General features: G+C 47.1%; 323 protein-coding genes, 10 tRNA genes, 1 rRNA gene, 1 other RNA gene, 1 pseudogene and 5 riboswitches. Of the genes and pseudogenes, 96 read left to right on the top strand and 240 right to left on the bottom strand.

Annotation, left to right across the window (positions count from 1 at the left end):
- Positions 1-531: 531 nt before the first annotated feature.
- From murB to BP95_RS0125985, 6 genes are all read right to left on the bottom strand, one after another.
- On the bottom strand, positions 532-1,449 hold the full coding sequence (gene murB, locus BP95_RS0126010; protein ID WP_021256157.1) for a UDP-N-acetylmuramate dehydrogenase: 918 nt from the start codon (positions 1,447-1,449) through the stop codon (positions 532-534).
- Between the two features lie 874 nt (positions 1,450-2,323).
- A complete protein-coding gene (locus tag BP95_RS0126005; protein WP_028533596.1) occupies positions 2,324-3,280 on the bottom strand; it encodes an ABC transporter permease in 957 nt (318 codons plus the stop codon).
- Positions 3,273-4,199, bottom strand: a complete 927-nt coding sequence (locus BP95_RS0126000) for an ABC transporter ATP-binding protein (RefSeq protein WP_028533595.1) — start codon at positions 4,197-4,199, stop codon at positions 3,273-3,275. The genes BP95_RS0126005 and BP95_RS0126000 overlap by 8 nt, the downstream gene beginning before the upstream one ends.
- Before the next feature lie 98 nt (positions 4,200-4,297).
- Positions 4,298-5,314 (bottom strand): acetoin ABC transporter permease, encoded by a 1,017-nt coding sequence (locus tag BP95_RS0125995; RefSeq protein ID WP_231515201.1) that lies wholly within the window; start codon positions 5,312-5,314, stop codon positions 4,298-4,300.
- Positions 5,301-6,182, bottom strand: coding sequence for an ABC transporter ATP-binding protein (locus BP95_RS0125990; protein ID WP_028533593.1), 882 nt, complete (start codon positions 6,180-6,182; stop codon positions 5,301-5,303). Before BP95_RS0125990 ends, BP95_RS0125995 begins: the two co-directional genes overlap by 14 nt.
- Complete coding sequence (locus tag BP95_RS0125985) at positions 6,179-6,565, bottom strand: GntR family transcriptional regulator (protein WP_028533592.1); 387 nt, start codon at positions 6,563-6,565, stop codon at positions 6,179-6,181. Before BP95_RS0125985 ends, BP95_RS0125990 begins: the two co-directional genes overlap by 4 nt.
- A gap of 195 nt (positions 6,566-6,760) precedes the next feature.
- On the opposite strand from BP95_RS0125985, the gene BP95_RS0125980 reads away from it, so the two are divergent.
- Positions 6,761-7,645 (top strand): alpha/beta hydrolase family protein, encoded by an 885-nt coding sequence (locus BP95_RS0125980; RefSeq protein WP_021256163.1) that lies wholly within the window; start codon positions 6,761-6,763, stop codon positions 7,643-7,645.
- A gap of 117 nt (positions 7,646-7,762) precedes the next feature.
- Positions 7,763-9,130 (top strand): Na+/H+ antiporter NhaC family protein, encoded by a 1,368-nt coding sequence (locus tag BP95_RS0125975; protein ID WP_021256164.1) that lies wholly within the window; start codon positions 7,763-7,765, stop codon positions 9,128-9,130.
- Between the two features lie 226 nt (positions 9,131-9,356).
- On the opposite strand, the gene BP95_RS0125970 is transcribed toward BP95_RS0125975, so the two are convergent.
- Complete coding sequence (locus tag BP95_RS0125970) at positions 9,357-11,627, bottom strand: fibronectin type III domain-containing protein (RefSeq protein ID WP_021256165.1); 2,271 nt, start codon at positions 11,625-11,627, stop codon at positions 9,357-9,359.
- 263 nt (positions 11,628-11,890) lie between these two features.
- Here BP95_RS0125970 and BP95_RS0125965 point away from each other — a divergent pair, with 263 nt between their 5' ends.
- A complete protein-coding gene (locus BP95_RS0125965; protein ID WP_021256166.1) occupies positions 11,891-12,313 on the top strand; it encodes a hypothetical protein in 423 nt (140 codons plus the stop codon).
- 150 nt (positions 12,314-12,463) lie between these two features.
- Here the strand turns inward: BP95_RS0125965 and nadE are convergent, their stop codons facing one another.
- From nadE to BP95_RS0125940, 5 genes are all read right to left on the bottom strand, one after another.
- On the bottom strand, positions 12,464-13,273 hold the full coding sequence (gene nadE / locus BP95_RS0125960) for an ammonia-dependent NAD(+) synthetase (RefSeq protein WP_021256167.1): 810 nt from the start codon (positions 13,271-13,273) through the stop codon (positions 12,464-12,466).
- 87 nt (positions 13,274-13,360) lie between these two features.
- Positions 13,361-13,795, bottom strand: coding sequence for a BrxA/BrxB family bacilliredoxin (locus tag BP95_RS0125955; RefSeq protein WP_021256168.1), 435 nt, complete (start codon positions 13,793-13,795; stop codon positions 13,361-13,363).
- Between the two features lie 199 nt (positions 13,796-13,994).
- Positions 13,995-14,105, bottom strand: coding sequence for a hypothetical protein (locus BP95_RS33640; protein WP_005543361.1), 111 nt, complete (start codon positions 14,103-14,105; stop codon positions 13,995-13,997).
- 55 nt (positions 14,106-14,160) lie between these two features.
- Positions 14,161-14,922 carry a hypothetical protein gene (locus BP95_RS0125945; RefSeq protein ID WP_231515212.1) on the bottom strand — a complete coding sequence of 254 codons (762 nt, stop codon included), beginning with the start codon at positions 14,920-14,922 and terminating at the stop codon, positions 14,161-14,163.
- Between the two features lie 43 nt (positions 14,923-14,965).
- Positions 14,966-16,756: a two-component system sensor histidine kinase NtrB gene (locus tag BP95_RS0125940; protein WP_028533590.1), complete on the bottom strand. Its 1,791-nt coding sequence runs from the start codon at positions 16,754-16,756 to the stop codon at positions 14,966-14,968.
- 186 nt (positions 16,757-16,942) lie between these two features.
- Between BP95_RS0125940 and BP95_RS0125935 the strand changes: the two genes are divergently transcribed.
- On the top strand, positions 16,943-18,217 hold the full coding sequence (locus tag BP95_RS0125935; protein WP_021256171.1) for a BaiN/RdsA family NAD(P)/FAD-dependent oxidoreductase: 1,275 nt from the start codon (positions 16,943-16,945) through the stop codon (positions 18,215-18,217).
- Positions 18,218-18,262: 45 nt separating this feature from the next.
- Here the strand turns inward: BP95_RS0125935 and BP95_RS0125930 are convergent, their stop codons facing one another.
- From BP95_RS0125930 to BP95_RS0125920, 3 genes are all read right to left on the bottom strand, one after another.
- Positions 18,263-18,682 (bottom strand): hypothetical protein, encoded by a 420-nt coding sequence (locus BP95_RS0125930; RefSeq protein WP_021256172.1) that lies wholly within the window; start codon positions 18,680-18,682, stop codon positions 18,263-18,265.
- Between the two features lie 107 nt (positions 18,683-18,789).
- Positions 18,790-20,118, bottom strand: a complete 1,329-nt coding sequence (locus BP95_RS0125925; RefSeq protein ID WP_036667614.1) for an ABC transporter permease — start codon at positions 20,116-20,118, stop codon at positions 18,790-18,792.
- On the bottom strand, positions 20,118-20,816 hold the full coding sequence (locus tag BP95_RS0125920; RefSeq protein ID WP_028533588.1) for an ABC transporter ATP-binding protein: 699 nt from the start codon (positions 20,814-20,816) through the stop codon (positions 20,118-20,120). Before BP95_RS0125920 ends, BP95_RS0125925 begins: the two co-directional genes overlap by 1 nt.
- Before the next feature lie 278 nt (positions 20,817-21,094).
- Between BP95_RS0125920 and BP95_RS0125915 the strand changes: the two genes are divergently transcribed.
- Positions 21,095-21,568, top strand: a complete 474-nt coding sequence (locus tag BP95_RS0125915) for a MarR family winged helix-turn-helix transcriptional regulator (protein ID WP_021256175.1) — start codon at positions 21,095-21,097, stop codon at positions 21,566-21,568.
- A gap of 92 nt (positions 21,569-21,660) precedes the next feature.
- Here the strand turns inward: BP95_RS0125915 and BP95_RS32155 are convergent, their stop codons facing one another.
- The 7 genes from BP95_RS32155 to BP95_RS0125880 all read right to left on the bottom strand — a co-directional run bounded on the left by BP95_RS32155 (position 21,661) and on the right by BP95_RS0125880 (position 31,703).
- A complete protein-coding gene (locus tag BP95_RS32155; protein WP_021256176.1) occupies positions 21,661-23,004 on the bottom strand; it encodes an ABC transporter substrate-binding protein in 1,344 nt (447 codons plus the stop codon).
- Between the two features lie 3 nt (positions 23,005-23,007).
- Positions 23,008-25,749, bottom strand: coding sequence for a putative bifunctional diguanylate cyclase/phosphodiesterase (locus BP95_RS0125905; protein WP_028533587.1), 2,742 nt, complete (start codon positions 25,747-25,749; stop codon positions 23,008-23,010).
- Positions 25,750-25,987: 238 nt separating this feature from the next.
- On the bottom strand, positions 25,988-27,523 hold the full coding sequence (locus BP95_RS31410) for an MDR family MFS transporter (RefSeq protein ID WP_051614192.1): 1,536 nt from the start codon (positions 27,521-27,523) through the stop codon (positions 25,988-25,990).
- 54 nt (positions 27,524-27,577) lie between these two features.
- Positions 27,578-29,269, bottom strand: a complete 1,692-nt coding sequence (locus BP95_RS0125895) for an ATP-binding cassette domain-containing protein (protein WP_028533586.1) — start codon at positions 29,267-29,269, stop codon at positions 27,578-27,580.
- A gap of 22 nt (positions 29,270-29,291) precedes the next feature.
- Positions 29,292-29,912 carry an ECF transporter S component gene (locus BP95_RS0125890; RefSeq protein ID WP_021256180.1) on the bottom strand — a complete coding sequence of 207 codons (621 nt, stop codon included), beginning with the start codon at positions 29,910-29,912 and terminating at the stop codon, positions 29,292-29,294.
- 142 nt (positions 29,913-30,054) lie between these two features.
- Positions 30,055-30,792: an energy-coupling factor transporter transmembrane component T family protein gene (locus tag BP95_RS0125885; RefSeq protein ID WP_028533584.1), complete on the bottom strand. Its 738-nt coding sequence runs from the start codon at positions 30,790-30,792 to the stop codon at positions 30,055-30,057.
- On the bottom strand, positions 30,777-31,703 hold the full coding sequence (locus BP95_RS0125880; protein ID WP_028533583.1) for a TetR/AcrR family transcriptional regulator: 927 nt from the start codon (positions 31,701-31,703) through the stop codon (positions 30,777-30,779). Before BP95_RS0125880 ends, BP95_RS0125885 begins: the two co-directional genes overlap by 16 nt.
- Positions 31,704-31,939: 236 nt before the next feature.
- On the opposite strand from BP95_RS0125880, the gene BP95_RS0125875 reads away from it, so the two are divergent.
- Positions 31,940-33,559: an MDR family MFS transporter gene (locus BP95_RS0125875; protein WP_028533582.1), complete on the top strand. Its 1,620-nt coding sequence runs from the start codon at positions 31,940-31,942 to the stop codon at positions 33,557-33,559.
- A 222-nt stretch (positions 33,560-33,781) separates the two neighbouring features.
- On the opposite strand, the gene asnB is transcribed toward BP95_RS0125875, so the two are convergent.
- A complete protein-coding gene (gene asnB / locus BP95_RS0125870; RefSeq protein ID WP_021256184.1) occupies positions 33,782-35,632 on the bottom strand; it encodes an asparagine synthase (glutamine-hydrolyzing) in 1,851 nt (616 codons plus the stop codon).
- A gap of 586 nt (positions 35,633-36,218) precedes the next feature.
- Here asnB and BP95_RS0125865 point away from each other — a divergent pair.
- On the top strand, positions 36,219-37,286 hold the full coding sequence (locus BP95_RS0125865) for an alpha/beta hydrolase (RefSeq protein ID WP_021256186.1): 1,068 nt from the start codon (positions 36,219-36,221) through the stop codon (positions 37,284-37,286).
- 172 nt (positions 37,287-37,458) lie between these two features.
- On the opposite strand, the gene BP95_RS0125860 is transcribed toward BP95_RS0125865, so the two are convergent.
- The 4 genes from BP95_RS0125860 to BP95_RS0125845 all read right to left on the bottom strand — a co-directional run bounded on the left by BP95_RS0125860 (position 37,459) and on the right by BP95_RS0125845 (position 41,994).
- Positions 37,459-39,201 carry a glycoside hydrolase family 35 protein gene (locus tag BP95_RS0125860; protein ID WP_028533581.1) on the bottom strand — a complete coding sequence of 581 codons (1,743 nt, stop codon included), beginning with the start codon at positions 39,199-39,201 and terminating at the stop codon, positions 37,459-37,461.
- A gap of 187 nt (positions 39,202-39,388) precedes the next feature.
- Positions 39,389-40,663 carry a methyl-accepting chemotaxis protein gene (locus tag BP95_RS0125855; RefSeq protein WP_021256188.1) on the bottom strand — a complete coding sequence of 425 codons (1,275 nt, stop codon included), beginning with the start codon at positions 40,661-40,663 and terminating at the stop codon, positions 39,389-39,391.
- Positions 40,664-40,698: 35 nt separating this feature from the next.
- Entirely contained in the window at positions 40,699-41,115 is a 417-nt protein-coding gene (locus BP95_RS0125850; protein WP_021256189.1) for a disulfide oxidoreductase, read from the bottom strand.
- A 78-nt stretch (positions 41,116-41,193) separates the two neighbouring features.
- A complete protein-coding gene (locus BP95_RS0125845; protein WP_231515200.1) occupies positions 41,194-41,994 on the bottom strand; it encodes a DsbA family protein in 801 nt (266 codons plus the stop codon).
- Positions 41,995-42,239: 245 nt separating this feature from the next.
- Here BP95_RS0125845 and BP95_RS0125840 point away from each other — a divergent pair, with 245 nt between their 5' ends.
- Entirely contained in the window at positions 42,240-43,028 is a 789-nt protein-coding gene (locus BP95_RS0125840; RefSeq protein ID WP_028533579.1) for a class I SAM-dependent methyltransferase, read from the top strand.
- A 166-nt stretch (positions 43,029-43,194) separates the two neighbouring features.
- On the opposite strand, the gene BP95_RS0125835 is transcribed toward BP95_RS0125840, so the two are convergent.
- Positions 43,195-44,517, bottom strand: a complete 1,323-nt coding sequence (locus tag BP95_RS0125835; protein WP_028533578.1) for a cell wall-binding repeat-containing protein — start codon at positions 44,515-44,517, stop codon at positions 43,195-43,197.
- Between the two features lie 205 nt (positions 44,518-44,722).
- On the opposite strand from BP95_RS0125835, the gene BP95_RS0125830 reads away from it, so the two are divergent.
- A complete protein-coding gene (locus BP95_RS0125830; RefSeq protein WP_021256193.1) occupies positions 44,723-45,280 on the top strand; it encodes a GNAT family N-acetyltransferase in 558 nt (185 codons plus the stop codon).
- Between the two features lie 108 nt (positions 45,281-45,388).
- Here the strand turns inward: BP95_RS0125830 and BP95_RS0125825 are convergent, their stop codons facing one another.
- From BP95_RS0125825 to BP95_RS0125780, 10 genes are all read right to left on the bottom strand, one after another.
- Positions 45,389-47,704 (bottom strand): heavy metal translocating P-type ATPase, encoded by a 2,316-nt coding sequence (locus tag BP95_RS0125825; protein ID WP_028533577.1) that lies wholly within the window; start codon positions 47,702-47,704, stop codon positions 45,389-45,391.
- On the bottom strand, positions 47,676-48,116 hold the full coding sequence (locus BP95_RS0125820) for an ArsR/SmtB family transcription factor (protein WP_036592279.1): 441 nt from the start codon (positions 48,114-48,116) through the stop codon (positions 47,676-47,678). The genes BP95_RS0125825 and BP95_RS0125820 overlap by 29 nt, the downstream gene beginning before the upstream one ends.
- 438 nt (positions 48,117-48,554) lie before the next feature.
- A complete protein-coding gene (locus BP95_RS0125815; protein ID WP_021256196.1) occupies positions 48,555-49,493 on the bottom strand; it encodes a PD-(D/E)XK nuclease family protein in 939 nt (312 codons plus the stop codon).
- Between the two features lie 273 nt (positions 49,494-49,766).
- Positions 49,767-50,441, bottom strand: coding sequence for an SOS response-associated peptidase (locus BP95_RS0125810; RefSeq protein ID WP_028533575.1), 675 nt, complete (start codon positions 50,439-50,441; stop codon positions 49,767-49,769).
- Between the two features lie 88 nt (positions 50,442-50,529).
- On the bottom strand, positions 50,530-53,556 hold the full coding sequence (locus BP95_RS0125805; RefSeq protein ID WP_028533574.1) for a DEAD/DEAH box helicase: 3,027 nt from the start codon (positions 53,554-53,556) through the stop codon (positions 50,530-50,532).
- Positions 53,553-55,181 (bottom strand): SWIM zinc finger family protein, encoded by a 1,629-nt coding sequence (locus BP95_RS0125800; RefSeq protein WP_028533573.1) that lies wholly within the window; start codon positions 55,179-55,181, stop codon positions 53,553-53,555. Before BP95_RS0125800 ends, BP95_RS0125805 begins: the two co-directional genes overlap by 4 nt.
- Positions 55,182-55,424: 243 nt before the next feature.
- The gene (locus BP95_RS0125795) at positions 55,425-56,480 is read right to left on the bottom strand and encodes a PTS sugar transporter subunit IIC (RefSeq protein WP_021256200.1); all 1,056 of its coding nucleotides are present in this window, start codon (positions 56,478-56,480) and stop codon (positions 55,425-55,427) included.
- A gap of 149 nt (positions 56,481-56,629) precedes the next feature.
- Entirely contained in the window at positions 56,630-57,949 is a 1,320-nt protein-coding gene (locus BP95_RS0125790; protein ID WP_021256201.1) for a Ger(x)C family spore germination protein, read from the bottom strand.
- Entirely contained in the window at positions 57,933-59,048 is a 1,116-nt protein-coding gene (locus tag BP95_RS0125785) for a GerAB/ArcD/ProY family transporter (protein ID WP_021256202.1), read from the bottom strand. Before BP95_RS0125785 ends, BP95_RS0125790 begins: the two co-directional genes overlap by 17 nt.
- Before the next feature lie 26 nt (positions 59,049-59,074).
- Positions 59,075-60,712: a spore germination protein gene (locus tag BP95_RS0125780; RefSeq protein ID WP_021256203.1), complete on the bottom strand. Its 1,638-nt coding sequence runs from the start codon at positions 60,710-60,712 to the stop codon at positions 59,075-59,077.
- A gap of 221 nt (positions 60,713-60,933) precedes the next feature.
- Here BP95_RS0125780 and BP95_RS0125775 point away from each other — a divergent pair, with 221 nt between their 5' ends.
- The gene (locus BP95_RS0125775) at positions 60,934-61,809 is read left to right on the top strand and encodes an AraC family transcriptional regulator (protein ID WP_028533571.1); all 876 of its coding nucleotides are present in this window, start codon (positions 60,934-60,936) and stop codon (positions 61,807-61,809) included.
- A 395-nt stretch (positions 61,810-62,204) separates the two neighbouring features.
- On the opposite strand, the gene BP95_RS0125765 is transcribed toward BP95_RS0125775, so the two are convergent.
- A complete protein-coding gene (locus BP95_RS0125765; RefSeq protein WP_021256205.1) occupies positions 62,205-63,008 on the bottom strand; it encodes a DUF2935 domain-containing protein in 804 nt (267 codons plus the stop codon).
- A 292-nt stretch (positions 63,009-63,300) separates the two neighbouring features.
- On the opposite strand from BP95_RS0125765, the gene BP95_RS32150 reads away from it, so the two are divergent.
- Entirely contained in the window at positions 63,301-63,660 is a 360-nt protein-coding gene (locus tag BP95_RS32150; protein ID WP_021256206.1) for a hypothetical protein, read from the top strand.
- A gap of 176 nt (positions 63,661-63,836) precedes the next feature.
- Here BP95_RS32150 and treC read toward each other — a convergent pair whose 3' ends face one another.
- The 14 genes from treC to coxB form a co-directional block, all read right to left on the bottom strand.
- Positions 63,837-65,537, bottom strand: coding sequence for an alpha,alpha-phosphotrehalase (treC, locus tag BP95_RS0125755; RefSeq protein ID WP_269321461.1), 1,701 nt, complete (start codon positions 65,535-65,537; stop codon positions 63,837-63,839).
- 76 nt (positions 65,538-65,613) lie between these two features.
- Positions 65,614-67,026, bottom strand: a complete 1,413-nt coding sequence (gene treP, locus BP95_RS0125750) for a PTS system trehalose-specific EIIBC component (RefSeq protein ID WP_021256208.1) — start codon at positions 67,024-67,026, stop codon at positions 65,614-65,616.
- 244 nt (positions 67,027-67,270) lie between these two features.
- Positions 67,271-67,987 carry a trehalose operon repressor gene (gene treR / locus BP95_RS0125745; RefSeq protein ID WP_021256209.1) on the bottom strand — a complete coding sequence of 239 codons (717 nt, stop codon included), beginning with the start codon at positions 67,985-67,987 and terminating at the stop codon, positions 67,271-67,273.
- 403 nt (positions 67,988-68,390) lie between these two features.
- The gene (locus BP95_RS0125740; RefSeq protein ID WP_021256210.1) at positions 68,391-69,677 is read right to left on the bottom strand and encodes an ABC transporter permease; all 1,287 of its coding nucleotides are present in this window, start codon (positions 69,675-69,677) and stop codon (positions 68,391-68,393) included.
- Positions 69,670-70,575: an ABC transporter ATP-binding protein gene (locus BP95_RS0125735; protein ID WP_021256211.1), complete on the bottom strand. Its 906-nt coding sequence runs from the start codon at positions 70,573-70,575 to the stop codon at positions 69,670-69,672. The genes BP95_RS0125740 and BP95_RS0125735 overlap by 8 nt, the downstream gene beginning before the upstream one ends.
- Complete coding sequence (locus tag BP95_RS0125730) at positions 70,572-71,477, bottom strand: ABC transporter ATP-binding protein (protein WP_028533569.1); 906 nt, start codon at positions 71,475-71,477, stop codon at positions 70,572-70,574. The genes BP95_RS0125735 and BP95_RS0125730 overlap by 4 nt, the downstream gene beginning before the upstream one ends.
- Before the next feature lie 29 nt (positions 71,478-71,506).
- The gene (locus tag BP95_RS0125725; RefSeq protein WP_021256213.1) at positions 71,507-71,899 is read right to left on the bottom strand and encodes a GntR family transcriptional regulator; all 393 of its coding nucleotides are present in this window, start codon (positions 71,897-71,899) and stop codon (positions 71,507-71,509) included.
- Positions 71,900-71,935: 36 nt separating this feature from the next.
- The gene (locus BP95_RS31400; protein WP_051614191.1) at positions 71,936-72,661 is read right to left on the bottom strand and encodes a hypothetical protein; all 726 of its coding nucleotides are present in this window, start codon (positions 72,659-72,661) and stop codon (positions 71,936-71,938) included.
- Positions 72,662-73,007: 346 nt separating this feature from the next.
- Entirely contained in the window at positions 73,008-73,472 is a 465-nt protein-coding gene (locus BP95_RS0125715; RefSeq protein WP_021256215.1) for a DUF420 domain-containing protein, read from the bottom strand.
- 87 nt (positions 73,473-73,559) lie between these two features.
- Entirely contained in the window at positions 73,560-74,468 is a 909-nt protein-coding gene (ctaG, locus tag BP95_RS0125710; protein ID WP_028533568.1) for a cytochrome c oxidase assembly factor CtaG, read from the bottom strand.
- A gap of 117 nt (positions 74,469-74,585) precedes the next feature.
- On the bottom strand, positions 74,586-74,906 hold the full coding sequence (locus BP95_RS0125705; protein WP_021256217.1) for a cytochrome C oxidase subunit IV family protein: 321 nt from the start codon (positions 74,904-74,906) through the stop codon (positions 74,586-74,588).
- Positions 74,907-74,910: 4 nt separating this feature from the next.
- Positions 74,911-75,531, bottom strand: coding sequence for a cytochrome (ubi)quinol oxidase subunit III (locus BP95_RS0125700; RefSeq protein ID WP_021256218.1), 621 nt, complete (start codon positions 75,529-75,531; stop codon positions 74,911-74,913).
- Entirely contained in the window at positions 75,528-77,378 is a 1,851-nt protein-coding gene (gene ctaD, locus BP95_RS0125695) for a cytochrome c oxidase subunit I (protein WP_051250016.1), read from the bottom strand. Before ctaD ends, BP95_RS0125700 begins: the two co-directional genes overlap by 4 nt.
- A 64-nt stretch (positions 77,379-77,442) precedes the next feature.
- The gene (gene coxB / locus BP95_RS0125690) at positions 77,443-78,516 is read right to left on the bottom strand and encodes a cytochrome c oxidase subunit II (RefSeq protein WP_021256220.1); all 1,074 of its coding nucleotides are present in this window, start codon (positions 78,514-78,516) and stop codon (positions 77,443-77,445) included.
- A gap of 546 nt (positions 78,517-79,062) precedes the next feature.
- On the opposite strand from coxB, the gene BP95_RS0125685 reads away from it, so the two are divergent.
- Positions 79,063-79,821, top strand: coding sequence for a hypothetical protein (locus tag BP95_RS0125685; protein ID WP_021256221.1), 759 nt, complete (start codon positions 79,063-79,065; stop codon positions 79,819-79,821).
- A gap of 144 nt (positions 79,822-79,965) precedes the next feature.
- On the opposite strand, the gene map is transcribed toward BP95_RS0125685, so the two are convergent.
- On the bottom strand, positions 79,966-80,754 hold the full coding sequence (gene map / locus BP95_RS0125680) for a type I methionyl aminopeptidase (RefSeq protein ID WP_021256222.1): 789 nt from the start codon (positions 80,752-80,754) through the stop codon (positions 79,966-79,968).
- Positions 80,755-80,974: 220 nt separating this feature from the next.
- A complete protein-coding gene (locus tag BP95_RS0125675; protein ID WP_021256223.1) occupies positions 80,975-81,163 on the bottom strand; it encodes a hypothetical protein in 189 nt (62 codons plus the stop codon).
- A 258-nt stretch (positions 81,164-81,421) separates the two neighbouring features.
- On the opposite strand from BP95_RS0125675, the gene BP95_RS0125670 reads away from it, so the two are divergent.
- The 4 genes from BP95_RS0125670 (at position 81,422) to BP95_RS0125655 (ending at position 84,959) form a co-directional block, all read left to right on the top strand.
- Positions 81,422-82,450: a serine hydrolase domain-containing protein gene (locus tag BP95_RS0125670; RefSeq protein ID WP_028533567.1), complete on the top strand. Its 1,029-nt coding sequence runs from the start codon at positions 81,422-81,424 to the stop codon at positions 82,448-82,450.
- A gap of 78 nt (positions 82,451-82,528) precedes the next feature.
- Positions 82,529-83,704: an MFS transporter gene (locus BP95_RS0125665; RefSeq protein WP_028533566.1), complete on the top strand. Its 1,176-nt coding sequence runs from the start codon at positions 82,529-82,531 to the stop codon at positions 83,702-83,704.
- Between the two features lie 182 nt (positions 83,705-83,886).
- Positions 83,887-84,492 carry a TVP38/TMEM64 family protein gene (locus BP95_RS0125660; RefSeq protein WP_021256226.1) on the top strand — a complete coding sequence of 202 codons (606 nt, stop codon included), beginning with the start codon at positions 83,887-83,889 and terminating at the stop codon, positions 84,490-84,492.
- 182 nt (positions 84,493-84,674) lie between these two features.
- Entirely contained in the window at positions 84,675-84,959 is a 285-nt protein-coding gene (locus BP95_RS0125655; RefSeq protein ID WP_021256227.1) for a hypothetical protein, read from the top strand.
- A gap of 147 nt (positions 84,960-85,106) precedes the next feature.
- On the opposite strand, the gene BP95_RS0125650 is transcribed toward BP95_RS0125655, so the two are convergent.
- The gene (locus BP95_RS0125650) at positions 85,107-85,889 is read right to left on the bottom strand and encodes a sporulation protein (RefSeq protein WP_028533565.1); all 783 of its coding nucleotides are present in this window, start codon (positions 85,887-85,889) and stop codon (positions 85,107-85,109) included.
- Positions 85,890-86,195: 306 nt separating this feature from the next.
- Between BP95_RS0125650 and BP95_RS0125645 the strand changes: the two genes are divergently transcribed.
- Together BP95_RS0125645 and mscL are read left to right on the top strand one after the other, a co-directional pair.
- Complete coding sequence (locus BP95_RS0125645; protein ID WP_051614201.1) at positions 86,196-87,119, top strand: diacylglycerol/lipid kinase family protein; 924 nt, start codon at positions 86,196-86,198, stop codon at positions 87,117-87,119.
- 71 nt (positions 87,120-87,190) lie between these two features.
- The gene (mscL, locus tag BP95_RS0125640; RefSeq protein WP_021256230.1) at positions 87,191-87,670 is read left to right on the top strand and encodes a large conductance mechanosensitive channel protein MscL; all 480 of its coding nucleotides are present in this window, start codon (positions 87,191-87,193) and stop codon (positions 87,668-87,670) included.
- Positions 87,671-87,803: 133 nt separating this feature from the next.
- Here mscL and BP95_RS0125635 read toward each other — a convergent pair whose 3' ends face one another.
- The 3 genes from BP95_RS0125635 to BP95_RS0125625 all read right to left on the bottom strand — a co-directional run bounded on the left by BP95_RS0125635 (position 87,804) and on the right by BP95_RS0125625 (position 90,117).
- A complete protein-coding gene (locus BP95_RS0125635; RefSeq protein WP_028533563.1) occupies positions 87,804-88,115 on the bottom strand; it encodes a hypothetical protein in 312 nt (103 codons plus the stop codon).
- A 238-nt stretch (positions 88,116-88,353) separates the two neighbouring features.
- Complete coding sequence (locus tag BP95_RS0125630; RefSeq protein WP_028533562.1) at positions 88,354-89,136, bottom strand: TrmB family transcriptional regulator; 783 nt, start codon at positions 89,134-89,136, stop codon at positions 88,354-88,356.
- A 222-nt stretch (positions 89,137-89,358) separates the two neighbouring features.
- Positions 89,359-90,117, bottom strand: a complete 759-nt coding sequence (locus BP95_RS0125625; RefSeq protein WP_028533561.1) for a hypothetical protein — start codon at positions 90,115-90,117, stop codon at positions 89,359-89,361.
- 323 nt (positions 90,118-90,440) lie between these two features.
- On the opposite strand from BP95_RS0125625, the gene BP95_RS0125620 reads away from it, so the two are divergent.
- The 3 genes from BP95_RS0125620 to tlp all read left to right on the top strand — a co-directional run bounded on the left by BP95_RS0125620 (position 90,441) and on the right by tlp (position 93,864).
- A complete protein-coding gene (locus tag BP95_RS0125620; protein ID WP_231515199.1) occupies positions 90,441-92,651 on the top strand; it encodes an ATP-dependent helicase in 2,211 nt (736 codons plus the stop codon).
- Between the two features lie 140 nt (positions 92,652-92,791).
- Positions 92,792-93,475 carry a GTP pyrophosphokinase gene (locus tag BP95_RS0125615; RefSeq protein ID WP_028533559.1) on the top strand — a complete coding sequence of 228 codons (684 nt, stop codon included), beginning with the start codon at positions 92,792-92,794 and terminating at the stop codon, positions 93,473-93,475.
- A 164-nt stretch (positions 93,476-93,639) separates the two neighbouring features.
- Entirely contained in the window at positions 93,640-93,864 is a 225-nt protein-coding gene (tlp, locus tag BP95_RS0125610) for a small acid-soluble spore protein Tlp (protein ID WP_021256236.1), read from the top strand.
- 90 nt (positions 93,865-93,954) lie between these two features.
- Here tlp and BP95_RS0125605 read toward each other — a convergent pair whose 3' ends face one another.
- From BP95_RS0125605 to BP95_RS0125570, 7 genes are all read right to left on the bottom strand, one after another.
- Positions 93,955-94,812, bottom strand: a complete 858-nt coding sequence (locus tag BP95_RS0125605) for a M15 family metallopeptidase (RefSeq protein ID WP_028533558.1) — start codon at positions 94,810-94,812, stop codon at positions 93,955-93,957.
- 356 nt (positions 94,813-95,168) lie between these two features.
- On the bottom strand, positions 95,169-96,557 hold the full coding sequence (locus tag BP95_RS0125600) for a dicarboxylate/amino acid:cation symporter (protein ID WP_036667613.1): 1,389 nt from the start codon (positions 96,555-96,557) through the stop codon (positions 95,169-95,171).
- 211 nt (positions 96,558-96,768) lie between these two features.
- Complete coding sequence (locus tag BP95_RS0125595) at positions 96,769-97,569, bottom strand: DNA alkylation repair protein (RefSeq protein WP_081819976.1); 801 nt, start codon at positions 97,567-97,569, stop codon at positions 96,769-96,771.
- Positions 97,570-97,706: 137 nt separating this feature from the next.
- Positions 97,707-100,049, bottom strand: coding sequence for a glycoside hydrolase (locus BP95_RS0125590; protein ID WP_028533555.1), 2,343 nt, complete (start codon positions 100,047-100,049; stop codon positions 97,707-97,709).
- 264 nt (positions 100,050-100,313) lie between these two features.
- Complete coding sequence (locus BP95_RS0125585; protein WP_028533554.1) at positions 100,314-101,612, bottom strand: ABC transporter substrate-binding protein; 1,299 nt, start codon at positions 101,610-101,612, stop codon at positions 100,314-100,316.
- A gap of 254 nt (positions 101,613-101,866) precedes the next feature.
- Positions 101,867-102,703 carry a carbohydrate ABC transporter permease gene (locus tag BP95_RS0125575; protein WP_028533553.1) on the bottom strand — a complete coding sequence of 279 codons (837 nt, stop codon included), beginning with the start codon at positions 102,701-102,703 and terminating at the stop codon, positions 101,867-101,869.
- Complete coding sequence (locus tag BP95_RS0125570) at positions 102,703-103,584, bottom strand: carbohydrate ABC transporter permease (RefSeq protein WP_021256243.1); 882 nt, start codon at positions 103,582-103,584, stop codon at positions 102,703-102,705. Before BP95_RS0125570 ends, BP95_RS0125575 begins: the two co-directional genes overlap by 1 nt.
- 167 nt (positions 103,585-103,751) lie before the next feature.
- On the opposite strand from BP95_RS0125570, the gene BP95_RS0125565 reads away from it, so the two are divergent.
- Positions 103,752-105,611, top strand: coding sequence for a cache domain-containing sensor histidine kinase (locus tag BP95_RS0125565; RefSeq protein ID WP_028533552.1), 1,860 nt, complete (start codon positions 103,752-103,754; stop codon positions 105,609-105,611).
- 1 nt (position 105,612) lies between these two features.
- On the top strand, positions 105,613-107,331 hold the full coding sequence (locus BP95_RS0125560; RefSeq protein ID WP_231515198.1) for a response regulator: 1,719 nt from the start codon (positions 105,613-105,615) through the stop codon (positions 107,329-107,331).
- A gap of 125 nt (positions 107,332-107,456) precedes the next feature.
- Here BP95_RS0125560 and BP95_RS34350 read toward each other — a convergent pair whose 3' ends face one another.
- From BP95_RS34350 to BP95_RS31395, 5 genes are all read right to left on the bottom strand, one after another.
- Positions 107,457-107,588 (bottom strand): hypothetical protein, encoded by a 132-nt coding sequence (locus tag BP95_RS34350; RefSeq protein ID WP_265332130.1) that lies wholly within the window; start codon positions 107,586-107,588, stop codon positions 107,457-107,459.
- 185 nt (positions 107,589-107,773) lie between these two features.
- Positions 107,774-108,877: a GerAB/ArcD/ProY family transporter gene (locus BP95_RS0125555; protein ID WP_028533550.1), complete on the bottom strand. Its 1,104-nt coding sequence runs from the start codon at positions 108,875-108,877 to the stop codon at positions 107,774-107,776.
- Positions 108,878-108,906: 29 nt separating this feature from the next.
- A complete protein-coding gene (locus BP95_RS0125550) occupies positions 108,907-109,146 on the bottom strand; it encodes a hypothetical protein (protein ID WP_021256247.1) in 240 nt (79 codons plus the stop codon).
- Positions 109,146-110,336 (bottom strand): Ger(x)C family spore germination protein, encoded by a 1,191-nt coding sequence (locus tag BP95_RS0125545; protein WP_028533549.1) that lies wholly within the window; start codon positions 110,334-110,336, stop codon positions 109,146-109,148. The genes BP95_RS0125550 and BP95_RS0125545 overlap by 1 nt, the downstream gene beginning before the upstream one ends.
- A gap of 94 nt (positions 110,337-110,430) precedes the next feature.
- The gene (locus BP95_RS31395) at positions 110,431-111,966 is read right to left on the bottom strand and encodes a spore germination protein (protein WP_036667612.1); all 1,536 of its coding nucleotides are present in this window, start codon (positions 111,964-111,966) and stop codon (positions 110,431-110,433) included.
- A 200-nt stretch (positions 111,967-112,166) separates the two neighbouring features.
- On the opposite strand from BP95_RS31395, the gene BP95_RS0125535 reads away from it, so the two are divergent.
- From BP95_RS0125535 to BP95_RS0125525, 3 genes are all read left to right on the top strand, one after another.
- Entirely contained in the window at positions 112,167-112,631 is a 465-nt protein-coding gene (locus BP95_RS0125535; RefSeq protein WP_021256250.1) for a MarR family winged helix-turn-helix transcriptional regulator, read from the top strand.
- Between the two features lie 127 nt (positions 112,632-112,758).
- Entirely contained in the window at positions 112,759-113,157 is a 399-nt protein-coding gene (locus BP95_RS0125530; protein WP_090511878.1) for a DoxX family protein, read from the top strand.
- Between the two features lie 124 nt (positions 113,158-113,281).
- Positions 113,282-114,001: a pirin family protein gene (locus tag BP95_RS0125525; RefSeq protein ID WP_090511873.1), complete on the top strand. Its 720-nt coding sequence runs from the start codon at positions 113,282-113,284 to the stop codon at positions 113,999-114,001.
- Positions 114,002-114,129: 128 nt separating this feature from the next.
- On the opposite strand, the gene BP95_RS0125520 is transcribed toward BP95_RS0125525, so the two are convergent.
- Complete coding sequence (locus BP95_RS0125520) at positions 114,130-114,801, bottom strand: N-acetylmuramoyl-L-alanine amidase family protein (protein ID WP_028533547.1); 672 nt, start codon at positions 114,799-114,801, stop codon at positions 114,130-114,132.
- A 464-nt stretch (positions 114,802-115,265) separates the two neighbouring features.
- On the opposite strand from BP95_RS0125520, the gene BP95_RS0125515 reads away from it, so the two are divergent.
- A complete protein-coding gene (locus BP95_RS0125515) occupies positions 115,266-116,984 on the top strand; it encodes a phospho-sugar mutase (RefSeq protein WP_028533546.1) in 1,719 nt (572 codons plus the stop codon).
- Between the two features lie 380 nt (positions 116,985-117,364).
- Here BP95_RS0125515 and BP95_RS33360 read toward each other — a convergent pair.
- Positions 117,365-117,466 (bottom strand): annotated as a pseudogene (locus tag BP95_RS33360) (cation:proton antiporter); the annotation flags it as partial.
- 198 nt (positions 117,467-117,664) lie between these two features.
- On the opposite strand from BP95_RS33360, the gene BP95_RS0125505 reads away from it, so the two are divergent.
- Positions 117,665-118,744, top strand: coding sequence for a M42 family metallopeptidase (locus tag BP95_RS0125505; RefSeq protein WP_028533545.1), 1,080 nt, complete (start codon positions 117,665-117,667; stop codon positions 118,742-118,744).
- Between the two features lie 146 nt (positions 118,745-118,890).
- On the opposite strand, the gene BP95_RS0125500 is transcribed toward BP95_RS0125505, so the two are convergent.
- Both BP95_RS0125500 and BP95_RS0125495 read right to left on the bottom strand, forming a co-directional pair.
- The gene (locus BP95_RS0125500) at positions 118,891-119,403 is read right to left on the bottom strand and encodes a dihydrofolate reductase family protein (RefSeq protein WP_028533544.1); all 513 of its coding nucleotides are present in this window, start codon (positions 119,401-119,403) and stop codon (positions 118,891-118,893) included.
- 161 nt (positions 119,404-119,564) lie between these two features.
- Positions 119,565-120,338, bottom strand: a complete 774-nt coding sequence (locus BP95_RS0125495) for an AAA family ATPase (protein WP_028533543.1) — start codon at positions 120,336-120,338, stop codon at positions 119,565-119,567.
- A 105-nt stretch (positions 120,339-120,443) separates the two neighbouring features.
- Here BP95_RS0125495 and msrA point away from each other — a divergent pair, with 105 nt between their 5' ends.
- Together msrA and BP95_RS0125485 are read left to right on the top strand one after the other, a co-directional pair.
- Positions 120,444-121,031 (top strand): peptide-methionine (S)-S-oxide reductase MsrA, encoded by a 588-nt coding sequence (msrA, locus tag BP95_RS0125490; protein WP_081819975.1) that lies wholly within the window; start codon positions 120,444-120,446, stop codon positions 121,029-121,031.
- Between the two features lie 126 nt (positions 121,032-121,157).
- On the top strand, positions 121,158-122,453 hold the full coding sequence (locus BP95_RS0125485; RefSeq protein WP_028533541.1) for an SMI1/KNR4 family protein: 1,296 nt from the start codon (positions 121,158-121,160) through the stop codon (positions 122,451-122,453).
- A gap of 97 nt (positions 122,454-122,550) precedes the next feature.
- Here BP95_RS0125485 and BP95_RS0125480 read toward each other — a convergent pair whose 3' ends face one another.
- The 3 genes from BP95_RS0125480 to BP95_RS0125470 form a co-directional block, all read right to left on the bottom strand.
- Positions 122,551-123,525 (bottom strand): diaminopimelate dehydrogenase, encoded by a 975-nt coding sequence (locus BP95_RS0125480; protein WP_028533540.1) that lies wholly within the window; start codon positions 123,523-123,525, stop codon positions 122,551-122,553.
- 133 nt (positions 123,526-123,658) lie between these two features.
- Positions 123,659-125,134 (bottom strand): sensor histidine kinase, encoded by a 1,476-nt coding sequence (locus BP95_RS0125475; RefSeq protein ID WP_231515197.1) that lies wholly within the window; start codon positions 125,132-125,134, stop codon positions 123,659-123,661.
- Positions 125,098-125,799, bottom strand: coding sequence for a response regulator transcription factor (locus tag BP95_RS0125470; RefSeq protein WP_028533538.1), 702 nt, complete (start codon positions 125,797-125,799; stop codon positions 125,098-125,100). The genes BP95_RS0125475 and BP95_RS0125470 overlap by 37 nt, the downstream gene beginning before the upstream one ends.
- Before the next feature lie 527 nt (positions 125,800-126,326).
- On the opposite strand from BP95_RS0125470, the gene BP95_RS0125465 reads away from it, so the two are divergent.
- Positions 126,327-126,665, top strand: a complete 339-nt coding sequence (locus BP95_RS0125465) for a L,D-transpeptidase (RefSeq protein ID WP_021256264.1) — start codon at positions 126,327-126,329, stop codon at positions 126,663-126,665.
- Positions 126,666-126,827: 162 nt separating this feature from the next.
- Here the strand turns inward: BP95_RS0125465 and BP95_RS0125460 are convergent, their stop codons facing one another.
- The 6 genes from BP95_RS0125460 to BP95_RS0125435 all read right to left on the bottom strand — a co-directional run bounded on the left by BP95_RS0125460 (position 126,828) and on the right by BP95_RS0125435 (position 133,620).
- Complete coding sequence (locus tag BP95_RS0125460) at positions 126,828-127,826, bottom strand: ABC transporter ATP-binding protein (RefSeq protein ID WP_028533537.1); 999 nt, start codon at positions 127,824-127,826, stop codon at positions 126,828-126,830.
- A complete protein-coding gene (locus BP95_RS0125455) occupies positions 127,823-128,830 on the bottom strand; it encodes an ABC transporter ATP-binding protein (protein WP_028533536.1) in 1,008 nt (335 codons plus the stop codon). The genes BP95_RS0125460 and BP95_RS0125455 overlap by 4 nt, the downstream gene beginning before the upstream one ends.
- A complete protein-coding gene (locus tag BP95_RS0125450) occupies positions 128,797-129,777 on the bottom strand; it encodes an ABC transporter permease (RefSeq protein ID WP_021256267.1) in 981 nt (326 codons plus the stop codon). The genes BP95_RS0125455 and BP95_RS0125450 overlap by 34 nt, the downstream gene beginning before the upstream one ends.
- Entirely contained in the window at positions 129,774-130,742 is a 969-nt protein-coding gene (locus BP95_RS0125445) for an ABC transporter permease (protein WP_028533535.1), read from the bottom strand. Before BP95_RS0125445 ends, BP95_RS0125450 begins: the two co-directional genes overlap by 4 nt.
- A gap of 116 nt (positions 130,743-130,858) precedes the next feature.
- Entirely contained in the window at positions 130,859-132,562 is a 1,704-nt protein-coding gene (locus BP95_RS0125440) for a peptide-binding protein (protein WP_175460771.1), read from the bottom strand.
- Between the two features lie 296 nt (positions 132,563-132,858).
- A complete protein-coding gene (locus tag BP95_RS0125435; RefSeq protein WP_021256270.1) occupies positions 132,859-133,620 on the bottom strand; it encodes an N-acetylmuramoyl-L-alanine amidase in 762 nt (253 codons plus the stop codon).
- A 652-nt stretch (positions 133,621-134,272) separates the two neighbouring features.
- On the opposite strand from BP95_RS0125435, the gene BP95_RS0125425 reads away from it, so the two are divergent.
- Positions 134,273-134,926, top strand: a complete 654-nt coding sequence (locus BP95_RS0125425) for a hypothetical protein (RefSeq protein WP_028533534.1) — start codon at positions 134,273-134,275, stop codon at positions 134,924-134,926.
- 109 nt (positions 134,927-135,035) lie between these two features.
- Positions 135,036-135,665, top strand: a complete 630-nt coding sequence (locus tag BP95_RS0125420; protein WP_028533533.1) for a hypothetical protein — start codon at positions 135,036-135,038, stop codon at positions 135,663-135,665.
- Between the two features lie 155 nt (positions 135,666-135,820).
- On the opposite strand, the gene BP95_RS0125415 is transcribed toward BP95_RS0125420, so the two are convergent.
- The 3 genes from BP95_RS0125415 to BP95_RS0125405 form a co-directional block, all read right to left on the bottom strand.
- The gene (locus BP95_RS0125415) at positions 135,821-136,534 is read right to left on the bottom strand and encodes an NPCBM/NEW2 domain-containing protein (RefSeq protein WP_028533532.1); all 714 of its coding nucleotides are present in this window, start codon (positions 136,532-136,534) and stop codon (positions 135,821-135,823) included.
- Positions 136,535-137,110: 576 nt separating this feature from the next.
- A complete protein-coding gene (locus BP95_RS34130; protein ID WP_021256274.1) occupies positions 137,111-137,404 on the bottom strand; it encodes a hypothetical protein in 294 nt (97 codons plus the stop codon).
- Positions 137,395-137,610, bottom strand: coding sequence for a helix-turn-helix transcriptional regulator (locus BP95_RS0125405; protein WP_021256275.1), 216 nt, complete (start codon positions 137,608-137,610; stop codon positions 137,395-137,397). The genes BP95_RS34130 and BP95_RS0125405 overlap by 10 nt, the downstream gene beginning before the upstream one ends.
- 511 nt (positions 137,611-138,121) lie before the next feature.
- Here BP95_RS0125405 and BP95_RS0125400 point away from each other — a divergent pair.
- Entirely contained in the window at positions 138,122-139,012 is an 891-nt protein-coding gene (locus BP95_RS0125400) for a hypothetical protein (RefSeq protein WP_021256276.1), read from the top strand.
- A 475-nt stretch (positions 139,013-139,487) separates the two neighbouring features.
- Here the strand turns inward: BP95_RS0125400 and BP95_RS33355 are convergent, their stop codons facing one another.
- The 5 genes from BP95_RS33355 to BP95_RS31385 form a co-directional block, all read right to left on the bottom strand.
- Complete coding sequence (locus tag BP95_RS33355) at positions 139,488-139,646, bottom strand: hypothetical protein (RefSeq protein ID WP_155987355.1); 159 nt, start codon at positions 139,644-139,646, stop codon at positions 139,488-139,490.
- A gap of 168 nt (positions 139,647-139,814) precedes the next feature.
- Positions 139,815-140,102, bottom strand: coding sequence for a hypothetical protein (locus tag BP95_RS0125385; protein WP_231515196.1), 288 nt, complete (start codon positions 140,100-140,102; stop codon positions 139,815-139,817).
- A gap of 34 nt (positions 140,103-140,136) precedes the next feature.
- Positions 140,137-140,265, bottom strand: coding sequence for a hypothetical protein (locus BP95_RS34345; RefSeq protein ID WP_268632694.1), 129 nt, complete (start codon positions 140,263-140,265; stop codon positions 140,137-140,139).
- 257 nt (positions 140,266-140,522) lie between these two features.
- Complete coding sequence (locus tag BP95_RS0125375) at positions 140,523-140,840, bottom strand: hypothetical protein (protein WP_021256278.1); 318 nt, start codon at positions 140,838-140,840, stop codon at positions 140,523-140,525.
- 71 nt (positions 140,841-140,911) lie between these two features.
- Positions 140,912-141,235 carry a copper amine oxidase N-terminal domain-containing protein gene (locus tag BP95_RS31385; protein WP_021256279.1) on the bottom strand — a complete coding sequence of 108 codons (324 nt, stop codon included), beginning with the start codon at positions 141,233-141,235 and terminating at the stop codon, positions 140,912-140,914.
- Positions 141,236-141,420: 185 nt separating this feature from the next.
- Between BP95_RS31385 and BP95_RS32785 the strand changes: the two genes are divergently transcribed.
- Positions 141,421-141,705, top strand: a complete 285-nt coding sequence (locus tag BP95_RS32785) for a tyrosine-type recombinase/integrase (RefSeq protein ID WP_081677066.1) — start codon at positions 141,421-141,423, stop codon at positions 141,703-141,705.
- 81 nt (positions 141,706-141,786) lie between these two features.
- Here BP95_RS32785 and BP95_RS0125360 read toward each other — a convergent pair.
- A tRNA-Thr gene (locus BP95_RS0125360) sits at positions 141,787-141,861 on the bottom strand.
- Between the two features lie 162 nt (positions 141,862-142,023).
- Entirely contained in the window at positions 142,024-142,515 is a 492-nt protein-coding gene (locus BP95_RS0125355; RefSeq protein WP_021256282.1) for a GAF domain-containing protein, read from the bottom strand.
- A gap of 158 nt (positions 142,516-142,673) precedes the next feature.
- Here BP95_RS0125355 and BP95_RS0125350 point away from each other — a divergent pair, with 158 nt between their 5' ends.
- The 4 genes from BP95_RS0125350 to BP95_RS0125335 all read left to right on the top strand — a co-directional run bounded on the left by BP95_RS0125350 (position 142,674) and on the right by BP95_RS0125335 (position 148,948).
- Entirely contained in the window at positions 142,674-143,627 is a 954-nt protein-coding gene (locus tag BP95_RS0125350; protein WP_021256283.1) for an alpha/beta hydrolase, read from the top strand.
- Positions 143,628-143,733: 106 nt separating this feature from the next.
- Entirely contained in the window at positions 143,734-144,744 is a 1,011-nt protein-coding gene (namA, locus tag BP95_RS0125345) for an NADPH dehydrogenase NamA (protein ID WP_021256284.1), read from the top strand.
- 365 nt (positions 144,745-145,109) lie between these two features.
- A complete protein-coding gene (locus BP95_RS0125340) occupies positions 145,110-146,135 on the top strand; it encodes a carbohydrate-binding family 9-like protein (RefSeq protein ID WP_028533530.1) in 1,026 nt (341 codons plus the stop codon).
- A 233-nt stretch (positions 146,136-146,368) separates the two neighbouring features.
- Complete coding sequence (locus tag BP95_RS0125335; RefSeq protein ID WP_036667611.1) at positions 146,369-148,948, top strand: transglutaminase-like domain-containing protein; 2,580 nt, start codon at positions 146,369-146,371, stop codon at positions 148,946-148,948.
- 243 nt (positions 148,949-149,191) lie between these two features.
- On the opposite strand, the gene mgtA is transcribed toward BP95_RS0125335, so the two are convergent.
- Positions 149,192-151,873: a magnesium-translocating P-type ATPase gene (mgtA, locus tag BP95_RS0125330; RefSeq protein WP_081819973.1), complete on the bottom strand. Its 2,682-nt coding sequence runs from the start codon at positions 151,871-151,873 to the stop codon at positions 149,192-149,194.
- A 68-nt stretch (positions 151,874-151,941) separates the two neighbouring features.
- Here mgtA and BP95_RS0125325 point away from each other — a divergent pair, with 68 nt between their 5' ends.
- From BP95_RS0125325 to BP95_RS0125285, 9 genes are all read left to right on the top strand, one after another.
- Positions 151,942-152,133, top strand: a complete 192-nt coding sequence (locus BP95_RS0125325) for a hypothetical protein (protein WP_028533527.1) — start codon at positions 151,942-151,944, stop codon at positions 152,131-152,133.
- A gap of 373 nt (positions 152,134-152,506) precedes the next feature.
- Positions 152,507-152,678: riboswitch (M-box (ykoK) riboswitch) on the bottom strand.
- Positions 152,679-152,845: 167 nt separating this feature from the next.
- Positions 152,846-153,574 (top strand): amino acid ABC transporter ATP-binding protein, encoded by a 729-nt coding sequence (locus BP95_RS0125320; protein ID WP_021256288.1) that lies wholly within the window; start codon positions 152,846-152,848, stop codon positions 153,572-153,574.
- 31 nt (positions 153,575-153,605) lie between these two features.
- Positions 153,606-154,412 carry a transporter substrate-binding domain-containing protein gene (locus BP95_RS0125315; protein ID WP_021256289.1) on the top strand — a complete coding sequence of 269 codons (807 nt, stop codon included), beginning with the start codon at positions 153,606-153,608 and terminating at the stop codon, positions 154,410-154,412.
- Between the two features lie 100 nt (positions 154,413-154,512).
- Positions 154,513-155,184, top strand: coding sequence for an amino acid ABC transporter permease (locus BP95_RS0125310; protein WP_028533526.1), 672 nt, complete (start codon positions 154,513-154,515; stop codon positions 155,182-155,184).
- Positions 155,184-155,834 carry an amino acid ABC transporter permease gene (locus BP95_RS0125305; RefSeq protein WP_021256292.1) on the top strand — a complete coding sequence of 217 codons (651 nt, stop codon included), beginning with the start codon at positions 155,184-155,186 and terminating at the stop codon, positions 155,832-155,834. The genes BP95_RS0125310 and BP95_RS0125305 overlap by 1 nt, the downstream gene beginning before the upstream one ends.
- Before the next feature lie 109 nt (positions 155,835-155,943).
- Complete coding sequence (locus tag BP95_RS0125300; protein ID WP_021256293.1) at positions 155,944-157,197, top strand: sensor histidine kinase; 1,254 nt, start codon at positions 155,944-155,946, stop codon at positions 157,195-157,197.
- Between the two features lie 15 nt (positions 157,198-157,212).
- Positions 157,213-158,133 (top strand): response regulator, encoded by a 921-nt coding sequence (locus tag BP95_RS0125295; RefSeq protein WP_021256294.1) that lies wholly within the window; start codon positions 157,213-157,215, stop codon positions 158,131-158,133.
- Between the two features lie 762 nt (positions 158,134-158,895).
- Positions 158,896-161,247, top strand: coding sequence for a ribonucleoside-diphosphate reductase subunit alpha (locus tag BP95_RS0125290; RefSeq protein ID WP_021256295.1), 2,352 nt, complete (start codon positions 158,896-158,898; stop codon positions 161,245-161,247).
- A gap of 273 nt (positions 161,248-161,520) precedes the next feature.
- Positions 161,521-162,552, top strand: coding sequence for a ribonucleotide-diphosphate reductase subunit beta (locus BP95_RS0125285; RefSeq protein WP_175460769.1), 1,032 nt, complete (start codon positions 161,521-161,523; stop codon positions 162,550-162,552).
- Between the two features lie 35 nt (positions 162,553-162,587).
- On the opposite strand, the gene BP95_RS31380 is transcribed toward BP95_RS0125285, so the two are convergent.
- On the bottom strand, positions 162,588-163,625 hold the full coding sequence (locus BP95_RS31380; protein ID WP_021256297.1) for a VOC family protein: 1,038 nt from the start codon (positions 163,623-163,625) through the stop codon (positions 162,588-162,590).
- Positions 163,626-163,888: 263 nt separating this feature from the next.
- Between BP95_RS31380 and BP95_RS0125275 the strand changes: the two genes are divergently transcribed.
- A complete protein-coding gene (locus tag BP95_RS0125275) occupies positions 163,889-165,757 on the top strand; it encodes a bifunctional metallophosphatase/5'-nucleotidase (RefSeq protein ID WP_028533525.1) in 1,869 nt (622 codons plus the stop codon).
- Between the two features lie 291 nt (positions 165,758-166,048).
- Positions 166,049-167,620 carry an FAD-dependent oxidoreductase gene (locus BP95_RS0125270; RefSeq protein ID WP_036667609.1) on the top strand — a complete coding sequence of 524 codons (1,572 nt, stop codon included), beginning with the start codon at positions 166,049-166,051 and terminating at the stop codon, positions 167,618-167,620.
- Positions 167,621-167,732: 112 nt separating this feature from the next.
- On the opposite strand, the gene BP95_RS34340 is transcribed toward BP95_RS0125270, so the two are convergent.
- The 10 genes from BP95_RS34340 to BP95_RS0125210 all read right to left on the bottom strand — a co-directional run bounded on the left by BP95_RS34340 (position 167,733) and on the right by BP95_RS0125210 (position 179,827).
- Positions 167,733-167,855: a hypothetical protein gene (locus BP95_RS34340; protein WP_265332113.1), complete on the bottom strand. Its 123-nt coding sequence runs from the start codon at positions 167,853-167,855 to the stop codon at positions 167,733-167,735.
- Positions 167,856-167,867: 12 nt separating this feature from the next.
- On the bottom strand, positions 167,868-168,089 hold the full coding sequence (locus BP95_RS0125260; RefSeq protein ID WP_028533523.1) for a hypothetical protein: 222 nt from the start codon (positions 168,087-168,089) through the stop codon (positions 167,868-167,870).
- Positions 168,090-168,555: 466 nt separating this feature from the next.
- On the bottom strand, positions 168,556-170,025 hold the full coding sequence (locus tag BP95_RS0125250; protein ID WP_028533522.1) for an extracellular solute-binding protein: 1,470 nt from the start codon (positions 170,023-170,025) through the stop codon (positions 168,556-168,558).
- A 48-nt stretch (positions 170,026-170,073) separates the two neighbouring features.
- Positions 170,074-170,997 (bottom strand): carbohydrate ABC transporter permease, encoded by a 924-nt coding sequence (locus BP95_RS0125245; protein WP_021256303.1) that lies wholly within the window; start codon positions 170,995-170,997, stop codon positions 170,074-170,076.
- Positions 170,998-171,087: 90 nt separating this feature from the next.
- Positions 171,088-172,044 carry an ABC transporter permease gene (locus BP95_RS0125235; protein WP_021256304.1) on the bottom strand — a complete coding sequence of 319 codons (957 nt, stop codon included), beginning with the start codon at positions 172,042-172,044 and terminating at the stop codon, positions 171,088-171,090.
- Positions 172,045-172,207: 163 nt separating this feature from the next.
- Positions 172,208-173,902: a response regulator transcription factor gene (locus tag BP95_RS0125230; RefSeq protein WP_021256305.1), complete on the bottom strand. Its 1,695-nt coding sequence runs from the start codon at positions 173,900-173,902 to the stop codon at positions 172,208-172,210.
- A 124-nt stretch (positions 173,903-174,026) separates the two neighbouring features.
- Complete coding sequence (locus BP95_RS31375) at positions 174,027-175,868, bottom strand: cache domain-containing sensor histidine kinase (RefSeq protein WP_051614190.1); 1,842 nt, start codon at positions 175,866-175,868, stop codon at positions 174,027-174,029.
- 1 nt (position 175,869) lies between these two features.
- Positions 175,870-177,531, bottom strand: a complete 1,662-nt coding sequence (locus BP95_RS0125220; protein ID WP_028533521.1) for an extracellular solute-binding protein — start codon at positions 177,529-177,531, stop codon at positions 175,870-175,872.
- A gap of 129 nt (positions 177,532-177,660) precedes the next feature.
- Complete coding sequence (locus BP95_RS0125215; RefSeq protein WP_231515195.1) at positions 177,661-179,208, bottom strand: methyl-accepting chemotaxis protein; 1,548 nt, start codon at positions 179,206-179,208, stop codon at positions 177,661-177,663.
- A gap of 49 nt (positions 179,209-179,257) precedes the next feature.
- Positions 179,258-179,827, bottom strand: a complete 570-nt coding sequence (locus tag BP95_RS0125210) for a hypothetical protein (RefSeq protein WP_028533519.1) — start codon at positions 179,825-179,827, stop codon at positions 179,258-179,260.
- Positions 179,828-180,190: 363 nt separating this feature from the next.
- Here BP95_RS0125210 and BP95_RS0125205 point away from each other — a divergent pair, with 363 nt between their 5' ends.
- Positions 180,191-181,231: a LacI family DNA-binding transcriptional regulator gene (locus BP95_RS0125205; protein ID WP_028533518.1), complete on the top strand. Its 1,041-nt coding sequence runs from the start codon at positions 180,191-180,193 to the stop codon at positions 181,229-181,231.
- A gap of 296 nt (positions 181,232-181,527) precedes the next feature.
- Positions 181,528-182,517, top strand: a complete 990-nt coding sequence (locus tag BP95_RS0125200) for a glycoside hydrolase family 130 protein (RefSeq protein WP_021256311.1) — start codon at positions 181,528-181,530, stop codon at positions 182,515-182,517.
- Between the two features lie 184 nt (positions 182,518-182,701).
- Here the strand turns inward: BP95_RS0125200 and BP95_RS0125195 are convergent, their stop codons facing one another.
- Genes BP95_RS0125195 through BP95_RS0125185 form a run of 3 tightly spaced genes read right to left on the bottom strand, consistent with a single transcriptional unit; the run spans position 182,702 to position 186,389 of the window.
- Entirely contained in the window at positions 182,702-184,648 is a 1,947-nt protein-coding gene (locus tag BP95_RS0125195) for an ABC transporter permease (RefSeq protein ID WP_028533517.1), read from the bottom strand.
- Positions 184,620-185,393: an ABC transporter ATP-binding protein gene (locus tag BP95_RS0125190; RefSeq protein ID WP_021262626.1), complete on the bottom strand. Its 774-nt coding sequence runs from the start codon at positions 185,391-185,393 to the stop codon at positions 184,620-184,622. Before BP95_RS0125190 ends, BP95_RS0125195 begins: the two co-directional genes overlap by 29 nt.
- 33 nt (positions 185,394-185,426) lie before the next feature.
- Positions 185,427-186,389 (bottom strand): D-alanyl-D-alanine carboxypeptidase family protein, encoded by a 963-nt coding sequence (locus BP95_RS0125185; protein WP_028533516.1) that lies wholly within the window; start codon positions 186,387-186,389, stop codon positions 185,427-185,429.
- 277 nt (positions 186,390-186,666) lie between these two features.
- Here BP95_RS0125185 and BP95_RS0125180 point away from each other — a divergent pair, with 277 nt between their 5' ends.
- The 4 genes from BP95_RS0125180 (at position 186,667) to BP95_RS0125160 (ending at position 188,661) form a co-directional block, all read left to right on the top strand.
- Positions 186,667-186,912: a hypothetical protein gene (locus tag BP95_RS0125180; RefSeq protein WP_028533515.1), complete on the top strand. Its 246-nt coding sequence runs from the start codon at positions 186,667-186,669 to the stop codon at positions 186,910-186,912.
- A 524-nt stretch (positions 186,913-187,436) separates the two neighbouring features.
- A complete protein-coding gene (locus BP95_RS33635; protein WP_028533514.1) occupies positions 187,437-187,619 on the top strand; it encodes a hypothetical protein in 183 nt (60 codons plus the stop codon).
- On the top strand, positions 187,573-187,881 hold the full coding sequence (locus BP95_RS0125165; RefSeq protein ID WP_197035316.1) for a hypothetical protein: 309 nt from the start codon (positions 187,573-187,575) through the stop codon (positions 187,879-187,881). Before BP95_RS33635 ends, BP95_RS0125165 begins: the two co-directional genes overlap by 47 nt.
- A 72-nt stretch (positions 187,882-187,953) precedes the next feature.
- Positions 187,954-188,661 (top strand): hypothetical protein, encoded by a 708-nt coding sequence (locus BP95_RS0125160; protein WP_155987353.1) that lies wholly within the window; start codon positions 187,954-187,956, stop codon positions 188,659-188,661.
- 861 nt (positions 188,662-189,522) lie between these two features.
- Here the strand turns inward: BP95_RS0125160 and BP95_RS0125150 are convergent.
- From BP95_RS0125150 to BP95_RS0125140, 3 genes are all read right to left on the bottom strand, one after another.
- Entirely contained in the window at positions 189,523-190,650 is a 1,128-nt protein-coding gene (locus BP95_RS0125150; RefSeq protein ID WP_028533511.1) for a sensor histidine kinase, read from the bottom strand.
- On the bottom strand, positions 190,631-191,338 hold the full coding sequence (locus BP95_RS0125145) for a response regulator transcription factor (RefSeq protein ID WP_036667607.1): 708 nt from the start codon (positions 191,336-191,338) through the stop codon (positions 190,631-190,633). Before BP95_RS0125145 ends, BP95_RS0125150 begins: the two co-directional genes overlap by 20 nt.
- A 95-nt stretch (positions 191,339-191,433) precedes the next feature.
- Positions 191,434-192,309: a LysR family transcriptional regulator gene (locus BP95_RS0125140; protein WP_021255734.1), complete on the bottom strand. Its 876-nt coding sequence runs from the start codon at positions 192,307-192,309 to the stop codon at positions 191,434-191,436.
- Positions 192,310-192,421: 112 nt separating this feature from the next.
- Between BP95_RS0125140 and BP95_RS0125135 the strand changes: the two genes are divergently transcribed.
- From BP95_RS0125135 to BP95_RS0125120, 3 genes are all read left to right on the top strand, one after another.
- The gene (locus tag BP95_RS0125135; RefSeq protein WP_021255733.1) at positions 192,422-193,534 is read left to right on the top strand and encodes a citrate synthase/methylcitrate synthase; all 1,113 of its coding nucleotides are present in this window, start codon (positions 192,422-192,424) and stop codon (positions 193,532-193,534) included.
- Between the two features lie 565 nt (positions 193,535-194,099).
- Positions 194,100-195,365 (top strand): Glu/Leu/Phe/Val family dehydrogenase, encoded by a 1,266-nt coding sequence (locus BP95_RS0125130; protein ID WP_021255732.1) that lies wholly within the window; start codon positions 194,100-194,102, stop codon positions 195,363-195,365.
- Positions 195,366-195,640: 275 nt separating this feature from the next.
- Positions 195,641-197,458: a glycerophosphodiester phosphodiesterase gene (locus BP95_RS0125120; protein ID WP_021255731.1), complete on the top strand. Its 1,818-nt coding sequence runs from the start codon at positions 195,641-195,643 to the stop codon at positions 197,456-197,458.
- 108 nt (positions 197,459-197,566) lie between these two features.
- Here the strand turns inward: BP95_RS0125120 and BP95_RS0125115 are convergent, their stop codons facing one another.
- The 8 genes from BP95_RS0125115 to mug all read right to left on the bottom strand — a co-directional run bounded on the left by BP95_RS0125115 (position 197,567) and on the right by mug (position 206,756).
- The gene (locus BP95_RS0125115; protein WP_021255730.1) at positions 197,567-197,872 is read right to left on the bottom strand and encodes an MTH1187 family thiamine-binding protein; all 306 of its coding nucleotides are present in this window, start codon (positions 197,870-197,872) and stop codon (positions 197,567-197,569) included.
- A 140-nt stretch (positions 197,873-198,012) separates the two neighbouring features.
- The gene (locus BP95_RS0125110) at positions 198,013-199,650 is read right to left on the bottom strand and encodes a formate--tetrahydrofolate ligase (RefSeq protein ID WP_028533509.1); all 1,638 of its coding nucleotides are present in this window, start codon (positions 199,648-199,650) and stop codon (positions 198,013-198,015) included.
- A 258-nt stretch (positions 199,651-199,908) separates the two neighbouring features.
- Positions 199,909-201,108 (bottom strand): iron-containing alcohol dehydrogenase, encoded by a 1,200-nt coding sequence (locus tag BP95_RS0125105; RefSeq protein ID WP_028533508.1) that lies wholly within the window; start codon positions 201,106-201,108, stop codon positions 199,909-199,911.
- Between the two features lie 283 nt (positions 201,109-201,391).
- Positions 201,392-203,203, bottom strand: coding sequence for an ABC transporter ATP-binding protein (locus BP95_RS0125100; RefSeq protein ID WP_414813112.1), 1,812 nt, complete (start codon positions 203,201-203,203; stop codon positions 201,392-201,394).
- Positions 203,204-203,270: 67 nt separating this feature from the next.
- Entirely contained in the window at positions 203,271-205,097 is a 1,827-nt protein-coding gene (locus BP95_RS0125095; RefSeq protein ID WP_021255726.1) for an ABC transporter ATP-binding protein, read from the bottom strand.
- A 112-nt stretch (positions 205,098-205,209) separates the two neighbouring features.
- The gene (locus tag BP95_RS0125090) at positions 205,210-205,662 is read right to left on the bottom strand and encodes a MarR family winged helix-turn-helix transcriptional regulator (RefSeq protein WP_021255725.1); all 453 of its coding nucleotides are present in this window, start codon (positions 205,660-205,662) and stop codon (positions 205,210-205,212) included.
- A 193-nt stretch (positions 205,663-205,855) separates the two neighbouring features.
- On the bottom strand, positions 205,856-206,029 hold the full coding sequence (locus BP95_RS33350) for a hypothetical protein (protein WP_005543625.1): 174 nt from the start codon (positions 206,027-206,029) through the stop codon (positions 205,856-205,858).
- 211 nt (positions 206,030-206,240) lie between these two features.
- The gene (gene mug, locus BP95_RS0125080; protein ID WP_021255724.1) at positions 206,241-206,756 is read right to left on the bottom strand and encodes a G/U mismatch-specific DNA glycosylase; all 516 of its coding nucleotides are present in this window, start codon (positions 206,754-206,756) and stop codon (positions 206,241-206,243) included.
- A 283-nt stretch (positions 206,757-207,039) separates the two neighbouring features.
- Here mug and BP95_RS0125075 point away from each other — a divergent pair, with 283 nt between their 5' ends.
- A complete protein-coding gene (locus BP95_RS0125075; RefSeq protein WP_021255723.1) occupies positions 207,040-207,249 on the top strand; it encodes a cold-shock protein in 210 nt (69 codons plus the stop codon).
- Between the two features lie 142 nt (positions 207,250-207,391).
- Here the strand turns inward: BP95_RS0125075 and BP95_RS0125070 are convergent, their stop codons facing one another.
- Positions 207,392-207,706 carry a YbjQ family protein gene (locus BP95_RS0125070; RefSeq protein ID WP_021255722.1) on the bottom strand — a complete coding sequence of 105 codons (315 nt, stop codon included), beginning with the start codon at positions 207,704-207,706 and terminating at the stop codon, positions 207,392-207,394.
- Positions 207,707-208,049: 343 nt separating this feature from the next.
- Between BP95_RS0125070 and BP95_RS0125065 the strand changes: the two genes are divergently transcribed.
- Positions 208,050-208,868, top strand: a complete 819-nt coding sequence (locus BP95_RS0125065) for a hypothetical protein (RefSeq protein ID WP_028533507.1) — start codon at positions 208,050-208,052, stop codon at positions 208,866-208,868.
- Positions 208,869-209,022: 154 nt separating this feature from the next.
- On the opposite strand, the gene BP95_RS0125060 is transcribed toward BP95_RS0125065, so the two are convergent.
- The 4 genes from BP95_RS0125060 to BP95_RS0125045 all read right to left on the bottom strand — a co-directional run bounded on the left by BP95_RS0125060 (position 209,023) and on the right by BP95_RS0125045 (position 212,034).
- Positions 209,023-209,673: a TVP38/TMEM64 family protein gene (locus BP95_RS0125060; RefSeq protein ID WP_021255720.1), complete on the bottom strand. Its 651-nt coding sequence runs from the start codon at positions 209,671-209,673 to the stop codon at positions 209,023-209,025.
- Between the two features lie 312 nt (positions 209,674-209,985).
- On the bottom strand, positions 209,986-210,186 hold the full coding sequence (locus BP95_RS0125055) for a cold-shock protein (RefSeq protein WP_005543633.1): 201 nt from the start codon (positions 210,184-210,186) through the stop codon (positions 209,986-209,988).
- Positions 210,187-210,422: 236 nt separating this feature from the next.
- The gene (locus BP95_RS0125050; RefSeq protein ID WP_021255719.1) at positions 210,423-211,121 is read right to left on the bottom strand and encodes an ABC transporter permease; all 699 of its coding nucleotides are present in this window, start codon (positions 211,119-211,121) and stop codon (positions 210,423-210,425) included.
- A complete protein-coding gene (locus BP95_RS0125045) occupies positions 211,111-212,034 on the bottom strand; it encodes an ABC transporter ATP-binding protein (protein ID WP_021255718.1) in 924 nt (307 codons plus the stop codon). The genes BP95_RS0125050 and BP95_RS0125045 overlap by 11 nt, the downstream gene beginning before the upstream one ends.
- A 432-nt stretch (positions 212,035-212,466) precedes the next feature.
- Positions 212,467-212,554: riboswitch (cyclic di-GMP riboswitch) on the top strand.
- 151 nt (positions 212,555-212,705) lie between these two features.
- On the opposite strand from BP95_RS0125045, the gene BP95_RS32145 reads away from it, so the two are divergent.
- Positions 212,706-217,283: a MucBP domain-containing protein gene (locus BP95_RS32145; RefSeq protein ID WP_028533505.1), complete on the top strand. Its 4,578-nt coding sequence runs from the start codon at positions 212,706-212,708 to the stop codon at positions 217,281-217,283.
- A 76-nt stretch (positions 217,284-217,359) separates the two neighbouring features.
- On the opposite strand, the gene BP95_RS0125035 is transcribed toward BP95_RS32145, so the two are convergent.
- Both BP95_RS0125035 and BP95_RS31360 read right to left on the bottom strand, forming a co-directional pair.
- Positions 217,360-218,013 (bottom strand): anthrax toxin lethal factor-related metalloendopeptidase, encoded by a 654-nt coding sequence (locus BP95_RS0125035; RefSeq protein WP_028533504.1) that lies wholly within the window; start codon positions 218,011-218,013, stop codon positions 217,360-217,362.
- A 61-nt stretch (positions 218,014-218,074) separates the two neighbouring features.
- A riboswitch (cyclic di-GMP riboswitch) is annotated at positions 218,075-218,160 on the bottom strand.
- Between the two features lie 106 nt (positions 218,161-218,266).
- Positions 218,267-218,352, bottom strand: a riboswitch (cyclic di-GMP riboswitch).
- A 235-nt stretch (positions 218,353-218,587) separates the two neighbouring features.
- Positions 218,588-221,650 (bottom strand): copper amine oxidase N-terminal domain-containing protein, encoded by a 3,063-nt coding sequence (locus BP95_RS31360; RefSeq protein ID WP_036667606.1) that lies wholly within the window; start codon positions 221,648-221,650, stop codon positions 218,588-218,590.
- Between the two features lie 290 nt (positions 221,651-221,940).
- Between BP95_RS31360 and BP95_RS0125025 the strand changes: the two genes are divergently transcribed.
- A complete protein-coding gene (locus BP95_RS0125025; protein WP_028533503.1) occupies positions 221,941-222,900 on the top strand; it encodes an NAD-dependent epimerase/dehydratase family protein in 960 nt (319 codons plus the stop codon).
- A 93-nt stretch (positions 222,901-222,993) separates the two neighbouring features.
- Here the strand turns inward: BP95_RS0125025 and BP95_RS0125020 are convergent, their stop codons facing one another.
- From BP95_RS0125020 to BP95_RS0124985, 8 genes are all read right to left on the bottom strand, one after another.
- Positions 222,994-223,206 carry a cold-shock protein gene (locus BP95_RS0125020; RefSeq protein ID WP_021252735.1) on the bottom strand — a complete coding sequence of 71 codons (213 nt, stop codon included), beginning with the start codon at positions 223,204-223,206 and terminating at the stop codon, positions 222,994-222,996.
- 201 nt (positions 223,207-223,407) lie between these two features.
- Entirely contained in the window at positions 223,408-224,055 is a 648-nt protein-coding gene (gene rnhA, locus BP95_RS0125015) for a ribonuclease H (RefSeq protein WP_028533502.1), read from the bottom strand.
- A 127-nt stretch (positions 224,056-224,182) separates the two neighbouring features.
- Entirely contained in the window at positions 224,183-224,419 is a 237-nt protein-coding gene (locus BP95_RS0125010) for a DUF6953 family protein (RefSeq protein WP_021252737.1), read from the bottom strand.
- A gap of 151 nt (positions 224,420-224,570) precedes the next feature.
- Positions 224,571-226,094, bottom strand: coding sequence for a serine hydrolase domain-containing protein (locus BP95_RS31355; RefSeq protein ID WP_021252738.1), 1,524 nt, complete (start codon positions 226,092-226,094; stop codon positions 224,571-224,573).
- Complete coding sequence (locus BP95_RS0125000; RefSeq protein ID WP_021252739.1) at positions 226,091-227,461, bottom strand: FtsX-like permease family protein; 1,371 nt, start codon at positions 227,459-227,461, stop codon at positions 226,091-226,093. The genes BP95_RS31355 and BP95_RS0125000 overlap by 4 nt, the downstream gene beginning before the upstream one ends.
- 209 nt (positions 227,462-227,670) lie before the next feature.
- Positions 227,671-228,747: a sensor histidine kinase gene (locus tag BP95_RS0124995; protein WP_028533501.1), complete on the bottom strand. Its 1,077-nt coding sequence runs from the start codon at positions 228,745-228,747 to the stop codon at positions 227,671-227,673.
- Entirely contained in the window at positions 228,740-229,480 is a 741-nt protein-coding gene (locus BP95_RS0124990; protein ID WP_028533500.1) for a response regulator transcription factor, read from the bottom strand. The genes BP95_RS0124995 and BP95_RS0124990 overlap by 8 nt, the downstream gene beginning before the upstream one ends.
- Before the next feature lie 183 nt (positions 229,481-229,663).
- Positions 229,664-230,422 (bottom strand): MBL fold metallo-hydrolase, encoded by a 759-nt coding sequence (locus BP95_RS0124985; RefSeq protein WP_021252742.1) that lies wholly within the window; start codon positions 230,420-230,422, stop codon positions 229,664-229,666.
- A gap of 130 nt (positions 230,423-230,552) precedes the next feature.
- On the opposite strand from BP95_RS0124985, the gene BP95_RS0124980 reads away from it, so the two are divergent.
- The gene (locus BP95_RS0124980) at positions 230,553-230,969 is read left to right on the top strand and encodes an Lrp/AsnC family transcriptional regulator (protein ID WP_021252743.1); all 417 of its coding nucleotides are present in this window, start codon (positions 230,553-230,555) and stop codon (positions 230,967-230,969) included.
- Between the two features lie 154 nt (positions 230,970-231,123).
- On the opposite strand, the gene BP95_RS0124975 is transcribed toward BP95_RS0124980, so the two are convergent.
- Entirely contained in the window at positions 231,124-232,311 is a 1,188-nt protein-coding gene (locus BP95_RS0124975; protein ID WP_021252744.1) for a serine hydrolase domain-containing protein, read from the bottom strand.
- 331 nt (positions 232,312-232,642) lie between these two features.
- Here BP95_RS0124975 and BP95_RS0124970 point away from each other — a divergent pair, with 331 nt between their 5' ends.
- A complete protein-coding gene (locus BP95_RS0124970; RefSeq protein ID WP_021252745.1) occupies positions 232,643-234,457 on the top strand; it encodes a helix-turn-helix transcriptional regulator in 1,815 nt (604 codons plus the stop codon).
- Positions 234,458-234,547: 90 nt separating this feature from the next.
- Here the strand turns inward: BP95_RS0124970 and BP95_RS31350 are convergent, their stop codons facing one another.
- The gene (locus BP95_RS31350; RefSeq protein ID WP_021252746.1) at positions 234,548-235,522 is read right to left on the bottom strand and encodes a CapA family protein; all 975 of its coding nucleotides are present in this window, start codon (positions 235,520-235,522) and stop codon (positions 234,548-234,550) included.
- 134 nt (positions 235,523-235,656) lie between these two features.
- Between BP95_RS31350 and BP95_RS0124960 the strand changes: the two genes are divergently transcribed.
- Positions 235,657-236,427, top strand: a complete 771-nt coding sequence (locus BP95_RS0124960) for a YheC/YheD family protein (RefSeq protein WP_028533499.1) — start codon at positions 235,657-235,659, stop codon at positions 236,425-236,427.
- A gap of 50 nt (positions 236,428-236,477) precedes the next feature.
- On the opposite strand, the gene BP95_RS0124955 is transcribed toward BP95_RS0124960, so the two are convergent.
- Entirely contained in the window at positions 236,478-236,930 is a 453-nt protein-coding gene (locus BP95_RS0124955) for an SRPBCC family protein (protein ID WP_028533498.1), read from the bottom strand.
- Positions 236,931-237,209: 279 nt separating this feature from the next.
- Here BP95_RS0124955 and BP95_RS0124950 point away from each other — a divergent pair, with 279 nt between their 5' ends.
- Positions 237,210-237,980, top strand: coding sequence for an AraC family transcriptional regulator (locus BP95_RS0124950; RefSeq protein WP_231515194.1), 771 nt, complete (start codon positions 237,210-237,212; stop codon positions 237,978-237,980).
- A 99-nt stretch (positions 237,981-238,079) separates the two neighbouring features.
- Here BP95_RS0124950 and BP95_RS0124945 read toward each other — a convergent pair whose 3' ends face one another.
- Positions 238,080-238,838 (bottom strand): exodeoxyribonuclease III, encoded by a 759-nt coding sequence (locus BP95_RS0124945; protein ID WP_028533496.1) that lies wholly within the window; start codon positions 238,836-238,838, stop codon positions 238,080-238,082.
- Between the two features lie 348 nt (positions 238,839-239,186).
- Between BP95_RS0124945 and BP95_RS34335 the strand changes: the two genes are divergently transcribed.
- Complete coding sequence (locus tag BP95_RS34335; RefSeq protein WP_028533495.1) at positions 239,187-243,749, top strand: S8 family serine peptidase; 4,563 nt, start codon at positions 239,187-239,189, stop codon at positions 243,747-243,749.
- Positions 243,750-243,910: 161 nt separating this feature from the next.
- On the opposite strand, the gene BP95_RS0124935 is transcribed toward BP95_RS34335, so the two are convergent.
- The 8 genes from BP95_RS0124935 to BP95_RS0124895 all read right to left on the bottom strand — a co-directional run bounded on the left by BP95_RS0124935 (position 243,911) and on the right by BP95_RS0124895 (position 252,317).
- Positions 243,911-245,398, bottom strand: coding sequence for a sensor histidine kinase (locus BP95_RS0124935; protein ID WP_028533494.1), 1,488 nt, complete (start codon positions 245,396-245,398; stop codon positions 243,911-243,913).
- Positions 245,395-246,078 carry a response regulator transcription factor gene (locus tag BP95_RS0124930; RefSeq protein ID WP_021252753.1) on the bottom strand — a complete coding sequence of 228 codons (684 nt, stop codon included), beginning with the start codon at positions 246,076-246,078 and terminating at the stop codon, positions 245,395-245,397. Before BP95_RS0124930 ends, BP95_RS0124935 begins: the two co-directional genes overlap by 4 nt.
- A gap of 152 nt (positions 246,079-246,230) precedes the next feature.
- On the bottom strand, positions 246,231-247,142 hold the full coding sequence (locus BP95_RS0124925; protein ID WP_028533493.1) for an NAD-dependent epimerase/dehydratase family protein: 912 nt from the start codon (positions 247,140-247,142) through the stop codon (positions 246,231-246,233).
- A gap of 3 nt (positions 247,143-247,145) precedes the next feature.
- Complete coding sequence (locus BP95_RS0124920) at positions 247,146-248,375, bottom strand: class I SAM-dependent methyltransferase (protein WP_028533492.1); 1,230 nt, start codon at positions 248,373-248,375, stop codon at positions 247,146-247,148.
- Positions 248,372-249,460 (bottom strand): CDP-glucose 4,6-dehydratase, encoded by a 1,089-nt coding sequence (rfbG, locus tag BP95_RS31345; protein WP_036667605.1) that lies wholly within the window; start codon positions 249,458-249,460, stop codon positions 248,372-248,374. The genes BP95_RS0124920 and rfbG overlap by 4 nt, the downstream gene beginning before the upstream one ends.
- Complete coding sequence (gene rfbF, locus BP95_RS0124910; protein WP_021252757.1) at positions 249,457-250,230, bottom strand: glucose-1-phosphate cytidylyltransferase; 774 nt, start codon at positions 250,228-250,230, stop codon at positions 249,457-249,459. Before rfbF ends, rfbG begins: the two co-directional genes overlap by 4 nt.
- A gap of 5 nt (positions 250,231-250,235) precedes the next feature.
- A complete protein-coding gene (locus tag BP95_RS0124905; RefSeq protein WP_021252758.1) occupies positions 250,236-250,994 on the bottom strand; it encodes a glycosyltransferase family 2 protein in 759 nt (252 codons plus the stop codon).
- Positions 250,995-251,204: 210 nt separating this feature from the next.
- Positions 251,205-252,317, bottom strand: coding sequence for an SGNH/GDSL hydrolase family protein (locus BP95_RS0124895; protein ID WP_051614189.1), 1,113 nt, complete (start codon positions 252,315-252,317; stop codon positions 251,205-251,207).
- Positions 252,318-252,480: 163 nt separating this feature from the next.
- Here BP95_RS0124895 and BP95_RS0124890 point away from each other — a divergent pair, with 163 nt between their 5' ends.
- The 3 genes from BP95_RS0124890 (at position 252,481) to BP95_RS0124880 (ending at position 254,579) form a co-directional block, all read left to right on the top strand.
- Entirely contained in the window at positions 252,481-252,768 is a 288-nt protein-coding gene (locus BP95_RS0124890) for an alpha/beta-type small acid-soluble spore protein (protein ID WP_028533490.1), read from the top strand.
- A 75-nt stretch (positions 252,769-252,843) separates the two neighbouring features.
- On the top strand, positions 252,844-253,776 hold the full coding sequence (locus tag BP95_RS0124885) for an NAD(P)/FAD-dependent oxidoreductase (RefSeq protein WP_021252761.1): 933 nt from the start codon (positions 252,844-252,846) through the stop codon (positions 253,774-253,776).
- A 185-nt stretch (positions 253,777-253,961) separates the two neighbouring features.
- Positions 253,962-254,579 carry a class D sortase gene (locus BP95_RS0124880; RefSeq protein WP_231515193.1) on the top strand — a complete coding sequence of 206 codons (618 nt, stop codon included), beginning with the start codon at positions 253,962-253,964 and terminating at the stop codon, positions 254,577-254,579.
- Between the two features lie 73 nt (positions 254,580-254,652).
- On the opposite strand, the gene BP95_RS0124875 is transcribed toward BP95_RS0124880, so the two are convergent.
- The 3 genes from BP95_RS0124875 to BP95_RS33345 form a co-directional block, all read right to left on the bottom strand.
- Positions 254,653-255,714, bottom strand: a complete 1,062-nt coding sequence (locus tag BP95_RS0124875) for a CAP domain-containing protein (protein WP_021252763.1) — start codon at positions 255,712-255,714, stop codon at positions 254,653-254,655.
- Positions 255,715-255,842: 128 nt separating this feature from the next.
- A riboswitch (cyclic di-GMP riboswitch) is annotated at positions 255,843-255,933 on the bottom strand.
- A 128-nt stretch (positions 255,934-256,061) separates the two neighbouring features.
- On the bottom strand, positions 256,062-256,136 hold the full coding sequence (locus BP95_RS34665; protein WP_368087123.1) for a hypothetical protein: 75 nt from the start codon (positions 256,134-256,136) through the stop codon (positions 256,062-256,064).
- Entirely contained in the window at positions 256,124-256,276 is a 153-nt protein-coding gene (locus BP95_RS33345) for a hypothetical protein (protein WP_155987352.1), read from the bottom strand. Before BP95_RS33345 ends, BP95_RS34665 begins: the two co-directional genes overlap by 13 nt.
- A 263-nt stretch (positions 256,277-256,539) precedes the next feature.
- On the opposite strand from BP95_RS33345, the gene BP95_RS0124865 reads away from it, so the two are divergent.
- Positions 256,540-257,988 carry an alpha/beta hydrolase family protein gene (locus BP95_RS0124865; protein ID WP_028533488.1) on the top strand — a complete coding sequence of 483 codons (1,449 nt, stop codon included), beginning with the start codon at positions 256,540-256,542 and terminating at the stop codon, positions 257,986-257,988.
- Positions 257,989-258,146: 158 nt separating this feature from the next.
- Here the strand turns inward: BP95_RS0124865 and BP95_RS0124860 are convergent, their stop codons facing one another.
- The 4 genes from BP95_RS0124860 to BP95_RS0124845 all read right to left on the bottom strand — a co-directional run bounded on the left by BP95_RS0124860 (position 258,147) and on the right by BP95_RS0124845 (position 260,879).
- Positions 258,147-258,428: a hypothetical protein gene (locus BP95_RS0124860; protein ID WP_139170660.1), complete on the bottom strand. Its 282-nt coding sequence runs from the start codon at positions 258,426-258,428 to the stop codon at positions 258,147-258,149.
- A 53-nt stretch (positions 258,429-258,481) separates the two neighbouring features.
- Positions 258,482-258,664, bottom strand: coding sequence for a hypothetical protein (locus tag BP95_RS31340; RefSeq protein WP_021252766.1), 183 nt, complete (start codon positions 258,662-258,664; stop codon positions 258,482-258,484).
- A 14-nt stretch (positions 258,665-258,678) separates the two neighbouring features.
- A complete protein-coding gene (locus BP95_RS0124850; RefSeq protein ID WP_021252767.1) occupies positions 258,679-259,338 on the bottom strand; it encodes a TetR/AcrR family transcriptional regulator in 660 nt (219 codons plus the stop codon).
- A 305-nt stretch (positions 259,339-259,643) separates the two neighbouring features.
- On the bottom strand, positions 259,644-260,879 hold the full coding sequence (locus BP95_RS0124845) for a stalk domain-containing protein (RefSeq protein ID WP_036590462.1): 1,236 nt from the start codon (positions 260,877-260,879) through the stop codon (positions 259,644-259,646).
- Positions 260,880-261,184: 305 nt separating this feature from the next.
- Here BP95_RS0124845 and BP95_RS0124840 point away from each other — a divergent pair, with 305 nt between their 5' ends.
- From BP95_RS0124840 to BP95_RS0124810, 7 genes are all read left to right on the top strand, one after another.
- Entirely contained in the window at positions 261,185-262,663 is a 1,479-nt protein-coding gene (locus tag BP95_RS0124840) for an aldehyde dehydrogenase family protein (RefSeq protein ID WP_028533486.1), read from the top strand.
- 218 nt (positions 262,664-262,881) lie between these two features.
- Positions 262,882-263,178 carry a hypothetical protein gene (locus BP95_RS0124835; RefSeq protein ID WP_021252770.1) on the top strand — a complete coding sequence of 99 codons (297 nt, stop codon included), beginning with the start codon at positions 262,882-262,884 and terminating at the stop codon, positions 263,176-263,178.
- Between the two features lie 76 nt (positions 263,179-263,254).
- Positions 263,255-264,448 (top strand): response regulator, encoded by a 1,194-nt coding sequence (locus BP95_RS0124830; RefSeq protein WP_231515192.1) that lies wholly within the window; start codon positions 263,255-263,257, stop codon positions 264,446-264,448.
- 301 nt (positions 264,449-264,749) lie between these two features.
- Positions 264,750-269,915 carry a SpaA isopeptide-forming pilin-related protein gene (locus BP95_RS31335; protein ID WP_036667603.1) on the top strand — a complete coding sequence of 1,722 codons (5,166 nt, stop codon included), beginning with the start codon at positions 264,750-264,752 and terminating at the stop codon, positions 269,913-269,915.
- A 166-nt stretch (positions 269,916-270,081) separates the two neighbouring features.
- The gene (locus BP95_RS0124820; protein WP_021252774.1) at positions 270,082-270,465 is read left to right on the top strand and encodes a GntR family transcriptional regulator; all 384 of its coding nucleotides are present in this window, start codon (positions 270,082-270,084) and stop codon (positions 270,463-270,465) included.
- Positions 270,462-271,328: an ABC transporter ATP-binding protein gene (locus BP95_RS0124815; protein WP_028533484.1), complete on the top strand. Its 867-nt coding sequence runs from the start codon at positions 270,462-270,464 to the stop codon at positions 271,326-271,328. The genes BP95_RS0124820 and BP95_RS0124815 overlap by 4 nt, the downstream gene beginning before the upstream one ends.
- Complete coding sequence (locus tag BP95_RS0124810) at positions 271,318-271,965, top strand: ABC-2 transporter permease (RefSeq protein ID WP_021252776.1); 648 nt, start codon at positions 271,318-271,320, stop codon at positions 271,963-271,965. Before BP95_RS0124815 ends, BP95_RS0124810 begins: the two co-directional genes overlap by 11 nt.
- 284 nt (positions 271,966-272,249) lie before the next feature.
- Here BP95_RS0124810 and BP95_RS0124805 read toward each other — a convergent pair whose 3' ends face one another.
- The 4 genes from BP95_RS0124805 to BP95_RS34660 form a co-directional block, all read right to left on the bottom strand.
- The gene (locus BP95_RS0124805) at positions 272,250-275,345 is read right to left on the bottom strand and encodes a hybrid sensor histidine kinase/response regulator (protein ID WP_028533483.1); all 3,096 of its coding nucleotides are present in this window, start codon (positions 275,343-275,345) and stop codon (positions 272,250-272,252) included.
- 213 nt (positions 275,346-275,558) lie between these two features.
- Positions 275,559-277,274: a hypothetical protein gene (locus BP95_RS33630; protein ID WP_021252778.1), complete on the bottom strand. Its 1,716-nt coding sequence runs from the start codon at positions 277,272-277,274 to the stop codon at positions 275,559-275,561.
- A 212-nt stretch (positions 277,275-277,486) separates the two neighbouring features.
- Positions 277,487-278,323 (bottom strand): protein-glutamine gamma-glutamyltransferase, encoded by an 837-nt coding sequence (locus tag BP95_RS0124795; RefSeq protein WP_028533482.1) that lies wholly within the window; start codon positions 278,321-278,323, stop codon positions 277,487-277,489.
- Positions 278,324-278,350: 27 nt separating this feature from the next.
- Entirely contained in the window at positions 278,351-278,455 is a 105-nt protein-coding gene (locus BP95_RS34660) for a BBE domain-containing protein (RefSeq protein ID WP_081676786.1), read from the bottom strand.
- Between the two features lie 390 nt (positions 278,456-278,845).
- On the opposite strand from BP95_RS34660, the gene BP95_RS0124790 reads away from it, so the two are divergent.
- Complete coding sequence (locus tag BP95_RS0124790; RefSeq protein WP_021252780.1) at positions 278,846-279,895, top strand: hypothetical protein; 1,050 nt, start codon at positions 278,846-278,848, stop codon at positions 279,893-279,895.
- A 177-nt stretch (positions 279,896-280,072) separates the two neighbouring features.
- Here BP95_RS0124790 and BP95_RS0124785 read toward each other — a convergent pair whose 3' ends face one another.
- Entirely contained in the window at positions 280,073-280,792 is a 720-nt protein-coding gene (locus BP95_RS0124785; RefSeq protein WP_021252781.1) for a YebC/PmpR family DNA-binding transcriptional regulator, read from the bottom strand.
- Between the two features lie 265 nt (positions 280,793-281,057).
- Between BP95_RS0124785 and udk the strand changes: the two genes are divergently transcribed.
- Positions 281,058-281,681, top strand: a complete 624-nt coding sequence (gene udk / locus BP95_RS0124780; RefSeq protein WP_021252782.1) for a uridine kinase — start codon at positions 281,058-281,060, stop codon at positions 281,679-281,681.
- A 132-nt stretch (positions 281,682-281,813) separates the two neighbouring features.
- On the opposite strand, the gene BP95_RS32770 is transcribed toward udk, so the two are convergent.
- The 15 genes from BP95_RS32770 to BP95_RS0124700 form a co-directional block, all read right to left on the bottom strand.
- Positions 281,814-284,486, bottom strand: a complete 2,673-nt coding sequence (locus BP95_RS32770) for a DUF4855 domain-containing protein (RefSeq protein ID WP_139170659.1) — start codon at positions 284,484-284,486, stop codon at positions 281,814-281,816.
- A 789-nt stretch (positions 284,487-285,275) separates the two neighbouring features.
- Complete coding sequence (locus BP95_RS0124765; RefSeq protein WP_028533481.1) at positions 285,276-285,803, bottom strand: GNAT family N-acetyltransferase; 528 nt, start codon at positions 285,801-285,803, stop codon at positions 285,276-285,278.
- A 558-nt stretch (positions 285,804-286,361) separates the two neighbouring features.
- Positions 286,362-287,003, bottom strand: a complete 642-nt coding sequence (locus BP95_RS31320; RefSeq protein WP_051614186.1) for a class I SAM-dependent methyltransferase — start codon at positions 287,001-287,003, stop codon at positions 286,362-286,364.
- Positions 287,004-287,085: 82 nt separating this feature from the next.
- On the bottom strand, positions 287,086-287,751 hold the full coding sequence (locus tag BP95_RS0124755; protein WP_028533480.1) for an NTP transferase domain-containing protein: 666 nt from the start codon (positions 287,749-287,751) through the stop codon (positions 287,086-287,088).
- Positions 287,724-288,323: an HAD-IB family phosphatase gene (locus tag BP95_RS0124750; RefSeq protein WP_028533479.1), complete on the bottom strand. Its 600-nt coding sequence runs from the start codon at positions 288,321-288,323 to the stop codon at positions 287,724-287,726. Before BP95_RS0124750 ends, BP95_RS0124755 begins: the two co-directional genes overlap by 28 nt.
- Before the next feature lie 26 nt (positions 288,324-288,349).
- Positions 288,350-289,114 (bottom strand): class I SAM-dependent methyltransferase, encoded by a 765-nt coding sequence (locus tag BP95_RS0124745; protein WP_028533478.1) that lies wholly within the window; start codon positions 289,112-289,114, stop codon positions 288,350-288,352.
- 30 nt (positions 289,115-289,144) lie between these two features.
- The gene (locus tag BP95_RS0124740; protein ID WP_028533477.1) at positions 289,145-289,984 is read right to left on the bottom strand and encodes a LicD family protein; all 840 of its coding nucleotides are present in this window, start codon (positions 289,982-289,984) and stop codon (positions 289,145-289,147) included.
- The gene (locus BP95_RS0124735; RefSeq protein WP_028533476.1) at positions 289,981-290,712 is read right to left on the bottom strand and encodes a phosphocholine cytidylyltransferase family protein; all 732 of its coding nucleotides are present in this window, start codon (positions 290,710-290,712) and stop codon (positions 289,981-289,983) included. Before BP95_RS0124735 ends, BP95_RS0124740 begins: the two co-directional genes overlap by 4 nt.
- A gap of 18 nt (positions 290,713-290,730) precedes the next feature.
- Positions 290,731-291,786 (bottom strand): pyridoxal phosphate-dependent aminotransferase, encoded by a 1,056-nt coding sequence (locus BP95_RS0124730; RefSeq protein ID WP_028533475.1) that lies wholly within the window; start codon positions 291,784-291,786, stop codon positions 290,731-290,733.
- A gap of 19 nt (positions 291,787-291,805) precedes the next feature.
- A complete protein-coding gene (locus tag BP95_RS0124725) occupies positions 291,806-293,284 on the bottom strand; it encodes a CDP-glycerol glycerophosphotransferase family protein (RefSeq protein ID WP_028533474.1) in 1,479 nt (492 codons plus the stop codon).
- Positions 293,285-293,647: 363 nt separating this feature from the next.
- Positions 293,648-294,406: an ABC transporter ATP-binding protein gene (locus BP95_RS0124720; protein WP_021252791.1), complete on the bottom strand. Its 759-nt coding sequence runs from the start codon at positions 294,404-294,406 to the stop codon at positions 293,648-293,650.
- A gap of 4 nt (positions 294,407-294,410) precedes the next feature.
- A complete protein-coding gene (locus BP95_RS0124715) occupies positions 294,411-296,729 on the bottom strand; it encodes an ABC transporter permease (RefSeq protein WP_028533473.1) in 2,319 nt (772 codons plus the stop codon).
- Positions 296,730-297,012: 283 nt separating this feature from the next.
- Positions 297,013-297,660, bottom strand: a complete 648-nt coding sequence (locus BP95_RS0124710; protein ID WP_028533472.1) for a TetR/AcrR family transcriptional regulator — start codon at positions 297,658-297,660, stop codon at positions 297,013-297,015.
- A gap of 208 nt (positions 297,661-297,868) precedes the next feature.
- Positions 297,869-298,156 (bottom strand): hypothetical protein, encoded by a 288-nt coding sequence (locus tag BP95_RS32130; protein WP_051614185.1) that lies wholly within the window; start codon positions 298,154-298,156, stop codon positions 297,869-297,871.
- A gap of 78 nt (positions 298,157-298,234) precedes the next feature.
- Complete coding sequence (locus BP95_RS0124700; protein ID WP_028533471.1) at positions 298,235-298,882, bottom strand: 2OG-Fe(II) oxygenase; 648 nt, start codon at positions 298,880-298,882, stop codon at positions 298,235-298,237.
- A 288-nt stretch (positions 298,883-299,170) separates the two neighbouring features.
- Here BP95_RS0124700 and BP95_RS0124695 point away from each other — a divergent pair, with 288 nt between their 5' ends.
- The 4 genes from BP95_RS0124695 to BP95_RS0124680 all read left to right on the top strand — a co-directional run bounded on the left by BP95_RS0124695 (position 299,171) and on the right by BP95_RS0124680 (position 301,637).
- Positions 299,171-299,830: an SGNH/GDSL hydrolase family protein gene (locus BP95_RS0124695; protein ID WP_028533470.1), complete on the top strand. Its 660-nt coding sequence runs from the start codon at positions 299,171-299,173 to the stop codon at positions 299,828-299,830.
- 63 nt (positions 299,831-299,893) lie between these two features.
- Positions 299,894-300,112 carry a hypothetical protein gene (locus BP95_RS0124690; RefSeq protein ID WP_028533469.1) on the top strand — a complete coding sequence of 73 codons (219 nt, stop codon included), beginning with the start codon at positions 299,894-299,896 and terminating at the stop codon, positions 300,110-300,112.
- Positions 300,113-300,299: 187 nt separating this feature from the next.
- Positions 300,300-301,088 carry a GNAT family N-acetyltransferase gene (locus tag BP95_RS0124685; RefSeq protein WP_028533468.1) on the top strand — a complete coding sequence of 263 codons (789 nt, stop codon included), beginning with the start codon at positions 300,300-300,302 and terminating at the stop codon, positions 301,086-301,088.
- Positions 301,089-301,241: 153 nt separating this feature from the next.
- Positions 301,242-301,637, top strand: a complete 396-nt coding sequence (locus BP95_RS0124680) for a VOC family protein (protein WP_021252798.1) — start codon at positions 301,242-301,244, stop codon at positions 301,635-301,637.
- Between the two features lie 61 nt (positions 301,638-301,698).
- On the opposite strand, the gene BP95_RS0124675 is transcribed toward BP95_RS0124680, so the two are convergent.
- On the bottom strand, positions 301,699-303,795 hold the full coding sequence (locus BP95_RS0124675; protein ID WP_028533467.1) for a stalk domain-containing protein: 2,097 nt from the start codon (positions 303,793-303,795) through the stop codon (positions 301,699-301,701).
- A 359-nt stretch (positions 303,796-304,154) separates the two neighbouring features.
- On the opposite strand from BP95_RS0124675, the gene BP95_RS0124670 reads away from it, so the two are divergent.
- Entirely contained in the window at positions 304,155-304,460 is a 306-nt protein-coding gene (locus BP95_RS0124670; RefSeq protein WP_028533466.1) for a hypothetical protein, read from the top strand.
- 349 nt (positions 304,461-304,809) lie between these two features.
- Here BP95_RS0124670 and ribD read toward each other — a convergent pair whose 3' ends face one another.
- Genes ribD through BP95_RS0124650 form a run of 4 tightly spaced genes read right to left on the bottom strand, consistent with a single transcriptional unit; the run spans position 304,810 to position 307,774 of the window.
- A complete protein-coding gene (gene ribD, locus BP95_RS0124665) occupies positions 304,810-305,913 on the bottom strand; it encodes a bifunctional diaminohydroxyphosphoribosylaminopyrimidine deaminase/5-amino-6-(5-phosphoribosylamino)uracil reductase RibD (protein ID WP_028533465.1) in 1,104 nt (367 codons plus the stop codon).
- Positions 305,906-306,670, bottom strand: coding sequence for a GTP cyclohydrolase II (locus BP95_RS0124660; RefSeq protein WP_021262129.1), 765 nt, complete (start codon positions 306,668-306,670; stop codon positions 305,906-305,908). Before BP95_RS0124660 ends, ribD begins: the two co-directional genes overlap by 8 nt.
- Before the next feature lie 55 nt (positions 306,671-306,725).
- On the bottom strand, positions 306,726-307,385 hold the full coding sequence (locus tag BP95_RS0124655; RefSeq protein WP_028533464.1) for an alpha/beta hydrolase: 660 nt from the start codon (positions 307,383-307,385) through the stop codon (positions 306,726-306,728).
- Positions 307,382-307,774 carry a DoxX family protein gene (locus BP95_RS0124650; RefSeq protein ID WP_036621283.1) on the bottom strand — a complete coding sequence of 131 codons (393 nt, stop codon included), beginning with the start codon at positions 307,772-307,774 and terminating at the stop codon, positions 307,382-307,384. Before BP95_RS0124650 ends, BP95_RS0124655 begins: the two co-directional genes overlap by 4 nt.
- 174 nt (positions 307,775-307,948) lie before the next feature.
- Here BP95_RS0124650 and BP95_RS0124645 point away from each other — a divergent pair, with 174 nt between their 5' ends.
- Positions 307,949-308,500, top strand: a complete 552-nt coding sequence (locus tag BP95_RS0124645) for a helix-turn-helix domain-containing protein (RefSeq protein WP_021252805.1) — start codon at positions 307,949-307,951, stop codon at positions 308,498-308,500.
- A gap of 73 nt (positions 308,501-308,573) precedes the next feature.
- Here the strand turns inward: BP95_RS0124645 and BP95_RS0124640 are convergent, their stop codons facing one another.
- On the bottom strand, positions 308,574-310,343 hold the full coding sequence (locus BP95_RS0124640; protein WP_021252806.1) for an oleate hydratase: 1,770 nt from the start codon (positions 310,341-310,343) through the stop codon (positions 308,574-308,576).
- Between the two features lie 152 nt (positions 310,344-310,495).
- Here BP95_RS0124640 and BP95_RS0124635 point away from each other — a divergent pair, with 152 nt between their 5' ends.
- From BP95_RS0124635 to BP95_RS31310, 3 genes are all read left to right on the top strand, one after another.
- Entirely contained in the window at positions 310,496-311,071 is a 576-nt protein-coding gene (locus tag BP95_RS0124635) for a TetR/AcrR family transcriptional regulator (RefSeq protein ID WP_021252807.1), read from the top strand.
- A gap of 123 nt (positions 311,072-311,194) precedes the next feature.
- Positions 311,195-311,650 (top strand): hypothetical protein, encoded by a 456-nt coding sequence (locus BP95_RS0124630; RefSeq protein WP_021252808.1) that lies wholly within the window; start codon positions 311,195-311,197, stop codon positions 311,648-311,650.
- A 322-nt stretch (positions 311,651-311,972) separates the two neighbouring features.
- Positions 311,973-312,587, top strand: a complete 615-nt coding sequence (locus BP95_RS31310; RefSeq protein WP_021252809.1) for a DUF1796 family putative cysteine peptidase — start codon at positions 311,973-311,975, stop codon at positions 312,585-312,587.
- A gap of 528 nt (positions 312,588-313,115) precedes the next feature.
- Here BP95_RS31310 and BP95_RS0124620 read toward each other — a convergent pair.
- From BP95_RS0124620 to BP95_RS0124545, 16 genes are all read right to left on the bottom strand, one after another.
- Positions 313,116-313,478, bottom strand: coding sequence for a hypothetical protein (locus BP95_RS0124620; protein WP_028533462.1), 363 nt, complete (start codon positions 313,476-313,478; stop codon positions 313,116-313,118).
- A 506-nt stretch (positions 313,479-313,984) separates the two neighbouring features.
- Positions 313,985-314,349, bottom strand: a transfer-messenger RNA (tmRNA) gene (gene ssrA / locus BP95_RS32760).
- A gap of 303 nt (positions 314,350-314,652) precedes the next feature.
- Positions 314,653-315,126, bottom strand: coding sequence for an SsrA-binding protein SmpB (gene smpB / locus BP95_RS0124615; protein ID WP_021252812.1), 474 nt, complete (start codon positions 315,124-315,126; stop codon positions 314,653-314,655).
- A gap of 233 nt (positions 315,127-315,359) precedes the next feature.
- Positions 315,360-316,199 carry an MgtC/SapB family protein gene (locus BP95_RS0124610; RefSeq protein ID WP_028533461.1) on the bottom strand — a complete coding sequence of 280 codons (840 nt, stop codon included), beginning with the start codon at positions 316,197-316,199 and terminating at the stop codon, positions 315,360-315,362.
- Positions 316,200-316,406: 207 nt separating this feature from the next.
- Positions 316,407-319,616, bottom strand: a complete 3,210-nt coding sequence (gene rnr / locus BP95_RS0124605) for a ribonuclease R (RefSeq protein WP_028533460.1) — start codon at positions 319,614-319,616, stop codon at positions 316,407-316,409.
- Positions 319,617-319,819: 203 nt separating this feature from the next.
- The gene (gene secG / locus BP95_RS0124600; RefSeq protein ID WP_021252815.1) at positions 319,820-320,056 is read right to left on the bottom strand and encodes a preprotein translocase subunit SecG; all 237 of its coding nucleotides are present in this window, start codon (positions 320,054-320,056) and stop codon (positions 319,820-319,822) included.
- Positions 320,057-320,220: 164 nt separating this feature from the next.
- Positions 320,221-321,042 (bottom strand): pyridoxine/pyridoxal/pyridoxamine kinase, encoded by an 822-nt coding sequence (gene pdxK, locus BP95_RS0124595; RefSeq protein ID WP_028533459.1) that lies wholly within the window; start codon positions 321,040-321,042, stop codon positions 320,221-320,223.
- A gap of 90 nt (positions 321,043-321,132) precedes the next feature.
- Positions 321,133-322,068: a DUF4097 family beta strand repeat-containing protein gene (locus BP95_RS0124590; protein ID WP_028533458.1), complete on the bottom strand. Its 936-nt coding sequence runs from the start codon at positions 322,066-322,068 to the stop codon at positions 321,133-321,135.
- Positions 322,065-322,808, bottom strand: a complete 744-nt coding sequence (locus BP95_RS31305) for a DUF1700 domain-containing protein (protein WP_036590482.1) — start codon at positions 322,806-322,808, stop codon at positions 322,065-322,067. The genes BP95_RS0124590 and BP95_RS31305 overlap by 4 nt, the downstream gene beginning before the upstream one ends.
- Positions 322,809-322,820: 12 nt before the next feature.
- Entirely contained in the window at positions 322,821-323,162 is a 342-nt protein-coding gene (locus tag BP95_RS0124580; RefSeq protein WP_021252819.1) for a PadR family transcriptional regulator, read from the bottom strand.
- Positions 323,163-323,551: 389 nt separating this feature from the next.
- Entirely contained in the window at positions 323,552-324,838 is a 1,287-nt protein-coding gene (gene eno / locus BP95_RS0124570) for a phosphopyruvate hydratase (protein ID WP_021252820.1), read from the bottom strand.
- 67 nt (positions 324,839-324,905) lie between these two features.
- Entirely contained in the window at positions 324,906-326,444 is a 1,539-nt protein-coding gene (gpmI, locus tag BP95_RS0124565) for a 2,3-bisphosphoglycerate-independent phosphoglycerate mutase (RefSeq protein WP_021252821.1), read from the bottom strand.
- 1 nt (position 326,445) lies between these two features.
- A complete protein-coding gene (gene tpiA / locus BP95_RS0124560; protein ID WP_021252822.1) occupies positions 326,446-327,198 on the bottom strand; it encodes a triose-phosphate isomerase in 753 nt (250 codons plus the stop codon).
- A 60-nt stretch (positions 327,199-327,258) separates the two neighbouring features.
- Positions 327,259-328,440, bottom strand: coding sequence for a phosphoglycerate kinase (locus BP95_RS0124555; protein ID WP_021252823.1), 1,182 nt, complete (start codon positions 328,438-328,440; stop codon positions 327,259-327,261).
- A gap of 279 nt (positions 328,441-328,719) precedes the next feature.
- Positions 328,720-329,724, bottom strand: a complete 1,005-nt coding sequence (gene gap / locus BP95_RS0124550) for a type I glyceraldehyde-3-phosphate dehydrogenase (RefSeq protein ID WP_021252824.1) — start codon at positions 329,722-329,724, stop codon at positions 328,720-328,722.
- A gap of 41 nt (positions 329,725-329,765) precedes the next feature.
- Complete coding sequence (locus BP95_RS0124545; RefSeq protein ID WP_021252825.1) at positions 329,766-330,815, bottom strand: sugar-binding transcriptional regulator; 1,050 nt, start codon at positions 330,813-330,815, stop codon at positions 329,766-329,768.
- Between the two features lie 672 nt (positions 330,816-331,487).
- On the opposite strand from BP95_RS0124545, the gene BP95_RS0124540 reads away from it, so the two are divergent.
- Positions 331,488-331,562, top strand: a tRNA-Arg gene (locus BP95_RS0124540).
- Between the two features lie 203 nt (positions 331,563-331,765).
- Positions 331,766-332,347, top strand: a complete 582-nt coding sequence (gene clpP / locus BP95_RS0124535) for an ATP-dependent Clp endopeptidase proteolytic subunit ClpP (RefSeq protein WP_021252826.1) — start codon at positions 331,766-331,768, stop codon at positions 332,345-332,347.
- 106 nt (positions 332,348-332,453) lie between these two features.
- On the opposite strand, the gene BP95_RS0124530 is transcribed toward clpP, so the two are convergent.
- On the bottom strand, positions 332,454-333,620 hold the full coding sequence (locus tag BP95_RS0124530) for a cytochrome P450 (protein ID WP_021252827.1): 1,167 nt from the start codon (positions 333,618-333,620) through the stop codon (positions 332,454-332,456).
- Positions 333,621-334,316: 696 nt separating this feature from the next.
- On the opposite strand from BP95_RS0124530, the gene BP95_RS0124525 reads away from it, so the two are divergent.
- The gene (locus BP95_RS0124525; RefSeq protein WP_021252828.1) at positions 334,317-336,626 is read left to right on the top strand and encodes a helix-turn-helix domain-containing protein; all 2,310 of its coding nucleotides are present in this window, start codon (positions 334,317-334,319) and stop codon (positions 336,624-336,626) included.
- A gap of 107 nt (positions 336,627-336,733) precedes the next feature.
- On the opposite strand, the gene BP95_RS0124520 is transcribed toward BP95_RS0124525, so the two are convergent.
- The 3 genes from BP95_RS0124520 to BP95_RS0124510 form a co-directional block, all read right to left on the bottom strand.
- Entirely contained in the window at positions 336,734-338,341 is a 1,608-nt protein-coding gene (locus tag BP95_RS0124520; protein ID WP_021252829.1) for an extracellular solute-binding protein, read from the bottom strand.
- Positions 338,342-338,557: 216 nt separating this feature from the next.
- Positions 338,558-339,469 (bottom strand): carbohydrate ABC transporter permease, encoded by a 912-nt coding sequence (locus BP95_RS0124515; protein WP_021252830.1) that lies wholly within the window; start codon positions 339,467-339,469, stop codon positions 338,558-338,560.
- A gap of 18 nt (positions 339,470-339,487) precedes the next feature.
- On the bottom strand, positions 339,488-340,444 hold the full coding sequence (locus BP95_RS0124510) for an ABC transporter permease (RefSeq protein ID WP_021252831.1): 957 nt from the start codon (positions 340,442-340,444) through the stop codon (positions 339,488-339,490).
- 457 nt (positions 340,445-340,901) lie between these two features.
- On the opposite strand from BP95_RS0124510, the gene BP95_RS0124505 reads away from it, so the two are divergent.
- The gene (locus tag BP95_RS0124505; protein WP_021252832.1) at positions 340,902-341,582 is read left to right on the top strand and encodes an alpha/beta fold hydrolase; all 681 of its coding nucleotides are present in this window, start codon (positions 340,902-340,904) and stop codon (positions 341,580-341,582) included.
- A 75-nt stretch (positions 341,583-341,657) separates the two neighbouring features.
- Here the strand turns inward: BP95_RS0124505 and BP95_RS0124500 are convergent, their stop codons facing one another.
- The 6 genes from BP95_RS0124500 to BP95_RS0124475 all read right to left on the bottom strand — a co-directional run bounded on the left by BP95_RS0124500 (position 341,658) and on the right by BP95_RS0124475 (position 346,806).
- Positions 341,658-342,704, bottom strand: a complete 1,047-nt coding sequence (locus tag BP95_RS0124500) for an ABC transporter substrate-binding protein (RefSeq protein ID WP_021252833.1) — start codon at positions 342,702-342,704, stop codon at positions 341,658-341,660.
- Between the two features lie 94 nt (positions 342,705-342,798).
- Positions 342,799-343,617 carry an ABC transporter permease gene (locus BP95_RS0124495; protein ID WP_021252834.1) on the bottom strand — a complete coding sequence of 273 codons (819 nt, stop codon included), beginning with the start codon at positions 343,615-343,617 and terminating at the stop codon, positions 342,799-342,801.
- Positions 343,614-344,465, bottom strand: coding sequence for an ABC transporter permease (locus BP95_RS0124490; RefSeq protein WP_021252835.1), 852 nt, complete (start codon positions 344,463-344,465; stop codon positions 343,614-343,616). Before BP95_RS0124490 ends, BP95_RS0124495 begins: the two co-directional genes overlap by 4 nt.
- Positions 344,462-345,433, bottom strand: a complete 972-nt coding sequence (locus BP95_RS0124485; protein WP_028533457.1) for an ABC transporter ATP-binding protein — start codon at positions 345,431-345,433, stop codon at positions 344,462-344,464. Before BP95_RS0124485 ends, BP95_RS0124490 begins: the two co-directional genes overlap by 4 nt.
- A 7-nt stretch (positions 345,434-345,440) precedes the next feature.
- Positions 345,441-345,581 carry a hypothetical protein gene (locus BP95_RS33330; protein ID WP_155987351.1) on the bottom strand — a complete coding sequence of 47 codons (141 nt, stop codon included), beginning with the start codon at positions 345,579-345,581 and terminating at the stop codon, positions 345,441-345,443.
- Between the two features lie 454 nt (positions 345,582-346,035).
- Positions 346,036-346,806: an SIMPL domain-containing protein gene (locus BP95_RS0124475; protein ID WP_021252837.1), complete on the bottom strand. Its 771-nt coding sequence runs from the start codon at positions 346,804-346,806 to the stop codon at positions 346,036-346,038.
- A gap of 286 nt (positions 346,807-347,092) precedes the next feature.
- Here BP95_RS0124475 and BP95_RS0124470 point away from each other — a divergent pair, with 286 nt between their 5' ends.
- Positions 347,093-347,587, top strand: coding sequence for a hypothetical protein (locus BP95_RS0124470; RefSeq protein ID WP_021252838.1), 495 nt, complete (start codon positions 347,093-347,095; stop codon positions 347,585-347,587).
- Positions 347,588-347,794: 207 nt separating this feature from the next.
- Here the strand turns inward: BP95_RS0124470 and BP95_RS0124465 are convergent, their stop codons facing one another.
- From BP95_RS0124465 to hprK, 22 genes are all read right to left on the bottom strand, one after another.
- The gene (locus BP95_RS0124465) at positions 347,795-348,061 is read right to left on the bottom strand and encodes an HPr family phosphocarrier protein (protein ID WP_005545782.1); all 267 of its coding nucleotides are present in this window, start codon (positions 348,059-348,061) and stop codon (positions 347,795-347,797) included.
- Positions 348,062-348,180: 119 nt separating this feature from the next.
- Entirely contained in the window at positions 348,181-349,113 is a 933-nt protein-coding gene (gene whiA / locus BP95_RS0124460; protein ID WP_021252839.1) for a DNA-binding protein WhiA, read from the bottom strand.
- Between the two features lie 6 nt (positions 349,114-349,119).
- Entirely contained in the window at positions 349,120-350,106 is a 987-nt protein-coding gene (locus tag BP95_RS0124455; protein WP_021252840.1) for a gluconeogenesis factor YvcK family protein, read from the bottom strand.
- A gap of 12 nt (positions 350,107-350,118) precedes the next feature.
- The gene (gene rapZ, locus BP95_RS0124450; RefSeq protein WP_021252841.1) at positions 350,119-351,015 is read right to left on the bottom strand and encodes an RNase adapter RapZ; all 897 of its coding nucleotides are present in this window, start codon (positions 351,013-351,015) and stop codon (positions 350,119-350,121) included.
- Between the two features lie 30 nt (positions 351,016-351,045).
- Positions 351,046-351,996: an ROK family glucokinase gene (locus BP95_RS0124445; RefSeq protein ID WP_021252842.1), complete on the bottom strand. Its 951-nt coding sequence runs from the start codon at positions 351,994-351,996 to the stop codon at positions 351,046-351,048.
- Positions 351,997-352,284: 288 nt separating this feature from the next.
- Positions 352,285-353,250 (bottom strand): thioredoxin-disulfide reductase, encoded by a 966-nt coding sequence (gene trxB, locus BP95_RS0124440; RefSeq protein ID WP_021252843.1) that lies wholly within the window; start codon positions 353,248-353,250, stop codon positions 352,285-352,287.
- 39 nt (positions 353,251-353,289) lie between these two features.
- Complete coding sequence (locus BP95_RS0124435; protein WP_021252844.1) at positions 353,290-355,101, bottom strand: tetratricopeptide repeat protein; 1,812 nt, start codon at positions 355,099-355,101, stop codon at positions 353,290-353,292.
- A 417-nt stretch (positions 355,102-355,518) separates the two neighbouring features.
- Positions 355,519-356,223 (bottom strand): bifunctional phosphoribosyl-AMP cyclohydrolase/phosphoribosyl-ATP diphosphatase HisIE, encoded by a 705-nt coding sequence (gene hisIE, locus BP95_RS0124430; RefSeq protein ID WP_021252845.1) that lies wholly within the window; start codon positions 356,221-356,223, stop codon positions 355,519-355,521.
- Complete coding sequence (gene hisF, locus BP95_RS0124425; protein ID WP_021252846.1) at positions 356,220-356,978, bottom strand: imidazole glycerol phosphate synthase subunit HisF; 759 nt, start codon at positions 356,976-356,978, stop codon at positions 356,220-356,222. The genes hisIE and hisF overlap by 4 nt, the downstream gene beginning before the upstream one ends.
- A 24-nt stretch (positions 356,979-357,002) precedes the next feature.
- Entirely contained in the window at positions 357,003-357,746 is a 744-nt protein-coding gene (gene hisA / locus BP95_RS0124420; RefSeq protein WP_021252847.1) for a 1-(5-phosphoribosyl)-5-[(5-phosphoribosylamino)methylideneamino]imidazole-4-carboxamide isomerase, read from the bottom strand.
- 33 nt (positions 357,747-357,779) lie between these two features.
- Positions 357,780-358,424 carry an imidazole glycerol phosphate synthase subunit HisH gene (gene hisH, locus BP95_RS0124415; RefSeq protein WP_021252848.1) on the bottom strand — a complete coding sequence of 215 codons (645 nt, stop codon included), beginning with the start codon at positions 358,422-358,424 and terminating at the stop codon, positions 357,780-357,782.
- Positions 358,425-358,427: 3 nt separating this feature from the next.
- The gene (hisB, locus tag BP95_RS0124410) at positions 358,428-359,036 is read right to left on the bottom strand and encodes an imidazoleglycerol-phosphate dehydratase HisB (RefSeq protein WP_021252849.1); all 609 of its coding nucleotides are present in this window, start codon (positions 359,034-359,036) and stop codon (positions 358,428-358,430) included.
- Between the two features lie 440 nt (positions 359,037-359,476).
- A complete protein-coding gene (gene hisD, locus BP95_RS0124405) occupies positions 359,477-360,805 on the bottom strand; it encodes a histidinol dehydrogenase (RefSeq protein ID WP_021252850.1) in 1,329 nt (442 codons plus the stop codon).
- A gap of 72 nt (positions 360,806-360,877) precedes the next feature.
- Positions 360,878-361,531 carry an ATP phosphoribosyltransferase gene (gene hisG / locus BP95_RS0124400; RefSeq protein ID WP_021252851.1) on the bottom strand — a complete coding sequence of 218 codons (654 nt, stop codon included), beginning with the start codon at positions 361,529-361,531 and terminating at the stop codon, positions 360,878-360,880.
- A 20-nt stretch (positions 361,532-361,551) separates the two neighbouring features.
- Positions 361,552-362,769, bottom strand: coding sequence for an ATP phosphoribosyltransferase regulatory subunit (locus BP95_RS31300; RefSeq protein ID WP_036667602.1), 1,218 nt, complete (start codon positions 362,767-362,769; stop codon positions 361,552-361,554).
- Positions 362,770-363,045: 276 nt separating this feature from the next.
- Positions 363,046-364,215 carry an acyltransferase gene (locus BP95_RS31295; protein WP_231515191.1) on the bottom strand — a complete coding sequence of 390 codons (1,170 nt, stop codon included), beginning with the start codon at positions 364,213-364,215 and terminating at the stop codon, positions 363,046-363,048.
- 89 nt (positions 364,216-364,304) lie between these two features.
- The gene (locus BP95_RS31290; protein ID WP_021252855.1) at positions 364,305-365,483 is read right to left on the bottom strand and encodes an acyltransferase; all 1,179 of its coding nucleotides are present in this window, start codon (positions 365,481-365,483) and stop codon (positions 364,305-364,307) included.
- A gap of 94 nt (positions 365,484-365,577) precedes the next feature.
- Complete coding sequence (locus BP95_RS0124375; protein ID WP_028533455.1) at positions 365,578-366,807, bottom strand: polysaccharide deacetylase family protein; 1,230 nt, start codon at positions 366,805-366,807, stop codon at positions 365,578-365,580.
- A 157-nt stretch (positions 366,808-366,964) separates the two neighbouring features.
- Positions 366,965-367,474, bottom strand: coding sequence for an acyltransferase (locus BP95_RS0124370; RefSeq protein ID WP_021252857.1), 510 nt, complete (start codon positions 367,472-367,474; stop codon positions 366,965-366,967).
- 2 nt (positions 367,475-367,476) lie between these two features.
- Positions 367,477-368,124, bottom strand: coding sequence for a pyrophosphatase PpaX (gene ppaX / locus BP95_RS0124365; RefSeq protein ID WP_028533453.1), 648 nt, complete (start codon positions 368,122-368,124; stop codon positions 367,477-367,479).
- Positions 368,125-368,133: 9 nt separating this feature from the next.
- The gene (gene lgt / locus BP95_RS31285) at positions 368,134-369,300 is read right to left on the bottom strand and encodes a prolipoprotein diacylglyceryl transferase (protein ID WP_036667600.1); all 1,167 of its coding nucleotides are present in this window, start codon (positions 369,298-369,300) and stop codon (positions 368,134-368,136) included.
- 38 nt (positions 369,301-369,338) lie between these two features.
- A complete protein-coding gene (gene hprK / locus BP95_RS0124355; RefSeq protein ID WP_021252860.1) occupies positions 369,339-370,277 on the bottom strand; it encodes an HPr(Ser) kinase/phosphatase in 939 nt (312 codons plus the stop codon).
- A gap of 379 nt (positions 370,278-370,656) precedes the next feature.
- Here hprK and BP95_RS0124345 point away from each other — a divergent pair, with 379 nt between their 5' ends.
- The gene (locus BP95_RS0124345; RefSeq protein WP_081819971.1) at positions 370,657-372,477 is read left to right on the top strand and encodes a fibronectin type III domain-containing protein; all 1,821 of its coding nucleotides are present in this window, start codon (positions 370,657-370,659) and stop codon (positions 372,475-372,477) included.
- Positions 372,478-372,653: 176 nt separating this feature from the next.
- Here BP95_RS0124345 and BP95_RS0124340 read toward each other — a convergent pair whose 3' ends face one another.
- From BP95_RS0124340 to BP95_RS0124285, 12 genes are all read right to left on the bottom strand, one after another.
- A complete protein-coding gene (locus BP95_RS0124340) occupies positions 372,654-373,775 on the bottom strand; it encodes an ABC transporter ATP-binding protein (RefSeq protein ID WP_021252862.1) in 1,122 nt (373 codons plus the stop codon).
- Positions 373,776-373,887: 112 nt separating this feature from the next.
- Positions 373,888-375,006, bottom strand: a complete 1,119-nt coding sequence (locus BP95_RS0124335; RefSeq protein WP_231515208.1) for a PucR family transcriptional regulator — start codon at positions 375,004-375,006, stop codon at positions 373,888-373,890.
- A gap of 107 nt (positions 375,007-375,113) precedes the next feature.
- Positions 375,114-375,311 carry a hypothetical protein gene (locus BP95_RS0124330; RefSeq protein WP_139170656.1) on the bottom strand — a complete coding sequence of 66 codons (198 nt, stop codon included), beginning with the start codon at positions 375,309-375,311 and terminating at the stop codon, positions 375,114-375,116.
- 77 nt (positions 375,312-375,388) lie between these two features.
- Positions 375,389-375,464, bottom strand: a tRNA-Lys gene (locus BP95_RS0124325).
- 5 nt (positions 375,465-375,469) lie between these two features.
- Positions 375,470-375,555 (bottom strand) — tRNA-Tyr (locus BP95_RS0124320).
- A gap of 9 nt (positions 375,556-375,564) precedes the next feature.
- A tRNA-Phe gene (locus BP95_RS0124315) sits at positions 375,565-375,640 on the bottom strand.
- 52 nt (positions 375,641-375,692) lie between these two features.
- Positions 375,693-375,769 (bottom strand) — tRNA-Asp (locus tag BP95_RS0124310).
- A 13-nt stretch (positions 375,770-375,782) separates the two neighbouring features.
- Positions 375,783-375,858: transfer RNA gene (locus BP95_RS0124305), tRNA-Thr, on the bottom strand.
- A 6-nt stretch (positions 375,859-375,864) separates the two neighbouring features.
- Positions 375,865-375,940, bottom strand: a tRNA-Val gene (locus BP95_RS0124300).
- Positions 375,941-375,963: 23 nt separating this feature from the next.
- Positions 375,964-376,040: transfer RNA gene (locus BP95_RS0124295), tRNA-Met, on the bottom strand.
- 33 nt (positions 376,041-376,073) lie between these two features.
- A tRNA-Ser gene (locus tag BP95_RS0124290) sits at positions 376,074-376,162 on the bottom strand.
- Between the two features lie 113 nt (positions 376,163-376,275).
- Positions 376,276-376,599, bottom strand: a 23S ribosomal RNA gene (locus BP95_RS0124285); the annotation flags it as partial.

The raw sequence follows: 376,599 nt of genomic DNA, 5'->3' as shown, positions 1-376,599 counted from the left end.
TCTTGGTCTTGGTTTTTGCTTCGGCATTTGGCATTTGGCATTTGGCTTCGACCGACAGCATTTTACGACGTTGGTGAGATCAATGCAACTAATTGAACACACTTATCTGCGCGTACTACTATTTTGTACACTGGGAATAGACAAACAAGAGAAATGTCTATACAAAGGTGGACAAAGACGATAGTATATCCTCCACACCTGAATTTCTATATATAGAAACAAATACGGACATATATCACCACATATAGATAAAAAGGACTTCTGGGAATATACCTTCCCTCCGAAAATGTGTCCACTATTTGAAAGACATTTTAGTGTTTTTTCCTCCGCAAGAGGACAAATCACACACCCAAATGCCATCACTAGACAAACAATACAAACAACAAGAGCCCTGTGGATACACCAGAGGAATTCCATCAATGTTGGAATTAGGTTCTGGCCTCCATAGGGCTCTACAACATTTGCAACGGATCTGAACTGTGTGTTCCGATCCGTTTATCTCAAACCGTTTACAAGATCAGGGGGTTGTGATTATTCGTCTTCGCCGATGATGCGAACTTCAGTTTCGAGCTCGACGCCGAATCGTTCGTTAACTGTCTTTTGTACGTGGCGAATAAGAGAGATATATTCGCCTGCAGTCGCATTGTCCACGTTAACGATGAATCCTGCATGCTTCGTGGATACTTCAGCACCACCCAAACGCGTTCCCTGCAGACCGGATTCTTGAATGAGCTGTCCCGCGTAATGCCCCGGAGGACGTTTAAAGACACTGCCGCAAGATGGATATTCAAGCGGCTGCTTCGATTCACGCAAAAATGTTAGTTCATCCATCTTCGCCTTAATTGCATCATATTCTCCCGGCACAAGTGAGAACGTTGCTTCTAGCACCATATATCCTTTCGGACCGATGTTGCTGCGGCGATATCCTAATTCAAGCTGCTCCTTGGTAAGCCGAACTAGCTCCCCTTCCGGCGTAAGCACCAGCGTACTCTCTAATACATCCGCAATCTCTCCGCCGTATGCACCAGCATTCATGTACAATGCTCCACCTACAGAACCCGGTATGCCGCAAGCGAATTCAAGTCCCGACAAATGATGCTCCCGCGCGGCACGCGATACGTCGATAATTGCCGCACCGCTCTGCGCGATGATCTGATCTCCGTGGCGTTCGATTTTGTTCAACTTGTTCAAATTGACAACAATTCCTCGAATTCCGCCATCCTTCACGATTAGATTGGAGCCGAATCCAAGGATCGTTAGCGGCAGTTCATGCTGACGTGCGAAATCAATGACAACTTGCAGCCCTTCGTAATTATCGGGCGTGACATACAAATCGGCCTTGCCACCCATTCGGGTATAGGTATGTTCTTTGAGCCATTCACCTTGTTTTATCGAATCTTCCGCAATCCGTTTACATAATTCATGATACCGTTCTGAGAGGTTATGCATGCTATTCCATCCTTACTTATCTTATTCATTCAACCTTACCATTACATTCATTTCACATTAACATCCATTATAGCCATACCAATACGAGAGTGTTCGCCTATGTGAAGCTCTCTATCGTTGTATGGACGTTCCTTTACATACATTCCAGTATATCAAATTTTCTCAGACAATTAAGATGGCAAAAGTCACCCCTTGTCCAAGCCCGCATGCATGCCCCTAGTCTCATGAAAGATAATCAGTACGCGGGGCCACTACTCCAACATATGCACGAACATGGGCGAATGGCAACAATAGTGAGGGCGGCGCATTGATAGTGAAGCTGCAAATGATGCAAAATCCTGTTGCATGCAAATAAGAACAAGTTCTGATGATACGCAATCAAGATGCAACTGATTCGAAACGGCGTTAATGCTCTGCTGATGCCGCTCAATCAAAGATAGAGATGATTCGCAAATGTGTTACACGCAAACATAAATAGAGACACTGAACCAAAAGGGGAGATGATTCTTCGTTGTGTTGCATGCAAGCATAAATTGATAACACCAATTCTAAGAGGTAGATGATTCTTCGCTGTGTTACATGTAAACATAAATTAATAACATTGAATCAAAGGGGTAGATGATTCATCAATACGTAACATGCAAGCATAAATAAGATTTGAGACCTTATCATCGAAGTTGTCTTGGTGATTGAAATACGCTCGTTCCATACTACAGTGGCATAGTACGGTTACAAGTATGCCTTCAACGAATGTCCATTTCTTCATTCATGGTCCAAGGTCATTACTGGGAAATAGGAAGTCGGAAGGTGCAGAAGGTGTGAATGTACTCAGAAGCAACAAAAGCCGCCTATCCAAGTAGGCGGCCCAGCTCTATTATCCTGCTACATCTCTCTTTGTAAAGGTAAGCCAAGAAACAACGTGAAATGCAAGGAAGTAAACAATCAGCACGGCAATCGAGAAGCCGAGCGTCATATCCGGGCGGAGTGGTGTTCCCTCGAAATACGGACGGAGGTCGATATTGGCGAACAGTATATATTTCCCCCAGCTATAATGCGCGAAGAGCGCTGCCATATTTCCGCCAATGAGCAAAAAGCACAGGGAAAATGCGATAGCCATAGACGAGCTGCGGAATGCCGCCGATATCATAAAGGCCAATGTCACAAACATAACTAGCTCAATGATACTGAACCCATAATCCTTCAGCAGCGCAAGCAGCCTCGAACTTTCTACAATTGCACCGTCTTCTCCGATACCTATGAGTGACTGTGAGAAACCTCCAAAACCCTCAACAACCCCTCCTACCAAAAAGGAGAATAGAATATTGATTGCAGTAAGAACAAATGCAAATTGGAGGGTAGCCGCATACTTGCTCAGTAATATGCGGGTGCGTGAGGCTGGCCCAACGAGCAATAACTTGATCGTCCCCCACGAATGTTCGGCAGCGAACATATCCGCTGCAATAACAACAGTAAATAGAATAACAACCAGCATCAGCTTCGAAGAAAGATTCACGATGCTCCATATGTTCAAGGCATGCGGATTACGATTATGCTCCAGGTAGTATTCATTGAGATGGATCCGGTTCGTTAGCTCCTGCTTCGCGTCCGGCCCAATATTTCCACTGGTGTCTGCAAGCTGCTGCTTCAAATGTTCATTGGATTGGACAAGATATTGCTGCCATCCCTCACCCTTGCGAGGATCTTTGTCAATTTCCATAATACTGGTTAGCAGCACAATAACAGCCATAAGTATTCCGATCATAATCCATGTACGAGGGCGCCGATATATCTTCATATTCTCGTTCTGAATGAGATTGTAGTAACTAGACAATACGCTCCCCTCCTGTCAGCTCCAAAAATTGATCTTCCAATGACAGATTCGCCGCTTGAATGCCGTACACATCGATGTCTGCATGCACGAGCGCCCTTGTCAGATCAGGCACCCGCTTGCGCCCTGCCGAAATATGAAGCTGGCCTTCATCAACATGCATATCAAGATCGGGCATCATTGCAGATAGCATCTCCCAAGCTGCCCTCGGGTTGTCGACATCAATCACGATATGCTGCGTATCCGCTTTCTCCTTCAAATGCCTCATCGAGCGAACATCGATCAGCTTGCCAGTCTGGATGATCGCAACTCGATCACACATCAGCTCCATCTCGGACAATAAATGAGAGGATACGACGACACTGATGCCTTCTTGATGCGCCAAGTTGCGCAAATAATCTCGCAGCTCACGGATACCAGCTGGATCCAGCCCATTCGTTGGCTCATCGAGAATTAATACGGAAGGCTTGTGCAACAGCGCTTGAGCGACACCAAGTCGCTGCCGCATACCCAGTGAATAGCGCTTTACTTTCTCATGAATGCGATTTTCCAACCCAACGAGCTTCACGACCTCGTCAATCCGCTCTTTCGTTATGCCCGAATGTCTTCGTCCGTAATATACGAGATTTTGATACCCTGTCAAAAACTTATACATCTCTGGATTTTCCACTATCGCTCCAATATGGGTCATTGCCTGCTCGAACTCCTTGTGCACAGGAATTCCTTTCACGTAGATTTCACCAGATGTCATCGAAATTAAACCCACAATCATCCGAATCGTTGTCGTCTTGCCCGCCCCATTGGGACCCAGAAATCCAAATACTTCTCCCGCCGGAACATCAAATGACATCTGATCCACAATCGTGCGCTTGCCAATTTGTTTGGTTACATTGCGAAGCTGAAGAACTGCTTCTGAACTCATAAAATCCGAACCTCCCAACAGAAAATAACCCTCTGAACCTACATCCCCTGAACATTAAATATAGACGACTCTCTCAACCAGCAGCAAAATCTATATTTCTATCGACGCGGGCGCATATGTGTCAAGGTTCGAATAATCAGATAGCAAAGAACAGCTCCAACCCCTGCTCCGCACACATATGCAATCCTTCCCGGAGAAAAAAAGTCATAACCCACAGTTCCCCCGTACAGCGCTGCAAATATGACACCTAACACAATATAAGCCTTTTCTATAGCAGGGAATACAAACTGTTTGCCGTTATTCTCCGTACGATTGCGGGAGTACAGCCACATGCCAGCGAGTAATAACAATATCGAAACGATACTTATAAACCCATACGAATATCCAGGCCCTTCATGCGTGACCCAATTCCCTACATTAAATCTGTCCCATACGCCAATATCAATTACAGATTGAGCGGATTCTGACACAGGGATCATGAATATATGAATGAATTTTCCTATTACAAACCGCAGAAAATCAAATAGAGTCATGCAAAGCAGAAACAACAACGCCTGCATTGACCATGTTCCTGTAAAGGATCCTAGGAACAAGGTAAGCGTGTATATGGATACTGCTACAAAAATCATATGGAGTCCTCGTACAACTATCTCCCCTATAGAGACATATTCACTTACATGCGAGGATGCGAGCACCACGAAATCTAATCCCAGTGTAATAACAATTGTGCTCACAATGTACACAATACCTACCATCCATTTGGTCAAATACAATATCCATCTTGGATAAGGCAGGGCAAACATATGCTCATTCACCTGATTTCGCCGTTCCTGACCTAATAGCCATATGGACAATACAAAGCTACCAAGGATGATAAAAATCAAACCACCGCCATAATCGTTATACAGATTATCGCCTGCACGGCCATCTTGATATACATAGGTAACATTCTTAACAAATGTATCCCTCATCGACTTAGAAGCCCACCACAACTTCCACATATGCGTATAAACGATAGGAAAAAAACTCGCCAGCAGCATGAGCCACAGCAGTACGCGTGTCTGACGATACTCCTTCCACCAGAGCGCCTTTACGAACAGCTTATGCTTCATCATCGTTACCTCCCGCCTTCCCGATAAACCAATCCTCTAGCGTCAATGGGAGCTCATCGACGAGCAGCGGCTTCATCTCTTGCAATTCTGTCATTGCTTCATTCGACTCTAGGATAACCGTATATACACGGCCGACCTGTTGTAGAACGAACACATCTTCCCGATGCAGCCACATCGGAGATTTATCCCCGTTAAATACAACCTGCAGCTTCTTCATCTGCTCGCGCAAAAGCTCCAGTTCCCATATATCATCCGTTCTCCCATCTCGCAGCAGAACCACAGAATCGGCAATCCGATCAAGCTCACTGAGCATATGTGACGAGATGACAATGGAATTGTTCTCATGGAGCGAGTCGACAATTAAGCTGAGGAGCTGTTTCTTAGCAACGGCATCGACGCCATTCGTCGGTTCGTCGAATAGGATCAACCCAGCCTTCGTTGCAAGACCAAGCGCCGTACTGAACAGCATCTTCATCCCTTTGGACAAGGTGCGAACTCGCTTGTGCATCGGCAGCTTGAACCGCTCCATCGCCGACGTAAAGAAGAACAAATCGAATTTGGGATAGATCATTCCGTACCACGCAGCACATTCCCGAATCGTGTACATTTCTAGCGCAGTTGGAGCATCGGGTACGAATACAACATCCTGCTTGCATGCCACATGTGTGTGCGTGTGAATATCCTTGCCGTCATACGATACACTGCCCTGATCAGGGTCGTATACCCCAACCAACGTCCGCAGTAAGGTGGTCTTACCCTCTCCATTCCGTCCTACGAGTCCAATGATTTTCCCTGGTTCAATCGTAAAGCTTACTCCGCGAAGTATCGGTTTCCCATCTATTGCTTTATGGATATCCGTCACTCGCATCATGATTCATCCCTCCACCATTCCTCCGAAGCTTGCTCCACCATCTCTATAAATTCCTTCCGTTCCAGCCCCAAATGTTTCGCTTCAACGGCGATGCGGTTCAATTCATCCTTCAGCTTCGTCATTCGTTCATTCGCCATGCGAGGGACAGGTGTATCCGCAATGAATGTTCCTTTGCCTCGAACCGTCACAATAACTCCTTGGCGTTCTAATTCCTGATAAGACTTGCTCACTGTATTTGGATTTATTAACAGCATTGTCGACAACTCCCTCACGGACGGCACCTTGTCTCCGCTTTGCAGCGCTCCCTGCGCAACTAGAGCCTTCATCTGTTCGACGATTTGCTCATAAATTGGCATAGCGCTCTGTTCATGTAATCGAAACATGGCAGCCTCCTTTCACATTTGCAATTACGTAGCAGCTTCAAATAGATTCGTTCACAAGTGTACTACTTCAACTAGTACACATAGTACACCTGTAAACCTAAATATGTCAATACATTTAGTGGAATACCATGCACCATTTTTCTTATTCTGTGTTACAATATGGCTGGATATTATCAGACCAAGGGGGTCGGATTAATGAGACATTCATTTACGCTCACATGGGAAGGGCAAGAACGCATTTTGCGAGGCGATGCCTTCACCCCTGGCAGCACCTTCAATTCAAAGGAAAAGCCAAAGAAAGGTGTGCTTCTTGTAGCCCACGGCTACAAGGGATTCAAGGATTGGGGCATGTTCCCTTATGTCGGTGAACAGCTAGCTGAACGCAGCGGACTCCTGACCCTAACCTTCAACTTTACATACAATGGTGTCGGTCCTTCGCTCGATCGCTTCGATGAACCTGAGCGATTTGCCGTTAACACCTATCAGCGAGAGCAGGAAGATATAGATCGTCTCTTCCACTGGATACGTTCGGATAAATTTGGCCAGTGGATAATTTCTGAAGGAATCGAATATGATGTAATGCCGGAGACACCCATTTACTTGCTCGGACATAGCCGTGGAGGCGCAAGCAGTCTGCTCTATGCACTCGACCACCCAGATGCGGTAAGTGGCGTAATTTCGTGGAATGGTGTAACGAATATGGATTTGTTCACGGGACAACAGAAGGAGGAGATGAGGCAATCCGGGCGTTCTGCCGTTATTAATGCCCGCACCAAAGAGGCATTGCCATTAGATCTGGTTATGCTGGAGGATTTGGAGGCCAATGCAGAGAGATATGCATTGATTGAACGTATGAAGAAGGCTCATTTCCCCCTGCTTCTCGTTCAAGGCTCCGATGATTTGCCTGGATTCCGCGAGGGATCGGCACAGCTAATTGATAACTATCCTGCAGCGAAATGGATAACCATTGATAATGCCGGACACACCTTTAATACGGTTCATCCCTTCCAAGGCACGACCCCAGCACTTGAAGCTGCAATCGAGGCAACCTCGGACTGGCTTCATCACCACCCACATTGAACTGCCAGCGAAGAACGACAGTACAACCTGAACGTAATCTGCTTGAACCATCGTGATAATTATTGCTTGCATGATAGATGCAGCATTAGAGTATAAGACAGGAGTTGCCTAATTGCCATGTTATCGAAACAACAGCTGATTACGGTCATTATGACTACCATTGCAGGACTAACTGCAGCTTATTTGCTTCATATCCCACTCCTTATTGGATTTGCACTCGGCTTCATCGTTCTCACCATCTTATCTAACCGCCAAGGCAATGCATGGACATCTCTGCTTCGTTATATGAGGGATGGCGCCAAGCATACACTTGGGGTAGCCTGGATACTTATTATGGTCGGACTTATGATTCCCGCATGGACCATAAGCGGAACGATCCCTTATCTTATCGAACAGGGGTTGTCTTGGATCGATCCTGCTTATATGACAACACTCACGTTCTGGTTCTCCACGATCTTCTCCATGCTGCTCGGGACTTCAACCGGAACACTTAGTGCTGTAGGTATCCCTATGATGGGGGTAGCTGCGATTGCAGGCGTTCCTTTGCCGCTTATGGCAGGGGCACTTGTCTCCGGTGCCTTTGTCGGAGACCGGACATCGCCATTCTCCAGCACGCATCGTCTTGTCGCGGATTCTACAGGGACGAGTGTCGGTCGGCAATACCCAGCTCTCATGCCTACCACACTGCTCGCACTGGCTTCAGCGACTGCATTCTTCATGTGGTTCGATACACAGGGGAGGTGGACTGTACCGGAACAAGCACTGCGCATGGAATCATTCGATAGCCACTTCACCTTCAGTCCTTGGCTGTTCGCTCCTGCTGCTGTCTTGATTATCGCAATCTTATTCCGACTACAGGCTCGCATCGCCTTTACCATGTCCATTATTGTTGCGCTCGTGATCGGTACATGGCTGCAAGGAGCGACGCCAGTCGAATGGGTGAATGGTTTCTTGTTCGGATATGAAAATGCCGAGCTCCCTTCCCTTCATACGAAGGGAGTGCTGCATATGATTGAGCTTGTCCTATTTATTATGATCGCGGGTGCTTTTAATGGCATATTGGAGGCTACTCGTTCGCTGGAGCCGTATATCGCTGCCTTTATTGGACGCAACAGCGCTCTGCCAGGAGCAACCGTCCGTGTCGGTTTATTCGGATTATCATTAACCCTTGTATCCTGTACGCAGACACTGCCAATTATGATGGCAGGCCGGAGCGTGATGCCGCTGTGGTCGGAGCGTTTCCCGAAGGAACAACTCGCAAGGGTGATCGCGGACAGCGCGCTCGTCTTTGCCGCTATTATCCCTTGGAACCTGCTTGCGGTACTGTGCGGCACAATATTGGGTATTCCCGTTCATCAATATGCACCATTCGCAGTCTTCCTCTGGGTTATTCCAATCTGGACACTGCTCGTATCATGGGTAATTGGCCACAGACGAACTCGCAAGCTGAAACCGGCACCTGCTCCAACGGTGCAAGGATTATAACCGAGACTCCAATTTAAGATCATGGCGAAGTGAATCATCTAAAAGCGATAACAATATAAATAAACCGGTTCTACTATGCAGTAGGAACCGGTTTATTTATTTCTGCTTTTGGTTCTATACAGTATTATATCGAATATGTGACGTAGCCAGACTACTGCTGATGCGCACTCTTCTTGTTTTTCAAACCGTAATTCCGAAGCTTCCCGATGTCGCCAATTCGCCAAGCTTACTGCTTGCCATGAGTAACCTGAATGGGATCCGAATTATTCCTTGCTCCTACCGCCTTAATTACGAAGCGATAGCTCTGCTTAGAATCTATGTTCTTAAGCACATAACTATATTCGGATTGACTTGGAAGGGCTGGGATATACAGACTCCAATTTTTCCCCACCTTATCATCCTGCTCATATATTCGGAAACCTCTAACAGGCTCCGATCCAACGGCAGGACGGCTCCACGACAGAATCGCATCTCTGCTCTCGAACTTCAGGTTGGCTTGCTCCACCTTGCCAGGCTTGCCGTCCGTTCTTTTAATGCTGTACTCGTCGTATTTCTTAACCTCTTCGTTCTTTGCCGCCGTATAGGACGTGAATTTCAAAACATCGTTCGATATCGAAACATCAGTGAACATCTTTTTGAACGGCTGTGCGTCAATGACTGCAAAATAATCGTCATACCCCGGATGTTTTTCGTAAAATTTCCCGCCTACTGAATTTGTCATGAGGTACACGGAGCCTTTCGGATCGACTACATTTCCCTCTTTATCCTTCACCACGTTTTTGATTGGCTTATCATTGAGCATTTGGTAGGATCTCATATACATATGGTCGTGGGCCTCGAACACAATATCAATTCCCAGCTCATCGAATACGGGTACCAAGTATTTTTTGTAGAACTGGATACGGCCATCTTCCCACTGTCCCGCATTGTCTCCTGCCGAGTAAGGGCCTTTGTGGAGCGACACGAACTTCCATTTCTTATCAGTCTTTGCAACCTGATTTCGCATCCAGTCCAATTGAGCGTTGAATTCGGGATCTACCCACTCTAGTTCTCCTTTTTTATTCAATCCGCCCTCAAACTGGGAATTGAATTGCATGAAGAGCGCGTCCCCATATTCGAACGCATATACGGAACCGTCGTGAGTACCTTTCACTACATCCTTCGGCAAGTTAAAATGGTTGTAGAAATTATTGTTGTCCGTAGTTTCGTCCCCATCGTAATCTTTCACCTCATGGCCGCCAAGCACGGGCACGAGCGGCACTCGGGCAAGTTCCTGCTGAGGGAGGCCCAGAAACCACTGCCACTGTGATTCCAAATCACCATTGTCGACCAAATCCCCGGTTAATATAAAGAACTTCGGATCCCCGATATGTTCGATCGCTCTGCGGAACGTATCCTGCCAGAGTTCGAATGTGGATTTGCTAGAGGCTTGCGAATCCGATCCTACGATAAAATGAAAATCTCGATTGTCTGCGTGATCCGTAGTAAATGAGCCGATAGCTCCCCATCCATCCGCATCCCCATTTCCTGCCCGATAACGATATGACGTCCCCGGCTTCAGATTATCAGCCGTGACCTTATGGCTTGCGAATTTCGTTTTTTTCTTGGAGGATCGATCACCTTTTACCATGAACGTCTCGATAATGTCGGAACTTCCCGTATAAGTAGTCGCCTTAGCTTCCGGAAATGTGCCGTTCTCCATTTCGGAGGCTTCCACCACCTGCAGCTTCGTGCCAGATACCTCCTTCGGCGTATACCAAGCAAACGCCAGGCTTGTCTTGGTACCTCCATTGAAGGTCATGTTTAATAACTGCGGCGCCTTGAGTGAGCTGTTCGTTTTGGGTACGCCATGAACAACGATATCCTTGATTCGACTTGAGCCCGTATCGCTTATCGAGCCGCTGCCTGACACTTTTGAATCAGAGTTTACGACCCAACGAATATATAATCGCTCCCGATCGGCTGCACCGCTTGGCAGCGCAATACCGTTTAACGAGCTGGCAGAACTGTATTCCGTGCCTAGCACAAGTGTGCCTTTTTCAACGTCCGTCCACTTGGCCAGATCCGTGCTAATTTGGAGCTTGAAGTCTCTAGGCCCAGTACTGGAGGACTTCTGCTGCGAAGATACTGTAATTTGCTCCAGTCCCTTCGTCGACAAGGCGGCTAGCCAAGCCTTCTTGCCTTTGCCCTTGTCCCATCCTTGATAACGGATGCTCTTTTCGTTCTCATCGAATGTAAATCCTGTTCTGGAACTCCCACCGACCTCCTGGATAAGCGTAGCGGAATCTTTGGATAAACCGGATGCAGCATAGAAGATGCCTGGATCGTTCTTTAAGTTTGCAAATTCCCATTTAGCTACAATCTCTGCACTGGCGGACACGTTCAGTTCTTCCTCCGCGCGAGCAGAGCCCATGCTGGAGACTGCCAGCATAATAACCGCTAGCCATACTGACAACACGCGATAACCATTCGCCAATTTAAAACGCTGCTTTGCCATTCCATCGCCTCTTCCCATTCAATGAATTGAGTTCCTAGATATTGAATAGATAACAGAAAAATACAAAACTAGCTACTTACATTATACATATTATGGAATAAATGAGCTACTGAATTATTCACCGGATTGCATAAGCCGTCACAATCCGTTCACTTGTTTTTTCGGTTCAATCTGATAGAATACGAGTAATTCTCGGAATAACATTCTTCAGCACAGCAGCGCACTCATGCTGTACGCAGACACAGTCAGCAAGGAGGATACCTATGACGACTCTATATTCGGACTTACGCACGAATGCCAATGTCAAACATTCTATTTCTACACTCCAGCATCTCCTAGCGTCACTTACTCAGCAAGAAGTCATCACATGTCATCTCCCATTCATCGAGCATACGCTTTATCCTGAACATTCGATTTTCATATATACAGAACAGCAGCTTAATCATCCAGAATCCCCATTCCGTTTGAAACGAAAGCTTCAGGAAGATGAAGTTGTCATCGCCTATTTAGAATCCCGTGGATTGCTCGTTGCCGCTGGCTCTGAATCTGCATTGTCTACAGCTTGCCTGAAACTAGGCAGCCTGTTTGAGGAACAGTGCGCAGTACAGCCGCAGGCCGCACGCCCTCGATTAAAAGAAATATTCTGGCAGGGCGTATCCCATGATGCATATCCTCGCGCGATATAACCGAAAGTGAAGGCGCAATAAAGCTGGCATGCATGATACCGAATAGTTTGGAAAACGCCCAATGTATACAAAAAGGCAAGCATCCAGTGCGATGCTTGCCTTCTGTCATAGGTAACTGCTTTTCAGCGGCGTACCTGTTATATCGTTCCTTTAAATGCCGGGAATCGGGGAACGCTTATGTTCCGTCTTCTGATATTGGCGCTCGATCTTCTCGCGCACGTCATCCGGTATGTTCTTACCTTCGAGATAGTCGCTATTATGCTCGTACGTAATGCCAAGCTCCTTCTCATCGGTTTGGCCTTCCCACAGGCCTGCCGTTGGTGCCTTATCAATGACGCTAGCAGGGACACCAATATGCTTCGCGAGTTGGCGCACTTGACGCTTATTCAGAGAAGACAATGGCGTAATGTCCACTGCTCCGTCTCCCCACTTCGTATAGAAGCCAGTCAACGCCTCAGAAGCGTGATCAGTACCTACAACTAGCAAATTCAGATCAAAGGCAAGCGCGTATTGCACAACCATCCGTGTACGAGCCTTCATGTTTCCCTTATTTGGAACACTCAAGGAACGTGCTTCCGGCAGCTGCTTAAGCGCTGCTTCTACCTCTTGGGCGGCTTCATCAACCGCTTGGGCAATATTCGTTTCTACCGTATGTTTCAGATTGAATGCTTGCGCGGTTGCATAGCTGTCAGAAATATCTGCCTGAGTACCATAAGGCTGGAACACGCCAAGCGTCATATACTCCTTGCCTGTCTCCGCAGTCAATTCATCCGTCGCCTGCTTGCATAATCCCGTCGCAACCGCACTGTCAATCCCGCCGCTAATCGCGATCAGAAGCCCCTTCGTTCCTGTATTCAACACATATTGCTTCAAGAAGTCGACCCGCTTGCGCACCTCAGCATCTGGATCGATCTGTGTCTGCACGTTGAAGCGCTTGATAATCTCTTGCTGTAAACTCATTATTTCGTCCCCTTCCTACAAGCATCCGTGCTTGGCCTACAATTCTATAGAAAATCCCCGCATCACAAGATGCGGGGCATAGTTAACTTAGCGGCAGAACTTATCGTATGCAGCCGTCAGATCAGCAGCAATCTCCTCTGCTGAACGGTTCTCTACTTGATGACGCTCGATGAAATGCACCAGCTCGCCATCCTTCATCAAAGCGATCGATGGAGAAGAAGGCGGATATGGCGCGAAGTATTCGCGAGCCTTCGCCGTTGCTTCCTTATCTTGCCCAGCAAATACGGTGAACAAGTGGTCAGGTGTAGCATCATTCTCTAATGACTTGCGTACGCCTGGACGGCACAGTCCAGCGGCACAACCGCATACTGAATTGACAACAACAAGTGCTGTTCCCTTCGCTGTAGCCAGCTTCTCTTCCACTTCCTCTGGTGTTCGCAATTCAACGCAGCCGATGGAAGTTAACTCGTCACGCATAGGTTGAACCATATCACGCATATATTGCTCAAAAGACATGGACATCCGTACTTCACTCCTACTCTATAAATAATTCCGTTGTCAGTGATGGATGAGTACCATCGGACACTGTCGCTACTATTGTAACCATTTGTAGTGAAGTAAAGCAAGGGAAAGCCGAAACCGATAACGGTTCCGGCTCACTGACTTCTACCAGTTAGGCCCTCATTACTGAGGAAGCTCCATGACCGAAGATCGCATCCTTCTACGTAGAAGGGCGATTCGGACCATTCAACTTCTTATCGACTCCGCAGGTATCATTCGCAGCGCTGTTTTGCTTGTCTTGCTTGCGCTGTTCCTTTGAATCTTGGCTCATCGCATAGGCCTCCTTTTCACAAAGTCGGTTCTATTATGCTCAGGCAGCAACTGACCTATCCTTGTGATGCAGGAGGCTCTACAGGCATTGCAGCCTCGGCCTGCGTATTCTTATGCCCCACTCCCCGCTCTCTACTGCGGGTTACCATATAACCTACCGCTAGCATTACACTGTAGATCCACTGATCCACTGTTAAGTACATCCATGTAGATCCACTGCCATATGCATAACTTCCAAGCATGCCGACCACACCGCATACAACAAAGGCGATCTGTGCGTCAATAAGCGATCCGAGCCTTCTCTGACGAGACCAGAGCAAGGCCAGGAGAACGATACAACCGAGCGTCTCAGCCGGCGGTATCCCCTCCACCTGGAATCCACTAAGCTGAAGCAGCGGTGTAAATCCCGGGGCCTGTCCACCATTAAGCGTATAGAGCCATCCATATGCCGTTACGAAAGTCAACATACTATGCGACAATAGATCAATGAGCACGGGATAAGACAATTGATGCTTGCGTATGTATAAGGTCGTCCATACAATAATGCCAAGCACAAGCAGGATGTTGCCCTCTGTGGAAGTGCCTGTCATGTACAGCAGCGAACGCGGCTGCCGCCACAGAATTGAGGGCGTGTCCCATAGAAATCCGAACTTCTCATTGAGTATGACGACTAGAATAACCGTCATTGCCCAATCTCCATAACGGCGCGAGATTCCACTTTCCGCGCGTGCCCGGAGCGCCACCGCCCCAGCTGCTAGAAGCAAGGAGAGCAGGCTAACGAGCAGGCCCCAATGAATTGTAAAATTGCCAAGCTGCATGACGCTCACCCTATTCACCTCCAAGCTTCATATTAGCGAAAGACTAGACTTGGTTCAATGCTTCCTCCTTATCCGGCTGCATATTCCCTAGTTGTACTGGATGCTGTGCAAGTGAAGAGTCCCATGCAGCTGTCGGGACATGAACCGGAGATTGGCTCGTCTGTTCTAGGCGAAAGGCTGCCTCAAACACCGTTCCATCTTCCCCCGTATGCACCTCTATCGTTCCATCATGCTGTTCGACAATACTCAAGCACAATGGCAAGCCAAGGCCCGTCCCCTTTGATTTCGTTGTGTAAAATGGCTCAAATAGCCGCTCCACAATGTCGGCGGGAATACCAGACCCTGTATCTTGAATACGCAGCTGCACTTGCCCTCCAACAAATCTTGTTTCGAGCGTAAGCACGGCCTCTGTGTCCATCGCTTCCATCGCCTCCATGGCGTTGCGCGACAGATTCAGAATAAGCTGCTTCATCTCCTTCACATTGACAGGGAAAACCGGCACATTTTCCGCAAGCTTCAACGCAATCTCTTGACCTCTCATATTTGCATCAGCCCAAAGCAACGGTGATAACTGATGAATAATGTCATGAAGGTGAACCTGTTCTTTCTCAATAATACGATTTTGCGCTAAAGCAAGAAAGTCGTTAATGATGCTGTTTGCTCTATCGATCTCTTCCATTACGATTCGATAGTATTCCTTCAAATGCGCGGGACTCTTTTCTTGGAGCAGCTGTATGAACCCACGAATAACCGCCATTGGATTACGAATTTCGTGCGTGATGCTTGCCGCCATCTGCCCGACTAAGCTTAAGCGATCCATCTTGCCCAGCTCTGCACGCAGCTTCGACAGCTCCGTAATATCATGCAGCATGCCGACAGCCCCTGTTATCGCTCCAGTAGTCTCGCTTCGAATCGCACTTGTACTAACGACGTACTCTCGTTCGTCCAATTTCACTACTACGCCTTCCATCTTCTCTCCCGCGAGTGCACGATACATGCCGTCGTACAAAGTTGGAATATCCCCCACCTGTGTCAACAGGCAGCGAAAAGGGCGGCCGAGAATGTCTCCCTTTGTCACATGAGGTGCTGCATTCTGCATACTGCGCAGCATCATATCATTTAAAGCGGTTATATTGGTCTGTGCATCGACCGCGATGACACCGAGCGGTGTCGTGTCTATTAATAGATTCAGCTTCTCTGCTTCTTCACGATATTTGGTAGAGACGATTTCATATCCTTGTACAAGGAATAGCTTCTCCCTCGTCTCCTCCATATAGTACACAGCTAAGTAAGCGGTTAAGAAAAAGGCTGCTCCTAGCATGAGCATCGATAGAAGCATACTGCCATCAATAACTCGTTCATGCCTCCACAGCAGCACTCCATAAACCAAGGAATAGAGAACAATACCCGCGAAGGAGAAGGACAAAATAATAGTGACACGTTGGCGGAATCCGGATTGACGGAAAGAATTAATAAAAGCAAACAATAGCGGGATCATATAAAGGAGTGCATCACTCCACAGCTTCTGGGGATGCCCATCGTGATAGAAAAAACCAAGCATACCTATATATAATCCAATCATGAGGAACCCAACCCGATATCCACCATACATTACTCCTATCATAAATGGCAAAAATCGAAAATCAAAAGGCTGGGGCATTTCTGTATAGAAGGTAAATACGATGCATAACAGCATAGAAAAAGCAGAAGACAATCCTATGACGAGAGGGGCGCGGGACACCCGCTCTGGCTTCAAGGAGCAGACTTGATAGGCAATCGCTGGTATGCAGGCAATAAGGCTTTGCAGTAAGACTTCCTTAAGTGCTACGTACATACGGTTCTCCTCTTGTCAGGATAGAAAATGGTAAGATTGGCTTGATTAAAGCATAAAAATGAGGGCTTTTCAATGGAACAGCCGAACGTTTTAGCGAAGTTTTAGTTTTTACGATACAATAGGCATCAGTAACGGATGCGCAGTGCGTATCCTAACCCTGTCAAAGACCTGTCAAAGGAGTACAAAATGGAACGAACCGATGTTATCGTCGTAGGTGGCGGCCCCTCTGGACTTATGGCATCCATCTCTGCTGCACGCAACGGAGCCAAGGTAATTCTCGTGGATAAGGGAGACCGACTTGGCCGCAAGCTTGCTATATCTGGCGGAGGACGCTGCAATGTAACGAACAATAAACCACTGGACGAGCTGATTCAGCATATCCCTGGCAATGGGAGATTTCTGCACAGCGCGTTCAATCATTTTAACAATCAGGATATAATCGAGTTCTTCGAGAATCTCGGTATTGCATTGAAGGAAGAGGACAATGGCCGTATGTTCCCCGTATCAGACAAGGCGAAGACGGTCGTTGAGTCACTTCTAGGAGAAGTACGCCGATTAGGAGTAGCGATTCGTGTCAATCAGCCTGTCGCACATCTGCTGTACGAGGATGGTTCCGTCCAAGGTGTGCGCTTCAAAGATGGATCCGCATTGTATGCCCCAGCGGTCATACTGGCTACCGGCGGGAAGTCTGTTCCTCATACGGGCTCAACAGGAGACGGCTATGCTTGGGCAGAGGCTGCCGGACATTCCATTACGGATCTGTATCCGACGGAAGTGCCTCTAACCTCGAATACGTACTTTATTCGTGAGAAGCTGCTTCAAGGATTGTCCTTGCGCGATATTCGGATCGTGGTATGGAACAGCAAGGGGAAGAAGATCATTGAGCATCAAGGCGACCTGCTCTTTACCCACTTTGGCCTGTCCGGCCCTGCTGCACTTCGCTGCAGCCAATTCGTCGTGAAGGAATTGAAGCGTTCCAGCCTTCAGACCGTACAGGTCACCATCGATATGAAGCCTGATCTGTCACTGGATGAGCTTGTTCGAGATTCGCTTCGCATTTGTGCCCAAGAACCGAAGAAAGCTATTAAAAATGTACTGAAGCATCTGCTGCCTGAACGAGTAATCCCGCTTCTGCTTGAACAGTCTGGCATCGATGAAGGTACCACATACGACCATATTCCGAAGCAGCCATGGCAGGAGATGTGCCAATTAATTAAGGCATTTCCTGTGAAGGTCAACGGCACGTTATCGCTTGAGGAAGCCTTTGTTACAGGCGGCGGTGTAAATCTTAAGGAAATCGATCCGAAGACGATGCATTCCAAAAAGGCGCATGGACTCTACTTCTGCGGAGAAATATTGGATGTTCATGGCTATACGGGCGGCTATAACATTACAGCTGCCTTCGCAACTGGCTATACGGCAGGGATGCATGCTGCTCAGCAGACCCTACATCAAGCATAACAAGCAAACAGCCTGCTCACAGAGCAGGCTGTTTGTCTTCTATCATTAGATATGGATGCCGCCAGGGAAGTGATTCGTCGTCTCATCATCAAACATCCCGTATGCTTCTTCATCACGATGCGACAAGTCATCATGACTCGGATTGTGCCTAGCAGACGCATAGCGGTCATCATCTGCCCAATCCTCATTGACCATATGGGCCGGGATAGGGATATAATTCATTCCATAAGCTTGATCCATAACGGACATCTCCGTCATACTCGCTTCTTCTAGAAGCTGGCCGCCGTGCGCCTCTGCGATCTCAAGCGCAGAGGTCAAATCTCGCTTGTCTACATGGATATGCAGTTCTGTCTCACTAGCGCTGTCGTAAGCAGGCGTATATCCTAGCTCCTCCAATGTATCGAACGCCAGTCTTGCACCTGCAGGATCCGAGAATCGGAACCGAATCGCAGTCGTATCTTGCATCCTCGTTCCTCCTATTCGAATAAGCTTACGTTAATATACCCGCCAGACAGGAGGAACATACACACAATCTGTCCTGCAATTGGTTGTACGAGCAGTTGCCGAATACTTTATTCAGTAGAGGACAAACGTGACTGTTCTTGTCTCTCCTCCATTTGCTTCTTCTGCTTCCACCCACGCAGCGTAACGATTGTATTGCCGATGAAGGCAGCCATCAGACCACCTCCCGCTACATATAGCGGAATCATAATAGGTGTTGCAGCAATACCTGCAGACAACCCCCACAGCACGCCTGGCCCTGCACATAAGACACGCGCCATATGCGCCGAGGCCTGCTGCAAACTCTCTGAGCGGAAGCTGAACATAGACGCCACATCACCATCGATGAATTCCTTCCAATACGTGCTCAGCCAGTATCCGAGAATACCGCTTAGCACCGGCCCTATAAGAATGAACAGACCATGCAGTGAAGTGATATAAGAAGCACTCATTCCAATAAAGAGGAGCTGCAAATAAAACTTGCGATGCGTGCTGCTTCGAAGCAATGACTTGACCGCGATAGCTCCAATAAGGCGGCCTGACTCATTCGTCTTCATGAAGTAGCCCGACTTCGGGAACAACATTGGGCGTGTCCGTTTGCGCCGTTGTGCTCTATCCACGCTCTGCGACAGCAGCATCGCCGTTAATTGCATCTTGAGCTCGCCCTCCCGTTCAACATCATGCTCAAATGTATGCTGAACATGGTCTCGCCAGCGAATAAGGGGGAAGCAGCTGACCAATATAATCGAGCCATAGACGAGCACCCAACTCACATGAATACCGAGCAAGTAAAGAATAACTCCATACAAGCCAAGAGCTGCCACCCCTGTGACAAAGCGGATCATCCAACGTGCCCAACCTGAGAAATTAGCCAAATTATAGTTCCGTACTAATCCTGCTAAGTAGGATAAGGAGCTAACGGCAAATCCGATCGCGAGTAAATCCGTACTATGCAATGAATACCCGCGTATGAGCCATGGAGCAAGCAGTAACAGTATGACGGCCGTTATGATCGTTCCTCGCAGTGCATATTGAATTAACCCGAATCGAACAAGCGGCTTCCACCAATGCGGCTGCTGACGAAGGAAGAGAATATCCCCGCCTTCCACCCAAGTGCGAAGTGATCCACTTATGATAGGCAGCAGCAAGGGAAGCAGCCAGACCGCTATAGGCAGCTTCAACCATGCAGCATCCAAGGGTTCTACCCACCATCCCCAATAGAACTTAACTCCTAGGAGCAATAGCGGTACGACAATATACAACCATACCGTCCAATCCAATGCGATACGAAGTGCCCGCCATTGATACACCATATTCGTCTGGAAGCGGCGGAAGGCAAGTGTTTGCGGGGATGTTACCTTCATCGTCGACAATGGACGAACCTGTCCCTCGCTCCCCATTAGGTCAACACCTCGAAACAATCGAATAGGGTTCCATCCGGCAACCCGCTTATTTGCCGCACTTCATCAAACGTCCCTCTTGCAACCACGCTTCCCTGATGAAGCAGGATGAAGCTGTCGCAGACGCGCTCAGCCGTGTCGAGTACATGCGTACTCATGAGGACGCCCGCTCCCCGCTTGCGTTCCTCCTCAAGCATACGGAGGAACTTCCGCGTTGCTCGTGGATCCAAGCCAATGAAGGGCTCATCCACGATGTATAATGACGGCTTGAGCATGAAGGCAATGATAAGCATCAGCTTCTGCTGCATCCCCTTCGAGAAGCTCGTTGGGAAATGGTGCTTCACCTCTGTCATTTGAAATTCGGTGAGCAGATAATTCGCCTGCTCGACAAACTGTTCCTGCGGCAGATCATATGCAGATGCAGCGAGTTCTAAATGCTCCCATGATGTCATGGAGTCATAGAGGACAGGCTGTTCAGGCACGTATGCATAAGTTCCATTTCCATCCCCAATCCGAACGCTGCCAGCTACATCTCGCATAATGCCCAGCACGGACTTGATTGTCGTGCTCTTCCCAGCACCGTTCGGACCGATTAGCCCTACCAATTGACCCGCTTCTACTTGAAACTCGATATTATGTATTTTAGACTCGCCTTTCTCATATCCTGCAGATTGTATCCTTGCATCAAGAACAACCATGCGGATCTCCCCCTTTATCTTAGGCATAGCCAAGCTGCTGTGCCTAACCGTTCTTCTAACTTTTAGTTTACTCTATCGTATCGATTCTTGCACAGAGCTGGGCAGTTTCAATGTACTGAATGCCAGGTTCAGCCAAATGTTACCGAATTGCCCTTTCTAAATTTGAATAATTCAAAATTTTTTTGTTCATTGTTTCACAAGTGTGACAAAAGACATTTAATCTCCTATCTCCTTCGATATACGATAAAAGAGTAAATCAAGAAATGAGGGGGATTCGTATGTCTGAACGAATCGATCATGAGACCGAAGCTGCCTTGCATTTATTCCGTGTCTTCTCTAAGGCATTCAAGAGCGTAACGGATCACTCAGCTGCTGGATGCAAAATAGAAGGATATAACCCGACTGACTTCTCCGTACTCGAAATGCTTTATCATAAAGGGCCTCAACCCATTCAACAAATCGGTTCCAAGCTCCTTCTACAGAGCGGAAACGTAACCTATGTCATTGATAAGCTCGAACGTAACGGCATGCTGCGCCGCCACCCTTGCGCGACGGATCGTCGCGTGATCTTCGCTGAATTGACTGATAAAGGACGTGAAGAAATGCAGGGACTGTTCCCCAAGCATTCTCTACTCCTTAAGCGTGCCATGAGCGGACTGACACTCGAGGAGAAAAAAGAGGCTATTCAATTGCTCAAGAAGCTCGGGATCCAAGCAGAGAAGTTAAGCCTTGTCACGAAAAAGGGCTCCTAGCAAATCCATTAGTTAATACGCTTAAATTTCCAATAGGGCTGGATCAACGCACAGAGCGGAAGAACATGTTCTTCCGCTCTTGTTATTTCTCTTCATGACATCAAGTCCAACGTTCTGAATGTCGCACGCGAATATCGCAATAACACGCGCCTCTCCTGCTGCAATTGCTGCTCAATGAGCTTCTCAATCTGATTGAGTATTACACCAGGCGGAGAGTTATTCTCGATCCCCTTCAGCCTCGTACTGCGATACCATTCGACAGCCAGCTTATCAAGCGGGGTTGGACGGAACTCCTTCATCTTCGAAGCCAGCTCCATATATAATCGATCTGACTGCTGTCCCCCAAGAAACTCGCTTCTGCGCGCTTTATCCAGTAATGCTTTGCGAGAAGGCATATACGCCGCAACCGTTGCATCATCGGTCACCCCAAAGAACACGCTCTTCATGAACGACCATGCCAGTTCCTTGTTCTGGGCCTGTTCAGACATAATAAGCGATGCGCCTGTCGAGTAGCCGTACAACTTCATTGGCAATCGAGTAGCTCTCCACAATCCCTTCATATGCGGCACCCACTCCTCCAATTGCAGCTCTCCCCAGGAACCAAGATACACCATTGCCAGCTTCCCACTCCGCAGCGCTTCATTCCCCGCATCCGTCCACAATCCGACATTTGCATCCAGCCCCTGCACATTAACACGCTGAGACAACAACATGCCTTGCGCGATCATGGCATTATTCCGGTTGAATTGCAGCTTGCTGTTAAGTAGCGGGAACATGGACTCAAACCACTGCATGGGTTCCCGATCCCACTGAATTAAATAAATACCATGCTCCTTCAGCTTCTCCGCCATTGCCAGCCAGCGGTTCGGATCCTCCATGTAGACAGCCAATTCTTCTGGGTCTGACGGAAATCCGTATCGCTCCATAATGTCCTTGCGATAGAAGGTGACAAGCGGCGAAGTTGTAATTGGGAGAGCGATAAGACGCTTATTGTCAAAGGATAGTCCAGTATCCCATAAGTCAGGAGAAATATCTGGCTTCAGCGTGCTCGCGAGAAAAGGCGCGGCATTTAAGTCCATCAACCCTTGTATCCCCGTAAATTCCCCTAGAAATTCATGGCCTACCTCCATAACATCCGGAGCATCCCCCTGCTCCAAGGCATCCAAATAAGCATCAACATGGTCTTCATAAGAGAAACGCTTTACATTTACCTTCACGCCTGGATGCTCGATTTCGAATTTCTTGGCATAGTCTACATACTGTTGTTCGAAGCACCACACGGTTATGGCGGAAGGCGGCTTAGACTCTACGACTCGCTCATCGTCCTGCAATTGCGGTGGGATCGTGGTCTCATCACATCCGGTTGAAGAAAATATCATGATGATCATCATTGCGAATACAATTAATCTTCGAAATGGCAAGCCCTTCCCTTTCACAAATTAACCTCCATATGCTGCAATTGAATTGCTTCTTAGCTTGCTTGAAAAGTCAGGGAACCTAGCAGCGAATTCATCGGCTGCCAGCGGTGGACTAATATAATAGCCTTGGAACTGCCTACAACCAAGTGTGAGCAACTGTTGAAGCTCCTGAGGTGTTTCAACCCCTTCAGCTGTCACTTTAAGATTCATGCTGTCTCCCATTTGGATCACCGCTTGAACAATCGCAGTGTTCACTTTATCCGCGAACAAATGCCGCACAAAAGAACGGTCAATTTTAAGCACATGAGCAGGCAAAGTCTTTAGGCGGTGCAGCGAGGAATAGCCCGTTCCAAAATCATCGATCGCTACTTGAACTCCTCGTTTCTTAAGATTGTGCAATACCTCGTTGACCTGCTCGGTGGATTTGTTAACGTATCCTTCCGTTATCTCCAAAATCAAATCACTCGGATTAAACTCACACTCGCGAATAATTCGATCAATTGTCGCGACGAAGTCATTCGTAAGCAATTGCCTTAACGAGACATTCACAGACAGCTGGAAGGCAGGCATCCCTGCATCAGCCCACATCCGGTATTGCATGCATGCAGATCGAAGTACCCATTCCCCAATAGGAACGATTAGTCCAGTCTCTTCCGCGACCGGAATGAACTGTGTCGGCGATATAAACCCTTCATCACCAGAAAGCCAGCGAAGCAGCACCTCTGCGGCTGTGACTTTCCCTGATGCATCTACGATCGGTTGATAGTGAAGCAGCAGCTCTCTACGTTCTAACGCTTTGTACAAACGTGTCTCCATAAACATGCGCTCAGGCTGCAAAGTCGGCTGTAGTTCATCGTAGAAGACCACTGAATGGCCACCTCTGTCCTTGGCAGTGTACATAGCTGTATCTGCTTGCTTGAGCAGATCCGTATATACATATCCGTTATCCGGATATAAGGATACGCCGATGCTGGCGGAGACAAATAGTTCATGAGCCTGTACAAGGAAGCTCTCTCTCAGCCGCTGCAAAATCCGCTTAGCAACCGCGCTCACTTCCTCCCTGGAGCTGTCTTCGAGCATAATGATGAACTCATCCCCGCCATATCGAGAGCTCAAATGCCGACCGGACAGTTTTGATAGACAATCCGACAAGCGCTGCGCAACTTGTACAAGGAGCATATCTCCTACATTGTGGCCGAGTGAATCATTGATATGCTTGAACCGATCTATATCTATGAACAGTAACGCCAATGAACTAACCTTGTTATCCGCGTCTTCCAGCGCCCGCTCTACATTCATCGTAAAGTAATGCCGATTGGGAAGCTGGGTCAGCGTATCATAATAAGCAATATGCTGGAGCTTCTCTTCCGACAGCTCTAGCATTTTCGTCTGGTCAAGCAGCTTCTCATTCATGCGCAGCATTTCCTTGAATACTTCCGTTAACCGATCACTCATTGCCCGGAAATTGATTGCAAGTAAACGAATCTCTCCGATTCGAATGCAAGGCCATTTGACAGTCTTGTCCTTCAACAATTTATGGTGCATTCCCGCGGTCGCCTCCTCCAAATCACGAAGAGAGCGAACAATGAAGCGGCTTACCGCAAGTGATACCCCGGTAGCCAACAAGCAGACCATGAACAACATCAGGAACTTGCGCAAATAGACGTCAATCGTCGTTTGTAGAAAATAGGAAATTGGAATAAAGCCAACAACCTTAGCGATCGGATGATCGGTCAGCTTGTCCTCCAAAACATAATAACCGTCATTCCACCTTCTTGTTCCATAATCATAATTTCTGTCAGGGGGCAGAATACGGGAAAAAGAGGACTTTACCCCGTAAGCATCCTTCCGAATTTGTGAATGATGAGCGGCCATGCGAACAGGTGATTTATTAGGTACAGTATCTTCCATGTACACTGCATTGCTTTCGAACCACACCTCATCACTCGATGCGACCAATTGGCCCTTATGATTGAATGCAGCCAACTTCAATAAGCCATTCTGGGAATGGAGCTTTAAATTATCGTGAAGCTTCCCTGTCTCCATAATCGATCCGAGATTGAGCCCTTGGCGCTGTTTTCTGTCCATCTCCAGAAGTGCGTCTGTAATTTGAGCGGTTTGCAATTCAATTCTGGCTAAAGAATCCCGCTCGATGTCCTGCTGCATATCGCGACTATCAATCAGCATATTCAGCAGAAACGGAATGAACACGATTGCGACGGAGAGATGCATCAGAAGCTGATTGAGATATACGGACTTCGTTCGCAGATCAGGCAGCAGCCGTTTCCATGGCATATAGGTAACGACCACATCAGCAATCAGAGCATTCAATAGTCCGCTCATTGCGAACATAAAATATTGAAGTAGTGCTTCTGCATTGTACTCGTTGGTCTGCAGACAAAATAAAACCGCTGCAAGAGGGGCTCCGATTCCGAACCAGAACAGACTGTCCCAGAGAAGCAGGAACCCCCTTTTCCGTTCATACATATATCCAACCAATATCATTTCCAATCCAATAAGCAGCAATATAAACGAACCGTAGCCTGAAAAATAATATCCCAGTCCAATTATTAGCGCCATAATTGCCGCCCAGTGCGAACCATACAGAACAAGCATAATGAGCAGAGTGGCCCCGCACAGCATGAACTCTGCACCGTATGAAAATTCGAGTCCAATTACAGAGAACACTGCAGTGAGAACGGTCAGTATCACGAACAGCATACTTGTACGCAGCGAAGCCAATGGGTGTAACGTACGTGACATGGCAGAGTGACTCCTTTACAGATGGAAGCAGTACATTTCTCTTATTTCGAAATACTTCGACACAAATCCAAAATTTCCTACTTTTGTGCAGGATAATGTAGAGTGATTTATTTGCAAGAGAAACAATTCCCCATAAGAAAAAGGCCGCCCTTCCAAGCAGTTTCTACTGCTGGAAAAACGACCTGATTATTTAGTGTTTTAGGTTAAGTTACGTAAAGAAGTATCATTGCATTTGTCCTTAATGAGATGGAGATGCTTCATCCTGACTGGATGATTTCCCGGAATTTGTCGACTTAGGCATGAACAACATACTTACTAAGCATGCGACCGCGATAATAGCCATTATCAGGAAGACCTGCCCTAGCCCTGACTCCAGGAAAGAGCGCAGTGTACCCATTAAATCAGGCGACAGCGAGCTTGCACTTTCTGGATTCAACAGCTTGCTCAGATCCTCATTCGAGACACGCGAGGATACGTCAGGCCCCGCATCCGATACCATCGATGCAATGCTCGCATTTAAGAATGTCCCGAACGCGGCAATGCCAAGCATCTGCCCCAACGACCGTACGAACGTGTTCAATGCTGTTGAAGCGCCTCTCATGCTCCAATCGACAGAAGACTGGACAATGACGGTAAATACCGTGAACGACAGGCCGAAGCCTAGGCCTGACAATGACATAATGATTACGATCAAAATAAGCGGGGTTGTATCCGAAATCGTCGACAGCCATATGGAAGCGATCACGATCAATATCATCCCTAGCGTCGATGTCACGCGTGCCCCTATCTTAATCAGCATACGGCCGCCTACAATTGATCCAATCAGCCAGCCAATTGACATTGGGGTCAGTGACAGGCCTGAACTGGAGGCATTTTGCCCTAGCACACCTTGTGTCCAGAGCGGCATATAGGAGCTGATCCCCATCACGATCGCACTTGCGAGGAAGCTGACAAGGTTTGACACCCCGATGTCGCGAATCCGGAACAACTTGAGCGGCACCATCGGTTCCTTTGCCTTCACTTCGATCCGGAAGAAGAGAACAAGGAACACAGCCGCAGTCCCAAACAGTGCGAACATCCATGGAGAATTCCACGCGATCCCCTGTCCGCCTGTAATAATCGCAAACAAGAATGCGGTCATCCCGATGGAGAATGTCGCTGCCCCCGCATAGTCGACAGGCTTGTCCTTGCGCTCCACCTTCTCATGGAAGCACACTATGATCATCCATACCGACACGATGCCGAACGGCACATTGAAGTAGAATATCCAGTGCCATGATAATGAATCGACGAAGAACCCGCCGACTAACGGCCCGACCAACCCAGCAATTCCCCAAATGGAGCTGAATAAGCCTTGAATCTTGGCCCGTTCCTCGTATGTGTAAATATCCGCTACCATCGTGAAGGTAACAGGCATTACAGCGCCTGCTCCGATTCCTTGAAGAGCACGGAATATAATCATCTGCGTCATGGTACCCGATAGACCGCACAACATCGATCCTCCTACAAACAGAGCGGAGCCGATAATAAATATGTTCTTACGGCCATATAAATCAGCCATCTTCCCAAACAATGGCGTTGAGATTGCCGTAGTAAGCAAATAAGCAGCATATACCCAGCTAATCAAGGATAATCCGCCTAAATCCGCAACAATCTTCGGCATTGCTGTACTTACTACTGTTACTTCGATTGCCGCCAGAAAGGTCGACAATAGTAGTGCAAGTGTGACAAGCTTGCGGCTTCGTCCAGCTTGCATAGAAGCCTCGTTCCCCATAAATACCCTTCCTTCGTTCCTCAATCTCGTACAGCTTCCGCAGCTCATGATTCACTATAGATTGATGTGCAGTGAGCCCCGATCCATATTAGCATGCATCAATCGCGGGTGCTCTACCTCTTCCCACATGCGATCATGTGTGGCAACAATCAACGCGCGACCCTGTCCCGCTTGGCGCAGACACCAGTCGCGAACGAAGGCTGCATGTACCGCATCCAAGGAGGCTGTCGGCTCGTCAAGCAGAATGACTTCAGGTTCGTGCGCCGAAGCAATTGCTAGACTGAGCAGCCGCTTCAATCCAGTTGGCATATCATGCGGATGCAGATGCTTCACTTCCCATAGACAATATTGCTGCAAGCGAGACTCCACTTCCCGTTCCACCTGTTCATGCGTGTAGACAGCGTGGCCTTCCCAAGACTGTCCTTCTATGCGCAATCGCCCGCATTGATTCGCTGCATGGAGAGCATCTCGCAGTTCCTCTTGCACGGACGCTGCAAAGAAGCCCGATTCGGGCTGCTGTGCTGTGAATCCAATAAGTCTTGCCACTTCACAGGATCGCAGCTTCTGCCCCAATTGGCCTGCAATCCACCATTCACCTTCCATGCTGCCGGAGCGCTTCGACAAGCCGCCGGTTATAAGGCGGAACAAGGTTGACTTCCCCGACCCGTTCTTGCCCGTCAGCAGCATACATCGCCCTGCCTTAAGCTGGAAGGTAACATTATGAAGCGCGTCCTCTGTCTGCCGACGCTTCTGATCACGATGAGCAATAGGATGATACCGATAGCTTACCTTCGATAAGTGCAGAAGGACTTCTTCTTCGAGTATTCTACTACACTCGCCCCCAGCACACTCTGCTCGTACAGCAGCATCGTCTCCAGCACTTCCTTGTTTTACAGTGGCTGGCACCTGCATGGACATAATAGTTGTCTCAGCCTTCCCTTCCCACTTCGGAGGTATAATGCCTGCCTCATAACAGAGCTCCAAGCAGCGAAGCTCGTCCTTCGGATGGGATAGACCGTTCAAACCACCCCTTTCGGGATATACAGGCATCTTTCCATCATACACCATTCTCCCATTATGCAACAGAAGAAGCTGTGCATCTTGTATCCAGCCATGCTGCCACTCGTCTGACAGCTCGTCTAGGCGCGATGCGGCTAATACTATCGTCCTACCCAGACTATGCCAAGCTTGAAGCTGCTCTAACAGACGGCGTCGAGATTCCTTATCCATCTGACTCCACGCGTCATCAATAAGCAGCACATCCGGCTCCATCGTCAATACAGAAGCAACAGCTGTACGTTGCTGTTCGCCTCCTGACAACTGCTGAACCTGACGCAAGCGCAGTTGACGCAAATCAGCCTTATCAAGCTGCTCTTCTACTCTATTATGGATGACCTCTCGCGGCAGGCCAAGATTCTCGGGTGCGAAGGCTAACTCATCCTCAACCGTACCAATCACAAACTGCTCCTTGGCCTCCTGCAGGATGAAGCCCCTGATTGGCGCCTGTCCATCCTTCACCATGCCGCAGCTCAATTCACCTTGCTGCTGGCCTTCATGCGACTGCATTGCACCGGCCATCAGCTTGAGGAGCGTTGTCTTGCCGCTCCCATTTCCCCCTGCCAGCAGCACAACAGATCCAGACTTGATACAGAAGCTGCATGGCTGCAATACTGGTTCAGACTCGCCAAAATAAGTAAAGGCCACACGCTCAGCGCGCATGACCTCCTTAGATTGTAGGATTCTCATATTAAACTGGCCCCCTACCATACTACTGCCCGCGTGACTCTCTTCCTAGTGCGAATGGGCGCATTGCTCTTGTAGAAGCAATCCGATCCCCAATCATCTTGGTTAGAGCACCGCACAGCAGCATCCCGCTTATACAGCGGATAATTAAGGTTGCAATAAGTACCCACATCTCATAGTGGATATAACCGAACATAAAGGCCGAAACCACAAACCACAGCGGTACTGCTGCTGTACCTACGAACAGCATGATGAACCAATTGTATTGACGGTAACGGAATACATAAAACAACGGTTCAATCACAACCGCATAGCATAATGCCGCAGCAATACAAGACCAAGCCCCATATGCGCTTCCCATTAAGATTTGTACACAAGCGCCAAGCGAATATGTTACCAACGCTGCCCCTGGCTTACGGATAACATATATCGCAAGCAGACCATATATCATGTACAAGCCGACGATCGTTGATGTTAGCATTGGTCCACCAACAGAGTGCAGCAGCTTATTTACCCAAGATAACCCGGTCGTCATTACACCATTTGCAGCTGCAAGCAGTGCCATCAGCACCCAGTCCGCTAGTGTAAGGGAACGGAGCGAGAAACGAGATTCGTTCATTGTAGTTGTTCCATTTCCCATTCTCATAGATGACTCATCCCCAATTCTTCTACTTATGTAACGTTGTGATACCGGCATATGTTAACCCACAACAGATAAACTACCATTAACGTTACAAGGGATGGCATGGAAATGCAAGTCAAATCTATCAATATTGTGTACGTTTTTATTAACCCAAAAGAATTGTCGCAATCATAGCTCCTACAGTCGCAGTCGCAAAGCTGATCCCAAGCGCAGTAAAACGCAAAGTTCTCCATGACGTTCGAGCAAGGCTTGCCCCGAATTGTTTTACTTCCATTGCTGTCGCTACATTTTGAACGCGGCGCATCGCACTGGACGTAACCGCAGCGACGTATTGCCCCGCTAGACGCATTCGCTCACCAATCCCCTGCGGCGCGGTAAGCTGACGCATCCGCTGTGCCTCACGAATATTGCGTGCTTCTTCAGCGAGAAGAGGGACGAATCGCAGCGCGATGGCAACGGCGAACGCGAAGCGATTCGGCAGCCTTAGATGATGGGACAACGCCGTGACAACATCTCGCGGCTCTGTAGTCGTAGCGTATAGCAATGACGACAGGAACAGCGTCAATGCACGCAGCGTCAGCGTGAGTGAAGTATGGCACGCTTCCTCGGTCAGATTCAATCCGAGAACCGTAAGCCGAATCTTGGTACCCGGCAGGACTAGGCACTGGAATAGAAAGAGCGGCAGAGCGAAGCCAAGCAGCAGAATGAGCACCGTTCTCCATCGCGCACCTGACCACCCCGCGCCTGTCACTCCGATGATAAGCAGGGATAAGAACCAGCCAAGCTGCCAATTCAGCTTCATGCTAATCATAACGGCAAGACCGGTGCCTAACAGCCATATCCCCTTCGTGATCGGATCAATTCTGTTCAGCCACGCTTGCATGTTCGTTCATCCCCTTCTGACTCGCAAGTGTGCTCCAGCAAGGTTAGAATACGCTTGGCCGCCTGTTCAATTGGATCGTCCGGCATCGAGCAGAGGAACAATGCCATTGCTCTCGCATTTACCGTTTTTCCGCTTCCCCTTAATATCTCTGACTCTAGAGCTGTGTACGCTTGCTCCGCTTCCTCACGCTGCTTCAAGCTGAACGGCGCACTCATCACTGCATCCTTCAGCAGCCACACTTGATCCAGCAATTGCTGCTGCGAGTTGGACATGCTTACGTGTCCGGAACGCATAAAATCATTCATAAGCGCCATGGTAAGTACAGGCTCGGCATGCTTGCGAACAAGTGACTCCGCAGTCGCATCCAGAACATTTACAATAAAGATGCACACCTGATCAAAGTCCACATTTTTCCGGTCAAATGTCGCATAACTCATGAACTCAATGGTCATACCACTAATAATTGTCGCTAAGTCCATCCAATAAGGCTCCGCTTCCTGACCGTAAACTTCAGCAACTACTTGGCGGAAGGTAAAGAAGCGCTTTGCACGGAAATCGAAAACCATATCCCGAATTTCCCGCTTCTTATATAGGTGTGCTTCCTTGCGCTGCAGAGTAAGGAACAACTTGAATCTGCCGAACTGCTCCAGAGAAATGTGAATGAGCTTGTTCAGCTTCTGGCGAGCTGGCAAATTGTCAGCGAGTGTATCCCGCGCTAATTCATACATCATCTGGTGATAATGGTCGAATATTGTGAACAATATTTCTTCCTTCGAACGAAAGAAGGAATAGACTGAGCCCTTGGCAATTCCGATACGTTCTGCAATTTCTTGAATCGAGGTTTCATGATAACCCTTTTCAGCGAACAGCGAGAGCGCTGTTTCCATGATGAGACGTTTTTTCTCTTCCATGTTCCGTCCTCCGTATGTCATGACTTTCGGTTCAGCCCTTTTTGACCGCCTAGTCAGCATCGTTTGTTACGTTATTCCTACCATACCACAAACATAATATTATGAAAAATATTTTAGTTCCAAAACAATTGACTTCGCGGTCAATCGGGATTATAGTATCAACATGCTATTTTTTGACCCGAAGGTCAGTCGTTCACACAACATATAAACGAGCATGAAAGAAAGGTGATTAATAAATGGCCACAGTGAAAGACCATACGGCATCTCGCCGCAATATGGTACTATTCGGTCTGATTATGGGGATGTTCTTCAGTTCCCTGGAACAGACGATCGTCGGCACGGCCATGCCAACGATAATTAAGGATCTCAATGGGTTCGCCATCTTCGCTTGGGTAACAACCGCTTATATGATCTGCTCTACAGCAGTCATCCCGCTTGCCGGGAAATTAGCGGATTTGTTCGGAAGCCGATTCATCTACCTGACTGGTTGGCTTATCTTCGTTGTTGGTTCAGGCTTATGCGCAACGGCAGTGAATATGGAGCAGTTAATTATTTATCGGGCGATCCAAGGTATCGGCGGCGGTATGCTGATGCCGATGTCCCAGACGATTATTGGTATGATGTTCAGTCCGCAGGAACGCGCCAAGTGGCAAGGGGTATTCGGGGCCATCTTCGGTCTTAGTTCCGTCATCGGTCCGTTCTTTGGCGGATTTATTGTTGATAATATCAGCTGGCACTGGATTTTCCTTATTAATGTTCCGTTCGGTTTATTGTCAACGATCTTAATCTTTATTGGCATGAAATCAATTGATGAGCCTCGAGACAAGAGCAAAAAAATCTCGATCGACTGGCTCGGAATTTTCACTCTTATCCCGGGTATCGTCTTATTGCTGCTTGGGCTGTCACTTGACCATAACAAGTATGCATGGGATTCTTCAACAAGCATTCTCGTGTTTGCTGGTGCATTGGTGCTCTTCGTTCTGTTTGTCTTCGTTGAGCGCAGAGCAGCAGAACCAATTATTGATATGTCACTCTTCAAAAGCCGTATCTTCAACGTATCTGTAGCACTCGGCTTCCTCGTTGGTCTTGGCATGTTCGGTGCCATTATGTTCGTGCCGATGTTCATGCAAGGGGTGCTTGGCGTAACACCGACACAAGCAGGCTCTACGATGACACCAATGATGATTGCCTTGATTATTGCAAGCATCTTGGCTGGACAGCTGGTTCTGCGCATGCGTTATCGTGCGGTTATGACAATGGGCATGATCATTACGTCCATCGGTTTCTGGCTCATGAGTACAATGGGTGTCAGCACTTCAACTTGGATAGCTTATTCGTTCATGGTTGTACTTGGCTTTGGTATCGGTATGGTTATGCCAATTATTACGCTGGTTGTACAGAATGCATTTCCACGCGAAAAGCTGGGTACAGTCACTTCCGCTACGACGTTCTTCCGTTCTATCGGATCGACGATCGGGGCAACCTTGTTCAACGTTATTATGAACAGCGTCATTGCAACAAATATTGCAAATGCAGCTGCTAGTGCTGATCCAGGAACGCAAGCCGTTCTGAGCAAGACTGGTACAGATTCCAATACGCTGTATCAGTTGCTGATTAACAGCGATTTGCTGAAACAGCTTCCTGAGGACTTGAAAGTGAACGTGTTGAATACGATCAAGGATGCTTGGTCTGCTTCCTTCTCCACTGTCTTCTTGACAGGTCTCGGCTTCATCGTGGTCGGTATCTTCGTTGCATTGCTGATCGGCAACGGACGTATTTCCCGTGAGGCGATGCAGAAGCGCAAGCCAGGCGAGGGTTCTGACGATAAAGTGCAACCGCAAGCTTCTTCGAATTAATTCTCGCCAACATGCGAAATAGATGAAAAGATGAAAAGCAGCAAGCCTTTCCCATCACGGGAATCAGCTTGCTGCTTTTTTAGCATTTTGATACAACGTTTGTTGCCATATGCAGATTAGTTATACATAGGGTTCGCAAGTATAATGCCCTTCCCATTTAACTTGAACGCAAAAAAAGCAGCCCCTGCTTATAACAGGAGCTGCTTATCTAAATCCACTATTTTATTGCTGTTTCATGTATGTGCGGTGCCAGAGGGCGAACACATGCAATGTCCAAATCTTGCGGGAGTAGTCTCCTTGTCCATTCTTGTGACGGCGGAACATATCTTCAACAGCCGTCAAATTGACGAGGTGGTCAATACCGCTTGCGGACAACTCTTCCCACATGATGTTTGCACGTTCCGTGCGCAGCCAGTCGCGCATTGGTACCGGGAAGCCAAGCTTCGGACGGTTCAATACCGAATCTGGGATAATGCCCTGCATCGCTTTGCGAAGCGCATATTTCGTCGTACCGTCTGCAATGCGGTAATGGGCTGGGATGCTGCGGGCCACGTCGAATACTTTGCGATCCAAGAACGGAACGCGCAGTTCAAGCGAATGCGCCATCGTCAGCTTATCCGCCTTCATCAGGATGTCGCCAGGCATCCACAGATTCATATCGATATACTGCATCCGCGATACAGGATCCAGGTGGCGTGTACGGTCATAATAGGTGCGTGCGATATCAAACGGCTTCGTGAAGTCAGCAATCTCGGACTGTGTCGCACGCAGCAGTTCTACCTTCGCATCATCTGTCATAATGTTCGCGTTGCCGAGGAATCGTTCTTCAAGCGGCGTCGTTCCACGAAGCAAGTAGTTCTTGCCATAGAAGTTGAACGGAACGGACTGCACCATCTTATGCATCGCACGCTGCATGCCTTCAGGCATCCATGACAGATAACGAAGGGAATGCGGTTCGCGATATATGCGGTATCCACCGAACAATTCATCCGCGCCCTCACCTGACAATACGACTGTGACATGCTCTTTCGCTAAGCGAGCAACCTCATACAAAGCAATCGCGGATGGATCCGCTACTGGCTCGTCCAAGTGCCAGATCGCCCGCGGTACTGCGTCGAAGTACATCTCCTGTGTAATCATGCGATCATAATGCTCCGTATCCAGCTGTCTAGCCGTATCCCGAGCAATAATCGTCTCATTGTTCGCGCCTTCGAAGCCGACACTAAATGTCTTGATCGGTTCCATCGAACGCATCAAAGTAGATGTAATCGTCGAGTCAATCCCACTGGAGAGGAAACAGCCGCGTTCCACTTCACTATGAAGATGGTGCTCTACGGAGTCGCGCATGACGTCGCGAATTTCCTCGATAATTTGTGTCAATGGACGATCCACAGGCTCGAACATTGGATCCCAATACTTCTCAATGATCGGCTTTCCACCGAACGGGATTGTGATAGAGTGCGCAGGTGGCAGCTTATGAATCCCTTGATACATCGTGTTCGGATCAGGTACGTATTGGAATGTTAAATAATTATAGAAGCTGTTCATGTTCACTTGGCGTTGAACACCAGGAACCGCCAGCAAGCTTTTAATTTCCGAACCAAAGACGAACATCTCGTCATTTTGATAATAATATACAGGCTTAATCCCGAAATGGTCACGCGCAATAAACAGCTCCTGCTTGTTGCGATCCCAGATAGCGAAGCCAAACATACCGCGAAGATGATGTACACACTTCGAACCATGCTCTTCGTACAGATGAATAATTACCTCTGTATCCGTATGTGTCTTGAATTGGTGCCCGCGATGGATCAAATCTTCACGCAGCTCTTGATAATTGTATATCTCCCCGTTGAAAATAATCCAAATTGAATCATCCTCGTTGCTGAGCGGCTGCGCTCCAACTGCGACGTCGATAATGGACAGACGGCGGAAGCCTAGTCCAACACGATCGCCAATCCACAGCTTCGCGTCATTCGGTCCGCGATGGTGGATCAAGTCCATCATCGAGCGTACTACTTGTTCAGAAGGTTGTTGATCATGAAAATGATATATACCAGCAATGCCACACATAATTGTTCCAAATCCTTTCGCTCGTTGCATATGGCGTAGAACGTACTCAGTTCCCGCTCAGAACAAGGCAACACCCCGCAGAGGCGGGGCTTGTCTATGCAATCATTATAAACGTTTTTGACGAAATGTGACACAGGCTTGCAGCTAAATCAGCGGCATTTCTGTGTGTAATGTTCATGAAAGTACGAATAATCAGCCTGCAGCCATTTGTTTTGCCGCATTGTTCAAGCTTTCTTATGTATATAATTCCGCTTCGGAATGTTATTCGACCCTCGAGTTCGTTCTTTCTCTTACCCCGTTCCATTGTAACGGACAATGGCTCCGAAATCCAATCCATCCTGCTCCTGCAATTCATACCACTTCACATACAGGTATATATGGTCATAGTCTATATTGATAAGCCCATTACCCGTTCAGGCATGACACGAATCTTTCCTTAGCTATTAGGTCGATGCTTCAGTACTGGAAGCATTACTTGCAACGGTTGCTTGGAGTCCGGTTAAATCGACATCAATCTGCACATCCTAATCCGTATCCGCGGACAACATGCTTGACTAATGTATACGTGATTGGAGGTCTGACAGCAATGCTGACACCGATTGCATTTGGCATTATTATCTTTTTGTTACTGTCTGCTTGGCTCATTCCCCATTATGCTGTTCACTATATGACGCGCTCCAAATGTTCCACCTACGAGCGTTGTCTGGAGATGCTTGAACAGCAAGGGGTCTTTACTCGTGAACAATTTGAAGCTTGCCGCAAAGAAGAAGTCACTATCCGAAGCCATGATGGCATTAAGCTGCATGGCTATTATATGGAGAAATTTCCGAATTCACGCCGGATTGCGCTAATTGTTCACGGCTATACAGGAGCTCTTCCTTGGTCAGCTCAATTTATGGATATGTTCACCGAGCAAGGCTTTAATGTACTACTTATTGATCAGCGCAGGCATGGTCAGAGTGAAGGCAAGTACACAACCTTTGGCTACAAAGAAAAATACGATGTGCAAATGTGGGTGGACTGGATTGTTGAACGGAAGGGGAAGGATTGCATCATTGGATTGCATGGTCAATCACTTGGTGGGGGAACCGTGCTCGAATACGCAGCAATCCGCAGGCCACAGGTTCAATTCATTGTGGCTGACTGCCCTTACTCAGATTTGACACAGCTCATTCATTATCAAGTAACGAAGCTGAATCAAATGCCTGCATGGCCTACTATGGCACTCATTAATCGATTGCTTCTGAGCAAGGCAGGATTCCGCATGGAGCAAGTAAGTCCATTACGAATTATGAAGACGTGCCCCCTTCCCGTCTTATTCATTCATGGCAAGGAGGATCGTTTCGTGCCGACATGGATGAGTGAGCAACTGCATGAAGCGAAGCATGATACATCTTCCTTGATCCTCATTGAGGGAGCCGGCCATGGTACCGCTTATTCCGTCGATCAAGAACGCTACCGGCAAGGAGTAACAACGTTCATACAGACAACTGTTGGATCTCCAAATCATGAAGAAGTGGCAGAACCATTGTCCGATGCCGTTCAAGATACAGTCGAAGTGGTAGAAGAACCTAGTTCCGTACTGGAACCCGGAATCGATCTCATTCCTGATCTCGTTCCTGCTGAAGCTGACAACATGCTTCCGGTCATTTGATTAACTTTGATCGACTTAGGCCGTAATTAACCTTATTCACACACTGCACAACATGTTGTGCTGTTCGAATGGCAATTATTTTTTATCAACCTTGTTGTGAAGCAAAATAAGTGAGCAGCCCTTCTCGGAAGAAGAAAGGCTGCTCTGTATTTCCGACAATCTACATATGGCATTATAAGGACGGAACCGCTTCAAAAATAAGCTTGTCCCCCGGTGTGTGCAGCTCAAATACGACAATTTGGTTTTCTCCTTGGCGGAGTATTGGTGCTGGAACATAGAGTGTCTGCTGCGGACCAACTTCCCAGTAACGTCCAAGATTGAAGCCATTTACGAACACTACACCCTTCTTCCATCCATCCAAGCGAAGAAATGTATCCTGCGGCTGCTCTTGAATTGATAGCGTAGCCTCGTAGAATGCCGGCTGCTCTCCCTCCAGCCCAGAATCAGCTGTTTTGAATTGCAAGCCATTCAGATTCTCCAGCTCCAAACTGCGCACTTCCCAATGGAACAGAAATTGCCCATTCAATCGAACGCCATGCGTAATCCCTTTGCGATCATACAGCTCTGATCCATAGTTGACACGCCCCATATTTTCTACAAAAATATCAAGCCGCGCTCCACCCTCTGGAATCGTCACCGCCAGCTTCTGGGGATCCCAGCGCTCCACTATGCCGATTAGCTTCTGATCCAAGAATACATGAGCACGATCGTGAACATCCTGAATCGTAAGCGTGCATTCTGTACGTGGACCAGACACTTGAGTGGAGTACAAGATAAAGCCATTATTCTGATCATACATTTCCATTGGCTCCGGGCATATACTCATCTTCACATCCGTCATAGACGCAAGCGTATCGAACAGCTTCACAGCTCGGTTCACTGTGATTTCACCGTACGCTGTCTTAGGCATATTCTCAGGCAGGTCACCTTCAGGCAGCGATACATACTTACCGATTACCTCTCGGAATAACCGATACTTCGGTGTAATATCTCCTGCTTCACTAATCGCACTATCATAGTCATAGCTGGTTACCGTTGGCTCGAAGCGTCCCCCGTGATTAGCTCCACTGCCAAATCCGAAGTTCGTACCCCCATGCAGCATATAGAAGTTCACCGATGCGCCCATTCCCAGCATCTCATCCAGCACCTGCGCTGCATCTTCTGCGCTGCGCGTATGATGCTCTTCGAACCAGTGATCGAACCAACCGTTCCAATACTCCATACACATAAGCGGCGCATCTGACTGATACTGTTTCAGCTTGTCAAACGCTTCCTTCGGTCTCGAACCAAAGTTGACGGTCGCGAGCACGCCATCGGCCATCCCACCCTGCAGCATATCATCACCAGGACCATCTGAAGTGAATAATAGGACATCGATTCCACGTTCTACCAACATGCCGCGCAAAGCTTGCAAGTAAGCCTGATCATTGCCATAGCTGCCATACTCGTTTTCAATTTGCACGGCAATAATTGGCCCCCCTGCTGTCGCAAGCAACGGCTTCAATTGCGGGAGAAGGGCATCATAGTATGCGGATACCTTCTCTAGGAATCTAGGATCACTGCAGCGCAGCCGCATATCTTCCTTCAGCAGCCAAGCCGGCAGCCCCCCGAACTCCCATTCCGCACATATGTAAGGGCTTGGGCGCACAATAACGTACAGACCTTCGCGCTCTGCAATGCGGACAAACTCCGCAATGTCAGCCATTCCTTTGAAGTTGAACTGACCTTCTCGCGGCTCATGCACGTTCCAAGCAATATATGTCTCTACGCAGTTGCAGCCCATCGCTTTCACCTTGCGAAGCCGATCTGTCCAGTATTCAGGCACAATGCGGAAATAATGAACAGCACCAGAAATAAGCAGTGTAGGCTTGCCTTGAAGCATAAATTGCTGACCTTCATATGAAAGCGTTGTCAAGATTTGTTCTCCTCCTGCCTTATACCGTTTATTGTGAAGCACTTATATCTCCATCATATCAATTTCGCCGCAAATGAACATGTATTTTACATACCAGTTTATGAACAAATGTCACAAGAAAAGACTTGCATCCATTTGGCTGATGCAAGTCTACGTTCAATTGCCATTAATTAGATTATTTCCTATTTTAATTCTTAAATGCCGATGTCTGCGCCTGCAAACGAGTCGCTTGATCTCGTAGCACATCAGAGGAGGCAGCCATTTCTTCCATGACAGCTGTCTGTTCTTGTGTCGCACTCGCTACCTGACGAGTGCCTTCCGCCATCTCATTGACAATGGAAGCCATCCTCCGTGTCTGCTCCAGCGTAGTTGCGAAGCGCTCTGTCTGCTGCTCTACTTCACTTGCAATATCATGAACGGCCTTCGAAGCCTGCTTCGTTACATGTGCGATAGCACTCAGGGCATTTGCAGCTTCATCCTTCTTCGCCGCTTCAACACTTACGATGTCGACTTGCTTCGTAATCAAGCGAACAGCCTGCTCCACCTGAGACTGCATCAGAACGATGCGGTCATTAATATTATTCACCGCAGAAGCACTCTGCTCCGCCAGCTTCCGAACTTGGGATGCGATGACGGCAAATCCAGCACCATGCTCTCCTGCTCTAGCCGCTTCAATCGAAGCATTCAGGGCAAGCAAATGCGTCTGATCAGCAATTTCTCGCACCGTAGTCGAAATATCTCCAATCTGTTCCGCCTGCTCGCTGAGCCGCTGTACCGTGTCTATCGAGGCCTGTCCAGATTCAGCCGCCATCAGCATGCCATCAATGATCGACTTCAACATCTCCTCACTGTCTGCAAGCGTTCCGAGCATATCTTGAGTCATACGCTCCGTCTCTTCCGCTCTTGCCTGAACGGCAGCAGCTGAGGCGTGAATCTGTTCCACCGATTCAGCTGCTGAGGCAGTCCACATCGCCTGCTGCTCCGCTCCGCGATTCATCTCGTCAGCCGCGCAGGAGATTTGTTCGATCTGGTGAGCAGCTTGAGTCATGGCACCGCTTAATGTTGAAGTATTTTGCGTCGTAATATCAACACTGCTTTTAATTTCCGTAATCATATGCTGCAAATTGCGTACCATTTGGCCAAAAGAAGCAATCAGAACATTGACCTCATCATGGAAATGGTACGACGGTAGGCTCACATTCAACTTTCCCTGCGCCGCCTCGTCTGCCGCCTTCGTCAATTGAATAATCGGCTTCACAATGAGACGTGCTGCAAGCCAACCTAGCAAGCAGGTCCAGAATATGCCGAGCATGAAGATGATGCCGTCATACAACAGTTCATTCATTCCCGGTGCTAAGTACGGCTTCAGCACGAAGATGAAAAATCCGCTTGTCGCATAGGTAACGCCCGACACCACCAGCATGCCAACTACCATTTTCATTTGCAATCCGAATTTCATCATTTCCTTCTCCCCCACCTCGTCGACAACCCTACGCCTTATTCCTCTGGCTCGTTTTTGCGTGCGATGATCAGCAGAATCGTGATGAGTAGAAATGCAATAAACGCCAACAACGGAATTGTAATCCAGCCTTCCATATAATCGTAATTACACGGAACCCCAGAGCGGCAAGGAGTTAAGCTTGCCATCCCCGGTACCTTCTGCAGCAAATAATGATAGGTTGATACTGACCCGCCGATAATCGATAGCGGGAGTGTATACCGAACGATACTGCGGTCATTGCGGTATGCGGCAATCCCCAGCACAAGGACGAGCGGATACATGAATATCCGCTGAACCCAACACAATTTGCACGGTTCCCACAACAATAGTTCACTCATATACAAGCTTCCACAAGTTGCAATCAGGGAGATGATCCAAGCAACATATAATGCATAACGCCGGATTACAGACATATATCATTACCTCCTGATTTAAAAGAATAACACTATTAACGAACGAATCACTTACCGCTTGTATACTCGTTGTAGATGCTATTTCGCTTCATTTAATACGTTCTCGATGAACGCTTTCAATTCACTGTAGCTGTCCCATTGACCTGTAAACTCTTTGCCATTCACATACACAGATGGCGTACCTGATACCTTCGCAAGATCCTTTAACTTCAAATCCTGCGCGATAGCGTCTTTGTGCGCCTGCTTCTCAATTGCATCTTCCAACTTCGCTACATCGATGTCTGGCGACACCTGCTTGGCTAAGTCTACGAGCAATGGGGTTGTCACCCAATTGTCTTGCTCTTTGCCCTGCGCATGATAAATTGCCTCATGATAAGGCCAGAATGCTTCCGGCTTCTGACGGAACACTTCCTCTGCTGCATTCGCCGCTAAATAGGAGTTGTCAATGAACGGGTAATTAATGAAGGTGAACTTCACTTTTCCCGTATCGATAAAGTCCTTCTTCAACTGCGGGAACACCGTTTCTTCCCAGTCCTTACATGCAGGGCATTTGTAATCACCGAATTCGACAATTGACACCTTCGCCTCTGTAGAACCAAGTGTCGGCTGTCCAGTCAGATCGAACTGAACGGCAGGTCTGTTCAAGACCTCATCCTGCTTGATCTGCTCCCCTTGCTTGTTCAATACAAATATAAGTCCGAGCAGAACCACAATGGCTACAGGAATCATGAACATGAAGATGCGGTCATTACGCTTTTTATTGCTGCGTGAAGCTGACGTTGGCCGGGATTGTCCAGCAGTGGATGCTGAAGTTGAAGGTCTAGTCTGACCAGGCTGCTTCGCACGTTTGGATTTTGAAGATTTACCCAATCTATTCACCTCTTCTAACTTTTTTTCACCTTCCTTAAATGTAATGGAAAGCCGTCCATTTTTCCATTTCTTTTGTGCAAAATGAAAGATTATTTATCAAAGATTGCCATCACTTAGCAACAACCTGGTCTTTTAATAATTAAAAACTATAAAGTATATAGATATTATATATTTCACCTATATACATCCCATCTGTCATACTAATTGAAGTGGATCAATCCTATCGAAAGTAACAAAAGAGGAGGCGTTGCCTAATGTCAACCGATCATCATTGGAATCCTGTACTGTATGACAGCAAGCTTCAATTCGTATCGCAGTATGGCACAGATGTAGTAGGATGGCTCTCGCCACAGCCAGGAGAGAGAATTCTTGATGTGGGATGCGGGACGGGCGATTTGGCAGCTAACATGGCAGAGGCAGGGGCCAGAGTAGTCGGAATCGACCAATCCGTCAACATGATTGAGCAGGCACGTAACAAATATCCCTCCCTCACCTTCATCCCCATGGATATCACCGCCGAATGCCCCGGACATTACGCAGGATCATTTGATGCCGCATTATCGAACGCCGCCCTCCACTGGGTAAAGAAGCCTGAAGCAGCCGCACGCCATATCTACACCGCTCTCCGTCCTGGCGGGCGCTTCGTCGCAGAGCTTGGAGGCAAAGGGAATGTCGAAGTCATTGTCCGAGCCATCGAGGAGGTTCTAGAGCAATACTTCGGTATCGATCCGAAGCCGCTTCATCCCTGGTATTATCCGACTATTGGCGAATACAGTACTGTTCTTGAGCAGGCCGGATTTCAAGTCACCTCTGCGATTCACTTCGAACGCCCCACGTTATTAACTGACGGCGAGAGCGGTCTGCTTCATTGGCTCCATGCCTTCACACATGATTTTACTTCATCCTTATCATCGGCGGATATTCCAGACTTTATGGAATTGGTTCAAGCAAAATGCCGACCTGCTCTGTATCATAACGGTGAGTGGACTGGCGATTATAAGCGGCTCCGAATTGTAGCTAGTAAGCCGTCTCAACCAACTTGAAATCACCCAGCATGTTACAACAACTGAGGGCAAGATAACAACCTCCTTGAATAGCTTGTCAACGTGTACCTGCACATTATCCCGCTAACGTTCCGTATATAACAAGCTTCCTTCCGAAACACAATCAGCGTCGGGAAAGGAAGCTTGCATGCTGCGTTATTCTGAATCACGCACTGTGATGATGCGTAGATCCGTGTCCTGCCCCGCTCCTCGCTTGAATTTCAAGCAAAGCATCCAGCTCACTTTGAATTCGTGGGACAACGGACATTTCCGCTCCTGTTAACCAGGCTGCATTATATGGCCCTTCTACTGGACTATGCTCGTAATAGGGTCTGATCGACTGCACATAGTCATACACCGCCATTGGCACCTGATCCCCCTGTACCCAGAGCAGCGGGGCATGTTTGCCCAGATGCGCAAAAGGGGCTTGTGCGATCGCCAGCCACTCATTTCCTTCCTTCACGAAGGAGAAATTGTGGCCTGGCGTGGTTATTCCCCACCCGAACCCCGTTTTCTTGTCCTTATACTGCGCAAAGGCAATTGCCTGCTCGACTGGCGTCGCAGCAGCAATCCGCTCTACCCTTCCGAACACTGCAAGTTCATCGGTCACTTCCCGTGGAATAATGTTCTCCGAGCCAAGAATATACATAACCGCCTTCTTGCGGCGCTTGGCAAGCGCATCAGCCGTAGCCTGTGGAATTCCCTGCTTATTCACATACAAGACAGGCTCCTGCATATGTGCAATCCAATTGACCGCAGGCAGTGCATAAGCTGGTTCATCTGAGGAGACGATTATTACCGACATCGGCCGCTCCTTGCTCACTCTAGCATAATAATCATCAATCGCTGCCGCCACTTCTGCCGGCTTACCCCCAGCAATAACGTCCATCTTGAATCCGAGCTTCTTGACTTCATTTATAACTGCCCCATCTACCTTGCCTACAACGATAACTTGAACCCCTTTATTATCAGGAGCTCCCTTAGGCTTCAAGCGCTGCAATTCTGCTCGTGTCTCCTCTGGCAATCGATCTGTCTTGATATAGAGAAGAGGGCCATTGTTAGGGAAATGAATCAAATCAGCCGCAGCCATCGCAGTCGCCCACTGCTCATCAGGCACAAGCACGACGCCATTCGGTCGCTGCTCATCGATGTGCCCAGGCCATACTGTGCGAGATATGGTGACAGCTGCCTTCACATGATCATCTGTATTGATTCGGGTCATATTTTTCGTTGCGATCCAAGGGGAATGCACTGCCTGTTCACTAACCAATGGCTCTCCAGCATAAAACGCTGCTTCCCCCGAGGAGACGGTCATCGTAGATCCACATCCTGCTAGCAGCAAGCATGAGAATAGTACTCCCCAGCATATCGCTCGCATGACATATTTTCGATTTCCCATGCTCCCATTCTGCGCAGCCATCGCAGCATCCCTATTCTGTCTTGTATCCCTGTTATTCATCTGCCGTGCTGGCATCCATGCCTCATTCATGAACATATACCTCCAGTTGCTCCATCCATATCTTGTAAGGATGCCCGACTGATCCCATTCTTACTCTAGAAATGCTTCTGCTTCCGTGTTCCGTATCAGCAGTGCAAAAATCGAGGTTGATGCGATACAATAGCTTCAATATAATTACCGCCTTAGCACGAATAACTATTATGGACATAGGGCGTAAAAATGGAGGGGTATTGTTGTGAATAAAGGGTTGATTCGAAATCAGTCATTGCCTAACGGGCTCCGCGTCGTTCGCGCACTTCCATCTGACACGGAAGCCGTGATGGCGTTGCTGCATAATACTGCACGATGGCTTCACGAACAAGGCTCTACGCAATGGAATCCATTGCTTGAGGGACAAGACTCTCACCAGACTGCAAACGCAATTTTGAACGGCGATGTCTTCCTGTTCAAACAGGAAGAGCAGCTTGCTGGTATGGTGATGCTGTTAACAACGCCAAGTCCTTGGGATCGTACGCTGTGGGGGGATGATTCATTGGAGGATGCTGTATATGTGCACCGACTGGCTGTGAACCGCCATTATGCGGGTCAAGGGATCGGACGTGACATATTGGCCTGGGTCGAGAGCGGTATTGATTTCCCAGACAAGTACAACATCCGGCTCGACTGCCTTGCTGGTGTTGCCGCACTGGAATCATTCTATCGAGGGGCAGGCTTTGTGTACCAAGGAAGAACCGACAACAACTATCTTCTATTTGAGAAAAATTTCGCCTCACGCGCATCCAGAAGCTTGTAAGAGAGACCCTCAATTACAAAAAACCGCCTGCCCCTCCGAAAATGGAGAAGACAGGCGGTATATACGGTTTCTGGTGTTTACTTTTTTCAATAAAAGCAATCTCTCACGTTATTCCTCACGATCCCGTCCAAGGAGTACCGTCATACCGAGCAAGGTAACTACAATGGTTGCTCCCATATCGGATAGGATGGCAATCCAGAGTGTCAGCCAACCTGGAATCGTAAGCAGCAGAGCAATGATCTTCAGTCCCAGCGCAAGTCCGATGTTCCAGCGTACGATACGGTTGACCTTATGCGAGATTCGAATGGCGCTTGGCAGCTTGCCAAGATGATCTTGCATCAGGACGATATCTGCCGTCTCAACGGCACTGTCCGTTCCTTTGCCCATCGCAATACCTAGACTAGCTGAAGCAAGTGCAGGTGCATCGTTAATGCCGTCACCCACCATGGCGACCGGATACTTTTTGCCAAGCTCCTTAATCTTGTCGACCTTCTGTTGTGGCAACAATTGCGCATACCAGTCTGTCACGCCTACGCTCTTCGCTACTTGCTCCGCAGATTGAGCGTGGTCGCCAGTCAGCATGACCGTATGCTTCACCCCAGCGGCGTGCAGTGCTGCTATCGTCCGTTTACTCTCTTCACGAATCTCATCTGCCAATCCGAACACACCCAGCGGCTCACCATCTTGTTCAGACACAACCACTACCAAGGTTAATCCACGTGATTTCATCTGCTCTGCAGCCTCTCGCGCCTGCTGTACGCGATCAGCAGAACCGCCTTGCAGCTTATCAATGACGCGTTCGCTGCCTACCCAGTATACAGCACCGTTGATTTCAGCCCGTATGCCTTCTCCCGGTATGGTCTCACTATGCGTAGGTTCTTCGAAGGAAGTGCGTCCCTTGGCCTCCAAATGACGCATAACAGCTTTCGCAAGTGGATGAAGAGAAGCCTGTTCAATAGAACCAGCTACGCGGTAGAAGCGTTCTTCATCATAAATTGCCTCATCTTGTACAGCAGGTTCTCCCTTCGTCAACGTACCCGTCTTGTCAAAAGCCAGTGCTTCAATCTTGCCAAGCTGCTCCAAATGGACGCCGCCCTTGATCAGAATTCCGTTGCGAGCGTTGCGTGTAATTCCGCTGACGATTGCAATTGGCGATGAAAGAATAAGTGCACATGGACATCCGACGATAAGAACAGCAAGCCCTTGATAGAACCATTTATACCACTCTCCACCCATAAGAAGAGGAGGCACAAGCATTACTAGTGCTGCAATAATCATGATAATTGGCGTATAGATACGAGCGAATCGATCGATGAACAACTCTGTTGGCGTCTTCGTATCCTGAGCTTCCTGCACAAGATGCAAAATCTTTGCCAATGAGGAATCTTCATAGGCTTTATCAATACGAACCTTCAAAATGCCGTCCGTGTTCACACTGCCCCCGAACACAACATCGTTAGCCGCTTTGGCTACCGGCAGCGATTCACCAGTGATGGCTGCTTCGTTTACAGCACTGTTCCCCTCAACGACCGTACCGTCTGAAGGAATTTTCTCACCCGGCCGAACGAGTACAATGTCTCCTGCAACGAGCTGTTCAATCGGAATGGTTATACTTTGCCCATCGCGGAGTACAGTTGCCTGCTTCGGAGCTACCGCCAGCAGAGCTTCCATTGACTGGCGAGCACGCTCCATGCCGTAGCCTTCCAGCATCTCATTCAATCCGAACAAGATGGCAACGAGTGTTGCTTCCTTCCATTCTCCGATAACAACTGCCCCGGTAAGCGCCACGGTCATTAAAGTGTCCATATTGAAGCGCAGCCGCAGCAGATTGCGAAGTCCCTTCATGAAGGTGCCATATCCACTAAGCAGCATCGCGAGCAGATACATGCCTATCAGAACGCCGTTCGGCAGCGAGCTATCTAAAATAAATGTTGCAACATAGAGCAAGCCTGAGATGCCCAGCAGCCACTTCATTCGATTCATATCCCCATGACTGTGATCGTGTCCATGGCCCTCGGCTCCGTGGCCATGGTCATGTTGATGCGCCTTGCCACCTGAGTGGCTATGGGAATGACTGTGCGAATGTCCTGCATGGCTATGCCCCTCGTGGGAATGCTCATGGTCATGACCGTCACAAGCGCATTGTATGTGACCTTGGACTGGAGCACTTGCAGCACTTGCAGCAGCTCCTCCGCCTGATTCGACCAGCTTGGCGCCATCTGTACGCAATATCCGTTTTACGGCAGCCACATCAATGTCCTTGCTCATCTTGAGTGTACCGCTGTTATAGCTTAATGTGGCATCCTCGCCATGCTTCAACCGGCGAATCTCGCCTTCCATTTCCCTAGCGCAGTTGCCGCACGACAATCCATGCACCCGATATGCAATTCGTTCATCAGCCTTTTCTGTGCTCCGCGTCGTCATGACAATGCTCCTCTCTCAAGTGTTCTAGTGTCATTCGAACGAGCAACCGAATATGATGGTCACTCAAGGTGTAAAACACATTTTTACCATCCTTGCGTGATTTCGCGATGCCTAGATTCTTCATCACTCGCAAGTGATGTGAAGTTGTCGCAATCGATTGGCCTGTCAATATCGCCATGTCGCATACGCACAACTCTTCCCCTTCATCCAGCAAGCATGCCATTTTCATCCGTGTCGGATCAGATAACGCCTTGAACATTTGAGCCATGCCCTGTACCTCGTTGTCTTCAACCCGACCCTTTAAAGCATTAATTTTAACAGCGTCATAACATACAATTTCACATACATCTTCTTTATCGAGCGTATGCGATTGAATGTTCTCCAGATCTTCCGTTGAACGTTGTGCAACCATTGCATTCACCTCATTACCTATATTGTTGTTAATTTCCTTGAAGATTAAGCACGTTAATTCCGAATGATTGCATTGAAGGTGCTTTATCTGCTTAATCGTAATCATTACAATAATCAAACGAATGTTTGAATGTTTCTGTAGTTGTAGTATACACGGTTCCATTCATAAATTCAAACGATTATTTTAATGTTCTGCCAAAATACGCTCCTACCTAGCCTCAACCCTCTCACATGCTGCTTCTATTTCAAGAATAACTGCCTCTTTTCGTCAATAATAAACAGAACATTCTAGACCAATTTACACCTTAAAATCACTCATCTCACAGACTGCCCCAATTCGTATTCGTCAGTAGCAAACAGGTACGTCTTCCACAAAAAATGCAAAGACGCTTCCAAAACCACTATACTGGTGGAGATGGAAGCGTCTATATTCATATGGCTACGATACGGCCTCATTACGGTTCCCGTATTCGCATATCTCCAAAAAAGGGCAACGACGACAACGTCTAGTCTCTTCGGTCGGCTCGAATGCTTCAATCGAGAGCGGCTGATTGCGGAGCGGCTCCTCCAAGTAGTCACGCATGAGCAGCATGCTATCTATGACGTGGCGCTCTAACTCTTCCATCTCTTCTTCATGTACATGATCTTCTACACAGCTGCCGCTGAGTAGATACTCTGTACGAATATCAAGCTTCTCATAGGGAACCCCGTACACCCGGTGCACATATAATCCATACAGGCGCAGCTGCGTCTTATTGCGCTCATCCTCCTGCCCCGTCTTCCAATCTACAATAATGTACTGATCATCCTGACGGAACATGACATCCAGCTTCACATATACTTTCGTATCTGCTAACAATATTGTATTTAAGCGTTCCAGTTCCATAAGCCGGACACCCGAATCTTGTCTAAAATGCTGCACACTGAGACTGTTCAGAAAACGGTCGGCCAGTATCGGGATCCGAGCCTTAATCGTTTCAATGGTACGGGCTGGCAGTTGTTTGCCATAGTACATTTCATGCAGCATTGTGCGCTGCTTCGGAAGTTCTCTCCATGCCTCCACGTCAAGCGAGTCCGTATACGCCTGATTCAACAAGTTTCGTACTCGCCGAACGATGTCCTCAGCGTCCATCACCCGACTGGATTGGTTCATCTGCATCAATACAGCCTCTGCCATCTTATGCATCGCTTCTCCGAATACAAGATGCAGGTTGGTCATTTGCTTCAGCTGATAGGCCTGCCTTGCCAATGGCTGCGCATCTCGAAACCATCCATTGTGCGAGGCATAATAATGATAGAAATACTTGCGTCTGCACTCTTCGAACAGCACATGACGCGACGGCGACCATGACCATTCCGGGTAAGGCTTACGCTGCATGGAAATCTCCCCTCTCCCCAATTCACTCACCGAACTTCAGTTGTAAAAGCTATTATAGCATGCTCACCATACATAAAAGGGAGAAGTTATCCTATACCAGCTGTATCTCTATGTCAAGCTGCAACCACTTGACCATAAGTGCAGTACAGCAAAACAGCCTCGACCCGATTGTTCGAGTCAAGGCTGAACAAAGAGCATTGTTCCTTGTTGTTTCTTGCGATATTGTTCATCTGCATCCTGAACCGTCAGCAGACACCCTATTTCCCCCTGCTGTCAGGCCTTAACTCGACCAAGCCTTACATCCAATTCCTGAATGCAGTCCGAATGATCATAATGCTCATTCTCAATCAGCGAAGTAACCGGGTACAGTCTCATCCGTTCCGAAGCATAGGGCCTCAGTTGTCTGGCAAGCGCCTCAATCTCAGTCGAGACTGGGCGAAGCCACGCATCGGCCTCCTCTGGATCCAATATAGCTGGCATACGTGTCTCGAATTCCGCAATTAGCTCATTGGAACGCGCCATTAGCAGCGTACAAGTCTGCTGCACTCTCCCTTGTGCGTCGCGCCATACTTCGTACAATCCCGCTACGCCGAAGATCCCTTGCTTGCGAAGCACCACATGAACGGGGTAACTCTTTTTGCCTTCCTGCCGCCAATAATAGAGCCCGCTGCACGGAATGATGCACCGCTGTCGCTCTGTCAGCTTCCAGTATGCTGAATTCGTATGAATGGAATAAATATCAGCATTCAGTGAATCCTTGCCCCAGAAGGGTACCATCCCCCACCGGTATTCATCCAACACACGTCTACCCTCAAGCTCCCTAATAGCCGGCACCGTCTGCGTCGGACTAATGTTGAAGCGCCGTTGATAGGGGTAGAGCACCTGCTCAATTCCAAATGCCCATTCAATCTCTGATAGATTAGCGGAAATCGAGAGTCTCCTGCACATGTCCATCATCCTCCTCATGGACATTATTGTCTGTATAATTAGAAAAATTATGCAGACCATTCCACGCAGAAGAATGAGGACAAATCCCTTACTCCATGACATGCCGCCTTAAGGCGAACAACTCTCTCAGTTCGGTTGGGGACAGCTCTGTAATCCACTTCTCTCCACCGCCAATTACCTGCTCATTCAAAGTTTGCTTCTGCTCAATCATATCGTCAATTCGCTCTTCCAACGTGCCGAGTGCAATCAACTTATACACCTGCACATTCCGCGTCTGCCCAATACGGTATGCCCGGTCGGAAGCCTGATTCTCCACCGCTGGGTTCCACCAGCGGTCGTAATGGAACACATGATTGGCAGCTGTCAAATTCAGTCCCGTTCCACCAGCCTTTAGCGACAGAATGAAGATGCGCGGACGTTCTTCTGCTGGAAGTGACTCGTCCTGAAAGCGCTGAACCATGCGATCCCGTTCTGCCTTCGGTACACTGCCATGCAGAAACGGAACGGTCTCCTTCATGTTTCGCTCCAGCACCTCTTGCAACAGCTTGCCCGTCTCAGCATACTGTGTGAAGATGAGACTCCGCTCTCCCGTCGACTGCAGCTCATCCAGCATCTCTAGCAGGCGTGTCAGTTTGCCTGAACGAGCGGAATCCCGTCCAGATACTCGGTCTCGCAGCACAAGTGATGGATGATTGCATACCTGCTTCAGCTTCGTCAACGCAGTGAGTACTCTGCCCCTTCGTTCCATTGGATCGAGTCGATCCAGATCATCGAACAGTGTCTGCAGCGTCTGCTCATACACCGAAGCTTGCTCCGCGGTCAGAGGAACGTAGACCTTCGATTCATTCTTATCCGGCAAGTCAAGCTGAATCTCAGGATCCCGCTTCAGCCTGCGCAGCAGAAATGGCTGCACTAGTCGCTGCACAAGCTTCGTCCACTCTGCATCTCGACTGCGTTCGATCGGATTCACGTACGTTCTTCGGAATTGTGCCAACGTACCCAAATATCCTGGATTTACGAAATCAAAGATCGACCACAGCTCCGTCAAATGATTCTCCATTGGCGTACCGGTCAAGGCAATCCGGTGCTTCGCGCGCAGCTTCCGAATGGCCGCAGACTGCTTCGCATAAGGGTTCTTAATGTTTTGCGCCTCATCCAAGCATAGCGAGTTCCACATGATTGGCCATAATAACTCACGATCCATCAAGGCCAACGTGTATGTTGTGATGACCACATCAGCCATGCGAATCTCCTCTGCAAATCGCTCATCCCGAATTCGGTCAGCACCATAATGCAAATACACTCGAACATCCGGCGCAAATCGTTCCAACTCTCTCTGCCAGTTCCCAATGAGCGAGGTTGGACATATCAATAGAGAAGCTCCCGACGCTGGTTCTATTTCCTTTACTCTCAGAACATAGGCTATCCATTGTATCGTCTTGCCAAGCCCCATATCATCCGCAAGACAGGCGCCAAGGCCGAATTGACGAAGGAACATTAGCCAAGAGTATCCATCAGCCTGATACTTCCGCAGTGTTCCCTGCAATCCTACCGGCAACTCACTAGGCGGGATCGATTCATGATGCTGAAGCATGCCTAGCCAATGCTGCAACTGCTCATTCAGTTCCAGTTCAAGCTGTAGGCTATTGTCACGCTCAATATCTTCATCCAGCAGCCCTTCCTCCAGACGCTTCCGTTCCATGGCCATATGATGCTCAAGCACCTCGCCGAATGTCATCCCACCGCCATCGACTTGCTTCATCAAGCGGCGAATTTCCTTCACGTCATCCGGATTCAATTGAATCCATTGGCCATGGAGTTGAACCAGCCTGCGATCTTGTTCGATGAGCTGACGGAATTCCGCTTCACTTAAGTTCACGTCACCTACCGCGAGTCTCCAATCGAACTGAATCATCTGATTCAATCCCATCGCAGAAGCGGAGAAGGAACCTGCGGAAGAAGGAACCCTCGCTTTTAGCCGAGTTCTCATCTGCCGCACACGCTGCCACCAAGCAGGCACAATGACCCGGAACCCAGCCTCTGCTAGCTGAAGGCTTCCCTCAGCTAAGAAGCGCCAAGCATCCTCTTCGCCAAGCTTCGGCTTCAATCGGAGAGAACAGCTCTCTGTGTCCTCTTGATCTTCTTGCTTCGTTTCCAAACCTGCTTCTGTCTCATGCATACTGGTGTGTTCCGGCTGCTCCAATAGAAGCTTCCGGCTAACCCCGGAATCCTCAAGCCAAGGGGCGATTTGCAGCACCTTTCCGATATCTCGAATCAGCCTTTCTTGGAGGAATGGCTTCCATTCTTCCGGGAAATCTCCAGCAGCTGCCTTCACTTGGCTCCTGATCGCGCCATCAATCCTATACTCGCTCAATACGCATCCAATTAGAGCATTCGGATCCATCTTGTCCTGCAGCAAGATGCGAAGCGCCCAAGGCATCCGGTCCTGTTCCGGCTCATCAATACGAAGCACAACACGGAAGGGTGTCTCATCTCGGGTCCAGCCTATCATTTCGAGCCAATCTTGCTCCCCCGTCCACTGCGATGATTGCAGGGGAATGCGCAGCTCCTCCAGTTCCGGGCGTGCACGCAGAGCGGCAGCGCGCAATGAGTCTCGCTCCTGATTATCCGTTAGCAGTTCTGTCATCAACACATCGAACCAATGGACAAGCTCGGGATGCTCGATCTGTTGCGCTTGGTGAAGCAATTCGCGCTGCTGCTTCTGCTCGGATTCGCTTAGCAGCAGTTCCCAGCCGAATGCACCCGCTTTCCATTTGTCGTAAGACGGCTCATATCGCCCCTCTTGCAGCAGAGCCATATACAGCTTAGCCGTCTCACTTAGAATGCGGAAGCTGTCTCCTGATTTCAACTCTGTCCAACCTACGTGCGGCGTCATCGCTATCACCTCCAGCATTTCAGCCGCGGTAACAACAATCCCTTCAATACGCCCCTCTCCCTCTACAGGGAGCATCGTGCCGTAGAAGGAAGGAGCATGCCAACCGAACAACAGATGCTTCAGTGTTCGCACGTCCCGCCTCATTCCACTATGAAATACCAGGAATGTACCGTCGCTTCGTCTCAAGCATTCCACGTTCCAAGGCGATTGTTCGATCATGTAAGCAGTGCCCCTCCTCTCAACTCTTCTTGAAATGCTCTTAACCGAGAATACCGTTCCAGCAAGTTATCCATGTACCTCTCCCACGTCGAAAGAGAGCCCTTGCGTTCATACATCGAACGCAGCTCATGCAGCAAGGTAACCGCTATCCTGTATTGATCGCGATTGCGTTCCTCAATATGCCGTTCAATGGCCTGATGATATAACGGCAGCAGCATGTCTGGCGCCGCGGCAGCGACTTGCCTCCATTCAGTCGTATCTGCCTCCCCCGGCGATATGCGGCGTGCGATCTGAATATCAGCCCAATCACGATATCTTCCCTGCTCTAGGAGGAAAGAAGACAGATACGGGTATATACCAGGCAGCAGTGCCAGCAACAGCGAATCAAGTTCTTGATGCATACCTACGTGTGCATCATAAGCCTGTTTCCACAACATCCAATACCGTTCCAAATGCTCTCGTTGGCGGGATTGGCTGACCATCGGAGCCAGCGCCTTCAACCACATCAGCAGCTTCTCGTGATCTCCACTGTGCATCCGAGCGTTAGCATACTGTACAAAGCGCTCAGGTTCATTATAGAAAGTAAGCGAATGCACATGAGCGATTGCATCCTCGTCACAGCCAAGCAACGATTCAATATGGATAAGCGCGACCCGAATTGAATCACGCAGGCGGGGACGAAGCTCGGATAACGGCTTCAACCTCTCCTTAAGCCGTGTACGCTCAAGCTGCAGCTCTTCGGGATCGTTCAATACCCCCGACCACACGAGTGCAAAGGCAGCTAGTCTATCTACAGGGGACTCCTCTTCAGATAGCGCCACCTGCTCTGCCACGACACCTAAGTGACGAAGATGCTCCTTAAAGGCCTTTGGTAGCTTTGAGCCTGCGAAGCGGCGGCTTAATTCTGTAAGCTCCTCCATACAAGGACGAACAGCATCATCCGCGGATATATCGCGAGAATGGTAGCCTCGTGCAGCTTGCGTATAGCGCTCAGCCAATTGCTGAATCAAGAACAACTGCACATGCATGCGCAGCAGCGTCCGCACCGGCTCAGCCATCGCTTCGCTGTCACGATACAGCTGCTCCTTAACCCACTTGGTAATATCCACGACAGAGGATTGGAAGTCTGTAAACGGCCGTGCGTATTTTCTATGAAATAAGAGATGCCAGTCCTTGGCGGAAGCATCTGCTGATAAGGTCATCTGACTCGCTCTAACGCGGCGTTCCCGTTCGGCCTTCTGTTTTTCACGCTTGCGAGCAGCCGTACGTTGTCTCTCAAGCTCAATGAAGGCTTGACGGAAATCAGACAGGTACAGTTCAGGCTTCTTCCCTGCTGCCTCGCATAATTGAAAGAACAGCGCCGCCCTATGCTTGCACTCATTCCCAGTTCGGCAAGTGCAAGTACTCGCCTCGACACGTTTCATATGGAGGCTCACATGATAGCGTTCCGTCTCATGCACTTCAGCCCTGATTACCCGAGCTTTTCCCGCGTCCTCATGAACATGGGATACTGCATTCTTGCGGTAATAGCGCCATCCCTGCTCCAGCGTCGCGTACGAATAGTGCTCCTTCATTTGACCGGCTAAGCGGTTGATGTCGTCCACAGATACGTCCGGTTGCTGCAACGTCAATACCCTCCATTACTGCGGCAATGCTCTTCCAAGACCTGTCCGATCGCAAGCATCCGCGAAATTCTGTATCCTTTCAGTTTACACAAAAAAACGGGAATATAGAAGAAAAAGAGCGTCTCCCATGTGGAAACACTCTCAATCGATCAGATCCGCAAGTTCCTCCCTCGCCTGATTAACGTATATCATGCCTTGTAGATTGGGGGTGTTCAAGTCATCATGATCCTGCTTCTCCCCGATTTATATTGCTGATTCACTGGTTGAATCAACCTGAATAGGATGTGTGCCCCGAACCTCAGCCACCGTACGAATCGGATACTGACGGAACAGAATCGAGCCAAGAAATCCTGCTCCAGCTCCGGCTAATGCACATAACACGGCTGTAATCGTAACCCTAACAGGATCATTGAAACCGTACATCACCATAAGCCCCGCAATCGGTGTTGCAGTCCCTGTCGCATCATTGACCAGCCCGAAGAGCGCCACGACCACCCCAGCGGCTGCACCCCCGATGAAGTTCGTGACATACACCGGGATTGGGTTGGCTGAGATCAGATCCGCTTGTGTCAGTGGTTCAATAGCGACTGCAAGTGTTGTACGACGGTCACCGAACTTCATGCGATGGAAGAACACGAAGTTCATAAATGATGACCCCATTACGGACAAGGCTCCGATTGCCATCGGCAATCCTGTTAAGCCGAGCATAGCCGTTAAGGCCATGGAGCTAAGTGGTGCAGTCGCAACGACTGTAATCACACCACCCAAAATAATGCCCATAATAATCGGATTATTGGTAGCCGTAGCCGAAATAATGCTGCCAATGTTGAGCAGCGTCGCATCTACGATAGGACTTATGAACTTCGCCAAATAACGCACCAGTGGCGCAGCGACCACAATACAGGCGATAAGATCAAGTCCCGCCGGCACCTTCCGCTCGAATACTTTAACCAGGAACGAGACGACGTATCCCGCGATAAAGCCAGGAAGCAGCCCCTGTCCGCCACATGCAACACCCAGCATAAGCGCATACACAGGCGACACTCCCATTGCCAGAGAAACCAGTGCAGCGGCAGCCACGCCTCCCATGCCGCCGGCTGTCACCCCTACCTCTCTTAAAAATTCCAGCTGCAGCATATCGCCGCCAACATAGCGCTGGAATGCTTCAACCAAGAAGCTGGCAACTGCAGCATTCGCCAAGGCTCCCATCGCCTTCATTCCGTTAGGTGCTTTGAAGCTGAACAAACTAAATAAAGAAAGGACAAGTAACAGCAAGGCTGTCCCTTGAATGATTTGCATCTTCTCTCCCCCAATGCACGTGCTGCGGCAAATCATGTGTGTAAACATGTATTTTGAATCCGAAAGACTATATGTGCATTCATTGTAACAATTGGAGAGCAGGATTTTCACTGTATATAATACCCAACCTACGAATTGATAGAACCCGACTAACCCTCCTGCCCTTCTACTTGCCGCGCTCTCATATTCGTCGTTCCAAATTCTCTAATTGTTACTTGGACATCATAACGTATCGGTGTCGTCGCGAACGTTTCATCCCATGTCTTCTTCTCTTTCTCCCACAGGCGAGGATATGCGATGCGCAGCTTATCGCTAAACCCTAGCACGTCTGCGTGGTATTTCTTTTGCAGCTTATCCAGCAATTTGGTCACCAGTTCTTTAATCTGCTTCTCAGCATCATCTTCTAAGCGACGAATAAACTTATTGTCAAAGTCATTGCCATCGCTAATCATCTGCTCGCCTAACCGACCGTCCGACTTTACTTTTACATCGAAAGAAATGCGGCCATTTTCAACATGCGGTGTAATTTGACTTTTCACGTTGGTAATTTCATATACAGTTACTTGGTTGGTGATGATGTCCTTACTTTTTACTACACCGCCCTTGCTACCGCCCAGAACCCAGTTCACCGCTTCCATATCCTCTTCGTCAAGATAGCCAAGCTGCTTGCCTGTACTGCCTGATATAATGGAAGCTCCCGACAGCTTCAGCTCCCCTTTGGCCGTGACGACATTCTGTATCATGAAACTGGTCATCAAATTCAACTTCTCCAGCAAGTTGGTGAGAGACAAGGGCTTCAATAAACGATTCGTTCGATAGTGATTATCAGATATCCCTAACAAGCGAAAGGCTGGAACGTCTCCCGGGAGATTTACATCTAATACCTCTTTCCCTGTTCCCCGGCTAATATAAACCAAGCAGCTAGGACGAAATTCCTGCTCCCTCATAAAGAAGTCAAGTACATCTCGCAAATTCAGTTGCTGCGCCAAGCCAGAACCGATGACCAGCGCTTTGTAGTGCTGTCCGAATATTGGATTCGTTTCCTTCAAGGAAGTCTCTCTCGAAATCTGATATAAAGAATCCCCAGACAGGGACACATTTCGATATTTTCTCTTGCTTCCTGATGCATCTTGCCCTGAAGACTGCTCTGGCTTCGCCATTTGATACGTTAATGTAATCCTCTGATTACGCGGATAATCTGCACCCTTTTTCTCAAATTCTTGCTCCTCTGACGAGATGTGGCCAATGTCCAACGCTGCAGCTACTGTAATGTTCAAATCTTCTATTTCTCTTCGGCTCCAGCACCCACTGAGCAGCAGGATGCTAAGTGAGATGATCGCAATGCGCATAGCTGTCAGCTTGCATCTCCTTGGCTTATCCTCCCGCAAATGCCCACCTGATTGTGCAGCATCTAAGACAACATTGCAGCAACGATTGGATACGTTCTGACACTTATTGTTCCTGCTCATCGCTTGCCATTCTCCTTCTCAACTTCACAATCATTAACAAAATAATAGGTAATATCCCGAACATCACCATGGCTGCGTCACCTATACGATCTCCCATAGAGAAGAGATCATTAATATTTCTTGGAGACATAGAGGTAATATAGATAACCGGAATAAGCAAGTACAGCATCGGACGAATATTCTTATTTGTCATTCGTGCCATGCCAAGCGCAGCCGCATAATGTGTAATCGCATATGTAGTAAAGATCTGAATAACCCAAATGACCAGCAGCAACGATTCATATCGTTCAAATAAGATCCCCGGATATTCGAAGCTGCGGAACAGCGTGATCGTAGGCCAGGTACGGCTGATAACACCAGCAATGGATAAAGATCCAACTGTCATCACTACAGTAACCACGTAAAAAAGCATCGGAATGAGAATGCCAATTACAACTGCACGAACAGCCTTCTTCGGAGTTGACATATATGCCTGCAGTACGAGCAATATTTCAAAGCCGGAGAAAGAAAGTCCTGTCGTCTTCACACCATTCAATACAGGGCCTATCCCTTGCCCTAGCACTGGCCTTAAATTATTCACGTCAAATATTTTAAAGCTTAGCAGAGCCAAGCCCGTAATAATCAGAATCGTCAGCGGAAATACGATTTCGAAGAAGCGAGCAATTGCGGCTACCCCACCGACCATGATATATATGCCCACCCACAGGAAGGAGATAATCACCACCCAGCGTGGAGTACCTTCAAGCAAATACAAGTTCATTACTTCCGACATGGCTCGCACCATATTACCGGATGTCGCGATGAAATAAATAATGATCGACACATTCAGCACGATCCCTAGCCATTTCCCTACAATCAGCTGACTGTATTCATAAATGGTCTTACCTGGGAATTGCTGACTGAGCTTCGCTACAATAATGCCTGCTATCATAGCAACAAGGCCGCCGAGAATGACGGTCAGCCATATATCCGGTGTCTTCACCTTCTCCGCTGCTGCTCGGGGGAGCGTTAGAATCCCCACTCCCAGTATATAATTGGCTACAAATACAGCCGCCTGCTGTGTCGTAATTTTCTCACTCGATCCAATTGATTGACTCATGGTTCTCTACAGCTCCTCCTATTTGCTTACTCCTCACGGGTCGGATTACGTGTGTCCAGCATCTTGGGACGCTTCTTCATCAGCCTTAGCGGGGCACGCAAAATGAAGTCTTTCCAATCTGACAAACGGTAAGGCACAGCAGGGCTCATATATGGCACACCGAAGCTCTTCAGCTTAACGAGATGACTGCATAGCACTAAGAAGAACAGAACAACTCCATACAAGCCAAGGATCGATGCAAAAAATATCGCGATGAACCGCAAAATGCGCAAAGAAATACCTGCACTGTATTGCGGAATAGCGAATGAGGTTATCGCCGTTACTGCAACAACGATAACCGTGAACGGACTGACGATACCCGCTCTAACCGCGGCATCTCCGATAACGAGACCGCCCACAATACCGACCGTCTGCCCAATCGGCTTCGGCAGGCGAAGACCCGCTTCACGCAAGATCTCCAGCGCCACCTCCATAATGAGCACCTCGATGATTGAAGGGAACGGAACGCCAACACGGGTGCCTGCAATGGACAATGCCAGCTTCGTTGGGATCAGACCTTGATGGAACGAGATCAAGGAAATATACAAGGAAGGGCCAAAAGTTGATACAAATGCCGCAAAATACCGCAGACAACGAACTAGCGTCCCCGCCATCCATCGTTCATAATAATCCTCCGGCGATTGAAGCAGCATGGTGAACGTCGCCGGTGCAAGCACAGCATACGGGCTTCCCTCAAGAAAAATCGCCACCCGTCCTTCCATCAAGGCACAAAAGGTTCGATCCAACCGTTCCGTACTCTGCAGCTGCGGAAAAGGAGATAAGTAATTATCCTCAATCAGCTGTTCGATATAGCTTGAATCCGGAACATCATCGATATCGATCTTGCTAATGCGATCCAGCACATCGGTAACGAGCTGCTTATCAGCTATATCCTCGATGTATGCGAGAACCATCTCACGTTGTACCCGGGTTCCGACACGGCGATGAATGAAAGTGAGCTTCTTGTTCTCACCTTGCTGCCTGAGCAGCGTCATATTGTCAACGAGGCATTCATTGAAGGCAAGCCTTGGTCCGCGTACGAGCACCTCAGATGGCGGCTCGTCCACGCCGCGCACCTTCACCTTCCTCGTATTGAACATAATGGCTCCGATATGCCCTTCAATGAACAAAGCCGTATCGCCCTTCAACACATCGTACGTACAGTCATTAACAATTCGATTCTCCTTCATCGATCCGACAGGGAGGATATGCTCGATCAAATATTCCTTCGTATACATATAATCAGGAGATGCAATTGCTCCCCCCTCAGATGGCGGCTGTAAATCGCCCATCAAGCATTCTAAGAGGTGCTTATCGATGAAGTCCCGATCCGATATCCCTCCAACGAACACCAGCGCTGCACGCTGTGTCGTATAGCCGAGACGGAACAAACGTATGTTCACATCCTCCATCTGGCCGATTTCTTCCTTGACCTTATTGAGATCCTCCTCAAAATGGCCTACAAACCCCTCGTAAGCCGTCTCGGCTTTCCGATTCCCCTGATCATTTTCATCCTTCATCGTGATAGACATAATCTTCGATAATACAAAAGGAACAATGCCTGCAATCGCCCCTTGCACGAACGCTTGCCAGCTTGGTATATAAGGCGCAATCGCCTGCCACATTTTTCATCACCTTCCCGTAATATGCCCCGCTCTTTCCTGAGTATGCATTTCGTGGAAGATGATGAGGACTACCATGGTAAACCAGGTATTTTGACATCCAAGCTTTCATGATTCGATAATTGAGGATATCCTAAATCATACGTAACGACCATTTCCATATGCGAAATGTCGGATGTCGATTATTCAACCTCGATACAATGAAGAGGAGAGGAGGGCATGACATGGATATGCTGAAGGATATGAATCTTGCTTTAGCCTATATCGAAGACAATTTGGATCAGGACATCGATTACGCCCAGGTGGCTCGGCTTGCAGGAACTTCGGAGTATCATTTTCGAAGACTCTTTTCCTATTTGGCCGGTATGTCTCTGAACACGTATGTTCGCAACCGCAGGCTGTCTCAAGCCGGTCAGGAATTACACAAGAGTAACGTTAAAGTAATTGATATCGCGATCAAGTATGGCTACCATTCGGTGGACGGATTCACGAGAGCATTCAAGGATTGGCTTGGGGTTGCTCCTTCGGAAGTGAGAGGTCTGAAGCATCTGAAGGTATTCCCGCGCATGACCTTCCAGCTCACTATTCGAGGAGGAATCGACATGAATTATCGGATCGAACGGAAAGACGCCTTCAAGCTTGTGGGTGTGAAGCGCCGCGTGCCCATCGTATTTGAGGGCGAGAATGCTGACATTCTGAAGCTAGCTCAATCGATTACCGTAGAACAGCGAACAAAACTCCAAAGCTATCGAAATACTGACGTCACCACTGTGGTTAATGCGTCCTACCATTTCGGCGAAGAACGTCATGAAGAAAAAGGCGAGTTAGATCATCTCATCGGATCGATTACGACGCTTGATGCTGATTTTGACGGCTTTGAAGTAGTTGAAGTGCCAGCCTGTACATGGGCCATATTCAGCTCAGTTGGTTCCTACCCTCATACCCTACAGCAGACATGGGCAAAAATCGCCTCCGAGTGGCTGCCTTCATCTTCCTATGAGTTAATCGATGTGCCTGAAATTTGCTTTACCGGAGATATGTCCGATCCTCATCAGGTATACAGCGAAATATGGATCGGAGTAAAAGAAAAAGCAGAATAAGCAGAAAACCCTTGATTCGGTAGTATAACCGAATCAAGGGTTTTTTCAATTATCATCAATACACTTCAACAACGATTTCTGCCCAAGCTCCGCGGTCAAATGCTGGAACATTGTCGGCGCTAAACAGTGTAATCAGATAGTAGCCTTTGTGCTGAAGCTTCACCGATCCTTTAAAGGCTTGTTCTTGGATAGGCAGCTTTCCTTCCTTGATGTCCTTATAAGGATTCGTTTTTACAGCCTGTAACAGACATAAGTAAAGCTATACATTTTTTCATGTAATCGCCTCCTACATTATCTAGTTACTTGGTTAGACGAATCAGTAGCCGAAAGAGTTGCGCATAGCTTAATCGTAATGAAGTTCGAGAAACGTAAAAAAACCGCTTTGCAGCGGCGTATTACACCTTCTCATCTATCCTCGGATGATCTGGATTGCATTCCGGATCGGGTACTAAGCCTAATTGTGCTAGCTTCATTAAATAATAGCACTCTTCCCTCATCATATGATCTGGTATGAGCGGGGAAATGCGACTAAGCACTTCGGCTGACAATTCTAGATCCTCCAGTTCCTTCAAAAATGCTCTGAACAAATTCATCTCCATATCGACGTCAGTATGAAATCTGCGGAACGCTGGAAAATCCCGAAGCTGTGTCCGCATGTACCCTGCCATTTCGATACTCTTTAAATAGAACTGTTGAAAATGCTCTTCAAAATCCTTACTTTTCTGAATCAATCGCTTTTCTACAAAATCCAAATCGCTGGAAATAGATGCAGCATGACCCGCTGCGTCAGGCAACCAAAGGAAATCGTGGTGCAGTGCATCAAATTGGGGAACCGGCTTTCCTTCCAATAGGTTGGTTAAAATACGTAAGTATTCCTCAAGTTCATTCACCATGTGATTGATAAAGGTTGGAGTGAACGCAATTGTAACACGCCCAAGCAACAGACGCTCAAGAATGCTTAGCTTAAATTGCCGCAGGTTGATGGTTAGCGTGTAGGCTTGCTGATTCAGTGCTCCGATCTCTGTATCCGATTGCAGCTCTCGTGCTTGATGCAGAAGCTGATCGAACGCTTGAATAAATTGTTGTGCAGTCTGTATATCTGACGTTTCTTTCGGGGAGAGCGCATTAAAGATGAATCTTGCATGATCGCCTAAAATTTGCAGCCAGAAGCGATGCTCAAACAACGCTGGTTGATTCAACGGGATGACCTCCTTTATCGTTCTAACAAAGGTTTATGAAGGAGGCTTAAAATTAATAACTTAGATCTCCGCATCTGCTATATCTGATATCTTTAAGACTGGTACTGTAGTTCACCAAACCGCCTATTACCTCATTTATGGAACAAAACGCTTAGTCGCTCACGAATCCCGAATAACTTACTTTACATGTAACGATTTATGGTCAGCGCCGCGATGCATAAATAACAATTAAGTTAGACAATATAAGGAAGATGAAACCATACGAAACTATGGATAAAAAGGAGTCTGCCCAATGACACATACGAATACCGTGCAAATCGAACAACTAGCGCAACAATTGATTCAACAAACCAATGCAGCAACGCAAAAATACCAGCAGCTATTGCATCAAGAGCAGCAAAATGCTGCACGATTACAGGAGCTTGCTAAAATCGAACAGCATGCGGCCCATGTGATTCAGACTGCGCTTCAAGGTCATCAAACAGCTGTACAACAATTGCAGCAAATTATCAGCCTCGCCCATCAATCACATACTGCACCAACCAGTTATGCAGCGGGGTATGTGGCTCATACGTATCCACAGGTGAGCGATACGCAACATTACGTTTCACAAGTAAACACTACTCCCCAAACAGGATATAGAGGATATTAAAAATAGGCCGTTACCAACCTAATTTTCAAGCCAGCAAGCAGACAGCCGACTGACAAGATTCTGTCTTCATTAGAAGATGTCAGAAGAAGCTGTCTGCTTTCTTTTCCCCCTCTGTCTCTCCCATTAAAAAAAAGCAATGCCCGGCAGGATTCTGCCAAGCATTGCTTCTATTTTCTCTAGTCATGATTCCCGATAAGAAAGGCCACAGACTCATAAGGTCGGAGTGTAAGCTGTTGGATCGTACTCGGTGTATCCTTATAATTGCTGATAAGGATATGCGCTTCACCGTGTAGTGATACTTCCACTGGAAGCGTGAACTCCGCCTCTTCGCCATAGAAGTTGCTGATGACGAGCAATCGTTCTGATCCGTGTGTGCGCATGTAAGCAAATATGCGCGGATCGTCCTTCAGCAGCAGGCGGTAGTCGCCATGCACGATAATGTCATACTGCTTGCGCAGTGCAATCAATTGGCGATAATGGTGGAAGACCGAATCCGGATCGCGCAGTGCCGCCTCGGCATTGATGTCTTGATAATTCGGAGCCGAGCCGATCCAAGGGATACCCGTCGTGAATCCTCCGTGATGCGAAGCATCCCACTGCATTGGCGTGCGCGAATTGTCGCGCGACTTCTGCTGCAGTGCAGCCATAATATCCGCTTCAGGAACGCCCTGCTTCTCCAGCAGGCGATGCGCATTGATCGATTCGATGTCCCGATACTCGCTAATATGCGAGAAATGCGGATTCGTCATGCCGAGCTCTTCCCCTTGATACACGTACGGTGTGCCCTGCATCAAGTGCAGCGTCGTAGCGAGCATTTTCGCCGATTGCACACGATAGGCGCCGTCATTGCCGAAGCGAGATACTACCCGCGGCTGATCGTGGTTGCACCAGAACAAGGCGTTCCAGCCCCCGCCTGTATTCATGCCAACCTGCCACTCGCTTATGATCTGCTTAAGCTGAAGGAAGTCGAAGTCGGCTTTAACCCATTTCTCCCCATTCGGATAATCGACCTTCAGATGGTGGAAGTTGAACACCATGCTCAGCTCGCACTCATCCGGGTGCGTATACTTGATGCAGTTCTCCATCGTCGTCGACGACATTTCGCCAACCGTCAACATGTGCGGATACTGCGAGAATACACGAGCATTCATCTCCTTCAGAAACTCATGAATGCGCGGCCCGTCTGTGTAATATTTGCGCCCATCAGCCGTAGCTGTTGCCAGCGTATCGTTCGGATAGTCCTGATCCTTGGAAATCACATTGATAACGTCCAGCCGGAATCCATCAACGCCCTTATTCAGCCAATAGTGCATCATGTCGTACACTTTATCCCGCAGCACTGGATTCTCCCAGTTCAAATCAGCCTGGGTAACGTCATATAAGTGCAAATAATATTGCCCCGTTTTCTCGTCATACGCCCAGGCGCTTCCGCCAAATTTAGACTGCCAATTGTTCGGCTCCCCTCCGTTCACGCCATCCTTCCAAATATAGTAGTTGCGAATCGGATTGTCCGTACTGCTTGCAGCCTCCTTGAACCAGACGTGCTCCGTCGAGGTGTGGTTAACGACGATGTCCATAATGATGCGGATATCTTTGTCGTGCGCTTTCTGTAACAATTTCTCGAATGTATCCATTGTGCCGTATTCCGGCTGAATACGGTAATAATCACTAATATCATAGCCGTTGTCTTTCTGTGGGGATTCGTAAATCGGCGTCAACCAAATGACATCGATTCCGAGCTCCTTCAAGTAGTCCAGCTTGTCGATAATCCCTTGCAAATCCCCAATTCCGTCACCGTTTGTGTCGTTGAAGCTCTTCGGATAAATCTGATAGATGACAGATTTCTTCCACCACTCCTGCTCCAATTGTTGTGTCATTGTCTTGCACCACCATGTAGTTCTTATTTTTAGTACGATATAGGAATCGCTCTGTGTATCGTTATGAATGCCCTAATTATGCCTGACGCTTCGTCTTCCCGATAATAAGCGTAATGACGAACGGTACAATCAACGCCACCGCCATGCCGAGGAAGAATGGAACCCACTGCTGCGGGAAGATAGATAGGAAGCCTGGCAATCCGCCAACGCCGATAGACACGGCCTTTACCTGAAATGCTGAGATAACGACTGCGCCCAATGCAGAGCCGATCATCGCTGAGATGAACGGGTACCGCAGCCGCAGATTCACACCGAACATCGCAGGCTCAGTAATGCCCAAGTAAGCAGATATCGCCGAGGTCACGGACATCCCTTTCAGCTTCTCGTCTTTAGTAACGAACACCATCGCAAGCGCCGCCGAGCCCTGCGCAATGTTGGACAAGGCGAGAATCGGCCATAGGAACGTGCTGCCCGTGCTTGCAATGAGCTGCAGGTCGACTGCCAGGAATGTATGATGCATACCTGTTACGACAAGCAGCGCATACAAGCCGCCGTAAATAAGTCCACCCAGTACAGCCGCATGCTCGAAAATTCCAACGAAAGCCGATGTGATGGCGTTGCCGATTGTGAAGGTCAACGGTCCAATCACGATAAAGGACAAAAACCCGGTAAGAAGCAGCGTAGTCGGAGCGACCAACAGCAGCTTGAAGCCGTCCGGCACACGCTTGTTCAGAAAGCCCTCGATCTTCGCCAAGCAGAAAGCAGATACAAGTACAGGAAGCACTTGCCCTTGATAGCCAATCTTCTCAAATTCAAAACCAAACAAGTTCCAGTGCGGTACCGTACCATTCGCAACTGCATCCCCATATGCCCAAGCATTCAGCAAATCCGGATGGATAAGCATTAAGCCAAGTACAATCCCGAGCAGTTCACTGCCGCCGAACTTTTTAACCGCTGACCAGCCGATCAGCCCCGGCAGGAAGACGAAGGCGGTATTGGCGATCAGATTGATCATCTCCGCGAAACCCTTCCACTGAGCATATACATCAATGAAGGCTTGATCCGCAAAGAAGATGCCCTTGCCAGTCAATATATTGTTGATCCCCATCAATAGACCTGCCGTAATAATAGCAGGCAAAATTGGAATGAAGATATCTGCAAGCGCCTTCACTGCACGCTGCAATGGGTTTAGTTTCTTGGATGCCACATTCTTGATGTCCTGCGTAGACGCCCGTTCCCCACCGCTAATCTCAAGCAGCTTCTCGTACACCTTCTGTACAAGTCCTGGACCGATTATGACTTGGAACTGCCCGTTCGTCGCAAATGATCCTTTGACAAGTTCATTCTTCTCCAAAGCTTGCTGATCAACAATGCTTTCGTCGTTCAATGCAAAGCGAAGTCGCGTCACACAATGCGTAACCGCAGAAATATTTTCTTTTCCACCAATGGCTTCTAAAATCTGCTCAACCGAACGTTGATCAACTGCCATATCGATGTACCTCCCCAATGGAATCGCTTCCACGTTTGTTGAGACCATTATAACTTGTATAGACAGGTTTGTAAACACTTGTATAGACAAGTTGCTTTGGAGATCGTGAAAAAACAGCGGTCAGTCTAGGATTTCTTTCTCTCATCCAAGACTGCCGCTGTTTCATTTCGTTAAGTTACGTCAACTATAAAATTCGCAACATCGGTTGGTTTTATCAATTGAATACGAGATGCTTAGTACCTCGTCATCGTCTCCGTGCAAAGTCAGTAAACACAAATCGTTCAGGATGATGGCGCGATTCCGTGTACTCGAACAACTCACCATCATGCATATATACATAGTTCTTCACAACGACGACGAAGCCGTACGATTTCATGATCAAGTGTTCCCGATCCTTGGCCGTCGCAGGCTCCACCTGGATCACGCGCTGGGCAAAGCCTATTTTGTGCCCTAACTGCTGTTCGATATAGTCGTATATCGAGCGCTCAGCAATTTCCTTCGTTAGGCCCTCCACCTTCTCCTTTAAAAAATAATTGATATCTAAAATAATGCGCTCTCCGTCAAGCTCGCGCACCCGATGCAAACAATATGCTGTTGCGCCCAATGGCAGCTTAGTCCGCTCATGCAGCTTGTCCGTAATCGTTATTTCCTCAAAATACGGTACGGTCGTCTCGAACTTCTGCCCGCTGTTCTCGCTTGCTTCCTTGAAGCTGACCAATCCGCCGAACGAGAATGCGATGGCATTATTGTCTAGCACATATACGCCCTTGCCAGGATGGCGATTGACAAGCCCTTCTTCGACAAGCAGATCGAGCGCGTTACGAATCGTTCCCCGGCTCGTGTCATAGATAACGCAAAATTCATGCTCCGAAGGAAGCTTTGTTCCCGGTGCGTATTCACCTGAAGCAATCTTCCCCCTAATATCTTCATAAATGGCCATATACAGCTTATTTGTAGTCATCTTTATAACTAACCCCCAATAATGCTTCCGTCCTAACCTTCCTTGCTTGCCTCTATCATATCACGATTGCTGCAGCAGTTAAAAAGAAGGGCACCACACTACACGGTAACCGCTAGCCCAAGAAAAAGACGCTGTCCGCGCAGCGCCTTTCATGTTTTCACCTCAATCAGAGAATGTCATGGATAGAACGACAAATACGCTCAATTTTCATACTACCCACGTGGTAATGAATTGAATGAAACACACTCAAAGAAAGCTGGTTGAATAGAAAAAAACCTGATAAACCAAGGTATGGCTTATCAGGCAATATACATCATTTTAAATCTATGCCTTCATTTGTCTCAAATATTGTGGTATCCGTCTCAATTATAACTGTTACTCACAAGGTGATTTGAAGCTCGGACTAGATTTTGTACGCCTTCATCGCCTTGCGAAGTTCCTTCCACGATGGGCGCTTGCCGTACATAAGCACGCCTGTGCGGTAAATCTTCGCAGCGAGCCAGCCGAAGAACAGGATGGATACGATCAAGATCGCAATGCTCACCCAGAATTCCCACCATGCTGCATTTCCCGTACCAATCCGCAGCAGCATCGAGGTCGGTGTGAAGAATGGAACAAAGGATGTCGCTTTTACCAGCAAGGTGTTCGGTGACGACACGCTAAACATTACAATGTAGAATGCCGCCAACGATAGCATCGTAATCGGCATAATCGCTTGTGCCAAGTCTTCAGTCCGGCTAACGAGCGAGCCTACTGCTGCGAACAGCGTTGCATATAGGAAGTAGCCAAGCACATAGAGCAGCAATCCACCACCAACCACTGTCCAATCAATCATCGAGATATCGAAGTTGAGTGCCTTCAGCGGGGCTGAATTGTGCGGCAGCAGCAGATTAATCACAACCACAGCGAAGAACACAATAATTTGTATCAGCCCAAGTATGAACATGCCGATAATTTTCCCGAACATTTGCGCGAGCGGCGATACGCTCGTAATGAGAATTTCCATAATACGCGAGCTCTTCTCTTGCGTAACCTCGGATGCAATCATGTTACCTGTCATCGTATTCGTCATGAAGAACAGAATGATCAATACCATAACGACGATAATCGAAATCGTTTTTTGTATCGGATTTTCTTCCTTCGCTTTCTCGCCTTCCTTCACGATCTTCTGTGTATCAATCGTAACCGGCTTGCTCAGCTCTGCCTTCTGCTGTTCGGTAAGTGAATCCTTCACGAGCCACTCAGTCTTCACTGCACTTAATGCACCTGTAACCGTCGCCTCATCGCCATGTCCAAGCTCATCCTTGCCATGGAACACAACCTGCGGGAACGATTGCTTCTCCACATTGCCCGCTTCGTCCTTCTTTGGCTCGAACTTCAAGTATCCTTCCAGATCGCCGGACTCCGCTTTCTTGCGGAGATCCTCTTCTGAAGCAGACGGAACAAGTTTCAAGTCGCTCCCGCCATGCTTCGCCAATTGATCTTCAAATGATTTCACAATGTCCGCGTACTCTCCACCCTGTACCAGACCGATTGATGTAGGTTCATCGCTCGAAAATTGCGAGATCAGATACGGAATATTAACCCCAACTGACATAATGAGTGCTAAAATAATCGTCGTAATGATGAACGACTTCGTCATCATCTTCGTCTTCAATGTGAATCGAATGACCGTCCCCAGGTTATGCATTAGATTCGCCTCCAACTGCTTTAATGAAGATCTCGTTCAATGTCGGCTCCTTCAGCTCGAACTGCTGAACTGTCGATTGTGCCATCGCCAGCTGCAGGATATCCTGTGCGGCCACTTCATTCGTAATGTGCAGTTTATAACCGTCTCCTGTTCGGGAAACGGATTGGACGCCTGCGATGCGATCCAAACCATCCACATCTCCACTCGTGCGCAGGATGACATGCTCTCGTGGATATTGAGATTTCAATTCACGCAGCGACCCTTGCAGCACCGCATTACCCTTTTGCAAAATCGTCAGGTTCTGGCACAGTTCTTCTACATGCTCCATCCGGTGCGTAGAGAACAGAATGCTCGTGCCTTGATCGCGCAGCTCCTTAACCGTCTCCTTCAACAATTCGACGTTAACGGGATCCAAGCCGCTGAACGCTTCGTCCAAGATGAGCAGCTTCGGCTTGTGAACAATAGCTGCAATGAAGCCGATTTTCTGCTGATTCCCCTTAGACAGCTCCTCAATTTTCTTGTTGTAGTTTTCCGGTACATTGAACCGTTCCAGCCAATACTTTAGGTTCTTGTCTGCTTCCGCACGCTTCATCCCGCGCAGCTGCGCCAAGTACGTTACCTGCTCGCTAATCTTCACCTTCGGGTACATTCCCCGTTCCTCCGGCAAATACCCGAGGATGCGAGTCAGCCCTTCATGATACGGCTTCCCATGATACGTAATAGATCCGCCATCTGGATAAATAAGACCAAGAACCATCCGCATTGTCGTCGTCTTGCCCGCACCATTCGCACCAAGCAATCCGTAGATTTCCCCTTCTTCTACCTTAAAGCTAAGACCATTCACGGCTGTCTTGTCACCGTACTGCTTCACGACTTGCTGCAACTGTAATGGATTCATTGCGCGTATACGCTCCCCTCAATATGCATCTCAATCATATAAGCTAATATGTCATCCAGCTCCAATGCGTGAGTCTGAACAACCTCAATCCCTTCTTCGTGCAAAAAACGCTCCAAACCGGTAGCATTATGCGCAATAAGTCTTACCCCGAAGCGCTCCTGCATAGCCTTCATCAGACCTGGTGCACCTTCGTAATCCGCTGCCTCGCCATCCACGACGAACACCTTCCACGCATCGAACAGGGCGTCCTTTTCCGTAAAATGAAGCACCTTGCCCTTATGCATGACCAGAATATAATCAGCCAACCGCTTTACCTCATCCACGATATGTGTCGCGATTAAGACGGTCCGCTTCCCATCCTTTAAATACGCATGCAAATCCTTGATCATCATGCGCCAAGATAGTGGATCGAACCCGGAGGACGGTTCATCAAGCACTAGCAGCTCTGGCTTCGGACATATCGCAACGATCAAATCCAGCTTACGGCGCATTCCCTTCGACAGCTTGCTCAGCTTCTGCTTCGGCGGCAGCTCATACTTCGCCATAAGCTGATGGTAGAGCTGCCAATCCCATGATGGATACCACTGTGATACAAAGGATACAAGCTGTTCCGCTGTCATATCGTCCATCTCCGAATCGGAGTTCTCCGCTACGTAGCCAATACGCGCCTTCACAAGTGTACTTAGCTCTGGCTCTGGCTTCTCCTGCAGCACGATTATCGTCCCTTCATCAGGATGAACAAGCCCCAGGCTCATTCCGAGCATCGTCGTCTTGCCTGACCCATTTGTACCTATGATCGCGGTGACACAGCCTTGTGGTATGCATAGATTTAACGGGCCAATGCGGAAGTTGTCACGCTGCTTCACTACCTGTTTCATCTCAATTATATGTTGATTGTCCAATGCTTCTCCCCCCTTGTACGCACCAAATGCTAGCTCCCGCTGTGCTTGCGCTGGATGACTTCCTGAAGCATCTGCATGAGTTCATCAGTGGATACATCCACATGCATTGCAGCTTCAACGGCTTGCTCAAGTGCCTGCTCGATTGCTTCCTTCCGATACCTGTCGCGTTCTGCCGCTTGAACCGGTGTCACAAACGTCCCCGTGCCCTGCTTCGTCCGCAGCAGCCCTTCGTTCTCCAAGTCTTGATACACCCTTCTTACCGTGATGACGCTGCATTGGAGCTGATTCGCGAATTCGCGTATAGACGGGAGCAGCATCCCCTCTTCGACCTGTCCGCTCAGGATAAGTGCGCGAAGCTGATGTTTAATCTGGGCGTACAACGGTTCAGAACTGTTCGTATTAATTTGAATCGGTATAAACACCGCTCCTCATCACCTCCTGACTCATTCTGTTCTTCTTCACATCCAATCTCGCTTCAGAACGATCTTATGCAAACGATTCATTCCGATCACTATCGAATTGACGATGATAACGATGGACAACACGATACCCATCCAAGGGTACGATCGCGCTACGTCTACCACAGTCTGTAAAATACTTCCGTCCGCTACCGCTATCAGGACGGACACCATGGTTATAACGCCTAGTAGAATAAATGTATACCTCATATATAGTCGCCCGCTCATGCTCAGCTCACACGAGATATACAACCAATTAACAGCAACAGCGTACGCTACCAGCATGAATACATAGGATAAGATGCTGATCCAGCCAAGACTTCTCAATGTCTCACTGAGTAAGTAGTGCCCCACGATAACAATGCTCATATTAATCAGCAGAGCCACACACATCTGCATCGTACGTGAATACACTATGGTTCTCGCATCGATTGGGAGTATGCGCAGCTTCCTCATCCATTTCGTATACGAGTCATCCTTCATATATCGCATCGATCTTCGAGAGATAAAGAAGCCAAGATTCGGGATCGTAAAAAGAAACACAAAATCCGCAACCCCCTTGAAAGCTCTCGTCAAGACCTCGTCGCCACGAAATAACTCTCGCAACACCAGACCGCTAATCGTGGCCATATAAACACTGAACGCTACCGTCATCAACAAGCCCCACTTGAATCGAACAAGATCGCTCTTTACAAGCATCCATGCTTCTCTATATGGTCTGCGCACTGTAAGACCCCCTTTATATCAAACTGATTCACACTATAGATCGGTAAATCAAGTGTGCTTGCTCGCTCATCACTGTGCTTACTGTATATATCTTTATACACAGTATAATGAGTGACTACTTCCCTGTCAATTCATCATTAGGAAAAATAAACATTACCCTATCCAGACTCATCTTTATTTGCACCGTTAAAAGCCTACTATGCTGAAGAATCTAAGCATGCAAAAAAAGCTCGCCTTTCGCACTTAAAGTGCAGAAAGAACGAGCTTCTTCTAAACTAACCATCGCACTCAGAACAAACCAGCGATTCGTGGAAATCCTCTTCACAGATCGCCGTCTACTAGTTGATTACAGACCAAATATAGCATCTATTACTGGCTTTGTATGACCACCTGGATACAAGATATACAGCAAAAGATATACGGTTGCCCCTGTTATTGCAGTAATGAACCAGATGACAGAGGTGAACTTACCCAGCTTGCGGTGCTTCGCATAACTCCCTTTATACCCTGTATACAGTGTCGTCAAGCCGAACACAGCTGCTACAGCTGCAAGGACAATATGGAACAACAGGAAGACCAGATAATATACTTTAAGGTCATCCGGGCCGCCCCATGCGGTATTGCCAACGAAAACCGTGCGAGACGCATAAATAATGAAGAAGATTGTCGCAGCTACGGCCGCTGCCAGCATCGTCTTCTTATGCTGTTCCCGCTTGCCCTTAATAATTTGAGCCCAACCGATAGCCACCAATATGGCGCTGACGACGATGAACGTCGTGCTGATAGTTGGCATAATAAAGTACAGATCCACGAATGAAACGCCCTCCTCATATACATCGGCAACGAAGCAGCCAATAACTCTCCTGCTTCTGCTTACGCTACCCATTATAGAGCATTTTTACGAATTCAACTGCCCTTCTGCTGTGGTGTCCACAAAATCGTCATCATCTTTACTTTCACGTCTGAACCAGTGGACGAATACGTAGAAGAGAATACAGCCATACATCGTTTCTTGAATCAGCTTCATTAGAATGCCTCCGAGCTGTTGATCTTCAATCGGAGTGAACCAATTAAAGAAGCTAGGCCCATCAAATGCGGCGAGCATCTTTACAGGATCCCCGGATATGCAATAGCCCATTGCCTGCACCCAGGCTTCCTTGTCCACATACGTAGCATAGAGAGGTTCGCTTGCAAAGATGATTAATGCACAGGCAGGAGTAATTAGAACGCCATTCAAAAAAACATAGCCCATCTTCTTCACATCTGTCAGCGAGTTCCACTCTGGTACCGGAACGACGATTGGCCACCACATCAGCATAGCAGCAATGAACAATACAATGTAGTAAATAATATGTTCCGTATAATGAGTCATGACGTAATCATGCACTGCCGGCACATGATAGAAAGAGAACAAGGTATTGAATAGAACAGCGCTAAGAATCGGATTCGTTAACAGCTTCAATCGCTTCAGCGGCTTGCGATCCAATAGATATCGCCATAACCAGGACGGAATAGCTAATAATAGAAGCGGCGGTACAATGATGTATGATAATGCCATCATCGCCATATGGAAGGTGAACATCATATGACTCATCATATTAATAGGTCCGCCTTGAGCTAGGTAGAGCAAGCCTGTCCCAATTACGAACATTAGCTTCTTCGACGCTGGCACTGGCTCAGAAGATGAGAATCGATTGCGAAAAGGCCCTGTCAGCCCGAAATATAACACATTAATAAGCACCGTTGCTGTAAGAAACAACGGACTCCACACATCATAGAAACTAAAGTACTCTGTCAATCCGAACATAAATGTTCAGCCCTCCTCATCCTGCAACACCCGAGGCGCCACCATTTCGCCACATTTAGCCCTATTACGGAAAAAGAGGCGACGCTCTTCGCGTCCCCTCTTCTCACTTATCCGACTTTACCACCATACCCAATACACAGCCATTATAATGGCCGTGAAAGCAATGACGGCTCCACCTATCATGAACAGTATCGGAATCATATGTCCTTTATCTTTCATATGCATCCAATACCCCATCTGAATGACAACTTGCAAGACAGCCATGACGAGAAGGATGATAACCGTGAACGTTGGGTTTACTTCACCCGCTGAACCTACCGTAGCAAATGCGATCAACGTAAGCACAATAGAGAAGATGAATGCAATAATATGCTTCTGCTTGCCCTCATGCTTATGTCGACGCTTCGAGTTGTCTGATGTTACTTGGTGTGTTGTCACTTGGTTAACCCACCTTTCCCATGAGGTATACAACTGTGAAGATGAATACCCACACAACGTCGATAAAGTGCCAGTACAGTGCGGAGACGTAAATCTTCGGTGCTGTAACCAAATTCAAGCCCTTCTTCATTGTTTGCAAAATAACAAGTGTGATCCATACGACACCAAAGGCAACGTGCGCGCCATGGAAGCCGACCAGGGTGTAGAAGGATGAACTGAACGCACTCGTCGTAAACGTGTGACCTTCATGCACATATTCTACGAACTCGTATATTTCAAGACATAAGAATCCTAGTCCCAATGCAACCGTTACTGCGAGCCAGCTGAGCATGGCTTTGACTTCTTTGCGATGCATCGCTTGAATAGCGAACACGCTCGTCAAGGAGCTGGTCAGCAAGATCATTGTTGCAGCCGCAATCATTGGAAGCTTGAACAGCTCGGAAGCGGCAGGACCATCACCGATTTGGTTGCGTAGCGCAAGGAATGTTGCGAACAGCGTACCGAACAATACTGCCTCTCCGCCAAGGAACAACCAGAAGCCGACGACCTTATTGCGGCCTTCTAGGGTTGCTTTTTCCGGCTCATGTGGCCATTCGCCTTCTGCGTGATGTGCATGTGCACTCATGCTTTAACCCCCTTCTGCTCCAACTCTTCCGGTTCGATATGATATCCATGGTCGTCCTTAATCGAACGCAGGAACATACAGCCGAATGTAATCAGCAGGCCGAAACCTGCAACGATATGATTGTTGAACAAACCGTTCAGCAGTGCATTATTGAAATCATCCTTCGCGAACATAAAGCCGAAACCTGCCACGAACAAGCCAACAGACATCATGAACGGGAGAATAGATGGCGATGGCATATGAATGGAACCAATCGGCTCTGCAGCCGGCATTTCCGTGTTGCCCTCCATCTTTTCTTTCCACCAAGCATCATAGCCGCGCACAAGCGGAGTTTGCTTGAAGTTGTACTCTGGCGGTGGAGATGGAATTGTCCATTCCAGCGTACGTCCATCTTCCCAAGGATCGTTGCCCAGGTTCTTCGGATCTCTTGATGTAATTACAATGTTGTACAAGAACATAAGAACCCCGATACCCATCATGATTGCCCCGATCGTACTTACCAAGTTCATGAGGTCGAAGCCTTGATTCGGCAAGTACGTAAAGACCCGACGCTGCATTCCAATCAAACCAAGGAAATGCTGAACGAAGAATGTCAATTGGAATCCAATCCAGAACATCCAGAAGGTAGCTTTGCCTAGTCCTTCACGAAGCATGCGTCCGAACATCTTCGGCCACCAGAAATGGAGCCCTGCGAACAAGCCAAGCACCAAACCACCAACAATAACGTAGTGGAAGTGCGCTACGACGAAGTACGTATCATGGAACTGGAAGTCAGCAGGCGCAGATGCCAGCATGACGCCTGTAACCCCACCCATAACGAATGTTGGAATGAAACCTACTGCGTACAGATTGGCCGCGGTGAACTTAATCGAACCGCCCCACATCGTGAATAGCCAGTTAAATATCTTAATACCGGTTGGTACTGCGATAAGCATCGTTGCAATCGAGAACAGCGCATTCGCTACTGGCCCAAGACCAACTGCAAACATATGGTGAGCCCATACCATGAAGCCTAAGAAACCGATCAGGATCGTTGCGAATACCATGGAGCTGTACCCGAATAGGCGCTTGCGAGAGAACGTACTGATGACGTCGGAGATAATCCCGAACGCCGGCAAAATCAGAATGTATACTTCCGGGTGACCGAAGATCCAGAAGATGTGCTGCCAGAGCACTACACTTCCTCCATTCGGTACATAGAAGAAGTTCCCGCCAAACAAGCGGTCGAACATGAGCAGGATCAATCCTACCGTTACAGCAGGGAAAGCGAACAGAATTAATGCAGACGTAATAAAGGACGCCCATGTAAACATCGGCATGCGCATGAAGGACATTCCCGGCGCGCGCATGTTAATAATCGTTGCCAAGAAGTTAATGCCCCCGATGAGTGTACCCAAACCAGAAATCTGCAAGCCGATGGTGTAGAAATCCACACCGTGCGTTGGGCTATAATCCGTATTTGATAACGGTACGTAAGATGTCCAGCCTGCATCAGGCACACCGCCCATCAGCCAGCTCAAGTTCAGCAGCAAGCCGCCGAAGAAGAATGTCCAGAAGCCGAGTGCGTTCAAGAACGGGAACGCAACGTCACGAGCCCCTATCTGCAGCGGAATAATGGCATTCATTAGTGCAAAGATAATCGGCATTACACCGAGGAAAATCATCGTGGTGCCGTGCATGGTAATCAATTCATTAAAAGTTTTTGCGTCTACGAAATCATTCATAGGCTGAATTAATTGTATCCGGATCAAGATGGCTTCAATACCGCCAATACCGAAGAATAAAGCCCCGGCGATAAGGTACAGAATGCCGATCTTCTTATGGTCGACCGTCGTCAGCCAATCCATCAAGCCGCGATGTCGCTTCACCGTGTGAGCCAAGGTCGTTACCTCCCCTAGAAGATGCTGAAATCTACTGCTTATTGATTGCTTTCAAGGAATCAAGCTTGTAATCTGCCAAGTATTTCACGATGCCATCGAGTTCTTGCTCGGACAACTTATCTTTGAATGCTGGCATCTTATTGCCAGGCTTCACCTTCTCCGGATCCTGAATCCATTGACGGAGATGATCCTCGATCTTCTTCTGATCCAGCACCTCATCAGCGGTTTCACGGTTCAGCATGATGCCGGCTATAGCCTCACGACTACCCATCCCTTTCAGGTTAGGTCCCATGGACGGCTTATTATCGATAGCGTGGCAAGACAAGCAGTTCTGCTTGAAGCTCTCAGCAACTTGTGTGTCACCTACGAACGGTTTTGGTTCGGCCTTCATCTCATTCACCCAAGCCGTGAATGTAGCTTCACTGACTGCCTTCACCTTAAATTCCATAAATGCGTGGGAGTATCCGCATAGCTCAGCGCACTTTCCTCGATACACGCCTTCCACATACGTCTCAATGTACATCTTGTTGACGTTGCCGGATGGGTTCGTATCCATCTTGCCTGCAATGGATGGAAGCCAGAAAGAGTGAAGGACATCAGCTGTCTTCAACTCAAGCGCAATCTTCTTCCCGTTCGGAACAATCATGTCTTGTGCTGTTGTAATCCCGTACTCAGGATATTCGAATTCCCACCAATATTGATGACCTGTTACCTTAACCTTAATTGCATCTTTGTCTTGGCTATAGTCCTCAGCGAAGGCAAATACATACTTCACCGTTGGAACTGCCAAAATAATGAGGAGGATGATCGGAATGACCGTCCAAATCACTTCAAGCTTGTGGTTCCCTTCGACTTGCTTCGGAATCTCGTTCTGTCCCGGTCGTCTGCGATAGCGAAGGACGACATAAATGGAAATACCGAATACAACAATAACGACTAGCGTCATAATCGTAATCGCCAACTGCATTAATCCGAACTGCTTGTCTGCAATGGGCCCCTGCGGATTGAGAGCCGATATATCAGCACGACCGCAAGCACTTAGGAGCAGGACGAGTCCGGCGAACAGTGGAAGTAGTCGCTTCACTGCGTGCCACCGATTCATCATTGATCAACCCCACTTTGTACGTTTTCGCTGATTACCCCATCGCATGCTGTGTCGAAATCTCAATGCAAGTGCCCCTATGGCTTAGAAGTGAGTACAAGCTGCCGTCCATCCAGATAAGCCAATATTAACCAATCATTCATCGCGCAGAGAATCCATTGCGCAATGAAGGCGCATGCATATTCGAATTCAGACCGGTAAGAATCCTTCTTCGGAAGTCATTCTCATGCTCGAATGCCTTCAGGCAGGCCCCGGTTTAAACACGGATGTCGTAATCCTGTCAATTACTACAATCACTTACCTAAATATAATTTCCATATATTTATTTGTCAATGTTTCCCGGTCAGTTCACAAAGTGTTCAAATACTCTGAAAAACGGCTTTATATCAGTATTTGTAAACGGTTACAAAATACAAAATGAGACTGCTCTCCTTTGTCGAAACCACTCAATTTCTGGCAGTTTCCTGCCTGTTTTGATCACAAAAATCTATATTCCGCATACTCACATGTTGATTTTTGAACACTAATGGAAGTAAATAAGGAGGTTGAATGGAGTTGTCAAATGATGTTCACAACAACGCAAATCACGTTCACTGGATTGTCACATTTATAATCGCCGCTGTCATGCTGGTCTCTTCCGGCTGTGCTGGGATGGAGGCTGAGAAGTCAAGGTCGCCGGGAGGCAACACGAAGGCGAACTATGCAGATCGGAAGGTCAAGGAGCAATCAGCACCTTCTGGAACCCCGTTGCCCCAAATGGGCACCGAAAGCAACCATCGTACGAAACAGAACACAATGCAGTCCCATTCCACATCTCAGCCGCAGGCATTGTCTAATCCGCGTCCCCTGTTCATCAATCAATCTGTCAGCGATGCTGTCGGACACCTGGATGGAGTCAGTGTAGCCTATGTCTTGCAGCATAAGGATACCGCTTATGTCGCGCTCACGCTTGATGGCACAGGCCTAGGTACAATCGGCAGCGGAGGCAAGCATGAGCAATCCCGAATCGGCGCCCCAAATACAGCTGGACATATGGAACGCGAGGCGAATCGCTGGCCCCCGCGCTTCATTACATCGGATAGTCCGGTACGTACAGTGAAGCAGAGCGACAAATTATCAGATGAGCTCCTTCACACCATCGACAAGACGGTTCGGAGTCAGACCTCTGGGGTGAAACATGTTCGAATTAGCGCCAATATGGACTTATTCAACGGATTAACTCCTTATGTCATGCACGCTTATCCTGGAGATTCTCTGCAATTCGCAGAGGCGGATATTATGAAGCTTATACACCGCACAATGCACTAACAACTCATGAGACGTCGAACAACTCTAACTGACGTTGAGAATGATGAGTGTTACTTGCACTAGTTTTAGGGAGGGGTGCAGGCCGCATCGCTCCCTCATATTTCTACCTATATAATTATGGGTATATAGTTGATCTGCCCTATCCTAAGTCCATGACGAATTATTCTTTCCCCCTGGTGTAAATGGAAGACAAGTCAAAATACGCGGTCCATCTGCAGTCACCGCTACGGTATGCTCGAAGTGCGCTCCCCAGGAACCGTCACATGTAGCAACAGACCATCCATCTGCACCCAGAATCACATCACCAGATGTACCTAGCGTAAATATCGGTTCAAGCGTTATGACCATCCCTTCTTCCAAATTAGGCCCACGTCCAGGCCATCCATCATTCGGAATTTCAGGAGGTTCATGAATAGACTGCCCGATACCATGCCCCACAAGCGCAGTAACGACTCCATAGCCCGCATCACGCCCCATTCGTCCGATCGCAGCCGCTATATCCCCAACCGCCCTTCCAGGGGTCGCCAGCTTCGCTGCGTATCGTAATGCATGAAGTGTCTGTTGCATAAGACGCTTGGCCTCAGGTTGTATGTGGCCAATTCCATAGGTCCATGCCATATCTGCGAGCCATCCTTTGTAATTCACCACAAAATCTATCGTAACGAGGTCACCTGATTTAAGAGGTTTTGCAGACGGGAATCCATGGCATACAACCTGATTCACTGATGCGCATGTTGCATACGGATAACCATAATACCCTTTCTGCTCAGCAGTTGCTCCCTGCTGCAATAACCAGCTCTCTACGAACTGGTCAATTTCCACCGTTGTAACGCCAGGTGCGAGCCTTGACGCCACTTCACGATGGCAGCGGGCTGCCAAGTATCCTGCCTTCTGCATCAGCTCTAGCTGCGCAGCAGTCTTCGTATTCTCCATCGCTTACTCCCCCAACGTTACATGTCCCAATGATAAGTATATGCACGGGATCATCTGTTATAGAAGCACTATTGGAACCCCTTCATTTAACCCATACATACGCAAACAAGGCGCCCCGATTTACCGGCGCGCCTACTCTGTACGTATTCTCAGTTATTCCTTACATTCGCAGGTTAGCACTTCAGTTCCTCGTAATGTCTGATCAGAGACGGTTATGACGTTACGACACACTGGAATCCATTTTGCACATTTCCAACTCTACAAGCTGAGTTAATTCATCTTCATAGCCACCCATAATCCGGTACTTCCGGATGTACTCCTTCACGAATTTCCGAGGATTCTTCGGACGGAAAATACGTGTCATCTCCAACAAGCTTTCTTTCACTTCGTTGTGACCTTTTGTTGCCATGAAAATTCCCTCCCAAAGCGTTGTAGATCATGCCCCGCAACGGAGAACCAATTGGACTATCGCTTCACTTACTGGAATTTGCAACCTTTTAGTTCTAGTATATCATATTCAGCCGAGCTGCAAAATCACACCAACATATCTTAATCATTTCTCCATTGGGTATGCTAGTAACAACATTAGAGTTAACATACAACGCGTAATCATGCTGTCGTAAGGCTTAAATTCCATTACTACTACAATAAACAGGAGCAATCTCAAATGAATCAGCATCCCTCAAGTCCAATTCAAGCTTACGCAGCGGAACAGGCTGGATTTGACCATGGTAAATTGCAGCAGGCATTGGGTACGCTGCCTAAATTGTTCCCCCGTATGTATTACTTCGCGTGTGCGCGTCATGGACAAGTAATCGCAGAGGTGTATGCCGAAGGGGTAAGACCTGGGCAATTCTATGATCTGCGTTCCGCTACCAAAAGCTTTATCTCAACACTCGTGGGCATTGCCGTTCATCGTGGGGACATGCCTTCGCTGCATGAACCAATTGCTGACTATTTGCCGCAAGACATCGTGGGCAAACGCCAGAAAGATACTTGGTGGCACCGCATTACCTTCAAGCATTTGCTTACAATGACATCAGGCTTGCTATGGGAGACAGGCAATCGACTCGGAGAGCGCTGGATACGCAGCTTCCATAACAGCAGCAGCTGGGTAAAGTATGCGCTGCGACTGCCCGTCCATCCCGAACGGTTCGGACAATTTCAATATCGGAGCATTGATTCCCATCTGTTATCGGTTCTGCTCACCTCTTGCACTGGGATACGTGCAGATGAATATGCAAGAGCGCATCTCCTATCTCCAATAGGCATCGATCATTACCGCTGGGACTTATCTCCTGACGGGCATGCAGCAGGCCATGTTGGACTCTGGCTGACTGGACCAGATATGCTTCGATTCGGCCAGCTCATACTAGACGGTGGTTCCATCCAACCTGCTGGTAATGAAGGATCAGACGAGCGCTTTCACGTCATACCCTCTACATGGATTACGGAATCGCATCGCCCCTATTCACCTGGCATGCCTGCTTTTGGCGCCTACGGCTACCAATGGTGGCTCCACCAATTAGGCAGCGAGGAGGCAGCTTGTGCAGTTGGTCATGGCGGACAAGTTATATATGTAGTGCCGTCGCGCTCCCTTACTGCCGTGTTCGCTGGCAATCCTTATGTATGCCGGTGGAGACATCCGAAGCGTTGGATGGAAGAGCAGCTGTTGTCTGCTGCTACATTTTCTTAATATTCAATCCGACTATCGCTGCTGGCGAGGGCTTGTGCCGCACGATATAATGGTACAATCAGGAAAGGGGCGTTGTATGTGAAAAAAATTCGTGCATTAGGCATGGGAAGGGACATCGTGCTGCTAGCCGTCATCTTATTCTTCGTTGAATTTGTGCGAGGAGCAGCGCTCGTTTCATTCATCCCTATCTATGGCCAGAACATACTGTACATTAGCCTTGCCATTATCGGGGCCGCGACTACCGCACATTACTTGACGGATACGCTGCTTAAGACAGCTATCGGATATTTGCTGGATCGTTTCCCCGCCAGATTGATTATTAATATAGGATTGCTTATTTCACTGACAGGGATTGCTCTGTTCCATTACGGAAATATTCCATGGGTGTTCATCTTGGCATGCGCCTTATATGGCGTTGGAATATCTCCCGTATGGATTGTCTGCTTAACGAAGGTAAAAGAAGATCAACGAGCTGCCCAAATGGGCTTCCTCTATATGATATGGCTGGTTGGGATGGGCGCCGGCCCTGTCGTGTTGAACCTTATCCTAGACTATAAGCCTGCAATCTCTTATTGGCTGCTTGTTGCCTTGTCCACTGTCGCTTGGCTGCTCAGCTTTTTCGTCGCAGGCGGCAAGCAATCCGAACGTATTTCCGTTCCATTTCGTGAGCAGTGGGAAGCACTGCGCGAAAAGCTGAAGGCGATCAAGCCGCTGCTGCCCGGCATGATTCTGCAAACACTCGGAGCAAGCATGCTTGTGCCGATTCTGCCCACATTTGTTGCAGAGTCTTTATCATTCACCGAGCACAGAGAATACTCACTTCTTCTGCTCCTCGGCGGCGGCTGTACAGTACTTGGGCTAGTCCCGATGGGCAAATGGTCAGATAAGAGCAGCCGCAAGCCATTCCTTGTGATTGGATTCGGCATATTCGCCTTGACGCTTGCCTCATTGTCACTGCACCCGTCGAAATTGATGGCCTACGGACTGGCCGTGGTTCTTGGCCTGTCATATTCAGCAGTGCTTCCCGCGTGGAATGCACTGCTCGCCCTCTATGTCCCACCTGGTCAGAAGGGACTGGGATGGAGTCTGTTATCCACTGTGGAGGGCATTGGCGTCCTCATTGGCCCCGTTCTCGGGGGCTTTATTGCGAGCGCTACGTCTGCCAGCATGGTCGTATGGATTAGCGCAGCATTGTTCGGCATCGTCTCCATCGTGTATTTGCTGTTTCCATCACGCTGGTTTGCAGAGCAATAGCTTCAACGGACCATTATGCAGCGAGTTCCGGTGAGTTCCGGATATTGTAATGAGGTTTCTATTTTATCTAATTCATGAAACGCAGTAGATTCAAGACAATGAAACTATTAGAACGCTCATACGTTACATGTACTAAGCAACAGCGTAAGGAACTGTAGTTTCAACATCGGGGGGAACTTGTTTTGTGGGAGTGGATACATAACACAATCAGTTGGCTTAAACATTTGGATATCAATCAAGTCGAGCATTGGATGCAGCAATATTCGAACTTGGGGCCGTTACCTGGCATATTGCTCCCGCTCGTGGAGGCCATCCTGCCTTTCTTGCCGCTTATCGTATTTGTTATGGCAAATGCAGCAGCTTACGGCTTAGGGCTTGGCTTCCTCTATTCCTGGATTGGCGCAAGCCTCGGGGCCTGCCTTGTATTCTGGCTGGCTCGTAAGTTCGGCGGCCGGTTCAGCGCTTACCTGCAGAAGAACATGCCTTCATCGCAGCGATTCTTCTCATGGCTGGAGACCAAAGGATTCACACCATTGTTCATCTTATATTGTTTCCCATTCACACCATCAGCGCTAATCAATATCGCCGCTGGAATTAGCACGATCCCGTTTCGCACATTCATTTGTGCCGTATTTGCCGGGAAGTCGGTCGTCATATTCATCATGGCCTTCATCGGCCATGACTGGCAGGGATTTATCCATCAGCCATGGCGCATTCTAGTCGCGGTTGCTGTTCTGTTCCTGCTCTGGCTCGGCGGGAAGAAGCTCGAAGCTCATTATCAACTCTAGAAGCTGTAGACATCATTTACTAAGGAATCGAATCGCTCATTCTTTGAAATGTTTCCTTTGTATTCATCACAGGATATTTTCAAGTAGGCAGGGCACCTTAATAAGAGCATTCAATGAGGTGATGATCCATCACCTGAAGCTTGACGCTTGCACGCAGCAAACGAAAGGAGCTCATGACCTGCATGACTGAAAATGACCATAAGATGAATCCGATATCGAGGGAGCATGTTGAAGTGGACGGCATCTATGCCAATGAATGGGGACGCGAGGAAGTATTGCACCGCGGTCAGACCTTCCCATCTGATCCTCAGCTTGGTGCTTCGGAGTGGGAGCTCCAGCAATATTTGTTCGACAATCACCACACAGGTGAGACGGATCAGCGGCTTATTGCCAAATCAGATGAGACAAGGCAGAAGCAGTCCAAGCAAACCAGTCCGCGCAAGCATACCGACCGTGGCGATAAATAAGCCGCATATGTTCATACTTCCTTAAAATGATAGGGAGAAATTCCAAGCTGTCTACAGCTCCGAATCTCTCCCTTCGTTATGTATATTCGATTCATATAGCCAATCGGTTGAAGCGTGAGGCAATCTTACCTTGCACATCTGGAACAATTACAAGTGCTGTCGGATCATTTCTGCCAGTTCACCCGCGAAGCCTTCAGCCCCCATGCTGCGCCATTCGAGGTTCGTAAGCGGAAAGCGAAGGAAATGATCAACTGTCGTATCCGTATCTACAAGTATCCCCCGCACATTACGCGCACGTCCATTGAGATAAACGAGCAGTTCTGTCTGGTGTTCTGCCGCCAAAAAGATGAGCTCCATCTCTTCAACTTCTCCGCGAAAATAAGAGGTAGGAATGAATTCGAATTGCTGTACAAATGGGAATTTACCGCCGATTCGTGGGGCATGAATACAGTCCGCAGTCCGCAGTCGGAAGCCAAGTCGGTTCACACCGTCAATTACAATGCTCTGCTCGACCGTAGGGATAATTTCGATTCGATCGTGGTCATTTGGCTCGATGTCGCTAGTACGGTCTATGCCTAGCTCTATCATCAGCCATACAGGGGTGTTATCAATCGTAAGTGGAACCCGATTCGGCAATACAATGGAGAATGACTCATCCTTCGTCTCACTCGTACTTAGCGTGAAGGATTCACAGATTGTATAGCGCTCAAGCTCACAATAACTGCGCTCACTTCGACCATCCAATTGGCGCGCATACTCCGTCATTAATACAAGCTCAAGGCGCTCGACATACTGTGGGATATGGCCTCCCCGCAGCTTCACAATTCCACGCAATTCCTCGCCCGGTGCATATCTTCCACGTTCCAGAAGCGTATCGATCTGGGCCGTGCCAAGACCAATGCTCCCTAGGAAACGGTTGAACATGGACATTACCTTGTCCCTCCCCTGAACTATTCACATGAGCAAATATGGAAAATGTTTCTTATATCCATTCGACGGCTTCCCCATTTTCCCTTTTCGACACGAGCAAGAAATACTCAATTTTGAACGATGTTCATGAATCTCTCTCACAAACATTTACATTTGATATAAACTTCCTGCCCGAAAATCACCCCAAACAGAGAACGTTCTGCTATTATGGAATAGCAGTAAACAGAATAATAGTCAGTGCAATCTTAATATAGTGCCCGTATGAAACGTCTTGGATTCGGCAAACATGGGAGAGATGGAATCTTGATGCTCTTTGTAATCAATCAACATGCAGGCAATGGAAAAGGGCTGCGCACATGGCAATTGATAGAGTCGCGTATGCAGCAGCTAGAGATCGAATATACCTCCTGCGTGACAGCAACACCCGAAGAAGCAGAGATGCACGTAAGTGCTCATCTTACGAAATACCCTCGTTCTACGATTGTGGTACTCGGCGGAGATGGAACGATTCATCGACTACTGCCAATTCTAGCAGGTACCCAAGCTGCATTAGGAGTTATTCCTGCTGGCTCAGGCAATGATACCGCTCGAGGATTTCATATACCTACTGAACCATTGCAAGCATTGCATACCATTCTTCACGGGCAGCGAAATGCTGTCGATCTGATCGAGATCAACGACAAGTGGACATTGACCGCTTTGGCGACAGGATTTGATGCGGAAGTAGCAGAAGCCGTCAACCAGAGCCGTTATAAGCGTTGGTGCAACCAACTTCGAATAGGCTCCGCTGCCTATTTGATCGGCGCGGTCATCGCGATGTTCACGTTCAAGCCCGCAAGAGCCTCCATTACAATCAACGGTACCATACATCATTTTGACAATGTGTGGCTAACGGCTATCGCCAACTCCTCTTCCTACGGGGGAGGAATCCGTATCAGTCCACAAGCTGACCCACGTGACGGAGAGCTGGATATATGCATTGTACACAGCTGCACCCGTTGGACCTTAATGAAGCTATTCCCGACCGTATTTTCCGGCAAGCATGTGAATCTGCCTTATGTCTCGATGCTGCGCGGACATGATGTTCATATCACTTCATCGAACGATCGCGTTGCTTATGGTGATGGGGAACGGATTGGCACTACTCCGCTCCAAGCTGCAATTGGTAGACACAAGCTGCTCATGCTTCAGCCTTCATCAAGTCATCATTACGAATCGAAGATTGTCTAAAAACTGTTTCTGTATCGCGATTAAGGGTAAGTATTACATGGTAATGCCTACATGAGAAAGGGGAACCATTCGTGGGAGAATCAAAAGTCAAATCATTTTTCGGAGAATTTAAGCAATTTGCAATGCGAGGCAACGTTATCGATCTAGCAGTCGGTGTTATTCTCGGTGGCGCCTTCAACAAAATCGTGACTTCGGTTGTCAACGATCTCATTATGCCTCCACTCGGTCTGTTGATGGGCGGAGTCAACTTTAAGGATTTGTTCCTTAACTTGAGCGATCAAGACGTATCGTCATTGGCGCAAGCACAAGCAGCGGGAATTCCCGTTATCGCATACGGCCAATTTATTAGTATTATTATCGACTTCATCCTTGTGGCCTTCTCTGTGTTCCTGCTTATTAAAGGGATCAATGCGCTTCATCGCAAGAAGCCCGAAGCACCAGCAGAAGAGACAACAAAGTCTTGCCCGTACTGCCTGTCGGAAATTCCGAAGGAAGCTACTCGCTGCGGACACTGTACTTCTATCCTGAACGAGTCCGAAGCCAAAGCGTAACGAGCACGTACGGCAAGTTCTCCATTTAAGATCATTCAACAAAAGACCTTCTTGCTGCACCACACCATCCTCGTGATGATGTCTGTCGGAAGAAGGCCTTTTTTGTCCAATCGGATATAGCGAGACTACATGGCTATATGGAACGGTTCGGCTTGCTCATAAGCTGCTCCGCAATCGCGCGAAGCTGCATATCTGGCGTATATACTTCCTCGCCCATATCCACTTTTTTAATCCGAATTTCTTCTACATCTGTACCCGCGCGATCTGGCTCGAAGCGAAGCGCTGCTTCATCCGTACAATGAACTTCATACCCCATCATGCGCAGCATTTCCTGCATATCATCCACAGTTGGCTTCTCTTTATCCGGTGTCATAACTAGGCCGCGAAGCTTCGCGATATCGTCAGTTCCGTGATGAACAACTTCAAAATGTACAATGCACTCCATACGATGCCCTCCTCTTGCTGTCTCTTAGCGAAGCTGTCCTTCCTCGTATCTTCTCCGAAAGAAGATCGGCACATACTTTACATGCATATGAAGTCTTTCAACATCCATTACATGTATCTATGTCAAACACCGATTTGGCTTGCTGGTATACTAGTCGTTCCGATATGTTTCTATACGTAAAGATACTTTGACCGGTTTCGGATTTTGGTCATTTTTCACTTATCTGTCACGATTGATGTTAATCAAAATACGATGAGATGACCGTTTGAATCCGCTTGTTAAATGCCTCTGCATCTTCAGCTCCCATCTCGCTTTGCCATTCGTACAATACGAGATCCTGTACGAACTTCCCTAAGACAAGCCGGGTGATCGCTGCATGCTCTGTAAGCAACGCCTTCGTTGCCACACCTTCCCCCATTGACCCAACCAATGCTTCCTTACGATCAATAATAAATGCAAAAGGACGCGTGTGACGCATACCATCTGCATCGAACAAGGAAGGCACCCGCATACTTGCATTGTCCTCCGAACCCGCGATGGACCACAGCACCTTCACTCCCCGCGCCTCAGCAAGTGCCAAGTGCTCCCGAATTAAGGTCGCATCCTCTGGCCACACATCTGCGATAATTTCCAGCTTAGCCTCCTGCAGTACGCGTTTCACGGTCTCGATAACCGCCCGCTCACCTTCGATACTGTAGAACGAAGTCTCATCCGCCTCTGTCACGGGCATGTGCTCCCGAATATAGTGAAGCGATGAATCTAATCGAGAGGCTAATATGCGCGTCAATTCCTCCGGCTGCAATGCCGCATAGTGAGAGGGTTCTCCATCCCGATGCAGAATGACTCCATGATCAACGAGCCGCTGTAATGCTGCATATACATTGGAGCGCGACACGCCTAGTTTCTTAGCAACCTCATACCCCGTCATCGCACCTTGTTCGGATAGACTGACAATAATTTTAGCTTCCATCTCGGTAAATCCCAATGAACGTAAATGTGTAATTAGACCTTGACCTTCCATCGTACTCCTCCTGCTCTAGGTGTCTCCTTACTCGTATTGCTCGTACAATGAAAAAGAGGCCGCCGTATTTCCATAGATGGCAGGCCCCTATTGTCATTCCATGCATATAAGCTGACTGATACACATTTCCCCATTCCCAGTTTAGACTTCTTGCAGCTGGGTTGTTGTCAGTCTGTACTGCCTCAACTTACGCGAAGTGAATGGTGCAACGGAACCAGATGCTTATACGAATGGCGTCCCGCACCGTTCACACCATTTGGCTTCCTCGTCTGCCGTGCTGTTGCAGTTCGAACAGCGTCGACCCGCTATTTCTTCTTCTTTCATAATGGTAATTCGGCGCCCGCCGACCGTTACGTTCAAGTCATCATGATCTCGATCGGCCGCTCCACCTTGTTTAAGCCGGCCTTGATCGGAAGATGCACTGTTCTGGGAGTCTTCCGCATGCGGCTCCAATACATGCTCATCTTCTTCCTCTTCCTCGTACGTATAGTCATGCTCCTTATAATCGGTATGTTCCGGATAGCGCACAGCCTCTTGAGCAGCAGCCGCCTCCTCTTGTTCTTCCCGCTTGGCCTTCAGGAAGGCCATGCCGAGCTCATCAATCTCTTCTTCCTCCACTTGTGGCGGCTCTGGCAGCTTGCGTCCGCATACCGAACAATAATTAGCCGAAAATGGGGCAATTTCGCCGCATTCGCAGCGCTTCTGCTTACGCAGCTCGCTTACCTTCCAATCCAGAAGCTTCATCTCTTCTTCAACGAGCAGATTCAGCTTAGCAATTTCCTTCAAACCTTCCTCTGCAAGTGTTAAGTCATTCTTTTTATAGGCATCATATACGAGTTCGCCGATATCATAGACATTCTGCTTCCATTCTTTGCGCTTAGCTACAATTTGGGCTTGAACCCGGTTCATTTCCATCATGTTATGCGCTTTTTCCGATGCTTTGGAAGCACCATCTTTAATTACTTGTATAAAGCGGTTCATCCCAATATCTCCTTTCAACTGCCATTACGGCAGAATTCCTCTGTTAAACTAATAAACGCAGTATTAGCGATGTGAAACCCATCGCCACAACCATGCGCTATTCTCTGCCTTGAACTTGTCATTACACGTCTTCAACAACAACGTATGCATGACTCAGGCAAAACATGTATCCCTGTCCGCTGCCTTGCTAGAACATGTATAATATCATGTAACGCTTATTTCTATCATAAAGGAGATACACCATCATGACCACTCCTTCTTCATCAGAAACGGTCAGGGCCCAGTGGCGTTCTCATCCATTTGGTATAAAGAGGGAACAACCCGTGCCTACAGCGCGATCGGCAGACCCATACACAGCTTCTCGCCATGATCGCGCTCAACCGAGCAATGAAGGCAACGGTGCCCTTCCTGCATCTGCAGACTTCTTCGCTGCGTTAGAGCGACAAGGGATACGTCTGCATGACGCACAGCGGGATGCAGTACGCCATATAGACGGGCCCTTGCTCTGCTTGGCAGGAGCTGGATCTGGCAAGACATCCGTGCTGACCGCACGCGCTGCCTATTTGATGACCGTCGGTGGAGTATCACCTGAGTCGCTATGGCTGGTCACTTTCACCAATAAAGCTGCGCAAGAGATGCGAGTGCGCCTTGCCAAGCTGCCCGGCGTTACACGCGATATGGCTCGCAGGGTTCAGGCACGCACCTTTCATTCTTTCGCTCTCAAGCTGCTGCAGGCTTATGCGCCTCCCTTCCAACTGATGGCAGAGGAACGCAGACGGCATGGCTTGATGAAGCGTATACTACGAGAGCTCGGGCTGCATGATACCCTGCAAGCCGAGACGGCGCTCGCTGCGCTCTCCTCGCTCAAATCACGCCGCCTGATGCCTACTGATTGGAAAACAACAAATGCAAGTGAACTCGATATGCGGCGTGCGCTTATTCGCTTCGAAGAACAGAAAGCGCAGCAAGGGTGCAAAGACTTCGATGACCTGCTGATCGATCTTCTACGGCTGCTGGAGGGAGACGCTAACTTGCTTGAGCGTCTCCGCCACCGTTTCCAATATGTGCTTGTAGATGAATTTCAAGATACGACGCCTGTGCAGTATGAACTACTTCAACGAATTACCGGCGGGCACCAAAACTTAGCCGTATTCGGTGATGATGATCAGACGATATTCACTTTTAATGGAGCAAGCCATCGTTATATCACGGAATTTAAAAATCAATACCCTGCAGCGAAGCAGGTTACGCTCGACTTTAACTTCCGATCTACACCAGCCATTGTTGGCCTAGGCAATGCGGTCATTGCCCATAATGAAGAGCGGCTGCCGAAGCAGATGAGAACTCCAACTGGCGTTCATGTCGTGACAGATAAGGAGCATGCACCAAGTGCGCCGCGCTATCTTCGCCCCCGCGATGCGGAGGAAGAGGCACAGATTATCACCGATCATATTCAAGCAGCTGTTAGTGCCGGTACGCATACGTGGCGAGACTTTGCTATCCTGTACCGAACAGCGAACACCAGCCGCGCACTCATTGAATGCTTGACGATACAGGGCATTCCATTTCGCCAGTTCGGAGCCGAGCCGTTTTTCTATGACCATAACCTTGTTCGCCCGCTTATCGACCATCTTCGGCTGTCGCTTGCCCCGCGTGAGTTCAGCGCACTGGACAGCGCTGTTGCCGCACTATATATCCCGCGGGAGACAGGCATGCAATATCTGATGGGAGCAGAGCGGAGCAAGGCCAAGAAATATCCGCTTATCCATCTGCAGAGCTGGGACAAGCTGCCCTCCTTCCAGCGCGAGGCCGTCAAGCCACGCATTAAGCTTATTAAGAAGCTGGCTGCGATGAAGCCATATATCGCGCTACGAGAGATGCGACGCGAATTCTATGACAAGTTCACGGCTGCATCTTCTGGAGAACGATCAACCGCTCATCAAGAAGGGGCAGCGGATACGCTTGAGGAATTGGAGTCCTCAGCCAAGCGCTTCGATACTGTCGAGGCCTTCCTGAAGCATATTGACGAGTTGAAGGAGAAGTATGTTGCGATGAACCCCGAGTATGGAGCACAGCATCGAACAAACAGCTCTCTGTCTTCTGGACGAGCACCAATGCAGGCAGGGACAAGAGCTCCTTCCGCGATGCAACGTGCAGAGGATGGGGATCTGGAGGATGCCGTCACCTGCATGACCATTCATCGCGCCAAGGGCCTGGAGTTCCCTGAAGTATTCCTAATCGGTGCGGCCGATGGAATTCTCCCTCACCGCACAGCGCTTCGCAAGGGAGCCCCGCCAGACCGCTCGGCGGCACTGCGAACAGGACCACGAGCAGAACAGATGCATGACATCTCCCGTCCTGAGGCGGAGAACGCAAGCACGAATGATACGCTCCTTGAAGAGGAACGCAGGCTTGCTTATGTGGCCGTAACGAGGGCACGCGAGCAGTTGTACATCAGTTCCCCAGCAATCGTGCATGGACAGAAGGCTGAAATAAGCCAACTGCTCCTGGATGCTTGGAACATCGTCATATAGGGTTGCGCCCGAAAGTTGAGTTTTGAAATACACACCCTTTATCCAGTACAATAGGATCAGATGCTATGTTGTTATTTAGGAAAAGAAGAAAAACGACGAATAACCGATTACTATACCGTGCTAAATTGAGGGGATATTTCATGTCCAAAACCGATATGATTATGAAGCAATACGAACAGGTAAAGCAGTTGCCTACCTTGTATCAGCTTGCATTGGAAGAACTGGAGACTAAGATCAAGGTCATTCAAGCGGAATGGAAAATACGCAATGGTTATCCGCCCATCGAACATATTAAGACGCGTCTGAAGGAGCCTAACAGCATTTTCAGCAAGCTGCAGCGCAAGGGCTTCCCATTGACGCTCGATTCCATCGTTGACAAAATATATGACGTAGCAGGCATGCGTATCGTCTGCGCCTTCGTTAAGGATATTTATCTCATACTCGAACATTTAAAGACTCGTGAAGATATTCGTATCGTGGAAATCAAGGATTATATTAAAAATCCGAAGAGCAATGGGTACCAGAGTCTCCATGTCATCGTTCAAGTGCCGCTCGTATTATTCGAGGATACACGCTGGATTTATGTAGAAATTCAGCTTCGTACGCTTGCCATGGACTTCTGGGCAAGTCTGGAGCACATTATTTACTACAAGTTCGAACAGCACGTTCCGGCTCATGTAACAGAAGAGTTAACCGAGGCCGCAAGAGCAGTCGATCAGTTGGATCGGAAGATGCTGGAGCTGCGCAAAGAAATATTATCGTACAATCACGAGGATTGGGCGAACACGATTCAGAAGGGCTTGCCTTGGGAGAATGCTCAATAGTGCTAATGCTCCCCATGGGCAGTGATGATGTTCATCTCTGGGATGAGAAATGGTTGGATAAAACACGCACCATTTGCACATCGTAACGATGACGCCGGAGGACTTGATCTGTCATGTTCACCGGCGTCAACCGATAACTGTCATCACGAAGGAGGACCACGAACATGGCCAAACCCGATGATCGCTCTAACAACGCAGCTCGTCTGCAGAATGCAATTGATAACACATCGAGCAAACTGCATGAAACTGAGCAGTATTTAACTGAGCATGCTGAAGAGATTAGCGCGACAGAGCGTCATAACTTGCAAGCCAAGAATGAGCGCCGCCGCCACAGCATCGAAGGGTTTGCGGCTGAGAAGCGTGACGAGCAATCGAACGCTTCCTCGTAGTGCACCCAATCGTTGACAGATGAATCGAATGAAGAGAGGCTGAGCTTGAAATCCAAGCTCAGCCTCTCGTATTAAGTAATATAATTTGTATTATTGCAGTAACTGTTCTAACGTCAATTTTTCGTCATAAGCTGCCTTCGCTGCTTCCTTGCCAACATAGCGGACATGCCATGGCTCGTACACATAACCGGTAATGCTCTCCCCGTCCTTCGGATAGCGAATCATGAATCCGAATTCGTGAGCGTGTTCAGCCACCCACTTTCCTTCATTCGAATCACCGAATACCTCTTCCAGTACATCGCCTACACTTGGACTCGATAAATCCATCGTGAGGCCCGTCTGATGCTCGCTCGTTCCAGGAACTGCGCTAACGCGGGCCGCATATTCCTTCCCTTGCGTATTCACGTAATGATTGAATAGGGATTCCTGACGCTTGAAGGAACGGTAACCTGATACGGCATGCAGCGTCACGCCCTCTTCCTTCGCCTGCTTGAACATCTCCTCAAGCGCCTCTGCCGCTTCCTTGCGCATATGACGCTTCTCATGTGCCTCTTCGAAGGAGAACTTCACATTCGGCTCCACAAGATCCGGCGGCTCATAACCATCTGGCAAGTAACGCTCCTTATTGACCACAACGAGGATGGACTCCGGATTCGTAACAACCGCCTTATCGCCTTGCTGTTCAATCGTGGAGCTGAGTCCGTATTCCGATTTCAGCTTGGCTGTAACCGATGATGCGTCATCGGTATTGGCGGAGCCATTCTCTCCTTGACCCTCTCCGCTTCCTTCTCCCTGCTTATTATTATCCGGCGCTGGTGTCAATGCCGGGTCAACTTGTTCTTGTCCAGATGTTACTGCTGCCTTGTCCGTGCTTTGGCAGCCGCTGAGCAGAATTGCTGTTCCCAGAGCAAATACAAGACACTTCGCAGTCATACTATGCTGACTCATTGGTATTTCCCCTCTCCCAATCTATCAATTGCAGATTGAGAGTCTATTATATCGCAATAGAATTGGTATTGCGAATAGTACAGATGTGATACAGATGCTCTTTATAAAGTCATCTGCGAGGGTTATAAAGCTTCTCCTTTGGGGTGACATACAGGTATAACTTAGGAATGGAATTACGCAAGCATCTAGTGGCACTCCTATGACAGGCGGCACATCTTCCAATAAGCCAATTAGTGGGATGACTGGCGATGTGAAGGAACGACTACGACCGACCGCAACCCAACCTTCCTAAGGCTCTCATTAAAAAAAAGAGTGCCTTCTAGCTGCAGACTAGAAGGCACTCCTCTTCCTTGATGCTATACGTTTACAGTGTTATGACTGTTCTTCGCTTCTCGTCCAACTTCAATATCATCATCCTCATCACGATTGAAGGCCTCTCGATCGAACTCGCCTTCACTTTTGCCAACCAGCAAGGACGCAACCGTTGTGCCTGTCGCATTAACTGCCGTACGCGCCATATCTACGATTGCATCTACACCAAGAACAAGTGCAAATCCTTCAATCGGCAGGCCTGCCTGAACGAGCACGACAGTCGTCGAGATGGACGCTGGACCCGGAACACCCGCTACGCCAACAGAAGCTAACGTTGCTGCACCAATGATGAGCAAGTAATCGGCAATATTCAAATCAATGCCGTATACGCGTGCAATGAACACGGCAACAATGGCCGGGTAAATCCCGCCGCAACCATTCATATTAATTGTAGCACCAAGCGGAGCCACAAAGCTGGCGATTCGATCCGAAACCTTCATTCGCTTCGTAATCACTTCCAGATTCACAGGCAGAGTTGCGTAGCTGCTGCGTGTTGTAAAGGCGACTGCAATGGTCGGATACGCCTTCTTGAAGAAGCGGATTGGATTCACACGCGCACCGAAGGTGACAAGCGATCCGAAAGTCACAATCATATGGATCAAGCACGCTACATAGACCGCAATAATGAACCAAGCAAGCTCCTTCAAAGTCGATAATCCATACTTGGCAGCCATCGAGGTCATAAGCCCGAATACACCGTACGGAGTAAGCTTAATAACCAGTTTCGTCACACGAAACATAATATGGGAGAAGGATTGGAAGAAGGCACGAATCGGCTGTACTCGTTCGGGATTGCGCAGCCCCTCTAGTGTAATCGCCACTGCAATGAAGGCCGCAAATATAATGACCGGTACGACCTTGCCCTGTGCCATCTCATTGATCGGGTTGGAAGGTACGAGATCAAGCAGCACCTGCTTGAAAGTTGGGATCTCACGTTGTTCGAACCCCTGCGCCGCTTCTGAGCTCTGAGCAATACCAGAACCAGGATCAATAACGAGAGCTGTTCCGAGACCGATAACAGCCGCGACAGCAGTCGTAATCAGGAACAACGCGATGGTCTTCGTTCCAAGCTTCTTCAATACATTCGGATCCTTCACTGAGGTAATACTCGAAATAATAGCAGCAAATACGAGCGGCATGACAACCATTTTAATTAAGCTGACATAGATAGAGCCTAGAATACTGACATCTGCCGCAGACTTTCCGAATACCGCGCCGAGAGTCAAGCCAAGCGCCATGGCCAGCAGTACGCGAAGGCCGAACCCAACTTTCTTCTTCGCAAGCCACCACAGCAAGATAACGAGCAGCAATGCAGCCCCCCAGCTCGCATAGACATTCCAGTCTTGCAGGGTGATCCAGTTCTGTTCCTTCATCATCATAACCCCTTCATCTATTTATTATAACAATTCCAAGTTGTTTAATTGGTATTATAAAAATAGGGACGGAACTCGTCAATACTTTTTATATGAATGGATGTACTGGATATGAATGTATTTGCTGGATAGATATGAACTAGCTTGCCTCCAATACGGATCTGTACAACTAGACCAAGCTGCTTGCCACACTGCCGCACTTACTGCTGTATTACCTGCTCTCCAATCTCTTCAATGCCTCACGCCGGCTTAGCGGCATCAGCGCATGCAGCTCTACATAATCCCTTACCCATTCTGGATTTGTCTTCGCATACTCACGCAATGCCCAGCCAATGGCCTTCTGCAAGAAAAATTCCTTCGATGCAATATGCGTATGAATCGCAAGATGCAGCAAGTCCGTATTCGTCTGAGCTTTGTATTTCAACTGAAACAGTATCCCTGTGCGGTTCAGCCACATCTGATCCGAATGAATCCAGCGATCAGCATATTCCGCCCAAGCCTCAGGGTATCGCTTCATCACCCCTCCCACTGTGCAGGTTGCCAGTCCATCAACCGTATCCCACCAAGATCGGGTTACAATGAATTGCTCGATTCTATGTATATGTGCTAAATTGAAAAACTTCACTCCACCTTCTAATAGTCCCATTGCAACATAAGCAAATTCCCGCTCCTCCAGATTCCACAAATGCTGAGCTGCATGCAATATCTCTTCTGCAGACTTCGGCTTACCGTACAACTGCGAATGCTCTTTAATCAACATCTTACGTACAGGCTGAGGGACACCAAGAAACGGGAACTGATCGCGCATATAAGCGGACATCGCTGCCGCTCTGTCTGGATTGGCACTTGCGCGCAAGGCTTCAATAAGTGGTTCGATTGGATACACGCTCATGAATATCTCTCCCTTATATCGACGAGTTGCAATCGTTTGAAAGTCGGTAGCTGCCGCCCAAGTCTTATGCCAACCATACTCCCAACGAATTAATAGACCATATAGATATTCTCCCCGCATCCCCCATCAACCTTCCAAACTCACCTGCACCTATAGCACAGGAGCAGTAGCATGAGCATGGCAGTTGGCATACAACTTACGCATGGCAGCAAGCATACTACTCCTGTGCTACGTTTCTTCGTTACTTTGCTAATAGATTATTTCGCCATAAAAACTGAACCTGCCTCGAAGACAACGCGCTGCTTCCCATCGAGAATAAGCGCTGACATTGCCTTCACTGTATCTGTACCATAGGAAATATCCTTATCGGAGAAGTTAACGACGACTTTCAAATCCTCCCCATACTGAGCCGACTGAACAAGGCGATCCGAAGACAGCACCTCAAATGCGGTCATCTCCCTCTGCACAGCCTTCGCATGGAAAGGTGACCATACCCTCAGATATGATGTGATCGAACCTTTATGATTGTCCCATTCTTGCTTATCAAGATGATACAGCGGCGGAACATTGTACAGCAGCTCGTACAGCATGCGTGCTGTCACCTCATCCTTTATTTTGAGGCTTCCCCATTCCCAGTGATGGGTTGTAATGACCGAATCGTTGTATACCAGCTTGAATAAAGGCAGGGAGTACACCGGATCAATATAAATATGCTGGTACAGTTCCTTAATCGGGATCTGCTTCGCATATTTGCCCGGAATACCGCCGTCCGGCGACCAATAGGCTCCTACATAATAGGGGCTGTTCTTATCTTCGCGCATATCCTTATCGATCCACTTGATAACCGGGGTTTCCAAGCCATGCGCGAAAGCAATCACGCTGCTGGCAAAGTCGTTCCCACCCTCGGAGCCAATGACCATATGCTTCTCCTTCGCAATATAATTCATGCGCTCAAGGCGTGCCTTCCGATCTTGCTCCTGCGTCGTGATATGTCCAGGGGTGTAGTCATCATAAATTTCCCCTGTTGCATCACAATCAATGAACCACGTATTATACAGAATGTGATCCTGCAGAATCAGCTCCATGCGCTGCTTCACACTAGGAAGTGATAAGGTCGGATTCAACTTGCGTCCGCGATTCAGGAATCCCCCGATCTTGACCCCCTTCTTATTGGTAATCGTAGCTTCTTCATACAGCGAGGCATCTGGGAAGTACGCTGTATTCCAGTCCTTGTTCTCTTCCTTCTGGATCGAATGATACGAATCATAAGGCCCTATTAAGTATCCAAACTTCGAAGCATTCTCGACGAAAGTTGGATTCATTAATCCATCTGCCCAGTTCGGCAATCCAATCCACGCCTTAGCAATACCGAACTGCCTCATCTCAGAAATGATCGCACTAGACTTATCCTGTCCCCATGCTGAAGGATCGTCCAGCGATTCTCCGAATGCATGTTTCAATAAGCGCTTGTTCAGTTCATACAGCTTCTGTTCACTTAGCTTGCTAACACCAGCAGAGACAAGCTGCTGTGATTCGGCATCCAGCTTCGGAAATTGATCCGCTTGATACAACTGCTCCAGCTTCATCACCTGGTTCAAGGCTCTGACCATGACCCGCTTCTGGTATGCATACACACCATCCTGCCTGCCTTCTGACAGCGCATTTCGCAGCTCTTGACCACCATCCTCCGTAAATTGATCCGCCAGCTTCGCAATCCATGACCATATCGGTTCATTAAGCTTCTTCTTCATGACAGGCCAATGGATATTCGTCTCATCCAGCGCTTGGCTGTTCCACATATACATATGCGGAGCGCCATATAGCTTCTCAATGTCCGGATTGTCCTTCGCCTTCTCCGCAAGTGTCTTGAAGTCATGCTGCTCCTTCACATATTCCCGGTACAGTTTCGCAACAGCTACCGGATCATTGTCCGTTACATATAAGCGGAATCCATATTCTTTGTTTGGATTAATCGATGGGAACTCATGCGTAAACGCCATCTCAATACTCGGTTCTGTATGGAACGAGACTTCATTGTTAAAGGGATTCTCGACCACATAGAGCAGGCCGAACTTGCTCTTATTGAGCGCCATGAAATTCATCGAGAAGGACTCGCCCCATGTCATCGTCTCTTCGTGAAGGAACTTCTTCCAATTCGGATCTTGGGCAGGGATTCGCTTGCCTTCCCATAGCGGCAGCATGTAGCTGTCTGCTTGTACCGTCGGCCATGCGAATTGCTCCGCTCCGATCGATTGAATGCGAATGTCCAGATACCCCTCCTTCTTCTGTAGAATTACCTTGACCTTATCATCTGGATACGTCCATTCTGTACGGTCAATCATCTGCTTCATATCACGTACATTCCGTGGCTTGATCGGGACAGAAGCGTGTTCCTTAACGCCGCCATGCTCGATCACGATATCAAATGTTGCCGGGTCAACCTGGTACGTGAATTTACGATAAGCAGCCTGTATGGCTTGAACAGGGTTGGATACCGCTACTGCACTATCTTCCACCTTGGCTACCTCTTGTTGACTGCAGCCTGTGAACATGCTTACAGCCATAGCTGCTGCAATCGTTGTTAGTAATCCTCTTCTCATCTGTGTGCATGCCTCCTTCATTACCGCTACTCCCCCATACCATCAATAGAACACAGAAGTATTCCCTCGGGCACGAAGGTAGCGAATTGAATGCATGCCACATCATATCGTCCCTCTGTTACACCAGTGTGACAAACCTCGAAATGCAAGTATTGTGAGATCACCTGCCCCAAATTGACTGCCTTTTAAGTCAAACCTGTGATGAAAACGCTAACCTGTGGCAACAACAAAGCGGCCTCTAGATAGAGGCCGCCGCATTTATTGTTACTTTTTCAGATTATCCCAAGCCTTCTGGAAGTCAGCGAACATTTTGTCCTTATCCGACTTGCCGGCAATATAGGCTTGAATTGCATTGCCGAATTCCTGTGTTGCGCCGTCCGGATACTTGAACCAGTTCCAGCTCAGCACTTTGTTGTCCTGGCTGTACTTCACCACTTCTGCGGCAATGTCGCCAAGGTCATCCGCTGTCGCCTGAATCGTCGACATCGCAGGAATGAACTTGAACTGCTTCGCAATGTATTCCTTGCCGATATCAGAAGATACCATCCAGTTCAAGAATGTCTTCGCCTCTTCTTTCACCTTCGAGTTCTTGTTCACTACCCAGTTGTTCGGTACACCGACGAGGAGCTTATCGTTCTTCGCTGCATCATCATCGATTGGCATTGGGAGTACACCCAAGTTCAATTTTGGATCAATGCTGTCGATTTGAACTTGTGTCCAGTTGCCTTGCTGCATCATCGCCGTCTCACCCTTAGCAAACAGCGTTACTTGTGTATTGTAGTCCGTAGTGAGCGGATTTTTATTTCCGTATTTCACCGTCAGATCGAGCAGCTTCACCCATTTCTCGAATTCCGGGTTGCCTTGGAACTTCGCACTGCCATCACTAAGCGCCTTAATAAATGCATTTGGGTCTGCTTGTTGTGCAAACGGCACGTTCAAGTTGTGAATACCGAGAATCCACCATTCCTGATAACCATTCGAGAAAGGTGTAATGCCCGCTGCCTGAAGCTTCTTCGCTGCGTCTTCAAGCTGAGTCAGCGTCTTCGGCATCTCTGCAATGCCTGCCTTCTGGAATAGATCCTTATTGTAGATGAAGCCGTATCCCTCTAAGTTCATCGGCATGCCGTACAGCTTGCCGTCCTTCGTCATAGGCTCCTTAGCAAGAGGAATGACATCCTTCACCCATGGCTCTGCAGACAAGTCTTCCAGATGATCTGCCCACGTAATCATCTCTTGATAGCCGCCATTGTTGAATATATCAGGAGCATCGTTGCTTGCGAACTTCGCCTTCAATGCTGCGCCGTAATCCGCACCGCCGCCCACTGTCTGAATATCGAGTTTAATATTCGGATGAGTCTTCTCGAACTCGCCCTTTAGGCGGTTGAGTGCCTCAGCAATTTCGACTTTGAACTGAAATATTTTAACTGTCTTTACTTCTTGATTGCCTTTTCCTTGATCGCCGCCAGAGCTCGTTGTTCCTCCATCGCCCTTCGATCCGCAGCCCGCCAGCATGACGGATACCGCCAACATCATTAACAAAGACCATTTCGCAACTCGCTTCATTGCAAGACCTCCCTTTGTCTGCTTCCCTTTTCATTCATTCGGTTGCTATACCAATCTCCTCACTGTACCATTTCCACATGTTCCACAACTCATCCGTCGGAACCATCAACAATCCCAGCAGCATAAGTGGCTAAGGTGAACTGCCAGTGGCTCTTATCGCTTGCTGCATCTTGATTATAGCTCTTGTTTTGCAAACGGTTACAGAGAGAGAATTGACCGATCAGGTGGAATTCATTGATCGATTCGTGTACTAATTACCCTTTGACCGATCCGGCAGTAATCCCTTCGATAATATACTTCTGCATCGCCAAGAAGAAGATTACGATCGGCGTTATACCAAGCACGAGCGCCGGCAGTGCGAGATCCCACTGCTTCGTGAACTGTCCGAAGAATGCATATGTTGCGAGCGGAATCGTCCGCAGGCTGGCACTCTGCAGCATAAGTGAAGGCAGCAAGTAGTCATTCCAGATCCATAAGCTGTTCAGAATCGCAACCGTAACGAACATCGGCTTCAACAGCGGAAATACAACCTTCCAGAATACGCCATAGGGAGAACAACCATCCACCACAGCAGCTTCTTCAATTTCAAGCGGAACGGATTTGATGAAGCCGTGGAACAGGAATACCGACAGCGGCGCGCCAAATCCAAGATAACATACAACCAGCCCTAGCATACTATCGGTCAGCTTCAACGTTCCCGTTACCTTCACGAGGGGAATCATGATCGATTGAAACGGGATGACCATCGCCGCGACGAACAGCATGAATAACGTTCGGTTGAAGCGCGTATTATGGCGTACCATCCGATATGCCGCCATAGCGCTCGTTAAGCCTACAAGCAGAACGCTTACTACCGTAATAAGCAATGAATTGGTGAATGCTTGCGGGAATTTCGTCATTTCCCATGCCTTCTGATAGTTCGCCCATTCGAACGATGCCGGCCAGCTTGCCGCGTTGGACAGCAGATCTCCGAAGGACTTCACCGAGTTCACGAGCAAGAAGTAGAACGGGACAAGGAAGACAAGTCCCACAATAACCATCAGGACTTCTAAAATAAAGGCTCGCATATTGTATGATTTAATGGCTTCCATTACATATCAACCTCCTTGCTCTTCGTGATGCGCACTTGGATGAGCGTAATGGCAGAGACAATCAAGAAGAATACGAGCGCCTTCGCTGTGCCGAGGCCGTACCGATTGTTCTGGAATGCTTCTAAGTAAATGTTAAGCGCAACCGATTCTGTTGATTTGAACGGGCCGCCCTTCGTCAGGGACAAGTTCAGATCGAACATCTTGAACGACCAAGAGATCGCCAAGAACAAGCATACCGTTACAGCCGGCATAATCAGCGGGATGATAATGTTGCGCAGCACCTGTCCCCGGGTTGCCCCGTCAATTTCTGCGGCTTCCAGCACGTCTTTGGGCACATTCATCATTGCTGCAATATAGATAACCATCAAGTAACCGGCAGTCTGCCAGACAAATACGATAATGATTCCCCAGAAGGCCGTTGTCTCGTCACCGAGCCATGGCAGGTTGAAAAATTCAATCCCCGTCATCTCTCCTACCGCTGCAAATCCCTTAATGAAAATGAACTGCCAGATGAAGCCAAGCAGCAGCCCCCCGATGACATTCGGCATAAAAAATACCGTCCGCAGCACGTTGCGCAGCTTCAGTTGTCGGGTCAAAATATAAGCCAGCGCGAAGCCGAATAAGTTCGTTAGTATAATGCCGACGACCGTAAAGCGTGTCGTAAACCAGAAGGCTGGGAAGAAATCCGAGTCCTTCGCAAATATTTGAATGAAATTATCGAGCCCTACCCACTTCACAGTACCCGCGACTCCATTCCAATCGGTGAAGGAATAGTACATGCCGAGCACAAAAGGAATTGCGACGATAAGGGTAAAAAAGAATGCCGCAGGTCCGATGAAAAAGACTTGCTGCAGGGCTTGAGATGATCGTTTACGCGACATCCGACTCTCTCCTTTTCAACAGAAATAATAGAGGTTATTCGTTCTTGTTGCTTTCAGTATGCACGCGAATGTAAACGGTTACCACAGATGGTCTTGAACGAAAAGGTGGAATATATTGACCCCCTCCCAATGTAAGCGTTACACTGTGAATCTGAGGGGGCGAATGTATGCGGTGGAACAGTATCCGTACCAAACTTATTTTATTTATGCTCATTGCCACTATCGTCCCGACTGTAGCGACGATGATCATTTCATACAGCTATACGACGGATTCACTAGAGAAGCGCGCCATTGAGCAAAGCCATCAGCTAATGTTCCAAGGGAAGACGAACTTAGCGAATTTCGTGGACAATTTGAACCGTGCCTCCTTAACGATCTATACCGACTATGAATTTTATCGCCAGCTGGACAGAGGCTATGACGATTACACGTTCGATTCCTATACCTATGTCACGCTGCAAAATATGGCATCGTCTATGAACGGAATATGGCAGGTGTACTTCTATCGCACCGAAACGAAGCGCGCCTCGCTGGTCATTCAGAGCGTGCCTCGGCGCATCTACGATGCGAAGCTCTATGAGGATACAGCCCGCTATGCGAAGAACGGCATTCAGATGCAGCCTACACATTTAAGCCATACGTACGGGTTCTCCTCGTCACCGTTCTACTTCCCGAGTGTACAGGTATTCACCTTGCACCGGCCGATTTACCGCATCCCGGCCAACGATCGCATTGGGATGCTGTCAGTCGATGTGAAGCTTGAATCACTCGCTCAAATTATGGATCAGCTGTACACGCAGGAGCAGGAAAGCATCTATCTGCTAGATGATTCCGGACACGTCTTCTACGCAGATGACCGACAAATCATTGGACAGCAGCTCGAAGCAAGCTGGTACAACCGCGAACAAATCAACAAGAAAGAAAGTGGCCACTACGAGCAGAATGGAGCCATTTTCATTCATGAGCGCGTTGCGACGCCGCTGGCGAATTGGACGCTCGTGAAGAAGATACCGAAATCGTACTTGCTGCAGGAGGCGAATCAGGCCGCAGTCATTAACATGATGCTCATCGCCCTGTCGCTGATTGTCATCATTATTGCTACGATCGTCGTATCGTTCCGCATTACAAAGCCGATACGTCAGCTCGTCCGCTACATCAACCAAGTGCAAACGGGGAACTTGCGCGTAAATATCCAACCTGTCAGCAACGATGAGATCGGCGTCGTCCTGAAGCGATTCCGCAATATGATGGATATGATCAACAACCTTATTTTGCGGGAATATCAGCTTGAGCTTGCGAACAAATCAAACCAGCTCAAAGCGCTGCAGGCCCAAATTAACCCGCATTTCATGAACAATGCGCTGCAATCGATTGGAACACTGGCGCTGCAGCATAATGCGCCGCATATTTATAAGCTTGTCACCGCGCTGGGTAAGATGATGCGCTACAGCATGTATACGGACAAGAGCACAGCAACCGTGCAAGAAGAGCTCGAACATGTGAAGGCCTATTTGCAGCTGCAATTACAGCGATTCGAAGACACTTTCCAAGCCGTATTCGATATTGACGAGCGAACGCTGGACACTCAAGTGCCGAAGATGACGCTGCAGCCTCTCGTCGAGAACTATTTCAAGCACGGAATAGACCGTTCCGTACCGAGTGGGCAGCTTGCCATTCGCACCAGATATATTGAGCGAACAGAACAAGCACAAGGCATAGTTGTCCCCTGTCTGCAGCTAATCGTTGAAGATAACGGTCGAGGCATGACCTTGATGCGTAGAATCGAACTGAACGAGAGGCTGAAGGAGGTACATCCAGAGCTGCTGGGCACACGAACAAGCCATACCTTGTCACGGGACGAATTCGTCTCGGATTCCTCCTCTGGCTCGCCGTCCAGCATTGGACTGGTCAATGTGCTCGCCCGGCTGCAGCTGTTCACCGACGGCAAATCTACGATGAGAGTCGAGGAGCAGGATCCACAAGGCACTCGTATTGTGATAGAGCTGGAATTGGAGCGTGATAACTAACATGATGAAGGCATTAATCGTAGACGATGAGAAGCACGTACGGGATGCAATCCGATTGCTTGTAGAATGGGATACACACGGAATTGATACGATTATGGAGGCTGCGGACGGCGAGCAGGCTGTCGAACTGATTCAACAGCACAAGCCTCAGCTGGTCATGACCGACATGATGATGCCGACCATGAGCGGAACAGCGCTTATGGAGTGGATGAGCCGCCATGCTCCTTCAAGCAAGATCATTGCCATCAGCGGGCATGATGATTTCTCACTCGTTCGCCATGCTATGCAGCATGGTGGCATGGATTATATATTGAAACCAATCGACCCCGATGCAGTTAATAACGCCATCGGCAAGGCGGTCGCCGCGTGGAAGCAAGAGGAGGACGTTCGCCAATCAAGCCAGCAGCAGCGCATGCAAGCCAACGAATTCAAGCCAATGCTGGCTGAGAAGCTGTGGTCTGGTTTATTGGACGATCCTTGTGTCTATGAAGGAAATGTGCGCAGATTGCAGCGCGAGTTCTATCTCCCCGAAGCCATCACGTGCGCTCGGCTTGCTGTAGCTCGAATTCACGCAGGGCACGTCAATTGGCGCGGGAAATTCGGCGAGAATAGACATCTGCTATTCTACTCGCTTGTCAATATTGCCGATGAACTGCTGAACGGCAAGACCTACGCATCGGATGGGCAGCGTAATCACGTATCGACTTGCGGCACCGCTTTCCGCTATGGCGCCCCGGAAGGCGAGCTTATTATCCTCATGTGGGATTCTCCCATGCGGCTGGAGGCTGTGCTGGATCAACTGAATGCCGGGCTGGAACAGACCTTCAAGCACCGACTGCACTTCGGTGTATCGAGTTCATTCTCCCTACCCGCAGGAATCTCCGCCGGATATGCCGAAGCCAAACATGCGTTAATGCACCGCAATTTGCTCAAGCACAGAACGCATATCCATAAGTCTAAGGTTACAACGGAATCATTAGCGGATGAGACCGCGCGAATCGCTTCTCCCCCTCAGCATACGGGAGTCTCCAAGCAGATCCGACTTGCCTCCTTCGAGGAGGAATGGAGACTTGCTCTGTTAAGCGGGCATAAAGAACAGCTCCGTCAGGCCGTGCACGCCTTCATCGAAGCACAGAAGCAGCTGTCGCAGCTAACCCCGGATATGCTTATTGGGTGGATGAAGGAGTGGGAAGCCTTTCGTGTTCGGATGGAGCAAGCTGCCGCTCCAGATGCCGCTTCAGTTGAGGAAATGCACGCTGGTATACCAGATCAGATGTCTATTCACTTCCATTGTCCCGAATGTATGGATGATTTCTCATGGAGCGACTGGGAGCAGGCCTGGCTGTCTTCCCTTACTCAGCTGTCCGGCCTGCTGGTGCAGCAAAAGAAGGAAGAACAGCACATCATTTATGATATCGCCAAGTACGTGGAGCAGCACTATCATGAGGAGGTATCGCTGCAGGATATCGCGCAGCGCTTCTATGTAAGCCGCGAATACATCTCTCGCAAATTCAAGCAGCAGCTCGGCATTAACCTGTCTGACTATATAACGAATATTCGCATGGACAAAGCACTCCGGCTGCTGCTCAACCCCCACCTGCGCATCGCTCAGGTGGCCGAGATGGTTGGGTATCAGGATGAGAAATATTTCAGTAAAGTATTCAAGAAGACACAAGGCATGTCACCAAACACATATCGCAAGCAGCAAATGAATCCGTAACCGTACTATATTGCAGAACAGGGGCGTCCCATGAATAGAAGCGAAAGCTACCCTCATAGAACGCCCCATCTTTTATTATAAAAACAAAGCTATTCTCTAGGGGCATAGCTATGCTATGCATCTAATCAGCGGAAAGGGCCGCCCAGCAAAGTAAGGGTAACGACCGCGTTAGCTCCCTCCAGTGTACCTATCCACAAATACTTCCGACTATCGGAGAATTTGCGCTTATGACGAGACTTGGTAGTAAGAATGATCATGCACACTCCTTATAGGTGTCAGGTACCGCCCGAAAGCGGTTACTTTGCGAAATCACCGTCATTCCACCCTCTGGCACTATCATCGTCAATCAAGACTGCTGCGATGCAGCGCCGAAATTTCAACATAGCAGTGGTACGATCCACCTGAAAGAGTAGCATTCGCTTATTAGATAGAAATTACGGCATTAATCTCGTGTTTCCTTATGTAAGATCCGCCTCTTCTTCCACCACGCAATGATAAGCAGAAGCAGTGGATACACGAGCAGCACAGTTGCAGAAAAAAGAGGCTCCGTTGTCATAAATAAATCCACCATATCCTGCAAATTATCGGAAATCCAGAAACTCATCGCGATGATGAGAACGCCAATCGGAAAAATGATTGGCCGATAATCCTTGAGCTTCAACCACTGCGCGGTTCCAAGCACAAGCACGTAATACCAGGCGGCAATTTGTACGAAGCCCCCCATTACCCATAGAACGACTACCACCGCCTCCACATGTTCAAAGAAACCTGCAAGGCTGATGTAGCGAGACGCCACAAATACAGGGAACGTGAACATGGATGTCAGCGGACCAAATAAAAACAAGCAAACGAAATTCGTGAGCACCATGGTAAGCAGCGTAAGGATTAGCGGTGATAAGCTCCATTTTAGTCGGCTGCGGTTGCCGATTGCATAAGGAAGGAAAAATCCGATCAACAAAAATTCCAAAAACCAAGTTGCGGGTGTAATCGAACCCTTCAATACCGGCCTCCATCCATTGTTCAAAATCGGGAACACCTCTGTTGCACTCAGCTCAGGAAGGAGAAACAAAGGGATGCAGACCAATAAAATCATAAACAAAGGAGCGATGAGCAAGGCAAACTTGCCAATGACTTCAATCCCTCCACGGATAGCTACTGCACTTACGAATATAAGAGCTGTATTGATGACTGTCTCAGGCGTACGAATAAGGAGGGAACCGACGATAAACTCTCCATATTCCCTTACAATGAGCCCTGCTCCATGCAGTAGGAAAAATAGGAGCACTCCGTTCGCCATCATCCCGGCCCAGCGTCCAATGAGTGCGGGTGCATACTCGACCATCGTCATCTCGGGATAGTACCGATTTAGGCGCATGGCAATATATAGTGTGATAAATCCCGCTACCGAGCCAATAATCGATGTCATCCATGCATCTCGGCCCGCGATTTGGGAAGCTACCGTTGGAATCACGAGCACGGCTGTAGCGCACACCATCAAATAGGTCAGCATGCACAGCTGCGGCCAAGTTATTCGCCCTCGTTCCATACCCTTGCCAACTCCCTCTTTTTATTGGATTATGATGGTTGCTTCAACCACAACAACAGCGGCTTATATACGAAATCAATCCATTGTCGGGGCGACGTCCACGGCGGGAACTGGCTTACAGAAACAACAACGACCCAGGCGAGCCCCCACAACACAAAAAACACACGTTTTTCTCTGTCATTCTGCTTGGAAAAAGTACCGATCTTCCATTCCCAGATCAGATTGACAATCAACAGCAGGCTCATTCCCGCTAGAAAATAGTTCCCCATTAATGCACACCCGCCTTCTGCTCAATGGTGCTTGTGATGCTGCCTGGCCTCTCAATCAGGGCATGTACATCAATTTCGGTTTTCATGTTGGCATAAATGCGATCCCAATTTGGCCCGATCTGCTCTTTCCACTGTGAAGGATACTTTCGATGCACACGTGCTGCGAAATCGAACACATCGGCGGTCAGCTTCTGCTGTGAAGTCTTAATAGATTGCTTAATCAGCTGCTCAATGTTCGCTTCTATCCGGGTTTCCGCTTGACGCGCTTGATCAGAATCAGACACGTCCAGCCTCGTGCTATTTTGCGTCATATCCATGAAGGCAACCAGCTTCATATGCATTGTCAGCTGCTTTCCATCCCAATACGGATCGAACGTCAACGTATTGCGGCGAACTCGAAGCGACAAACAGTCCTTTCCATCCCCTTCCTTGCACAAAGAGACCGTTAAACGCTTCTTCTCCCCACGCAGCCACATCACACCAACCACATCTTTACCGCCTATTTCGCCAACATAATGATCCTTTTTGAAGACTGACAGCTTATCTATCGAAGGGACACGGACACCAAGTTCGCTCGTCTTCCATTCCACATACGGTGCAAACCCCATCGATGAATCTCCAGCCATCATCTTCATATAATCAAGCAGCGTAACATCCCATATTGAACGCGACTTGCCAAGATCCTTAAACATCTCTGCAACGTTTTGATGGAGCTGAGGCATCGACTTGAGAAAATCACTTGCTTCCCCATCTGTAATAAATATAAGCGCATGTTCACGCGGATTCTGATATCGCAGGAAGAAGTCGAAATGCTTCAGCAGCCCCTCTTGTGCCAGCTTTTTGCTAATTACGTACACTTCCGTTTGTCCCCAAAATATATATCTCGGCATCTTATTTTGCAGCTCAAATACGGCCTCGCCAAGTGTTTTCCCATTTGCCGAGAATACTGTCGTTGAGCCTCCTCCCCCCTCCTTGCCCCCGCTGGACGTAGCCGAAGCTCCTCCTTCCTTAGGGACATATACCTGCAATGTCGTCTTTATCCCCCCATCCCCGTCCTGATCCAATCCGGCAGCAAGAATAATGGAGAGCTGCTCAATTTCAGTCCGATCCCAGCAGCTTGCAAGCAGGGGTACCAGCAGACAGAGAAGAATTATGCTTGCTAAATATCGAATCACCCGAGTCAAATGCATACTCACCTCTATCCTCCATGAGAATAATCAACCCTAAAGGCTTTCTTGACATGACAGCATCCCGTTTCTTATTCTCTGCCTATCAAGCTGCCTTCTAGGTTCCCCCTCTGCCTCTGCTACCCCCGACTTCCATTCGCGCAGATACATCGCGCTCCATTTGGGTATTCTCCGTCCATACGGGAACACGAAGAAAAATATCTTTGAGCTCTTCTTTGCGCATTGGCGCAATTCCTGACATATAAGGGATACCGAACGATCTCAATGTAAACAGATGTGTCATCAGCAATATGACCCCCATCATTAATCCCAGCATGCCTAGCATGCCCGAGAGGATCATCATAGGAAAGCGCAGCAGCCGCACGGCGATTCCCAAGTTGTAATGCGGCACTAAAAATGAGGATACCCCTGTAATCGCGACAACCATAACCATTGGAGCAGAGACGAGCCCTGCAGTTATTGCGGCTTGACCAATAACGAGAGCACCGACGATGCTGATTGCAGAACCAACCTGCTGTGGCAGCCGCGCGCCCGCTTCACGAAGCGCCTCGAACATAATCTCCATCAAGAACGCCTCTACAAGCGCTGGAAATGGGACTTGGCTGCGGGCTTTAGCCATCGTTAATATGAGAGCAGTTGGAATCATCTCCTGATGGTAGGTGATAATGGCTACATAAAGAGAGGGACCAATTAATGAAATCACGAGGCAAATGTAGCGCAGCCAGCGGATGATGGTGCCGAAGTGGTGGCGCTCATAGTAATCCTCAGGAGATTGCAAGAACGATGCCCACAGTCCTGGCGCAATGAGGGCAACTGGCGACCCATCAACCAATATGACGATACGTCCCTCAAGTAAATGGGAGGAAGCTACATCTGGACGCTCTGTAGTAAGTAACTGGGGAAATGGAGATGCCGGCATATCCTCCAAGCATTCTTCCACATAACCGCTGTCCAGCACACTTTGCAAGGACATGCCTTCCAGACGCTTCCGCACTTCTTCCAGCAATCGGGGGTCCACAATGCCTTCTATATAGACGTACCGGATTTCTGTGAGAGTCAATTCACCACGCTTTAACGACACCATCTTCAACCGTGGTGCTCGAACACGACGACGAAGCAATGCTGCGTTTGTCTGCAGCGTTTCTACGAATCCATCCCTTGGGCCGCGTACCACCGATTCCGCAGACGGCTCTGATACGCCCCGCTGATCGAACTTTATCGCATCAATCGTAAATCCAGCAGATGAACGGTGAGGTATAAGCAAGGTCAAGCCTGCTAATACTGCTTCCATTGCCGCCTCCATTGAATGAGTCGGCGTCACCTTCACAGCCGTAACCGTTCGCAGAATATCCTCTGCCAGTACATTAGCGGAGTCTGGCTTGTCCGGATAACGCTGCTTTAGCGGTTCAATAATATGCTCATCCAGCATCGCCGTATCCGTCAGCCCATCCAGATAACATAAGGTAGCCTTCTTGCCTCCCTGCAACTCGAAGGTGTAAAAAATCATGTCTTCACACTGCCGAAAGCAATCCTTCAAGAAGACAACATTGTTCTCTCCATAGGAGGACCATTCTACATTTTGCGGCATACCTGCTTGTGCAGTTCCGTTATGCTGCTCTTCTGTTGTAGGCATATAACCCCTCCTCCTTCGAAGTTCCCTACACTGAATACTGACTCTGTACCGAGTCTCCGTCTTCTCCCAATATAGGATTACATGTTCAACTGAAAATTATGAGTTGACAAAGAGTTTTGGGCATGATATATTTATCTCGAATTGGAGATATTAATTTTCAAGATATCAAAACTCCTTACCATAAAGGTGGTGAATGACAGATGACCAGACCTCGTACGGATGCATTCGATCCCGAGATTCAACAATCATTGAAGCTGTTCGTTGTCCTATCCCGCGCATCTAGGGCACTAATGGATTACGCCCAGCAGGATATGAAGCATTATGAGCTCAATCCGTCCGAATTTGCGGTCATGGAATTGCTCTATCATAAGGGTTCTACCCCTATCCAGCAGATTGGCGGCAAGATTTTGCTGGCAAGCGGCACAATGACCTATGTGATCGACAAGCTCGTGAAGAAGGGACTGCTGCAGCGAAGACCTTGCGAGAAAGATCGTCGCGTCATATACGCTGAACTGACACCTGAAGGAGAAGCCGTCATTGGCGACATATTCCCAAGGCACGCAGAGGCTCTTCACGAAGCCGTGAATGGAATGTCTTCGGAGGACAAGGAGCAACTCATTAGCTTATTGAAAAAATTGGGGCAGAGCGTCCCTTCACCGAAATAGCCCTTTTCATCAGAGAAGGGTTTCATTTTGAACTAATATCTCGAATTCGAGATTCTCAGTCAAGTACTTTAACAAATAAACAGGTAAGAAGAACGTTCTTACCTTACATTATTAGGAGGAATATTATATGTTGGCAGATTACGGTTTATTGATTATTCGTCTCGTTATTGGATTGACGATGATGGGACACGGAGCACAGAAGCTGTTCGGATGGTTTGGCGGTTACGGAATTAAAGGTACAGGCGGCTGGTTCGAGTCTATCGGAATGCGTCCTGGCCCACTCATGGCGCTGATGGCTGGGTTGACTGAGCTTGCCGGTGGCTTACTGTTCGGGCTCGGCTTCCTCACATGGCTTGGCGCAGCATTTATTGTCGGTACAATGCTTGTTGCGATTGTGAAGGTCCATGGGGCGAACGGCTACTGGGTAACGTCGAACGGGATTGAATACAACGTGATGCTGATTGCAGCTGCCATCGGTGTTGCACTGATTGGCGCAGGCTCCTTGTCTCTGGACGCATTGCTGTAACTTTTCAGCATTATCCAATTATTAATCGTTCACTAACGCAATTAATCAAAGACTCTGTTCATCAAGGCATACAACTGCCGAACCTAATCGTACAGAATATGAACCATAGTGGGAGGACTCTACAATGAACACGACAATGAAACGTTCCATCCAACGGGCTGGAGACCGCTATCATAACAACCATGGTTGGTTGAAGACATACTTCAGCTTCTCCTTCGCTGATTACTATGATCCAGAAAATATGCACTTCAGCGAACTGCGTGTACTAAATGATGACCATATTGCGCCGGGTACTGGTTTCGGTCTACATCCCCATAAAAACATGGAAATCGTAACCGTCGTCTTGAAAGGTGCACTGGAGCATAAGGACAGCACAGGCAACCGCGAAATTATCGTGCCTGGTCAAATTCAACGCATGAGCGCCGGAACAGGGATCTACCATGGTGAAGCGAATGCGTCCAGCTCTGAGCCGCTTGAATTGCTGCAATTATGGTTTATGCCGGAACGACTCGGGATCGACCCATCCTATGAGACGCATACTTACGGCTTGGAATCTATCCAGAACCGCCTGCTTCCGGTCGTATCCAATCACGCAGAAGAGCTTGGAACTGCCCATATTCATCAAGATATGACGATGTATTTGGGCCAATTCCCAGAGGGAGAAGAAGCGACTATCGAACTACGACCGAACCGCTCCCTGTATGTATTCGTGATGGAAGGCGAAGTTGGCTTCGAGGACGGTGAAGTACTACATCGTCGAGATGCAGCTCGTATCAAGAATGCCGATACGATGAAGTTCCACTTCAGACCAGGCACTCATGTGATGGTCATCGATTTGCCTTAATCATTTTTCTCTATTTTGCCCCCTTCCCAATTCATATATAATAAAAGAACAAGGGATGCACTGAAGTGCACCCCTTGTTCTTTTTATATCTACATTTCAATTTGTACCCTGCTCTCTTACATTCCGTATTAACGCAGCACATCTATGATTCCATCAACAATTGTCTTAGCCGCTTGTTCTTGAAAAGCCTGCGACTTCATTCGCTTCTCATCATCATGATTGGAGATGTATCCAAGCTCAAGTAGGATCGACGGTCTTGAATTATCCCGCAGCACCATGTAATCTCCTACATGAACGCCGCGATCTCGCATATTGAAGCTCTGCTTCAGATGCTCATGCATCGTGTTGGCAAGCTGCCAATTGTTATCATCGTAATAGTAGGTCGTCATTCCTTCTGCTTCTCCCGTATCGAAAGCATCATAATGAACGCTCACATAGAGATCTGCTGACTTCTCTTCAGCGACGTCAATTCGCTGCTGCAAAGATACCGTCTCGTCCTGCTCTCTTGTGACCACGACCTGTGCGCCTGTCCGTCGCTGAAGTTCGCGCTTAATCGCCTGAACGGTCTGCAGCGTCACATTCTTCTCCAGTGTGCCCTGCTGGCCAACCGAACCTGAATCCTGTCCCCCATGGCCGGGGTCAAGGACGATCGTCTTCCCTACTAGTTGCTGTCCTCCGCCCTCAGGTGAGTGCAGTAGGACATGTTCCTCCTGTGAACCATGTACATCCTGCATATAAACATAAGTCGAGAGCCCCAAGAATAGGAGCGCCGATAAACATACCATAGTCAATCTTTTCATTCGTAGACTACCTCTTCCCTTCTCTATCAATCTCGTTGATGAAACTAGTTTACTAGCCTCATATCAAGATGAGATAAAGATCGGGTAAAGAAAAAAGCCACTTTCTTGGAGAAAGTGGCTACAGCAGCGCTTTCATTGTTATTGCTGCCTCTTATACTAGTAAAATTGACACAACAATTACCAAGAACGAACTGCATTGAATCTGGTCACAGAAGCGCCTCCTGCAGTCTGTTCACAGATAACGGGATATTCATCTTCGATACACGCTTTCCGACCTCAGACGAGCTGCTTCAAGCATCATTTTGGTTTGTAAATCATATATTTGTTTCATTGTTCAACAGACTCTACATGATTAGGAATAAAAAGGAATCTATGATTTTTACACATGCATGAACCTTCATTATCCAGTACAATAGGGAAAGTAACCGTCAGGTAAATGATTCTTTTGAAGGAGGATTTCACGAATGGACACTGCACTGCATGCACAACAAGCCTACGATGCGTGGCTGAACGATGCACACATTGATGAGGCGACGAAGGCAGAATTGCAGCAGATTGCTGACAACGAACGAGAAATTACAGACCGTTTCTATAAAGACTTGGAATTTGGTACAGGTGGCTTGCGCGGCGTTATTGGCGCGGGCAGCAACCGCATGAATGTATATACAGTAGGCAAAGCCACTCAAGGTCTTGCCCAATACTTGAAGTCAGAAGAAGCCGCTCCTTCCGTCGCGATTGCTTACGACTCTCGCCACTTCTCTCCAGAGTTCGCGCTTGAAGCAGCCTTGGTTCTAGCAGGCAATGGGGTAAAGGCATACGTATTCGAAAGTCTACGCCCTACTCCTGAGCTGTCTTTCTCTGTGCGGAACCTGAAGGCAAGCGCAGGCATCGTGGTAACGGCAAGCCACAACCCGCCAGAGTACAACGGGTACAAAGTATACGGCAACGATGGTGGACAAATTACACCACATACAGCATCGCGGGTCATTGCTGAAATTCGCGGCATCGAATCATTCGCGAGCATTCAGAAGCTAACCCGTGAGGAAGCAGAAGCACAAGGACTCCTCGTGTGGCTTGGACAGGAAATGGATGAAGCATACATAAATGCCGTTGCTTCCGTCAGCCAAAATGAAGATATCATTCGCGCATCCAACGATTCATTCCGTGTACTCTTCACACCGCTTCATGGTACAGGCAACAAGCCTGTACGTGCTGTATTGGATCGCATCGGCTTCCAGCAGGTTCGCGTCGTAGCGGAACAAGAGCTTCCAGACGGCAGCTTCCCTACCGTGAAGTCACCGAATCCAGAAGAGCGTGAGGCATTCAGCATTGCCATTGAGCAGGCTAAATCTTGGGATGCGGACATCATCATGGGTACAGACCCGGATGCAGACCGCATGGGTGCTGTTGTGAAGAATGCGGACGGTGAATATGTCGTACTGACCGGCAATCAGTCCGGAGCGATCATGGTACATTATTTGCTGGACGCGATGAAGACCAAGGGGACATTGCCAGCGAATGGAGCTGTGATCAAAACAATCGTAACGAGTGAGCTCGGTTCAGCAATCGCTCAATCCTTCGGCATGACGGTATTCAACACGCTCACTGGCTTCAAATATATCGGCGAGAAGATGACAGAATTCGATCGCACAGGTGAGCATACCTTCATCTTCGGCTACGAAGAAAGCTATGGCTATTTGGCAGGCAACTATGCACGCGATAAGGACGCTGTTATCGCAGCTATGCTCATCAGTGAAGCTGGAGCTTATTACAAAGCACAAGGCAAGACATTGTACGAAGTGCTGCAAGATTTGTATGCGCAGCACGGTCATTATCTCGAAGGCCTGCAAACACGTACGTTGAAAGGTGTGGAAGGCGTAGCGATCATCCAAGGTATTATGAATAATTGGCGTGAAGATGCTCCTTCTACAGCAGGCGGTGTGGCCATCACCTTGACTGAAGACTTCGCACAAGGCCTATATGATCTGCCGAAGGAAAATGTACTGAAGTTCCACCTCGAAGATGGCAGCTGGTTCTGCCTCCGTCCATCCGGAACCGAACCGAAGATTAAGATGTACTTCGCCGTGAAGGGCTCGACTGGCGAAGATGCTGCAGCACGCTTGCAGCGCGTATCGGAAGACGTAATGTCACGTATTGATGCATTTATTCAAGCGCAATCCTAATATCCATTATTGTGTTATCAAATAGATGTAATTTGCGCCGCCGTCTCGGCTTTCTCTGCGGGATGGCGTTATCATGACGCAGCATCGAACAAAAAAACAGCAGCTCCGGAGCATCAGATGCTCTGGAGCTGCTGTTTTTCTTTATCCGTATGCGTTTCCGATTAAATATTCTTGCAGTGTATTCTAATATACTAATCCGTTGCGCTGCTTCGCCTTGGCGTCCCTTTATTCTTTTCCGTTACGTAACCCCGATTTGGTATGCCTTTATACGTTTCCATTGCACACTCTGACACGATACACCATTATGCTTCCCTTATACGGTAAGCTCAATTTACCTCTTCAGCTCTTCCACGTACTCAACCGAGCCTGTAACAATCAGCGACGACCGGAATAATCGTCAGCCTGAATCGGTGCAGAGCAATTGGCGTCAGGAAGGCAACAATCAGTACGATAACCAGTGATGTTAACGAATGATGATCCAATTCAATTCCTCCTTATCTCTAGCTTCATGCGCTTACTTAGTGTGGCATCATGAAACAGTGTTGAAAATGTTCATCTCTTTCTTTCCATTTCATACCTCAGCAGCAAGACATGTTCCTCGTGATACACGCTTGCATCCTGCATCAAATCGGTTCATACTAAAATGATGAACAGGCTTTAGTGATGAAAGGAGCAATCCCATGCAACAGGAAACGTTAGAATTATTCCGCACGCTGACGGAATTCCCTTCCGCTCCCGGCTTCGAACGGGAACTGCGTGCCTTGGTAAAAACTGAATTATCCAAATATACAGATGAATTCGTGCATGATGCACTCGGCAGTGTCTTCGGCGTTATGCGCGGCGACGAGCAAGGCCCTCGCGTTATGGTAGCCGGCCATCTCGATGAAGTTGGCTTCATGATCACGCAAATTACACCAAACGGGATGTTGAAGTTCCAACCGCTTGGCGGCTGGTGGGGACAAGTTGTACTCGCCCAGCAGGTTGAAGTTATTACGCCAAACGGCCCACTTCCAGGTGTTGTAGGCTCCATTCCGAAGCATCTGCTTGACGAAGCTACAGCGAACAAGCCTGTAGACGTGAAGCATATGTACATCGACATCGGTGCAGACAGCCGTGAAGAGGCTGAACAGGCGGGCGTTCGCCCTGGACAACAAATCGTTCCGGTCTGCAAATTCACTCCATTGCTTAATCCGAAGAAAATTATGGCTAAAGCATGGGACAATCGTTATGGTGTTGGACTTGCCATTGAATTGATGAAGGAACTTCATCGTGAGCAATTCAAGCTTCCAAATACATTATTCTGCGGTGCAACTGTTCAAGAAGAGGTTGGTCTTCGCGGAGCCCGTACATCTGCCAACTTGATTCAGCCCGATATCTTCTATGCACTGGATTGCAGCGCAGCGAATGATATGACGGGTGACGTGAATTCCTTCGGCCATCTCGGCAAAGGTGCATTGCTTCGCATCCTCGATCCTACGATGATTACACATCGCGGTCTCGTGGAGTTCATCCAAGATATTGCGGATACATTTCGCATTCCGTATCAATACTTTGTATCTCCAGGCGGGACAGATGCTGGCCAAGTGCATTTGAGCAACAAGGGTGTTCCTTCGACGGTCATCGGCGTATGCGGCCGCTACATCCATACACCTGCTTCGATCGTTCATACAGACGATATCGACGCAGCCAAAGAACTGCTTGTTCAACTGGTGAAGCATACTGACCGTACAACGTACAACACGATTGTAGAACGTTCGTAACGTTATTTCTTAAACCAAAATCGGCAATATGTAAACGAGATTGTACTTAGATGGATTCAACAAGAGCGCAGAACACTGTTCGTATGAACAGCGTCTGCGCTCTTGTTGTAAGGCTGAATCCCAAGAAATGAAAGATTCATTCCCTGTTATGAACGGGAATAATGCAGCTCTACGAGCCCCGAAGAATAGCTGTGCGTGCCAAGCAGATGATAGGTACGCATCGTATGATGCTGTGGAAATAAAGGGATGCCCCCTCCAAGCAGTATAGGATGGATGAAGAGGCGAAGTTCGTCTACCCATCTTTCCTCCAGCATTCTGCCGATGATCTGCGCACCGCCTACAATCCATACTTGACGCTCCTTATCTCCGAGCTTCGCTGACAAAGAAGCCGTATCGGGAACATATGTCACGTAATCATCGCGACCTTGGCGGCTTGTCGTTAGCACATAGGTCTCCTTGCCTTCATAAGGATAGGCGCCGAAAGTCAACACTTGATCATAGGTGTGTCTGCCCATAATAAGCGTATCGATCGAACGGTAGAAATCCTCGTAACCGTAGTCTTGATCGGTGAACAGCCAATCAACATCACCATTGTCACGTGCCACATAGCCGTCCAGACTTATCGCAATATAGACATGATAACGCGAACTGTGCGCCATTCTTGCATCTCCTTTTCCATACCTATAGCAGGCTTCACTATACATAGCATACGGCAATGGACATTTACTCATTCACGGCTTCAGGAATCGGTTCTTATCCACTCACTTCCCTATATCCCCCCGATGATCCCACACACGACACATGGATGCCTCTCTACAAATCAATCCTCATCCGCTTCGAACAGCGTTCGAATCATAGCCCCCCGATCATTCATGAAGCTCTTCGTAATGATATAATGATCTGTCTCTTCCAGCTCCACCAGATGAACCCCATCTTCATTGAGCTGCCAGATCTCCGCATTCGGATAGGACATCAAGATCGGAGAATGAGTTGCGATAATGAACTGCGACTGCTTGTTCACAAGCTCGTGCATCCGTGCAAGGAGCGTCATCTGGCGGAGCGGCGACAGAGCCGCTTCAGGCTCGTCCATCATATACATTCCGCGCCCGCCGAAGCGGTGCAGGAACGTATTCAGAAATGACTCCCCGTGCGACTGCTCATGGAGTGATTTCCCCCCGAACGATTCCTTAATTTTCGGGCCTGGAGATGCGATTGCATCCAGTTCTTCAATATTTGTCGCCACATTATAATAACTCTCCGCACGCAAGAAGAAACCGTCCCTCGGGCGCTGAACCCCCCGAGACAGCCTCAGATAGCGATATAGTTCAGAGTGTGTTGCAGATGTCGAAAATGAAAAATTCATTGAGCCGCCTTCTGGATTGAAGCCCCAAGCAACAGCAAGCCCCTCCAGCAAGGTAGACTTCCCTGTACCGTTCTCCCCGACAATAAAGGTAACAGGTTTGCGAAATGCAAGCTGGTCGAGAGAACGGATCGCGGTAAGATCAAAGGGATACTGATGGAAGGAAGGTACTTGTTCACGCAATAACGTTATTTGCCGCAAATAGAGTGGCGAAGATTCAAATAGGGAATTCATAGGCTCATTCCTCCTTGGCAGGTGAATCGTCTCGCGGTACACTGTTAGACAAGGCTGCGAGAAGTACAACCACATTATCTATGATTAGGAACAGGGAGGGCAACTATGATGACAACGTCTGCCGATCAATCCACATCCAGCACGTCTGAAGTGCAGAACAATAGAACCGCTACCGCAACATTCGCGGGGGGATGCTTCTGGTGTATGGTGAAGCCATTTGACCAATGGGATGGCGTCTATCGCGTCGTATCTGGCTATACGGGTGGGCATACCCCGAATCCTACATACGAGCAAGTAAAAAAGCAGACGACCGGTCATCTGGAGGCCGTACAAATTACATACAATCCAGACATCATCTCGTATAGCACGATGCTTGAACTGTTCTGGGCGCAAATCGATCCAACCGATGACGGCGGCCAATTCCAAGATCGCGGTGAATCGTATACGGCGGCTATCTTTGTGCACAATGAGGAACAGCGCCAACTAGCTGAGGCATCCAAGCTGGCACTTGCTGAGAGTGAACGCTTCGACAAGCCTATCGTGACGCCAATACGCGATGCTGCCCCCTTCTATCCTGCGGAAGACTATCATCAAGACTACTATCGCAAGGAACCGGAACATTATAAGGAGGATCGCTCCAAGTCAGGGCGCGATGAATTTATCGCTCAGCATTGGAGAACGACAGATATGTAATGTCATGCAGTGGAATCATCCTTCTTATTTTCAATATGATCTGAAACGGAGGGACAGACGATCGAAACGGAACAATTCGTACACGCCTTTACCGAGTGGATACCACATCAAGCCATAGCCACGGGAGTGCAAGCTGATGACTTCAAGCATATTGAAGCACTCACAGGATGCATGCTGCCCGATAATTTCAAGCAATTATATGTCATGCATAATGGAGAACTACCTGGCGAGCATCTATTGATACTAGGGTTCTACTGGTTGAGTCTGCAAAATATTGAATATGAAATCCGCCTTCAACTAGAGATTGCCTCCAACTATGAGTTCGACACGATCTCGTACCAGAAGGACTATATCCAGGAAGTCACTTGGAACCCCGGCTGGATCCCGTTTGCTGCCGATGGTTCAGGCAATTTTATCGCGCTTGATCTTGCACCTGGCCCAAAAGGCACGAAAGGGCAGATCATTAGCTGCGGCCGCGATGAACAAGAAATGGTCGTCATAGCCGATTCACTGGAATCCTTTTATTCCTTTATCCTTGATCAGTTTCAGGCAGGACGCTGCGTATACGATCAGGAGAATCAGTACGTTCTATGGAAAACAGGCCATTTATTCGATGAATTGAAGGAGCTTCTACTTCCCACCGACGGTGCGGATGAAGCAGAATTCACTAACTGGTGGAGTCGCTTGGATGAACGATGGAAACAGGAGCTCATACGTGTCCTTGGCAAAGAACCAAGCTCCTTCACACCAATCGAGGCTGTACGTTTCTTTTTTGTATGCGACGAGGAAATTACTGACCTGTCTCCCCTCTCTACATTCAAGAACGTCAGAGAATTGTGCCTGCTTCGCCAATCGATCCAAGACATCAGTCCCATTTTGACTCTGGTCGATTTGAAAAAGCTCAGTCTGGCGCAAATGCCTACAATTACGGATATCTCGCCGCTGGCAGCACTTCCCGCATTACAGGAGCTCAGCCTGTATAAAGCTGGCGTAACGGATATTCAATCCCTTCCGCAATTCCCGGCTCTTAAGAAGGTAGGGCTGGAAGGCTTGCAGCTGGATTCGCTGGAACCACTCTCCCAGTGCAAAAAATTGCAGGAATTGTCCCTCTCCGATATCCCTGAATCTGCGTATAAAGTGCTCTCTCGCCTCAAAAATATGAAGCAGTTGGAGATAGAGGGAACGGTCAGAAACATTGATTTCTTAGCAAATATGAAGAAGCTCGTGTCGTTGAAATTAGAAAAGGCGGAAGATGGCCGCTATGATATATTGACAACACTGCCGAAATTGAAACATCTCATCTGCAGCTATGAGGTATTTCAAGCTACGCATTCGCGATTTGAGCAGAAAATTCAATACACATTAATGGGCAACACGACTGAGGCTGAAATGGAGACATACCAAGATTACGTCTTGAATTAAGCAGAACGAACGGATTGCATAGTTATGACAGCATACAAAAAACAGCAGCCCGCACATTGAATGCCGAGGCTGCTGTTCGTATATAGACTCCTGTATATTACAGCAATTCCTTGCGGAGCTGCTCCGGAGACTTCGGAGACAACAGGCCATATGGAATATCGAATACTGTGCGCGCACCGGACTCGCCGCGTTGTGCCAGACGATATACAGCACGAGCATAAGCAACGAGAACGCTCGCTGTGAACTCAGGGTTGCTGCCCAAGTTCAGACCGAACTCCATAATTTGCGATGTGCCTTCACCAGTCACGCCGCTGCGGAATACAAGACCGCCGTGAGGCATTGCAGAGTGATTCGTCTTCAGCTCTTCTTCGCTGATGAAGTTCACGATTGTGTCGTAGTCTGCGAAGTAGTTCGGCATGGACTTGATTTCTTGCTCGATGCGAGCCTTGTCTGCCCCTTCTTCTACTACAACGAAGCATTCACGCAAATGCTTCTCGCGAGTGGACAATTCAGGGTTCTCCCCTTGACGTACCTTCGCAACAGCTTCCTCGGAAGGAATTGTGTATTGTACACCGTTCTTAACGCCCTCTACACGGCGAATTGCATCGGAGTGACCTTGGCTCACGCCACGTCCCCAGAATGTGTATTCATTGCCCTCTGGAAGAACAGATTCGAACAACAAGCGGTTCAAGGAGAACAAGCCTGGATCCCAACCTGTCGAGATAACTGCAACATGTCCGTTTCCTTGAGCAGCTTCATCGACAGATGCGAAATATTCAGGTATACGCGCATGTGTATCAAAGCTATCCACCGTGTTGAACATACGTGCAAGCTCAGGACCTTGCTCTGGAAGATCCGTTGCAGAGCCTCCGCACAAAATCATTACATCTACTTTATCTTTGTAAGATTCCGCATCATTGAGTGAAAAGACAGGAACCTCTGCTTGTATGGATTCTGGGCTGCGACGTGTGAAAATGCCAACGAGCTCCATATCTGAATTTTGGCGGATCGATTTCTCTACGCCCTTGCCTAAGTTACCGTAACCTACAATACCTATACGAATAGATGACATGAGGTTGCTCCTCTCTATTTCTAAAATCATGGACTAGTATAATATATAAAGTAGATTTGCACAAAATGACATAGATTATTCGCTATACTTGTTGCATTCTGTTGCTACTGCTCTTCAGCTGTCAACTCTTTTGCTATCTACGTAATGGGAAACTGAGTGTGATACGTGCCCCTCCTTCAGGCGTATTCGCTGCTTGAATGCCTCCCCCATGCTTACGCATAATGAGCTTCGCCATATACAACCCAAGTCCGGCATGCCCTTGATATTGCGAACGTGATGCGTCGCCTTGAACGAACTTATCAAATACGGAATCCAGCATATGTGCTGGGAATCCAGTTCCCGTATCTGTAATCGACATCTCCAGCTCATGCGCTTTCCATTCCGCCTTCCACGTAATTGTGCCGCCCGAAGGTGTGAAGCGTAAGCTATTAGCGAGCAGATTGTCCATAAGCTGTCTCAGACGATCCCCATCGAGAAGCAGCGCTCCCTCTGCTTGTTGATCTGCAGGTGGGATGCAATGGAATTCAATCTGCTGTTCCGCGCACAACTGCTGCATATCCTGTGCGATCTCTTCCATAAATCGATTCATCTCTACTGGCTTTCGGTTCAAACGGAACTGCGGTGACTCCATTTCCGACACCTGATTCATTTCCTGCACGAGCCGAATGGCCCGCTTTGTATTCTTATCAATCGTCGTCAAATATCGCTGCAGACGATCCGGACGATTCATTCCACCATCCAGCAAACCCTCTACATGACCTTGCACGATTGCGAGCGGGGTACGCAGATCATGTGCGAGCGCAGCTACCATCTCGCGCCGCCGCTGCTCCATCTTCCACTCGCGTTGCAGAGACAAATATAGCTCCCGCCTCATCTCGTCGAATGCCTTCATGAGTTGAGCTATTTCTGAAGTACCCTCATAGGAGAAGCTAAAATCCAGATCCCGCTGCTGAACCCGTCTCGTGCCCTCTATTAATTCCTCGATGGGGCGGCTCAGCTTGCGGCCGAACCTTCGACCGAACAGCCATGCAAATAGAATGACAAATAGAAAAGGTGAAAATAAGACCGCGATGACTAATAGTCCGAAGTAAGGGCCTAGCTTCGATCGCACAGTAACGCCAACAGAAAGTGTGTAGTTGATGACTACAGCTCCCTGCAGTTCGCCTGACTGATTGACGATAGGCAATACGTTGCGAGCACGCCCCATTCCCGTCATCCCGCTTGCATTGAGTAGGGAAATCAGTTCGCGCCCACCACGTATGTTCGGATCAGGCAGCGATCCATATCTATATTGACCTGTTCGATCAACAACTGCGTAACGTATCCCCTTCTCATCTACTAATCGTTCGATGAGCGATTGATTTTCCTTATCCAGCAAGCGTTCCCCTTCTGATTCTACTAACTTGCGTATGGGCGGAATCTGCTTCTCATAGTAATTGGCAGGTCTGAGCACGCCGTCGTCATACGATTGCATCCATATGAAGGCTCCCCATACAACAATCGTCAGTGCCAGACTCGTACCGATTACCCATACAAAGTATGTAATAAACTGACGTTTAAAGGAGTGCATGCTCATTCCTGCACCTTCCATTTGTAGCCGATGCCCCATACGGTTTCAATCCAGCGCGATGGCGTGTGAACTGCTGCCATCTTCGCCCGAATATTCTTCACATGCTCCGTAACTGTCGTATCATCTCCAAGGGCGTCCATACCCCATACCTGTTCGTAAATATGCTCGCGTGCAAACACCTGTCCCGGATGGAGAGCAAGCAGTTCTACGATCGCGAACTCCCGGCTTGTTAACGGCAATCGCTTGCCTTCATAACGAAGCTCCATCCCCTTCACATCCACTGTAAATGCTCCAAATATGAGTACTTGCTCATGATTATCCTGCTGCCGCACATAGCGTCGTTCTCTTCGAAGATGCGCTTCAATGCGCGCCTTCAGCTCACGCATGCTAAATGGCTTGCTAATATAATCATCGCCCCCTGCCGCTAGACCGTATATACGATCTGCTTCACTCACCCTCGCACTGACAAATAGAATCGGGCAAGCAACCGCTTCTCGAACCTGCTTACACCATTCCACTCCATCCGTGCCAGGCATCATAACGTCGAGTACAATTAGGTCGGGCGACTGTTCCGTAATAAGCCGCTGCGCCTGATCCGCATTGTGTGCCGTGCGTACCGAATACCCGTCATCCTCCAATGAATCACGTACGAACACCGTCATTTCTTCCTCATCATCGACCAGCAATATGTTAGCCCGTTCCATGCTTTTGTTCCCCTTTGGTGGCAAAATTCCAATCCTGTATGATTTCCTTTTCTTCGACTATGTAAATGAGTGACGATTGCTACATTGCCTTATCACCGCTTTCTATCTCAATTTCCTTCAGTAACTATGATCTCTATTAAATATGAACCCTATAGATTAGGATCTCTATTGATTGTGATCTCTATTGATAATGAACATTGTTAAATATGATTGATATGAAATACGATCCGCATTAATAGTTGCTCTGTTAAACACCGTTGCCCCCGCTTAGTTGCACTTCTACGTCATGATTTTCTTATAGCAGTCATCATATCTAGTCTAATGCAACTCTCTCACACAGGGCAAATAAGCCAGAATCGTTCAATAATGCAATGGATTCAATAGAGCAATGAGTTCGATAGAATAAGACGACATGAATCAGAATAAGCGTACCGTGAACCGCCGACAGGCACTTCCACTGCACGCTTATTCATTCGATGAACCCCCATTCCTGCTATCGCATATGCTGATCAAGAGGAGTTGGGCGTATGCCACAATATCGAATAATTGTCGATCTGTCTGATCGCAGGTTATACCTACTGGACGGAGATGTCGTTGTAAGGGAATATCCTGTGGGCGTCGGCAAGATGTTAACCCAAACCCCTACAGGGGAATATACGATCATTAACAAAGAGCCGAACCCGGGAGGCCCATTTGGCGTCTTCTGGATGGGCTTGTCGAAGCCCCATTACGGCATTCACGGAACGAATGATCCTTCCTCCATTGGGCACTACGTATCTCACGGCTGTATCCGCATGTACAATGAGGATGTTCTCCAATTGGCAGCTCTTGTCCCCATCCATACAAGAGTGACCATACGTCCATAACATTGACAGGATTAAATCGGGCATCGAAAAAAGAATAAAGCCTCTTTCCTGCTGCAGAGAAGCGTGTTCTCATATCGCAGCAAGAAAGAAGCATTATAAAAGTCCCCCACAATGCCGTAATGACACCCGGTACACTGGGCTGGCCTTAATGGGTATATTCTATTATGCCAAGATTGATGCTGGAGCTGCCTCCAATGGGAAGTGGCAAGCCACTTGCCGGTCTGCGCCAACCGTCTCCAGCTCCGGCGCTACGAGCCGGCACTTCTCTTGAGCGAATGCACATCGTGGATGGAACCGGCACCCGGAAGGCGGATTCGCCGGAGATGGCACATCTCCCTGCAGGACAATTCGCTCCTTCTTATAGTGCGGATTCGGTCTAGGAATCGCTGACAACAGTGCCGCGGTATACGGATGCTTAGGATTCGCAAACAAATCTTCTGTGCGAGCCACTTCGACTAACTTGCCAAGGTACATGACCCCGATTCGATCGGAAATATGGCGTACTACATTCAGACCGTGCGCGATAAAGAGGAAGGTCAGTCCCAGTTCCTTCTGCAGCTTCATGAGCAGGTTCAGCACCTGGGATTGAACGGACACATCCAGCGCCGATACGGCTTCATCTGCTACGATAAAGCTCGGATTAAGCGCAATCGACCGAGCTATGCCTATCCGTTGGCGCTGACCACCTGAGAATTCATGCGGATAACGGTTGCGTCGGACTGGATCCAATCCGACCAGTTCCATCAGCTCCACTACACGCTTATCGATTTCACTGGAAGATGCCTTATGGTGCACACGAAGCGGCTCTCCAATAATATCTCGAATGTGTATACGGGGATTCAAGGAACCGAACGGATCTTGGAATATAATCTGCATATCCTGCCGCATCAACCGCAGCTGCTTCGTATTCATCCCTTGTATCTGCTTCCCGTCAAAGAATACAGCACCGCTTGTTGGCTTCTGTAATTGAAGAATAGCTCTACCTAGTGTTGATTTGCCGCAGCCCGATTCACCGACGAGGCCGAACGTTTCCCCTCTAGTAATACTGAAGGTAACATCGTCTACAGCCTTAACATGACCAACCACCCGGTTGAAGAGTCCCGTCTTGATTGGGAAATACTTCTTCAGGTTGCGAACTTCAATCAATGATTGATCCATCATGCGCGCTTCACCTCGGATTGTCCGTCATTATCGCTGTCGTACAGCCAACATGCCACCTGGTGATTACTCCGGATTTCCCCTAGCGTAGGCTCGTGATGCCCACATTTCTCCTCCACCTTCGCACAGCGTGGATTGAAGCGGCAGCCCGAAGGCAGGTTGTTGATACTCGGGATTGTTCCCGGAATCGTGTATAACTCCTCGCCTCTTGCTCCTTCCAAACCCGGAATCGAATTCAAGAGACCTACTGTATATGGATGGGAAGGATGATCAAATATTTCTTCAACGCTGCCTTCCTCCACAATCTTACCGGCATACATAACCGCAATGCGATCAGCCATTTCCGCAGCCACGCCCATATCATGGGTAATCAGCACAATCGCCATGCCAAGTTCTTGCTGAAGACGCTGCAGCAGATCAAGAATTTGCGCCTGAACGGTAACATCCAGCGCAGTGGTCGGCTCATCCGCAATAAGCAGCTCTGGCTTGCACACGAGTGCCATCGCGATAACAACCCGCTGCCGCATACCTCCGGACATCTCGTGCGGGTATTGCTTCGCTCGCATTTCCGGATCCGGAATCCCGACCATGCGCAGCATGTCAATCGCCCGAGCCCAACATTCCTTCTTGCTTAGCTTCTGGTGAAGCTGCAAACTTTCTGCAATTTGATCGCCAATCGTAAATACCGGGTTAAGCGCCGACATCGGATCTTGGAAGATCATCGAAATCTTTTCCCCACGAACGTTGATCATTTCCTTTTGCGATTTGGTTGACAGATCCTCGCCATTAAAACGAATGCTGCCTTCGAAAATAGTTCCTCCTGCATAGTCGATCAATCGCATAATCGAAAGAGAGGCGACACTCTTACCACTGCCGGATTCACCTACAATACAGAGTGTTTTACCCTTCTCCACGCTAAGAGATATCCGATCTGTTGCCTTCGCAATGCCCTGCTCCGTCACAAAGCCTGTGGTCAGATTTTGGACTTCAAGAAGTTTTCCCGCCATTGCTGCACCCTCCTACGTGGAATTTTCTCTTTCTTGCGTGGGTCAAATGCATCACGGATTCCGTCACCAATAAAATTGACCGCCAGTACGACAATAAAAATACATGCTCCTGGATAAAGCGCTTGCGTCGGATCGACAAGCATGAATTGCTGTGCGTTGCTAAGCATCAATCCCCAGCTCGTATCAGGAAGCTGTACCCCTAAACCGAGATAAGATAATCCTGACTCAGCAAGGATTCCCCCGCCTACCATTAAGGTAGCGTTTACGATAATAGGAGCCGTGGCATTGCGAAGCAAATGCCTGCCGATAATCCCCCAACTGGACACACCGATCGCCCTTGCCGCTTCCACATACTGCATCTCCCGCAGTTGCAGGAATGTTCCTCTTACAAGTCTTGCTGAGCCCATCCAGCTTGTAAAGCTCAGAATCAATATCATATAGCTGAACTTCGCGCCGAAGATGGCGAGTACCAAGATGTTCAGGAACAAGGTTGGAGTAGAGTTCATAACGTCAACAAATCTCATGAAAATCGTATCGATCCAGCCGCCGAAATATCCGGAAATCGAGCCGATGATCGTGCCGATGACAACCGAGATAAAGGCAACAGAAAAGCCGACTGATAACGACACTTGACTGCTATAGATAAGACGTGACAAGATGTCCCTTCCCAATTCATCCGTTCCAAGTGGATGACCAGGAGTGCCCGATGGCAAACTTGACTTCAACATATCGATCGCTGCTGGGTCATACGGGGCAATATATTTGGCAAATACAGCAATGGCGACAAAGAACAATAGGACGATGGCTCCAACCACTGCAAATGGATTGCTCAAAAATTTCTTCCATGCCATTAAGGTCATACTTGTCGGCTTCTCCGACTTATGAGGGCCTGTCCCACGGGTCTTATCCGGTTCGAGCTGAGCATCCTGCAAACTCGCTGTACTCATGCCGACATGCCCCCTTTGCCCAATTGAACACGCGGATCAACAATGGCATACAGAATGTCCGCTATCAAGTTGCCAATAACGACGATAACCGCTGTAATAAGAGTAATCGCCATGAGAACGGAATACTCGCGTGACACTGCCATATCGACGAACAGCCGCCCCATTCCCGGCCAGTTAAACACACTCTCCGTAATGGCTGCTCCCGCAATGAGAATTGGCAGATCCAAGCCAAGAATTGTGATGATCGGGATAAGTGCATTCCTCAGAGCATGACGGGCAATGACTCTTCTCTCTTTCATTCCCTTCGCTCTCGCTGTTCGAATGTAGTCCTGTCCTAGCACCTCAAGCATACTGGATCGGGAATATTTCACATAAGAAGCCAAGAAACCTAATGTAAGAACCGTTACAGGCAGAATCAGATGCATGAATAAATCCTGAATATCTCCCTCTTTCCCCATCGAATACATGTCGGATAAGGGAAGCCAGTCCAATTTAATAGAAAAATAACTCTGCAAAAGAATACCGAACCAGAAATGCGGCATTGCAAACCCAACATACGAAATAAATGAAGCTGTCTGATCGGATAACCCATACTCCTTCGTACTATTGTATATCCCCCAGGGGATCGCAATGATTAAGGAGAGCAGCCATGCAACGCTCATCAGAACAACCGTATTCTTCACCGTCGGCCAGAGTATATCACCTACTGGGAGATTATTCTTGAAGGTTTTCCCCAAATCACCCTTCAACAGGTCTCCCACCCAGCGAATATATTGGATATGAATCGGCTTGTCCAAGCCGAGATTTTTCGCTTGTATTTTACCCGCTTCCTGAGACAGTCCCGGCGACAGAAAGATTTGCGTCGGACCTCCTGGTGCTGCATGAATGAGTCCAAAGGTAACGATGGAGATCAAAAACAGCACTAAGAGTGACTGTAGTACACGGCGGATCAGATACTCCGTCATAGGAAATCCTCCTAAATCGTATCGTGTGAATTCATGTATTAGCACATCCATATAAAAGAGGAAGGGGCAAGCAACCCCCTCCCCTCATCATGCATATTCAACCTGTGCTTGGTATTTTATTCTACCCACCAGTTGATCATGCGGAACATGTATCCATATGCGAGTCCTGGTTCAGGTCTGTCTTCTTCCGCATATTTCACACGAGGGTTCAAGCCCTGTGGTGTACCATATTGATACATGAATACATAAGGAAGATCCGTTGTGATTTCTTTACCGATCTCTGCGTACACTTTCTTACGCTCGTTTTGATCAGCGACAGAGTAACCTTTTACCCACAATTGATCGAGTTTTTCGTTTTTATACCAACCCGAATTTTGGTTCGGCGGGAAGAACTTTGAGGAGAGAATGCTTTCTGCGTTCGGATCTGGATCATTTAATGACCATGCCGCCAAGATAGCTTGGAATTTACCCGGTACAATGTTCTGCTCTTGCCAAGCAGCGAAGTCAACGCCTCTCGGCTTCACTTCAATGCCGATATCTTTCAAGTTCTGTTGGATAACAGCAGCAACCTGTTCGCGGCGGCTATTACCTGTATTGTATTGAAGTTCGAAGGAGAACTTCACGCCGTTCTTCTCTAAAATGCCACCTTCAGTGCTAGCCTTCCATCCATCTTCAGCCAGCAGCTTCTTCGCCAATTCCACATCATAGTTATAAACTACTGCAGTTTCGGCTGGATCTGCCCATGAACCTGGCAGGAATGGCGAGTTCATCAACTTACCTGTTCCCTTAAGGATATTGTCGACCATGCCTTGGCGGTTAAGCGCGTGAGCGATCGCTTGTCTTGTCTTCTGTCCAGCAAAGAAGCTTTCTTTATTATCGAAGTTCATTTTGTTAAAGTTGAAGCCCATGTATTCGTAGAGTGGTCCTGGTGCCAAGATGACGTTGAGGTTGTCGCGAGCTTGAACAGCTGCTAGTTGGGTGACTGGAATCGCTGATACAGAGTCGACATCTCCCTTGATGAGAGCTTGCACTTCTGTATTTTGATCTGCGTAGATTTTGTAGATGACTTTCTGGATGTGAGGTTTTTTCGCTCCCCAGTAGTTCGGGTCTGCGTCGAAGCTTAAGTATTGTTTTTGCTTCCATTCAGTCCATTTCCAAGGGCCGTTCGTTACAGTCTGCTCTGGTTTGGAACCGTATGGATGCTTCTTCAATTCTGTAATCGGAACATCCTTCAAGATGTGATATGGCACTGGTTTAAGTCTAAGAGAGTAGAGGAATGGGGCAAATACTTGCTTTAACTTGATCTGAACAGTGTGTCCATCGATCTTCGTTACCGATTCAACATGTTCGAATTGGCTAATACCTGGGGAACCTACTTCTGGGTTGCGTACCGTATTAATGGTAAAGATCAAATCATCCGCTGTTACTGGTTGGCCGTCGCTCCATTTGGCTTCTGGCTTCAATTTGACCGTGTAGGTCTTCAAGTCTTCACTGATTTGAGGAGGCTCAGCCGCGAGAGACCAAGGCTCTACGACTACGTTCGCTTGACGGTCAAGATCGTACAGGCTGGAGAAGATCAAGATTTCAGCATCCCCGGATGAAGTATCACTTACGTACAATGGGTTCACCGAAACGATATCCGAGAAGGTACCTAACGTGATTGTACCTCCATCTTTCGGGGTCTGAGCCGTATTCTCCTTCGCTGGCTCTTCCGTTTTCGCTGGTTCGGTATTTTTGGGCTCATCCTTAGGCGGATTCGTCGTTGTGCTTGAACCACCGCACGCTGATAACAGCGATCCCATTAGTACCAAGAGCAGCATAAATGACATCCATTTCTTTTTTGCCACATAATTCCCCTCTCTCATTTTCGATTTTTTTGTGAAGGATATATTTTCCTAAACATTGTATCATTTGAATCAGCCTACAGGTAGTAAAATGATGGAAAATATTTATAATTCGCAATTATATTTTTCATTTTTCTGATAACTTTTTTTAAGAGACTATATAGAAAGAAAAAAGGGGCGACATCCGCCCCTTTACCACTTTACTCCAATAAATTAACCTATGGTACACGAGATACGAACGCAAATCTTCTACGCTCCCATTCCTTCTTATCCTAGCGCTGGATGCTGACAATTCTCTCTGTTCCATTCCATGTGACGCTGGCCCCTATGGATTCGGCAATTGCTCGAACAGGTACATAGGCACTGCCATTCAGAATGATGCTATTTGGCTGAGAGATATTATTGAGATACGCGACCTTCTTCGTATTGTCCCATCCAACAGAAAGACCCAATGCTGAACCCATATCACGAATCGGACCGTATACGACATTTTCCTTCATTATTCCCTGCGCTGCTTCTTGTCCATTGACTAGAATGCGGATTCCATTCTGAAGTTGCTGTACTTGCCCCTTAATTAAAATAATGAACTGGCTCCAGTACGGGAGAATTTGCGAAGGGCACTGCTTGCCTGACCATTTCTGATGCGGCACAACTTGATCGATCGTTAGTTTATAGCGCAAAATCAGTGTTGCCACGAGCCACGCTGCGTTATTCCAAGCCACATCTTGATTCATGCCCGTATACATGCATACCTCAATAGCAATGCTTGTCGTATTGCCAGGCCCATTGCCATCGCCCGCGTGCCATCCCTGCTCATTATCACGCAGATGCTGATAGATATCTTTGTCATCCACCGTATAGTGCCATGATGCTTGTCTCCCGCCGCTTCCATCTAACAAGTAGCGCGCGTGCGATTCCGCTGTTCCGCTTGTATTGTCCGTGTTGTGGATCGTAATCCACTGTGGTGTCATAGGCTTGCTCGGCTTGTTTGGACTGCCATCTGGAATCAGACGTTGTTGAATGACGATCTTCATGATTCATCATCTCGCTTCTGCATAATGTGTTGCTCCCAGAAGACTTGCCCTGCATGCTGCGAGAGCTGATCTATCACCAAAAAGCGTTCAAAGGAGTTGAACGCCGCTTGGATCATTGCCGCATATGGATTGTATATAGGAGAATCACCCTAAGTTAGAAGTGCCGTCGCAAATCTTCTATAGTAAAACATACGTACTTTCATAGAAGCTTGACTCTGGCAATTGTCCGGCTGATATAGCTTGTTTTCTCTTGTTATGTATTAGGCTAGTTGTTCACGACATTACTATTTCGGTTCACAAATTATAATCAATATAAAATTTTCTGCTGATTCATTCATACATGCGGTTTGTAGCTTGTCCAAGACACATTACAATAAACAGCTTTGAAGTTCTTCTGCTGCTAACGCCGACAAGGCCATTTGTACTAAGGTACACTGCTCACCTATCATCACTCCTTCATAGTAATGTCGAATCAATAGAAAATAGGTTAGAAATTGAATGTATATTCCCAGTTTATAGTGAAATAAACATTAAATAAGTTCGCCCCAGAAATGGAAGATGGTACAATTGACTCATAGAATCGAATAAGTCTAGCGACTTGCTTCGGCGCTACTCTCCCTTTTCAAGGGAATAACGAAAGGAAGATGCACGCTTGAAGAAATTAGCTGTCATTTTACTAATCGCCTCCAGCTTCATGATGCTCACTGCTTGCAGTGGAAAAGACGCAAGTGCTCCGAAAGAATCGGTTGCTGAGCAGCAGAAACTAAAAGAAGAGAATGAAAAATTAAAAGCAGAAGCCGACAAATTAAAAAAAGAAAAGTCCGATAAAGAAGCCGCAGAAAAAAAAGCTGCTGAGGAAGCAGCTCAAGCCGCAGAAACGGAACAATCTGAGGCCAATACAACTTGGAACGTAACCGATGTAGATGCGGAGACAAATGGCAATATAGAGTTTGCAGCGGACTTGCTGCTGACTGGCAAGAAGCTTCCAGCATCCGGGAAAGCTGTACCCGCTAAGGTACATAAGACTCCGTGGGATTATTATGGGAAATTGGTAAAATTCACTGGTGTAGTGAGCTTAGTCACCGATTATCCACCTAGCGACGAAGTTCCTCTTCGTTCGGAGATTATTATTGTCACCGAAGATGAAGTCATTGTTGACTTTTTGAGTCTTGTTCCAAGCGGAGATATCGAAGTTGGCGACGAGGTTACGATTTCTGGGCTAGTAACGGGACGGATGGAAGTTGATAACAAGGTTGGCGGGACGTTCACCCATCTCATAGTAGTCACCAATGAAGTTCCAAATTAATTATAGATCATGATATCGATTTATGCGCCCGTAGCTGTCCTACGGGTTTTTTCCTGTAATCGAAGTCAATCATCTCACAAAGGAAGTTACATGATAGGAGAAAACAGAAATGGATGATAAGTGGATCCTTGAGCAATCGGAGTCTACAGCCAATGGAAGATTCCTTTCTTCCAGCATTGTAGTTATCTCTATACTTGCAACCTGCTGTGCAATCGCCATATCTATCTACGCATGGGTACAGAGCAATAAAGTCAACGAAGCCACAGAGAAGCTGCAGCAATCCTTCTCTAAATTGCAAGCGGACTATGAGGAACTTAAAAGAGACAACAGCAAACAGGGATTTACGATCAATCAACTGCAGAACAATCTCTTGTATGCAAATATTCAACATGACATGGAGGAAAACGTCGTATCCGATCATTTGATATTGGATAAAATCTACTTCGACGATATCGTCTATCGCAAAGGAACGAGCGGCACGACCATAGACGTTCGCACTCAGCCCGAATTTAACACTAAATATGCGGGGTCTGGGAAGTTCACTCTATCTGATAAAGAATTGAACAATGTTGTAACCACGTTCATGCAAGCAGCGCGAGATCAATATGAGTGGTGTCTGGAAATGTACAGCATGGATGCCGTTGCACCAGATTGGAATGAGCTTACGCATACCATTACGATCCACAACTATGATCTTGGAACCTATCATAATGGTGTGTTTACGCCTGTTAAGAAATAGTATCTTTGAGCTTAGGTAAAACACCGCTAGCTTCTGCAATCCGCTGAACTGAGAAACCAGGTCATTCAAAAAAGAGAGAGTCAACGAGAAATGCTATTCGATGACCCTCTCTTTTATTAATTCTGTTAAGATTGATAAAGTATCATTTATGCATGTTACTGAAACAATTTAGGTTCTGCGAGTGCTGCCCACGTAGACTCAAATACATTTCCTGGTTCGGCCACAATTTGAAGCTTAAGTACCCCGCTAACATCAATATTTACAGGTTTAGGGTTATCTCCGCCTGTTACATTTTCAATTGAAGCCAATTCAGTTCCATCGCCAATAAAGCGATAGGTAACCACTCTATTAGAATTTTTCGTTGCATCATCTACACCAATAAAAGTTGATAGCTTTTTATATTTTCCATTTAAGTTATAGTCAATAGAGGTACTTTGGGTGTTCATAAAGCTAAGATTAAAAACAATCCCTTTTTGAAACTTATTTCCTGCAATTTCAATCTTATTGCTGTAGGGGTTTTGATTAAAACTAACGCTTGAACCATTTGGGCCATCAGTTCTTGCATAATTTACATCGGATAAATATTTGAACTCTCCCTCTTTCTTGCCAAACCAAGCTGTTTTACTTTTCCCATCATACGTAAAATCTTTCCCAGAAGCGTTAGCTATGAATTTCACCGGTGCATATAGTTGCCCTTTATAGACAATCGCATTATCTGTGCTAGCTTTCTGAACACCATCAAACATATACTTGATGTTTTCAAACGAAACTTCAATTTTTGCCGTGCTGGCAGCAAATGCCGCTGTACCAGATAGCAGACCTCCGATTACTACTCCCATTAGTAGTCCTTTTAGTTTCTCTTTCATCATTCAGTTCTCCCCTGTTCATGTTTTAGCATAAATTACCTCAACTTTGTTTCGACATATACCACTATATTCCTCCATATTCATCTAAAATACCTATCTACTATAACAAATAGAGTATTACTACATGAACAAATAACTGAATATGGAAAAGGCGTATTGCCACTAATGCGACAAATACACCACTTGTTTAACAGAAATCTTTTATTCAGCATGTGAAGTTCCTATAAAAAGCGTGATCTCCGATTTCTCAGAAACCGCGCCGTTATCGACATTACATGGTGCTGGAGAAGGGAAATGAACCCCCAACCCACGCATTACGAATGCGTTTCCCGATAATCCTTGATGATCTCCGATGGTCTTCTTTGCCTGTAGTAAGCTGATTTCTTAAAAATATGATCTTCTATGGTTCTGGTTGGGTTTCTATATCGGTAGATTGATTGGTAGATGATTGGGTAGATGAAAAAAGGGAGATCCAGAATACTCTGTAAAATGAAAAATGTGCAAAGTCCACTAAAACCAATAAATTAATACGGGCTAACCCAAAGAAAGACCTCAATTAAGAGGTCGATTGCGGTTCATTTAATAATTTTTCTTGTTCTTGTTAATATATAGAAAGGCACTCCCAAAAACGCTCAACGAAAGTGTGAAATATAATAATATATCAGGGAGATATTTCGTTGAAACAAATTCAAGCAAGTGAAGCACAATTAATAAAATGATTCCTAAATATAAAATATTAAATAGCCTATTATTTGTTTTATATATAATTTCCTTGCCTCTTTCATCCTTTGCCTCATCACTTGATTGAAACTTCAATTTATACATCTGACTAAGAATTATCAAAATAAAAAATAGAATCTTTATCAATAACATTCCCACACCTCCTCCTTATAATCAAAAACATCGGTTAATGGCTTCTCAAAGGCATTTGCGATTTTAAATGCAAGAATAAGGGATGGGTTGTATTTGTTTTTTTCAAGAGTCGCAATGGTTTGACGGCTAACGCCAATCCTCTGTGCAAGTTGTTCTTGTGTCCATCCCTTTTCTGCTCGGTAGACTACTAACTTGTTTTGTAACAATAACACCACCTCTTAAAAGAATTGTAATTTATTTCTTACAAATTGTAAAGTATTTCTTACATAGCGATATCTATTCTAAAGCAACTAATAAATCATTACGCTAACGGGGAACTATAGCTCAATCACTAATAACAACTAATACTTTTTACAAACTCATAATGTAATTGTAAATGAAAAAATGGATAGAGATTCAGATATATCTGAAAGCTCTATCCATTCTTAACTAATAAATATCAAACATTATATCTAATCACTTATAATTATTGACCATATTGGACTTCTTGGACTTCTTGGACTTCTTGGACTTCTTGGACTTCTACTATCTTTTGATAAGACATAATCCCTGTCTTCTTTATTGTGGTTTTGCTGTTGCATAAAACAAAAGCCTCGGAAGTAATCCGAGGTTTTCTTATATCTAATGCCTAATCATTATTTTGACAGTAATTTCATAGTTGTGAATTCCTAATAATGGTACACTATCCCCAGACAATCATTAATGGGAGGGGATTTCTTGACTACTAGTAAATCCAAGAAACCAGTATATAAACGTTGGTGGTTTATTTTATTGGTTGTACTTATTATTGTACCTGCAGCAATAGGAGCCGCTTTAGACGACGGTAAGAAAAATGTCGCGTCAGTGTCAACTGTATCCACTAATACATCAAACTCTGTAGATGAAGGCGACAAAAAAGATATGACTAAAGATATTAATGTAGAATTGAGTGTCAAAGAGAATGTAGCTGCTGGAAAAGTATCATTAACCGGAACCACCAATCTACCAGATGGGACAGGTCTTATGATCACAGTATCCAATGAAAATGGATTTCGGGCTCAATCATCTGCCGTTGTCATTAGCAATGAATTTATGACGGAAGAGTTCTCCTACAACGGACAAGCATTGGAATCTGGTGCATACAATGTAGATGTTACAATGCCTATTGCTTCTGTTCAACCTGACGCTGTAAAAAAAATCATCGGAGAGAACTCTGAAAATTTAAAAGGTGATTTAGTAAAAGAAGGCGACTTGGGGAAAACCGTTAATTACTCCAAATCAATTATAGTTGAAGAGGCTTCAAAAGTTGATCACAGTGCAATGATCAAAGAGTACAAAAATAAAATCATTGGATCGTATAAAACAATTAAGGATACATATGGGAGCCATTCAAAATCGTTAGATGCAGTTGAGTGGGCTAAATTTGCTCGTGAGTTTAAAGAGAATGTAAGCAATTTAAGAAATGAGATAGAAGAATCTAAACTCAATCAAAGTGATAAGATCGTATTGAGCCCTGCATGTGCTGACTTAGAAATGTTACTTACTGCATATGCCGCTTCATTACAGGGGCGTGACGATGATACAGAAATTAAAAGGTTAAAGACACAAATTGAAGAAGCAATAAAATAACATTATGAAGCCTCGGACTAATCCGGGGCTTTTCTTTTTCAACTATACACAGGCTTCTTACACCGTGTACACATATATACCCCGTCTATCCAACGGCCACGCATTGCGGCCATACAGTTACAAAGGTATAGCGACTTCCCTTGCTTTATAGGAACCGGTTTACTCTGTAACTCCTATCTCCAGTTCTTCATGCTGTCCTCCCCTTTACAGATCGCCAGGATAAGATACGTTCGATTCTAATCGGCCTCCACGCCTTAGCCTTCATGCAGGTTGCATGCAGCACTCCATCACTATATGGCGCTGTGTAATTTCACCATGCTTATCCTCATAAATGATCTCGATTTCACGACCAATGTAATGTTCCAGATGCATGCTCCTCATCTACACAAGAACATTTGTCCCTACTGTATAAGATCATTTGTTCGGTTTCAAGTTATTAAAAAACAGTCGCTGAACCACTAGCGACTGTAGTTACCTATGCTTCTCGTTCTAATTCATCAAGAGGAATAAACCATGCCTTTTTACCATAATTACGTGCCCACAACACTTGCTGGGTCTTAGGGTGTTTCCTCCATGCCCGGAAAATTCCGTAGCACTGTAATCTTTCATTCCATACTTTTTTACTATTATCCATTTAAAATCAGCTCCCAAAGTGTTTATTTCTTGTCGGGAGTGATCCTGTGTGCTACAATGTATGTACGGTTATTTTTATCATTACACTGTAGTGGTTCTCGCACAAATAGAAACCACTAATTAATTGTGGGCTCCCGACAAGATGGGGAGCATTTTTTTTCGTCCATTTTTAACCCACCCTAACCTTCATGTCATTTTCGACTTTAATTGCAGCATCCCAACTTCTCAATTCTTTGAACACTTCCACTTTCACTTGACCAACTGAAATCACCCAAAGAGCCTTGCCGTTAATAAGTTCCTCAACCATGTCATACTTGTCGGTATAAAGTTTAATACCACCTTCAACACCGAACAAAAGCAACTGATTTTCATTGCCTAGCATTATTGTATTTTCGTTGTATCTCATCCCATTGACTAGCTTAGTTATTGAATCATTGTGTAAACCAGATTTCTTCAAATAGTTTATAACCATCAAAACCAAGACATCGAATTCAGAATATAATCGGCGTGTAGCTCTTCCTTTGGAAGGTGAAGAATCCAGTTCTTCCCCATGAATCAAGTGTCGCGTAGGGAATGCCGATCAATTCTGAAACAAATGGTGAAGAATATCCCCAATTCATCGCAAATTCCCTCCTTGAATATATCAATAAATGAACATTACATAATCTACCCAATTAGATTATAGAACAAATTTTTGTTTTAAGTCAACCTATATATTGATATTTATATCGACTTTAGATATATAAAGATCTATATCTTGTATGTAGGTCGATTTTCAAAATATCAATTTTGTCTTGAACTGTACCTTGAAAAGAACAAAAGTAACCTGCCACTATGACAGGTTACTCTAATCCTCCTCGTTCCAAAATTAATTCCATTATTCAGAAACATCCTGGAATGTTAAACCAGGGAAAACGGTATAATTCTTTAATTGGGTATCACTGATTATGTTTGCATAATCTATTAGGTATCCCTTGCTCATATACGGAGCTACATCAAAGTCCCATTCAGCCACAAATGGTGTGGATAAGTTCATGTAATGAACTACTTTTACACGTACTTTGTATTGGTCTCCGTCGCTCCTACCTTCTCCTTTTCTTTTAGCATCTACAATTTTTTTAGCATCTACTATTTTCAGTTCTAAAATGGAAGGATATACTCCTCCTCCTGGTAGTTCGATTGATCCGTTATCCAAGTAACTGGAGGCTATTGTTTTTTTCCAAGCTTCTTCATCCCTCGAATCATATGAAACGAAATACTTATTAATTAAAGATACGATGTCTGCCCATTGTCCCCAGACAGATTTAATTTTTCATTCCATAGATCAGGAGTAGAAACCGAAGTTCCGTTTTTCTGATTAATAATTACAGTTTGTTTTTTAGAATCCCAAGTCACACCAGCACCTAATGCCTTAGAAATCGTACTAATAGGAACCATGACTCTTCCATCAACATTGCGAGGCGAAACGTCAGTAGGTACTGTTTGACCGTTTACAACAATTGAAATTTTCCCACTAGCAAATGCTCCACCAATTAACAAAGAGGTAAGAGCAAAAACAAGTGATACAAAAATGACCAGCTTTTTCTTCATTGTAAACCTCCTAAAATATACTATTGGACGAAATTCCCAGAATGATGAAATCACACTTATTGATAAATTACATCTTTATCGATCATCGTTTTCAGGGCGTAAACGTCCTCTAATTTAACGTCTATGATTTTGACGACACGAATAGCGACAGTAGCGAACGAGATATCTCTCTGTTCCCTAACACAGTGACATTGTTGGAGAAGCATTTTGAGAAAAAAAATGAACATCCTGATTTCCCTAGGATACGATTTCATGATCTTCGGCATACTCACGCCACACTGCTATTGAAAGCAGGTATACACCCTAAGATCGTTCAAGAACGTCTTGGCCATTCGTCTATCAACGTAACACTTGATACCTACTCACATGTGTTGCCAAACATGCAGGAGGCAGTTCAACGCAATATTGGCGATTCGATTACAGGAACGAAAATAGATACTGAAAATCCACTTTATCTGGATAAAGGTTAGAAGAATGTTAGAAGTCAGCCCTAGAAAAGGGGAAAGCGCGATCTCCGATTGCTCGGAAACCGCGCCGTTATCGACATTACATGGTGCTGGAGAAGGGAATTGAACCCCCGACCCACGCATTACGAATGCGTTGCTCTACCCCTGAGCTACACCAGCAAATTTTGTTGACACCAAATATTATAGAGAAGTCAAATTATTGTTTCAACACTAAAATAAATTTACCTATATTTACTATATAGTGCTGCAGAGGTATTCTAGAACGATGTTCCTTCCCTTCATGCAGCACCATCTTCTATTTTCCGCATCAAATCGAAACGTCTACAATTGGCTCTCAGCTAAAAGCGCACTGACCAGCTTCTCCAACGCTTCTTGATCCTGTTCATTGAAGCGATCTGTAATCGGGCTATCGATATCCAGTACCCCGATAAGCTTGCCTTCCTTTATCAGTGGGACAACAATTTCGGAGCGCGATGCCGCATCACAGGCAATATGTCCGGGAAATGCGTGAACATCCGGCACAATTACTGTACGCTGTTCCTTCGCCGCCGTTCCGCACACGCCGCGGCCAAGCGGAATTCTTACACATGCAGGCAGTCCTTGGAACGGCCCGAGCACAAGTTCCCCTTTCTCCTCATCCATCAAGTAAAATCCAGCCCAGTTAATATCCTTAAGCCCATGCCACAATAGCGCAGCTGCATTAGACATATTCGCAATGAAATTCGGCTCACCTTCGATTAATGCGGCCAGCTGTCCATTGATAATCGGATAATCCTTGGCTCTATCGCCAGTATATAGTGTCGGTGTGAACATCTGTACCGCCTCCCTCAGTCTATTTGTAATGTATCATACCATAGTGGAATGAATTCCGTGTATGATGCAGTTAGAAAATAACGTAGCTTTCGATTCAAAGCTCTCGATATAATGTAAGAAAAGGGTAACGGAACAAATGCCGATGAGGAGGCAATCTGATGAGAACGAACACCTTTCAATTTATAGATGAAGAACAAGTACGGATTCATGTCTACCACTGGATGCCCGAGGACACAGTTGAGGTTCGAGGCGTGGTACAAATCGCTCATGGGATGACCGAAACAGCGATTCGCTATGAGCGCTTTGCCGAAGAGCTTACGGCTGCCGGTTATATCGTATATGCCAATGATCATCGCGGTCATGGCCTTACAGCAGCAACAGAGCAAGACTTGGGCTATGTTGGCGAGGACGGATTCACGTGGATGGTGCGCAATATGGCGCAGCTCACCAAGATGATTCGAGAGCAGAATGGCGATATTCCTCTGTTTCTGTTCGCTCATAGCATGGGCTCTTTCCTCGCTCAGCAATATATAACAGAACATGCGAGCCTGATAGACGGCGTCATCCTATGCGGAAGCAATGGCCCTCGCGGTCCTGAGCTGCTAGCAGGTGTCGGCGTTACGAAGTTGATCGCCTCGGTGAAGGGATCTCGCCATCGCAGTACCTTCATCGATAAGATGGCGTTCGGCAGCTTCAATCGCAAATTCAAGCCAGCGCGCACACAGGTAGACTGGTTAAGCCGCGATCTGGAGGAAGTCGATAAGTATGTTGCAGATCCTTACTGTGGATTTCTAAGCACGGTCGGATTCTATCGCGACTTCTTCAAGCTGCTGCGCAATATCCATCGTCCCGAGGTCATGAACCGCATTCCGAAGCAGCTGCCTATGCTGCTTATTGCAGGAGATGAAGATCCGGTAGGCAACTACGGCAAGGGTGTCCGCAAGCTGGCGGATCTATATGGACAACTTGGTCTGGAACAAGTCGAATGCAAGCTCTATGCGGGTGCGCGCCATGAGCTGCTCAATGAAACGAACCGCGACGAGATCACCGCGGATTGCCTGACATGGCTAACGAAGCAAATAAAGCAAGCCTCTAAGCTTGTCAATAAATAAAGGTTCAACAGTCCGTCATTTGTGCCTGCTGTCTGGACGGGCGTATAATAGTCATGAGTGAATGATCAATGATCTAGTTCCAATGGAGATGGAGGGATACTTACACATGTCTCGCTTGTTTGAACCGATAACGATCGGAGGAGTTACAATCCCGAACCGGATTGCTATGTCTCCGATGTGCATGTATGCATGTGATGATGAAGATGGCAAAGTAACGGAATGGCACTTGGTCCATTATGCCTCTCGTGCAGTTGGGCAAGTCGGGCTTATTATCGTGGAAGCGACTGCCGTCACACCAGAAGGTCGTATCAGTGCTCGTGATTTAGGAATTTGGAGCGACGATCAGATTGCGGGTCTGCGCAAGCTTACTGATCTGGTGCATTCCCATGGCAGCAAGATCGCAATCCAGCTTGCCCATGCAGGCCGCAAGGCTACCGTTCCAGGCGCAATTGCTCCATCGGCAATTGCATTTAGTGAGGATTACGCAGTGCCTGAAGAAATGTCGCAGGAGCAGATTCGCCGGACGGTGAAGGCATTCGCAGAAGCCGCTCGTAGAGCGAAGGAAGCAGGCTTCGATATCGTAGAAATCCATGGTGCTCATGGCTACCTGATCAATGAATTCCTCTCCCCGCTTACGAACCAGCGCATGGACATGTATGGTGGAAGCACAGAAGGAAGATACCGCTTCTTAAGCGATGTAATCGATGCAGTGCGCCTCAATTGGGAAGGCCCCGTGTTCGTGCGTATTTCGGCCAATGAGTATGCAGATGGAGGCAACTCTCTGGAAGCTTATATCGACTATGCACGCCGCATGAAGGATCAAGGCGTCAGCCTCGTTGACTGCAGTTCCGGCGCGGTAGTACCGCATCCAATCGATGTATTCCCCGGCTACCAAGTGCCTTATGCGCATGCCATTCGTCAGTCGGCTGGCATAGCTACGGGAGCAGTCGGCCTTATTACCGAGCCAGCTCTAGCAGAAGAGATCGTCCGTAATGACCGTGCGGATCTCGTCCTTCTCGGACGTGAACTGCTGCGTGACCCATACTGGCCGTTGCGGGCTGCACGAGCACTTCGTGCTGAACTGCCTAAGCCGAAGTCTTACGAACGCGCTTGGTAAACCGCAAGATAACATAGATAGTGCCCCGATATAGAAGAGGTGGCATTTTCTAACTCAGCCTGCTGCCTTCTTCATGAAGCAAGCATAAGCAATCGTTGTTACTATGGATAGAAAATATACTCAGTTACGAAGAGGGCATTCTTCATGGATGCTCTCTTTATTTATCTTCAGATACAACAGCGAAACCGACATGTTCGACATTTTGTGATACCGATAACTTTTTTTCGCCGAAAATCGCGTTTCCCTATTGAATATCCGATTATATCCATCTAGTATAAGGATAAGTTTTATCTTCATTGCCATATTTGCGTATTTGTGTGTTCTCCAACACCTACCACATGCATTCATCTAGAGGAGGATGGAAGATGGATAGAAGCGGCGTTCCTGAACCGAATATCGTATTCGAGCCAAAGCATTACATTTGCCACCGCACAGCAGAACCGTTACAGCTTGATGGACGATTGGATAAGCCTTTTTGGGCGAATGCCCCGTGGACAGACGACTTTGTTGATATTGAGGGAGATTTGAAGCCACGGCCGTTCAAGCGCACACGGGTCAAAATGCTTTGGGATGACGAGTATTTATACTTCGGTGCCGAAATGGAAGAAGATCAGATATGGGCGACATTGACGGAGCGAGATTCCGTCATTTTCTACGATAATGATTTCGAGATTTTCATTGATCCCGACGGCGACACGCATAACTACTATGAGTTCGAAATGAACGCCTTCAACACGATATGGGACTTGCTGCTGCCGAAGCCTTACCGTGATGGCGGTCCACCTATTAATTCCTGGGATATTCGCGGTATTCGAACTGCTGTACATATTGATGGCGAAGTGAATAATCCAAATGCAGACAACAAGGGTTGGAGCATTGAAGTGGCCATGCCTTGGAGCGCGCTGAAGGAATGTGCGCCAGAGGGACGCTTGCCGCGTCATGAGGAGTATTGGCGAATTAACTTCTCCCGTGTCGAGTGGCGTGCTGAAGTGCAGAACGGAAAGTACGTAAAGACAATCAATCCGGATACGAACGCCCCTTATCCAGAGTGTAACTGGGTATGGAGCCCGCAAGGCATTATTAATATGCATTATCCAGAGCTATGGGGCTTCGTCGTCTTCGCCGAGGCGAATCAGCCAGAACCCTCCTTTAAACTTACGCAAGATGAGCTGATTAAGTGGGAACTGCGCAAGCTCTATTACCGGCAGCGCCAGCATTATGCAGCGCATGGACATTATGCACCAACCTTGTCTGCGTTAATGAACGAAGAGGTGTGCAGCATTGAACCTGTCATTGAGACAACAAGCGGAACCTTCCTCATGTCTGCCAAGTCACAGGACGGACTGCAGTGGATTCGCATTCAAGAGGATGGGAAGGTGTGGCGCGAATAGGTTTGCTGCGCAGCATGCATGCTCCAAGCCTTCGGCACATCCGTTCTCTGCATTTCTTGTGGTTATCGATAACATAACCAGTAACCAGTAACCAGTAACCAGTAACCAGTAACCAGTAACCAGTAACCAGTAGCAGTAACCGATGTTCCAATGACCAAGTTCGACCGGACTAACAATCATACATGAACCATCACTGCATCACAGACATTCCACACACGGAGTTGATGAACAAGATGACGAGTACAACTGGCTACGCAGATAGCACATTCCTTCAACAGATCGAAGATAAGTTTCATTATAAACAAGAATTAGCCAAGCACCGTTCAACAGAGCTGTTCGGTGTATTCAGTCAAGAGCTGACCGGGGAAGAACGCTTACTCTTGAAATACTTGTACGCCTACATGCCAATTCACGACTTGGCTGACTATAACGGGGATTTCTTCCTAGCTCATGTGCGCCGCACTCTAGCAACACGTCAGGCGCTTCCTTGGGGAAAAGACATTCCAGATTACATCTTCATGAACTTTGTCCTCCCCTACCGGGTCAACAATGAGAATATCGACGACAATCGCGAAGTGATTTATCACGAGCTCGTTAATCGTGTGAAGGATAAATCCATGATCGATGCGATTTTGGAAACGAACTATTGGTGTCATGAGAAAGCAACCTATGTCGGCACGAATCAGCGTACCGTATCTCCACTGACCCTGATGCGTACGGCTCTAGGCCGCTGCGGGGAACAATCGACACTAGCCGTCGCCGCACTGCGCAGTGTCGGCATTCCGGCGCGCCAATGCTACACGCCGCGCTGGGCGCATTGTGATTCGAACCACGCATGGGTGGAAGCTTGGGCGGATGGCACATGGTACTTCCTCGGTGCATGTGAGCCGGAGGGACGCCTGAACGAAGGCTGGTTCAAGGCTCCTTCACGCCGAGCCATGCTTGTGCATACGCGCGTTCCTGCTGATTATAACGGGCCCGAGGAAACGTGTTCCAGCCACCCTTGGTATACCGAGATCAACCTGCTCGGCAATTATGCGCCGCGCAAGACCATTACAATACAAGTCGTGAATGAGCAAGGAGAAGCAACGCCGGCCGAAGTTCATTTCCAAATGTACAATTTCGCTGAATTCTACTCTGTTACGACATTGCCAACCGACGCGGATGGACAAGTAGCATTCACAACGGGATATGGCGACCTCCTTATCCACGTACGCAACGAGCAAGGCTACGGCTTCCGCGATATTTCGGTCGGAGATGCGGATATTTTCACCGTAACGCTCCAGTCTGAGCCACCGGAGCACGAAGTATTAGAATTCAATATGGTGCCGCCGCCAGAGATTCCAGACAAGAGTGAAGATCGGATGACAGACGAGGAACTTCAGGCGAACGATAACCGTGTCCAGCACGGTACAGCAACACGTGCCGCATACGAAGCTACATTTATGAATGAAGAACAGGCTGGGGAATTGGCGCGCAAGCTCTCCCTGCCTGCAGATCGTGTATGGACGGTACTACGTCATGCACGTGGGAACAGTCATGAAATAGCGTCTTTCCTCGAATCCTGCACACCGGAACATGGCGAATGGCCGCTCCGACTGCTCGAATCGCTGCACGAGAAAGATACACAAGACACGATGATTGAGACACTGCGCGATCATTTGGAGGGTGCCCTTCCCTATCTGCAGCAGGTGAAGGATGAGGAGCTATTCGCAACCTATGTGCTCTGTCCGCGTGCCTATTATGAAATGATCAAGCCTTATCGCGCATTCTTCCAAGCCAATCTAACGGCTGAGGAGAAGGCGGCCTATACAGCCAATCCGCAGCAGCTGGTTGAGCGCTTGGCCAATGACATAACACTTGAAGGCCGTATCGATCGCTACAATGGCATGATTACGCCAGTCGGCGCATTCCAATTGAAGCTGGCTGATCGCGTAAGCCGGGATGTATGCTTCGTGGCAATCGCGCGCAGCATCGGAATCCCAGCGCGACTTGAGCCGCTGAATACACGTCCGCAATTCTGGATGGATGGCGCGTGGCAAGATGCCCTGTTCCATCAGGATGCCGTCGAGGCGCCTGTGGAAGCTGCCGCTACTGGTTCCGTCGTATTTACACGAGGAGAAGGAGATCAAGAAGCTGCCTATTACTTGAATTTCACCATTTCTCGATTCGAGAAGGGTAGTTACCGTACCTTGACCTTCCCATATGGTGAAAAAGATATGTACGACAAGCCTTACGAGGTGCTGAGCGGCGACTATCGAATGACAACGGGAACTCGCCTTAGCGACGGAACGGTGCTAGTTCGCCAAACCTTCTTCTCGGTGCAAGACGGGACAACAACATCGGTGCCTATCGTGTTCCGTAAGGAAGAGATTCATGTTCCGGTACTCGGTACAGTGACGGCCAATCAGTGGGAACTCATGACCGCGCAGGCGGATCTCAATATTCCCGAGCAAGGAATCGTCCTTGCATGGCTCGATCCAGAACGGGAGCCTTCCAAGCACCTCGCGCGAGAATTGCGCGAGCTCAAGGCAGAGCTCGATCAATGGGGAGGCCAGATTGCGCTTATGGTAGAAACGCAGCGCAATCGCGGCGAATTCAAGCTTGAGGGCATGCCGGAGCATACAACATACAGCGTGGATGAAGATGGAGGGGCTCTGCAAGCTCTGCTTCCTTCCTTGCCGGAATGGAACGGGCAAGAATACCCGCTCGTTGTTGTCGTGGATCATCAGCACCGCATCCGTTACCAGCTCCAAGGCTACAAGCTTGGCACGGGATCGGATATCGTGAAGACCGTAAACAATATGCAGTAATGTTACAGCGTTAGACCAAGTGACGGAGGCGCTATCACGTACATGGTTAGCTAGCGTTAGCTCTGTTACTTTGATAGCCTCCCTTGTAGAAATCGTAGATGGTATGATGTCAGATCGAGTTCGAGCAATGAAGCTGCTGAACTCGATCTGTTTGCTTTTATCGAAAAGGATAGCAAGGTTCGAGATTGAATCGATAATTGAATTGCAGCCAGTTCTTACAGTCAATCCTTACATTCTCGATCCTTACAGCCAGTCGTTGAAGCGGCGGATATACCATTTCTTGACGGACTGCGTCAAAATGCAGTAACCGAGCAGAATAGCAGCCAACCAAGGGAAATACGACAATGGTAGCGGCACTAGGCCAATCCCTTCTCCGAATTCGGAGAACGGAATCATAATGCCTGCCAGCATAATGAGCCCCGTCAGCAGCATGACAGGAAGGCTCGCCCGACTCTGGATAAACGGCACCTTCTCCGTACGGATCATATGCACGATCAAGGTCTGCGACAGCAGCCCCTCAATGAACCAACCGGAATGGAATAGGGCTTGATCTGCAGGTGAATTCGCAGCGAAGACGAACATCATCAATCCATAAGTGAGGAAGTCGAAGATTGAACTTGTTGGCCCAATGAACAGCATGAAGCGGCCAATCGACTTCGCGTCCCACGTACGCGGCTTCTTCAAGAACTCTTTATCCATGTTGTCCCACGGAATCGACAGCTGCGACACATCATAGAACAGGTTCTGCACGAGCAGATGCAGCGGCAGCATCGGCAGAAACGGCAGGAACAAGCTCGCGCCGAGTACACTGAACACGTTGCCGAAGTTCGAGCTGGCCGTCATCTTGATGTACTTGATCATGTTGCCGAACGTGCGGCGACCTTCGATGATCCCCTTCTCCAGCACCATAAGAGACTTTTCGAGCAGAATAATATCTGCCGACTCCTTCGCAATATCCACCGCAGTATCAACCGATATGCCAATATCCGCTTCCTTCAAAGAGATTGCATCGTTAATGCCGTCACCCATAAATCCGACCGTATGCCCCTTCGCCTGCAGGGCACGAACGATCCGCGCCTTCTGCATCGGATTCAGCTTCGCGAATACCGTCGTCTTGTCAGCCAGCTCCGCAAGCGCCGTATCGCTCAACTCATCAATTTCCTTGCCTAGCACAATACGACCTGTGTCGATGCCCACATCGCGGCACACCTTGCGCGTCACCACATCGTTATCTCCAGTCAGCACCTTCACAGCTACCCCATGCTCAAGCAGCGCTGCAATTGCAGGGGCCGTACTATCCTTCGGCGGATCCAGGAAGCCGATATAGCCAGCGAATACAAGCCCTTGCTCATCAGCAGCACTGTAGGATTCACGGGAACTTCCATCATGCAGAACTTTCATCGCTACACCAATGACGCGAAGCCCATCTTCGTTCATTTCATTCGCTTTGCGCAGCAACTGCTGCTTCATATCCTGCTCCAAGCCAACGACCTGTTTGCCATCTAGCATGGAATCACTGATTGAGAGCATTTCCTCCATTGCGCCTTTGCAGATCAGAACATGTTCCCCTTGCTTTCTAGACAAGACCACAGACATCCGTCTGCGATTGAAGTCGAATGGAATCTCGTCAACCTTCGTATAATCCAGATCCAGACCTGCAAGGCCTTGCTCTTCTGCCCGCTCTACGACCGCATGGTCGAGCAGATTGCGGAGCCCTGTCTGATATCGGCTGTTCAAGTACGCGTACCGAAGCACTTGTTCACTTTCTTCCCCATGGATGTTCAAATGCTTCTCCAGTATAATTTTGTCCTGCGTCAAGGTTCCTGTCTTATCCGTGCACAGCACATTCATCGCGCCCAAATTCTGAATCGCATTGAGCCGCTTCACGACTACCTTCTGGCGCGACATCGCCATCGCACCCTTCGCCAGATTTGACGTCACAATGACGGGCAGCATTTCCGGCGTTAACCCTACTGCGACTGACAATCCGAAGAACAGCGCATCCCACCAGTCGCCCTTCGAGAATCCGTTGATGAAAAAGATAATCGGCACCATCACCAGCATAAAGCGAATAAGCACGAAGCTGACACTATTGATGCCGCGCTCGAAGCTCGTCATGGGCCGTGCTCCGACCAAGCTATGCGCCATAGCGCCAAAGTACGTTTGCGAGCCTGTCGCAATGACAACTGCTGTCGCGGATCCGCTGACAACCGTCGTCCCCATGTACGCCATATTATCTAGCTCCAACGCCTGCTTAGCTGTCTTAATCGCCTTAATGCGGCGCTGTTCAGGCAGGACCCCAATATCCCGCTTCTCTACCGGCATCGCTTCTCCCGTCAGCGCCGACTCCATAACAAGCAAGTCCTTGGCAGACAGAAGGCGGATATCTGCAGGAATGAGATCGCCTGCCGCGAGCCTTATCATATCCCCAGGAACGAGCTGCTCCATATCAATCTCACGGCTCTGCCCGCCGCGAATAACTGCGGCTGTCGTCTTCACCATCGCCTTCAGCTTCTCCGCTGTGCGCAAAGAGCGGAATTCCTGCGTGAACGTAATGATAATGCTGATCGTGACCATTGTCGAAATAATAATAACGGCCTCTGTATCATCCGTAAGCACCGAGAATACGTCCAGACCGAGCAGAACAAGAATGAATGGATTCTTGAAGCATCGTAGCAGCTGAATGTACCAAGCAGGCGGCTTCTCATACGCAACCTGATTAGGGCCGTACTCCTCCAAGCGGCGCATTGCCTCCATCTCGTCCAAGCCGTACGGCTTCGTCTTCAACTCTTCCAGCACATCATCGACATGAGACTCCGATGCCTCGATGAGACGCTGTTCCAGCCTCGCATTTTCCTTATCTGCATCTCTGCGCGACACATATTTAGGCCATTTACGTTTAGTTTGATTAACCTTCATTTCCATAGTGAATTCCTCCTTCTCATGCACCAAAGTACGCGCAAAAAGACCTCCCTGCCTACAGGGAGGTCTGCATGACCCGAACCTTCATTTCCTTGCTGTCTGCATGCGCATACTTCTTCCGCACAAGAGGGGAAATTCCTCATCTTTTCACGGATGTCACTCGCTTGTGGATATGGTTCATACCAGCAGACCTCGACTATCCAAAGTCTGAATACTCCATGTACAAACGCACATACGAGTACCCTGCTGCCGATATGACATGATCTTCGATCACCAATCAAAGCTGTCATTCTCCACAAGTATATAGCCGGTTACGGTCGGGCTGAACGAATTTCATCGCGGAGCAACGGAAGTGCAGTACTTCTGAACGACACTTCCATTTCCTTACATGACGAAATAAGCCATCCCATGTATCGGTGTCGGCAAGTGAATAACGCATAGGAAAGCAAGGAGAATCAAGGTTCTCCCGTTCCAAGGTTTCACAAAGCTATGCAATTGTGTCTTCGGACTCGGGCTTCCGTCCATGCGTAATCACCGCCTTTTCCTGTCTAATTGATTCATCATACGAAAAAAACCCTTCGGCTCGCCGAAGGGTTACGCATGCGCCAATAAAGAACTGGGATATTGCCTATCCCGTTCCAGCCCTCCTCGTCGAGCTTCAGCACTATACAACGTAAAGGGATTCATTCCCTTAGCCACCTTAAGAAGAGCCTTAATCCGACAATTCCTGTTCTACCCATGGGCATCTCTCGATATTTCTGGGCAGTGGCCTCTGTTCGTATAGGAGCCTCACCTAACAAAGCTTGTTTGTTTTTCCTCATACAATGTATTACGGCACTTCTCGTTTGTCAACCGCATAACTCAAAAAATTTTTTTACACCCAGGCTGTAGGATTCCGTCATTTTCAGTTGTTTTTCCATTACGCTGTGTGCTATACCGCATCCGAATCCATAGATCGGCGAAAGGAGGAGGCCCATGATACATTTCCATCAAATCAATAAGCATTACGGCAGCTTTCATGTGCTTAAGGACATTAATTTATCGATCAAGCAAGGGGAAGTCGTTGTCGTCATCGGCCCAAGCGGTTCGGGGAAAAGCACGATGGTTCGCTGCATTAACCGGCTCGAAACGATTACCGACGGCGAGCTCATTGTCGACGGGATACGCGTAAACGACAAGTCTACTGACATTAATCGACTGCGGCGCAATATCGGCATGGTCTTCCAGCACTTCAACCTGTATCCGCATAAAACGGTGCTGCAAAATATTACACTCGCCCCGATAAAGGTAGCAGGCATGTCTAAGCAAGAAGCAGAGGAAGCAGCAAGACTGTATTTGGACAAAGTTGGCATTGCTGATAAGGCGAACTCCTATCCTTCTCAGCTGTCTGGTGGTCAGCAGCAGCGTGTTGCCATTGCGCGAGGACTCGCGATGAAGCCCAAAATTATGCTGTTCGATGAGCCTACATCGGCACTCGATCCTGAGACTATCGGAGAAGTGCTCGACGTTATGAGGACGCTTGCGAAGGAAGGCATGACGATGGTCGTCGTTACCCATGAGATGGGCTTCGCCAAGGAAGTAGCAGATCGCATCGTGTTCATGGATCAGGGAAGGATTGTCGAAGAAGCAGAGCCTGTTTCCTTTTTTACAAAACCGCGCGAAGAGCGTGCCCAGCTATTCCTTAGCCGGATACTGAATCACTAAATGATAAGCGATGAAAAGGAGTGTATATCCCATGAAACGTTGGATGAAATTGATGAGCATGACAATTGTAGCCGCCTTTATTGTAAGCGCTTTATCCGCTTGCGGAAATCAAGCCTCTGAAGGAGAAAACGCCCTTGCAAAAATCAAAAATCGGGGCAAAATTATTGCCGGCGTGAAGTATGACCTGAACCTATTTGGACTGAAAGACCCTGCCACCGGAAAGGTGCAAGGCTTGGACATTGATATTGCGAAACAAATTGCCAAAAAAGTGCTGGGCAATGAGGATGCGATCGAGTTCATGGAGGTGACATCGAAGACACGGATTCCAATGCTCAAAAATGGCGACATAGACTTCATTATCGCAACCATGACGATAACCGACGAGCGCAAAAAAGAGATTGATTTCTCAGATGTATATTTTACAGCCGGCCAGTCCCTGCTTGTCCCTGCTGACAGCCCTATTAACTCCATTAAGGATTTGACCAATGATTCCAAGGTACTCACAGCCAAAGGCTCTACATCCGCCAAAAACATTCGCGAATCTGCACCTGACGCGCAAATTCTGGAGTTTGAAAATTATGCAGAAGCATTTACAGCCTTGAAGGCTAAGCAGGGCAATGCGTTGACGACTGACAACGCCCTGCTGTATGGAATGGCTCAGCAGGACAACAACTTCCGTGTCTTGGATGAGACATTTACAGAAGAGCCTTATGGCATCGGCATTCGCAAGGGAGAAGCAGAACTAGTTAAAGCCGTGAACGACACCTTGAAAGAGCTGAAGGAGAACGGTGAATACGACAAAATATACGAGAAATGGATCGGCAAAAAGCCAAACTAACAGACCGTCATGTCCGTACGGATTCCGGTGAGGGGATAAGCGCTGGCCGCTCATCCCCTCTTTCGGGTTCATCCAGCCTACCAACGAGGGAGGAACATTGATGTTTATCAACTTTTCGATTCTGAGCGAGCATCTGGATCGCTACTTGATCGGGCTGGGAGGCACGCTGGCTGCCAGCCTGATTTCACTCGTGGCAAGCTTTATTCTAGGTGCAATCATCGCGGTATTTCGCATCACACCCGTCAAGCCGCTTCAATGGCTTGGTACGATCTATGTTGAATTTATTCGCAACATCCCACTGATGCTCATTGCCTTTTTTACGCTGGTCGGGCTTCCGCTCGTAATTGGCACCGTCCTTATCCCATTTGTGGCGGGTCTTACTGCCTTGACCGTATATACTTCTGCTTTCATTGCGGAAGTGATCCGTGCTGGAATTCAGGCGATCCCTAAGGGACAGATGGAGGCTGCTCGCTCTTCCGGACTGACCTATACACAAGCGATGTGGCATATCATCCTGCCACAGGCCGTCAAGTTGGTTATTCCGCCGCTCGGCAACCAATTTTTGAACTTGGTCAAAAACTCATCCATCTTCACTGTTCTGTCCGCTACAGACATCATGTATCAAGCTGACTTAATCAATTCCGATACATTCGACACGTTTAGCACCTATATTTTTGCCGCGATGTTTTATTTGGTGCTGACGATTCCGCTCAGCTTCGGTATTCGTTATTTGGAACATAAATATCAAGGTGTGAAGGGAGTCGAAGCATAATGGATTTCATTGGAGCGTTGTCCCCCGTTAATATGCAGTTTTTGCTACAAGGCGCCCTCATCACCTTACAAGTCGCCATAGTGTCCATCATCATTAGCTTTATCATCAGCGTCATAGTCGGAACCGTTCGGTATGCCCAAGTCCCCATTCTAGGCAAGCTATTTGCCATCGTGGTGGAGATCATTCGTAACCTGCCCCTATTGTTGATCATCTTCTTTACGTATTTCGCCCTGCCGCAGATCGGGATTAAGCTGGATAAATTCACAGCGGCCATAGTCGCACTTGTTATTTTTGAATCGGCCATGATTTCTGAAATCGTACGGGGTGGATTGAACTCAGTTGAAAAAGGACTCCTCGAAGCAGGACGCTCATCCGGGCTAACTATGACTCAGACGCTAAGACATATTGTTCTTCCCATCGCGCTTCGGCGAATGGTTCCGCCCATCGTCAGCCAATTTATCTCGCTATTGAAGGATACCTCACTCGCCGTCGTCATTGCCTTGCCGGAATTGATGAACCATGTGCAGATCATTAATGGGCAAAATATCAATTACGTCATTCCAACATTCTTGTTTGCCGCCCTGCTCTATTGCATAGTCAATTACTTGTTATCCCTCGCCTCACGCAGGCTGGAGCACAAACATTCCTGAATATGGATAATTCTACAAGACAACATACCCTCTTTTCCGGTACGATAAGAAGAGGCATCAGCATACACGTGCAGTATCGGAGCTTGCGGAAAGGAGTGTTCATATTCGATTGCGTGACCAGAGGCTGCTTATTTGGAGCATCATATTATTGTCCACAGGGCTGCTCGGTGAGATGAAAATCACCCCATTCGGCGGTGATTTTCGCTTTTCGCTCGGCATCATGGCCTTCTTTTTCGGGCTGCTGTGGTTCTCGGTTCCTGTGCTTGCCACGGGTATCTCAGTAGGGGCATTCGTTGTCGTATTCCGGATCGCGCTTGGATTGCTGCTCTATGATATCCCCATTCCTCTTGGATTTGCACAGCACATGCCTGTATTTTTTTACTACGTCACCTTCGCCGCCATCATCTCCCTGCTCAAATTGAAAGCGAATGTGGAATATCATGTGAAGGTCGCGATATACGGCGCACTTGCCGATATGGCATCCAATGGTGTGGAGCTGCTCGTTCGCATTGCCTCGGGCACTCCGTCCAACATTAGCTATCAGGAATACCTGCTCATCATTCTCGTTGGCCTGCTGCGCAGCTTCTTCGCCGTAGGTCTGTGCAATATGCTGGCCATTCGACAAGTTCGGGCACAGGCAGAACAGCGTCGTCTGGAATTGGAACGTCTCATGATGATCAATTCCGATCTGTTCGAAGAAGCGTTCTATTTACGCAAGTCCATGTCCCATATTGAAGAAATTACGCGCGAAAGCTATCGGCTGTATCAATCGCTCAAGCAGCGGCTCTATGCAGATGCAGCACAAGCATTGCAGATTGCCAAGCATGTACATGAGCTGAAGAAAGACTCCGAGCGCATTCTATCTGGCCTATTCAAAATCATTCATCAGGAACGCATGCTCTCCAAACGCATTCAGATTGCTGAATTATGCGCCATGGTCGTAAGGGCAAATACCAACTACGGCCTGCTGCTCGGAAAGCAGATCCATTTACATTCCAGCTGCAACATGAATCTCTCTACCACCGAGATCTATCCGCTTCTCTCTGTGTTGAACAACATTGCATCCAATGCTGTTGAAGCGATACCACAGGAAGGTCGAATCGATTTGCAGGTTGATTTGCATGACGGGCTCCTCTTGTTCTCTATCATCGATGACGGGCCTGGCATCTCGGCAGACGATCTTGAACTGATCTTCCATCCCGGATATACAACTAAATTCGATGCTGAGGGTAACTCTTCAACAGGCATTGGCTTATCGCATGCCACTGACATCGTCCAGCTATTCAAGGGCGACATTGACGTAACCAGCACTCCCGGACATACATGTTTTCAAATTCGGATTCCTGTAGAGCATTTAACTTGAGAGGAGGGTGTTCACTTGTTAAAATTCTATCTTGTCGAGGACGACCCTGCTATTCGTAAAATGCTTATGCGGATCGTTAGCGAAAGTGGTCTTGGCGAAGTCGTCGGCGAGGCCGGTGACGGCTCCTATGTATCGGCAGAGGTTGTCAGCCATGCAGACATTGTCATCATTGACTTGCTTATGCCGGGTCGCGATGGAATTGAGACGGTAAAGTCACTGCGCGAACATGATTACAACGGCCGCTTCATCATGATCTCCCAAGTCGAAAACAAAGAAATGATCGGCGAGGCCTACCAACAAGGGGTGGACACATTCATCCAAAAGCCTATCAATCGCTTGGAGGTGTTGTCTGTTCTTCGGCGCGTATCCGACCATTTGCGATTGGAGAAATCCATGCAATCTATCCGAAATTCACTTCGCGTCTTCGAAGTATCTGGAACGGAAGCCCTGCATGCATGGCAGGGGCAAGCACCTGTGCAACAGGAGAAGAATATAGAACAGCAAGCCAGATCACTGCTCCTGCAACTAGGGGTTGTCGGGGAAGCTGGTGCCCCTGATATGATTCGGATTGTAAAATGGCTGAAGGGACAAGAACAGGAACAACGACTGCTTCAAGATTTGCCGCCACTTAAAACGATCTACGAACAAGTAACATCGCACGGTCAAGCTGCAGGAGATCATCTCAAGCGCGATGTGCGTGCAACAGAACAGCGAATTAGACGATTAACTTTGCAAGCGCTTACTAACTTGTCCTCTATCGGATTGAGCGATTACGGCAACCCCACCTTTGAATACTTCGCGGCGCGTTTGTTCGATTTTCAAGAAGTACGCCTGCGAATGCGAGAGCTGGAGGAATCCCGCAAGTCCACTTCCTGCAAACTAAATCTAAGAAAATTTCTATATGTATTTTATATCGAATGTGCCTCTACTCCGTGATCGATTCAGCGGGAAAAAGAGAGTACAGTTCAACCCTCTTCCCATACATACGTGCAGCCAGTACATCGATAATGCATTCAAATGAAATGTCGCACAAACTCTGGCTGCCGTCCTTTTTCCTCTTTATTCGACATCAACTGGAATCTGTTATGTCCACTGTACGTGGACAAACAGGGTTTTCACCATATGCGTTCACAACATCTCCCTCCATCCTTCCCTCAGCAAGGAATCGCAGTAAAAAAATATTTTTTGCCCCCCGCTTACATCCCTCGGACAAGCCTGCTGGCAAGGAATTTTGCCAATGTAACACTCCAAAACCAGTGACATTTATCACCTTGCGCCTATTTACTTACCCTATATGTTGTAGTATATTTACAAAGGAATATCTACATGTTGTGATTGTTAAGGAATTACTACTACCAATACGCATAAAGTGCAAATGGCCTCGAGAACAGCAACAACGGATAACCCTTACGCTGTATTCGAGGTTCGTTTTTGGAGCTTGGTAACAATCGCTAGGTAGATGACAACTTGTATAAGCCATATCGGAATGTCGAGAATGATGAAGGTGTGCGTCCATGCATGGCGCACGCGCTGTTCTTATGCGCTTAGACAGAAGAGTGCTTCATTCAGGCCTATTATCAGCCCTTTATCTTGGATACATAACCAGCACTCAACTTGAAGTTTTATTTCTTCTGAACGACTCCGACATAGATAGCTAAGCTCCATCTCAATTCGATATTCGAGGAGGAATACTCACGAATGCAGACGACTACACCTATCGTCCACACCGTTCACAAACCTAACAATCGCTCCCTTGCGTTCGATGCGGATCGCATTAAGCGCTACGGAGAGCGAATGATGGCTCCCTACCCTCAGCTTGATCGTGAGCGCTGGTACCGCAGTTTGCTGTCGAAGCTGCGCAGCAGCAGCGTACAGGCTGCAGATATTACCCAAGCCAGCATGATGACTGCGTTGGAATTAGTGACGAAGGAAGAACCGGATTGGAAGTTCGTTGCCGCACATTCCTTATTAACGAAGCTATATAAGGAGGCCGCCCTCCATCGCAACTATAAGGCATATCCGGATAAGCCTTACGGAGATTTCTACAAGCTTATCTCTCGTCTATGCGATCTTGGGATTTACCGTCAAGAATTGCTGGAAGCTTACACACCTGAACAAATTCGAGAACTTGGACAATCCATTCAAGCGGAGCACGATCTTATCTTCGACTACATTGGACTTCTGACATTAGCAGAGCGGTATCTCGCCACTGACTTCGAAGGCCGCACGATGGAACTGCCGCAGGAACGTTATATGATCATTGCTATGTACTTGATGCACAAGGAGCCGGCAGAGCGCCGAGTAGAGCTGGCTAAAGAAGCATACTGGGCAATGGCTAATCTATACATGACCGCTGCTACACCGACGATGGCGAATGCAGGCAAGAAGGTGGCCGGACAATTATCCAGCTGCTTCATCGACACAGTAGATGACTCGCTGGAGGGTATCTTCGAGTCCAACACCGATGTAGCCCGCCTCAGCAAGATGGGCGGCGGTATCGGCGTATACCTCGGCAAGATCAGGGCACGCGGCTCCGATATTCGCGGACATAAAAATACAAGCTCAGGTGTTATCCCTTGGATTCGCCAGCTTAACAATACAGCCGTCAGCGTCGACCAATTGGGCACACGCAAAGGCGCGATCGCAGTGTACTTGGACGTGTTCCACAAGGATATTCTGTCCTTCCTCGATTTGAAGCTGAACAACGGGGATGAGCGCATGCGGGCGCATGATATTTTCCACGGGGTGAGCTTGCCGGATCTGTTCATGGAGGCGGTGGAGAACCGGGAGGATTGGCATCTGTTCTGCCCTCACGAAGTGAAGAAGATCATGGGCTGGAAGGATAACCATGGACGCCCACTTGGACTTGAGGATTTCTACGACGAGCAGCGTGGTCAAGGCCAGTTCCGCGATAAATACGCCGAGGCAGTTGCGAATTCAAACCTGCCGCGCATTACACTGCCTGCGATCGACATTATGAAGCGTATCTTGAAGTCGCAGCTAGAGACAGGAACACCGTACATGTTCTATAAGGATGCCGCGAACCGCGCGAATCCGAACAAGGCGCATGGCATGATCTACAGTTCCAACCTGTGTACGGAAATCATGCAGAATATGTCGCCTACCCTCGTTGAGCAAGAGGAGCTGACCACTCAGGATGGACAGTCTCGCATTATTATTAGCAAGATCCCTGGTGATTTTGTCGTATGCAATCTGAACTCAGTCCATCTAGCACGTGCTGTGCGTGCCGATATTCTGGAGCGACTTATTCCAATTCAGGTACGCATGCTCGACAATGTTATCGACATTAATCGCATTGAGGTGCTTCAGGCGCAGCATACGAACCGCCGCTATCGCGCAATTGGACTTGGAACCTTCGGCCTGCACCACCTGCTTGCCCTAGAAGGCATCGCGTGGGAGTCCGAAGAAGCCGTGCAATATAATGACGCGCTCTATGAGAAGATCAACTACCTAGCGATTCAGGCCAGCATGGAGCTTGCTAAGGAAAAAGGAGCATATCCGCTCTTCGCTCAATCGGAATGGGAGAACGGCCGCTATTTCTCCGATCGAGAATATACAACAGGCACCCACCAAGGCAAATTCGTGACGACCGAACAGTGGCAAGAACTTGCGGATAAGGTACAGGCGAACGGCATGCGCAATGCATGGCTGATGGCGGTAGCTCCGAACGGTTCTACTTCCATTATTGCGGGCTCAACGGCAAGCATTGATCCAGTCTATGACCTGCTTAGCTATGAGGAGAAGACGACGTACAAGATTGCCAATCCTGCTCCGGATCTATCGGAGAAGACAATGTGGTATTACAAGACAGCCTTCCGTCTCGACCAGAACTGGTCCATTCGTATGGCAGCGGCACGTCAGCGCCATATCGATCAAGCACAGAGCTTCAACTTATATGTACGTCCGGATATTCGCGCTGTAGACTTTCTTTCTCTCCATCTCCATGCATGGAAGGCTGGGCTGAAGTCAACGTATTACGTGCGCAGTCAAGCATTAACCGTGGAAGAATGCGAAGCGTGCAGCTCGTAACGCACCCATTGTCCAGCGACGGACTCGAATCACTGTTAGAGGTTGTTCAAAAAGTCCGCTTTTGATCACGAAGTAAATCATGAAGTGGCCTTTTTGAACACGCACTGTTACGGAAATCCGTTCATAAGATCGGGAAGGGCTACTGAACGTTACATACAGCAGCACAGCCCTTTCCTACTGGTTGACTTTGACAGCAACCAATTTGTGCATGATTGTGCACGGGGAATAAGGTGTATAGAGAGGAAGAGTTCTATGACATTGTTAGATCGTGAGCTGAATCGGCAGCTCATCTTCAATACAGAAGCACCGAATCAATCGACACGAATTATTCTAGGCGAATGCTCCGGCATATTGAATTGGAACGACATTCGTATGCCGCATATGTATAAATTGTACAAAGTACTCCTTCAAAATCATTGGATTGCGGATGAAATTCCGATGGCGAAGGATGCGCAGCAATTCCCGCTGTTAGACGAAGAAGAGAAGCATGCATTTAAAATCAATATCTCGCTGCTTGCTGTGCTCGATTCCATGCAGACGATGTTTGTCGGTGATGTGAAGAACTACTTCACTGACTCATCGCTAGAAGCCATATCGGCTATCATTGCGCAGCAGGAAGTCGTGCATAACCAATCGTATTCCTATGTACTGTCCTCTCTCGTATCCGAGCAAGAGCAGAAGGATATCTTCGAATATTGGAAACATGATCGTGTGCTGCTTGAACGGAACCGATTCATTGCGGACATTTATCAGACATTCCGCGATAATTCAACACCTCAGACGTTCTTTGAAGCACTCGTAGCGGATCTGATATTGGAAGGGATCTTCTTCTATAGTACGTTCGCTTTCTTCTACAATTTAGCCCGGGATCAGAAGATGATGGCGACGAGCCAAATGATCTCCTACATTCAGCGTGATGAGAACCAGCATTGCTACTTCTTCGGTGAGGTGTTCAAGCAGCTGCTTGTGGACTTCCCAGAGTTGAATACCGAGACTAACCGCCAATTTGTGTACGATACGATTGACCGTGCTGTACAATTGGAAACCAACTGGGCCCATTATACGCTCAAGCAGGTACGCGGCATTGATCTGCATGAATTGTCGGATTACATTAAGCACATTGCCAATCGCCGGTTAAGCCTTATCGGTATGGAGAAGCTGTATGAAGGCGTTGACGTAAACTGCATGCCGTGGATTAAGCCTTTCTCGGACGAAGCCTTGAATGCAACGAAGACCGACTTCTTCGAAGCGAAGTCCCGCACTTACGGCAAGGTCGGCGATGACAACGGCTTCGATGAGCTGTAGGTTTTTGAAGGTTCAATGGCCTATGCCTTTGAGTTCTATGACAAACCACCCCTATCTGTCATGAGATGGGGGCGGTTTTTTCGTGAACGAATATCCTGCTTCCCCTCTGCGGCTACTTTCCTAAACACGATAGCAGTACCAAGTGCCGAAGCAGCTGGTATGAAGAGGTCACCCGAAGCCATCTCGACTACCGGCACACCATTCCTTTCAAGATAGTATCGGGTGTGGGAGATATCACGTACTGCTACTACATACCCGACAAATCCCGGAACTGGGGGTGCCGTCTCTCCCGGCAGAAGCTCTGATAGCCTCGATTCGGGGACAATCGTGATACGAGCCTTTTCCAAATTAAAAAAATGTGCCACTCCATCTGTCTGAGCCTCACATTCCAAGTACCGGCCATATCGCCGAGTTAATTCGTCTAGTTCGGAATCGTCTACGCATAGGATTGATTCGACCAGATCCGTGGCTCCATTCGGATGGCTGGGGTGCACTTGCTTTTCCATGATGGTTGAGGGTGGATTTTCCGCTACGGCCAGACGCCCTTCAAGTACATTGTCCCCGTCGATTTCCAAATAACGAACGGGAACCAATTGAATCACCTCTCCCTTGGATACCTCAAGAGGCCGCTGCACGGTGTTAACGCCGCTATGCCCGATTCCTCTCATTTTGAAACGATGCGCTGTCTTGTCAGCGTCCTCGGTACCGAAACTAAGAATATGCGCTCCTTCATAACGAGACAGACATCTAGAGATGGTATCGACAGTCCGTCTGATTTTCTCGACTATTGCTTGCAGCACGTCCGGCGATGCCTGCAGCGGGATGAGCTGGGCATTGTCAGGAATCCTCGCGCCTTGTTGGGCAACGGTTACGATTTCGATGAAACTGCCTGCAAAATCGGCATGCGCATTAGCCGCTCCGAACGGCTTCGACGGTTCTCCTTCATTTTCGGACATCACCGGATAGGACGGCGGCGAACACACAAATCCCAGTTTTCTGTACAGCTCAAGCGCAGCTTCCATATCGGAGACTACATGGCCGACGTGATGAATGAATTTGATTTCAGCATGCATCTATCTACATCCACTCCTCGAACGAAATGAATTCTATTCAAGCATATCCAATCATTTGTTTTGATTTGGGGGAAATTAAGCCCATCGGGCTGCCCAGCGTGCAACATAACAACGCCAAAGTCCCCCTACATCGACGAAGTTGAAATTTACAATTTCTTAGGTTCTAGTTAACAATCTCCCAACCCCCGTGTCCTACGATACATATATCACTCATATCTATTACATATACATTTCAAATATGAAGCAAGCATGGAGGTCCGTTTATGAATAAGAAAAAGCTAGGTACTGCCGCAGTTCTGACAACATTGATTAGTACTCTATTCGCTGGATCATTATTTGCAGCACCTGTGAACCCAATTAACCACCTGGAATGGATGCAATCGAAAAGCTACATAACCGGATCCAATGATGGCCTGGCGCTTGATCGCCCAGTCACACTTGCTGAAGCAGTGGCGATGATTGCCCGCGTACAAGACAAGGAAAAAGAAGTAAAAGCCATTGATCCATCCATCCAAGGATGGGCAGCCAAAGCGCTCACTTGGGCGAAGCAGAACAACATCGTGGATGCAGCGCAATGGAAGGAACTCCATCGTCCGGTTCCTGCTGCGACACTGCAAGCTGTAGCCAAGAAGGCAGGGCTTGATGTAGCAGTGACAGGAGATACGGTGACACGCGAGCAGTTCTTCACAGCACTCGGCGATGCCATTACGACACATATTACGCTCGGACATACGAACGATACGCATGGACATATGTTAGAAGACGAGAAAGCGAAGGAAATGGGCTACGCTAAGCTCGCTACGTTGATGAAGGAGCTTCGTGCAGAGAACCCGAATTCCATGGTGCTGGATGCAGGCGACATGATTCAAGGTACGATTTATGTGAACCTGTCCAAAGGGGAAACCGCAACAAAGCTGGCTAACGCGCTTGGTTATGACTTCATGGCGTCCGGCAACCATGAGTATGACTTCGGCTACGAGCAGCTTACGAAACTGACGAAGATGTTCAAATTCCCTGTACTCGCTGCGAACGTATTCGATGCACAAGGGAAGAACCTCCTGCAGCCGTACGTCATGAAAGAGGTCGGCGGCAAGAAATTCGCGATTCTTGGATTGGTCACTGCAGATACACCAATCGTTACGCATCCTGACAACGTCAAGGGCTTGACGTTCAAGGATCCGATCGAAGTCGCGAAGGAATGGGTACCGAAGCTGCGCGAGGAAGCTGACCATGTCATCGTCCTCTGCCATACAGGAATATCCTATGACCGTGAAATGGCCAAGCAGGTTCCAGGCATCGACATCATTGTAGGCGGACATACGCATACACCAGTGGATCAGCCTGAACTCGTCAACGGTACTTATATTGTGCAGGACTGGGAATATGCGAAATCGCTTGGCCGTGTTGATCTATACTACCACGGCAAGGATTTGGTTCATTTCTCCGGTGGACTGATCAAGTACGATGAAGCGACGAAGCCAGATCTAGAAGTAGCTGCCATTGTTGAATCTCTGAAGAAAGAAACCGACTCCCTATTGAACGAGAAAATTGCTACTGCAAGCGTAGATCTGGACGGCGATCGTGCCAGAGTGCGGAAGCAGGAGACGATTATGGGCAACTTAGTAGCAGATGCCATGCTGGCGCGCACGCGTACAATGCCTGGATTCGAAGCCGATCTGGCCATAACGAACTCAGGCGGTATTCGCACAACCATCATGAAGGGCGATATTACGAAGCGCAACTTGTATGATGTGCTTCCATTCCCGAATACACTTGCTGTTGTTGAGGCGAAGGGCAGTGATTTGACAGCAGCCTTGGAAAATGGCGTTAGCGAGATCGAAGCTGGTTCCGGCCGCTTCCCTCAAGTTGCTGGTATCACATTCTCCTTCGACATCAAAAAGCCAAAAGGAAGCCGTGTATCGGATGTGAAGGTTGGCGGTAAAGCGGTGGAAGCCGACAAAACGTACCGCGTAGCTGTAAATGACTTCTTAATCGCCGGTGGCGACGGTTATGCCATGTTTAAGGATAAGAAGTCACTTGATACAGGCGTGACCCTCTACGAAGTCGTGGAGCAGTACATGAAAGAGAAGAAAGACATTACAGCGAAGATCGAACAACGTATCAAGCAATAACGAAATTACGGATTTCTTATGGCATGAGGAATCCCCCCTTCTGAACATAGACACGTATTGGCGCATCCCTCTTTCCGCCTCGCGTGTCTACTTTTTTTATGCAACGAACCGGCCTGGAAAATTAGACACCAATCCGCATACTCTCCCTACTTCAGTCAACTAGCATTCAATCTACCAACAATAGCAATCAGATTCTATGGGAAGCAGTATGATTCTTTCCTATACTGATTGGGGTAAGTATTAATTGGAAAATATTGCGAAGGAGCTGATCGAGTGTCACCCTCACCGAATATGGAGAAGAACGCCGAGCTCGTTATTATTGGTGGAAGTGTAGGAGGCTGTGCAGCTGCTCTCTCCGCTTGTCGATTAGGTAAGACAGTGGTACTGACGGAGGAGACCGCCCGTATCGGCGGCCAATTGACAAGCCAACTGGTTCCGCCAGACGAGCATCCGTGGATCGAACAATTCGGCTGCACGCAGACATACAGGCAATTCCGCAATGAAATACGCCGCTACTATCGCGAACATCTCCCATTGGCCATGAATGCTCGCTCGAACCCAGAGCTGAACCCTGGAAGCGGCCTTGTAAGCCGCCTCTGCCATGATCCACGCGTAGCTCTGTCTGTGCTGGAGTCGATGTTATTCCCTTATGTGAACAACGGACAGCTTACCATTCTGACGCAATGCCGCGCTACCAATACCGAGGTTGATGGCGACCGCATCCGTGCGGTGACCGCTCAGGATGCAGCTGGCAACGAATATGTCCTAACTGGGGCGTATTTCCTCGACGCAACCGAATGCGGAGACTTGCTTGCCCTCTCGGGTACAGAGTATGTCACAGGTGCAGAATCGCAGCGTGATACTGGCGAACCGCACGCCGTGCCGGGCGACCCTGAACCGCAGAATATGCAGGGCTTCACTTATTGCTACGCCGTTGATTATGACAAGGAAGGCGATCATACAATTCCGAAGCCTGCACGCTATGACTTCTGGAGCCAATATCAGCCTTCGTTCTGGCCAGATCGCCTGCTAAGCTGGACGGCAGTTAAGCCAACGACGCTGGAGCCCATCACCTACTCCCTCTTCTGGGAGACAGGGAAGTTCCCGCTGTTCCATTATCGGCAAATTACGAACCCTTCTCTGTATGATCAAACGTCTGGAGTACTCCCTACTCCGGTGTCGGTCGTCAATTGGCCGCAGAATGACTACTGGCTTGGTTCGATTATCGATGTAAGCGAAGAGGAGAAGCAGCGGAGCCTATTCGATGCCAAGCAGCTCAGCCTATCGCTTCTGTACTGGCTGCAGACAGAAGCACCGCGTCCCGACGGAGGCGTCGGCTATCCGGGCCTGCGATTGCGGCCGGATGTCGCCGGCACAGCAGACGGATTCGCCATGTATCCTTATGTACGGGAATCAAGACGGATTCAAGCAGAATTCACTGTGCTTGAGCAGCACATAGCCACCGACTGTCGTCCTGGTCAGCCTGCTGAGACATTTGCTGATTCCGTTGGCATCGGATGCTATCGGATTGACCTTCATCCGTCGACCGGAGGCAAAAACTATATCGATATCTCCTCCTTGCCGTTCCAAATTCCGTTAGGGAGCTTGCTTCCGATTCGCATGGACAATCTGATTCCCGCCTGTAAAAATATCGGAACAACGCATATTACCAATGGCTGTTACCGCGTGCATCCAGCAGAATGGAACATTGGCGAATCAGCTGGCGCACTGGCTGCATATGCACTGAATCAAGGTATTGTGCCGCGTGCTGTGCGCAGTGACGAGAAGCATCTTAGCGCCTTTCAGAAGCAGCTGCAGCAGCTCGGCATTGTACTGCAATGGCCTTCTACAAGGCCTGTATAAGCAGCCAAGGAAGCATCGCATCGATTCTTCCCGCAGCATAGGAACCAGGACTTAATCAACCTAATGACATAAATAAAAGAACCCTCCAGAATTCTAGTTTTGGAGGGTTCTTTTATTGGCCGGTTTGCAGGTTTTCATACTTTTCTTTATTAGCATCTACTTTGGCTGGAATTGAAATAGATGTAGAGAGCAGAACTCCTGCAAGAAATGTTTTGAAAATTTTTGATTCTATCATTTTTTCCTCCATTCATTCTTTTTCATTCTTTCTTTTTTTGAAGAAATCGAACAAATCGAACTTGATGACATAATCAAAGAGGAAGGTAATTACAACAGCTCCAAGTGGAATCATTGAGTATACCCATAGCGGATTATTTGGAGCTTCACCAGGGGGTGCATCAGTTAAAATCACAAAAAGGACAATACAATAAATTATGGCCAATACAATACCTGTAACATTTCTATTTTTCATAGCTGTATTTCACCTCGGATTCACTTAAGAAATTCAAAGTATAGTAAATAAAGTGTAACACTGCCCAACAAAAAAATGGAAGAGTTTCTATCTTTTTTAGTGGCGGTATTTGTTCTTATATGTACCAAAGCTAGGATTTTGTTCAACAGTCCAGCCCCTAGGCCGCCATATTCGGCCAAATTCAGCCTTGAGCGGCGATTTCACTTCCGTGGAACATCAAAAAAAACGGGCGAATCGCAACATTTACGATCTCCCGTTTTCTTTGTATTTCTTTGATTCATGTATTAATCCATTTTCCTTCAATGAATGAAATAACTTCTTCGGTCGATGAACTTCCTTCCTCATCGATTTCTCGTTCACATCGTGAGGACGCAGTAATAAGCTTCCCCATCATCCATAAAAGGGGATGGCCCTTGAATCTCGGGCCATCCCCTTTGCTTGTGTACACAGGTCTCAGTTTTCATGCTTAACGCTTCGCATACCAATCATTCGCTGCCTTCACCATATCCGCCCCACCCTGTGCATGCCATTCCGCGAGGAACTGGTCATAATTGTCGAGCGGTTCCGTTCCGCTAATATAGTTAATGAACGTGTCCTCTTGATACTTGTTCAACCGCTGCACGTTCTTCGAGATATCCGGCATTGGAGGCGCTGAACCGAGTGGATCAGCGATTAACAGGCCCTCCGCATTTTTCTGGAATGTGTTGAAGTAGTTTTCAACGATTGGGTTTTTCTTTAATCTCGCCTGCCAGTAGATCGGATAGTTCTTCTCGTCCACACCCGTCAAGAATGAGCTTGCATTTGTACGCTCATCTGCGAACTTCGGCAGAATCGGCGAGTAGGCTCCATTTTCAAACTTGTGATGTACACCTTCTTCACCGATAGCGATCCCCTTGAAAATATCCTTATCGAACTTCATGTCGAGCCACTTCACCGCTTCTTCCTTGTTCTTCGCGAACTTCGGAATTGCAATGTAATAATTAATCGTATTGCCCGGCGTGCCTACACGCGCTTTCCCCGATTTGTCCTTCAATACCGGCACAATCGCAAGCTTCGCATCTGGGAAATTCTTCGCAAGTGCATTTTCCAAGTTCGGAGCAATCCACCACCCTGGACTATACATGGCAGCCTTGCCGCTTGCCATCTTCTCAATCGATTTATCCGCCGTATTAATGCCCCACTCGGAGTCGATTAGTCCCTCTTTGTACAGCGTATTCATGAACTTCAAGTATTCCTTCATCTCTGGAGCTTCAACCGCGTGAATGATCTTTCCGTCCCGCTCCAACCAAGCTGTCGTTAAGCCGAACACACTGGCGATATCCGGATGTACAGGGATCTTGCCTCCCGTCAGCGGAATTACATTCTTCTTCTCCTTGAATGTCTTCAGCACCGTCACCAGCTCATCCAGATTCGTCGGCATCTTCAAGCCCAACTCATCGAGCCAATCTTGGCGGACGACGAGCGCATTCGATGAGGTTCCGCCTCCGCCCGTTTCTGGTATAGCGTAAATTTTGCCGTCATAACGGGCGCCATTCCAAGAATCTGGGCCGATAACCTGTTTCATATTCGTTCCATACTTCTCAATCAGATCATCCAGCGGCTCCAGCGCACCAGACGATACAAGCTGATAGTATTGGGCCGAAGCGAGCTTCATAATATCATAAGACTCCTTGTTCGCCATGAGCAGGTTCAGCTTCTCGTCGGCATTTTCCGCAGGAAGCATCTCATACTTCACGGAATATCCCGTCTTCTCCTTCAAGTACACGGCTACCGGATCGCTATTCGGCTCGAAGCGATCGAACTGCATCAGCTGACGGAGCTGCTTGCCGCCTTCTCCTCCTGACGCACCCTGCCCTGAACCGGCGCTGTTGCAACCGAGAAGTGACAAGACCATCACAATCGAAATCAATGATATCCATACCTGTTTACGTTGCATGAACATACCTCCGCTCTTTTGGATGTCCCCCGAAATATCTTCACCGCATTACCCTTTTACGGAACCAATCAGCACCCCTTTCACGAAGTATTTTTGCAGGAACGGATATACCAGCAATATGGGCAAGGTTGCAACAAGAATCGAAGCGGCCTGTATAGCCTGAGGCGTCGTGTTCATGACCGCATCAATATTCGTTACATGCCCGCCATCCTGATATGTGATATTGGAATGCGCAAGCAGTTCCTTCAAGTACAATTGCAGCGGCTTCAACTCTGCCGTATTGATATAGATCATCGAGGCAAAGTAATCATTCCAGAAGCCTACCGCAAAGAAGAGTGCAATGGTAGCGAACACCGGCAGCGACAATGGAACCGTAATGCGGAACAAGATTGTCAGATTCGATGCTCCGTCCATCTTGGCCGATTCCTCCAGCTCATCGGGCAGAGACTCGAAGTAGTTTTTAATAATCAGCATATTAAACACGCTAACCATGCTCGGCAGAAAGAGCACCCACAGTGTATCGATCAGATTCAATCGGTGCATGAGCAAATACGTAGGAATAAGACCACCGCTGAACAGCATGGTGAACACATACATCAAGATGAATATTTTGCGTCCGCGCAGACGCGGCTTGGATAAGGGATATGCGGCTAATGCGGTCATGAACAGACCGAGAGCCGTTCCCGCCACGGTAATTGTGACCGATACGAGGAAAGCATTCATGAATTGAGAGTCGCGCAGCACATATAAGTACGTTCCGAACTGAATATCAACCGGGAACAAGGACACGCTCCCTGACATAACCGCTTCCTCACTGCTGAGCGACTTCGCAATCAAATTGAGAAATGGGAACAATGTCGTCCACGACACAAGGGCAAAAAACAGATAGTTCAACACATGGAAGATGCGCTCCCCTACCGACATTCGAATGGCCGTTCTTGTTCTCCGCGAAGCAGTCAATTGGTGTCTCATGTTATGCCAGACCTCCTTCCTTCTTACGTTCAGGTTCCAAATAAGCGGCGACTTGCAACATCAAGAGAGCTGTATGCTGAACTTCTCTCATTACCAGATCCCCCGATTCAAATAGCGCCGGCTGAGAGCGTTTCCACCAATAATGAGCACGAAGCCTACGATGGATTCGAACAGCCCCACAGCAGCTGAGAAACTGTAATTCTGCTCGCCTAGACCCGTACGATATACATACGTGCCGATAACATCCGACACATTGTAGACGACGGGATTGTACATGACGAGAATTTGCTCCGTCCCAGCCTCCAGCATATTCCCGAGCCGCAGGATGAACATAAGGAGAATGACGGGAACAAGCCCTGGTAGTGTAATATGCAGAATTTGTCTGAACTTATTTGCCCCATCGATCTTGGCTGCTTCATACAGCTGTGGATCGATAGAGCTTAAGGCGGCCAAGTATACGATGGTTCCCCAGCCTGCTTCCTTCCAGCCCGCCGTGCCGACGAGCAGCCAGCGAAAGACACTGTTGTCGAGGAAGAATTTGATCGGCTCTCCGCCGAACCACTCAATGATTCGATTCACAAGCCCCCCATTGATGGAGAGCAGATCCATAAAGAGTCCGCTAACGATAACCCATGACAGAAAATGAGGCATGTAAATGATCGTTTGTACCGGACGCTTGAACCACATTTTCGTAAGCTCATTCAACAGAATAGCCAGCAGAATTGGCAGTGGGAAGAGAAGTACAATTTTCAGAACCGAAATGATAATCGTATTCCAAAACACTTGAACGAACTTCGGTGATTGAAATAGTCGTTCGAAGTGCGAGAACCCTACCCAAGGACTGTCCTCTATTCCGCTAAAAATGTTGAAATCTTGAAACGCAATTACGACCCCATACATCGGCGTATACTTGAACAGGAGAAGAAAGGCGATCCCTGGCAAAAGTGCAATGTATAAGTCCCAGTCCTTCCGAATGTCGCTCCACAACTTTCGCCCGTATGATCGTGAAGACAAACGTGGAGCATTGTCCAATTCCAGCTTATCCATAGCTCCCATCCTTTCCGTGGCATGAGCACTTGGCATTCATTGTTTGCTGCATCTGCTACTAGCCTACGGCATCTGGCTGCAATCGAACACGGGAGAGCCATGACTTCTTCTGGTAAAATGATTTCCATCGTGAGGTCAGGTTCAACTGAGCCTATGCAGCCCGTTAACCCCGCTTCCAGTCACTCGGCGTAACCCCCCAATATTTGCGGAATACCTTCGTGAAGTAGCTGACATCGCGGAATCCCGCCGCCTGTGCTGCCTCATATACCCGCTCCCCTTGAAAGAGTGCCTCCTTGGCTCGCTCCATGCGGCGCATAAGGAGATAAGACGAGAAGGGCTGATCCATCTCCTGCTTGAACAGCCTGCTCAAGTACGAGGCATTAATAAACAGCCGATCCGCCACCTCCTGCAGGGTTAGCTCTGTATGAAGTTCATTCTCGATTAACTCCTTCACTTCCGATACCAAGCGATTGCCGCCGCGACGACGCACCATGCCTGCTTCCGCGCCAATGCGCCGCATGACACTTCGCATCCACTCACTCCACTCCTGCTTCGTTCGCAGTTCGGCGGTGTGACGGAACCATCTTGCATCCTCTCCCATTACCTCCGCCATCGACCACCCCTGCCTGCGCAGCCACATAATAATCCACGATTGCAGGAACATCATCTGCTCCTTAAATGCCTCTGCCTCTGGAATCGCACATACTGCGCGAATCCAAGCTTCGGCCAGTTCCGCTGCCTGCTGCTCTTCGGCAGTGTTCCAGGCAATGTCCAGTTCCCGTTCCCACTGCTCCGTATGTATCGTTACGGCCGAAGCATCTTCAGCCGCTCTCAGTCCGTGATTGCGGTACGGAATGACAATATCGCCACCGTGAACGAGCCGCTGACGGAGCGCGAAGTCCGCTTCCTTATACAACCGCGGCACGTCAGCCAGCCGCCCGCACGCCGAGCAGATGCCCGCACTCGCCGTAAGCTTCAATGAAGTCTTAATATACTCCAGCATCTTGCCTGCCAGTGCATGAATGCCAATCATCAGTTCTCCATCCGATCTCTCACAATGACTTTCTGCTGCTTGAGATGCCTCTACCCTTCCATTCTCCTCAGCCATGCCCCTAGAGAACGCAGCTGGCGGATAGCGAAATAGGATGGCGAGCGGACCGTCTGCTTCGCGGCATATTAGCATAGAGCCGTATTCCATCCCTGTCATCGTTTCCTCCACGACTTGGCCGACCGCGAAGTGCATTAGACCCTGATCGCCTCCAAATGCCTGCACCCGCTCCTGCGGGTAAGGATCAGGATCGATTACCATCACGGCGTAGCGCTCGTCTTCCTGCAAGTCGATACCGAGTTCTGCCATTCTCCTTAGCAGCGAGACCGTCGACAAGCTGCCATCCAGCCCTTGGCGCAAGATGCGCTGACGCAGTATCGGCAAGTAGTTGTGCCATTGCTGACGCAGCATATCGGCATCATGCCGCCGCTGAATGTCTTGGCGACGCTCCGAGACTGCTGCTGCAACTGCTTGCAGGATGGCATCCTGTCCCGCCGGCTTCAATAGATACTGCTTCACCCCCATGGATAGCGCCTCTTGAGCATAAGGGAAGTGATCATGACCGCTGAGCACCACCACCTTCACCTCAACATTCCACTCCGACGCTTGCCTCACGAGGGATAAGCCATCTCCGTCCGGCAGCTGAATGTCTACAAGCAGAATGTCCGGACGCTTCAACTGCAGCCACCGCTTCCCTTCTTCTAGGGTAGCGGCTGCCGTTACTTCCGTAATCCCTGCCCTCTCCCAAGGCATAAGCTCAGTTAAGCTTTGACGGAGCCGCAGCTCATCCTCCACAATCAATAGGTTCATCTAATCTCCTCCTCGGTGACGATTCGAAATGAAGGCATTCTTTACTTCATCAACTGGCGGGGCAGCTGAAGGCTGCCTAGCATTAAGCATTAAGCATTAATTATTAAGCATTAATTATTAAGCATTAACCTGCTGTCTTCGACCGATCTTCAATTTGTCTCCCCACGTATGGCTCGGACAAGGGAAGCACGAGCGTTACCGTTGTCCCCCCACCCCATACACTATCAATATGAATGTTCGCGTTCTGACCATAATTCAAGCGGATTCGTGCCGCGACATTTCGAAGTCCATAACCAGCACCTGTGTGGCTGCTCGCCACCACACCATGCTCTGTCGGCTGCCGCAATACAGCAGACAATTCAGCTTGCAATTGAGCGCGCATGTCCTCCGTCATACCCGTTCCAGAATCGATAACCCTAATTATAAGTCTTCTCCCTTCTGTGTCCTCCTCTACTCGGACTACAATGCGCAGCAACATCTCTGCTTGCTGGGAGGACTTCTCCAAGCCATGTATGATGGCATTCTCGACAATGGGCTGCACCAGCAGCTTCACGAGCGGAAGTTCCTCTGCGCACGATTCAATATCGTACTCCATATGGAATAGGTCTAAGAACCGGATTTGCTGGATTCGTATGTAAGCGTGCAAATGCTCCAGACAGTCCTTCACGGTAATTACATCCTTGCCCTTACTTAGACTTAGCCTGAAGAATCGGGATAAGTGAAGTACCATCTCGGAAATATCCTCAGCTTCAGCATGCTGTGCCATCCAATAGATCGAATCTAGGGTGTTATATAAGAAATGGGGATGGATCTGGGATTGGAGCAGCTTCAGCTCTGTATTGGCAAGCCGCAAGCTCTGTTCATAGTGATCGTGAATGAGGTGCTGCTGCTGCGATGCCATGTGGTTAAATAGGTGGGTCACGATACCGAATTCGTCCTGCCGCGTCGAAGTCAGCCTCACATCCAAGTTGCCGCTCGTCATCGCCCTCATGCCCCGAGCTAACTTCCGCATAGGAGCAGCAATGCTCGTGTAGATGCTATAAGCCATAACGAGAGCAATGACAATGCTCAGCGCAATCATAAACACCGCGTAATACTCCAGCTGGTAGGACTGGGCGAACAGCTCCCTCTTCGGCTGAGCCAGTGTCAGTGTCCAGCCGTAATAAGGCGAGGCTGCTTGAATTAACACCTGATCATTCGCTTCTGCACGTGTCAAGTAATCCTGATACGATTCAGGCTGCTTAGCCGTGCCTGTGACCCATTTCCCATCTGCCGTATATAGATGCAGCTCTGCCTGTGGCGATGGTGTAACAGAACGGATATATTGCTGCAAGCGCCCCATGTTCAAGCTAATAATAAGCGCATGACGTTCTCGATTCGGGTTGTAAATATCCATTGCTCGAACGACTGCCAGACTATCCGCTCCAAACGCTTGGCCGAACGGCTTCCCCGCCCCTATTCGTTCGTCCGGCTGAATGAATACAATGCCTGTCCCCAGTCCATTAAGCAGCTGTCGAAGCCAAATGCGTTCATCCGCACGATCAACCGGAAGCACGCCATGGAGCGTAGAAATCACGGAGTTGGAATGATCGTGATATACAGCAATTTGCGAGAACATTGGATGAATCGATAGAAAGTTGGCCAGCTTATGCTTCAGATCGGCGAATGCCATGACATTCTTCGGCTCCAGCTTCCGCTTCGCATGTGCAAGCGCATCGTTCATCTCCGTATCGGTTGATAGCACCGCGGACAGCTCTTCCACGTTCTGAAGCACGAGCTCAATATTGTCCATGAGGGCATGCATTGCACTTTCGGTACGAGCGGTCGTCTCTGACAGAAGCAGCTCCTGAGAGCGCTTGTTGGAGAACCAGCTGGTCAATAACAGAGGGATCAGAATAAGTACAAAATAGATGGTTAATCGCCACTGAATCCGTTGGCGAATTTGGTCACGTATCATTTTCAGCATATTAGCACTCATCCTCCGTGCTTCGAACTGCGTTCAGACTGAATAATGGCGGCTCACTTCCAATCTGGTTGCGACTAAAGTGATACCAGTCATTGGCCTCCTTCGTCATATCACGCCCGCCTTCATTCATCCATTCCGACACGTATCTGTCGAAGTCCTCAAGTGGTCGATTGCCAAGAATAATGTCGATGAGCATATCATTCTTCTTCAACAATAACGGTGCATATCTTGTCATCGCTGGTGTCGGCAGAGAACGGAAAGCGCTCGGACGTGCATGCATGGATGTAAATCGAAGATTATCGTACAACTGGTATTGAATTCCTAACGAATCCAGCCGAGATCGAGTGTAATCCTCATCAGGCATATCTGCCAAATTAGCATAAAGTCCGCGATAATGATCCTGATTATGGCGCTCCATATTGGTCACCCTCTTCCCCTCCTTCCAAGCCCACACGTCTCCCTCGAATCCAAGCTTGAGGGTATCCCTCCCCTCCTCGCCGATATAGTTAAGCAGCTTCAGCACCTCCACCGCGTGAGAGCTGGTAGCAGGGATTACTTGATAGCTTCGTACTTGAGGCAGCGCAAAGGTTCCACTTCCTCCAGGCCCCTTCGGGAAAGGTAGGGGGATCCATTCTGCACGCGGATCCCGCGCCTTGCTCCTCTCCAGCACACCACGGGTATCGTACCATGTTCCCGTGAACAGACCCAGCTTCCCATCCACAACCTGCCTCTCCAGTCCACGCTGTGTTTGAATCGGGAACAATGGATCTACGAGCCCCTCCTGAACCATCATGCGCATGAAGGCAAGGGCCTCCTTCATCTCTGGCTGCACATTGGAATATACGAGCTGGCCATCCCGTTCCATCCATTGATTGAGCTGCACACCATATGCACCGAACCACGGCGAGGTGCGGCCCAACTCTTCAATGAAGCTGGTACCATAAATATCGTGCAACCCATTTTCGTCCGAACGGAGCGAAGTAAAGGCACGCATCACATTTACCATCTCCGCAAGAGTAGTTGGTGGTTCAAGTCCGAGCTGTTCCAGCCAATCCTTGCGAATATACATCATCTCCTGCCCCCTTCCCTCATGCAGGCTCGGAATCGCATATATTTGGCCGTTAAAGGACACCTGCTCCCACACTTCAGGAGGAATCCGTTCCTTCAGCTTTGGCGCGTATCGGGCAAGCAAGTGGTCGAGCGGTGTCAGCATCTGCTTCCGTGCGTAGAAGGAGACCCAATTCGCATCCGTAATGCTGATCAGGTCTGGTATATGGTTCGACATCATCATGACACCGACGCGATCCTCATACCGATGTGATGGGGGGATGATCACTTCTACTTGAAGACCCGTCTTCACCTCGATGTCGGTTACATACGGATTGTCATTCTCCGTCAACGGTTCTGGGAACCCTATGCCAAGACTATTCAATACAACCGTAACCTTAGGCAGCAAGGAACGCTGTTCCGCCACCTTCGACTGCCCTACCTGCCCACTGCATCCAATCAGCAGCAATAAGCATACAGCTCCTGCCATCATCCCGCCTTTCTTGTACCCAAGAATCGGTCGCAGCACAACAGCGAACCCACTAGTTGTAAGCGCATACATTTTGAGCAGCATGACTCTAATCCTGCTCGCCTCTCCCCGATGCTTCATCCACATACTTGCATTCCCCTCTCCATACCTGACCTCCATCAATCTGGGCGGAAGATTATACCTACCTGCTTTCCCTTAATCATACAGAAAGGGCCTATCAGATTGTACTCTCTGATAGACCCTTTTTTTATCTATTTATTCTTCTTCGGACAGACGCTTCAAATCACTGACATGCTTGTCTAATCGGCTGTATCCATCAACAAGCACCTGAATATCCATATGCTGCTGCTCCATATTCGCCAATACTTCTTCTACAGAAGCCATATGCTCCTCCGTGCTGTTCGTAATCGTCACAACACCGTGTGCCATATTGGAGTACTGTGTCTGAAGGTCGCGAACGGCTTCATGCATCGCTTCCGACTGACGGTTCACCTGGTCGGTGTTATCTGTAATCGTACGCATAATCCGCTCCACTTGCCCCGTAGCCTCTACACTGGATACGACGGCAGATTGTCCACGCTGTACCTGCTCAGCTGCGGCACTGATCTGAGTTCGTATCGTTTCCAATATAGTTGCAATATCCTCAGTCGCTTTCTTCGCATGGTCAGCCAGCTTGCGAACCTCTCCCGACACCACTGCGAAGCCCTTGCCATGCTCGCCTGCTCGCGCAGCTTCAATCGCCGCATTCAAGGACAGCAAGTTCGTCTGTGCGGAAATATCACTAATGGTACTGACAATATCGCCGACCTGCTCCGTCTGCGCATTCAGTGCGTCCATCACTTGCACAGTCTGTTCCACTGTACGTTTCACACGGTCAATCTCACCGACAAGGGTGTCAATCTGACCACTGCCCTGTTCGGCCAATTGCAGTGTAGTTGATGCAACCTGCTCCAATTGATTCGTCCCGTTCGCAACGTGACTAACGGAGCGCTCCACGGATTCCACAGAGCTTCCGATATGCTGCAGGCTAATCGTCTGCTGTTCGAAGCCTGTAGATATTTGCGCGAATGTCTCTGTAACTTCACGCGAGATCGTTCCTGTCGATTCTGCACGCAGCTTCTGCTCATGACTGAATTCATTAAGCATCGTAACCGAAGATTGAATTTGTCCAAGCAATGCTATCGCCTGCTCCTTCGATTTCAGCGCTTCCGTTCCCCGTTCCGCCACTTGCCGCTGCAAGTTCTGACTGAACACCGCAGAAGCACTAAGTGCAATCGTCACGAAGAGCAGATACATAAGCAAATAGAGGAGCGGCTCTCGCGTGAACAGCTTCTCATTGAGGAATGGATCATAGAATACGTACACCGTCATTATCATACTGACAACGCCGGTAAAGACGATAGGACGATAATTCTGATATAAAGTCATCAAGCTGATTACGACATAGAATAACAAATACGTGCTGAAGATCGGATTCGGATCCGACTTCATCAGCAGCAGGACAAGCGAACACAGAAACACCGGAATTAAGTACATCACATACTTTACGCCAATGCGCTTATAGGTTAAGAACGTTGCTAATCCACAAGCTACCGCGCCAAAACCAATCAGCACATACAGCATGGTCCCGACAATACCTGCAGCCAAATCCCCGATGATTCCAATCGCAAGCATTGTCCATATGATCTTGACAAACAGGCGGTTGCGCCTGTCAAGAATCGTTAGTTCATTCACGTCATCTACCAACTTTCTATGTATCGAGTGATCGTCGTTAACAGCTTGTCTAGTCAGTTCGTTAACCATTCCTTAACATTTCTGCATTTCCGTTAACTTCAACACCTTATTATATCGGCTAACAGGTGATAGGAATTGAGTGAACTTCCACTTGTTCCTGTTCTGGGATTAACCAGTCGAACTTGGCTGGATTCTGCCAGATTGCACCGACATGAATAAGAGTAGGAATGACATCGTCCCCTTTATAGAACATCTTCTTCCCAACCTTGCGCATCGGTACATGGAATGATACGCGCAGCGCACGCGCGAATACCGGTTCCAGCAGACAAGCGCATTGCAAGATCCCATGCTTGCGCGAGTAATGAACGATTGAAGATAGCAGCCGATCGATATTATGACCGCGATGTTCCTTCAGCAAAGCTACCTTGTCCACTTCAGCCACCTGCTCTGGGGCGTGTATCACCTCCGGCTGTTCCGCGAATGGTGCGACCTCGTTCAACATACGCGCACTCTCCCTATACAGCTTCAGTTCGAATGTTCCTACAGCAACCCCTTCCTCGTTAAATACGATGACCTGTTCCAACGGATGTGCAGCGGATTCCAGTTCAAAGCCCATCTCCTTCCAGACGGTTGTCCAAATGGATCGATACAGCTGCACCTGTTGTTCGCTTTTCACCGAAATATGCATTTCCCTGTAACTCCTTTATGTAAATATTTATATAATTTGTTATCGGTCACAGGTAAAGGAATGATTACACAAATCTTTTTTCAAAAAACCTTGAAAACAGAGAGTTATTTTCTGAAATCACACTTCTCTGTCTCATTGTAAAAACGATCGCATGTAATGCCAACTCCCCATTTCAAAATTCGTTCCAACGACCCAATTATATATGAATATATACTCATATTCTGTCGGTTTAGTTGCAGTCTATGCCGCTATCCAACCATCCTCACAGCTGCAACTTTACATTTGTCATAAATGTAAACCTCCTATATACTTGTAACAACGTTAATTTAGACACAATCCATTCGTAATCGGAGCGATTTATAGATGTCACAATCCAAAGTAACTCAACAACATATTGCCGACGCGCTGAACTTGTCCCGCAATACCGTATCGAAGGCGTTGAACAACGATCCTGACATGCGCGATGACACGAAACGCCGCATCATGAAGAAGGCCGTCGAGCTCGGCTATACCAAATTCCATCAACTCGAAGCTGCGGAAGGAATCATCTCGGCCAATCGTATCGTGTCCCTGCTTACTCATTCTGACTATATGGGCAACCATTATTGGTCTAGCTTCATCAAAGGGCTGAATACAACCTTGAAGGAAGCTGGCTACTCCCTGGCGATGACGATTGTTGACATGGAAGAAGAGCGCGAACAGAAGCTGCCTTCTCTATTCGTGCAGCAGCGGCCTGCTGGCGTTATTATGATCGGCCCCTTCTTGAGGGAGTACTATGAGCTAATCGAACGTTCAGGCATTGCCTCAATGTTCATCGATACGTATGCGGACTTCAACTTCGGCATGCTGGGCAGCGATATTATGCTCGTAGACAATGCCCATAGCGTATATGCCCTAACGCAACAACTAATTGCACGTGGACATAAGAAGATCGGCTTTGTAGGCGATATCGGCTCCTGCCTCAGCTACCGCGAACGGTGGGAAGGCTTCAATCGTGCGCTGTCTGAAGCAAGGCTCAGTGTCAATGAATCTTGGTGCATCATCAACTCCATGAAGCGTCATTATTTTAATGAGGAGGAACTGTCTGCAGCCTATTCCCGAATGGAGGATAAGCCAACGGCCTTCGTATGTGTGAATGACAATATTGCTGTCGACTTCATGCAAATTGTGAAGGCAAGCGGCATGCGTGTACCTGAGGATATCTCCATTACCGGATTCGACAACATCGCCGAATCAGTGCTTGTTCATCCCGCCATCACGACCGTGCATGTACCGAAGGAAGAGCTCGGCATGCGCGCCGGAGAACAGATCGTATGGCGTATTGACCACCCGCATCGTCCGAAGGAGCTTATTCGCATCGGCGTGGAGGTAGAATGGCGCGATTCAGTACACAGTCTGATATAGTTTACATTTGCACATCTACATTCAATATGTAACACGTTTTTGCACATTATTTGCACGGTAAATGCACAATATTTACTTGACATTGTAACCTTAGTGTTTTACTCTTTAGTTATTCGGAAACGCTGTCATTGCGTTTCGAGAGACAATTGACACATGCTGTGTTACAAGTTCAGTTGACATTGCACACGACATCAATAAAGAACAAGGCTCTCACCTATTCTTTTGGTCTCAACATCTGTCACCTGCACTTGAACATCACAGGTTTCATACTTACTACGCAAAGCGAGGTTTGCATCATGAGCCAAATTAAGATCATCGGTCCAGATATTCCGAACATGCCTTGGGAAGAACGTCCTGAAGGACATCGCGACGTATTGTGGCGCTACAGCCAGAACCCAGTAATTCCACGCGATTTGCTGCCTAACTCGAACAGTATCTTCAATAGTGCTGTTGTTCCGTTCGAAGGCGGATTCGCTGGCGTATTCCGCTGCGACGATCGCAATCGCTACATGCGCTTGCATGCTGGCTTCAGTAAAGACGGCATTAACTGGGACATCAACCATGAGCCGCTTACATTTGAATGTGACGATCCGGAAATCGGCAATTTCATCGAAGGCTACGACCCACGCGTATGCTGGATCGAAGACCGCTACTATGTAACTTGGTGCAACATCTACCACGGCCCGACAATCGGCGTGGCATACACATATGATTTCAAGACATTCCATCAGCTCGAAAATGCATTCTTGCCTTACAACCGCAACGGAGTTATGTTCCCGCGCAAAATTAACGGCAACTATGCAATGGTGAGCCGTCCGTCCGATACAGGCCATACACCATTCGGCGATATCTTCTACAGTGAGAGCCCTGATATGGAATTCTGGGGTCGTCACCGTCACGTAATGGCTCCAATGGGCGGCTGGCAGAGCAAGAAAGTTGGCGCAGGTCCAATTCCAATCGAAACAAGCGAAGGCTGGCTCATGATCTATCATGGCGTCCTGAACTCCTGTAACGGATTCGTATACGCATTCGGCGCAGCGATCCTCGACCTGGATGAGCCTTGGAAAGTAAAATACCGCAGCGAACCATACTTGCTGCAGCCTTCCACATTGTACGAGTGCGTAGGCGACGTTCCTAACGTAGCATTCCCTTGTGCATCGCTTGTGGACGCAGCAACAGGACGCATCGCGATTTACTATGGCGCAGCTGACACGGTTACTGCTCTTGCATTCGGTTATGTTGATGAGATTATTGAATTCGTGAAGAACAATTCTCGCGTGAAGTAAGATATACTGTAAGCAAAGACTGCTGGGGAGCAGCACCGACTTACAGGGCTCTTCCTTTCTTTGCAACCCCTATACCTATGATCAAAACCCCCTTGCATCTGATCGCAATAAGCGGCCAGCGCGAGGGGGTTTTGTGCAATAAATGTGCAATAAGGAAGTCTACGATTATTTAGAATGTACAGTCTTACACCATCGCACTGCGCAATTGCTTCACGTAGCGCCATCGAATGACGAAGAAGTAAATAATTTGAACTACTGTGAAGCTAACGAGCACTTTAATTGTACTTTCCCCCACAGAGAAGTGAACCAACTGCTGCAGCGCTGCAAATGCAACCCCACTATGCAAAATTGCGATGAGAAGCGGCAAAAAGAACATAACCAGCAGCTGTCGTGTCACGACGCGATTCAGTTCTTTGCGAGTCAACCCCATCTTGGACAGCATCTCGGTCTGCTGCTGATCCCGACTGCGATCCGTATATAATCGGAAGTATAGGAAGCTTGCGGCAAAGGTGAAGAACACCACACCAATGAGTACGCTCACGAGCAGCAGCAATCCATTTGCCTGCTTGGCCGCTACCCACTGTGGGTACAGCGCTCTGAACTGAAACTTCATGGATTCGCTCTGTTCTCCTTCTTGATCTGTGTTCAGTTGCTTCATTAGCTGTTCTGTTGTATCCCCAAGCTTACTCCAATGCTCTACCGCAAATCCATATACCGTATAGGATCCCTGGCCTGACTCATCCCGATCAGGTATCTGCTCATAAGCATCATCCGTTACCACAACAAGCCGAATGATCCCATAATCCTGCGGCAGCACTTGATGGGGTACAGCTTTCATAACTTGAAAGGCAAATCGAGTAGTGTCTTCTATCAGTTGGACAACTTCTTCGAAGCCTTCTTTACTATATACTCGCTCCCCCATGACTGAAGTCGGCACAAGGAATGCTTCATTATCAGCCGTAATCGCTTCTTGCTCATATCCAAGGGCTATCGCCAGCTTGTTATAATCGGACAACTTCATAACCGTGACATCATTACCTGCAAATTTCAAGGTAGCTGCGCCAACTCGATAAGGCAATTGTGATTGTTCCAGTTTTTGTTTAATCAAACTTACATCGGCCTGTTCCTGCTTATTTCCTTGATACGAATAATACGTAAATGCAAAAGGGTTCGTCATCTCCGCTAACCCTTGATTGCCGATTGCCGTACACGTACCAATCGCAGTAAATGCAACCGCCGAGATTACAGCAACGATAAAGAACAAGCGTGAATTATCCTTCAACCGATATCCCAGTTCAGAGAGCGTCAAGAGATTCGTCTTCTTGAAATACAGCCGCTCGCTCCGCTTCAACATTCGCAGTGCAAATACCGCGAATTGCGTGAACAGAAAATACGTCCCGACTACAGTCAGCACCACCCCTGACAGGAGTACAAGGAACGAATACGTGATGCCTGTTGCAAAGGAAAACACCGTCGCATAGCCCGCTCCGACGAGCAAGACGGCTAGCACCGACAGTCCTATCGACGCCTTAGGTTCAGGCTTCGGCTTGTCCGATCCCTTGAGCAGATTAATGAGTTGATGCACCCTTACCATCCGAGTAGTCACGATCGATATCAGCAGGAAGAGGATCAAGAATGCGATAAACGTTGTCCCTATCGCCTTCAATGGTACATAAAACGTTAAGCCTTTATCAATCGCCAGAAGTTCAGATATCCCGGAGAGGATCAATTTCGAGAAAATGACACCCAGCAATACGCCTGCCACAATGGAGGCGCAGCCAATCAGCATATTTTCCATGAACACCAGCTTGCGAAATTGCTTAGGAGACATTCCATGTATGATGAGAATGCCAAATTCCTTGTTCCGTGTCTTAAGAAATGAGCCTACCGAATATAAGATGAAGAAGAAAGAAAACACGATCAGCAGAACCTGCGACACACGCAGTCCCATCATCCCAAGTTCGCTTAGTGTCTCACTGGAAGATCGAATCTTGCCGTTCAAATCGGGATGGAACAAGAGCAAAGAATAGGTGAAGAACATCAGTACCGAGAAGGTACTGCTCCAGAAATGAGCAGCGTACATGCGCTTGTTGCGAGCAATATTATGAATAGCTAGTTGTGAGAACGTCATTCGGATTGCCTCCCATCACGGACAGCACGTCCATTATGCTGCGCATAAACATGGTCTGACTGCCTCTTCGAGTAATTTCATGATGCAGCTGACCATCCTTAATGAAGACAACGCGATCACAATAGCTTGCCGCCATCGCATCATGCGTAACAAGCAGCATCGTCGTCCCCTCCTCCTTGTTCAGCTGATACATCGTATCCATCACAGCTCGTGATGACTTCGAATCCAGGTTTCCAGTCGGCTCATCCGCCAGCAGCAGCTTCGGCTGGTGAATAATGGCGCGTGCAATAGCTGCGCGCTGTGCTTGCCCTCCAGAAATCTCGTAAATTCGCTTGTTCAGCAATGCAGTAATGCCAAGCCTCTCTGCCAACGCATTCGCCTTGCGGTGCAATTTCTCCACTTCTACCCCGTCCAGTGTTAAGGGAAGTACGATATTTTCCTTAACGGTCAGCGTATTTAATAGATTAAAGGATTGGAATACGAATCCGAGCTCGCGCCGGCGGAATAGAGCCAGCTTCTCCTGAGATAATTGGAAGGGATTATTGCCATGAATCAACACTTGGCCAGATGAAGGCGCATCAATGGTTGCAATCATATTCATTAAAGTGGTCTTCCCGCTCCCAGATGGCCCCATGATCCCTACGAATTCCCCCTGCTCAATACCTAGATTTATATTGGACAATGCCTGATAGGCTACCTTTCCTTCATAGGTCTTACTTAAGTTTCTCACTTCTACCATTGTCATTTTCGATTCCACTCCTGTTTTATGAGATTCCATTCATCCTGCATATTGTCCAAAGCCATAATCGAGCAGTTCTCTCGCATCTGTCCAGACGCTATTCGAACCAGAATGCAGAACAACTGTAATCATTCGGTGATCATTGCGCTCGGCAGCAGAGACTAGACAGTATCCGGCTTCATCGGTGAATCCTGTCTTAATGCCTGTCGATCCTTCATAATAATATTCGCTCTCCTGCTGCAGCAGCCGGTTCCGATTCGTATACGACTTCATGATCTTCTCCATATCTGCGGACATGAGCTTCACATCAGCAGTGGTTTGGCCCACAATAGCGCGGAACACTTTGCTCTTCATCGCTTCCTTCGCAATAACAGCCAAGTCATGTGCTGAACTATAATGGTTCGCATCGTGCAATCCATGCGGATTCATAAAGTGCGTGTTGCGAAGGCCGAGCTCCTCTGCCCGATCATTCATGCATTGAACGAACGCGCGGATCGCTTCTTCCGCATCCAAGGATGCATCGGCGCGTACCTGACGTCCCAATTGAACGGCGACCGTTCTCGCCGCATCGTTCCCGGACGGCAGCATCATCGCTTCCAGCAAGTCTTTCCACGACAATTGCTGCCCGAAGCGCAGCCCTGCCGAGCTCTCCCCCGGATTGGCAAGCAGCACCTCCTGCCCTACGGTCACCTGTTCCTTCATGTCTGCCATCTCAATGGCGAGGAGCGCAGTCATCACTTTGGTCGTGCTGGCCGGTGCAAGCCGATCATCAGCATTCATCCCGTATAGAACTTCACCTGAATCTTGATTGATGACGATCGCTGCCTGGGCATCCAGGCTTCCTGAAGCAAATACATTCTGCCCAGTTACAGTGTGCACGCTATTAGACACTACTTTATATATCTTTTGTTTGATTTGTCCTGAGTAAGGCTGCAATATGAACCAAATACCGGCAGCGGCGATGCAGCCTGCGAACAGCCATCTTTTCCTATTCAATCTCACGATTATCCACCCTTATCCTGTTATCATGCATTCGCATGTCTTCCCCTGATAGGTATCAGGATAACCGAATGGACTTAATAATGTGCTAAGCAGAAATGAAGAAAAGTGAATGAAAGATGAAGAAAATATGAAGAAGACGGTATAAAGGTTATGTGGAATTTATACCCTATGTACAAATCTATTAATTCTAGACCTTAGTAGGGGGGATTAATCGGCTCGAACAGGTATAATAGACATATGATTGTGAAATATGTAACATATCGAGGAGGTATACCTTATGAAACGCAACATCTTAGCCGCTGTTCTCATCTTGGGAGGAAGCCTCTTGCTTGGCAATACCGTATACGAGGGACTCGCAGGTGCGGGAGAGACAGAATCCGGTACAGCATCAGCTAATGACATGCACAATTTAAACGATTCCCGCATGCCGCATTCGCATATGCAACGTACACACATGCAGGATTCCATGGATGGTTCGCATATGAATATGCGGGCATTTACAAAATCGGACAATTGCCAGTAATATATGGTCTTTGAAGAAGGGGCTGTCCCATAAGTCATTACACTTATGAGACAGCCCCTTCCTATTCCACCAAACCGATATGTGCTAGGAAAGTGATAGGTCTCGGTTTTCTCCCTTTTGGAGAACCCGATATATTTATTTTTAGGCATGAAATTGTTGCGAAATAAACCAGAAATGGGTCGAATTTACCAACTCCATCTATAATCAAAATTAATATAAAATTTATGGATGAGGTGTGAAATGATTCGAAGGCACTTAGGCACTGCTACTCTTGAGCCTTTTTATTTTGCCTACGAGAAGTCTACCTGTTTAATTGAACAAATTGAGATTACTCGACAGAAAATGATAGAAGCTGCAAATGAAAATGTAGCCTTTTTGCTGTGATATTTTTGTGTTTTATTGGATAATCAACAGGCCTAATTTAGAGAATAAAATTACTAGATTATTAAAAATATGTATTCCATATATATTGGTTAATAATGGTATAATTATAAACGAAATCAATATTTAAGGAGGTAGTCCCAGTGAAGAAAGTATTGTCGTTATTTTTCTCTTTGCTTTTGATGTTTACTGTAGCAATTCCTGTTTCAGCAGAGGCTAATTCATCAGGTTACGAGGAACTGTACATACAAGACTTTCAATTGATGCAGCTTGATGAGAATGGGAATTTCCAAACAAGACGGTGGAGCACAAACGATTTTGTGTAATTGGGACGTAACATTATTAAAAGACTATATACAAGCTGTCTACATTGAATTCGAGATTCATGATGAAGATGATTTACAATGGGGATCAGATCAGTTTTCTAAAAATCCACTTGGCGGAAATCAAAAAACATATAGGGATCAATTCGAACATAAACTCTATAGTTCCGGAAAATTCAAAGTAACCAAATACGGTTCTGTAGCAGGGAGAGAAGCAATATATGCAATTGCACCTGTAATTTCAGCAACAGTTGCTATTAAATAATTCATAAAAAGTATAAAAACAGAAGGAAGAGTGAGCCACTCTTCCTTCTATTTTATGACTGAGGTGAGTGAAGTGGATTGGCTTAAACCAATTGTGAAAGATAATAGTATTAAAGAATTTAGACCTGAAAAAGAAGAAATTTACAGAATCGAAAAAATAGAATGCAATAATAGCACACCTTTTCAATTTGATACTAGTTTACTTAGCCAATGGATAGTGGTTCCATTTGTACTTAATAATTCATCTGAAAGATCATTTGAATTAATAATATCTTCTTCTGAAGATTACAAATACTTCAAACAACATGTCAGCATTCATTTCAACCAGATAACGATCATATACAAAAACAATGTTGTGGATTCCATCCGATACAGTGATATGAAATCAGCATCGATCAAACATTATAATAGATTAATTTTCGAAGAGCAAAAACTACATCCCATGATAAAAGATTTCTACCAAACTAGTCATAAGGTTAAAACAGAAGAACATTTTAAAATGGCTCCATTCAAATTTAATATTAAAATTTTTGAAATTGATCCAACTGTGATAGAACAATATATGTCGAAGATTGAGATTGAGGATCATTCATTGTGGAACTATTTGTATAATAATTATTTGCTTGAAAATGGCGAGATTAATCTGACCCCTATCAACTGGAAACTGGAAACCGGAGTGAAATATTCGGCGACACTACATTACTTTTTAAGATTTTCAAGGAGAATCCACTTATATGTGAACATGGATAATAGCGAAATAAGGGGATTGGTCATTTTGTGAAGTATGTAGTGGATCTTAGCCAATACTTTTGTACAGTGTCAGGTGTCACATCAAATATACACTGTTACGACTTCAGTACTATGAAGTAACAGTCAACCGTAACAAACCGTACTAAAATTATCTATAATTAAGGTAACACTTTTTTAGGAGTGATCCCTTTGTTCAACAACTTGGTTGCCGTTTCTAAGTGTTACTATGCTACTCCTATTTTACGCGCTTATTGCTGTAGGAGTTATTCTACTGATTTTTAAACGCTCAAAAAGACCTAATTTGCTTAGTGCATTATTTATACTTGCATTAGCTGTTGTTTCAATGGGATACTTGATTATTTCAAATAAGAATCGCCCATTTGATATTACAATAATAGGAAATCTTATCTTGATGGATATTATTGCTTTTACTGTTTTTAAGAATAAAAAATAGAATTATTCTACTTTATGGAAATTATCCTGTCGCCACTCACTTCTGTTGACGAAAATGAGTGGCAATTTTCGTATGTCTAGTACATAATGGCGCTGAAATTCGAGTAAGTTAATGTTACACACAACTCGCGCAGCGCTTTAATTGCTCATAATTAATCTTGAAGTTGTTAAGAAAGAAACATCTGTAACAGCAAGAGCAACTAGTAAAGATGTAATTACAAAAATATTGGAACATACTACAAGAAAAAGAAATTAAGAATGGGATTACTATTTTCATTTTTGCAGCAGTCAAATCGAAATTGCATCGTTTAAACTAAGTATGTTATGTAACATACAGAATTTGGGATACATAGGGCGTAATACTGCACATTACCGGTTCGTGCTGCGTAATGTGCAGTATTCGTTCCAGCTAGGCCTATCTCGTCAGCACATATCAATATCAGGTCATCCTATCAGACGGCCCCTCTAGGGGTACCGAACAACTTGGAATCTCAACGACAAAGTAAGTGCCTTCCTGATTGCTTATCGCTTCAATTGTTCCCCCATGCAGCTCTACAATCGTCTTGGATATCGCAAGACCTAGCCCAGAACCACCCGAATGCTCCGATCTTGATTTCTCCACACGGTAAAATCGATCAAAAATATGCGGCAGATCATGAGCCGGTATAGGCTCACCGCTGTTGTGCACAGAGATCATAATTCGAGTCCCCCGCTTGCGGAGGAATATTCCTACTGCAGATCCACGCGGCGCATAGCGCATCGCATTGGTAAGCAGGTTGTCGAATACACGCACCAGCTTATCTGGATCCGCCTCGATCCAGTACTGATCCTCATCGCTGTGCATCGAGATGGTCAGTCCCTCCTGCTCCATCGGATAACGATAGTGTACACACAGCTGACCTGCCATTTCCACAATATTGAGCGGCTTCGTATGCAGCGTCATCCCGCCATTCATGCGGGTATATTCGAACAAATCGTTAATCATGACGTTCAGGCGCTGAGCCTTCTCATAAGCAATATTCGTATAATGCCGCAGCTCTACTTCATCCCTATATCGATCCTGCTCAACCAACCCTAAGTAGCCCATGATGGAGGTAAGCGGTGTGCGAAGATCATGTGATACGCTTGTAACCAGTTCATTTTTGGTACGTTCGGCAAGGCGCTCCTCTTCCAGCGACAGCTTAATTTGTTCGGCCATACGATTAATGTTATCCGCAAGCCTGCCGATTTCATCGTCCGTGGAGACGGTGCAGCGGGCATCCAGATTGCCATCCGCCATACGCTGAACCGTTGCTGTAATTTGCTCCATACTTTTGATTAATTTGCGATTCAGTAAAAAATAGATACCGACGAACAGCGCCAACCCAACGACAATGAGCGGTACAACAACTCCAAACATTCGCTCCAATGCCCGAAACAAGACATTAAGCAGATCAATTTGCAAGTAACTGTACATAAACAGAGCAAGACCGAGCATGAGGTAGGCTGTTATTAATGCCAATATAATGCTCAGCACGAAGGTGAACAGCATCTTCCATCGAAGGCTGCTATACCATGGTGTCTTCAATCTTATACCCTACTCCCCATACGGTCTGAATGAGTTTGCCACCGCTTGATTCCAGCTTGTCCCGCAGCTTGCTGATATGAACCGCCACCGTATTGTGCGATCCATTGAAGTTCTCTTTCCATACTCGTTCGTACAGCTCTTCCGCACTGAATACTCTTCCTGGGTTGCTCGCCATTAAGTAGAGAATATCGAATTCCACACTCGTTAAATGTACTGCTTGTCCATCCACCTTCACCGAATGGGTCGACTTATTAATATCCATCGTTTGAATGCGAATGACATCCACAGGCTGCGCTTGAGACTGAAGCTGCGAGTTCAATAAGTAAGCACGGCGGAGCAGTGATTTCACACGTGCTACCAGCTCCAATGGATTGAACGGCTTCGTCATATAATCATCCGCACCTGTCATAAGGCCCATGATCTTATCCATATCTTCCGACTTTGCGCTCAGCATCATAACTGGCGTCGCTTGGTTCTCCCGAATTTTGCGGCATACCGCAAGCCCATCCAGTCTCGGCATCATCACATCGAGAATGACCAGTTCGATAGGTTCATGCTGAAGGATGTCCAATGCTTCCACACCATCGTATGCCTTATGCGTGCAATATCCTTCATTTTTCAAGTAAATATCGATTAAGCCAGCGATCTCTTTATCATCGTCGACAATTAATATATTTGTCACACCCATTACCCTCCTGCTTCCACTATCAACATTGTTGGCACTAGCATACCGTTAAATACCGTCCCGGTTCAACGGCAATCACTAGCAGCCTGCTCTCCTGTTTACATGAATCCACGGAAAAATTCCAGAAAACGCTGCCCTTCAGTAACATTGTGCTTCATAACCGCATACGTTCTTGCGGTAGGCAGCATCAATTCCGAGCAATCCACCTGAAGCAATCTTCCTTCCGTACGTTCACGGCGAATCGTAATCTCAGGCAAGAACGAAATGCCAAGCCCTTCTTCAATGAACCGCTTCGTTACATGAACTTGGGTAACAAGCATTGTGCGAATGTATCGATACCTCGTCTGCAGCTCCTGCACAAGCGGCTCCCAATATTCAGGATGATTATAAGTGAGCAGCATATGATTCGCCAGCAAATCTCCGAGCTGGAGCGGAGAAGCAGTCTCTGCATCATGCCCATCATGCGGCGCAACAAGCACCACCTCGTCCTCCCCCAATATATCACAGGTGAGCCGCGCATCACTTGCCCACATTCGAGATAACCCTAGATCCACCTGATCCTGCAGCACCGCATCGGCAATTTGCTTCGATTCCAACACCTGAACTTGAACCTCTACATCAGGATTAGCATGCACATAGCGATTCAAGACATGTGGGATGAGATATGCCGCTACAAGCGGCGATACCGCCAGATTCAATCTTCGGGTATAGCCCTGCTTGAAGCGATGCAGCTCCTGCAGGCCTTCCTCGTGGACGGACAACAGATGTTTCGCGTGCGGAAGGAATCGCCGTCCTTCCTCGGTCAATTCTACTCTTCGTCCTACTCGTTTAAATAAAGGCGAGCCCAAGTATTGCTCCAACTGCTTGATCTGGATCGTTACCGTCGGCTGCGAAATGAACAATTCCTCCGAAGTGCGACGGAAATTCTCATGCGCAGCAGCGTGCACAAATGTTTGTATCCATTTCAAATCCATCGTCATCGGCTCCTTATTGATTATGATTCCCTATTAAATCAATAAAAACGTTTCAATATTTTTAATCAAACACCATGTATATAATAATACATATTAAAGGAGGAGGGAAATGATGGTTGACAAGGGGTTAAAAGGTGTTGTTGCAGCAGAAACCGAATTGAGCTTCATTGACGGCAATGCCGGTATATTGCTTTATCGCGGATATGATGCTAAAGAACTTGCCATTCGGCATTCCTTCGAGGAAGTCGCTTACCTACTCTGGTACGGCACGTTGCCGAGCTCAGCAGAATTGCAATCCTTCACAGCGGCCTGGGTGCGCTGCAGACAGCTGCCTGAGCCTGTCATCCATTGCTTGAACCAGCTTCCTTCAGACATGAACTTGATGAGCCAGCTGCGCACCGCAGTCTCTGTACTAGGAACGACTGTATACGAAGGGGCTCCACACATCGAACAAGCGATGGCGTTAACGGCGATGATGCCTGCTATCATCGCGAACTTGTATCGCAAGCAGCAAGGGCTGCCTATATGGGACTCGATACCGAGTAACGAATCTCTAGGCCATGCAGCCCATTATCTATATTTGCTGACAGGTGAGGTTCCGACCGATATCCATGCCAGCGCGTTGGAAACGTACATGATCCTTACCATGGAGCATGGACTGAACGCTTCCACCTTCACCGCTCGCGTTATCACATCCACAGAGTCGGATATGGTTTCCGCTTTGACGGGGGCGCTTGGGGCGATGAAGGGGCAGCTTCATGGCGGTGCTCCTTCAGGTGTAACGGAAATGCTGGAGGCGATCGGTACGGCTGATCGAGCGGAAGACTGGCTGCGTGAACAGTTGGAGAATCGTAGTCTGTTAATGGGCTTCGGACATCGTATATATCGGACACGCGATCCAAGAGCAGAAGCATTGAAAATCCGCATTGCGCAGATGGAGGAAAGTGACCATTGGCTCGATTTGGCTCAGCTCGTCGAGGATACTGCTGTACGACTACTCGCTGAATATAAGCCTGGGCGCAAGCTGTATGCGAACGTCGAATTTTATGCAGCTGCCATTATGCGTGCAATTGGATTGCCTAGTGAGTTGTTCACACCAACCTTCTCGGCAAGCCGTACCGTCGGCTGGACCTCCCATATGATCGAACAGGCAAAAGACAATGTCATCTACCGTCCCGATGCCAAGTACATTGGCTCGTTTCCTACTACTGAACATGTATCGTAATGCGTAAACCTTAGGTCTCTATCCTCTTTTTTTATACATTTATGGGGTGTCTCTTCGTCGGATCGGAAATAATCAGACGAGCAGGCACCTCCTTTTTTATCCGGAACCACGTAATTTATCCAAAAGACGAACAATCACAAATTTGTACCATTTCCATTATCCAATCCCTTTTTGGCAGATCGAACCCATCAGAATATGGTTTAATTAACCAACGTAACTTTTAAGCACCTTATAGCTTGTCCTCTTCATATAGACATTTTCCGATGACACCCCAAGCACAATCCCCTAGTTATTATCATATTTATTTGAAATACGCCCGTATAGAGCGCGAAAAATGTCCTCTCTTGAAATACATACCAGCCACTTCGAATTGTTAAAATTTTTCTATAAAAAGGTTTTATGGCCATAAAAGATTATATTAATGTAATAAAATTTATCACCCTGTGTAAAATCTTCTTTTACGGATGTGGGCGTTTTTGCGACAAATCGTATTTCAAAAAGCGCACATTGTCAGTATAATGTGTGAAAAGTGTTCCTATATTGCAGAGAGGTTAGGTGTAATCCCATGGAAACCATACAACGCGAACAAACAGAAGTACTTAACCCATACGAAATCGTTAAGAAGCAAATTGATGCAGCTGCAGCTAAATTGCAATTGCCCGAGCATGTCACCGAATTACTGAAGAGACCAAAGCGTGTTCTTTCCGTAAACTTCCCAGTTCGAATGGACGACGGCTCTATTCGTATCTTCGAAGGCTATCGCTCGCAGCATAACGATGCAGTAGGACCAACAAAGGGCGGCATTCGCTTCCATCCGGATGTAACACTTGACGAAGTTAAAGCACTCTCCATGTGGATGACATTCAAGTGCGGTGTTGTTGGCTTGCCATACGGCGGCGGCAAGGGCGGCGTTATCGTTGACCCACGCACACTCAGCAAAGGCGAGCTTGAGCGTCTCAGCCGCGCATTCATGGAGGCAATTGCCGACATCGTAGGACCAGAGCGCGATATTCCAGCTCCAGACGTATATACAACACCTCAAATTATGGGTTGGATGATGGACACATACAGCCGCTTGCGTGGACACAACTCGCCAGGCGTTATTACAGGCAAGCCAATCATCATCGGTGGTTCCCTTGGACGGAACGCGGCGACTGCTCAAGGTTGCGTATATGCAATCCAATCTGCATTGGAAGACATTAAACTTCCGATGGAGAACGCAAAGGTAGCCGTTCAAGGCTTCGGTAATGCTGGACGTATTGCAGCTCGCCTGCTCACAGACCTCGGTGCAACAGTAGTGGCAGTCAGCGATTCCCGTGGCGGTATCTATGATGCAAACGGTCTTGATCTGGATCGTGTAGAGCAGTTGAAGGACGAAGCAACGATCCTCGATTACGGCGCAAGCTACCATATCAGTAACGAGCAGCTGCTTGAGCTGGATGTAGATATCTTGATCCCGGCAGCATTGGAAAATGTCATTACACAGGAGAACGCTCCACGCGTTAAAGCACGCATCATTGCGGAAGCAGCAAACGGACCAACAACTCCTGAAGCGGACGCAATCCTGAACAAGAACGGAACGATTGTTATTCCTGACATTTTGGCAAATGCCGGCGGTGTTACCGTATCTTACTTCGAGTGGGTACAAAACCTGATGAACTACTACTGGAGCGAAGAAGAAGTTCTGGAGAAGCTCCAAGTGAACATGGTGAAATCGTATAATGCCGTTCGTGATCTGGCAAAAGAATACGCTACAGATCTTCGTACAGCAGCCTTTATGATTTCACTTCAACGCGTTACTGAAGCTATGCGTGCAAGAGGCTGGGTATAAGCCATTCCAAGCGCTAAAGGTCAAATATATCCTCACCCTTCAACATAAGTTCAGCCCTCTCCACTTCCAGCCGGAAGCACGGGAGGGCTGATTCTGTATATTGGACACATAAAAACTCCATTTTCATGAATTGTGTATATTCATTACACATACACTATCAACTATATTTTCTAACTGTCAGCACTCCCCATCTAGCCGTATTGTTGGTAAGAACGGGATCATGGTCTATAATGTAACGTGTATCACGATACTGACATAAAAGGAAAACATAAATCATGAATGCTAAGCGTACCAATAAGCGCCGTTCTCGATTCATTCCTTTTCGAATGACAAGGGATATTATAGGGGTGTGGAAATATGCTCACCGTCCTTTTCTTCTATTTGAATTGGTTTACAAACTACTGACGATTGGCGTATTCATCCCGCTTCTATCGATACTTTTCAACAAAATACTAGATGTCGGGGGCTTCAATGCGGCCGCGAATCACGATCTGCTCCGCTTCGTGTTCAGCAGATACGGCCTGATCAGCCTGCTGCTCATGGCCCCCATTGCCATGATGCTCATTTACACGGAATTTGCTGCTCTCGTCTATATTGCCTATTACGGTATTCAAAAGAAGCGCGCACGAATTAGGCCTGTGTTGTTCAAAGCCATCTCTCGCTTGCCAGGCTTATGGCGCATCGGGATATTCGGTCTGGCTCTTTATTTGCTGCTGTTGTTCCCACTTCTTGATGCTGGTATTGGAGGATCACTGCTGCCAAGTGTTGCGATACCGAACTTTATTACCGGTGAGTTAATGAAGACAAGTATCGGAACCATCGTCCTAGTCATTGTCGCGCTGGTCGTTCTCATTCTCAATTTGATTTGCATTTATGCCCTGCCGATTATGGTATTGGAAGGCAAGAATCATTTCTGGAATGCTGTCCGCGAGAGCGGCCGATTGTTCTGGCGCAGCAAGTGGTCATTAGTTAGAGCCGTGATTGAATGGGTCATTATCTTCTTACTCCTATTCATTCTCCTGATCTGTATTCTCATCCTAGTGGGGCTTCTGCTTCCTGATGTAGATAGCGAGGGGGCTGCCATAGCTATTACGCTCGGCATCACACTCAGCCTAGGCCTGTATATTGCAACGCTAGTTATGACACCATTGTTCATTACCGTCATTACACTGCTCTATGTGCGTTATCAAGGCCAAGACCAGGTGAACCTGGATACAGACGGAGTCGATGCCACTGTCTGGGAAGGTCGCGATATGCAGCGTTCACTTGTGCGGCGTTACCGCCCTGCACTGGCGACATTCGGACTTCTTATTCTTATCGCCATCGGCTGGGGGGCAACGACCTTATTGACCGATTGGGGAGAGGCTAATGATAAATTCATCATCATGGCTCATCGCGGCGATGTGACTGCCGGTGTGGAAAATACAATGGGCGCTTTCGAAGGCGCCATTCGAACAGGGGCTGACTATATCGAGCTTGACATTCTTCAGACGAAGGATGGCAAGCTGGCAGTTATCCATGATGAGAACTTGAAGCGGTTATCCGGAAAAAATGTGAATGTGTTCGATCTTACACTCGCTCAGTTGCAGCAAATTCCGCTGCGCGCAGGGGAGTTCCGTGACTTCGTGCCTTCCCTCGACGAGGTACTCGAGCGAACGAAAGGGAAAATCAAGCTCAACGTGGAACTCAAGACACATGGTCATGAGACGAACTTGGTCTCTACCTTTGTCAACACGATACGCAAACATAAGGCAGAACAACAAATTATTGTGCAAAGCCTAGATTACGAACTGGTTCAGAAGGTGAAGAAGGCAGCACCGGATCTGACGGTCGGGTATGTCATATTCGCCACCTTTGCTCCGCTTAATCGCTTCGAAGCAGATTTCTTCGTTGTCGAAGAATCATTTGCCCGACCAAGACTCATTCGCTCAGCGAAAATGAGCGGCAAGCCCATTTACGTCTGGACGGTCAATGATACAGAGAGTGTAGAGCGATTCTATACCCTTGGAGCTGACGGTATCATTACAGACATTGCTACTGATGCAAAAGAGACCGTTAATGTACTGCACATGGTAGAGAGCGAGGAGCAATAACAAGAACAAGAAAGCTCCATTCCCATCTACACACAAACACCCGGTATAGAAGCGAAATCCGCTTACCTACCGGGTGTTGTTCTTATCTCTATTTGAACGATTTGCCTATCAGTCCTGCAGCTTCTCTCGTACGGACTGCAGTTTCTGAGCAACCGAGGATGGCTTGTCTCTGCGGTCATCGATTTTTAACACAGTTGACACACGCTGTGCTCCTGCCTCGAATGGACTTTCATGAAGTGCCTGCACCGCTGCGAGCAATCGATCCAATGGCCCCTCAATAATGGTTCCCATCGCAGTTAGCTCATAGGTGATGCCCTCAACACTCTCCAGCGCCTTCTGCATTCCCGCCACGTAACTGCTCAAGCTTGTAGAGCCTGTGCCGACTGGAATTACAGTAATCTCAGCTATCGCCATATACGTTCATCCCTTTCTTGAACCTATCCCCATCATATCCCTTCACGAAAGGGAGCTCAATACGATTCCTACAATAATTATCTCCAACTACCTTCTCCTATGGATAGAGGAGAACATTCGAAGGTTCGTTCCCATCCAACCTAGCTCAATCCCGAAATAGACCCATTTGCGTCCACATGGATGCGCTCAGCAACAGGCCGTGCCGGCATTCCCGGCATCGTAAGCACTTGCCCCGTGTGCACCACGACAAATCCAGCTCCAGCAGATAAGCGAACATCCTTCACTTCAACAGTGAACGCCTCTGGTGCACCAAGCAGGCCTGCTCGATCGGAGAAGGAATAAGGCGTCTTCGCCATGCATACAGGCAGGCGGCTTGCTCCAAGCTGCTCCAGCTTGCGCAGAGCACGCTTCGCCGCAGGCTGATAATACACACCCGCACCGCGATATATACGCGTAACGACGGCTTCTATCTTCTCCTCAATGGTATACTCATCCGGGTACAGCAGCTGGAATTGCGATTCAGCATCAGAGGAATCGGCCAATTCGGCAACATACTGCGCCAATGCGCGGCATCCTTCGCCACCATTCTCCCATGCCTCAGACAGGATCGCGCGCACTCCCGATTGTGTACACAATTCGATAACCGCATCCAGCTCGGCAGGCGAATCTGTCGCAAATCGATTCACAGCGACAACCAGAGGCACGCCGAACTGCTTTATATTTTCAATATGACGCTGTACGTTCACGAAGCCAGCACGAACCGCTTCCACATTTTCAGCGGCCAGCTCCTGCTTGGATACGCCACCGTTATATTTCATTGCCTTCACCGTAACAACAAGCACGGCTGCCGACGGGAACAAGCCTGTCTGGCGGCACTTAATATCCATGAATTTCTCCGCACCAAGATCAGCGCCGAAACCCGCTTCCGTCACTACATAATCCGCTAGCTTCAACGCAAGGCGAGTAGCACGAACACTGCTGCAGCCGTGCGCAATATTCGCAAATGGGCCGCCATGAACCAACACTGGATCCCCTTCGCCTGTCTGCACCAGATTCGGATGAATGGCATCCTTCAGCAATGCACACATCGCTTCAACTGCATTCAAGTCCGCAGCGGTAACTGGCTCATCCTCTTCGTTGAATGCCACTACAATGCGTCCTAGGCGACTGCGAAGATCATCCATATCTTCCGCCAGGCATAGAACCGCCATAACTTCTGAGGCAGTCGTAATCATGAATCCATCCTCACGAACAACTCCATTGCCATCTCCAAGACCAACGACAATACTTCTAAGGGCACGATCATTCATATCGACCGCCCGCTTCCATATGATTCGGGAAGGGTGTATTCGCAGAGCATTCCCTTGATGGATATGGTTGTCTAATAATGCCGCAAGCACACTATGTGCAGATGACACCGCGTGAATGTCACCGGTAAAATGCAAGTTAATATCCTCAGCCGGCACGAGCTGCGCCTTGCCGCTTCCCGTGGCGCCACCCTTCATTCCCATACAAGGGCCAAGTGAAGGCTCCCGCAATGCCGCAACTGCCTTATGTCCAACTCGATTCAGACCTTGGGTCAATCCAATCGTCGTCAATGTCTTCCCTTCACCAGCCGGTGTCGGATTCATTGCTGTTACGAGAATGAGCTTCCCGTTCGGCCGATCGGCTACGCGATTCCATACATCCTGTCCAAGCTTGGCCTTATACTTCCCGTACTGCTCTACATCTTCTTGCGGAATGCCCAATTGCGCTGCAACATCTACGATTCGCTTCATCGTCATGCCCTCTCCCCCTGTATCCGGTCGTGTTCCACCTTGAGAATAGTTAGTGTCCATTCCTGGTAAACATATCATCTTTATTATACACGTCCAGCCTGTTGCGTACATGTACGTTCCTCACAACGGAAATAAAGGCAGCAAAAGTACATGACAAAAGTGCATCGCAAAAGCACATCGCAAAAAGGCCTGCTTGCGCAGCCCCCGCAATATGCGTGAGCTTCACAAGCAGACCCTATAAATTCCAATATGAATTACCTACGAATCATGACTCTGCTGAAGCGGTGCCGCCTCGGCCAGCACACCTTCGAAGGCAGACAGGTACACACGACGAATATCATCTTCTGTTAGCAGCAGCGGACTGCGTGCAAGAAGCCGCCTCTGTTGTATGCCATCCTGCACAAGTGACTCCAGTGCGTCACGAGGAATCTCGAAGGCATCCAACGTCTGCGGGATTCCCGTTTCTTCGATCAACTGCTTCATCCGCTCAATGGCAAGGCAGGACGCCTCTGCATCGGACAATTCACGAACATCCGCGCCCATTGCCTCTGCGATATGGCGAAGCCGCGTCATACAGGCACCACGAATATAATTCATCACATACGGCAGCAGAACTGCATTGGACTCGCCATGCGATAAATGGAATTGTCCGCCGAGCGGATAAGCAAGCGCATGAACACCACCCACGCCCGCGTTGAAGAAGGCGAGGCCAGCCAAATAGCTGCCATAGCTCATTTCAGTCCGTGCTTCCTTGTTCGTTCCATCCTTCACTGCCCGAACGAGCGAACGGCTAATTAAGCGAATTGCATGCAGCGCCACCCCATCCGTTGTCGGACTTGCATGTACAGATACATAAGCCTCTATTGCATGGGTTAATGCATCCATGCCCGACGCTGCAGTGACTCTCGGTGGTACACTCACGGTCAGTTCTGGATCAATAATCGCCGCATCAGCCAGCAAGTAATCATGAGCAACAACGTCCTTGGTTGTCTCCAATGACAGCACGGATATATCCGTTACTTCCGAGCCTGTGCCTGATGTCGTCGGGATTAGAATCTTCGGCAGGCCGCGTACAGATAATGGACGAGTCCCGCTCAAATTCAAGTAATCCGCAACTGCTCCCTCATGCTGCGATAGAACTGCCGCAAGCTTAGCCAAATCCAGCGCACTTCCCCCACCTAAGCCAATGACAAGATCGAACTTGCCTTCACGTGTATAGCGAACGAGTGCCTCTCCTGCCGCAAGCGGCGGCTCCGGCATCGTATCCGTATAGATATCAATATCATAGCTTGCCTCACGAAGCGGCTGAAGTACACGCTCCACCGTACCGTTGCGAAATACCGACTTGCTCGTCACGCACAATATCCGCTTCGGTGCGTGACGCTCCACTTCGGACAGCAGTTGGGCTGCTGATCCCCACCCTGTATATTGATAGGGTGCAAATCTATGTGTAAACATACCTTTCTCACCTCTTCTTTATCTTGAACCTTGCTCATTATGCACACCTCGCATGGATTCGGAAGTATGATCGTATCATCCTTAGAGCCCTCGATCAACCTGCTACCGAAGATAGGCGAATCGATTTTCCATATATATGTACACAAATAAGAGCCTCCTGGATGGATCAGGAAGCCCTCCCAAATGATTAAGCTATCTTGACTATCTGTACTGTATTTACTAAACCTTCTATTATAATTCACTTTAGTTTCCATTTTATGTCACCCATTCGATATTACGGGCATCAGGATACTTCTTGAATAAGGGGGTTCATATACAATCGATAGTAGAACCCTTCCCGCTTCAGCAATTCTGCATGGGTTCCACGCTCAATAATACGACCTTGCTCGATAACGAGAATTTGATCTGCCTCTCGAATCGTGCTTAACCGATGAGCGATAACGAAGCTCGTACGTCCCTTCATCAAGGTCTGAAGCGCCTTCTGAATATGCATCTCTGTTCTCGTATCAATACTGCTCGTCGCTTCATCCAATATGAGAATAGCTGGGTTCGCCAAGATAGCCCGTGCAATCGTCAGCAGCTGACGCTGCCCTTGACTCAGGTTGCTTCCGTCCTCCGTCAGCACAGCGTCATATCCATCAGGTAGGCGCACGATAAATGAATGTGCATTGGCAAGTTTGGCGGCCTGCTCCACCTCTTCATCCGTTGCCTCTAATCTTCCATAACGAATATTGTCCCTAACCGTTCCGGCAAACAAATAGGTATCCTGCAGCACCATGCCAATCGAGGTACGCAGCTCCTCCTTGTCCATGTCTCTAATATCTTGCCCATCAATAAGGATTGAGCCTTGATCAACATCATAGAAGCGCATGAGCAAGTTTACGACCGTTGTCTTCCCAGACCCGGTTGGACCAACAAGTGCAATTGTCTGACCGGGTCGTGCAGTTAGCACAACCTCCTTCAACACCGGCACATCCTGCTTATATCCGAAGGATACATCTTGGAAGACGACTTCCCCCTTCATGCCTTCTAATGGCAATATCGTCTGCTGATCAGCATACTCCGGCTGTTCATCCATGATCTCAAAAATACGCTCTGCGCCAGCAATCGCCGCCTGCAGCATGTTATACTGATTCGCCAATTCGTTAATCGGGCGGGCAAACTGCTTCGAATAATTGAGAAATGCTGTAATAATTCCAATCGTAATGACGCCTTGAACTGCCATATAGCCACCAACCGCCGCAACTAATGCGAAGCTAATATTGTTAATTGCATTCATAAGGGGAGGAACGAAGCCAGAGAAGGCTTGTGCGTGGATACCCACATGTCTCAGCTGAATATTCTTCTTCTCAAACGCTGCAATTGCTTCTTCCTCGCGGCCAAATGCCTTGATGACCCGCTGACCTGAAATCATCTCTTCAATATATCCATTCAATTCTCCCAGTTCACGCTGTTGATCCGTAAAAAATCGACGCGTTCGCTTCGCTATGCTGCGGGTCACAAACAGCCCCAGCGGTACGACAATTAAGCTAATCAATGTCAGTACAGGACTTAGTGCGATCATCATGCCGATAGCACCAGTTACCGTTATGACACTGGTGAAAATCTGAATCGTACTCTGTGACAGAGAGTTGTTGATATTCTCGACATCATTGGTCAGGCGACTCATCACATCTCCGCGCGGCCGCTCATCAAAGAACTTGAGCGGAAGTGTCTGCACCTTGACGAACACATCCTTGCGAATCGCCTGAACGGTTCGCTGCGAGATGCTTGCCATCATATATGTGTGCATCCATGAGGCTAATGCACCTAGGGCATACACAATAAGCAGCCAAGACACAAGTGATCCGAGCAAGGCGAAGTCGGTTGTCCCTAAGTCGATGCCTAGACTGTCAATAGACTTGCCGATCAAATAAGGACCAATCAGTGCACACACGGAGCTGGCGACGACAAGCAGGAAGACTCCCAGCAGCGGTATGCGTTCCGCACGCAAATACTGCCACAGTCGAATGATAGTCGCCTTGGATTGCTTAGCCTTCTTAGGAGGGCCCATAAGGTGCATGCCCCCTGATCCAGGCCCTTTGTGACCCATCATTTTGACAGAATGGTCAGCGGAACTGCGTTCTTGCTCCCGTCCTATACGGGAATTCTGCTCTGACACGCTAGACCGCCTCCTCTCCGACTTGGGAACGATAAATATCCTGATACACTTCACAGCTATCCAGCAGCTCTGCATGGGTACCTATGCCAACCACATATCCATCATCGAGCACCATGATGCGATCCGCGTCCAGCACGGAACTGATTCGCTGGGCTACTATAAGGCAGGTCGTGCCCTCCAACTGCTCTCGAAACGCCTTCTGCATGCGAGCCTCCGTACCTGTATCCACTGCACTTGTACTGTCATCCAGAATAAGTATGGACGGCCGCTTCAACAACGCTCGCGCAATGGACAGGCGTTGCTTTTGCCCACCGGACAGATTGACGCCTCGTTGTCCAATCATCGTGTCGTAACCTTCTGGCAGCTTCTGAATGAACTCAGCCGCTTGTGCAGCTTCAGCAGCTGCCTGCACTTCCTGATCGGAAGCTGCTGCATTCCCCCAGCGAATATTATCCCGAATTGTCCCGGAGAACAGGATCGATTCCTGAAGCACCATACCAACCCGCTGCCGCAGCTTGCGCAGTGGGATATTTCGAATATCTGTCTCACCCAGCAGAATATGCCCTTCTGTTACATCATAAAATCGTGGAATTAAGTTCACCAGTGTTGATTTGCCTGCACCGGTGGAGCCAAGAATCGCAATCCGTTCCCCTGGCATCGCCGTGAAAGAAATCCGCTTCAGGACAGGCTGCCCTCCTCCACCTGTATAGCTGAAAGAAACTTGATCGAAGACAAGCTGACCATGTGCCTTAGGATAAGCTGTGGTGTGCTCCGCTGAATCCGTTGCTAGTTCTGATTCATGTTCTGTTAGATGTTCCATTGCATGCTCTGACCCATGCTCCACTTCCAGTCCAACGTTACGAACAGCAGCGATATCTGAAATATCCGTCTGTGTATTCAGCACTTCAGATATTCTGTCTGCAGACACCTTAGCCCGAGACAGCATCATAAGCATCATCCCCACCATCATAAGCGCGAACAGAATTTGCATCATATAGTTCGTAAAGGCGATGACTTCTCCCACCTGCATACTGCCGCCGTCCACCTTGATTCCACCGAACCATAGAACAGCTACAATACTGAAATTCATAACCAGCATCATAACAGGCATCATAAGCGCCATAATTCGAGTAGCCTTCACCGTTACTTCTGACAAGTCAGCGTTCCTCTTTTCAAATCGTTCCTGCTCATACGAAGAACGAACAAACGCTTTAATAACACGGATGCCTGCTAAATTTTCGCGCACTACACCATTTAATCGATCGAGTTTGGTTTGGACGTTTTTGAATAGAGGAATACCTTTGCGGAAAATAAGAATAAGTGCCCCGAACAACAAAGGAACCGTTACAACGAATATAAGAGCCATCTGCGCGTTCAGCGCGAACGCCATCGCGATCCCACCCATGAACAATAGCGGAAAGCGAGTCATCATGCGCAGCATCATCAGCACGACGTTCTGCACCTGTACGACATCATTCGTTAAGCGCGTAATCAGAGAGGAAGTATGGAATTGATCCAACTTGTCGAAGGAAAAGGTCTGAATGTTCTTGAACATGGCTAAGCGGATATCTGCGCCAACATGCTGTGAAGCAATACTCGCAAAATAAACGCATCCCATTCCACCCGCAATACCGACAAAGGCGATGCCGACCATCATGAGCCCTGTTCTTGCGATATATCCCATATCCCGATTCACTACACCATAATCTACAATATGGGACATTAGCGTCGGCTGCATCAGATCACATATGACCTCAACGAGCATGAGGAGCATCGCGCATAAAGCCGCTTTTCGATAAGGCAAGATATAAGCAAATAACTGTTTCATGAATACAGCGCACCTTTCACGTTAGTTTGGCAACTAATGATACAAACCGCAGGAGGGGACGGCTCGTAGCCTTATTGCAGAAACCCTTTAACAGCAAACAGCGGCTGCTATTCTATTCGCCTACCCTCTCTTCATCATGAGCAGACAGATTGTGATGCATATGCAGCAAGAAACGACGCAGCAGGATTTTCTCCTCCTCGCGGAATCCTTGGAAGCATTGCTGTTCCACTTCCTTCACGGCCTCCTGCACATGCCCTACGGCATCCTTGCCTCTTGGCAGCAAATATACGCGGGAAACCCGCAAGTCCTCCTCATCCGCACGGCGTTCGATGAGCCCCGCTTTCTCCAGACGATTCAGCATCACCGTAACCGTTGCTGGCTTAATCTTCGCCTTCTCCACTAATTCCTTCTGGCTCCGCCCATCTTGATCACTAAGCAGAAACAGCATTGGCAGCTGCCCAGGATGGATGCCCACATCCTGCACCTTCTTCATCATTTCATTGTTGTATGCCCGCACAACCTGTGACAGCAACACCTCTAACGAATCTAAATACGTATCTTCCATTGCTTATAAACTCCCATCCATTTATTTAGCCGACTACTTATTTTGTGACAGTAGTCTACCACAGAGCTGAATCGGATTCAAGCAGCAGACAACCCCCTCAACCGTACGTAACCTGCACAAAAAAAAAAGCATCTGCTCACGCAGACGCTCTCTTCCCGATTCCCGTATATCATCAACAGTCCTACATACTGCCTTATTTATGGCTAGCATGCAGATCATGCATGTTCTGATGAAGCTCCTTAATCATATGATTCATCAAGTATTGCTCTTGTGAATTCAGTCCGTGCTGATTGTCCTGTGCAATGTATTGCTGGATATTCCGCTTTAACAGTTCATTTCGTCTATCTAACATTTGTTCGTAACTCAAACAGAAGTCACTCCTCGCTTGTTGTACGTGCACAATTTAAGCCTATTTAAGTATAAGGAGTAGACTCCTGTTAGAAAAATGTGGTGTTCCCTCTTCCTGCCGCATCTGACCGCAAGAAGCATCATCTTCATGAAACAGAACGGTTCGCTTGTAATAATGCTCGCTTTTACTCCCTGTTAGTCCCCTGCATCAAATATAAGCCCATTCTTCATCATTCGCCGCCGGGATCAAGTGCCTCTGTTATTCTTGCATAGATGCTTACAATCTCGTCCAGCTTCATACGGACAAGTCCACTGGAGGAAGGGGCGACGAACTCATATACGCCCTCTACAACCGGATCTGCCTGTACACCCCAATTGATGCCCGTACGCCCACTGTACTTCTCATACACACCCTTACCGACAAAGCATACAGCCCTCGGCTTATACATCTCAATTTTCTGACGAAGCTGCTGGCGCCCTTCCGCATACTCCTCTGCCGTTATCTCCGCAGCCGCTCGAGTCGGACGGGCAACAATATTCGTAAATCCATAGCCTAATTCAATCAGATCGCCATCTTCCTCTGCCCGGAACAACCTCGGAGTCAGACCTGCTCGATAAATGATCTGCCAGAATCGATTGCGTGGATTCGCATAATGATGCCCGGTTGCCCCTGATCTCAAGCTTGGATTGAAACCAACGAACACAATACGCAGATGCGGGGCAAGATGATCGGGAATGGAATCCATCGACATGACCTCCTTCACTTATTTACAACATCATGAGAAATTAGAAAATTTCGCATATTTTTCTAAGTTGCCTCACATAATAGAAGAGCGGCAACTTGCGAAAACGCTTGTGAGCTGCATAACATTCGTTTTCACTGTACCGACTGCGCTTGCAGACATACTTGGAACTTGCCGAGTCAACCGTGAATAGAAGGGCTGTCCATAGGGGCAGTTCTTTTCATTCAGCCCGCGCTTTTATTTATCCCATCTCATCAGCGCGCACAAATAAAAGGAGGGTTCTACCATGTACTATGCAAAAAAACAACCCGAGCCAGTTCCCGAGGAGCAAACATCCATCTGGCAATGCAGTCAGGACGGCTGCTCCTGTTGGATGCGGGAGAACTTCACATTCGACGACACCCCCATTTGCCCGATCTGCCAGTCTACAATGGTTGAATCGTCGCGTATGCTCCCTACACTAACGAACAACACCAATTATGCCCACACGAAGTAGAATCGCTCAGCTTCGACGTCCGCGGCTGGCTTCATCCGTCTATGGACTGAGGCTGGCCGCATTTTTTTTACAGCGAAAGGTCTGTGCGCTCACAATGAGACACAGACCTCTTATTTATTCTTATTTTGTTCTAGCGCTTGTACTAACGAACAACGACTGCCGTACCGCTTACTGCAACCATCAACATGCCTTCTCGCACCACTTCATAATCCACGTCAATGCCGACAATTGCGTTGGCGCCAAGTCGTCTTGCCGCATCCTTCATTTCTTCCATCGCAATGACACGCGCTTCCTTCAATTTGCTCTCATATGCACCAGAGCGACCGCCTACTACATCACGCACAGAGGCAAGGAAGTCCCGTACGACGTTGGCTCCCATGATTGTCTCTCCCGTTACAATATCTATATATTCTACAATTTCTCTGCCTTGAATCGATGGTGTTGTCGTTACGATCATCATTTCATTCCTCCTAAGGGTAGGGTAACTTGAAGTTCTTCATACATTCACTGTTTTCTATAGTATCCAGTATACAACGAGCCATTCACAGTACCTATTGATTAATATGACAATCCGCCCTTATTTACTTACATTTTTGCAACATGCATCTGTTGATGTCTCTACTCTGTCCAATCAGATATCCAGACTACCTTGACAAGACTCTATTCATTTGGTTATATTTTACATGTGAATAATATATCGTAATTTCTTGCGACGGAAGCACCCGTAGGAATGGGCAATCATGCCCTTCTTGCGGGTTTTTTTGTTGTCCTGAAGTTAACGACCAAGAGGAGGTTTACAAATGAAACAGAGAGGTTGGCAAGTCTCAGCAGTGCTGCTCGCCGTGTTGCTTCTACAGCCATTGCTATCAACTGCAACGCAAGCAGCAAGCAAGGAATTGTCCCCCACAGCGAAGAGTGCATTGACGAAGATGGCTGAATCCGCAGCTTCCACCCAAGCCAGCTCCATAGACTCCATGTACAGCGAGCTCATTTCCTTGCAAAATCAGAGCCTGCAGCGAGACAGCACCCTGAAGCAGATGCAAGCCAAAAATAAAGAAACCCTGACTAATGTACGCAGTAAGCTCCAACACTGGGATACCGACAAGATTAATAAACTAGAAGCCTCTCTGAAGCAAACAAGACAACGCTACGAGCCGCTATTCGCTTCATATCAGCTCCTGAACGATCAGCTATCCCGCATGGGCTCCAAGAAAGACGACAAAAAAGAAATCCTGCGCAAGCAGCGCGATATTGTGAAGGCTGCAGTCCAATTAGCAAGAATGGACATTAAAACAAAGGTAGAAGCAGTAAAGAAGGCACGTGAGAGCAAATCAAAATTCGTAAAACGCGTACGTGATATTCTGGCAGGCATCAATACCGTGAATACCCAAATGAAATCAGAACGAAGCACGGTTAGTGAGTTACAGAAACGCACTACGCCACTATGGTCATTGCTCAATCAAGCAATTAAGAAGGGAGACGCCAAAAATTCACTTCAGTCGCTAACATCACTCGTCTCCCTAATTCGTCAAATCGATCAGTCCAAAAAGAAGCTGGAGCAGCACGAGTCACGTATTACGGAAATTGTAAACAAAGCAAAAGGCACCTTTACTTCATGACATAATACAGGCTCTACGGTTCACGCCAACTGTAGATGGTCGCAAATAAAAATCCCCGGAGTTATCCGGGGATCATCATTCACATGCAGCTGCGACGTTGACTAGACGGAAGGGCGCAATCATTCTACCTCCAGCCGAGACCCTAATCGCCGTTCTACACTGACTGCTTATGCTGTTCTAAGGCAGCGTCTATATGCCCTTCTTCATCAGAAGTATGCCGTGTGAAGCGTGCTTCAATTTTTTTGCTAATCAACAGAGACAGGCCTATAAATAGGACGACAAAAATAAGCTGCAACGGATGATCAATAAATCGTTGTATATCGTGACCAATATAGGATACGGAGAATACCATGAGCGCCTTGCCAAAGAGAATCGCAATGAAGAAGGAGCGGATTCGCATGCGCGCAACAGCCGCGACCATATTAATAAGAACGAAGGGACCTACTGGGAAAATACTAAGCAAGAAGACATAACTGAATGCATTATGACGCACCCACAGCATGCTCTTCTTCACCTTCGGCTTCTCAGCCCAGCGAGCGAGCAACGGGTGGCCTGCTGCCTTGCGCACAATGAGGAACGTCAGCATGCAGCCGCTCACGATTCCAATCCATGAATAGAGAAATCCGAGCCACAACCCATATACTGCAGCATTCACACCTACAATAACGAGGGTAGGCAGCGGCGGGATAAAGGACTTCATGAACGTCAGTAATATGCCCGGCAGCGGCCCGAAGGAACGGAATTGCTCCAACAACGCCTTCAAATGCTCTTCGGTAAAATAAGAAGTTATCTCGGATAGTTCCATGTTGTACGTATCCACCAGCCTCTATATTTATCTGTCCAAAAATGGCTCAATATGATTGCCATTGTCATACGAGATGGAAGCTGCCATAAGCTCGCTTCGAACAATAGCATAACATACATCGTCCCCACTATACTGCCTTCCACAACAAAAAAGATCGACAAATAAATGGCGTGGCTGCGAATATAACAAGAGCGAAGCAGAAACACAAAGAGCCGCCCCTGAGGACGGCTCTTTGCTATTCATACGGCATCCCTGCCGCATAAATTAATAAATGCCCCAAACCTTAGGTCTGGGGCATTGTAATTTCGTGTCTTACAGCTTTACAACGTTCTCAGCTTGTGGTCCACGGTTGCCTTCAACTACGTTGAACTCAACGCGTTGGCCTTCGTCCAACGTTTTGAAGCCGTCGCCAGTGATTGCGGAGAAGTGTACGAATACATCGTTACCGCCTTCAACTTCGATGAAACCGAAACCTTTTTCTGCGTTGAACCATTTAACTGTACCTGTTTGCATGAACAAATACCTCCTAAAATTTACATGACCTCTTATTTACATAAATAAATAAAATTCACATATTGGACAAGGTTATTCTATCTTCAAAATAACCCTCTGCAATATGTGAATCAGGTCAAATTTGAATATAGTCATCTTACCACAAGGTTACCCAAATAGCAATTCCTGTTTTTTAATTTGTTTTAATTTCCCGTTGTCCAAGTCTTCTCAGGCTCAGACAACGTCAGCGTATTCAACTAATTGACCACATCTACGTGCTCAACCTTCTTTATTGTCATGTACATTACGAATGCACCGATCAGTGCCAAGATGATCGGAACGATAATGATTGAATTCAGCGAGACTCCCCCATTATTCGAGCACACGATGGAAACAATGAGCAAGGAAGACATGATCGTCGTCGGTGTCGAATATTTTCTCATGCCGAAATATAGCGGAATGAGGCTCATAATGCTTGCAGCCATTGCATTCATGATCAACTTCAATGCCCCTCCCCCAATTATCGACAAAGTCAGGGGCTCTTGTATAATGGGTACAATTGCATTTGCTGTCAACAAGATCGCGTTGAGCACAATTTCAGACACAATAATATTGCTAAATGTGAAAATGGCGATAATGGCCAACTTGCTGAGGAGGATCTTTTTCCGACTTATTGGATACATAAATAGGATGTTTATTGTCTTTGATTTATATTCATCAATAATGAACCGAGATATCAATACTGCTGCAAAGACGATAAAGATCATTCGTACAAATGAATCCACACCCACAAAAAGGGCAGTGTAATCCGCGAAAACAACTTCTTCCATCATGTTAGGACTGTATAACATTAAGAATAAGATGGCAATCGCGACAATATTTGCAATAATTGCGTTTCGAATATACCCTCCTATGTGATGCTTCCGAAGCTCCAAAGCTATCAAATTACGCAACATGATCGCCTCCATCCAACAAAGATAAGAAGTATTCCTCTAAAGAGCTGTTTTTCTTATGGATCGATTCTATTAAAATATCGTTCACGACCAGTTCCTTCGTCAGCACTCCCTGCTGGATATTCGGATCATATACTCGAATTATGCGCTCATCCATGACTCGTAGATTGTGTATGCCTAGTTTATCTTCGAGCAGGAACGCAGCTCGCGTGCAATCATTCGTCACAATCTCAATATATTCGCTATTTTTCATACGAACCTCATCCATAGACACTTCTGCAATTAATCGACCCTTATTAATGACACCAATCGTATCTGCAACAAGCTCAATTTCACCCAGCAGATGACTTGATATCAATATCGTTGTACCATATTGTCTGCTCAGCATGAGAAGCAAATCGCGTATCTCCTTAATCCCTATCGGATCCAGCCCATTAATAGGTTCATCCAACAGAAGCAGCTCCGGCTTCGTTGCGATCGCTCTGGCGATCCCTAGCCGCTGTTTCATTCCAAGCGAGAAATCTTTAACTGCTTTATCACCCACATGGTTGAGCTTCACCAGCTCCAATGCCTCATCTATGGCCTTCATGTTGTGATATCCCATGTACTCGCAGTGCAGCTCCATATTCTCTCGTGCCGACAGCTTGTCATAAAATACAGGGTATTCGATAATTGTCCCCATCCGAGCCAGCAGATGATACGACTTAGGGGCTAGCGCTTCCCCGAATACTTCAATTTGACCCATTGTAGGCTTAATTAAGTTCGTAATCATTTTCATAATTGTTGTCTTACCGGCCCCATTCGGACCCAAAAATCCATATATCTCTCCTTGACGGATGTTCATATTCACATTCGAGACAACCTCTTTGTCTAGGAACGTCTTTGTCAAATGATGTGTACGTAATAAATACGTCATCCCAGTATCTCCTCCCGCTCAATGCGTGCTTCCCGATGACTTTATTGTATGAGGCATTCCTCTCTAATTCCTTACTCAATCCTTACAAAAATCTTAAGCTCTATTTGCTCTTCATTCAGTCTCACTCGACACACCTTGGTATTCATGAAGCCGATTGCTAGATTATCTGCTCTACTCATTATCGTACGGGCATGGGAGCGTTTCAATCCGTTATTTCCTTCTGATAGCGATGAATAGTTATTAAGTTGGAGGCATATAGATGGATTATCAGGTATGAATCAACTCTAGTAGGTTAATACTTGTAGTATGTATACAAACTAGTATTTTCTTATCATTGACAAATTGTTCCTCGTAACCTATATTGAGCTTGATAGTTCCCTATGCCTATGATTACAGTCATCTTCGCTTGGATAAGAGGTGTTATGATTGATCAATCACATAGGGCACACTAATCGAAAGATTAGGCCGCAAAGCTTCGGAGTCTAACGGTTCTACGACCTATGATAGTCCAGCTGCAACTAACAATTCTGTTACTTGCAGCTGGACTTTTTTTATTTATGTGAAGTTCTGGCGGAATTAACTTTCCGTTGAGCTATATAAATAAGAATGAGGAGGCATGGACTCACTTCGGTAGGGGAGGAATAAAATGAAAAAATGAGGTGGCGAATTGAATGAAACGTAGAGTAAAGTTGGCCGTAACATGGCTGTGCGTATTTGCCGTGTTCTTCGGGTTTATTCCTCACACACTGCAAAGTGCAGATGCAGCCGCACGTGATCCAATTTGGCCAGAGCCAGGTGCTGTGAAATTAAGCAAGACAGCGAAGCCAACCGGGACGCCAGGAGAGTGGCAGATTACTCTGACCGCCGAAGGGAAGAACGTTGAAGCCGGTGACACCGATGTTGTACTTGTCTTAGACAAGTCAGACAGTATGAAAAGCTACAAACGGTTAGACAATGCCAAAAAAGCTGCGGAGAAATTTGCAAATACACTGCTTTTGTCCAACGTCAAAACAAGAATTGCTCTTGTCACGTTTAGCACCAGCGCAGAGGATACATCATCCAGATTCCTTGGCCAGAATGATAAACAGCAGCTCCTGAACAAAATTAAGGGCATCTCGGCTTCCGGAGGGACAAACATACAAGGCGCTCTCAACACAGCACATCAGTTACTAACTACAAAGAGTTCAGCTAAAAATAAATTTATTGTGCTGCTTAGCGACGGTGCGCCAACGTTCAGTTCTCCTGCAAAAAAGGCCGCTCCTTATTCATGGCCCAACAACAAGTATAACTTTGTACTGTCCAACTTTGACTACACCAAGACTATCGGATCCGGCAGCAGCTATGAATTATCCTCTGGCTTGTTTGGGGATCGATACAAAGTAGATAACTATACGGTTAAGGACAATGGAATTCCTACGATATCTCAAGCCAAAGCATCCAAGGATGCAGGAGTCACCATTTATTCGATTGGGCTTGAGGTCGGCAATGATGCTAACGCTGTATATGTATTAAAGAACAGCGCTTCAGCAAACAACTATTACCCATCTGACAGCGCGGAGCTGGAGAAGGTTTTCTCTGAACTGGCAGGGAAAATTTCCTACGCGGCTGAAAATGCTGTAGTCAAGGATCCGATGGGTGAAATGTTTAACCTTAATTTCAAGGGCAATGCACCTGTTGAAAAGCAAGACTATACAGCATCTCAAGGCACGGTGAAATGGGATGCAGCTTCGGAAACGTTTGTATGGGACGTTGGCAACATTGTAGAGGGAAGTCCGGCAACCCTGACATATACCATCAAAATGGACTCTTCTAAAAATCCGAGTGCCGATGTCAATTACCCGACAAACGGACGTACCACCATGGAATACACAGATGTGAATAGACAACGTACAACAAAAGATTTTGAAGTGCCACAAGTCAGCTTCGGCAAAGGCTCCATTCTTGTGAAAGGCTACAAGGTTAATGAACAAGGCGAGCCTATTAACGCAGACGGCAAGGTTGTCGAACGTGTGGATCTTGCAGAGCAGTTGTACAGCGAGTCTTTCACTGTCAATGGGAAGGATGCGCTGGATATAGGGCCGAAGTACAAGGTTCCTGCTCCGAAGCTCGACAACTATGTGTTGAAAAAGGGCACCGACCCTACAGAAGAAACGTTAACACTGCAGGAACCTAACAAAACAGTATGGTTCGGATATATGCTAGCTCCACAAAAGCTAACGATTAAGTATGTAGATAAGGACTCCGGCACATCCATCGCTGACGACGATACTTCGCTCTCCGGCACCGACGGACAGACGATTACGTTGAAGGCACTCGACATCCCGGGATACACGCCTGAGAACGCCGAAGTTCAATACACATTTAAGGCCAAGGACAACGAATATACCTTCTTCTACAAGAAGACAGCACTCCCTATCACGATCAAGTTCATCGATAAGGATACCGGCAAGTCCATCGCTGACGACGACACATCTCATTCAGGTAAAATTGGCGAGGCCGTTACGTTGAAAGCTCTGGACATCCCAGGCTACACGCCTGAGAAGGCGGAGGTAACCTACACTGTAAAAGCTGCGGATAATGTGGTTACCTTCTTCTACAAGAAGACGGATCTCCCTATTACCATCAAGTTCGTCGATAAGGATACCGGCAAGTCCATCGCTGACGACGACACATCTCATTCAGGTAAAATTGGCGAGGCCGTTACGTTGAAAGCTCTGGACATCCCAGGCTACACGCCTGAGAAGGCGGAAGTAACCTACACTGTCAAAGCAGCCGATAACGTAGTTACCTTCTTCTACAAAAAGGCGGATCTCCCTATCACGATCAAGTTCGTCGATAAGGATACCGGCAAGTCCATCGCTAACGATGACACTTCTCATTCAGGTAAGATTGGCGAGTCTGTTACGTTGAAAGCTATCGACATCCCGGGCTACACGCCTGAGAAGACGGAAGTAACCTATACTGTAAAAGCTGCGGATAATGTGGTTACCTTCTTCTACAAAGCGAACGCTCAAAAAGTAATCATCAAACATGTCAGCAGTCTTACAAACAGAGAAATCGCTGCCCCAACATCTGAACAAGGTGTCACTGGCCAGACGATTACGTTGAAGGCTCTAAGCATTCCAGGCTTTACAGCTGACAAGGCTGAAGATAGCTATACGTTCAAGGCCGAGGACAATGTATACACATTCTGGTATACGCCAAGCCAACAGACACTGACAGTGGAGTATTTGAGTAAAGAAACCAAAGAAACACTTGCAGATTCTGAAACTCATAACCGGCCTACCGGCACGAAGCTTGGGTTGGAAGCCAAGAAGATTCCTGGCTATACGCCTGAGGTAGAAAGAGAGCTTTACACATTCACAGATAAAAACGACACGTACAAATTCTTCTACACCGCGAATCCACAAAAAGTAACCATCCACTACATTGACCAAGACACCAAGCTTCCTATCGCAAAAGATTCTTCGAAAGACGGCAAAACTGGAGAATCAATAACACTGACTGCACTAGAAGTCACAGGCTACACTCCAGTCAATCCAGAAGTAAAATACACGTTCACTGCTGAGGCTAACCAAGAGCACACCTTCTTCTACACCAAGAAGGACGTTACTCCTCAAGAACGCACCGTGCACGTCCACTATAAGGATGCAGCTACTGGCACAGTTCTGAAGGAATCCACTTCAACAAGCGGCAAGGTTGGAGCAACCATCACACTGAGAGCAGAAGATATTACAGTTGATGGTGCAATCTACGTGCCAGACTCCTACCAGCATGAATACACAATCACTGAGCAAGCTAAACAATCCTATACGTTCTTCTACAGCAAGAAAGAGCTGCCAACCTATTTCGTGACTGTTCATCACCTTGAAGAAGGCACTGACGCAGTGCTGCATGAGCCTACTACGGTCAGCGGCAAGTCTGGCGAAGTCGTTCATGTAACAGCAGAGCCAATCTCCGTAGCAGACGCTGTCTATCAGCCTTTAAAGTTCAATCATGACATTACGATTGACGGAACTCCAGAACAACAGTACACGATTTACTACAAAAAGGGCGATCCTGTAGAGGCATTGCTGCTGACGGTACTGCATCTGGATAAGGAGACTCTTGCACCGGTAGCAGAACCAACTTCGTTGAAAGGCAAAGCCGGAGAGCACATCACACTGAAGCCAACACCGATCACAGTGACAGACGCTGTATACAATCCAGAGCAGTCTACTTACAACTATGTCTTCACTGCAGATGCTTCACAGACGTTCAGGATCCTCTACATCAAGAATCCAATCAGCAAGCCAGATCAGCAAGTAACGATTAAATATGTGGAACAAGGAACAGGCAAGCAGCTCGTAAATCCAACGATTAAGAGCGGCAAAGCGGGGGAGAAGGTCGAACTTACGGCACTGTCCATATCGGGGTACACACCTGTGAAATCCACTGACACTTACACCTTCACCGATAAGGAAGGGCAAGAGTACATCTTCTATTACACGCAAAGCTCAAGTGGCGGAGGCAGCAGCAGTGGCGGCAGCAGTACCTCCTATTATCCAAGCTCCAAGCCATTGCCACCAGTTCCACCATTGCCACCGGTGCCGAAGTTAGAAACGCAATATCATTACAATTACATCAATGGATATCCGGATGGGGAAATCAAGCCGAAAAAACTGATCAGCCGCGAAGAAGTGGCTGCTATCTTCTACCGCTTAATGGAGAATACCACACGGGCCAACTTCTTGAAGGGCACCAACTCTTACAAGGATGTAGCCGAAAAGCGCTGGTCGAACAGACACATCTCCACGATGGAGAGTGCAGGGATTATCACTGGGTACCCAGATGGCACTTTCCTGCCAGAAAAACCGATTACAAGAGCAGAGTTCGCCGCAATTGCTTCCAGATTCGATAAGCTGAATGAGCAGACGAATACACTGTTCTCCGATATCAGCGGTCATTGGGCAGAGAAATACATCGTATCGGCAGCAAACAAAGGCTGGATTAAGGGTTATCCAGATGGCAAGTTCAAGCCAAATCAGTACATCACTCGTGCCGAAGCAATGGCGTTCATCAACAGCGTACTGAACCGAAAAGTGCACAACGATGATGTCCACAAAGACGCGAAGAAATGGCCGGATATCGCCCCTACGGATTGGTACTATTCCGATGTGATGGAAGCGACGAACTACCATGACTACCACCGCAACAAGGATGAATTCGAATCGTGGGAGAAAGTAAACGCTGATGTCGTGTACCCATAATCGCGACTGAGCACGAATATGCAGCAAAGCGCCTCTTCGACGCATGTCGAGGAGGCGCTTCTTCTATGTAGGGCTCTTAGCTCGCAAATAGCTTAGCCATAAATTCATAAGTTAACGGCATGCTGCTCTTCAAATCGTCCCTTGTCGTATCGCTAAACAAATACAAGCTAGCAGCTTCAGCGAAATACTCCGTTGGATACGTCGAGACATAGCCATCACCTTTATATTTTACACTTGCTTCTTTATTGAAAATGGTATTGAATTCCTCAGTACCACTAATTTCATTGAAAACGAGTCGGTCAACCGCATGCAGTGTCTCGTGAATTTCCAGATTCAACGAATTGTGCCCCTTCCCTTTCTCGCTATACCCGATGCGAACCGCCACAACTCGCTCGCTCACTCCAGGAACATCGTCCCATGTCAATCCAGTGCCTTCCCACCCTCTTGGTACTACTCCCTTCAGGTAAGCAAGTTCTGGCTCGTCCGTAATGGCTCCTTGTGTAAGCTTAATCTTAACTCCTTTACTATATAGAGCATTCAAGACCGATGTCGGAAACTTCTCCAGCCGCTGCTTCATTGCAGCTGCCTCACTTCGATTGTAATCGCCGTTAGGCAATACAACCAGCTTGTCCAGAATAGTCTGCTCCTGCGCTTGAACCGGAACTGCGAATAATGGGCATACGATGATAACAGCAAGAATAAGTGCGACAACACGCTTGTCCCATTTCACGATACATTCTCCTCCCGAAGCGAACAGCTGAATAACCGATTCAACACTGCCCTGCTTCATGATTGGTAACTGGCTGGCTTAGCGAGATTCGCTGTAGCCCCTATAGCTTTGCGTCACCATTTTTCAATGGCTTTGCCCTTGTGCAAATACGGAGTGCATGATATGAAGTTTGCAAGCAATAAAAAAAAGATCCCCACTTACCGAAATAAGAAGGGATCGTAACGTACATGGACGTTGCCGCTATTCCTCTATAATCGGTAACTGGCTGGCTTAGCGAGATTCGCCGTAGCCCCTATAGCTTTGCGTCGCCATCTTTCGATGGTTTTGCCTTTATCAATATAGACTCTATTGAAATGGAAAATAAATCTATTAGTGCTATATCACTAGATTAATGCTGCTAGAATCGAAAGTCAAGCAGGTAACGGCAAAATTTTACAAGAAAATCGAGTCCTTTTTCCTCCCTATGCCTGAACTTGTCGCATTGTCCCATAACAAAGAGCCCCGATACAATCGGAGCCCCTTCCTCTATGAATCTACCTACTACATCACTGCCTATAGATTTACTTCGTATGCTCTAGAAGGCTTCACCAGGAATGATTTCATTAGATGCCTTGGACAAATTATTGGCTGTTGCTTGTCGGCCATCTGCAATCGACAGAATGAATATACGATAGGCAACACCACTTCGGAGTGCGGATCCTGTAATGTCCTTATCTGAAGAAGTAAGCGTCAGGATACCCTCCTCCGATACCTTCACCACACGATATCCTCCGTTGCGTACCCGATTGGCTTCCGTCAATGTAAAGCTATCTGCGTATCCAGAAGGAACTGCCATTATCGCGTAATAGGCGATGCCCTTGCTATCTGCTGCCTTATCGAATGATACTTTGAGGATTGCTCCTTCCCCTTCCAGGACAGCAGTTACATTCGCCGCTGCCGGAACAGCAGGATCAAGCAGCATAAACTCCTCGGAAGGAGCAGAGAGAGCATTGGATGCACCTTTCCCTCCGGATACAGATAAGATAAATACTCGGTATGCCATCCCTTTTGAGAGCTGCTTGCCGTACACATCACGTGCAGCATCAGGCAGCATCTCCTTCACAGCGCCCGCCTGCTTAGATACCTTCTTATAATTGATTGCCGATACGGTATTTGCAGCAGATAGCTTATAGCCATCCGCCTTCTCCGAAGGAACGATTAGAATTCGATACTCGCCAATTGTGGAATCATTAGCAGGTGCCGAGAAGCTCACTTCCACATCCCGACTATTGCCGCTGTTCTTTGTTCCTTTCACAGCAACATTTGTAACTGTGTCTGCCCCTAGGTTATCCTCCAAGACGATATTTGGAGAAGGTGCAGACAATGCATTGGCTCCGCTGTCATTGTCTCCTACTGACAAAATAAAGACTCGATAACTAACGCCATTTTTAATGGACGAACCATCCACATCACGAGCATCCGAGGACAACGTCAAAGTATGATTCGCTCCGTTCGTTTTGACAACTGCGTAATTGGATCGCGATACTTCACTAGCCGCAGAGACGCCGAACTGACTTGCATTCGCTGATTTTACGACCAGCACTCGATATTGTCGTATATTCGACTCATCTACTGCTCGGGTATATGCTACCTGTAGATCTCGGCCATCACGATAATCGCTAACATCCTTAACACCCACATTCGTAGCGGAGTATACCACAGCACGATTCTCCAGTGTAATCGGCCAAGACGGATTGGATAAGGCATTGGAGTAACTGCCCTTCCCAACAGATAAGACAAATACCTGATAACTGACTCCATTTCGAATAGAAGAGCCATCCACATCACGGGCATTGGAAGGCAGCACAATACTTTGATGTCGTCCCGTTGTACTGACAGCGATATAATTTGATCTAGATATTTCATTTGCACCGGACAGTGTAAATCGATTAGCATCTGAGGACTTTACGACCATAATTCGATACTGGCTAATATCCGACTCATCCGATGCCCGCTCGAAGTTAACTCGCAAATCACGGCCATCATTATAATCGCTGACATCACTGACCGTTACATTCTTAGATGCCTGAACATTCCCTTTATTGTTGAGTACGATCGCAGAAGATGCTGCGGAGAGTGCAGAAGCATTGCCATCCTTGGCTACTGCCATTACGAATACGCGGTACGTCTCCCCATTGCCAATATAAGATCCCTGTACATCTCGGGCATTGGACGGCAATGTCGTCGTTATGTTGTATCCATTCCGCGCGACATCATAATATCTGCCGGACGGAACTCGGTTCGCATCGGACAGATCGAAGCTTCCGGCATCTCGGTTTCTGACTACAAAGATCCGGTAATAGCTCACCTTCGATTCATCGCTGGAACGAATAAAGCTGACCTGCAAGTCACGGCCATCCCCGTAATTGCCCACATCATCCACTTTTGTAATGGACGGCGCCGCGATCGGGCGATCCAGCGTAATAGAGGATGAACCTGCAGACAACGCATGCGGAGACACCTTGCTATTGCTGCTTACAGAGAGTACAAATACGGTATATGAAGTATCGCTGCGAATATAATCACCGGATACATCTCTTGAGGAAGAGGAGAGCGTTGTCGCTAACGTAGAATTGGAACCAGATTTGGAGATTGTCGTGTAGAATGAGTTGGGCACAGCATTTGCAGCAGCCGTGTCAAACCGATTGGCATCTCTTGTCTTCACAACGTGGATTTGATAATTCGCGATGTAATCATCATACTGCGGACGTGTAAAGCTGACCTGTAGATCTCGGCCATCTCCGTAGTCGGCCACATCGCGTACTTGCACATTGCTTACAGCGGACACTGTTGTGTTCGTTAATGTTAGGGTTTGGGAAGCTGAAGATAACGCCGACTTGTTCGTGCCTTTGCCTACCGCAAGCACTAACACCGCGTAGGATTGACTCTTCTTCAGAAGGTCTCCATCTACATCGCGAGTGTTGGATGTAAGCGACACTTGTTGTGGCCCGCCAATCGGGAACGCCACGGTATATTGACCTGTAGGAACAGCCAATGCTTGCGACAAGGTGAATCCATAGACATTCGCGGCCTTCACTACAAATACGCGATAGTGATCCACCGCTGATTCCATTGCCGATTTCAAGAAGCTGACCTCCACATCACGGCCATCTCCATACTTGCCAGTCGTTTGCGCGCTGACACTTGTTACTGGGGATACCGTTTTGTTTGCAGGGAGTGTCCGAATATAAACGCTCTGTGATCGCTGATCCCAGCCTACCTCTGCCCCAATTGCCTCACTGACGAAGCGTACAGGCACCATGGTTCTCCCTAGCAATGTCTGCGGCGGTACATCAAGTACAACAGCGGAGCCGTTTATGGTCGCTGCCTTGGAGCCAATCTTCAGCACAATGGTAGTATCGTCCTTAATGGCCGTCACCATTTGCTTTCTCTGATCCCACAACACCTTGGAATCAAGCGCTTCGAATATGGCGCGCATCGGAAGCATCGTTCGACCCTGAAGCGTTGTCGGTGGCTGATCCGTAACCAGCTTCACCCCATCCATGTAAATGCTGATGGATGCAGCTGCTTGCAGCTGTGTAGGAATGACAAGCAGCAGCATGACAACTGCCACAATCCCTGACAGTATCCTTTTCACCCGTTCCTCCTCCTCGTTCACCAAGCATGATAATCCAATATATGTCTTCCTGTTGCCTTCTTAACGTGGCAATCTAGAGAAAGGTTTCGCTCTAAGTTGCAATCATTCAAATTTGGGCTTGTCCTTTTTTTCGCATGGCTTCCATTACTATTCAACAGGATAGTTACTATATAAAATAACCGTACTTTTATTAGAAAAGCAGTTCGATTATGATAACAGCACAGCATGCGCATGTTGAATTCATAATTTCGGAATGTGATGGAGCAAGGCCTAGGAGGAAGGAACACCGTATGAGAGCAATTGTATTCGGAAGCACCGGCTTCATTGGAAGCCATGTCGTGGAGCAACTCCTGCATGCCGGGCATGAGGTTACCGCCGCCGCACGGCATACAAGCAATATCTCATGGCTCAAACTGAGCGGCGCCCAAGTCATCCAACTCCATATGGAGAACCGTGCAGAACTGGCTTCTGTCATCCAAGGACATGATGTGGTCTACAACTGCACAGCAGATGCGAAGCTGAATTCGACGATACGCCCAGACGCACCCGTAGAAATTCAATTGACGAAATGGTTGACAGACACTGCGGCCGCGCAAGGAGTAGCCCGCTTCGTTCAGTTAAGCACCATTGTTGTCTATGATTTCCGCAGCAATGAACCAATTGATGAACGATATAATACTCAACCGATATACCCGATACAGCAGTTAGGACTAGCAAGGGAGAAGATCGTACAAGAAGCTGGCCTCCGTAGCGGAATGAAGACGGTGATATTACGTCCGGCAAGCACGATTGGAGTACGCGATCAATCCTCATTCTTCGCCAGAATGTTCGCGGCACATGCCCGCGATCAGTATCCAATCATCGGAGATGGTTCAACGAAAGTGTCTCTCGTCGATACTCGCGACATCGGCCGTGCGATGGAGTGGCTTGGTACATATGGTGAGGTCGGGCAGGATAATGGGGTTTATGTATTGAAAGGATTCGATACGACTTGGATGCAATTGAAAGAGGCCATCGATGCCGCTACAGGCAAGCGCGCTTCCCTTCTCCATATCCCCGCTGAACTGACTGAGGAACAACGGAAAGCGTATCCTATGTCGCCTTTTGCATGGGACACATTAACGACCAACCGCATTTGGGACGATTCGCAAATTCGCCAGCAAGGATTCCAAACCCTCTATTCCATGGAGGAATCGGTTACGGATGCAGTTCGTAATCTGATGACTCGGCAGCAATATAGGGCTTATTAAGTAATAATCTACTTTTAAAATACAAAAAGGGACACGAAAATTCGTGTCCCTTCATAACGAATAAACTTGATGCACAAGTAACCCCGTCAACCCTTACTTGGAGGATTGAACTGGACTCGTGTTGGCAAGAACGGCTATCTTCTTCTCACCCTTGACCATAGCAGACTTGCATTGCGGGCATGTCGGTTCATTTGAAAAAGTGAAATTATCTCGCATCCATCCATTGCAATCTTCACTCGAACATATCCACACCGATGTTATTTCCATCGGCACATCCTCTTGTGATTTCTTCCGCGAGCTGTACAAACCCCATCTCTCCTCACATGATATGTTGATACGCCGACTGTAAATATAAAAGCCCCAAACGTCACGTTCGGGGCACGATATTGCGACTACAGCCGAATCAGTATGGTTCCATTATACCATACTTCCAGATTAATCTGTGTAAAAAGTGGATCTCCGTTCCAATTCTGAATCAACCTGTACAAAAGCTCTGTTGAGAAGTGGCTATTTCCTCCCGTAATCGGCCTTTATCTCGCCCCAATGCTCGGTTTCCCACTTCAGAATTTTATTGCTGTAGGTATTCGTCTGCAGCCAATGAAGCGCCCGGTCTACTAAATTCCACACTTCCCGCGTCGATTCATTGCGAACAAGCGTTGTCGCCACTTTCTTCTCGCGTACCCACTTCATCGCGGTTCGCGAATCACTGTATATCGTCTTATTGCTGCCTTGCTGCTTGAGATAAGCCAAAGAATGCACGATGGCAAGGAACTCGCCTAGGTTGTTCGTTCCATTGGGAATAGGCCCATTTGCAAAGATCACTTCTCCTGTCTTCGTATCTACTCCCTGATACTCGATCGGCCCTGGATTCCCTCTCGTCCCTACATCTACGGAAATGCTGTTATAGTCAATCTCTGATTTGGATACGGAAGCAGCAGCCCCAGCGGACTTCCCAGAAGCCCCCTTCTTCGCAGCGCCTTGACCCCAATGCTTCTTCCAGCCTTCCCGATAGGCCTTCTCCGCTTCGCTCTGGGAGGTATAGGACTTATACTTCGCGTCCTTGTAATTGCTCACCTGCGCTTGGCATTCCGGCCAGCTCGTATAGACTCCTGGCTTACTTCCTTCCCATACCACATAGTATTTCTGCTGCGCCATAACTCGTACCGCTCCTTCACCTTCTGCTTCTCTATTGACAGCGACAGCTGCCACTCCACCAGAAATACAGAGGAACATGTTGTTCCTCGTTATCCAGCGTTAGTTGCTCCATCTCTTTACTCCAAGCTTACGTCCATCCCCAGCAGAATCCATCTCTGTCCCATGCGACTTTGCCGCGATGCAGCTTACGGAACGCCTTCTTCACTTCCTTGTCGAGCGAAGCATTCCCATTCTCATTCACATATACGAAATGCTCCCCGAAGTGCGCCTTCACATATTCAATGACATCGCTCTGATAAGCGACACCCTTCGTTCTAATTTCATCGATCATCCATTCCGCTACTTGCTGAGCTGTGTATTCCACCAACATTCCACTCCTAATTCGTATCGATACTTGCATGCCTGTTCTCATTATAAATGAGCCCGCATCATATTCCTAATGTGCTCCACAAATTTTCCCTAATAAAAAAGCCGTCGGTATCCGACAGCTTTCCCCACTCTTTATCCGTAATCCGTTATCCAGTTTTCTTCGTAACGATTTTCAAGGCACCGTAGATAAACCATCCTGCAAACATCGCTGCCAAGCAGCATGCAACAAAGACAATTGTCGGCGGAGACCATACGGCGATAAATGACCATGGCATGCCCTCAAGGAATAACTTCGGAAGCGCAAGCACCAGGCAAATCCCGCCTGCACACACAAGCAGCAAGGCTACAAATCCAATTACTCGCATAACACCAAGCGAAACCAAAACACGCTTCCGTCTCGCGATACTCCAGACAAGCCTTCCACCTGCCAGCCATCCCAGTAGGGCAAGTCCTCCTGTAATCCCAGCTGCAATTGTTGCTGCTTGATCCAGGGCCTGCATCCGATCATTCGGCACCGGATTGCTGAGGTTATCTCCCTTCCACAGCGTTAGCACGCTTTGGCCAATAGCAGCCGTAGCATCGCTCATCACATTGGCAATGACAGCAACGCCAAGCTGCCGATCCTGCTGCAAAATGATGTAAGAGGAGAAGGAAGGGTTTGCGCCCGCATGCATAATAAGATTCTGATCCTCCCCGATACTCCATCCGCTTGCATAGTAGGTATCATCGATCGGTGCTACGGATTTGTCGGGCATATGCGATTCTTGCACTAATGCCTTGCTTACCTGCTCATTCAACCCATATCCGAGCTGTGCGTTCATCCATTTCGCAATATCAATACTGTTGCTTACTAGATATCCGGCTGGGTTATTGCCACGATAAATTGGCGGGTGATATTCTCTTGGCTTCAGAAAACCCACTCGATATCCGGTCGCCATCTCGCTAGGCAGAACTGACTGGATGCCGACGAATGAATCTGTCATGCCAAGTGGCTCAAGCACATGCTGCTTTATATACGCTTCATAAGACTGCTTCGTTACCTGCTCGATAACTAGTCCCAGCACATCATAGTTAATCGTCGCATACTCATGTGAGCTGCCCGGCTTACGATCCAATTGTTGTCCCAGCAGCATCCGCACCGTTTTCTCCAATGCACGATCCGTATCGTCTTCGGGGATTAAGGCTATCGTCCGGGCCGATATTCCGCTTGTGTGATACAGCAGCTGACCAATCGTAATCGCGGCCGACTTTCCTTCATTGTTCATGGTGAACCACGGCAGGTATTTTCTTACATCATCCGTCCGGTTAATCAATCCTGCCTTTTCAAGCTGCAAAATGGCTAGTCCCGTAAAAGCCTTAGTCGTAGACCCTAATTCGAACAACGTATGTTCTGTCACAGGCTTCTTTGAATCTAGATCGGCATAGCCAAATCCTTTTTCAAACATTGTCTTTCCCTTTTCAACAATAACAACGGACATACCCGGAATTTGACTGCGCTCTCGTTGTTCTTCAATAAATTGCTCAATCTTTTTGGTGCTAGACGTGTGCTCCACCTTCGCTTGTTCCGCTGCAGCATAAGGCAGTGTACAGGTTGCCATTACAAGTACGACTAACATCACACAACCAACAATGGCAGCCATTTCCCAGAAACCAGTTCGTGCTGTATTCATAAATTTCTCCCCATTCTTTGCCCAAGGGCACCTCGCAGTATGCTATTCATGTAGTCATGGCAGGTGATTAGAAAATAAATCGTATGCATGATCAGGTAAATGCCGATAACGGCAAATGAATAGCTCCAGTTGGATAGCATCAGGAGATTGTCCAATGCCTTCATAGCAATCAGGGCATGAATGGTACCGACGATACAGGGAGCAAAGAAGAGAATACCGATTTGGGCCATAACAATGCCTCGAATTTCACCCTCCGTCAAGCCGATCCGAGACAGTGCCTTGCAATGTGCCTGATCCTCTCGAAGCTCGGTAAAAAGCTTAAAATAAATCACGCTGCCCGCCGCCATAAAAAATAACAAGCTAATGAACAGGCCAATGAACATCGTCAAACCCATCAGACCCTGCGCATTCTCGTACTGCGTCCGATAGCCGTCGAACTGGACGGCCCGCTTCATCATGTAAATTGCACCCGATGCCGTCACCATGACCGCACTCAGCATCGACACGAGAAACAGCATCATTGCATTACTCTTCAGTCTGGAACTCAGCTGACCAACGATAATCATCGTGGTACGATGGTAATAGAATCTTGGACTTCTCTGTACAGAGTGCAGTACTAACAAGCTGAACTGGGTGAAGAACAGGTACGTACCGATCGTTACTGAAATCATAACCGGCATGGCCAACAACGGGAAATTCCTCATATTTATGCTAAGTGCCAATCCATAAGCCGTTCCTAAGCAGATGACTGCCAGAGCTGCGAGTCCATGAGAAAAGTCGGCTTGTTCTGCCGGTTTTCTTGAAGCCTCAAGCATATCAACGATCTCGCCATGGCCTGTCTTGCAGGCAGCCCATACAGATATAATCGCGAACAACAATGCAAAGCAGACAACGGTCAAGCCTAGCGCTTCCATAGGTACGGTAAATATGATCGATACCTCCCGATCTAGCAGCACTTCCAACGTCATGAAGAACAGCTTACTGAATGCGATGCCTGAGCCGATGCCCAGCCCAATGGCCGACACGGCAATGCTTGCATGCTCGTACACGATCAATCTGCACAGCTGCCATCGTGTCATTCCGAATAAAGTAAGCAGGCCGAATTCCTGCCGTCGCGTCCGGATGAATGCCGAACTAGAATACAGCACGAACAGTACCGAGAATATAATGATGATATACTGGCAAAACATCATGCCCTGCCTCACTGAGTCAGCTCCTAGTATACGGCCGTTCATCACATCAGGATGGAATCGAAACGCGGCAAACATGTAAAAAACCATAACGGAAAATGTGCTGCTCAGGAAAAAAGCACAGCATGAGCGCCAATTGCCGCGAATGTTGCGCAAAGCAAGAGCTCGAATCGTCATGACCGCTTCACCCTGAGGGTTTCCTTATTTCCTCGCCGATTGATAGTACTCATCACTCCGGTCCTCCCCTGCACAATCTCTTGATGTATCACAACAACGCAAGTATAGCCCTGCCACCGTACGCATCCCATCGATTTAAGTGACATTGCGGTACTAAGCAACCTTACAAGATTGTCACCTTGCAGAGCTTAGTTGAGCATCAGTCAGCATCAGCGCCGTTCAAGTAAATGGATGCCCCTTGCTTGAAACGTCACCGTCATCGTTGTCCCTGCATGAAGCTCTGAAGACGCCGACAATCCGTGGCCTAACCGGCCGCATACTTCCTTGGCTACATACAGCCCCATTCCCGTCGATTCCCCAAGTGCCCTTCCATTCTCCCCCGTGAAGAATGGATCGAATATGCGAGGCAGATCGTGCGACGGAATTCCGGTTCCCTCATCCGTTATGCTTAAGCGGCACTTGCCGCTATCGTCATTCGTTATGCGGAAGCGAAGCTGCTTCACCCCCGGCTTGCCCTTGCTGTATTTGATTGCATTGCTGACGAATTGATTCAATACAACTCGCATCCATTTTTCATCCGTTTCCACCCAAGCCTCACCCTCGATCAGCGGAAAGGTAGAATGGCGAATGCATAGACGCTTATGTCCGTTCACCACCGAACGAACAAGATCATGCAGAGATATTCTTCGTATATGGAGATCCATTTCGAACTTATCGAGTCGTGCTGTATACAACAGCAGCTCCAAGCTGCGGGACATGCGATCTGTCTCCTCCTGAATGCTGGCAGCGAACTGCTTCTGCTCCCCCGTGGATACCGGAATCTGCTGTATTGCCTCCTGGCACAGCATGTCCGCCGCCGATATCGGAGTTTTCATCTGATGCACCCATTGAAGCACGAAATGATTATGCATCTCCTGCTGGCGGTGGTAGTTTCCAAGCTCATTCAAATAGATACGATATTGGCGCTCCAGCACGTCCGCAACGAGCATCTGCTCCCTTGTGACGGGAGACTGAACGAGCACAGCGACGTTCACGTCTCCGGAATCTGTGCATGCTTGCATCAGTTCCTTGTAATAGTTTTTCTGCCGAAAATAATCTACGACTATCCATAGGATTAGAAATAATAGTGAAAGCACGATGAAATAAACGATTGTGCCGTCATCCATTGCTTCCGGATAACGCGCCTGCTTCAGAAGCATCAGGCTGATCCCAAGCACAATAATTAGGGCGCTCGCAAGCAGATACAGCAGCCGATCCCGAACAAACACTATGGGGGACTTATTCATAAACATGCTCCCCCTTCTGACTCTCGCTTTCCTCGCCGAGCACCAGCTTATATCCTATCCCTCTGACCGTACGAATCGCATCCGGCAAACCGAGTTCTCCCAGCTTATTGCGCAGTCTCTTCACGTTTACCGTCAATGTATTGTCGTCAACAAATTGAGTATCGTCCCACAGCGTTTCCAGCAACTGATCTCGGGTCACGGCAGTACCACAATGTACGAGCAGGCTTTCGGCTAATAGCTGCTCGTTCTTCGTCAGCTCGATTTTCCTCTGCTGCCATATAAGCTCATTGCGACTAAGGCTTAATGTTAATCCTTCCGCGACTATGTCCGGTTCCGGCGGCGGGGGAAGCTCCGATACGGCGGCGTAATCCCCATATACTCTGCGCAGTACGCTGCGCACCTTGGCAACCAGCAAATCGAGCATGATTGGCTTTGTAATATAATCATCACCGCCATTCTCAATGGCCATTACTTGATCCATCTCCCCTTCTCTCGCCGAAATGAACATGATCGGTAGATTGGATCGGGCACGAATCTGCCTGCACCAATAATAGCCGTCAAAATACGGCAAATTAATATCGAGCAGTACCAAATGAGGATCAAAAGCGGTCAGTTCGGACATCAAATCTCGAAAATGTGAAGCGCACAATGCTTCAAAATGATATTTTTCTAAATTCCTTTGTATGACGGAGGCGATCTTCTCATCGTCTTCTACTATTAAGATGCGGTACATTTATGTAATCCCTCCCGTGAGCGGTACAAATCATTACAATTTCCCTTTTTACCTAAATAGACTATAAAAATGATACCACCACCGCCATTTTACGTATAGAAAATCGAAAAAGCTGCCGAACCATTCGGCAGCTTCTGTAGTATTATTATTTCTCAATCTCTCACGATAACATCATCATATACTTCACAACGTTATGACCTGGCCATCTTCCGGAACGAGGATTTGCTCCGCAATCCCTTTCTCTTGAGCATAACTACGCAACTCCTGCCTCGACAGCAAGCAGTGATTCACCGCCTCCATATGCGATGAAATAATGATGGATTCCGGCGATGCCTGATGCGTCCGATAAATATCTTCCTTAGTCATGAGAATCGGGTCACCGATAAGGAATTGAGCTGCACCACCGTTTACTACAATCACTTCAGGCTTGTGCTGTTGAATTGCAGCGTCCACCTCATCGCACCAGATCGTATCTCCCGCGACATACAAGGTCTTCTCTGTCGGATGCGACAAGACGAAGCCGGATACCCTGCCCATCCGCTCTCCAATTTCTCCAGTGCCATGCCGACCAGCTGTGCGCTGCAAACAAACTCCTCCTACGGAGGTATGTTCATTCATCGCCTCGACATGATGGAAGCCCGCATCGCGAATCGATTGAGCATCCTGCTCGTTTTGGGCAATAATGCGAATCTCCTTAGGCAACACCGATTTTGCCGTGTCGTCGAAATGATCAAGATGAAGATGCGTCACAATGACGGCATCCACTTGAATGATCTCATCAATAGGAGTCGGCAGCTCAACAAGCGGATTGCGAAGCTCCGCATGCGGTGTATTTGGGAATGCTGGGTAAGTCCCCTTAGGGGCCAAAAATGGATCAACCAGCAGCCTCTGGCCTCCGTACTCTATAATCATCGTAGCATTGCGAATCTGTGTAATGTTCATCCTGCACTCCTCCTGTGGCAAGCCTCTTTTGCTCTTCCTATGAATAGGATAATATGATTGAAGATAGGAAGACATATATAGAATCAAGTGTTAAACGTTAAATACTTGATTAATGAAAGAGGTTGTTACGATGCTGGATTCTACGGATCAACGCATTATTGAGGAACTGTCCCGCAATGGACGAGTTTCGATGAAGGAACTGGGACAGAAGATTCATATGACAGGTCAAGCAACGGCGAATCGCGTACAGAAGCTGGAAGACGAAGGCGTTATTGAACACTATACGATTCAATTGAATCAAGCTAAGGCTGGGTACCCCGTACAAGCATTTATTCAAATCTATACAAAGCAGCCGGATCATCGCCCATTCTTGTCCTTTGTCGAGACACAGCAGACCTATGTTCTTCATAATTATAAAATTAGCGGCGAATGCTGCTATATGATGGAGTGCCGCTTCTCCTCCAATGAGGAACTGGATGCATTCCTCGTGGAATTGAATCAATATGCGAATTACAGACTGTCGATTGTCATTAAGAAAAACCCTTAAGTAGAATCTCATAAATCTTCAGCCCATCATTTAACGTCTAACATCGTCAAACATTCTAACCTTCTTCCACCAATGCTAATAGTAATATAAAGAATACAGCCGTCTTTAAGACGGCCGTATTCTTTGTCCCTTTGTCGGACAAGGCAATGATTATTTACGGTTTATCAGCACCGTTGAATTCGGCACGAAAGATTTCGTCATGGGGATTAGCCGGGGATCCTGCAAACTGAAGTATATTGACGTTAGCACTCATGACATGTTTGCCGTCAAGCGTCCCCCCGCTTTGCGAACCGAATCCATGAATGCCACCGCTATGGCCCCACACCGACTCTCCGTCCGCGCGCTTCGTTACTTCATAAATACCCAAACCATACCGACCGATAGGGGTTTCCACACCATCCAGCATTTGTGTCATCGATTCTTTTGACAACACCTTTCCGCCTAGCAGTGCACTGAAAAACGCATTCAGATCCTTAGCGGTTGAAATCATGTCGCCCGCTGCGTTCCCCCATGAAGGATTGAGCTCCGTGATGTCGATGTATCCTCTGCCTTCCAATGTGATATATCCCCGTGCATGTGGATCTGGCAAAGAGGACTTCGTGCCAGCAACAGAGGTGTCTTTCAACCCCAATTTTGCAATTATGCGTGCCTCGATATTTTCGCCGTACGTTTTACCCGTAACCTTTTGGATAATAACTCCCGCCAATACATAATTCGTATTGGAGTAGCTCCATCCCTTGCCGGGCTCGAACAGCGGCTTCTGCTCCAAGCCAAGCCGAATCAATTCATCCGCGGAATACGTTTGATAAGGCTTCTCTACTACGATCCGCTTTATGAAGTCTTCTGATGTATAATTGGCAATTCCGCTCGTATGATTCAGCAGCTGCCGAATCGTAATGTTGCTTCCATCATATCCATTCCCTTGAACCACGCCCGGAAGCCACTTTTCCACGGAATCATCCAGACTCAATTTGTTCTCCTCCGCCAATTGAAGCATTACAGTTGCGACGAACGTTTTCGTAATGCTGCCAATACGGTAATGGAATTCCGGATCCATCTTACGATCACTATAAATACTTGCCTGGCCCGCCCCATACGACCACACCTGTCCATCCTTTACAACCTGTGCTAGGATACCGGGAACTTCCTTACGCTTCACAAGGTCATCCATCGTCTGTTGGACAAGTGAATGCTTCTCATTTGGTAGATGGTTTACTTGACTTTCTTGTGTCGAAGCCCAATTGTTCCTCACATCCTGTGCCCGAGCTGCCGAAGTATTCAGCAGCATGGATCCTGCAAGCAGCACAGAAAAACTCGCCAACAAACATTTTTGAAATAACATAGAATCCTCTCCTCTTCTTTTCTTGTAGAATCGCGGCATACATCATGCACTCGGTAGATTCAGAAGCTTAATGCCCGCGAATTAATCTCAAGCTATCTGAAAAATGTCATATTTCGTAGTAACGAAATGTCACTTATGGCAAATTACTAGGCAATATGCTCGCGCAAAGGGGCATGACTTGGGGTTCATATGACAAAATGTCATGATGTGACAAGCGCTGTATCATCCCGTTCTGAGTAACATGGATGACGTAATTGCCTCTTGACTGTCGTCATAGTTATTATCAATACACTACAGAATCTATCGGAACTATTGAAATGAGGTGCTAGCATTGAATATAGCAATACCGTGGACGAAGCAGCGGGCGTGGTACGATTGGGCGATTCTTGTCACTCGAATCTATTGGCTGTTCAGCGCGTCGGTCATCGTACTAGCGTTCCGTGAAGAGTTCCCTCACGCGATGTGGATGCTCTGTACGCTAGCTTTGTTCGTCTATCCTCTTCCATTGCTGCTGCGCTTCGGAAGACAATGGCACATGCTTGTGGAAATCTTGCTTGTCGGCGTTTTCAGTATTTGGATAAGTGCCTACTTGCCTTTAGCTTCTTGGCAATTTCTTATGGCTGCCTTTGTATTCGGCTTCTTAAGCAGCCGCAATTCGCTATGGTGGACCGCTCCCCTGGTTGTGATCTGTATTCCCTTTAGTCTCGGCATAGCCGTTAATTCAGCAATGGATGAGATTTTGCTCCGATACCTGCCGAACAACGGGTTAGCCTACTTTCTAGGCTTTGCTTTTCAATTGCTGGCACTCACTCATAAGCAAAGTCTTATCATTCAGGAGCAAAATCGCGTGCTCGAGCATCATGTAACCCAAGTAGAGCAGCTTACCTTGATCGAGGAGCGGAGCAGGCTGTCCCACGAGCTTCACGATACAATCGGGCACACGTTAACATCCATCATTATGGGATTGGAATCGATGCGTCCCGCCATTCCTAAATCACACGGCGAGCAATATGGAGAAATAATAGTACGGGCTCGCAAAGGGCTCGATGGTATACGTACGCATCTGCATGATCTATCCCCCGATCAGAAGGATGGAACCCTAAGCGAATCGATTGATCAGCTGTCCAACGACTTCTATACATCGACAGGCATCAAGGTAAAACTCCGCGTGTTGGGAACAGAGTGTCCTGTAACGAAGCACGTCAGTCACTGCCTGTACCGATGCTTGCAAGAAGCCCTGACGAATGCTGTACGACACGGACAAGCCACCTCCATAGATATTTCGCTATATTTCGATGAAGAATGGCTCCGTCTGCATATCGAGGACAATGGCCAAGGGATGGAGCAGGTACAATACGGCTATGGACTTTCGGGTATGAAAGATCGCCTGCTCGCATTGGGCGGAAATCTGTCTATTCATTCCGTTCTTAGAGAAGGTACAGTAGTCATATGCAAGGCGCCTCTTATCATGCCAGCACCGAACGCTGCAGTGCGAATTCTTATCGTAGACGATCAGGAATCGATTCTACATAGCTTGCATGTGTTATTGACCAAGCACCCTGAATTCGAAGTAGTCGGGGCGGCCTCCAATGGGCGGGCAGCACTTGAACAGTGCGAGCGTTTCCGTCCAGATCTTGTGCTTATGGATGTAAAAATGCCGAAAATGGACGGGATTACCGCCCTTCAAACGATGAAGCAGCGGTGGCCTGACTTAAAGATTGCATTTCTGACTACTTTTCCAGACGTCGGGCAAGCGATGACGGCCCTTAAGCACGGTGCCAACGGCTATATGCTGAAGTCCGTCCATCCAAAAGAACTGATTGAGGCCATTAAATTGATTAACAATGGCGGGACGTGGATCGCGGAAGGCATTGCGGAGCAAGTATTTGCAGGCATGAAGCAATCAAGGACGAGCAACATAGAAAACAGCGCAAGTCATATTCAGGACAATCCATATAGACTTACACAGCGTGAACACCAAGTATTGCACCATCTATCATTGGGCCTTAGATACAAGTCAATCGCGAAAAAACTCTTCTTAAGCGAAGGCACTGTACGAAACTATTGTTCCATCCTCTATTCCAAGCTGAATGTAGGCAATCGGGAAGAGGCTGTATTAAAAGGAAAACAGGAGAATCTTTGCTAATGACCCCAGTAACACGAATGAAGGAGCAATAATTGCCCCTTCTTATTTTACTGTTCGACCTCAACTGCACACCCTTTAGGGGTCAGTCCATTAATCGGGGATGATCGAGAACACGGTTCGTCCCTGATCTTCTACTCGTTGCACGGTTGTCAGCCTCTGATCGATCTTAGTGATATCCGTAATCCCTTGTTTGTTCTTCTCAATCGTTAACGATAGGATCATCCCTTGCAGCGTCTTCGGGTTCTTCTTCAATCTCGTTGTCAGGAAATTTCCTAGCGAAGAAGCCGCCACCCGGAGCCGAGTGCGACCGTACCTATCCTTCATTTTCTTGGAGATGACGGGATGAAGGACATGTGGGTGAGCACCCAGCACCGCATTTACACCGTGTTGGAACAGCAATTGCATAAGCCTGCGCTGCCTTGCCGTCGGCGTTGTTCGATATTCCTGTCCGAAATGCAAACAGGCAATGACCAGATCTGCCTGCTCTCTCAACGCCTTAACATCAGCAAGCATCCTGCTCGGATTCAGGCGATTGACCTGCCACGCTTTCGAGACAGGGATTGAATTTGTACCCAGCGTATACGCGGCAATGCCTAGCTTGATTCCCTTTACAGGTATGATCATGGATGTGTGCGCATCTCTCCTCGAACGATAGGTACCCGTGTGCTTCAATTCATAACGATCAAGAACATCAAGTGTTCGGACTAACCCCTTCCCGCCCCCATCCATGCAATGATTGTTCGCAGTCGAGAAGAAATCAAATCCTGATCGCTTCAGTGCAGGTGCCAATTCATCTGGACAGCTAAAGATCGGATACCGTGTGACAGGATGCCTTTGCTCCTTCCAACGATTGCTCCCCTTCTGTTTCAAGATGCCGTCATCATGCCAGGTTGCACCCGAGAATGTCGTCTCTAAATTGCCAATCGCAAAATCATGCTCCTGTATATAAGGAGCTACTTGTTCGAAAATCGGTTCAAATCGATAGCCGTCAGACTGCTTCGCTGAGCCAATGATTTCACTCTTCATCAATATATCCCCTACCGCGGCAATCTTGATTACCGTCAAGTCGCTCACCCCTTCCTGCCCATAGTTTATTCAGCTACCCAACAATGTGTAAAAAAACGCGAACAATACGGGCAAGGTCCCAGTCAGACGAATAGGATAGGGTAAACACCTATACAGGAGGAGGATCAGACTCCATGAAGAGAAAGGCGAGAAAGACAGCAGCTAAAACACATTCTCTAGTCGAGCCAAAGGGACCAAAGTGGGAACATCATCTCGCATTGATGAAGGATCATGAGCTGCGCGGGCATTTGCCAGAGACATTGAGGCTGGATAAGGACTCTTTATCATTCATGCTATCGCTGTACCCAACAATCTATGTGAAGCCGAATCAAGGCGCCTTCGGTGAAGGGGTCATGAAGGTAAGCAAATCAATGGATTCCTCTGGATCAGAACAGTTCCATGTCCATCACGGAACGAAGCAGCATACTTTCCATTCGGAAGAACAATTGTATTCCTTCATTCTGGCGAAGAAGACAAGCAAAAAATATATTGTGCAGCAGGGAATTGATTTGATGAAATGGGAAGATCGCCCCTTCGATCTGCGCATTATGGTCAGGAAGCAGGAAGACGATAGTTGGAAGAACGAAGGTATTCTCGGCCGTGTTGCCCATCCTAACAAAATTGTGACAAATATTCGCAGCGGCGGAAGCTCCATGTCGATTGAGAAGTTATTATCCTCGCATACCAATTGGGTCAGTCTGCGCAATGTGAAAGAGCAATTGAATCGGATCAGTGCGCGTACAAGTGAAGTGATTGAGACCAGACATCCCGGAGTGAAGATGCTCGGTATTGATATCGGCATTGATCAACAATTAAAGCCATGGATCATCGAAGTGAATATGAAGCCAGAGAAAATATGCTGGGATTGCATCGAAAAACTCTACCAGGAAAGTGAATCCGTCTAACCTATGGAAAGCAAAAGAGAGCCGACGTAACGTCGACTCTCTTTGCCATTCTACCAGCCAAAATCCAATGTCTTTCCCGTTTCAGCCAATGTCTTAATGTTGCTTAGTATCATCCACCAATGTCCCTTCGTACTCTCATAGGATGGATGTCCTTCCGTCCAGTTGTCATTGACCAATGTTAACCGTGTACAGCCGCCAACCTCGTCAATCGTGAAGGTAATTCGAGTCTCCAGCTCCGCATGATTCTCACGATAAGAGGGCCCCGGATGCTCTGTATAGCTCAACACTTTGTTCGGTTCATAGGCCAAAATGCGTCCATACACATGCACCGTCTCGTCGCCTTCATTGCCTGGACCTACATATTCATAAGGAGCTCCAATTTCGAAGGTCGATTTCAGTACACAACCGAAGAAAATTTTACGCGTTCCTTCTGGAGACGCGATCGAATTCCATACGATCTCAGGCGATGCTCCAATATAAAATTCATACTTTAATGCTTCCATTTGCCTTCACTCCTTCACAAAATGACTGACTGCTCGTTCCCGTACTAAGCAGCATTGCGGTGACTCCCATCTATTGCTACTATGATTATAGATATTGCCCTTAAGCTTGTATTGTAAAAACGCGACAGTCCACTGGAATTAGGCACGTTGTAACGGTTGGCACATAACAGGGACTTGCTCAATCAACAAGTCCATCGTCCTTCAATCTTGATTTCGGGAGTGATTCGCATCGTACTTATGCAACCCACAATCCATAAGCCTAGCATGGGCATTTTGAACATGAAACAAGGCGAACAGAAATTCACGCTTGCGCGCCATGTGCCCTATGACCAATTGCGTGATGTTATTAAGCACTTCTGGATCATTCGCTGGGATCTAACCGATCAGCCTCCATACGAACAAGGGATTGTTCCAAACCCATGCGTTAATATGGTCATTGAGCATGGTCACACGGCTATCTATGGAGTTGCGCAGAACTGCTATTCTCATCGTCTGGAGGGCAAGGGAAAGGTATTAGGCATCAAATTCAGGCCAGGAGGATTTTATCCGTTCGCGGGCCTGCCCATCTCCCAGATTACGGGCCGTTCAATGCGTCTTGAAGATGTGTTCCAAGCTGATCCGCGTCTACTTGAACAGGCTGTCCTATCCGAGGACGAGGATGAACATATGGTCGCGGCAGCAGAAGCCTTCTTCCTAGCGCATCTTCCCGCTAGAGACAACAACGTGGCTTATCTCAATCGCATCATTGACCGTATTCAGGGCGATCGCCATATTACGAAGGTCGATCATGTATGTGAACAATTTGAGGTGAATAAGCGCAAGCTGCAAAGACTGTTCCAGCAATATGTGGGTGTGACGCCTAAATGGGTCATTCGACTGTATCGATTGCACGATGCCGCAGAAACAATCGACTACGGTTCTTATCAAGATTTGACGAGACTATCCATAGATCTTGGCTACTATGATCAATCCCACTTTATCAGGGATTTCAAGGGTATCATCGGCGCTACCCCAGAGGAATATACGAAGCGTGTTCTCCACGCAACATAGGAGAAGGCCGGATTCCCCTCTCTGTATGGGTCTCCGGCCTTCTGTTATTGATTTATGATTCCAATGATTTCATTCCTGCTCCTAGCTTTTGTTATCCAGCTACATATCCTCTACTATCAAATGAACCGGGCAATGATCACTGCCCAAGATATCCGAGTCAATACGAGCATCTACCAAGAAATCGTTCAATCTCGAAGATACGAGGAAGTAATCAATGCGCCACCCGATATTCCGTTCACGCACCTTCGGCATGTACGACCACCAGCTGTACGCGTCCGTCCGATCCGGATAGAAATGCCGGAACGTATCTGTGAAGCCTGCGTTTTGTAAGATGGTCATCTTCTCCCGCTCTTCTGCTGTGAATCCGGAATTGCCCTGGTTTGACTTCGGATTCTTCAAATCGATCTCTTGATGAGCAACGTTCAAGTCGCCACATACGATGACCGGCTTGCACGCATCCAGCTGCTGCAAATAGCCGCGGAATCGCTCTTCCCACTCTAGTCGTTCTTCCAGACGGGAGAGATCACGCTTCGAGTTCGGCGTGTACACATTGACTAAGAAGAAAGATCCGAATTCAAGTGTAATGATGCGGCCTTCCGGCTCCTCATTCTCCTCGATGCCATAGCGAACCGTCAAAGGCTTCTTCTTCGTAAATACAGCTGTGCCGGAATATCCCTTCTTGAGTGCATAATTCCAATACTGCGAATATTCCTCCCCAAGATCAAGCTCAATCTGCCCTTCCTGCAGTTTCGTCTCTTGGACACAGAAAATATCTGCGTCCATCTCTTGAAAGTAGTCCATAAAACCTTTATTCACGCAAGCGCGCAACCCGTTCACGTTCCAGGATATAAGCTTCATCTTCTATATCTCCTTGCTTAGCTATCAATAGTTTAGATGGTACTATACTATGTAGTGTACCATAATCTAGTACGGCCCGTAGACCAATCAAGTAAGAGTATATTGGGATAAATTACCATAATCCTCTGCCCAATAACAAATTCTATAATACTATTTTTCTATATTGAACCTCTTTTAATAGGCCAAAATACCCATTTTTAAACTATGAATCGTGAGGTAAAATAGTCACTAACCTTAGTGGAAACATATGGGTCATATTACTTTTATAAGGGGGTCTGAATTCAGATCGTTTGCATCATTGATAGAGCGCAGGCACAGCACTAACCATTTCAAAAGGGAGGTTGCAGCTTGAAATTACATACGATACGTCGAAAATTAGCGGGAATCCTTAGCATCGCCATGGTAGCCGCCATGCTATTCCCAGCCTCATCACACACTTATGCGCAAGAAATTACTTCGAAAGAACAGGTTACACCAAAGGTCAATTCCAACCTGTCTCCACAGCTCCAACTTCCTGGCCAACCCGAATCACCAACCAAAACAGGCAACAACTTTGTTCCTCAGTCCGACAGCAATAAGCCGATAACCGTCATCGTCGAATTAAACACAGAACCCGTAGCCTTATCCCAAGCGGAGCAAGGGCAAAGCTCTGCTCCTTCTGCTGACGATCAAGAAAAGAAAATTAAACTCGAGCAAAACACCTTTAAATTGCAAGCCCGGATAAACTCGAAAGCGGTAATCCGCCATGAGTATACGGCCGCACTCAATGGATATTCCGTGAGCATTCCAGCTAATGAAGTGGATCGCCTAGCGAAGCTTCCTAACGTGAAAGCCATCTATCCAAACTTGGAATATAATATACCTGTTGACGACGGGGATGTATTCAAGCCACTTATGGATGTAAGCGCTCCCTACATTGGTACGAATGTATTATGGGACATTGGCGTCACGGGTGCTGGCATTAAGGTTGGGGTTATAGACACAGGTGTCGATTATAACCATCCTAGCTTAAAGGATGCCTTTAAGGGTGGTTGGGACTTCGTTGATAACGACAGTGATCCGATGGAAACCCGCCCTGATCTTTCGAAGCTGCCTAGAAACGGAAAACCATACCATACATCACATGGAACTCATGTAGCCGGCACGATTGTGGGCCGTGGCGACCCTAACAATCCGAACGGAAAGACTGGATGGGTCAGAGGCATCGCTCCTGGCGCTGACTTATATGCATACCGGGTACTGGGACCATACGGCAGTGGATATACAGAGAATATTATTGCTGGTATTGATAAAGCAATTAAAGATAAGATGGACGTCATCAACCTGTCGCTAGGCGGAACATTCAACAACGCTTATACGGCTGATTCAGTGGCCGTCAACAATGCAGTACGCGCTGGTGTAACCGTTGTAATGGCAGCAGGCAACGAAGGTCCTAATTCTGGAACGCTTGGCTCGCCTGGCGGAGCTCACCTTCCAATATCCGTAGGAGCTTCTACACCTCCAATGATTACACCTTTCTTCCAGGCTCCAGGCATTCAACAATTGCTGTACGCCAAACTGTCTACGCATGCACCAGAAATCACTAATAAGAACACATCATTCGAGGCGGTATATGCCAACCTCGGCAAGCCTGAGGACTACAAATATATCAAAGCATCCGGCAAGCTTGTGCTCGTCTCGCGCGGCGATATTAGTTTCCGGGACAAAGCAATAAATGCAGCCAAGGCTGGAGCTGCAGCGCTTATCATTTTCAACAACGAACCTGGGGAGCTGGGAGCAACTCTTGAATTACCAGATCAATACGTTCCTACCTACACCCTCTCACAAGCTGCGGGTCAAGCACTAAAGAGAAACATTGATAAAGGGATAGCCACGGTTACCTTTGATACCGTACCAGAGGAGGATCTATTAGCGGACTTCAGCTCCCGCGGGCCTCTTCTTCCGGACTATATGATTAAACCAGACATCACTGCTCCAGGTGTTGCGATACGTTCTTCCGTACCAGCGTGGGATGGAGACTATGCGTCGAAAGGCTACGAAGCTAATAATGGTACAAGTATGGCCGCCCCACACATCGCTGGCGCCGCTGCCCTGCTGCTGGAGAAGTATCATCACAAGATAGAAACAGACGAACTGAAAGCTCTCTTGATGAATAACGCTAAAACCATAGAAGACCGCGATCATAAATTATACTCCGTAACCGAACAGGGCGCTGGACGAGTGGATCTCAATCAAGTTATTCAAGCTACAGCCATTGCTCTCGTTGAAGCAACAACCAATGCAACAAGCGATGGCCAAAGTATCCCGTATGAGACAGGGAGTGTATCTTTTGGATTGGTTCCAGAAGGCACCCACTCCAAAGAAATTGTCGTTAAGGATATTGCAAATACGAATCAAACCTATACAATCAGCAGCTCCTGGAGCGGAACAAGCAAAGGTATCAACCTGCAGTTCACCTCGAATACGGTAACTGTACCTGCAAATGGTTCAGGAAGCCTAGGGGTTAAGGTAACGGTTCCAGAAAATACTACCGGCAGCTATGAAGGCAGCATCATCTTAACTGAGCAAACAACCCATCACCAGCTGCACCTTCCTGTCAGCCTGTTTGTTGGGGATAACTATGGAATTGCACCAATTACAAACCTTACTGCGGATCCTATGTACTTCTCACCAGGCGGCAAATTTTCTCCTGCTCAGACAGCAGATGCTTATTTCGATGTAACAACAGAACTGGCTGATTTCAAGATTTCAGTAACAGACGCGGTATATGGAACATACATGGGCGATTTTTATGACAGCCAAGGCAAACTTCACAAGCCGGGTGTCTATGGATATCGGAATTGGAATGGAACGGTATGGAAAGGCGGGAAAGCTGTCTCCTTGCCGGATGGGCGGTACGAGTTCACTCCATCTATCAACGATAAGAAGCTTGAAGACCAGAAATCATTTTTCGTTATTGATCGCGAAGCACCGGAATTTACTCTGGATGATCCCCCTCTTATCAGGAACCAAGAGAATCCAGGCACGGGATTTATCCGAGGGGAAATTACGAAGGACTTATTCAAAGATTTATTCCCTGACAAGATTAATGAATATATTACCACAGTTGCATTTGATCAATTGGACAAGCAGCATATCGGCAAGATGAACAGTGACGGAACATTTGCAATTGAGGTTCCGTTGAATCCAGGCAGCAATGAATTCATTCTAATGATATATGACGCTGCAAAAAATGGTTTTGGGTATATTGCTGAGCGTATCGTGTTCGACAATAAAGATATCGTCTATGCGGGAAGCAGCAGCTCTAAAGTGCCGACTAGAAATCCATTTGACGTCAAGATCAATTATTCCGTTACAGAAGCTGTATACTCTGCTTCATTCAGTCTTACTTATGACAGCCAGGTAACGTTGTTGGGTGTGGAACCAAGCGTTACGATGGCTACTTATCAAGATAAGCACTATCCAGGTACGCCTCTGATCATTAAAGAGGATAGAGTTGAAGAACCTGGAGGCAAGATCAGATTGAATTACAGCGTCAGCCTAAGTGGGGGGGCGTCTGAGAAAGAGGGCGATATTGCAACGCTCGTCTTCTCTGGCAATCAAGAAGGAACTTATGAGTTTAACCTTGAAAATGTGCAGCTGTATAATGAGAACAACGAATTAATTCCAATAGACAAGGTCTTATCTTCTAAGATAGAAATCGCCAATCCATCCGAGCCGAATCCAGGGCCTGGGCCGGATCCAGGACCAGATCCAAGTCCAGGGCCAGCTCCGACTCCAGGGCCAACGCCGCCAGTTTCATCTTCTTTATCAGGGGGTTCTGCATCTTCAACTGCGCCTGTTCAGGTTCCATCAGGCAAGCAACTGAAGGCGGGATTACTGACGGAGACGAAGAAGGATGGAGTTGCAAACGCGGTGTTCGCGATAAATGCAGATGCCGTGAAAAAGCTGCTGCAGGACAAAGACGCCAAGCAAGTTCGACTCGATATTAGCGATGTTAATATGAAGGGATACGGTGAAGTTGCGTTCACGCTGGACAAGTCGACTGCGAAGCAGCTACAGGAATCAGGCAAGGACTTGCTTCTATCTGGAACAGATTTTGACATTGTCATCCCGAATAAATCGGCAGCTGATCTTATCGGCTCAAACGGACTTGAGCTTGTGCTTTCCCTGTCTGACCACAAGGATAAAGGGTTCGCGAAAGAGCGCGGCGAAGCTACCTACACCTCTCCAAAGCTCACCATCCGCGGCCCTAAAGATGCGAAGAGTGTGACGCTTGGAATTACACTCAAGCTGACAGATGCCGCGAAGGATATTCGCAGGGCAGGTGTCTATGCACTCGCGCAAGATACGGTTAACTCTTGGAAATACACATTGGCAGGAACACAAGCGGCCGACAAAAAATCGGTCACGTTCGAAGCAACTCAATACGGTACCTACACCATCGCAGAGCATGTAAGACCATTTAGCGATATTGCTGCACATTGGGCGAAGGATGAAATCGAAGTAATCGCCGCCCATGATCTGCTGCATGGTAAAGACAGCTTAGACACGTTCAAACCGAACGATGTCATTACTCAGGCTGAATTCGTCTCCTTGCTTGATCGCTTGACGAACAGCGGCAAGACATGGGAGCAGCGAATTGCTGAGCCTGGGGCACGGAATCCAATCACACGCGAGAAGCTGGTCGTCTTGCTAGCGCAAGCACTGCAGGCCGATCTCTCCCAAGCGAATGCATCACTTGGGTTCAAGGATGAGTCTCGTATTTCACAAGATGCGAAGGCTGCCGTTGCATATGCAGTCAGCAAAGGGCTCATCAAAGGTTCTGATGACAATACGTTCAATCCGACTGGAACTTCCACTCGTGCACAAGCAGCTATCATTTTGTATCGTGTACTGAATCAGCAGTAAGCTTAGCGCCCCAAACTCAAGAAGCAGAATTCCTACGCACTTCACGGAGGATTCTGCTTCTTTTTTTCATAGAATTAATCATTATCAGTCCATCCTGCCGCTACTGCTCAATAAGCAGGGCAAGTTAGATAATCAACCAATAAGCCCCGTCCAATATCCATTTACCGAGGCAGCCATATCCGAAATGTACTGCCCTCGCCTATTCGGCTAACAACGTCTATCGTTCCACCATGCGCTTCAACGATCGATCTCGTAATAGCCAGACCTAGTCCGGAACCTCCACTTTTGCGATTCCGCGAAGATTCGCTGCGATAGAATCGATCGAACAGATAAGGAAGATGCTCAGGAGCAATACCCAACCCATTGTCAGAGACGGATAGCTGAACTCCATTCTTATTTTTCATACCCTCGACGTGAATGTGCCCTAGTTCTTCATCCGTATGTTGAACCGCATTATGCACCAGATTGAGCACAACCTGCTTCATCTTATCGGGATCTTGCTTGCATAACAGCTGAGGCTCTAGCGTAATCGTCACCGTTCTCTTTCCTGCCAGCATTACTAGCTGCGGTTCCATGCTACGAATGATTCCATCTAGAGATCCTTCGATCAGTTCAATGGAGGGCGCCCCATCTCGATCCAGCTTCGCCAGCAGAAGCAAATCATGAATCAGCTTACTTAGTCGCTCCGACTCGCTATGCATGCTTGTTAATGCCTTATGCAGCTGTTCGGGATGCTGGGCCGCCCCGCGAAGCAGAACCTCTAGAAATCCATGGATCGAAGTCAACGGTGTACGAAGCTCATGGGATGCATCGGCAACGAAGCGTCGCATCTGCTCCTTCATCTCCCGTTCCGCGTCGAAGGAAGTCTCTAGCCTCTCCAGCATGCTATTGAAAGAATCGGCTAGACGATCCACCTCAGATTGTCCCTGCGCGGTGGAGAAGCGCCTATCCAGATTGCCTGCATCGATTTGTTCAGCTGTACTCACCATTGCAGACAGCGGTCGCAGCGTCCTTCGGATGACTGGAAGCAGCACAATTACCCCTAGTAACATCGCTATAGCAGCTATCATGAGAAAAGTAAGCGTCTGCCCCATGAGCAAGTCGTTAAGCGGAGCCGTTGGCGCACTAATCTGCACCGTCCCTATTTCCCTGCCAGGAGCTGATAAGACGGGATGCAGTACAACCAACTGTTCTTTTCCGTTCGAATCATTTGCAATGTGGTAGGATGGATTGCCCAGAGGAGCCCTTCTTGCCTTCTTATACTCCTCAGCATTCAATTGTACGGTGGCAAGTTCACCTTGCCCATTCGGCAGTGAATGATAGTCCCCTGCTTGATCAATGAAGGCCACATGGGTATCCGGCATAAGCAGCATCGGCATTGAGGGTTCGGGTACACGCTGTCCCGACTGTTCAAGCTGACGATGATACTGTCCCACCCGCTTCCAGACGAATCCAGGAATGCTCATTGCATGACTTTGAAGACTCGCTGCTTTATTCTGATACACAACCTCGCGCATAAATATATACTGCAGCATGCCGACGATCACCAGCAAGATAGCAATGACAAGCAAAGAACGATACAGCAATTGGGTACGTAGTGAATACAAGTTTACGATCCTCTTTAGACCGGAACGCCATCGATTCCTCATGGGATATCTACCCGATAACCAGCTCCACGCAACGTTCTAATTAACTGATGTTCCTTGTCGTTCAACTTTTCCCGCAAAGATCGGATATATACCTCGACAATATTGTCCTCTCCCCCAAAGTCATAACCCCATACCCGATCCAAGATGACAGACTTGCTCAATACCACGCCACGATTCAGCACGAGGAACTTGAGCAGATCATACTCCGTTGGCGAGAGCGCCAGCACACTGCCGCTATACTTCATTTCCTTGCGCTTGTCATCGATCACGAATGGCCCTATCTGCACATCCCCGAACATCGTCGGGAACTGATTGCGAATCCGTGCTTGAATTCGTGCCAATAGCTCAGCGAAGCTGAATGGCTTGACCATGTAATCGTCTGCCCCCAGATTCAACCCCTTCACACGGTCATCCACCTCATCCTTCGCCGTAAGCATAATAACCGCCACATCTTCTGACTTCTTCAGCATACGGCACACTTCATATCCGTCCATCCCCGGCATCATCACATCCAATATAACGACATGAGGCTGGAACTCGGTAAATCGGGCTACGGCAGTTACGCCATCCTGTGCAGCCTGCACATCAAACCCCTCATTTACCAAGCCCAGCTCAAGAAATTGTAAAATATTCGGCTCATCATCTACGATGAGAATTCGAATCCCTCTGCTCCGATACATCCACGCCTCTCCCTCACTGCTGCGATATATTCCCTGTTCCTTCTATTATCCTATTATTAGCTGAAATGCAGCTGAGCGTTCGCTTAAAATTTATTGAGGCTGCGCGAATGCATGGAGTCCATTCACTACTACGATAAATCGATCAAGTGAATTTAGCGAATATCCTTCTGGATATTCCTATACCATTCGATCGTTTCGTCTATTCCTGCCGACAAACTATACTGAGGCTGCCATCGCAATTCCTGCTTCAAGCGCCCAGCATGAGCGCCAACATACAAGGGTTCATCTACGGGATCAGGGAGTGCCCCGAATCGAAGCAAACGTTCATGCCCCAACTTCTTGGCAATCATCAGGGCGATCTGCTTCACCTGAACCGGCTTCCCTGAACCGATATTCAATGCGCCCTCCACCTTGCTGAAGAGAAAAGACACCAGCGCATCCGCCACATCCTTGACATACAGAAAGTCGCGATACTGCTTGCCGTGTGAGCAGGCTGCCTCCCGTTCGGCCAACAGCGAGCGAATAATCGAAGATACGAGACGGTTCCCTTGCTCATAAGGGCCATATAAATGAAAAATACGTGCCCAGCCGCTGCTTATCCCTCGTTGTTCCGTAAAAGACACCAGCCAAGCACGCAGCGAATTTTTGCATACCGCATATAAAGTCTTCTCCGATAATGGAGAATTGACCTCTGACAATAATCCCGGTGTCCATTCATATTCAGCACAAGAGCCAGCAACGATTAATCTTTGTCCTCCACTTTGAATAAAATGATCAATAAGCGTCTTGCTGGATTGCATCCAGTTATAGTTGCTCAGAGAAGTATAGCATTGCGGCGGAATAGCATCCCAGGCAAGGTGAATAAGGTGTGTCGGTCTTACCTGTTCGATAAGGGCCTTCACTTCTTCCTCATCCCACAAATCTATCTGATGCCACGTACAGAAGAGATCCGCTCTATGCGCTCTCCGATATATAGCATGGACGTCGTACCCTTCCTGGAGCAAGATCTGAACGACGAAGCTGCCGATCCACCCACTGCCGCCTGTAACCAGTATTTTATCCATCCTTCACACCACTTCAATCTCTGGAACAAAGATGACAAACTTACCGCCCCATTCTCGGATATAAGCGCACTGCTCCATAATCTCTTCTTTCAAATTCCAAGGCAGTATAAGCACATAATCTGGACGTACTCGCTTCAGCTCCTCAGGACTGCGAATAGGAATTCGCGAACCAGGCAAATACAGCCCCTGCTTATATGGATTCTGATCCACAGTAAATGGAAGCCATGCCGTGTGGAACCCGCAATAATTAAGCAGCGTATTGCCCTTCGCCGGTGCCCCATAACCTGCCACCAGCTTGCCTTGATTGCGAGCTTCCATCATGAATCGGATAATATCCTCCCGCATCTGTTCTACCTGCTGGGCGAACGCGGTGTATGCCCGCCAGTCGTGCAGTCCGTTCTGCCGTTCCTGTTCCAGAACCTTCTGCACAGCTGCTGCAGCCAATCTGTCCTTGTCCTCATGCATGACATACAAGCGCAATGACCCCCCATGTGTAGAAAGTTCTTCTACATCTGTTACTTGGAGTCCGTGCATGGAGAATAGCTGCTGAGCCGAGAACAGGGAGAAGTAAGAAAAGTGCTCATGATAAATCGTATCGAACTGCTTATATCGAATAAGATTGAGTACATGCGGAAATTCAATCGTAATGGTACCTTCCGGATGGAGCAGCCGCTTCAGACCAGCGACAAAATCCTGCACGTCCGGAACGTGAGCCAGCACATTGTTCGCTACGATTAGATTCCCGCTAATCCCCTCGTCCTTAACGAGCTCTTCCGCCAGCCGTTGTCCGAAAAACTCTGCCTTCGTCGGAATTCCCTTATCCCTCGCAAGTTGAGCCACATTGCTTGCTGGTTCTATCCCCAGTGTTCGTATACCCTGCTGATGGAAATACTGCAGTAAATAACCGTCATTGCTCGCAATCTCGATGACCAGTGAATCGCCGTTCAGTCGAAATCTGCGAATCGCCATGTCTGTATATTGTTCTGCATGCTTCAGCCAACTCGTAGAATAGGAGCTTAAATATAAGTAATGCTTGAATATACTAGCCGGGCTCGCGAACTGATCAAGCTGTACGAGACAACAAGTATCACATACATACGAATGGAGCGGATAATAGGGTTCGGCATCTCCCAATTCCTCTGGTGTTTGGAAGGCATTTGCAAGTGGAGATTGTCCTAAATCGACAAAGGTATGCACAAGCTGTGTACCGCATATCCGACAATGTGAGTTCATTTGCCTTCTCTCCCTCCTTCTCTGCGAACATAGTCGACGATCTGCCGCTCTGATAGCACTCTAGCGTTCATTCCTGCACGATACTGCTGATGCCAGGAGATCGTCCATGCTACAGCCTCCTTGATAGACAACTTCGGATGCCAGTTTAATAGCTGTGCAGCCTTGTTGCTATCCAGAGATAGTCTAGGAGCTTCATAGCGAGAGGCTACTTGTTCTAGCACCACTTGTATGTCTACCTGCCAGATCTCTGCTGCCATTTGAATGATATCTTGAACGGTTGTGTCTGGCTGTTCCAGCGGCCCGAAGTTCCATCCATCTGCGTACTGCGGATGATCCCACAGCTTCTCCGCGAGAAGAAGATAACCGTGCACGGGTTCCAACACATGCTGCCACGGTCGTACCGCGTTCGGGTTCCGAACAAGTAGTGGTTCAGAGGCGGAACAAGTTCTTATTACATCCGGCAGAAGACGAGATTCTGTCCAATCCCCGCCGCCAATGACGTTACCTGCCCGAACGGACGCCATTCTAGGCCCTTGACCATCCTCGCTGCGAAAATAGGAATCTCGATAGCTTGCTGCAATGATTTCGGCACAAGCCTTACTAGCACTATAAGGATCATGACCGCCTAGCGGATCTTCTTCGCGAAATGGAAGCACCGATTCCCCTGTATTGCGATAGCACTTGTCGCTCGTTACATTGACTACAGCACGAACGCTAGCTGTATGACGAACCGCCTCCAGCAGATACACCGTTCCCATTGCATTCGTGTGAAAGGTGCTTACCGGATGTTCATAGGACGCTTGTACGAGCGGCTGTGCAGCCAAATGGAACACAATCTCCGGCTCGTGCTCCGACATCACCTTCAGCAGAGCTGAATAATCATTCACATCATCGATAACGGAGTGCACACACACTGCTTGAATATCGGCAGCATCATACAGATTCGGCTTCGTACTCGGTGGTAAGGCGTATCCAACAACCTCCGCACCCATCAAGGACAGCCATATCGTCAACCAGGATCCCTTGAAGCCCGTATGTCCCGTAACAAGAACCTTCTTTCCCTGCCAAAAAGCTTCATTGATCATGCCTGCCACACCTTCCACGGCGCTTGTCCCCGTTCCCACAAGTCCACCAATTTCTTCTTATCCCGCATTGTGTCCATCGGGTGCCAGAAGCCATGATGCTCATAAGCCATAAGCTGCCGCTGGCGTGCTAGTTCGGTTAAGACATCCGTCTCCCATACGGCAGCATCATCTAGAATATATGGGAACACGTCAGGCTCCAATACAAAGAAGCCTCCATTTATCCAGCCGCCATCCCCTGCAGGCTTCTCTGTAAAATCAATGACCTGCTGCTGCGCCAAGGCAAGCGAACCGAATCTCCCTGGAGGTTGAACTGCCGTTACTGTCGCATATTTGCCATGGGATTGATGATACGCAATCAATTCAGCAATATTTACATTACTAACGCCATCTCCATAGGTGAGGCAAAAGGTAGAGTCGCCAACATACGCTTGAACTCGCTTAATCCGTCCTCCCGTTTCTGTCCCCTCACCAGTATCGATTAGTGTAACCTTCCACGGAACAGTATTGTCCCCATGATAGTCAACAGTGTTACTACCCATATCTAACGTGAAATCCGTATGCCGCATATAGTAATGGATGAAATATTCTTTGATGGCGTGCCCCTTGTACCCCAGACAAATGATAAACTCACGAATTCCATAATGGCTGTACAGCTTCATAATGTGCCACAGTATCGGCTGGGGGCCAATCTCGATCATCGGCTTCGGCTTGACCTGCGTCTCCTCACCAATTCTCGTTCCGTATCCGCCTGCAAGTATGACCGCCTTCATACAGCTCACCTCCATAGACGCTGATAAACAGGATGACGACTTAAATCGGTCGCTTGGTTCACATAACTGTTATATCTCCGCTCTAATTCTTCGCGGGTAACGAGATGCTGTAGCCCCATGCTTCGATAAATACTGCCTTCTGAAAGGGTTGGCCCAATCTGTAACTTTCGAAGCCGTGTTTCCTCTGTCCATGGGCTATAGAAAAACTTGATAACAATGGCCGGATACGGATTATCATTGAAGGGGTAATCGATAAACGGATGGGAAGAGAAGTGTCTTCCTGGAGCATAATTACCCCGAGAGTACTTATGAATGAATCGGCCGGTATCAGGCAAAATAAAACCATGGTGGCGCTGCTCTACTAAAGGCTTGGCTGGATCCGGCTCATCATAGCCGTAGTTAGGGTCATCAACTAGCATAATCGTACGAATAGAATACATACTGCTGCCCATCTCATCCAGCGAAGAAAAGAACTTATTCTTATCAGGGAAGCATAAAAATTCCGTTGTATTTAACGCCATTTTCCAGCCCATGCACTCTTCCTCGATTTCCATGACCTCTATATCAACCTGTTCTGCGTCAAATGTAGGGACTTTGGAATCTCGAACCTCCCAATGGGGAACCAATTGTCGGCAAATTTCAACAGAGCGATCCGTCGACCCTCGATTGATGAGAATTCCATGATCAAAAAGTGAAGCATGATGCTTCAACCACCATGGCAGCAAATATTCCTCATTGTAGAAGTGAGAGATTACAGTTCTCATGTTTCCATACCTCCTTTTCCTATTACTATATGAATCTCAAATAATAGAAGCCTCTCATAATCGTTCCTACATACATACCTTTTTTCATCGCCATTGTCCGGTTCTGCTTCTTCCATCAACGCTAATACGATAAAAAAGGCGGCCCTTGGTTGGGCCACCTCTGAATCATTCCGTATGCAACTAGTTCCCTGCTTATTGTGTAAGGCTATATTAAGAATTGCTTTCCAGTATTTCTCGCAGTACTGGCTCCAGTCCATCTGCCATCTGCACAAACCCTAGATCGGTAGGATGAGTGCCGTCCACGAAGCATTCAAGAGCATGCTGTGGAAGAAGCTGTTCACCATCACAGAAGTAGATAAGACGATCCCCTGCTTGCCGCAAGGATTCCACTAACGTCATCTGCATGTGCTTGCGCACTTGATGCAGTCTGGAGTCCTCCTCATCGAAGCGTGTAAAGGAGAATGCAAGTCTCGATAATATAAGAATCGGAACTTCTGGATGCGCTTCACGATAAATCCTTACGAATTGCGGCAGTGTCTCCGCATATCGTTCTGGAGAGACGCTGTTCGCTTCGTAGTCCAGAATAAGACAAGCTGGATCGGATATAGATGCAATAATATGAGCTAGCTCGGCCTCTCCTTTTCCATGGCCAGAGAAGCCTAAGTTAATGAATTCACGATTGATTCTTCGACTAAGAATGTTCGTGTAACACATTCCAGGACGAATGGCGCATGCCCCTTGGGTGATGGAGGTTCCGTAAACAATAACCTTGCCTGGATCCTCATAGGCAGGCGGGGACTCCACGATGGCATCCCTTTTCAACCCGACCATAATCTCCTCTACCCCTTGATACAGCGGGAAGTTCAGAACGACAAGCCTTTTCTGTGCTTCATCTCGGAAAAATAGGACAGACTCATACTCAGAATCTCTAGGATTCCATCCTGCCGTCGTACTTCGGTAGTGGAGATGTCCATCCGCTTCCACATAGCAATCGAAGCCGCACTGCCCCGTCGCCGACATATGATACATGTCGTGTGGGCCAGATAACTTCACCCGCAGAAACAGCTTCGAAGAGTCCGTCACGAAGCGGATCTGACCACCTGCTGTATGATCCGCCAGCCAGTCGACTCCCTCTGGAATTTTGTGTTCTGGCGATACGGGGAGCCGTCGATATTTCCCCTCCGTAGACAGCCAGTGTAATCCAGCAATTGCGAACGGCGCTTCAAGCGGCGAATACCAGATCACATCGGATGTATTCGTCCTCTGCTGCTCCACCGTTAACTCTGCTTCCTTCACTTGTACATCTTGATATTCCGAATCCATTTGCAAGCTCCTCTCGAATGGTGTGCTTACCCAAACAGACACTTACTCACTGGATTAATTCTCCATAGTATATTCCTACTCCTCTTCACTTCTTACATAATTTCGATTGGGAGGGGGAATGTATGAAGAGTATTAATTTTGAAGACACAGGAGGAACAAGGTTATGTCCCGAAGAAGTCGTCGAAAGTTGCTTGTTACAGGTGCCGAGAACAGTGTCAATGCTTTTAAAGCCGAGGTCATGCGCCGCGAAGGATTTGCAGTAGATCCGAACCGGCCGAATGATGTCAAATATGAGGTAGCTAAGGAACTGGGTGTGCCGTTGCAAGAAGGGTACAATGGACAGTTGTCAACGGAAGATGCAGGTCGCGTTGGCGGACGAATCGGCGGCTCGATGGTGCGGGAGATGATTCGCCTTGCTCAGGAGAATTTAACGAAGCAGCAGGGGAAGTAAGATAAGATCTCTTTCTTGGCATGCCAGACATTATTTCATGCAATAATCATTCAGAAACGGTAGGAGTGTCTGCTTATGTGCTATGAGAGCATTATTATTGGTGGCGGCATTGCCGGGCTGCAAGCTGCCATTCAGCTGGGGAGATACCGACACCGCGTGCTGGTGATCGATAGTGGTTATGGCAGATCTACGATATGCCGTTCCTACCATAATGTGCTCGGATGGCCTGAGGGAGTGTCCGGTACTCAGCTTCGTCTTTTGGGTAAACGGCAGGCCACATCGTTAGGCATACATCTGCTTGAAGATACCGTGACGAGTCTCGCACCTAATGGCGAGCATGGCTTCACCGTGACGACAACAGAGAACGGCCTCTTCACAGCAAGTACACTCCTGCTCGCCACTGGAATCATGGATCGGCTTCCATCCTTGCCCAATCTCATGCCCTGCCTAGGCCTTACGGTGTATGTATGCCCTGATTGCGATGGTTATGAAGTGAGCGGTCGGCGAACCATTGTGCTCGGTTCTGGCTCTACCGGAGCTGATATGGCACTAACGCTATTGTATTGGACCCGTGACATCGTCTATGTGAATCACGAGCAGAAGCCCTTGTCTGCTGATCAAATGCAACAATTGGACGCACAGAAAATTGAAGTAATTGATGCACAGATTGAAGAAGTAGTATGTAAGGAAGAAGGTGTCTTCCGTGGCGTGAGACTTTCCGATGGAAGGATCATCGATGGAGAGCGTGGATTTGTTGCCTTCGGAGGCAATGAGGTGAAGTCCTCCCTCGCAGAGCAGATTGGGATAGAGCGGCATGAAAATAAACACATTATGGTGGATCCACGTACGAAAATGACCAATGTCCCGAATGTATGGGCGGCAGGAGATGTATGTGTGCATTCGGAACAGGTTACGATTGCGATGGCGGAAGGTTCACAAGCTGCAATTTGGATGCATAAAGCAATCCTTCAGCAGGCTTCCCCTAAGGAAGGATCCTCATCATCTTAGATTGCTAACGCCTCCTTCCAGCATCCGGTTGCTGCAATTGAGCTTCACTGCTGCTATCCGATCCCCTACGAACTGCACCTACCAGCATGGTGGGTTATGGAAAACATATTGCTACATACGGTACAATAGAGGCACAGACATAGTGCGTTAAGGGGGTGCCTCTTATTACGAAAAAGAATCAAATCATGTCCAGATTGCTTGGTTTCACGGCTCTATTGTTTCTCCTTGCCGGGTTAGCCCTTATCCTATATCCGAAGTGGAATCAATACAACGAACAACAAAGAGAGCTTCGGCTCCTTACGGAGTGGGACAACTTGCCGCAAGACAGCATTCAAGTAACCTCCAAGATACAAACCGATTCAACCACACCAAAAAAACAGGAGCCTAAATCCATTGACGGTCTCCTTGTATATGGGGCAATATCGATCGACAAAATCGATCTGCGGGAACCTATGGTAGAAGAAGCCACACCTGCCTCTCTCAAGGTTGGAAGTGGAATCGTTGTCCCCGGCCGAATGCCGGGCGAGATCGGCAACTTTGTATTGGCGAGCCATCGTAGTCTGACATTCGGCAGACACTTCAATAGACTCAATGAGTTAAAACAAGGCGATAAAGTTCAATTAGAAACGTCGGATCAGACCTACACGTATACCGTGCAATCGAAATCCGTCGTGACCCCAGAAGATCTGTCCGTTCTCGATCAGAATCCAACGGATCGGGAGCTGACACTCATCACCTGTGATCCAATCGACACAGCCACACACCGGCTTATTGTGAAGGCTGTCATGGAGAAGACCCCATAACGCCGCATCAATCAAAGACGCCTCCAACACCACTGTTTCTGTGGGATTGAAGGCGTCTTTTTAACACGGCCTGCTAGCTTCGTGGCGTATAGAAGTTTTCCGTGTAGTAGACTTTCGATTTACCTCCGAAAAATACGCCTACACCCATTCGCGAATAATCTCCTAATATGTTGGCACGATGCCCTTCCGAGTTCATCCAGTTCTCATGAACGAAGATGGCACTCGTCTGGCCAGCGGCAATATTCTCTCCTGCGGACTTATATATGATTCCGTCTGCCTTTATTCGATCGAACGGCGACTTACCATCCGGATTATTATGATCGAAGAAGCTTCTTTCTCCCATATCACCGCTATGCTTGCGTGCTGTTCCTGCGATCTTATCGTTCCATTGCAGCGGCTTCTTGCCATTGCGTACGCGAACTGCGTTCGCTAGATCGAATATTTGCTGCTCGAAGCTTGTCCGCAATTGCTCGCTAGGCGTACCGAAGTAACCCTTGAACGACAACTCCACAGCTTCAGCAATGAATTGGACAGCTGTTACCGTGCCGCGCTGACTCACATCATAGAACACCGTCGCATAAACGTCGCCTACCTTGTGCATACTGTATGTTCCGCCGTTATCCTTGTAGTTATAGATGGTATTGCCTTTCTTAATTCGGCTGATGGAAGACCCGTAGGCTGCTGTAACTTCCTGCTTCGTCGAACCAAATCCAATGCTGCCATAATCAGCCTTAGCATTCGAGTATAGAGCTACAACTTTCTTGTTGAGCACACCGACCTGCACATACTGCTTATAATCCTTGTTATAGATGTACCACTCGAACCCGTACTCGCTTACGTCTTTGCGTGCTGGTTGTCCCAGTCGCTCGAAGAGCTGCTTCTCACTCATACCGAGCGAAATGCCCTGAACCTTGACTCCTGCCGCCTGTGGCACATTCAACAATTCTGATGCAGCAGTCCCGCTTCCGCTAGTTTCATCCGCTGCATAGAGAGTTGGCTGTGGCATGAACATGCCGAACAGCAATGCAGCACTAAGCCCTATTGCAATTCTTCGCTTGCTGCCTACCAATGATTGTTTTTCTTCTACTTGCCAGTTTGCGTTGTTGTCAGTCGTTTCCGTACAACGTGTCCGCATCCTTACCATCTCCCATTCTTTGACGTTATCCGCTCGAATGAGATGAACACCAGGGGCGCTTCTTGTATATACAAAAAAGCGCCACCCTAATGGCGGCGCACTTAAATAGACGCTCGTATTGTCGCAATTAGGGCAACCCGGCTGTCATCGCATTGTGTAAATGCATTAGACCCGTGGCTTTGCGTCCCCTGCTTTCGCGAGGGTTTGCCATTATCCAAATGTAACAGTTATATGTCTATGGTAACATGCAACAGAACTGCTTGTACACTCCTGAACGATTGTAATCTTCTGTATGTGGACAGAATAGTAGGCTAACCGCCAAGGAACTCTCCTTGGCGGTTCATATATCAACGCCTTACAAATAATCGTTTCCGAGCTATCCACATGAGTGCTGCGGCAGTAATGAGAATCATACCGACGATTGGCGATACAGGCGCTTCTTCACCAGTTTGCGGCAGCTTACCCCCCGCTTAGCATTCGGCTTCTTCGAATCCGTCTTGCCTCCTAGATCTGCATCATCAGGATTTCCTTCATCATCCTTGTCACCGTCTGGATTGCCCATGCCATGCTTCCACCCGGTTCCGTCGTATTTCCTGTATCGGGATCTGTCGTCTCACCAGGTACCGTAGGCTGATCAGGGTCAGTCGTCGTTAGGCGAGAGTCTACTTACACAATAATCCATGATTCTGAACAAAAACTGAAACATACGTGGTTCACTCTTTAAACGAATTTTAAACGAACGATCGACCTCTCCTTAATCTTCACCCTTTACGCTCAATAGACAGAGGCAAGTACGCTCTGAAGAACGGGAGGAATAGGAACGTTATGCGGCTCTATGAAATATTGCTAGCTTTCTCTTGCTTTGCATTATTGATAAGTACTCTATTTACACGCAAACTGCCCCGGCTAACCGGCATCGTAGCCAGTACAATCAGCATGTCCATTCTCACGCTGCACTTGTGGCAAGAGGGTTATCGATGGCAGATGTTCGGCGTGTACAGCCTAACTATCGTAGTAACGGGGAGTCTATGTTGGAAAAGTATACGGTCATCTAGCACGTTCAATCTGTGGAAATCTGTGCGCTATACTTTATTTGGCCTATCCTGCGTCGTAATCACATTGAACGTCTTGTTGTCGTCATACTTGCCTGTTTTTCAGCTGCCGAAACTGGAGGGACCCTATCAAGTAGGCACATTTACGATGTCGCTAACGGATGAAGGTCGAGAGGAGATCTATACAGAGAATGGTGGAGATAAACGTAAAATCCTTGTGCAATTCTGGTACCCCGCACAAGTAGATAATGTGCAGAAGACCGTACCTGTCTTTCCTGAGGATCCAAAGATGCTCACTGCCTATAAAAAGGGATTATCATCATTTATCAGGCTCCCTGAACCGATATTCGATTATTGGAAGTACATCCGCAGCAATGCCTATGAAGAAGCAGCAGTACAGCCTACTTCCGTTCCCTATCCATTAATAATCATCAATCATGGAATGGGGACAACCCGACTGCTTCATGTGTCTCAAGCCGAGCAGCTGGCCAGCCACGGTTATATTGTCGCTTCCATCGACCATCCGTACAGCACAGTAGCTACAGCGTTTCCAGATGGCATAAATACAGACTATCGAACTACTTTCAACATGGATAATTTCTATACGGTAGGCAAATCCATCGGAACGGTATGGACGGAAGATGTGAATTTCGTCATTCGCCAGTTGGATGGCTTGAATGCTGGTCACATGCCAAGCCCACTTACGGGCGCCATCGACATGGACAAGATTGGTGTCATGGGCCACTCCTTCGGGGGTGCGACCGCATTTAACGTCTTGAACACGAACCCCCGCGTCAAAGCGGCGGTTAATATGGATGGCTCTCTCTATGAATTAGACATCAATAGACTAGCCGACAAGCCCGCCCTGTTCCTGAAGGCTGATAAGTTCACCGAGATGAAGGAGCAGCAGCGTAAGGGGCTTATTACAGATACGAAGATGAGCAGCATCATTGCACAAGAACTTGCCATAATGGAGAAAGTAAAGCAGCACGGTGGAAGCATCATTCAATTGGAAGGTGCGAAGCATTATAATTTCACCGACCTGCAGCTCTATTCGAATCTCCTGCAATACGCCGGTATTACAGGAACAATCGACGGGTACAGAGGGTCATCTGTCGTCAATCACTATGTTCTGGATTTCTTCAATAAGAACCTGAAGGGTACTGGCGGAGCGCTGATGAACAGCACCAGCAGTGAATATCCCGAAGTTACTTTTCGTTGACACACAATAGTAATGCTACTAGGCCGGGAAAGGCAGTCTTCCTTCCCTTCCCGGCCCCAGTCTAATGAAGATAAAAAATCAATTACAGGGTAAGGAATCGATTTAATCATAAGTAATATACCGACGGTTGGTATCTATTTGTGCAAAAAAAAGTTGTTCTACCCCTTACTTGAAATTCGGCGGACATTCCATCCATTGATACCTGCAACCACAATTCCGGAGCCGAGCAAGCTTAATCCCCATCCTGTCTGACCAAGCCCAAGTAGGACTCCTCCTACAGTCAGCAGCAGCAGTCCGATACCACCACTTATTATAGCACCTCTGTATGCCGCCTTCCGAGATGGATGTGCAGCTTGATAAGCCTGATTCATTGCTCTCTTGTAGGTGCTGTCAGACAGCCTCTTCGTAGATTCAAGCAGCCTCTTATTTCTCATATTCATGCGCTCCCCCTCTCCAAGTTCTTCCTCATCTTCATCACAGGTCCCTCTCATTCTCACTTTGCAATTCCTAAGTTAATGACTGCACTTGCTAAAGCACATACGCCAAACAGAACCGCCCAGCCTGCCCAAGTGCTTGTATCGCCACGCCGCTTGCTCAGCACGAGTCCGATGGTTCCCGCTATTAGAACCACACTCGCGATGACAGATCCAACGATAAATCCTACATGCATTTGCATTGTCATCTCCTCCTTCACTCTACATTCAGGAAAGCCCCCATGTTCTTGTATTGCTCCATCACTTTCTGAATCAAGCTGTCGCTGACAACATCCACGCCTAATTGCTTCATCATTAGCTGCAGAAATCGGAGACGTCGAACGGTTCCCTCGATGTCTCGCATAAACAGTACCGGGTTCATCCATACGTTCAACAGCAGCAAGAACACTTCTGCGCATTCATCGGGATATTCCGTCCTAATCGATCCATCTTCCATCCCTTGCTTCATAATAGAAGCAAGCTGCGTCGCATCCTGCAGAACGCAATCCTTGATCCCATTCACGACAAACTGTGGATTATGGATCTGTGAGCATAGGAGAGCATCAAGAGAGTGCGCATCGTGATCGACTGCAAGAGCTTCCAATAGGGAAATGAGCTTCTCGCGGGCATTCGCTGCTTGAGTACTCTGTATTAAGGTCTGGAACATGTCTGCTGTACGATCTGAGCGCTGGTTCATAACCGCCTCCAAAATCTCTTCCTTGGACATAAAGTGATGATAGATCGCTCCCTTGGACATTCCTACTTCATTAATAATGTCTTGAATACTCGTTTTGTCATAACCCTTTTCCATGAAGAGTTTTGCTGATACCGCCATAATCTGCTCCAGCGTCTGTTCTGGATATTTGTTTCTTGCCATACTGTTTCCTCCTCCATTTTAATACCGACCGTTGGTATCTATAATGATGATGTCACAATCAAACTCTTTCGTCAATAACGTAAGACGCTTCGCTATTCGATTGAACTTTTTTGCCTCCCACATTGGTGTGAACGCACATAAAAAAGGCAGACGCCCCTATTCCCACACAATTCAGTGGTTTTGGAGCGTCTTCGCCCTTCTTAAGGGACTGACTCATATGGTTGCTGCCCTTACAGAGTGGTTACTTATGGAATTGCATACACCGTACACAACTTATTCAATGATATAAAAAAGTGCTGTCCAAGCTACGATTTTAATGGAATCACATTTTTATCGATCTGTGCTTTAGAGGATTCCCCAATGAGTCCTAATCTCCACAATGCTGTCCCTTTCAACTGATGGCGCTTCGCAAGCCCAATTACACTGCTAATCGTCTTCTCGTTCTCGCTCCATGTCGAAATGCCTAATACCAGCTTCTCTTTCGATACTTCCTTCAAAGCAAGCGTAATGGCCTCATTCACTTTGTCCAATGGCTCCGGCACTTTCCCTCTCGTATATTCATACGCCATAATAATGAGATCATCCGCCACTGTTGCCAATGTCTTATAGTCATATCCTTGATAGGCTCCATTCAATGGATGAAGCGCAAGAGAGAGCTTGAGATCAGATGCCTTAGTCTTCTGGGCCAAACGTGTAACGAACTCATTAAAGTCCCGCTTTGCCTTCCCAATATCTCCAGACAAGCCCAACCCTTCAAAATCAAGCACGATGCCGGAGAAATTTTTGTCCGTTGCAAGCTGCACAATATCCGCAATCGCCTTATCGCGAAGCGCCGAATCCTCTAGCATTTTCGTCAGCTCGTTCTTCCGATCTGAAGCAAACACCATGAGATACGGACTAGTTCCTTCCTGCTTTGCCTGATCCACTATCCCCTCAGGTGTTATTTCTCCTGCAGCTTGGGGCCAATAGAAGTCTTTGCCGCTCGTTGTGATCGTTCCATCTTCTTGAAGCCTTGCCCAGCCAAATCCCACAGTATCAAATTGAGGGATATACTGGCGCTCGCCGAAAGCTTTTACCGCATAAAAGGCCATACTGTACATCTTCTTCGGCGGTGACTGCAAGGAGACGACTTTCGTTTTCTGATTCCAGGATACTTGTGCACCGAACTGCTTACTGAAAAAGCTGAGCGGAATATAGGTCGTTCCGGTACGGGCAAACGGCGCTGCACTCAACTGCACGGCCTGTCCATTCACTTTGGCTATCTTCTGGTTCAATTGCAGAACTACTACCTTCTTCCCATCTGCAGCCATTTGATTCGCCGTTACCGTCTTATCTTTCGCATTCCACAGCACTTCGATGCCGAGCGCTTCTGCGATTCCACGGAATGGAACCATCGTATTCCCCTGTACAATAATGGGCTCTGCCTGAAAATCTAGCGGATAGTTATCCAGCATAATCTTCGTCTTCATAGATTGACTGTTCCCAGCCGCCTCTGCGATGCCTGCTTGCTGCGGAAGTAGCAGCGTAGAGGTCAATAGCATAGACAACAGCGAACAGATAAGAAATCGCTTTTTCAAGAAAGCTCCCTCATTTCTTACAAGATTATGAGAGCGATTGCTCTATTATTCTCTCATTCGGATCTATTTTAACTTATTTCTCAATAGAATTCCTGCAATTCCTTAATGTTCCAGTTTATTCACAGGCCTGTCGCACCTCATCTGCAAATCAGTCTCTATTTACATCAAAGATATCTCAATGGGAATGATTCGCTGATCGCAAGAATACATATGAGATGTACAAGTTATTAACCACTGTACCAATTCCAAATAGAAGGAGTGATTGCATCTTGTCACAGATTCAGATCAGTCCTAAGGTAGAAGCATTCTTGCAAGGTACGAAAAAGCTGTTCATCAATGGAGAATGGACAGAATCCGTGAAGAATAACGTATTCTCCTCTATGAATCCCGCAACTGGTGAAGTGCTGGCTGTTGTTGCCGAAGCGCAGGAAGAAGACGTCGACAGAGCCGTACAAGCTGCTCGCGATGCCTTCGATCATGGTGAATGGTCCCGCATGAGCGGGGCTGATCGCAGCCGCCTTATTTACAAGCTGGCAGACTTAATTGAATCGAATAAGCGAGAGCTTGCGGAGCTGGAAACGCTGGACAACGGCAAGCCGCTCCGTGAAACACTTGCTGCCGATCTTCCTCTCACCATCGAGCATTTCCGATACTATGCTGGCTGGGCAACCAAAAATGTTGGACAAACGATCCCGACGGCCGGCAATTTCCTCACCTATACGAGACATGAGCCTGTAGGTGTAGTAGGACAAATCATTCCGTGGAACTTCCCACTGCTGATGGCTGCTTGGAAGCTGGGCGCCGCGCTGGCCACTGGCTGTACGGTTGTCCTGAAGCCAGCTGAGCAGACGCCGCTGTCAGCACTCTATCTCGCACAGCTTATTCAGGAAGCCGGCTTCCCGCCGGGTGTCGTGAACGTCATTCCAGGCTTCGGCGAGACAGCTGGTGCTCCGCTTGTCCAGCATCCACATGTTGATAAGATTGCCTTCACAGGATCAACAGTAGTAGGCAAATCCATCATGCAGGAAGCTGCCCACTCCCTGAAGAAGGTTACCCTTGAACTTGGGGGCAAGTCGCCGAACATTATTCTTCCTGATGCTGATCTGTCCCGCGCAGTCCCTGGAGCGCTCAGCGGCATTACCTTCAACCAAGGGCAAGTGTGCTCAGCAGGCTCACGGCTGTACGTGCAGAAGAAGCTCTATGATAACGTTGTTGCTGACCTCGCTTCCAAGGCGAAGCGCATTCGTGTTGGAGCTGGCTTGGACTTAGACACGGAGATGGGGCCTCTCGTGTCCTCCGAGCAGCATGATGTCGTCCAGCGCTACATCGAAGCAGGCAGAGCAGCTGGCGCTGAATTGGTGACGGGCGGAAGCGTACCCTACAATCAAGGCTACTTCGTCGAGCCAACGGTGTTTGCACAGGTTGATCCGCAGATGACCATTGCTCGCGAAGAGATCTTCGGCCCAGTTATTGCAGCATTGCCGTATGATACGCTGGATGACTTGATTGAACAGGCTAACCAGTCCGACTACGGCCTTGCGTCTGGCGTATGGACACAGGACTTGAAGAGCGCCCACTATCTTGCAAGCAAGCTTAGAGCAGGAACCGTATGGATCAACTGCTACAACGTATTCGACGCAGCCGCTCCATTCGGTGGCTACAAGCAGTCAGGAATCGGACGTGAAATGGGCTCCTATGCGCTAGACAATTACACCGAAGTGAAGACGGTATGGGTGAATCTTGATTAATGCTGCATTTCTAACCCTTGGCATGACATGACAGTTATCCAGCTGCCAGCAGCTAAATAAGAAGGGAAGGCCGGTCTCTAGGAGTCGGTCTTTTTCCTACTGGTCTGACAAGCTGGGACGTCTCATTCTATTTCAGCAGTCGAATTCAGATTTTGTTCAGCCAAATATGATTGAATAGAACTAACGAGTACGACTATGACTGCTGGAGGAATGCGAACATGCTATTATCCATCATTCAACAAGAGGCACTTGAGCAGGCAAGACGACATGGAGGACGGCTCATTCGCTGGAGTGGAGGATGTTGGACATATGAGGGAGCTGCTATTTTAGAAGAAGATGATCATAGCAAAGCATTCCCCGAATGGCATTGCACCACCAATACGATCTTCGCCTTGGTACGGCGCGGTTACCTGTTGATGGAAGACTGGCGGAGCTGTACACTTGTTGAATCACTCCCAAGCTTGAAGTCTATTAATATGCGGGCTATTCTGGAACATAGGCACTTGAAATCGTAACACGGCTATTCACTACTTGTAGAATCAGCTTATATGCAGCATACATTCTCCCTACGTATTCAGGAATAGAAATAGAATGGGGGCTATCTTAACAATGGGACTGCATGCCATAATTGTTGATGATGAGCGACTCGCTCTAAAGAAAATGGAAAAATTGCTGACGGAACAGACCGGAAGAAATAAAATTGAGCGATTATTGGCTTGCTATAATCCCTATGATGCGATTGAAATTGCACAGCGGGAGCAGCTCCACGTAGCATTTCTAGATATTGAAATGCCGGAGATTAATGGATTCGAATTAGCTGAACGCCTGCTGCAAATTCATCCACAGCTACATATTATTTTTGTGACGGCCTATCAAGAATATGCGGTCAAAGCATTCGAGCTGAATGCGCTTGATTACCTACTAAAGCCGGTCCACCACAATCGGCTGGCATTGACCTTGCAGCGGCTTAACCCAACGAATCCGCAGAATGGGGCAGTTCCAGCAATCAGCCATGAGCGTACACCCCAGCTGACATTATGCTGTCTGCAGAGCTTGCACTATATCGATGCGAACGGCACTGCACAACGATTCCCTTGGAAGACGCTGAAAGCTCAAGAGCTATTCGCGTATCTGCTCTATTATCGAGAGAAAACCGTGAATAAGCAGGTACTGATGGATCTGCTGTGGCCGAATTATGATACGGAACGCGCTACGACGCAGCTGCACACGGCCATTTATCAAATTCGAAAAATGATCAAAACCGCAGAACTCGATATTGAAGTCAAATATAAAGATGAAGGGTATCGTCTGGCTTGGGGCGCATTGCGACTTGACGTGGAAGAATGGGAGAACTCTGTTCGCGAAGCTCCCTTACTGCAGACGGATACCTTAGCACAACATCTTGCCATCTTGAATGCATACACGGGAGACTTCCTTGAAGAGCATCGATATGGCTGGGCCGAATACGAATGGGAGCGAATACGAACGGTCTGGTTGAACCATGCCGAAGCGATTGCGCAATTCTACCTTTCGGGTGAAATGTACTCGGAGGCTACTCTGATCTATCGCCAAATTATTGACAAGTTCCCTCATATGGAGCATGGTTACTTCGCGCTAATGAACATTTATGCCTCTCTGAATCACTCAGCCGAAGTACGTAAGCTGTACAATCTTCTGACAAGCAAGCTCGAAGAGGAGTATGATACGACCCCTAGCAAGGAAATTACCGACTGGTACCATCAATGGATGATGGAATCTGCGCAAGCTAATGGATCTGCAATCTAGCAGCTGCTCAGCACATACACCGACATACTCCTTACCCATCCCGATAGTTTATCGGGATTTTTTGTGTAAATTGTGTTTCTTTATTTTAATATAGTCGCCATATAATCCTCGTACGCCCCTCCAACTTTCTCATTTCCGCACAAAAAAATGTCAAGCAAATCTGTTTAACCTACCATTTCGTTGGGTAATTTCACATGTCAGGAAATGTTTTCTGAAACTTTCATTTGGTTTGACAAAACTGAATCCTTTAGTAGACAATGATTCAGTTGCAAAAAAATTTAAAAAATAGGAGATTCTAAGAATGAACAACCTTAGAAAGACATTATACGGTCTCTTAGTAGTCGCTATTATGTTGAATCTTGTTCTGCCTCCCACGCTTGTTCAAGCGTATGATGGGTTGCCGAATGCTTTGTTCAATACCGGAGATCGTAATGCCACAAGCGTTACCGACCTCACCTATGGCAAGGATCCGAACAATGGCCAGGATCCCAGCAGCGTGACGAAGGTTACTTACGGGGCAATTACAGACAATATTCTTACTTCCGTGTCTATAACGGATGCGAAGGGGAATAATATTTCATCTATTCGTCCAAATCTGAATGAATATGTGAATATAGACTATACTTGGAAGCTTCCAGCCGGTCACCATTACGGCGCTGGCTCGACCTTTACATTCCGACTTCCAGACAAGTTCCAGTTATCGGCTCCAATTAAGAATCAACCTTTGAATAAAGGTGGAATCGAATACGGCACCTTTGATATTACGCCGGACGGTCAAGTAACCTTCACGTTCAATGAAGAAATTGAGGATGGTCAAGAGCTGATCGGCGATTTCTTCGTATGGAGATATTTCGACGAGAAAAAGTTTGAAGGTGGAACCCAGCAAGAAATATCTTTTGATATTCAAGGGAACTCCAGCTTCGAAATCCCAATTCATTTCAACAAAAATCCTAACAGCAAAGAGATTACGAAGCGTGGCACGGCCAATCGAACGATCAATCCTACGGAAATCGAATGGGTTGTAGACTTCAATACAAGTGAAGACATTATCAATAACGCTATCTTCACCGACATGCTGCCAGACGGCTTGGAAATCGATATGAGTTCGATTTCAGTACATAAGCTTGACGTTCAATTGAACGGAACGGTTAAAGAAGCTGAGCAAGTAGCTTACCTCCCCGTACGCGAGGCCAATGGCTTCAAAATCGAGCTGGGCAATATTCAAAATGCCTATCGAGTGAAATACAAAACGAAAATTACCAAGACAGAAGACAAACGCTATACCAATGCTGTTCAGGTCACAGGAGATAATCATAACCCTCTAACGATCTCTTCGAGTGTGAATGTACGATTCAGCAAGCCGCTAGAGAAACAATCGACCGGCTACGATCCTTACACGCAAACGATCAATTGGAAGATTGAATACAATTACAACGAGCGTGAAATCGACCAAGCGAAGGCTTGGATTGCGGATGTTTTTGACACGAAGGTTCAGGAACTCAATGTGGATTCATTCGTAGTGAACGAAATGTCTATTGACGATAACGGAAAAGCAACCGTTGTCAGACAACTGGGCAAAGATGAATATACGGTCGTAAAAACAACCGACGGATTTAAGCTGCAATTCAAAAATAAAGTAACGAAAGCTTATTCCATCGAGTATTCGACCAAATCCATTGACCGGGTTTATGAAAATGGAAAAATCAACAATAAAGTCACGATGCATGACAACACCTCTAAAGAGGCATCGAGAGACATTTACCCTGTCATCTTCTTCAAGGGCCATGACGATGTTAACTATGCCAACAAAACGATTGGTTGGTACCTCACCCTGAATCAAGACAACAAGGTGATGGAAAATGTCGTCGTAGAAGATATATTCAAGACGAGAGGTTTGACCATTGATCAGAAAAGCCTTGAGGATAACTTGGCGGCTGCTGGATTTACCAAAGATAAGGATTATACGATCAATTATGTAGTAGATCCTACAAATTCCCGCTATCATAGCGGATTCAAGATTACATTTACAACGAACATTACTTCCAGTCTAGTTATTCGGTATCAGACAAAATTCGATCCAGTTCTAAATAACGCCAGCTACACAAATAGTGCGACTCTGAATTGGGAAGAAAAAGGCGTATCTCAGAAGCCTATCACGAAAGAAGATACCGTTACACCAGATGGCTATACGAAGAACAACGGGAATAAAAGTGGTTCTTACGATGCCCGCACGAAGGAAATTACGTGGACGATCGATATCAACTATAACCTTCACCACATCGATAAAGCCGTACTTCGCGACTTTTATACCGGCGAGCAGACATTCGTTGACGGATCTTTGACAGTACACGAATTGATTTTGTCGGGTGGCGCAAATGGTGTTCAAGAAGGCAGCATTACAAACGATTATACATTCGAAAAGAAAACGGAAAATAATAAATCGGGCTTCGAATTAACGTTCAACAACCCAATTGACAAGGCTTACCGAATTACCTACAAGACAAGCCTTAACAATCAGTCTGTCGTCAAATCCTACAGCAATGGAGCAACATTGGAGGATAAATCGACATCCAACAAAGTATTCGACGGCTCGGCTTCCGTGTCACCGCAATACGGAGATGAGTATGTATCCAAGACAGGTGTCCAAGGTAAAGGGGAACAATCGGACATCGCGTTCTGGACCGTCAACATTAACCGCAGCCAATCGCACATCAAGGCCGGTTCGGTTCTGACAGATACGTTGTCTGCCAGCCAAAAGCTTGTGCCAGAGTCGATTAAGCTGTACGAAACGACCGTGTCACAGAACGGAACCTTGACTAAGGCTTCCACGCCAATGGATTTAGAGCAAGTTGCGGAATTGAAAGTCGATGGAAACAAGCTTACGCTTACCTTTAAGACAGAACTGGATAAAGCTTACGTTTTAGAGTATCAATCCTTTATTGATGCCGATAATGGCGAGAGTTTAAGCAACAAGGTATCTTTTGAAGGTCAGTCCTCCGGAACAGTAAACGGCAATGAATCATCAAGCATCAAAGTTGAATTCGCTGGAGCAGGGGGCGGGGCAAGCACCTCCATCCGAGGAGATTTGAAAATCAAAAAGGTTGATGCTGCTACAGCAGCGCTGCTGGAAGGCGCGAAATTCGGGCTGTACGATAAATCGGGAACGATCCTGCTGCAAGAAGCTGTAACGGATCAAGACGGAATCGCAACCTTTACTGATTTGCGATTTAGACAATACAAAATTAAAGAGCTGGCCCCTCCTCCAGGCTACTTGCTGCCGCAAAAGCCGGAGCAGGTTATCACCCTGAGCAAGGATGGCCAGGTCGTTACCATTAAGAACACCAAAATCGTAAGAGATTTTGAGCTCACGAAAGTTGATGCTGAAAATAGATCTAAGCTTCTTGAAGACGCTGTGTTCAAGCTTCAGCGGTTTGATGGGGTCGGATATGCAGATGTCAATGGATATACGAGCCTTCCTACGAAAAAGAACGGTAAGGTGAAACTGACGGATCTTCCTCCAGGTCAATATAAACTGGTCGAGGTTCAGGCTCCCGCCGGGTATAAGCAGGAAGCTAAAGAAATTCCATTTACAATCGATGAAAATCAAACCGTACAAAAAACAGGTACTGTAACAAATAACCGAATCAAAGGCTCTGTTGAACTGACAAAGGTAGATGACGGCAAGCCTGCTTCACCTCTTGCTGGGGCTGAGTTCGAGATTCAAGATGCTAAGACAGGTAAAGTCGTGCGCAGCAAGCTGATTACCGGAACAGACGGTAAGGTGAGCACGGGCAACTTGGATATCGGAAGCTATCAATTTGTCGAGAAGGCTGCACCTAAGGGGTACAAGCTCATTACGACTCCATTGAAATTTGATATTACAGATGAGAGCAAGATTGAACTTACATTTGTAAATGAAAAGCTTCCGGGCTCCTTGAAGCTCTTGAAGATTGAAACAGGTAAAGCGACCAAAGGGTTGAAAGGTGCGCAGTTCCGTATCCTTGATGAGAACCAACAGCCTCTCCTTAATAAGGACGGCAAGCCATTCCCGATTCAAACAACTGATCAAGATGGTCTCATTATCATTCCTGATCTGAAGCCGGGCACTTACTTTGTTGAAGAGACTAAAGCTCCAAATGGCTATCTCATTGATAAAAAGCTGACCGAGTTCACGATTACGAGTGAGAAAGAAACGCTCGTTACTGTCGAGAATACTCGTGAACCTCTTCCGGGCTCCTTGAAGCTCTTGAAGATTGAAACGGGCAAGAAAGATAAAAGTCTTGAAGGCGCTCAGTTCCGTCTCCTTGACGAGAACCAGCAGCCTCTCTTGGATAAGAACGGTAAGCCGTATCCAATTCAGACTACGGATAAGGATGGACTTATTCTGATTCCGAATCTGAAGGTGGGCACTTACTTTGTCGAAGAGACTAAAGCTCCTGATGGCTATCTCATCGACAACAAGCTAACTGAGTTCACAATTACGAGTGAGAAAGAAACGCTCGTTACTGTCGAGAATACTCTTGAACCTCTTCCGGGATCCTTGAAGCTCTTGAAGATTGGAACGGGCAAGAAAGGTAAAGGGCTTGAAGGCGCTCAGTTCCGTCTCCTTGACGAGAACCAGCAGCCTCTTTTGGATAAGAACGGTAAGCCGTACCCAATTCAGACTACGGATAAGGATGGACTTATTCTGATTCCGAATCTGAAGGCGGGCACTTACTTTGTCGAAGAGACTAAAGCTCCTGATGGCTATCTCATTGATAAAAAGCTGACGATGTTCACGATTACGAATGAGAAAGAAACACTTGTTACTGTCGAGAATACGCTGAAACCAATCGAGCCAATTGCCCCGGTTGATCCAGTTGATCCTATTGATCCTGTTGATCCAGTCGATCCGGTTGACCCAATCAATCCAGTTGATCCGGTTAATCCGGTCGATCCATCACATCCTGGTGACAATTCGAAGGAACCGACCGAAAACGGCAATAAGGAACCGAGCAAACCTATCAATCCGGAAGAACCAAACAAGCCAGAAAAACCTGAAGATGATGGCAGCATTCCTGGCCACATCACAGAAGAAGGATCTAATAAAGAGCCTGAGAAAGAAACGGGCAATGAAACAGGCGACAAGCCAAATAAAGAAACGGATTCAGGCAACGAGACTGGTGACTCTGGTAAAGAGTCCGATAAAACGGATGGCAAAGACTCCGGCGATGGCAAGGATGACACCGCCACTGACAATGGGTCGAACGAGAAGTCCGAAAATAACGGAACATCGGATAAAGTAAAAGATAAGAGCACAAGCGATAACATCACCAACCGTGAACAAAACCGGAAGCAAGATAAATCCGACAAAGTGCTGCCGAAAACAGGCGAAGACAGCCCGCTGCCTATGCAGCTTGCTGGACTGGCACTTGTCATGCTCGGATCCGTATTGTTCGCCATTCGCAAGAGATGGATGAAATCTTAATAGCAGCTATTCCAGACCGACCCCAACTTATGGGGTCGGTTTTTCTATCCCCTTCCACCCAAAAGAGGATTGATATTTCGGGCATGATCGAGTAAAGTAGTAACTGTGCATACTGTGTATCTATCTAATATACAGTATGCACAGTTTCGAACAAAGAGGGTATTTTATGAACATTATTATTAAGAACGTGTCCGACGTTCCCTTATATCGACAGATCAAGGATCAGATCAAGGACGCGATTCTGCGTGGCGATCTGAAGGAAGGCGAACTGCTCCCCTCCATTCGCTCACTTGCGAACGATCTGCATGTCAGCGTACTAACGACCAAGCGCGTATACGCTGAGTTGGAGGAAGAAGGATTTATCATGACGAGGGCTGGGAAGGGCTCGTATGTGGCGCCAGAGAGCCAAGAGCTGCTGGCAGAGTCCAAGCGTCATCTCGTGGAATCGAAGCTCGCGGAGGCATGGCAGCTAGCCCGGACACTAGATATTCCGAAGGAAGAACTACGTGAAATGATGGAACTACTATTTGTAGAGGAGGATGAGCAATGAGCAATCTATTGGAAGTAACGAATGTTAACGTCCAATTTGAACACTTTCGTCTGAACAATATTAGCTTCGCCCTACAAGAAGGCTGTATTACTGGATTTATTGGAACGAACGGTTCAGGGAAGACGACGACCATTAAAGCCATTCTAGGACTCATTCAGAAGAACGCGGGCAGCGTTTCGTTTCTGGGGAAGGAAATGGACAAGCATGAGCGCGATTTGAAAAACCGCATCGGCATCGTATTTGATGAAGGCTATTTCTATGATGATATGACGCTGTCGGAAATGAAGAGCATCATCGCCCCCGCCTATACGAACTGGGATGAAGCCATCTTCCAGCACTATATCCAGCGCTTCAACCTGCAGCTGAATCAGAAGATATCGACCTTATCCAAGGGCATGCGCATGAAATATGCCATTGCACTCGCCATGTCCCATCATGCCGATTTACTCATTATGGATGAGCCCACGAGTGGTCTTGATCCCCTCATCCGGTGTGAACTGATGGAGCTTCTATTGGAGTTCATGAACGAGGAAGGAAAGAGTGTCTTTTTCTCCACACATATTACGTCTGATTTAGAGAAGATCGCAGATACCCTGTTGATGATCGATCATGGGGACATCTTATTTCACGAAGACAAGGATGCATTGCTGGATTCACATGCCCTTGTGAAGGGAGACAAGAAGCTGCTGAATGAGCGCACAGAATCCCTCTTCTTATCTCTACAGGTTACCGCATACGGATTCGAAGGCATTACGCGCAGCATTCCCGAAGTGCGGCAGTTGATGGGCAACGTGCATATGGAGAAGCCGTCCATCGAGTCCATTATGCTGGCTTATATAGGAGGTAATCGACATGCTCATTAATCTGGTCAAAAAAGATCTCATCCTTACGAAAAAGTATTTGCTGGTCATGCTGCTATTCGCCATCGGTGGACCTCTATTTATATCTTATCGGATGCCGCTGAGCGGAAATGGAAACATCAGCTTTCTTATTACCGTACTCTTTATGGAGTTTATTCTATTCAATACCGTGTCTGTGTCGGAGGAAAAGTATAAGGGGGCCTCGCTGCTGTGTGCCACTCCCTATACACGAAATGCGCTAGTCAAGGCTAAGTATCTGCTCGTTCTCACCATCTTTATTGTGAGTCTCGGCCTTTATACAATCACATCCCTTGTCGTTCCACAACTATTAAGCCGCTTGAGTGTCTTGGGCGTAGGGACGGCCTTGCTGCTCGTCAGCCTGTACTTGGGCGTGTTGATTCCGTTGCAGTATAAATATGGTTATGAAAAAACGAAGTTCATATCTATGATGATCATATTCGTGACCCCCTTCATCACTCCAGTGATCATGAAGTGGTACCAGTCTCGGCCTGTTTCCATTTCGATCTCGCTTCCACTTCCACACGAGATTCAGCAGTGGATTCCAGGTATCATTGCGCTTGCCATTGGCATCGTGTCGATGATGATATCGATTCGTATTTATGCAAGCAAGAACTTGTAATTGTCCGTACAAGTCGCAAGCTAAGATAGTAAACAATACATCTTAAGGCGAGGGGTAATCCCCCGCCTTATTTCGTTCATAAGCATGTGAACGTCTACCGCTTTTTATGGAAAAATGGTAATCTACGGACATCTGCCCTTCATCGAGGAGTCACAACAGTTCAATTCCCTTGTTCTTCAATTTCTGCAGCAATCACCTGTATATTCATAAGGGAGGGCTGCCTAAAGGTCAGTAAGGTGACCTAGGGCAACCCTAGAACTCATTTTAGAGTACATCTATCAATATCATAATTTCGTCATAGCAAAGGACACACTCGTCCCCTCATTCACCTTACTGCGAATAACGAGACCCGCTCCATATAGCTGCTTCAATCGTCGGTCTGTATTGAGCAGCCCAATTCCCCGCTTCTCAATCCCATGGAATTCAAGCAGAGTATCAACTCGATGAGCATCCATACCTACACCGTCGTCGCGAATCTCCACATGAACATACCGTTCATCCTGCGTAATCCTGATCCACACTGTTCCCCCACGAGCACGGCTTAGCACCCCGTGCCGAATGGCATTCTCCACAAGCGGCTGGATTGTCAGTGGCGGAATCATCACCCGAATGTGCTGCTCCAGCTCCCAAATGACATTCAGTCTGTCCTCGAAGCGAGCATACTCGATAAATAAGTAGGAACGAACGAGATCAAGCTCATGTTCAATCGGTACCAGCTTCGACGAGTTCAAGAAGTCGAAGCTGATTCTCAAGTAAGAGCTGAATGCCTCAATAAGGTCATTCATCTTGTTCGTGTCGAAATCACTGAGCGCCGTAATTGTGTTCAATGTATTAAATAAGAAGTGAGGCTGAATCTGCGCCTGCAAGTAAGCAGCCTCCATACGCAAGCGTTCATTCACTGCCTGCTTCAACTCCGTCAGCGCCTGTACGCGGGAGCGCAGTTCCATAGCATCAACAGGCTTCGTTACATAATCATTTGCACCCGCCAAAAATCCCGAGTGCACATCCTCCGCGTTGCTTCGCGCAGTTAGGAGCAGAATAGGCAATTCCAGAATCGTAAAGCGTTCGCGAATGAGACGAGTTAACTCGTAACCGGACATATGGGGCATCATGACATCCGTAATGATCAAGTCCCACTTGGCTGTATCCAGCTTGCTTAAGGCCTCTTTGCCGCTCGTTGCTCTCACAACCTCATATCGATCGGTGGACAAGATGTCCCCAAGTATTTTTAAATTCACGCGATCATCATCAACAATCAATATCATTGGCTTATACAGAGCAGAGGCCGTCTGCTGCTGCACCACATGAAGCTCGTCAGAGATCATGCTCACATCTCTTGCAGCCTTAGCAGACACAAGCGCCTCTATCGGGTTCTCCTCCTGCACAAGCAGAATTGTATCCGGTTCGGCCAGGTGCAGGGTGAAGGAAAATACAGATCCCTTTCCAAGTTCCGATTCCACTTCCAGTCTTCCGCCATGCAGCTGCACCATTTGTTCACAAATGCGAAGTCCAAGTCCGATTCCCCCGGCACTTGTATCCGTATCCGCAGTTCCTTGTTCGTAAGCATGGAATGCCCGCTCCTGCAGTTCCTTATTCATGCCAATGCCTGTGTCAGCAACAGAGATACAGGCCCGTCCTTCTCGAACCTCTGCGGAAATCATTATTGAACCCTCATCCGTGAACTTGATTGCATTATGAACAAGATTGGACAAAACTTGAACTAATCGCTTCTCGTCCGCTATAACAGGCGGAAATGTCTCGGGTATCGCCATAACCAGCTGGATTGGCTTGCCCTCCATCATGAAGCGCAGCATGTCCAGCACGCCAGACGCCACCGATTGCACATGAAGCGGAGTGCAATATAAAATGACTTTTCCTTCCCGGAGCTGTGCCAAGTCAAGTAAATCATTAATTGTATGCGACATGCGGCGACTGATCGTAATAAGCAGTTCCATATCTGCCCTGCTCTTCTCATCCATCAGTTCCTTCTCGCGTGTGACAACAGACTGCGCAATATTGATGACACCGTGCAGCGGCGTGCGCAATTCATGCGACGTATTTGCCAAGAATAGATCCTTCTTCTCGTCAGCCTCCCGCAGCTGATCGTTCAATTTTGCATTCTCTTCAGCATTGCGGAAATACATTTTGAACCAATACGCTGAAAATCCGACGATCGAGGCGATGATGTTGATCGGATAGTAAATCATATTTTTCGTTCCGTTATAAATAAAAACACTCCAGGTGATCCCTGACATAACACTGACAGCCGCAAGCAGCAAAATATAGGCTTCCCTACGGTTTTGATAAACCATCTGCATAATCAGGGATGATAACCAAATAATCGGGAAGAGATAGAGCACGCTGAAAATCCTATAGGTCGTCGTGAAGAAAACAAACGGTGCAGGGGCAACAAGTACAAATACTGTAAACAAGACTAAGAAGCCCGTATACCCGTAGAATAGCTTCCCACGCCGTGTAAATCCAGAAAAGTTCCTTCCCATAATCATCATGAAGCAGGCATGCCACAAATAAGCAAGAATCTTGATTCGAAGCGCCCAGGTATAATTGATTGGAAGCCATAACAGCAGGATCGAATCATTGTCTGCTATGACTAATGTGCCTGTCATTGTCATTAATAACCCGAAAATAATAAAAGTCTTCTCTCGCGGATTAAAGCAATACAAAATGACAGCATATAGGCCATGCAGCATCAAAATGATAAAGGTAACTAATTGAAAACCGATGGAATACCAGCGTTGAAATTCAACCGCCGCCTGCGTTCCGAATCTTATAGAGCGAGCGATGCCTCCTTTATAGGGGTTGTCGAAGTTGGAGACTTGTAGCAGAACCTCGATGACGCCTTGATCCTCTGCCTCGACCTCGTAGGAAGTGGTAAAGGATGACTGAACGGGACGATATGACTCCGCATCGGTGGACACTACCCCCGATTTCGCATTGATTTGTCCATTGATTAGAAAGACGTTGGCCGCTTGAATTTCTCTTATCCAAAAATGGTAAGGCTGATTTATCGGCTGATCGACCAATACACGAAGCCGGTACGTCCCATAGCCATATGAATTCCTTTTATGCTGCCGCCAGCCCTCTCTCCAATCTCCAGGAACCTGAACATAGCTGGATTGACCTTGGAACTGACGCAGCTCATCCTCATTCGATATCAATGCATCTGGATAGAACTCCCACTGACCATCCAAATATACGGTATGCTTGTTGTCCAGCTCCATTCCGCGCAGATCAGCAACCCCATTAGCCACCTTCACATGCTGAGATGCCTCCAAGGTCATAAGCCACGTTACGTGGATGCCAGCAAGAAGGAGCACGAACAATAACGTGCTCACAATGATTTTTTTCTTGTTCATCATATTATGAGGTTTTCTACAGCAATCTTCTTTTTCCTGCATTTTGGCATCTTTGCCCATTTTTATATTCACTAAAAAAGGCGAGGAGCTCCTCGCCCCTCGCCTCATACAAGTTAACCTACCTGTCATCGTTCTGCCAGTATCTATTATTCTTCTACCTCATGTTACTCTATCTATTCATTCTCTATCTATACACGATCGCCTATCACTCATCTGCTATTCGACACGCAGCGTATACCATTCGATTGCCGAAGGCTTGCTCGTGATCTGACCCGCCATCGGGTTGGCATAGTACCACGTAATCGACTGATCCTGTACAAGCGGCATCATGTTCCCAGGGGATGGAACGCCTCCGAGATATGTCGGCTGCTTAAGCATCGTTCCCTGGCCATCCACGACCGCATACTTCATTCCTTCCCCGAGTCGGCTCGACTCCGTCCATAACAAGACAAACTTATTATCATTGATCTTGCTAATATATGTATCCCTGATGAACACGCCGTCCTCAGACGTATGCTGTGTCAGCCATATCGGCTTGATGATTGATTGATCTTGCGCATTCTTCGGCACGACACTAAGGAATACATTTTTGCCTTTCCCATCTTGTGAACCGGCGGTACTGTTGGCGCCAATGGCAAGATAGCTGGATGCAGATACTTCTAGTCCGCCCAAGTTGGCGCCTGTGTAATTATCACCGATCTTGCCCGGTATATTAATGAGGTCAATTTTTTTCGTAATCTTACCACCCTGCTCCACCTGCAGTACAATAGAGCGCGGATACGCATCGCCATGGTCAGCGTATACGATTCGATCTCCATCCATGCGAACATATGTGGCAAAGGAATGGCTCACATGGTTAGACGGGAACTGACCACTCTTACTAAGCACCTTCATCGCAGCCATATCAATGGTAAAGGTCATATTCGACTGATGCCGCAAACCATCCTTAGCGGTCTTATAGCGAAGACGAGTCGATTGAACTACGAGTTTGCCATTGGCACTGTCCATCGTAACATTCCCAGATCTGAACGGTTCTGATACGTACACATCTGATACATCTACCTGACCAAGCTTGTCCCACGAAGCATTATATTTCACTACGCGATATACTGCCTTTGTGCTGGATTCCTCCATGTTGTCTTGTCCGAATACGAGATAATAATTGCCGTCCTCACCTTGATGGAAGCCTCCGAATTTGGGCAGCTCCATGTTCAGCGTCTTACTTCCCGCTGCGGTATAGTCCTTATTGAATTGCTGAATATGTATCTTCTGCTTGTCCGAGTCCCATTGCAGCAAATTTAGCTGTCCATCCTTTAGGAACAAATAGCGGGCAGCTGGCTCGAACCAATTTCCATAATGATAATCATTGGTTGTACGCAGTTGGGTAACCCCTTCAATAGAGCGGATCGCCATCTCTGGTTGGGCAATGATATGAATTGAACTGCTTAACGCCCGCCACAGAACGGGAACATGCAGCTGCTCTCCTAATTCCCGCAGTTGAAAATAATTGCTGCCCCCGATATTATAAGACGTCAATTGAATTTCTGTGCCATCTACATATACTTTGGAGGAAGTCGGTATCGCCTGTCGTTCAGCTGCCTTGCCTGACTGTGCAGACTTCTTGGCAGGCTCTAGCTCCCCTCCGATTGGGGTATAGGCTTGTCCTGTATGCACACGAATCGCATTACTCGTGGTATCAACGGCTACATCGAAGCTGCTCTTCGTCCCCTTCAATGCCATTGCAACATCTCTCAACTTGAAGTAGTTGCTGCCCCCAATATTGTAGGCATCCATCTGATTCATCGGTTGTCCATTAATGCTCACATTGGCCTGAGTCGGCCGTGCCATTACGGATTTGTCTGCAGCCTGAACGGAAACAGCCATTCCTAGCATCATCATGATGCTGAACAGAATACTTACTTTTGTTTTCATGAAATTGATGTCCCCCATTTTTCTATCCAGCTTCGCTCATGGCTTGCATCATTCATCACACACCATGGTCATCCATCCATATTCGTCCATAATCTCTACCATTCTATAGCAACAATCTAAATTACACAACGAACCTAACGGCGAATGACGGCAGTAGAGCACTTCATTTTAGCGGAACTTCAAGACTTCAATACCGCCGCCTTCCTTCGAAACTAAGTCTCCCTGCTAGGATCTCTGTATGTCTTCGCACCAATTCTAGCATGAACACCCCATCCACGATGCTCGGAGATAGCCACAATTCGATTGTCGCGACCATATTGAAGTTGCTGTAGGGCATCGAAATCCGGATGAATGACCTCATTGGATAAATAAGCCGAGGTCTTGCTTCCAGGCTTCCTCGCTCCATTCAAGGCTGTGATCATACCCTGTGAAGAGGTAATACCAATTCCATGCCCGTAATAGAGATCGTTGCCTAGCTTCACGACATTTTCTCCTTGCCACTCCGGCGTACGTGGATTGAAGTCTGGATTTCTAAAATAAAGAATATCCCCTAAAAATGTCTCAGCGAGGTTCGAGTTCGACACCAATCGAAGATTTCGGTCATAATTCCAATCCCATAGAAGCAAATCCTGAAAGTAACGGTCAAAAACGGCTTCACCCAGCGTATCTATAATTGCCTTGTACAGAACAATAATAATAGCTGTCGCACATTCAAATGCATACTGTCCCCCATTATGAAAAATATCGTTTATGGCAGCAGAAGGCGAGACACCTCTTCTTAATTGAAATCCCCCTCTGTCCGTACGTATCCAATACCTCTCGTTGCATCTGGAATCGTCGAATCCAGCAAAGTCCACCCCACTATCGTGCAGTGTCTTCGCAGCATTCACGATATTGGAGCGCATTCTCAATTCTAATTTCAAGTCATCAGGGGAATTATATCGATAAACGACAGGACTCCTCTGCTTAGCCGCAATTACATTCCTCTCCAACTCCGATAATCCCAATGTATTGAGCTGCCCTGTGCTAACACCTGCAATCTCGATCATCCTTACTCTCCTCCTAAGATCCTCTGATTACCGAAAGCTTTGTGGGAATCGGAATACATGAAGCGGATCGTACTCCTGATTAATTAGGTGTAACCTACAGTACTCTATGCGCCCCCATCTACTCGGGTTCATGTCAGAAGATGGGATCTACATCCGATAAGCGTGAAATCTTCATAAAATTACAGGGCTTAAGACTTATACTACAATATGGAAATCAGGGAAGAAATCCGCTACAATAGTGGTTATCATCAGTACCTGCAAGTTAACCTCTACCTTCAGTCTTTCTTCTTCCCTTGTTTGTTTCATCCACACGGCATTCAAATTCCTTATTGTGAAGATCGGATAAAAGAATCGGATAGGTGCTCTCGACTGCCTGATGCACGGAATATGGACGTATGAGATACCGCCGTTAATACATAGATGGCTTACAACCTGTGTCTAAAAGGAGGGATCTTAGCTAACCAGCTTGGCTCTACGCATGATTAGAAGACGGAATGTTCTGATAATGAAGGAGGAGTATTGATGAATGTTGGAATACAGCCTGGGAGTGGGCTATATTTGCATGTTAAATGGTTCGCAGCCGATCACGAGTGGACACCTCAAGCAATGAGCAAGGTGCTCACCCCTACCTTTCTGTTCTGGTTTAGCTTCACGATTGTTGTATTGTTGCTTGTTTCGAGGTATAACGCAGCTTTGGAGCGCATCCCTATCGTTGTGAAGGTACATTCGTTTCTCAATAAGTTAAAACGCTTTCACCTACTGATTATGCGAGTAGGTGTTGGCATTGCATTACTGATGCAGATAAGCACCGGTTCCTACCTGGCCCCCACATTGCGAATCGAGACATGGTGGGTCTATGCACTTCTTATTACTAGCTTGCTTGGTCTGCTTCATCGCAAGACCTTGTTTATAAGCGGTATAGCGTTAGGCGTCTTATATGTGAAGGCACTCGCTAATTATGGAATGTTCCACATGCTCGACTATATGTTCTACCTCGGCATCATTTATTATTTGCTTGTCTCGAACACGAGATGGAGCCGTTCTGGCATCCCTGTCCTCTATATATGGACCGGCTTGTCTCTTGCTTGGCTTGCGATGGAGAAGCTGACCCTCGCCAAGCTGGCGTGCTCCCTGATGCACGAATACGGAATTCCGTCACTAGGCTTTACCGTTGAAGACTTCGTACTGATTAGCGCCTTTATTGAGCTTGGCCTTGCGTGGGCATTTATCGTCGGTATTATGAATCGATTCACAGCTCTGCTATTAACCGGATTATTCCTCGTCACAACCACTGTATTCGGATTTACCGAAATCATCGGCCATATGATTATGCATACGATACTGCTCATCTTCCTTATTGTTGGCCGGGACGGCTATACGACATTTCTGCTCTCCAGACGCGCTCCCAAACTACGCAGCTTCTTCGTGGTGCTGCACTTCACCATTATGATCTTCAGTATGATGACCGTGTACATATGGATGGGGCAGCCTAGCAGCGGATTTACTGTACCTGATCCTGCGACGCAAGCAGCACAAGTGAGTAAAATACCGGCATTTTGCCCAATCAAGTGACGCAGCTAGTAGCATTTTTACCAGTAACCTCGTATTTCGTGTCGGCCAAAAATTTAAGCGTTATAACTTATTGACCATTGGTACCTCGACGTAGGTGGCTGTTTTTCTCTCAACAGAAATGAAAAAAGACACCATTCGGGTGTCTTTTTTCATGATTCATATCGTATTGCGGCTCGACTATCCTTCCAGATCCACGTTGTGGTAGACTTGCTGCACATCATCAAGGTCTTCGAGCGCATCAATCAGCTTCTCGAACTGTGCCTTCTGATCGTCGTCCAAGACTACTTCGGTCTGGGGCAGCATCGTAATTTCAGCTACGCTGAATTCCGTAATGCCCTCATTCTTCAGCGCTTGCTGAACAACATGGAATTGATCCGGCTCCGCGTAGATGATTACCGCTTCGTCCTCTTCCAAGATGTCGCGTGCGTCTACATCGGCGTTCATCAAGATTTCCAGAACATCGTCTGCACTCTTGCCTTCCAGACCGATAACGGCCGTCGGACTGAACATATACGTTACAGAGCCGCTTACGCCGAGACTTCCGCCATTTTTGTTAAATGTGGAACGAACCTCCGAAGCAGTGCGATTCACGTTATTGGTCAAAGCGTCTACGATCACCATGGAACCGCTTGGACCAAAGCCCTCATAACGAAGCTCATCATAGTTCTCATCGGAGCCGCCCTTTGCTTTCTCGATCGCGCGATCAATGATCGCCTTTGGTACATTGTATGTTTTGGCACGTTCAACCACGAATCGCAATGATTGGTTCAGCTCGGGATCAGGCTCGCCTTGCTTCGCTGCAACGTAGATCTCTCTGCCGAAACGCGCATATATACGACTCGTATTCGTGTCCTTAGATGCTTTTTTTTCCTTAATATTATTCCATTTACGCCCCATACTGTATCTCGCTCTCTTTCCGCATAAAGTATGCATACTCCATATAATTATATCTTTTCGAGAGAGCTTGGGCAAATATGAAAACTTTTGAATTTCAATTCTTAGCTAGTTATATTGGCGATTTTTCCGGTAAAATTCAGACATTTCTAGCAAGTAGGGTATCCGTTCACACTGTTAATTCGTACAAAGGTGTAAAAAACAGAAAGCTGTGTTAAAATACTGTAATTGCACCCGCTATTTTGTTAGGGAGGTTTAGTGAATCACCATGCTCATTATCGGTATCACCGGAGGCACCGGATCCGGCAAAACAACGGTTGCCAAGTCCGTCATTGACCGTCTTGGATCAGATAAAGTTACCTTCATTTCCCAAGACAACTATTACAAAGATCATTCTCACCTCAGCATGGCTGAACGCGAAGTGATTAACTTCGACCACCCGCTCGTATTCGACAACGAGCTGCTGCTTGAGCATGTGAACCTGCTCAAGCAAGGCAAAACTGCTTATGCACCGGTATACGACTTTACCGTTCATGCCCGTTCCACGGATGAGACGGTAGAGCTGAAGCCGAATAATATCATCATCATCGAAGGGCTTCATGTGCTGTTCGATGAAAATTTACGTCAATTGCTCGACATTAAAGTATTTGTGGACACCGATCCAGATGTACGGATTCTACGCCGTGTACTTCGCGACATTGAAGAGCGCGGTCGGACGATTCATTCGGTCTACAACCAATATCTGACTTCGGTCAAGCCGATGCACGATGCATTTATCGAGCCTTCTAAGAAGTACGCTGACCTGATTATTCCAGAAGGCGGTCAGAACGAGGTAGGCATTCATATGCTGTCCGTGCTGACAGAGAAATACTTGACGAGCGAATGGAATTAACGTGAAGAAGCCGCTCGAATGGCAGAGATGCATCTGCCATTCGAGCGGCTTATTTTCTTATGAGCCAAGTGGCTTTTGCTAAATGGTATACAGTCAGTGAGGAGATACTCGCCCTCTCTGTCTGTTATGGTTTTACATTGTAGGTTCGAAGCTTTCCAGCGTCTTCATGCCATCGGCTCCAAAAATATTGTATACTCCAAATTCATAGAAGGAGTAGCCATAGTCCGTGTTTCTTTGAATTCCTTCGAACTTCACATATCTTGCTTCTGTCGGCGTGAAGTGAATCGTGTCCCGCCCATCTTGAGCCGTAATGATTCCATCGTTCTTCGTCGTGACATTTATCCATTCTTTCTTATCGTTAGACACGAGGATTCTGTATGTTTTGGCGCGAGCGTATTCCCAATCAATGCGGATCGTATCGAACTCCTTCACCTCACCAAGATCAACCGTGAACCATGAATTATCTACATAATTGCTTGCCCATCTCGTAGCAGGCGATCCGTCCACTGCTTTTTGCGGCATGTAATTCGGGCTATTGCTCTCTACCGAGGAAGCTTCAACCGCCTTATTTTCCGCCAAGTTGCCAAGAAGGTAGTAAGCATTATCCTTCAGCGTGTTGTAAGCACCATCTGCAATGTGGCCTTTGATCTTCTGGAACTCCAGCATCGCATTGAACATCTTGATAAACTTATTGAACTTTTCATCATTACCTTCGAATCTCTTCGCATTATCCAAATGAGCCTGCAAGGAGCGAGCCGCCCCCGGATTTTTGAACTGGTTCTCTTGCTCGAATTGATCAACTAATGTTTTGATGAGATCCACATTTGTTCCTGCATCAATGATATAAGTTGTCTTCTTTGATTTGCCTGCAGTCACCGTAACCGTAAGTTCATGCTTGCCAAGCTTGCCCGCAAAGTTGATTGGCGTACCTGCTGTGTACGGCTTGCCGTCGAATGTCGCAGTAACTTTAGTAATGCCGCTTCCGTCGTCATCCTTGAGCTGCCATGTAAATTGCACCGTCTCTGTGGCCGGCACTGTTGTATGGCTCTCCAGCAGTTTTCCGTTCATTTGTACGTCAGCATCGGAAGGAACGCCGCTATTCACGCTGTATGTGCCCTTCACGAATTGGTACAGCCAATCATACAAGATTCGATTGGATGGATCCTTACTTACAGCCGTATTATATACGGCGTCATTGCCCTGATAGTAAGCATTATATCCGTTTTGCATAAACCCAGTTTCTGCACCATTGTTCAAGTACTCGATATACTTCTCACGGAAATGGTTATCCGTCAGCATCCGGTCATCAAACTCCAACTCCATGCCCATGCCGTGCTGTTTCGCTAAGTACGCTGCGTCCGGCAGGCGCTCAGGGTCGATGTCATCCTCGAAGAAGTAATTTGGCTGGTAAGCCACATTATCGATGCCAACATCCTTCCACAGGAATGACTTGTATCCTGAGAAGAACGGAACCCAGAACAGCCTCATGCCCATGTCATGTACCTTGGCACTTGTTGCACGAAGCAGATCTGGTCCCTTGCTGTGTGTGCTGATCTGCTCATCTAACCAGTACATGCCGACAAGCTCCAAATTGGAGTAGTTGGCAGCTGCCCACTTCTGCTTCACTTGATCCAGCCACCAGTGAACAGCCTTCACCCGGTTAGCAAGTGCCTGTTCCACACCGATCGAGTCGCTGAAGCTCAAGTTGCCATCGCCAATATCACCGAAGTCAGCGATGCCTTCTGCTGGATATGGGATCATATACACGACTTTCGTTTTACGGTTAGGATCGTTCAGCTTCGCCCCGACTTCTTTGGTCGCTTCATTTAATTGATACATATCGCCTTGCGTTGCAAATGTCTTTTCCAAGTACCATTTCCAGTCGTCCAGCTTGCTGTTCAGTCCCAAATTACGGCCCATTGGCGTATCTAAACCAAGATAGAGAACTCCATCGAACAGCCAATCCTTCGGATTGCCTGCCTCATCTACGTAGCTAATATTCGGAATGATGCGCTCCTTCGACCAATCACCCTTGCCATTCGCATAGTGCCCGTTGTACAGCAGCCCAAGATCGCTAATTCCGGCAGTCGCTTCTCCTGGTGCTTGGAAGGCTGGTATCTGCGTAGGAACAGTATCTGCACCTTGCACCTTGCCGTCTTCGCCTAGAATTTCAATTTCATCGACTAACGTCATCGCCCTGTTATGCATCATGAAGCTTACCTTCACATAACGTGCATAAGCGATGCCACCGTACGCCAATCCTTCTTTGTTCGGATCCTTGATTCCCTCTTTGTTGCCCTTCCATTCAAACGTCTCTTCATGCTGTCCGTCTATCCATAACGTTTGGAGTGCATTATGAGATAACAAACCCCAATTTTCCTTATCGTCCGATACATAAATGGACACGGTTAACGGCAGAAGGACATTGTTGTTCGGCCAATCCTGCAAGAAATGAGCCTTAACGGATGAGATTGATTTGTTCTCGCCGAGATCAAATACCACTTCACGCGTTCTCTTCTTCAAATGTCCAACCCATGCCGGGTCTGACTTCGTGACCTTGCCGTACTTGCCATCTGTCAGCTTATAGCCATCATCAGCAAACTCCGGTTCTGGTGCTTGCGACCATTCATAAGGGAGACCTAGAGCCAGATTGCGCTCCCCTTGCTGAGATTCAGCAGCTTGCTGCGCCGTATATTGCTCACTCGCTGGCAACGACGTATTCGCCTCCTCCGCCTGTACTAATGGAACCATCATTGAGAGGGCTAACACCGTAGACATTACGATGGATAACCATTTCTTTTTCATTAATTGAACTCCCTTTCTATATGTAAGATTAAGAATGTCATCAAATTCGGTAAGCATGTAATTTGATTGAATATTATTGCGGTTTCATATCCCCCTCCCTTTTCAACTGATAAAACCCACGTATATGATAGCGCTTACTTTTAAAATAAGAGACTTTCTGTCCTATTCAAATAGATTAATCATTACTTTTGTATACTTTTGTTTACCTACTCTATCAAGACATCATTTTATTTGATTTTGCCAGGATCCACCCCGTAAATATAGCACACCCAATTGACTGCGATTCCTAACGGAGAGATCGCCTTGATGTGCTCTTACTATCCGCTGTGCTATCGTCAATCCGAGCCCTGTCCCTCCATATCCCAGATTTCGGGAGACCTATCGCTTCGATAGAACGGCTCAAAAATACGGGGGATATAAAACTGCCCGGCAGAAGAGATTCGAAGCCATCGCATATGGATGATCTGCAACTATGGGTAACCCTTGTCGCCGCAACCGCACGGCTCATTACTGCCTTATGCATCCTTATTTATCTTACAGGAATCGTGATATGCCATTCCAAGGCATCGAGCCCATTCTGAGACAGATACTTGAGGTCAATATTTGGATCGGATTAGTCATCAACATCATCATTGTAGAGTGGATGATAATTCATCGAGTCCCGAAGCGATCAGATCCAAGTAAGGACAAATGAAATTAATACCTTCCTATGCAAAAAGGAGCTTCGTCCATTTGGAAGAGCTCCTTTTAAATGTATAAAGACTCTGATCTACCTAAATCGTAATAGGTCTACTGTTCTTGCTCCGACTTCCTCGAGAAGCAAGAAGCATACAATTTCAGTTCCTCTTTATTTGTAGCTACGTGACCCTCTAACTTCATTCCGATTTTCTCTAGCAGATGACCGGATCGTTCGTTGTCTATCGTGGTGATTGCTACTATGCGTTCTAAACCAAGCGTCGATCGCCCGTATTCCAATGTTGCGGCAGCCGCTTCGTAGGCGTATCCCCGCCCACGGAACTCAGGGAGGAAGGCAAAGCCGATGTCCACATCTGTCAGGGAGTCCCTCTTGATAAGTCCGCACAATCCGATAGGAGTCGAATCTTCCTTCAATTCCGTCAAAAACAAGCCAAAACCTAGCCGCTTGTAGTTCTCTATGGGGCCATTCACAATATAGTCACGCGCACCCTCAACCGTTCGAATTCCTTTATCGCCGATATAGCGGTGCCATGCTTCATCATTCAAGAGCCTTAACATGAATTCCGCATCATCATCTGTTAACTTACGGTGAATTAATCGATTCGTCTCAAGAACTGCCAAAGCATTTGATCTCCTTTTTTCATAATAGAAGACATATTAACTAATATATATTACCATGCATTCGAATATGTCCATCACAGGCTATGATATTAGTCGTGTGCGCTTTTTATACAAACCCGTACCAAGGGATACTTCTTCAAATGCAGGCTCAAACGATTTGGGAAACGATGCGTAATGGGTGCGGGGAGGGAAGTTCGGCAATTTGCTATTGATGCCTTTTGCACAGCAGAAATTCCGAATTCGGAGGTAAATAAGAACGGTTAATTGAGCCGATAAAAATACACGCCATTTATCAGGCAATTAGTCCTACGATATAATTGCTGCAGGGAACTTGCGATTTACCGAGGTCGCCTCATGCTTGGACATTGAATTCCCTCCTCCTTTAGCAAGTTAGGAATACATCAATCAATTCCATTATTATACAAGGGTTTGATTATCCAAGCATTCGGACATTTTAGTAGGAAAAAATTGTCCTTTCAACTCCACCATCAGAAGCGACTTTACGCAATCGGCTTTCTTATTTGGAGATGAAAGGAATGGCTCTCTTTTAGTTTTTATTTAGGAAAGGTCCTTTTTCGCCACAAAAGCATAATAATGTGTGTTTTTCCATGGATTTAATCTTTCTGGATAAATGTCTATCATTGTAGTTTCAAATCCGGATTGCTGCAACAATAATTCATCTTTACTTGTATGTCTGTACAAAACATGATACCAATCGTCAATTTGTTCAGAATAATGATCAATAATAACATCTTCCTCCACGCCGCAAGCATGCTTTACAAGCATTACCCCATTATCCTTCAGCATATGAAAGCAGTTATTATAAATTGATTTTACTTCCTCATCATTAAAATAAGTAATAACGCCAAATAGTAATATAGCATCATACTTTTTATTATCGATGAATTCCGTTAAATCGGATTCAACAGTTTCAATTTTAGGGGAGTTGGCACAAAACTCTAAAAATAACCGTTGTTTATCAACAGCCTTGATATAAGAGACTTTAGACTCTAAAATATTTGTTGTTCTACCGGGACCGCAGCCTAAATCCAATACAACAGATGACGAATCGATATAGTTATCGATTAAACCCATATCGAACAGGATGGTATCGTCTTCCTTATAATGCGTAGCTAAATTCGGATCTGATATTTTAGCTCGTCTAGTAAAGAAATTATCTATTTTATTTTTATCCAACATGACTTGTACCCCCGATTTCTTCCGCAAAAAGAGTTAATGATTCTCTAAATAACAAGAGCTGCCTCTTCCACCGTAAATTACTTTATGCATGAACTTTGCGAGTAACCAAATTATTTCTAACCCACATTATCGCAGCATCATAATCCGAAGGTGTATCAATTTCTTGACAGCGGATAGGCACAGCGTTTAATGGAAGAAATTTCTCCAAAACTTCATATACATGTCGGGTGCCCGATTTTAATTTAGTTGCATCTACTTGCACAAGTCCGGACCATTCGTAATTTCCGTTGTCTCTTGAAAATTTGGTTACCGACTCTTTTAATCCACTATGCTCAATATTTACTAAGACGGGATCTTCCGTCGTAGGTTCACAATATCCTATACCTTCTTCATTAGAATCTAAGAATGATTGGAAGTCATCCGGATGTATTAATAAATCGCCATCCAAAGAAATAATCATCCCCTTCGCATGGCGAGATCCTAAAGATAAACTGGCGGCAGTCCCAGTTGTCAAATAATTATGGTTAAAAACAAAAGTCACGTTTTTTCTTATTTTTAATACCTGCTCTATTACTTGCTCGGCTTGATAACCTACCACTACACGGACATCTTCGACCTTCTCCAGCATCTGTAATTGCCATACAATAAGAGGTTTGCCTTCAAGCTCAATTAGTGCCTTAGTTATCCCTAACCCCAACCGCGACCCTACTCCTGCACAATTTATGACAACTGTCTTAGAAAACGACATAATTGTTCCTCCTCATACACAGCATGACTAGCACAAGCAAGGACTGAGTTGGCAGGTGAATGAACGCCTCCGTAAGCTAGGCCGATTGTTGCTTCCTTTATCATTTCCGCATCGTTGTTTCCTTCCCCGATAGCTACGATCTTGCCGACGAAATCCTTTGCTACTTTTCCTTTTTCGAGGACGGCTGTTACTTTCGTAATGTAACCATCTTCAACCTCAGCCCGGGATGTGTAGCTCTTAACTCCAATACGTTCACATAGAGACCCCACCCAAACATCTAAATTGCCAGTCACTACATAACTATTATCTCGATTATCTTCGATAAATTGAACGATTTTTTCATTTAGGGGTACGCTCGACACAATGTCCTGAACTGTTTTTACCGGTATTTCCTTCAGTAATTCAACTCTTTTCAAAAAGCTTTCATGGAAGGGAATGACGCCTTTAATGGTATCTTCCGTCAGCTTTCTTATTTCCTCGTATAGTCCTACCTCTTTAGCGATAATCGGAAGTATCTCTTTTTTCGTAATCGTACCATCTAAATCGAATAAAAAGCTCCAGCTCGTACTCATCTTTGTCCTCCACCCATTGAAGTCAGTCAAGCATCTTTAGTTCTTTGCAGAACGAAAATCCATTGCTTCGTTTCTTTTTGTGCTTTAATGTCTTCATAAAAGAATTCTTCACTTACCTTCAATGTAAATCCATTACTATAAAAAACTTTAAAAATATCGTGATACTCTTTTTCCGTTCGGTAAATTGCGCTATATTCGCTCTCTAGATTTTCAGAATAAAATTTATTTAGCGTTAATCTTTCTGCTAAAGCGACGGGCTCAGATAGATAAATGATGCACTCTTCATCGAATTTATCAATTAATTTTCTAAGTACAGGCTTTACGTCTTCATCATTTATGTACATGAGGACTCCGCCCGATATAACGAACCGATTAAATTGCTTATGGGTTGGAATGTCTACCTCTTCATTGGCGATCCCTTGAATCGACGAATGAAGGAATCGCGTACTTTCTTTCTTCTGTATATCTTCGCGCGACTGTATAATATCGATAAATTCCTTTACATAATCTACGCCCACATAAGTATCCGCAACAGGAGTGATATATTTCGATATGCGCCCCGTACCGCACCCGACTTCAAGCACAACACTGTTACGATCCAAATTTAGTAATGGCAATCTGTGCTCTACTTCAAAGCTGGTCCATGCTTCGATCTTGCTTGTATCTTTATCCCCGCACAACACGACCGGCGCATCTATATCGATAGAGATTTTATCCGCTGCTCTTTTTTTGTAAAAATTCATCATGCTATCATAATCAATATGGACATTTTCAGCATATATCCTTTTCAATAGCCTTCATCCTCTTCCTAGACCATCTTTTCAAATCTTCAATTCCGTTCCGTCCAAAAACTTAATAGACGACGCATAGCAATGCCCATGCCGCTTTTCTGCCGACGGCAATTCCATATAATTTCCATATATTAAAGACAATATATAATCATAGCCTTTCGGTGCAAAGAAAGTATGACCTTCAAATTCGACTCTTATCGACTCAGCATACCATTCACGCTTGTAGATTTGGGCAAATGTATTATGGCTCGCCAATAAACTCGTTTCTTTTTTATTGTCGCGTTTAGCAAAATGCTCAAATATTAAAATAGCAAGCCTTCGCGGAATGAAAGAAACTGCATAGTACAGCAATCTACTGAACATATTACTTTCACTTTTTTTTCCAACTCGCGACCATAGTACCTTTCTGCATAATTTACAAATAAAAAAAGACACATTCTGTCTATACTTATTACGCGAGATATAATCTAGTGGAAGAATATCCAAAAACATTCCATCATGTTGCTTCATATGTTCCTGACCGGCACGAACATATGACGTATTTTTCAATCTCAGCTTTCCATACACCCAATTATAGTGTCTATCCGTTGTTTGGTTTTGCAAGAAGAACTTTTCCGTGTTCAGTTCTCCTTTGCACACTTCGCAGAATTTCTCATAATCTTCCCTGAACATTTGTATATCTATATCATCATCCCAAGGAATATAGCCATTATGCCTTATGGCTCCTATTAAAGTACCGTATGACAAGAAATATGTAATATTATATTTTCTGCATATTCGATCAACTTCTAACAGCATTGATAACATATCATTTTGCAACTTTTTTAGCTGCTCATCGTTTAGTTGCAAATAGTTAATTTTCTTTTTCACATTACTGCACCTCGAGTGTTGCCCGTTGCGTTATCTCTATTCGTGTGAGATAGTATTCTCTCATAGTCATCAAAGTAATCTATTTCTGACCAAAACATTCCCTTAACATCAATGGTTTCGATATTTTTTTCTTCTACAAATGAATATAATATATTCTCCCACCATAATTGGTGCTGTTGGCTTCCAATCAAACTATCTAGTTTCTCTTTAAATTCCACCAGGAATTTCCCTTTAATCTTACCTATCCCTACATATTCACAAGTTCGTTCTCTTAGGGGAAGATTCTTCCCGTATTTTTTTATATATCCATTTTCTAAGTTTAAAAAATAATCGCCGACTTCTGTTCTACCGGTGTCTACCATTAGAGCACATTCTTTTTCTGTCTCTATAATTAAATTTAAAATGTCATCATCGATATAAACGTCACCATTCATAATAATAGTGTCATCCGTCAATTCTTCTTTGGCAAACCAGAAAGAAGCGATACTATTTGTTACATCGTAGAATGGATTGTAATAATAGGTAACATCTAACCCCTCTAACGCTTCATAAATTTTGGTTTCACAGTATCCTACACATACAATGGGTTGAATATTTCTTTCTAAAAACATCATCACACTTCTTCTAATTAACGGTATCCCATCTACCGGCAATACGCATTTGGGAATTTCCTCAATCATTCTTGAAATTCTAGTTCCTCTTCCCGCAGCTAACAAAATAGCCTTCATATTCTACCTGTCCTCCTCTCAACCATTCTCCACGCTTTCGAATTGCTCCCAAAAGATATGCATAACATCAATACTCCCGGTTGTTACTCGAATCCAGTCAGCTAAAACAGGCTGGTTATAGGTTTTGATTAAAATATTCTTTTCCTTTAACAATGAAAAAATCTGCTTTGGATCCTTTTTACTTTTGATAAGCACATAGTTCCCAGAATTAAAGTGATATTCATAACTGTGTTTCTTAAGTTTATCTAGTAAATACTCTCTCCCCTGTCTCTCTATCTCTGTCAATGCATCAATAATTTGGGGATTTCCTAATATTTTTTCTGCAAATTTAATCGCAAAACAATTCACTGGGTATGTTGAACATGCTTTTTTTATTTCACTAACTAGTTCTTCATTTGAAATGATGTAGCCGATTCGACATCCGGCGATAGAAAGCATCTTTGAAAATGTTCGAAATATCAACACGTTATCGTATTCGTTTGTACAATGTATAAAAGTCTTGGGAGAAAAATAATGATACGCTTCATCAATTACAACCAAAGCACAATTTTCACGAGCTTTTTTTATAATCTCTCTGACTTCATGTTCTTGCCAAGGTGATCCAATAGGACTATTGGGGTTAAGTAAGACCACAATACCGGTATCCCTATCAATAGAATCCAGTACACTGTCCAAGGACACTTCAAAATCATCATTAAAAATAACAGGCGCATGTATCATTCCATACATTTTCATATAGACGGAGTACATCTCAAAACTGGGGCTAACTGATACTACTTTCTTACCTGACTCTCCAAAGACTTCGAATAGCAATCGTATTGCATCGTCAGATCCATTTGTCAAACAAATACTTGATGGTTCACAATCCAAATATCCAGCTAATTGTTCAACTAATGATGTCATCTCAGGATACATCGCAACATATTCAGGAGTTATACTTCCCATTACTTGTTCAAAAAACTGTACCGGTAGCCCTTCCGGGTTTTCGTTCATATCCAAACGAATGTAATCTTTACGACTTTCGTTATATGATGTTCTATATAAGTTTTTTATATTGGGGTTTACGTAGTACATGTTATAGCACCTCTCTGCATCAAACGTTTGAAAGCTGTTGCATTACCTCACTCTTGATGCTATGGTGAATCTTTTTTCCGCACGTTCCATCCGCATTAGATATGCTCTTTTTAAATCTAGAAACACGGTCTTCTTTTTTTAAATCTTCGTTACGTTCTACCATATCTACGAATTGGGATACTGTTACATCTTGATTTACAAAATAGCAACCAAGATAATCAGAATAATAATATCTATCTTGTTTACTCATTTCTTCACTTAATAATCCTAGAACGGGTTTTCCCGTAATAATATACTGCAGCATAACTGAACTGTAATCACTTATGATACCATCAGAAACAGTGACAGCGGGATAAATATCACTACTATTATCAATTATAATGTTGGGTGACCGTTTTAATTTGCTTACAAGTTTTTCAAAAGTAGCCCATAGATGTGGACGCATTGTCTTTATTGTAATTTCAGTAAGTGGATGCGGACGCCAAATGAAGGCACATTGTTCATAGTCCATGAAGGAATTTAATACTTGCTCTGTTTGTTCAAACCAAGTATCAACGGACAGAAGATCGGCAATTCCTGTATTAAATAAAATTACATGTTTACCTTTTATGACTTGTTCCCAATAGAAAGGAATTTCTTTTTGCTCGCTTTTTGCAATAATCATTGCGTCAAGTTTAGGGGAGCCTAAATTCATTATTTTATGGGGCTCTATTCCATTGGAGATATACCCCTCTTTTGTGTTGTTTGATTGTACAATGATCTTTGTTGCATTTTTGTACGCAGGAAGTAAGTTCATTTTTTTATTCTCAGAACTTCCAGCCACATAATATGGTACGTAAGCTAGCATATCTGTATACTGTGCTAGATTCTCTGAAAAAAAACGAGGGTTAACCATAGTAAGTTTATTGTAATTATCAAACGGATTGTGGATATAAATAATATCTGGACGTCTATTTTCAAAATCATACATTTCAAATAACGTGATATCTATATCTTCTGGGAATTCGTTCCCTTCATAGCAAAACTTAATGAATTCACCCTGCTCATTTTTTTCATAGTATGGAATAGGAACTACGTAACAAGTGCAATTCGGATCGTTTTTTGCTTCTCTATATATACTTTCTAACGAATCCCACATTGATGACTTATAAGGCATGAACGCAATTTCTATTTCCGTTTTTACATCGTTTATGATATAAAGTCTTATATCTTTTATGGCCTTTTTTACTTTTTTTAATAATAAGTCTGTCCCTTTTCCATCTATAAATAATTCAAAATTATGAATTGCATTTTCAATTAAACTGCGAACTTTTTGCTCCTCTTTCATTAGATCAGCGAAGAACACCAAACTATTAATGCAATCTTGCATCATTTCAGTCGTATTGCTAGCACCTCTATTTATTACATAATCAGTGCCTTCTTCTATCGTAGTAATCAACTCTAAAATTTGTTTTTTCTGATTTAAGCGCATACTTTTCTTCACTCCATCAACGTGCATACTACAGACACCTTAGTGACCAAATTAAGGTCAATATTTGAAATACGTGCCCACAGATTCCGTCATTATTTTACCCCTTCACCATCTACAAGGCACTACAAAAATCCCATGGGGTTATGCTCGTATTTTCATGCTACTAGACTTGTCACCTTGTATATACTATCGACAAAATACTACATAAGATTAATAGTAATGACTTGGATGAATTCAGGTAACAACATATAGAGAATTCCAACAACAATAAACAGCCGACCTCCCCAGCCGGCTGTTTTAATTTACAATAATAGTATATTTACCAATCCTACAAACTTCAATTATGCACAGGATTTAAATCTCCATCCCCATGTCTCGCTTTTGCAATTACTAGATGCCAACTTCCCTCATCTTCACTGTAATTTGCTCAATCCTGCCGTCCATATCTATCCCCGTAAACTTAGGGAGACTCAACTCGCTCACAATCGCTCCGTCACGCATAAACATGATCCGTTCCGTCCGTGCCGCAACCTTGGCGTCGTGAGTAACAAGCATGACAGCAGTACCTGCTTCGTTGATTTTAGAAAAGATGTCCATAATCTCCTGTGCCGACTTCGAATTAAGCGCACCCGTGGGTTCATCGCCAAAAATAATTTTGGGACTGTTCATAAGCGCACGGCATATCCCTGCACGCTGAAGCTGACCACCCGACACCTGTGTAATGTCGCGCTTTTCTAGCTCCGCAATACCTACCCTCTTCATGAGTGCCCTTGCCTTTTCCGTAATTTGTGCAGCATTCTTTCGATTGTCCCTCATAGAGGGAAGAATGATATTATCGAGGATATTCAAGTTTTTCAACATCGTCGGCTGTTGGAAGACAAACCCCATTTTTGTTCTGCGTATATCAGACAACTCGTTCTCGCCAATCTCCGCTAAATTCTTATCGTCCATGATGACTTTACCGCCATTTACGCCATCTGTTCCGCTCAGTGCGAACATCAGTGTTGATTTTCCCGATCCTGAAGGCCCCATGACCGCGACGAATTCGCCTTCATTGATTTCAACGGATACACCGTCGAGAACATTGCGCTTCTCATCACCCTCGCCGAAAGATTTTACGAGTTGATCGCCGATAATGATCTTCTTCATATGCCTACTCCTTTATACTTTCGGAAATTTTGATTTTCCCTGCTCTCGATGTACCGATGATGGTTGCGATAAGCACAGTACCGATCATCATTAGTGGGCTAAGCAGATATGCTGACAGTGGATTGACCGTAAATTGGAACGCCGACGCCCCAAAGTAAGAGACCATTGCCCCCGCAAGCATCTCTCCGAGCGTATTGGCTAGAAGCGTTCCAAGGACAATGCCCACAATCAGCACGAACACGGAACGCGTCACATACTGCGCCTGAATATCCGAATTTGTAAAACCGAATGCCTTCATAACGGCAATGGAGTATTTATCCTTTGCAACAAGCAGTTTCATAAACAACAAGGTAACCAGTACCGCTATCAACAACGCAACGGCAATTGCGGAATAGGATGCCTTGCCAACAGCACTGATTGTCGAGCCAAATGTCTGTGCCATAAACTCATCGATGTCTGACACCTTTGCAAAAGGGAATTTATCCGCATATTCTGAAATTTTACTACCGATAAGCGATTTGTCAGCAATTACCGCACTGATCACAACCCACATCATCTCTGCCGACTGATCGGTAAACACCGCCTTTGCGGTTTTGCCTCCATTGGTAATGTCAGAATAAATGCCGCTGACCTTGAGATTTTTTTCTTTCCCCTCTATCACCAGAGTCATGGTATCGCCGACTTTTTTGTCGAGCTCTTTGGCGTTCATGACCGACAGCGCCACTTCATCTTCTGCACGTGGAGCCGTACCTTCCGAATATTGCACTGGGAATACGGAATGGTCTCCGAGCTCGATCTTTACCCTTTCCTCCGAGCCATTCTCCATCTTAGCTTTAAATGTTTTGGTTGTGAGTACCGCATACTTGGAGATCGCGCTATCGCTGCTCATTGTTTTGAGCATTTCAGCTGCCTTCTCAGACATATGGTCAGTCTGCTGTATATCGATGCGCATATCGCTGTTGCCTATCCCCATATATTTGATGAAGCTTTTTGAGGAAATGGTGTTGTAGAGGTTCTGAGGAACGATGATGATAAATGCCGAAATCACCAACACGGCAAGCATGGTGACGTATAGCTTCTTCCTCGCAAGCACATCTTTGATACCAAGAAAAGCATTGGTATGGAACAGTTTGTTGTTACTCAGATTGAAGCGTTTTGCGCCCGAGGCCTTTTCCTGAGAAGTTCCATAGCGAATGGCTTCGGCAGCGGATATTTTCCGGAAGCGCCTTAGCACTCCATTTACAAAAGCAATAATTGCCCCAAATACAAGCAGTACGCCGATTACTCCGAACAGCATAGCAACAGAAGTGTTCTCGCTTTCTCCCATATACATGCGGATATTTTCAAGGAGCAACCCTTTGAATACAAAAGAAAGTGCATAACCGAGCACACAGCCTGCCGCTGCAATCGCCGCATACTTCACCAGATAAATTCCCTTGATATCGGAAATGCGGAGCCCTATGGCCTTCATCACGCCAATCTCGCGGTAATCGTCTTCGATCTTCGCCAGGAGTGTAAAGCGGATGCACATCAATGCGATTGCTACAACAAGTACGCTGACTAGAAGGATCACCCCTATCATCATCCCGTCGGAAATCGCGTTAAGTGTTTTGAAGAGAGAGTATGTAATCGCTGGCCCGTTCGCTTCGAGTCCAGAAGAGGTATAAGCCGTTTCGAATTCACTGGTCTTAGACAAATCCTTGAGTCTAAACTCGATCAAATACTCGACGTTCCCTGCATGTTTTAACTCCTCATAATCATGCTTGCTGACCAGCATTCGCTTCGAAGAAGCTAACGAGGAATTCATTTGAGAATCTCGAAGCATGCCCGCAACCGTGAACTCCTTCCCGCTTATGTTCGCCTTGTCGCCAATCTTCGTGATTCCGTCCTTGATGTAGCTGATCGGAACGTACAGTTCTCCATCGGATGCTTGGATAGGACTGCCGTCAAGATTCAAGAGGAAGTCAAACTTCTCGCTCTGGACAGTAAGACCATTGTCCTGCACACTATTAGCAAGTGAACCATTGCCAAAGCGGATTTGCGAGCCGTCCATATTCAAAAACTCAAGCACCTGAAAGTCTTCAACATTAGCATCTTGCTCTGCAAAAGCATTCAGCCGTGCTGTGTTAAGTGCACCAGAATGCATCTGCATAAAATGCGGCGTTTTCGCCTGAATCATAAGTGTGTCTAGCGCACCTGTTAGATTGACGATGAGAATTGCCGCCAGTGAGACAAGCATTGCCGCAGCGGCAACAAATATCATCGTTGTCAGGGTAATTGCCTTGCTCTTCAACATGTCATTACGGATTATCCTGAAATGCATACGTCACCTCTGTTCCTCGAACTTCTTAGCCGATTTCAAGTCGTACAGAATCACAAAAGCCATGCAGAACAAAATTGCAGCAATAAGTCAGCGATGTTCATAAGTAACCTAAGCAACCCTTCCCTGTTATCTGTCACTAGTCATATGGCTATCTTCCCTGATGATAGAACGAGAACTTATATGTTCCGGCTCCGTTTGAACTAAGACGTTTTGGTCGGATACGAAACCTTCATGATCTCATGAAAAAATTCACATTTTTTCCGAATGATGTAGTTCTGTTTAACTACTCGGCATGTTTTCCGTTTATGTTTCCGAACATCCTCATCGTGTGAATGAGACTTCCCTCTGCAGCCCCAAGCAGTCTCTCTATGTTATAAACAAATGCCTGTATACGTAACATCCACTCTTCGTCCGTCAATTCAACCACATCATCATCCAACACGGTATTTGCATAGATCACGATCATCTCCATGCATTCATATGGGAACGGCGTATGGAACATGCCCACCTGGATGCCTTCGCGGATAATTTCCGCCAGTATCGGCGTAACGCCGTTAATGATGACCTTCTGTATTTTCTGATGCATAAGTGCGTTCTGCGGCTTGTGAATATGCTCCATTATCTCCTTGCTGCTCCCGCCGCTTATGTTCAGTGCCATGACTACACGGATAATTCGCTCGACTACAGGGATGCTCTTGTCAGCAGCAATATCCTGCGCCGCACCTAATAGACGGACATTGTACCGCTCGATCAACGCGTCTAATATATCCTCCTTCGATTTAAAGTGGTGATATAAGGTTCCACGTGCAATCCCGACCTTATCGAGGATATCGTTTGTACTTGCACCGTCAAAGCCTTTCAGGCCAAAAAGCTCATCCGCTGCGTCAAGAATTTCATTTCTACGCTCTTCGGCTTCTTTTACAATTCTCATCCATATACCTCTTTCTTTAGTAGACCGACTGCCTGTCTGTTAGATGTTAACATAAACCAATCTATTAAAAAAGGACTTTTGCCCTAAAAAATTTGAATACATGGAAGGGTTTAATAAGTATCCCTTAACGCTTTTGTTGGGTATTAAAAAAGCTCAGACCTAATCAGGTCGAGCCTTTTGTAAAGCAACCACTATTTCGTCTTCATCATCATCTATCCAAAAACCGGATTACTGTACCGTAAGAAAAAATCTCCATAACCTGCTTTTTGCCAATCAAACTATCAGAAACAGCTACACGATATTCAAATTGACAACTTATCACAGCATCCCCACGCAATTGCTCACATTTTTTCTTTAACTGATTTTTAACTCCCTCAAAGGCTAAATTAGGGTCTGCAGATTTATAATAGCCTTCTTTGTGAGAATCCATCACGAATATGGTATCAATCACTTCATAATTTCTTTTCAAATCACCTGTTGTGATGATTACTGACATAACCTATCCCTCCGAATCCAATGATTTGTATATAATCAAGGAGTATTTCGGCAAAGGGCAAGGGCATTCCTTCCAAACCTATGGAATTCGAAAGGTTTGTCTTCTCATCCACATCGTGGCGACCCACTTTTCGCCTTTGCTTACAGGTGTACCTGCATGCAAGGTAAGTTCGTTTAATTCAGGATTACTGTAAAAATATTCGAAGTAGACCGCCATGCCTTTATTAGGAAACACGGATAAATTAAGCTTAGGGAAGGTCGTTTCTCCGCCTTCCTCCACATCATTCAGATACATAACTAGTGTACTAATTCGATTATTGCCACTTGCCCGACTCGTCTCAGCGAAGTAATCATAATGCGGTTTATACTCCTGACCGGGGGTATAGAGCAGCACTTGCAAACCATCACCATGCTCGATCGGAATATTCATGATATGAGCGATTCGCTTCTCAATCCTTGCGACCGACTCACTGTCTTCACAAAATACTCCACTGCTCGTTCTAATTTGATTGACTGAACGGTCTTCTCCGATTTTGGAGCGCTGCAGCCGATCTCTTGAGTGTTCAATCAGTTCATCGCACTCTTCATTACTAAGGACATTTCCTAGTACCATAACCAAGGGCTCCTCATATTTGGCAAGGATTCGAATCTCTCGATCTTCTGTCTTGATAGTGCTTCCGACATGATCAAAAATAGTACGTTCTTTCTCCGTCGCGTTCCCGATCATCCTTAGGTATCCCCCAGTTAATGACATCAATCACAAAAATAAGATACCATAAAATGGTCATTCCGCTCTACTAATTTTTAGAAAGGTACAGACCACTTTCACCTTTACCTCTACATTCCGAATCATACATTCCTGATTCACAACTAATACGCAGCCGCAATATAATGTTTCTAGGCTGTATGTGACGAAAATACACGAGCATTCAGTCAAACGTTATCATTGTTATTGTTCTTTCATCTGATGGTTTACGTTGTCTTTATGATAAAGAGTGGAACGGGTGATATCATAATGATCTATACAGCTCTTGGGGACTCCATCACATTTGGGGAAAATGCATCTTCACTGGCAAAGTCTTATCCCCGATTGATCGTCTCTGCGTTACATTCAAAATCATGCAGAGCCCAAGGCTTTGTTCTGGCTCAGCCTGGTTGGAACAGCTATGATCTATTGGATGCTTTGATTTGGCGCGGGGCCCCTGTAATCAGTCATTCCTCTGTCGTTTCGGTATGGATTGGCGGGGTGGACTTAGCGAACACGGCACTAGCCGCGCTTAGATCTAAGACAGCACCGGAAGTACGACATATGATTGCAAACTATGAACGCAATTTAAGTTCCATTTTCACTCAAATTCAAGCAGGAAGCTGTGCTCGAATCGTTTGCTGCACCCAATACAATCCATTTCCCAAAAGCCCTCTTGCCGTTGATGCGGTAAGCAAATTAAATCTTCTAATCAGTGAAATTTCCCGTCATTTTGATGTTACGGTAGCTCCCGCTCATAAGTGGTTTGAAGGGAAGAAGGCCGAGCTTATCTATGGATTTCAACATGGAAAGATTGAAGATGCACTGGGCGGATTTTTGCCGATACACCCGAACAACAGGGGTCACCAAGTGATTGCAGCGAAGTTGGCGCCATATCTTTTTCCAAACAATCCCCCGCTTTTTACTTAACGAATAAGTTCTAGTATAATAGCGAAGAATGAAAATAGTACAAATCCAAAGGAGGGATTGCACATGGATATCAAAGCAAAAATTGAAGAAGTCGTTGCAAAAGTCAAAAACGATCCGGACTTCTCATCTAAATTTATGAGTGATCCTGTCTCGGCGATCGAATCTGTAATAGGGATTGACCTGCCAAATGATCAGATCAATGCATTAATCGAGGGTGTAAAAGCGAAATTGACCGTAGATAAAGCCAGCGGTGTTTTTGATTCGATCAAGAAGCTGTTCTAATTTGTACATAACAAGTTGAACAGTTCTCATACAAAGGGGATATACAAGTCATGTGAAATGACCTGTATATCCCCTTTTCGCATTTTTGCAGCTGCTTAACTGGCCATGGCCGGAATCCTAATATAGTAATATCTGTGGGTGCATGATATGGTAATACAGGAAACTATTATTAGAAAGAAGGAATTGAATGATTTATAAAGCAGATCACAATGTAAGAGAAAAATTGGTGCCTATGTTCGAACATATGGATAGCACGATTGTTCTCTCTTATCTCCAAGGACATATGGGTGACGCTTGGGTAGACAACCTTGAGAATCCAACTGTTGCTCAAATCACTGTGGGGATTTTTGTGTTTTATGCGGGGAACCCCAGCGCAGAAGAAGCTGAAGAATTACTTTACAATCTTCCTGAATTTACGCTTGCAATTGTTGATTCGGATGGGTGGAAAAAGCGGATAGAAACGGTTTACAAAGGATCCTATGAGAAATTTCAGCGATTTAGATTTAAAAAAGATTCTGGGGATTTGGATAGAGCACACATACAGAATCTACTGTCTGCATTACCTGAAGAATATGAAATTAAAAAAATTGATAAAGAGATAGCTAGCGCCCCTTCCTTCCATGAGCTCTCAGAAGACTTTGTCAGTCAGTTTGATTCGATTGATGATTTTAGGGAAAGAGGAATCGGGTATGCTATTTTACATAAAGGGCAGGTTGTTTCTGCGGCAACATCATTTAGCATCTATGATGACGGAATCGAGATCGAAATTGCGAGTCACCCTAACCATAGAAGGAAGGGACTTGCAGCAACTGTTGCCTCTGTACTGATTTTAGATTGTCTGGATAGAGGGAAATACCCGAGTTGGGATGCGGCGAATGCTGAGTCTGTTGAGCTAGCAAAAAAGCTGGGATACACGTTCAAGGAATCTTATGACACCTATTTTATTAATAACAAAGTGAACAGAAACCAACCTTAGATCCTCTTTATACACCTGTAATGTGTAAATCTTCTCCTTTAACTGATCATATTATGAAATGTATTATTTTTTTGCGTATTTACAATAATGATCTAGGGGAATCAAAAAGCATGCATGATAGGATTTTAGAAAACCAAAACGTAGGAGGTAATCATGGGCAGAATCGTTCATTTCGAAATTCATGTAGATGACATGGAACGTGCTAAGAAATTTTATGGAGAGGTATTTGGATGGACATTTGAGGATTGGAGCGATTATGCTGGAATGCCCTATTTCGGAGCTACGACTGGGGATGCAAATGAACTGGGCATTAACGGGGCTTTGATGCAACGTAAAGGCACTACCCCTGAATCAGGTCAGCCTTTGAATGGCTATGCATGTACAATGGGAGTGGAAGACTACGATTCTACTGAGACAAAAATCCTGAATCTTGGAGGCAAAGTCGCATTGCCGAAGCATGCACTACCCGGAATGGCATGGCAGGGGTATTATATTGACACCGAGGGGAATACTTTTGGGATTCATCAGCCAGATAAGAATGCAAAATAGGATTATTTCCTTTACACATAGAAAAACCCGGCCGCTTGAGGTCGGGTTTTTCAAGTACACCTTATTTTATATACGTGAGAGATGCTTCATTAATATCGTACAAGGTACCTTTATTGCTTTCAACAAGCTGAATAATTTGCTGATAAGCAAATCCTTCTTTCGGTGCGATTGCATCCAGCGTTACCTTATTCGCTTTTACATTGTTGATTACTTCTTTAAGAGAATACTTTGTTTTTTTCGGCGATATTTCTTTATCATGAACAGGTGCATCCGTTATAAAAATAATTCTCTTTGCATTTTTGCTGCCTGACATTTTCTCCATCGCCATTTGAACCGCCTCTAAACCCGATTCATCCACATCCATACCGCCAGTCGCCACCAGACTGCTTAGCTGGTTCTTCAATACTCCCTTTTGATTCGTAAAATTGAAAAATTCCAATGCAGGATATTTGCTATCGATATAATTGATATCGCGATACGCAAGGATGGCAAGATTAGATCCAGAAGGAACTGAATCCACGAACTTGCTGATGGATTCTTTCACATAATCAATGACCTCTGCCATACTGCCCGTAACGTCAATGACAAACACAATATCCGAAGCCTCGTTAATCTCTTTCGAGATATTTTGCAAAATTGGTGATGAACTCTCAGGTCCAGATCCCCCATTGGTTGGAGTCCTCTCGCTCTCGATGGAGGTTGGAATATCGGGCTCATACTGAAAAACAATAACCGTTCTTGACGTTCCTTCCCACTTCACTTCTGCACCAAGCGCTTCACTAATAAATCGAATCGGAACCATTGTAGAACCGTTTACTAATTGCGCAGCTGCATTCAGTTTGACAGCCACACCGTTGACATAAGCTGTAGATGAACCAATTGTTAACACAATGGTTGTACTTCCCCTTGTTGCCGTGATCGTTTGTGTAGAGGACTTCCATTTTACGGTTGCACCTAATGACTCAAAGATCCCACGAAGCGGAACCAATACATTCCCTTTTCGATTGACAGGGGGCTGTTTATAAGTCTGCTGCTTCCCTCCGATAAATACCCCGATCTGTTGCGTCTCATAGCGGACAGGATAGAATTGAGGGCTAGAGACTGCAACTCCTCCGTACTGAGTCATAACTTTTACATAAATATAATATCCCCCCGCAGGCAACCCCAACGCACGCAAGGAATAGGTAGAAGAACTGTTAGCTTCCACCCGAATACGCCTAACCAGTTCCCCATTTGAATTTTTAATCATGACGTATGTATAATAACCCGACTTCCTCATTTCCGCTGTTGTAGACACCGTAAATGTATAATTCGATTTTAGTGTAATCGTACCTGGGAAGTTCTTTCCGCTGGGCACGTTAAATTCAGGCACAACGACAGTTTCAGCTTCAGGTACCGTAGTTGTAACCGAACCTGATGGTGACGTCGGTTCGATTACTTCTGATGGCCACTTCGGCTCGGTCGCTTCTGACGGCGACTTCGGCTCAATCACTTCTGATGGCGGCTTCTGCTCAGTCACCTCTGATGGCCACTTCGGCTCGGTCGCTTCACCGGATGGTCTAGTTGAAGATATCGATGTTTTTGGGAAGTAAAAATAAATTTTCGACTGTCTGCCTGGTGCCTTCCGTTTCTCTGATATCGTGATGGTGAGATTCTCATGGTTAAACGTAAACTCTGAAGAACTAAGTTTATGACCATCAATATGCAGACTGACATTTTTGCTCGAGTTCAGTATATAACGGGATGACACTTGGAACGTTCGAGTGGAGCCGTCCCCCCCAGTCAGGGCATTACCGATGCTGGCTTTACCTGACACCCCTTCTTCCCATTCAAAGGTAGGAGCAATGGCATATTTCATTGAAATCTCGGCTCCGCTATCGGGCGCCTTACGCATCGTTATCGTATGGTTTCCATAATCAATCGTATACGCTGTAGAATCTATCTCTCGTGCATTGATAAACAATCGGATCTCCGTATTGGACGCTGTAATCTGATTACTTGTCTGGAATGGGAACGTTTTCCTTATCCCATCCCCATCTTCAAGAAGATGAACGAGATAATCCCCCTCCCTATAATCAAGCCTCTCACTTGCGCTTGCCGTTCCTCCGAACAGCAAGACAAAGCTAATCAATAGAAAAACCATCATTCTAACTTTCATTTTCTCTGCCCCTTTATCAATGGTGTGTGCTAAAACAGACCAAACCCCTTTTTGGACACATGAACATATGTCCATTTTACTAGTTTGACACTATTTTCTTCTGTCATCTTCTGAATTTTATTAGGAGGTTTGTACTACAACAAAAAATCCACAACCGCATAAGGTTGTGGATTGACTTCATGGAGGCGAGGGAAATATTGATTTCTTCATTGGACTTGCTGCCGAAGCTTATCATTCGATGACTACCTTTGAGTTTGAAATCGACAAATATTATTAATTCCATGCATATATCGTCACTCCCCTATAGGCATCTGCATACGATGGAGAAAATGAACAAATCTAAATTGGAGGTCATGACCATGAGCTTGCAACAACAGGGGCAACAAGAACAAACACTGTATCGAATGGATCCAACGACTATGCATAACGTAAGATCCATTCAAGATCACATAGGAAATATATGCCGCAACCATATGAATAAACTTGTTCTAGTGGAGACGATGGATGGCGATGTTTTTGAAGGGGTACTTATCCACTGTGAAAGAGGAATTTTATACTTACGACTTCCAAGCCATGGGGCTAGTCGCGGTTTTGTACCTGGTTTCCAAAATGATTTCGTCTTGCCCCTAGTGCTGTTCAATTTACTCGCCATTTCATTAATATAGGCCTGATCAAGCCTAATCTAAGGAGTGAAATCTTATGGCATTTGTATCGCCTCAAGGACCACAAGGAATACAGCAGGCACCATCCTCCCCTCCTCCACAATTCGCACCACCACAACCCGCTGCTACAGCGTTCGCCATCGACCCCGGAGCTATTTCTGGTTGTTTATTCCGCAACACGTATGTGTGGTTGAGAAATGGGAACTCGTTCTGGTTCTTCCCAACCTTTGTTGGACGTAGATCCGTTGCAGGTTTTAGGTGGACCGGTTTTGGATGGATGTATACGGGAGTCGATCTAAGAAGCATTGTGTCATTTACATGTTTTTAGAGAAGAAAATAGCGGCCCAGTCCCTTACCGGTACTGGGCTTTTGCATATGGGTAACCCACAAATTTAAAATCTTTACCTAAGGGCTGCACACTGACATTGTGAAGCTCTACAGCGCCATTCATCTTTTCGATCCCTGTCCCACCGAGAAAGGACGATGCATTCCGACCACCTATCAACTTTGGAGCCATGTAAATAATGACTTTGTCGATGAGTTTATTCTCAAAAAAGGCTGCATTGATTTCACTACCGCCTTCTATCAAAACGGAAGAGATCATCTCCCTGCCCAAAAGCTGAATAACTTCGGTTGGATTGACCCTGCCCGTCTGTTCCGTAACAAAGACTTTAACGCCTGCCTTTTCTAATGCCGCCCTCTTCTCGGCGTCATGAGAAGTTGTTGTAAACACCCAAGTGGGAGCTTCTCCATCTGTAACCACCTTAGCATCCAAAGGTAACCGTAAAGAGGAATCCAAAACCACGCGTATCGGATTCCTACCGTTAGGCAACCTTGTTGTAAGCTCGGGGTCATCTGTAAGCACCGTGTTGACGCCAACTAAGATCGCGGCATTCTGATTGCGGAGAACGTGGACATCTTCCCGAGCTGCTTCTGAAGTAATCCATTTGCTATCGGAAGAGTAGCTATTGATTTTCCCATCCATCGTGATAGCTGTTTTTAAAGTTACAAACGGAATATGCTGGACAATGAATTTATTGAAAACCTCATTCATTTGGTAAGATTCTTCTTCACATACTCCCGTGATGACTTCGATTCCTGCCTCCCGGAGTATATCCACCCCTCTCCCCGACACGAGCGGGTTAGGGTCAAGTGCTGCGATCACCACTTTTTTAATGCCTGCTTCAACAATAGCAATTGCGCATGGCCCTGTTCTGCCATAATGGGAACAAGGCTCAAGCGTCACATAGATGGTCGCTCCCCGCGTAAGCTCTCCAGCCATGCGGATCGCATGGATTTCGGCATGGGGTTCGCCTGCCTTCATATGAACCCCGATGCCCACGATGCGGTTTTCGTTGACAATCACAGACCCTACAAGCGGGTTGGGATCAGTCTGCCCCTTCATGGCCTTTGCATTCTGTATGGCCAGCCGCATATAGAATTCATGGTTATTCATCATTGTTGCAGGAGCCATTCCCTTCGTTTATATGTCCCGACCGCTCGATTTTGGTTTTTAAGTATTTTTCATTATATTCCGATACATCCCCCCAAAGCTGTACCCGATCTTCCACTGCCATGCCTGCGTTTCGAAGCGCATCAATCTTTTTAGGGTTATTGGTTATCAGTGTAACCGGTTTGGTCCGAAGGACATTTAGTACTTGTATCGCGTCACTATAGTCACGGGCATCGTCAACAAATCCAAGTTTAAGATTGGCATCTACGGTATCGTAACCATTTTGCTGAAGGATATAAGCCAGCGCTTTGCTGAAAAGCCCGATCCCTCTGCCTTCGTGGTTGGCAAGATAAAACAACGCGCCAGTTCCATGCTCGGCAATATGCATCAATGACTGCTCTAGCTGATATCCGCAATCACAGCGTTTGCTGCCGAAAATATCCCCTGTGTGGCAAATGGAATGGAACCGGATTAAAGCATGATCTGCATTCTCGAAGTCTCCGTGCACCAGCACGCTCGATTGTTGATATTCAGCTAAATTCACATTCGATAATTTGGCAACAATATGCTCAAAATCTTCCGTTACCTCACTGCAATTCAACCAGCAATACCATTTAAACTGAACGGTCTCCCCCCGCAAATTAATCGGAAGATTTATTGGTCCGACTAGATAAATGGCACCGTTTTCTGTGTTGATCATTTTAATTCTCTCTTGTAGAAGAGAAATGACTTTGGGATCAAACTCCTTAACAGCAGGCATTATTACAACTCCTCTTTTAACCAATGTTTATGTCTTATTGTGAACGAAACAACTTTTATTCCCTGTTAATGGTTAAACCAGCATCCTGCCTAAGCCAATCCAGAACATCACGTTGATTTTCTTCCGAAACGCCATGGTCGGTCGGGTATATCTTTAATGTGATTCGTTGCGTGTGTTCCTTTAAATATGTCGCCGTTTCATGCACGATCCTGACCGGGAATACGGAATCATACTCACCGTGCGAGACAAATACCGATACATTACTTAGACTTCGAAGTGAATATTCCGTCTTTACAAAGTCAGGAATGTATCCATTCAGCGCGACGATTCCCTTTAGTTGATCTCCCATTGTAAGTGCAAGCGTCATGGATAAAATGGCGCCTTGGCTGAAGCCGAGCAAGTAACATTTGTCCGGATCGATCGGATACTTCCCCATCGCATATTGAATGAAAGCTTCGAGCTGTTTTACCGCCTCATCAAACATCTCCCGAATGGGATTACCCAAACTTTTCAGTTCGTAATATTGATATCCTGCACCAAGCGGTAGATTACCGCGAATCCCAATGACAATGAAATCATCACTTATAGGTGCAACCAAGCCAAACATATTTCCTTCATTAGAACCTTTACCGTGCAGCGTAAAAATAACCGGGTATTTCTTATTCGGTACTACATTGGCAGGCAGGTGAACGTCATATTGGTAAAACGGAGTCATTTGAACCACCCTTTTTGAGACGCTTTTCCTGCCATAATAATGCGGTCAAGTGAGAATGGCGACCGGTCGGCCACTGCAAGGTATAAAGAAATCATCATAAATCCAAGATCCAACTCATAGCCAGCCATTTGAGCATTGCCGAGAAGTCCTGCGGAGAGTTTTGCAGTCAGTATTGCACCAATAAGCATTACTACGAATAACGCCGATACATAACGGGTAAACAATCCCGCTATCAGCATAATACCGCCCACAAGCTCAAGCAGCGCCACGATATAAGCCGCAAATCCAGGGATACCAATAGAACTGAACCACGCCTCAACATTAGTCATGCCCATTTGGAATTTCGCGATACCATGAAACATAAATATGATTCCTAGCACTACACGCATAATAATTGTTACTGCAGCTGTCTTCGTCACACAAATCACCCTCAAAATATTATTAGTTATAAAGAAATAAAATTTATATTAGTAATACTAATCAAAAGCAAGTAGCGTGTCAACAAAAAAATTGCTAATATATAATTATATTTGTTATCACTAATATTAAAGAGGTGCAGTCCTATGGATATTGGCTCCACAATACGTTCTATCCGAAAACGAAAAAATATAACTATTGCTCAAATCTGCGAAGAAACTGGTCTATCTCAAGGATTCATGAGTCAAGTGGAAACTAATAAGACTTCCCCTTCCATATCAACTCTAGAAAACATCGCAAAGGCACTAAAAGTACCTTTAGCTTACTTGCTATTAAAGAAAGAAGATCGGATGAATATTGTTCGTAAAGATGAGCGAAGCATTACGACAAGCGGTTCTGATAAGTTAACAGTGCAGCACTTAAGCTCTACGAAGAACGTAAGGATGATGGTCGTTGAATTTCCTCCAGGGGCTTCGACGGGGATTGCTCCACATGCGCATGAAGGTGAGGAGGTTCATATTGTCATTGAGGGAAGAATCTACGCGGAGCAGGGAGAAGACGCGGCCGAATTTGAAAAAGGTGATTCCTTCAGTTGGAACGCATGTACACCCCATTTGGTGAAAAACATCGGTGATGACACTGCCATCGTTCTAATATCCATCTATACGGAGAACGACAACAATCGGGAGCTCATCTAACTATCAGCTATGTTCGTAGGACAAAAAAAACGAGGAGTCTTGCCAGTGGCAGAACTCCTCGTTTCGTCTATGTTTAAATCAACTTATACTCTTTAAGCAGCTGCATGATTCTGGTGTGAGAGACCTTTTGCACACCCGTCACTGCTGCTAATTGGATTGCTGGAGGCAGTTCCATATCGGTTAGCTTCTTGCCGTCCATCATTTTCGCTGTGGAATCCAACAACACACGGACATCATAAGCGGATCCAAATACTTCTGGCACGCCGCGATCAATGTCAAGAAGCGTGTATACAGCTTCCATGGCGGTACGTACCGAATATTCTGTGGTGAATACCGTGTCTCGCGGTGTTTCGGCAAAGTTACCGATAAAGGCAGCGTTGATACAACCATCAGGAACTACATTCGGACGGTCTCCCGCAGCTCTTGGCATGAAGTAAGATGTAACATAAGGCATCATGCAAGGCACACAGTTTGCGGAGTTTACGGCAAGATCGTGAATCTCTGCTTCAGGTACGCCCATGTGGTAGAGCCATTCTTCCGTGATCTCGATACCCGTGCAGTCCTTCATCGGTTTCTTGATGTAGTCACCTGGTACGTCGCAATACAAGCTGTAAACCCATACGACGAGCTGATCTTTTGGCTGCGATTTGAAGTGAGGCTGTCGGTTCAAGGTAAAGCTCATCAGCCATTTTGAATCTTTTACTGTCACTATACCGCCGGTAACGACCTTGCCACTGAATGGATCCCGCTTGCAAATTTTCTCGATGTAAGGAGGGATTCGGTCATCCAACGTTGTAACCGTAGCAGACTCCCAGTTGCTTTCCGCTATGTTGCCACAGAATTTGTCTGGACGGCCGAAGGCAGGATCCTGCTCCGCAATCTTCTTCCAAAGCTCCCAGCTTCCCCCGAGGGAGGTATTCATAACGGCAGGAGTGTTGTTGTCGCCTAAAGTGGAGCTCTCGGTATTACTGCCATTCGTGATGAATACCAGATCATTTTCAGTCAGGTAAAAGTGTTTTTCTTGTCCGTTTTGAACATAGACCAGCTTTTTAGCAACTTTCTTGTTCTCCGTAATATCAAACTCAACATTCGTTACAGTCGTTGCATATTGGAAGGTGACGCCATGGCCTTGCAAATACTTCATTAGCGGCAGTGCAAGAGACTCATACTGATTGTATTTTGTAAATTTCAACGCTGAGAAATCTGGCAATCCCCCGATATGATGAATGAATCTAGCGATATATCTGCGCATTTCCATTGCACTATGCCAAGGCTCAAATGCAAACATCGTCTGCCAGTAAAGCCAGAAATTCGAGTTAAAGAAATCTTCCGAGAAGACATCTGTAATTTTCATATCTTCAAGCGCTTCTTCTGGCGTAAAGAACAACTTGATAATTTCCATCGAAGCAGTTTGAGTAAGTGTGAATTTGCCATCGGTATGTGCATCCTCACCACGATTGAGGATAGCACGCTGCAAGGAGAAGTTCGGATCCTCCTTGTTGAGCCAGTAAAATTCATCTAATACTGATGCGCCCTCTGTTTCAAGTGAAGGAATAGAACGGAATAGATCCCACAGGCATTCGAAGTGGTTCTCCATTTCCCGGCCACCGCGGATAATGAACCCTCGACCGTCATCGTAGATGCCGTCTAATCCACCTCCGGCAATATCGAGTTCTTCAAGAATATGAATGTTTTCCCCCTTCATCTGACCATCCCGTATGAGGAATGCGGCTGCGGACAGTGATGCAAGACCAGAGCCGATCAGATAGGCGGATTTTTGATCAACACCGAGTGGTTTCTTTGGACGGGCAAAAGCTTCATAGTTACCATTGCTATAATACATCCTTACAACCTCCTTTAGTGGTCCTGACACCTCCACTTTATAGGAGTATGAATGCAATAAAAATAGACAAGTAAAGCCCTGTGTCTAAAATTTAAACTTCAAGTGCCATATGTCTAAAATATCCATAGGTTATGGTAGAATAATAAGAAACATTGCATCCTAAGGAGAGGTTTCCAATTCATCCGTACACCAAACATGCATTAGCTGATGCATTGAAGGATATGCTGGGCACCAAGACTTTAGATAAAATAACGGTTAAAGACTTAGTGGAAGCCTGCAAGTTGAATCGCCAAACCTTTTACTATCATTTTCAGGATATTTATGACCTGCTCGGATGGATATATAAAACGGAGGCACTGGGTGCTATCCAGAATAACAAATCCTATGCGACTTGGCAGCAGGGGCTATTTATCATTTTAGAATTTGTGGACAGCAACAAGGCGCTTTGCATGAACACATGTCGTTCTCTTGGAAAAGAGCATTTGGAAATGTTTTTAAATCAGGTTTTGTTTGAACTCCTAAGCAATGTCATCAATGAAATATCAGATTCCCGTGTGATTTCAGAAAAAGACAGGACGTTCATCGTTCAATTTTACAGTCATGCCTTTGCAGGAACGCTGCTGGATTGGATTGAGGATGGGATGAAAACACCCTGTGAGGTAATCGTGAACCACATTGTTCGACTGATGGATGGGCGTTTTATGGATGCAGTGGAGCGTTTTAAGTGAATCTAAATCTATCATTTTTTACAAATTAATACTTAATTTAATGGAAACACCCTGGATTTTACTACCAAATACCCCCTATACCTGATAGACTAACGAATAGTATTATATTTCAAGGGGGAAAACATGAAGAACATCACAAAATTTCTATCTATTTTATTAGCCGCAGTGATTATATTATCTGGATGCTCAAGTAATAATGCTGCAGATTCGCAGGATCGATCTGCGGATGAGAAGCTGGCATTATCCTATGTCACAAACTACCACAATGGAACGAAAGAGGCCAAAACGAAGTTTGTTGATGAGAGTATACATCCTGATGTGCAAGGTAAATTCCGTGTTGGTGCTAAGAGAGCGCTCCCAGAGGACGAGCAGCTGAAGGATCCGAAGGTTGTAGAATCTGCTGATTATGATGACGGAGACACAAAAGGATCATTAGTACTCATTCAATCGGCAGACGATAAAGAAATGATTGCGCTGATTACCGAAAATAAAGTTTACATGCATTTTAGTCTACAGAACACGGCTCCGGATACGTATGATCAAATACGCAGTTCATTTAAAACAGCTAAAAAAGGCTAAATATTTAAATAACAATAGAGCCACCTGGTCTGAACTAAACCCGTCAGTAGACATTAAAATACAATGATTAAGCAGCTTTAGCTCGTACTTCCATCGGGCTAAAGCTGTTTAGCTTTTTCTGCAGCCGTTCATCCCTAATTCCTATCCCCTGTCTTTTCCAACCCTTTTGATTTTTCCATTGGATGTCCGCCTTTTTGGGCGTAGCGAAAAATGTTCATCTAGGCATTTGAACAGGCTAAATTCCTAGATACCCATACAATAGGAATAGAATAGGGGAAATGCCTTGTACCCGTCCAATTATATGAATTTGAGGTGACGGTCTTTGGATTGGAATCAAAACAGAGGAGCTTACCATGCATTTATCAGCCTTGGAGCAACGTGCCAGACTGCGCATCAATTAAGAAGACTAAAACTCCGTAAATTTAGTGGCCCACTTGATTGGTTTATATCCTATCCTTCCTCGAAAATTTCACATCTCCTCAAGACAAGGTTCAATGGATTTATGGAATTAGACAAATTGCGTCTTATAAACATAGTCGATAATCATTATGTTTTACGTGATACGGAATACCATGTAGATTCGTATCATGATTTCCCCGTTCCTTATAATCCCAACCAGCTGTACCCCAAGTTCAAAGAGACAATGGACCGTAGGGTATCCAGATTTTTGAAAACAATAAAAACCGGCCCTGTTTGTTTCGTTCGTACAGAAACTTCAAGCTCGGAGGCGCGGCTCCTGGAACAAGCTTTATCTGGCATTTCGCACAAAGATTTCAGGATACTCATAGTTAATTTCCATAATCAGTGGGGAAAAGGCGTCATTTATGACGATTGGGGACTGCAGCGCGTTTCTTCTGTCAAAATTCCGCCAGGCAGGAATTGGAGAGGCTCAGACCATCATTGGGATCTCATTATGAAAGGGTTTAAATCGGTATAGTGCCTATTTTCATCTGCCGATTTATTTGAAACGCGACAATTAGAAAATCACGTCATTTGAGACGTAATTAATAGTACTCTGATTGCACGTACTGAAGCCTTGTTCATCTTTGAGTAAATAATCTAGTTTCTTATTCATTTCCCATTCTGAAAATAGCATAACAAAGGCTTCTACGGGTGTAGTCACAGTCATCAAGATGTTGAAGCATTTGGACTTGAATAAGCCGATGATATTTCACATTCTCATGAACCGACATACCCAATGATTTCGGAAAAATATCAGCTAAGTCGATAATGTATACGATAAAATATAAAACAACGATAATTTGTGAGGAAAATGGCGTAGGTATGTGATATCAACAGGAGATAGCACGCGATAAACAACGTTGTTGATGTCCTGCATCGTTATCCCTACCTCTCATCATTTGGTGTATCTCACGCTTATCAGTGAGGAAAGAAATTGCAAGCATATATGTTCAAGTGGCAGTTATTCATTGGCCGTGCCATACAGGAGTGTCGGTGTCTCATACTATAGTGAAAAATTAGTAACTCCCTTCTTATATGTATATTTCAGAGTGTATGTTTCTTCTTTTCCATAGGGCATTGTAGCAATTTTTATACGAGTATAATCAAGCCTGCTATCTCTTAAAATTCTTTTCACCAGGGCAATACTCCGTTCTTCTTCCGTAACAACACAAAATATATTTAGAGCATACTTTTTCGAGTCGGACATGCATTTCCCCATATCTGAGCCATCAACATAGCCTAAGTTAGCATCTACTAGAGATATCTCCAAATATTCCATTACTTTATCTCTTAACCAGTGATCACGTTGACTGCCTTTTGCACTTTTCAGTGGATATTGTATCACTAACCAGAATTTTCCGCTCATTCAGATTCACCAACCAATCTACATTTAATATATTTAATTCTATCGTGTGAGCGAAGATAACGGCGTTTCTAATGAATTCGCTTATATAAATAACTATAACAAGAAAACTTTGTATGTGGACGCGCTTATTAGCAATAGCAAAAAACTGTTTGTACGTTAAAGTCTCCCTCCAATGCTTCTCACTCACTCCCTTCGCGTGAGACTGAACTCCTGACAGCGGCTCTCCCACGCTGCGAACGCAAAAAGCCAACCTCACGTGGTCGGCTTAATGATGGTGGAGGCGAGGGGATATCGTTTTCTTCATTGAACTTGCTGTCGATGCTTATCCTTCGATGACTACCTTAGTGGTTGAAATCGATGCCGTGCTCGTTCGCTGTTGTCTTCCTACGAAGCCATTCCCCCACTTCCTGCGCGCGGAACGAACCCCAGGGGTTCTCATCCCGTAACTTCGCCTACTTCCACCAAAACAAAAAACCGACCTCACGCGGTCGGTTTTTTCAGGTTTTTGGTGGAGGCGAGGGGATTCGAACCCCTGTCCGAAGATAACGCAACACGAGCTTCTACGGGTGTAGTCACAGTTTTGATGTCACCCGAGCATCGCCCCGTAACCGGCTATGCTTTGGGTCAGCCTGATTGTCTTCTTCAGCACACCCCAGGCGGAGATGTGACAGCGTATCCCACTAAAAGTTGAGCCCCTATCTCGGCACATGGGCGATGCAGAGTAGAAGCACGCTCACAGGTTATTAAGCTGCGAAAGCGTAGTTTGTTTGTTGTTTGCCGTTTAAATGGCTTTAGCGTTGATGAAGTGGACGCGTCCCCACTACCCGCTACCCGAGCCCGAACTATCCCCGTCGAATCCAAGAACGCCCCCATAAGTGATAAGCGAACCTCGCCCATCAGGGGAATAGAGTCTTGAATTAAAGAGAATCTAGTTAAGACACAGATAGTGTATCCTTCCACACTATTCAGTTGTCAATGATGTTCGTATTCGGTCAGCAGCGACACCATGCTGTACAGCACTGTTCGTTACCGACACGTTTATTATAACACACTCAAACGAAAGTTGTTAGTCAACTTGTTGCCAGTGTTACATGCCATTTCCTTGGTACAAATGATCCAAAAGGAATACTGCTAGCAACAGTAGCAAAAAATCGCATTATGCCTCAAGCTAACCTTAATACTTCTGCTTCTCACGCAGCGCGCGTTGAATTTGACGATCTGCATCCCGCTTTGCAGCCGTTTCACGCTTGTCGTAGTTCTTCTTGCCTCGTCCGAGTCCAATCAGCAGCTTCGCGTATCCGTTACGAACGTATACCTTCAACGGAACAAGCGTGTACCCTTCCTGCTTCGTCTGCCCGATCAGCTTGTTAATCTGCTCTTTGTGCAGCAGCAGCTTGCGCGCACGCGTCGGATCGGTAGGATTGTGTCGATTACCCTGCTCGAATGGGCTAATATGCATATTGTGAATAAACGCCTCACCACCGCGAATCGTTGCAAAGGAGTCATTAATGTTCGCTTTGCTCATGCGCAGCGACTTAATTTCTGTCCCTGTCAGCACCATGCCCGCTTCATAAGTGTCCTCAATAAAATAATCATGGGACGCCTTCTTATTTTGGGCTAAAACTTTATTATCATTCTTCTTACCCATGATTGCCCTCCAACGTTACGACAATGACATCATCACCAAGTGAACAAGGCAAAATTGCTTTGAACCACTTCACTATAGCTTGTTGCTTAGAAGTATATTGTACCAAAAAGAACACCCTCGACTCAAGCAAGAAACATATCGGATTCAAATGATATTAGGCAAGAATAAGCACAGACTATGTTTGGCTTAAGGTGTTCTTCAATTCATATCTCGTAATCGTAAAGTAACTCCAATTACGATAACATATGAACATCCGAGACTCCCTGTAATCGAAGTATCGTCTCGCAGCATACGGCTACCGATCTTACATCTTCAGACAGCACCTTTAGTTCAATCTGCAATTGTCTTGCACTTGCCAAGGTTCGTCGCTCTTTGTCATCCATGTCTTCGGGGTGACCGTCCTCCCTGCCGACTTCCATATCGCTTTCAGACAAGTAATCGCTTCTATCCTTCTGTTCTATCCCCTGTCCCGCTCCAAGCCACTTCATCCACGACTTCCCTGCATTGCGTTCCGGCCGCATGCGAATGCTTCGTACCGTAAGCCCCTGCTCCTCTGCAACCTTTGTCAATTCTGACAGCCATCCTTCACGTTCCTCCACAACGACTTCCAACTCGTGAATTCGATGTGCAACCCGATTTTTAATATCATACTTATTCAGCAGCCACAAAGCGACGAGAGATAAGGCACAACCGAATAAGGCCGCAGAAATAAAGCCAGAGCCGCAAGCAAGCCCAATCGCCGCCGAAACCCACAAGGAAGCAGCTGTCGTTAGCCCCTTCACACTAGTTCCATTGCGTATTATCGTCCCTGCTCCAAGGAAGCCAACACCGCTGACGACCTGAGCCGCAATACGCGCCACATCCACAGCTGCTTTATTATCACCGCTTAAATCTGGGAATCCGTATACCGATATGAGCATGACAAGCGCCGATCCGAGGCTCACCAACATGTGCGTCCTTAGCCCTGCAGCCTGACTTCGCTTCTCCCGTTCCAATCCAATACAGCCACCTAGCACTAATGCAAGCACCATACGCAGCATAACATGATACATCGATATATCTGAAGGGCTCATCTTACTCACCTCTCTAACGAAGTAAAAAGCAGCGTCTCCTAAGATATGTACATTGTATCATATGTATTCCGTTTGATTGTCCGTATGCCCACCTAAGCGTTGAAATCGAAACCCCAGCTTCCATCTCACAGAAAATAATAAACGGCCCCAGTCCCGCTCTTAAGCGGAACCAAAGCCGTTATTTCTTACTTGTTGAAAACGGAAAACTTATCGCTTCTTACGAATAAACTTTGCAGTCTTGCTGTTTGCTTTCCCCTTCTGCTTTGCTGCTTTGTGGGCAGATTCGCCTTGATTACGAGCCTTTGCCGCATCTTCTCCAATGAAGATCCCGCTTTCGGACGTCGTTCTCCGCCCCTTCTTGCCGCCAGATGTGCCGCTACCTCGATAGGAGCCTCCATCACGCCCTGGTTTTCTACCGCCCTGATCATTGCCACCTGATCGACCATAACCGCCTCGGCCAGAGCCAAAGTCGAAGGAGCGTGGACGATCAGCTTCTTGTTCCGCATCTGCAATGAGACGATCTACCCAATTGGAGTCATCATACTCCTTCTTCGCTGGGGCTGGACGCTCCGCATTCCCTTGGCCTGCGCCAAAGTTAATGCCACCCTTACCGCGTGGCTGAGGTGCACTTGATGACTTCTCATATGGATTGACTCCACGACCCTGCTCTTCGCGCCGTCCTTTGCGTCCACGGCGGCCCCTCTGCTGCTCACGGAATTCGCCTTGGTTATACCAATCGCCAGCGAATGCGTCGGCCTCATGCTCCACAGCATCACCATTGTTGTGACGCTCATAACGAGCATCCCGCTCCAATCGCTCCTCATGCTGGTGCTGATCTCGTCCGTAACCCCCACGCAACTGCTGGGTCGAAGAAGCACCATACTGTTCATAAGCTTGCTGTTCCGCAGGATCTATGCCAGTGACACGTCTATCAGCACGACCAGCTCCAGGCATGCCTTGACCAGCGTGCCGATCTACACGACCGTCTCCACGTGCACCTTGACCAGCAGGCTGATCTGCACGACGACCACGATCGAAACGTTCTGTCGGACGACTATCTCGACCGCCCAATCGATCCGAACGACCGTCTCTTGCTCCTCTATCCGCATCGCGGCCATTTCGCGGTTGTCCACCACGGTCGCGTTCTCCTGGACGGCCGCCTTTTCCATCCTTACGGCCCTTATAGTCGCTACGTCCAGTTCCACCGCGTCCTTCGGCACCAAATCCGCGACCACGTTTTTTCCGGATGTCGAAGCCGAAGTCACGTCCGTTATGGCGAGACTTGCTCTCAATCAGCTCAAAATCGATCGTATGCTCATCCATATTGACACGAGCTACCCGAATACGAACTTCATCGCCAATACGGAATACATTTGCCGTCCGTTCCCCGATCAGCACCATATGCTGCTCATGGAAGTGGTAATAATCATCATTCAATTCGCTTAGTCGAATAAGCCCTTCAACCGTATTATCCAGCTCAACAAACATCCCGAAGCTTGTCACACTGCTAATAATGCCGTCAAATTCCTCGCCGACCTTATCGAGCATGAATTCTGCCTTCTTCAGCGCTGTTGTGTCGCGTTCTGCATCAACGGCTACCCGCTCACGCTCTGAGGACTGCTGCGCAATATCCGGCATGCGCGCATGTAGCTGCTCCAAGCGCTTCTCAGGCAACGCTCCTCCATTATCCATCACTTCCCGCATGACTCGGTGAATGACCAAGTCTGGGTAACGGCGGATAGGTGATGTGAAGTGCGAATAGAATTCAGCAGCTAGTCCGAAGTGGCCTGTCATCTCCGCATCATACTTCGCCTGCTTCATTGAGCGAAGCATCATCGTGCTGATCACAGTCTGCTCACGCGTTCCCTCAATTTCCTCAAGCAGCATCTGCAAGGAACGAGGATGTACCGAATTGCCCTTGCCTCGAACAACATATCCGAAGTTCGCTGCGAAGGACATGAAGTTGAACAGCTTCTCACTATTCGGCTCTTCATGAATCCGGTATAGGAACGGAACTCTGAGCCAGTGGAAATGTTCCGCAACCGTCTCGTTAGCTGCCAGCATGAACTCTTCAATTATCTGCTCCGCAATCGTACGTTCCCGCTTAATGATATCAGTCGGTACACCCTTCTCATCAACCAATACCTTCGATTCCACAAAATCGAAATCAATTGCGCCACGGTTCATCCGCTTCCCGCGAAGCTTCAGCGCCAATTCCTTCATCAGCTTGAAGCTGTCAACCAAATAAGCGTAGCGTGCTGATACCTCTGGATCCTCATCCTCAACGATTTTCCGTACATTGGTGTACGTCATACGCTCAACAGTACGAATTACACTCGGGAATACATCATGCTTCACGAGCTTCGCCTTCTCGTCGAACTCCATCTCGCAGGACAATGTCAAACGATCCACACGCGGATGGAGAGAGCATATTCCGTTGGACAATCGATGCGGCAGCATCGGAATAACTCGATCCACCAGATACACACTGCAGCCGCGAGCATATGCCTCGCGATCCAGCGCAGAACCTTCCTTCACATAATAGCCGACGTCTGCAATGTGGACGCCAAGCTTGTAATGTCCATTCGGTAGCTGCTCTACATATACCGCATCATCCAAGTCCTTCGCATCTTCTCCATCGATCGTGACGATATTCATGCCCCGTAAATCACGGCGTCGCTGACTGATGATTTCTTCCTCGGTTATGGAATCCGGCACAGCTTCTGCTTCTGCCATCACTTCATCAGGGAACGCCTCCGGAAGCTGATGCTTACGGATGACGGACAAAATATCAACGCCAGGATCATCCTTATGACCGAGAATTTCGGCCACCATGCCTTGCGCTGCTGCTCTTCCTTCCGGATAGCTTACAATATGGACAACAACCTTCTGCCCGGTAACCGCGCCATGCATATCTTCCTTCGGAATGAAGATGTCGCGATTGATCCGCTTGTCATCTGGAATGACAAATCCATACGATTCGTAATTTTGAAAAAGGCCGACAACACGCTCCACTGCACGCTTCACAATGCGCACAACTTCGCCTTCCAATCGAGCGCCGTCAAAGCCTTTATTCGTCACGCGTACAAGCACGGTATCCCCATGCATCGCAGTCTTCAAATCATTTGCGTGAATGTATACATCGGGGTGCCCCGTTTCTTCCGGAATCAAGAATGCGAAGCCTTTGGCATGCGCCTGCAAGCGTCCGCGCAGCAAGTTCATACGCTCCGGCACACCGTAGCGGTCTGTGCGAGTGCGCAGCACCTTACCCTCTTCTTCCATTTGATTCAACATTTTCAGAAATGCCTTGAACTCTGAAGCGCCTTCAATATCGAAATGCTGCTCCAGCTCTTGATAGGTCATCGGCTTATAAGCGGTTTCACGCATAAAGTCCAACAACTGTTGTTCTGTTACCATTCCTTCACCTCACCTTGCCATGACCTGCATGATACAGTATAACAATATATAACCTAGTATACACGAAATAAAATCGTTACATCCCGGCGCTTTTCCTACATTTTTTCCGTTCGATCCACATCGTAGCAAGTTTCTTGTCTTCGCCGGAAAAATGGGTACAAAAAAAGCGAGGAGCATGTCCTCGCTTTGCTTACGAATGGGAATTAACCTTTAAGGAAATAAGCTACGATCAGTGACAAGATAAAGAATCCTCCTGCCAATACAACCGTTGCACGTTGCAGGAACAAGTCCAGACCGCGTGCCTTCTGCTTTCCGAATAGATGTTCCGCACCGCCGGAGATGGCACCTGACAAGCCGGCACTTTTCCCTTTCTGCAGAAGCACAATGCTAATCAAACCGATAGAAAAAATGACAAGCAAAATTTTCAAGAAAATTTCCACAGTTACACCTCCTAATGCGTGATACACGTTCGAAAAGCCAAAAACAGTACTTTTATTGTATCACACGAATAAGAAGCAGGCAAGGCTTATCCTCTCTCCCTTTCCTTTCTCTTCCGGAAAGCTACCTCAGTTACCAGGCATTCTTACATGAATACGTCGCTTACTTATTCTTCGCCATGCTGCAGCAAGCGCAGTGCATTATGGCGCACAGGTCCAACATACTGATTAAGTGGGAAAGAATAACGGATCGCTTCCGTAATGAAGCTCTTCGCCTTATGGACACTCTCACGTACATCATTCCCCTTCGCCAGTTCTGCTGCTACTGCTGCTGAATACGTACAGCCAGCGCCATGCGTATAGGTTGTATCGATCAGATCAGCATCCAATATTTCGAAGGATTTGCCATCATACAATACATCGACAGAAGTAGGCAATCCAATCTTGGAGCCGCCTTTCACCAATACGTACTTCGCTCCCTGCTCTTGAATGCGAGCAGCGGCTTCCTTCATATCTTCGAGCGTACGGATTGGCGCTGTTCCTGCCAGCTGTGAAGCCTCGAACAAGTTCGGTGTTACCACGACGGCCTTCGGTACGAGTATGTCCCGCAAAGCATCGTTCGTCTCTGGGTGAAGTGCCTCGTCAGCACCCTTGCACACCATAACCGGGTCAACAACGACGTTCGGAATGTTATGCTTCTCAATGGTGCGTGCTGCCAGCTCAATTATATCGATAGAACCCAGCATACCGGTCTTCATGCCTGAAATACCGACACTCATGATTGTCTTCAATTGCTCTTCTATCGTAGAGAGCGCGATTGGGAACACCCGGTGCGCCCAACCTTCTTCCGGATCCATCGTTACAATGGTCGTCAATGCGGTCATGCCGTACACACCGCGTTCTTGGAATGTTTTTAGGTCAGCTTGAATGCCAGCTCCACCGCTCGTATCCGAGCCAGCCAATGTCAGCACTTTATGAATCGGTTTCATGTGTCCTTACCCCTTTACAGTATCTTGTTCCTCTAAATTTAAGATAAGTACATTATAACCGATTCACATGAATCTTCCGAGGAGCCAATACTATTTTTCGACAATCTTTATACTGCCCGCTTCTGTCCGTACCTTTATAACCATATCGCTTCCATGTTTCTCATTCGGTGCAGAGACGCTTCCCAACTCTGTTTTCAGATCAAACTTCCCGTTGTATTCAGGAACAATACGAATATTCACGCTTCCAAGCTGGCTTTCCGCATCGATCGGATGTGCCGCAGCTTGAACAATCGAGACGGAGCCTGCATTGGCTGAAGCCTGAACATTCTTCTTCGTCTGGTTCAATTCAACACTTCCCAGTGAAGAGCTTGCTTCAATCTCCGCATCGACATTATCTGCTACCACTTGACCCGAGTCCGACCTAAGCTTAACGACATCCCCTGTTACGTTCTTTACTTTTACCCTTCCCAGATTACTTAATGCTTCAAGTTGCTTAATATGTCCACCTGTCATTTCGAACGTCCCAGCAGACACCTTTGATGACAAATTGTCGAGCACAAAATTCTCCGATGTATGGATGATAATTTCATGATAACGGCGTTGCGTATTGCCAATGTTGATATTCAACCATCCTGCATTATCATTGTCTTCAAAATTCAGCTCTAGCGTTCCATTCTCCGCCTGAACATCACGAATTCGATTAATAACCACTTCTGGCGCCTGCCCCTTCAACTCAATCATATTCTTGTTATCATTGATCCAGCTTACCTTAACATCCCCATAATCCGCATTGATAACTATACTCTCAAGCTCCCTTACATCAATGCGAGATTCGTAATCAGATGTCTTATCTGCCCCTTTTTCCTGACCAGATGCATCCTGTGAACCTTCCGCAGAGATACGGTACTCATAAGAAGGAAGTTGTGACTTAAATAGCTGATTTGGGCCGTAATAGATCAAGCCCGCAACCCCTGCCACGATACACACAATTCCGACCATATTCATGGTTGCACGATTCCAATTCATCTAACCTCGCTCCTTCCTTCATAGGCGACCCAGTGGAAATAGATCCGGTTCCATTTCAAATATGCACGTCCTACAACAACTATCGCTTGTATTAAAAATATTCCAATGCCGAACGCAATCGCTACGATCGACAACTCTGCACGATAAAACTCTCCGCCAAACCCAATTTTGAATGCGAACAAAAGAGGAGTTGCCAATAACGCTATTGCCGCTACACCAAGCCCAAACCACGTTGCCCATAGCCCGAACATAACCGGGACAACCATAATGCTAATAAAGATCGTACCTGCATAGGCGATAGCTGAACGGGGACGTCGTCCTTCGGACTGCTGATATGGTGGGTAAGCAGTATTCGGTATTCCGCCGTACTCTTGAGAATATCGATTCGGTTCCCCATAGTGTCGATTCAAATCTAACGGCTGCTCAGCATTCTTCAGGAAGCTAGGATCCTCGAAGAGTGGAGGCACTTGTGACGCTTGACCTTGATGACTAGGAATAAACGACCCCGGCTCTGTCACCGGCTCCCGTTCAACCTCTTTATCCCCTCGCTCACCTAACAGCAGCTCGGCCGCAAGCTCTTCCGGATCGCCAAGCTCTCTAGCAATCTCTTCTTCTGTTCGTCCCTGCTGCTTGCTGAATTCAAAGTGTGCATCATACTCTGCTAATATTTCATTGCGCTCCGCCTCTGGAAGCGACAGTAGGCCCATTTTCAATTGCAGCATAAATAACTGCTTATGCATGTTGTTCACCTCTCACTTCTCCTTGGATTCTTCTTCTTCCGCCTCGGTAAGCAGATTGGCTACTCCCGACACAAATTTATCCCATTCGGTCACGAGCTCATTCATATAATCCTTGCCCACTGGAGTAAGCTTATAATATTTCCGTGGCGGTCCCTCGGTAGATTCTTGCAAATAGGTCGTACAGTGGCCATCCGCAACCATCCGCCGCAGAACTGGGTACAGAGCACCTTCGGCAACCTCCACATGCTTGGATATCTGCTGGGCCAGCTCGAAGCCGTAACGGTCTCTCTGGTTAATGAGAACCATGACACACAGTCCGAGCACCCCTTTTTTAAATTGAACGATTTCCTTCAATTGAGTCACCCCCACTCATAACGTAATGAATTATAATTTATGATTCAGTATTGTATATTGATTAGTAGTACACGATGATTATATCCCCTGGAATAGTGTTCCACAATAGGTTATTTCCAAAACTAGCCTCAGGTCTAGGTAAAACCCAACTAGAGTCGGAATGAAGCAGTGAGGCATAATTTCACAAGGATCAGAACAGGTAAGAACAAAGAGGAATGAGGAAAATAAGGGAAGACAAGAAGGACAAGTACGAAAGGCAAGCAAGAGTAAAAGGTAGAGCACAATATGCCTACCTCACATATGGATATGGGGTCATAAAAAAGAAGCCAGACCCCTTCAAGGGAGTCTGGCTTCTATCGGATCAGCAGGCCGCTTGTGCGGCAAGCTAATTATTTTTTCAAGTTGTAGAAGGATTTCAAGCCGTCGTAACGAGCTGTGCTTCCCAAGTTGTCTTCGATGCGAAGCAATTGGTTGTACTTCGCAACGCGGTCTGTACGGGAAGGAGCACCTGTCTTGATTTGGCCAGCGTTTGTTGCAACCGCGATGTCAGCGATTGTGCTGTCTTCGGACTCACCGGAACGGTGGGAGATAACAGCTGTGTAGCCAGCGCGTTTTGCCATTTCGATCGCTTCGAATGTTTCTGTAAGCGTACCGATTTGGTTAACTTTAACCAAGATGGAGTTACCGATTCCTTTTTCGATACCTTGAGCAAGACGCTCCGTGTTTGTAACGAACAAGTCGTCACCAACGAGTTGTACTTTGCCGCCCAATTTTTCAGTGAGCAACTTCCAGCCATCCCAATCGTCTTCGGACATACCGTCTTCGATTGTGATGATTGGGTACTTATCAACCCAAGAAGCAAGAAGGTCAACATACTCAGCAGATGTGTAGGACTTGCCTTCGCCTGCCAATGTGTATTTACCGTCTTTGTAGAACTCAGTGGACGCAACGTCCATACCCAAGAATACTTCTTCGCCTGGCTTGTAGCCAGCTTTTTCGATTGCTTCGATGATAACTTGAAGTGCTTCTTCGTTGGAACCAAGGTTAGGAGCGAATCCACCTTCGTCACCTACTGCAGTGTTCAAGCCTTTGTCCTTCAATACGGACTTCAGGTTGTGGAAGATTTCAGCACCCATGCGAAGTGCTTCTTTGAAGTTAGGTGCGCCTACTGGCAATACCATGAACTCTTGAACGTCGATGTTGTTGTCAGCATGCTCACCACCGTTGATGATGTTCATCATTGGTACTGGCAATTGCTTCGCGTTGAATCCGCCAAGGTACGTGTACAAAGGCATATCCAATGCATGTGCAGCAGCGCGAGCTACAGCCATGGATACAGCCAAGATTGCGTTAGCACCCAATTTGCCTTTGTTAGGCGTGCCATCAAGCTCGATCATCGCTTTATCGATTGCAACTTGATCAAGAGCATCGTAACCGATGATTTCTGGAGCGATAATTTCGTTTACGTTTTTAACAGCGTTCTCTACGCCTTTACCAACGTAACGGCCTTTGTCGCCATCGCGAAGCTCAACTGCTTCGTGAGCACCAGTGGATGCACCGGAAGGTACGATTGCACGGCCGAAGCCGCCGGATTCCAATTTTACTTCTACTTCTACCGTAGGGTTACCACGGGAGTCAAGCACTTCGCGTGCGTATACGTCCATAATCATTGTCATGGTGTGTACAACTCCTTTTTTGATTGTTTATATATAAATTACTATATATCTAAGTAAGTTGTAAAACTTACTTCTTAATCATGCTTTGTCCAGTCATCTCTGCTGGCTGAGGAACGTTCATCAAGTCAAGAATCGTCGGAGCGATGTCTGCCAAGATGCCGCCTTCGCGCAATTCCACGTCATTCGAAGTAACGATGAATGGAACTGGGTTCGTCGTATGTGCAGTGAATGGACGGCCTTGCTCGTCGAATACCATATCCGCGTTGCCGTGATCCGCCGTAATGAGGCAGACGCCGCCTTTCGCCAATACCGCTTCAACGACCTTGCCCATGCACTCATCCGTAGCTTCTACGGCCTTGATTGTTGGTTCCAGCATACCGGAGTGACCAACCATATCAGGATTCGCGAAGTTCAGGATAATCGTATCGAACTGGTCAGAGTTGATTTCGTTCACTGCTGCTTCTGCAACTTCGTAAGCGCTCATTTCAGGCTGCAGGTCGTAAGTTGCTACCTTAGGCGAGTTGATAAGCACACGCTTCTCACCAGGAAGTTCAACGTCACGGCCGCCGCTGAAGAAGAACGTTACGTGCGGATACTTCTCAGTTTCCGCAATACGAAGCTGCTTCTTGCCATGCTGCACGAGCACTTCACCAAGCGTGTTGTCCAACTCTTTAGGAGAGTAAGCAACATATCCGCCAACTGTTTCTGCGAACAGCGTAAGCGCAACGAAATGCAAGTTCTTAGGGAACTTGTCGCCACGATCGAAGCCGCGGAAATCATCGTTGGTGAACACTTGGCCAAGCTGGATCGCACGGTCTGGGCGGAAGTTCATGAATACGACGGAGTCGCCTTCTTGAACCAAGCCAACCGGCTGATCGTTCTCATCCACAATTACCGTAGGCATAACGAACTCGTCATATACGGATTGGGAATAAGATTCTTCAACTGCAGCAATTGGATCGCGGTATTTCGGTCCTTCGCCGTATACCATTGCACGGTACGATTTCTCAACACGTTCCCAGCGCTTGTCGCGATCCATCGCATAGTAGCGGCCTTGAACCGTAGCGATACGGCCTATGCCAACTTCAGCGATTTTGGCTTGCAGCTTTTCGATATATCCGCGGGAGCTATCAGGCGCAACGTCACGGCCATCCAAGAATGCGTGAATGTATACGTCCTTCAAGCCTTCACGCTCACAGAGATCGAGCATCGCAAGCGCGTGGTCGATATGGCTGTGTACGCCACCATCAGACAACAATCCGTAAATGTGAAGCGCCTTATTGTTCTCCTTCGCAGTCTTCACTGCTGCAAGCAGTGTTTCGTTCGAGAAGAAGTCGCCTTCACGGATCGATTTCGTAATACGAGTCAGGTCTTGATATACGATGCGGCCTGCACCGATGTTCAAGTGACCTACCTCGGAGTTCCCCATTTGACCTTCTGGCAAGCCTACTGCTTCGCCGCAAGCTGTCAGTGTCGTATGAGGGAATTGGCTCATGTAACGGTCGTAGTTTGGCTTGTTCGCTTGCGCGACTGCGTTGCCAACTAGTGTATCGCGAAGTCCGAATCCGTCCATGATGATAAGTGCTACCGGTCTAGGTGCGGACATCTTACTTCGCCCCTTCCACCAAGGAGATGAAGGAAGCTGGTTGCAAGCTTGCGCCACCTACCAATGCGCCGTCAATATCACTTTCTGCCATGTATTCACGTACATTTTCCGGTTTTACGCTTCCGCCGTATTGAATGCGAACAGCAGCAGCAACTTCATCATTGTACAAGCCCTTCACAACGCTGCGGATGTAGCTGATAACTTCATTCGCGTCTTTCGCTGTGGAGGATTTTCCTGTACCGATCGCCCAGATTGGCTCATAAGCGATGACAGCTTCTTTTGCTTGTTCAGCAGACAATCCTTGGAATGCTGCTTCTGTTTGCACTTTGCACACGTCGTTCGTTTTGCCGGATTCACGCTCTTCAAGCGACTCACCCACGCATACGATTGGCGTCAAGCCATGACGGAATGCTGCATGCATTTTTTTGTTTACTGTTTCATCAGTTTCCGCGAAGTATGCACGACGCTCGGAATGACCGATAATGACGTAGTGTACGCCAAGGTCTTTCAACATAGCGCCGGAAATTTCGCCTGTGAATGCACCGGAATCTTCAAAGTGAAGGTTTTGCGCACCAATCTTGATGCTTGTGCCTTTCACTGCTTCAACCAATGCTGGCAAGTTTGTAAATGGTGCGCAGAGTACGCTCTCTACGCCCTCCACTTCTGCTTTGCCTTTCACTTCGGATACGAAAGCGACAGCTTCCGATACCGTTTTGAACATTTTCCAGTTCCCTGCGATAATCGGTTGTCTCACACGATTCACTCCTTTACGCATAAGGGAGCGGCCGAAGCCGCCATCCCCTTACTTGCTCTCTTACTTATCGTTCAATGCAACCACGCCTGGCAATGCTTTGCCTTCCATGAATTCAAGGGAAGCGCCGCCGCCTGTGGAGATGTGGTCCATTTTATCTTTCAGCTTGAACTTCTCAACCGCTGCTGCAGAGTCGCCGCCGCCGATGATTGTGTAACCAGCAGTTTCCGCACATGCTTCTGCTACTGCACGCGTACCATGAGAGAACGGCTCGATTTCGAATACGCCCATAGGCCCGTTCCATACAACAAGCTTGGAATTCTTGATAACATCAGCATAGATTTCACGAGTTTTCGGACCGATGTCAATGCCTTCCCATTCTGCAGGAATGCTGTCGATCGCTACCACTTGTGTGTTTGCATCTGCACTGAAGTCATCTGTAACTACGATATCTACTGGCAAGTAGAGGTTTTTGCCAAGTTCTTTGGCTTTCTCGATGAAGCCTAAAGCAACATCAAGCTTCTCGTTGTCGACAAGCGACTTCCCGATTTCATTGCCTTGTGCTTTGAAGAATGTGTATGTCAAGCCGCCACCGATCACGATATTGTCGGCGATTTCCAACATTTTGTTGATAACGTCGATTTTATCTTTAACCTTGGAACCGCCTACGATTGCCGTAAATGGACGCTCAGGGTTTGTCAGCGCTTTGCTAAGTACATTCAATTCTTTCTCCATCAACAGACCGGACACGGCTGGCAAGTGATGTGCGATGCCTTCAGTGGATGCATGTGCACGGTGAGCCGCGCCGAACGCGTCGTTCACAAACAAGTCCGCAAGTTCTGCGAAGGCTTTAGCCAATTCTGGATCGTTCTTCTCTTCGCCTTTGTGGAAACGAACGTTTTCAAGCACGACAACGTCGCCGTTTTCCATTTTTGCAATTTCAGCTTTTACGTTTTCACCAATTGACTCGTCAAGCTTCTTAACGGGCTTACCAAGCAGTTCGCCAAGACGTACTGCTGCAGGTGTCAGACGCATGGAATCCACAACTTCGCCCTTCGGACGACCCATGTGGCTTGCCAAAATAACTTTCGCACCTTGTTCCACCAAATAGTTAATTGTCGGTAGCGTTTCGCGTACACGTGTATCATCCGTAATCACACCATTTTCCAATGGAACGTTGAAATCTACACGTACAAATACGCGCTTACCCTTAACTTCTACATCACGCACACTTTTCTTGTTCATCCCCGTGTTCCTCCTATCGTCGATTACACCGGCACACGCCTCTCTCTGGTGTGTTGTTCGGTATGTTCTGTGTTCTTGTTCTGTATGGGTTCCATCTAAATCTTTCTCTCTATATATCGTATATCGTTCGTTAGTATGTTCTGGCTTCTCTCTGTACTCTCTATCTCTGTATATCTAAAAATCTGTGTCCGCACTGGTTCTCGATATGCTCTAGGCACTATAAGGATCAAAAGAGGAGGCCTGAACGGTCACTCCTCTTTGATTGTAAGTGCTATGCGATTACAGACCTTTTTTTGCAATGAAAGCTGCCAAGTCTACAACGCGGTTGGAGTAGCCCCACTCGTTGTCGTACCAGGATACAACTTTAACCAAGTTTCCGCCGATTACCATCGTTGTCAAAGCATCGATAGTGGAGGAAGCTGGGTCGCCGTTGAAGTCGCTGGATACCAATGGCTCTTCAGTGTAGTTCAAGATGCCTTTCAATGGGCCTTCAGCTGCTTCTTTCAAAGCTGCGTTTACTTCTTCAACAGTAACGTCTTTCTTAAGTTCTACTACCAAGTCTGTAACAGACACGTTAGGAGTAGGAACGCGCATGGACATACCGTTCAATTTGCCTTTCAATTCAGGCAATACAAGGGATACCGCTTTAGCAGCACCAGTTGTAGTAGGGATGATGTTTTGAGCTGCTGCACGAGCACGACGCAAGTCTTTGTGCGGCAAGTCAAGAACGTTTTGGTCGTTAGTGTAGGAGTGAATTGTGTTCATCATACCTTTTTCGATACCAAACTTGTCGTTCAATACTTTAGCGAATGGCGCCAAGCAGTTTGTTGTGCAAGAAGCGTTGGAAATGATTGTATGGCTTGCAGCATCATACTTATCTTCGTTAACGCCCATAACGATTGTGATATCTTCGTTAGTAGCAGGTGCGGAAATGATAACTTTCTTCGCGCCGCCTTTCAAGTGCATTTCAGCTTTGTCTTTCGCTGTGAAGATACCAGTGGACTCAACAACGATTTCAACGCCGTTAGCGCCCCAAGGCAAGTTCTCAGGGTTGCGCTCAGCGAATACTTTTACTTCGCGGCCATTAACAACCAAAGCGCCCTCTTTAGCTTCTACAGTAGCTTCGAATTTGCCGTGAGTTGTGTCATATTTCAACAGGTGAGCCAGAGTGTTTACGTCTGTCAAATCGTTGATTGCAACGATTTCTACTTCTGAATTGTTCAATGCTGCGCGGAATACGTTACGTCCGATACGACCAAAGCCGTTAATACCAACTTTAACCATTGATGATTCCTCCCATTTCCTTCGCAATTTTTTTATATATCTCAAGACGGCCTGTAAGGCACATCGAGACCACAATGTTTCAATACTTCAACTGCTGCTGCTTCATCGATAACGAGAATGTCTTCGTGTCCTGCACGAAGTACTGCAGTAATCGATTCTCCTTTGCTCTGACCTCCAGCAATGGCTATGACTACCTCCATACGAGAGATGTCCTCTAGGCGAAGGCCCAGTGTTAGCATCGTATGAACGACATGCCCGTCTCGGTCAAAATAATACCCGAAAGCTTCTGCAAGCGCCCCTTCTTCGAACAGCTGCTGGATCGTCTCTTCATCCGCACGGCGGCGCTTCGCCATAACGAGAGCTTCTCCAATGCCATGCACGACAATGCGTGCTTGGCGAATTACTCGCAAAATGTCTTGGATGTTCGGTTCCTGCTTAAGCGACTGGTACGCTTCCTCACTCAGCAAATCCGGCACATGCAAGAGCCGATACTGAGCGCCTACGCGCTTCGCCATCGTGGATGCGATTGTGTTCGCTTGGTATTCCAAGCTCTCCCCAAGTCCCCCACGTGCGGGTACGAACCAATTGCCTTTCAACGGTGATGAACTCGTCAATTGATCTGCCATTGCAGCCAATGTGGAGCCGCCTGTCACCGCCACGACATCTTCCTTGTCCATTACGCTGCTGAGCGCTCTACAAGCCGCTTGCCCGAGTTCTTGCTTCACGGCAGGCGATACATCCGAATTGCCGGGTACGACAATGACCTGCTTCAAACCGAATGCTTGGCGGATACTCTCCTCCAGCTGGCGCATCCCGAGCAATTCGCCCATCACGGATTCCAGCTTCCGGACAAGTTGCCGGCCTTCATCAGTGATTCGCATACCCGTGTTATCCGAATCAATCAGGCCTTGCGCCTTCAATAAATCGGTCTCTGCACGGAGCACACGCTCGGTCATCTGCAATGACGTTGCCAGCGTTCTTCTCCCAATGGAGTCGGACAACATGATTTGATGCAGGATGGTGTAACGCTTCTTCAACAGTTCAATGAGTTCAGGTAGAAGTCGCTTCTGTATTTCTAACCACTCACGCATTCTCTCCACTCCTGCTTCCCATAAGCAACCATTGGACTAAAAACGTCCCATCTCTACATTTTTTGTCCCACCACTATTCTACCGAATAACGCAGCAACTTGCAAGTATCCTGAACCCCTGATTTTGCGCCCAAAACCGCGAATTCTCTGCCTATAAACAACTTCTATAATAAGCAAGCAATATCGAAGTTATTCATTATCAGACAACATATCTAGAAGGGCATACGACTGCCTATGATGTAATTAACCCAAAATACGACAAGTTAATACATATTTCGCAAAAATTTTAGACATTCCTCAGTATAGACATTAATGACGGACATCATGCCCTGCTCGTACCTGTGTTTACAAAAGTTTTGAGCTTTCCTTCACATCCTGTTGGCTCTCTACGTCCCCATGTAGTTTAGCCATCGACATTGCTCACTTAGATCGGGCAACATCCACCTTATTCGGCACCGTCCACTTATTATAGAAAGAATTCAACCGTTCCCTCCTTAAAAGTTAAAACCTTAATTATCGTCGAAGTCCCTTTCTGCGGTGCCAATACAATCATCTCTGTATCCCACTAATCAGTGGGCACTTCCAAACTTCCCGTTTTTAATAAATATTCAGTGGCGCTCACTTGACTTTGTTATACGCTTTCTTATATAATAAATTTTGCTCTTGTATGAATGCGCCCGTGGTCCAATGGATATGACGTAGGCCTCCGGAGCCTGAGATCAAGGTTCGATTCCTTGCGGGCGCGCCATTTACACTCCTGTCCTTATTTGGTACAGGATAAGAAGCTACGTTACGCATATATTTAGGTGAATAAGCACGGAAGTAACATCTTGAATTTTGCAGAAGCGAAACGAAAGATGTTTTTTTCTCTACATAGTTTGACCATCTTTGACTTTTTGTTTCAAGTCCTTTATATTGAATGTGTAATGATATTAGTTAGGAGGGGTTATCTTGAGTTATGTACCCGTAGTTGTTGAACAGACGAATCGTGGCGAAAGATCCTATGATATTTACTCTCGATTGTTGAAGGATCGCATCATCTTCCTCGGAACAGAAGTGAACGATCTCGTGGCGAATTCGATTATCGCCCAGCTGTTGTTCTTGGCTGCAGATGACCCGGAGAAGGATATTCATTTGTACATCAATAGCCCAGGCGGTTCAATCTCAGCCGGCATGGCCATATACGATACAATGCAGCACATCAAGCCGGACGTATCTACGATTTGCGTGGGCTTGGCAGCTTCCATGGGAGCGTTCCTGCTTAATGCAGGTGCCAAGGGCAAGCGTTTCGCCCTGCCGAACAGCGAAATTATGATTCATCAGCCGCTTGGCGGAGCACAAGGGCAAGCGTCCGATATCGAGATTCGCGCACGGCGCATCTTGAAGATGCGCGACACGTTGAACAAAATTTTGGCGGATCGCACAGGTCAACCACTTGAGCGCGTGGAGCGCGATACGGATCGCGACTACTTCATGTCTGCCCAAGAAGCGTATGAATACGGTCTGGTTGATAAGGTTCTTGGCAAAGAGTAAACAGTAAACGTGATACAGCCTCTCTCATGCAATCTATTTTGCATGTAGAGAGGCTGTTTTTTATTGCTTATTTCAACTGACATGAATAACGAAAAGCTAGGTTTACTTAGGTAAGAATGATCGGCAATGACTCGAAACCGAACATAAACTCGCTCTGGATGCGCTTCAACGGCTTGGAATGATCACATTGGTAGTTCGGGAAACGATCGAGCATTGCATTCAACGCTATCCTCGCTTCCAGCCGTGCAAGTTGGGCCCCCAGGCAGAAGTGGATACCATGACCAAACGCTAAATGCGGGTTCGGCTGACGACGAATATGGAAGAGATCTGGCTGCTTGAACACAGACTCGTCATGATTTGCTGACCCGATCCACAACATGACGAACTGCCCTTCAGTTAACATCAAGCCATCTACTTCCACATCCTTCTTCACACGGCGAAACATTAACTGTACCGGCGAGGTAAACCGCAGCACTTCTTCAATAGCGCCAGGCAGTAAAGAACGATCGGATCTAATATCGTCCCATGCGATGCGCTCACTGTCGAAACACGCTAGAGCAGAAGAGAGCAAATTCGTTGTCGTTTCATTGCCAGCCACAAGCAGCAAAATACAAAACCCAATGAGCTCAAAGGGGGATAACGGTTCTCCGTCTGACGTTGCATGCACAAGCCTAGTGATCAGATCATCCTGTGGATTACGGCGGCGTTCTTCTGCGATCGCCTCGAAATATACAGCCATCTCCTTCTGGCAATTGCTATTGCGGTCAATGTCACCACTCACTAATGCCTCCGACCATTCTCGAAACTGATCTCGATCATGTACCGGTATGCCGAGTATTTCTGCGATTACAATAATCGGGAGCGGAACTGCGAAGTCTTGAACTGCATCCATTCGTCCTTTGCTTTCCACCTTATCTAGAAGCTCATCCGCCAATGCTTCAATTCGTGGAATCATCTTTTCAATGGATCTAGGTGTGAAGGCTTGTGAGACTAATGTTCGAAGCTGGCTATGCTTCTGCGGATCGGTGCGGAGGATGCTGTATTCAATCGGCCGCTTGTCTTCGCTTCGCAATTCGGAGGAAAAATGATTGTAATCAGCAAATATCCTCTTAATATGATCGTATCGGTACGCATGCCAGAACGTCCCCCCCAGCAGCTGAGGATTCTCTGAACGCAACAGAGAGCTCTCTGACCACAACAAAGGACTCTCTGACCGCATAGTTTTGTAATGAGATAATGGCAGCACTTCATGCTCTTGAATCCATTTCATCATTCAACCTCTCCCCTCCTTAACCATGCAACATAGCTTCAGTCACAACTCTTCCTCGATTTACAGGGATTCGAAATAATATCTTGCATTATAACTAATATATGTAAATAATAACCTACATAGACCTAGGCCTGTATGCACTGAAACAACTTCGGGTCGATCTGTTAAATACCGAATTCAATTCATTTAGCTACAAAAAAAGGACCGCATCGCGCAATGCCGATGCGGTCTATATATGTTCTAGGGGTAAACTGTAAACCATGAGAAAGATGAAACGGATCACCTTGTGCAACGGAAGACTCCGGTTGACCAAGGCCAGTAATCGCTGCCGGCAACCCTCCTTCGCAAGAACTCATCTGTCATTCGGTCCATTGTTAGAATACTAGAGTTACATTAAAGAAAACTGAACCGAACCTTAAAATAAGATAAAAAGCAATTCCCTCAATGGCTACACACCTACAATGTCCACTCTACAGAAATTGTTGTACACACTACGAAGTCATTCCATTTCCGATTGGAATCGTTTACAATATGAATATTGCCGCTTTTTTTCAATTTCTCGCTTTACAGATGAAGCGAAACGTATACAATAATTACAAATCATCAGCATCTTTTCTCTATTTAAATTGTCTTCTTACTAATTGCCAGATTCACTTTATAGCAAGATTACATCAAGAGACTACTAGGAGGCTTGTCAGGATGAGTTGGAACTATTTTCGGTCGAAGCTGCTATTACAGTACATATGGTCGTATATATTGATTTTTCTCATCCCATTAGTGGTTCTCACGATCTTTATCTATCAAAATGCCGTAAACAATCTTCGTTCCGAAATTGAGCAATCGAACGTGAACCAGCTCAATCAGGTGAAGCTGAACATCGATTCTCGCATGACGGAGCTTCGAGACATTGCTTCTCGCATTGCTTATGATGAACAATTGACACCTTATATGATAAGACATCCCTATTACAGCCGCGATGCGATATCCGCACTCGGCAAATATAAAGCAAACAGTTCCATTCTAGAAGAGCTATTCCTTTTCTACAGGAACAGCCACGCCATCTACTCGTCAAAAGGAATGACCAATGTAGATGTCCTCTTTGATCAATACTATCTATTCGAGGACTGGAGCAAGAAGGATATTATTAAGGAGCTGGAAACTGAGCTCTATCCTGTCGTGCGACCAGCGGAATCCGTTAACTTAAGCATGAATATTACCAAGTCCATGCTTGCGTACATGATCCCAATCACTCCTAACAGCTCGTCTCCACACGGAACAGTGCTGTTCCTAATGGAGGAATCGAAGCTAACGGGGCTTATGGACACCATTTTGAATGGATTCAAAGGCAATACCTACATCTTCGACGAGAAGGGCCGTGTTCTTACCCAGAATAATCATGGAGAACCTATCCCGAAAAATGAGATTCACTTGCTGTCAGAGCTTGGTTCCGGCATCCATAGCTTGAAGCTGGATAACAGGCAGCAATCTGTTGTGTCCGTTAAATCCTCTATGAATGGATGGACCTATGTAACGGCCATGCCGAGCGAGCAATTTTTCGGACGTGTGTTCCATATTCAGACCTTCTTCATGCTCGCGTTCGCTGTAGTGGTCATCGCCGGCATTCTGGCAGCCGTATTCCTAGCTCGCAAGCAATACCATCCTATCCATGATCTTATGGAATTCGCTTTGTTGAATGAAGAAGCCTCTGCTGCACAGCCGGCGCCTAAGAGAGGAAATGAATTGGAGTGGATTCGTAAAACTCTGCATGACTATAGTGCCCGCGTCGATATTCAAGAGCCCTTTGCCCGCAATCAATTTCTGCTCATGCTGCTCAAGCATGGGAAGCTGGACAACCCAGAATCTGCACATATTATGGAGATGATCGGCATTGAACTGACAGGCAAATACTATTTCATCATTGCAATCTCTTGGGACGAGTATCCTGGCATCGCAGATGCCTTGCAGCATCGTCAACAGATTGTAGAGCTGCTCGAGGAGATCGAAATTCCGGAATACGGTGCACACGCATATGGCATTGAACTGCCGCATTTTGATCAATTCGCACTCATCGTCAGTATGAATGAGGACTCAAGAATCTCCGTGGAGCACCAGATGGAACAAATCGTCGAAGCTCTTCGAATCATCGTGATGGAGAGCACGCACCTCATCCCATCCATTGGTGTTGGTAATGCCTATGAGGATGCAGCGCTCTTGAATCAGTCTTATATCGAATCAGCTTCTGCGCTGGAGTATCGCATGGCGAACGGCAAGGGCAGCATTACGTATTTCAACAAGCTGTCCCATACACCAAACGATACGTTCTGGATCGCTAAGGACTCCCTGCTTAAGCTTACACAAAGCTTGAAGCAGGGCAATGATACCGTTGCAATGCAAATGATTGAAGCGATATTCAACAAGCTGAAGGCAGAGCGCGTATCGATCTCTCTCCTTCGCTGTATTTGCTTCGATATTATGAATACCTTGCTGAAGACAGCGTCTGAGCTCGGCTTGAACGAGTTAATTCGCGATATTCCGAGCTTCACCTCCTTCGAGTCACTGGAGGAGCTTGAGAAGAAGCTTCAGCTCCTGGCCGCACATATTTGCGAACAAGTAGAGCGCAACTCGGAAAATGAACAGCTCTCTTTAATGGACAGCGTCATTGCGTACGTCGATCAACAGTATACCGACTACAGCTTGAGCTTGGAAGCGACCGCACAGAAGTTCTCTATCTCGTCCTCTTATCTCAGCCGTTCGTTCAAGGAGAAGACAGGCAGCAACTTCTCTCAATATATATGGCAGCGCCGCATGGATGAGGTCATTCGCCAGCTGCTGACGACTAGTGATCCGCTTAAGGACATCATCGTCAGGGTCGGATATTTGGATACGCCGAACTTTATTCGAAAGTTCAAGAAAGAGACGGGATATACACCAGGCCAATACCGGAAGCTTCATGCTTCAAGCGAGCAAGCAAAAGCCGCCGCAGATGCGGACGATGAATCTATAAGCTAAGTGCATACGTACAAAGAAAACGAGCACCAAAGGCAGAATAGGAAGCCTAAGGTGCTCGTTTTCTTTCCGATTAGCTTATTTCACAATTTACGAGGTTACAACTACGTTTACTTTCCTGAGTTCCATTGGTCATAGGCTTTTTGATAAACCTCAACGATTTTCTCAGCGCCCATCTTCTTCAATGTACCTACATACTTATCCCAATTCGCAAGCGGTTCTTGCCCTGTTACGAACTTCGCTTCCATTTGCTTCACGTAAGTGTCGAGGTCAGAGCGCAAGCTCGATACTTGCTGCTGATCAGCCTCGGACAAATATACGCTCGGGAATGGAACTTTCGCGATCGGATTGATTTTTTCCTCTGTTTCTTTCTTCAACCACTTCTCGAATTCGCCTTCGAATCCACGTTTCACTTCTTCTGTCATGACTTTCGGAACGATCGTACCGTAGTCCGGCGTCAAAGTTGCACGATAGTCCTCACGATCCTTACCATCCGGTACCGGAAGTTGTTTCTTTGTATGGTCTTCCTTGTTTGCATACTCCCACAGCGTGCCTTCCGGGCCATAGCTAAGCAATTCGGAGCCTTCTACCGAATAGAAGAAGTCTACCCAACGCATGGTTGCTTCTGGGTTTTTGTTCTTGTTCGTAATCGCGAATACGCCCTTCATCAAACCTGGATGCTTCGCTGCAACCGGTTCGCCCATCTCGCTTTTCACAGGAGCGTACATCGGGTCAGTCATGCTAGGCTCGCCGCCCAATGTGAAGTAGGCATGGTAATCAGCAAACAATGCCACTTGATTATTTTTCCCTTTTGCTTTCTTTTGCTCATCCGTTTGGGAGAAGGTTTCATGATCTAACAATTCTTCGTTCCACAACTTGTTCAAGAACGTAAGATAGCCTTTGTATCCTTCCTCCATTGGAGAGTAGTGAACTTTTCCTGCTTTATCCGCATAGATGAATTCGCCATACATCCCCCAAGAGCCGAACAACCACATGCGAATGTCGTCAAGCTTAACGGAAACAAGCGGAACTTCATCCTTCTTGCCATTTCCGTTCGGATCTTCTTCTTTTACCCGTTTCAAGTATGTGTATAGTTCATCCGTTGTGGATGGTACTTTGTCCATGCCAAGCTTCTTCAAGAACTTGCCGTTATACCACAATGGACCACGATACCAGCCTGCATCCAAGTCAATGCTTGGCAGGGAATAAATATGTCCATCCGGCGTCGTAATCGACTTGCGAATATCTGGATTGTCATTCAGGATTTTGTTCAAATTCGGTGCATACTTCTCAATAAGTCCTTCCAAAGGAATCAGTACGCCTTGGCTGCTTCCATAGTTGATTTCATCTGCAGACTGCAATTGACCGGAGAAGAACACATCAGGATAATCGCCACTAGCAAATACAAGGTTGCGTTTTGTATCAAAGCTGTCGAGAGGTGCATTTCGGTATTCGAACTTAATGCCAGTCTTCTCTTCCATTTGCTTTAGCAAGGCCATATCCTTCCAGTTTTGAATCCCTACGTCTTGTCCCATCATCGTAAGTGTAATAGGTTCCTTGACGATCGGGAAGCCTTCTTGATTTAAGTTGCTAAGTGCTTCCTCGCTACCTTTGCTTCCCTCTGCGGCAGGCTTGTCTGACGATCCGCATCCTGCGAGCATTGTGAAGATCAAGGTCATAGACATCAATAATGCCCACGTTTTTTTCCATTTTTGCATGGCAATGATCCTCCCTTTTGATGATTATTATACTCTTTGTCCTGCTTCTATAATAAGCAAAGGCGAGCCTTCGTTTATTACCGTTCATAGATTCGACAATGACAACGTACATATCTTTCATGCTCACTAGACGAAATAGACGAGATTCGTTACTGATGAATTTTACTCTGGATACATTCACAAGCGCATTCTGAAATTTGCAACAGTCTGTTCAAGCTATCCTTTGACCGATCCAATCATAACCCCTTGCACGAAGTACCGCTGCAAGAATGGGTATACCACGATAACTGGTAAAGTCGAAACAATAATGACCGAATATTTGACGAGCGATGCGATTTCTGCCTTGTTGTTTAGCGCAGCGGCAACCGAACTGCTTACCGCAGCACCAGTCGTTTCTGCCGACATTTCCTGCAGAACAAGAATTTGACGCAGGATCATTTGCAGTGGATATTTCGACTCTTCATTCAAATAAATGAGAGCGCCAAAGTAGCTGTTCCAATGTCCAACCCCATAGAATAATGCCATAACGGCTATGATCGGAGCTGACAACGGCAAAATTATCTGCAGGAATAACCGCATGTTCGTACAGCCGTCAATGCTTGCTGCTTCCTGAAGTTCTCTAGGTATCGTGGATTGGAAGAATGTCCGTGCCACGATGATGTTCCAGACCGATGCTGCACCCGGCAAAATTAACGCCCACATACTGTTGATTAGCCCCAATTCTTTAATCAACAGATATCCCGGAACTAATCCGCCACCGAAGAACATTGTGAACAGAAACATCCCCATAAAGAAGTTACGTCCAATGAAGTCCGATCGACTCAATGCGTATGCTGCCGGTAACGTTACGGCCAGGTTAACGCAAGTACCTACAACGGTATATAAAATGGTGTTCCCATAACCACTCCATATCTTTGAGTTTTCGAACACGCGTGCGTAACCGTCAAATGTGATTCCTTTTGGGAGCAGCCACATTTCACCGGAGGCTACCATCTTGGGATCACTGATAGACGCGCTTAGAATATACAACACAGGATACAATACAAGAATCAAAGCTATCGTTAAATAAATATAGTTACATACGATAAAAATCTTGTCCGCTCTCGTTTCTTTCACAGTAGCAGCCATGTTCCATTCTCCTCCTTCCTACCACAAGCTTGTTTCGCTCGTGCGTCGCGCGATTTGGTTAACAACGATGAGCAAAATAGCATTAACGATCGAGTTAAATAAACCTATCGCCGTGGAGAAGCTGTACTGCGCATCTACTAGACCTGAACGATATACAAATGTCGATATGACATCAGAAGATTCCATGTTGAGTGGGTTTTGCAAGAGCAATATTTTTTCAAATCCGACACCGAGAATGCTGCCCATGTTCAAAATGAGCAAGATTGTAATCGTTGGAATAATTGCCGGAATGTTAATATGCCAGATACGTTGGAACCGGTTCGCACCGTCCACGACGGCTGCTTCGTGCAGCTGTGGATCGACACCGGACAAGGCTGCCAAATAAATGATTGTCCCCCAGCCTGTACCCTGCCACACACCAGACAAGACATACATTGTCTTAAACCATGCCGGATCCGTAAGGAAAGAGGCCGGTTCAAATCCGAAGAACTTAATGATATGAATGATGATACCAGTTGAAGGAGACAGGAACGTAATAATGATACCTGCCATGACGACAACGGAAATGAAGTGCGGTGCATAGGTTATCGTCTGTACCGTTCGCTTGAATATCCCATCCTTAACTTCATTAAAGGCAAGCGCCAATATAATTGGCAGCGGGAAGCCTATCGCCAGCTCATACAAGCTGATGCTCAGCGTATTCCACAACAGATCCCAGAAGTAGTACGAGTTGAAGAAGCGCTCGAAGTGGTCGAATCCGACCCATGGGCTCCCCATAATCCCTTTCGCTGGGATGAAGTTTTTGAATGCAATTTGAATCCCGTACATCGGGCCGTAATGGAAAATGAGGAAGTACAAAAATGCAGGAGCAATAAATAAATACAACTCCCAATTCTGAAGCATCTTCTTCCACGTCGGTTTCTTCTTATTTGGAACCACGTTCATTGAAAGGGCACTCTGTCCATTTCCTTGCATCGTGTCCACTCCCTCCCTTCAAATGATGGCATGGTTGGCACAGTCACTTTCATTGATGAAACGATGAACTGTGCATGAAGCCATGCTAACGCTTTCATGAGAACATTTTAGGCATCCTTTACCAATATCGTAAATATGTCGATTCCGCATTGTCGTTAACATATCCTTTACAACCGCGCCACTGCGCGTTTTTTGATCACGCCCCCTGCGTCGGTACTACCTCAGTTGCAGGCGAAATTGGTACATTTTGATGTTACCGATCACACACCATATATTACACATTGTCAGGAAAAACATATCGAACAAGGCTGAATACAACGCTTAATGTTCAGCTTCCAACCCTTCCATCTATTGCTGAATTCTGAATCAGGATGTATGATAGTTCTATAATCATAGAACTAATGAAGTTATAAACTTACAAACATGGACACATGTATAAGAAAGGGGAAAGATTCAATTGTCTACTTATCTTCTTGTTCACGGAGCATGGGATGGCGGATTTGTATGGAAGGAAGTCGCATCCCTGCTTCGACAAGCTGGTCATGCTGTGTATACTCCCTCCCTTACTGGTCTTGGAGAGCGAACACATCTAGCTCATCCAGACATTGATCTCCATACATTCATTCAGGATATTGTAGGGGTATTTACTTATGAACAGCTCGAGGATGTTATTCTTGTTGGACACAGCTTCTCCGGAATGGTAATCACCGGGGTAGCTGAAATTGTGCCTGATCGAATCAAGCAGCTGGTCTATGTTGATGCCATGATTCCCCGGCATGGAGAGTCTGTCGCAACCCTCTCAGCTCCATACTTGGATAATCCCTATCCAAATACTGTAGATGACGACACACCGGCGTTTATTGCACCACCTAACTTAACAGATCCACGTAAATCGCCAATGCCGACCCGTTCGTATATGCAGGAGCTATCTATTACCAATGAGCGTGCCGCTGCCCTTCCTCGCATCTACATAGAACCGCTGGATCATCCTGATAGTTGGCCGATGGCTGCCTTTTTCCGCGCAATGGCCTTACGCGCCCGGGATGCTGGCTGGCGCCATATGAGTCTCGAGCAAGGAGGGCATTGGCTCATGAAGACTCAACCCGAACCGTTGTCCAAGCTGCTCCTGAATCTGTAATCAACATAAAAATGCCCTTAATCCTACATATAGGTGTGGATTAAGGGCATTTATTGTTCAATCAATACTATGCGATTATCTTCCGCTCTTTAGTTCTGTCCACAAGCGATCATACAATTGAATATTTTTACCAACATCACCGAGCCATTCTGTACGATTCAGTTCTTCGTCAGTTAAGTTAATCATCTTGTTGTCCAGATACTCTTTGCTATGGTGCTCTTTTGCCTTCGTCACAGGATTGCTGTAACCGATAGCCTCATAGTTCTTCGCACTGTTCTCTGGATCAAGCATGAAGTTGATGAACTTCTCCGCTAATTCCTTATTCTTCGTACCCTTTGGAATCGCATAGTTGTCCGAGAAGATCGTGCTTCCTGTCTTTGGAATCATGAATGCAACATCTGGGTTCTCACCATGAATGACAGATGCATCGCCAGACCATACCGTACCGATCCAGCCTTCTTCCGCAATCATCTTCTGCTTGATGTTGTCCGTATCGAATGCAAGCACGTTCGGAACAAGCTTGCGCAGGTCATCAACAGCCGCGTTGATTTCCGCTTCATTTTGGGAACTGTTCGATTTGCCTGCCTTCTTCAGCGCCATACCTAAGATCTCGCGGTTGTCATCCAGAAGAAGTACTTTACCCTTGTACTCATCCTTCCACAAATCCGCCCAATCGGTTGGAGCTTGCTTCACATATTTTGTGTTATAGGCAATGCCTGTAACACCCCATGTATATACAATAGAGTACTTGTTGCCAGGATCAAATTCAGGGTTTTTGAAACGATCCGTGACGTATTGGAAATTCGGAATATGATTTAAATCAAGCGGCTCCAGCAAATCTTGCTTAATCATGCTAGCCACCATATAGTCGGACGGTTGAATTAAATCATAATTCGCGCCGCCGGCTTTCAACTTCGCCAGCAGTTCCTCGTTGTTGGCAAAAATCGCATAGTTAACTTTTACGTTATTCTCCGATTCGAACTTCTTGATCATATCCATATCGAAGTTATCTGCCCAGCTATACAAATTCAATGTTTGCTCCGGCTTAGAAGAGCAGCCTGCCAGTGCAGTAAGTGCCAACATCCCGGCCAATACGACCGCGAACCATTTCTTTTTGTTCAATTCTTGTTACCCCTCTCTGATCCTGCAACAGATCCTTAGAATGTATTAATTATTATGATTCAAATTCACTTGCTCACATCGGGTGAACAGTGAATTAGAACGGCAGCATAGAGCTTTTCTTCTCTCCGTTACCGCGGTTCAACAACCATTGCGCCAGCACGATCAGCACAACACTCAAGATAATCATTAGCGTACACAAGGCGTTGATCTCTGGAGAGATCCCCCGTTTTACCAATCCATAAATGTAAATCGGCAATGTTGTCGAGTTCGGTCCGGCAACAAAGAAGCTGATCATAAAGTCATCAATCGACAGTGTAAAAGCCATGATCGCTCCGGCAAGTACGCCTGGCCATATCGAAGGCAGCGTAACGTAGCGGAATGTCTGCCATGGTGTAGCACCAAGGTCAGATGCCGCTTCTTCAAGCTGCTTACCCATGTTGGCAAGCCTAGAAGCAACAATCACATACACGTATGAAATACTGAACGTGATATGTGCAATAATAACCGTCATTTTGCCCAGATCAATCTTAAACTGGCTGAACAGCACCAGTAGGGACAAGCCCATAATGATATCCGGTACAATAATCGGCAAGTACAACAATCCGATTACGCCTTGCTTGCGCTTGGCAGTCATTCGGCGAAGTGCAATTGCGGCTATCGTACCGAGTACAGTCGAGATGACTGTAGATATCAATGCGATCGACAAGCTGTTGCTAAGTGCTTCCATTACTTGTCGGTTGTCGAATAGTGAACTGTACCATTTGAACGTGAAACCGCTCCAATTCGAATTAATCCGTGAATTGTTGAACGAGTACGCGATAATCAAAAATACAGGTATATAAATAAATAGAATTAACAGTATCGAATGGAGCGCAAGAAGCGGACTCTGCTTCTTTTTGGTTGCTGCCTTCATGCCCCCGCCTCCTTCGATGCATCATATTTGGAGCGGAGTGCTCTGTTGAACAGCCCAATAATAATTAGGGAACTGATCACGAACACGACTGACAGCGCGGAACCGAATGGCCAGTCACGCGCACCTAGGAACTGATTCTGTATAATATTGCTGAGCATTTGCGCCTTAGCACCGCCCAGAATGTCTGTAACAACGAACATCCCCGCTGTTGTCACGAAGACCAGCACACTGCCTGTCATCATGCCAGACTTCGTCTGCGGCAGCGTAATATGCCAGAACGACTTCCATTTCGTAGCACCCAAATCACTGGATGCCTCTAGCAATCGCTTGTCCATTTGCTCCAAAGAAACATAAATCGGAAGCACCATATACGGAATGAACGTATAGACCATTCCAAGCAGTACTGCTCCCTTGGTATAGAGCATTTGCAGAGGCTCCGCGATCAATCCCAGATCAAGGAGCGTCTGATTGACGACCCCTTGCGTACGCAGCAAGAGTACCCATGCATATGTCCGAATCAGGAAGTTAATCCAGAACGGAACCGTAATGAGAATGAGCAGCAGCTTCTGCTTCGCCGGGCTCGTCGTCGAGATATAATATGCAAGCGGATAGCTGAACAACAAGCAAATTGCCGTTGTTAGCACGGATAGCCACAGCGTATCCCAATAAATACCCAAGTATAAGGGATCGAAAAATCGTTCATAATTGTTCAGCGTAAACGAAAAGACGATATTGCCGAGCTCGTCGCGCTGCATGAAGGATACAGCGATGACCGCGATCATCGGCACGACAAGGAATATCGTCAGCCACAATACGACCGGCGCAATGATGCCAAATGAGCGTTTCATGAGCCGATCATCACCTCATCTTGCTTACTCCAGCTTACTCCAATATGCTGGCCAATCTCCCACGTCCGCTCGTCCTTGAAGTCAAGCACAACTGATACGTTCGTTTGGTCGTTATCCAAGTGCACGATCAGCTTATGGATGTTCCCCAAATAAACGATATCCTGAATAATTCCAGTACGAGGCGCACCTTCCACATCCGCTGTCACATGAATTTTCTCTGGACGTACGGTGAAGAGGTTCTCTTCATGGAATACGTTGTTCTCCCCTACAAACGTAGCTGCAAACAACGTCTCCGGGCGTTCGTAAATATTTTTAGGAGAGTCGATCTGTTCGACACGTCCGTTATTCATGATCACGATTCGATCCGACATCATCATCGCTTCTTCTTGATCATGGGTTACATATACGAATGTAATGCCCAAGCTCCGCTGCAATTGCTTCAGTTCAGCTTGCAGATTTTTGCGCAGCTGCAGATCAAGTGCACCAAGCGGCTCGTCCAATAGCAGCACCTTCGGCTTATTAGCAATTGCCCGTGCAATCGCAACACGCTGCTGCTGTCCACCAGACAATTGATGCGGATAACGCTTAGCAAGTGCTGTTAGCTGCGTCAAGCGAATGGCTTCATCAATACGCTTGCGCTGTTCAGCTTGCGGAATTTTCTTCATCTTTAGGCCGAATTGAATATTTTGCTCGACCGTCATATGAGGGAACAACGCGTAATGTTGAAATACAAGGTTCAAATTCCGCTTGTTCGGAGGTAAGTTCGTAACATCTTCTCCATCTAGGCGGATATGGCCAGATGAAGGCTGTTCAAAGCCAGCAATCATGCGTAAAATGGTTGTCTTCCCACAACCACTCGGACCGAGCAGCGTCAAAAATTCCCCTTCGCCAATCGTAAGCGACAGAGGATGCACAACGGGTTGCCCGGCAAAATGCTTCTCCACATTTACCAGTTCAATCATTAGCATCAACCCCTTACATCGTCAGTCTGCCAATTGGAGCAGCTGTTCCTGCATGCAGCGTGCCATCGCAATGGCATGCTAACACGCTCTGCAGCACCACCCCAAATGGGATGAACAAGAATGCGCGCAGTGTATAGGATACGTTCTTATTCATTAAGCAAAAAAAGCCATATCCATTGGTATGGCTTCTACGTCCCGTTCACGTTGGCGTTTTTGCATATCCAATATACATCGTTTTGTCTGACGATACAACTTATTTTAACGTAATTTCGACAAAAACATACATTTCTTTTCAACGGTTCGACCTATTTCCAATAGCGATCAGGCCATGAGGCACTTATTTACATTCGAACTATCGGAGAATACGATAATATTCAATTCCCCTGTTACATTCTAGGGCTTTGTTCCCTAAAATACAACCCCTAATCCAAGATGGCTTCCATACAAAAAGGCACTATGTCATTTCTGACACGAGTGCCCCTTGATACAGCGCCATTTCTGATGTACTCTTGCCCACCTAATTGGGAAAATTTCATTGATTTAACAGAAGGCTTTCACCCATGCCGACGCTGTTACTGCACGCTTCATTTCAGTTGTTTCTGCGTTCTTTATTTCAATTGATATTGAATTTGAACCTGTGCATTCAACTTAATAAGTCCGCCCTGCACTGAAGTTGAAGCCACATCCTTTTTCATATCCGACGGGCTTGCTGCTGCGTCGTACATCACGCGTATTGGGGACCAGTCCGCCCCAGACTCTGTAATCGTAAGAGCTGCACCTGCTTCACGGCCTGCCGCTTTCGCGAGTGCAGATGCCTTCTTCGCTGCATGCTGCACTGCCTTCTCCAGCACCTGTGCCTCATAGTCAGCGCGCTTCTCCGTATCGAATTGAATACGGACTACTCGGTTCACACCTGCATCAGTAGCTGCATCTACTAAGCTCCCTAGTCGATTCAAATCACGATACGTCACACGCACAGCATGTTGAGCTTGATAGCCTATGATTTGAGGCTCTTTATTTTCCACGTATTTATATTCAGGATTAACCGAGAAATTGACCGTCTTCAGATCCTTTTCCTGAATACCATATTTCGAAGTAAGCACCTGTTTCACTTTTTCGAACAACACTGCATTTTGCTTTTGTGCTTCAGCCGCTGTTTTCCCACGTGTATCTATTGCAAGCTCCGCATAAGCCACATCAGGCGTTACTTCCAATTCTCCCATGCCCGACACGTTCACCGTATCCTTCACGCTGAATTCTGCCGCTGCTGCATGCACAGGCACCGGTGCCGCAACTCCTGTCCCCACAAGCAGCGCTCCTGTAAGCATGACCGCCATCGTCATTCGACGCCATGTCATTCTTCCTGTCAATTGCGTCATAATCCATTCCTCCATCACGTTATAGAATGTAAGATTGACTTGCTTCTTGTCTTCTAAACGTTAATAAGATAAATATTGTTGCAAGTCCGGCCATAACTTTAGATGTATTTTCTGCGGCTATTGAATCGGTACAAATGTAACGCTGCAGATTCATTTTTATAATCATTAATCTACAGTTCTATACAATTTTTGTCATTTTATGCTTATTTCGACCTGTCGATCGGTGAAAAACCATGATATGGTAGAGCTGTAATTTCCATTAAAAGACGTCTGAGGAGGAATACATGTGATTCGTAACAAAGGGAAATTTGCTTTACTTGTCGCTCTTGCATTGAGCATGCTTGCTCCTGCATCATTATCAGCTAAATCTGCTGATGAAATGATGATCGAACAGAAGTACAGACCGGAATCGGGGTATTCGAAGGTATTCCAAAAACAAGACATTGCTAAGGCATATATCGCTGTATACGAATGGTCAGCTGATTTCTCCACGACAACCCAACAACAAATTAAGAAAGACATCGTGGTTCCTAGCGACACTCTCCGCACTACCCTCCAGTTGAACGTCAGCTCTGAGAAAAATACCGGCAGTAATGCAAAATTCAAGGTCGAATTAGAGATGTACTACCCTTGGGCAGGTTATTTGATCGAAGAATCACGCGAACTTAGTGTAGGTTATCAAAATGCACCTGTATACTTCTATAAGCTCAAGCCAGGCAATACATATCGTCTGCGCATCAATGGGAATGTAAAAGGATCTGTTGACGTCTATAGAGAATAGGTGCGCTCGACAATTAATTGTAACAGCGGCACACAAACACAGCCTGATCTCTTGAAGGAGATCAGGCTGTATCACATTTCATACCGTTCATCTGATGCACCATTCGACAAGCTTACCATAATAAAAAAAGAGCCATTATGGCTCTTCTCTTGATCACAGTGGCAGCTCGCTGCTTCCACTATGATTGAACACGATGTCAGCTACAGATTAGCTGTCCAATTCTTCTTTGCTTACAAGCCCGACTAAAGCGCTTACAGCCTGATCGGCGTCCGCGCCATCCGCAGTAATGGTAATTGACGTGCCGGTGCTGATTGCGAGACTCATAATACCCATGATGCTCTTAGCATTGACTTTCTTATCTTCTTTTTCAACGAAGATATCCGAAGAATATTTATTCGCTTCTTGAACGAACAAGGCCGCAGGTCTTGCGTGCAGTCCAGTCTTCAAACGTACGACAATTGGTTGTTGAGCCATGCGAATCATACCCCCTATATTCCATGTAGTTTACATTACACAAATCTACGCTAATTTGCTCTATTTCATCACATATTAGCATTATAAACGATTTTAAGCGAGGAATAAAGTTTATCTCGCTATCCGTTGCGCATTCGCTCAGCCAGCTCGTCTATCTTGCGCAGTCGATGATTGACACCGGATTTACTAACCTTACCGCCCAGAAGCTCTCCCACTTCCTTCAGATTAATATCCGGGTGTGCCAATCTGACCTCGGCAACTTCTCTCAGCTTATCTGGGAGCTTATCTAATCCAAGATGCCTATCTAGATAACGAATATTTTCGATTTGGCGCACAGCAGCACCAATCGTTTTATTCAAGTTAGCCGTTTCACAATTGACGATTCGGTTCACGGAGTTGCGCATATCCCGCATAATACGGACATCCTCGAACTTGAACAGCGCCTGGTGAGCACCGATGATATTGAGGAACTCAATAATTTTCTCGCCCTCTTTGATGTACAGGACGAAGCCCTTCTTGCGCTCAATGAATCGTGCATTCAACTGGAACTCATTCGCCAGATCAACTAATGCGCGGCAATGTTCCTCGTACATCGAGGATATCTCCAAGTGATAGGAAGATCCCTCTGGATTATTCACCGATCCTCCTGCCATGAACGCTCCTCGCAAATATGCGCGTTTGCAGCAGTTATTTTCAACAATCTGCGTGTCAATGCCGTCCGTGAACAAGAACCCTTCCGATACAATGTGCAGGTCACGCAAAATCTCCTGCACACGCGTCGGAATACGTACAATGTACACATTATTTTTCTTCAAGCGCATCTTCTTGCGTACAAGCAGCTCCGTATGCACTTGAAAATACGTTTTAACAAGCGTATAAATGCGGCGTGCGATCGCTGCATTCTCAGTAGAAATGTCCAATATTACCTTGCGGTTGGACGAGAGCTGCACAGAACCGTTCATGCGCATTAGCGCAGACAGTTCCGCCTTCTCACAGCACGACTCGGATTCGATCATGGTTAATTCTTTTTTTGTCTGTGCTGCAAAAGACATAGCGGCTCACCTCTTTCGTAACATCCAATTTTCCACAAGCTGATAAATATGATGACTAAGCTTATCTGCGTCGTGACGCAGATAGGTGCGGAACAGCACTAAAGAATCCGCGATTACCTGATATCCACGCTTCGTCACTTCTTCCATATCCAAATGGACAGCCTTTGCCCCCTGTTCGGCATATTTATCCTGAACTTGTGGCGGAATCTCCCCATTATTCACGATAACATAATCGAACAATTGAGTGCCGACATGAAGCTGAACAGCTTCCAAATGATCACTCACGGAATAGTTATCCGTTTCCCCCGGCTGAGTCATCACATTACATACAAAAATCTTCACCGCATTTGATTCCAGTACGGCCTGTGCCAGCTTCGGTACGAGCAAGGTAGGAATAATGCTCGTATACAGGCTTCCTGGTCCAATCAGAATAGCATCCGCCTGACGGAGCGCCTCAACTGCCTCAGGCAACGCCTCCACCTGTTCCGGTTCTAAGAACACACGCTTAATGCGCTGGCCGGCTTGCGGGATTGATGATTCGCCAGACACAATAGACCCGTCTTCCATCTCGGCCTTCAGGACAACTGCTTGATTGGCTGCAGGCAGTACCCGGCCCCGAACCGCAAGTACGCGGCTCAGCTCCCGAATGCCTGCAACGAAATCGCCGGTAATATCCGTCATCGCCGCCAATAGCAAATTGCCCAGACTATGTCCTGCAAGTCCAGATCCACTCTTGAAGCGATACTTCAACATTTCCGACAGCGATGGCTCCACATCAGCCAACGCTGTCAATACATTGCGTATATCTCCTGGCGGGGGCATCTGCAGCTCGCTGCGCAATATACCAGAGCTGCCTCCATCATCCGCCACAGTAACGATTGCGGTAATATCGAGCGGCTTCTCCTTCAACCCTCGAAGCATGACCGACAGCCCTGTGCCGCCGCCCATAACTACGATACGTGGGTTTACGCGCTCTTCTTTTTCACATGCCATAACGACCCTCCACTAATGCCGATCTCTCTCAGCATCACGGTGACTGACACGGACAACCTCCGTATCACTCGCTCCGATTGTACGACCTAAATATTCTGCAATGGCCACTGATCGGTGCTTGCCGCCTGTGCATCCGATGCCGATGATAACCTGACCTTTCCCTTCCTTGCGATACTGCGGCATAAGGAAATTCAGCAAATCAAGCAGCTTAGCAAGGAAAGCCTGTGTTTCTGGCCATTTCATGACATAATCATATACTTCAATATCCTGTCCAGTTCTCGGGCGCAATTGCTCCACATAATGCGGATTCGGCAAAAAACGTACGTCAAAAATGAGATCCGCATCAATCGGCACCCCATATTTAAAACCGAACGAAGTCACATTCACCGACATCATATTCTGATCCGCGTGCGTGAATCGCGCCGCAATTCGTTCCTTCAACTGTACAGGCTTCAAATTGCTCGTATCAATAACCTGTGTCGCCCAACCCTTCAAATCTTCCAGCAGTGTGCGTTCCTGCTTAATTCCTTCAAGCGGCATGCCGCCTGGATTGAGAGGATGACGGCGACGGCTCTCTTTATATCGCTGCACGAGAACAGCATCCGTTGCATCCAAGAACAATATTTCACAATTAATAGTAAAGTGATCCCGAATATAATTAATGGATTCTGATAAGGCCGTGAAAAATTCTCTGCCGCGCAAATCAATGACAAGCGCTACCTTGCCAATCTTACCCTTGGACTGCTCGATGAGTTCAGCAAACTTCGGTATAAGTACTGGCGGCAAATTGTCCACGCAGAAAAAACCGAGATCCTCCAAGCTCTGTACAGCTATTGTCTTCCCTGCACCAGACATCCCCGTAATGATAACCAGCTTCGCAAGAGCTGTCATCTCTGTCGATTCCATCATCGTTCGTCCTCTCCTTCTTACAAGATTCGGCTACGAACGCAAGAACAAGCCTGCCGCACCAATCATACCCGCATCATTGCCTAGCTCTGCTGGAACGATGGATACGCCGCGCGTAACCGGGTCAGGTGTTAATTTCATAAATGTTTCACGAATTTGCTCGAACAGGAACTCGCCTGCCTTCGATACGCCTCCGCCAATAATGAACCGCTCTGGATTCAGTGTCACTGCTACAGCAGCCATCGCCTTGCCTAAATAATAAGCTGCACGGGATACGATGCGCACTGCGACCTCATCTCCCGCCTTCGCCGCATCGAATACATCCTTTGCTGTAATGCTCTCTACCAAGGATAAGGAAGTGCGATCTCCGCGTTCAACTGCATCATTGGCCATTCGAATAATACCTGTAGCCGAAGATACTGTCTCCAAGCACCCCATCTTGCCGCAGCCACATTGGATCGCTTCCAGATCAGGGATTACCGCCATATGGCCAAGCTCTCCTGCTAGACCTGAGAATCCTTGTACAATTCTACCGTTAATAATAATGCCTCCGCCGACACCCGTTCCGAGCGTGTAGCAAACACAATGGTCAATGCCCTTGCCTGCGCCGCTCCACACCTCGCCAAGTGCGGCAACATTTGCATCATTGTCAATCTTAACTGGCTTGCCTAGACGTTCTTCTAATATGGAACGGATCGGCACATCCTTGAATCCTACGTTGGGCGCCAAGATGATAACGCCTTCCTTTACATTCGTAAATCCTGCGACTCCTGCGCCGACGCCAGCCACCTGGCTCCAATCGTAAGGAGATTGTTCCACAATGAGACGAACATATTTTTCGATATTATCCATGACAGTATCCGGACCCTTAGCTACTTCAGTTGGTCCCTCAAATGTATGCAGAAGCTTGCCTTCCGCATCACAGATTCCAACTTTAATGGCCGTACCGCCCAAATCGACACCCACGTAGATCTGCTCAGACATGCGTCATCCACCTTTTATATACGTAATCGAATTATGGTACTTTCAGTACCCACTATACGCGAACCCACTAGTCAGGTCAAGAGAACGGAGCCCCTAGCCAAGCGTTGCCAAGCCGCGCCAGAAGCGCGTATAAGCCCTCCCTGCGGCCTAATTTTCGGCCATACGTTCCAGTCCGTTCGACACACTCGCCACTCCCACTTTTTCCGCTCGACCACCTGATTTAATCGTACGAAAATAAAGAGGGAGCCTACTGGCTCCCAACTTTCGAAAAGTGAGTACTTTTTTACCTTATTGATTCAAAGACTGGCTCCAGTCCTGCGTAATATGTCCTTCCAAGAACTTCTCGCAGTCCAAAGCTGCTTGGCAGCCAGAACCTGCTGCTGTAATCGCCTGACGATACTTCGTATCATGCACGTCACCTGCAGCAAATACGCCTGGTACACTCGTTTCCGTAGAACCTGGCTTCACAATTACATAGCCATGATCATCCAGTTCAATGTGACCTTTCAAGAAATCTGTGTTTGGCTTGTGGCCGATAGCAACGAACAAACCGTCCGTTTCCAGAATTTCTTCTTCGCCTGTCTCATTGTTTTTCACCTTGAGACCTGTAACACCCATGCCTGTAGATACGACCTCAATTGGAGTACGATTCAAGCCCCATTTGATCTTCTCATTATTCTTCGCGCGATCCTGCATAATCTTCGATGCGCGAAGCTCGTCACGTCGATGAACGAGTGTCAACTCGGAAGCGAAGCGAGTCAAGAAGCTTGCTTCCTCCATCGCAGAGTCACCACCGCCGACAACAATGATTTTCTTCCCACGGAAGAAGAATCCGTCGCATGTCGCGCAAGCGCTGACCCCTTTACCCAGGTTCTCTTGCTCACCTGGAATATCCATATATTTCGCAGAAGCGCCTGTTGCTACAATTAACGTTTCTGTGACAATCTCGCCTACACCTTCAACTTGAAGTTTAAATGGACGGCTAGACACATCAACACTGTTTACCCAGCCTGTCTTGAACTCCGTACCGAAGCGCTCAGCTTGCTTACGCATATTGTCCATCAATTCAGGACCTTGGATGCCTTCTGGGAACCCAGGGAAGTTCTCAACTTCTGTAGTCGTCGTCAACTGTCCACCTGGTTGTGGTCCCTCGATCACAAGCGGGTTCAAGTTGGCGCGAGCCAAGTAAATCGCTGCTGTATAACCAGCAGGTCCTGTGCCGATAACAACTGATTTATATACTTTGTTCTCCATGGGGTTGGCCTCCCTTATAATCAAGTATTTATTTTATCTTCATGTAAAGGATTGCTTGATTTTAGCTTCTACCTGACAAGTGTCTTCCATTCGTTTCACATGCTTGGCAACGGTAGTTGCCGATACACCATATTGCTCTGCTGCAAGCTGATAGGACATCTCACGGCGTATCATCTTCGCGATAATGAATTCGATCGCTGCAGCCCAGCTTTCCGCCTTGCCAATTCGTGGCACCTCATCGGGATATAAGTGCGTAATAAATTCAATCCAAAGCGTCTCTGCATCATGCATCTGAAACAGATCGTACCGCTCTTTCATAGAATCACGCAATATATCCAGTACCTGCTGCCATTGCGACTCCCAGACTGGCAGACGATTCGCAATATGATTACGGTGAACTTGAATGTACTCGCCCTTCCATTCTACCTCAATTGGATCTTCTACCCCATGCATACGCAGCACATATACAGCAACCTGCTTCATGTATGCATCCTGATCTGGATCCAACAGCATAGAGCGAAGCGCATCATTTGCTTCATCGTCACCGAGCAAGCTCATCGCTTGGAGTGCCTGAAGCTTGACATCCGGCTCACCGAATCGCAGTGCCCAGAATAATGAAGCTCGTACGAGCGGATCTTTCTTGAGCTGCTGCTCCCAATCCTTGCCGTCCCCTGAACGACTCGAACGACTGCCATCAGTTGAAGCAGCCTTTGAAGCAGCCCTGCGGCTAGCCTCCTCATAAGGTAGACGATAATGATAGGTTGGCATAGGATCGATATCTCCCCCATCACGCTGCTGCAATCGTTCCATATAGTACGTTGCTATGCCGGAATCGGGGTCCAGTCTGCGGCATACTGCCCACCAGCGAGATGCTTCCTCATATCGACCTAAGCGGCAAGCCGCTACAGCCGCATAATGGTAAATACTCGCTTCCCGCAGCATATGGCCTGTTACTAAGCGGCGCAAATGCTGATAAGCTAGCTCATGCTCATCCAACATACCCATCGTAGTCGCAATCTTGAACAGATGCTCCCGATAGAAGGGCTGAATCTTGCCAATCATTGCAATAAGCTGCTGGACGACAGCTTCATTGCCGGCATGGCGCTCGAATATAGCCAAGTTGCACAATGCGTGCAAGTTCCCTTGATCTCTCTCAAGCACGGCATCAAGTGCCTCCCGCGCTTCATCGAACTGCCCCATATAATAATAAGCTAACGCCAGGTTGTTCCATGCGGCCAAATAATCTGGATCCGAATCCACAACCCGCTTCAACAATTTCTCTGCCTCGACGAACCGGCCGGCTTCGAGCAGCATGCGTGCTTCTGCATGCTCATCCTCTGCCTGCTCAGAGATTCCCATCTCTTCGTCGCTCAGCGCTGACGGCAGCTTCGCAGCTGACGATTGAACTCCCACATTCTGCTCACCGCGATGCTGTGATGAAGAAGACTGCTTCGCCTCGAAACGAATCATTTCGAGCATTTCCTCCGCTTCTTCCGTATACATTCCTGTGAGATCACGGGATAAATACGTCTCAAGCATCGCCTCCGACTCCTCGAACTGCTCCATATAAGCAAAGTTATTCGCCATATAATAGTAGCATTCATTCATATTCGGATCGAGTTCATGCAAGATGTGGTGCAATGTATCGTTAGACTCTTCGAACCGCCCTGCTTCTGCAAGCGTTCCTGCTAGATTGCACTGCAGGATAGGGTTGTCCGGTTCGCACTCCACCGCCTTGCGAAAATATGTCAACGCCTTGTCGTAGTGCAGTCGTTCCAACGATTGTACCGCACGTTCAGAGAACGAAGCAGCATCCATCGGGAACATAACTACCTTGTTCTGTTCTGCCATCGCCAAGGCCCCTCCTGACACTCATATACTGTACACATACCCAACAGTATATCATATTGACGCTCAATTCCTGCATCCCTTTCGCGAAGTCTTTCCAAGGGACAGATTCAAACCTCGCGTTTCTCTGTAGATTCAGGCAGAAGCCTCTATATTTCCCACAACCGCAAGGGTCGGAGATTTCAGAAGATGCACCTCGGTAATACACCAGAAAATCGATGTTTTATTTTTATATAATAATAATTCTTATCTTATTATAACTCAAATCTTGATCACAGGCAATCTGTTGACCCCTATTTAGATATGTTCATATTCAAGTTCACAACCACGCAAACAACGAACAATAGGCGGGCAATTGCATTGCGCACCTCTCATAAGGAACACATGACATCGCCCGCCATCCTATGCAGCTTGTAATCATTACTTTACTTTCCCATTCTGATTATACGTATCCCGTCTAGCCCCACGGTGGCGCGCCTCCAGTACGGATAACACGTCTCCCAGCGCAATGTTGCGTTCGCGTAGCAGAACAAGCATATGGAACAGCAGATCCCCAATCTCCCCAACTAGTTCCTCCTTGTTGTCATTCTTCGCTGCGATCACAACCTCGGTAGACTCCTCGCCTATCTTCTTCAATATCTTATCGAGACCCTTCTCGAACAAGTAGGTTGTATATGATCCCTCAGGACGCTCAATCTGCCGCTGTGCTATAAGGTTCTCCAGCTCTGCCAGCACCGAATTTACAACTGGCGCATGATTCTCTTCTTCCCTCACATATCCCATATGGCCACTTTCGAAGCAAGTACGGCTTCCGGTATGGCAAGCCGGTCCGCTTGGACTGACCTGCACGAGCAGTGTGTCCTGATCACAATCCACGGCTATGGATACGATTCGCTGCGTATTGCCTGACGTTGCGCCCTTGTGCCACAGTTCTTGACGAGACCTGCTCCAGAATACTGTCTCTCCTGTCTCGCACGACAAGAGCAAGGATTCCTGATTCATATACGCCACCATAAGGACTTCCTTCGTGATGGAATCCTGTACAACAGTCGGCACGAGGCCGTATTCATTCCAACGGATGGATGCAGCCAAGCGTTCTCCATCTACTATTACTTGTTGCGTCATCGTACATGTACCCCCTCTGCGTGAAGCGCCTCCTTCACTTCTGCAATCGATACTTCTTTATAGTGGAATATTGACGCTGCAAGCGCAGCATCGGCATGTCCTTCCGTAAATGCCTCCACAAAGTCACCTGCTCGCCCTGCACCGCCTGAAGCAATAACGGGGATGCCGACAGCATCGGATACTGCACGTGTCAGCTTATTATCGAAGCCATCCTTCGTTCCGTCCGCATCCATGCTTGTCAGCAGCAATTCCCCTGCCCCAAGCCGCTCCACCTCTTGTGCCCAAGCCACTGCACGCAATCCAGTAGGTGTACGCCCACCGTGAATATACACTTCCCATTCTCCCCAGGTCTCATTGTACTTGGCGTCGATGGCTACTACGATGCATTGCGACCCGAATCGCCGCGCACCATCCGTTATGAGACTTGGCTGCTTCACAGCCGCTGTATTTATGCCGATCTTGTCCGCACCTGCACGCAGCATGCGCATCATATCATCGACAGAAGAGATTCCGCCACCCACTGTAAAAGGAATCGAGATTTCTCCTGCGGTCTGCCGTACTACCTCCACCATCGTTGCCCTACCCTCGATAGACGCGGAGATGTCTAGGAACACCAGTTCATCTGCGCCCTCCTGATCATACAGCGCAGCAAGTTCCACCGGATCTCCAGCGTCACGAAGCTGAACAAAATTGACGCCTTTTACAACACGGCCATCCTTCACATCTAGACAAGGAATTACACGCTTCGCCAACACCGCAATCGCCCCCGTTCCGTATGGCTAGCTTCGTACGGCTGCCTCCAGCCGTACTGCATCTGCCAAATCAATGCTGCCTGTATAGAGTGCCTTGCCAATAATTGCTCCACCTACACCATCAACCGCATACTTGGATAGAGCATGAATATCATCCATACTGCTGACGCCCCCAGAAGCAATTACGGTCTGCCCCGAGACCTTCGCCAGTTGTACAATTGCCTCGATATTCGGCCCCTTCATCATGCCGTCTCGAGAGATATCCGTGAAGATGAATGTCTTCGCCCCTGCCGCAGCAAGCTCAGCCGTAAGCACGCCCGCCTTCACTTCCGAGGTCTCCAGCCAACCACGTGTGGCAACGAATCCATTGCGGGCGTCGATGCCAATCGCAATGCGGTCGCCATACTTGCCAAGTACGGTTTCAACGAAGCCACGATCCTCTATTGCCGCTGTGCCCAATATGACACGTGCCACACCCGCTTCCAGCAGCTGCTCAATGTCCTCAAGCGTGCGCAGGCCGCCGCCAACCTGTATCGGAACCGCTACAGACCGTGCAATTTCACCAATGAGCTCCGCATTGATCGGGCGCCCTTCCTTCGCTCCATCCAAGTCCACCAGATGAATCCAAGAAGCGCCATTCGCTTCCCAACGCTGCGCTACTTCTACAGGGCGCTCATCGTAGACCGTCTCTTGCCCATAATCCCCTTGTACAAGCCGGACACACTTTCCCCCGCGAATATCGATTGCTGGATATATCGTGAACGCTGCCATCTGCCTCGCCTTCCTCTCCCATCATTCTCCTGTCTATGATCTGGCCAGTTGTATGGATTGCCTGCCCGAGCCAGTCAGCGCCAAAAATCTCCCTAACAGGCGCAGTCCCAATGCTCCGCTCTTCTCCGGATGAAACTGCATTCCATATACAGAGCCGCTCCCTACTATTGCCGCGACTTCAACGCCTCCATAGCTGCACGTCGCAAGTACATCTGATTGCTCTTCCGCAACTACTCGGTAGGAATGTACGAAATACACATAACCATTCTCCGCCTCTCTCGCCAATGGATGTGCTGCTTGCTTCCACATCAGCTCATTCCAGCCCATATGCGGCACCTTATAAGATCCGCCCTCGAAACGCACCGCACGACCTGGCAGCATGCCTAATCCCTCATGGTAGCCATGTTCATCGCTTCCCTCGAACAACAGCTGCATGCCTAGGCAGATGCCGAGCATTGGCTTGCCTCCTTCAACTACCTCCTGCAGAGTGGGAATGAGCCCGCTTCCCCGAAGCGCCTGCATGGCATCTCCGTATGCCCCAACCCCTGGAAGAATGATGCCGTCAGCAGTCAGCAATTCCTTACGGGAACTGGTCAGGACGACCTCATATCCTAATCGCTCCACTGCCTTGCTAACACTATGAAGGTTCCCCATCCCATAGTCGACCACGGCGATCATGAGCTACAGCACTCCCTTCGTAGAAGGAACACCTTGTACCCGCGGATCAACCGATGTCGCTTCATCAAGCGCCCGCCCTAACGCCTTGAATACCGCTTCAATCATATGGTGCGTATTCTGTCCGTAATGAACGATGACATGAAGTGTAATTCTCGCCTCCAGCGCTAATTTCCACAGAAACTCATGCACAAGTTCCGTGGTGAACGTGCCCACTTGGGCGGATGGATAGGAAGCTCTGTATTCGAAATGAGGTCGGTTGCTTACATCGATAATCACTTGAGCCAATGCTTCATCCATCGGAACAAACACAGACGCATACCTCTTGATCCCCGACTTGTCGCCCAAAGCCTCTCTTAATGCAAGCCCGAGACAAATGCCGATATCCTCAACTGTATGGTGATCATCGATGTCGATATCACCGGTAGCATCGACCTTCAGATCAAAGTGACCGTGCTTCGTAAATAAATCCAGCATATGCATAAGGAACGGAACGCCAGTATCCAACTCACTTTTTCCCGTCCCATCAATCGAGAATGACAACTGAATATTCGTCTCATTCGTCTTGCGGGCAATATCCGCTTGACGTATACGGCTAATCGCTTCCTGTACCATTAAAAGTTCCGCCCTTCTGTTGAAGATTGCAGTTTTTATTCTTACTTTCTATGATCTAAGAATCCGCTATTCCAATATAAGCTTCGCAGCTCGTTGACTGCACCTAGCTTCTCACGGTTCCCTCTCCACTGTTCCCCGTCTTTCACTGTCTCTCTTTACTTTCCATGCCGCTCCACCAGGTTTCTATTTATGTTCTCCACTCTATCTCTATGATTTCTAATACCTCTATAATTTTTTTATCCCCACTATGCCTGCTAAATCAGGTATGTCTGTCAAATCAGGCATGTCTGCCAAATCAGCCATTTGTTACAATTTCTACTATCACTGCTATCTCTACTATCTCTTTTTATTGCCACTATACTTACTATCGTTATTGATATAGTACTGCTATAATTCCTGCGCTTCTGTTGCTGCTGTTTCTCTTAATCCTACTCTTACTGCTATCGCAACTGTTCTATGACGCTATGCGTAGCTTCAAACTCCGCGTTTGCCTGCTCTCGCAGACGAACCTCAATTGCCCTGGCATGCCCCTCTAGCCCTTCATGGCGAGCCAGTTCGATAATGGCCGCCCCATTCGTCAGCAGTGCTTCCTTGCTGTAACGAATTAAGCTCGACTTTTTCATAAACATATCTACATCGACGGGGGAAGAGAAGCGCGCGGTTCCATTCGTCGGAATAATATGGTTCGGTCCCGCGAAGTAATCTCCAACCGGCTCAGAGCTGTAAGCACCAAGGAAGATTGCCCCAGCATTCTCTATAAGCCCGAGCCACTCCATAGGCTCTTCTGTCATAATTTCCAAATGTTCAGGAGCCAATCGATTCACGACTTTGACACCCTCGCGCAGATCCTCTACCACGATAATTGCCCCGTATTGCTCTATAGAAGCAGAGGCAATGTGACGACGAGGCAGTTCCTTCAATTGACGTTCAACCTCGATTGACACAGCTTGAGCCAGATCCATGGAGTCTGTCACCAGGACAGCCGATGCCATCTCGTCATGTTCAGCCTGGGACAATAAATCAGCTGCCACAAATACAGGATTAGCCTGCTTATCCGCTAACACGACAATCTCTGAGGGCCCTGCCATACTATCGATATCAACGACCCCATACACTTCGCGTTTCGCTAATGCTACGAAGATGTTCCCCGGGCCGCATATTTTATCTACTGGGGCAATTGTATCCGTCCCATAAGCTAATGCAGCAATCGCCTGTGCACCGCCAACCCGATACATTTCCTTTATACCCGCTTCGGCAGCCGCTACGAGTATGTATGGATTGATTCCTTCCGTCCCACCAGTAGCTGGAGGAGTGACCATTACGATCTCCGGTACACCTGCTACTTGAGCAGGGATCACGTTCATGAGAACAGATGACGGGTATGCAGCTTTGCCGCCTGGCACATATACACCTACGCGCTTCAGTGGACGCACAATCTGTCCAAGCAGAGTCCCATCTGGTTCGAACTCCATCCATGATGTCCGCTTTTGTCGCTCATGGAACCGTCTGATGTTGCTTGCAGCTTGACGAATGGCCACTAAGAACGCTTGATCAACCTGCTCGTAAGCCAATGCAATATCCGACTCTTCTACACGAAGCTGTTCTTGGGTAAGGACGGTCTTATCGAACTCCCTAGTATATTTGATTAGTCCTGCATCTCCCTCATGCCGCACATCGCTCACAATCCGCTTTACACTGTTCAATTGCTCGGGGGTACCGTAATCAATTTTCCGATCCAGGCTCCAGTCCGCTGCTTGTAAGATCCGCATCTCACTCTCTCCCTCCTAATCCCCTGCTGCAATAGACTTCGTTGATCATCCATACTGATGACTAAGAACATCCTAACGAATGGCCGCTGACTTCTCCAATGTCTGGGGCACAATCCGTTGAAGCCGTTCGCACAAGCTCTGAATGGCCTCGCTCTTCATGCGATAACTTACCTGATTGGCGATCAGTCGGCTTGTAATGCTGAACATCTCCTCTAGCTCTACCAAGCCATTCTCTTTCAGTGTCTTGCCTGTCTCCACCATATCCACAATTCGATCAGCCAGACCAATCAAGGGAGCCAGCTCGATGGAACCATTGAGCTTAATCACCTCTACTTGCTGACCTTGCTCACGAAAATATTGTGAGGCTACATTCGGATACTTCGTTGCGACCCGCAAGTGGCTGACCGGCTTCCATGATGGCAATCCGATGACCGACATCCGGCAGCGTGCAATCCCTAGATCCAGCAGCTCATATACGTCCTTGTCTTCCTCCATTAATACATCTTTGCCGACGATGCCGATATCAGCCGCTCCATACTCCACATAAGTCGGGACATCAACAGGCTTCGCCATAATGAACTGCATGCTCGCTTCCGGCACATCTATAATCAACTTGCGCGACTCATCCTCATCCTCTGGAACATAGAGTCCAGCTTGACGGAACAAGGCAGATGCCTGCTTGTAAATGCGGCCCTTAGGCATTGCAACCTTAAGCCAATCTTGCATAAGTCGTTCCTCCTTCGTCGTCAAGCGCGATTCGTGAAGGCAAGCACCTTGCTTCCTCGATCACCACATGTATCGGGCTGCACCCCCGCCTCAACACTTCCGTCCAATCGTTTCTCACCTACAGAATCGATATATTGCGTCACCACTTTCTTACCTTCCTTCCGCAGGCGTGCCGCTTCCCGGAATGCCTCCTGACGGTGAAGCTCATCATATTGAATAGTGAGTATCGCTATATCTTCATCTACTCTATCTCTATTAATGGACAAGGCATCTACAATACGGGTCGTCTGAAGAGCAAATCCAGTTGCGGGCGCCGAGCGACCGAACTGCTGCAGCAAATTATCATATCGTCCTCCGTTTAAGACAGGGAATCCAGTATCCGCCGCATAACCTTCGAATATGGTACCTGTATAGTAGGAAAAGTCACCTAGCATCGTTAAATCCAATAAAATATGCTCTTCCACCCCGTAGGCTTCCAGCACATCCCACACTTTCTCTAAATGATGGATGGATTCCATCATCGCTGGCACATCAGCTATACCGCGAGCTGACTTCAGTACATCTCGGCCTCCCCGCAAATGCAGCACTTGCTCCAGGCAGCTTCGATGCTCTTGATCTATAGGCAAGTTATGAATGAGCTCTCGATAACCAACTACATCCCGTTGTACTAGGCGCAGCTTCAATTGTGTCTGTACCTCGTCCTGCTGGGGAAGTGCATATTCGAGCAGCCCTTCCAAAAAGCCATGATGTCCTAGTGCGACCTTAAACCGTTCAATCCTCGTTGCTTCTAAGCAAGCAATCGACAGTGCTATTACCTCAGCATCGGCGTCAGGAGACCCATCCCCAATCATCTCTGCTCCTGTCTGGTAGAATTCAGCTTCACGTCCCGCCTCCTCCTCCATTGAGCGGAACACATTCGCATGGTAAGACAATCGAATAGGGTACGGCTCCTTGCCGAGCAAGGATGCCACAACTCGCGCTATTGGTGCAGTCATGTCAGAACGAAGCACCATTGTTGTACCGCGTTGATTCAACAACTTGAATAGCTTGTGATCAGAGGTTGAGCTCGCCGTACCTACCGTCTCGTAATATTCCATTGTCGGTGTAATAATTTGCGCATAGCCCCAGCTATCCATCGTGCAAAGTGCTTTCCTTTCAACTGCACGCAACCGGCGCACAGCTTCTGGCAAATAATCACGAACACCCGAAGGCTTCTCGAACATTCTCGGCTTTGTCATTGCGTCACCTCGGAATTAGTTGCTTTAGTGAGTTAATATGTTAACATGTTACCTTATTAGCAAACCAAAGAATTTTACTGGTAATATTAACACGTAATATTTTCATCGTCAATCCATTTTCAATGCAATTCCCTTTATTTCTCTCCTCCCCCACAATCCCCAGCCCGAGCTTCCTGCACAAAAGAAAAGGAACACCCTCTATCCTTGCAAGCTGCAAGAATACAGGGTGTCCCTTAAGTGCAGAAGATGTATACATGTCCTGCTCTTCTGGTGCCGTTAAGAAGCATTCGTACTCCTAATCATTTCAACTGCTGCGGCTGGATTCTTCCGATTCTGCATCCAATCGCGTGGCGGGGCCCCTAATCCAAATGAAGCGCCCGGTATAAATCGAAGTGCCTCATACACGATGATCCATGACATCCCGAGGGCGAACACATAACCAATAAAGATGAATATTGGATATAACGATGCGCTCCCCTTATGCCACGGAAACTGTCGATACAGGGCAAGGAACGCGGGATGAATGAGGTAAATGCCGAAGGATAGATCCCCAAGCTGAGACAGTAGTCTTCTTCCGAGCTCTGGTAGACGGCGTTCCAGATAGAAGGCAAGTTGGATGAGTACAATTGCAGATAACAACGTATGTCCGTTCCAGAGCAGTTCATAAATAAGTGAGTTCATCTCTTTGCCCGTGGAGCGTGTCCAATACCATATCTGCACATGTAGCAGCGCGAATCCAAGCCATAACAACCAGATTGAACCTGTTATCAGCTTATAGCGTACCGAGCAGGCTCGCCCCAAAGAATCAAGCCAAGGGCGTACTTTATGAAAGTTAATTCCTAAGTAAGCACCTGCGAAATAAAAGCTTATGTATGACAGCGAAATACTCCCTTTTGCCGGAATTTGCACGCCATATTTGTTCCATAATACATACCCCCATTGCAAGGCCAAGCCGAGTGGGATGGCCCAAGCGACAACTCGCCGGGAGCGAAATAGCATTAGCAGCAACGGGAACAATAAGTAGAACTGTATACTAATAAACACAAAATACAAGTGCGTATATGCAGTTCCTGTTAATAGCTTCGTAACGAACATAGGTACTGCTTCACTCCACGAACGCTCTGGATACCAAGTTACCTGCACAAGCATAAAATAGAAGACTGAGCAGATTAGATAAGGTATGAATACATAGCGAAATCGATTCTTATAGAACTTCCCCAGCACCTGAGGCTGCAGCTTATCTCCAGCACCATAGTTATAGAAGAGCACCATGCTGCTAAGTAAAATAAATGTTGGTGTACCGTACTTGAAAAAGGTATACCCATAAAATAAGCTTGATGTCTTCATCATCGCTGCGGTTTCCGAAGTTGCATGGACACTAATAACACCAAGCATGGCAAGTGCGCGCACGATAGAAAGAGTCGAAATCCGTTCTTTCCGTGCCACTATTGCATCCCTCCATTCACTTTGCGGGGTTCGTTATACGATCCAACTTCATGAGGATAGACCTTTGCCTCTGCGTGTATTGTGATAACCTAATTTGGAGGATGCACTGTCGTCTGTGTTGGTTGGTTCTGCCTCTGTACATTCCCGCTTCTTTTTTTCGGTACCGCCCCAAAGAACATCCAACTGAACGGAATATAGCGATGACATAATTCTACAATAGCCCAAGATAGAAGGAACGCACACAGGAACCCTCCCCCGATATACAGCGCATAACTAATCGAGTCTCCGCCTCCTAGCGGAATCTTGCGATAGAGATATAAGATCACGGGATGAATCAGATAAATGCCGAATGAGACGTCTCCGAATCTAGTAATTAACTTCACGAATCTCTCAGGAAATCTGCGTTCAATGTATTGAGATAATTGAATGAGTACGACGCACGACAGCAAAGCATGGGCATTCCAAGCTGCCTCATACCATAACGTATTGAAGCGCATACCATATTTATAAGTTGCATACCATAGCTGAACATGGCCGAGTGAAGCCGCAATCCACACGAGCCACACCACCGCCGTAATCCAGCGATCACGTCTGCTGCCTTCAGGAGTTAGTGCATTGAACCAACCTTGTATGCGGTTCCAATACACACCGATGAACGCCCCTACCATGACATAGATCGAGTAGGACACAAGCAGACTCCCCTTGTATACAATATGCAGGTCTAGCTTGTTCCAAATGACAAAGCCCCAATGTAGGGCAAATCCAATAGGAATGGCCCATATCGCTGATTTTACGGAGCGAAAGAAGTACAATATAACCGGAAATATCAAATAAAACTGAATTAGAATAATGACATAGTATAGGTGTGTGTATGCTGTTCCTTTAATTAAGCTGACAACATAGGCCTGTAAGGTATCTCCCAGACCACGACTGCGATAGGCAAGCCAATGATTCAACAGAAAATAGCAAGTAGAACAGATTACATAAGGGAGAAGAATTAGTTTTAATCGCTTGGTGTAGAATTCCTTTAAGGAGCTCCATGAGGTTAATCCTTTGTCGCAATAATTATAAAACATGACGAAGCTTGTCAGCAGCAAAAAAGCAGGAACAGCAAATTTGCTGAACACATTCATAAAATTATAGACAACAAATGAGTCGGTTGTCTGTGTCGCCTTAATCGTCTGCGATGTAGCATGGATGCACAGAACTGCCATCATCGCGATAGCTCTATATATCGATAAAGATGAAATGCTCGACTTATTGCTCATGTCATCCATTCTCCCCATACCGAGGAATCAAGGGTGTCGAATCTAAGAGGTAACTCGGCAAATAATAAGTTTTATCGTATGACAACGTTCGAGGTTATTTCCCGGGAAACAACCTCACAATTTGTTGAACGTCGTCAATTTCGTATTTTATACCGAATAGTTGATGAAGCTGGTGCAGTGACAGATACCAAATGTCCTTTTTTTTAACCGGCGTAAGCTCGGAATATATGGGTGCTTGATCCCAACTTACTGTATAGGAAGTCTTTGCACGCCCAAGCTGCACATTTTTCCCCTTGTTCCCCATGCGTTCTAATAATTCTGATGTTCGAATTTTCTGATTGCCTGCATTTATACGGAATCCATTTGTTGTCGTCCGTTGATTGATACCTGGCTTTACCGTGAAGGTAACATGAATACCTAGCTGCTTGCACACTTCCAATACATCCTTGTTATACGCCCCGTACGGGAAGGCAACCACACTATACGTATTGCCAAGCATCTGCTTTAAGCGATCTTCAGCTCGCTTAAGATCCTTTTTAACCTTCGCTGTAAATTCCGTGCGTGGCTCCTTGCGATGCAGCTTCTTCAAATATTCTGGCTTGGACAACATCGGCCTCAAGGAACCCTGCTCATTAACCACCGTATATACATGCGAATTGTACGTATGGCTGAAGAAGCTCATTCCATTTCGCTTCATCTCACGCATCTGTTCCCATGTCAGCTTCGGTCGTCCGGCACTCTTGCGATTGTCAATCGTAGAGACAATGACGAAGTTCGTCGCAGGTATATGGTACTTCTGCATGATCGGGTACACTTCTGTATAGAAAGATTCGTACCCATCGTCGAAGGTCATCAAGACCGCATTCGGTGGAACCGACCCTCCATGAAGCATAAAGTTCATATACTGATCCATGGAAATGAAATGATAGTTATTATGGAGTAAAGCCTGAATCTGCTCTTCCAACTGATTCGGTGAAATAAATGTGACGTTATCTGGATTCTTCTGAACATTGTGGTACATCAGTGTCACTACTTCATCACGATAATGGACTGGTGTATACACCCATTGTGAGTCCAGATTATCCGTTGGTGCCAGGTCTAATTGCTTGTCTGTCGTACGCACTTGAATGCCGAAGGCATTCTTCAGGGCGTCGGCTGGGACATACCATTCATTCCCCATTAACAATGCCTGCTCTTCCGAACCGTTGTACCCGTCCCATACAATACGATGTGATAGCGCCTGTACCCCATCCGTATTCAAGAACAACGTGCTGCTTAGAAGAGCTATGAGCAATATGACACCTACAGTGCGTTTCTTTCGCATGTCGAACTTCCCTCTTCTTCCAGTAACATTACATTTATTTTAATCTAACATACTTCGCAAGTGTTGTCATTTTTGTTTCCATATTCAAATTGTTTGTAAATACCAAAAAAAGTGGCAGGTGGGGAGCCCCTTTCCTACCACTTCTCAGCTTATCCTTCTATTGTGAGGATGCTTCTATCATGGGAGCTGCATCCCGAATAACCCGCATGGGATTGCCGCCAACCATTTGACCAGGCAATACGTCTTTATGCACGACTGTTCCCGCCGCGACAACAGCGTGATCCCCAATCGTGACACCCGGCAAGATCGTACTATTGGCTCCAATCATCACATGACTGCCAATCCGAACCGTTCCAAGCCGATATTCGTGTGTCAAATACTCATGTGCTAAGATCGTGGAATTATAGCCGATTATCGTATTATCCCCAATCTCGATTCGTTCAGGGAAAAAGACATCCACCATCGCCATTAGACCGAAGGCTGTGCATTCACCTACCTTCATGCGCAGCAGCTTGCGATATATCCACAACTTCAAACGCAAGGAGGGGCTGTATCGTGCAAGCTGAATGCAAATGAAATTCCACATTCCCTTCCAAGGACTGACGGTTCGGTAGATTTGCCATAGACTGTTCGGCCCTTCGACAGGATGCCGCTCCACATCTCTCACTTCTATTTCCGCTCCAATCCGACCAATGCGTACAGATCCCGCATGTCATGAATAATATGGCGTGGCTCGTATTGGCTAAGGACAGTTTCTCCCTTCAGCGACCAAGCTACACCGCATGATATTACGCCGGCAGCGTTCGCAGATAGAATATCAGCCGGACTATCACCAACCATAATTGTCTGTGCTGGATTTGCCTGCAGTGCTTCAACGGCTCGCAGCACCGGTTCAGGATGCGGCTTCGGATGATTGACATCTTGTACAGTAACAATCGTGCTTAAGTAATCAATGAGTCCGAACATACGCAGCGCCCGCTCTGTTGTCGCCCGCATTTTTGTCGTCACGACACCAAGCTGAATGCCTGATGCATGCAAATCCGCCATCACTTCCTTCACATAAGGAAACTCACGAACAAGCTCATCATGGCGTTCTAAATTGTATTTACGATACGCTGCTACCAGTTCATCCACCTGATCCTGCCCTGTAAAAATTCGAAGCTGCTCTTCAAGCGTTAATCCCATACTCGGGATAATATGTTCACGAGTGAACGGTGACGGCGTCTTGTCCCGCAGAACGTGGAGAAATGTCTCGATAATCAGCTCGTTCGTGTCGATAATCGTGCCGTCTAAGTCAAACAGTACCGTTCGTATCATTTTCATTAATTACTCCTTCTTGCTCTCGTTATGATCTTGTAGTTGGTTATCTTTCGCTTCATTCGCATCATCAATGTCAGATGATTCCTGCACAGCTTCGGTTTGTGCAGCTTCGGTTTGTGCAGTTTCGGTGTTCACAGTTTCCGATTGTGCATTGTCTGAATGCTCTTCCGCAGATGCTCCTGTATCATGTACATTCTCTTCGGCCTTATCCACCTGTGTCGTCACTGCTTTTTTCGTGCTACCAGCAGCAGCCTCCGTACGAAGGGTTGACACGATCGGCGCATGATAAGGAACTCGCGCGGCACCAGTCATACGACGAATAATAATCATAATTACACCGGCCACAATCAAGAAGATCGCTAGCAGCTGCGAGATACGTACATTTCCATACGCAGGATCAAGGAAGCCTGGCTCGAATACGACCGTCATTGGCGACCACAATCCATCAATAAGCGACACTACCCAGTCTGAACCTTGGTAAGCCAAGCTATCCGTGCGAAGGCCTTCGATAAAGAATCGGCCGATGGAATACCAAATGAGGTAGCTGATGAATACTTCACCACTGCGAACACTGCGCAGACGTCGCAAGCCGAATAACAGCAACACTCCTATGAAGCTCCACAGAGACTCATACAGAAAGGTTGGGTGATGGAATGTGCCTTGGACGTTCATTTGATTCACAATAAAATCAGGGAGGTGCAAGCTATTGCGCAAAAATGATTCCTCAACCGGCCCTCCATATGCTTCTTGATTCACATAGTTCCCCCACCGTCCAATCGCTTGTCCGATGAGAAGTCCTGGTGCACAAATATCTGCAATCCGCCAAAAAGTATATCCTTTCTTACGGACATAGATGAGCGCGCAGATGACTGCACCTATGAGAGCACCGTAGATGGCAATGCCCCCGTTCCATATTTTAAAGACATCTACCCAATTGTCCTTATATTCATCCCACTTGAACGCGACATAATACGCGCGTGCCCCGATTAATGCGGAGGGTACACCGAACAATACCAAATCCATAAAGAAATCTTGGGATATGCCAAATCTCTTCCCTTCCCGAATCGCAAGCAGCAGCCCAACCAGTGCAGCGGTACCAAGAATAATCCCGTACCAATGCACTTTCAATGGTCCGAGCTGAATGGCTATCGGGTCTAGCAGCATCGTTGCCATGCTCTACACTCCTTCATTATATTAGGCTACACTGATGATCAATCGAAATCGTCCATATCCTCGGCAATCGTTTCCGTCAGCTTGTTCGTAAACTGCAATGCCGCATTGTAACCCATACGCTTGAGGCGATAGTTCATGGCTGCTACTTCAATAATAACGGCCAAGTTCCGACCTGGGCGAACCGGTACGGTAACAAGAGGGACATCCGTATCAATAATTCTCGTTGTCTCTTCATCAATGCCAAGACGATCATATTGCTTATCTTGCTGCCAATTCTCTAGAGAGATGACCACGCTGATTCGCTTATTGTTCCGAATAGCACCTGCCCCGAACAACGTCATCACGTTGATGATGCCGATACCGCGAATTTCAAGCAGATGGCGGATCAGCTCTGGTGCCGAACCGTGCAATACATTGTCAGAAGTTTGACGGATCTCTACCGCGTCATCCGCTACTAGACGATGTCCGCGTTTAACCAGCTCTAAGGCAGTCTCACTCTTACCAATCCCGCTGCCGCCAGTAATTAGCATACCAACACCGTATACATCGACCAGTACACCATGAATGGTAGCCGTTGGTGCCAGCTTTTTCTCAAGGAAGCTCGTAATGCGACTCGATAGAATCGTTGTTGCGGTGCGCGAGCGCAGCAGAGGCACTCCCTGCTCCTGACATACGTCGAGAATTTCCTGCGGAACCTCGAGTCCTCTTGTTACGATGATGCAAGGCATCTCTTCCGAGCAGAACAATTGCATACGCTCTCGCTTCGTCTCGGGGGAGAGCATTTCGAAGAAGGCAAGCTCAGTCTTACCAAGAAGCTGTACTCGTTCCTTCGGGTGATATTCGAAATACCCGGCCATCTCGAGGCCTGGGCGATGTAAATCATCAACAGTAATTGTTCGCTTCAAGCCTGTATCGCCAGCCAGCACCTCCAGGTGGAACTGTTCCACCATTTCGGAGACCTTTACCTTTTTGGCCATCGTCGTTCACTCCTTCGTCTCCGGCATTGCTCACAATCGATTACGTCCTGTTATGATGCCAATAATGCCGTATCTCTTTGTATTCATCGTATAGGAAAAACTAGCTTTTTTCAACGTTCCATCTTTCGCAAGCACAACCTTGGCATATTCCACGATTTTTTTCCATATTTGTTGAAGGGATGCAGGAAAATCACCCTATCTCCACGAATATTCCAAACTACCTATCGATAAGGAGGTGTATGATATTTATCCCGATTCCCGTACCTGGCTGATAAATAGGTTAAGCGAGCAGGACGATGAATCCGAAATCCACCTATGACGACTTCCTTGTCAGGCCCATTCGTCCATAACCTTATATTTGAACGAAGGAGGCAATCATATGAAACGAAGTTCCTTACGTCTGTCAATGAATCCGCTTCCAAAATTATTTTCATCCCTTGCTCTCGTCTTTATCCTCTTGTTGTCACTCTTCCCTGCCACTGTCTTAGGGGCGGCAGCCCCATGGTCACCGAATACCGCCTACAAAACCGGGGATCTCGTCTCCTATAGCGGCAAGACTTATGCTTGCATTCAGCCGCATACTTCACTAACCGGCTGGGAACCACCGAATGTCCCTGCTTTATGGAAGCTGTCAGCAGATGAGCCTGTTGACACGACACCTCCTACAGCCCCAACCAACCTGCGCGCATCTTCAATTGGCATTACTGAAGTCGTATTAGCCTGGAACCCAGCTACGGATAATGTGGGCGTCGTATCTTACGAAGTGTATAATGGCTCACAACTGGCAGGCACTACGAATACCACATCGTACACTGCCAAAGGACTTACCCCAGACACAGCCTACTCATTCAGTATCAAAGCCCTCGACGCTGCTGGCAACCGGTCAGAAGCGAGCAACAGTCTGGCCGTCCATACGAATACGGCCCCTGTGGATACAGAACCCCCAACTGCCCCAACAGGATTACAACTGTTGTCTGCTACACCAACCAGTTTAACCCTCTCGTGGAATGCATCGACCGACAATATTGGCGTCGCCGGATATGATATTCTCCTTAACGGAACCAACGCTGCTTCAACATCCAACACGACCTACACATTGACTGGGCTCACTGCAGCCACCTCTTACACGATTCTCGTTCGTGCCTACGACGCTGCCGGCAATCGTTCTGCGGACAGCAACATTCTTACTGCTGATACCCCTCAAGTTCCGATTGGCAGCGGCTCAAAACAATTAATCGGCTACTGGCATAACTTCGATAATGGATCGACCAATATCCGCTTAAAGGATATATCTCCGCGCTACGATATCATCCAGGTTGCATTTGCTGAGCCAATCGGCGATCGAGTAACAATGGCCTTCACTCCTTACAACGCAACGAAGGAACAATTCAAGGCTGATATCGCTTTACTTCAATCCCAAGGCAAAAAAGTGCTTATTTCGATTGGTGGGGCAAATGGAACCGTCGAACTCACCTCTACCACAGCTAGAGATAGTTTCGTACGTTCTATGAATGATCTCATTCAAGAATATGGATTCAACGGAATCGACATTGATTTGGAAGGAAGCTCGCTTGCCTTGACTGGTGCCGATACCGACTTTAAAAACCCAACAACACCGAAGATTGTTAATCTCATTAGCGCAATCCGGACGATTCTACAAGGAAAATCCTCAGACTTCATGCTAACTATGGCGCCAGAAACTGCATATGTACAGGGTGGCATGGTTGCATACGGTGGCCCATGGGGAGCTTATCTGCCTGTAATTTATGCATTTAAAGATCGCTTGAACATCCTTCATGTTCAACATTACAATACAGGCTCCATAACCGCACTGGATGGACGTTCCTATAGCCAGGGCACAGCGGATTTCCAAGTAGCTATGGCTGAAATGCTGCTGCAAGGCTTCCCGGTCAACGGCAACGCATCCAACCGCTTCCCAGCATTGCGCGAAGACCAAATCGCCATCGGCTTGCCAGCTGCTCCAGCTGCAGCAGGCGGCGGTTATACGTCACCTGCAAATATCGATAAGGCATTGCAATATCTCGTCAAGGGAACGGCATACGGAGGTACCTATCAGTTGATCAAACCCTCAGGCTATCGCAACTTCCGTGGGGTCATGACCTGGTCCATCAACTGGGATCAAGCAAGTGGAAACAACTTCTCCCAGCCTGTACGCACCACATTGAATGGGTTGCAGTAATTGGGGGACTATGGATCTAAGAAATTCAAAAACAGGCCTCGATTTTGAGCAAAAATAAAAGCGGTTCAATCTTCCACGATCCGAACATCCATACTTCACTGAACATACAGATTACGAAACAAAAACATGCAAAAAAGGCTGGCCCTCAGGGCCAGCCTTCTATTTATTGTATCCAATTAGCTTTCGAACAAGTTCAACTCGGAATCTTTGTCGAAAATGTGGATTTTGTTCATGTCGATAGCAAGCTTCACATTTTGGCCTTCTTTCGCGTTAGAACGTCCGTCTACACGAGCGATAACCGTTTCCTTGCCTACACCTGTCAAGTACAAGAACATTTCATGACCCATGTTCTCTGTAACTTCGATAGCTGCAGAGAAGATGCTGCTTGGGGAAGCTTCCAAGAATACTGGCTCTTCATGGATATCTTCGGAACGCACGCCGAGAATAACCTCTTTGCCTACATATCCTTTTTCCTTCAAAATTTGTGCACGGCCTGCAGGAACTGCTACATCCAAGCCAGTCGCCTTGAAGCGGAAGTTGCCGCCTTCTTCAGACAATACACCTGTAATAAAGTTCATTGTAGGGGATCCGATGAATCCTGCAACGAACATGTTAACCGGATGATTGTACAATACGTCCGGGGAAGCTGCTTGTTGAATGATACCGTCTTTCATAACAACGATACGGTCACCCATCGTCATCGCTTCGATTTGGTCATGCGTTACGTAGATAACAGTTGTTTGCAAACGCTTAGCAAGCTTGGAGATTTCCGCGCGCATTTGACCGCGCAATTTTGCATCCAAGTTGGAAAGTGGTTCGTCCATCAAGAATACTTGTGGTTCACGAACGATCGCACGACCCAAGGCAACACGCTGACGCTGACCACCGGACAAAGCCTTAGGCTTGCGATCAAGCAAGTGCTCGATGTCCAAGATGCGAGCTGCTTCACGAACGCGCTTGTCGATATCTTCTTTTTTGAACTTACGCAGTTTCAAACCGAATGCCATGTTCTGATACACGTTCATATGCGGGTACAACGCGTAAGATTGGAATACCATCGCGATATCGCGATCTTTAGGAGCAACGTCATTCACAAGGCGGTCGCCAATGAACAATTTACCTTCAGAGATTTCTTCAAGACCTGCGATCATACGCAGTGTTGTCGACTTACCGCAACCAGATGGGCCTACCAATACGAGGAACTCTTTGTCTTGAATGTCCAGGTTAACATCCTTAACTGTTGGATTATCTGAACCTGAGTACTTCTTGTAAATATGTTCTAAACGTACGCCTGCCATGTGCGTTTCCCCCTTATAGTTAGATACAATGTAATCGGTTACTTTCGATACATTTATCTTACCGGAACCCTGTACAAATGACCATACACAAACTGCACAAAAAATGAATGGCCTATTTTGTTACTTTGTACAATAGCAATATCAATTTTACCAACACAGCATCCGTAAATTGACGAACGTCCAACCCGGTCTCATGTTTAATCTTATCTAATCGGTATAATAGCGTATTGCGATGGATATAGAGACGCTTGGCTGTCTCGCTTACACTACAGTCATGCTGGAAGAACGTATCCAGCGTAGACAGTGTTTCTACATCATTGAAGCTGTCTGCCTTCGTAACGACACGCTGCAGAAACTGCTTACGAACCGCATCTGGTATACTATTGACAAGCCGTTCTAAATGCAGCTCCCATGGAAGATGAATATTGTCTGTGACATGGAACGTCCGCCCCAAGTACATCGTTTCTCTCAGCTGGCTAACGACCGACGGCATACCTTTCACCGGTGCAAAAGGATACCCAATGGACAGCTGGCTGTCACCTACCCATTCACTGGCCACCAGCTCATACAGTCCCAGACAAAAAGAAGTAAGCTGCTCTTCCATCGTCTCCTTCGTTTCTACATCCTCATCTGCCTCACTAACTTGAATCAGTTGCTCGGGACATAAGATCAGCCACTCCTTATCCGATAAAGGAAGGAGGATCAATTCTCCGCCAAAATAAGACTTGAGCAGTTTATATAAATGCTTGTACCCTGGCCCATCTCGATGAGCATGTTCCGCAACAAGCAAGAAAGGCACTGTCTGTGTGAACATTTTCGTCTTCCATGAGAAGGAGTCCGGAATTTCCGCGGCCGTATCTCCATCTCGCATGTGCTCGATGATCCATTGACCGATTAGATAGGCCTGCTGCTCATCCGTGACATGAACCGTATCCATCGCCGGTTTCGGTTGATGCTGCATCAACAGCACTAATTCAAGCCATTGCAGCTCTTGTCCCGATAGCGATTTCCCTTGCAGCTTCATGACTTCGGTGGTGGTCTTACCCTGCTTCCATAACAAATACCATTCCTCATCATGCTTCACCATCGTACGAGGAGATGGAGTTCCATCCTTCACTCCCACAGCTGCTGATATCCAATCTTCCCACTGTGCCGTTGATATGTGTTGCGACTCTAAGCGCATACCTGTTAGTCGCTCGATTTGCAGTTGTAATGCTTGCTTATCCATCATCGCTCTCAACCCATTTCATCCAGCATAAATTACTTCCATTGTACCATATCAAGATACAAAAAAACCGGACTGGCTAATCCCAGTCCGGTACTTATGTATGATGAGTGTTATATGCGTTGTTTAGCAACCTGTTTGTTTTGTTTCATTCCCATCCATTCTTCTGCAGCCAACACGGCCACTATACTGCACGCATAAATAATACCCGCTATCCTTGGCTTCCCGATTGCGTCAAAACATTTTGCAATACCAAAGCCAATAAACGTAGTTGCCACAAACACAATCACTCGTATGATCCACTTGTTCATGCTGTCTTCACCTACATTCGGTATAGTTGTGAACATACAAAAAAACCTCAACTTCCGCTGAGATTGATTGAATAAACTGGTGAGCCATGAAGGACTCGAACCTTCGACACCCTGATTAAAAGTCAGGTGCTCTACCAACTGAGCTAATGGCTCGCAAATGGTGGAGGATGATGGATTCGAACCACCGAACCCGGACGGGAACAGATTTACAGTCTGCTGCGTTTGGCCACTTCGCTAATCCTCCATTTTGCAATGGTGGCTTGGGACGGAATCGAACCGCCGACACAAGGATTTTCAGTCCTTTGCTCTACCGACTGAGCTACCAAGCCGTATTCAATTAAAAAAAGTGGGGTTGACCTCCACTTTTACTTGAGATAAAAATGGCGGAGCTGACGGGATTCGAACCCGCGGTCTCCTGCGTGACAGGCAGGCATGTTAGGCCTCTACACCACAGCTCCAGGATGGTTAAAATGGTGCCGGCGAAAGGAGTCGAACCCTCGACCTACTGATTACAAGTCAGCCGCTCTACCAACTGAGCTACACCGGCATATTATGGTGGACGCTGACGGGATCGAACCGCCGACCCTCTGCTTGTAAGGCAGATGCTCTCCCAGCTGAGCTAAGCGTCCATGTTGTTGTAAGAAAGGTAATATGGTAGCGGCGGAGGGAGTCGAACCCACGACCTCACGGGTATGAACCGTACGCTCTAGCCAGCTGAGCTACACCGCCATATTATCATCAATTGTATCACCAGAATATAACTGGCGGAGAGAGAGGGATTCGAACCCTCGCGGCTGTTACACCCTAACGCTTTAGCAAAGCGTCCCCTTCGGCCTCTTGGGTATCTCTCCAATTCGTTAAGGTGCGCAATACGCTTGTCCACCGTATTATACGCGATTCATGATACAATTACAAGGTTTGAACCTTGAAAACTGAATGCGAAAGTGTCGTGCTCTGAATCAAATAGGATAAGCCCTCGACCGATTAGTATTGGTCAGCTCCACACATTGCTGTGCTTCCACCTCCAACCTATCTACCTCGTCGTCTTCAAGGGGTCTTACTAATTGGGAAATCTCATCTTGAGGGGGGCTTCACGCTTAGATGCTTTCAGCGCTTATCCCTTCCGCACATAGCTACCCAGCTATGCTCCTGGCGGAACAACTGGTACACCAGCGGTGCGTCCATCCCGGTCCTCTCGTACTAAGGACAGCTCCTCTCAAATTTCCTACGCCCGCGACAGATAGGGACCGAACTGTCTCACGACGTTCTGAACCCAGCTCGCGTACCG

Origin of the sequence: Paenibacillus sp. UNC217MF (assembly GCF_000686865.1) — a bacterium.
Taxonomy (GTDB): Bacteria; Bacillota; Bacilli; order Paenibacillales; family Paenibacillaceae; genus Paenibacillus_B; species Paenibacillus_B suaedae.
Note: the sequence above shows the minus strand (reverse complement) of the source record. Positions and strands in the feature narration are given on the sequence as shown.

Excerpts from the sequence above, each read along its gene's own strand:
- BP95_RS0125650 (WP_028533565.1), bottom strand. The coding sequence starts at position 85,889 with ATGTCCATGTTCAACCGTTTCCTAGGGAGCATTGGTCTTGGCACGGCC.
- murB (WP_021256157.1), bottom strand. The coding sequence starts at position 1,449 with ATGCATAACCTCTCAGAACGGTATCATGAATTATGTAAACGGATTGCG.
- BP95_RS0125915 (WP_021256175.1), top strand. The coding sequence starts at position 21,095 with ATGTCTGAACGAATCGATCATGAGACCGAAGCTGCCTTGCATTTATTC.
- BP95_RS0125625 (WP_028533561.1), bottom strand. The coding sequence starts at position 90,117 with ATGAACCGCTTTATACAAGTAATTAAAGATGGTGCTTCCAAAGCATCG.
- map (WP_021256222.1), bottom strand. The coding sequence starts at position 80,754 with ATGGAGAATACGAAGACTGCTGCGCAGCTAGAGCTGATGCAGAAGGCA.
- namA (WP_021256284.1), top strand. The coding sequence starts at position 143,734 with ATGTCTCGCTTGTTTGAACCGATAACGATCGGAGGAGTTACAATCCCG.
- BP95_RS0124555 (WP_021252823.1), bottom strand. The coding sequence starts at position 328,440 with ATGAACAAGAAAAGTGTGCGTGATGTAGAAGTTAAGGGTAAGCGCGTA.
- BP95_RS0125450 (WP_021256267.1), bottom strand. The coding sequence starts at position 129,777 with ATGAGTACAGCGAGTTTGCAGGATGCTCAGCTCGAACCGGATAAGACC.
- ctaD (WP_051250016.1), bottom strand. The coding sequence starts at position 77,378 with ATGGATTGGCTGACGACGGTCGACCATAAGAAGATCGGCATTCTGTAC.
- BP95_RS0125460 (WP_028533537.1), bottom strand. The coding sequence starts at position 127,826 with ATGATGGATCAATCATTGATTGAAGTTCGCAACCTGAAGAAGTATTTC.
- rnr (WP_028533460.1), bottom strand. The coding sequence starts at position 319,616 with ATGGTAACAGAACAACAGTTGTTGGACTTTATGCGTGAAACCGCTTAT.
- rapZ (WP_021252841.1), bottom strand. The coding sequence starts at position 351,015 with ATGATGGAATCGACAGAGATGACAGCTCTTGCGAAGCTGGTTATCATT.
- BP95_RS0124995 (WP_028533501.1), bottom strand. The coding sequence starts at position 228,747 with ATGAATAAGTCCCCCATAGTGTTTGTTCGGGATCGGCTGCTGTATCTG.
- BP95_RS0125880 (WP_028533583.1), bottom strand. The coding sequence starts at position 31,703 with ATGGAAGAGAAAAAACGTCTCATCATGGAAACAGCGCTCTCGCTGTTC.
- BP95_RS0124435 (WP_021252844.1), bottom strand. The coding sequence starts at position 355,101 with ATGGCAGAACAGAACAAGGTAGTTATGTTCCCGATGGATGCTGCTTCG.
- BP95_RS0125560 (WP_231515198.1), top strand. The coding sequence starts at position 105,613 with ATGATGAAGGCATTAATCGTAGACGATGAGAAGCACGTACGGGATGCA.
- BP95_RS0125945 (WP_231515212.1), bottom strand. The coding sequence starts at position 14,922 with ATGCAGCTTGGCAATTTTACAATTCATTGGGGCCTGCTCGTTAGCCTG.
- BP95_RS0125810 (WP_028533575.1), bottom strand. The coding sequence starts at position 50,441 with ATGTGCAGGAGACTCTCGATTTCCGCTAATCTATCAGAGATTGAATGG.
- BP95_RS0125685 (WP_021256221.1), top strand. The coding sequence starts at position 79,063 with ATGGAGTTGTCAAATGATGTTCACAACAACGCAAATCACGTTCACTGG.
- BP95_RS0125985 (WP_028533592.1), bottom strand. The coding sequence starts at position 6,565 with ATGTTTCGATTACATGAACAGAGCGCTATGCCAATTTATGAGCAAATC.
- BP95_RS0125100 (WP_414813112.1), bottom strand. The coding sequence starts at position 203,203 with ATGATGGGTCACAAAGGGCCTGGATCAGGGGGCATGCACCTTATGGGC.
- BP95_RS34350 (WP_265332130.1), bottom strand. The coding sequence starts at position 107,588 with ATGATCATTCTTACTACCAAGTCTCGTCATAAGCGCAAATTCTCCGAT.
- BP95_RS0125045 (WP_021255718.1), bottom strand. The coding sequence starts at position 212,034 with ATGACGTATTTATTACGTACACATCATTTGACAAAGACGTTCCTAGAC.
- BP95_RS0124950 (WP_231515194.1), top strand. The coding sequence starts at position 237,210 with ATGAAACAAGGCGAACAGAAATTCACGCTTGCGCGCCATGTGCCCTAT.
- treP (WP_021256208.1), bottom strand. The coding sequence starts at position 67,026 with ATGGCAGTTGATCAACGTTCGGTTGAGCAGATTTTAGAAGCCATTGGT.
- BP95_RS0124895 (WP_051614189.1), bottom strand. The coding sequence starts at position 252,317 with ATGGATTCGGAATATCAAGATGTACAAGTGAAGGAAGCAGAGTTAACG.
- BP95_RS0125740 (WP_021256210.1), bottom strand. The coding sequence starts at position 69,677 with ATGCATAACCTGGGGACGGTCATTCGATTCACATTGAAGACGAAGATG.
- BP95_RS0124720 (WP_021252791.1), bottom strand. The coding sequence starts at position 294,406 with ATGAAGAAGATCATTATCGGCGATCAACTCGTAAAATCTTTCGGCGAG.
- BP95_RS0125550 (WP_021256247.1), bottom strand. The coding sequence starts at position 109,146 with ATGGGGAACTATTTTCTAGCGGGAATGAGCCTGCTGTTGATTGTCAAT.
- BP95_RS0125920 (WP_028533588.1), bottom strand. The coding sequence starts at position 20,816 with ATGGTTGTTCTTGATGCAAGGATACAATCTGCAGGATATGAGAAAGGC.
- asnB (WP_021256184.1), bottom strand. The coding sequence starts at position 35,632 with ATGTGTGGCATTGCTGGTATATATCATTTTCATGATCAACAACCTTCT.
- BP95_RS0125095 (WP_021255726.1), bottom strand. The coding sequence starts at position 205,097 with ATGAAACAGTTATTTGCTTATATCTTGCCTTATCGAAAAGCGGCTTTA.
- BP95_RS0125055 (WP_005543633.1), bottom strand. The coding sequence starts at position 210,186 with ATGCAAACAGGTACAGTTAAATGGTTCAACGCAGAAAAAGGTTTCGGT.
- BP95_RS0125025 (WP_028533503.1), top strand. The coding sequence starts at position 221,941 with ATGAGAGCAATTGTATTCGGAAGCACCGGCTTCATTGGAAGCCATGTC.
- BP95_RS0124735 (WP_028533476.1), bottom strand. The coding sequence starts at position 290,712 with ATGAAGGCTATTTTGTTAGCTGCGGGAAGAGGAACTAGAATTTCAAGA.
- BP95_RS0125520 (WP_028533547.1), bottom strand. The coding sequence starts at position 114,801 with ATGAAAAGATTGACTATGGTATGTTTATCGGCGCTCCTATTCTTGGGG.
- BP95_RS0125435 (WP_021256270.1), bottom strand. The coding sequence starts at position 133,620 with ATGAAGATCGTCATTCAACAACGTCTGATTCCAGATGGCAGTCCAAAC.
- BP95_RS0125605 (WP_028533558.1), bottom strand. The coding sequence starts at position 94,812 with ATGAGTCAGCATAGTATGACTGCGAAGTGTCTTGTATTTGCTCTGGGA.
- BP95_RS0124680 (WP_021252798.1), top strand. The coding sequence starts at position 301,242 with ATGGGCAGAATCGTTCATTTCGAAATTCATGTAGATGACATGGAACGT.
- mug (WP_021255724.1), bottom strand. The coding sequence starts at position 206,756 with ATGGATTCCATTCCCGATCATCTTGCCCCGCATCTGCGTATTGTGTTC.
- BP95_RS32130 (WP_051614185.1), bottom strand. The coding sequence starts at position 298,156 with ATGTCAGTAATCATCACAACAGGTGATTTGAAAAGAAATTATGAAGTG.
- BP95_RS0125785 (WP_021256202.1), bottom strand. The coding sequence starts at position 59,048 with ATGAGTCAATCAATTGGATCGAGTGAGAAAATTACGACACAGCAGGCG.
- BP95_RS0124700 (WP_028533471.1), bottom strand. The coding sequence starts at position 298,882 with ATGATCGGGAACGCGACGGAGAAAGAACGTACTATTTTTGATCATGTC.
- BP95_RS0125615 (WP_028533559.1), top strand. The coding sequence starts at position 92,792 with ATGTCCAAAACCGATATGATTATGAAGCAATACGAACAGGTAAAGCAG.
- BP95_RS32145 (WP_028533505.1), top strand. The coding sequence starts at position 212,706 with ATGAAACGTAGAGTAAAGTTGGCCGTAACATGGCTGTGCGTATTTGCC.
- BP95_RS0125570 (WP_021256243.1), bottom strand. The coding sequence starts at position 103,584 with ATGTCGCGTAAACGATCATCTCAAGCCCTGCAGCAAGTCTTTTTCATC.
- BP95_RS0125260 (WP_028533523.1), bottom strand. The coding sequence starts at position 168,089 with ATGAAAAATAGAAATGTTACAGGTATTGTATTGGCCATAATTTATTGT.
- BP95_RS0125535 (WP_021256250.1), top strand. The coding sequence starts at position 112,167 with ATGACCAGACCTCGTACGGATGCATTCGATCCCGAGATTCAACAATCA.
- BP95_RS0124525 (WP_021252828.1), top strand. The coding sequence starts at position 334,317 with ATGAGTTGGAACTATTTTCGGTCGAAGCTGCTATTACAGTACATATGG.
- BP95_RS0124960 (WP_028533499.1), top strand. The coding sequence starts at position 235,657 with ATGAAGAGAAAGGCGAGAAAGACAGCAGCTAAAACACATTCTCTAGTC.
- BP95_RS0124340 (WP_021252862.1), bottom strand. The coding sequence starts at position 373,775 with ATGGCAGGCGTACGTTTAGAACATATTTACAAGAAGTACTCAGGTTCA.
- nadE (WP_021256167.1), bottom strand. The coding sequence starts at position 13,273 with ATGAGTTTACAGCAAGAGATTATCAAGCGCTTCAACGTGCAGACACAG.
- BP95_RS0124715 (WP_028533473.1), bottom strand. The coding sequence starts at position 296,729 with ATGCATTTCAGGATAATCCGTAATGACATGTTGAAGAGCAAGGCAATT.
- BP95_RS0124690 (WP_028533469.1), top strand. The coding sequence starts at position 299,894 with ATGGATATCAAAGCAAAAATTGAAGAAGTCGTTGCAAAAGTCAAAAAC.
- BP95_RS0125140 (WP_021255734.1), bottom strand. The coding sequence starts at position 192,309 with ATGGATTTGAAATGGATACAAACATTTGTGCACGCTGCTGCGCATGAG.
- tlp (WP_021256236.1), top strand. The coding sequence starts at position 93,640 with ATGGCCAAACCCGATGATCGCTCTAACAACGCAGCTCGTCTGCAGAAT.
- BP95_RS31320 (WP_051614186.1), bottom strand. The coding sequence starts at position 287,003 with ATGTTGGATAAAAATAAAATAGATAATTTCTTTACTAGACGAGCTAAA.
- BP95_RS0125130 (WP_021255732.1), top strand. The coding sequence starts at position 194,100 with ATGGAAACCATACAACGCGAACAAACAGAAGTACTTAACCCATACGAA.
- BP95_RS0124945 (WP_028533496.1), bottom strand. The coding sequence starts at position 238,838 with ATGAAGCTTATATCCTGGAACGTGAACGGGTTGCGCGCTTGCGTGAAT.
- BP95_RS0125000 (WP_021252739.1), bottom strand. The coding sequence starts at position 227,461 with ATGACGATTCGAGCTCTTGCTTTGCGCAACATTCGCGGCAATTGGCGC.
- BP95_RS0125700 (WP_021256218.1), bottom strand. The coding sequence starts at position 75,531 with ATGAGTGCACATGCACATCACGCAGAAGGCGAATGGCCACATGAGCCG.
- BP95_RS0124925 (WP_028533493.1), bottom strand. The coding sequence starts at position 247,142 with ATGGATAAAATACTGGTTACAGGCGGCAGTGGGTGGATCGGCAGCTTC.
- BP95_RS0125210 (WP_028533519.1), bottom strand. The coding sequence starts at position 179,827 with ATGCATATTTCGGTGAAAAGCGAACAACAGGTGCAGCTGTATCGATCC.
- pdxK (WP_028533459.1), bottom strand. The coding sequence starts at position 321,042 with ATGAAACCGATTCATAAAGTGCTGACATTGGCTGGCTCGGATACGAGC.
- BP95_RS0125440 (WP_175460771.1), bottom strand. The coding sequence starts at position 132,562 with ATGCTGCTCTTGGTACTAATGGGATCGCTGTTATCAGCGTGCGGTGGT.
- BP95_RS0124885 (WP_021252761.1), top strand. The coding sequence starts at position 252,844 with ATGTGCTATGAGAGCATTATTATTGGTGGCGGCATTGCCGGGCTGCAA.
- BP95_RS0124955 (WP_028533498.1), bottom strand. The coding sequence starts at position 236,930 with ATGGAAGCATTAAAGTATGAATTTTATATTGGAGCATCGCCTGAGATC.
- BP95_RS0125590 (WP_028533555.1), bottom strand. The coding sequence starts at position 100,049 with ATGAGAAGAGGATTACTAACAACGATTGCAGCAGCTATGGCTGTAAGC.
- BP95_RS0125875 (WP_028533582.1), top strand. The coding sequence starts at position 31,940 with ATGGCCACAGTGAAAGACCATACGGCATCTCGCCGCAATATGGTACTA.
- BP95_RS0125050 (WP_021255719.1), bottom strand. The coding sequence starts at position 211,121 with ATGTTGCGTAATTTGATAGCTTTGGAGCTTCGGAAGCATCACATAGGA.
- BP95_RS0125115 (WP_021255730.1), bottom strand. The coding sequence starts at position 197,872 with ATGGCGATAGCTGAGATTACTGTAATTCCAGTCGGCACAGGCTCTACA.
- mgtA (WP_081819973.1), bottom strand. The coding sequence starts at position 151,873 with ATGGAAATGAAGGTTAATCAAACTAAACGTAAATGGCCTAAATATGTG.
- BP95_RS0124805 (WP_028533483.1), bottom strand. The coding sequence starts at position 275,345 with ATGATGAACAAGAAAAAAATCATTGTGAGCACGTTATTGTTCGTGCTC.
- BP95_RS0125315 (WP_021256289.1), top strand. The coding sequence starts at position 153,606 with ATGAAACGTTGGATGAAATTGATGAGCATGACAATTGTAGCCGCCTTT.
- hisA (WP_021252847.1), bottom strand. The coding sequence starts at position 357,746 with ATGGCAGCGTTCACGATATATCCAGCAATCGATATTCGCGGGGGAAAG.
- BP95_RS0124510 (WP_021252831.1), bottom strand. The coding sequence starts at position 340,444 with ATGCAAGGAAATGGACAGAGTGCCCTTTCAATGAACGTGGTTCCAAAT.
- BP95_RS33330 (WP_155987351.1), bottom strand. The coding sequence starts at position 345,581 with ATGAATAAGAACGTATCCTATACACTGCGCGCATTCTTGTTCATCCCA.
- BP95_RS31335 (WP_036667603.1), top strand. The coding sequence starts at position 264,750 with ATGAACAACCTTAGAAAGACATTATACGGTCTCTTAGTAGTCGCTATT.
- BP95_RS32770 (WP_139170659.1), bottom strand. The coding sequence starts at position 284,486 with ATGAAAAAGAAATGGTTATCCATCGTAATGTCTACGGTGTTAGCCCTC.
- BP95_RS0125165 (WP_197035316.1), top strand. The coding sequence starts at position 187,573 with ATGGGAATTTCCAAACAAGACGGTGGAGCACAAACGATTTTGTGTAAT.
- BP95_RS31375 (WP_051614190.1), bottom strand. The coding sequence starts at position 175,868 with ATGCTGAAAATGATACGTGACCAAATTCGCCAACGGATTCAGTGGCGA.
- BP95_RS0124330 (WP_139170656.1), bottom strand. The coding sequence starts at position 375,311 with ATGAACAAGTGGATCATACGAGTGATTGTGTTTGTGGCAACTACGTTT.
- BP95_RS0124790 (WP_021252780.1), top strand. The coding sequence starts at position 278,846 with ATGAATGTTGGAATACAGCCTGGGAGTGGGCTATATTTGCATGTTAAA.
- BP95_RS0125275 (WP_028533525.1), top strand. The coding sequence starts at position 163,889 with ATGAATAAGAAAAAGCTAGGTACTGCCGCAGTTCTGACAACATTGATT.
- BP95_RS0125575 (WP_028533553.1), bottom strand. The coding sequence starts at position 102,703 with ATGGAAGCCATTAAATCATACAATATGCGAGCCTTTATTTTAGAAGTC.
- BP95_RS32150 (WP_021256206.1), top strand. The coding sequence starts at position 63,301 with ATGACACATACGAATACCGTGCAAATCGAACAACTAGCGCAACAATTG.
- BP95_RS0125250 (WP_028533522.1), bottom strand. The coding sequence starts at position 170,025 with ATGCAACGTAAACAGGTATGGATATCATTGATTTCGATTGTGATGGTC.
- BP95_RS0125290 (WP_021256295.1), top strand. The coding sequence starts at position 158,896 with ATGCAGACGACTACACCTATCGTCCACACCGTTCACAAACCTAACAAT.
- BP95_RS0124670 (WP_028533466.1), top strand. The coding sequence starts at position 304,155 with ATGAGCTTGCAACAACAGGGGCAACAAGAACAAACACTGTATCGAATG.
- BP95_RS0125525 (WP_090511873.1), top strand. The coding sequence starts at position 113,282 with ATGAACACGACAATGAAACGTTCCATCCAACGGGCTGGAGACCGCTAT.
- BP95_RS33630 (WP_021252778.1), bottom strand. The coding sequence starts at position 277,274 with ATGAAAACAAAAGTAAGTATTCTGTTCAGCATCATGATGATGCTAGGA.
- BP95_RS31300 (WP_036667602.1), bottom strand. The coding sequence starts at position 362,769 with ATGACAAAGCCGAGAATGTTCGAGAAGCCTTCGGGTGTTCGTGATTAT.
- BP95_RS0124785 (WP_021252781.1), bottom strand. The coding sequence starts at position 280,792 with ATGGGGCGTAAATGGAATAATATTAAGGAAAAAAAAGCATCTAAGGAC.
- BP95_RS0125975 (WP_021256164.1), top strand. The coding sequence starts at position 7,763 with ATGTTATCGAAACAACAGCTGATTACGGTCATTATGACTACCATTGCA.
- BP95_RS0125840 (WP_028533579.1), top strand. The coding sequence starts at position 42,240 with ATGTCAACCGATCATCATTGGAATCCTGTACTGTATGACAGCAAGCTT.
- BP95_RS0125555 (WP_028533550.1), bottom strand. The coding sequence starts at position 108,877 with ATGGAACGAGGGCGAATAACTTGGCCGCAGCTGTGCATGCTGACCTAT.
- BP95_RS0124630 (WP_021252808.1), top strand. The coding sequence starts at position 311,195 with ATGAAGAACATCACAAAATTTCTATCTATTTTATTAGCCGCAGTGATT.
- BP95_RS0125965 (WP_021256166.1), top strand. The coding sequence starts at position 11,891 with ATGACGACTCTATATTCGGACTTACGCACGAATGCCAATGTCAAACAT.
- BP95_RS0125905 (WP_028533587.1), bottom strand. The coding sequence starts at position 25,749 with ATGTCACGTACGTTACACCCATTGGCTTCGCTGCGTACAAGTATGCTG.
- ctaG (WP_028533568.1), bottom strand. The coding sequence starts at position 74,468 with ATGTTCGGATTGACAGAGTACTTTAGTTTCTATGATGTGTGGAGTCCG.
- BP95_RS0125065 (WP_028533507.1), top strand. The coding sequence starts at position 208,050 with ATGAAACAGAGAGGTTGGCAAGTCTCAGCAGTGCTGCTCGCCGTGTTG.
- BP95_RS0125600 (WP_036667613.1), bottom strand. The coding sequence starts at position 96,557 with ATGAAGGAACAGAACTGGATCACCCTGCAAGACTGGAATGTCTATGCG.
- BP95_RS0124890 (WP_028533490.1), top strand. The coding sequence starts at position 252,481 with ATGTCCCGAAGAAGTCGTCGAAAGTTGCTTGTTACAGGTGCCGAGAAC.
- BP95_RS0124490 (WP_021252835.1), bottom strand. The coding sequence starts at position 344,465 with ATGAAACGCTCATTTGGCATCATTGCGCCGGTCGTATTGTGGCTGACG.
- BP95_RS0125630 (WP_028533562.1), bottom strand. The coding sequence starts at position 89,136 with ATGGAAGGTCAAGGTCTAATTACACATTTACGTTCATTGGGATTTACC.
- BP95_RS0125335 (WP_036667611.1), top strand. The coding sequence starts at position 146,369 with ATGACGAGTACAACTGGCTACGCAGATAGCACATTCCTTCAACAGATC.
- BP95_RS0125780 (WP_021256203.1), bottom strand. The coding sequence starts at position 60,712 with ATGTGGCAGGCGATTGCGCCTTATATACCAAGCTGGCAAGCGTTCGTG.
- BP95_RS0125795 (WP_021256200.1), bottom strand. The coding sequence starts at position 56,480 with ATGCAAATCATTCAAGGGACAGCCTTGCTGTTACTTGTCCTTTCTTTA.
- BP95_RS0125270 (WP_036667609.1), top strand. The coding sequence starts at position 166,049 with ATGGAGAAGAACGCCGAGCTCGTTATTATTGGTGGAAGTGTAGGAGGC.
- smpB (WP_021252812.1), bottom strand. The coding sequence starts at position 315,126 with ATGGGTAAGAAGAATGATAATAAAGTTTTAGCCCAAAATAAGAAGGCG.
- whiA (WP_021252839.1), bottom strand. The coding sequence starts at position 349,113 with ATGTCTTTTGCAGCACAGACAAAAAAAGAATTAACCATGATCGAATCC.
- BP95_RS0124375 (WP_028533455.1), bottom strand. The coding sequence starts at position 366,807 with ATGCGAAAGAAACGCACTGTAGGTGTCATATTGCTCATAGCTCTTCTA.
- BP95_RS0125895 (WP_028533586.1), bottom strand. The coding sequence starts at position 29,269 with ATGAGAATCCTACAATCTAAGGAGGTCATGCGCGCTGAGCGTGTGGCC.
- BP95_RS34345 (WP_268632694.1), bottom strand. The coding sequence starts at position 140,265 with ATGAATTGGGGATATTCTTCACCATTTGTTTCAGAATTGATCGGCATT.
- BP95_RS0125465 (WP_021256264.1), top strand. The coding sequence starts at position 126,327 with ATGCCACAATATCGAATAATTGTCGATCTGTCTGATCGCAGGTTATAC.
- rfbF (WP_021252757.1), bottom strand. The coding sequence starts at position 250,230 with ATGAAGGCGGTCATACTTGCAGGCGGATACGGAACGAGAATTGGTGAG.
- BP95_RS0126000 (WP_028533595.1), bottom strand. The coding sequence starts at position 4,199 with ATGAGTTCAGAAGCAGTTCTTCAGCTTCGCAATGTAACCAAACAAATT.
- BP95_RS33355 (WP_155987355.1), bottom strand. The coding sequence starts at position 139,646 with ATGGATAATAGTAAAAAAGTATGGAATGAAAGATTACAGTGCTACGGA.
- BP95_RS0125670 (WP_028533567.1), top strand. The coding sequence starts at position 81,422 with ATGAATCAGCATCCCTCAAGTCCAATTCAAGCTTACGCAGCGGAACAG.
- BP95_RS0124985 (WP_021252742.1), bottom strand. The coding sequence starts at position 230,422 with ATGAACATTACACAGATTCGCAATGCTACGATGATTATAGAGTACGGA.
- BP95_RS0124920 (WP_028533492.1), bottom strand. The coding sequence starts at position 248,375 with ATGAACTCACATTGTCGGATATGCGGTACACAGCTTGTGCATACCTTT.
- BP95_RS0124610 (WP_028533461.1), bottom strand. The coding sequence starts at position 316,199 with ATGAGCCCTTCAGATATATCGATGTATCATGTTATGCTGCGTATGGTG.
- BP95_RS31385 (WP_021256279.1), bottom strand. The coding sequence starts at position 141,235 with ATGAAGAAAAAGCTGGTCATTTTTGTATCACTTGTTTTTGCTCTTACC.
- BP95_RS0125735 (WP_021256211.1), bottom strand. The coding sequence starts at position 70,575 with ATGAATCCATTACAGTTGCAGCAAGTCGTGAAGCAGTACGGTGACAAG.
- BP95_RS0125350 (WP_021256283.1), top strand. The coding sequence starts at position 142,674 with ATGAGAACGAACACCTTTCAATTTATAGATGAAGAACAAGTACGGATT.
- BP95_RS0125120 (WP_021255731.1), top strand. The coding sequence starts at position 195,641 with ATGAATGCTAAGCGTACCAATAAGCGCCGTTCTCGATTCATTCCTTTT.
- BP95_RS0125480 (WP_028533540.1), bottom strand. The coding sequence starts at position 123,525 with ATGTCATCTATTCGTATAGGTATTGTAGGTTACGGTAACTTAGGCAAG.
- BP95_RS0125110 (WP_028533509.1), bottom strand. The coding sequence starts at position 199,650 with ATGAAGCGAATCGTAGATGTTGCAGCGCAATTGGGCATTCCGCAAGAA.
- BP95_RS0125325 (WP_028533527.1), top strand. The coding sequence starts at position 151,942 with ATGACCCGAACCTTCATTTCCTTGCTGTCTGCATGCGCATACTTCTTC.
- BP95_RS0124990 (WP_028533500.1), bottom strand. The coding sequence starts at position 229,480 with ATGTACCGCATCTTAATAGTAGAAGACGATGAGAAGATCGCCTCCGTC.
- BP95_RS0124935 (WP_028533494.1), bottom strand. The coding sequence starts at position 245,398 with ATGAGGAATCGATGGCGTTCCGGTCTAAAGAGGATCGTAAACTTGTAT.
- ppaX (WP_028533453.1), bottom strand. The coding sequence starts at position 368,124 with ATGATACGAACGGTACTGTTTGACTTAGACGGCACGATTATCGACACG.
- BP95_RS0125195 (WP_028533517.1), bottom strand. The coding sequence starts at position 184,648 with ATGACGTTCTCACAACTAGCTATTCATAATATTGCTCGCAACAAGCGC.
- BP95_RS0125635 (WP_028533563.1), bottom strand. The coding sequence starts at position 88,115 with ATGGAGTGCATTGTACATTTTGAAGTTGTTCATCACGGAACTGACGAT.
- BP95_RS0125420 (WP_028533533.1), top strand. The coding sequence starts at position 135,036 with ATGGATGATAAGTGGATCCTTGAGCAATCGGAGTCTACAGCCAATGGA.
- BP95_RS0124645 (WP_021252805.1), top strand. The coding sequence starts at position 307,949 with ATGGATATTGGCTCCACAATACGTTCTATCCGAAAACGAAAAAATATA.
- coxB (WP_021256220.1), bottom strand. The coding sequence starts at position 78,516 with ATGATGAATCGGTGGCACGCAGTGAAGCGACTACTTCCACTGTTCGCC.
- BP95_RS31395 (WP_036667612.1), bottom strand. The coding sequence starts at position 111,966 with ATGCCTACAACAGAAGAGCAGCATAACGGAACTGCACAAGCAGGTATG.
- BP95_RS0124590 (WP_028533458.1), bottom strand. The coding sequence starts at position 322,068 with ATGAATTGGAATCGTGCAACCATGAATATGGTCGGAATTGTGTGTATC.
- BP95_RS0125200 (WP_021256311.1), top strand. The coding sequence starts at position 181,528 with ATGAGCCAAATTAAGATCATCGGTCCAGATATTCCGAACATGCCTTGG.
- BP95_RS0124620 (WP_028533462.1), bottom strand. The coding sequence starts at position 313,478 with ATGAGCGGAAAATTCTGGTTAGTGATACAATATCCACTGAAAAGTGCA.
- BP95_RS0125545 (WP_028533549.1), bottom strand. The coding sequence starts at position 110,336 with ATGCATTTGACTCGGGTGATTCGATATTTAGCAAGCATAATTCTTCTC.
- BP95_RS0124815 (WP_028533484.1), top strand. The coding sequence starts at position 270,462 with ATGAGCAATCTATTGGAAGTAACGAATGTTAACGTCCAATTTGAACAC.
- BP95_RS0125980 (WP_021256163.1), top strand. The coding sequence starts at position 6,761 with ATGAGACATTCATTTACGCTCACATGGGAAGGGCAAGAACGCATTTTG.
- BP95_RS0125310 (WP_028533526.1), top strand. The coding sequence starts at position 154,513 with ATGTTTATCAACTTTTCGATTCTGAGCGAGCATCTGGATCGCTACTTG.
- BP95_RS34660 (WP_081676786.1), bottom strand. The coding sequence starts at position 278,455 with ATGAACCCGAGTAGATGGGGGCGCATAGAGTACTGTAGGTTACACCTA.
- BP95_RS0125075 (WP_021255723.1), top strand. The coding sequence starts at position 207,040 with ATGTACTATGCAAAAAAACAACCCGAGCCAGTTCCCGAGGAGCAAACA.
- BP95_RS0125790 (WP_021256201.1), bottom strand. The coding sequence starts at position 57,949 with ATGAGCAGGAACAATAAGTGTCAGAACGTATCCAATCGTTGCTGCAAT.
- BP95_RS0125815 (WP_021256196.1), bottom strand. The coding sequence starts at position 49,493 with ATGCAGCGTAAGCCTTACCCGGAATGGTCATGGTCGCCGTCGCGTCAT.
- BP95_RS0124475 (WP_021252837.1), bottom strand. The coding sequence starts at position 346,806 with ATGACGCAATTGACAGGAAGAATGACATGGCGTCGAATGACGATGGCG.
- BP95_RS0124445 (WP_021252842.1), bottom strand. The coding sequence starts at position 351,996 with ATGTCTGAGCAGATCTACGTGGGTGTCGATTTGGGCGGTACGGCCATT.
- BP95_RS0125825 (WP_028533577.1), bottom strand. The coding sequence starts at position 47,704 with ATGACGACGCGGAGCACAGAAAAGGCTGATGAACGAATTGCATATCGG.
- BP95_RS31305 (WP_036590482.1), bottom strand. The coding sequence starts at position 322,808 with ATGCATAAGCAGTTATTTATGCTGCAATTGAAAATGGGCCTACTGTCG.
- BP95_RS31355 (WP_021252738.1), bottom strand. The coding sequence starts at position 226,094 with ATGAATACAGCACGAACTGGTTTCTGGGAAATGGCTGCCATTGTTGGT.
- BP95_RS0125235 (WP_021256304.1), bottom strand. The coding sequence starts at position 172,044 with ATGGATAAGCTGGAATTGGACAATGCTCCACGTTTGTCTTCACGATCA.
- BP95_RS0125865 (WP_021256186.1), top strand. The coding sequence starts at position 36,219 with ATGCTGACACCGATTGCATTTGGCATTATTATCTTTTTGTTACTGTCT.
- BP95_RS0124650 (WP_036621283.1), bottom strand. The coding sequence starts at position 307,774 with ATGCGTGTAGTGCTAGGAATCATATTTATGTTTCATGGTATCGCGAAA.
- BP95_RS0125925 (WP_036667614.1), bottom strand. The coding sequence starts at position 20,118 with ATGGGGAGCGAGGGACAGGTTCGTCCATTGTCGACGATGAAGGTAACA.
- BP95_RS0125655 (WP_021256227.1), top strand. The coding sequence starts at position 84,675 with ATGACTGAAAATGACCATAAGATGAATCCGATATCGAGGGAGCATGTT.
- BP95_RS0124455 (WP_021252840.1), bottom strand. The coding sequence starts at position 350,106 with ATGGCATGTGAAAAAGAAGAGCGCGTAAACCCACGTATCGTAGTTATG.
- BP95_RS0124835 (WP_021252770.1), top strand. The coding sequence starts at position 262,882 with ATGCTATTATCCATCATTCAACAAGAGGCACTTGAGCAGGCAAGACGA.
- BP95_RS0124875 (WP_021252763.1), bottom strand. The coding sequence starts at position 255,714 with ATGCGGACACGTTGTACGGAAACGACTGACAACAACGCAAACTGGCAA.
- BP95_RS0124345 (WP_081819971.1), top strand. The coding sequence starts at position 370,657 with ATGAAACGAAGTTCCTTACGTCTGTCAATGAATCCGCTTCCAAAATTA.
- BP95_RS0125675 (WP_021256223.1), bottom strand. The coding sequence starts at position 81,163 with ATGGCAACAAAAGGTCACAACGAAGTGAAAGAAAGCTTGTTGGAGATG.
- BP95_RS0125305 (WP_021256292.1), top strand. The coding sequence starts at position 155,184 with ATGGATTTCATTGGAGCGTTGTCCCCCGTTAATATGCAGTTTTTGCTA.
- BP95_RS0125495 (WP_028533543.1), bottom strand. The coding sequence starts at position 120,338 with ATGAATTCCCTATTTGAATCTTCGCCACTCTATTTGCGGCAAATAACG.
- BP95_RS0125245 (WP_021256303.1), bottom strand. The coding sequence starts at position 170,997 with ATGAGACACCAATTGACTGCTTCGCGGAGAACAAGAACGGCCATTCGA.
- hisD (WP_021252850.1), bottom strand. The coding sequence starts at position 360,805 with ATGCGGATCTTACAAGCAGCGGACTGGAGCCTGGATCGGAAAATTGAT.
- BP95_RS0125850 (WP_021256189.1), bottom strand. The coding sequence starts at position 41,115 with ATGTCTGTAATCCGGCGTTATGCATTATATGTTGCTTGGATCATCTCC.
- BP95_RS0125890 (WP_021256180.1), bottom strand. The coding sequence starts at position 29,912 with ATGAGAATGGGAAATGGAACAACTACAATGAACGAATCTCGTTTCTCG.
- BP95_RS33345 (WP_155987352.1), bottom strand. The coding sequence starts at position 256,276 with ATGGGCAATCCAGACGGTGACAAGGATGATGAAGGAAATCCTGATGAT.
- ribD (WP_028533465.1), bottom strand. The coding sequence starts at position 305,913 with ATGAATAACCATGAATTCTATATGCGGCTGGCCATACAGAATGCAAAG.
- BP95_RS0124975 (WP_021252744.1), bottom strand. The coding sequence starts at position 232,311 with ATGTTATTTCAAAAATGTTTGTTGGCGAGTTTTTCTGTGCTGCTTGCA.
- BP95_RS0124675 (WP_028533467.1), bottom strand. The coding sequence starts at position 303,795 with ATGAAAGTTAGAATGATGGTTTTTCTATTGATTAGCTTTGTCTTGCTG.
- eno (WP_021252820.1), bottom strand. The coding sequence starts at position 324,838 with ATGACAATGATTATGGACGTATACGCACGCGAAGTGCTTGACTCCCGT.
- BP95_RS0124845 (WP_036590462.1), bottom strand. The coding sequence starts at position 260,879 with ATGCTATTGACCTCTACGCTGCTACTTCCGCAGCAAGCAGGCATCGCA.
- hprK (WP_021252860.1), bottom strand. The coding sequence starts at position 370,277 with ATGGCCAAAAAGGTAAAGGTCTCCGAAATGGTGGAACAGTTCCACCTG.
- BP95_RS0125190 (WP_021262626.1), bottom strand. The coding sequence starts at position 185,393 with ATGACAATGGTAGAAGTGAGAAACTTAAGTAAGACCTATGAAGGAAAG.
- BP95_RS0125565 (WP_028533552.1), top strand. The coding sequence starts at position 103,752 with ATGCGGTGGAACAGTATCCGTACCAAACTTATTTTATTTATGCTCATT.
- BP95_RS0124545 (WP_021252825.1), bottom strand. The coding sequence starts at position 330,815 with ATGCGTGAGTGGTTAGAAATACAGAAGCGACTTCTACCTGAACTCATT.
- BP95_RS0125940 (WP_028533590.1), bottom strand. The coding sequence starts at position 16,756 with ATGTACGTAGCACTTAAGGAAGTCTTACTGCAAAGCCTTATTGCCTGC.
- BP95_RS0125135 (WP_021255733.1), top strand. The coding sequence starts at position 192,422 with ATGGTTGACAAGGGGTTAAAAGGTGTTGTTGCAGCAGAAACCGAATTG.
- gap (WP_021252824.1), bottom strand. The coding sequence starts at position 329,724 with ATGGTTAAAGTTGGTATTAACGGCTTTGGTCGTATCGGACGTAACGTA.
- BP95_RS0124495 (WP_021252834.1), bottom strand. The coding sequence starts at position 343,617 with ATGAAGGCAGCAACCAAAAAGAAGCAGAGTCCGCTTCTTGCGCTCCAT.
- BP95_RS0125855 (WP_021256188.1), bottom strand. The coding sequence starts at position 40,663 with ATGATGAAATTCGGATTGCAAATGAAAATGGTAGTTGGCATGCTGGTG.
- BP95_RS0124520 (WP_021252829.1), bottom strand. The coding sequence starts at position 338,341 with ATGCAAAAATGGAAAAAAACGTGGGCATTATTGATGTCTATGACCTTG.
- BP95_RS0125970 (WP_021256165.1), bottom strand. The coding sequence starts at position 11,627 with ATGGCAAAGCAGCGTTTTAAATTGGCGAATGGTTATCGCGTGTTGTCA.
- BP95_RS0125515 (WP_028533546.1), top strand. The coding sequence starts at position 115,266 with ATGGACACTGCACTGCATGCACAACAAGCCTACGATGCGTGGCTGAAC.
- BP95_RS0125820 (WP_036592279.1), bottom strand. The coding sequence starts at position 48,116 with ATGGTTGCACAACGTTCAACGGAAGATCTGGAGAACATTCAATCGCAT.
- BP95_RS0125220 (WP_028533521.1), bottom strand. The coding sequence starts at position 177,531 with ATGTGGATGAAGCATCGGGGAGAGGCGAGCAGGATTAGAGTCATGCTG.
- BP95_RS0124880 (WP_231515193.1), top strand. The coding sequence starts at position 253,962 with ATGTCCAGATTGCTTGGTTTCACGGCTCTATTGTTTCTCCTTGCCGGG.
- BP95_RS0125090 (WP_021255725.1), bottom strand. The coding sequence starts at position 205,662 with ATGGAAGATACGTATTTAGATTCGTTAGAGGTGTTGCTGTCACAGGTT.
- lgt (WP_036667600.1), bottom strand. The coding sequence starts at position 369,300 with ATGGCAACGATGCTGCTAGACCCGATAGCCATTCAGCTCGGACCATTG.
- BP95_RS33640 (WP_005543361.1), bottom strand. The coding sequence starts at position 14,105 with ATGAGCCAAGATTCAAAGGAACAGCGCAAGCAAGACAAGCAAAACAGC.
- BP95_RS0124655 (WP_028533464.1), bottom strand. The coding sequence starts at position 307,385 with ATGACTCCGTTTTACCAATATGACGTTCACCTGCCTGCCAATGTAGTA.
- BP95_RS0124860 (WP_139170660.1), bottom strand. The coding sequence starts at position 258,428 with ATGAATATGAGAAATAAGAGGCTGCTTGAATCTACGAAGAGGCTGTCT.
- treR (WP_021256209.1), bottom strand. The coding sequence starts at position 67,987 with ATGACTACAAATAAGCTGTATATGGCCATTTATGAAGATATTAGGGGG.
- BP95_RS0124795 (WP_028533482.1), bottom strand. The coding sequence starts at position 278,323 with ATGATCGAGATTGCAGGTGTTAGCACAGGGCAGCTCAATACATTGGGA.
- BP95_RS0125470 (WP_028533538.1), bottom strand. The coding sequence starts at position 125,799 with ATGGAACGGGCTAACATATTGCTGGTCGATGATGAGGAAGAAATGACG.
- BP95_RS0124730 (WP_028533475.1), bottom strand. The coding sequence starts at position 291,786 with ATGTACTACGTAAACCCCAATATAAAAAACTTATATAGAACATCATAT.
- BP95_RS0124660 (WP_021262129.1), bottom strand. The coding sequence starts at position 306,670 with ATGCCTGCTGTTAAGGAGTTTGATCCCAAAGTCATTTCTCTTCTACAA.
- BP95_RS0125595 (WP_081819976.1), bottom strand. The coding sequence starts at position 97,569 with ATGCGGGGAGAATATCTATATGGTCTATTAATTCGTTGGGAGTATGGT.
- BP95_RS0124515 (WP_021252830.1), bottom strand. The coding sequence starts at position 339,469 with ATGGCTGCTACTGTGAAAGAAACGAGAGCGGACAAGATTTTTATCGTA.
- BP95_RS0125340 (WP_028533530.1), top strand. The coding sequence starts at position 145,110 with ATGGATAGAAGCGGCGTTCCTGAACCGAATATCGTATTCGAGCCAAAG.
- rnhA (WP_028533502.1), bottom strand. The coding sequence starts at position 224,055 with ATGGCGCAGCAGAAATACTATGTGGTATGGGAAGGAAGTAAGCCAGGA.
- BP95_RS0124905 (WP_021252758.1), bottom strand. The coding sequence starts at position 250,994 with ATGAGAACTGTAATCTCTCACTTCTACAATGAGGAATATTTGCTGCCA.
- BP95_RS0124830 (WP_231515192.1), top strand. The coding sequence starts at position 263,255 with ATGGGGGCTATCTTAACAATGGGACTGCATGCCATAATTGTTGATGAT.
- BP95_RS0125995 (WP_231515201.1), bottom strand. The coding sequence starts at position 5,314 with ATGATGAAGCATAAGCTGTTCGTAAAGGCGCTCTGGTGGAAGGAGTAT.
- BP95_RS0124485 (WP_028533457.1), bottom strand. The coding sequence starts at position 345,433 with ATGCTAATGATTGAACTGGTAAATGTGGAGAAGCATTTTGCCGGGCAA.
- BP95_RS0125775 (WP_028533571.1), top strand. The coding sequence starts at position 60,934 with ATGGATATGCTGAAGGATATGAATCTTGCTTTAGCCTATATCGAAGAC.
- BP95_RS0124820 (WP_021252774.1), top strand. The coding sequence starts at position 270,082 with ATGAACATTATTATTAAGAACGTGTCCGACGTTCCCTTATATCGACAG.
- BP95_RS0124725 (WP_028533474.1), bottom strand. The coding sequence starts at position 293,284 with ATGCACGTTGATGGAGTGAAGAAAAGTATGCGCTTAAATCAGAAAAAA.
- hisB (WP_021252849.1), bottom strand. The coding sequence starts at position 359,036 with ATGGTACAGGAAGCGATTAGCCGTATACGTCAAGCGGATATTGCCCGC.
- BP95_RS0125215 (WP_231515195.1), bottom strand. The coding sequence starts at position 179,208 with ATGGTTAACGAACTGACTAGACAAGCTGTTAACGACGATCACTCGATA.
- BP95_RS0125355 (WP_021256282.1), bottom strand. The coding sequence starts at position 142,515 with ATGTTCACACCGACACTATATACTGGCGATAGAGCCAAGGATTATCCG.
- BP95_RS0125935 (WP_021256171.1), top strand. The coding sequence starts at position 16,943 with ATGGAACGAACCGATGTTATCGTCGTAGGTGGCGGCCCCTCTGGACTT.
- trxB (WP_021252843.1), bottom strand. The coding sequence starts at position 353,250 with ATGGAGAACAAAGTATATAAATCAGTTGTTATCGGCACAGGACCTGCT.
- BP95_RS0124750 (WP_028533479.1), bottom strand. The coding sequence starts at position 288,323 with ATGAGTACGAGCTGGAGCTTTTTATTCGATTTAGATGGTACGATTACG.
- BP95_RS0125145 (WP_036667607.1), bottom strand. The coding sequence starts at position 191,338 with ATGGGTGTGACAAATATATTAATTGTCGACGATGATAAAGAGATCGCT.
- udk (WP_021252782.1), top strand. The coding sequence starts at position 281,058 with ATGCTCATTATCGGTATCACCGGAGGCACCGGATCCGGCAAAACAACG.
- BP95_RS0124695 (WP_028533470.1), top strand. The coding sequence starts at position 299,171 with ATGATCTATACAGCTCTTGGGGACTCCATCACATTTGGGGAAAATGCA.
- BP95_RS34340 (WP_265332113.1), bottom strand. The coding sequence starts at position 167,855 with ATGATAGAATCAAAAATTTTCAAAACATTTCTTGCAGGAGTTCTGCTC.
- BP95_RS31380 (WP_021256297.1), bottom strand. The coding sequence starts at position 163,625 with ATGCATGCTGAAATCAAATTCATTCATCACGTCGGCCATGTAGTCTCC.
- rfbG (WP_036667605.1), bottom strand. The coding sequence starts at position 249,460 with ATGATCAATGAAGCTTTTTGGCAGGGAAAGAAGGTTCTTGTTACGGGA.
- BP95_RS31290 (WP_021252855.1), bottom strand. The coding sequence starts at position 365,483 with ATGAGCAATAAGTCGAGCATTTCATCTTTATCGATATATAGAGCTATC.
- BP95_RS0124710 (WP_028533472.1), bottom strand. The coding sequence starts at position 297,660 with ATGAGAATTGTAAAAGAAGCCGAAGAGCGTAGAAATGAAATTCTTGAC.
- BP95_RS0125955 (WP_021256168.1), bottom strand. The coding sequence starts at position 13,795 with ATGTCCATGTCTTTTGAGCAATATATGCGTGATATGGTTCAACCTATG.
- BP95_RS34130 (WP_021256274.1), bottom strand. The coding sequence starts at position 137,404 with ATGTTATTGATAAAGATTCTATTTTTTATTTTGATAATTCTTAGTCAG.
- hisIE (WP_021252845.1), bottom strand. The coding sequence starts at position 356,223 with ATGACGCAACAAGTAATAGTAGATGGAGAACGCTTGGCTGCATCCATC.
- BP95_RS0124850 (WP_021252767.1), bottom strand. The coding sequence starts at position 259,338 with ATGGCAAGAAACAAATATCCAGAACAGACGCTGGAGCAGATTATGGCG.
- hisG (WP_021252851.1), bottom strand. The coding sequence starts at position 361,531 with ATGCAAGATTGGCTTAAGGTTGCAATGCCTAAGGGCCGCATTTACAAG.
- BP95_RS0125445 (WP_028533535.1), bottom strand. The coding sequence starts at position 130,742 with ATGACGGAGTATCTGATCCGCCGTGTACTACAGTCACTCTTAGTGCTG.
- BP95_RS0124530 (WP_021252827.1), bottom strand. The coding sequence starts at position 333,620 with ATGATGAAATGGATTCAAGAGCATGAAGTGCTGCCATTATCTCATTAC.
- BP95_RS0125205 (WP_028533518.1), top strand. The coding sequence starts at position 180,191 with ATGTCACAATCCAAAGTAACTCAACAACATATTGCCGACGCGCTGAAC.
- msrA (WP_081819975.1), top strand. The coding sequence starts at position 120,444 with ATGATGACAACGTCTGCCGATCAATCCACATCCAGCACGTCTGAAGTG.
- BP95_RS0125505 (WP_028533545.1), top strand. The coding sequence starts at position 117,665 with ATGCAACAGGAAACGTTAGAATTATTCCGCACGCTGACGGAATTCCCT.
- BP95_RS0125930 (WP_021256172.1), bottom strand. The coding sequence starts at position 18,682 with ATGCAAGATACGACTGCGATTCGGTTCCGATTCTCGGATCCTGCAGGT.
- BP95_RS31340 (WP_021252766.1), bottom strand. The coding sequence starts at position 258,664 with ATGCAAATGCATGTAGGATTTATCGTTGGATCTGTCATCGCGAGTGTG.
- BP95_RS0124930 (WP_021252753.1), bottom strand. The coding sequence starts at position 246,078 with ATGTATCGGAGCAGAGGGATTCGAATTCTCATCGTAGATGATGAGCCG.
- BP95_RS0124810 (WP_021252776.1), top strand. The coding sequence starts at position 271,318 with ATGCTCATTAATCTGGTCAAAAAAGATCTCATCCTTACGAAAAAGTAT.
- BP95_RS0124865 (WP_028533488.1), top strand. The coding sequence starts at position 256,540 with ATGCGGCTCTATGAAATATTGCTAGCTTTCTCTTGCTTTGCATTATTG.
- BP95_RS0125180 (WP_028533515.1), top strand. The coding sequence starts at position 186,667 with ATGAAACGCAACATCTTAGCCGCTGTTCTCATCTTGGGAGGAAGCCTC.
- BP95_RS0125645 (WP_051614201.1), top strand. The coding sequence starts at position 86,196 with ATGCTCTTTGTAATCAATCAACATGCAGGCAATGGAAAAGGGCTGCGC.
- BP95_RS0125885 (WP_028533584.1), bottom strand. The coding sequence starts at position 30,792 with ATGCAAGCGTGGCTGAACAGAATTGATCCGATCACGAAGGGGATATGG.
- BP95_RS0124335 (WP_231515208.1), bottom strand. The coding sequence starts at position 375,006 with ATGATGGATAAGCAAGCATTACAACTGCAAATCGAGCGACTAACAGGT.
- BP95_RS0125455 (WP_028533536.1), bottom strand. The coding sequence starts at position 128,830 with ATGGCGGGAAAACTTCTTGAAGTCCAAAATCTGACCACAGGCTTTGTG.
- BP95_RS31410 (WP_051614192.1), bottom strand. The coding sequence starts at position 27,523 with ATGGGGAACGAGGCTTCTATGCAAGCTGGACGAAGCCGCAAGCTTGTC.
- BP95_RS0124465 (WP_005545782.1), bottom strand. The coding sequence starts at position 348,061 with ATGGCTCAACAACCAATTGTCGTACGTTTGAAGACTGGACTGCACGCA.
- BP95_RS0124755 (WP_028533480.1), bottom strand. The coding sequence starts at position 287,751 with ATGTCGTTTTCTAAGACAGTTGTCATAAATTGTGCAGGAGTAGGGTCG.
- BP95_RS0125415 (WP_028533532.1), bottom strand. The coding sequence starts at position 136,534 with ATGATGAAAGAGAAACTAAAAGGACTACTAATGGGAGTAGTAATCGGA.
- treC (WP_269321461.1), bottom strand. The coding sequence starts at position 65,537 with ATGACACAACAATTGGAGCAGGAGTGGTGGAAGAAATCTGTCATCTAT.
- BP95_RS0125500 (WP_028533544.1), bottom strand. The coding sequence starts at position 119,403 with ATGGCGCACAGTTCGCGTTATCATGTCTATATTGCGATAAGTCTGGAC.
- BP95_RS0125070 (WP_021255722.1), bottom strand. The coding sequence starts at position 207,706 with ATGATCGTAACGACAACACCATCGATTCAAGGCAGAGAAATTGTAGAA.
- BP95_RS0125990 (WP_028533593.1), bottom strand. The coding sequence starts at position 6,182 with ATGATGCGAGTGACGGATATCCATAAAGCAATAGATGGGAAACCGATA.
- gpmI (WP_021252821.1), bottom strand. The coding sequence starts at position 326,444 with ATGTCCGCACCTAGACCGGTAGCACTTATCATCATGGACGGATTCGGA.
- BP95_RS0124980 (WP_021252743.1), top strand. The coding sequence starts at position 230,553 with ATGCTGGATTCTACGGATCAACGCATTATTGAGGAACTGTCCCGCAAT.
- BP95_RS0125230 (WP_021256305.1), bottom strand. The coding sequence starts at position 173,902 with ATGAACCTATTGATTGTGGAGGATGAGCTGCGGCTCCGTCAAAGCTTA.
- BP95_RS0125530 (WP_090511878.1), top strand. The coding sequence starts at position 112,759 with ATGTTGGCAGATTACGGTTTATTGATTATTCGTCTCGTTATTGGATTG.
- BP95_RS0124685 (WP_028533468.1), top strand. The coding sequence starts at position 300,300 with ATGATTTATAAAGCAGATCACAATGTAAGAGAAAAATTGGTGCCTATG.
- BP95_RS0125475 (WP_231515197.1), bottom strand. The coding sequence starts at position 125,134 with ATGGGGCATCGGCTACAAATGGAAGGTGCAGGAATGAGCATGCACTCC.
- BP95_RS0125805 (WP_028533574.1), bottom strand. The coding sequence starts at position 53,556 with ATGATCGAACAATCGCCTTGGAACGTGGAATGCTTGAGACGAAGCGAC.
- BP95_RS0125835 (WP_028533578.1), bottom strand. The coding sequence starts at position 44,517 with ATGAATGAGGCATGGATGCCAGCACGGCAGATGAATAACAGGGATACA.
- BP95_RS0125060 (WP_021255720.1), bottom strand. The coding sequence starts at position 209,673 with ATGGAACTATCCGAGATAACTTCTTATTTTACCGAAGAGCATTTGAAG.
- BP95_RS0124640 (WP_021252806.1), bottom strand. The coding sequence starts at position 310,343 with ATGTATTATAGCAATGGTAACTATGAAGCTTTTGCCCGTCCAAAGAAA.
- hisH (WP_021252848.1), bottom strand. The coding sequence starts at position 358,424 with ATGATCGCCGTGGTCGACTATGGGATGGGGAACCTTCATAGTGTTAGC.
- BP95_RS0125105 (WP_028533508.1), bottom strand. The coding sequence starts at position 201,108 with ATGTTTACACATAGATTTGCACCCTATCAATATACAGGGTGGGGATCA.
- BP95_RS0125320 (WP_021256288.1), top strand. The coding sequence starts at position 152,846 with ATGATACATTTCCATCAAATCAATAAGCATTACGGCAGCTTTCATGTG.
- BP95_RS0125585 (WP_028533554.1), bottom strand. The coding sequence starts at position 101,612 with ATGAAGCGAGTTGCGAAATGGTCTTTGTTAATGATGTTGGCGGTATCC.